Here is a 446901-nt window from a genome sequence, read left to right on the forward strand (position 1 = left end):
GCGCGCTTCGAAGCCCGCCTTGACGGCCACCGCGTTGAGACTCGCTTGAAGGACGACCGCGAATGAGGGTCTCGGAGGCGCTTCGCACCCGCATCACCTGCCGCGCCTTCCTGCCCGACCCGCCCGAGGAAGCGGTCGTTCGCCGGGTCGTCGATATGGCGAAGCACGCGCCATCCGGCGGCAATCTTCAGCCGTGGCGGGTCTATGTGCTCGGCGGCGGGGCGCTCGGCGCGCTCAAGGCCGCCGTCGCCGAAGCGCGCGAGACGCACCCGATGGGTTTCAAGCCCGAATACGCGATCTACCCGTCGCCTCTGATCGAGCCTTACGAGTCCCGACGGCGCAAATGCGGGGAGGACATGTATGCGACCATCGGCGTCACGCGCGAGGACCGGGCCGGACGGCGCGCCCAGTTCGCGCGGAACTTCGCCTTCTTCGGCGCCCCTGTCGGTTTGTTTCTCTATCTGGACCGCACCATGGGTCCGCCGCAATGGTCGGACGCCGGCATGTTCCTTCAGAGCCTGATGCTGGCGGCGCGCGAAGAGGGCCTGCATAGCTGCGCACAGGAAGCCTGGGCGATGTGGAGCGACCTGGTCGGGGCGCATACAGGGGCGCCCGACAACCTGATGCTGTTCTGCGGCCTGGGGCTCGGATTCATGGACGAAAGCGCGCCGATCAACGCGCTCCGGACCGACCGGGCGCCGCTGGGCGAATTCGCCGAGTTCATCGGTTTCGGAGACTGACGCGGCGCGCCGGGTTGGCGCCCAAATGCGCCGCGCGACAGCTATGGAGAGCGCAGCAATGACATTTCGCACCGCCTTGCGCCGCGCCGACCCGCGCGAGCCGGCCGCGACCGCGCTGCTGGAGGCGAGCCATGCATTGATGCGCGCGCTCTTTCCGGCCGAGACGAATCATTTCCTCTCCATCGACGCGCTCTGCGCGCCAGATATCCGATTCTTCCTCGCGGAGGGGGATCGCGACGCGCTCGGCTGCGGAGCGCTTGCGCTGCGGGACGGCTACGGTGAAATCAAGTCGATGTTCGTCGCGCCCGAGGCGCGCGGAACCGGCGCCGGCGCCGCGATCCTGAACCGCATAGAGGATGAGGCCCGCGCCGCCGGTCTGCCCTGCCTGCGGCTGGAGACGGGCGACCGGCTGCACGCGGCGCATCGCCTCTATCTCCGGTGCGGTTTCGGCTTTCGCGGGCCGTTCGGCGCCTACAGCGCCGCGCCGGAGAGCCTTTTCATGGAGAAGCCGCTGACATGACGCCGACGCTCCGCCGCGCCGGGCCGGAAGAGGACTGGACGACGATCCACCGCTTCGTCCTCAAGGCGTTCCAGCACATGGACGGCCGCATCGACCCGCCATCCTCGATCCACCGATGGACGCCCGGTCTGTTCGCGGCCGAGGCCGGCGCCGGCGCCGCCTTTCTCGCGTTTGCGGACGGTCGCCTCATCGGTTGCCTCTTCGCCAGGCCGGAGCGAAACGCGCTCTATCTGGGCAAGGTCGCCGTCGCAGCGGAGTGGCGCGGACATGGGCTGGCCCGCGCGCTGGTCGGAGCCGCGGAAGCGGAGGCGCGAGCCCGGGGGATGAACGCGCTGGTCCTTCAGACCCGGATCGAGCTGCGGGAGACCCACGCCGCCTTCGCCGCGCTCGGCTTCGCCAGGATCGCGATGACGCGCCACCCCGGCTTTGATCGTCCGACCTCGATCATCATGTCCAAATCGCTCGCCGGACAAGGGCGCCGCGCCGTGTGAAAATCCGTCTCGCGGACGATCGCGCCAAAATCGCCGCGCCTTCGCCTTTCAATCGCCCTTCACTTTTGACCAGATACCGGCGAGAGAAGGACTGATTCCAGCGCCCGGCGCCGGACGGAGGGAGCATCATGGCCGAATACAGCTACAAGACCGTCGCCGCGCCGCGCAAACCGCGCAAGACCCGCGGCGTGCGCGGCGCAGAGGCGCTGATCGCGCACGCGGTCGGCGAGATCATCCAGGCGGAAGCGGCGAACGGATGGGAATATCTGCGCACCGACAGCATCCCCGTCGAAGAGGGCGGCGGCGTGTTTTCACGCGCCGTCACCGTTTGGCGCGCCGTCATGGTGTTCCGGCGCGCGGTTGACGCCCCCTCCCGGAACGACGCGGCCGCCGCGCCCGAATTCGAGCCGCGCGACCCGGACGAGCTGCGCGAGCCGTTCATGCGCGTCGCCACGACCACACCGGCCTCGCCCGGCTACCAGCCCCCGTCGATCGGCGGCGCGAAACGCGAGTAGACGGCGCCGGGCCGTCGACGCGATACGCGCCGCGCGTCACGCGGCGGTCTTGTCGAGCAGCCCCGTACCCAGCCGTCCCATCGCCGCCATCACCGTCGCCGCTTTCATTTCAGTATCCGCCACCTTGTCGGCGTCGACGATCACGACATCGCCCTTGAGCGCGGAGGGGGCGCCGGGCAGGTAAACGATCGCCCGCCCATCCGGCGTGTGCCCCACCAGGAAACCGACACGCTGGTGATCGATGTAACTGACCTCGACAACCTTCAACGCATCGTCGGCATCGACCCGATCAAGATTGCCGGACATGTCGGCGACCATCTGCCGGATCACCGTGTAGACCGGCAGCCGCTCCAGCACCGCGCGCTCCAGCGCGACGAATGTGCGCTTGCCGGGAGCGGTGCTGGCGAAGATTCCCGCGGCGAGTGCGATGGAGACGAGAACCAGGATCGCGATCAGCAGAATCGCCACATTGGATTCAACGCCCGGCAGGAGCATCGAATGCAGCGCCTCGCCAACCTTGCGCGATATCCTCAGCAGTTTCTCAAATACGACCACAACGATCCCGATCGGCAACAGAAAAAGCAGCCCCCCGATAAAGAGACCCTTGATGAGGGCGAAAAACGGCTTCATGGGAATTCCTTTTCCTCGGGGGCGTATTTGTCGCGACGATCCGCCACCATGGCGCATCTTCATCCGGGGACAGCGCGAAGTCACGCCGAATGACGCAGCTCATTGCGCCGCCGACGGCCGGGACGCGCCGACTGCGGCGCCCTGCGCAGCCGGTTCAGACAGCGATCAGGTGATTGTCGAATTCGATCCGGTGACGGGCCGCGCGCAGCAGCGCGCCATCGGCCGCGCGACCGGCCCAGATTCCCCGTCCGGTCGTCGTCGCGAAACCCCGTTCGAACGCGGCGACGCCGCAGATATCCGCGGCCGCAACCCGGCATGAGCAGGATCCGGTCGCCGCGTCGAAGATCAACGCGGTTCCGCCGCGCGGCGAAGTGATCGCGACTTCGTCCCCCGTGGCGTCGATGGCGACGCTGCCGACATAGCCGCTCATCGAGGCCCAGTCGCGAAGGCGCGCGTCCGCCCAGATCAGCTCGCGGCCCGGCCGATGCAGGGCGAGAAGCGGGGGCGCCGACGCCTCGTCGCCCTGCCACTGCGCGCCGACGGCGACGAGGTCGCCCGCCACCGCGAGATGGCGGAGCGAGTTCAGCCTCAGCTCTTCGGGCGGCTCGACGATATTGCGGATCGCGCCATCCTTTGTCGAAAGCCACGCCAGATTCGGCCGCATCGTCGGAATGTTCAACTTGGCCCGGCCCGATTCCGGATGCGTTCGAATTCCGCCATTGGCGATCACGAGAGCGCCCCCGCCCCCGACCAGCTTCACGTCATGCGGCCCGATCCCGCCGGACGGCGTCTCTCCAATCCGGCGGAACCCGGTGGCGGCGTCCCAGACCCCGATCCGCCCTTCGCCGCTCTCATAGGCGTTCTCGGTGGTGTAGAGCGTCGCGCCATCGGCGGAGAACGCGCCGTGGCCGTAAAAATGCCGCCCCTCCGGCGAATGAAGACGGGCGAGCTCCTCGCCCGTCGCACAGTCCAGCACCAGCGCGAAATCGCCGGGCCGGCGGGCGAAGGCGACCGCGATCGTCTGACTCGGATGCGCGGCGGCGGCGTGGCCCCGCCCCGGAAGCGCGAGGCGGAACGCCTCTTCGCCCTCGCCATCGATTCCGATCAGCGCGTAGCTCTGGTCGGGCAGGCGCGCGGAGGAAAGGAACCGGGCGCCGCCAAGCCCGGCCCAGCCAGCGGCGGGGGCCGCCGCGCCGAGCGCCAGGCCACCAAGCCCGGCCAGCGCGGCGCGGCGTGTCTGTCCGCTCCCCACGGTCAATCTCCATCCGTCGCGTTGAAGCCCTGCGCGACGCCAAGCGCGACGCCAAGCCCGGCCGCGACCGTGTCATGCAGCGAATGAACGGCGCCCCGCAGCGCATCAATCCTGATGCGCCGGCCGGGGTCGCCGACCGCCTCCGTCAAGGGCTCGGGCGCCGCCGCCGCGCTCTTCTCCGCATAGTCGAAGGCGGAGCGGATCGGCGCGTCGTCGGCGTCGGTCAACGCAGGGGCGAACACCGTCTCGTACATCCCGTCAACAGCCGCCAGCGAGAGCCGGATATTGCGTAGCGAACGACCGGAGCGCCAGGCCTCCGCCCGGCGCGGATGCGGCGCCCGTAGCGTGCCGAGCGGGCGGTCGAGCCGAAGGTCGAGCGTCGCGCGCAGGCCCGCGAGCGCGGCCTTGTAAAGCGCCTGCGTCGGCTCCGCCGCGCCCAGATAGACGACGTTGTCCTCCGCGCCGGCGGAGCGGAAAAGCGCGGCGTAGCCGTCCCGCCATGCGGAAAGAATTTCACCGGATGTCCGCGCCATGTCGTGAGCGATCGCCACAGTGAGCCGGCATCGATACTCGGCGGCGCCTGCGACGGAGATCTCCGGATCGAAAAGCAGGAAATCGAGCGCGAAGAGGCCCTTTCCCGCGACCGAGGTTTCAGCAAAGGCGTCCGGGTCGTCGACCGAGGGATCCTCCGCCGCGATCAGGCGGCGAAGAGTCTTCGGCGTATATCCTTTCGCGTCGGGCCAGAAGGCGATGGAGAATAGCCTGCCCTCCGCCTCCGCCGGACCGAAGGAAAGATGGCTGACGCCCATCCAGGCGTCGAACGCGGCATGATAGGCGCCGATCGTCGTCTCCGCGTCGCAGGTCTTCGCGGCGCCCTCCAGCGCTGTCGCGGCGGCGAGAAGCCGCTCGTAACCCGGCAGGATATGGGCGGTCACCGCCCGCTCCGCCAAAGCCCGGTGGTCGACCTCCGCCGCAGCTGAGGGTGCGGCGGGACCCGCAAGGAAAAGCGCGAGAATGAGAACGACGCGACGCATCAAAGAGACTCCAGGAACCTGATGAGCGCAGCGCGGTCGGCTTTCGGCATCGTCGTCACCGCATCGCGCGCCGTCTGCGCCTCGCCGCCATGCCAGAGGATGGCCTCCAGAAACCCGCGCGCGCGCCCGTCATGAAGGAAATATTCATGGCCGTTGACCGTCCGGGTCAGACCGACGCCCCAGAGCGGCGCCGTCCGCCATTCCCGGCCGGTGGCGCGGCCTTCGGGATAACCGTCCGCCAGCCCTTCGCCCATGTCGTGCAAGAGAAGATCGGTATAGGGCCAGATCAGCTGAAAGCTCTGCGCCGGCTGATCGACCAACCGGTCGGTGACGAATTTCGGCCGGTGGCAGGCGGCGCAACCGGTCTCGTAGAAAACCCGCTTGCCGCGCAGCACCTCCGGATCATCCACATCGCGCCGGGCCGGAACGGCGAGGTTGCGGCTGTAGAATGTGACCAGCTCCAGCCCCTCCTCACCGATCTCGAAGCCGTCGTCACGCGCGTCGCCGCCGTGAGGCGCCTTACGGCAACGTGTCTGCGCCGCCGTGCAGTCCCCCCACCCCTCGGGATGAAGCGGGGTGGAAATTCCAAGATCGGCGGCGAAGGCGGCGGCGGCCTGCTCGCGGATCGTCGCCTTGCCGGCCTTGTAGCCGAACCGGCCGACCCGCACGGCGTTCCATTCGGTCGACCAGGCGATCTGCGGCTTGCCGGAAATACCGTCGCCGTCAGAATCGTCAGGGTCGGCCCAGGCGAGGATATCCGCCTCCGGTATCGCCTCCAGCAACCCGAGCCCGATCATCTGCGGCGCGACGCGGGGCGACAGGGCGGCGGCGGCGCCGAGCGGCCCGTAGGCCGGGTCGGCGACGTTGTAGGTCGGACGGCGAAGATGCGCGACCTCGCCGCCGGAAAGGGGCACCTCGATCTCTTCATAGCCGACCTCGACGCGCCCTTCCGCCGCCTGGCCCTGAATGCCGAGATCCTGCACCTGTCCGCCATAGACCGGATGCGGCGCGGTCGGCGCATAATCCAGATAGCTCGCGAGTTCCGCGCGCAGCGCCGCGCGCTCGACCGGGACCGAGATCTTCAGCGCGAACGAGACCGCGTCGCCGGCCGCAGCGTCCGGCGGGTGGCCGCGCCCGTCCTTCAGATGGCAATGCTGACAGGCGCGCGCGTTGAAGAGCGGGCCCAGCCCGTCGGAGGCGAGCGTGGAAGACGGCGCGGAGACCCAGAGCTTCCGGAAGAGGCCGTTGCCGACCTTGAAATCCAGCTCACGCGCGAAGGGCATCGAAGGCGAGAAATGCGAGTACGCGTCCGCGTTCAGCCGCTTTTGCGAGGTGGCGGCGCCGGCTGGCAGCCGTTCGAACCGCTCCGGCCCGCTGAAGTCGGAGGTTGGTCGGGTGACGGCTTCAATGCGCGCGCGCTCGGCGTCGGTGCGCGGGACGATGTGCAGATAGGCCCGCTCGCCGCCCGCCAGCGGGGCGGCGATGGAAGCGGCGACGACGAAGCTCGCAAGGATCACGATGCCGCGCGGGGGCCGATGCATCAGCGGGACTCACTCGACTGCATATTGCTGATCGTTATACTCGGAAAAGCGCAGGAACCAGCCTCCGACAGCGCCGGGCCGCGCGGCCCGGCGGAAATGACGCACCGGACAGCTTCAGAATCCGAACTCATAGACAAGAAGCGCGCCGACGGTGTGGCTCTCAACGCCGCCTTCATCGCCATAGCGATAGCCGGCGCCGACGCTCAGGCCCTCAGCGATCTCGTATTCCGCCGAGACCGTGGCGAGATGATCGGTCGACGCGTGCTGGACATCGCGAAGCGAGTAGACGCCGGAAAGCGTGACCGGCCCGACCGGCGCAGCCAGTCCGAGGGCGCCGTAGACGGCGCTATCGCTCGACCCGTCGAAATTCGGGAAATACGCGAATTCGCCAAGCATCTCGACACCGCTTCCGCCGATCGGCGCGCTCGCTCCGGCGACGAAGCCGTATTCGTCCTTCGCATCGCCGACGCCTTCGGCCTGTCGGCGGAAACCGAGATTGTAGGTGAACCCATCCGCTTCCCCGGCGAGCGAAACGACAAAGCTCTCCGGCGCGTCGGTGTTGGAGACGCCCCCATCGCTCTCGTCGAGATTTCCGCGATTGGAGAAGAGGCTGTCCGAGAAGATCGTGCGATCGGCCATGTAGGCGGCGATGGTGAATGCGGCGTCGCCGCCGCCAAGCTCGAACGGAATCTCGATGGCCGCGCCGAGCTTCTCGGTCAGTTCGTAATCCTCGGCGAAGTCGGCCCCGTAGAGCCCCGGCGCAGCGTCCCAGGCGAAGCCGAAGGCGGGGTCATACTTGCCGGCGAGCGCGGCGGCGGGCCCGAAATCGCGCCGGAAGTAAAGCTCCTCCATGTAGAGGCCCTGATCCTCGAACTCCCGGTCGTCATTCGGGCCGGGGTCGCGGATCGGTTCGAACACCAGTGTGGTGTTGAGGCTGGTGGAGGCGGAGAACTCCAGCGAAAGCGCCGCTTCCGTGGTGTTGTAGAGGTCGTTGATCTCCGCCGTCTTGTCGTCGCTATCGAAGGTGTAATCGTCCTCCACCTCGATCGCGACGCCGCCTGTCAAGCGCGGGTAGGATGGCGCGCGCGTCGCCTGCGCTTCCGCTTCCTCGCCTTTGGCGAGCGCCCCGGAATCGACCGTGCCGAGCGGGGCTTCCGTCGCCGTCTGCTGCGCGCTTGCGGGCTGCGGAGCGCCAACGAAAGACACGGGAAGAATGCACAGCGCCGACAGCGCCATCGGGCGGAATCGCCCGTTGCGGTTGTTGTTCACCTTAGATTGTCCTTGGTTGTTGTCGGCCGGCTGCGGATCTGGCTGCGACGTTGTGATCGCCGCGCGGAGCGGCGCTCCGCGCGGCGCTTTTCAAGCGCGCTTCTATTGAAACACGGCGTCGGGGTTATCGAGGCTGTCCGAGCCTTCGAACGCGATGGGATTGAGGGCGAGCGCCTCAACCGCGCGTTCGACGCCGCGGGTCTGCGTGATAAGCGCATCGACCGCGCCCATGATCAGGGCCTCGCCCTCGGCGTCGCCGGCTTTCAGCATCTGATCGTAGGCCTTGCCGGCCTCCGCCACCGTCTTGATCGCGCCGAGCGCGGCCATGGTCCGGTCCAGATCGCGGCGAATTCCGGCATCGACATCCGGCGCCGCCGCCGCGACGAGATCGGAAACCGAGGGACCGCTCACCACGCGCCCGTCAATCCGCACATAGCGGCCGGTATAGACGTTCCGGACGCCAAGCCCGTCATAGTAGTGGCTGTTGTGCGTGTTATCGGAAAAGCAGTCATGCTCCTCTTCGGGATCGTTCAGCATCAGGCCGAGGCGCATCCGCTCTCCGGCCTGCTCGCCATAGGAAAGGCTCCCCATGCCGGTCAGGATGGCGCTGATGCCCGAATCGGGATTCGCGGTGACTTCGGCCCGCGCCTCGCCGCCCTCGGCCCAAGCGGCGGTCATCCATTCGAGATCGGAGATCAGCAGCGCCGTCGCCGCCTTGAGATAGGCCCCGCGCCGATCGCAATTGCCGTTCGTGCAGGCGTCGCCGGTCGCGTAATCCGTCCAGGGCCGGTCGCCTGCGCCGGCGTCGGTTCCGTTCAGATCCTGCCCCCAGAGCAAAAACTCGATCGCGTGGTAGCCGGTGGCGACATTGGCCTCGACGGCGCCCGCCTCCTGCAAGGTCCCTTCAAGGAGCGCCGGCGTTATGTTCGCCGCGTCGATCGCCTCACCGCCGATCATGATCGAGGCGTTGGCGACGACATTGAGCGCGGCGGCCGGATTCTCATCCGTCGCGCCGCCGTAGCTGGCGTCGACATAGTCGATGAGGCCTTCGTCCAGCGGCCACGCGTTCACCTTGCCCTCCCATGCGTCGACGATCGGATTGCCGAAGCGAAAGACCTCGGTCTGCTGATAGGGCACCCGCGCGGCGCGCCACGCGGATTTCGCCGCCTGAAGCGCCTCGGCCGACGGCGCGCCGACCAGCGCATCGACCGCCGAGGACAAGCGGCGCGCGGAAATCAGACTGTCTTCATAGCCGGCATGGGCGATGTCGGCGTACGTCTTGAGAACATCCGTCTTTTCCGACGCCGCAAACGCAGCGCCGGCGATCGTGAATGACGCCGCCAATGCGAGCGATATCGTTTTCATTGCAAATTGCCTCCTTGCTTCCCCGCAGGCGCGTCGATGACTCGCCCTTCCGCGCCCCCCATATACCTGATTGATAGGATCGGAAATAGAAACGGAGTGAAATTATCAGGATTGACATGACCTAGTGTTTTAGTCAGGTTTTGGGGCGTCGACCCAGACACGAACAGCAGACGCCCCGGATCGAGAGAGCGAGACCGAAATGCAGGTGCAAGAGAAGACTTCAACCACGCCCGACTCCCAAACCATTTGCACAGACAAGCTGACGCTTCTTTCCGAATACGCGGTCGCCGGCGAACGGGAGCCGTGCGGATTGAGCGTCGAGTGGCTGATGGATCAACTCACCAACAACGGAGACCGTTCATGATCAGCGCAACCCTCACCCGCGCCGCCCCCCTTCCGGATCCCCGCCTCGCATCTGGCGAGGAGACACATCCGCCGGCCTATGACGCGCGCGGTCTCACGGATGCGGGCGGCAAGGCCGCGCTGGTCCTCGACGGGCAGGTCTACACGCTCCGCATCACCAGGCAGGGCAAACTCCTGCTGACGAAATGACGGCGCGCGGCGGCGCGCCCGTCGGACGTCTGGAGGAGTTGCCGGATATCGAGGCCGCCGCGGTGCTCTTTCTGCGGTTCTGGCGAACCGGCGCGACGACGCGGGAGCCGGCGAAGGCCGATTTCCACGCGTCCCTCGGCCAGGCCGCGGGAGAGCAGGCCGCAGCGACGACGGCGGCGCTTGTGGATATGATCGAGCGCCATGGCCGCCGGCCGCTGGTCCATCATGCGCCGGGCTGCCGGCATGTCGGCGGCGACGAGGCGGCGTTCGCCAACCTTGTCGCAGCGGCCGCCGCCGGCCAGCGCGAGGATGCTATTCTTTTCGCCACGCTGATCTTTCGCACCGACATGGCCTTCGTCGCCGCTGGACTGGCCGCGCGTTTCGGTCAGTTCCTGATGCGCATGACCGCCCGGCGCCGCGCCGTGGAGATCGGCTTCTCCGCACCCCGCGACCGGGTGCTGCATTAGCCGGCCCGCCGCAGCGGGCCCGGACTCGTCATCCAATTCACACGGCGTCTCTCCGGGCTGGACGGCGGCCCGGCGCGACGCCCGCCCCGCCTTGCGCCTTGCCCGCAGAGCGCAAAACGCTTAATCGGGAAGCAATGATAAAAGCCGAGCGGAGACAAGCTGATGGGTGCGAACGCAGGGTTCATGGCCGGGAAGCGCGGGCTGATCATGGGCGTCGCCAACCAGAGATCCATCGCTTGGGGCGTCGCGGAGGCCTGCGCCGAGGCGGGGGCGGAGCTCGCCTTCACCTTCCAGGGCGAAGCGCTGGAGAAGCGGGTCCGCCCGCTCGCCGCCTCTCTCGGCTCCGAGATCGTTCTTCCCTGCGACGTCTCAGACTCCGACTCGATCGACGCGGTCTTTCGGGAAGTTGACGCGAAATGGGGCCGGCTCGACTTTCTTCTTCACGCCATCGCCTATTCCGACAAGACGGAGCTGACCGGGCGCTATGTCGACACTTCGGCGGCGAACTTCGCGCTTTCGATGAACATTTCCTGTTACAGTTTCACCGCCATCGCCCAGCGCGCCGAGAAACTGATGACGGATGGCGGCGCCATGCTGACTCTCACCTATTACGGCGCCGAGAAGGTGATGCCGCATTATAACGTCATGGGGGTCGCCAAGGCGGCGCTTGAGGCGTCCGTCCGCTACATGGCGATGGATCTCGGGCCGCGGAACATTCGCGTCAACGCGCTCTCCGCCGGCCCGATGAAGACGCTGGCGGCCTCCGGGATCGGAGATTTCCGCTATATCCTGAAGTGGAACGAGCTGAACTCGCCCCTGCGCCGCAATGTGAGCCAGGAGGATGTCGGCAAGGCCGGGTTCTATCTGCTTTCCGACCTTTCCTCCGGCGTCACCGGCGAATGCCACCATGTCGATTGCGGCTATCACGTCGTCGGCATGAAGGCGGAGGATGCGCCCGATATCGACGTCGCGGCGGACCGCAAGCGATGATCGAGCGCCTTCCCCACGAAAAGGGCTTCCACATCTCGTGGGATCAGATCCATCGCGACTCCCGCGCGCTGGCGTGGCGGCTGGAACAACAGGGTCCGCTCGCCGGCGGGGCGTGGAAGGCGGTTGTGGCGATCACCCGCGGCGGCATGGTCCCAGCCTGCATCATCGCGCGGGAATTGAACGTGCGGGTCGTGGATACGATCAGCGTGAAATCCTACGACAACCAGACCCAGGAAGCGACCGAGGTTCTGAAAAGCCCTGACCCCGTGATGATGGGCGACGGCGAAGGGGTGCTGGTGATCGACGATCTCGTCGACAGCGGTAAGACGCTAGAGGTCGTGCGCGCGCTCTATCCGAAGGCGCATTTCGCCACCGTCTACGCCAAGCCCAAGGGGCGGCCGATGGTCGACAGCTTCATCACCGAAGTGAGCCAGGACACCTGGATATTCTTTCCCTGGGACATGGCGCTTCAGTATGTCGAGCCCTATCGCGGAGTCTGAATCCGGCTCCGGTTTGCATCCGACGGTACGCCGCTGTTACGCTCCCCTCCATCGAGCCGTCGTCATTTCTGCGACAGGCCACGGAAAACGGTCGGCGGCTGTCGACTAGGAGCGATATATGTTCAGGAAAATACTAACGCCGGTGGACCTCGCCCATCTGGGAGCTCTCGACCGCGCGCTGGAAGTGTCTGCAGACATGGCCAAACGCCACGGAGCCGAAATCGTCTATGTCGGCGTCACCACGCAGGCGCCGAGCGCGGTGGCGCGCACGACCGAAGAGTATGAGCGCAAGCTATCCACCTTCGCCGCAACCGAGGGCGAGAAACACGGATGCAAGACCTCCGCGCACATGGTCGTCAGCCACGATCCCGCTATCGACCTCAACATCAACCTGATGCGGGCGACCGAAGAGATCGGCGCCGACCTCATCGTCATGGGCACGCATATTCCCGGTCTCGCCGAGCATGTCTGGGCGTCGCATGGCGGAGCCGTCGCCTCGCACGCCGGGGTGTCGGTATTTCTGGTCCGCGGCTGAGCGTGCATTCGATGACGAATAGACAAATGATCCGCACAGTGGAGGGGTATTCATGAGCGACGCTTCAGATGCGCATACGGGCATCCCGCTTCCCGAAGGCGTGGCCGATCTGATCGATACCGATTACACGATCGGCCAGAACAACGTCGACGGCAAACTCGGGCCGTTCGGCTTCGATATTCACAACCCGGTATTCATGATCTCCGGCGTCAGCATCGTCGCCTTCGTGTTCTATACGCTGGCTTTGCCGGAGCAGTCCGGCGCGGCGTTCAGCTGGCTGTTCTCGGCCGTGACCAAGGGGTTCGACTGGTTCTTCATCGGCGCGGCGAACATCTTCGTGCTGCTCTGCCTCGGGCTGATCGTCTCACCGCTCGGCAATGTGCGGCTGGGCGGAGCCGATGCGACGCCCGATTACAGTTACATCGGCTGGTTCGCCATGCTCTTCGCCGCCGGCATGGGCATCGGATTGATGTTCTACGGCGTCTCAGAGCCCTTAAGCCATTTCTCGTCTTCGATGGGCGGACCGGTTTCCGAAGGCGGCGCGCGAACCGACTGGGCGCCGCTCGGCGGCGCGGCGGGCAACGAGGCGGAGGCGATCCGGCTCGGCTTCGCCGCGACGATCTTCCACTGGGGCCTGCATCCCTGGGGGATCTACGCGATCGTCGCGCTCGCGCTCGCACTCTTCACGTATAACAAGGGGTTGCCGCTGACGATCCGCTCGGCCTTCTACCCGATCCTGGGCGAACGGGTCTGGGGCTGGTGGGGCCATATCATCGACACGCTCGCGGTCTTCGCGACGCTGTTCGGCCTCGCCACTTCGCTCGGCTTCGGCGCGACGCAGGCGAACGCCGGGCTGAACGAGCTGTTCGGCATCCCGGTCGGCTCGGCGACCGAAGTCATACTGATCTCCGCCATCACCGCCGTCGCGCTGATCTCGGTGCTTCGCGGACTCGATGGCGGCGTCAAGGTCCTCTCGGAGATCAATATGGGGCTGGCGTTCCTGCTCCTTATCTTCGTGCTGCTCGCCGGGCCGACGGTCGCGATCCTGACTGGGTTCGTCGATTACCTCGTGGCTTATGTCGAGTATCTGCCGGCGCTGGCCAATCCGATCGGGCGCGAGGACGTGAACTTCTCGCAGGGCTGGACCTCGTTCTACTGGGCCTGGTGGATCTCCTGGTCGCCCTTCGTCGGCATGTTCATCGCCCGAGTCAGCCGGGGCCGGACGGTGCGCGAGTTCCTGATCTGTGTTCTGCTGATCCCGTCGCTGGTCTGCGTGCTCTGGATGAGCGTCTTCGGCGGCGTGGCGGTCCTGCAGGTCGTCCAGGATGGCTACACCGCCGCCCAGGACGCGGCGCTGGAGCTGAAGCTCTTCAAGATGCTGGACCAGCTGCCGCTGGCCTCGATCACATCGATGATCGGGATCGTGCTGGTGATCGTCTTCTTCGTCACCTCGTCGGATTCCGGCTCACTGGTGATCGACACGATCACGGCGGGCGGCAAGGTCGACGCGCCGGTGCCGCAGCGGGTCTTCTGGTGCGTCTTCGAAGGGGCGGTCGCGATCGTCCTTCTGCTTTCAGCCGGCGGCCTCGCCTCGCTCCAGTCGATGGTGATATCGACCGGGCTGCCCTTCACCATCGTGCTGCTGCTGATGTGCTGGGCGATCGTGAAAGGCCTGATAAGCGAACGGCGCGCCTGACGATCGGTAGAGGCGGCGCGCCGTCTCTACCGCCCGCGGAAAAGCCCCCCGAGAACGCCCCGCACGAGGCTCCGGGTGATCTGGCTCGAAGCGGTGCGCACGACCTGTTTGACCAGCGCCTCGCCAACGCTGTCGGAGCGCGACGACCGGCGGCGCGCAGGCTTCGGCGCGACAGCCGGCTTGTATCGGCGGGCCGAGCGATACTCGGGCTCCTCGCGCCAGCGGGGCGCCTCGTCGGCCCCGCGATAGGCTCGCCCTCCCCCGCTGCGCCGACCGCCATACGAGCGGTCGTCGCCCTCGTCGGAGCCGGCCGCCTCCTCGGCCGCGCGCGCGGCTTCCTCCGCCGCCGCCTTCAGCCGCTCGTATGCGCTCTCACGATCCACCGCCGCCTCGTACTTGCCGGCGACCGGCGACGCGTCGAACGCCCGCGCCTTTCCCTCCACGGTCGCCGGCCCGAGGCGGGAGGACGGCGGGCGGATCAGCGTCCGCTGGACGACCGAGGGCGCCCCCTTCTCCATCAGCGTCGAGACAAGCGCCTCGCCCGTCCCCAGCTGCGTAATCGCATCCTCGGTGTCGAAGGCGTCGTTCGGGCGGAATGTCTCCGCCGCCGCCTTCAGCGCCTTCCGGTCGCGCGGCGTGTAGGCGCGGAGCGCGTGCTGCACCCGGTTGCCGAGTTGGCCGAGGATATCGTCGGGCACGTCGGCGGGGTTCTGGCTGATGAAATAGACGCCGACGCCCTTGGATCGGATCAGCCGCGCCACCTGCTCCACCTTGTCGACAAGGGCCTTCGGCGCGCCGTCGAAAAGCAGATGCGCCTCATCGAAAAAGAATACGAAAACCGGCTTGTCCGGGTCTCCGACCTCGGGCAGTTCCTCGAAAAGCTCGGAAAGCAGCCAGAGGAGGAACGTCGCGTAGAGCCGCGGGGCGCGCATCAGCCGGTCCGCCGCAAGTATGTTGATGCGCCCGCGCCCATCCTGCGCGGTTCCGATCATGTCGACGAGTTCGAGCGCCGGCTCGCCGAACAGGCCCGCGCCCCCCTCGCCTTCCAGCACCAGAAGCCGGCGCTGGATCGCGCCGACCGTGGCTGTCGCGATATTGCCATAGCGGAGCGAAAGCTCCTTCGCCCGCTCGCCGATATGGACCAGCATCGACTGCAGGTCCTTCATGTCGATCAGGAGCAGACCCTCCTCGTCAGCGACGCGAAAGACGATATTCAACACGCCCTCCTGCGCTTCGCTGAGTTGCAGAAGCCGGGCGAGCAGCAGCGGACCCATTTCGGTGATCGTCGTGCGGACCGGATGCCCCGCCTCACCAAAAAGATCCCAGAAGACCGTGGGAAAGGCGTCGTAGCCGAAATCGTCGAAGCCGATCGATTCAGCCCGCTTCACGAACGCATCGTGCAGCTTTGCGTCCGGCGAGCCCGCTTCGCAGAGGCCCGAAAGATCGCCCTTCACGTCGGAGAGGAAAACCGGAACCCCGGCGGCGGAGAAGCTCTCCGCCAGAATCTGCAATGTGACCGTCTTGCCGGTTCCGGTCGCGCCAGAGATCAGTCCGTGCCGGTTGGCGTAGCGAAGCAGGATCGCCTGAGCCTCTTTCCTGGAGGAGCCGCCGCCGCCGATGAATATCCGGTCAGTCTCAACCATATGCCCGCCCCCATCACGCCCTGTGCTGCTTTGCACATCATTGATTAACCCAGTGGCGTCAGAGTGAATAGGCGGGCGGGTCAATTCGGTAGCGTTGCCGAGGGGACCGCCCGCGCTCCTCCCTGTCGAACTGACCGCGCTCAGGCGCGGTCTTTTTTTGGCTCGGCGATCACTCTTCGATAGAACTAGCGACGGTCGGAAAGGATGAGAGTCAAGGGCCCGAATCTGGGGCCGATCTATTATTTTCCGTTGACGATAAGTAGGACTCCGCATAGCGTCGCCTTCCAGAACTTGCCACGGCCGGTTCGACAGGGAGAGAGAAGAGACGGACAGTCTCGCAGGAAGGGCGCTCGCGAGGGCGCCTTTTCTTTGTCAGCACCGATCACGCCGCCGTGAGGTTACGACACATTGAATTCGACACGCGCACCGACCATCACTCGCGAGAACGATTCGCGCGCCTCGGGCGCAAAACTGACAAGGAACCGCCAAAAGTGCTTCGCAAACTCTTCGCCGCTCTTATCACCGCTGTTCTGGGCTTCGCGCCGTTCGTCGCCACCGCGCAGGATCAGGAGCAGCCGAACACGACGTTGAAAGCGACCAATGGCGCTTGGGAGATTCGCTGCAGCGTCCCGAAACCGGACGCCTGCATCATGACGCAGGTCGGCAATCGGGACGACGGGAAAGCGGTGCTCCGCGTCGCGCTCCGCAAGATGGATGGCGCCAAGGGCCCGAATGGCGAACCGATCGCCGCAGTGCTCCAGATCGACGCGCCGATCGGCGTTCTGCTGCCGGCGGGTGTGGAAGTGAAAATCGACGGCCGTGAAATCGGGCGGGCCGCGTTTCAGGTGTGCGATGGGCGCGCTTGCATCGCGAGCGAACCGGTCGCCAAGGAATTCGTCGACCAGATGAAGGGCGGCGTCAAGGCGGTGATGACGATCATGGCCGTGAACGGCGAAAAGGCCGACGTTCAGATCTCGCTCGAAGGGTTCACCAAGAGCTTCAATTCGCTCTGAGCGTCAGGCCGCGCTTCTGAAGGCGAGCACCGCGTTCAGCCCGCCAAATGCGAATGAATTGGACAGCGCGGCGCGCACGACGCGCTCGCGCGCCGTGCATGGCGTGACGTCGAGCGCGCAAGCCGGGTCCGGCTCTTCGTAGTTGATCGTCGGAGGGATCACGCCCTCGTCCAGCGCCATGAGGACCGCCGCCGCCTCCAGCGCCCCGGCGGCGCCAATGCAGTGGCCATGCATCGATTTGGTCGACGAGACCGAGAGCCGCCCCGCCGCCGCGCCGAGAACTTCGCGGATCGCCGCGCATTCTGTCCGGTCATTCGCTGCGGTCGCGGTGCCGTGAGCGTTGATATAGTCGACCTCTTCAGGCGTCATTTCGGCATCGTTCAGCGCCGCGCGCATCGCCCGCGCCGCGCCGTCGAGACTGGGCGTTACGATATCCAGCGCGTCGGCCGACATGCCGAAACCGGCGATCTCGCCCCAGATGCGCGCGCCGCGCGCCTTCGCGCGACCCATCTCCTCCAGCACCAGCACCGCGGCGCCCTCTCCCTGAACCATGCCGGAGCGGTTCTTCGAAAACGGCCTGCACGCCTCGCGCGACATCACCCGCAGGCCTTCCCACGCCTTGATCACGCCAAAGAACAGCGGCGCCTCGGCCCCGCCTGTCAGCATCACGTCGGAAACACCGGAGCGCACCATCTGGAACGCCTGCCCGATCGCGTGGTTCGAGGAGGAGCAGGCGGTCGAGACCGTCCAGCTTGGCCCGCGAAGGCCGTAGGACATGGAGATCTGGCTCGTCCCGGCGTTGGTCATCAGCCTGGGCACGACGAACGGATGGATCCGGTTCTTTCCGTCCTGAAACACCGCGCGGTAATTGGCGTCCACCGTCTCCATGCCGTTGAGCGCGGTGCCCATGACGACGCCCGCCCTGAGCGCCTCCTCGTCGCTCAGCTCCAGCCTGGAATCCGCGACCGCCTCAGCCGCCGCGGTCAGCGCCATCTGCGTCGTCCGGTCGAACAGGCTGAGCTCCTGCCGGTCGAAGCGCACGGCGCCGTCGAACGCCTTGGCCTGGGCGCCGATACGCACCGAAAGCCGCTCGACATCAGTGATTTCCAGCGCAGACACGCCGTTCCGGCCCTCACGGAGGGCTTCGAGATGCGCCGGCCTGTCTAGCCCGAGCGCGGAAACGACGCCGACACCAGTGACGGCGACCCGACGGGACATGTGATTCAGCCTTTCGCCGCGACCAGTTGTTTCACGGCCGCGACGATCTTCGCGACCGAAGAGATGTCGAAATCCGACGCGTCCGGCTCATTCGCATTGAAGGGCACGGAGATGTCAAACCCTTCCTCGATGGCGAAGACGATCTCGACCAAGGCGAGGCTGTCGAGCCCGAGCTCCTCGGGCGTGGCGTCGAGACGAATCTCGTCGCTCGGGAGGAGCGCCTGCTCGGCGATAATATCGATGACCTTCCGGGCGGTCTCGTCGGTCATTGCACGTTCCCCAGGCTGCCTCGCTCCGCTCTTTACAACCTACCCCCCGCCGCGAAAAGGTCGAAAGGTCGGCGACGACGCGCACCGTCAGAGTGAACGCCTCACTGAGCGACGCCCGCGGCGCGAAGCGCGGCGAGAACCCGCGCGTCGCGGCCATAGATATCGCCGCGGAACTGCGCCCGTCCTTCGTCATCGACCCAGGCGGTCCGATAGCCGAGATGAACCGGCACGGGCGTGTCCAGCCGGACCGTCGTCTCGCGCCCGCTCGCCAGAACCCGGTCGATCAGCGCGTCCGGATTCGGCTCCTGCAGTTCGAGCAGCGCCATCGCCAGCCGCATCGGGTCCTGCACCCGGATGCAGCCATGGCTGAAGGCGCGGGCGTCCTTCGCGAACAGCCGTTTCGACGGCGTATCGTGAAGGTAGATCGACCAACGATTGGGAAACATGAACTTGACCCGGCCAAGCGCGTTGCCGCCGCCCGGGTTCTGCTTCACCGCGAACGGGAAATCGGCGGCTGAATAGAGCGTCCAGTCCGTGAAAGCCGGATCGGGCGTCTGATAGCCGTCGCGCGATACGAGCCGCATGTTCTTCTTCGAGAGATATTCCGGATCTTCCTGCAGCGCGGGCAGAATCTCCTTGGACGCAATGCTCCGCGGCACGTGCCAGACCGGATTGAAAACGAGATGCGTCATCTCGTCTGAGAATTCCGGCGTGCGGTGGCGACGCGAGCCGACGACCACGCGCTCGGCGAACAGCGTCGCGCCATCATCGATCAGCCGCACGGTGAAGTCGGCCTGGTTCACCTCGATATGGCGCTTTCCGAGCGGCCTGTTGACCCAGCGGAGCCGCTCCAGATTGACCTCGACCTGGCCGATCCGCTCGTCGATGCCGGCGTTCATCGCCTCCAGCGTGCGGGCGCCGATGACGCCGTCGTCATTCAGCCCGTGACGGCGCTGAAAAGCGCGAACGCTGGAGACCAGAGCCTGATCATAGATAGCGGGATCGTGAAGCGCGGCGGCCTCGGGATCTTCGACATGATCGCCGAGTGCGACGAGGCGAGCGCGCGCCGCAGCGACGCGCGGCCCGGACTCGCCCGGCCGGATCGAGGCGCCGCCCGGCGTGGGCGCACCCCACGCATCGGGCGTCAGCGCGCGCAGCCGGGCGAGCAGATCGACCAAGCGCGCGTAATCCGGATGTGCGGGCGCCAGCGTCCGCAGAACCGGCTCCAGCGCGCCCGCAGCCGCTACGCGGTCGAGCAGCAGCGCCTCGTCCAGCACCGGCGGGGTCACGTGAATGTCGCGATCGACCGCGCCCGGCTCCAGCACGCCATAGGAAAGATCGTCGGCATAGGTGAGGAAGGCGCGGGTCAGCGCCAGTTCGGCGACCGCGACAAGCGCCGAGTCGCCGCCGGCGGCCGCGTCCACGGCCGCGCGAAGCGCGCCGGTATGATATTTTCCGTCCGGAAGCCCGTGCGCACCCGCGCTCTCCAGCGCCGCGAGCAGCGCGCGCGCGCGCTGATCATCGCCCGCCGGACCGATCCAGAGGCCGCGATACGCGGTATCCTGATAATGGTCCTGCGCCGCGCCCTCGGCGCCCCCGGAGCCCGCCAGCGCCAGCTTCAGCGCGGCGCCGTGCGGCCCCACCGCCGACGCGGTCGTTTCCGACTGGCCCACCGCGGCGGCGGAAAATGGCGAAATGCCAAAGAAAATCGCGGCTGCGACAATAACGCGCATATTGTGGCTATTTCTGGACACTGTTGCTCCAACACTACAATTGCGAATCCCTGTCTGCAAATTAGCGCTCCGTTCGGTTCTAACCATGCCTATCCCGTGCGGCGTTGAAAGTTTCGAACACAAAGTGTGAAAAAAGCCGCACCGAAATGGCTTTGAGACCCTGCCTGCGCCCACACCAAGGCGAAATCGCGCCTGCCTCGTGCAGCGAAACTGCAACTTGCCCGGTGTCCGCGTTCAGGAGACATTCACTTCCAGAGAGTAATGAATTCGGCGTCTTAAGCTGAATCGTTCAGAACGGACCGAGGACAGAGTGACAGATATCACAGAGAAGAGCGCGACCCTCTCGCGCCGCAGCACTTTTGGGTTGTTCGTCGGAGCAGCGGCGTTCATCTCAGCCCCGAAAGCCTTCGCCGCTCCGGCTGTCCTGAAAGGCGCCGGCGATATCCGCAGGGTGCACCTGAGCAATCCGCGCACCAGTGACAAGCTCAATTGCGTCTACTGGGTCGAGGGCGAATACATCCCCGAAGCCAAGGCGGAGATCGACTTCATCCTCCGCGACTGGCGGGAAAACCTTGTGATCGATTACGATCTCAGGGCGCTCGACATCCTTGCGGCGACCTATCGCCTTCTCGATACGAACGAGCCGTTGAGCGTCGTCTCCGGCTATAGGAGCCCTGTGACCAATGCGCTTCTTCGCAAGCGCAGCCGCGGCGTCGCGCGCGACAGCTACCACACCAAGGGCATGGCGATCGACATCCAGATGAAGAGCCGGTCCGCCGTCCAGATCCGGCGCGCCGCGCACAGGATCGACGCCGGCGGCGTCGGCGGCTATCGCACCTTCACCCATATCGACAGCGGGCCGGTGCGGTCCTGGGGACGCGCCTGACGCGCATCCCATCGTTTCTGTCCTGAAGAGAGCCCGGCTTCACGCCGGGTTTTTCTTGTTCTCGCCGTGATGTGGTCATGATCTGAAAACGAGATCACGCGCGGATCGTTCCGTCCCCGTCCACCAGGTATTTGAAACTCGTGAGCTGCATCGCGCCGACCGGGCCGCGGGCATGCATCTTTCCGGTGGCGATGCCGATCTCCGCGCCCATGCCGAACTCTCCCCCATCCGCAAACTGGGTCGAGGCGTTCCGGATCAGGATCGCGCTGTCGAGCCGGGTGAAGAACCGCGTGGCCGCCGCGTCATCCGCCGTGACGATGCAGTCCGTATGCTGCGAGCCGTAGCGCCGGATATGCGCGATCGCGCCGTCCACCCCGTCCACCACCCGCGCGGCGATGATCATGTCGAGGAACTCGTGGCCGAAATCATCGGCGGCGGCGGGAACGACGCCGGGCAGCGCGGCGAGTTCCGCATCGCCCCGCACCTCCACGCCGGCGGCGACGAGATCGGCGACCAGCGTCGCGCCGAGATCCGCAAGGATCGCGCGGTCGATCAGCAAGCACTCGGCGGCGCCGCAGATCCCGGTGCGGCGGGTCTTGGCGTTGAGAACGACGGCCCGCGCCTTCGCGGCGTCCGCTCCGGCGTCGACATAGACGTGACAGATCCCCTCGAGATGCGCGAAGACCGGCACACGCGCCTCACGCTGCACCAGCCCGACGAGACCCTTGCCCCCGCGCGGCACGATCACGTCGATCCATTCCGGCGCGCTCAGCATCGCGCCGACGAACGCGCGGCTTCGCGTCGGCGCGATCTGCACCGCCGCCTCGGGCAGGCCGGCGGCGCGGAGCCCGTCAACAAGGCAGGCGTGAATCGCGATGGTCGAGTTGAAGCTCTCCGAACCGCCGCGCAGGATCGCGGCGTTGCCGGATTTGAGACACAGCCCGCCGGCGTCGGCGGTGACGTTCGGCCGGCTTTCATAGATCACGCCGACGACGCCGAGCGGGGTGCGAACCCGGCGAATATGAAGCCCGTTCGGCCGGTCCCATTCCGCCATCACTTCGCCCACCGGGTCGGGTTGCGCCGCGACGGCGCGAAGCCCTTCGGCCATCGCCGCGATCCGCTCGGGCGTAAGAAGAAGCCGGTCGAGCATCGCGGGGGAAAGCGCTTTCGCCTCGCCAAACTCCATGTCTTGGGCGTTGGCGGCTTCGATGGCGCCGACGCGACTGTCGATGGCATCCGCCGCCGCCAGCAGCGCCGCCCGCCTGGCCTCGGCGGGCGCGAAGGCCAGCTCGTTCGCTGCCGCCTTCGCCCGTGCGCCGATTTCCGCCATCATCGTCGTCGCATCACGCACATCGCCGTCCATCGGGTCGCTCTCCTTCAGTCCCAGATCACCATGTCGTCGCGATGCGCCATCGTCGAACGCCCGGGATGGCCGAGCGCCGTGACGATCTCCTTCGACCTCCGCCCGGCGATGGCCCGCGCTTCGGCCGCCGAATAAGACGTGAGCGCGACACCGACCGCCGCGCCGGCCTCGGTCGCGATCTGAACCGGGTCGCCGCGGCTGAACGCGCCTTCGACCCCGCGCACCCCCGCCGGCAGCAGCGACTTCCCGCGCCGGAGCGCCGCCGCGGCGCCCGCATCGATCAGCAGCCGCCCTTCGGGCCGCATCGCCGCGATCCACTGCTTGCGCGCGGCTTGCGGGGTCGCCGCCGGCGCGAACCAAGTGGCCTTCGCACCGGCATTCAGCGCGTTCAGCGGCCGGTCCCGGTCGCCAAGAGTGATCGCCATGGCGCAGCCGGCCTTCATCGCCGTTTTCGCCGCGATCAGTTTGGTGCGCATGCCACCGCTCGCGCCGGCCGATCCGACGCCGCCCGCCATCGCCTCGACTTCCGGCGTCAGCTCCGTCACCAGCGGGATCAGGCTCGCCTCGGGGTCGGTGCGCGGATCGGAATCGTAAAGCCCGTCAACATCGGAAAGCAACACCAGCGCATCCGCCCCGACCATCGAGGCGACCTGCGCCGCCAGCCGGTCGTTGTCGCCATAGCGGATCTCGTCCGTCGCCACGGTGTCGTTCTCGTTCACGATCGGGATAACGCCGAAATCCAGGAGCGTCTTCAGCGTGGCGCGGCAGTTGAGGTAGCGGCGCCGGTCGCGGCTGTCGTCGAGCGTCACCAGCACCTGCCCCGCCTTGAGACCGTGTGGACCCAGCGCTTCCTCGTAGGCGCGGGCGAGCCTGATCTGCCCGACCGCCGCCGCCGCCTGCGCCTCCTCAAGCGCCAGCGGCCCCGCCCGGAGGCGAAGCGCCCGGCGACCGAGCGCGATCGAACCGGAGGAGACGATCAGCACCTCCGTCCCGCTTTCCCGCAGCGCCGCCGCATCCGCCGCAAGACCGGCGAGCCAGTCGGCGCGCACTGCGCCGCTCGCGGCGTCGACCAGCAGCGCCGAGCCGATCTTCACCACCACCCGGCGCGCACGCGCGAGCCGCGAGCCGGCGCTCATGGCGTCCATCGCCTGTCCCCATCCTCGACCGCGCCTTCGTCGGCGCGGGCGCGTTCGATCTCGATACGGAGCGCGCGGAGCGCGCCTTCGACGCCCTCGCCGGAGACACCGGAAAGAAGGCGCACGTCGCGCGCGCCCGCGGCCTCCAACGCTTCTCGCTTCTTGGCCACCTCCTCCGCCGAAAGCGCGTCGATCTTGTTCAGCGCGGTGACGCGCGGCTTGTCGGCCAGGCCCGCGCCGTAGGCGTCAAGCTCACCGAGCACCATCGCGTAATCCGCCGCCACGTCCGGCGCGGTCGCGTCGATCAGATGGAGAAGCACGGCGCACCGTTCGACATGGCCGAGGAACCGGTCGCCGACTCCACGGCCCTCATGCGCGCCTTCGATCAGGCCCGGAATGTCCGCCAGCACGAATTCCCGCCCATCGACGCCGACGACGCCGAGCTGCGGGTAGAGCGTGGTGAAAGGATAGTCCGCGATCTTCGGCCGGGCGTTCGAACTCGCCGCGAGAAACGTGGATTTCCCCGCGTTCGGCGCGCCGATCAGCCCGGCGTCGGCGATCAGCTTCAGGCGCAGCCAGATCGTCCGCTCGACCGACGGCTGGCCCGGATTGGCCCGGCGCGGGGCCTGGTTGGTGGAGGTCTTGAAGTGCAGATTGCCGAAACCGCCATTGCCGCCCCGCGCCAGAACCACACGCTGGCCGACCTGGTCGAGATCCGCGATCAGGGTTTCTCCGTCCTCCTCCAGCACCTCTGCGCCGACGGGAACCTTCAGCACCACGTCGGCTCCATCCTTGCCGGTGCGCTGGCGGCCGGAGCCGGGCCGGCCGTTCCCGGCGCGGAAATGCTGCTGGTAGCGATAGTCGATCAGCGTGTTCAGCCCCTCGACCACTTCGACAATCACATCGCCGCCGCGTCCGCCATCGCCGCCATCGGGGCCGCCATACTCCACCAGCGCCTCGCGCCGGAAACTGACGCAGCCGTTTCCGCCCGCTCCGGCGCGGACATAGACCTTGGCGAGGTCGAGGAACTTCATGGCCGCGCCTTTTCGGTGAGATCGAGAGAAAAGAGCCGATGCGGCGTCATCGCGCCTCGGCCCACGGAAAAGAACTCCTCTTCTCCCGTCTCGACGAATCCCGCGTTGATCAAGACATGCGCCGATGCCTCGTTCCCACTCACGACCCGCGCATCGAGGTGCTCTGCGCCCGCCGCCCGCGCCGCGCGGACGACGGCCGCCGCCGCCTCCGACGCGTAGCCGGTGTTCCAGAACGGCGGCCCGACCCAGTAGCCGAGCCGCCGGCGGACCGCATTATCGGCGCCGGGCTTCAGACTGATCACGCCGATGAACTCAGGGCCGTCGATGCGACCGGCGTCCATCACCCAGACATGCTCCGCCGCCCGCATCGCCGCCGCACGCTCGATGAAGGCCTCGGCGGCGCCGGGCGGATAGGGGTGCGGGACATGTTCCAGCATCTCTGCGACGCGCCGGTCGCCAGCATAAAGCGTCATCGGCCCGGAATCGGCCGGGCGCGGTGGACGGAGCGTCAGCCGCTCGGTCTCGATCTTGTCGGGCAGGCGCATTCAATGACCCCCGAAAACGACAAAAGGGCCGACGCGGCGCCGGCCCTTTCGCGAAAATTTCTGTTCGCAGCCAGCGTTACTCGGCGGCCTCCGCCGCCGGGTCCGCGCTCGGGATGATGGAGACGAAGGTTCGCCCCTTCATGCCCTTGTGAAACTTCACCGCACCCTCGACCGTGGCGAAGATCGTATGATCCTTGCCCATGCCGACATTCGCGCCCGGCCACCATTTGGTGCCGCGCTGGCGCAGGATGATGTTGCCGGGAATGACGGCCTCGCCGCCGTATTTCTTCACGCCAAGACGGCGACCGGCGCTGTCGCGACCGTTGCGGGAGGAACCGCCTGCTTTTTTATGAGCCATCTCGTTCTCTCCTTACTCGGCGCTGATCGCGGTGATGCGAACGACGGTCAGATTCTGACGATGCCCGACCCGGCTCTTGGAGCTCGACTTCCGCCGGCGGCGCTTGAAGGCGATCAGCTTCGGCCCGCGGGTCTGCTCCAGCACTTCGGCGCTCACCGCGGCGCCGGCGACGCGCGGCGCGCCGACGGTCACGCCGTCCTCGCCGCCAAGCATCAGAACCTCGTCGAAGCTGACCGTGTCGCCAGCTTCCGCCGCCAGCCTCTCGACCGTCAAAACGTCGTTGGCGGCGACCTTATACTGCTTGCCGCCCGTCTTTATCACCGCGAACATCGCGCGCGTTCCTTTTCTCGCATCCGCGTCCTGCGGCGGCGGTTTCCCGCGCTTTCGAGCCGTTCCAGCCCGCCTCGGACAGCGCGCCCCGGTCGGGGCGTCATAACATTAGCCGCCGGCGGCGGTTCATTCGCCCCGGCGGAGCGCGCCTTATCCCTGAATCGCCCCGACCCGTCAAGTCGCGCGGGGACGGTCTATGTGCTGATCCCGGCGCGCCGCAGAGCCGCCAGAAAAAGCGCACGGTCCCCCGCGCCGCTGAGGACTTCGGCCGCGAGCGCGACGTCAACCCAGATCGGCTGATGGTCTGGCTCGCTCGGCGCCGCGACTTGCCGGCCGGCGGCGCAGAGATAGATGTGGCACACCTTTTCAGCTTGATAACCGTATTGCGGCAGCCATGTGAAACGTCTGTATACGCCGATCCGGCGGATCGGGCTGACACGCCAACCGGTCTCCTCCATCGCCTCACGGTGGAGCGCGCGCAGCGGGCTTTCGCCCGCCTCGATCCCGCCGCCGGGCAGCGCGATTTCCTCGCCCTTGCTTTCGGTCAGCGCGAGCAGCGCGCGGCGGCCGGCGAGTATGACGCCATAAGCGCCTGGCCGCATACGATAGCGAACACCCTCGCGCCGCGGGCCGCCGAACCGGCGCATCAGGACCGCCGCGCCGGCGCCCGACTCAAAACGCCTCCAGCCCGGCGAAGTCGATCGCCTCGAAATAGGCGATCTTGTCCTCCAGCGCGCCTTCGCCCGAAAGCTGGACCAGCACCTTGCCGCCGACCAGCGCCATGATCTGGCCGTCACGGGCGATGAGATAGCGCTGCTTGCCGACGCGGCGCACTTCACCCTGCGCCGCCATCATCGCGGCGTTTCCGAGCATCCCCGCCATTCCGGCGATCATCGGGCTGTCGGCGATGAGCCGGATCTCGATCCGCTCCGCGCCCTGGACGTACTCGGCCCCCGCCGTCAGGCCGCCGCCGAACATCGCGGCCGCGGCGGCGTCTGAATCGTCATCCTCGCGCGTCCAGCCGGACAAGGGCGCCGGCAGATACGCGCCCAGCCCCTCCGCCTTCTTCTGACCCAGCAGAACCGCGGCGAAGTCGATCTCGTCCTTGGCGGTGGCGAGGTCGCCGGCGCGATAGGCTTCAAGCGCGGCGGCGATGCTGTCTTCGATCTCGTCCGCGGCGGCGAAAGGGGCGAGGCTAAGGCAGAGTGCGGCGGAGAGTGCGGGGATGCGAACCATCGGGCGCTCCTTTCCTTCCTGATCAAGAGCATGCGTCCGCCCGCACCATCGCGGCTCCGCGCCCGGGCCGCAATCCCGCCGACGCCGGTTTGCGCCGTTTCGCAATCCGCCCTATCAGAACGCGGAGTGCACGACACCGGACCCGCCATGAACGATCAGACGCCCGAAGCCCCCCATTTTCCCGGCGATGACAGCATTCTGCCGTTCCATCTGGAAAGAGCGGGCATGCGCGGCCGCGTCGCGCGTCTGGACCGGACGTTGGACGCGATTCTCGGCACGCACGCCTATCCGGCGCCCGTCGCGGCGCTGGTTTCGGAGGCGGTGCTCCTGAGCGCGCTTATCGGTCAGGCGATGAAACTTCGCTGGCGGCTTTCGCTCCAGGTTCGGGGCGAGGGGGCGATCCGGCTGATCGCGACCGACTATTTCGCCCCGGCGCGCGAAGGCGAGCCGGCGCGAATCCGCGCCTACGCCAGTTTCGACGGCGATGCGATCGACGCAACCGCCGCGCCCTTTCCACAGCTCGGCGCCGGCGTCGTCGGCGTGACGATTGACCAGGGGCCGGACATGGCGCCCTATCAGGGCGTCACGCCGCTGACCGGCGACGCGCTATCGGCGGCGCTGGAGGTCTATTTCGCACAATCCGAGCAACTCGCGACGCGCTTCAGCATCGAGACCGCGCTGTCGGAAACGCCCGGCGCCGCGCCCGCGTGGCGCGGCGGCGGCGTGATGATCCAACAATTGCCAGGCGCGGGCGGCGCCGCTCCCGACGCGCCATCGGGCGAGGACGGGCTGATGAGCGCCGAAGACGTCGTCGGGCTGGAGGGGCGCGAAGATGACTGGAAGCGGGTCGCAATGCTGCTCGCCACGGTGGAGACGCATGAACTGGTCGGCCCGCTGGTGGCGGCGGATCAACTTCTCGTCCGGCTCTTTCACGAAGAGCGCCCGCGGGTCTGGCCGGCGCAGCCGGTGCGCTTCGGCTGCACCTGCTCGGCCGCGCGGGTTGAGGCCGCGTTGGCGCAATACCCGGCGGAGGACATCGCCGAGATGATCGAAGCGGATGGCCTTATCGCCGCCGACTGCCAGTTCTGCGGCGCCTCCTATCGGCTCGACCCGGCGTCTCTCTCCTCCGGGGACTGAGGGGGCGATGGCGCGGACGCCAACGGCGTCCACATCCTCGCCGGTCTGATCGAGAACCCCCTACCCTGCGCGACACGCGGCGAGCAACGCATCCACCTCGTCCGCGCCCGTCGCGTGGGAGCAGACCAGCCGGACCGTGACATGGTCGGGCCCCGCGTCGCCCGCCCAATTGTGATAAGCGGCGCCCTTCGCCCGCGCCGCTTCATGCGCCGCGCGGGGCAGTTCCGCGAAGACAAGGTTCGCTTCGACCGGATGAAGAATGCGAACCCCCGGCAGGGCGGAGAGCCCGGCGGCCAGATCGGCCGCCATGCGGTTGGCGTGCTCGGCCAGACGAAGCCAGCGGTCTTCCTCCAGCAGCGCCGCGACCTGCGCCGCGACGAAGCGCATCTTCGAAAATAGATGCCCGGCGCGTTTGCGCCTGAGTTCGAACTCCCAGGCGAGCCGGTCGTCGAAGATCACAACCGCCTCCGCCGCCAGGGCGCCGTTCTTGGTGAAGCCGAGACAGAGGATATCCACGCCGGCCTCGTGGCTCATCTCGGCCGGGCTTGCGCCGGTCGCCGCCAACGCGTTGGCGAAACGGGTGCCGTCGAGATGGACTGAAGCGCCGGCGGCCTTCGCGGCGCCGGCCAGCGCGCGGAGATCCGCCGCCGAATAGACGGTCCCGGCCTCCGTCGCCTGGGTGAGCGAGAGCGCGCCCTTCTGAACGTGATGAACCGCGCCGCCGGTCGCGCCGATGGCGGCGTCGAGCGCGGCGGGCGCGATCCGTCCGTCGCCGCCGGCCAGCTTCACGAGCTTCGCACCCCCGGTGAAGAACTCGGGCGCGCCGCATTCATCCTCCTCGACATGGGCGTGGTCGTGGCACCAGATCGCCCCCCAGGGCGGCGTCAGCGTGGCCAGGGCGAGCGCATTCGCCGCCGTCCCGGTGGCGACGAAATGAACCGCCGCGTCGGGCGCGCCGAGAACCTCGCGCACCAGTCCGCGCGCCCGTTCGGTCACGGCGTCGGCGCCATACGCCATCGCCGGCCCCTCATCGGCCCGCGCCATCGCCTCTATCACGCCAGGCGCGGCGCCTGCCGCGTTGTCGGAAGTGAACCACATCAGATCATGCCCTCGATTATCCGGTCTTCGTAGTCGTCCTCGTCCACCTCCCATTCGGGAACGGTGCGGCCGTGGACGGAGATTCCGGCTTCCCGCACCGTCTCGCGACTGCCGGAGACAAGGTAATGCCATTCGGGAAGATCGCCGCCCTCCGCCAGCACCCGATAGGCGCAGGTTTTCGGCATCCAGTCCTTGTCGCTCGCGATGGTTTCGGGCGAGAGCCGCACGCAGCCCTTCACCAGTTGGAACCGCAGCGCATAATTGCCGCAGCGGCAGGTCCCATCGTCGAAAAGCCGGCAGGCGACGTCGGTATAGGCGATCTCGCCAGTGTCCTCATCCTCGAGCTTGAGTAGACAGCAGCGCCCGCAACCGTCGCAGAGCGCCTCCCATTCCTCGCGGCTGAGATCGTCGAGCGGGCGGTCGCGCCAGAAACCAGGACGAAGCGCGGCGGCGCCCTCCTCTTTTCTCACCATGCCGTGACCCCGTCCGCGCCGCATCGCCATCGCGGCGCAAGGGGCCATATAATGACGCCCGAGACAAGAGATGGAACCATGATGCGCATTTTCCTGATCACGATCGGGCTCGGTGTATTCCTCGTCGCCGGTCAGACCCTGCTTGGCCATTTCGGACCGCCGGAGGGCGGGCGCTTCGACGAAAAGGTCGTCCGCATCACCCGCGAGGCCCCCGCGCCGGAAACCGAGATCCGCATCGCCGGCGGCGGCGTCACGTCGCTCGCCGCGTGGCGCGGCGAGGTCGCCGTGGTGACGTTCTGGGCGACCTGGTGCTCCATTTGCGTCAAGGAGATGCCGGAGTTGCAGGCGCTCGCGGAACGCTACCGTGGCCGCGGGCTTTCGGTGCTGACCGTCTCGGTCGATGAAGCGCCCGCGGAAAAGCTGGTGCTGGACTTTCTGGAGGGACGAGGCTTCGACCTTCTGCCGCCGCTGATCGATATCGATCACGCACTCGCCCGTCGGGTCGGGATGCGCGGCACGCCGACAACGGTGATCGTCGATCGTTTCGGCCAGATCGTCGCGGCGTTCGAAGGGCGCGCGCCCTGGGCCGACGACGCGACGCATGAATATCTCGAAGCGCTGATCGGGGTGCAAAACGCGCGCGAGTCACGCCTGCTCTTGTCATCACCGGCCTCTGCGGGCAGTTAACGTCACGAGCGCCGACCCCGCGCGCCGAGATGAGGAGCCGCCGTGGACGTCGAAACAGTCAAAACCATCTTCGAAACCCATTGGCGCAAGGGCTGGGGGTCGGTCTCCGTCCAGGAGGCGATGTTCATACAGGAGGTCATCGCCGCCGACCGACCGAAAGCCTTCGTCGAGATCGGCGCCGCTTCCGGCATTTCCGGCGGCCTGATCTGCCGAATGCTGGCCGAAAACGGGGGCGAGAATTTCACCACCTACGATCTTTCCCACAAGTTCTTCGGTGATCTGAGCAAACCGGCCGGCTACCTGATCGACGAGATCTATCCGGGCGGCCCGATCACGGTGGAGCGGCGTTTCGGATTCACCGCGCTCGACATCATCGACCACGGCGCGAGCTACGAGATGGCCTTCGTCGACGGCAATCACAAGCATCCCTGGCCGCTGATCGACACGCTCTTCCTGTCGGAGGTCCTCGGCGGATCGCGAAAGATCATCCACCACGATCTGCGGCTCTATCGGCTGCAGCCGCGCCCGATCGGCATCGGCCCGAAATATCTTTTCGACCAGTTCCCGGAGGCGCGCCGCAGGGCTTCCACCGCGAACCGGGGCAACATCTTTCATATCGACCTGACGATGAAGACGGCCGCCCTCGCCGAGATCGCCGAAGCGGCGATCCATCTGCCGTGGACGCTGTCCGAGCCGCTCGACGCAGAGCAGATGGAGCGGATCCGGGCGCTGATCGAACGGGTCTATGGCGCGCAGCTCCTCGCCGCGTTCGACAAGGCGGCAGAACGCTACAACTTCACCGCGCCCGCCTATCGGCCGGCGCGCGCCGCGGCTGCGCCCCGCAAGCGGGCTTTCGGATTGTTTCGCGGACGCTGAGGCGGGGTCACCCCGGGCCGATCTCCGCGCGCGTCACCGCGACGGATTTCACCACCGCCGAACAGGATGCGCCGGGCGCGAGGCCGAGCGCGCCAAGCGAGCGCTGCGTGACACGCGCCAGCATTCGCTGATCGCCGACGCGAAGCGCGACCATGGCGCCGGGGCCTGCGCCGAAATGCACATCCTCCACCACGGCCGGGAGAACATTCAGCGCGGACAGCCGCGAGACCGGCCCCACCGCAAGGATCACGTCATCCGCCCGGACCCGGAAACGGATCGTCGCGCCGACCGACGCCGCGACGCCCGGCAGAAAGACCCGCGCCCCGCCGAGCGCAAGTTCCGTCAGCCCGTCATCGTGATGCGCCGCCACCGTTCCTGCGAGCACGGCTCCGGCGAGAGACGGGCCGATCACAGGCGCGAAGCCGGGATCGGCGAGCATGTCGTCAAGCGGGCCGGCGCGGATCACGCCGCCATCCTTCATCACCACGATATCGGAAGCGAGCCGCGCCACCTCAGCAAGTGAATGGCTGACGAAGACGATCGGCGTCTTCGCCGCCCCCCTCAGCGCCTCGAGATAAGGCATCACCTCCTCTTTCCGGCTTTCATCCAGCGCTGAAAGCGGCTCGTCCAGCAGCAGAAGTCGCGGCGCCGTCAGCAGCGCCCGGCCGATCGCCACGCGCTGACGCTCTCCACCCGAAAGCCCGGGCGTCGGCCGCCCGAGAAGCGGGCCGAGATCCAGCGCGCCGACCACGTCGTCGAAGTCGGGCCGGCGCCCAGCCCGCCGCGCGCGCCGCGCGGCATAGTCGAGATTGCCCCTGACCGTCAGATTCGGAAAAAGCCGCGCGTCCTGAAAGACGTAACCGACGCCGCGCCGGTGGCTGGGAAGCATCCGCCGGCCCGTCTGCCAAGGCTCCCTTTCGAAGATCACGCGGCCCGTCGCCCCCTTCTCCAGCCCGGCGATGACCCGCAACACCGTAGTCTTGCCGCAGCCCGAAGGACCGAAAAGCGCGGTGACCCCGGCGCCCGCGATCTCCGCCCGGAATTCGAGCGCGAACCCCGGATGAGAGACGCGAATGTCGAGCGAGAGCGCCATCTCAGAGCACCCGCATCGGGTAGCGGCGGTTCACGCTGTAGACGAGAAGCAGGACGAGAAAGGAGAAAACCAGCAACCCGGCGGAGAGCGCATGCGCCGCCGCGTAGTCGATGACCTCCACGCGCTCGTAGATCTGGATGGAGATCACCTTGGTCTGGCCGGGAATCGACCCGCCGACCATCAGGACGACGCCGAATTCGCCGATCGTGTGCGCGAATGTCAGCACCGAAGCGGTCAGGAATCCGCGCGCCGCCATCGGCGCCGCGACGGTGAAGAACGCGTCGCGCGGGCTGGCGCCAAGAGTCGCCGCCGCCTCCAGCGGCGCGCGGCCGATCGCCTCGAACGCGCCCTGCAGCGGCTGAATCATGAAAGGGGCCGAATAGACGACCGAAGCGATGACGACACCGGTGAAGGAAAAGACCAGCGTATCGCCCGTCGCATTCAACCAGAATCCGCCGAACGCCGAATTCGGGCTCAGGAGCAGGAGGAAATAGAAGCCCATCACGGTCGGCGGCAGAACCAGAGGCAAAGCGGTCACCGCCTCCAGCGCCGGCTTCAGGCGCGATCTCGTGTGCGCCAGCCACCAGGCGAAGGGCGCACCGAGCGCCAGCAGCACGACGGTGACGACGGCCGCCAGCCGCAGCGTCAGGAAGAGCGGACCCAGATCCGGCGCGCTCATCGGCTATTCCACGCCGTAGCCGAAGGCGGCGGTGATGGCGCGCGCAGTCTCGCCGCCGAGAAAGGCGAGAAAGGCCTTCGCCGTCTCGTCCTCGGCGCCGGGAAGGAGCAGAACCGCGTCCTGCCGGATCGGCGCGTAGGCCCCCTTCGGGACCCGAATCAGCGAACCTTGCGGCGGGGCGCCCGGTGGGCGAACGGCCGAAAGCGCCACGAAACCGACCGCGGCCGCGCCGCTTTCTACCAAGGCGAAGGTCTGGCCGATATTCTCTCCCATCACGATCTTCGGCCGCACGCCCTCCCAGAGCCCCAGCGCGGTCAACGCCTCCCGCGCCGCCGCGCCATAGGGCGCCAGGTCAGGATTGGCGATGGCGACATGCCTGACCGACGGGTCGTTCAACGCCGCCGCAAGCCCGTCGCCAAAGCGCCCCTCATCCGCACTCCAGAGCACAAGCTGACCGAACGCATAGGTGAAACGGGAGCCCTTCGCGGCCAGGCCCTCCGCCTCCAGCCGCTCCGGAGTCGCGGCGTCAGCCGAAAGCATGACGGCGAAGGGTGCGCCGGCGCGGATCTGCGCGTAAAGTTTGCCGGTCGAACCCGTGGTCAGCTTCACCTCTTCCCCGGTTTTCTCAGTGAAGGCGGCCGCGATGCGCTCCGCCGCGATCGTGTAATTCGCGGCGACCGCGACCACCGGCGGCTCGGCTGTCGCCTCACCCGGCGCGCCCATCGCGAATACGATGGCGATAGACGCGGCGGCGAGCGTCCGGCGGCGGGCTGCGAAAATCATGGGCGTCCTTACGTCGATATGTACGGCAAGACATATCACTGCACCGCCTTTATCCGGCAAGCGCTATTTCCCTTCGGGAATATCCTTCAGCATCGCGGCGAGCGTCCGAATCTCTGGCGCGGCCGCGTCGGCGAACCGCGCCGCGATACGCCGATAGGCCGCGAGCACGCGCTCCCCCTCCGGCGTGAGCACCGCGCCGCCGCCTTTCGGACCGCCGCGCGTGCTCTCGACCAGCGGCGCGCAGAATATCGCGTTCATCGTCTCAACCAGCAGCCAGGCGCGCTTGTAGCTCATGCCCATGCGCCGCCCGGCGGCGGAGATCGAGCCGGTTTCGGCGATCAGTTCCAATAGGTCCGCTTTGCCGGGCCCCAGCATGGCCCCCGGTCCGAAGACGATGCGAAAGCGCAGCTCCGCCGGATTCGAGTGTTCGGCTTCCGGCGCCAGGTCTCAATCCTCCCGCTGCGCCCGGCGCCAGACGATATAGGCGGCGGCGAAACCAGTCAGTCCGGCCAGCGCGAACACGAACTCACGCGGGACTCCGACGACGCCGATCAGAACGGCGGCGAGACCCGCGGAAGTGACCATGCAAAGACTGTCGATCACGTTGGAGCAGGCGACGAATTGCCCCTTCCGCCCCTCCGGAGCCTTTACCTGGTATTCGACATTGAGCGGCGTCACATAGAGACCGGCGAACATCGCCATGAAGACCAGTGCGCCGAGCACCGGCCACGCGTCGACTCGACCCAGGAACTCCCCAACGGTGAGCAGGCCCTCTCGCCCTTCCAGGCCGGCGCCGTAATTCCGCACGGCGGCAAGGAAGAAGAGAGAACCGACCGCCATGCCCGCGGCGCCCCAGGGCGCAGTCTTCAGCGTCACGCGCCCCTTGACGATGATGCTGTAGAGAACGGCGCCGACAGCGATGCCGACCGAGAAGGAGGTGAGCAGGATGAGCGCCACATCTTCGGACGCCAGTAGGGAAAACTTGGCGATCTGGAAGATCAGCGAAAGAAACGTCGCCGCCGCGAACCAGAACCAGCCAAGCGCCAGCATCGCGAACATCGCCGGCTTTTCCGGGCGGCATTCGATGAGGATCTGCACCATCGCCACCGGCATGACCCAGTTCACCCTGGGCTTCGGCCCCTGCGGCGGCGCGGGCGGCGCGGCGAAGCTGGCGAGCCAGCCGATCACCGCAATGGCGACGACGGCGATGGAGATGCCGAGCACGCCGCCTTCGGTCAAAACCAGTTTCGCGCCGAAAATCTGACCGAGCAGGATGGCGAGAAAGGTCGCGCCCTGGATGAGCCCGTTCGCCGCCGGCATCTCATCGCGCTTCATGTATTGCGGCAGCACGCCGTACTTGATCGGCGCGAAGAACGCCGATTGCGCGCCCATCAGGAACATCAGGCAGAAAAGGACTGGCAGGCTTTGCGTCAGATAGGCGACCGCCGCGATCCCCATCAGCACGATCTCGGCGAATTTCACCCAGCGCATCATCCGCGCCTTGTCCACCCCGTCAGCGATCTGTCCCGCCGTCGCCGCGCAAACCGCGAAAGGCAGGATATAAAGCCCGGCGGAAATCTGGACATAGGAATCAACCTGCCCCTCCGTCAGCATCAGACGGTCGGCCAGTCGATAGGTCAAAAGCGCGACGAACGCGTTCTTGAAGGTCTGATCATTGAAGGCGCCAAAAAACTGAACCGCGAAAAGCGGCCAGAACCGGCGCGTTCCGAACAATGCGAACTGGTTTTTCGCAGCCTCGCTCGGCGCGTCCACCGCGATTTCCGAACTCATCGTCCGCCCTCCCCTGCCATAGGGGAGTTTCCGCATGTTCCGCCCCGGGGATCAAGGGAAAGGGATGCGCGGGGGGCTTTCCCCCGCGCCCCGGACGCGCCCGGACGATATCGCCCGGGCCGCTCCGTCAGGCGTTCGCAGACGCCTTGCCAGAGCGCCAGTTGCGATTGCGGCGCGGCTTGCCCTTCGATCCTTCGTCCGCGCGGCGCTGACGCGGCGCGCCGTTGGATTTGCGCGCTTGCCCGTGCGGGCGCCCGCCGCCACGATTGCCGCCGCCGCGCGAGGGCGGCGCCTCGTCCGGGCCTTTCGGTCCTTCGCCGACAAGCGCCAGCTTCACGCCGATCAGGCGCTCGATGGCGCGCAGATAACCGCGCTCGGAGGCGTCGCAGAAGCTGACCGCCTCGCCCTCGGCCCCGGCGCGGGCCGTGCGGCCGATGCGATGGACGTAACTTTCCGGCTCATTCGGCAGATCGTAGTTCACCACATGGGTGACGCCGCCGATATCGATGCCGCGCGCCGCGATGTCGGTCGCGACAAGCACCCGGACCGAGCCGGCGGAGAAACGTTTGATCGCCCGCTGGCGGGCGTTCTGGCTCTTGCCGCCATGAATCGCATCGGCGACCACGCCGGATTTCTCCAGTGTCTCGGCCACCTTGTTGGCGCGGTGCTTGGTGCGGGTGAACAGGATCACCTTGTCCAGGCTCCTGTCGGCCAGCAGATCGAGAAGCACGTCGTTTTTCGCCTTGCCGTCCATGTGTCGGACCGTCTGCGCGATCCGGTCGACCGGAGTCGCCTGGGGCGTCACCTCGACGCGCGCGGGTTCGGTCAGGAACTCCGCCGCCAACCGAGCGACCTCGCCCTCCATCGTCGCGGAGAAGAGCAGCGTCTGACGCGCTTTCGGCGTGCCGCCGACGATGCGTCGAACGTCATGGACAAAGCCCATGTCGAGCATCCGGTCGGCCTCGTCGAGCACAAGATGCTCGACCGCGCCCAGAGAAACATGGCGCGACTGGATATGGTCCAGAAGCCGCCCCGGCGTTGCGATGACGATATCGACGCCGCGCGAAAGCGCCTTGATCTGGTTTCCGTGCCCTACGCCGCCGAAGATCACGGTCTGGAAGAGCCGAAGGTGCTGCGCGTAGCTCCGCATCTCCTCGCCGATCTGGATCGCCAGCTCACGGGTCGGCGCGAGGATCAGCGCCCGCGGCCCACGGGCGCCGCGCTGCGGCGTCTTGCTCGCGAGCGCATGAAGAATCGGCAGCGCGAAAGCCGCGGTCTTGCCCGTCCCGGTCTGGGCGATGCCGATCATGTCGCGGCCCTGCATCAGGGCCGGAATCGCTTGCGCCTGGATCGGCGTCGGGATTTCGTAGTCGCGCGATTTAAGAGCGCGAAGAATGGGCTCGGCGAAGCCGAGCTCCTGAAAGGTCAGTTCTGTCACTTGAAGTCCTTCACCGCCTCGGGCGCATCGCTGTGACGCGGCCCGGCGGGCGGCCCGTTCCGGGCGCAGCCGGTAGAGGCGGATTTTTCGAGGGCCTCGCCCGCGACCGGTCTCCACCCATCGAGTTCGACAGGGACAGGACGTTGCGCCATCGCGGGGTCAGGCGTGTGGGAGGGCAAATGCGCCCTTTGCCCCGATAAGTCAACAGTGCTGACAAAACTCTTGTCAGCGACTCGGCGCCGCGGGCAGTGTGCCGGTCCCGGAGGAAATCGATGTCCACATTTGCGCTCGCGGTGTTTTTTCTGCTGATCTCGCCCGGTCCGGGCGTGCTGACGACCGCCGGCGTCGGTTCCGGATTCGGCTATCGGCCGGGACTGCGTTTCGTCGCCGGGCTGTTCATCGGCACCAATCTCGTCGCGTTCGCGGTCATTTCCGGGCTCGCAGCCGTCGCGCTTTCGGTCCCGGAGGTGCGGGTGGCGCTGGTCTGGGCTTCGGCCGCGTTCTTTGTCTGGCTGGCGGCGCGGATCGCGCTTTCGGGGGCGCGGATCGGCTTCATCGAAAGCGCATCCGCGCCGGGATTCATCGGTGGACTTCTCCTTCAATTCATAAATCCGAAAGCCTACGCGGTGAACAATCTGCTCTTTTCAGGCTATGCGTTCTGGCCTGAGAGCCTGGCCGTGGAAGTCGTGATCAAGCTGCTGATCCTCAACGCGATCTGGATCCCGGTGCACCTGGCATGGCTGGGCGCCGGGGTCGCGCTGAAGCGACTCGATCTTTCCCCGGGCGCGCAACGGGCGATCAATCTCGCCATGGCGTTTTCACTTCTCGCCGTCGTCGCGCTCGCGGCGCTTTCGGAACGGTGAGGCGAGCTAACCGCCGACAAGCCCGGCGAGCGCCGCGCGCCCCTGGTCGACCAGATCGGCGTAGGCCGCGAGCGGCGCGTCGGCCGAGGGGACAAGATCGGCGATCTCCGCCCGCTTCACATAAATCGCGAAGAGGATCAGCGCGAGAACCGCAACCGTCGCGAAACCGGCGAGAAAGGCGGCCCCGGCGCGCGGCCCGTGGTCGGCGTCCTCACCGGCGCGCAGCGAAGCGGCGAATTCGTCCGGCGCCATGGCCAGCAGCCGGCGTTCCTCGGACAGGTTCCGCGCCGCGCGCGCATCTTCCGAGCGGGCCGCCTCGCCCGGTTCGCCCTCTATCGCCGGCGGCTCAGGCGCGGTGATCGGGCGCTCAGGCTCAGGCGGAAGCACGGCGTCCCGGTCCGTCTCACGCCCCGACGCGCGCAGCATCTCGCGCTCGCGGGCGGCGGTCCTGGCGGCGTCCACGGCCGCCGCGGCTTCGGCGACGCTGGCGACGGGCGCCTCCTGGAACCACTCCTTCGCACAGCTGGCGCATCGGACCCTCCGGCCGCGCGCGCCGATCGCCCCAGGCTCGATTTCATATTCCGCCGCGCAGGACGGGCAAGTCAGACGCATGTGCTGTTCCGGTCCCTCTGGTTTGCGCCGCCACCCGGCCCGCTCCGAACTTATAACGCGCCGCGCGACGCGCGCCAAGCAAGCCCCCGCGCGCCCGTTCAATCTCGACGTCGAGGGGGCGTTGTCACGCGCTTCCGGCTTTGCGATTGTCGCGCCGCGCGAAGCAGGATGAAAGCCGGAACGGATGATCGAATTCAGGGCGGCGGGGTTCAGTTACGGCGAGAACGCGGTGCTTTCCGACGTCACGCTCACGCTCAGCGCCGGCTCGATGCACTTTCTTGCCGGGCGGTCCGGCGCCGGAAAGACCACGGTGCTGCGGCTGATTTACCTCGCGCTTCGTCCCGATACCGGGGAGGTTCGCGTCTTCGATCGCGACACCTCCGCCATTCCACGTCGCGAGGAGCCGGCCATTCGGCGGCGGATGGGCGTCGTCCTGCAGGATTGCGACCTGATCGACCACATGACGGTGCTGGAGAACATCTCGCTTCCGCTTCGCCTACCAGGGCGGGAGATCCGGCCCGCGCAGGAACTTCGGGAACTCGGCGCCTGGGTCGGGCTTGGCAAGCGGCTCGGCGCGCGCCCGGCCGAGTTGTCGTCGGGCGAACGCCAGCGCGCCGCGATCGCACGCGCCGTCGTCGCATCACCCGACCTCATCATCGCGGACGAGCCGACCGGAAATGTCGACGCAGACACCGCGGAGCGCATCATGTCGCTCTTCATCGAGTTGAACCGTCTTGGAAAAACCGTGGTGATCGCGACTCACGACCTCAACCTGATGCGCGCGGCGCAGGGCATGAGCGCGCATGTCCTCAAGGTCGAGAACGGGCGCATTTTTCGTTCCGGGGCGCCGCTATGAACGCGCTCCGCCTAGTTCAGGGCGCGCTGAGCGCGAAGGCGCCGCCCATCGCGCCCCGCGCGCGCGTGATCGGCGGGCTGATCGCGCTGGTCGCCGCGGCGACGGGGTTTCTCGCCGCTGCGGGAGCGTTGACCGGCTTCGCCGCTGACCGGATCGCCGGGCGCTGGTCGGCGGAGCTTTCGGCCGTGGCCACCGTGCGCGTCTCCGCGCCCGCAGAGGGAGACACGGACGCGATCGCGCTCTCCGCGCTCGCGGTGCTGGAAAGCACGCCAGGCGTCGCCTCGGCCCATCTCCTCTCGGAGGCGGAGAGCCGCGCCCTGCTCTCGCCCTGGCTCGGGCCCGACGCCGATATCGCGGCCCTGCCCGTCCCGGCGCTGATCGATGTCCAGCTTGAGCCGGGCGGCCCCGACGTGGAAGAAGTGCGCCGGCGCCTGGCGCTCGACGCGCCGGGGGCCGTCTGGGACGATCATCGGGAATGGCGCGCGCCGCTGATCGTCGCCGCGCGCGGTCTGCGGCGGGCGGCGGCGGCGGGTGTTCTGCTTTCCACCGGCGCTCTCGCCGCAATGGTGGCCGTAGCGGCCACGGCGACGCTCTGGTCCGGTTCCGGCGTGGTCAGGACGCTGAAACTCATCGGCGCCGAGGATCGTTTCATCTCCCGCGCCTTCGAGCGCCCGTTCGCGCTACGCGCCGCGATCGGCGCGGGACTGGGCGCGCTGGTCGCGGCGCTGATCGCCGCCAACATGCCGCCGGTCGAAGGGATCGAGAATTTCACCGCGGGCGGGCTTGGCGCGGACTGGCGCGTTATCCTGATCACGCCTTTCGCGGCCGCGTTGATCGCCGGGCTGACCGCGCTCGGCGCGACGCGGGCGGCGGCGCATTTCGTGCTGCGCGGGAGGTGAGACGGTGCGCTTTCTGCGCTCGGTCCTGTTCTTCTTCTGGCTCTACGGACTCATGGCTGTCTTCGGGCTTTTCTTTCTGCCGATGGCGATCTGGTCTCGCGCGGGCGCCTATTTCGGCATCCGGGTTTACCTTCGCTGCGTATTCTGGGGACTTCGCGTTTTCTGCGGCCTCACCGCGGAGACCCGCGGCCCGATCCCTCAGGGAGACGTGCTGATCGCCGCGAAGCATCAAAGCTTCCTCGATGTTCTCGTTCTTCTTCGCGATCTTCCGGCGGCGCGGTTCGTGATGAAGCGGAGCCTGATCTGGGCGCCGATGCTGGGGTTCTACGCGCTGCGAATCGGCGCCAGCCCGGTGACGCGCGGGCGGGGATGGGCGTCGGTCGGCGAGATGATGCGCGAGATCGAGCGGCGGCGCGACCTCGACGGACAGCTTGTGATCTTTCCCCAGGGAACAAGAGTGAAGCCGGGGGAGAAAGCGCCCTACAAGCCCGGATCGCACCTCGTTTACCGGACCTACGGCCTGCCTTGCATTCCAGCCGCCGCGAACACCGGGCATTTCTGGCCGCGCCGCGGCGTCGCCCGCAAGCCGGGCGTCGCGGTGATCGAGTTCATGGAGCCATTGCCCGAAGGCCTGTCGCCTTCAGAATTCGTCGCGGCCCTTGAAGAGCGGATCGAGCCGGCCACCGAACGGCTGGCGAAAGAAGCCCGCGACCTGTGGCGCGCCTGAGGCGGTCGGAAGGCTCCGGCCGATGGAAACACCTGACCCGGCGCGTGTCCCGCCAACCGTCACGGAGAAGTCGACGGGCCGCGCCAGTTCTCGCGGGGTTTTCAGCATACCGCAGATCCGGCCGGCGGCGGAAACCGGACCCGCCGCTCAGCCGGATCATTCACGAACCGCGCCGCCGGGCTGATCCGGAACGCTCAGGCCGCACGCGCCCAGGGACGGGGAAACCGGCCGAGAGCGGCGGTGATCGCCTCGTCCTCGCCTCCGGAGACGATCGCCGTCAGCCCTGTCTCCTTGCTGTCGACCACATCCACGACCTCCCCCCCGACGCCCGCCTTGTCCAGCGCCGCGGCGTAGATCCGCCGGATCGCGGCGCGCCTGAGGTCAGGCTTGAACACCTTCCCGACCGCCGTTTTCGGCAGTTCCTCCATCACCTCGACATATTTTGGAATCGCCGCGGGTTCGGAAATGTGCTCGGCCACATAGGCGACCAGCTCTTCGCCGGTCACGCTGGCGCCTTCCTTCAACTCGACATAAGCGGAGGGCACCTCTCCGGCGTGCGCGTCGGGCTGGCCGATGGCGCCCACGAACGCGACGGCCGGATGAGCCATCAGCGCCTCCTCGATCACCGCCGGATCGATATTATGGCCGCCCCGAATGATCAGATCCTTCGCCCTGCCGGTGATCCAGAGATAACCGTCGGCGTCGAACTTCCCGAGGTCGCCGGTGCGCAGATGCCCGCCTGTGGCGAAAACCCCGTCGTTCCGCCTCGCGTCGGTATAGCCGGGGAATGTCCCGGGATTGAGCACGCAGATCTCACCAATCTCATCGACCCCGCATTCCCTCTTGATCGAACCGTCCGGCGCGCAGTCGAGGATCTTCACATCCGTATACGGGAAGGGAATGCCGACGGAGCCGATCTTCTTCTCCCCGTGCGGCGGGTTGGCGGAGATGACGCAGGTCGCCTCGGTCATGCCGTAGCCTTCGAGGATGTTCACTCCCGTCGCCTTCTCGAATTGGCGAAAGAGTTCGTGCGGCAGCGGCGCGGAGCCGCAGAACGCGCTCTTGAGGCTGCTGACGTCGGCGTTGATCGGGCGCTGCATCAGGGCCGACGCCGCGGTCGGCACCATGATCATGAAGGTAACGCCCCAGCGCTCCACCAGCTTCCAGAAATTGTCGAAAACGCCATCACCGCGATATCCCTGCGGCGTCGGCATCACCATATGGGCGCCGGTCGTGACGCACGCCATCAGAACCGGATAGGCGGCGAACACATGGAACATCGGCAGCGGGCAAAGCAGGACGTCGTCCGGCGTCGCCAGCACCGCATCCGCCACCCAGCCGTTATAGAGCGCTCCGCCATGATTGTGTTGCGCGACCTTCGGCATGCCGGTGGTTCCGCCGGTGTGGAAATAGGCGCAGATCGTGTCCCGCGTCGCCTCGTTGGGGAACTTCAGCGTCGCGTCTTCCTTCGCCATCTCCGCGTTGAAATCGGCGACGCGCACGCCCTTCGGCCAGTTCGCCTTCGGGCGGATCAGCGGCACGATCCAGGAAAGTGGCGGCGTCAGGTAGCGTTTCAGATCGACCGTCAGCACATGCTTCACGTTCGGGGCCAAAGACAGCGCTTTCGCCGCCTTCTCCGCCACGTCGGTTTTCGGGAAGGGCGCCAGCGTGACCAGAACCTTGGCCCCGGTTTCGGCCAGGATCTCGCCGATCTGCTCCGCTTTCAGAAGCGGATTGATCGGGCTCACGATCCCCGCCGTCATTCCGCCAAGAAGCGCGATCGCCGCTTCGTTCGCGTTCGGCAGCAGATAGGCGACCACATCGTTCGGGCCGACGCCGAGGTCGCGGAAAAGATTCGCGGCCTGCGCCGTCCGGCCCTTGAGCGTGGACCACGAGAGGGTTTCCGCCTTGTCCTTCTCCCCGCTCTTGATCTGGAAGCTGAGCGCCGGGCGCGGTCCGTGCCGCGATGCGGTCTCCGCCAGCCGCTCGAACACGTTGTTCACTGTAATCCGTTCGGCAAACGGAGCCGTCTCGAACGCGTGCTTGTCGGCTAAGGTGGCGTAACTCATCCCGTTCTCCTCCCCCGGCGCGCGGACGGCGCCTGCTTTCCCGAAGATGAGGATGCGCGGGTCAGCAATAGGTCGCAAGGGTGGAAAGCACCCGCCGCAAGGGCGTCAGACACGCCCGGTCAGTGCCGGTAAGTCGGCTCGACCTCGTACTGCCCGCCTTCGAGCACGCCGAACATCTCGCCGACTTCCGGATGATCGACCGGCTCGCCGGAATCGTCTGGAAGGAGGTTCTGCTCAGAGACATAGGCCACGTAGTAGCTCGTGTCGTTCTCCGCGAAAAGATGATAGAAGGGCTGATCCTTCCGCGGTCGATTTTCCTCGGGGATGGAATCCCACCACTCCTCGGTGTTGGAGAACACCGGATCAACGTCGAATATGACGCCGCGGAAGGGATGCACGCGATGCTGCACAACCTGCCCGATCCGGAATTTCGCCGACGCCCGTATCATTGTTCGCGATTCGCTCCAGTTCCGCCTATGCGAGCATGTAGTATAGGTCTGCTAAAAAAGTTTCCATAGGCGACCCTGGAAATGACTCGCCCGCCGCGCATTCGACCGCAGGCGACGGTAGTGGGTCAGTTTGAAATCCAGCCTATCGCAGCTTTGATTTGCCCTGGCTCGCGCCCATCGCCATATTGAGGGCATGACACAGAGACCCAAACGCCCCGCCGATGCGAACCAGCTTGCGAAGCTGGTGGCGGATATTGCTACGGGGGAGGACGCGATACACGATCCAGACACGTCTGCACAGCGTAAGGGCGGGAAAAAGGGCGGCGAGGCGCGAGCAGCGTCTCTCACGCCGCAGCAGCGCGAAGAGATAGCGCGTGTCGCTGCCGAAGCACGCTGGAAGAAGGGCTAGGCAGCTACTTCTGCGCTAAACTTGCGCTCCTCGATGTCGTCACGGAAATCAAACAGCATCTGGATCGGTCGCTGGCCTTCGTGAATTGCATTGTAAGCCTCGACATCGGTGTTGAGTTGCACACAGTCGCCAACGATCTGCTCTCGACGTTGAATGAAAGCCTTCTGCATGTGCTCCCTTGGAGCATCTTTCATGATGGCCCAAAATGTATATTGGACGCCGCCCTTGCTTACGCGCACGGCATGATTGACGCGATAGCGACGACCATCTTTGTCGGTAGCGTATTCTTCCCGAAGTGCGGTGGACATGTCAGACGCCAGCTTATCCAAGGGATCAACCTTGGGCATTTCAATCATGCCCTTAGATATCCCCCATGCGACTGCCTCGCGCGCAGTAGCGGGCACAGAGCCATGCTCGGCTTCATACCTATGCCACACCCCTTGAAGCTGCTCTTTGTATTTGGCCATTTCGACCTCCTTAAAGGTTCAAAGGGACAGGATCGCCCCACCCGTCCATAGTTGCAGCCCCCTTTAGGAACTGCCTGATTTTGACCTTATGCTTCGCAAGCCAACTGTATTTGTTGACCTTGTACTGCACCGACATCTTGTACTGTAGTTGCCCAACAATAATGCCAGGGTGGCGCTGCAAACGTCGCGCCAAACCAAGCGTATCTCGCTCTGCCATATAGGGATATTTGCGGATCACAAAGGATTCCAGCGCGTCTTGATCTGCGCAAAACTGCGAGGCGGCACTGTTGGCCCGCATTTCTTCTTCCGGCAAATTCTCCGCTTCTGGGTCGAGGTCAACATCCACAATCTCAGACGATAGCTGGTTTCTTTGCCCATCCTTGTGCAGCAGGTGTTCAATTTCGTGACGCAGCACAAACCAGAAATTGTCGATCCTGTCGTGACGGCACGTCATGCCGATAACGGGAGACTTGCCGTCCAGCCAAAAGCATACGCCGTCGATATTCGCCTTTGGCAGAGTTTCCACCACAACGAACCGAATACCCGCATCGGCGAGAATGCGCGGCACATTTCTGATTTCCTCCGGATCAACCAAGAGACGTTCAAGCTCACCAAGCGCCCCCTCAAGTTTCTTCTCTGAGTATGCGGGGACGACGATTTCCTGGGCGATCTGTTTGACGCGATACAGCCATGCCCACTGCAGGGGCGTGGTCTCGGAATAGTCTCCACCCTTCTTTGCGTTATGTGTCAGGCAAGGAACCTGATCCAAAGAATTGGTCCCGAAAAAACGCATTACCTGCGCCTCAAGGAGCGAGATATCTTGCGTGTATTCGAACCAGTTTCTTTTAATCATCTCCCGAATTGGAAAGATCGATTGCAGTTTCGCCCTACGCTCAATCGCGGGGTCCGCCTCGTTAGCGGTGGACAACTCGTACGCTTTCTGGAGGTTCAAAAAATACTCCGCAGAAATCCCAAATGCTTTAGAAAGCGACCGAGCCATGTCCGGGCTGATACCACGCTTGCCCGACATGATCGGGTTAATAGCCTGCTCTTTAACGCCCAGAATGTATGCGAGGTCGCGCTGCGCCCACCCGCGCGCCTCAAGTTCGTCTCGAATGAACTCCCCCGGATGAGGGACTTCTTTCAATAGTGCAGCGATGCTCATTGAGTGCCCTCCTTAGTGCGGGTCGCCAATAAAGGTGACTGTGGCTACAGCGCCTGCTCCCTCACCTGATACCGTGAAGAAAATTCGATACTGCCTGTTCACGCGAACTTGCCTTGTTCCATTTTCGGCTCCCTTGCGGATTTTGTAATCCAGCCCCCCGAGGTTAAAGAGGTCGCTTTCGAACGTCGCAGCCTCGAGCTTCAACAGCGTCTTTCGAGCGGCTTTAATCACGGCGACCGGCAGCCCAATCTTGTGAGCATCGTCTGTGCATATTCGTGCCAGATCGTCGTTTGCGAACTTCACTTCCATGCCGACTCTACATATATCCGCCCGCTCCGGAGGTCAATGATCGACTTAACGCCATGCGTTAATTTTGTAATATGCTTGACTATCGGTCATTTTGAAATTATATCAATCTCATGAACAAGCTGGACACCAAGACCCGCGCCCTGATCCTCCGCCTTCTGGTTGAGGGCAACAGCATTCGCGCCACGGCGCGCGTCGCAGATGTGTCCAAGAACACCGTCAACAAGCTCCTGATCGACGCGGGCAAGGCTTGCTCGGAATATCACGACGCCAACGTTCGCGACGTGAAGGCTTCCGTCGTCCAGTGCGATGAGATCTGGTCGTTCACCTACGCCAAGCAGAAGAACGTCGCTGGTGCGAAGGCCGCTCCCGAGGGCGCGGGCGACACCTGGACGTGGACGGCGCTCGACAGCGAGAGCAAGCTGATCGTGTCCTATATGGTCGGCGGACGTGACAGCGAATACGCCATCGCCTTCATGGACGATCTGCGAGCCCGTCTGGCGAACCGCGTCCAGCTAACCACGGACGGCCACAAAGCCTATCTGGAGGCCGTTGAGGGCGCGTTCGGCGGCGACGTGGACTATGCGCAGCTCATCAAGATTTACGGCGGCGAGACCGGCTCCAAGGGGCACGAAAAGAAATACAGCCCCGCCGAATGCACTGGCATCAAGAAGCGCCGGGTGGAAGGCTCGCCCGATCCCAAGCTGGTCAGCACCTCGCATGTTGAGCGCCAGAACCTGACGATGCGTATGCACATGCGCCGCTTCACCCGTCTGACCAACGGCTTCTCCAAGAAGGTCGAGAACCACTGCTACGCTGTGGCGCTGCACTTCATGTTCTACAACTTCGTGAAGGTCCACCAGACGCTGCGCGTCACTCCGGCGATGGCCGCTGGCCTGACTGATCGGCTTTGGGATATCTCGGACATCGTGAAGCTGATTGAGGATGCTGAGCCTGCCCCCACGAAGCGCGGCCCCTACAAGAAGCGTCAGCCGGAAAATTCAAACTGACCCACTACCCAGGCGACATCCGAGTTGGCGATCAAGGCGGCTCATGCTATTCTATCGACCAATAATGAGGCTGCGAGCAGGCCCAGGACGATGAAAACGGCACTTCGACCCGCGACATGGGCGGCGGCGACGCTATTGCTCGCCGCCTGTTCCTCCACGCCTTCCGGCCCGCCCCGCAATCAGGCCGACGCCTGCTCGGTGCTCGAACAACGCAGCGATTGGGGCGAGGCGCTGGCCAAGACGCAACGCCGATGGGGCGCGCCGCCAGACGTGGTGATGGCGATCATCTGGCGCGAGTCAAGCTTCCGCGCCGACGCGCGGCCGCCGAAACAATACACTTTCCTCGGCCTCATTCCGAACGGCAGGGTCAGTTCCGCCTATGGCTATCCTCAGGCGCTAGACGGCACCTGGGACTGGTACCGGGAGGAGACCGGCGCCAGCGGAGCGGATCGCGGAAATTTCGACGATGCGGTGGATTTCGTCGGCTGGTATCTCGACAAGACGCAGCGGATGAACGGTCTCTCCAAATCCGACGCTTACGGCCAGTATCTGGCCTATCACGAGGGGCACACGGGCTACAGCAGCGGGCGGTGGCGCCAGAAAGGCTGGCTCCTTAACACGGCGAGTCAGGTGGCGGCGCGGGCTGAATCCTATCGGGCGCAGCTGGCGCGATGCGCCACAAGGGTCGCCGCGGCGCCGGCGGACCCGAGCGCGTGACGGCGACCGCGCCGCCTATTTTACGCTGAACCTGAGGATATTGGAGAGTTTGCCGGTCTCGGCGTAGCTCAGGAGCCCGCATTTCCGTTTCCCGAGCTGGCAGAAATCATAGCTGCCCATATCGAGGTTGATCGCCATCCGCGGCGCGTATTCCGCAGCGACCTCGGCGGTGGCCTCCGCCAGCGTGAGCGCCCGCAGGCCGCTGTCGAAGATCGCCGTCTCGCCCGCCGCAGTCTGAAACAGGATACGCCGACGAAAGCGCGGCGCGCCCTCTTTCTCGAACGCGTCGATCTCGCCATCGGCGATCAGAAGGTGACTCTGGAGGAGCGAACCCTTCCCCGCCGCCACGGCTTCGAGAAACGCGGCGCGCCGCCCGGGATCGTCCAGATCGAAAGTTTCGTCGCCGAAATCCGCACGGCGGCGATGCAGGATCCGCGGCGCTCCGGTCTCATCGATCAGCAAAACCCCGTCAAAGCGGACATATTCCCTGAGGACGATCTCGCCCCGGCGGACGAAGAGGCCGACGGGCTTCGGCTTTTCGTCCTCGCGCTTGTCGGCGGCGGTGTAGCCGCCGGTCACATCGAGCGCGTATTCAGGCGTCAGGCCCGCGTCCTCGGGCAGAAGAAGAAGCTCGACATGCGCCCGGCCATCGCACGCCGTCCAGAGCAGCGTCGGGTCAGAACGCTCACAAAGCTCCGCAGCGCCGAGCGGCGTAGCGAGCAGGGCCCCCAGCGCAAAGGACGCGAGACATCGGATCACGGCAGACGGATCATCCTGGGCTCATTCCTCTCAACCATCTGGAACGGCGGCGAAGGAACCAGACCACCATCCGAAGGCGCTCCGAGACGAACACGAGAATTGTGGCCACCGCAAGGATGGTTGGTGAAATCTGTTCGCGAATCCCGGTCAGAACCCGCGATGTCAGCATCTTCCAGCCAGCGAAGGTGATGAAGATCACAGCGACGAACGAGGGGATGAACCCGGAGAGCACGCCGGAAAGGCTGAGCGGCGTCCACACTTCGAAGAACGTCCGGACCGCGCCCGGGCCAAGATTGGCCAAGTCCCGCGTCGGCGTCTCGTCGGGATGCCCCGAAAACCACTTATGGTTGCATGACAGGACGCTCCTCACAGCTTCGAGATCGGTCGGGATGCGCGCCCCCCCCGCGCGATGCCGGGTCAGGTTTGCTTTCCGACCAACGACGCCGACGGCCTGCGCGCCGGTCGCGCAGGATAGAGGCGTCCCGGCGCGCCAGCCGCTGCAAGTCAGTCGCAAAGCACAGCCAATTGAACGCCCCGGGGTCCGCGATCACCGGGCGGCCCGGCGGGGATGATCCGGTCATGAAGATCGCAGACCCGCCCGCCCCAGCGCACGGGGACGGGCTGCTTCTGTTCCGCGGTCAGCGCGAAAAGGTGGTCGTCACAGGGTGAGACGCTGACAATCTCGCCGTGCGTTGGATGACGCCTTATCTGGTCAACAGGCACCCTGTCTCTCATATATGGTTGTGCTAGAGCGAATATGCGCTACCGTTACGCGAAACGATGAACAGCGGGAGGTATGATGGACCGCCTCACCGAGATGGAGGCGTTCACAAGGGTCGTGGAGCTCGGCGGCTTCACCGGCGCCGCAAAGAAGCTCGGGCTTTCGAAATCCGCGATCTCGAAACATGTCGCGTCGCTGGAGTCCCGGCTCGGCGCGCGGCTTCTGAACCGCACCACGCGGCGGGTCAGCCCGACGGAGATCGGCCTCGTCTATTTCGACAAGGCGCAAGCGGTGCTCGCCGCCGCCCGCGAGGCCGACGCCATGGCGACGGCGATGCAGGGCGCGCCGACGGGCGAGCTGAAGATCTCCGCCCCGCTCTCCTTTGGGTTGCGTCACATCGCGCCGGCGCTGGCCAACTTCCTGGCGCTTTATCCGAACGTCTCCGCCCGGCTGCAGCTCGACGATCGGCGGGTCGAGTTGGTCGCCGAAGGCTTCGATCTGGCGATCCGGATCGGCGAGATGCCCGACAGTTCGCTGAAGGCCCGGCGACTGGCCGAAACGGAGATGAATCTCGTCGCCGCGCCGGCATATCTCGAACGAAAGGGAGAACCGACCAGCGTCGACGAGCTGAGCGACCATGAACTGCTTCACTACACAAACCTCTCATCAGGCAATTCATGGAAGCTGAGATCGGCCAGCGGCGTAGAGCGGCCGGTGCGGATCGGCGGCCGCCTTTCGGTGAACAATGGCGATGCGCTGGCGTGCGCGGCGCTCGACGGACTCGGCATCGCGCTCAGCCCGCATTTCATTGTGGCCGAACATCTCGCCTCCGGCCGCCTGGTCGAGATCATGCGCCGCCACCGGCCTGAACCGGTTGGCATCTATGCCGTTTATCCGTCGGGAAGGTTTCTCCAGCCCAAACTGCGCGTCTTCATCGACCATCTGGCCGGAACGCTGAAGGGAAAGGGGCCGCAATGGTGACAAAAATCACACTGCGGGACGCGCGCGATGCTCGACGGTGCGGAAATAATAAAATACCTTTCCCATATGAAACCGAAATGAAAAGAGCGACTGTTGCGATCGGCGGCCGCAACGTCGACGTCAGGACTGTCGGAACGCGGGAGAAGCGGGTTGGTGGAGACCGGTATGAGAGACTGGATCGGTCCAATGGGTGACGCCGACGTTCGGTTCCGGTTCTGGGGCGTCCGCGGATCGCTCCCTTCCCCCGGCCCGGACACCGTCGTCTATGGCGGCGACACCCCGTGTGTCGAGATCACCACCGCATCGACCCGCGTAATCATTGATTGCGGCTCCGGCATCCGCCGGCTCGGCAACGCGATGATGGAGGAGCCGGACGACCGGGAAACCTTCATATTGCTCGGCCATCCGCATTTCGATCACGTCTGCGGGCTGCCGTTCTTCACGCCGATCTTCATTCCCGGCCAGCGCTTCCGGCTCGGCGCGGTCGAGCCGCACGACATGCGTCTTCTCATGCCGCGGCTTTTCTGCCGGCCGTTCTTTCCGGTGGAGGAAGCGATGCTCGGCTCCGAGATCGAGTATTTCCAACCCGAGCCCAGCGGACGCATGAAACTGAACGACGACGTCGCCATCGTCACGAGACCACTCAACCACCCGGGCGGCTGCACCGGCTATCGGGTGGAGACCGGCGGCGTCGTCATCGCCTATTGCTCTGACACCGAACATATCGAGGGCGAGACCGACCGGAACGTGCTCGACCTGATGGATGGCGCCAATCTCGCCATTTATGACAGCGCCTACACTTCAGCCGAGTATCCGAACCATGTTGGCTGGGGTCACTCCACCCCGGACGAAGGCGTGCGTCTGGCCGAGATCGCCGGCGTGAAACAACTCGCGCTCTTTCATCACAACCCGACGCGCAGCGACGCGCAGATCGCCGAAATCGAACGGCGTCTGCAGGAGACGGCGCCTTTCGCCTTCGCCGGGCGCGACGGGATGCAGCTGGTGTTCAAGGCGGCGAAGAGCAAGGCCGCCTGATACCGTCGCTGCGCCCGCGCTAACGCTTCACCCAGGAGATGAACATGCCGCAGGCGGCGTCGGAGGGGACGTCCCCATTCGTCGGGCCGGCGATCTCCACGCCGACGAAGCGCGGCCCCGCGAAGGCGGCCGCGTCGAATCCGGGATCCCTGACCGCCACCTGCTCCGCAGTCCGGATCCTGAGCGTCTGATTGGCGCCGCAAGAGACATCGACCCCGCCCTCGACCTCGGTCGTCCGGCCGCCGAACAGACGCTGGTAAAAGTCCGCTTCGCGCGCCGGTGCGGCGCTCGCGAGCCAGAGCGCGCGGATTCCCGTCGCGCCGTTCTCATGGCGCTGGTAGCCCACCTTCCAGAACAGGCCCGGCGCGCGGTTCTGACATACGAAGATCGGGGCTTCGGGCGCTTCGGGCGCCCGCGAGAACGCAAGTGAGAAGGAAAGCGTCGCCTCCGCACCATCGGGCAGCCGACCTTTGCGCTCGAAATCGAACGGCGCGAACGTCTGAAGGCCGGCCTTGGCGAAGGCGTCGTTATCCGCCCGGGCGTCTTCGGACGCGAAAACCAGCATGGAGGCGCCGTCGCGCGTCGCCGACCGGTTATGCGCGCCGAAGCTGAAAACCGGCGGACGGGCGCTGAAGTCGTGCGCCATCAGGCCCTCGGGCCGGTCCACCTCCAGCAATTCGATGAAGTTCATCTCCTCGAACTGCGCAATACGGTTCGAGGTGCCCATCCTGTCCTCGTGCCGGGCGCGCGGGGTCAGCGTGAAGCCGAGCGATTCATAAGTCGCCGCCGCCCGGTCGAGATTCGCGACCTTCAGCACGACGTGATCGATTGCTCTTCCGGTCAATTTACAGCCCTTCATGTTGCGGGGTAAAGATAACGCCATTGATCGGTGGAACGCCATGCGGCACTAATCGCACCGAGGTTCAGGGGGTCGCATGGAAAAGAATCTTGTCCGCTTCGTATGGAAGTACGGGAAGCTGGACACGATCAAGACCCTGATCGTGACGTTCATGACCTTTCCGGTCATCTACATTTCCCTCGAAATCCCGAAGATCATCGTCAACGACGCCCTTGGCGCAGGCAAGACGCCGGTAGCTTTCCCGGTGAGCTTTTTCGGACTGCGCCTCGAACAGATGAACTATCTGCTGGTGCTCTGCGTGATCTTTATCACCATGATCGTCTTGAACAACTGGCTGAAATTCGTGCTCAACACGCAGATCGGTCTGACTTCCGAGCGGATGATGCGGCGGCTTCGCTTCACGCTCTTCGAGGCGGTCATGCGTTTCCGGACCAAACGCTTCCAATACATGAAGCAGGGTGAGATCGTGCAGTCGGTAATGGGCGAGATCGACGCCCTCAGCGGCTTTTTCGGCGAGGTGATCTCAACCCCTGTCTGGCAGGGCGGGATGCTTCTCGTCTACATGACTTTCATCTTCATGCAGGATCCCGTGCTCGGCGCGGCCGCGGTCGCGCTCTATCCGGTGCAGGGCTTTCTCATCCCGAAACTGCAGAAGAAGGTCGTGCGGCTGAACAAGGCGCGCGTCGCCAATGTCAGGAAGATCGCCGACAATATCGGCGAGAGCGTCGGCGCCATCGAGGAGATCCATACCTCCGGCACCGCGAACTGGCATCTCGCGCTGATCGCCGACCGTCTTTACGAGAGTTTCGCGATCCGCCTCGACATCTTCAAGCGCAAGTATCTGATCAAGGGGCTCAACAACTTCATGATCGCCCTCACCCCCTTCGCCTTCTATCTCTTTGGCGGCATCCAGGTGATCCAGGGCAACCTTGAACTCGGCTCGCTTGTCGCGGTTCTCGCCGCCTACAAGGACGTATCGGGCCCGTGGAAGGAGCTGCTGAATTATTTCCAGCGCTGGAACGATCTCAACAGCCGTTTCGAGATGGTGGTGGAGAACTTTTCCGGCGACGAGGTCTATGACCGCGAGCGCATCAACGGCGGCGCCGACGACCCGCAGGCCGTGCTTTCAGGCGACGTCACGCTCCGCGGCGTCAGCCACGGGCCGGGTTCAAGCGGGCTCAAGGGCGCGACATGCGCCGCGCCGAGCGGCAAGGCGACCGCGGTCATCGGCGGTGAGGAAGGCGGACGCGACATGCTGATGCGGATGATGGCCGGCCTGGTGGAGCCGGAGCAGGGTCGCGTCGCGATCGGCGGCCAGTCGGTGACGGAGGCGTCCCTGCCGGTGATCGCGCGTTCGCTCGCCTTCGTCTCGTCCGACAGCGCGTTCTTCGCCGGAACGCTGCGCGAGAACCTGACCTATTCATTGCGAAAATCACCTGCGCTTCTGTCGGAGGACGAACGCAAGGACGCGCGCGAGCGGCTGGCGGAGGCGGAGCATACCGGCAATATCGCCGCCACGCCCTTTGGCGACTGGACCGATTACGCCGCCGCGGGCGTCGCCGATTCCAGCGCGCTGAACGAGCGGATCATCGCGCTCGCCGGCCGCGTCGGCCTCGCGGAGGAGCTTTACCATCTCGGGTTGCAGGCGCGGATGAACCCGGCCGATCACCCCGATCTTGCGGCGCGCATCCTGGACGCCCGCGCGGAGCTTGGCGAAGCCGCCGCGAACGACAGCGAGATCGCCGACATAATCGAATTCTGGGACGCCGCCCGGATCAACCAGAACGCTTCGCTGCTCGAGAACGTTCTGTTCGGGATGCCGGCTACGGCCCAGGACAGCATCGCCGAATACGCCGAAGACCCGAAAGTCCTGACGATACTCGATAGCGCCGGCGCCATGAAGCCGCTGCTCGCCGCCGGACTTTCAATCGCCGAGCAACTGGTCGAGCTGCTCGGCGCTGTCGATGAGGACAGTTCGCTCCTCGACAGTTTCACCGATTATTCGAAGAAGGACATCCTCGCCTCCGCGGAGATCGTCGACGCCGCGCGACTAAAGGCCGACTGGAAGCCGAAAGGCGACGAGAAGCGCATTCTTCTCTCGTTCGCGCTGGCGTTCGTTCCGGTCAGAGATCGCCTCGACGTGCTTGACGAAACGCTCGAGGCGCAGTTGCTGGAGGCCCGCGCCCGCGCGCAGAAGATCGAGAATTACGACGATCTCGTCGTCGGGTTCGGCGGCGACCGATATTCGCCCGCGCTGTCGCTTTCGGAAAACCTGCTCGACGGGAAACGCCGCCACGATCGCAGGAGCGCCTGGCGGCGCTTCGACGCATTTCTCGAAGCGGCCGTCGAACGCGGCGGACTGCGCGACGGCGTCACGGCTGTCGGGCTCAGCGCGCCGCTCGGGGTCGGCGGGGCCGGCCTCAGCGCCTCTTCCAGGCGGCGCGCGGCGCTGGTCCGCGCACTGCTGAAGCGGCCGGGCACGCTCATTCTGGACGGCGTCGCCGGCGGATCGAGCGAGGACGAGGCCAGCGTTCGCGCCGCGGTTCGCGACGAAATGGCCGGCCGCACGCTGATCATGGCGCTGAGCTTCGTTGACGCGGCGAAGGACTTTGACCATGTGATCCGTGTGAACGTCGACGGAACGACGAAGGAAGGCGCTCCCGCCGCGATGCTAGAAGACATCTGAGCGGCCCGGGCGAAGGGAGGACGCAATGAGCTTGAACAAAGCCGTCGAAACGATGATGGAGACGCCGATCTTCGCCGGCGTCGATCCCAAGCGTCTGCGGTTGCTCGCTTTCATGGGCGAGAGCCTGACCTACCGCGCCGGCGAATTGCTGTTCAAACAGGGCGACGAGGGCGACAGCGCTTTCGTCACGCTTTCGGGCACGGCCTCGGTTCTGATCGACATCGGCGGCGAAAAGCGCGAGGTGGCGGAGATCGGCCCCAAACAGGTCTTCGGCGAAATGGCGGTGCTCTGCGACATCCCGCGAACCGCGGCGATCGGCGCCAAGACCGACCTCGAAGTATTGCGGATCGACCGGGAATCCTTTCTGAAGCTGCTCAAGGAATTCCCCGAGGTTTCGCTTCAGGTCATGCGCTTTCTCGCCACCCGGCTTGAGCAGACGACGCGCAATCTCGGCGACGCGCAGGCGCGGATCAAGACGCTCGAAAGCGCCTGAGTTCAGCCGAAAAGCGGCCCGAAGAGCACGGTGGCCAGCGCCCCCGCGATCAGCGCCGGACCGAAGGGGATCGCCGCCCCCCGCGCGGCGGGGCCGTGGCGAAGAAAGGCGAATACGACCGCGCCGGCGGCGCCGAGAAAGGCCACACTAGGCAGCGCCGCCCAGCCGAGAAACCCTCCGATCGCCGCGAAGAGCTTGGCGTCGCCCTTGCCCATCGCCTCGACCCGCCAGAAAAGGGAAAACGTTCTAAGCGCGAAATACCCGAGTATCGCGCCAAACACCCGCGACCAGCCGTCGCCTTCGAGAAACCCGAGTATCGGGCCGAACGTGATCAGCGGAACGGTCAGATCGTCCGGCAGGATCATCCGCTCCGCGTCGATCACCGCAAGCGGAGCGAGCGCCGCGAAGAGAAGCAGCGCCTCGCGATCCGCCCCTGCGCCGGTGAGCGCCATCGCCACAGGCGCGCACAGAGCGGCGGAAAGCGCCGCGACCCGTACCGGACGCAGCGAGAGATCCGCCCGCCGTCGGGCGACGCCATAGCCGAACACAGCGGCCGCGAGCGCTGTCAGGATCGTTTCGATCATCAATTCGCCTTCACGCAACGCACGATCCGCAATATCATCGCGCCATGTTCCGCGCGATGCTCTTCGCCCTTCTGATATCGACCTCCGCGACGCCAGCCGCTGGCGACGGGCTGGACGCATGGCTCAACGCGGTCGCAGCGGCCGAGCGTGATTTCGACGCGAGTTGCGATGCGCTGCGCGCCACTCAGCCGCCCCAAGGGCTGGTCTGGCTTCGGCTCGGGCCCAAAGGCGTCGAATTCGTGCCCGCGGACGAGAGCGCCGCCGCCGCCGCCGCGTTCTGGGCCGAGGCCGCGTTGGGCGCTGAAGCGGCGGCGAAGGCGCTTTACGGCCGCGCGACGGGCGAAGGGTTGGAGGCGGACCCGGTGATGATCGAAACCGGACCCGAAGGCGTCGCCGTGCATGATGGCGCGGCGCTGCGGCGCGGCGACCCCTGCGACGCGCTCCGCCGGATGGTCCCCGCGCTCGGCGGCGCGGGCGCCAGCATGGGCGGCGACCCGTTCGACACGGCGCGCGCCGACGCCGCCAGCCGCATTCCGCTGGCGATCGGCGCCGCTGCGGTCGCGCCGCTGGAGGGCGCCCCCGCGGCCGGCGCCTTCGCGCGCGGCCCCGACGGGATCACCGCCGAGATCAGCGCGAACGAGGACGGCGGCGCCTTCGTCGCGCTCAAGGCCAGCCGGGACGCCAGTCCGGGCGAGGCGACGCTCCGCATCTATGACCCGGGCGACCGGTTCCACCCGGTCGAGACGATCGACCTCAGCATCCTGCCTGGAGCGGCCCCCGCCCCCGCCGACGCGATGGGGGCGCTCAGTCCGGGCGGAAGCATCGAGGGCGCGCTCTCCCTTGGCGAGGTCGCCCGGATCCCGGTGGAGATCGCGGAGACCGAGCGCATTCGCTTCGCCTCCCGGCCCGGGACCGACATCGCCGCCACGCTGGAGACCGCGGACGGGCGGATCGTCGCCGCCGATGACGACGCTGGCGGGGGCTACGGTTTCGCCTTTTCCGCCGAATTACAACCTGGCCGGTATTTCCTTTCCGTATCGCATTGTTGCGGCGGCGGCGGCGCATATGCGGTGACGGCGAAACCGAACTGAGCCCCAACGTGATCAACTACACGCAAAATGCGTCGCTGTAACGCATGCCGTGATTGACCGCGCGCCTAAAAAAAACCATGATGTCCGCGAGTTGCGAGGGGGGATGATGACGGATATCTGCGAGATCGCCATCGTCGGCTCGGGTCCTGCTGGCGCGAGCGCCGCCGCACGGGCCGCGAAGCTCGGCGTCAGCCATGTTCTCCTGGAGCGCACGGATCACCTGTCGGACACGATCTACAAGTACCAGCGCGGCAAGTATGTCATGGCGACGCCGGACAACCTGCCGTTGCAATCCGACCTGAAATTCGAAGCCGATACGCGTGAAAACATCCTCGGCTGGTGGGACGACGGCATCGCGGAAACCAAAGTCAACGTGAAATTCAACGCCGATGTCGTCGCCATCGAAGGGGAGAAAGGCGACTTCACGCTGAAGACCGCGAATGGCGAAGCGGTGAAGGCGCGTCACGTCGTCCTCGCCATCGGTCTACAGGGCAACCTCCGAAAGCTCGACCCGGAGAAAATTCCGGGCGGCGACAACGGGTTGACGGAATACCAGCTCGACGATCCCAAGGATTATTTCGACAAGGACGTGGTCGTGATCGGGGCCGGCGATGCGGCCATCGAGAACGCCGTAGCGCTGGCGCAGGCGGAGAACCGCGTCACCATCGTCAACCGCAAGCGCGAGTTCGCGCGCGCCAAGTCCGGCAACATTTCGCTGATCCTCTCCGCCATCAAGGATGAGCTGCTGGAATGCGTCTATAACGCCAACCCGGTGCGGGTTGAGGAGCGCGCGATCGTCCTTGGCACGCCCGAGGGCGAACGCGTGGTGCCCGCCGACCGTGTCATCGCGCGTCTTGGCGCTATGGCCCCTCGCGCCTTCGTCGAAGCGGTGGGCGGCGTTTTCGAGGAAGGCGCCGATACGCCCCGCGTCAACGAGATCTACGAAACCGACCGTCCCGGGGTCTTCATTATCGGCGCGCTGGCCGGTTACCCGCTGATCAAGCACTGCATGAACCAGGGCTATGAAGTCGTCCACACGATTGTCGGGGACCCGGTCGAAAGCATCATTCGCCAGGAGCTGGCGAAGAAATTCAAGATTATTCCGGGTTTCACCACCGTTCAGGACATGCTGGAACGGATCAAGAGCGCGGTGCCGCTGTTCCAGGGTTTGACGCTGCTGCAGCTCTCCGAATTCCTGCTCGACGCCGAGATCCATTTCAAACAACCCGGCGAAGCTTTCATGAAGAAGGACGAAGCTGGAGACAGTCTTTTCGTCATCCATGAAGGCGACGTGGAGATTCCGGTGACGCCGGAAAAGATCTTCCACCTCCATCAGGGCGCGTTCTTCGGCGAGATGGGCTTGATCATGGGCCGACGGCGAACGGCGACCGTGCTCGCCGACCGTGGCGGAAAGGGCGCGGTCTGCATCGAAATCCCGCGCACAGCCGCGCTCAAGCTGATCGCCTCCTCGCCGATCGCCAAGCAGGTGATGGACGACACCGCCATCCTGCGGCAGCTCCAGACCTTCCTCAGCCCGGAGCTGACGCATGAAGACCTCGCCGAGTTGATCGCGGCGGCGGAGCCGAAGCGCTATGGCCGCGGCGAGACGCTGATCGAGGAAGGCGACGAGGGGGACGCGATCTACGTCATCCGGTCCGGCTCCGCGACGGTCTCCAAGAAGGTCGGCAATTCCGACGTCGTGCTGGCCTATGTGCCGGCCGGCCAGTTCGTTGGCGAAATGGCCCTGCTCTTTCACCAGACCCGCTCCGCGACGGTCCGCGCGACGGTGCCGGTGGAGGCGATCCAGCTCGACGGCGCGCTGTTTCGTTCGCTCCTCGACGGCAATCCGAAGCTTCGCGCCATCGTCGACCGGGTTGCGCGCGAGCGCGCCGAGGAGAACCAGAAGACATCCGACGACGATCTTTCGCGCAAGATCGAGTTCCTGACCTCCGTCGGGCTGGGCGAGGCGACGAACGCCATCGTCATCGACGAGAGCCTATGCGTGCGCTGCGATTATTGCGAGAAAGCCTGCGCCGAGACGCATGGCGGGGTCTCCCGGCTCGACCGCGCGGCGGGGCCGACCTACGCCAATATCCACGTCCCGGTCTCTTGCCGGCACTGCGAGCAGCCGCACTGCATGGCGGACTGTCCGCCAAACGCGCTGCAGCGCGACCCGGACGGCGCGGTCTATGTGAACGAGACCTGCATCGGCTGCGGCAACTGCGCCCGCAACTGCCCCTATGACGCGATCACGATGAGCGCGCTGCCGGCCCCGAAGGGTGGGCTTTTTTCCTGGCTGGTCTTCGGCGGAAAATACGGGCCGGGCGAAGCCGGAAAGCCGAAGAAGTCGAAAGAAAACAAGGAATTGTCGCGAAAATGCGACCTTTGCCGTCATGTTGACGGCGGGCCCAGTTGCGTCAAGGCCTGTCCGACCGGCGCGGTGATCCGGGTCGGGCCGGAGGAACTCTTCCGGCGCATTCGGGAGGGCGCGTAATGTCTGCGCATGTCTCCTTCCTGGCGCATGAGCGCTTTCGCTGGTTCAAGCGTTCCGCATGGCTCTGCCTGATCACCATCGTCGTCTATTCGGCTTATGCCCCGGTCGGCGGCCGCAATGGCGGAACCTGGGTTGGCTACGGGCTTGGCGGGCTCGGGCTGCTGCTCATCCTCTGGCTGGCCTGGCTCGGGGTCAAGAAGCGCGGCTTCTCCTCCGGCGCATATACGATCCGCGGCTGGACCTCGGCGCATGTCTATCTCGGCCTCTCCTTGATCGTCGTCGCGACCCTGCACACCGGGTTCGAGTTCGGATGGAACGTCCACACGCTTGCCTACGCCCTTATGATGGCTGTGATCATTTCCGGAGGGTTTGGCGTTTTCGCCTATCTTCGCTACCCGCGGGTGATGTCGGAGAACATGTCCGGCCGCTCCGCAGCCGCACTTCGACAGGAAATGGCCGAACTTGACGTCCGCATCGCGCGTCTGACGCAGCGGCTTCCGGACAAGTTCGCCGAAGCTGCGCGCATCAGTCTCGAAGGGACCCGGATCGGCGGCGGATTCTTCCAGTTGCTCGGTGGCTCCAGCAAGCGTTGCGGCTCGGCGCGGGCGCGTGAGATGGCGCGCGCGGAAGCCGAGGCTCTCGAAGAAACCGAACAGCAAGCGACGGCGACGGAAATGGTCTCCGCGCTCAGTCGCAAGGCGGAGATCGCGCAGCGTCTCCGACGAGACCTCTCCTACAAGGCGGTGATGGATGTCTGGCTCTGGATCCATGTTCCGCTCACCCTCGGGCTGATCGCGACGCTCGCGGCGCATGTCCTCATCGTCTTCTTTTACTGGTGAGGTCAGTCCGATGCGTCTAGCTCTCGTCACCTTGAAGCGCCGCCCGGACAGCGACGATGTCTCCCGTCGCGAAACCCTTCTGAACGGGGAGGAGTTCCGTGTCGGCCGCGGCTCCGACATGGACGTCAACCTGCCGGATGTCGATGTCGCCTATCACCACGCGACGCTGCGCGCCGGCCCCGATGGGCTGATCCTTGAAGGCGTCGGCGGCTCGCTTCTGGAAGTCGATCGAAAGAAGGTCGAAAGCGTGGCGCTGCGTCCCGGCGTCACCTGCCGGATCGGCGCGTTCGAGATCGGCTGTGAGGACGCCTCGGATCACGCTGATCACGCCATCACGCTGCAGAAGGGCGAAGCCCCTCCCCCGGCGCGCCGCTCGCCCCAGCGTATCGTGGAGACCCTGCCCTCGCGTCGTCGGCTTTCGTGGATTCTGGCCGTCGCCGTTTTGCTGCTCTTCGTCGCCTGGCCCTTGAGCACGATCCTCCTGCGCGATGCGCCCGACCCGAACGCGATTATCGTCAACGCCATGACGCCGCCGGAACCCGCGAGCGCGCGGCCTGGCGCGGCCCAGACGCTGGTCGCGCTCGGGACCAGTCTCGTCGAGGGAACGCCGCCCCCCGCGGCGCCGAAATTCACGCCGATGGAGACCTCGTGGCTCTCCGGTCCGATGAGCAATGTCCACGCCGGGCTGGCTGAGGATTGCGGCGCCTGCCATCAGCGGCCGTTCGAGATGACGACCAACACCGCCTGTCTCGCCTGCCACGCGGAGACCGCCGATCATTTCGACGTCGCTCAACACGCGGCCGCGGCCGGCGACCCACGGCTCGCGCGCTGCGCGGCCTGCCACAAGGAGCATGTCGGCGGCGAAAGCCCGATCGAGGAGGCGTCGGCGGTTTGCACCGACTGCCACGCGGACCTGAAAAGCGTCGCGTCCACGACCACGCTTCTCGATGTGTCCGATTTTGCTCTCGAACATCCGCAGTTCCGCCCCACGCTCGTCACCGGCGTCGCGACGAACGAGGCCGGGGCGCTGGTTCCCACGGTCGAACGGTCGTCGCTTGACCCGAAATACCCGCTGACGGAGGAATCCGGCCTGAAATTTCCGCATGACGTGCACCTCAACAAGGAAGGTGTGCGCGGGCTTGGGCGGGCCTCCGACAGAACCTGGGATTTGAATTGCCAGAGTTGCCATCAGCCGCAGGCCGACGGCGCGCTGATGCGGCCGATCCAGATGGAGCGCGACTGCGGTTACTGTCATGAGCTCGTGTTTCAGCCGGAGAATATCGAGACGCTGCGCGAGCTGCCGCACGCGAGGCCGACGGAAGTGCAGGAAATCGTGCACGATTATTACTACGCCCGGGTGCTGGAGGGCGGCGTGACCGTGCCTGGCGCGCCGGAAGCGGCGCGTCGGCGGCCCGGCACGCCGCTAGGAGTCGCCGGCCGCGCTGAAGGGCTCGACTGGGCCGACGCGCAGGCCGAGTTGGAGTTGAAACGCATCATGGAGGTCAGCCTCTGCGGCGATTGCCATGTTGCGGAGGCGTCGGCCGAACCGGACGCGCGCGGCCGGACGACATGGAAGGTGCAGGGCGCACTCTTGCAGCGCAAATGGATGCCGAAATCGTTCTTCAACCACAAGCCGCATTTCGCCATGGACTGCGTATCGTGCCACGAGGCGACCACATCCAAGGCCGCCACGGATGTTCTGATGCCGCCGATCGAGGATTGCCGCGGTTGTCACAAGGGTGAAAACGCCGGCGCATCAGCGTCTTCGGAATGTCTGGCCTGCCATGAGTTCCATATCGAGGATTACGGCCCGATGTCGCCGCCGCACGGCGCCGCCATGGTTGAGAGGCGAAACATCGCAGAACGGACGGAAGTGGTGAGAGCAACCGAATAGGTTGCGCGCGCGGAAGTGAGAATGCGCGACACGCGCGCGGATTAAGGAGAACCCGATGCGGTATCGATCAGGTCTCGTCATTATGATCTCGGCGCTCGCCGCGCTGCCGGCTTTCGCCGCAGCGGCGGAGCGACTGAGTGCGGACGGGGTCGCGCTGCCCGCCATGAGCTACGCGCCCGGCGGCGCGCTGGAGGCGCGTGTCGACGCGGCGGGCGACGAGGTGATCTCCGTTCACGCCATTCTTCGCCCGGCCTCCTCGAACGAGATGTGGATGCGCGACCGCGACGGGTTCTGGTCGGAATGGAACGGAAACCGCGAGACGCTGGCGCCGAGCGCGGCGCGACGCGAGGGTGACGAACTGGTGTTCAAGATTTTCGAGACGCCGCCTCCGGGCGTTCACGCGATGACGATCACTCTCGCCTACCGGACTTCGACGGGGCTGAAATACGGCTGGTTCCAGGCAGCGGAGCGCGCAGAATGATGTTCGGAATTCGAAATGCACGCCACAAGATCGTCGCCGCGCTCGCGGCGGCGCTCCTCACCAGTTGCGGCGGCGGCGGGTCCGACACCGGGAGCGACAACGGCTCGACGCCGGCGCCCGGCACGAAGTTCACCGGGCTGATCGACTTTCCGCCGCTCGTCGGGCTGACCAGCGCCGATGTACAGCGCATCATCGCCCAGGCGGTGAATGAAGCGAACGCACAGGGCGCACCCGCCACGATCGCGGTCGTCGATCGAGTCGGCAACGTGCTGGCGGTTTTCCAGATGAACGGCGCGATCACGTCACTGTCCGCGATCGCGGAGACCCCGCGCCGGATCAGCACGGGCCCGCTCGACGGCACCAACCTGGTCGGCGCCGACGGATCGGGTCTTGATGGGCTGAACATTCCCGGCGCAGCCGCTGTCGGGGCGATCGCCAAGGCGATCACCGGGGCCTATCTTTCTTCCGGCGGCAACGCCTTCAGCACCCGCACGGCGAGCCAGATCGTGCAGGAGAACTTCAACCCCGGAGAGCAATTGCAGGCCGGCGGCCCACTTTTCGGAGTGCAGTTCAGCCAGCTTCCCTGCTCCGACCTCTCGACGAGGTTCGCCAGCGATAACGGGGCCGGCACCGTCGTCGGCTCCACGGTCGGACCGCGCCGTTCTCCGCTTGGCCTTTCGGCCGATCCCGGCGGCCTTCCGCTCTACAAGAACGGCACGATGGTGGGCGGCATCGGCGTGATTGCGGACGGCGTTTACGGGATCGACCTCTCGGTCACCGACATCGATTCCGACGCCGAGATGCAGGATGAGTTGATCGCGCTCGCCGGAACCGCGGGGTTCGAGCCGCCGGAGCGGATCAAGGCCTTCAACATCACGTTGGAGGGCAATACCCTGCGCTACACCGACACCACCGACGACACCGACCGGCTGCGCTCCAATCCCAACGCCGCGCCCGGCTTCGCGTCTGTTCTTAACAGCCAGGGCTCGCTGGTCCCGGTAAAGGGCTACTACCGCGTGACAAACGGCGGTGCAGGAGACGTGCTGGCCGGCACCCGCTTCGGCTCGCCCGCCTCCGGCATCATGCCCGCCTCGCGTCTGCCGGGGGGCAGTCCGTTCCAGAATCCGAACGCGTTCGTCCTGGTCAATGGCGCGGGCGCTCCGCGCTTTTCACCGAAAGCCGCCACCGACGCGCCGGGCGGCGACGCTTCGAAGGCGCTGACGCGACGCGAAGTCATTCAGTTGATCGACGAAGCGCTCGGCGTCGCGCTCGCCGGAAGGGCGCAGATCCGCAAGCCTTTCAACAGCCGGATCCAGGTGTCCGTCTCGGTCGTCGACACCAATGGCGAAATTCTCGGCGTCGCACGTACGCCCGACGGCCCGATCTTCGGCACCGACGTCTCGCTCCAGAAGGCCAGAACGGCGATGTTCTTCTCTTCGCGCACAGCGGGACGGGAATTGAGCGCGGTGCCCGGCGGCGTCAGGCAGGTGCCCGACCCGCTAAACGGGGGCGCGCTGCAGAACGTCACGATTCCGCCGCTTGCGGATTATGTCCGGGCGGCGCGACAGTTCATCGCGCCGGATGCGCTCACCGGCAAGAACGCCTTTTCCGACCGCGGCAACGGCAACCTCGCCCGCCCCTTCTTTCCGGACGGGGTGCAGGAGCGCCGGAACGGCAGCGACTCGCCGAACGGCCCGTTCTCGCGGCCGTTCAATTCGCCTGACACGACAAAGAACTGGTCCCCCTTCTCGACCGGAATTCAGTTCGACCTGATCGGCTCCAACATTCTCGACCATGTCTTCTTTATTCTCGGTCTCGGGAACGACACGCCGGTCGGCTGCACGGGTCTCAGCCCACGCGACGGGATGGCCTTCCCACGCGCGGCGCTGGCGAACGGCGCGCAGATCTTCGCCGGCTCCGTGCCGATCTATCGCAACAACGTGCTGATCGGCGGAATCGGCGTTTCCGGCGACGGGATCGACCAGGACGATATGATCTCCGCGCTCGGCCTCCGCCGCGCCGGGCTCGCGCTCGGCGGCGGGCTCGGACATGCGCCGCCGGCGATCCGCTCCGACACGATCCAACCCGCACAGGGCGGCGGCAACCGCCTTCGATATGTCAGTTGCCCATTCGCGCCGTTCATCAACAGCGATGTCCAGAACCCCTGCCGTGTACTCTGAGCGAGAAATACGAGGGAAACCAGAAATGTCGCCAGTTCGCCCCCGAACCAGCCGAAACCTGATGACCGTCGCCGCGACCGCGGCGCTGTTCGCCGGGATTGCCGGGTCGGTGGAGGCGCGGGATACGCGCCTCAACGCGGCCCCCCTTGACGGGCAGAAGGAAATCTTCGGCTTCAGCCAGGTCCTGCGACGGAACACCGGTCCGGACGTGCGTCAGTCGACGCCCGACAGCCTGCCGGAGACGGTCGCGCCCGTCGAGGATGAGATCGACGCAGACGGCCGGTCGCGACCCGGCGGGCTTACAGGGCGAACGGACGAGTCGACAGCCCCCGCGCCCGGGGAAGCCCCGGCCGGCGATGTTCCGGACGTCGAAAGCGACTGGCGCCGCGCGCCCGACGAAGAAGGGATCGAGACGACCAACGTCCCCGCCCCTGGCGCCGGGATGCCGGGGCCGCAGATCCGCCCCGGCGGCTTCATCCTCAACGACCGCGTGCTCCTTACGGGGGAGACAGAAGACCTGCCCCCTCCCGATCTGCAACGTTCCGCCGACGGGCGGATCGCGCCGCCCGGCGTCGGGGTAACGCCGCTCGAACCCGAACCCTATGTCGACCCGCTCGCGGTGCCGCTGCCGCCGCCGCGGGCCGCAGGGCCGGACGACTTCATCCCTGTGCCCGATCGCTGGCGGCTCGCGGACACGCTCAATCTGGTCAAGGACAACCCCTACGATCCTTACGATCACAACACCCTGAAAGGCGACAAGCCGATCTGGGAGGGCAGTTGCTTCCCGTTCCTCGAGCCGCTCCTCGGGGAAAGCGAGACCGATTGCTTCATCATCCTGCTGGGCATTTCCGACACGGTGTTCGAGCCCAGAAGCTTCCCGACGCCGACCGGCGTTCAAACCACGTCCCGGTCCGGCACGAACGACATTTTCGGCAAGCCGGACCAGTTTCTCTTCAATCAGAACTTCATCCACGGCTTCAGCTTGGTGAACGGCGACACCGCCTTCCGGCCGCAGGATATCGAGTTCCGCTATACCGGCGTTCTCAACGCAAACTATGCCGATGTGGAGGAGCGGCGCATCCTCCGCGCCGACCCGACCACCGGGACCGACCGCTTCGACTCGCATTACGGCATTCAGGAGCTTTTTGTCGATTATCACATCGCGAATATCACCGACCGGTATGATTTCTACTCGATCCGCGCCGGCATCCAGCCCTTCAGCTCGGATTTTCGTGGTTTCCTCTTTCAGGACAACCAACTTGGCGTGCGGTTTTTCGGCAATTGGGACAACAATCTCTGGCAGTACAACCTCGCCTGGTTCCGGCGGCTTGAGAAAGACACGAATTCGGGCCTGAACGAGGCGTTCAAGACCCCGCGCGAAGACGATGTGTTCATCGCCAATGTCTACCGGCAAGACTTCCCCATCCTCGGCGTCACCAGCCAGGCGACGGCGATCTACAACCGCAACCGTGAGGGCGATGACCGCTATTTTGACGACAACGGCTTTCTGGCGCGCCCGGCCTCCTTCGGCTCTCAGCGCGGGCGCGATTACGACGTGGTCTATCTTGGCTACAACGTCGATGGTCGGATCGGCCGCGTGAATCTCACTGGCTCCGGCTACTACGCGTTCGGAAATGACGACAACGTCTTCACGGACGAATCCTCAACGATCTCCGCGTTCTTCGCCGCAGCCGAGCTTTCGATGGATTTCGACTGGGCGCGCTGGCGGCTTTCGGGCCTCTACGCCTCTGGCGACAGCGATCCTTATGACAACAAGCAGGGCGGTTTCGACGCGATTTTCGAGAACCCGCAATTCGCCGGCGGCGACACCAGCTACTGGATCCGCCAGCAGATACCGCTGATCGGCGGCGGCGGCACTGGCCTCTCCTCAAGAAACGCTGTTCTTCCCTCGCTTCGCCCCTCCAAGGAGCATGGCCAGTCGCAGTTCGTGAACCCCGGCATCCTGCTGGTCGGCGCCGGAGCGGATTTCGATTTGGCGCCGTCATTCCGCATATCGGGCAACGCCAATTACATGTGGTTCGACGACACTTCCTCGCTGGAGACGCTGCGCAACCAGGGCAGCATCGACAACGATATCGGCCTCGATCTGTCGGCTGCTGCAATCTGGCGCCCCTACCAGACGCAGAATTTCGTGGTCCGGCTGTCCGGCGCGGTGCTCCTGCCGGGCGAGGGGTTCAACGACCTTTACGCCGCGCAGGGGGAACGCGACTACTACTACTCCGTCCTCGCGAACATCATTCTGACCTATTGAGGCGGCCATGACCCGGTTCTCCATCGCCTTTGCAATCGCCATCGCCGGCGCGGCCGCCTTCGGCGCCGGCGGCGCATTCGCCGCGGGGGGCGAGAAGCCGGTCGAGCGGGACTACCCGGTGTATCCCCCCGCCCCCGCCGGCCAGTCTCCGGCGGAGGTTGCGGTGAAATCCGCCGGCTGCATGAGTTGCCATGAGAAGACCGACAGCGCGACCATGCACATATCGGGCGCCATCGCGCTCGGCTGCACCGACTGTCATGGCGGCGACGCCGGGGTGTTTCGCGAACCCTCCGCCGCGCCTGGATCGCATGAATATGTCGAGGCGCTGGAGCATGCGCATGTCTTGCCGCGCTACCCGGAAACCTGGCACTGGCCTACTTCCGCGAACCCGAAGCGCAGTTACACGCTGATCAACAAGGAGAGCCCCGAGTATCTGCGCTTCATCAACCCGTCCGACTACCGCGTCGTGCGGGAATCCTGCGGCGCCTGCCATATGCGCGAGATTCAGGCGGCGGAGCGCTCGCTGATGTCGACCGCAGCGATGTTCTGGGGCGGCGCTTCCTACAATAACGGCGTCCTGCCGTTCAAACGCTACGTGCTGGGCGAGGCCTTTACCCGTGATGGAGAGCCGGCGATCGTCGACAGTCCGGTCAAGCTCAACCAAAAGATGATCAACCGTGGCGCACTGCCGAAGCTCTACCCGCTGCCGGCCTGGGAGGTGATCCCCCCCGGCGACGTCTTCCGCGTGTTCGAACGCGGCGGGCGCAACATCGTCACTCAGTTCCCGGAAATCGGCCTGCCCAACGCGCTCGGCCAGCTGCAGCGGCTCGAAGAGCCGGGCCGTCCCGACATCCGCCAGTCCAACCGCGGCCCGGCGACCGGCATCCGCATTGCGATCCCGGTCCTCAACATCCTCAAGACCCGTCTGAACGATCCGCACATGTGGTTCATGGGCACGAATGACCAGCCGGGCGACTATCGGAGCTCCGGCTGCTCGGGCTGCCACGTCCCCTACGCCAACGACCGCGAATGGGTGAGTTCAGGCCAATATGCCAAATATGGCAACAAGGGCCAGACCGCGACGATCGACCCGACCATCAACGGCGAACATTTCCCCGAGATGAAGGGCGAGAAGGGCCATCCGATCCGCCATGCGTTCACCTCGGCGATCCCGACATCGCAGTGCATGTCCTGCCATATGCACCAGCCGAACATGTTCCTGAACACCTATCTCGGCTACACGATGTGGGATTACGAGAGCGACGCGCCGTTGATGTGGCCCGACCGCCAGATCAATCGCCGCGACCGCGACATCGGCCAGCACCGCCGCAAGGAAGAGAAGACGCCGACGCGCTCCTACATGCATCAGGAGGCGCATGCTGAAGAGCCATACGGCCCCTGGGCGCGGATGCGGGAGATACTGAACCGCAATCCCGAAGCCGCGGCGGCGGTCGGCAAATGGGGCGACCTCAATTTCCTCGAAGAGGTCTGGAAGGACGTGAACCCGCGCGCGAACGACACCCAGTTCGCGGACTATCACGGCCACGGTTGGAATTTCCGCGCCGTATTCAAGCGCGACCGGGAGGGCAATCTGCTCGACAAGGCGGGCGGCGTCGTCTCCAACGACGACCCGAAGAGATTCGACAAAGCCGTGCACATGAACTCGATCCACGCCGAAAAGGGTATGCACTGCGTCGATTGCCATTTCAGCCAGGACGGGCACGGCACCGGCTACATCCACGGCGAAGTCGCGCAGGCGGTGCAGATCCGCTGCAAGGACTGCCATGGCACGGTGGACGAGTATCCAACGCTGCGCACCTCCGGCCCCGCGGCGCGCCCGGGCGGCGAGGACCTGACGCTGCTGCGCAATCCGGACGGAAAGCGGCGCTTCGAATGGGTGAACGGTGGTTTGATCCAGCGCTCGATCGTCAATCCCGATCTCGAATGGCGCGTCAGCCTTGTGCGAAGCTCGGTGACGCCCGGCCGCTGGAATTACAACGAGAAATCGGCGCGCGCGAAGTTGATGGCGAAACTCGACGGGCCGAACGACACGAGCATGGACTGGGGGCGGAACGTCCCGAAGTCCAACCGCGCCCATAATGACGAGGAAATCGCCTGTTTCGCCTGTCACACCTCCTGGACCACGTCCTGCGGCGGGTGCCATCTGCCGATCGAGGCGAACTGGAAAACCGAGCACCACCATTACGAGGACGGCCTGGAGACGCGGAACTGGGCCTCCTACAACCCGCAGGTCGCGCGCGACCAGATCTTTCAGCTCGGCAAGCACGGCCCGGTAAAGAGCGGCATCATCGCGCCCATCCGTTCGTCTTCGGCCCTGGTTCTTTCCTCCACCAACATCAACCGGGAGCGGATCTACGTCCAACAGCCCCCGGTCGCCGCCTCCGGCTATTCGAGCCAGGCGTTCGCGCCGCATTTCCCGCACACGGCGCGGACGGAGGAAACGAAAACCTGCACCGACTGCCATATCTCGGAGGAGAACGACAACAACGCGATCATGGCGCAGCTTCTGTTGCAGGGAACCAACTTCATCGATTTCATCGGGCACCACTCCTATATCGGAGAAGTTGGCGGGCTTCAGGCGGTGCGTGTGACCGAGTGGGAGGAGCCGCAGGCGGTCTTCGGCTCCTATCTTCACCGCTACGCATATCCCGACGACTGGCGGATGATGCAGAACCGGAACAAGGAGCTGGCCTGGGACGAGCGCAACATGGTTTCGTCGCAATCCGCGCCGGGCACTGTCAGCTGCCTTCAGCTGCGTGGGGAATATCTCTATGCCGCACAGGGCGACGGCGTGCAGGTCTACGATGTCGCCTCGATCGGCAACAAGGGCGTATCCGACCGGATCCTGACGGCGCCCTTCGGCCCGCTCGGCCACGACGCCCATATCGATACGAAACACGCGACCTGCATCGCCCTGCCCACCGAGCAGCCGATCGCGCCCTTCAAGCAGGAGAAATACGGCGCCGAACTGATGTTCGAAACCAATCTCGAACAGCCGTTCCACCCGCTCTACAAATACGCCTATGTCACCGACGCCGAGGAGGGGCTCATCCTCTTCGACAACGAGACGTTCCAGGACGGCGAGCCGCGCAATAACTTTATCGAGCGCGCCGTCACCTTCAATCCGAACGGAGCGCTGAACGGGGCGAGCTATCTTCTGGTCAGGGGTGAATACGTCTACATCACGACGCCCCGCGCCGTGGTCGTGGTGAATATCGACAAGCCGCTGACCCCACGCCTCGTCGCAGAGATCCCGATGCAGGGCGCGCGCTATCTGGATCATCAGTTCCGCTATCTCTTCGTCACCGACTCGCGCGGGCTCAACGTTATCGACGTGACCAACCAGGAGACGCCGTTCCTCGTTCCGGACGCCTTCGTTCCGATAGCGGACGCGCGCAACCTTCATGTGGCGCGCACCTACGCCTATGTCGCGGCGGGGGCCGAGGGGCTGGTGATCGTGGATGTGAAGAACCCCGAGAAGCCGAAGATCTTCATGAAGGAGAATTTCGGCGGGGCCATGAACGACGCCACCGATATCGTCATCGGCACGACCAACGCCTCGCTCTTCGGCTATGTCGCGGATGGACGGAACGGGCTGAAGGTGCTGCAACTCACCTCGCCTTCCAGCCAGCCGAACTTCTACGGCTTTAGCCCCGAGCCGAAGCCCCAGCTGATCGCCTGGTACGAGACTGACGGCGCCGCCGTCGCGCTCTCAGGGGGGCTGAAGCGCGACCGGGCCGTCGATGAGAACGGCAACCAGATCGCGGTGTTCGGCCGGATTGGCTCTCGTCCGTTCAACGAGCCTGAGCAACGCGCATTCTACCAGAAGGACGGCGCCATCTATCGGGTGAGGGATTAGGCCGGGCGGCCAGCCTAAATCATGCGGGAAAGGACGCCGTCGCGCTTGATGATCGCATGTCTCAGCGCCGCCGCGATATGCAGCGCGACGAGGGCGATAAGGAAATTCCCCACAAGCCCGTGCAACGCGTAGAGCGTCTCGCCGAGCGGCTTGTCGACGCCGATCAGCCCGGGAAGGCGCCAGTTGAAGAATTCGACCGGAAAATCGCTCGCCGCCGTCGCCGTCCAGCCGAGAACCGGCATGACGAGGAGCCCGGCGTATAGAAGGCCATGCGCCGCCGCGCTCAAACGACGCTCCAATCCCGTCAAAGGCGGGTCATAAGCTGGCTTTCCATAATGAAGCCGGGAAACGAGCCGAACCGCCATCGCGACAAAAATCAGGATGCCGAGCGTCTTATGATACTTGAAGATGAGGTTCGTCGCGTCCAGTCCGACGGCGTCCACCATCCCTTCAAATCCAAGATTGCCGAGCGTCACCCCCGCCGCGAGAGCGGCCAGCGTCAAGGCGGCGATCACCCAGTGCAGCCATCGTTGAACGCGCGAATATCGCGGCATCAGCGGCTCCGTTCACCGGTGTTCGGGCGCACAGGCCCTTCAGTCGCGAGCGAGGCTCCCCTCGCCTCTCGCTTTCTCAGATCGCATGTGAAGAGCACGTCGCCATCGTTGAAGAGGTGCACGGTGGTCGGCGGTCGGATCGCTTCGTCTAACTGGTCGATCGGCTGAAGCGAAAACCCCGCCTTGCCCGAACCAAGGATAATCGGCGCGACAAGAACGTGGAGAAGGTCGACCGCGCCAGCGTCGATGAACCCCGCCAGAGTATCCGCGCCCCCTTCGACCAGCAAACGATCAAGACCGTCGTCGCGCAGCGCGGCGATGATCGCCGCCGGGGCGAAACGCCCGTCGGCGCCAGTGTTGAGCGCGATACCCCGCGCGCCGCGCGGGACCGCCGCGCCGGGGCGAGTGACGCAGATCACGTCCGCAGCGCCGTCGCCCATGATCCGCGCCGTCTCAGGCGCCCGGCCGTCCGGGTCGATCACCACGCGCGTCGGATGGCGGCCATCGACGTGGCGAACGGTCAGCGCGGGATCGTCCGCGATCAGCGTGCCGACGCCGACCAGAACCGCGTCGACCTCTGCGCGGAGCCGATGAAGATGTCTCAGCGCCTCGAACCCCGAGATGTATTTCGAGGCGCCGGTCGCAGTCGCGATCCGCCCATCGAGTGATTGACCGAGTTGCGCTACGACAACCGGCCCCTCTATAGCGAGCGGCGTGAGCGGCGCGGTCGGATTCGTTGCGAGCAGGTTCATCGCGCCGAAGCCTATTCCGCCGGAGTCGGGTTCGCCACGGGCCCGGAAGAAGATTCCGGCGCGCGTGGGATCTGTCGCTGTCGCCAAGGCTGCGCCTTGAACCAGCCGACGAGATAGGCCGTTGCGATCAGCACCGCAAATCCGGTCAGATTGACCAGCCCGCGGGTCCAGACATCTTTGCCGATCACGTCAAGCCACCAGCCGTTGAACCGGCTGAGCGGGATCGACACCATGAAAACCGCCAAAGACTGGGTGCCCACCTTGCGGATCACCGGCACCAGGGCGAGGAACCCGTCACGCGCCAGCCATTTCCGTCGCTCAGCCCCGATCGCCGCCCAGGCGAGCATCAGCAACGCGACGAGATGCGCGATCTGCAGCAAGCCGATCCGCATCGGATGCGCGACGAGGCCGAGCCCCTGCAGTCGCGCAAGCAACCAGGCGTCGAGCGAAGGCGAAATTGCGCGGATCTCATCGACATATGCGTAGGGCGCGGTCAGAATCGCCAGGACCGCCAGCGCACCGATGAGAGCTAGTCCCCGCACCGCCGGCGGCGGAGACCACCCCGTCGTGAGCCGCACGCCGCCTGGCCCGACCGCCGCCCAGGAGAGATAGGCGAGCGCAAGGAAATGCAGGTAGCGCAACGGTCCGATGCCGGATTTTTCGATCAGCGGCGACATGAAATCGCGCGCTTCGGAGATCCGGATTCGCAGGGCCCAGTCTGCTGGCAGATAACCGTCGCCATAGATCTTGAACCAGGCGAAAGGCAGGCTGAACGCAAGATAGACGATCGCCGCGATGACCAGACCGCGCTTCACCGGCGGCGTCGGCAACCACTTCATGACGAGGGCGAATCCAGTGAAAAACACCAGTTGCCAGCCGAATGGATTGAAAAACCAGGTTCCATCACCCCAGGGATTGGACGGCAGCGCAAGGAAGGAGAAGGCGCCGCCAAGCGCAGCCAGCCCCTCGCCCAGCATATGCGTCTCCGCGCCGTCGAGGGCGCGCCGCCAGAGCGCGAGTTGCGCCGCAAACCACAGCGCCGTGACGACGCCGAACACCGCATATGTCCCGCCGAACCGGTGCGCCAGCATGACGACCGGGATCATCGCGAGGATCACGAGATACATCGGAAGGATATCGAAGAGACCCGGCACATAGGTGAGCGTGAACAGCCCGACCAACGCGACCTTCGTATGGTGAAACAGGCCCGAAACCGGCCACCAATCGGCATAGACGGCGCCCTCAGGCCCGAGTCCCGTTCGATCCAGCATCACCATCAGCAGCGCGGTCGCGAAGAATACGCCAATATGCGCCCAATAGACCTGCCAGACCCTGTAAGCGACGCGCGCCGCGCCAAGCGCCCAGCTTCGCTCGGCGAAAACCGCCCCGAAAGCGAGCGCGGACGCCATCCCCGAGCAGAAGACGAAGATCTCGGTCGCATCAGAGAAGCCGAAGCGCGCCGGAATCCACAGGGTCCAAGTATTGCCCGGGGTATGCGCAAGCAGAATGATGAACATCGCGAGTCCGCGAAAGAAATCCAGCCGCAGGTCTCGCGGCCTCCTGCCGTCCGCGGTCATTTCAAATCCTCTCGCCACGCGCGCCGGTCCTTTCCTCCAATGCGAAACCCTTTCTACAGGGGAAATGCGGCCCCTGCGCGGCCATCAGCCATCGCTTCACCCATAAGTGAGGACCTCCGCGCCGCTCGCACACAAGCCGGTGATCGCGTATTCCGCAGGAGAACGAACCGGTTCATAGATAGTTCCGGCCCTGGTCCGGATCAAATCCATGCACCGAACGCCCCTTGTCGTGGCGCTGCTCGCCCTTGCCCTGATCGCGACATTCGCCTTTCGCGAGAAGGGCGCCGCATTCGCGATCGCGGCGTTGATCGGCGGCGGCGCCGGCTTCGCGCTCTATCACGCCAGTTTCGGCTTCACGGCGGCATGGCGTCAGGCGGTGCGGGAGCGACGCGGCGGCGGGCTTCGCGCGCAAATGCTGCTGATCGGCCTCACCTGCCTCGTCGCCTTTCCGTTGCTCGCCTGGGGCGGGCTGATCGGGCTGGAGGCGCGTGGGTATATCCTGCCGATGGGCGTTTCCTCCGCCATCGGGGCTTTCGCTTTCGGGATCGGAATGCAGCTTGCCGGCGGCTGCGCCTCGGGCACGCTGTTCACCACTGGCGGCGGCTCCGTGCGGATGGCGCTCGTTCTCGTCTTCTTCATCGCCGGATCGTTTTTCGCCACAATGCACTGGGCGTTCTGGACTGCGCCGGCGACGCCCGACGCGCACCCCGCGCTCGCCATCGCGAAATCCGTGCTCACAGCGCGGCTGAACGACAATCGCGGCGTCTCGCTGATCGCGGAGTTTGGCGCGCTGGGCGCGATGGCGCTGACCGGCGCGGCGCTCGCCGCCATTGCGCTCATCTCCGCCATCGTCGAGCGACGCGCGCATGGCGCGCTGGCGCCCTCGCGGACGACGAAGGACCTTCTTCGCGGCCCGTGGTCGCCGCGCCTCGGCGCCGTCGCCCTGGCGCTGGTCGGCATCGGCGCGCTGCTCTCCCTCGGCCAGCCTTGGGGCGTCACCTCCGGATTCGCACTCTGGGGCGCGAAGATCGCGCTCGCGCTCGATTTCGACGTCATCGCTTCACCCTATTGGTCCGGCTGGCGGGTCGGGCAGTTACAGCAATCAGCCTTCGCCAACGGCGTATCGGTGATGAATTTCGGGATTATTGCGGGGGCGATGGCGGCGGCGGCCTTGGCCGGGAAATGGGCGCCGGCCTTCACGCTTTCCACGCGCGATATCGTCACCGCGATCATCGGCGGGTTGATGATGGGCTATGGCGCGCGTCTCGCATATGGTTGCAATATCGGCGCGTATCTCGGCGGGCTGGTCTCGGGCTCGCTCCACGGCTGGTGGTGGCTCATCTGGGGCTTCGCCGGCTCATGCGTCGGAACCGGACTTCGGGCGCGGCTGTCGATCGACTCGCCGCTCGCACCCGGACACGCATAGGGAGGACACACCACATGCGCATACTTCTGATCGCCTCCGCGCTATTCGCAACCGCCGCCGTCTCCAGTCCTGTAGAGCGCGACGGCTGGGTCGTCATGGAGACCCGCTACTCCTATCAGGAGCTTATTGATCGGGTAAAATCCGCCGCAAGGGCCAACAAAATGGGCGTCGTCACCGAAGCCGGCCCGACCGAGGCCGCCGCCGCCCGCGGCGTCACGATTCCGGGGAACCGGGTGATCGGCGTCTACAATAATATTTTTGCAGTAAGGATGCTCGAAGCGTCGGAATCCGCGATGATCGAAGCCCCGATCCGGTTCTATGTCACGGAACAGGAGGATGGGACCGCTACGCTGAGCTACAAGACGCCGAGCTTCATCTTCTCGCATTACGCGCTGGAAAGCCCGGAGGTGATGAGAATCGCGCTCGACCTCGACCCGATCTTCGAATCCATCGCAAAGACGGCGGCGGAATGAGCGACGGCCCCTACCCCGCTATCTTCTTCAGATCCGCCGCCGAGAAACGCTCGATTCCCTGCGCGTAGTTCAGCGCGTTGATGTGATAGAAACGCGCGTTCATCAGGTTCGCCGCCCTGTTATCGCGAGTCTTCACCAGTTTCGCGGGCACCCCGGCGATGATCGAGTTTTCCGGAAATTCGGCGCCTTCCGAAACGATCGCGTGGCCGGCCACGATGGAGTTGGCGCCGATCTTCGCGCTATCCATCACCGTCGCCCCGATACCGATCAGGCACCGGTCGCCGATCTCGCAGCCATGGAGAACGACCCGGTGAGTGATCGAGCAATCCGCGCCGATGATCGTCGGGGTGGAATACCCGACATGGACCATGACGTGATCCTGGAGATTGGTGCGGGCGCCGATCCTGATCTCATGCATTTCCGCCCGCGTCACCACATAGGGCCAGACGGAGACCCCGTCCGAAAGCGTCACTCGCCCGTGCAGGAGCGCGGTCGGATGGATGAACGCCGCACGCTCCGCGCCCTTCACGTCGGGGCCGATATGCGGGGTCATCCGACCGCGCCCTTGTCACGCAACGCCGCGACATCGAAGCCGAGTTCCGCCAGCACCTCATCGGTGTGCTGGCCGACCATAGGTGGCGGACGGCGATAGGTTACCGGCGTGGCGGAAAGCTTGGCGGGATTGCCGAGCGTCTCAACATAGCCCTTGCCCGCGACCGGGTGGTCCTGACGGACGCGCGAGCCCCGCTCCAGCGCATGCGGATCGTTGATCGCGTCGGGGATCGTATTCACCGGCCCGACCGGCACGCCGACACCGGTCAACAGCGTCATCCATTCCGCCATCGTTCGCGTCCGGGTGATCTCGCGCATGATCTCGATCAGCGCGTCATGGTTGACGACGCGGGCGGGGTTGGTGGCGAAGCGCGGATCGGCCGAAAGCTCCTCTCGCCCGGCGGCGGCGGCGAATTTGGCGAACTGCCCGTCATTGCCCACGGCGATGATGAACCAGCCGTCGGAGGCGGGGAACGTCTCATAAGGCACAACGGTCGGATGGGCGTTGCCGCGCCGGACGGGCGTCGTCCCCGCCGTCAGATAGTCGAGCCCCTGGTTGATCAGCCAGGAAATCTGCGTATCGAAAAGCGCGAGGTCGATCTGCTGGCCCCGCCCGGTCGCATCCCGCACCCTGAGCGCGGAAAGGATCGACGTCACCGCGTACATACCCGTCATCACGTCGGCGATGCCGACGCCGACCTTGGTCGGTTGACCTTCCGCGTCCCCCGTCACCGACATGATGCCGCCCATGCCCTGGATAAGGAAATCATAGCCGGCGCGCGGCGCGTAGGGGCCGGTCTGCCCGAATCCGGTGATCGAGCAATAGACGAGACCGGGATTGCGCGCGGCGAGGGTTTCGTAGTCCAGCCCCCGGCGTTTCAGGTCGCCGACCTTGAAATTCTCAATCACGACATCGGAGCGCGCGGCGATATCCGCGAGCAGCGCTGCGCCCGCGGGGTTCGCCATATCGACGGCCACGGACCGCTTGTTGCGGTTGGCGCAGAGATAATAGGCGCTCTCGCGCGTATCGTTCCCATCCGCGTCCTTTACGAAGGGCGGTCCCCAGCCGCGCGTGTCGTCCCCCCTGCCCGGCCGCTCGATCTTGATCACGTCGGCGCCGAGGTCGCCAAGCAATTGCGCCGCTGTCGGCCCGGCGAGGATACGACTGAGGTCCAGCACTTTGAGACCGGTCAGCGGCCCGTCCCGAAAATCCCTGTCCAGATCCGTCATGCGATTCCTCCGCTCTTGCGCTTGCCCTCTCGCGGATCGTCACCGCGCCGGCCACTCTCCTTCGCCGAGATCGGCGCCGCGATCAAACGGATATTCGCCGGGGACGCCGCATCCGTTCGATGCGCGGAATCCGCCCATTGGCGGAGCGCGCCGCATCGGCTACTCGTCAGCCATGGAAAGCGAGACGCTGCTTCTCGGACAGACAATCAGCTTCAACGCCGATCCTTTCGACGCGCCGCCCGATGATGCGCTCGTCTGGCGGCGGCGCGGCGGCGTTCTTGTGCGCGCCGGGCGGATCGAGGCGGTGGCGGAAGCGGCGGCGCTGATCGACGCGCATCCCCATGCGGCGCGCGTAAACTGCGGCGATCACATCCTCGCCGCCGGGTTCGTCGATTGCCACAACCACTATTCGCAGACCCGGATCGTCGCGAGTTGGGGCGAGCGCCTGATCGATTGGCTGAACCGCTACACCTTTCCCGAGGAGATGCGATTCGCCGATCCGGCCCACGCCGCGGCCGTCGCCTCAGACTATCTCGATCTGCTGACCGCCAACGGGACAACCGCCGCCGCGACCTATTGCACGATCCATCCCGAAAGCGTCGACGCGCTCTTTTCCGCCGCCGAGGCGCGCGGCATGGCGATCACCGCCGGCAAGGTGATGATGGACCGGAACGCGCCCGCGGGGCTTTGCGACGATGCGCAATCCGGCTTCGATCAGTCGAAGGCGCTGATCGACCGCTGGTCCGGGCGCGGCAGACTGGCCTACGCCGTCACGCCGCGTTTCGCACCGACATCGAGCGAAACGCAACTCGCGGCCGCGGGCGCGCTATGGGCGGAGCATCCGGATCTGTCGATGCAGACCCATCTTTCCGAACAGGTGGAGGAGATCGACTGGGTGCGCCAGCTGTTTCCGGATGATGAGGATTATCTGGCCGTCTATCAGCGACACGGTCTTTGCGGGCCGGGTGCGATCATGGGGCATTCGATCCATCTGACGGCGCGCGAAACGGCGGCGCTGGCCGAAACCGGGGCCGCCGTGGCGCATTGTCCGACATCGAACACGTTCATCGGTTCCGGCCTTTGCGACGTCGCCGGACTGAAGGCGGCGGGGGTCGAGGTCGGCCTCGCGACGGATACCGGCGGCGGCTCGTCATTCTCGATGCTGGCGACGATGAAGGCGGCGTATGAGGTGGCGCAGCTTCGCGGCCGCGCGCTGCATCCGGCGCAGCTCTTCTGGCTGGCGACCGCGGGTTCGGCGCGGGCGATGCGCCGGCCGGCGATCGGCCGGCTCGCCCCGGGCGCCGCGGCGGACATCATCGCGCTCGATCCCGCGGCGACGCCCGTGCTGGCGCAGCGAACGGCGCGGGCCAAAGATATTTTTGACATCCTCTTCGCGCTGGTCATCCTTGGCGACGACCGCGCAATCTCCGAGACATGGATCGCAGGTCACCCTACGAAAGGCTGCTACGCATGAACGAGAAACCCCGCCTACCGCCCGGACAGGGCCTTATCCGCCGGCCGGAGAACTGGCCGATTCTCGGCGAGACCGGGCCGCGCGACGACGACACGCCATGGGCGATCCGGGTCACCGGCGCCGTCGAGCGACCGCTGGAGATCCCGCTGGAGGAACTGATGAGGCGCCCGCGAAAGGACGTCGTTCTCGACATTCACTGCGTCACGCGCTGGTCGAAATACGATCGCAGCTTTTCGGGCTTTCCGCTGATGAAGCTGATCGAGGAAGCGGGGCCGAAGCCGGAGGCGCGCTTCGTGCGCTTCATTTCGCGATCGGAGCGCGCGCACGACACCTCGCTCACATTGCCGCTATGCGAGGAGCTGCAACCCCTCATCACTTTCGACGCCGAGGGCGAGCCGCTCGAGGAGGTCCATGGCGGGCCGGTGCGGATCGTGACGCCGGGACGCTATTTCTACAAATCCGTAAAATGGTTGGAAGAGATCGAACTGCGGGAGGAGAACAAGCTCGGCTATTGGGAGGCGGGACCAGGCTATCACGACAACGCGGATCCCTGGGCGGAAGAGCGCTTCATCACCGGCAATATCCCGCCCGACCTCCGCGAGCGCATGATCGAGCGCAAATCGCTTGGCAAGCGCGATCTGCTCGGCGTCGATTTTTCCGGCGAGGCGCTCGGCGGCCTCGACGCGGCGAAGGCGGTGATCCGGAACTGTCGCTTTGTCGGCGCAAAGCTCCGCTCGGCGGATTTCCGCGAGGCGATGGTCTCGGGCGGCAGCTTCGAGGAGGCGGACATGGTGGACGCGGATTTCCGCGACGCCAACTGCAACGGGACGAGCTTCGTCGGCGCCGATCTGCGCTCGGTCGACTTCTCGGGCGCGCAGGTCTTCGGCGCGCGCTTCGTGGACGAGGATGGCGGACGCGGCGCGATCGTCGACGCGCAGACGCTTCTCTCGCCCGAACAGCTCGCCAGCCTGACCGACGCGAATCGCAGGTATCTCGAAGCGGCGCTCGCAGCGGCCCCCTGACTGGTCCTAGGCGCGCCGGAGCAGCAGATATAGCCCTGCCGTGACCACCGCGATTCCGACCCATTCCGGCGCTGTCGGAATCTCGCCAAGCACCGGCACCGCGAGAAGAGCGGCCGTAGCCGGCACGGTGGCGGAGACGCCGGCCGTTGGCGTCGGGCCGAGATGGCGCGCCGTCAGCGCGAAAAGGACGACGGCGAGGACCCCCGGCCCCAGGCCCTGATACAGCGCCTGAAGAGCGATCATGGACGGCGCGGCCGTCCCCATTGTCGATGGCAGCGCCAGCCACCAGAGCGGCAGGTAGAGCAGCGCGCTTGGCCCGGTGACCACCGCCAACGCCTGGCGCGGCGTGACGCTCCAGAGCCGGACGCCGACAAGGTAGACGGAGAGGACCGCCGACGCGGTCAGAAAGAGCGCGGCGCCGACTATCATGTCGTCGCCGCCACTCATCGCCCCACCGAAACCGAGGAGCGCGCCGCCGACGATGATGATCGTCACCGCGAACAGCCGCCAGCGCCCCGGCCGCTCACCTGCAAGCACAAACATCAGCAGCATTGTGAAAATGGGGATCGAACCGTTGGCGAACACGCCGCCGAACGCCGCGGAGGCGTTCGAAAGGCCCTCGTAAAGCAACAGCGAATAAAGCGCGCCCGGTCCCGACAACGCCAGCACGATCTGCGCGCCAAGCGGCAGATGGAGCGGCCACCATTTGCGCAGGAATGGCAGGATAATCGCACCCGAAACCATGAAGCGCACCGCCGCAACGTCATGAGGCGTAAGGCCGGAGGTGACGCCGGCGCGCGAAATGACGATGAAGCCCGACCAGATCGCAATGACGCCCAGGGCGCTCAACAATCCGATCGTCAGGCTTGGGTCGCGCACGTTCTACGCTCTCAATTCGGATGCGAGTTCACGATGCCGGCGAAGGGCGCCGCCATAATCGAAACTCACGACGCGGCCGTCCCGCACGACGGCCCTGCCCTCGACGTAAACATGGCGCGCGCGCACCGGCGCGCAGAGCACCAGCGCGGCGACCGGGTCCCATGCGCCGGCCGCGCCGTCGTAATCGGTCGGCCAGACGACGAAATCCGCGCGCTTGCCCGGCGCCAGCGAGCCGAGATCGTCGCGTCCCAGAACCGATGCGCCGCCGGCCGTCGCGAGGCTGAGAGCCTCTCGCGTCTTCAGCGCCTCCGCGCCGTTGGCGACGCGTTGCAACAGCATCGCCTGGCGCGCTTCGGCCATGAGATCCGCGCTGTCATTCGACGCCGAACCATCCACACCCAACCCGACCCTGACCCCCGCGTCGAGCATCGCCCGAACCGGCGCGATTCCGCTCCCGAGCCGACAATTCGAGCATGGGCAATGCGCAACGCCGGTTTCGCTGTGAGCGAAGAGCCTGATCTCATCCGCATCCAGCTTCACGCAATGCGCGTGCCAGACATCCGCGCCGATCCAGCCCAGATCTTCCGCGTATTGACCAGGCCGGCAGCCGAACCTCTCCAGCGAATAAGCCACGTCCTCGGCGTTCTCGGCGAGATGAGTGTGGAGCATCACTCCCTTTTCCCGGGCGAGCGCCGCGGCGTCGCGCATCAGATCGCGGCTCACCGAGAACGGCGAACAGGGCGCAAGGCCGACACGGAGCATCGCGCCCGGCGTCGAGTCGTGAAACGCGTCCACCACGCGGGCGCTGTCCCTGAGGATCGCCGCCTCGCTCTCGACCAGCGCATCCGGCGGCAAGCCCCCGTCGCTCTCACCGATGGACATCGCGCCACGCGTCGCATGCAGGCGAATCCCGGTTTCGCGCGCCGCGTCGATCGCGTCGTCCAGCCGCGCGCCATTTGGAAAGAGATAGAGATGGTCCGCCACTGTCGTCGCACCGGAAAGCGCCAGTTCTCCAAGACCGACAAGCGTGGAGACCCGGATATGCTCCGGCCCCAACCGCGCCCAGATCGGATAGAGCGCGCGCAACCAACCGAAAAGCGGCGCATCGACGCCGGCGGGAACGGCGCGGGTGAAGTTCTGAAAGAGATGATGATGGGTGTTGACGAGTCCTGGCGTCACGACGCCGCCATGCGCCTCGACAATCTCGTCGGCGTCGGTCGGCAGGTCCGCCGCCGGCCCGACCTTCTCGATCACGCCGTCGCGGGCGAAAAGCCCGCCATCCGCGATTTCTCCGGCCATCCCTTCCGACACCAGGGCGGCCGCGCCGCGGAGCAGCAGGGTGACCACTATTTCGTTCCGAACATCCGGTCGCCGGCGTCGCCGAGGCCGGGCACGATATAACCGTGATCGTTAAGATGACTGTCGACCGCGGCGGTGTAGATGCGCACGTCCGGATGCGCCTGCGCCATCTTCGCCACGCCTTCCGGCGCCGCAAGCAGGCAGATGAACCGCACATCTTTCGCCCCCGCTCGCTTCACATTGTCAATGGCCGCGATGGCGGAATTCGCGGTCGCCAGCATCGGATCGACCAGCACAACCGGGCGCGCGCCAAGTTCGCCAGGCAGCTTCTTGTAATACTCCACCGGATGCAGCGTCTCCGGATCGCGATAGAGCCCGATGAAACCGACGCGGGCGCCCGGCACCAGTTCCAGAAGCCCGTCGAGCAATCCGTTGCCCGCCCGCAGGATCGAGACGAAGACGAGCTTCTTTCCCTCCAGAACCGGCGCGTCCATCGCCTCCATCGGCGTCTCCACCCTGCGCGTCGTCAGCGGTAGATCGCGCAGCGCCTCATAAGCGAGGAATTGGCTGATCTCCCGCAGAAGCCGACGGAACTTCGCCGTCGAGCACTCCTTGTCCCGCATCAGCGAGAGTTTGTGTTGCACAAGCGGGTGATCGACCAGGGTCAGGGTGTCGCTCATGACGGCGTCCTCATGCTTCGGGTTGGCGTTCACGCCGGGCGAGCCGGGCGGCGAGTGAAGTCTTCAGCGCCGGCTCGCAAAAGGCGGCGTCGAGCGCGGCGCGATTGAAAGCGGCGAATTCTGGTTCTCCGTATCCGAACGCCGCCTCCAGCCCAAGATATTCGTCGCTGATCGTGGTGTGGAAGAACGGCGGATCGTCGGTCGATACGGTAACCGCGCAACCGGCGCGGCGCAGCGCGTCGATCGGATGCGAGGCGAAATCGGGATAGAGGCCGAGCGCGATGTTGGAGCCGGGGCAGAGCTCCAGCGCTATCGCCTCTTCGGCGAGACGGCGCACGAGCTCCGGATTCTCCACCGCGCGGACGCCGTGACCGAGCCGCTCGACATGGAGCAAATCGAGCGTGTCCCGAACGTTTTGCGGCCCGCAAAATTCGCCCGCATGGGCCGTGAGGCGGAAGCCAGCCTCCGCCATCTCCGCGAACGGACGGATGAAATCGGCGGCGGTGAACCGCCGCTCATCGCCCGCCAGCCCGAACCCACGCATCCGCCCGCGCGGCGCCGCCAGAACCGTCCGCACCGCCTCCAGCGCCTTTTCCGGGCCGTGATGCCGGATGACGACGGGAATTAGGCGGCAGACGATCCCATGGCTGGCTTCCGCCGCGTTCGCCCCCTCCTCTATCGCCGCTAACATCGTCAGCCATTCGGCACTGGTGAAACCGAGCGAGGGCGGGGAGATGAAGATCTCCGTGTAGATCACGCCGTGCGCCGCCTGTTCGGCCAGCACCGCCTCCGCCAGTTCGCGATAGGTTTCAGGTTTCGCGAAAACACGCGACATGCGTTCATAAGCCACAAGAAAACTGGTGAAATCCGAGGCCGCATACCGGCCCGCCGCGTCGAAAAGCCCGTCGAGCGGGATCGCCTGCGCCGCGCCGAGCCGGCGCACCAGCGCCGGGGGCGCGGCGCCCTCAAGATGAAGGTGCAACTCCAGCTTCGGGAATGCCCGCCAATCGGTCAAAAAAGGCTCCGTCCATATGCGCTTGGCCCGAGTCCGAGCCATGCGGCCGCCGTCGCGCCAATATCGGCGAAATCGCAGAATTCCGGGGCGCGCAGCGCGGCGCCCGGCGCGGCGAACAACGCCGGCGTCCGCTCGCGCGTGTGGTCGGTTCCGCGCCAGGTCGGATCGTTCCCATGATCGGCGGTGATGATCAGCAGGTCGCCGGGACGAAGCCGGCGGAACGCCTCCGGCAGGCGCGCATCGAACGCCTCCAATGCGCGGGCATATCCGGCGACATCGCGCAAATGGCCGTAAAGACTATCGAATTCGACAAAATTCGCGAAGACCAGATCGCCGTCCGCGGCATTGTCCATCGCGGCGAGCGTCTCGTCGAACAGCGCCATGTCGTCCGGCCCTTTGCGGGTCTCACTGATCGCACGATGCGCAAAGATATCGGCGATCTTGCCGACGCCGATCACCCGCCCGCCAGACGCGGCGACCCGGTCGCAGAGTGTCTCGCGATGCGGAGGCGACGCATAATCTCGACGGTTCGGCGTGCGGCGGAAGCCCGTCGCCCCATCGCCAAGAAATGGCCTGGCGATGACCCGTCCGATGTTCAGCGGATCACACAGTTCCCGTGCGATCTCACATGTCCGATAAAGTCGTTCAAGCCCGAACCTTTTCTCGTGCGCGGCGATCTGCATGACGCTGTCGGCGGAGGTGTAGATGATTGGCCGGCCCGTCGCCAGATGCTCCTCGCCGTGCGCGCGAATGATCTCCACGCCGTTGGAATGAGCCAGGCCGAGCGCGCCCGGCAGGTCAGCCCGCGCGCAGAGCGCGGCGATGAGATCGGGCGGAAAGACAGGGGGTTCGGTCGAAAAATAGCCCCAGTCGAAATCGACCGGCGCGCCCGCGATCTCCCAATGGCCCGAGGGCGTGTCCTTGCCGCGCGACCACTCCCGCGCCGCCGCCCAGGCGCCGCCCGAACCGCCGAGACCGGGCGGCGTGCGCCCTGTCGCCGCGCGCGCGGCCGCGCCGAGGCCCAGGGCGTCGAGATGCGGCAGATTGAGCGGGCCCTCGCGCCCCTCATCCGCCCGCGCGTCTGCGCAGGCGGCGGCGATATGGCCAAGCGTGTCGGCGCCCTCGTCGCCGAAATCCGCTGCGTCCGGGGCGCCGCCGATTCCCACCGAGTCCATTACAAGAAGAAAGACCCGGTTCACGGCGCAATCCTCGCGAGCACCGGGTCCTCCTGTTGCGGCGCCGCTTCGCCGATCTCGTACGCGGCGACAAGCGCCGTCGCCGCGGCCTCCGCCGCCGCAGCGCTTGAGGCGTGGACCCGACCGAGCGGCGCGTTCGGCCCTACGGCCGCGCCCGTTCCGGCAAGCCTGTCGAAGCCGACCGCGGGGTCGATCCTGTCCATCGCCCGGCGCCGCCCACCACCGAGGTCGATGACCGCCAACCCGACCGCGCGCCCGTCGATCGCGCGCACGAAACCCGGCGCCGGGGCGAACACATCGCGGATGACCGTCGCGGCGGGAAGATGCTCGGCCCAATGCTCCATGACATCCGCCGGGCCGCCGAGCGCGGCGACCATGCGCCCGAACCGCTCCGCCGCCCGCCCATCCTGAAGCGCGGCGGCGATCTTTCCGCTGCCCGCCCCCGCGTCCGTCGCAAGCCCCGCGAGCGTCAGCACCTCGCCGCCAAGCGCGATGGTTACATCCCAGAGCCGCGCGTCGACCTCATGCCCGGAGAGAAGAGCGCAGGCGTTCGCGACCTCGAGCGCATTCCCAGCCGCGCTCGCCAGCGGCTCGTTCATGTCAGTGATGAGCGCCGCGGCCCGGCAGCCGGCCCCGTTGGCGACATCGACGAGCGCGCTCGCCAGCGCCTCGGCCTCCTCCCGCTTGGCCATGAAGGCGCCTGAGCCGCACTTGACGTCCAACACCAGCGCGTCCAGCCCGGCGGCGAGCTTCTTCGAAAGAATCGACGCCGTGATCAGATCAAGCGATTCGACCGTTCCGGATTCATCCCTGACCGCATAGAGCCGCCGGTCGGCGGGGGCGAGATCATCGGTCTGGCCGATGATCGCCGCACCCGCCCCGCGCACCGTATCGCGAAACCGGGTGGCGCCCGGCGCCACGTCATAACCCGGGATCGACGCCAGCTTGTCGAGCGTGCCGCCAGTATGGCCCAGCCCGCGCCCGGACACCATCGGAACGAAGGCCCCACACGCGGCGAGCGCGGGGGCGAGGGTCAGGCTCACGTTATCGCCAACGCCGCCGGTCGAATGCTTGTCCACGACCGGACCGGGCAGGTCCCAGCGCATCACCTCGCCGCTGTCGCGCATCGCCTCGGTCAGTGCGACGCGCTCCGCGCGCCCCAAGCCGTTCAGACAAACCGCCATGGCGAAGGCGCCCGCCTGCGCGTCGGTCACGGCGCCGGAAACGAGTCCGGAGACCAGCACGCCGATCTCTTCCGCCGCGAGCTCTCCGCCCATGCGCTTTTTCGCGATGATCTCTTGCGGGCGCATCAGCCGCTCTCGGCTTGCGTCTCTTCATCCACGCCGTCCAGCGTCGCAACCAGCGCGTCGAGAAGGCCGGAAGCGCCGATGCGAAATGTCTCCGGCGTCGCCCAGCTTTCACCCATCACTTCGTCCGCAAGATCGAGATAATTGGCCGCGTCGGTGGACTTGCTCACGCCCCCCGACGGTTTCAGCCCCGCCTGAGCCTCGGAGTCCCGGATCGCCTCCAGCATCGTCCTTGCGGCGCGGAGCGTCGCGCTGACGGGGGTCTTGCCCGTCGACGTCTTGAGGAAATCCGCCCCGCCTTCGAGCGCGAGTTCGGCGGCGCGCCGGACAGCCTCCTCCCTCTCAAGAACGCCGGTTTCCAGAATCGCCTTCACCAGAACGCCGCGCCCGGCGGCGCGCCTGACACGCTTCACCAGGGTGATGACGCGTTCCTCCCGTCCCTCCAGAAACGCCTTGTAGGGGATCACCATGTCGATCTCGCCTGCGCCCGCCTCGACCGCGGTTTCGGTAAGGTCGGCGATTTCGCCCGGATCATCGTCGCCGGCGGGAAAATTGACCACGGTGGCGATCCGAACGCCCTGATGAGCGAGCAGCCGATGCGCCTCGCCCACGAAACGCGGCCAGACGCAGACGGCCGCGACATTTCCATGCGCGGTGATCGCGCGGCGCGCCAGCGTCTGGATCGCCGCCTCGTCGCAATCATGTTCGAGATTGGTGAGGTCGAGCGAATGAAGCGCCCGCAGCGCCGCCTTGCGAAGCCCGATCTCATCGTCTTCAACCATTCGCGTAGCTCCCGACAAATGCGCGGATGAGGGCGCGGAATCGATCTTCTGCCTTCGCCGCCTCGGATTTCGTCTCATCATGGCTGAGCGCCGCTCCGGTCATCCCGGCGGCGTAATTCGTGATCACCGAAACCGCAACGACGGGAAGACCGATATGCCGGGCGATAATGCACTCCGGAGCAGTAGACATGCCCACCGCATCGGCGCCGAGCTTGCGGATGGCCGCGATCTCCGCCGGAGTTTCGAAAGAGGGGCCGGAGAACCAGGCGTAGACTCCTTCGAAAAGCTCTAGTTCGGCTTCCTCCGCCCACCATTTCAGGCGGAGACGCAGAGTATCGTCATACGCGTTGACCATGGATACGAAGCGGTCGTCGCCCTCGACGCCGATCAGCGGATCGCGTCCTGAAAAATTGATGTGATCCCGGATCGCCATCAGCGCGCCGGGCGGAATCTCCTTGCGCGTCGAGCCGGCGGCGTTGGTCAGAAACGCCAGCTCCGCGCCGAGCGCCTTGAAACATTCGAGGACGGGGCGCATCGCCGCCGCATCGCCGCCCTCATAGTAGTGCTTGCGCCCGGAGAGCATGGCGACCTCGATACCCTCAAGCCGACCCAGCGTGAGCGCGCCGGCATGGCCGCTGACGCCGGAGACCGGAAAGCCGGGAAGGTCCCCGAATTCGAACCGCGTCGCGCCCTCCAGCTCATCCGCCATCGCGCCGAGGCCAGAGCCGAGAACGAGGCCCATCCGCACCGGCGTCCGGGCTTTCGCGCGAATAATATCGGCGGCTGCGGTCATGCTTCCCCATCCAGGCTGAACGCCTCCGGCAGCAGCGCGCCGAGGGTCCAGCGCCCGCGCTCGCCCGCCGGCCCGGCAGAAATGACCGGCGTATCGGCGGCCGCGAATTCGGCGAGCTTTTGCCGACATCCCCCGCAGGGCGTGCAGGGGCGCGCGCTGTCGGCCCAGACGCATATTTCCGCGATTCTGGTCTCTCCCGCCATGACCATGGCCGAGATCGCGCTTGGTTCGGCGCACCAGCCCTGCGGATAGGCGGCGTTCTCGATGTTGCAGCCTGCGTAGACGGCCCCCGACGCCGCCCTAATCGCGGCGCCGACGCGGAACCGCGAATAAGGTGCGTGGGCGCGCGCGGCGGCTGAACTGGCGGCCGCAATCAGATCGGCGGACATCGGCTTTCGGGCTCCCGGCTGGCTCGGCGTCATGATCGCCCGGCGAGCGCGGCGCGGCAAGCGCCGATCCGTCGCCGGAGCCGGCCGCGCATCACTCCTTCGCCCAGCTTTCCCGCTTGCGATAAATTGTGGATGGGCTGAGGTCGAGCACGCGCGCCGCCTTCGGCACCGAACCGTCATGCGCGGCGATCGTCGCCTCGATGAACTCGCGTTCGACCTCCGCCATCGTGGCGCCGACAAGCGGCTCGACACGGGCTGAGACGCCGATCGGAGGGGCCGCGCCATCGGTCGCGATCGCGCCATTGCGCTGCGCCTGAGGTTGCGGCGCCTTCATGGGCTCGGCCAGACCCGGCGGCAGCATGTCCGGCGTCGCCTCCTCGCCGTCGTGCAGAAGGACGATATTCCACATCACATTCTGCAACTGGCGCATGTTTCCCGGCCATTGCAGATTGCGCATGATTTCGGCGAGCTCCGGCGAAACCCTGGTGAAGCGTTTGCCCTCATCGGCGGAATAGCGCCGCAGGAAGCTCTCCGCCGCCACGATCACATCCTCGCCGCGCTCACGCAATGGCGGCAGATGGATCGGGACGACATGCAGCCGGTAAAAGAGGTCCTCGCGAAAACGCCCGGCCCTCACCTCCTCCACCGGATTGCGATTGGTCGCGCAGATGATGCGCGCATCGACCTTGCGCGGGGTGGTCGCGCCCACCGGAGTTACGGTCGATGTCTGCAGAAAGCGCAGGAGTTTGGTCTGGAGCGCGAGATCCATCTCGCAGATTTCATCGAGGAAAAGCGTTCCGCCATCGGCCGCAGCCGCCGCGCCGGGCTTGTCGGCTATGGCGCCGGTAAAGGACCCCCGCAAATGCCCGAACACTTCCGACTCGAGAAGATCGCGAGGAATGGCGCCGCAATTCAGCGCGATGAACGGGCCGTCGGCGCGTCCGGACTCCGCGTGGAGCGCCTGCGCAGCCACCTCCTTGCCGGCGCCGCTCTCGCCGGTGATGAACACCGTAGCGGTGGAGCGGCCAATCTCGCTGATCAGGTGATAGACCTCCCGCATGCCGGGAGAATCGCCGATGAAGCCATGAAAGCCGCCGACCTCGAGTTTCGGTTTTGCGCGCCGGGCGCGCCCGCTCTTCGCAATCTCCAGAAGCGCGTTATCGACCGCAGAGAGAAGGCGTCGCTCATCGAAGGGTTTGACGAGGAAATCGAACGCCCCGCCGCGCATGGCGTCGACAGCGCGGTTGATCGAACCGTTGGCGGTGATGACGATGACCTTGCCTGTCGGGTCGGCCTCACGCATCTCAGACAGAAGATCGAGCCCGTCGCCATCCGGCAGCATCAGGTCGAGCAGGACGAGCCGCCCCGACGCGCCCTTGTGCAACGCCTTTCCCTCGGCCGCCAGATAGGCGCACTCGACGGCGTGCCCCGCGTTCTTGAGGACGTTCTCGTACATCATCGCGAGAGAGCGCGTATCCTCGACCAGAAGCACGGGTTGGGACGCGCGCGTACTCATACCGTCCTCGCTTTTCGCTCGGAGGCGATAAACGCGATGACATTGTCCAATTCGGGCAAGGCGTCCTCCGCCAACGTCGCGGCGGCGTCTGCGTCCTGTTCCTCCGCCAGCCGGTTCAGTCGTTCGGATTGGCGCTGCAGGCGGGCCGCGCCGACCGTTCCCGCGACGGAGATGAGAATATGGCTAGCCCGCGCCATCAGGTCGAGATCAGCGTTCGCCCCAGCCTCCGAAATATCAGTTCTCGCCGTCTGCAGATCGGATTCGATCCGGACAAGCAGTTCGGGCATCGCGTCATCGCCGATCGAAGCCGCGAGGCTTTCATAAATCATGCGTTCGATCACTGCTCCGGGGGCCGGCGCGGCGCCAGCGGAGGTTTTCTCGGCGCGCCCATCCAGAAGCGAGAGGATATCGACGCCGAACTGCTTGATCGACGTAATCGGCTTGGCGATCAGGCCGTCCGCGCCGACACCGGTGATCTTTTCCCGATGTTCCTGCATCGCATAAGCGGTGAGCGCGATCACCAGTGCATCGGAGAGCGGTCCTTCGTCGGCGCGGATCGCACGGATCACGTCAAGCCCGGAGACACGCGGCATCTCGATATCGATCAGAAGCACGTCATAGGTTCGCTCACGAAGCCTCTCCAGCGCGATGGCGCCATCGGCCGCGATATCGACCTCCGCCCCCAATGTCTCCAGCATCTGGGTCGCGACAAGCTGGTTGGTGACGTTGTCCTCGGCCAACAGGATCGACATGCCTTTCAGGCGATCGAGGTCGATCTCCGTCGCTGCATCCATGTGCGGGCTCCTTGCAACCTCCGGGCGTCTCACGTCCAATCTGCGCCAGTATAGGGATGCATTGCAAACTGCAAAGCGCTGACCCGCGTCACGGCGCGCAAACGGGCGTGATTTCAGCTCGGACAGCGGTGCAATTCACCTGAAAGCCGTCCGCGGGGCGACGGCTACCGGTATAAACTAGCGCACGAACGCCCGCGTCAGCGCGGGAATCCGATCTTCGCCAGCGAATCGCGAATTTCATCGAGAATCGCCATGTCGTCGATCGTCGCCGGGGAACGAAAGCTCTCCCCATCCGCGATCTTGCCCATGATCGCGCGAAGGATTTTTCCGGACCGGGTCTTTGGCAGACGCTCGACGATCACCGCGAGACGAAAGGCGGCGACCGGACCGATTCGCTCACGGATCAGCGCCACGCATTCGGCGATAATCTCCTCATGCGGTCGCTCCACGCCGCGATTGAGACAGAGAAAGCCCATGGGAACCTGGCCTTTCAGGTCATCGGCGACCCCGATCACGGCGCACTCCGCGACATCGGGATGATCGGAGAGCACCTCCTCCATCGCCCCGGTCGAGAGCCGGTGTCCGGCGACGTTTATCACATCGTCCGTGCGCGCCATGATGTGGAGGTAGCCCTCCGCATCCTTCATTCCTGCGTCACCGGTTTCGTAGTAGCCGGGGAAGGTTTCGAGATAGGCATTGCGAAACCGCGCCTCGGCGTTCCAGAGCGTCGGCAAGCATCCGGGCGGCAGCGGCAGCTTCACCGCCACCGCGCCAAGCGTTCCGGGGGCCGCTTCATGCCCGCCTTCATCAAGAATCCGCACATCGTACCCCGGCATGGCGAGACCGGTGGAGCCGACGCGGACCTCCAGATCGGGATCAAGTCCCACCGGCAAGCCGGTGATCGCCCAGCCGGTTTCTGTCTGCCACCAATGATCGACAACCGGCACGCCGAGACGCTCCTGCGCCCAGTTCACCGTGTCGCTGTCCGAGCGCTCACCGGCGAGGAAGAGATAGTCGAGACCGGAAAGATCGTAAGCCCCGGCCAACTCGCCCTCGGGGTCTTCGCGCTTGATGGCGCGGAACGCCGTCGGGGCGGTGAAGAAGCTCTTCACCCCATGTTCGGCGATCACCCGCCAGAAGGCCCCGGCGTCGGGCGTGCCAACCGGTTTGCCCTCGTAGAGGATCGACGTGCACCCCCTGAAAAGCGGGCCATAGACGATATAGGAATGCCCGACCACCCACCCGACATCCGACGCGGCCCAGAAGACATCTCCGGTATCGACGCCATAGAGATTCTTCATCGACCAGTTCAGCGCGACGGCGTGCCCGCCCGCCGGGCGGACCACGCCTTTCGGCTGGCCGGTCGTGCCGGAGGTATAGAGAATATAGAGCGGGTCGGCTCCGCCGACCGGCGCGCAGGGCGCGGGCGATGCGCCCTCCTGAAACGCCTCCCACTCCTTGTCGCGCCCCTCGATCAGCGTGGCCGGCCTTTGCGGACGTTGCAAGATGACAGTGAAACCGGGCTTGTGTTCGGCCTGTTCGATGGCGCCGTCGAGAAGCGGCTTGTAGTCGACCACCCGCCCCGGCTCGACCCCGCAGGAGGCGGCGATCACCGCCTTCGGTTTGCAATCATCGATTCTGACTGCGAGCTCATTCGACGCGAATCCGCCGAACACCACGGAGTGAACCGCGCCGATCCGCGCGCAAGCGAGCATGGCAACCGCCGCCTCGGCGACCATCGGCATGTAAATCATCACGCGGTCGCCCGGTCCAACTCCCTTACGGGCCAGCGCGCCGCCAAGCCGCGCCGTCAATTCCTGCAACTCGGCATAGGTGACGACGCGCTTCGCGCCGGTCACCGGGCTGTCATGGATGATCGCCGCCTGATCGCCCCGCCCGGCGGCGACGTGCCGGTCGACTGCGTTCCAGCAGGTGTTCATCACGCCATCGACGAACCATTCGTAAAGCGGCGCCTTCTCATCTGAAAGCGCGCGCGTCGGCTGAGTGACCCAGTCGATATCACCGGCCGCCGCCATCCAGAACGACTCGGGATCAGCGCGCCAGCTCTCATAAACCGCACGGTATTCCATCGTCGCCTCCCATCTCTGCCGATCATCAATGGGAAAGCATGAATGACGAGAAGCGGCAAGTGCCGCGCGCCCGGCCGCGACGTTCCGTCGGGGTCGACCGCCGGCGCACAAGGCGCCGGCGGCGTCTTCTGATGGAGCGGCCGGCTTCAGGCGACCTTGCGCCGATACGCGGTGAAGCCCATCAGGCCGATCGCCGTGAGAAAGAGGGGCAGCGCCGCCGGAACCGGCACCGCCGAAAGCTCGAACTCGCCCGTGGCGACCGGCAACACCGCTCGGTAACCGGCGGTTCCGTTCACCTCGCCCCCGGTGCCGACGCCCTGGTCCGCCCGTACGGACATGCCGTGGATGACGATCTCGCGCAGCGTCAGGTCAAAGAGGTCAGCGGCGCTCATCCCGGCGGCGAAGGCCGGCGTGGTCAGCAGGTCATACTGATACGAGAAGTCGATCGTTCCGTGAGGCGCCATCGGAAAACCGCCGGTTCCGGGAATCGTGTCGTCCCGCAACTCCAGAACAATCGGGCCGTAGGACGTCGCGCCTTCGAGCAATTCGACGAATCCATCGCCATCGGCGTCCTGGGCGATAGTCGGCGATTGCGAGTTCGCCGGATTCCCATTGGCGTCGAAAAGACCGTGGATATGTTGGACGTGAAGCTGGTTCGCCTCCAGCCCTTTCGCGCTCACCTGCACGTCCAGCGTCATCGCCACATCGTCAAGAAGCAACTCAGCCATCCCGGTGACGCCGGAGCTGTTCAGCGCCACGAGGTCGGCCGTATAAGCGAAGGTCGCGGCGTCACCGGCGCGCGGCGCTGCAATCGCGAGCGCGGCGGCGGTCATCACAAGCATGCTTTTCATTGGGAGCCTCTCTATCGAACAATGTTTTTCGTAACGGGTCCAATGACCCGTACAAGGTACGATAGAAATCTCCCGAAAGTTTCACGCATTACGCGATCCATGCGCGAAGCGTTAACTTTCGCATATCGCGCGCGGCGCGAATGCCGGATGAAGCCCGGTTCAGCCGCCCGCCAGCGCCGCGATATTGATCAATCCGCGCGCCGTGGCGGACGGCGTGACGATATGCGCTTTTCCCTCCAGCCCCATCAGGATCGGCCCGACGCCCATTCCCTTGCCGACAGTCTTCAGAAGGTTACGCGCGACGCTCGCCGCGCTGGCGTTCGGCATGACCAGAAGGTTGGCGGTTCCATGCAAGCGGCTCGACGGGAAGATTCGTTCACGCACCTTCGGGTCCATCGCGGTATCGGCGTGCATCTCGCCCTCATACTCGAAATCGACGCCGGCCTCGTCCATCAAGCCGACAGCGCGGCGCATCTTCGCCGCATCGGGCTGACTGACGGACCCGAAATTAGAATTGGAGATGAAGGCCGCTTTCGGTTCCTGCTTGAAGTCGCGCATGATCGCGGCCGAGGCCACGGCGATCTCGACGAGTTGCTCCGCCGAGGGATCCTCGTGCACATGGGTGTCGGCGATGAAAAGCGGCCCGGTGTCCATGATCAGCAGCGAAAGCGCGCCGATCGGATGACGCCCGTCACGCGCCAGGACGTCGGCGATATACTTCAGATGCCAGCCATATTCACCGAACAGCCCGCAGATCATGCTGTCGGCCTCGCCCCGGTGCACCATGGTCGCAGCGATTGCGGTCGTGTTGGTGCGGATGATCGCCTTCGCCAGGTCGGTCGAAACGCCGTCGCGCTTCTTCAGATCGTAATAGGTGCTCCAGTACTCGAAATAGCGCGGGTCATCCTCCGGGTTAACGATCTCGAAATCGGCTCCGGCCTTCAGCTCCACGCCCATCCTGTCGAGTCGATCTTGCACAACGCCGGGGCGTCCGATCAGGATCGGCGCGTCGATCCCGTCCTGGAGCATGTTCTGCGCGCAGCGGAGCGCGCGCTCGTCCTCGCCCTCGGCGAAGACGATTCGTCGGGAGACCGACATCGCCCGTTCGAAGATCGGCTTCATCGCAAAGCCGGTCCGGAATACCGAGGAAAGAAGATTCTTCCGGTAAGCCTCGACATCCTCCAGCGGGCGCATGGCGACTCCGGTCTCCATCGCGGTCTTGGCGACGGCCGTGGCCACGACCGAGAGAAGGCGCGGATCGAAGGGCTTCGGGATCAGATAATCCGGCCCGAAGACGAGGTTCTCGCCCGAATAAGCCGCCGCCGCCTCCGCCGTCGAGGGCGCGCGGGCGAGCGCTGCGATGGCGTGGACGCAGGCGACCTTCATTTCCTCGTTGATTTCCGTCGCGCCGACATCGAGCGCGCCGCGGAAGATGAACGGAAAGCAAAGAACATTGTTGACCTGATTCGGGTAATCTGATCGCCCGGTGGCGATCAGCGCGTCCGGCGCCGCATCGCGGGCGACATCCGGCATGATCTCGGGCACGGGATTGGCGAGGCCGAAGATGATCGGCGCCGGGGCCATGGTCTTGACCATCTCCTGCGTCAGCACGCCGGGCGCCGAGACGCCAAGGAACATGTCGGCGCCCTTGATCGCGTCTTCCAGCGTGCGCGCGTCGGTCTCGCGGGCGTGAACCTGCTTGTCAGGCGTCAGGTCGTCGCGTCCCGCGTGGATGACGCCGGAGCGGTCGCAGACGAGGATGTTCTCACGCTTCACGCCCATGGTTATCAGAAGGTTGATGCAGGCCGTCCCCGCCGCGCCGCCGCCGGAGACGGTGAGCTTGATGTTCTCGAATTTCTTGCCGCCGAGCTTGAGCGCGTTGACCGCCGCGGCGCAGCAGACGATCGCAGTGCCGTGCTGGTCGTCGTGAAAGACCGGAATCCCCATGCGCTCCTTGCAGATTCGCTCAACCTCGAAACATTCTGGAGCCTTGATGTCCTCAAGGTTGATGGCGCCGAATGTCGGCTCCAAAGCGATCACGATCTCGGCCAGTTTCGCCGGGTCCGTCTCGTCCACCTCGATGTCATAGCAGTCGATATTGGCGAATTTCTTGAAGAGCGCCGCCTTCCCCTCCATCACCGGTTTGGAGGCCAGCGCGCCGATATTGCCGAGGCCGAGCACGGCGGTGCCGTTGGAGACGACGGCGACGAGATTGCCCTTGCCGGTGTAGCGCGCCGCGGCGGCCGCATCTTCCTCGATCGCCGTGCAGGCGTCGGCGACGCCGGGCGAGTAGGCGAGGGAAAGATCGCGCGCCGTCGTCATCGGCTTTGTGACGCGCACCTCGAGTTTACCCGGCCGGCCGTCCTCATGATAGCGCAGCGCGTCCTCGCGCAGCATGGCGCGGGCGTTGTTCGTGTCATCGGTCACAGGAATTCCCCCCAGGGTGCGGCTTTGATTGCGCCAGTTTAGGCACGATTACCGCAGCCACGCCAGAAAAAGCGGACGGAAGGTGTCGACGGCGCGTCGTCCCGGCGACAATGACCGCGCGCTGGCGAATACAGAGCGGACGGGCGGACAAGCGCGCGCGGCGACCGGTTTCATCGTGACCGATATGGCCGCAACTTCGCATACGCGGACAGTGTCGCGTGATCCGGCGGACGCGCCGTTTGTGGGCAGCGGATCGCGGCGGCGGAACCCTCGCGCCGCCGCGGGCCGCGCATGTCAGGCCAGGGCGGGCTCGGCCCCCTGGACTTCGGCCGGCGCGGGATCGCGCAGCACGTAACCACGGCCCCAGACCGTTTCGATGTACGTATGCCCGCCGGTCGCCGCCGCCAGCTTCTTGCGGAGCTTGCAGATGAACACGTCGATGATCTTCAGTTCCGGCTCGTCCATCCCGCCATAGAGATGGTTGAGGAACATCTCCTTCGTCAGCGTAGTGCCCTTTCTGAGACTCAGAAGCTCCAGCATCTGGTATTCCTTGCCAGTGAGATGCACCGGCGTTCCGTCGGCCTCCACCGTCTTGGCGTCGAGATTGACCGCGATCCGCCCGGTCGAGATCACGGATTGCGCATGCCCCTTGGAGCGCCGGACGATCGCGTGGATTCTCGCGATCAACTCGTCCCGGTCGAAGGGCTTGGTCATGTAGTCGTCCGCCCCGAAGCCGAACCCTTTCAGCTTGTCGTCGGTTTCCGTCATGCCCGAGAGAATCAGGATCGGCGTATCGATCTTGGCGACCCTCAGCGCCTTCAGCACGTCGTATCCGGTCATGTCCGGCAGATTGAGATCGAGCAGGATCAGGTCGTAATCATAGAGTTTGGCGAGTTCTATCCCCTCTTCCCCCTGGTCGGTGGCGTAGACGTTCAGATTCGCCTTCGCGAGCATCATCTCTATGCTCCGCGAGGTCGACTGGTCGTCCTCGATCAACAATACGCGCATTTGGTTTGTCCTTTCTTTCCACACCCGTTAAGATTGATGCCACGTTAAGGACAAAATGGTAAACGCGATATTACCTATACGTGTATTTTTTCCGTACCACCCCTAGGGCGTGTTGCGAAAGTGTTTCAGCTTGGTGACGAGTAGCGCATGTGGGCCGTGCTTGGCGAAGGAATCGCGCCAGAGCGCAAGTTCCTCCGCGCTGAGATCGTAGCGCGCGCAAACCTCATCCTCCGTGATCGCGCCCGAATCCACCGCGGCGACGACAGCTGCCTTGCGACTCGCCACCCAGCGGGTGACGTTCGGAGGAGGCAGATCCTTTCTCATCCGCTCATGCAGTTTCCGAGCCCGCAGTTCGGCGAGGGGAACAATTTTACGCATCTGAAACTCCCACTTGGGCGGACAACACTGGCGCGATTCTGGCAAGCTCCGGCTAACATGCGATGAACGCGCGGGCTTGAGACCCGGCCCCGTCGCCGCTAGATGACCGGGATGGATGGATCGCCCCGCTTCAACAGTCTGGGTTTCGCCAAGGCTCCCGCCGAGACACGCGTCGTCGTCGCCATGTCCGGCGGGGTCGACAGTTCCGTCGTGGCGGCGATGCTGGCGCGCGAAGGTTATGACGTCGTCGGAGTCACGCTGCAGCTTTACGACCACGGCGCTGCGCTCGCGAAAAAGGGCGCGTGCTGCGCCGGGCGCGATATCCATGACGCCCGACGGGTCGCTGAGAAGATGGGTTTCGCGCATTACGTGCTCGACTACGAAAGCCGCTTCCGCGAGGCCGTGATCGACGAGTTCGCCGACCAGTATCTCGCTGGCTACACCCCGATCCCCTGCATCCGCTGCAATCAGAGCGTGAAGTTTCGCGATCTGCTAGCGACGGCGAAGGAACTGGACGCAGATTGTCTCGCCACCGGCCACTATGTCCGGCGCGTCGAGGGGTCGGCGGGGGCCGAGCTTCACCGCGCCGCCGACGCGGCGCGCGACCAGAGCTATTTCCTCTTCGCGACCACGCAGGAGCAGCTCGATTTCCTGCGTTTTCCGCTCGGCGGGCACGGCTCGAAAGCCGAAGTCAGGGGGATGGCCGCGGAACTCGGACTCGCCATCGCCGACAAACCCGACAGCCAGGATATCTGCTTCGTGCCACAGGGCCGCTACGCCGACGTGATCGAAAAGCTGCGTCCCGGCGCGGCCGAGCCGGGCGAAATCGTCCATCTCGACGGCCGGACGCTGGGCGCGCATGACGGGATCATCCACTACACCATAGGCCAGCGCCGCGGCCTCGGACTCGGCGGCGGCGAGACCGGCGGAGAGCCGCTTTTCGTGGTGAAGCTGGAGCCGGAGACGCGCCGGGTGATCGTCGGCCCGCGCGGAGCGCTGGCGGTGCGCCGTGTGGCGCTGAGAGAAGTCAACTGGATCGGCCCCGGCGCGCTCAAGGACGCGCCCGAAGGCGGCTGGGAGGCGAAGGCGAAGCTCCGCTCCACCCGCCCGGCCATCGAGGCGCGAATCCTGCCGTCCCCCGAAGGCGCCACCGTTGAATTGCTCTCGCCCGAAGAAGGCGTCGCCCCCGGTCAGGCCTGCGTCTTCTACGACGGCGAGCGCGTCCTCGGCGGCGGCTGGATCACGCGCGGCTGATCGGTCTCGGCGATCAGTTTCCGGGGAGAAGCCTTTCCACCGCGCCGGTGATCTCGGCGGACATCGGCTTAGTCGACGATCGCCATCCGGCCACGAAATCTCCGTTTGCGTCCAGAAGCACCTTGTTGAAATTCCACTGCGGCTCGAAGTCGTGCGCTGAAAGCAGCCACGCGTAGAAGGGATGCGCTTCCGATCCGGTCACCTTCGTAACCTCTGTCATCGGAATGGTCAGACCATAATTCACTGCGCAGAAATCCTTCACCGCGGCGTTAGAGGCCAGCTCCTGATTGAAAGCGTCGGAGGGCACGGCGACGATGGTGAAGCCCTGCTCGCGGTAGGCGTCGTAGAGCTCCTGCAATCCGGCGTATTGATAAGTGTAGCCGCAGCGCGAGGCGGTGTTGACAACCAGCACCGGCCCGCCGCGATAGGTGGCGAGGTCGATCTCTCCACCTTCGATGGCGCGAAAGGTGAAATCGGGCGCGGCGACGGCGGCGAGCGCCGTCAGGATGAGCGCGCACGCGCCGATCACCGCCGAAATCATGTTGCTCCGCATCCCCAAACCTCCTGTCGTCGCTGTCACCATCAGGATTCGCCGCGCGGGGCGCAATGGTTTCAATCCGGGGTTTCATGCGAAGCGCGCGAAAACCTGCCGCGCGCAGTGGACAGCCGCCCCGCTCCGCGCCATCGTCCCGCCGATACCAGAAGGAGCCTTCGCATGCCTGATCTCGACGCAATACTGGCCCAGCTCGATTCCGACAGGGACGCCGCCATCGAGCGGCTCTTCGCGCTTCTCCGAATGGAGAGCGTGTCGACGGACCCGGCCTACAAGGACGAATGCCGCAAGGCCGCCGAGTGGCTCGTGGAGGATCTGAAGAGCATCGGCTTCGAAGCAAGCATCCGCGATACGCCCGGCCACCCCATGGTGGTGGCGCATTCGGGCGGCGACGGCCCGCGCCTCCTTTTCTACGGCCACTACGACGTGCAGCCGGTCGATCCGCTGAATCTCTGGTCAGCGCCCCCCTTCGAGCCGGTGATCGCCGAGGGCGCGCAAGGGCCCGAGATCCGCGCGCGTGGCGCGACTGACGACAAGGGCCAGCTGATGACCTTTGTCGAATCCTGTCGCGCCTGGAAGGCGGTGACCGGCGCGCCGCCGCCCAATCTCACGCTGCTTTTCGAAGGTGAGGAGGAATCCGGCTCACCCTCGCTCGTTCCTTTCCTCGAGGCCAACAAAGAAGAACTGAAAGCCGATCTCGCGCTCGTCTGCGACACCGGCATGTGGAACGCCGAGACCCCGGCGATCTCAACCATGCTGCGCGGCATGGTCAGTGACACGATCACCGTGAAAGCCGCGGACCGCGATCTCCATTCAGGCATGTTCGGCGGCCCGGCGGCGAACCCGATTCGGGTGCTCGCGAAAATCCTCGCCTCGCTCCACGACGAAGAGGGCCGCGTCACCCTGCCCGGCTTTTACGATGGCGTCGCCGACACGCCGCCCGAAATTCTGGCCCAGTGGAAGAAACTGGGCTTCAGCCATGAGGACTTCCTCGGCGCGGTAGGCCTTTCCACCCCCGCTGGCGAGAGCGACTACTCCACGCTGGAGCAGATCTGGGCCCGCCCGACGCTGGAGTTCAACGGCGTTTCCGGCGGCTATACCGGCGCGGGATTCAAGACCGTCCTGCCGGCCGAAGCCTTCGTGAAAATCTCCTGCCGGCTTGTCGGCGATCAGGATCCGGCCAAGATCCGCAAGGCGCTCCACCAGCGCTTCAAGAACATGCTGCCGCCCGATTGCACCGTCGAATTCGAGTCGAGGAATGGCGGCTCGCCGGGAATCGTCATGCCGGTGGACGATCCGCGCTTCGAAGCGGCGCGCCGCGCGCTTTCCGATGAATGGCCGAACGAAGCCGCCTTCGCCGGCTGCGGCGGATCGATCCCGATCGTCGGACTGTTTCAGTCCATCCTCGGCATGAATTCGCTTCTCATCGGCTTCGGCCTCGACGATGACCGCATCCACTCGCCGAACGAAAAGTACTCGCTCACCAGCTTTCAGAAAGGCGCGCGCAGCTGGGCGCGGGTTCTGGCGGCGTTGAGCAAGGACTGACTGGCGCTCAATCGCGCTCGACGTCGATGACAGTCAGGTCCTCGACGTCGAGCCGGAGATCCCATTCCACGCCGTCGGCGTCACGCGCGTCGTCCACCTCCCAATAGGGGCCGTCCGCATCGTCGTCCTCCAATTCGATCTCGTCCCAGGATTTGTAGCCAAGCGCTTCAAGCGCGACGGAGATGCGCGCAGTCTCCTCCGGCGTCGGTGCCCGGTCGGCGACGGCTGTGCCTGCGCAAGCCATTGCTAGGACGAAAGCAGAGAGTGTGGCGCGCATCGTATATGCTCCTGAAAAGAGACCTCGGTCGCGCCAGTATCTAATAGCGCCGCCCTCCACACGCAAACCGTGCGGCGTTGACGCGCGGGCGTCCGCACGCGAATGCTGACGCATGACCGACCAGACCGAAACAGTTGATCACCGCACCGTGCTCGCGGCGCTGCCGCCGGCGGCGCGCGCGGATTTCACCGAGCGCCGCGACGAGCCGGGGCTCCTCCGCCTTGGCCTTCACCTTGGCGCGATCCTGATCCTTGGCGCGGTCATCGCCGCGAAGCCGCCCTGGTGGGGCGTCCTCTTGCCGATCCAGGGCGTCCTCATCGTCTTTCTTTTCTGCCTTCTTCACGAGGCGATTCACGGCACGGCCTTCCGCACGTCCTGGGTCAATACCGCGGCCGCGCGGATCGCGGCGTTCGCCCTCATGCTGCCGCCGGACTGGTTCCGCTATTTCCACCTCGCGCATCATCGTCACACCCAAGACCCGGCGCACGACCCGGAACTGGCGGCGCCTTGGCCGACGACATGGCGCGCCTATCTCTGGCGGGTTTCCGGCCTGCCAGTCTGGGCCGATCACGTGAAAACGCTCGTCCGCAACGCGCGCGGGCGCTGCGACGACGATTACGTCCCGCCCGCCGGACGCACGCGGGTGCGGCGCGAGGCGCGACTAATGCTGGCCGGCTACGCGGCCGTCGCGTCGCTGGCCTTCGGCTTCGGGGCGCAGGAGCTGATCTGGGTCTGGATTGTTCCCGCCTTGCTCGGCCAGCCGTTTCTGCGGCTCTATCTGATGGCGGAGCATGGCCGCTGCCCACTGGTCGCCAACATGCTGGAGAACACGCGCACCACCTTCACGACCTCGCTCGTGCGGCTCCTCGCATGGAACATGCCCTATCATGCGGAGCATCACAGCCTTCCGGCCGCGCCGTTTCACCGCCTGCCGGATCTGCACGCGCGCATGGCCGCGCACCTGCGCGAAACCGAGCGCGGATACGCGCGCTTTCACTTAAAGACGGCGGCCCGTCTCAGCCACTCCCGCGGAGCCTGAGGGCGCCCTGACCCCTCCGCCGCGCCCGCTTCCGCCGGCGCGGCGGAGGGGTCAGGGCGCCTTCGCGCAATACCGCCGTCATCGGATGATCCGGGGCCTTGTCATGGTAATGGGCGAGCAGCGCGGCGGCGTCCGCGACGATGTCGCGGTCCGCCATCGCGCCGATCGCCCAATCGAAGAAGATTGTCCGGCAATCCGCAGCGCCGATCCCCTCGATCCGGTAGGCCTCAAGGATCAGCGCGTGCGGATCGAGATCGCCGGTCGGGCCCTCGTTCTTGCGCATCCACCTCCCTTTCGGGTGCCCTCAGTCACGGCCCTTGTAGATGTCGATGATGCGGCCGAGCATCTTCAGCGCTTCCTCACGCGGACGCTGGAAGGTGTTGCGCCCGATGATCGAGCCGTTGCCGCCGCCATCGCGGATCGCGCGGGCGTCGTCATAGACCGAGTTCTCGCCCTTCTTGGCGCCGCCCGAAAACACCACAAGCCGCCGCCCGTTGAACGCCGCCTGCATGCAATGCGCGACGCGTGCGGCCTGCGTGGAGATGTCGATCTTCTCGTCCTCGTAGACCTTTTTCGCCTCTTTCAATTCCAGATGGTCGGTGGAGAGCTTGATCTTGATGACATGCGCACCCAGAAGCGCGGCAATTTGAGCCGCATAGGCGGCGATGTCGATCGCCGTCTCGCCGTCCTTGGTCAGCGCCTCGCCGCGCGGATAGGACCAAATGACGGTGGCGACGCCCTTCGCCGCCGCCTCCTCGCGCATGGCGGAGATTTCCTCGAACATGTCCAGCGCCATGTCGGAGCCGGGATAGATCGTGAAGCCGATCGCCGCGCAGCCGAGGCGGAGCGCGTCATCGACCGAGGCGGTGACCGCCTGATTCTTACCGGCGGAGCTGGACATCAGCGAGTTGGCGCTGTTCGCCTTCAGGATCGTCGGAATCTGCCCTGAAAACGTGTCCGCACCCGCCTCCAACATGCCAAGCGGCGCCGCAAAAGCATTGAGGCCCGCGTCGATCGCCAGCTGATAATGATAGTGCGGGTCATAGGCGGCCGGGTTTGGCGCAAAGCTGCGGGCCGGGCCATGTTCGAACCCCTGGTCGACCGGCAGGATCACCATCTTGCCGGTTCCGCCCAGTTTGCCGGTCATCAACATCTGGCGGAGCTTGCCTTTGACACCGGGCGTCTCGCCCTCGTAACCGGCGAGGATCTTCTGAACGGCGCGCGTTGCTCTCATCGGGATTTCTCCATCTCGAATTCTGTCATGTTGCTGAGTGCGGTAGCCCGGCTTGTCAACGGGGGTCAAGCGGAACATGACCGGTTTCACGCCGACGGCGCTCAGCCTTTCGCCATCAACCGCCCGGCGATGAAGGTGGAAAGCGCGGCGGGCGACAGTTTCGCGCCCCAGACAGATGCGTTGTTCATGACGCCGGGAACGGCCACCGCCTTTCCGCGCAGCGCCGCCCGATAGCCGACGCGCGCCACGGCCTGCGGGTCCTGCGGCCGCATGAGCGAGAGGATGGGCGCGCCCCGCATATCGGCGGCGTCGAAAAATCCAGTCTCGGTCGGGCCGGGGCAGAGCGCGCTTACCGTGACGCCGGACCCCTTGAGTTCTGCGCCCAGCGCACGGCTGAGGCTGACGACATAGGCCTTGGTGGCGTGATAGACCGCCATTCCCGGCCCGGGCATGAACGCTGCGGTCGAGGCGACATTCAGGATGCGGCCCGCGCCCGCCGCCTTCATCACCATCACGGCCAGCTTCGTCAGCCGCGTCAGCGCCATGACGTTGACCTCGATCGAAGCCGCCTCGCGCGCCCAGCCGTCATCCCCGGCGCGCCCGCCGGCGAACCGCCCGTTCCGCCCGAGGCCGGCGTTGTTTATCAGGAAGTCGATGCGCCGTCCCGCGACAGCCTTCGACCAGAGCGCGTCGGCGCCGCCTGCTTCGGAAAGATCGGCGGCGATCGCTTCGACGCTGACGCCGTGCGCGGCGCGAAGTTCCTCCGCCAGCGCCTCGAGCTTGGCGCCGCTTCGGGCGGAGAGGATGACATTGCGTCCGTCCGCGGCCGAGAGCCGCGCGAGTTCAACGCCGATCCCGCCGGATGCCCCGGTGACCAGGGTCCAGGCGTCCCCCATCGCGTGTCCCCTCAATGGTTCGCCACCCGAGCTTAGAGGTGAAAGTGCGGCTGCGCCAATTTGCGGATCAATCGACCGCCAGCGCCGCGACGCCGGGCAGCGTCTTGCCCTCCAGCCATTCGAGAAAAGCGCCGCCCGCGGTCGAGACATAGGAGAATCGCGCGCCGGCGCCGGATGCGTTCAGCGCCGCGACGGTGTCGCCGCCGCCAGCGACCGTCAGAAGACGCCCGGTCTCGGTCAGTTCCGCCGCCTTCAGCGCGGCGGCGTCGGTCGCAGCGTTGAACGGGGGAATCTCGAATGCGCCCAGCGGGCCGTTCCAGACCAGCGTACGCGCGCTTTCGAAACGGCGCGCGATGTCCTTCACGGTCTCCGGGCCGGCGTCGAGAATCATCGCATCGTTCGGACATGCGTCCACCGCCACCACCTCATGCGCCGCCCCGGCGGCGAATTCGCGGGCGACCACCAGGTCGACAGGAAGGACGATCTCGCAGCCTGCCGCCGCCGCGCTCTCGACAATCGCGCGCGCCGTCGGCGCGAGATCATGCTCGCAAAGCGATTTTCCAACCTGCGCGCCTCGCGCCGCCAGAAACGTGTTGGCCATGCCGCCGCCGATCACGATCTGATCAACCTTCGAGGTGAGATTGCCGAGAAGTTCGAGCTTGGTGGAGACCTTGGCCCCACCGACCACTGCGATCACCGGCCGCTCCGGCTTCGAAAGCGCGGCGGTGAGCGCCGAAAGCTCCGCCGCCATCAGCCGACCAGCCGCAGACGGCATAAGCCGTGCGATCCCTTCCGTGGAGGCGTGGGCGCGATGCGCGGCCGAGAAGGCGTCGTTGAGAAATACATCGCCAAGCGCGGCGAGTTCCGCGGCGAAGCCCGTATCGTTCGCCTCCTCGCCGGGGTGAAAGCGCGTGTTCTCCAGCAGGAGCGCGCCGCCGGGGGCGAGCACGGCGATCGCGGCTTCAGCCTCGGGGCCGGTGGTCACGGGCGCGAACTTCACCGGAACATCGATCGCCTCGGCCAGCGCAGGCGCGATCGGGGCCAGCGACATCGAAGGCTCCACCCTGCCCTTCGGCCGGCCGAAATGCGCCAACAGCACCGGCTTGCCGCCCTTCGCCAGCACGTCGCGCACCGTCGGACCGACGGCGCTAAGCCGCGTCGTGTCCGTCACCACGCCGTCCTTCATCGGCGCATTGACATCCACTCTCACCAGCACCCGCTTTCCCGAGAGATCCAGATCGTCGATCGTCTTGAAATTCAATGCCGCCTCCCCACCTGAATCCGCGCCGCGCTCAAGCGCGCTCATGCGCCGCCACGCGCGAACGCGCCGCCGCCCGGAGGCCGCGGCGCGTCCTGGTTTCAGATCAGCTTGCCCATCGCCACAGCGACATCGCTCATCCGGTTGGAGAAGCCCCACTCGTTGTCATACCACGTGAGAATGCGCGACAGCCCGTCCGGCATCACCTTGGTCTGATCGAGATGGAAGATCGACGAGCGCGGGTCATGGTTGAAATCCATCGAAACGTTCGGCTGATCGGTGCAGCCGAGAATGCCGCGCAGCGCGCCATCCGCCGCCGCCTTCATCGCGGCGTTGATTTCATCCACGCTCGCTTTCTTCTTCGACCGATAGGTCAGATCGACGACCGAAACGTTCGGCGTCGGGACCCGGATCGAGACGCCGTCGAGCTTGCCGTTCAGCGCCGGCAGCACCAGCCCCACCGCCTTCGCGGCGCCGGTCGAGGTCGGGATCATCGACATCGCCGCGGCGCGGCCGCGATAGAGATCCTTGTGCATCGTGTCCAGCGTCGGCTGGTCCCCGGTGTAGGAGTGGATCGTGGTCATGAACCCCTCCTCGATCTCGAAGGCGTCATGCAACACCTTGGCCACCGGCGCGAGGCAATTGGTGGTGCACGATGCGTTGGAGACGACGAGGTCGTCCTTCGTCAACTCGTCATGGTTGACGCCGAAAACGACCGTACGATCGGCGCCCGTCGCCGGGGCGGAGACCAGAACCCGCTTCGAGCCGTTCTCGAGATGCGCCGCGGCCTTTTCACGGCTGGCGAAGAACCCGGTGCATTCGAGGGCGATATCGACGCCCTCCCAGGGGAGTTTCGCCGGATCGCGCTCCGCCGTCACCCGGATCGGGCCGCGGCCGAGATCGATCGTGTCGCCAACAACCTTGACCTCGCCGGGGAAGCGGCCATGGACGCTGTCGAAGCGCAGGAGATGCGCGTTCGTCTCGACCGGCCCGAGATCGTTGACCGCGACGACCTCGATATCCGTCCGGCCGGATTCGACGATGGCGCGAAGCACGTTGCGGCCGATTCGGCCGAATCCGTTGATGGCGACTTTGACTGACATGGCGTCCTCCTTCTGACCCGTGGCGCGCGCCGCTTATGCCAAGAGCCGAAAGGGAGCGCCAGCCCCCGCGCGCGCCTCTCGGCCGGCGGACGCAATTCCCCGCCGGGAATGCTCAAGCCATCAGCACCGGGCCGGTCGCCCGGCGTCTCAGCGGCTGATGCAGTCGGGCTTCATCCTGAACGGATCGCCCCGGTGGACAAGACTGCGGGCTGCTATCCGAGCGACTAGCCCCGTCGATTTCCGGCTCCGAGACAAGAAACGCGCTATGGCGCGTGGAGATCGAACGGTCGACCTCGACGAGGGCGACCGGGGTTTCGCCCACGCGCAGGGCAGTGAAATGGCCGAGCCGCCTCGGCGCCGGCGGATCGAGAACCTCGGCCAGGAACTTCGCCGTCACGCCGCATCGCCTGCATGGAGGATTCCGTGGCTCAACGTGGCGGCCAGAGAAGAAGCTCCGTTCAGCGCGCCCCACCCCGACGGTCAGCTTCGCTCGCGGAACTCCCGTTTCAGGATTTTGCCCGTGGCGTTGCGCGGCAATTCCTCGATGAACTCGACGCGCGCAGGGATCTTGAAGCGCGCGATCCTGCCCTGATGCGCGCTGGTCACCGCCTCGGCGTCGAGCCCGGAATCCGGCTTCGCGACGAGGAAGGCGCACCCCACCTCGCCCCATTTCTCGTCCGGCGCGCCGACCACGGCGGCGTCGGCGACGCCGGGAATGGCGAAGAGCGCGTTCTCCACCTCGGCCGGATAAACATTCTCGCCGCCCGAAATATACATGTCCTTCCAGCGATCCACGATCCAGAGGTCGCCGTCGCCGTCCAGCCGCGCCGCGTCTCCGGTGTGGAACCAGCCATCGGTGAATTCGGTCTGATTCGCCTCCGGTCGGTTCCGGTAGCCGGGCGTGATGTTGGCGCCGCGCACCCAAAGCTCGCCAATCTCGTCGGGCGCGGCGTCGGCCCCATCCTCGCGCACCACCTTCAACTCACCGTGCAGGATCGGCCGGCCGGCGCTGCCGGGCTTCGCGAAGGCCATCTCCGGGGTCTGGAGCGAAACGCAGGGGCTGGTCTCCGTCATGCCGAACCCCTGAACGATGGGGACGCCCTTGGCCTTGTATGTCGCCAGCAGCGACACGGGCGTCGGCGCGCCGCCAACCGCCGCGGTGACGACGCCGGAGAAATCCGCGTCGGCGAACGACGGATGCTGACTCATGAAAAGGTAGATGGCCGGCACGCCTAGGAAATGCGTGATCCTCAGCGCCGGGTCGGAAATCAGCGAGAGCGCCAGTCCCGGCTCGAAGGCGCGCATGATCAGGTTCCGCCCGCCGGCATGCAGCACCGGCGTCGTATAGGTGTTGAGCCCCCCGGTATGGAAGAGCGGCAGCAGGGTGAGCCCGGTCGACGTCGGGTTGACGCCGGTCGGCACGCCGAGATTGACCGCGTTCCAGAACGCCATGCCATAGGTGTTGGGCGCGCCCTTCGGCCGGCCGGTGGTGCCGGAGGTGTACATGATCGTCCATGTATCCTCATGGCTCATCGCCTCCGCCCTGAAATCGCCGTCGCTCAAAGCCATCGCGGTCTCATAGGGTGAGGAGCCGCCGCCGCCGGTCGTCTCGACGACATGGCCGGTTTTCGCCGTCAGAGCGGCGACGATTTCAGCCGTCGCGCCGTCATGGATCAGGACCCTTGGCGCGGAATCGGAAAGAATGAAATCGATCTCCGGCGCCGCCAGCCGCCAGTTCAGCGGCAGGAAGATCGCGCCGATCATCGCGCAGGCTGAATGAATCTCCATCTGGTCGGTGGAGTTCATCGTCAGCACCGCGACCCGGTCGCCGCGCTTCACCCCGCATTGGCGCTGAAGATGCGCGGCGAGGCGGCGGCAGCGATCCTCGGCCTCGCGATAGGTGAAATCGCGCCCCGAATGGAGATCGGTCCAACAGGGCGCGTCTGGGCGCATGAGCGCGTGATGCGAGATCCAGTCGTAATGGCGCATGTCTCGTCTCCCCTTGGCGGGGCGGTCTGAACGCCGCCCGTCAGGGAGAGACTAGTGCGGACACCAACCGGATTGCACCGTATTCCGCCCTCGGCGCGGCCGAACGACGACGATCCCGGCTCACGTGGGCCGGATTTCGCCTTCGGCGCCCAGCGCGCGCCGCAATACGCTCTCCGCAATCTCAGAGCAGGGCTTTCGCCGCGGCGGCCGCTTTCTCGGCGGTGATCCCGAAATGCTCGTAAAGCGCGGGCGCCGGGGCGGAGGCGCCAAAGCCCTCCATGCCTATGAAGGCGGCCTTGCGGCTGTCGCCGCGCTCGCCGGTCAGCCAACGATCCCAGCCGAAGCCGCCGGCCGCCTCGATCCCGACGCGGACGGCGCCGCGCGGCAACACCTTGCGCCGGTAGCTTTCGTCCTGCGCCGCGAAAAGCTCCCAAGACGGCATCGAAACGACGCGCGCGCCGATCCCCTCCGCCTGCAACGATTCCCGCGCCGCCATCGCGATCTCAACCTCGGATCCGGTGGCCAGCAAGATCGCCCGTCGCTTCCCCTCGGCCTCCGCCAGCACATAGGCGCCCTGCGCGGAGAGATTGCGGGTCTGATGCTTCACGCGCAACGTCGGCAGACCCTGCCTTGTCAGCGCCAGCACGCTCGGCCCGTTGAGGGTCAGCGCGATCTCCCAGGCCTCCGCCGTCTCCACCGCATCGGCGGGGCGCAGCACGGTCATGCCCGGCGTCGCGCGGAGCATGGCGAGATGCTCGATTGGTTGATGCGTCGGCCCGTCCTCGCCCAGCCCGATGCTGTCATGCGTCATCACATAGACGACGCGCGCGCCCATCAGCGCCGAGAGCCGCATCGCGCCCCGCGCGTAATCCGCGAAGCAGAGGAAAGTGCCGCCATAGGGGATGACCCCGCCATGCACCGCCATGCCATTCATCGCCGCCGCCATGCCATGCTCGCGGATGCCGTAATAGACATAGCGCCCTTCCGGGTGCTCGGCGGAGAAGACGCCCAGCCCCTCGGTCAGCGTGTTGTTGGAGCCGGTCAGATCAGCAGAGCCGCCGATCGTCTCCGGCGTAAGCGGGTTGATCGCGGCGAGCGCGTTCTCGGACGCCTTTCGGGTGGCGATCTTCGGCTGCGCCTCGCTGATCTCCTTTTTCAGGCGGCGAACGGCGCCGGAGAGTTTCTTCGGCGCTTCACCGGCCACGACACGCTCGAACTCCTCACGCCGGCGGGCGGAGACCTTCTCCAGCCGCGCGACCCATTCAGCGCGCGCGGGGACCCCGCGGGCGCCGACCTCGGCCCAGGCCCGTGCGACATCCTCCGGAATCTCGAAGGGTCCATGCTCCCAGCCATAGGCCTTGCGCGCTGCCGCGATTTCCTCGGCGCCGAGGGGCGAGCCATGCGCCTTGGCGGTGTCCTGTTTGTTCGGCGCGCCGAGGCCGATATGGGTCTTGCAGCCGATCAGGGTCGGCCTGTCGCCAGCCTTCGCCTCGGAAAGGGCGCGATCCACCGCCACGGGATCGTGCCCGTCGACCTCGATCACGTTCCAGCCGGACGCGCGGAACCGCATCGGCTGGTCGGTGACGTCGGAGAGCCCCACGGCCCCGTCGATGGAGATGCCGTTGTCGTCCCAGAGCACGATCAGTTTCGAAAGCGCGTGGCGTCCTGCGAGACCGATCGCCTCCTGGCTGATCCCCTCCATCAGACAGCCGTCGCCAGCGATGACATAAGTATGATGGTCGACGAGCTTATCGCCGAATCGCGCCGCCATCGCGCGTTCGGCCATCGCCATGCCGACTGCGGTTGCGAGCCCCTGACCGAGCGGACCGGTCGTCGTCTCAATCCCCGCGCCATGTCCGTATTCGGGATGGCCGGCGGTGCGCGCGCCGAGCTGGCGGAAATTCTTCAGCTGATCGAGCGGGAAATCTTCGTATCCCGTCAGATGCAGAAGCCCGTAAAGGAGCATCGAGCCATGCCCGGCGGAAAGCACGAACCGGTCGCGGTCCGGCCAGTCGGGCGCGGCGGCGTCGAATTTCAGGTGATTGCGAAACAGAACGGTCGCCACGTCGGCCATGCCCATCGGCATGCCGGGATGTCCGGATTGCGCGGCTTCAACAGCGTCCATTGCAAGAACGCGCAGCGCGGATGCCAGGCGCCAGTGGTCGGGATGGGCGGAGCGGAGAGCGGTCATGTCCAAGGTACAGTGCGCTTTCGGTCAGATAACGGGACGTGATGTATCGTGGAACCGGTCTCTAAGGGTCTAGCCGCATTGCGGCAAGGCCTCTGGCTGGCGATAGTGTCGCCGCGGCGGGGGCGCGGGCGTCGATTCGGCGGCGCGCCGACAGATCGCGGGGAAAGGGACGGGCATGAGTGAACTGAAAACGGCGACGGAGCGATTGACGGCGGCGGTTGGAGAGTTGGAGCGCACGCTTCACGCCGAGCGGCGCGAAGCGGCGGAGACGGCGCGCTCGGCCAAGGAGGCGATGCGGCTGCTCTCCCATGAGAAAGCCGCCGCCGCCGCGAAGGCCGAAGAAGCCGCCGCGCGCATCGCGGCGCTGGAAACGGAGCTGGCCGATTTGAGCGCCGGCGACCACACCGCGATGAAAGCGCTCGAAGCGCGTGCGGCGAAGGCCGAGCAGGCCGCCGCGGCGGCCCAGGCGGAGGCGAAGGCGGTCGCGGCCGAGCGCGACGCCGCGCTCAAGGAGATATCCACGCTGCGCGAAGCCCGAGACGGCGACGCCCAGCTTCGCGAAGAGGCGGCGCAGGCGCTCGACGCGGCGATCGGCGAGTTGAAGGTGCTGAGCCGGGCCGGGGCTCATGGCTGAGGTTTCCGTCAGGATCAGCGGCCGGGATTATCTGATCGTCTGCGACGACGGGCAGGAGGCGCGGGTCGCCGCGCTCGCCCGCAGGATCGACGAGGAGGCGACGGCGCTGGCCGCCGGCGGCGGGCAGATCACCGAGGCGCGGCTGCTGCTGATGTCGGCGCTGATGCTCGCCGACAAGCTCGACGAGGCGGAGCAGGCGCTCGAATCCGCGCCGCCGCCGGAGATGGCGTTCTCCGCGATGGACGAGACCGAAGCGCGCGCCGCCATCGACGCGGCGGCGGCACGGCTCGAGGCGTTGAGCGCCGGCGGCGCGTCGGAAGACGCCTGAACGCGCGCCCTTCCCTTTCGACCGCGCCGGGACTATCTCTCGGGGAGGCGAGTTCTGTCCTTCCCGTGCCGGGGCGTGAATCCTAGTGGCCTTAAATCTTCTCGCGGGAGCTGGCTCTGCGTTCGACCCTGGTCTTACGCACCTGGCGCCCACCTGGTAACCCAGGTTCGCGAGGATCACCAACCCCGACGGTCGCGACGGGCTCGCCTGCCGCCGCAGCAATCCGTCCGCGGAAGGATACCGGGCATGTACACGCTCTACGGCTCCCCCACCTCCCGCGCCGCCCGCGTCATGTGGATGCTGGAGGAAATCGGCGCGCTCTATGAGGTGATCGACGCCAAACCGCATTGCGACGCGGTGCTGGCGCTCAACCCTTCCGGCAAGATCCCGGTGCTGGTCGATACGGAGGAAGGCGAAGATCAGGCGATCTTCGATTCGACCGCGATCCTGCTCTATCTCGCAGAAAAACACGGTCAACTGACGATTCCGCCCGGCGCTCCGGGGCGGGCGCGAATGCTCAGCCTTGTGAGCTTCGCCGTCGACGATATCGAACAGCCCCTCTGGACCATGGTGAAACACGGTTTCACCCTGCCGGAGGAGGTTCGCGCGCCGGACGCCGTGCGTCCCGCGTGTCACTACGAGTTCGCCCGTGCGATGCAGGCGCTGGAAGCGTATCTCGGCGACGGCCCCTACCTGATGGGCGACGCGTTCACCGTACCGGATATCATCGTCGGCCATCTCGGCGGCTGGGCGAAGGCGACGCGCTTTCCGGTCCCCGAAGGCCGGATCACCGACTACATGACAAGGGTCAGGAGCCGACCGGCGTGGCGGGTGGTGGCGAAAGCCCGCGCGGCGGCGTGAACGCAATCGGCCTCGCAGACACGCTGGCGGACCTTCTCGCCCGCGGCGCGCCTGCTGTCCTGATCAGGATCGAGAGCGTCGCGGGCTCCGCGCCGCGCGAAGCCGGGGCGGCGATGGTGGTCTCGGCGCAGGGGTCGACCGGCACAATCGGCGGCGGCGCGCTCGAACACATGGCGATCGGGCTGGCGCGCGAGATGTTGTCCGACGGCGCGCGCGAGCGCGAGATCGACCAGCCGCTCGGCCCCGAAATCGGACAGTGCTGCGGCGGCCGCGTCCGATTGCGCCTCCGGCGGGCGGATGCTGCGACGCTTGACGCGCTCGCGGCGGCGGAAGCCGCCCTGACCCGCCCCGAGGCGCTGATCTTTGGCGCCGGACATGTCGGCGCGGCCCTCGCCCGCGCGCTGGCGCCCCTGCCTCTGTCGCTCCGCGTCATCGACGAGCGCGGCCCGCTTCTGGCGCCTCTCTCCGCGTTTGGTCGCACGGTCGAGACGGCGTTGCCGGAAGCCGAAATCTCGGCCGCCCCTCCCGGCGCCGCCTACGTCATACTGACCCACGATCACGGGCTCGACTTCCTGATCGCCGAAGCGGCGCTGGCGCGCGCAGACGCCGCCTATATCGGCATGATCGGCTCGGCGACGAAGCGCGCGACGCTCGTCTCCCGTCTTTCGCGAGCGGGCGGGCCGCCCGCCGACCGGCTTGTCTGCCCGATCGGGGCCGCCGGCCCAAAGGATCGGCGTCCTTCGATCATCGCCGCGGCGACGGCGGCGGAAATCGCCGCCGCGCTATTCTGAGCGTTACTGCACGACCACAACAACGCGCCGGTTCGCCTCTTCGCGCCGGCAGACCGCGCCCGGCTTCACCGCCGGCGCGCTTGCGCCGAGCCCGACGAGCTTGAACCGGCGGCGATCGTTCAGCGCGGCCTCGTCGAAGCCGCGCTCTATCAGCGCCGGGCGGATGATATCGCTGAAAACCGCCCGGGCGCGGGCGCTGGAAACCTCCTTGTTGTCCCGGCTTGAGCCGACGCAATCGGCGTGCCCGCTGAGTTGAATGCGCAGCGGCTCGCCGGGGTCCCGTTTCGCCAGCTCCGTCAGCAGCGCCGCGATCTGCGGGTCGTCCTCACGCGGAGTAAGGCGATTGAAGTCGAAATGGATCTGGAAGACCCGCGGCGGCGGCAAGCTGCTGGAGCGTTCGACGGCGCCGCTGAGACGCGGCGCCGCGGCGAGGTCCTCGGGGAAGAAATCCACCTCTTCGCCCTCGCTTCCGTCGGAATCGAGTTGCGCCGCCGCCAGCACCCGGTCCAGCACGATCTCGCCGCCTTCCGCATCCTGCACCACGAGCCGGCCGGATTTCTCCGGATCATCCAACTCCGGCAGAAGGAAGATCAGGTTGTCCTTCAGCGCGAACGTCTTCGACCCTTCCTGCGCCGCGTGAAACCGATGGCAATGGTAGGGAATGCCGCCGTAATCCACCGCTCCCGGCGCAATCTGGTGGCCCTCAAGCTGTTCTCGCGCCCAGCGGTGATAAGAGACCTGCACCGTCGCGAACCAGTCCGGCGCACGCCGCAACGAACCGGGGAAACTCACCGCGTCGACCACGCCGCCACGCTGCTGGCTCAACGCCAGTTCAGACGTCTCCAGCGCGTCGCAATAGGCGGGATTGCTCAGATCGACCGGCGCCAGCGACTCGGGCTCGCCGCCATCGAGATGATCGAAGACCGGAACCAGCGGGGAAACGCCGTTCTCCGATGGTGGATTGGAGGCGGCCATGCTTGCCGCTTCGAGGAATTCTGCGGCGGTCGCCCAGTCGAACTCCTCACGCTCTTCGGCGGCGCCCTGGACATATTCGCAAATCAGCGCCTTGCGGAACGGCCAGAGCGGATCGCCATTCCTCATTGTGGTCGCCTCGGCGCGGACATCCACAAGCGCGGCCTCGCGCGCGGCGTCCGTCGGGGCCGGCCCGTCGCCGTCGAGCGACGCGCGAAGCGCCGCCATGTGAATGCACCAGGGATCATCCGCCGCGACACCCAGCGCCGCGCGCCGCGCCGCCGGATCCCATGGATCCAGCGTCGTCTCCGGCGCCATTCCGCATCCGCCCGCGAGAAGCGCGAGCGCCAGTCCCCCCCACCTGATCATCATGCTATTTCGCCCTTATCACGATCCTCGTCCCGGTCACCGCCAGATTGGTGTCGTTGCGTATCTTGACACTCATCCGGTCGGCTCCGCTCTTGGCGACCTCGCCCGCGGCGACCGAGACCACGCCGCGGCCCAGCCGCATACGAAATTCTCCGGTTCTTTCGGCGGCCTTGTAGACGTAGGTCGAGATTTCGACGCAGGTGTCGGCGACGCCGGAGATCGTCGTGTTATCGGTGAAAATCGCGTCGAATCCGCCGTTCGCGCCGGTCGCCACCGCGTCCGCGGCGTAAAGGTCCATGCCGACTTCGGCGTCCAGCTCGTCGAAGCCGCCGGATTTCGGGCGCAGGACCTTCACCTGCCCCTCGACCCGCTTCACGAAGCCGACCGTTTCCGCTCGCCGCGACGCCGCGGCGGCGTCCTCAGCCGGGATCTCAACCTGGCAAAGGCTCTTCACGTTCTGTGCGGAGACGCCGGGCGCCATGGTCGCGACGACGATTCCTGCGATGATGACGGTGCTTTTCATGTCTTTCCCCTTCGCCCCGCGTCACGCTCGGCCTTGAGCGCCGCCAGAGCCTGATCGATATCGGGATAATGCCGGACGAAAGGGGCGAATTTCAGCACGCCGCCAACCAGTTCGCCGCCCCCAGCCGCCACAATTCGCGCACCGTGCGTTTCAAGCTCCATATGCGCGGTCCGAAGCGTGCGAAGCGCGGTCGAGGAGAAGAGGACGACGCCGGACAGATCGACAACGACATCCGTCGCGCCCCCCTCTTCCATCGCCATCTCAACAGCCCTGCGAAGCGCGGCGCTCAGCGCCGTTAAACTGTCGGCGTGATAGTGACTGGCGCCGAAGAGCACGACGACCGCGCCCTCTTCGCGCCGAAGGGTGAACGGGAAACTCCCCCCGGCGGTCATGGGCAAGCCGCCGGAGCGCGCGCGCAATCGCCCATTTCTCGCTTCCTCCTTCCGGTCCGGTCAAGCTTACGCCGTATTTTCGGCTCAATCCACATCGTGTTCACGGTGCTTACGGACCGAGAAGGTGGTCACGTTCCGCCCCGATTCGCGCTGGTAGGTAAGCTCGTCCGCGAAGGCGAGAACCATGGTCAGCCCCCGCCCGCCGAGCGCGTATTCTTGCGGCCGGGAGACGTCGCGCGGGGCGCGCGGATCGAAGCGCGGGCCGCGCGCGCTGATTCGGAGCGTGAGGTCGCGCTCGTCGGTCCAGACCTCGACCGTTATGTCGGGCGCCTCCTCACGCATGGCGCCATGAACGAGCGCGTTGGCCGCAAGTTCATCGAGCGCGAGGCCGATACGGAGCGACTGACTCTGATCCGCGCCATCGGCGGAGCAAAACGCCTCCGCCGCCGCCGCCGCCTCGGCGACTTCGGTCAGCGTCTCGCCTATGCGCCGGCTCAGCCGAGCCATCGAGCACCGCCTCTTTCGCGTTTCTCCGCCCGCATCGCCCCGTCCCGATCCAGTTCCAGAATGGCGGCTGATAATCCCTTCTCGCGGCTATTCGATGGCGCCGCCCTTCAGGACTTCCACTTTTTCGCCAACGCGTCGACCGCCTTGGCGAGCAGGTTCGTGTCGAGCCCGATCGAAAGAAAATTCGCCCCGGCGTCGCGATAGGCCTGGATCAGCGAATCGTCGAGCGTCATCACGCCCGCCGCCTTGCCGGCCTTGCGCGCGCGCGCGATCGCATCGAGAATCGTCGCCTTCACATCCGCCTGGCCCGGGTTGCCGATATGACCGAAATCGGCGGAGAGATCCGCCGGACCGAAGAAGACGCCATCGACGCCATCGACATCCATGATCGCGTCCATGTTCGAGAGCCCGGTGCGCGTCTCGATCTGGACGAGAAGGCAGATATCCCTATTGGCGTCCGCGAGATAACCGGGATTGCGCCCGAAATTCGTCGCCCGCGCGCCAAGCATCCCGACGCCGCGATTACCTTCCGGCGGATAGCGGGTGGCGGCGGCGAGCGCAGCGGCCTGCTCGGCCGTATCCACGACCGGAACAAGGAAATTTCGCACGCCGACATCCAGCAGTTGCTTCAGATGGCGGGGATCGCGGTCGCGGATGCGAACGAAGACATCGACGTCATGCGGCGCGAGCGCGTTCACCTGCGCGACGATGGTGGCGAGATCGTTCGGCGCATGCTCGCCATCGATCAGCAGCCAGTCGAAACCCGCGGACGCGGATACTTCGCTGGTCAGCGGATGGGCGAGGCCGAGAAAGATGCCGTAGAGCGGCTCTCCGGTCTTCAGGCGGTCTTTGAAGCGGTTCATGGGGTCTCCGGTCTTGCTTTGGCTATTGAACATGTGACGGCGCCGAGCGGCCCGAAATCGCAGGCGATGGTGTCGCCCGGGGCGCCGGTGACGGGGCGGGTGAAACTGCCGGAAAGGATGAACTGCCCCGCATCCAGGGCGACGCTTTGCGCCGCGAGCCGGCGGGCGAGCCAGATAACGCCGTTCGCGGGGTGACCGAGCACGCCGGCGGCGACGCCGGTCTCCTCTACCACGCCGTTGCGCGTGAGAACCCCGGGGATCCAGGCCAGATCGACCGCGTCGGGCCGCATCGGCCGCCCGCCCCAGATCACCCCCGCGTTGGCGGCGTTGTCCGAGATCGTGTCCATCACCTTGCGCGGCCTTCCGGTTTCCGGGTCGTTCTGATGGCAGCGCGCATCGATCACTTCTATCGCGGGGATCACATAGTCCGTCGCGTTCATCACGTCGAAAATCGAGATGTCGCCAGCGAGGCGCTCCTTCAGCCGGAATCCGAGTTCGACCTCGAAACGCGGCCGGATGAAGCGATAGGGATCGATGGCGGCGCCGTCCGCGATCACCATCGTATCCAGCAACGCGCCGTAATCCGGCTCGTCGATCTGGCTCGCCTGCTGCATGGCGCGGCTGGTGAGGCCAATCTTGTGGCCGACCAGACGCTCGCCGCGCTCGACCTTCATCTTCACCCAGGCCCGCTGCACGGCGTAGCCGTCGGCGATAGTCATCTCCGGGTGATCGAGCGAGGGCTGGCGGACCTGAACGCGCGTCCGCTCCGCATTGTCATAGGCGGCGGCGAGCGCCTCGATCACATCCGGTTTCATTCGTCCGCCACCCCATTCCTCAGAACACCGATCCCCGGCGCGCTCACTTCCACGACATCGCCTGGCTTCAGCCAGACCGGGGGGTCCAGCCTCGCCCCCGCCCCCGTCGGCGTCCCGGTGGCGATCAGGTCGCCGGGCCCAATCTCGGTGAATGTGGAAATGTATTCAATAATCTTTGCGAAAGGAAACGCCATCGACGCAGTGCTGTCCGATTGCCGCAATTCGCCGTTCACGCGCGTCTCAATTCGAAGATCGGTCACATCGAGCCTGTCGAGGCCCGTCTCCACCCAGGGACCGATCGCGCCGGAACGGTCCCAGTTCTTACCCTGCGTGACGTTGAACTTCCCGTGGCGCACCCAGTCCCGGATCGTGCCTTCATTCATCAGGGTGAGGCCGAAGACGTGGTTCATCGCTTCAGCCTGCGGGATGCGCCTGCCGGGCTTGCCGACGACCAGGACGATCTCGCCTTCGTAATCAAGCTGCTCCGATTCAGACGGCCTTATCAACGGCTTGTCCGGTCCGGTGAAACTGAGAGGCGAACGAGCGAAGATCGACGGGTGCGCCGGCGCGTCGGAGCCGTCTTTGTACTCCTCGTTCCGATTCATGTAGTTGACGCCGATACAGAAGATCCGCCGCGCCTCCGGCATCGGTTGGTCGAACGAAATGGCGCGGGCGTCGTGATCGGGCGTGGCGGGAAGTACGCCTGGCGCGCCCGCTGCGATCAGATCCGTCATTGTTCTGAAACCACGCCGCACCGTCAGATCGGCCACACCGCCTTCGACGACCGCGCCGATCCGGGCGCCGCCGCCACATTCATATCGACAGTATTTCATATCCCCTCGCTTGACAGCCGGCTTCATCCTCGATATTGCTTAACTCGTTAATTACCAGCGGTCAACATGCCCCATCTCAGCTTCCAATACAGCGCCGGACTTGAAGCGCGCGCAGACCCTGGCGCTCTCGCGGCGACGCTCCGCGACGCCATGTTGGCGACCGGACTCTTCCCACTCGGGGGAATCAGGGTGCGTGGATTTCGCGCCGACGTCGCGGTCATCGCGGATGGCGGCGCGCATGATTTTGTCGATATGGAGCTTCGTATCGGCGCCGGGCGCGACGAAGCGGCGAAAGCGGCCGCCGCCGAAACGATCTACGCCGCCGCTGAAAACTGGCTGCGGCCGCGCATCGGCGATGGCGGCTTCGCATTGAGCCTGGAGTTGCGCGAGATCGACGCCGCGCTCTCGATCAAGAGGTTCAACACGATCCGGGACTATCTTGAAAAGGCGGGAACTTCATGAGCGCGCTCGAAGACAATATCGCGAAAGCGGAGGGATGGTTGGCGCGGTTGCGCGAAACCGGCGTGCGCCATCGGATCGACGGTGAAGATTGCGAAAGCGAGAAGAGTTTCGAAACGCTTTCCCCCGCCGACGGCCGCCCGCTCGCCCGTGTCGCGCGCGGCGGGGCGGGAGAGATCGACGCCGCCGCCAGCGCCGCCGCAAAGGCGTTTCCCACCTGGCGCGACACGCCCGGACGAGAGCGCCGCGCGATCCTTCATCGTATCGCCGACGGAATCGTCGCGCGGGCCGAGGAGATCGCCTTCCTCGAATGTCTCGACACTGGACAGGCGCTGCGCTTCATGTCGAAGGCCGCGCTGAGGGGGGCGGAGAACTTCCGCTTCTTCGGCGACCGCGCCGAGGCGGCGCGCGATGGCCGGAACCTTCCCTCGCCGACGCTGATGAACGTCACGACACGGACGCCAATCGGGCCGGTCGGAGTCATCACGCCGTGGAACACGCCCTTCATGCTCTCGACATGGAAGATCGCGCCGGCGCTGGCGGCGGGCTGCACGCTGGTTCACAAGCCGGCCGAGTTCTCCCCGATAACCGCCAGACTTCTAATCGAAATAGCCGAGGACGCCGGCCTTCCCCCCGGCGTCTGGAATCTCGTGAACGGTTTCGGCGAGGATGCGGGCAAGGCGCTGACGGAACACGCGGGGATCCGCGCCATCGCGTTTGTCGGAGAGTCGAGAACCGGCTCTCAGATCATGCGCCAGGGCGCGGCGACGCTGAAACGGGTGCATTTCGAACTGGGCGGCAAGAACCCGGTGATCGTGTTCGATGACGCGGAGATCGAGCGCGCGCTCGATGCGGTGATCTTCATGATTTACTCGCTGAACGGCGAACGCTGCACCTCGTCCTCGCGCCTTTTGGTTCATAGGTCGATCCATGACGAATTCGTCGCACGGCTCACCGAAAGGGTGAACGCCATCAGGGTCGGCCATCCGCTGGACCCGGAGACTGAAATCGGGCCGCTCATTCACCCGGTGCATGTCGACAAGGTCGCCTCCTATTTCCGCGCCGCCCGCGCGGAGGGCGCGACGATCGCCGCCGGCGGCGAAGTGATGGAGGGCGCCGGCTGCTATGTCCGCCCGACGCTTTTCACCGACGCGACGCCCGGCATGGCCATCGCGCGGGAGGAGATTTTCGGCCCGGTCCTCACCGTCCTCCCGTTCGAGACCGAAGCTGAGGCGCTCGCCATCGCCAACGGCACCGAATACGGGCTGACCGCGTATGTCTGGACAGAGAACCTGACCCGCGCGCTCCGCTTCACCGAAAAGCTGGAGGCCGGAATGATCTGGGTGAACTCGGAAAACGTCCGTCACCTGCCAACGCCCTTCGGCGGCGTGAAGGCGAGTGGGATCGGGCGCGACGGCGGCGACTGGTCGTTCGAGTTCTACATGGAACAGAAACATATCGGCTTCGCGACCGGGCGCCACGCGATCTCCCGGCTTGGCGTCTGAAGGAGACCTGAATGCCACTCCCCGCTCCCATCCTCCATCCGCCCTTCAACACCGTCCGGCTGTCGCACACGGTCTTCGACGTGACCGATCTGAAGGCTTCGCGCGCCTTCTGGTCCGGCACGCTCGGCCTTCAGGTGACGGCGGAGGCGGAGGGCCGCCTCTTCCTGCGCGCCATGGAGGAGCGCGGGCATCATTGCATCGTGCTCCGCGAAGCGAAGCTGCCGGCCGCGAACGCGCTCTCGTTCAAGGTTTGGGAGGAGGGTGACCTCGACCGCGCGAAAGACGCGCTGGAGATGTTGGGACGCCGGACTTCATGGGTCGAGCGGCCTTATCAGGGCCGGACGCTCGCCTCATCCGACCCGCACGGGGTTCCGGTCGAGTTCTACGCCCGGATGGACCGTCTGCCTTCCATCCACCAGAACTACGCCGCCTATCATGGCGTGAAGCCGCTCCGCATCGATCATTTCAACTGTTTCTCGCCGAATGTGGACGAAAGCGTCGCGTTCTGGAACACGCTCGGCTTCCGCGTGACGGAATATACCGCCGACGAAGACACCGGCGCGCTTTGGGCGGCGTGGATGCACCGGAAGGGCGGCGTCCACGACATCGCCTTCACCAACGGGCTCGGCCCGCGCCTCCATCACACCGCATTCTGGGTCTCAACCCCGCTCAACATCATCGATCTTCTCGATCTGATGGCGACCACCGGCTATGTCGCGAATATCGAGCGTGGACCAGGGCGGCACGGCATCTCCAACGCTTTTTTCCTCTACGTTCTCGATCCGGACGGCCACCGGATCGAACTCTACTGCTCGGACTATCAGACCGTGGATCCGGACCACGAACCGATTCACTGGGACCTGAAGGACCCGCGGCGCCAAACGCTCTGGGGCGCGCCGGCGCCGAGAAGCTGGTTCGAAAACGGCTCGGCGTTCGCGGGAATCGCCCCGCGCGAGCCAGACCTGAAGGCGGCGCCGATCGTCGCTCCGTGATCTGGCGCCGTGATATGGCGACCGTATGACGTGACAAAGAACACGGAGAAACGCTCCCTGCGTGAATCCTCTGTGAAATCATGTGTCTGTCCGCACATATCGGCGCAGCCCCCCCTTCACATTCAGGTCGGAGGGGAACACATATCGGCCATCGGATCGCCGCAATGTGTTCTGGCAGGCGGTCCCCCCGAACCGAACGCTAAGGACAGATCATGCTCGCCGAACCCCGTCCCGACACAAGCATCGCCGAAGATACGGCTCCGCTGAAGCTCGTCGTCGACAGGCAGCTGACTCCGGCCCGGCCGGCCCGCCGCGATTGGTCGAACGTCGTCTTTTCCGTCGCTTTCTGCGAAGAGGCCCGGCGCGATTTTGAGCGCCGCAATCTCAGCTGATCAGACGCCGCCCGCACCCGCGCCCAGCGACGCCACGACATCGACCGACATCCGGTAGAGCCGCCTGTCCAGAACCCTGAGCTTGCCCAGCTTCTCCTGAAACACCGCCATGTGAGGGGAGCGGAAATGCGCCTGCAGCGCGGCCTCGTCGCGCCATTCCTCATAGACCCGGAAGCGGCGCGGATTCAGGATGTCGGCATAGAACCGATAGACGAAACAGCCGTCCTCCGCCGCCGAGCTTTCCATCATCGCCAAGGCGGCGCTCATCGCCGGCCACGCGTCCTCTGGGTGGAATTCGATCTCTCCGGTGATCACGATCATGGCGCGGACGCTCCCGTCAACCGGGCGACGAGACCATGAAGCCGCGTGAGTTCCACGTCGTCAACACCCATTTCGGAAAGATGCGCGACGGTATTGTCGAGATACTCGGCGTTGCTCCCCGCCGGACCAATCGCGCGGGCGATCACCGCCGCCTGCTCTTCAGGCGTTAGGCCGCCACGATATTGCTGATGGGCGCGGTCCATGACGTAGGCCAGCGCGTCGACCTCGGCCCCGTCATCCGTCACCACCGGAAGGAATCGTTCAAGATAGGAATAGGTCACCAGTTCCCGCGCCCTGAGATAGGCGTGCGTCTCCTCACGCAGCGCGGCGGCGACGCGATAGACGATGCCCTCGCAGGCGCCTTCCGGATCCTCGTCAAGCGCGAGAACAAGCCCCGGATACTCGGCGGTGCCGCGATAGGTGATGGAATCGAGGCAGAAACGGCGGCGATAGCCGGCCAGTCGGGCGCGCCGGCGTTCGACGTGATCGAAACCCGGCTTCCACATCAGCGAGCCATATGCAAAGACCCAGAGGTCGCGCGGTTCCCTAGCCATGGGAGGGTTTTACATCCGTCTCGCCGGCGCGGCCAGTCGGAGGTTGCACATGCTCAAATTCAAGCTGCTCGCCGGTTTGATCGTCACCGTGATAATCGGGGGGGCGCTCTGGTGGATGCTCGCCGCACGGACGCACGAGAACGCCGTCGCGGGCTGGCTAGAAGAGCGAAGGGAGCAGGGCTGGCTAGCCGAGGCCGACGTTTCCATCGCGGGTTTTCCGAACCGACTCGACGTGACGCTGCGCGACCTCGCGCTCGCCGACCCGGAATCAGGCTGGGCCTGGTCGGCGCCGAGGGTCGAGATCGACCAGGTGATCTACGATCCGACATTCTATGTCGTGACATGGCCGCCGGAGCAGCGCCTCGCCGCGCCCGGCGCGCGCGCGGTGCTGCGTTCGGAAAAGATGGCGGCGAGCTTTCGGGCCGAGCGGTCGGCGGCGCTCGGGCTGGTGCGCGCCTCGCTCGACATTCAGCGAGCCGCGCTCAGCGCCGAGGCGGGCTGGACCGCCGGCGCCGATCGACTCAACACGCATCTTCGCGCCGCGCCGGAAGCCGGCCCGGAGAACACCTACCAGTTCCGGCTCGACGGGGTGAGGCTGCGCCTGCCGGATTTCCTTCGCGAACTGGTCGACCCCGCCGGCGCGCTGCCGCCCGCAATCGAGACGCTGGCGTTCGATGGACACGCCGCGCTGGACAGGCCGCTCGACAGGCGCGCGCTGGAAGGGCCGAAGCCCGATATTCTCTCGTTCTCGCTGAATGACGGGATCGCGGAATGGGGCGCGCTCCGACTAGCCGTCACCGGATCGATGAAGGCCGACCGGGAAGGCTACGGTGAAGGCGAATTCGAAATATCGGCGACCAACTGGCGTGCGATGCTGGACGCCGCGACCAACGCCGGCGCGCTCGCGCCCGGCTTCGGCGAAACGCTCAAAGCCGGGCTCGGATTCATCGCAAGACTCGGCGGCGACGGCGACAGGCTCGACGTGACGCTCGTGCTGTCGGGCGGCCAGGCGCGGATCGGGCCGGTGCCGATCGGCGCTGCGCCGCGACTGGCGGACTAGACCCCGCGCTTCTCTCTGGCGGGCTGGCGTCGGCCCTGAGCCGGAACGGTTTTAGGCATGACCATGGCTATCCCAGATAGATTGTAGATTTTTTCGTATCCAGCTTGGCGATTTTCGGGACCGATCCGTTGATCGACACGCCCGAAGCTCGCGCCGCGCTCAGAGAAGACGCACGCGGAACTTTCAGAGTTCTTGCATCGGGCGTGGAAGGGTGAAAAGGCGACAGAATTCTGAGGAGTTTCACCGAGGGGTATTGGTCACTGAAATAACGGTGACATTCGTCAGCCTTTGGCTTAGGTCAACAACGACTGTTCTTGGCCCGTGTGGTGACACACTGGATATTGACCATTCGACAATTCCTCCGCCCTTCTGCGACTCAACTCATAGCGGAGTCCATCGCTCACTTTTGTCATTGACGAGAGCAACGCACGATAACGCTCAGCGGCAATAATTCCCCATCCGGTAACGCGCCACGTCGAAATGGAAATGATTGCGATGGTAGCGGTCGGCTTCCGGGCCAAGAACGGTGCCGAACGGTCCGCACGCCCCCGCCCAGACCGAACGCAGGTATTTCCTTTGAGCGCCCTTGCGCCGCCAACCGCTCTCGACTTCGACGACCTGGCCGCTCGCGAAGGTGAATTCTGAGATGTCGATGGCGTTGCCCTTCGCGTGCTCGGACAGCTTCGCGCCCTTGCGGCCATTCCGCCCGCGGCAGGCGTAGGACGCCGCCGGCTTCACCGCCGTGAGCTGCACCGAGAACGCCTTCCGCGCCGCGGGGCGCGCGGATTTCTCCATCCAGTCCGCCAGCGCGACGGCGGTGCGACAGTTTACTTCCGCCTTGCCGGTCAGCGCGACGCCCGCGACCTCGACGAGGCTGACCGGGGCCTCGATGGCGCATCCCGGATGCGCGCCAGAAATCGATGGGATCTTCGCGCCGATCACGCGCGGATCGCCGCAAACCGGGCCAACGGGGCCGAGCGACGCGGACAGGATACGCTGCGACGCGGGCTTCACTTTCGGCGCGACGCCACGCGGACTCGGCGTCGGCGCGGTTGCGGGCGCGGCCGAGGCGGCTTCCAGCGGCTCGCTCTCATCCTCGCCGAGCGTCTGGCACCCGACCATCAGAAACGCGGCGAGGCATATGCGCGTCCAGCCGCTCATTCGCTCGGCTTTCGCACATCCGGTTTTCGTGTCGGCGCGCGGCCGAAATCGGGCGCCGCGGTGTCCTGCCCCGCGTCGATGATTCCGCGCCGGATCGCCCGGGTGCGGGTGAAATAATCGTGAAGCTGATCCCCGTCGCCGGTGCGGATCGCCCGCTGAAGCGCGAAGAGCTCCTCGGTGAAGCGGCCAAGAATCTCCAGCGTAGCCGCCTTGTTGTTCAGGAAGACATCGCGCCACATCGTCGGGTCGGAGGCCGCGATGCGGGTGAAGTCGCGAAACCCGGCGGCGGAATACTTGATGACCTCCGACTTGGTCACGCGGCGCATATCGTCGGCGACGCCGACCATCGTGTAGGCGATAAGATGCGGTGCGTGGGAGGTGACCGCTAGCACGAGATCGTGCCGCTCGGGCGCCATCTCCTCGACATTCGCGCCGAGCGCCCGCCAGAAGTCGGCCAACCGGCCCTTCGCGCCCGAATCGCCCCCCGGTAACGGCGTGACCAGGCAATAGCGGTTATCGAAAAGCTCAGCGAATCCCGACTCCGGTCCGCTGTGCTCGGTCCCGGCCAGGGGGTGCGCGGGAACCACGTGAACATGCGCCGGCAGAACTTCGAGCGCTGCGATCACGGCGCCCTTGACCGAACCGACATCGGAGACGACGACCCCTTCCGCAAGCGCCGGGCCGATCTCCGCCGCGACCGCCCGCATTGCGCCGACCGGCACACAGAGTATGACGAGATCCGCGCCCGCGACCGCCTCGGCCGCGCTTTCGGCGACCTCGTCGCACAGGCCGAGCCGTCGCGCGGCTGCGCGCGTCTGCTCGCTCCGCGCGTAGCCGACGATGCGCCCGGCCGCGCCGGCGCGCCTGGCCGCGAGAGCGATCGAGCCGCCGATCAGACCGAGCCCAATCAACGCCACCCGCTCGAAATGCGCGCTCACGATACGCCCCGGAATGCGGCGACGGCCTCCGCGACGGCGACGCACGCGGCCTCGGTTCCGATCGAGATCCGTAAATGGCCGGCGAGGCCATACGCCTCCATCCGCCGGGCGATGATCCCGCGCGCCTTCAGATAGGCATCGGCGGCCGCGGCGCCGGTCTCGGGCGCGGTTCCGAAATGCGCCAGCACGAAATTGCATTCGGAACCTGTCGTCGGAACTCCGGCGTCACCTAGCGCGGCGGTGAGGGAAGCGCGAAGACGCAGCGTCTCCGCCTTTATCCGCGCCGTGTATTCGACATCGCGCATCGCCTCAGCCGCCGCGGCCTGCGCCGCCATGTTGAGGTTGTAGGGCCCGCGTATCCGGTTAATCACGTCGATGACATCCGGCGCCGCGTGCATCCAGCCGACGCGGAGCGCGGCGAGCCCGTATATCTTCGAAAAGGTCCGCGTCATCACCACGTTCGGCCGGCGCGCGATCAGCGATGCGCCGGCGTCAAAGTCCTCGGCGTCGACGAATTCGGCGTAGGCGCCGTCGATGACCAGAAGCGCGTTCTCCGGAACGCCGACCGCGAGCCGCTCGATCTCCTGCGCGTTCAGCCGCGTGCCGGTCGGGTTGTTCGGATTGGCGAGGTAGACCAGCCGCGTCCGCTCCGAGCACGCGGCGAGGAGCGCGTCGACGTCGGCTGTGAGATCCGTTTCCGCCGCGGCGACGGGCGTCGCGCCGTTCATCAGCGCGTAGGATGGGTAAAGCAGGAAGCCGTGCCGCGAATAGACCACCTCGTCGCCGTCGCGCGCATAGGCCAAGGCGAGAAGCTGCAGGAGCTCGTCCGAGCCGTTGCCGCAGATGATGCGATCCGGATCCAGCCCCTGCACCTCACCGATCGCGCGGCGAAGCGCGCCGCTGTCGGCGTCGGGATAGTCGGCGAGGCGGCAGGCGGCCTCCCGATACGCCGCGACGGCGCGCGGGCTCGGCCCCCAGGGGTTTTCATTGGCGGAGAGCTTGAAAGCCGGCGCGGCGCCGTCAATCCTCGCGCCGCCAACCTGATAGGGCGCGATCGCCATCACGCCCGGGCGCGGCGTCGCGGCCGCTCTCTCACTGGTCATCGCTTGTCCCTCCGCTCGACGGCGCGCGGAGGGTTTAGCGGCTCAGGCGCGGGCCGACCAGAGCGTTTTCAGGACCGCCTCAACCGGAACGCCGCCAACGCCGATTGCGGAATCGTGACGCCGCCGGTTTCGGCGCGGGCCTGACGATGCCGCCAAGAACCTCCAGCGGTGTTTTCATCGTCGCCGGCGCCCCGGTGCGCGGCGCGGCGTAGGCGGTCTTCACCGCCTCGACAATGATCACGCCGGCGAGGCGGCGCGCATCCAGCCGGCGGCCCACCGCCTCCGCCGTCCGCGCCATGCGGATCCAGAACCGGCGCTGCGACGGCGGCGCGTAGAGCGCGGCGGAATGACCGACGGGTTCAAGCTGATGATCGCGCAGGAGGCGCTCAAGCTGGCTGAAAGAATAAGGCCTGCCGTGACCGAAAGGGTTGGCCTCCCGCCGCGCCCAGAGCCCGGTGCGATTGGGAACGATGATCAGCGCCCGCCCGCCCGGGGCCAGCACGCGGTGCGCCTCGGCCAACAGCGAGCCGGGACGTTCGGAGTTCTCGAGCGCGTGGACGATCAGCAAGCGATCCACGAATCCGGTGGCGAGCGGCCAGCGTCTGCCATCCGCGAGAACGCTCAGGTTCGCCCCGTCGACCGGCCAGTGAAACGCGCCCATCTCGGCCGGCATCAGACCGACCGCGCGCTGCGCCTTGCGCCGGAAAGGCCGGATGAAGGGCTGGCCGAACCCGAAAGAAGCGAGATTGCCGCCGCGCATTTCCGGCCAGTGGGCGTCGAGCGCGCCACGAATCGCCATCTGCGCCACGCGGCCGAGCGGGGTGCGGTAATAAAACCGCCTCAACTCGATCACGTCGAGATGCATGCTATCACCGCCTCCGCTACTCTCTCCGCGAATCTAGCCATTCATGGAAGGCTTGCCCATGTCTATCGAGACAATCGTCATTCCCTGCCGGGAAGACAATTACGGCTACATCCTGCGCGACGCCGCCACAGGCGTCGTCGCCGTCGTGGACGCGCCGGAAGCCACGCCGCTGATCGCGGCGCTGGAGGAACGGGGGTGGGGTCTCGATCTGATCCTGCTCACCCATCACCACCACGACCATATCGACGGCGTGGAGGCGCTTCGGTCGCGCTTCGGCGCCAAGGTCTTCGGTGCGGCCGCGGACGCACACCGGCTGCCGCCGCTCGACAGGGAACTCGCCGAAGGCGACGAGGTCGCGGTCGGAGAAAGCGCCGGACGGGTGATCGACGTCTCGGGCCACACGGTCGGCCATGTCGCCTATCTCTTCGATGGTTCGGCCTTCACCGCCGACAGTCTCATGGCGCTCGGCTGCGGACGGGTTTTCGAGGGCACGCACCTGATGATGTGGGAGAGCCTTTCAAAGTTCCTCGGACTGCCGCCGGAGACGCTGATCTATTCCGGTCACAATTACGGCGCCGCCAATGGCCGCTTCGCCCTGTCGATCGAACCGGAGAACGACGCGCTGAGGCATCGTATTGAGCGGATCTCAGAAGCCGACGCCGCCGGAAAGCCGATCTGCCCGACGACGCTGGCGGAGGAGTTGGCGACGAACCCGTTTCTCCGGGCACGCGAGCCTGGCGTGAAGGCGGCGGTCGGGCTGGATGGGGCAGACGACGCCGGAGTTTTCGCCGAGATCAGGCGGCGCAAGGATCGGTTCTGACCCCTAATCCACCAGCTTTAGCCGTTTCGAATCGAAGACCCGCATCACCTGTTTCAGCTCGGCGCCACGTTTCAGGACGCGCCCGTCGTGGCCGTACACCGCGTAGGCCCCCTGCTTCGCCGCAAAGCGGGGATTCTTCTCAATTCGAAACAGCGGATGCTCCGTCGCCCGGCGGAACACCGAAAAGACCGCCCGCTCGGAGAGAAAGTCGATCGAATAATCGCGCCATTCGCCCGCCGCGACCATGCGACCGTAGACGTTCAGAATCACTGAGAGTTCGGTCCGATGGAAAGTGACCCGCTCCTCAGCGCCCCGTCCCCCGGGTTTTCGCCCGAAGGCGGTCGTTGATATTACATTCATGGGGAAATCTGACCCCGACGAAGCCGAAATGGCAAGCATTTACGGGCGCGGACGACCCCCGGCGCTCCGAAGAAACCACGAATTCGCCCGATTTCGGCCTTCGGTTCGCCATGTCACCCGCCGAGATTAACATGACAGCAAGCGATTGCTGGCCCGACGTCGCGTTATTCAGCCCCCACCCCGAATCGCGACGTCGGGCGTGTTTCCCACACCTTGGCCGCCCTTTCCCGACTCTCGGCGCCGCGCTACATGTCGCTCCACTCAGACACGGAGAAAGACCATGCGCGACTTCCACATGCCCGGCCGATCCGGCGTTTTCGCCATGAACGGCATCTGCGCCACATCCAGCCCGATCGCGGCGCAGGCGGCGGTGGCGATCCTTGAGGATGGCGGTAACGCGATGGACGCGGCCATCACGGCCGCGGTGCTGCTCGGCCTTTGTGAGCCGTCTTCGACCGGGATCGGCGGCGACATGTTCGCGCTGATCCGCCCGGCCGGAGGGGAAAAGATCACCGGCTTCAACGCTTCGGGCCGCGCGCCCGCCGCGCTCGACGCGGCGCGTCTGCGCGACGCGGGCGAAAGCGCAATTCCGCTCCGCTCTGCGCACGCGGTCACAGTGCCCGGCGCGATCGACGGCTTCTGTCGTCTGGCCGAGGATTGGGGACGGAAGGGACTCGCCGCATGTCTCGCGCCCTCTATCCGCTACGCTGAGGAAGGGGTCCCGGTCGGCCCGCGCACCGCGTTCGACTGGAAGAAGAACGCCGCTACGCTTCAGGGCGACGGCGCGAAACATTATCTCGACAATGGCGCGCCTTACGCGCTCGGCGCGGTGTTCCGCGCGCCCGGACAGGCCGAGATCCTCCGCCGTGTCGCCGAACAGGGCCGGGCCGGTTTCTACGAGGGCGAGGTGATGGAGGACATGGTCGACAGCCTGCGGGCGCTCGGCGGGCTCCACACCGCCGAGGATTTCGCGGCGACCGCGGCGGATTACGTCAATCCCGTCTCCGCGACCTATCGCGGCTATGAGTTGGTTGAGCTGCCGCCGAACGGCCAGGGGGTGACCGCGCTCCTCATCGCCAACATCCTCTCGCATTTCGATGTCGCTTCACTCGACCCGTTCGGCGCCGAGCGCGCGCATCTGGAGGCGGAGGCCACCAAGCTCGCCTATGAGGCCCGCGACCGTTTCGTCGCCGACCCGGCGCATGCGCTGACAGACCGGATGCTTTCGACCGAGACGGCGAAGCGGCTCGCCGCGCTGATCGACATGAACCGCGCCGCGCCGACGCCGCCGCCGGCCGCCGCCGCGGTGCACAAGGATACGGTCTATCTGACGACGGCCGACAAGGACGGCATGGTCGTCTCGATGATCTACTCGATTTTCCACGCCTTCGGCTCCGGTCTCGCCTCGAAGAAATTCGGCGTCAACTTCCAGAACAGGGGCGCCGGATTCGTGCTGACCGACGGGCATCCGAACGAACTGAGGGGCGGCAAGCGTCCGCTTCACACGATCATCCCCGCGATGATCCGCAAGGACGGCAAGCTGTTCGCGTCTTACGGCGTGATGGGCGGGCAATACCAGTCCACCGGCCATATGCGAGTTTTGAGCAATATCGCCGATTTCGGCATGGACCCGCAGGAGGCGCTGGACGCGCCGCGCGCCTTCGCGGATCCCTATGACGGCAAGCTGCACATCGAACGCGGCTATTTCCCCGAGGCGCGCGCGGAACTGGAGAAGCGGGGCCATGTGCTGTTGACCCCGGACGCGCCGATCGGCGGCGCGCAGATGATCCGTCTGCATGAGAACGGCGTCTATGAGGGGGCGTCGGACCCGCGAAAGGACGGCTGCGCCATCGGCTGCTGACCGGCCCGCCGCGATCAGCGTCAGCGGATGCCGTTCGCGGCCTGAGTCTCGCGCAGGAAGGAGATCACCGTCTCCACCGTCTCGGGGCTCATGTCGGGTTGCGGCGGCATGTCGCCGAAATTCCAGTGGTGCGCCTTCACCCCGTTGCGGACCGCGCGGCGGATCGATTCGTCTCCGTGGTGCGACGGCTCGTAAATCCGGTGAATGAGCGGCGGCCCGCCCGGCCCGCCGGCCGCGTCGCGGCCGTGGCAGGCGGCGCAGGCGGCGTTGAACGCGACCCGGCCGCGCGCGCCGTCCCGGCTGAGTTCGGGCGTCGAAGCGGCGGCGGGGGCGGCGCTTTCATAGGCGCGCTCGGCGGCGCTCTGGTCGTTCGCTTTTGACCAGAACAGCCACGCCCCGCCAATCAGCAACGCCGTGGACAGCGCGAGAGCGCCAATCCCCGCCGACCTTTTTCCCGCGCCGGCCATCGTGGCCCTCCGCCTTGACTTCGCGATCCCCCCTAATCATTCCGGTCGCGGGAAGGTCAAGCGGAGAGCACGGATGCGGATCGGAGATGCGGCGGCGATGGCTGGGTTGCCGGTCAAGACGGTGCGCTATTATGCCGATATCGGCCTTGTTTCGCCGTCCCGCGCGACGAACGGGTATCGCGACTATTCCAACGCGGACGCGCGCCGGCTCGGCTTCATCGGCCGGGCGCGCGCGTTGGGTTTCACGCTCGCGGAGTGCCGCAGGCTGCTGGCGCTCTACGAGGACGAGACCCGCGCGAGCGCCGATGTCAAGGCGATCACCGAAGAGCATATCGCCGCGCTCGACGCCAAGATGGCGGCGCTGGCGACGCTCCGGAACGAACTGGCGAGCATCGCCGACGCCTGCGCCGGCGACGCCAGTCCGCGCTGCCCGATCATTGAACATCTGGCGAGCGGCTGACCGTGGCGTTATGCATCGTCCCCTAAGGAGACGCAGATGGAGAAGTCCCGCGCCATGAAACGCGACTGGATCGCCACCGCCCGCACCCTGAGTGAGGCGCTGCCCTATATGCAGCGCCACCACGGCGCCACCGTCGTGGTGAAGTTCGGCGGGCACGCTATGGGAGACGAGGAGGCGATGGCGAATTTCGCACGCGACATCGTCCTGATGAAGCAATGCGGGCTGCACCCCGTCGTGGTCCATGGCGGCGGACCGCAGATCGACGACATGCTGAAACGATTGAAGATCGAGTCGACCTTCATCGACGGCAAGCGCGTCACCGACGAGGCGACCGTGGAAATCGTCGAGATGGTCCTCGCCGGGCGGATCAACAAGCACATCGTGCGGGCGCTGAACGCGCAGGGCGGCCGCGCGGTCGGCCTTTCAGGCAAGGACGCCGATCTCATCGTCTGCGAAAAGGCGCTGAAATGGATCAAGGATCCCGAGAGCAACATCGAGCGGGTTCTCGACCTCGGCTTCGTCGGCCAGCCGGTCGAAGTGAACCCGGATGTGCTCTTCATGTTCATCGAGGGTGATTTCATTCCCGTCGTGGCGCCTGTCGGGGTCGGGCGCGACGGCGAGACCTACAATATCAATGGCGACACCGCCGCCGGGGCCGTGGCCGGCGCGATGAACGCCGACCGGTTGCTGCTGCTCACCGATGTCGCAGGGGTAAAAGACGCCGAGGGCGACGTCATCACCCGCCTCACTGCGGAGACCGTTCAGGGCCTGACAGAGGAAGGCGTGATCGCTGGCGGCATGATTCCGAAGACGGAGACCGCGCTCGACGCGATCCGCGCCGGGGTCAAGGCCGTGGTGATCATGGACGGACGCGCGCCACACGCGTGCCTGCTGGAGCTTTTCACCGAACATGGCGCGGGAACGATGATCCTGCCCTGAGAGGGAAGACTCCTGACAAGATGCTGTCAGCAGGGGGCTGATACGGCTTTTCGGCGGCGATCGGCGCCGTGACCGGAGGGAGGACCGGAGATGAGGCTGATTGGCGCGCGAGGCGGCCGCCCTCCCCCCCTCCGCGCGGCCGTTGATGCGCCGCGCGGGACGCCTTTTCCGACTGATAGAGGAGCTTCACGGCCGGCGTCTCGCGCTCACGGCGGCGACTCTCGCGGCGAATCTTGAGGTTTCGCCGCGGACGATCTACCGCGACATCGCCGCGCTTCGAGCCTCCGGCGCGCCGATCGACGGCGAGGCCGGCGTCGGCTACCGGCTCGACAAGTCCTACCATCTGCCGCCGCTGATTCTCGACGGGGACGAGGCGCTGGCGCTTCTCGCGGGACTCAGCTTCACCCGCGCCTTCACCGACGACGAACTGGCGCATGCGGCCGAGAGGGCGGAGACGAAGATTCGCGCCGTTCTCGACGATGCGGGTCTGCGGCGCGCGGATCGCTCGCCCTACGAAACGCCGGCGCGTGGCTGGACGCCGGATCAGCGGGCGCTGCATCTGAAGATCAGGAAAGCCTGCGAGGCGCGCGTCAAGCTGAAGATCGATTATCGCGACGAGACGGGCGCGCCGACCGGGCGCGTGGTCCACCCCTATCTGCTTGTGCGCTGGCGCGCGGTCTGGACGCTGGTGGCGTGGTGCGAGCTTCGCGCCGCCGAACGGCATTTCCGCATCGACCGGATCGAGCGCGCCGAGCGTCTCGACGAAGGATTCGCCGACCCGCCGCCAGCGCTCCGCGCGGAGCTCCGCGCGTGGGCCGATGGTAGCGAGCCGGATGGCCGCCGCGCGCGCGTCAGCTGACCGCGCCGTCGCCGCGGCGCACACCGGCCTTCAGCGCCGCAGCGAGGTGGTGGAATTTCTCGCCCTGCACGGCGACATGGGTCCTGAGCGCATCACCCGCGCGCGCCTCGTCCGCCGCGCGAAGCGCCGCGACGATCTCCTCATGCTCGGCCATGGATTGCGCGATCCTGCCCTTCAGATAGAGTTGCATCCGCCGATAGGGGCGGAGCCGGCGATGCAGGCGCGCGGCTTCGCCGGCGAGGAAGCCGTTGCCCGATTCGTTGTAGATGGCGTGGTGAAAGATCTCGTTCGCGCGGTAATAGCCATCGATATCCTCCGCCGCCATCGCGGCGCGGCATGCGCTGTTCGCCGCGTCGAGCTCCTTGAGGCGCGCCGGCGCGATCCGCCGCGCCGCGAGCCGGCCGCAGACCGACTCCAGTTCCGCCATCACTTCGAACATTTCCAGAAGCTCCACCGGTCCCGGCTGCTGGATAAAAACCCCGCGCCGAGGCAGTTGCTCGATCAAGCCGGAGGCCGCGAGGCGCTGGAACGCTTCGCGCACCGGGGTGCGCGAGACGCCGAACCGTTCGGCCAGCGCGACCTCGCTCAGCCGCTCGCCATCCGCGAATTCCCCGGTGACGATCATCTGTTCCAATGCGTCGGCGATGCTGTCGGCCGCCCTGGCGTCCATGTTGTCCTCTGAATGCAAAGCCGGATGAACTGTATACAAAATTATTGACACTGGATGCAACGACGAAGATCATCGCGCGATCAAATTCCGGGGAATCGCACCCGGAACACAACCGGGAGAGAAACATGAAACTGAGCACCTCACTCATGGCCGCCGCCGCGCTGGCGCTCGCCGCGGGCGCTGCGGGGGCGACCGAGCTTCGTCTCAGCCATCAATGGTCGACCAGCGATGTCCGCCACAAGGTCGCGCAGATGGTCGCCGACGAGGTCGCTGCCGCCGATGTCGATCTGGAGATCAAGATTTTCCCGTCGGGATCGCTCTTCAAGGCGCGCGAGCAGTACAACCCGCTCACCCGCGGCCAACTCGACATGACCGTCTTTCCGCTGTCCTATGCGGGCGGTCAGCAGCCGGCCTATAACCTGACACTGATGCCGGGCCTGGTGAAAAACCACGATCACGCCGCGCGCATGAACACAAGCCCGTTCATGGAGGCGATCGAGGCGATCCAGGCCGAAGACGACGTGATGACGCTGGTCCACGGCTATCTCGCGGGCGGCTTCGCCGGCGTCGACAAGTGCATCACGGCCCCCGAGGATGTGGAAGGGCTTCAGACCCGCGCAGCCGGCAAGGCTTTCGAGCAGATGCTGGCCGGCGCCGGCGCCTCGATCGCCTCCATGGCGTCGTCGGAGATCTACAACGCGATGCAGACGGGCGTGCTGCAAGCGGCGAATACCTCCTCCTCGTCCTTCGTCAGCTATCGCATCTTCGAGCAGGTGAGTTGCTACACGCCCGCCGGCGATTACGCGCTCTGGTTCATGTATCAGCCGCTCCTGATGAACAAGTCGACCTTCGAGGACCTGACCCCCGAGCAGCAGGAAGCGCTTACCGCCGCCGCCGCCAAAGCCGAGGCGTTCTACCTCGAGGAGGCCAAGAAGGAAGATGCGGATTCGGTCAAGGTGTTCGAGGAGAACGGTGTCGAGATCGACCAGATGACCGAGGCGGAGTTCAACGCCTGGCGCGCGATCGCCAAGGAGACCTCCTACAAGAATTTCGTCGAAGAGGTTCCGGACGGGCAGAAGCTGCTCGACATGGCCCTCGCGGTCGAGTGACAGGCGCAATCCGGGCGGGGCGGCCGGCGACGGCCGCCCCACGTTCCACGAGGGGAGCAGGCGATGTCGGGTAGCGTCTCCACCCGTATCGCGCGCACCGGCGACAACCGTTTCTTGAAATTTGTCGCGGCGGTCTCCACGCTCGCCGGCTGGGTTTCGGCCGCAATGATCCTCGCGGCGGTGCTGATCACCTGCGAGATGATATTCGTGCGGTTCGTCCTGAACCATTCCACTATCTGGCAGACCGAGACGGTGATCTATCTGGTTATCTCATCGACGCTCATCGGCCTGCCCTATGTTCAGAGGCTCAGGGGCCACGTGAATGTCGACCTCTTTCCGATGTCGCTGAAAGGACGCGCGCGGCTCTGGCTGGCGCTGCTGACCCTCGGCGTAACCATCGCCGTGGTCGCGGTGATGTTCTGGTACGGCTATGAATACTGGCGCTTCTCCTGGGACCGGAACTGGAAGTCGGACACCGTCTGGGGCGCCAGGCTCTGGATTCCTCTTTTCGCGCTTCCCGTCGGGTTCGGGCTGTTGCTGCTTCAGCTCTCCGCCGACCTGGTCGCGCTGATCCTGAAGATCGAAAAGCCCTACGGGCTGGAGGAGAGCTGATGGATCCGCTCGTTCTCGGCCTCGCGGTCGCCGTCGTCACGGTGCTGGTCCTCTTCTCCGGGATATCCGTCGCCGTCGGATTGCTGACGGTCGCGGCCGGCTTCCTGATCGTCTTCGACGGCATGCGTTCGCTGGAGCTGATGCCGGAGATCTTCTTCGCCAAGCTCAACGATTTCGCGCTGCTGGCGATTCCGATGTTTATCCTGATGGGCGCCTCCATCGCCTCTACCCGCGCCGGCGCCGATCTCTACGAGGCGCTTGAGCGCTGGCTGACGCGGGTGCCCGGCGGTCTGGTGATCTCCAATCTCGGGGCCTGCGCGCTGTTCTCTGCGATGTCCGGCTCCTCGCCCGCCACCTGTGCGGCGATCGGCAAGATGGGCATTCCGGAAATGAGGAAACGCGGTTATCCGGACGGCGTCGCCGCCGGTTCGATCGCCGCGGGCGGCACGCTCGGCATTCTCATCCCGCCCTCAGTGACGATGATCGTCTACGGCATCGCGACAGAAACCTCCATCGGGCGGCTTTTCCTCGCCGGGGTCCTGCCGGGGATGCTGCTCGTCGGGCTGTTCATGCTCTGGTCGCTCTACTCGACATGGCGCTCCGGCGACGGCTCGATCCTCTCCACCCGCCGCTATTCATGGCGCGAGCGGCTGGAGATCATGCCGCGCGTCCTGCCGTTCCTGCTCATCATCCTCGGCGTGCTCTACGCGATGTATGGCGGCGTGGCGACGCCGTCCGAGACTGCGGCCGTCGGCGCGCTTCTCTGCCTTGTCGTCGCGATCATCATCTACCGACTGATGGAGCCAAGCCGGCTCTGGGTGGTTCTGCGCGACAGCACAAAGGAAAGCGTGATGATCCTCTTCATCATCGCGGCCGCCGGCGTTTTCTCCTACATGCTCTCGTCACTCTTCATCACCCAGTCGATCGCGGGGTGGATCGGCGGGCTCGACGTCAACCGATGGGTATTGATGGCGGCGATCAACGTCTTTCTGCTGATCGCCGGGTTCTTCCTGCCGCCGGTGGCCGTGATCCTGATGGCGGCGCCGATCCTCATGCCGATCCTCACCACCGCCGGTTTCGACCCGATCTGGTTCGCCGTCGTGCTGACGATCAACATGGAGATCGGGCTGATCTCTCCGCCGGTCGGGCTGAACCTTTACGTCATCAACGGCATCGCGCCCGACATTCCGCTGAAGACCATACTTGTCGGATCGCTCCCCTACGTCGCCTGCATGGTCGTCGCGATCATATTGCTCTGCATGTTTCCGGACATCGCCACCTGGTTGCCGGACGCGGTCATGGGGCCCGAGATATGACGCTCCTCGCCGACCTTCTCACCACGCTTTTCGAGCGTGCACGCGACGCCGCCTGGGGCGGGTCCGAGGACGAGAGAACGCCAGAAGCGCTCGCCGACGCGCTGGTCGCCAGGGGCGGCGAGGCCGGCGGTTTCATTCTCGCCCGCGCGCTGCTCGATCGCTACGCCCTGCTCGACGAAGACGCGAAACGCGCCTTCTTCGTCCATCTGACCGAGGCGATGGATGTCGATCCCGGGCGCCTCACCGCCGCCGCCGCCGCTTACGCCGCGACGCCGGACAAGCCCGCATACGCCGAGTTGATGGAGGCCGCCGAGCCGCCGCGGCAGGAGCTGATCCGCCGGCTCAACCGCGCCCCCGGCGCGACCAAGCGGTTGGTCGAGATGCGGAACGATCTGCGCCGCATCGGCGGGCGCGACCCAAGCCTCGGCCGGCTCGATCTCGATTTCCTGCATCTCTTCGTGTCGTGGTTCAATCGCGGCTTCCTCGTGCTGCGACCCATCGACTGGGACACGCCGGCGAGCGTGCTGGAGAAGATCATCGCCTATGAGGCGGTTCACGAGATTTCGAGTTGGGAGGACTTGCGCCGCCGACTCGCCCCCGCCGACCGGCGCTGTTTCGCCTTCTTTCACCCGGCGATGGCCGACGATCCGCTTATTTTCGTCGAAGTGGCGCTGACGCGAGGCGTCCCGGGCTCGATCGTCTCCCTCCTCGCGGAGGACCGGAAACCGACCCCGGCCCACAAGGCCGACACCGCGGTCTTCTATTCGATCTCGAACTGCCAACCCGGCCTCGCCGGCGTCTCGTTCGGCAACCTCCTGATAAAGCAGGTGGCGGAGGATCTCGGCCGCGCGCTGCCGGGGCTGAAGTCCTATGTGACGCTTTCACCCATCCCCGGCCTGCTGGACTGGCTGAAAGAAGACGGGCGCGAGGCGGATTCGGGTGAGGAACTGAAGGCGCTCACCGCGGAGTATCTTCTAAACGCCAAACGCGCCGACGGTGCGCCGCGCGACCCTGTCGCCCGGTTCCACCTTTCGAACGGCGCGCTTGTTCATGCGATCCATGCGGATGCGGACCCTTCGCCGCGCGGCATGGCGCAATCCGGCGGCGCGATGGTCAACTATCTTTACGACCTCGACCGGATCGCCGAAAATCAGGAGAGTTTCGCCGCGCGGGGGCCAGTCGCCGCCTCCAAGCCGGTGCGGACGCTGGCCGAGGCCGGCGCGAAACTCGTTCAGACCAGGAGCCCGAAGAATGGCAAACCCGCTCTATGACGCCCTATTCGGCCCGCACGAGGGGAGGGCGACGCCATTCCTGATCCTCCCGGACGGGCGCGAGATCAGCCACGACGCCTTTCTGAAAACCGCCTCCCGCTACGCCAGCGCCATCACCGCAGCCGGGCTCGCCGCGGGTGACCGACTGGCGGCGCAGGTCGCGAAATCGCCGGAGGCGCTTGCGGTTTACGCCGCCTGCGTGAAGGCGGGCGTGGTCTTTCTCCCGCTCAACACCGGCTACACTCCGACCGAGGTGAGCTATTTCGTCGAGAACGCCGGCGCGAAGCTTCTGCTCGCGGACCCCCCCGCCGCCGGCGACCTTGCGCCGGTCGCTAGAGCCGCCGGCGCCATGCTGGAGACCCTTGGCGCGCATGGCGACGGGAGCCTCGCCGAGAAGGCGGCGCGCGCGTCCGACAACTTCCCGCCCGCAGCGCGGGAAGAGGGCGACCTCGCCGCGCTCCTCTATACTTCCGGCACAACCGGCCGCTCCAAGGGCGCGATGCTGACGCAGAAGAACCTGCTCTCGAACGCGCGCACCCTCGTCAACTATTGGTGCTTCACAGCCGGGGACCGGCTGCTTCACGCCCTGCCGATCTTTCACACGCACGGGCTCTTCGTCGCCACCAACACCATCGCGATCTCCGGCGGGGCGATGATTTTCCTGCCCAAGTTCGATACGGAGGCGATGATCCGGCTGATGCCGCAGGCGACATCGATGATGGGCGTGCCGACCTTCTACACACGCCTTCTGGATGATCCGCGCTTCGACCGCCCGCTGACGAGGCGGATGCGGCTCTTCGTCTCCGGTTCGGCCCCGCTCCTCGCCGAGACGCACCGCGCATTCGAGGCCCGGACCGGCCATCGCATCCTGGAGCGTTACGGGATGACCGAAACCAACATGAACACCTCGAACCCCTATGAGGGCGAGCGCCGCGCCGGCACGGTCGGCTTTCCCCTGCCCGGCGTCGAGTTGAAAATCACCGACCCCGAAACCGGCGTCGAATCGCCGCAAGGCGAGGTCGGCGTGATCGAAGTGCGCGGCCAGAACGTTTTCAAGGGCTATTGGGGCATGCCGGAGAAGACGAAGGAGGAACTTCGCGAGAACGGGTTTTTCATCACCGGCGATCTCGGGCTGATCGACGAAGACGGCTATGTGCAGATCGTCGGGCGCGGAAAGGACCTGATCATTTCCGGGGGCTTCAACGTCTACCCCAAGGAGGTCGAACTGATCCTCGACGACCAGCCGGGCGTTCTGGAAAGCGCCGTCGTCGCCGCGCCGCATGCCGATTTCGGCGAAGCGGTCGTCGGCTTCATCGTGCCCGCCGCGGGAGCCGCGCCCGACCTGGCTGCGATCGAGGCGGCGCTCGCCACCTCCCTCGCGCGCTACAAACAACCGAAGAAACTGATCCTGATCGAAGCGCTGCCGCGCAACACGATGGGCAAGGTGCAGAAAAACGCCCTGCGCGACCAGGTGAAAGGGCTCTTCGCCTGAGGCCGCGCCGGCTCAGCCGCCCGCCTCGGCCTTTTTCGTCCAACCGCCGGCATCGGTCTCGGCCCAGTAGATCGCCTTCAGCCCGGCGGCCGTCATCGTCTTCCACGCGGCGCGCGCGGCGGCGAGCGCCGCTTCGTCATGGCCGTCGAAGAGCAGAAGCGCGCGGATGTAGTCGCCGACCTCCGCCGCCGTAGCCTCCGCTCCATCGACCAGCATCAGCACATCCGGGCTGTTCGGCGTCTCCGTCCCGGCCGTGAGATAGACCGGTTGGCGCGGCCCTTCGCCGTCCTCCGGGCCGCCATGGGGCAGGAAGCCATCCTCGCGATATGTCCACAGATGGCGGTTGAGCGCCTCGGCGCGTTCGCGCGATCCGGCGCGGAGCACCACCTTCCACCCGCGTTCGAGACATTTCTCCAGCAGTCCGGGCACGGCGGCTTCGAGCGGCCGCCGGGTCAGGTGATAAAAGAGAATCTCCGCCACAATCGTCCCGGCTTAACGCTCATATCTGTCCGCGATCAACTGGTTCAGCGCACGCACTCCCCATCCCGTCGCGCCGGCGGGCGCGAGGTCGGTCTCCGCCTTGACCGAAGCCGTGCCGGCGATGTCGAGATGGATCCAGGGGGTCCCCTCTTTTATGAAGCGCTTGAGAAACTGTGCGGCGGTAATCGAACCCGCAGCCCTGCCTCCGACATTCTTCATGTCCGCGAGGCGGGATTTCAGCAGCTTGTCATAGGCCGGGGCGAGCGGCAGCCGCCACGCCCCCTCGCCCGCCGTCTTTGCGGCCGCGAGGAACGCGTCGCAGAACGCATCGTCGTTCGAGAACACCCCGGCGTGCTCATGCCCGAGCGCGACGATGATGGCGCCGGTCAGCGTCGCAAGGTTGATCACGCCCGCGGGCTTGAACCGCTCCTGCGCGTACCAGAGCGCGTCGCAGAGGACGAGACGCCCTTCGGCGTCGGTGTTGATCACCTCGACCGTATCGCCCTTCATCGATCTCACGATATCGCCGGGACGCTGCGCATTGCCGGCGAGCATGTTCTCGACGATGCCGACGATGCCGACGACATTGGCTTTCGCGTTCCTCAACGCCAGCGCCCGCATCAGCCCCGCGACGGCGCCGGCGCCGCCCATGTCCATCGTCATGTCCTCCATGCCGCCCGCAGGCTTGATGGAGACTCCGCCAGTGTCGAAGACCACGCCCTTGCCGACAACGCAAAGCGGCGCTTCATTACCGCCACCGGACCATTTCATCACCACGAGCTTCGATTCGTCGTCCGACGCCATGCCGACGGCGAGAAGCGCATTCATGCCGAGCGCCTTCATCTCCGCCTCGCCGAGGATCTCGACCTCCAGGCCGAGGGCCGCCATCGCTTCGAGCCGCGCGGCGAAATCACCGGTGGTCAGGATATTGGCCGGTTCATTGACCAGATCGCGGGTGAAGAACACCCCTTCGGTCAGCGCCGCCAACGGGGCGGAGGCGCGGGCGACGGCCTCGGCGTCGGCGCTCACGAAAGCGACTGAGTCGTTCGTTTTCGCCACGCCAGCGCCATCCTGATCGTCGCCCTCGTCACTCTCGTCGCCGGTCTTGTAGACATCGAATCTGTAGCGCCGCAGCGCGAAGCCGAAGGCGATCTCGGCCTCGGTCGCGGAGCCGCCCGCGCCCCATAGCGTCACCGGTCCGCGTCCGGCGGCCTTCGCGGCCGCCGCGCCGGCCTTGCGCGCGGCGTTCTCGTCCGGCTCCTCGCCAAGCCCGACAACGATGAGTTTCTCCGCCTTCACGCCGGCAGGATATGCGAGCGTGCCGATATCGCCGGCTTTCCCCTTGAACTCCTTGCCTGCGACAAGACGGCCGACGGCGCCGTCAGTCAGACCGTCCGCCTCCGCGGCGCCGGGGCTGAGCGCGCCATCCTTCAGTGTGAAGACGACGATGGAGCCTGAGGCTTCGGCCATCACGACTGAATCGGACGATGTGAACGCGATCTCGACGGGCTGGGTCATGCTGGCCTCATGTTGCATGCGGTGGAACGGGTTGATTTTGGCCAGAGGCGTAGCGCGATTTGGCGCGGGCGCCTAGGCTCGCGGTCGAACAGGCGCTACACGCTCGAACCTGATCGAGGATAGATTCGTCGCCGGAGGCGCGGTATTGACCTACGTGGTTGTAGGCGCCGGTTGGAAACTCCAGTCTCGCACGATGGCCAACGACGCTGAGGGGCGTCAGATGCGAATTCGCTTCGGGATCGCGATCCCGGCGGCGGCAAGACAATAGCGCCGGGTCCAACGATTCCGGCGCGCAGTGAACGAGGATGCTTCATGACGATGCTGTCGACAACGCGGCGGGTGAGCGGCGGGTTACTGGCCACGCTGGCTTTCGCCGTCGCGGCCGCGGCGCAGACCGCCTTCGCGCCCGCGGTGATCGTGAATGACGACATCATCACCTATTACGATGTCGGGCAGCGCGCGAAGCTCCTGCAACTGAGCGGCGCCCAGCCCGGACCGCAGCTCAACAGCGCCGCGGTTGAGCAACTGATCGACGACCGGCTGCGCGCGCAGGCCGGGCGGCGGGCGGGGCTCAGCGCCGACCCCGAGGAGTTGAGCGCCGCGATCGAGGAATTCGCGCAACGCTTCAATCTCGATGGCGCGGGCTTTCTGGCCAAGACCAGGAGCGCCGGGATCGACCGGCAGGCGCTGGACAGTTTTCTCGGCTCCCAGGTTGTCTGGCGCGAGCTGGTGAATGCGCGATTTGGCGCGCGCGCCACGCCCTCCGAAGTCGAACTCGATCAGGAGATCGCGCTCGCCGCTGCGAGCCAGACAAAATCGTATCGGATCTCGGAGATCGCCATCCCGGCCGGTCCCGGTCAGGAAGCCGAGGCGCGCGCGGCGCTTGAGCGGATCATGCGGGAACTCCGCCGCGGCGCCGATTTCGCGACGCTCGCCCGGCGCTACAGCCGCGCCCCGTCGGCGGCCAATGGCGGCGATGTCGGCTGGGTGCCGGACAGCATGCTGCCCCCCGATCTGGCGCAGATAATGGCGAACACGCCGCCGGGCGGCGTCACGCCGCCCGTCGCGGCGCCGGGCGGCGTGTCGATTTATCGCGTTGGCGACACCCGCGACGAGGTCCCGCCCTGGGCGCGCGAGAGCGAAGTCACGCTTCGCCGAATCGCGGTGCCGCTCGACGGCTCCGGCCAAGACGCGACGGCCGCGGCGATGGCCACGGCCGAGGACCTGAAGGCGCAGGCCAACGGCTGCGGCTCGCTTCCCGAACTCGGCGGCCGGGCGACGGTGGAATCGATTGACCGAAAGCTCGTCTCCGCCCTGCCTGGCCCGGTCCGCGATGCGGTGCAGCTGCTGCAATCGGGACAGGCGTCGCGCCCGGTCGCCGCGAATGACAGCGTCGATATCTTCATCGTGTGTGAACGCAGCGGCGGCGTCGACGAAGAAACCCGCGCGCAACTTCGCGACCAGATCCGCACCCGCCGCCTGACACGGCTTGCCGAAGGCTTCCTGCAGGATCTCCGGCGCGAAGCGGTGATCGAGCGGCGCTGAGTGCGCGAACCCGCCGCCGCACCGCTCGCCATCACGATGGGCGACCCCGCGGGGATCGGCGGCGAGGTTCTGGTCCAGGCCTGGCGCGCCGGCGCGCTTGCGGCGCCGTTCTTCGCGATCGACGACCCGGAGCGACTCACGGCGCTGGGCGCCGAGGTCGTTGAGATTGGCGAGCCGGAGGACGCCCTCTCGCTCCCCCTGGGCCGTCTCGCAGTCCTTCGTGAGTCGCTTAGCGCTCCGGCGCAGCCCGGCGCGCCGGATCCGGCCAACGCCGGCGCAGTGATCCGCTCGATCAAGCGCGCGGTCGGGTTCGCGCTCAAGGGGCGGGCCGGCGCGGTCGTCACCCTGCCGATCAACAAGAAGGCGTTGAAGGACGGCGCCGCCTTCGCCTACCCTGGCCATACGGAGTTTCTGGCAGCGCTCTCAGGCGCCCCGCTGCCGGTGATGATGCTGGCCGCGCCCGGGCTTCGCACTGTTCCCGTCACCATCCACATCCCGCTTTCAGAAGCCCCGAAGCAACTGAACGCGCGATTGATCGAAGAGACCGGCGCGATCCTCGCGGCCGCGCTCATCAGCGATTTCGCCATCGCGCGCCCACGCATCGCCGTCGCCGGGCTGAACCCCCATGCCGGCGAAGGCGGCGCGATGGGGGGCGAGGATGCGGCGCTGATCGCCCCCGCCGTCGCCGCGCTGAGGGCCCGCGGCGTCGAAGCGTTCGGCCCGCTTCCCGCCGACACGATGTTCCACGCGGCGGCGCGCGCCCGTTACGACGCGGCGCTCTGCATGTATCACGACCAGGCGCTGATCCCCGTGAAGATGCTCGACTTCGCGCGCGGGGTGAACGTGACGCTCGGCCTGCCGTTCATCCGCACGTCGCCGGATCACGGTACCGCGTATGACATCGCGGGAACCGGCCGGGCCGACCCCGCGAGCCTGATCGAAGCGGTGAACATGGCCGCCGGCATGGCGGCGCGGCGGGCGGCATGAGTGAATCCACCGTCGCTGACGGCCTGCCCCCGCTTCGCGAGGTGATCGCGCGGCACGGGATTTCTGCGCGAAAATCGCTCGGACAGAATTTCCTTCTCGACCTCAATCTCACCGGCCGGATCGCCCGCGCCGGAGCGCCGCTGGCGGAGACCGAAGTGGTGGAGATCGGACCGGGACCGGGGGGGCTGACCCGCGCGCTACTGTCGAATGGGGCGCGGAGAGTGATCGCGATCGAGCGCGACTCGCGCTGCCTCGCGGCGCTGGAGGAGATTTCCGCGCGCTGGCCGGGACGGCTTGAAATTATCGAAGGCGACGCAATGGAGATCGACCCGCGGCGGCATCTGACCGGGCCGGCTCAGATTATCGCCAACCTGCCCTATAATGTCGGCACCGCGCTTCTCGTCGGCTGGATGAGCGGCGCGGACTGGCCGCCCTGGTGGTCGCGTCTCACCCTGATGTTCCAGAAGGAAGTGGCCGAGCGCATCACCGCCGCGCCCGGCGACGGCGCCTATGGTCGGCTTTCGGTTCTGGCCCAGTGGAGGGCGACGGCGAAGATCGCATTCGAGGTCTCCCCCCGCGCGTTCACCCCGGCGCCGAAAGTGACGTCCGCCATAGTGACGATCAGCCCGGGCGCGCCCGTGGCGGAAGTGGACCCGCATATGCTGGAGCGGGTGGTCGCGGCGGCGTTCGGACAACGCAGGAAAATGCTGCGCCAGAGCCTCAAGCGGCTTGGCGATCCGGCGCCGCTGCTCGACGCCGCCGGGATCGACGGCGCAAGACGAGCGGAAACGCTGACGCTCATGGAATTCTGCGCGTTGACCAGGGCGCTTCAGGACGGCTGACGCCGCCCGGGCGATCCAGGCCTCCCTATTCCGCGGCTTCAGCGGAAGGTTCGTCAGCCTTTTCCGAAACAGCTTTCGGAGTCTTCGGACGAGCTCTTCGCGGTCGACGCTCGGCCGGCTTCGCCTGACTTTCCGGAGTCTCGACAATCTCGGAGGCCCGCTCCACATCGCCGATCGCAGCAAGCCCGTCCGCCGGCGGCTGCTCGTCGGCGCTCGGCGCGCTCTGCTCGGCCTTTTCACGGGCGCCGCCTTCGCGGCGGCCCTGCTGGCCGCTGCCTTGCTCGGATTGCGCGCTGTCATCGTCGCCGGTCTGGGCGCCGTTCCGCCCACCCGTCTGGCCGGAGCGCGCGCCGTTGGCCTCGCCTCCGTCCTGGCTGTCGCGCTCCCCGCCGCCATGCTGCTGGTTCTGCTCACGCCGATCGGGCGCGGCGGCTTCCTGCGCTGCGATCAGTATGCGCGCGTAATGCTCGGCGTGCTGAAGGAAATTTTCAGCAGTCACCCGGTCGCCCGAAAGCTGGGAATCGCGCGCGAGCGAAAGATACTTGTCGATAACCTGCTGCGGCGTGCCCCGCACTTTGCCTTCCGGCCCCGCGCTTTCATAGACGCGGTTCGGCGAGTGGCCGACGCCGCCGCCGCCCCGGTTTCGATTGTTCTTTCCGCGCGAGCGCCCGGATTTCTGAGAAGGTCTCATTGCATACGTCTCGGTCGGTTGACTGATATTCCGATAGCGCCCGATATGAAGGGCGCGGCCCCGATCCCGTCGCGACATCGCCGCCGGATCACCCGTTCCTGTATGGGTCACGTTCGTCCGCCCAAGCGCGCAATCAGAGAAGGTGATCACGCCGGACACGACAGAGACTAGCGCCCCATGGCGGTCGCCACAAGCCCAAATGGAGATCAGGGTTTCCGGCGGTACTCCAGGCAGCGATCGCGCCCGTCCATATCGCGATGAACGATCGGGTGCGGCCAGCCGAACGCGGCGAATATAGTCGCCGCTTGCGCCGCCTGATCCGGCCCGATTTCGAACAACGCGCGTCCGCCGCGGCGCAGATAGCAGGCGAGATCGGGGGCGATCCGCCGATAGGCGTCAAGTCCGTCGCCGCCCGGCGTCAGTGCGATCCGCGGCTCATGCTCCAGAACTTCCGGTGAAAGCCCGTCCATTTCCGCGCGGGCGATATAGGGCGGGTTGCAGAGGATCATGTCGAAGCCTTCTGTCAGCCCGTCAAGCCAGTCGCCCAGCCGCATCTCCGCCCGGTCGGCGATTTCAAGCGCCGCCATATTGCGCGCCGCGACCGCCAGCGCCGCGCGCGATGCGTCGATACCGAGGCCTGTCGCCTCCCGCCGCTCGGCGAGAACCGTCCCAAGAAGACAGCCTGAGCCAACCCCGAGATCGAGAACCCGCGCCGGCGGCGCGGCGCCGGCGGCCCTCTCCAGCGCGGCCGCAATCAGAGTTTCGGATTCAGGACGCGGGTCGAGCACATCGGGCGTCACTTCGAACCACCGCCCCCAGAACGCGCGCCCGCCGACGATATGCGAGACCGGCGCACGCGCCTCCCTGCGCGACAGCGCGGACTCGAACCGCACGCGCGCCTCGGCGGTCGCCGCCTCCCCGGCCCTCGAGACCAGAGCCGGGGCGTCGAGCCCGGTCGCCCAGCGCAGAAGCAGCTCCACGTCCCGCGCCGCGTTCTCCACCCCGGCTTCCGAAAGCCGGGCGGTCGCGCGGCGGCGCAGTTCTGCGTAACTCTCGCTCACGGCTCCATGGCCGCGAGCCGCGCCGCCTCGTCCGCCGCGGTCAGCGCTTCGATCAGTTCGTCGAGATCGCCCTGCATCACCTGCTCCAGCCGATAGAGCGTGAGGCCGATCCTATGGTCGGTGACGCGGCCCTGCGGAAAGTTGTAGGTGCGGATCCGTTCCGACCGGTCGCCGGAGCCCACCTGCCCCTTGCGATCCGCCGCGCGCGCCGTATCCGCCTCCCGGCGGGCCTCGTCGAAGAGCCGGGCGCGAAGCACCTCCATGGCGCGCGCCCGGTTCTGGTGCTGGGACTTCTCCGAGCTCGTCACCACGATGCCGGTCGGCAAATGGGTGATGCGCACGGCTGAATCCGTCGTGTTCACATGCTGCCCGCCGGCGCCCGAGGCGCGCATGGTGTCGATCCGGACGTCCGAATCTGCGATCGCGACGTCAATCTCCGCCGCTTCGGGCAGCACAGCCACCGTCGCGGCGGACGTATGGATGCGCCCGCCGCTCTCGGTCTCCGGCACGCGCTGCACGCGGTGAACGCCGCTCTCGAATTTCAGCGCGGCGAAGACGCCCCGGCCACGAATCGCGGCGACAAGTTCCTTCAAGCCGCCTAGCTCGGTCAGCGATTCCTCGAGGGTCTCCGTCTTCCAGCCGCGCGCCTCCGCGAAGCGGACATACATCCGCCAGAGGTCCGCGGCAAAAAGCGCGGCCTCCTCGCCGCCGGTTCCAGGACGGATCTCGATGATCGCCGGGCGGGCGTCGGCCGCGTCCTTCGGGATCAGCGCGCGCCGCATCCGCGCCTCCATCGCGGGCAGCGCCGCGTCGAGCACCGCGATCTCCTCGCGCGCCAGATCAACCATTTCCGGGTCGTGTAGTAGAGCCTCGGCGGCGGCGCGTTCATCCAGCGCCTTGAGATAGGCGGCCGCCTCCTCCGCGATCGGCTTCAGATCCGCGTACTCCTTCGACAGCGCCGCCAGTTCATCGGGCGCCATCGCACTGGAGAGCTTCGCCTCGAGAAAACCGAGACGCTGGACAATCTGCTCAATCTTGTCGCGCTTGATCATGGCGCCCTCTTCGCCGCAGCGGCGAAAAGGGTCAAGGCGCCGCCTTGCGTCGTGACTTGTAGGTCAGCGCGGCGCGGATCAATGGGCGAAGCGGCGCGGCCCCCTCCCGTCCGATCAGCGCCGCCCGCCGTCCCTCGGTTCGAGCGCCCTCCCCCGCTATATGGCGATACTCATCGATCAGAGTTGTCCCGCAGTGAACGAAAAGAGCCGGCGTCCCATCCCTCACGACGCCCAGGCGGATCGGCGTTCCACAGCCGCCGGGCGCGACATAGCTCGGCTGCCCCCATTTCAGTGAGGCGATGAGCGGCCCGAGGTCGAGGGCGCGCGCCTCTTCAGCAATCGCGGAGCGCGCGGCGCGGAGCCGCCCCCGCGCCATGTCCGGAAATGCGGCGAATGCGGCCTCGACCTCCGGCGGATCGGCGCTCACCGCGCGCCGCCGAGAAAAGCGTCGGCGTGGTCAGGAAAGCAGCGCCGTGCCAGCGCCTCATTTTCCTCGGCGAACAACTCCGCGAGCGCGTCGAGCCGCGGATCGGAGGGACGAAACCCGCCGAACCTGTCGGCCGGAAATCGGCGGGTCAGCCGCGCGTTCATGCGCGAGCGCCCCTTTTTCGTCCAGGCGATGCGATTGAACGCGCGCGAAGCGACGACGGCGAGATGAGAGGCGGAGACATTCGCCGCATGGACCCGGGTGAAGTCGATCCCGGCGCCGTCGAGCCCCGCGCTCTCAAAAAAGGCGCGGACATAGGCTTCCGCCCCCTCCGCCTTGACGATCTCGAACGGCAGGAGCGCAACGCGTCCCTCACCGAGGCGCGTCTCGAACGCCCGCGCGACGCGCGCCCATGATAGCCGGTCTGGCGCGATCGCCTCATCGAGCCAGCGCCGGAATCCCCGCCGCTCACGGTGCAGCTTGACCCGGTGAACATAGGACGACACCAGAAAGCCGCGCTGCTGGCGGACGGTGAGCACGGCGCGAATATCGTCGAAGGGCAGATTGGCGATCACCTCGGCGCTCAAATCCGCCCGCTCGAACCCGCCGGGGCCGTTCCACCCGCCGAGCAGAAACCCGCTGCAGAACCCTTCCTCCGAGATGAGGACGGTGTCGACATCGGCGAATTCCGCGGCGAAGGCGTCCAGCGCCGCGCGCTCCATCGGCTTCCCCCCGCGGGTTGCGGACCTGCAGGCCCGCATGAAGGGCGAGCGCCGGAAGTTCGCCGGCGTGAGCACGACGATCCCCCGCTTCTGGAGCACGTCCCGATGGGCGTGCAAGAACCGCTGGAGCGTCGATGTTCCGGTCTTCGGCGCGCCCGGATGGATGATCAGTCGAGGCATCGCCACCCTCTTCGCTTGACGGCGGAGGAGGTACGGAGCGCGCCGGCGGAAGTCAATCACGCCACCCGCGGCGAGAGTTTATCAAGTGCGAAAATTCGCGTATGATGCGCCAATGAAGCTTCTGCCGCTCGCCGCCCTCATGGCGCTTGTCGCCAGCGCCGCCACCGCCGATCCGCTCTTCCAGCGGCCGAAGGCGAAGGAGGGACACCCCTATCCGGACTGCTATTGCACCAATCGCGGAGAGCGGGTGGAGATCGGTGAAATGAGCTGCCTGCATATCGGCGGACGCGAATTCACCGCGCGCTGCGGCATGTCGTTGAACAACCCGGCATGGCGCGACAAGACCGAAGGCTGCGCCCCGACGCCGCTTAGCCAATCGCGTCCGATGTCAGAGATTTCCGAGCCAGGCTGAGATTCGCGCCTCGTTGACGCCCCAGTCGCTCTTCCCGTAGCGCGAGCGCGAGTGGATATAGAGTGCGGCGCCGCCGTCCACGGAAACCGCGCGCACTGAAATATAATCGGGAAACCCCATCAGCATGGAGCGTTGAACCAGGGTAAGGATTCCGCCGCTCTCATCGAGCAGGCCCACACGCGGCTCGGCCAGCGCCATGTCGCGAAAGCGGGCGATGAGCGATTCCGGCGGCTCGTCATAGACCGGCGATACTGCATCCGCACCGTCGGCTTCCGGTCTCACGACATATTCATTCAAAGCGCCGGAGGCCGTGATTGCCGCCGGGTCCTCGCGCCAATCCGCGGCGTCGTCGGGAGCGAGGCGCACCCAGATGGCGAAGGCGATGAACGCGACACAGATTGTGGCGATAATCCAGAGAAGCGCTCTGGCGATGCGACTCACTCGGCGGCCTTCATCGCGACGGCCTGCGCTGCCTCGATCTCGGCGGCGCGTTTTTCGACCAGCTCGACGATATGATCGATCATCCGCTCATTGCCCATCTTGTGATCCTGACGGCCCGCCAGATAGACCATGCCGGAACCGGCCCCGCCGCCGGTGAAGCCGATATCAGTCATCAACGCCTCGCCCGGCCCGTTCACAACGCAGCCGATGATCGAGAGGCTCATCGGCGTCCTGATATGCTCCAGCCGTTTTTCGAGCTCGGCGACCGTGGCGATCACATCGAAGCCCTGGCGTGCGCAGGACGGACAGGAGATGATGTTCACTCCGCGATGACGAAGCCCGAGCGATTTCAGGATCTCGAAACCGATCTTCACCTCCTCCACCGGATCGGCGGACAGCGAAACGCGGAGCGTGTCGCCAATCCCCATCCAGAGGAGATTACCGAGTCCGATGGCGGACTTGATCGAGCCCGTGACATACCCCCCCGCCTCGGTGACGCCGAGATGGATCGGCGCGTCGGTAACGTCCGCCAACCCCTGATAAGCTGCGGCGGCGAGAAAGACGTCGGAGGCTTTCACGCTGATCTTGAACTCGTGAAAATCATTGTCTTCAAGAATGCGGATATGGTCGAGTCCGCTCTCGATCATCGCCTCGGGACATGGTTCCGCGTATTTTTCCAGCAGATGCTTCTCGAGGCTCCCGGCGTTGACGCCGATACGAATCGAGCAACCGTGATCCTTCGCGGCGCGGATCACTTCGCGCACCCGCTCGGGCGCGCCGATATTGCCGGGATTGATGCGCAGGCACGCCGCGCCCGCCTCGGCCGCCTCAATCGCGCGCTTGTAGTGAAAGTGGATATCCGCGACCAGCGGCACCGGGCTTTCACGGCAGATCTCGCGAAACGCCTTTGTCGACGCCTCGTCCGGGCATGAGACGCGAACGATGTCGGCGCCGGCTTCAGCGCAGGCCAGCACCTGTTCTATGGTCGCTTTCGCGTCGGACGTCAGCGTGTTGGTCATCGTCTGAACGGAGATCGGCGCATCGCCACCCACCTCGACCGAACCGACGCGAATCTTGCGCGAGACGCGGCGCTGGATATCGCGCCAGGGGCGGATGCTCATGCCAGACTCCGGTACCTTTGCATGGCCGAGGAATAGGCCCGCCGCCGGCGCATGTCCATCGCAGCCGAGCCCCGCGCGACAGGCCGCGCCTATTCGTCGCGAAGCGCCACCGCGCGATCGCCAGGCTCCAACGCGGCCTCCTGGCCGGCCTCCTTCGTCACTGGCGGCGCGACGAAATCCGCCGCCTCCGGATAGGCGGCGCGAACTGCGTCGGGCTTCAGATCGACATTCTTCGCAACCTGCGGCCCTTCGCCGAGCGGCCCGAACGCTGCGCCGTCGACAAGAATATAGACCGCGCCGGCGTTGCCGGCCCGAAGCTGCGGCGCCGTCGCCCCCTCCGGCAGGGTGAACCGCTCGCCCGGCCCGAGAATGCCGGTGAAAAGAACACGCCGCTCACCGTCGCGCACACGAACCCAGGCGTCCGCGGTCGCGAAGACATCGACGCCCTGGCGCGCCGGGGGCGCAGGCATCGCGGGCGCGACGCTTTCTTCCTGGACCGAATCGAAGGCCCGCGCCAGACGGTGATCATCCGGCAGGATCGTCGCACCCCCGGCCGGCTCATCGACCACGACAGGCGTCGACTGCGGCGTCGGCAGCGCGTAGATGCCGGCGCTCTTTGGGTCGATCGACGAGATCGGCCCGTCGCGTGGCGCCACCACCGGGGCGGCCGCCTCCTGCGCCGCGTAAATCGAAGCCAACGTCACCCGCGCGTCGTCCCGCCGGGCCACACCGTCGACCGGGCGCGTTGCCGCGACCTCGGCTGGCGCGAATATATCGGGCGCCGTGACCAGCACCTCGGGCGCCGTCGGCAGCGGCGCGAAGCCGAGACGCTGGAGATCCTGCAGCAGGCTCCAGCCGCCATAGCCGAGCCCGCCGACGAGCACAGCCAACACCGCGACCGATGCGAGCCCGCGCAGGCTGGACCCGAAATCGACACGCGCAGCGGAGGCGTTCGACTTCATAAACATTGTCGAAATTACGGCCCGGTCCGCCGCGCCGTTCGCCGGCTTCGACCCCTGCCCGCTCGCCGCGACCGGCGCGCATGGCTCGGGTTCCGCCGCACGCTCGCGTGGAGTCAGGGTCAGCCCCGCCCCGACGCCCTCGAAACCCGATTCGGCGCAAAATCGGCGGTAGACGTCATCGCCGTCCATATCGAGATAGCGAGCGTATGAGCGCACGTAACCCGCCGCGAAACCGGCGAAGGGAAAGGCGGAGGCGTCGGCGTCCTCGATCGCGGCGATGTAGTCGGCGCGGATGCGCAACTCGCGTTGAACGTCGAGCAGCGACTTGCCCATGGAGGCGCGCTCGCCTCGCATTTCGTCGCCGAGCCTCAATTCATAGGAATCAAAGCCACGCAACTCGGGGTTGTATTCTTTCCCCATGCTCGATCCCAAAACCTCTTGCACACGCCTGCGGTTTCTATGGTCAAAGTCGATTTGCCGCAAGTTCCTGCGTATTCAACTTAACATGAAACACCAGGAAACCAGAGGGTGAAATCGGAGTCGAATCCGGTTTCCGTTGCAGAAGGTTGCGACCAACGTCTTAATGTGGAGTTAGCAGACCAGATGCGGAGATGGAACCGTCGGAATCCATCGCCCCGACCGCGCCAGAACGGCCCGAGGGCGATCCGACGATTCGTCGCCGGGAATCAGGAGCCCGAGCCGAATGGACCCGATAACCGTCTATCTTTGCGCTCTTGCGCTCGGATTAGGCGTCTTTCTCGCACTTTGGCCGCTCGGGCTCATCCTCGGTGACGTCAGCGTCGCCGACGCCTGGTGGGGGCCGGGCGTTCTCGCCGGATTGCTGCTCACGCTCTGGATCGGCGAGACGGGTTCGGGCGCGCGCGCGGCGCTGCTGGTCCTTCTCATCGGGGTCTGGGCGGCGCGGCTCTGCTTCGTGATGCTGCGCCGCCGCATCAGGCACGGAGAGGAGGACCGGCGCTACCGCGAGATCAGACACGCATGGGGCGAATCGTTCTGGTGGAAGAGCCTCTTCATCGTCTTCGCGCTGCAGGGCGCGCTGCAATGGCTGATCGCGATCGCCCCACTCGCAGGCGCGCTCGCCCCTGACGCGCCAATAGGCGCTGTCGGCGCGCTCGGCGCGCTGCTCGCGGCGCTCGGTCTCGGCCTTGAGGCGGTGAGCGACGCCCAGCTCGACCGGTTCAAACGCCAAGCCGGGCCTGACGCCCTGCTCGTCACCGGACTTCGCGCCCATATCCGGCATCCGTCCTATGCCGGAGAAATGGCGTTCTGGTGGGGAATCTGGCTGATCGCGGCCGAGGCGAGCGCCTGGTGGGCCATCATCTCTCCCCTCCTCGTCACGTTGTTGCTGACGAAGGTCTCCGGGGCGCCGATGACGGGAGCGAGCCTGAAAGCTACGAAGCCGGAATACGCGGCCTGGGCGGCGCGAACCCCGGCCTTCATCCCGAGACTGCGCTGACGCGCGTCATAGCCCGAGATCACGAAAGACCGCCGGCAGACGCTCCGGAATATCCTCGGCGATCAGGCCCGGGCCAAATCCACGCGCCGCCTCCTGATGCAGCCATGCCGCGGATTCGGCCGCGCGAAAGGGATGAAAGCCGCGCGCAATGAGCCCGGCGATCATCCCGGCGAGCACGTCCCCCGCCCCGGCGGTCGCCAGCCACGGGCACGCGCGTTCGTAATGCGCGGAGACGACGACCGCCTCGCCATCCGGCGCGGCGACGACGGTATCCGGCCCTTTCAGGAGTATGATGCAGCCCGCCAGCGCCGCCGCCGCCCGGGCCGCGTCCAGCTTCGAGAACGCAGGCCCACGCGCCGCCGGCGCCACGAGCTTTTCCGCCACCGCCGGGAAAAGCCGGCCAAACTCTCCCATATGCGGCGTAAGGACCACGCTTCGACCGCGCGTGAGTCGAAAGAGCGTTTCCGGTTCGTCCTGATAGGAACTCAGCGCGTCGGCGTCGAGCACCGCGCCGCGCTCTTCGTTCGCCAGCGCCGCCCCGACCTTCGCGCAGGTGTTTTCCCCCACGCCGAGACCGGGACCTAGCGCGACGACGTTGATCCTTCGGTCAACCAGAAGCTCTGAAATGCCCTCTATTCCCTTGACCGATCGTAACATTATGGCATCGAGTCGACTGGCGTTCTCGATAATCGCCGCCGGTGGCGCAGCGAGCGTGACCAAGCCTGCGCCGACACGCAGGGCCCCCCGCGCCGCCAGCCGCGCGGCGCCGCCCCGACCGACGCCGCCTGAAAGAATCAGCGCGTGGCCGTGGGAATATTTGTGGCCGATTGTCTTCGAGAGGCCCGGCCTGTTCGGCGCGCCGAGCCGTGCGGCCGCCGCTGGAACCCCGGCGAGGCCGATATCCACGACCCGCACGTCTCCACATAGCTGAGATGGTCCCTGCGCCAGGCGATGACCCAGTCTTTCATGATGAAACGTCACCGTCAGATCGCATTTCGTCGCCGCCGCCTCGTCGGACGGCTCCGCCTGAAGCGCGCGGCCGCTGTCGGCGCACATGCCGCTCGGCACATCAACCGCGACCACCGCCCCCGCTCCACCGAATCTCCGCCACGAGCGCGCCGCGCAAACGCGCGCGGCGCCCTCCAGCGGGCGCGTCAGGCCGGTGCCGAAAAGCGCGTCGATCACCAGATCATGGACGGATCGCCGCCCATCGGCGGCCTCGGTCAGAGGCCGGATCGCCCCCATCTCCCGCCAAAGGCTGCAATTCTCCGCCGCATCGGGCGGCAGATTGGCGGGAGCGCCGAGGAGAAAGACGTCAACCGCCCACCCCCGCATCTTTAGGTGGCGCGCGATGACGAAACCATCGCCGCCATTATTGCCCGGCCCACAGAGAACGGCCGCCCGGCCCGGCGCGCGCGCTAGCGCCGGTCGCCAGTCCAGAATCGCCGCGACCACGCCGCGCCCGGCGCGCTCCATCAACTCGCGCCCCGTGGCCACGCCGCTCTCGATCGCCGCGCGCTCGATCGCGCGCATCTCGGCCGCTGTCAGAAGCTCCATTCCCGTCCCCTCGCATCAGCCCAGCCGATGGGCATCATGCCTATTTTATAGGCAAAAAAGGCGGAATCCGACTCACCTCGCGACCACCACCGGCGCTTCGCATTGAAAACAGCCGCTCCGGATGGTTCCAAGCCCGAAGACGCGCAGAGCGGATGAACCCGCCCGGCGCGCGTATGGTCACGCGGGAGGATACCCAATGAAAAAGATCGAGGCGATCATCAAGCCGTTCAAGCTCGATGAGGTCAAGGAGGCGCTACAGGAGATCGGTATCCAGGGCCTTTCGGTGATCGAGGCGAAGGGATTCGGCCGCCAGAAGGGCCATACCGAGCTGTATCGCGGCGCGGAGTATGTCGTGGATTTCCTCCCCAAGGTGAAGATCGAGCTTGTCGTCTCCGACGAGCAGGTCGAACAGGTGATCGAGGCCATCGTCGCCGCCGCGAAGACCGGGAAGATCGGCGACGGAAAGATCTTCGTATCCGACATCGTCCGCGCCGTCCGCATCCGCACGGGCGAGGATGGCGTCGACGCGCTCTGACCCGACCCCGAACACAAACGCACCAGAAAGGAAGTCCACGATATGAGCGACGCAGCATCGTTCGTTAAGAAGATCAAGGATGAGGATGTCGCCTATGTCGACATCCGTTTCACCGATCCGCGCGGCAAGCTCCAGCACGTCACCGTGATGGAAGACCAGGTCGATGAGGATTTCATTTCAGACGGTTTCATGTTTGACGGCTCGTCGATCGCGGGATGGAAGGCGATCGACAAATCCGACATGAAACTGATGCCGGACGTCTCGTCAGCCTATATCGATCCCTTCTTCGCGGAGAAGACGATCTGCGTCCATTGCGACGTCGTCGAGCCGGATACCGGCGAATATTATGAGCGCGACCCGCGCGCGACCGCAAAGAAGGCGGAGGCGTATCTCGTCTCTTCCGGCATCGGCGACACATCCTACTGGGGGCCGGAGGCCGAGTTCTTCATCTTCGACGACGTGCGGTATTCAGTGGCCATGAACAAGGTGGGCTACGAGGTCGATGCGCTCGACGCGTCCTGGAACTCCGACGGCGCGTACGAGATGGGCAACACCGGCCACCGCCCCGGCGTCAAGGGCGGCTATTTTCCGGTGCCGCCCGTGGATCAGGCGCAGGACATGCGCTCCGAGATGCTTACGACGATGAAGCAGATCGGCATGAAGGTCGACAAGCACCATCATGAGGTCGCCTCCTGCCAGCATGAGCTCGGCCTCGTCTTCGGCACGCTCACCGAGCAGGGCGACAATCTTCAAAAGTACAAGTACGTCATCCACCAGGTCGCGAACGCCTACGGCAAATCAGCCACATTCATGCCGAAGCCGATCGCGGGCGACAACGGCACCGGGATGCACGTGAACCAGTCGATCTGGAAGGACGGCAAACCGCTCTTCGCGGGAAATCAGTACGCCGATCTCTCCGAAGAGGCGCTCTATTATATTGGCGGCGTCCTGAAGCACGCCAAGGCGCTGAACGCCTTCACCAACCCGGCGACAAACAGCTACAAGCGCCTGATCCCCGGCTTCGAGGCGCCGGTGCTGCTGGCCTATTCGGCATCCAACCGCTCCGCCTCGGTCCGCATTCCCTGGACCGACAGTCCGAAGGCGAAGCGCGTCGAAACCCGGTTCCCGGACCCGGCCGCGAACCCCTATCTCTGCTTCTCGGCGCTGCTGATGGCCGGGCTCGACGGCATCAGGAACAAGATCCATCCGGGCGAGGCCTCGGACAAGGACCTCTATGATCTGCCGCCGGAGGAGCTCGCCGGCATCCCGACCGTCTGCGGGAGCCTTCGTGAAGCGCTTGGCGCGCTGGAGGCCGACATGGACTTCCTGACCGCCGGCGACGTATTCACCAGGGATCAGGTCGAAGGCTACATGGAGCTGAAATGGGAGGAGGTGTATCGCTTCGAGCACACCCCGCACCCGGTCGAGTTCCAGATGTATTATTCCTGCTGAGCCGAAGCGGCGAAGCGGAAGCAAAGGGCCGCCCGAGAGGGCGGCCCTTTCAGGTTGCAGGTTGTCGAAGCTCACGCGCAACGGCGCAGGATCTGGTGTATTCTCCGCCCGACATTCGGCGCAGGAGTTCCTCATGGTCACGATCAACCGCAATCTCGGACCGAAAGCATCAGAATCGAAATGGCGCGAGACGATCGGGATTCTCGCCTCCTCGGAAGACTGGATCGCCCATATCGACACCGGGCTTTTCAGTCATGAAGCGCTCGGCTGGTCCGAGGCCGCCGGCTGGCCCGAAAACATCCTCATCGATGAAGGTCTGAACGTTTTCGATCCAGGCGGCCCGTTCGGGAGCAAGCCACTCACCGACCTCACCATAACCGGCGGTCTCGTCGCGCGGGCGACGCAAGTTCCCGATCATGGCGTCAAGACGCTCTCGGTCATTCTCGGCGCGACCGAGGAATTCCGCGGCGTCGCCCCCGGCGCGCGGGTTCGCCCCTATCGCGCCGCCAATGGCCCGGTTTTCGTCGGCGAAGCGAAGACCGGCGCGATCGGCGACGCACTCGACCATGCGCTCTCCGCGCCGCACCCGCCGCGCGTTGTCTCGATCTCGATGGGCAATCCCGGCGGCGCGCCCGTGCACCTCCTGAACGTCTTCGGGGTGAAATCGACGCCCGGAATGCAGAAGCGGACCGTCGACGCGATCAACCGGGCTTATGAGATGGGCGTCATAATCTGCTGCGCCGGCGGCCAGATTCACGACACCGTCGCCTATCCGGCGCGATTCAAGCGCACAATCGCCGTTGGTGGACTGACAGAGCCGGCATCGCGCTTCACCTGCGGTCAGTACCCGGATGGCGGTTATGGAGAAAACGCGCTGATCGACGTCTGGGCGCAGGCGGCGAACCTGAACCGCGCCGCAGGCGTCCGGGCGCCGAATGGCGAATTGCTCCGCTTTTTCGCCGATTCGGACGATCCCCGGAACGTCGAACGCAAACCCGTCGGCACATCATACGCCGCGCCGCAGGTCGCCGCCGCCGCGGCGCTCTGGGTGGCGCGCCACCGCACTGCGCTGGAGCGTTTCGAGGAGCGCTGGAAGATCGTCGAGGCGTTTCGGAAAGCGCTCAGGGAGAGCGCCGACGACGCCCGCGTCCTACGCCGCGTCCATGCCGGGCCCAACGACAGGATCCGCGTCCGCGCGCTCAATATCGAGGCGCTTCTGAGCATGGAGCCCGATCTGCGCGCCGCATACGACCGCATCCCGCGACACAGCGCGCATTCCTCCTGGCTCTGAGCGCCGCTCAGGCGGCGCCGCGCGTCTCCACCATCCGTGCATAGACGCTGGCGCCGACGGGCAGGATCGCGTCGTCGAGCACGAAACCGGGATTGTGCAGCGGCACGTCGCCGGCATGGCCGACCGTGCAATAGGCGCCCGGCACGACATGCAGCATGTCGGCGAAATCCTCCGAGCCCATGACAAGATTGTCGCGGATCGACGCCTTGTCGCCGCCGACGACCTCCGCCGCTGTCTCGATCATCGCCGCGGATAGCGCGTCATCGTTCATCAGGACGTCGAAGACGTTGCGGATGTCGCAATCGATCTCGATCTCGTGCGCGGCGGCGAAACCGGCGCAAAGCGCGCGCATCCGGTCGGAGACCTTGTCGGCCAGTTCGCGGTCGAAATAGCGGACGGTGCCGGCGATGGTCGCGACCTCCGGGATCACGTTATAGGCTGAGCCGGCGTGAAACTGGGTGATCGACAGCACGATCGGGTTCGTTGCGGGAGTATTCCGCGAAACGATGGTCTGGATCTGCCCGACCAGCGCCGACATGATCACGATCGGATCGCGCGAGACCTCCGGCATCGCCGCATGGCTGCCGCGGCCCTTGACGGTGATGTCGAAGAAATTCGCCCCCGCCATCGCCGGCCCCGGCTTCACGCCGATCTCGCCCGGCCCGTGATAGGGGGAGTTATGCATCCCGTAGATCTCGTCGCAGGGGAACTTGTCGAAAAGCCCGTCCTTGATCATCGCCCGACCACCGCCGAGCCCTTCCTCCGCAGGCTGGAAGATCAGCACCGCGCGGCCCGCGAAGTCCCGCGTCTCCGCCAGGTAGCGCGCCGCGCCGAGCAGCATCGTCGTGTGGCTGTCATGGCCGCAGGCGTGCATCACGCCGGGCGTCTTGGAGGCCCAGGGCAGATTGGTCTGCTCGTCGATCGGCAGCGCGTCCATGTCCGCCCGGAGCCCGATCGTCCGGCCCGGGCGCGCGCCCTCGATCACGCCGACGACACCGGTGCCGCCGATCCCGGTCGTTACCTCGACGCCCCAGCTTTTCAGCTTCTCGGCGACGATGCCGGCTGTTCTCACCTCTTCGAACCCCAGTTCGGGATGCTCATGCAGGTCGCGGCGGATCGCGATCAGTTCATCCTTGTAACCTTCGATGCGTTCGATGGCGGGCATGTCGAAGCTCCTTTTCGAGGTGTTTAGCGCATGATCGCCGCCCCGCGCGAAATGTCCATATCCCGCGCGCGCGTCCGGGGCGCTTGACCACGGCGCGCGGCGAATCTACCCGGCGCATATGGATGATCTCGTCGCCCCCGGACTCGACGCGTTCGAAAAGATGGCGGAACGCGCTTTCGCGGCGCTTCCGGAAGAATTTCGCACGCGCTGCAGTGGGGTGCTGATCCGCGTCGCCGATTTCGCCGACAGGGACACGCTCGATGAGATGCGGATCGAAGACCCGTTCGAGTTGACCGGACTCTATTGCGGCGTTGATCTGACCCGCAAGAGCCACGACGACTTCGCCACGCCGCCGGACGAGGTCTGGCTCTATCGCAGGCCAATCCTGGATGAATGGGCTGAACGCGGCGATGTCGGATTGTTCGAACTGGTCAACCACGTCCTCGTCCACGAGATCGGCCACCATTTCGGATTGACCGACGATGAGATTCACTTGATCGAATCACGGGGCGGTTGATCCCATTTTCCGGGTCGCCGCCTGCGTTCGTCCGGCCACTCTCGTCTGATTTCGGTCCGCGCAGCGCGATACGGCTCGCAAGCAACGCCGTCGTGGTCGGCGTCATGGCGCGCGTAATAGCCCGGCTCTCCAATCGCCGCCGGCGCGAGCCCTATCGCCCGCGCGGCGTCACAATTCGGGGCCGCCGCCCAGTGCCTTAGCGTCATTTGCATCGACCAGAGGCTGGCCCCGAGCGCGTAGCCGATTCCGCCAAGCACGCAAAGGAAAAGAACGAACAACCATCGTCTTCGCCAAAGCGCCCGTCTGAAATCGCGTCGCTCCAGGCGTCGGGAGGTGCGCGCAAACCTTTTTCGCAGGCGCGCCGCGCGCGCATCGGGGTCTTCGATTTCACGCATCGGAGGCGAAGGGGCCTCCATGATCGCCCCGCTCGTCACTCAACCGAGCGCCGAACGCCGTCACCGATCCGGCGTATTCGCGGCGGCGCCGTCAGCCAGGTTCCTGAGCGCCGCGATCGCCGCGTCGCTATGCGCGGCGCCGCCGTGATAGTCGCGCATCGCGCTCCCCTGCCTTTCGAGGGCGGCGATCAGGCCAGCGCGGTGATCCTCGTGCAGCGCCTCGATCGGAGTCAGCAGCGTCTTCACCGTGAACACGGCGACCCCCGTCTGCGGGAGTTTCAGGATCGCCTGCCGTTCCACCCGCAGCCAGAACCGCCCGGTCTGCTCCTGGGGCTTGCTCGCGCTGGAGAACGACCCGGGCTGATGAAGCTCGTTCACCGAATGGACCAGCCAGTTTGCGCGCACAAGCGGCCGTTCCGGCGTCAGCCCGTCGAAAAGCCGCTGCACACGCGCCGCCAGTTGGCTGTCATAGGCCGGGACGCGGTCATGAACTTCGCTGAGCGGCCGGTTCATCTTTTCGGTCAGCGACCAGCGCGACGGGAAGCAGAGAACACCGCCGACCAGCACATGCTCGCCGCCGTCTCCGCCACGATCGAGGATCAGGAAATCCTCCTGCGCGAGCCGGCCCAGCGTCGCAAAGGGGCGGTCCCGATCGAGCGGGATGAGCACGCCGTCCGGCCGCTCCGCGATCGCATCGCCGATTTGGTAACCCGCGTCATGCGCCGCGAGCGTCGCGAGGACAAGATCGAGAAGCTCCTCCGCCCCCCGGCGACCCTCGCCCGCCACCACGACGTCCGGATGCGCGGCGAGCAGCCGGTCCCGATAGGCCATCTGCGGCCCGAAGGCTTCGTCCCGAAAGAGCCAGTCTCTGTATCTGAGCGGCGACATCCCCGGAAGCCGTTCGTTCATGAAAGGGACGAGCGGCGCGTAGGAAAGCTCCATCATCGCATTCCGTCCGAGTAGCGCAGCAGGTTGAAGCCGGTCAGCGCCTCATGCGCCGGTTTCCAGAGCGCGGCGAAGGCGATCCAGTCGAGCCGCCGCGCGCGCGCGATCTCTCCCAGCCGCATCCGCCCGTCGGCGAGCGCCAGCAGCGGCCCCGCGCCGCGCGGGACGGCGAGCGCGTGGGAGAGCCCGTCCCGCTCCATCTTCACGACGCCCTTGCGGCCGATCTCGGCGCCGAGCGCGGCGGCGGAGATCCCCGCGAGCCGGGGACGCGCCTCCGGCGTCATCCCCGCGGGCTTGCGCGGCGTCTTCGCGGCGTAGAACACATGAACCTTCATGTTCCCGGCCAGGCGTTCGGCGAGCGCGGCGCGCGACGTCGCGTCCAGGGCTTCTGCGCGTTTCGCCAGCCCCTCCGGCAGGTAGAGTTTCGGCTCATAACGCAGCGGCTCGGTGAAGGAGACGAGCGAGAGCCCGGCGCGCGTCAGCGCCGCCACCAAGCCCTCCACGTCGTAAGGCCGGTCGCGGGCGTGGAGAAGCAGATCGTAAAGCCCGGCGTCGCTCGCTCGGTGGTCGCCGACATGGCGGTTGAGCGTGAACCAGTTGGTTTTCGGCAATGCCTTCAGTGTCGCTTTCGCGATCTTCACCTGCGCCGCCGGCGCCTCGCCCGCCGTCAGCGCGGCGAGCGCGCCCTGCAACGGGTAGACGCCTGTACGCCCATAGGGCGCGTAAACCATGGCGCCGAGCCCGCCTTCGGGCGCCAGCGCCGCCGCCAGCGCCGCGAAACCCGTGTCCGGCTCCGGCAGATGATGCAGAACGCCGGTGCAATCGATGTAATCGAATTCACCGTGTTCGGGCGCGCTCAGGAGATCGCCGGTCACGAAACGAATCGAGCTCAGGCCGCGCGCCGCCGCGCGCGCCTCGGCGACATCCCTGCTCGCCGCAGAGAGATCGAGATAGGTGATTTCCGCCGGCGTCCCACGTTCCACAAGCTTCTGCGCCAGCATGATCAGCCCGTCGCCGGTGCCGCCGCCGGCGATGAGCGCGCGAAAGGGCCGTGACCAGTCGCGACGCCCGCCAAAAAGAAAATGGTCGATCTCAGCGGGATGGGACGGCGACCCCTCGATCAGCCGCTTCGCCTCGTCCGCCGGGTCGCGGGCCGGATAGGGATAGGCTTCGTATTGCGCGGCCACCGGGTCCATCCCTCGCTCTTACCCGCGGCGTCCGAACCCGACAATCCCATGCCGCATTTTCACGCGCGCCGCCGGCGCATCCGAGGCTTGCTTGCGCCACAGCAACGGGGGATCGCTGATGGCCCGCCACATGACCGCGACGCATCATGCCCATCACCGCCGCATCACGCCCGGCATGCGCCCAGATAACACGCCGGACGACAATGACCGGATCGAGATCGGGCCGACGCGCCTCGCCTATGACGAATGGGCGGCGGCGGGGCTGGAATGCCCCGACCTTCCCGCGATGCGCCTTCACCGGTTGAAGCGGATCAGGGAGAGCCTCGCGGCGCGCGACCTCGCAGCCGTGCTTCTGACCGACCCACTCAATATCCGCTACGCCGCGGATGCGCCGAATATGCAACTCTGGAACACCCATAACCCGTTCCGCGCCTGCCTCGTAACGGCGGACGGGCACATGGCCGTCTGGGAGTACAAGGGGCTGGCCTATCTGACGTCGTACAACCCGCTCGTGAAGGAAGTGCTGAACGGCGCCTCGCTGTTCTATTTCTCCACCGGAGACGCGGCCGAGGCCGCGGCGGAGCGCTTCGCCGGCGCCGTCGAGAGCCTGATCCGCCAGCATGCCGGCTCCAACCGGCGCATCGCCGTCGACAAGATGATGCGCCACGGATTTCAGGCGCTGGAGGCCATCGGGCTGGAGATTCATGACGGCGAGGAGGTCATGGAGAAAACCCGCGCGGTGAAGGGCCCGGACGAAATTCGCGCGCTCCGGTGCGCGCAACACGCCTGCGAAGCGGCGCTGGCCGAGATGCGTCGACAAACCGCGCCGGGGATGACCGAAAACGACGTCTGGGCCGTACTGCACGCCGAGAATATCAGACGCGGCGGCGAATGGATCGAAACCCGGCTGCTTTCCTCCGGTCTCCGCACCAATCCGTGGTTTCAGGAATGCGGACCACGAGTGATCGGCGAGAACGAGATCCTCGCCTGGGACACCGATCTCGTCGGCTGTTATGGCATGTGCGTGGATATCTCGCGCACATGGTTCATCGGAGAGGGCGAGCCGACCGCGGAGATGATCGCGACGCATCAGGAGGCGTATCGCCAGATCACCGAAAACTGGATGATGCTGAAACCCGGCATGACGCTGAAGGAGGTCAGCCACGCCACGCGTCCGATGCCGGCCGAATTCAATGCGCTGAAATATGGCTGCGTCATGCATGGAGTCGGTCTTTGCGATGAATGGCCGACGGTGAAATACCCCGATGACTGGGCCGACGACGAATTCGACTACGCGCTGGAGCCGGGAATGCTGCTCTGCTCCGAGGCCTATCTCGGCAGGGTCGGCGGCGGCTTCGGCGTGAAGCTGGAGGATCAGGTGCTGATCACCGAGGACGGCGTGGAGAATCTGACCCGGTGCCCGTTCGACGTGAAACTGATGGGCGGGCTGAAGGACCCGCTCGGCCGCTGACCCGCTTCAGCGACGCTGTGGAGTAGGGAAGCCCTGACATCCGCGGCCTCTTCCGCGATCTCCGTGGCCCCGGCCCGCTCGCCATGCAGGATCGCGAGGTCCAGTCAGGTGCGCGCGGAGTCGGCATCGCCTTGCGCCGCCGCGCTCCGTCCGGCGCGAAGCTAGGCGTCGGCGGCGGCCGCGTCGTCGCCAAGCTGGTCCGAAGCCCGCTCGGCGATTCCGAGCGCACCCTTCGCGTCGCCAAGCCGCAACCGCGCCGCCGAAAGTTCATAGGAAACGAGCGCGATCGCGTCTGGGTCGTCGCGCTCGCGCGCGCGTTCCAGCGCACGCCCGTATATCTCTTCGGCGCGGTCGTATCGACCCTCGCAGAAGGCGAACCGGGCGAGGGAGAGCGTCGATTCGATCTGCTTGTCGCTCGCCGGCGTGGGCGGCGCAGGCGTCGGCGATCCGCCGCAACCCCCGAAGAGGAGCACGGCGACGAGCGCCGCCGCCCGTCTCACGGCTACACCTCGCCCGGCGCAAGCGCACCGTCCTCGACCGGCGCGCCGGCGCCGCCGAGAAGCCAGGCTCCCTGCAATTGTCGCGAGAGCGTCTCCAGCTCGGACATGGTTTTCTGAGCCTGTGAAAGCAGCAGCGGGAGATCGCGGGCCGCCTCCGACGCCGCTTCAAGCGCCGCCGTCGCCGCCGGCAAAGTCCGCTGCGCCTCCTCGCCGACATCGCCGATCGACGCGACGGCCCGATCGGCGTTGGCGACCAGCGCCGGCACGCGCTCCGTCCCCTTCTGAAGATTGGCGGAGAGTTCCGCGAGCGCGCCGCTCGCGTCGGCGGCGTTGACGACGAGCAGCCGGATATCGTCCATCTGCACATTGAGACCGGCGACCGCGGTCTCCATCTCGACGACCAAACCGTCATCCGTAAGGAGCCGCCCAGCCGCACCTGCACCGTTCCTGATCCGGGCCAGGATCGCCGCGACATCGGCGAACATGGCGTCGAGCGCGTTCATCCGCCGCGTCACAGCCGCCGCCGCCCCCTCCATCTCCTGCGCCAGCGCATCATCGGTCATCAGTCGCCCGACGGAGCCCTGACCCGCCGCGACCCGCCCGGTAATCTTCGCCGCGTCCGCGAGAAGCGGAGCGAGTCCGGACGAAGCCGAGGCGACGGCGGCCTCCATCTGATCGAAGAGTCGCTCGTCCACCAGCAACCGGCCGAGCGCTCACTCGCCCCCTTCAGCTTGCTGCTGATCTGGTTAAAATCCGTCAACGCCGTATCGAGCGTGGCCATCAACCCGGCGAGCCCGGCGAGAGCCCCCTCAAACTGGACGACGACGCCATCGTCCTTGAGCATACGGCCGGCGACCCCCTCGCCGCGCTCGATCCGCCCGGCGACCGTGCTGAGGCTGCCGAGGAACTGCTGCACAGGGCCTTCCGACGCCTCCAGTCCGGCGGCAAGCGCCGCGAGCGAGGCGATGGCGGCGTCGGCGTTGTCGAGAATCGGAAAGATCTTCTCATGCAGATCGTCGACTAGCTGGCCCACATTGTCGGTCGGCGGCCGCTCCGCCCGCGCCACCAGAACCGCGAAATCCCAGTCGAGCGGCGCGCCGCGCCCGGCAGCTATCTCCAGATAGCTGGCTCCGGCGATGGCGACAAGGACGAGCAAGCCTGCGGTCCGGCCGACATAGCCGCGCTCAAGTCGGGTCATCGTGCGCCCGCCCTCGCCAGGGGCGCGAGGCCGTACCGATCCAGTCGATAGGCGAGGGCATCGGCCATCAGCGCGGCTCCCTCGCTTGCGCGCGGCCGCGTCAGCCAGAGCGCGGCTGCGCCGGCGCGCACCGCCGAAAGAACGGCGTTCGCGGTTCTTTCCACCAGCTCCGCGGGGATCGCGTCCCGCATCTCGTCGATCAGTATCAGGCGTGGCGCGTCCATCACCATCCGCGCCAGAGATCATCGCGCGAGGCGTCGCGCGCAACCATGACCGGCGCCCCCGGCAGGCCGAAACGACGCGCGAGCGCGGCCGCCTCCTCCAGCAATCCGGGCTCCGCCCGGTTGGTGTGATGGAGGGGTCGCAGCGCGATATTCATCACGAGACTGAGATGCGGCGTCCAGAGATCGAAGGGCAGCAATCGGCCAATCCGGCCGCGGAGCGCGCCGGCCTGCTCACGACCCAGATCGCGCCAGTCCAGACCAGCGAAGCGCACCGCCCCGGCGGCGGGCGGAAGAAGGCCGCAGGCCGCGTCGAACAACGCGGTCGCCGCATCCCGCCGGTTCGAGCGGATCCAGGCGATCTCCCCCTCCATGAGCCGGAAGTCGATGTCGAGCGACGGCGCGCCGGGCTTCGGCGCCGGCACGCGCGCGGCCTCGAACGCGAGAACCGCGCGGGCGTGGAACGGTTTCGCCGACGACGCGCTCATCGCATTAACGTTATCGTGACGCTGACGACCATCATCGCCAGGAACGCGCGCATGAAAGCGGACGGCAGCGGAAACTGGCCCTCCGGCCCTTCGCAGAGCGCCGCGTGGGCGAATACCGAAGCGGTGACGAGCCCGATGAGCCAGGCCTTGAACGCGGTGAGGAGAAGGGCCGGCGCTCCAATAGCCGATATGGCGTTGTCGATCGCATAGGGCAGCGAGCCGACGGCGAGTCCGGCGATCTTGGCGCCCCCGAAGCCAGTCAGAAGCGCCGCCACGATGAGGAACATCGTCAGCGCGAAGCTCGACGCCGCAATCGCGGCGCAGCGCGGCATGACCAGGAAGAGGAAAGGATCGACCCCCATCGGATCGAGCGCGCGCGGCAGCCCGACCCGCCGCGCTTCCGCGAGTTCGCCATAGAGAATGAGCCCGCTCCGCCCGATGATGAGAAGCCCGATCACCACGGGCGCGATCTGCTCGACGAGCAACACGACCACGACCTCGCGCACCAAACCCTCCTGCCCTATCTGGCGGAGAAGCCTGAGCGCCTGAAGCACCAACCCGGCTCCAATCAGCACCGCGACGAGGAGGACGATCGCGGCCTGCCGCCCGCAGGCGAGGTAGCCGTGTCGCTTGTTCAGGCGCGGCGGTAAACCGCGCGCGCCGCGACGCGCCGCCCGGCGCGAGACTGGCGTCGGCGGCGGGGACGCTCGCCTGGATTCCGGATGTCGCGGCGCTCGCGGTCTCGGTCGTCGGACGCGGGTTGCGCCCGCTCAACTGGCGGCGGACGGCGCGGGGGGAGTTCCGGCGCTATCTCGACCTCGCCAGCGGGCGGCAGGCCCCGGCTTCGACTTGAGCGCCCTCCTCATGTCGCGCAGGCGCCGCATTGAAACGGTCGAGACAGGTGAGCCGCATTCCGGACTCGTTCAAGCGCCAGACGCCGGCGCGGCGCGCGCCGGTCGGTGGCCAGCGATTGCATCGCGACGACGCCAAGCGGCACGAAAGCCAGCGCCGCGACCACCGCGCTCGCGGAAAGCGAGTAGATGTTCGAGGTTTCGACGAAGACGATCAGCGCGCTCTCCGGGATCGTGAAGATGAGCCACCAGTCCCGCCCGAGCACCTCCCTGAGCGACGAGAACGACACCAGATACCAGCCGCCATCGACCTTGAAGAGACCGCTGAACTCCCTCTCGATCAGGAACCGATCATAGACCTGGCGCAGCACCGGCACATCGACGTCGCCGACCTGCAGACGCGCGCCGCCGTCCGCATCGCTCCCGGACAGGCCGGGCGCCACGGCGAAATATCCATCGCCGTCGACGATGAACGCCAGGCCCGTGTCTCCAAGCGCCAGCCTTTCCGGAAAGCCCTCAAGCTCGTCGAGAAGGATATCGACGCCGACGACCGCGACCGGCCCGCCGTCGTCGCCGCCGAAGCGGCGCGACACGATGATGCCGAGGCCGCCATCGGTGAAGAACCGATAGACCGGCGACCACACCGGCCGGTCGACGGCGCGCGCCGCCTGAAACCAGGACCGGGTTCGCGGATCGAACTGGTCATCCGGGTCCACATGCGACGATATCACCTCGCCGCCGCTTTCAAGCTTGGAGAGCGTGGCCTTCGGCGCGCCGTCCTCTCGGCTCACCAGCTTCTGCGTCCAGCCGTCGCCTTCGGTCCGGCTGATCATCAGGAAAGAGCCGTCATCGGTTCCGACATAGATGTTGAGGATCTGCGGGCTCGCCGTCAGGTAGCTGCGGCTGATGCAGTCGAGTTGCCGGCGCTCGGGGCGGCGCAGCTCCGAACTACCCATCGACGCGGCGATGATCTCCGTGACCTTCTGCGCCGGGGCGAAGTAACCGTCGACCCTCTCGCGGATTCGCGTATCGACCGCGTCGACATAGTTGCGCGCGATTTCGCGGGCGCCCCTCTGGTTCTCGACATAGGCGAACCAGGAGCTGCCGACCGCCGCGGCGGCGATGGCGAGCACCACAAGAACAGGAACGAAAAGCCGCCGGTGGCGGCGCGCCCGAGCCTAACGGTGTTCGACAGGATCCCTCTCCGCGTCAACGATCTCGACCAGCGGGCGCCTCCAGTTGCGCGCTTCATGCGTTTCCGGAGACTATAGAAAACCGTCCGGCCCGCAAACGAGTATCAACCGTTCGAGCGGCCGTCTCAGCCGAGCTTGAAGGCGACCTCGCCGACACCCTCGATCCGCATCGTCAGCCGCCCCGGATGCTCGACCGGATAGAGCGGCATATGCGCGCCGCAGAGCAGAACCTCACCCGCCTTCGGCGTCACGCCGTGAGCGTTGAAATGATTGGCGAGAAACGCGACCGCGTCGAGCGGATGCTGGGGCGCGGCGCCGACGGCGTTCAGGATCTCCTGATCGTCATGCTCGACCACGGTCCTCAGCTTCGCGGGATCGAGATCGCGCGGCTTCACGCCATTCTCGGTGTCGTAGCAGAGCCCGGCGTTGAAAACATTGTTGGCGAGGATCGAGGCGGCGTGCGCGCTCGTCGACTCGCGCCGGTCCAGCAATTCGAACGCGACGGTGAAATGCGAAACGGCGTCCGCCGCGCTCTCCCGGTCCCAGCCGCCGGCGCGCGGGGCGAGGTCGACCGCGAGAACCGCGGCGATTTCCGGCTCCATCATGAAGCTCATGTAATCCGCCAGCTTCAGGTTGGCGTCGCCGCGACAGAGATCGTCGCAAAAGACATGAGCGGCACCGGGCGCCTTCATGCCGAATTTCTCCATCAATTCGGGCTTGTTCCAGGCGATCTTGCGGCCGGCGACTCCGCCCTTCGCCGCCGCCAGAATCGGCGCGGCGTCGAACTGGACGGCGTAGCCCGCTTCGGGCGGCGCGTCCGACTCGTCAAGCGGCCGGAAGCGTCGGCCCTCCAGAATGTCAGCGGCGATGAGTTCGGCGATCGATGCCATGGCCCACGTTTCCCTGTTCCCCTTGGTCGGCGTCGGCGATAGCACGTCGCGGCGAGGGGGGGAAGCCAAGGGGGCGCGGGCTTATTCCGCCGGCGTCATGCGCCAGATCGCGCCCGGGTCTTCGTCGGTCGCGAACCAGATCGCGCCATCGGGCGCTTCGCGAACGTCGCGGATGCGCCCGAAAGCGCCGGCGAAAAGCCGCTCCTCTTCTCTGAGCCGTCCGCCCTCCATGCCGAGACGCGAGAGCAGCCTGAATTTCAGCGCGCCGACGAGGAAATCGCCGCGCCACGCCGGAAAAAGGTCGCCCTGATAGATCGCCAGGCCGGAAGGGGCGATCGACGGGTCCCAGTAATACGCGGGCTGCTCCATCCCCGCCGCCGCCGTTCCTCGCCCGATCTTTTCGCCAGAGTAATGACGGCCGTAGCTGATCTCAGGCCAGCCGTAATTGGCGCCGGGGTCCGGCCGATTGATCTCGTCGCCGCCCCGCGCCCCGTGCTCCACCACCCAGAGCGCGCCGGCGGCGTCCAGCGCGGCGCCCTGCGGGTTGCGATGGCCGTAGGACCAGATTTCCGGCAATGCGCCGTCGCGGCCGAAGAACGGGTTTCCGGGCCAAGGCGCGCCGTCGCGCGTGATCCGCACAACCTTGCCCTGATGGGTTCCGAGATCCTGCGCCGCCGCGCCCTCGCCGCGCTCGCCAAAGGTGACGAAGAGCGAACCGTCCGGCGCGACGACGATGCGCGAGCCGAAATGGCGCGTGGTCGATTTCGATGGTTGCTGCCGGAAGATCACCTTCAGCGCCTCCAACCGCGGCGCGCGATCGCGAACCAGTCGCGCCCGCGCCACCTCGGTCCGGGCGGAGAACAGCCCGTCGGACGCGGCGTAGGAAAGATAGATCTCGCCGCTTTTGGCGAAATCCCGCGCGAGCGCGACATCGAGCAGCCCGCCCTGCCCGCGCGCCGCCACTCCCGGCGCGCCGTCAAGCGGGTTGGAGAGCGCGCCATCCTGATAAAGCCGCAGCGCGCCCGGCCGCTCGGTGATCAGCATGGCGCCGGTCGTCTCGAAATCCGGCAGGAACGCAAAGCTCCAGGGGTGGTCCAGCCCCTCGACCATCGGCTCGACCCGCACCGGCCCGGCCGAGGTCTCGAAAACCTGCGCCGAAGCCGGCGTGGCGAGGAGGGCGAGAGCGATCAGCGCATGTTTCATGCCTGACGATCTGGGGCGGGCGGGCTCCGCCGGCAAGGCCTATTCCGTCGCCATCTTCTCGGCGAACTCCATGGCGAAATAGGTCAGCACCCCGTCGCAGCCCGCGCGCTTGAAGGCGATCAGGCTCTCTGCGACGGCGCGGTCGCGGTCAAGCCAGCCATTGTCGCAGGCCCCGGCCAGCATCGCGTATTCGCCCGAGACCTGATAGGCGTAAGTCGGCGCGCCGAACCTCTCCTTCACCCTCCGGCAAACGTCGAGATAGGGCATGCCCGGCTTCACCATCACCATGTCCGCGCCTTCGGAGAGGTCGATCGCCACCTCGCGCAGCGCCTCGTCGCCATTCGCCGGGTCCATCTGATAGGTCTTCTTGTCGCCCTTCAGCTGGCCGGAGGCGCCGACCGCGTCGCGGAACGGGCCATAGAAGGCCGAGGCGTATTTCGCCGCGTAGGACATGATGATCGTGTTCGGGAAATCGTTGCTCTCCAGCGCCTGGCGGATGACGCCGATCCGTCCGTCCATCATGTCGGAGGGGCCGAGAATGTCCGCCCCGGCCTCGGCTTGCGCCAGCGCCTGTTTCTCCAGCGCCACCAGCGTCTCGTCGTTGACGATCTCGTCGCCCCGGAGGATGCCGTCATGACCATGGATGGAATAGGGATCGAGCGCCACGTCGAGCATGACGCCGATCTCCGGAACCATGCGCTTGATCGCCCGTGTGGCGGTGTTGACCAGATTGTCCGGGTTCCAGGCTTCCTCGCAATCCTCGGAAAGCCGCTCCCTCGGGGTGTTCGGGAAGAGGGCGACGCACGGAATGCCGAGATCCGCCGCCCGCTCCGCCGCAATCGCCGCGCGATCGACGCTCAAGCGGTTGACGCCAGGCATCGAGGAGATCGGCTCCTCCACATCCGCCCCCTCGCGAATGAAGATCGGCCAGATCAGATCGCCGGTCCCGACGCTGTTCTCTCGCGCCAAGTCGCGGATCCACGGCGCTTGCCGGGTGCGGCGCGGGCGGGAGAACGGAAATGGAGCGACGACGCTCTCGGGCATGGCGGGACTTCCCATCGTTGCGGACCTGTCGCGACGGTCATCGCATGGCGGCGGGAGCGCATCAAGATTGCGGCCCGCGCGCCGGGATTCGCCCGGCGGCGGGGAAAGACGCGCATCGCGGCGAAAAAGGATTATCGCACACGATAAGGGGATCAAGATATTGAACCTATAAGGCAATCCGAAAATGCGATCGCGATAAGGTCGCGGCGGCGGGTATTTTCGGGGGCCCGCGACGCGCCTCTCACGGGCGAGCGCCCCGGCCCCGCGCCAAGGTTTCGGCGATCCGTCTCGGGGTCCGCGGCGAAACCTCTCAGCCGCGGCGCGCCGCCTCGATCGCGGCGACGTCGATCTTGCGCATGCCCATCATCGCGCTGAACGCGCGCTTCGCCTCCTCGCCGCCGGCGGCCATCGCCTCGGTCAGAGCGCGCGGCGTGATCTGCCAGTTGAGGCCCCACCTGTCCTTGCACCAGCCGCAGGCGCTTTCCCGACCGCCGTTTCGAATGATTGCGTTCCAGTAGTGGTCGGTCTCCGCCTGATCGTCGGTCGCGATCTGGAACGAAAAGGCCTCGTTGTGCGAGAAGGCCGGCCCGCCGTTGAGTCCGAGACAGGGGATGCCGATAACGGTGAAGTTGACCGTCAGCACGTCGCCGGCCTTGCCAGAGGAGAAATCGCCGGGCGCGCGCTGGACGGCGCCGACCGAACTCTCCGGAAAGGTTTCGGCGTAGAAATTGGCCGCGGCTTCGGCGTCCTTGTCGTACCAGAGGCAGATCGTGTTCTTGGGAATGCTCATCGCCCGCACCATCGCTTTCTCACCCTGCGTCGCCCTCACATCCGCCGATCACGGCGCGGATGACACGCGGCTTCAGTTCCACACTAGGAACGTGGAGCCTGTCCTCGCCGTGTCAATGCGCCCCACGCCCGGAGAGCGAGGCGCCTGCGCGAGACAGGCGTCGGAGTGGACCGTGGCGCTTTTTCGCGGACCCCGAGGCTTGAGGGAAGCGCCGCAGCCCTCTAAGTGAGACGCGATCCGATACCCTCCGGCCACGCGGCCGGGGGATGTTTCCATTGCCGGAGCTACGCCCGATGAAAGACGCCGCGCTCACCGTTTCCGACCTCCGCGTCGGCGGCGCGCCGGAAGGGTTCGACGGCAAGGTCGTCGCCGATCTCGCGCGCGACCATGGCGCCCCGGTGCTGCATATCGCGCGCGACGACCGTCGTGCGGCCTCGATGGCGGACGCGCTCGGGTTTTTCGCGCCTGAACTTCCGATGCTGCGGTTCCCGGCCTGGGACTGCACGCCCTATGACCGCATCTCCCCGAACGCGGAGATCACCGCGCAGCGCATGGCGACGCTCGCCGCGCTCGCCGACGGGCTGGATGCGCCGGCGATCATCCTCGCCACGGTCAACGCCGTGACGCTCCGCACTCCCGCCCGCGCCGACGTGAGCGGCGGGAACTGGTCCGCGATCGTCGGCCAGCGGGTCGATCTCGACGGGTTGACCGAGCATCTCGTCCGGGCCGGATTCAACCGCGCCTCGACAGTCGCCGAGCCGGGCGATTTCGCGCTGCGGGGCGGCATTGTCGATATCTTCCCGCCCGGCGCGGAAACCCCGGTCCGGCTCGACTTTTTCGGCGACGTGCTGGACGGCGCGCGGCGCTTCGACGTGGAAAGCCAACGCACCCTGGAGCGCGTCGAGCGCGTCGAGCTCGCACCCGCGACCGAGGCGCCGCTCGACCCCGAGTCCATCGCCCGCTTCCGGCGCAATTACCGTGAGATGTTCGGCGCCGCCGGGCTGGACGACCCGCTCTACGAGGCGGTGAGCGCTGGACGCAAGCATCAGGGAATGGAGCATTGGGCGCCGCTCTTTCACGACCGGATGGAGACGATCTTCGACTATCTCCCCGGCGCGCCGGTCTCTCTCGAACATCTCACCGATGACGCCGCCGCCGCCCGCTGGACGCAGATCGAAGAGCATTACGACGCCCGCGCCGCGGCGGCGAAAGACCGGGGAATGGGGCAGAGCGTCTACAAGGCGCCGCCTCCGGCCAGCCTCTATCTCTCGCCCGACGAGTTCGAGAAGCGTCTGAAGGGTCGCCCGGTCCGCCGGCTTTCGCCCCATGCGCAGCCGCCGGGGCCGGGCGTCATCGATCTCGGCGCCCGGATGGGCCGCAACTTCGCCGCCGAGCGCCAGCGCGAGGACGCAAAGCTCTTCGACGCGCTCGCCGATCATATCCGTGATCGCCGCGCCAAGGGCCGCGTCGTAATCGCCGCGTGGTCGGAAGGCGCGCGCGAGCGCATGGCCGGGATGCTCGCCGATCAGGGGCTCGACGGCGCCGCGACGGCGAGCCGCTGGTCCGAAGTCGAGAAAGCCCCGAAAGGCGCGCTCCGCCTCGCGACGTGGCCGTTGGAGGCCGGTTTCACCTATGGCGACGTGACGGTCATCGCCGAGCAGGACATTCTCGGCGAACGCCTGATCCGCAAGGCGCGCAAGCGCAAGGCGGAGAATTTCATCGCCGAGGCCGGGACGCTGGCACAGGGCGATCTCGTCGTTCATGTCGAACATGGCGTCGGCCGCTACACCGGCATGAAGACGGTCGAGGCGCTCGGGGCGCCGCATGAGTGCCTCGAGCTGGAATATTCCGGTGGCGACCGGCTCTATCTTCCGGTCGAGAATATCGAGCTTCTGTCGCGCTACGGCCATGCCGAAGGGCTGCTCGACAAGCTTGGCGGCGGCGCATGGCAGGCGAAGAAGGCGAAGCTGAAAGAGCGCATCCGCGACATGGCGGAGAAGCTGATCCGCGTCGCCGCCGAACGGATGCTGCGCGAAGCGCCGCAGCTGACCCCGCCCGACATGATGTGGGACGAATTTTGCGCCCGCTTCCCCTATTCGGAGACGGACGACCAGCTTCACGCCATCGAGGACGTGCTGGAGGATCTGGCCGCCGGGCGGCCGATGGACCGGTTGATCTGCGGCGATGTCGGCTTCGGCAAGACCGAGGTCGCGCTCCGCGCCGCTTTCGTCGCGGCGATGTCGGGCGCGCAGGTGGCGCTGATCTGCCCGACCACCCTGCTCGCCCGCCAGCACGCCAAGGGGTTCGCCGAACGCTTCAAGGGCACCCCGCTGAAGGTGCGGCAGCTTTCGCGTTTCGTCGGCGCGAAGGAGGCGGAGGCGACGCGCGAGGGCCTTGCGGATGGCACTGTCGATATCGTCATCGGCACGCATGCGCTGCTGGCGAAGGGGATCAGGTTCCGCAATCTCGGCCTGTTGATCATCGACGAGGAACAGCATTTCGGCGTCGCGCACAAGGAGCGGCTGAAACGGCTCCGTTCCGACGTTCATGTGTTGACGATGACCGCGACGCCGATCCCCCGCACCCTGCAGATGTCGATGTCGGGGGTCCGCGAACTCTCGCTGATCGCGACGCCGCCGGTCGATCGGCTGGCGGTGCGCACCTATGTCGCGCCGTTCGACGCGGTGACGGTGCGCGAAGCGCTGCTGCGCGAACGCTATCGCGGCGGACAGTGCTTTTTCGTCGTGCCGCGGATTTCCGACCTCGCCGAGCAGGAGGCGTTCCTGCGGGAGGAAGTTCCGGAGATCAGTTTCATCACCTGCCACGGCCAGATGTCGGCTGGCGATCTGGACCAGCGGATGAACGCTTTCTATGATGGCGAGTACGATGTCCTGCTCTCGACCACCATTGTCGAGAGCGGCCTCGACATTCCGGCCGCCAACACGCTGATCGTGCATCGGGCGGACATGTTCGGCCTCGCCCAGCTTTACCAGATCAGGGGACGGGTCGGACGCTCAAAGGTCCGCGCCTACGCCTATTTCACCACCGAGCCGAGGAAACCGCTGACCCCGGCGGCGGAAAAGCGGTTGAAGGTGCTCTCAAGTCTCGACAGTCTCGGCGCAGGGTTCACGCTGGCGAGCCACGACATGGACATTCGCGGCGCGGGGAACCTGCTCGGCGAGGAACAGTCCGGCCATATCCGCGAGGTCGGATATGAACTTTATCAGGAGATGCTGGAGGAGACGATCGCCAAGCTCCGCACGGGGCAGATGGATGGTCTCACCGATATGGAGGAGACGTGGTCACCGAAGATCAGCCTCGGCGTCGCGGTGCTGATACCGGAGGATTACGTGGCCGATCTCGACCTGCGGCTCGGGCTCTATCGGCGGCTTTCCGGGCTGGAGACGCGGACCGATCTCGAAGGATTCGCGGCGGAGCTTCACGACCGCTTCGGCAAGCCGCCCGAGGAAGTGGAAACTCTGCTCCGTATCGTCCGGATCAAGACCATGTGCCGCCGCGCCGGGATCGAAAAGCTCGACACCGGCGAGCGCGGCGCGGTGATCCAGTTCCGCGGCGACCGGTGCGAGTATCCGGCCGGTCTGGTTAAATTCATCGAGGATGAGCGCGGCCGCGCAAAGATCCGCGACAACAAACTTGTCGTTCGTCGCGACTGGAAGGATGACGGGACGCGGGTGAAGGGCGCCTTCGCGATCGCCCGCGATCTCGCGAAACTGGCGGGCGGCAAAGCGAAGAAGTCAGCGGCCTGAGCGACGCGGACGGTTTCCCGACCCTGCGCCGGGGTCTCGACCGGCCGCTCGCATATGGGCGGGCCCCCGGCTCAAGGCCGGGAAACCGTTTTGGACGCCCCGTTCGCCCCCTTCAGAACACCCCGATATCCGCCAGCGCCCGGCGCAATTCCTCCGGCAGAGGCTCGTCGCCTTCGCTGGCGTTCTCATCCGCCGGCGCGTCCTCCGTAGTGAGATAGCGCCAACCCTGGAATGGGCGGCGCGGCGCGGGGCGGGTGCGGATGATCCGCCGGTCCATCACGATGGCGCAGCGGGGTATACCGTCATCCCCTATGACCTCCTCCAGCGCTATGATCCTCTGCCGGCAGGTGATCGAACCCTTGATGACCCAGTAGAGAGAGCCGCCCGCAAGAACCTCTTCCGCGCGTCTCGGGCGCATCCGCGTGACATGCGCGGTTCCCCCCCACCGATCCGGCCGCCCGGCCTGCCAGGTGGCGAGATCCTCCAGCGATTCCGCGCCGACGCATAATTTCAGAAGGTTCAAACTCATGCTCGCGCTTGTCCGCCCCGCATCTTGTTCATATAATGTTCGGCCCCGAATCCAGCGTGGTCGGGCCCGGCTCACGACAGGAGATAGCACGGATGAGCGTCTTCGCCGCCCCCATCGCCGAACAGATATGGGACATGAAATACCGACTTAAGGCGCCGGACGGAAGCGCGATCGACGCGACGATCGAGGACAGTTGGACGCGCGTCGCGCGCGCCCTCGCCGCGCCGGAAGTCGAGCCGGCGGCGTGGGAGCCGGTCTTTTACGAGGCGCTTCAGGGCTTTCGCTTCCTGCCCGCCGGAAGGATCATGGCCGGGGCCGGCGCGGCGCGGGATGTCACGCTCTTCAACTGTTTCGTGATGGGCGCGATCCCCGACACAATGGCGGGGATTTTCGATGCGCTGAAGGAAGCCGCGCTGACCATGCAGCAGGGCGGCGGCATCGGTTACGATTTCTCGACATTGCGCCCCAAGGGCGCGCCGGTGAAGGGCGTCGGCGCCGACGCTTCCGGCCCCCTCTCCTTCATGGATGTCTGGGATTCGATGTGCCGCACGATCATGTCGGCCGGCTCGCGGCGCGGCGCGATGATGGCGGTGATGCGCTGCGACCATCCGGATATCGAGGCGTTCGTGGACGCGAAGCGGGACGCCGCCCGCCTCCGCATGTTCAACCTTTCTGTCCTCGCCTCCGACGCGTTCATGGAGGCGGTTAAGGCGGACGGGCCGTGGGAGTTGCAGTTCGGCGGCAAGGTATCCCGGACCGTTCCGGCCCGCGACCTCTGGAACCGGATCATGCGCGCGACCTACGATGTAGCCGAGCCGGGCGTAATCTTCATCGACCGGATCAACCGGCTGAACCCGCTGAACTATGTCGAGACGATCAGCGCCACCAACCCCTGCGGCGAGCAGCCGCTGCCGCCCTATGGCGCCTGTCTTCTCGGCTCGATCAATCTCGCAACGCTGGTCAGGCGCCCGTTTGAAGAGGACGCCGCCCTCGACGAGGCGGCGCTCGCGGGGCTGGTCGCCACGGCCGTCCGGATGATGGACAATGTCGTCGACGTCTCGCGCTTTCCGCTGGAGGCGCAGGCGCGGGAGGCGGCGGCGAAGCGCAGGATCGGCCTCGGCGTCACCGGGCTCGCCAATGCGCTGGCGATGACCGGACTGCGCTACGGCTCGGCGGAGGCGGCCGAGGCGACAAGGCGCTGGCTGAAGCTGGTGCAGCGGGAGGCTTACCTCGCCTCCACCCGGCTGGCGAAGGAGAAAGGCCCCTTCCCGCTTTGCGACAAGGACGCCTATCTCGCCACCGAAACCGTCGCCGCGCTGGACGCGGATGTGCGCGCCGAAATCGCGGCGCATGGCATCAGGAACGCGCTTCTCACCTCGATCGCGCCGACCGGCACGATCTCCCTTCTCGCCGGCAACGTCTCCTCCGGCATCGAGCCGGTCTTCGCGCATTCCTACACCCGCAAGGTCCTGCAGCCCGATGGCGGGCGCACCGAGGAGGAAGTGGAGGATTACGCCGTCCGCCTCTGGCGCGAGAAGAAGGGCGACATCCCCCTGCCCGACTGGTTCGTCACCGCGCAGGACCTCTCGCCCGAGGATCATGTGCGGATGCAGGCGGCGGCGCAGGCGCATGTCGAAAGTTCGATCTCGAAAACCATCAACTGCCCGGCCGACATCTCCTTCGAGGCGTTCAAGGAGGTTTACCGGCTGGCTTATGAGACCGGCTGCAAGGGCTGCACCACCTATCGGCCAAACGAGGTGACGGGGTCGGTCCTGAGCGTTGCTCAGACAGAGGAAACTTTCGGAGACCGTCTCAAAGCCGCTCGCGAGAACGCCAGCATGACGCAGGCGGAACTGGCCGAAGAAGTGGGTGTTTCGCAGGGGCACGTGTCCAGATTGGAACGCGAATTCAAACCCACGAATCTTCGATTGGTGGAGCAGATCGCGCGCAAACTGGATGCTGATGCAACTTGGCTGACTTTCGGGGCCGAGCCGGTTCTGCGCGTTAAATCCGCGCCGGAAGATGGGTCGCCTGGCGCTTCCGGCGAGGTCGTCTACATGTCGAAACCGCTCGACCGTCCGGAAAGCCTCGATGGCGAAACCTACAAGCTGAAATGGCCGGAGAGCGAGCACGCCATCTACATCACCATCAACGACGTGGTGATCGGCGGGCGCCGCCGGCCCTTCGAGGTCTTCATCAACTCGAAGAACATGGAGCATTTCGCCTGGACCGTGGCGCTGACGCGGATGATCTCCGCCGTGTTCCGGCGCGGCGGCGATGTGAGTTTCGTCGTCGAGGAGCTGAAGGCGGTGTTCGACCCGCGCGGCGGAGCGTGGATGCAGGGCCGTTATGTGCCGTCGATCCTCGCCGCCATCGGCGAGGTGATCGAACGCCACCTGATCGAGACCGGCTTCATCGCCGGCGAGGGCCTGGGGCTGAAATCCGACCCGGAGGCGGAACGACTCGCGATCGGCGCCGCCCCCGCCGCCCCCGCCGGCCCTGCCTGCCCCGCCTGCGGACAGCGCGGAATGCGGATGATCGAGGGCTGCATGACCTGCCCTGCCTGCGGCCATTCGAAATGCGGCTGAGCCGCTGGACCCGTTAGGGCGCCGCTGTGATCCCGCGAGCATAGATCGCCTCATCGGCCGTCCATTTGCCGAAGACGGCGCTTTCGACCGTGCAAGCGGTCTGCCCCCGCCACGCCGCCTTACCAAGCAGATCAGCCAGTCGAGTTGCTTGCCCCCCCGAAAAGAACGCCGTGTCCTAGGATTTCGGCGCCGGGGGCCGGACATTTCGAGCGGCGTCCCACGACGACGGAAACCATGAAGAGCGCCTTCGGCGTCGCGTCTCGGCAGTGAGGATCGGCCGACCTCCGCTCGACAGAGATGGGTTCATGACTTCGTGGCGGGGGGCGCGAAACTCGCGATTGCCATGCGTGGGCTCCAATCCCGCGTCGGGACGTTCCCACCGGAGCTTGGCGTGGAAGGTGCAATCCGGTTCGCTCGGCTCCGAGGGCGCGACGAGGAGCGATGAGACGCCCGGGAACCTGCTTCGCCATCGTCCGGGCAAGCCGAAGATTCTCTCCATGCCGCGCGCGCAGGAGGGGCTTCGCGCTCAAGCCGATTCGATCGCCGCAAGCGTGTTGAGGAATAGGCGGACCCTCGGCAGCGTCAGGCGCCGCGCGGGCATGAGGGCGTAGACCGTCAGCGGCTGGCAGGTATGATCCGCAAGCAACTGGATCAATTCGCCAGACTTCAATTCCGATGCGCAGAATGTCTTGGTGATCCGGACGACGCCGACGCCAGCAAGCGCGGCCAGCTTGCGTACGCCGGCGTTCGGGCTGACCAGGCGCGGCGCTGCGATCTTCATGCGAATCCGCTCGGCCTCCGGCTCCGGCGCGATAAAGGACCAGTGTTCTTCGTTCACGCCGCAAAGCAGCGGCAACCCCGCCAACGCATCGGGTGAGCACGGGGCGGCTCCGCCCCGCAGTAACGACGGGGCCGCGAAAACGCCGCGTTCAAGCGTGAAAACCCGCTTGGCCACCACCGACGACGCCGAAAGCTCCCGGTCCGTCATCGAGAAGACGATGTCATAATTCCGGTCGAAAAGATCGACCGGCCGATGTTCGACGTCGAGGACAATCTGCAGTTCGGGATGCAGCGACATCAGTCTCGCCGCCGTGGCCGCGAGGTGATGCGCGCCAAACTCGTAAGGCGCCGCCAGGCGCAAAGTCCCGGAAATTCCGCGGCTGCGGCTCTGAATCGACAGTAGCACCTCGTTCAGCGCATCCACATGCTCCGCGCACTGATGGTGCAGCTCGCCGCCCGCCTCGGTCAGGCGAATGCGGCGCGTAGTGCGCTCCAGAAGGCGCAGGCCCAGGGTCGCCTCCAGCCTGGCCACAGCCGCGCTGACACTGGATTTCGGGCGCCGCAGGACGCGGGCCGCGCCCGTAAAGCTGCCCTGGATCGCGACGTGATGGAAAGCTCTCAGGTCGTCATAGCGCATTGTCCAGTTATCCGAACATATATTCCAGAGTTCAAACTGTATTTCCGCGCCGCCCGGCTGTTCATTCGTCCCGTATCGAAGACATGCGTGCGCACCGCCCGGTCGGGGCGGCGCCCGAAATCGACGAGGATGCGATGTTTCTGAGAAACTGCTGGTACGTGGCGGCGTGGAACTACGAACTGATCGACGGCGCGATGCTGTCGCGCCGGATCCTAGGCGACAAGATCCTGTTCTACCGCGGTGAAAGCGGCAAGGTCGTCGCGCTCGACGATCGTTGTTGCCATCGCGGCGCGCCGCTGTCGATGGGTCGTTGCGAAGGCGACGACGTGCGCTGCATGTATCACGGGCTGCTGTTCGCGCCCTCGGGCAAGTGCATCCAGATCCCCGGCCAGGACAAGATTCCGCCAAGTCTGGTCGTCCGCAGCTTTCCAGTGCATGAAAAATACGGCCTGATCTGGGTCTGGACCGGCGACCCGGCCGCCGCTGACCCCGATCTGATCGTCGATCTGCCCTATATGGTGGAACCACAGTGGAAAGGCATCCCGGCCTATCTGCACTACGACGCCAACTATCTTCTGATCATCGACAATCTGAGCGATTTCGCGCATCTCGCCTTCGTCCACACCAACACCCTGGGCGGATCCGAGGAATACGCCTTCAAGACGAAGCCTGTCGCGGTCGAGCGGCTGGAGGACGGGTTCCGCGTCGAGCGCTGGAACATGAACGCCCCTCCGCCCCCCTATCACCGCAAGGTCATTCCGAACAAGAACGACAATGTAGACAGGCGCAATGTGGGCCATATGCGCATTCCCGGAATCTTCTCGCTGGAAACCACTTTCGCGCCGGCGGGCAGCGGGGCCGAAAAGGGAAATCTGGAAGGCGCGCGCCAGTATCGCAACTGCCAGTTCATGACCCCCGAGACCGAGCGGACGACGCACTTCTTCCATGTCTATCTGAACGACTTTGAAGACGGCGACCACAACATCTCGCGATCGCTGCATGACAGTCTGATCGAGGGGTTCATGGAGGACAAGCACATCATCGAGGCGCAACAGAAGCTGCTCGACGCCGACCCGGAGTTCGAGTTGAAGGCGATCGGGGCCGACGCGCCACTTTCGCATTTTCGCTGGACGCTCGACAAGATGATCAACGCGGAGCAGGCCGCGATGGCCAAGGCGCCCTCCGCCTCCGGACCCGCTCCCGCCGGTCCGCGCAAGACCGGCCGCGAAGCCGTTCTCTGAGCAGGGCGAGGACAGGGATGGAGAACGGTCACGCCGAGCCGCCTTTGCAGGTGGTCGTAGAGTCGGTTGGCGCAGAGGCGCGCGACGCGATGACCTTCACGCTGGCGGCAGCGGACGGCGGCGCGCTGCCGTCCTGCGCGCCGGGCGGGCATATCGAACTCGCCCTGCCCGGCGGCTTGCTCCGGCACTATTCGCTGATCAACGATTGTGAGAACCCGGATCTCTACATGATCGCAGTCGGCCGCGCCGCTTCCAGCCGCGGCGGGTCGGACCATATCCACTCGCAGTTCCGCGAGGGGACGCAGGTGCAAGTCAACGCCGTGCGCAACACCTTCCGGCTCGACCCGGAAGCGGACGCGTATTGCTTCGTCGCCGGCGGCATCGGGATCACGCCGATCATGTCGATGATACGCTGGTGTCGCCGGAACGATCGGCCCTGGCGGCTGATCTACGCCGCGCGGTCGCGCCAGCGCGCCGCGTTCTACGAGGATCTCTGCGCCGTCGGCGCCGACAACGTGCAATTTCATTTCGACGATGAGGCGGGCCATGTCCTGGACGTCGGCAAAGCGCTGGCCGGGTTGGCGCCGGGCGAGCAGGTCTATTGCTGCGGCCCCGAGCCTTTGATGGTCGCGGTCACCAACGTCACGCGAGACCGACCGGCGGGAAGCGTCCATTTCGAATGGTTCACCGCCCCCGAACAGGATCCGGCCATCACCGCCGACGACACCGAGTTGACGGTCGATCTGCGGCGCTCCGGCGTCACGCTCACCGTGCCCCCAGGGCGGAGCATCCTCGAAGCTATCGAGGCTGCGGGGGTCGCGCATCCATTCTCCTGCCGGGAAGGCGCCTGCGGAACCTGCGCCACGACCGTGCTGGAGGGGGCGCCCGATCACCGGGATTTCGTGCTGTCGGATGAAGAGCGCGCCAGGAACGACACGATGATGGTCTGCGTCTCACGCGCGTTGAGCGGCCGGCTGGTGCTGGATATCTGACGTCGCGCACACGCCTCCGCTGCGTCAGGCGGCGGGGGGAGAGGAATACGAACCTGACAGGGGAATTTCGGACGAACTGGACCGCCGAAGCGAAGCCGGCGCCATCAGTAGGGAGGACTAAAATGAGAATGTCCCGGACGAGGGGAGCGGCCGCTGCGCTTTTGATGGCGCTGGCCCCCGCCGCGCAGGCGGGCGACGTCACGACAGTGAACTTTTCAATCTTCGTGCCGCCGACGCACCCGATCTACGCCGAGATGATCGCACCTTGGGTGGAAGAGGTCGAACGCGTCACCGAGGGCCGCGTCGCGATCAAACTGCTGCCCAAGCCGCTGGGCGGCGCGCCACAACATATCGACCTCGTGCGCGATGGCGTCGCGGGCGCCGTCTTCACCGTACACGGGTACACGCCGGGGCGTTTCACTCTGACCAAGATGGCCGAATTGCCGTTTTCCGGCGACAGCGCCGAGGCGATCTCGGCCGCCTACTGGCAAGTCCATGAGAAGTATTTCGCCGAGGCGGACGAGCATCGCGGCGTGAAGCTCCTGGGGCTGTTCGTGCATGGTCCCGGCATGTTGTTCATCAAGGAAGGCCCGGTCGAAAGCGTCGGAGATCTGAAAGGGGTGAAGTTTCGAGTCGGCGGCGGCATGGTCAACGAGGTCGCGACTGCGCTGGATATGACCGCAGTGCTCAAATCCGCCCCGGAATCCTATGAATTGCTGTCGAATGGCGTGGTCGACGGCATTCTCTTTCCGATCAGCTCGGTCGAGACCTTCCGGCTGGAGCCGTTCGTGCCTTACGCGCTCGAATTCCCTGGAGGGCTCTACAACACCAGCTTCATGATGGGCATGAACCGGGAGCTGTTCGACAGCCTGTCCGAGGTGGACCGGGACGCGATCATGTCGGTCTCGGGCGTGGAATTCTCGCGGCGGGCCGGGCGGGCGTGGGACGTGTCCACAGCGAAGGCGCGCGAGGTCTATGTCTCTCAGGGCGGCGTCATCGAACAGGCGTCGGACGCGCTGGTGGCAGAAGTGCGCGCGGCGACCGCGCCGCTCGAGGAGGCCTGGATCGAGGAGGCCGGGAAGAAGGGCGTCGACGGCGCGGTGGCGCTGGAGGAGTATCGCCAACTCATCCAGTCATATCCGGCGACTGAATGACGCCCGGACTGGAAAGAATCCTGCGGGCGCTCGATGCGCTCGCAGGCTCGCTCGTCGGATTGATGCTGTTTACGATGATGTGTCTGACGACCGCCGATGTCGTGAGCCGATATCTCTTCAACCGGCCGATCGGCGCGGCGCTGGAGCTGACCGAAGCGCTGATGGCGATCACGATCTTCGCGGCGTTTCCCCTGGTTGCGGCAAGGGGCCGCCACATCACCGTGGATCTGACCGAGATGATGCTTCCGAAGCGCGCGCGGCTGTTCCTGGATGCGCTCGCCCAACTGGTTTGCGCGGCGATGTGCGGGTTTCTCGCCTGGCGCATGATCGAGCGGGCGGTTCAACTCCACGGCTATGGCGAGACCAGCGCGGTGCTGGGCTATCCGGTCTGGCCGACCGCGGCGGTTATCGCGCTCGGCTGCGCCGTCGCCACGCCAATGTTCGCGCTGCGCGGCCTCATGCTGTTCAGGCGCGCCGCGAAGCGCGGCGACCGTTCCCAACACGCCCCCGAGGGAGCTCTGCAATATGATTGAGGCGTTCTGGGGCGTCGCGGCGATGTTGGGGCTGTCGTTTCTGCGCCTTCCCATCGCATTCTCGCTGGCGCTGGTCGGGTTCTTCGGGTTCGCCCACCTGACCTCCACCTCGGCGGCGCTGTCGATGATCGCGTCGGTCACTCATGAAAGCGGCATGTCCTATACGCTTTCGGTCATCCCGCTCTTCGTGCTGATGGGAAGTTTCGTGACGCGCGCCGGCCTGTCGCGGGAACTTTACGCCGCCTCCCACGCATTTCTCGGCCACCGGCGCGGCGGGTTGGCGATGGCCACCATCGTCGCCTGTGGCGGGTTCAGCGCGATTTGCGGCTCTTCGCTGGCGACGGCCGCGACCATGTCCAAGGTGGCGATCCCGTCGATGCGCGAATACGGCTATGCTGACACGTTGGCGGCCGGGTCGGTAGCGGCCGGCGGGACGTTGGGCATCCTGCTGCCGCCCAGCGTCATCCTTATCATTTACGGCTTTCTCACCGAGACCAGCATCGGGGCGCTCTTCGCGGCGGGCGTCATTCCGGGGCTGCTGGCTGTCATGCTCTATATCGCGGCGATCGCCGTCATGATCCGGATCGACCCCACGCTCGGGCCGCAAAGCGAGGCGAGCGACGCGCGCGCGCGGCTGCGGGCGCTGCTGCGGGTCTGGCAGGTGCTGGTGCTTTTCGTCCTGGTGATGGGCGGGATCTATGGTGGCGTCTTCACGCCCACGGAGGCGGCGGGCGTCGGCGCTTTCGGCGCGTTCATCTTCGTCATCCTGCGTGCGAAACCCGATATGGCGCTGCTGCGGGCGGTGCTGCGCGACGCCGCCGAAACCACCGCGATGCTATTCTCGGTGGTCATCGGCGCGATGATCTTCTCCAATTTCATCAGCATCTCCGGGGTGACTGGCGCGCTCAGCGACACGGTGCAGGCCCTGCAATGGTCGCCAGCCATGGTGCTGGCGGTGATCATTGCATTCTACATCGTGCTGGGCGCGGTTCTGGAAACCATGAGCATGGTGCTTCTCACAGTGCCGGTGATCTACCCGATCGTCGCGGGATTGGGCTACGATCTCGTTTGGTTCGGCATCATCGTCGTGGTGGTCACAGAGGTCAGCCTGATCACCCCGCCCATCGGGATGAACGTCTTCGTTCTGCGGTCGATCCTGCCCGATATCCGCATGGCGACGATATTCCGGGGCGTATTTCCGTTCGTACTCGCCGACATCGTGCGGCTTGCGCTGCTGACCCTGTTCCCGACACTGTCATTGTTCTTGCCGCATCTCTTCGCGCTCTGACCATCACCGCGCCGCCAGACTCGGACGGGCAGCCCGCAAAAGGGAGCGCGCGCGACGGCCATGCCGGACAGGAGGTGTCGCGTTAGTCGAGACGATATGATGAGACTCGTGCGCGGCTGGATTATTCCGATGATCCACCGGCGCGGCCGTTCGGGGGCGTCTTCCGCCGCCGCTCAAGCCGACGTCAACAGTGATGACCGCGCAAAATGTCGATGGACCCACGTTCCTTGTATTCGCGAAGGCCGTCCGATCGCATTCACCGTCCTCTGAAAACGAGGGTTTCGGTGACGCCAAGGATTCAAATTTGGCATTTTCCACATTCAGCGCGACAGGACATCAAGCGTGTTGTCCTGGGTCACGGGCGCGCCATCGCCCGTGTGCTTCGCACCTCGGCCCGATCCGGTCGAATTCCGGGGGCCGACCGGCGGGGTTCAATCCCGGAGCGTTCCCGAACTTCGATTCGGCGCTGTCGGGCGCGGCCGCGCACGCCTTCGGCGCGGCGGGGGCGTTTCTCATCGCCGCGCTGGTCTTTTACTCGCTGGACCTGCGGCGCACCTTCGCGATCCTCGCGTCGAGCGTGCGTGTATCCGGCGCGATCCTGCTGATCGTCGGCTCGGCGCGGATCTTCGGCGACCACCTGAATCTCATCCGCCTGCCCGAGACGCTGACACAGCTTCTGGTGGCGACCGAACTGCCGGGCTGGACGCTCCTGATTCTGGTGATGATCGCGCTGGTGCTGCTGGACATGCTGGTGGACGCGGTTTCGCTGATCGTGGTGACGACGCCCATCCTGCTGCCGCTGTTCGTGGCGCCTGGCTACGATCCGCTCTGGTTCGGGATCATCCTGGTGATGAACCTGGAGGTCGCGGTGGTGACGCCGCCTGTCGGGCTCAACCTCTATTCGCCGCGCCGCGCGCTCACCGCCCAGACGCTCACCGGGGTCACCTATCCGCCGCCGTCCTACACCGCAATCTCCTACGGCTCGAACGGCTTCGTGGAGCGCCTTCACGCCAGCGACGCCGTGAATGCGGATTTCCGCGATTCCGGCAAGCTGCTGAAGGCCGACGAGCAGTTCCCGGCGCTCCGCGATGGCGCGATCCAGTTCATGTTCCACATGATGAGCTACGTCACGCGCACCCCGCCGATCCTCGGCAGCACCGGGATTCCGGGCGTGGTGAACGAGCTTCACGCCCATCCGGACCGGCTCGCCATGGGCTCCCCGCTCTTCGACCTGATCAACGAGGAACTCGCGAAGCAGGGGCTCTACATGCTGTCCATGGGCGGCGGCGCGCTGGGCCGGAATATGTCTGGACCACCGAGACCGCGCCGATCCGCTCCATCGCCGATATCAAAGGCAAGAAGATCCGCGTCGTCAGCTTCAAGGCGACGGGCGTGATGGAGGACATGGGCGCCGCCGCGATGCGCATTCCTTCGTCGGAGCTCTATCTCGGGCTGCAGCGCGGCACCGTGGACGCCGCGGTCTGCAACATCTCCACCGTGATCGGGCGGAGCCTTCATGAACAACTGAAATATGTCTACAAGCTGCCGGTGACGGCTTTTGGGTTCGGCGTCTTTGTGACCACGAAGGCTTGGGGAAGCTGGCCCGACGACGTGAAGGCGGCGATGGCCGACGCCGCGAAATGGTTCGACGAGATCGGCGCGAGCTACGCGAACGACAAGATCTACCATGACGAGTTCTGGCCGACCGTGCACGAGGCCGGCGTCGAGGTGATCGAAGCCTCCGACGAGGATCTCGCCGCGCTGGACGCCGCCGACGACAAGGTCGTCGAGGAATGGATCAGCCAGGTCGGCGAGGAGACCGGCCGCAAGGCGATCGCTCTCGCGCTCGGCGAGACCGCCTGAGTCATGGGCGCCGCGGAAACCGCATTCGGACTGACCTTCCGGGCGATGGGGTTCGTCGGGAGGCTGGCGCTCGCCTTCATGGCCGTGACCATCACCTATGACGCGATCATGCGGTATCTGTTCGCGGCGCCACCTCATGGAGCCTGGAGCCTGATCGTCTATATCGCGGCGATGACGGCGGCGGTGGCGCAGCGCCGGGACGATCACATCCGCATCACCTTCTCTCAGGTCGCGACGGAACCGCTCTGACGGAGCGTGAGCCGCATCACCGTCGGCGTCTGCTTCTGCGGCGTCATGGCGTGGAGAGGTTTCATCCTCGCGCATCAAGCACGGGAATATGGCGAGCGGGTCTCCTCAGGGTTCGGAACGCCGCTGGTCTTCCCATACGCGATGCTTCCGATCGGCTTCGGAGCGCTTGCGATCCAGTTCCTGTTCTGCGCGTTCGGCGCTGCGCTCGAAAGCGGAGCCGAGCAGGACGCGGCGGAGCAAGGCGACGGGACATCCTGACCTCTCGTCGCCGCCGGGCGCACCTGGCCTAAATCGATCGCCATGCGGTCTGGCGCATATGGAAGCGGCGCGAACACGACCGGCGCGACGCTACAGACGGTTTCGTTTCGATGGACCAACGCAGGTGGAATGACGACGCTGCGGCGGATGGTGGAGTGAATTGGCCCTCGGGCTCAAGCCGCGCGCATTGAGGGCTGAAAGGTCGCCCACCCCGTCTTCGGGCGCATCCATCGCGAGAAAGGGTTTTCGCCGGTGGAAGTCATCAGGTCCCGCCTGGCGTCGCATCCGGCGCGACGCGCGGTCGCCAGCCGCCCGGCAGGCCGAGCGCGAGACCGACAACGATCAAGCCGAGCGCGAACCAGAACACCACATTGTAGCTCTCGCCGAGGATAATTGCGCCGCAGACGACGCCAGCGACGGTAACGACATAGGCGACCTGAGAAGCGAAGACCGGCCCAGCCCGAGAGATCAGGTTCACGAAGGCGCCGTAGGCGAGGAGCGAACCTGGAACCATGGCGAGGAACGCCGCCTCGACCCGCCCCGGCGCCGTCAGGCTAAGAACCGCCGGATCGACAAAGAGCAGCGCCGGCGCGGTGTAGATCATGTAGAACAGCATCATCCCGGCGAGGATCTGCGCCGAGTTCAAGTCATGTGGGCGTTTCATGGCGATGAAGCTGTCCTCGCACGCATAGGAGAACCCGCCGAGCGCCGCCACAACGACCCAGAACCACGGCGCCGCGCCACCCGACGGATCGGCGATCAGCCAGACCGCCACGAGCCCGAGAATAAGGCCGAAAAGTCGTCGCGCGCTGAACCGCTCAATGCCGAGAGCCGCGCTGAGCCCGATCTGCATCAGCGGAACCGTCGCCATGCAGACGGAAATGACCCCCGCTCCGATATTCTGCGCCGCCCAGAAAAGGAGGATCGACGGGCACGCACCACCGAGAAAGCCGAGAGTCGCGGCGAAACGGATGAAGCGCGCGTCGATGCGCGGCAACCATCCGCTCAGCCAGAGCACGCCCCAGACCAGCACACTCGCCGTCGCCGCATGCCAGAACGCGACGGCGAGCGGATGGCCGCCGCCAAGCATCACGATCCGCATCAAGGTGAAGCTGAAGCCCCAGAACGCGCCACAAGAGAGGAAGATCGCGATGTTGACGCCCATGCGATCTCCTCGCCGGGAACGGAGACGGGGTCAAGCCCCGGCGCGCCGCCTCATCCTTGCCCGGCGAAAAGAATGAGCAGGACCGCGACGACGACCAGCCCGACGCCCGCGAGTTCCGTCGCCCGCGCCCGCTCGCGAAAGATCAACGCCCCGGCGAGGAAGGTGAAGAGCAGCTCGATCTGCCCCAGCGCGCGCACATAAGCGGCGTTCTGCAGGGTGAACGCCGTGAACCAGCAGGCCGAGCAGGCCATCCCGACGAGCCCGACCGGGGCCGCCCGCCGCCATTCGGTCAGGACGCGCGTCAGTTCCGGCCGGTCGAAGGCGAGAAACCAGGCACCCATCATCGCGGTCTGCATCAGAAGCGCGACGACCAGCGCATAGGCGGCCGCCATGAGGAAATCCGGCCCGTCGAGCGCCAGCGCCGCGCCGCGAAAGCAAACCACGGAGCCGCCGAGAAGCGCGGCCGAGAGGAGCCCGATCAGCGTCGGTTTTTCGAAAATCCCGCCGATCAGGCCGCGAAGCGTCAGCCGCGCTTCGGTCGCCGCAAGCAGCACCGTGCCCGCCGCGCCGATGGCGATGGCGAGCCCGGCGAGCGGCCCGACCGTATCGCCCAGAAGCGCCGCGCCAAGAATTGCGATCAGCACGACTTCAAGCTTCGAGAACGTGGTGCCGACCGCGAAGCTCCGAAACGAGAACATCCAGAGGAGGACGACCGTGAACAGAATCTGGCTCAACCCGCCAAGCGCGCACCAGAGAAAGAACGCGAGATTGGGCTGCGGCGCCTCGTAGCCGCCGATCCCTCCAACAGCGAAGAGGAAGATCAGCGCGAAAGGCCACGCATAGAAGAACCGGGCGTAGGCCGCGCCGGCGGTCGAGAGCCGACCCTTCAGCGCCTTCTGCAAGGCGGAACGCAGGTTCTGCAAGAACGCGGCGGCGATGGTTACGGGAATCCAGAGTGCGATCATCGCGCCTGTTGGCCTCGAACCGGGCGCGCGTCAAGGCGTCGTTCGGCCCCGAAAAACGGACCGGGCCCCGCGGGGCCCGGTTAAAGCTCGTCAATTCAGTGGCGGGATCAGGCGTACCACCAGCGCTCGGCGATGCGCGCACTGTCGAGCGGCCAGAGATTGCCGACCTGCTCGGGATGCGCCAGCTTCACCGAATGCGCGTCGACGGTGTTGGCGTACATCGGGATCACCACGCCGCCATCCGCGGATTCGATCGCCTGCATCTCGCGATACATCTCGCGCCGCTTGTCGCTGTCCAGCGTCGTGCGAGCCTCGACCAGCAACTTCTGGAACCGGTCATCGACCCAGCCGGTCTCGTTCCAGGGCGCGTCGACCCCGTTGACGCTGGAGAACATCCAGTCCTCTGTCGCGCGGCCGGACCAATAGCTGACGCACCAGGGCTTTTTCAGCCAGACATTCGACCAGTAACCGTCATCCGGCTCCTTGATCAGGTTGATGGTGATGCCGCAGGCGGCGGCGCTGTTCTGCGCAAGCTGGGCGGAGTCGACAGCGCCAACGAACGCGGCGTTGGAGACCGAAAGATCGACGGTGAGCGAATCCATCCCGGCTTCCTTCAGGAAGTGCTTCGCCTTGTCCGGATCGTATTCGTTCTGCGGCAGATCCGCCGCGTAATACTGGTTCGCCGGCCCGATCGGATGGTCGTTGGCGATCGCGCCGTGACCCTGCAGGATCTTGTCGACGAGCTCCTGCCGGTCGAACGCGTGCTTGAGCGCCTTTCTCACGTTCAGATCGTCGAACGGCGCGTGCTTCACCAGCATCGGGAAGGTGTAGTGCATGTTGCCCGTCACCTCGAGTAGCGCGAGGCCGGGGTTGCGCGTCAAAAGTGACTCGGTCTTGAAATCGACACGGCTGATCGCATCCACTTGGCTGGTCATCAGCGCATTCATCCGGGCCGAGGAATCGTTGATGGCGAGTTGCTCGACACTGTCGAAAAAGCACTTCGCGTCATTGTAGTAATTCTCGTATTTCGACACGAGCGCGCGCTGGCCCGGCTCGAAGTTCTCGACCTTGTAGCCGCCGGTGCCGATGCCCTTGGAGATCGCTTCCTCGACCATCCCGGCGGGGTAGATAAGGATATGGTAGTCGGAAAGGAGATAAGGGAAATCCGCGTTGCCCGCCTTCAGCGTGAACTGGATCTGGTGGGTGTCGGTCTTCTTCATCTCCTCGATGTTCTCGACGATCGGTTTCGCCGCCGATTTCGCATCCGCGGCGGTATGAAGCGCGAGAGATTCGATCACGTCATCGGCGTTGAAATCCTTGCCGTTGTGGAAGGTGACGCCCTTCCTGAAGTTGAACGTCCAGGTCTTCGCATCGGAAGACGCCTCCCAGTTCTCGGCCAGTTCGCCCTTCAGCGAACCATCCGCGGCGACCTCTGTCAGGCAGTCGAACACCGCGCCATGCGCGATCACCTGCATGTAGGTGTCGGAATGGGTGCGCCCGTCCCAGCTGTCGGAAGTGTTGGCGCCGGTAACACCCATGCGCAGCGTGCCGCCGCGTTGCGGGCCGGCGGCGAAGGCCGGTCGCGCCATCGCCAGCGCGCCCGCCGCCGCGCCGGTCTGCATGACCTGCCTGCGATCCATCTTGAAGCTCATTTCAGTCTCCCGGTTGGTATGGTTTTCGTTGGCCCCGACGATGCTCGCCGGGCTCTTCGAAACATGAACGCGATATACGACGATTCCGCGTTCGAATGCGACCCTCAGATCTTCGTGGAGGCGGCCTCGCCAATATTCTCGGCGCCGCGGGCCGCCAGAAGGCGCGTGAGCCAGTCAGGGTCCATCTCCGGCACCGAACTCAGCAGAAGATCGGTATAGGCGTGATGCGGCGGGGTGAACATCTCGGCCTTCGGGCCGGATTCGACCACCTTGCCCTCCTTCATCACCACCACCTCGTCGGCGATGGAGCGCACCGTCGCAAGGTCGTGCGTGATGAACATGTAGGCGAGGTTCAGCTCGCGCTGCAGACGGTCGAGAAGCTTGAGGATGCCTTCCGCCACAAGCTGGTCGAGCGCGCTCGTCACCTCGTCGCAGATGATGAATTTCGGTTCGGCGGCGAGCGCGCGCGCGATTCCGACCCGCTGTTTCTGGCCGCCGGAAAGCTCGGACGGCAGCCGGTTTCGAAACTGATCCGGCGTCAATTCGATCTGTTCCAGCAACTCATCGACCCGCGCCCGCAGCCGCGCGCCCCGGAGCCCCATGTAGAACTTTATCGGGCGGGCGATGATGTCCGCGATTTTCATTTTCGGATTCAGCGCGGTGTCCGCCATCTGGTAGATCATCTGCGCCTGGCGCAGTTGATCCTTGCTGCGCTGGCGGTAGGACGCCGGCAGCGCCTCACCATCGAAACGAACCTCGCCCGACAACGGCGGCAGCAGCCCGGTGATCACCCGCGCCGCGGTGGACTTGCCGGAGCCGGATTCACCGACGACCGCAACCGTCCGCCCGGCGTGGATATCGAAGCTCACATCGTGCAGAACCGTGACAGGCCCGTAGGCGGCGGTGACATTCCTGACGGAAACCACCGGCGTCGCGTCCGGCCCGGGGCCGGGCCGGTCCGCGCGCTGAAAGCTCCTGACCGCCCAGAGCGATTTGGTGTAGGCCTCTTTCGGGGCCGAGAGCATGGCGCCGGTCTCGGCCTCCTCCACCTCGTCGCCCTTCAGCAGCACCTTGATCCGGTCCGCCATTTGCGCGACCACGGCCAGATCATGGGTGATATAGATCGCGGCGGTGTCAAACTGCTCGACGATGTCGCGAATCGCCGCCAGCACCTCGATCTGCGTGGTGACGTCGAGCGCGGTCGTCGGCTCATCGAAGACGATCAGGTCGGGCCGGCATGACATCGCCATCGCCGTCATCGCGCGCTGAAGCTGGCCGCCGGACACCTGGTGCGGATAGCGAAAGCCGATCTCCTCGGGATTGGGCAGGCGGAGCCGGGCGTAAAGCTCCATCGCGTCCTCGCGGCTTTCGGCCTGCGACCGGACGCCATGCAGCACCGGCCCTTCGGTATGCTGGTCGATCAGCCGATGCGCGGGATTGAAGCTCGCGGCCGCCGATTGCGCGACATAGGCGATGCGTTTGCCGAGCAGCCGGCGTTTCGCCTCCGGGCTCGCCGCCACAAGGTCGATCCCGTCGAACTCCACCGATCCGCCGGATATCCGGCATCCGTCGCGCGTGAACCCCATCGCGGCGAGGCCGATGGTCGACTTGCCCGCGCCCGACTCGCCGATCAGCCCCAGCACCTCGCCCCGCGCAAGGTCGATATCGACGCCGTTGACGATCGGCAGCCAGTCCTCGCCCGACCGGCCCTCGATCTCGAGACCGCGAATCTTCACGAGCGGGATCTTGTCCATGCTCACTCCTTGAGGCCCGAATAGCGGTGGAGCATCCAGTCCACCACGAAGTTCACCGCGACAGTCAGAAGCGCGATGGCGGCGGCCGGCATTAGCGGCAGGGAGGCGATCAGCCATTCGCCGAATCCGGCGAAATTGATGAACTGGCCAAGCTCGCGCACCATCGTTCCCCAATCGGCGAGCGGCGGCTGGATGCCGATGCCAAGGAAGGAGAGTGACGCGATCAGCAGGAAGACGAAACAGAACCGAAGCCCGAATTCCGCCAGCAGCGGCGCGGTGGCGTTCGGCAGGATCTCCCGAAAGATCAGATAGCCGTAGCTTTCACCCCTCAGCTTCGCCGCCTCGATATAGTCCATCACCACGATATTCGCCCCGACGGCGCGGGAAAGCCGGAAAACCCGAGTCGAATCGAGCACCGCGATCACGAGGATCATGTTGATCGTCGACTGGCCGAAGATCGTGATGAGCAGCAACGCGAAGATGAGCTGCGGGATCGCCATCAACGCGTCGACAAGGCGCGAAAGCGCCTGATCCAGCCAGCCGCCCAGCACCGCCGCGAGGAAACCGAGCGTCGCGCCGAGCAGAAAGGCCAACACCGTGGTGACGAAAGCGATCCCGACGGTGTTCCGTCCACCATAGATCAACCGGGTCAGAAGATCACGCCCGATCTGGTCGGTCCCGAGGATATGCATCGGGTCATCGCCGGGCAACAGGTTGATCTTGTCGAAAACCATACTTTCGCCATAGGGCGCGAGCGCCGGCGCGAAGATCGCGCCGAGAACGTAGATGACGATCACCACCAGCCCGAAGGCGGCGGTCAGCGGCATCGACCGGAAGAACGCCCCGGCCGGCCCCGCGATCACCCGTCCGATCCCAGTTCGCGAGGCCCAGCCGAGCGCGACGAGCGCCGCGATCGGCAGGATGACATAGAGCAGAAAGCCGGTCATTTCGGGTGCCTCAGCCGGGGGTTGGTGAGGATCGACATGACGTCGGCGGTGAGGTTCAGCAGAATATAGGCGGCGGCGAAGATCAGGCAGCAGGCCTGCACGATGGGCATGTCGCGGAACTTCACCGCATCGACGAAGAGCTGACCGATGCCGGGGTAGACGAAGACCACCTCAACCACCACCACCCCGGTGACGAGATAGGCGAGATTGAGGGCGATGACGTTGATGATCGGCGCCAGCGCGTTCGGCAGCGCGTGCCGCAGGATCACCTGCCAGGGTTTCACTCCTTTCAGCCGCGCCATCTCGATATAGGGGCTCGCAAGCAGGTTGACGATCGCCGCCCGCGTCATCCGCATCATGTGCGCCATCACAACCAGCGTAAGCACCAGCGCCGGCAGCAGCGTTCGTTCCAGTCGCTGGAAGAAATCCAGATCAGCGTTGATGTTGGAGATCGACGGAAAGACCGGGAACACCACCGCCAGAAACAGGATCAGGATGTAGGAGACGAAGAATTCCGGGCTGGAGATCGATGACAGCGTAAAGACGTTGATGAAGCGATCATAGAATGAACCCCGATAAAGCGCGGCGAGAAGCCCGAGCGTGAGGCTGAGCGGCACCGAGATCGCCGCCGCCACGGACGCGAGAAAGATCGTGTTACTGAAACGCGGCGCGATCTGGTCCGCCACGGTGACGGCGTCGCGGTTCGCGGTGCCGAAATTCCCAGCGAAGGACAACTGCGCGAAACTGACGCCGAAATCCCCCTGCACGACGCCGCCGAGCCATGAGAAATACCGGGCGACCGGCGTCTGATCCAGACCGAGGTCGCGGCGGATCGCCGCCACCGCTTCCGGCGTCGCGCCCTGGCCTAGTATTTCCTCGGCGAAATCGCCGGGCAGCGCCTCGATCGCCGCGAAGATGATGACCGATACGACGAAGAGGGTCAGCAGCCCCAAGGCGAGGCGCTTTCCGACCAATGTCAGAATTGCTGTCAATACTCACTCCTGCTGGTCGGGCCCGCGCTCTTTCGCGACGCGGGTCCCATCATCCCCGCGGTGCGCAGATGCGCGATCGGGGTTCGGCAGGTTAGACAGGCGTCGGGCGATCCGACAAGGCAAAAAAGTCGCGGCCGCGATATCACATTTCCGCAGCCGCGCCGGGGCCGCCGCAACGAGCGGCCGCCGGCTCTTCTTCCCAGAACGCTGCTATGTCACTGGTCCGGCATATAGGTAAGCTCGAACGCCTCGATCCCGGCGGCGATGCCGACGCCCGTCTGACCAGAGACGGAGGCGGGCTGAAGCGTGAAGGAGCGTTCGAACCCTCCGACCAGCACACGCACGCCGCCGCCGACACCGACCGTGGCATCCACGCTAGCGCCGCCGTAATCGCCCTGAAGCGCGCCAGGGGCGTGATCAGCCGACGGCGCGAACACGTACCAGAGCAGGGTCTCGACCTTGTAGGCGGTGAGATCGACGCCGACCTTCGTGGTCTTGCCTTTGTATTTTTCGTTCTCTCCGCTCGTCGGATCAAAGGTGCAATCGAATGTCGCTTCGGAGAACACGACGAGGTTCGTGCGGTCGATCTGGCGACAGGTGAGCGTGCCGATTTCGACATCATTCTCTTCCGCCGAAACCACGACCGGCGCGAGCGCCGCTCCTGCCAGGGCTGCCGCGCTGATCGCGAAAGCGGAGGCGAACTTCATGGGCATAGGAAATCCTCTCGATAAGTTCAGGGCCACAGGCGTAGCGGCGGCATGATCGTGTCTCACGCCGCGTGGATCAACTCTCATTCGTCCCGCCCCGTGCGAAAAGTCTCACCCGGCGGCCTTCGCCTTCTTCTCCAGACGACGCCGATGCAGGACCGGTTCGGTATAACCGGAAGGTTGCGCCGCGCCCTCGAAGACAAGATCGCAGGCGGCCCGGTAGGCGACGCCGTCATAGCCGGGCGCCATCGGCTCATATGCGGCGTCGTCGGCGTTCTGGGCGTCCACCTTCGCCGCCATCCGCTCCATCGCAGCGTTGACCTCGTCCTTGCCGACAACGCCATGACGGAGCCAGTTCGCAAGATGCTGGGAGGAGATCCGGCAGGTCGCCCGGTCCTCCATCAGGCCGACATCGTTGATATCGGGAACCTTGGAGCAGCCGACGCCCTGATCGACCCAACGCACCACATATCCGAGAATCCCCTGCGCGTTGTTCTCGATCTCGGCCGTGATCTCCTCAGCGGACCAGTTCCGGCCTTTCGAGACGGGAATCGCCAGGAGATCGTCGCGGCTGGCGCGGCGCCCCCCCCGCGCCATTTCAGTCTGAAGAGCCAGCACGTCGACTTCGTGGTAATGCGTCGCATGCAGCGTCGCCGCCGTCGGCGACGGCACCCAGGCGCAGGTCGCGCCCGCCTTCGGATGGCCGATCTTCTGCTCCAGCATGTCGGCCATCAGGTCCGGCATCGCCCACATGCCCTTGCCGATCTGCGCCTTGCCGGTCAGCCCGCAGATAAGCCCGATATCGACGTTCCAGTCCTCATAGGCCTTGATCCAGGTCTCCGATTTCATCGCCCCCTTGCGCACCATCGGCCCCGCCTCCATCGAGGTGTGAATCTCGTCGCCGGTACGGTCGAGAAAGCCGGTGTTGATGAAGAAGAGCCGCGACTTCGCCGCGCGGACGCATTCTTTCAGGTTCAGCGTGGTGCGCCGTTCCTCATCCATGACGCCGATCTTCACCGTCGAGGGCGCGAGGCCGAGCGTCTTTTCCACATGGGTGAAGATCGCGTCGGTGAAGGCGACTTCCTCCGGCCCGTGCATCTTCGGCTTCACGACATAGATCGAACCTTCGGGGCTGTTGGCGCGCGCGCCGTTCAGGTCATGCATGGCGCAGAGGACGGTGATCATCGCGTCCATCAGCCCTTCCTGCGCCTCCGCCCCGTCACGATCCAGAATCGCCGGGTTAGACATCAGGTGGCCGACATTGCGGACCAGCATCAGCGAGCGGCCCTTGAGCTTCAGAACGCCGCCGTCGGGCGCGACGTATTCGCGATCCGGGTTCATCGCGCGGATGAATGTCTCGCCGCCCTTGGCGACCTCCTCCTTCAGATCGCCCCGGTTGAGGCCAAGCCAGTTGGCGTAGGCGAGGACCTTGTCCTCGGCGTCCACCGCGGCGACGGAATCCTCGCAATCCATGATGGTGGAGATCGCCGCCTCGATCAGCAGATCGGCGACGCCCGCAGGATCGTCCTTGCCGATGGCGTGGGCGCGATCGATTGAGATCTCGATATGAAGGCCGTTATTCTTCAGGAGGATGGCGGAGGGCGCGTCCGCCTCGCCGGCATGGCCCGCGAATTGCGCAGGATCGGCCAATCCGGTTTCGCCGGAGGACAGAACGACCCTCAAGGCGCCGCCAGAGACGCGATATTCCGTGGCGTCGGCGTGCGATCCGCCGGCGAGGGGTGCAGCCTTGTCCAGAAACGCCTTCGCCCAGGCGACGACGCGCGCGCCCCGCTCCGGATCGTAGCCGCCGCCCTTCGGAGCGTCGCCCAGCGCGTCGGTGCCGTAGAGCGCGTCATAGAGCGACCCCCAGCGCGCATTCGCGGCATTGAGCGCGTAGCGCGCGTTCATCACCGGAACGACGAGTTGCGGCCCGGGAATGGACGCGACTTCGGGGTCGGTGTTCTTCGTCTCGATGGTGAAATCCGGCCCTTCCGGCAGGAGATAACCGATCTCTTCGAGAAACGCCCGATAGGCCGCCGGCTCGCCGGGGCCGTTCGCGCGGTGCCACTCGTCGATCCGCCCTTGCAATTCCTCGCGTTTCGCCAGAAGCGCGCGATTCTTCGGCCCGAAATCGTGGATCAGCGCCGAGAGCCCGCGCCAGAACGCGCCACGCTCAACACCCGAGCCGGGCAGCGCCTGCGCGTCGATGAAACTGGCGAGACGCCGGTCGACTTCCAGGCCCTCGATGGTCACGCGCTCGCTCATATCAGGTCCTTTCCGCTGCAATCGTGCAGCAGCGGATACAACCGGCCCCGAGCCGATTCAATCCCGGCGTTTCCGGTCGGAAACCCGCGCGGTTCAGCCGAAGAGATGCGAGACGAGGATCGAGAGGCCGAGCGCGACGAGAAGCGCGCCGCCGGCCCGCTCCGCCCCCACACCGAAACGCGGGCCGAGGCGCCCCGCCAGCATCACCCCCGCCGCCGACATCAGGAAAGTCGCCGCCGCGACCGCCCCCGCCAGAGGAAGGATCGGCGCCTCGACCAGCGCGAGCGAGCCGCCGACCGCCAGCGCGTCCACGCCCGAGCCCAGCGCCACAGCCGTCAGCGCGAGCGCGCCGGCGCCGTTCGCAACGACCGCGCCGCCGCCCGCGCCGCGCATCATCCGGAACCCGACGAAACCCAGAAGTCCGAACGCGATCCAGTGATCGACCGCCGCCAGCGCGTCGCCGGCGACATGGCCGATCGACCAGCCGAGCAGCGCGAACCCCGCCTCCGCCGCCGCGAAGACGAGGCCGATCCGAAGCGCCGCTGCTGGCCGCGGGCGCGCCAGCCCGGCGCCGCGGCCGAGCGCGGCGACCATCGCGTCGACCGAAAGGCCGATGGCGATCAGAACGAGTGCGGGGGCGGACATCATCGCGGCTCCTGTCGATCAGGGGCCGTCCGGATAAGCCCGAATTTCAACTTTGTCAATAATATCAAATAGTTGAACAATCATGAGACGCATGTGCAACTGGCTCCGCTTGAACGCGCCGGCGGCGGCGCCATAGTGCGGGACGCCAGAATAAAGGAATCTCCCCATGCGCCCCGAAGACGCCGCCCCGCGCGCCGATCAGACCACCCGCCTCGTGGATTACCGCGCCCCCGACTGGCTGGTGGAGGAAACCCGGCTGAACTTCGATCTCCAGCCGACCGCCACAAGGGTGACGGCGACGCTGAAGGTAAAGCGGAACGGGACCGGCCCCGCCGACTTCCGGCTCGACGGTCATTCGATGCGCCTCCTCTCCGCCGCCATCGACGGCCGGCCGGTCCCCGCGGAGGCGATGATCGAGGGCGAGGAGAGCCTGACCGTCTCCGCCGCCGCGCTGCCGGAGAGCGCGCGAGAGAGCGGGTTCGAATGGACCTGCGTGACCGAGATCGACCCTTCCGCCAACACCGCGCTCGAAGGACTCTATATGTCGTCCGGGATGTATTGCACCCAATGCGAGGCGGAGGGGTTTCGGAAGATCACCTTCTATCCGGACCGGCCCGACGTGATGGCGCGTTTCGAGGTCAGGATCGAGGGCGACGCGCCGGTGCTCCTCTCCAACGGCAATCTCGTCGCCTCCGGCGCGCTCAGGGACGGCCGGCGCTTCGCCGAATGGCGCGATCCCTGGCCGAAGCCCTCCTATCTCTTCGCCCTCGTCGCCGGCGATCTCGTCAGCCATGACGACCGCTTCACCACGCAGTCGGGCCGCGAGGTCGCGCTTCGCATCTGGGTGCGGCCGGGCGACGAAGATCGCTGCGCCTATGCGATGGATGCATTGAAACGTTCGATGAAGTGGGACGAGGAGGTCTATGGCCGCGAATACGATCTCGACCTGTTCCAGATCGTCGCGGTCGACGATTTCAACATGGGGGCGATGGAGAACAAGGGCCTCAACATCTTCAACTCGAAATACGTGCTCGCCAGCCCGGAGACCGCGACCGACGCGGATTACGCGCGCATCGAGGCGATCATCGCACATGAGTATTTCCACAACTGGACCGGCGATCGGATCACCTGCCGCGACTGGTTCCAACTCTGCCTGAAGGAGGGGCTGACGGTTTTCCGTGACCAGCAGTTCTCGGCCGATCAACGCTCGGCTCCGGTCTGCCGGATCGCCGATGTCGCGACGCTCCGCGCCCGCCAGTTCCGGGAGGATTCCGGCCCCCTCGCCCATCCGGTCCGCCCCGAAGCCTATGTCGAGATCAACAATTTCTACACCGCGACAGTCTACGAGAAAGGCGCGGAGCTGATCCGTATGCTCCGGCTTCTGGTCGGCGCCAGCTCTTACCGCGCCGCGCTCGATCTCTATTTCGACCGTCATGACGGCGAGGCCTGCACGATCGAGGACTGGCTGCGGGTGTTCGAGGACGCCACGGGGCGCGATCTTTCCCATTTCGCCCTCTGGTACTCGCAGGCCGGCACGCCGCGCGTATCCGTGAAAGAAGACTATGACCAAGGCGTCTACACGTTGACGCTGGCGCAGGAGACGAAGCCGACTCCGGGCCAGCGCGAGAAGCGCCCGCTGGTCATCCCCTGCGCCTATGGCTTTCTCGACGCCGACGGGCGGAATCTCGGCGAGGACGGGTTGCTCGTTCTCGACAAGGCCGAGCAAAGCTTCCGCTTCGATCTGCCCGAGCGCCCGGTCGCCTCTCTCTTCCGCAACTTCTCGGCCCCGGCGATCGTCGAGCGGCGCATCTCGCCCGCAGATCGCGCGATTCTGATGGGTCACGACACTGATCCTTTCAACCGATGGGAGGCCGCGCGCGCCTTCGCGCTCAGCATCGCCGGGGAACTCGCCGATGGCGGGGGTAGAATCGATCCGGACTGGATCGCGGCGCTGCGAACCACGGTCACGGACGAGTCGCTCGACCCGGCGTTTCGCGCGCTCGTGCTCGCCCTGCCCGGCGACGACGAGATCGCAGGCGAGATCGCCGCGAAGGGAGGTGTGGTGGACCCGGACGCCATCCACCACGCGCTCGACCAGATGGCGGAGACGCTGGCGGAGGCGACCGCGCCGACGCTTCGCGAGCTACGCGCAAAGATGGCGGTCACCGGCCCCTATGCGCCTGACGCTGAGTCCGCCGGGCGGCGGAGCCTCGCTAACGCCGCGCTGGCGCTTCTGACGCATGTCGACGGCGGCGAGGCGGCAGAGGCCGCGTTCAGTAAGGCGGACAACATGACCGACAGCCTCGCCGCGCTCCGCGCCCTCGTTCATCGCGGCGCGCCAGGCGCCGAACGGGCGCTCATGGACTTCCGCGACCGCTGGCGGAGCGATCTGCTGGTCATGGACAAGTGGCTGATGGTGCAGGCGACCAGCCCGGCGCCCGGCGCGCTTGACCGGGTGAAGGCGCTCGCGGAGACGGATTTCAACTGGCGGAACCCGAACAGGTTCCGCTCCCTCATCGCCGCCTTCGCCGCCGGAAACCCGGTCGGCTTTCACGCCGCGGACGGCGCCGGCTATCGCTTCTTCGCCGACTGGCTGATCGCAATGGACGACGCGAATCCGCAGACCGCGGCGCGCACCGCCGGCGCCTTCGAGACATGGCGACGCTACGGAGAGCGCCGCCAGGCGCTGATACGGACAGAACTGGAGCGGATCATGGCCAAGCCTGGTATCTCTAAAGACATGGGTGAAATCGTTGGGCGCATCCTGGAGACCTGACCGGGGCGGCTTCAGCCCCGTCGTTCCACCCGGCGCCGCGCCTTCGCGACCTCCTGATCGGAAACGTGAAGCAGCGAGGCGAACTGGCGCATCAACGCGTTCTCCTCGTCGTCGCGCACATTGTCGGAGAGGACGACCGCCCAAAGTTCCTCCAGCAGCGCGCCGCGCTCCTCCGGCGCGTAGGCCTGTTTCACCAATTTGGTGAACTGGTGATGGTCCAGCGCTTCGCGTTCCGCCGTCTCGGCCTCGGCCAGAAGCGCCGCGCCGTCGCCGAAGCGGGCGTCGAGCGCCGCCTCGATGCCAGCGCGCTCTTCCCGGTCGAACTCGCCATCCGCCCGGGCGAGCCGCACCATCAGCGCCGCCAGCGCCAGCGCCGCCGGGTCGCGCGCCGGCGCCGCTCCGCCGGCGGGCGGAGCGAAATGGGCGGTCAGTCTCTGAAAAAATCCGTTCATGACATCAAACTAGTCAGTTTCGCCGCTTCTTCAAAGAGGACGGCGTGCCGCGCCGCGATCAACGCCGGGTCGGGGCCGTAGCCGCCGCCAAGCACGCCGACGACCGGCGTCCCGCGCGCCCGCGCCCAGCCGAGCGCCATTGCTTCGCGCGCCCGCAGCCCTTCGGCCGAAAGCGCCAGCCGGCCGAGTCGATCTTCCGCCACCACGTCGACCCCGGCGTTGAGAAAGAGAATATCCGCCGGAGCGTCCTCCAACCGCTCCATCGCGCCCGCCAGCGCCGAGAGATAGGCGGCGTCCTCCGTCCCGTCGGGCAGTCCGATATCGAGATCGGACCGCGCCTTTCGCGCCGGAAAGTTCCGCTCACCGTGCAGGGAAACTGTGAATGCCCGTGGTTCTTCGGCAAAAATCCGCGCCGTCCCATCGCCCTGATGAACATCGAGATCAAGGATCGCGGCGCGCCGGATCACCCCTTCCGCCAAGAGCGAAGCAACGGCGATGGCGACATCGTTGAAGACGCAATAGCCGGCGCCGGCGCCCCGCGCCGCATGGTGTGAGCCCCCGGCGGCGTTGCAGGCCAGACCATGCTCCAACGCCAGTCGCGCCGCCAGGAGCGTGCCGGCCGAGGAGAGCCGGACGCGCCGCGCCAGAGCCGGGCTCTGCTGAAGGCCGATCCGCCGCGCCTCATCCGGGCGAAGCGTGATCGTGTTCACACGCTCAACGTAATCCGCGTCATGCGCGAGCCCGATCACCGCCGCCCCGGCCTCGACCGGCGCGAAGAACCCGCCCGGCGGCATCAGCCCGCGATCCGCCAGCGCACGGCGAATATAGCCGTATTTCGACATCGGAAAGCGATTCCGCGGCTGCAGTGAAATCTCGTATTCCGGATGGAAGACGATCGGAAAGGCCACCGTTCAGCCGCCGAGCAGCCGGTCGACGATCGCGAGCGCTTCCGCGCGCGCCGCCGCAAGCGCGGTTTCAAGCTCGTCGAAACCCTTCATCCCCGCCGCCCGGACCATTGCGGCCTTGAGGCCGTCACCAGCCGTCTCCGCATCGAACGAGCCCCGGATCGCCACGCGCTCGACCAGTTGGAGCCGGGCCTGAAGACGATGCGCGGAAACGAGCGCCGCGGCGTCCTCCGCCGCCATCGCGCCGGCGGCCGCCAGCTTTGAAAGCGCCGGAACAGCCGCAGGCGCGCCGGTCAGGCCAGCGCAGAGCAATCCGTTCTGCGCCGCGAACTCGATATCCATCAGGCCGCCAGCGCCGTGCTTGAGCGACCATAGATCGCCGCGATCCTTCGCATGCGCCTCGATCAGTCGGGCGCGCATCGCCGCCACGTCCTCGCGGGTTTTCTTCGCATCTCGCGGCGCGGCGAGTACGGTCTCGATGACCTCGCCAAGCTCCACGAGCAGGTCGGCGGCGCCAGCGACCGGACGGGCGCGCGTCAGGGCCATGTGCTCCCATGTCCAGGCTTCCTCCGCCTGGTAGCGTCGGAAAGATTCGAGGCTGACAGCGACCGGGCCCTGCCCGCCGGAAGGGCGAAGCCGCATATCGACCTCGTAGAGCGCGCCCTCGGCTGTCGGCGCGGTCAGCGCCGAGACCAGCATCTGAGTGAGCCGCGCGTAATATACCGAGACGGTCAGCGGCTTTTTCCCCTCGGACTGCTCCACGCCGGCGGCGTCATAAACGACGATCAGATCGAGGTCGGAGGACGGCGTCATCTCCCGCCCGCCGAGCTTGCCCATGGCGATGACCGCCGCGCCGCGACCCGGCGCCGGGCCGTGACGACGCGCGAATTCAGCCTTGACCGCAGGCAGAAGCGCCTTGAGGCAGGTCTCGGCGATGTCGGAGAAGCCGCGCCCAGCCTCCGTCTCGTCGGCGATTCCGCGCAAGACCTGAACGCCGAGGCGGAATCGTATCTCCTTCGCCCAGGCGCGCACCCCGTCGAGCACCCTCTCGTAATCCTCGGTGTCCTCCAACGCCGCTTCGAGATCGGCCCGCAGCGCCTCCGCCCCGTCGAGCGGCGCAAAGAAATCGGCGTCCAGAACGGCGTCCAGCACCCCCGCGTTCAGGCCGAGATAGGCGGCGAGGCGGGGCGCGGCGGCGCAAATCTCCGCAAGAAGGTCGAGCAGCTGCGGATTGGCTTCGAAAAGCGAAAAAAGCTGAACCCCGGCGGGGAGGCCGGTGAGGAACCGATCGAATTGCAGAACCGCATCGTCCGGATCCCCTGACTTGGCCAGCCGCGACAGGATTTCCGGCGCCAGTGCGCGGAACTTCCGGCGCGCACGGCTGTCGCGCGTCGCGGCGACGCCGCCGGCGGCCCAGCGCTCCGCCATCTCGCGAACCATCTCGGGGCGTGCGAAGGGCAGCCGGTCGATAATCTCGTCAACCGATTCCGCCGCCTTCATCTTCGGCGCAGCGCGCGCGAAGAAGCTTTGAACCAGCGCCCTGACCTCGGCGAGCCGCACCGCGACCTCCGCCTCCATCGCCGCGCGATCCGGCCAGCCGCCAAGCGCCGCCACCTGCGCGCGGGCCTCCGCCGAAACCGGGATGTCGTGGGTCTGCGCGTCTTCGATCATCTGCAGGCGATGTTCAAGCGTCCGATGCGCGCGGTAAGCCTCGATCAACACGTCGCGCGTGTCCGCCTCAATCCGCCCGGCTTCGGCCAGCGCACGCAGCGCTTCGCATGTGCCGCGCGCCCGGAGCGTCTCATCACGCCCGCCAAGCGCAAGCTGTTGCGTCTGCGCAAAGAACTCGATCTCACGAATCCCGCCGGGCCCGAGCTTGAGGTTGTAGCCGGGGAGGTCGCGCAGCCCGGCCAGTCCCTTGGCGTCACGAATCTTGGCGCGAATGTCGTTGATGTCCTCCAGCGCCGCGAAGTCGAGATGCTTTCGCCAAATGAAGGGGGCCAGATCTTCGAGAAACGCCTCGCCCGCGCCTAGGTCGCCCGCCGCCGGCCGGGCCTTGATGAAGGCCGCCCGTTCCCATGTACGGCCGACGCTTTCGTAGTATCGCTCCGCCGCCTCCATCGAGAGGCAGATCGGCGTCACAGACGGATTGGGACGAAGCCGGAGATCGACGCGAAAGACGTAACCCTCCGCGTTCACCTCGGACAGCAGCTTCACCGCGCGCTGCGCGACGCGGACCCAGCGCGATTTCAGTTCCTGCGCGGCGTCCTCGCCGAAACGCTCTCCATCATGCAGCAGAATGAGATCGATATCGGAAGAATAGTTCAGCTCCCGCGCCCCGCCCTTGCCCATGGCGAGCACGGCGAGCCCGGCCGCCTCCGGCGTCAGACCGTTCAACGGGCCAGTGCTCTCGGCCGCCAGCGCCGCCCTGAACGCCAGCGCCGTCGCCCGGTCCGCAAGGTCGGAGAGCGCCGCGGTCACCGCATCCAAAGACCAGACCCCGCCGAGGTCGGCGAGCGCAATCAGGAGCGCGGCCCGCCGCTTCATCAGGCGCAGCGCAGCGCCGGTCTCACGCACGCCTTCCGCCGCCTCCGCGGCGTGAAAAAGCCCCGCGAGCGTGGCTTCGGGCGCCGCATCCAGCACCTCCGCCAACCATTCCGCCTCCCGTGCGATCAGACCGGACAGGAACGGACTGGACCCGGACGCGCCTTCGAGAAGATCGCCGAGCGGCCCGGACGCGTCAAACAGCGCCGCCGTTTCCGCGCCGCGGCACCGGTCGAAGGCCTGCGGTGCGGCGGCGATCCGCGCGCGGAACGAAGTCATCGTCCCTCGTAAGCCGGCTTGCGCTTTTCGAGGAAAGCCAGGACGCCCTCCTCGAAGTCGCGCGTGGCGCCGAGCGCGCCCTGTTCGCGCGCCTCCAACGCCAGTTGCTCCTGGTAGGAGTTCTCGAAACTCTGGCGAATCGCGCGGCGGGTCGCGCCATAGGCGCGGGTCGGTCCCGCCGCCAGACGGGCGGCCAGCTCGCCGACTCGCGCGGTGAGCGCGCCATCATCCACCACTTCCCAGATCAGGCCCCATTCGGCGGCCTGGGGGGCCGGGATCGGTTCGGCGAAGAGGCTCATGCCCATGGCCCGCGCAAGGCCGATCTTGCGTGGCAGCCGCCAGGTTCCCCCGGCGTCCGGCAAGAGGCCGATCCGCGCAAATGCCTCGAGGAAATAGGCCGAGCGCGCGGCGATCACCACGTCGCAGGCCAGCGCGAGATTCGCCCCCGCGCCCGCCGCCGGACCGTTGACCGCACAGAGGATGGGGACCGGGCTCTCCTCTATCAACTTCAGGAGCGGCTCATACTCTTCGCGGAGCAGCCGTTCGAGATCGATATCGGCGACGCGTTTCGTCGCGCCGAGATCCTGGCCCGAGCAGAAGCCGCGCCCGGCCCCGGTCAGCACGATGGCGCGCGATTCACCGGCCGCCCGCGCCAGGGCGTGGCGCAGCTCCGCCCGCATCACCGTGGTCATCCCGTTCAACGCCTCTGGCCGGTTGAGCGTGATCAGCGCGACATCCTCGGCAAGCTCGTAGAGTATTTCCTGATAAGTCATCGCGCGTCGCCTCCCATCGGATCATCGCCGGGGATCATACAGGCGCGAGCAAGGGCGCCAAGCGGCGCGGCGGCGGAACCGCGAACCGCCCCGATCAGGGGGCGTCCGGCGGCGGTCGCGATCCCGCCTATTCGGCCGCGGCGCGGCGGGCCGGGCGGCGGCACACCCTCAACTCGAATCACACGCAAGCAAAACCGCCCGGCCTCAGCGACCGACAACGCGAACCCGAAGCCGCACGACATGGCTCCACCCCTGAAGCTCACTGGCTCGGTATCCGCAAATCAGGCTGTGCAAGACGGGCGCCAGCAAGGCCGTATTTCTGCGTCGGCGGGCAAGCCTCTGCGCGAATTGACTGAATCCGTCCACGCCGGTTTTGTCGGGCGCGGACGCCTGCAAGCCCGGTTCATATTGGCGCAAAATCAGCGGCGCAAAATGAGACAGGCATCGAGAATGTCGAATCAACTCACTGAAAAGGCGGACATTTCTCTAGTTACGAAAACCCATCATTCGCGCGTCAGCTCCGCCAGGCGCGCGGCTTCCTCTTCGCTCAGTCCCGCCGGCGCCGCCGGCGCTCCGCGCTGGCGCCGGATGAAGAGCGCGGCGCCGACGCCGCCGGCCAGCAGGAGCGCCGGCCCGGCGAGCCAGATCACGAGATTGCCGCCCGACATGCGCGGTTTGAGCAGAACGAACTCGCCGTAGCGGTCCACGATATAGGCGACGGTCTCCTCGTCGCTGTCGCCGGCGGAGATCCGTTCCCGCACCAGCAGCCGCAGATCCTTCGCCAGCCCGGCGCCGCTATCGTCGATATTCTCGTTCCGGCAGACGAGGCAGCGCAGGTCCTTCGAGATATGCCGCGCTCGCGCCTCCAGGGCCGGATCGTCGAGCATCTCGTCCGGCTGGACCGCCGCCGCAGGCGCCGCCGCCAACAGCCCGAGGGCGAGGATGAACCAGCGCATCGCCGCTACTCCGCCGGCGTCGCCGCTGGCGCCGCGACGGCGCGGCGCGTCCGCCGCGCCACAGCGCCGACGCGATAGCGCCGGTCGGTCAGGCTGACGAGGCCACCAAGCGCCATCACGATGGCGCCGAGCCAGATCCAGTTGGCGAAGGGTTTGACGTAAGAGCGAACAGCCCATTTCGCGCCGCCTTCGGACGGGTCGCCAAGCACGACATAAATGTCGCGAGCAAGGCCGCTGTCGATCCCCGCTTCGGTCGTCGGGGTCTGCTGCACGGGGTAGAAGCGTTTCTCAGGGAAAACGCGCGTCACTTCGCGACCGTTCTTCAAGACCGTGAACCGCGCGATATCGGCCTGATAGTTCGGCCCCTGATGCGCGCGCACCCCGTCGAAAACGATCTCGTAGCCGCCCAGCTCGATCACATCGCCCGGCGTCGCGAGGCGGATATCCTCGACCTGCCAGGCGGTGACGGCGGAAATACCGAAAATGGTCAGGCCGAACCCGGTATGCGCCAGCGATTTCCCCCAGTCGGCGCGGGGCAGGTTGCGAAGCCGGCGCAGCGTTTCCGCGAGCGGCGCGCGCCCGGCTTTCGATCGATCTGCCAGTTCGGCGGCCACGCCAAGGACAACCCACGAGGCGAGCGCCAGGCCGATCGGCGCAAACACCGAGCGCCCGGTCTGCAGAGCCCAGATCAACGCCCCGATCAGGAACGCCGAGAGCGCGCCGGCCATCACCTTGCGCCATGTCTTGCCGAGATCCCCGCGCTTCCACGGCAGCAGCGCCCCGAGCGGCAGAACCAGCGCGAGAAGCACCATGAAAGGTGTGAAGGATCGGTCGAAGAACGGCGCGCCGACAGAGATTTTCGCGCCATCGATCATCTCGCGGAAGAGAGGTGCGAGCGTCCCGACGAACACCACCGCGCAGGCGACGGAGAGCAGGAGATTGTTGAGGATCAGCCCGCCTTCGCGGCTAACCGGGGCGAAGACGCCCTCAGCCCGCATCTTCGGCGCCCGCCAGGCGTAGAGCAACAGCCCGCCGCCGATGGCGACGACCAGCATACCCAGAATGAACACCCCCCGCGTGGGGTCGGAGGCGAACGCGTGGACCGAGGTGATGACGCCGGAGCGCACGATGAACGTGCCGATCAGCGAGAGCGAAAACGCGAAGATCGAGAGCAGGATCGTCCAGCTCTTCAGCGTCGCGCGCTTCTCCACCACGATGGCGGAATGCAGCAGCGCCGCCGCAATCAGCCATGGCATGAAGCTGGCGTTCTCCACCGGGTCCCAGAACCACCAGCCGCCCCAGCCAAGCTCATAATACGCCCACCAGGAGCCGAGCGCGATGCCGATAGTCAGCGAGATCCAGGCGAGCAGCGTCCAGGGCCGGACCCAGCGCGCCCAGGCGGCGTCGACCCGCCCCTCGATCAGCGCCGCGATGGCGAAGGAGTAGCTCATCGAAAGCCCGACATAGCCGAGATAGAGAAACGGCGGATGAAAGGCGAGCCCAGGGTCCTGCAGGAGCGGGTTCAGATCCTGCCCGTCCAGCGGCGCCGGGAAAAGCCGCCAGAACGGGTTCGAGGTGAAGAGGATGAAGCCGAGGAAGGCCGCGCCGATCATCCCCTGCACCGCCAGCGCCCGCGCCTTCAGCCCCGGCGGCAGGTTGCCGCCGAACGCCGCGACCATCGCGCCGAAGAGCGCGAGGATCAGCACCCAGAGCAGCATCGAACCCTCGTGATTCCCCCAGACGCCGGCGAGTTTGTAGAGGAGCGGGATTTGCGAGTTCGAGTTGGAGGCGACGACACGAACCGAGAAATCGGAGATCACGAAGGAATACGTCAACGCCGCAAAGGCGAGAGCGAGCGCGGCGAACTGCAGTAGCGCGACCGGCGACGCGATGCGCATCCAGTCGATCCAACCCTTTTGCGCGCCGACCAGCGGCGCGCTCGCCTGCAGGATGGCGAGAAGAAAGGCCGTGATGACGGCGAAATGGCCAAGCTCGGCGATCATGACGGCGCGCTCCGCGATTGCTTCCCGCTGTTGTCAGCGCCACCAGCATAGAGATCGGGCGGAGGACGGCAATGCGTCCGACCGCGCCGCATCAGCGCATCTTCGTGAGCGTTCGTCACCCATCAGCCATCAGCGCGGACTCTCCCTCGCTGATGGCGGTCCGCGCGCTAAATGCGCTGGCGCGCGCCGTTCCCTTCGATCGCGAAATGGCCGCCCGCCGCAGCGAAATCCGGCGCGCGCTCAGAATTCAATCTCGCCCCGGATCACCACCACACCTGATCCGCCGACCTTCACGCCCTCGATCGCCGCCGAAGTGCCGATCAGCTCCACCTCCGCGCTGCCGGGCCGGCCGAGATCGTGGCCCTGTTCCGCGATGAAGCGCCGCGTGATCCACCCCTGAGAATAGAGCCAGGCCGCCATGCATCCGGTAGCCGAGCCGGTGAACGGGTCTTCGGGCGGAAATGGCGGCGGCAGCGGAAGCCGGGCGAATGTGTCGCCCGCCCCGGTCGCGCCCCTGGTGACGCAGAGAAACGGCTCCATGAAATCCGCGTCATGCGCCGCCTTGAACGCGGCCAGCGCTTCTGCATCGAGCCGCGCCCCCCGCAGCGCGGCAACCGAGCCGAGCCGCGTGATCAGGAAAGGCGTCCCGGTGGAGACCGTCTGGGGCGTTCCGACGATATCGATCCCACGCAACCCGAAAAGCGCGGCGACCTCGTTCGGCTCGTAGCGCCGCCCAAAAACCGGCGCGGGCTGCGTCATGGTCACGAGCGGCGGCCGGCCATCGCGAGCCGTCACCGCGATCGGCATGACCCCGGCCCCGACCTCCAGCGTGAACGACGCGGGCGCGCCGACGCGCCCGGCGGCGATCAACGCCGTCACGGTCGCGACGGTCGGATGACCGGCGAGCGGGATCTCGCCCGTCGGCATGTAGTAACGCGCGCCGAAATCGGCCTTGGACGAGGCGACGACAAACGCGCACTCCACCAGCCCGGTCTCACGGGTGAAGGCGATACGCTCCTCCACGGGAATGGCGTCGGCGTCGAAGACCACGGCGCAGGGATTGCCCCCGAAGCGAGTTTCGGTAAAAGCGTCGATCCACCAGACAGCGTTCAAGATCCCACCTTCTCTTTCGCCTTCATCACCCGCTCCTCGATCTCGGCCGGCATGTATTTCTCATCATGCTTGGCCAGCACTTCGGAGGCGACGAATACGCCATCGACCATCCGCCCGTCCGCGACCGCGCCCTGCCCGGGCTTGATCAGATCGGGAAGCACACCCTCGAAACGCACCTCAACCTCGGTCTCGAAATCGGTGAGGCGGAAATGATTGACCACACCCTTCTGAAGCGAGCCTTCGACCACCATGCCGCCGATCCGGAGCCGCTCGTCCGGTCCGCGCGGCGCGGCCGCGAGTTCGGTCGGGGTCACGAAGAACGCGATCGTATCCTTGAAGGCGACGGAGACCAGAACCGCCGCGGCGGCCATCAGCCCGGCCCCGACGCCGATCAGCGCCATGCGGCGGCTCCTGCGGGTCATCGCCATATCAAACCACCTCTTCCGTCTGACTTCCGACATCGCCGCGCCGGGCCATCAGCGCTGCGTTCACCTCAGCCCCGAATATGAGCATCGCGCTGGTCAGATAAAAGAACAGCAGCGTCACGATCACGCCGGCGAAGGCGCCGTATGTCATCGTATAACTCGGCGCATAGGCCAGATAGATGGAAAAGCCGGACGCTCCCGCGACCCAGAGCGCCGTCGTCACGACGATCCCCGGCCAGACGTTTCGCGACTTCGGCGAACGGCTCGGCAGCACGCGATTGAGCGCGTAGAGGAAGCCGGCGAAGGTGACGAGGCCGAACGCATAGCGCAGGTAGGCGACGCCGATCGGCACCTCGAAACCCAGATACTCCCTCGCCAGCCGGAAACCGAGCGGCGCGAGAATGATGAGAACCCCGAGCACGGTGAATGTCAGCGCGGCCAGAAGCACGAATGCGAGCGCGATGAGGCGGCGGCGGAAGAATCCGCGCGGATTGGGGGATTCGTACGCCCGATCGAAGGCCACCCGGATCGCCTCGACCGCGTTCGACGCGACCCAGACGCCGCCGAGCGCGGAGATCGTCAGCAGCCCGCCGCGTCGTTGGCCGAGCACCTCGTCCATCACCGGCACCAGCGTCCTGGCGATATGTTCGGGCGCGAGATCGAAGAGCGCATCTAACGCAGCGCGGCTGTCCTCAGGCCCAAGCAGGATTCCGGCGAGCGTGAAGAAGAATATCATGAACGGAAAGAGCGAGAGAAACGCCGAGAACGCGACATACCCCGCCATCGCCGAGCCGTCATGCCCCTCGAACCGCTCGTAAATGCGCCAGGTGAAGCGAAGGGCGCCGAGGACGCCGCCATCGGCGCGGGTTCCGTCTGACCGCGCCTCATCCGTCACGGAAAGAGCGGGGCCGCCTCCAGCCCCATCGTCTCCGGCAGGCCAAGCGCGATATTGGCGCATTGTATCGCCTGACCGGAGGCGCCCTTCACCAGGTTGTCGAGCGCCGAGACGATGATGGTCCGGCCCTTCTGACGGTCCGCCGTCACGCCGATCCGCGCGAGGTTCGAGCCCCGCACATGCCGCGTCTCCGGCGCCGGGGCGCCGAGCGGCAGAACATCGACGAAGGGCTCGTCAGCGTAACGCCGCGCCAGCGCCTCGTGCGCCGCGTCGGCCTCGCCATGAACGTAGATCGTCGCGAGGATGCCGCGATTCATCGGCAGGAGATGCGGCGTGAAGCTCGCCACAACAGCGCGGCCCGCGGCCTTCGAGAGTTCCTGATCGAATTCCGCAGTGTGCCTGTGCTTCGCGATGTTATAGGCGTCCACCCCCTCCGTCACTTCCGAGAAGAGCTTGCGCTCGGAAGGCGCGCGTCCCGCCCCGGTGATTCCGGTCTTGGAATCGATGATGATATGATCCGGGTCGATCACGCCCGCCTCCAGCAACGGCACCAACGGCAAGAGCGCGCTGATCGCGAAACAGCCGGTGCCCGCGATCAGCCGCGCGGTCCGCATCTCTTCCCGGTAGAATTCCGGCGCGCCGTAAACCGCGATTTTCTGCAGCTCCGGCGCCAGATGTTCATGCCCGTACCATTTGGCGTAGGCGTCGATGTCGCGCAGACGAAAATCGGCGGAAAGATCGACGATCCTGACCCGCTCCGGCACCTTGATGACGGCTTGCTGCGCCGTCGCGTGCGGCATCGCGCAGAATGCGAGGTCGATCCCGGTCCAGTCGACTTCTTCCATGCGTGAAAGGACCGGAAGCTCGAGATGCGCGAGATGCGGAAACACCGCGCCCATCGCCTGACCGGCCTTGCGATCCGCGGTCATCGCACTGATCTCGAACGCCGGGTGCGTGTGAATCAAACGAACGAGTTCCGCCCCGGTATAGCCGGAGGCGCCGAGGATCGCGGTTTTGTGGGTCGTGGTCATGACGGATCTGTTCGCTCGCTCAAGGGTTGCGTCGTCCGGATACACCGACGCACCGTGTTTTTCCAGTTGTCTGCCGATGATAGCGCGCGGGGCGCAATTGTCGCATCGGTCACGCGAATAACCGGGCATAGGCTCGACTCACGACATATGTTGACGGGACGCATGGAGGAGACGATGGCGCTTCCAACCGATGACGGCGAGGGATCGCGGAACTCGCCCGCCTCTCCCCCTTGTTCCGCGTCGGAGGCCGACCCGACCTATATGGGCCTCGACGCCACCTCGGCGCGTGCCGGCGTAATGCGCTGGCGCAAGGGCGAACGCGCGAAGCTGATCGACTATCGCCTCGCCATCCCGGCGGAGACCCGCGCGGGGCACAGCAGACAGATCGCCGCGTCGCTGAATGAGCGGGTCGGCGATCCGGCCGGTCATGTTTTCGGATTCTACTGGCCGTTCCGGGGTGAGCCGGATCTGCGCCAGTGGATGGAGACGCTCATCGAGCGCGGCGGCGTCTGCACGCTGCCGGTGGTGATCGAGAAAGGCGCGCCGCTGGTCTTTCGCCCCTGGCGACCCGGCTGCGCGATGACCCGCGGCGTCTGGAACATTCCGATCCCGGCCGAGGGGCCGGAGGTCACGCCCGATATCGTCATCTCGCCCGTCGTCGGGTTCGACCCAGGCCGATACCGGCTCGGGTACGGGGGCGGCTTCTACGACAGGACGCTGGCGGGCATGGCGGAAAAACCGCGCGTCTTCGGCGTCGGCTATTCCGGGCAGGCGCTTGCGACGATCCACCCGCAACCGCATGACATCCCGATGGACGAGATCATCACCGAAACCGGGCGGGCGTTCTAGCCGGATCAGGCGGCGGGTCGGAACTCTTCCAGCTTCACCTCACCCTCGGTGATTGTCGCGAAGCTGCCCGGCGGGATCGCCACCCAGTCGCTCAACGCGCGGTCTAGTGGTTCGGACACCACGACGCGCCCGCTCTCCATTCGCCGGTGATAGAGCGTCGGCGCGAACTCATCCGAAGCGTAGCGCGCGCAGAAAAGCCGCGCGCCATCCGACATCGCCACCGTCATCCGCATATGCGGCGTCACGCCTGTGTCGCGGCTCATCGCCTCCATCAGCCCGGTCGCCCGCTCCAGCGCGCCCTTCGGATCCTCCTCCAGCCCGGCGCCGAGCGCCATCAGAAAGATCGCCTCCGAATCCGTGGTCCCGTTCCGGTGAGCGTAACAGCGCTCATTTATGCTCATATCGACCCGGCGGCGAAACTGCGCATAGCCCCCGGCCTGACCGTTATGCATGAAGCTCCACTTTCCCGCCGAGAACGGGTGGCAATTGGTGCGGCTGGTCGAGGTGCCGGTCGCCGCGCGGACATGCGCGAGAAAGAGCTTCGAGCGCACCTGGTGCGCCAGCGAGCGGAGATTGCCGTCCGCCCAGGCCGGCAGAACGTCATGGTAACAGCCCGGTTCCTCGCGCTCGCCGTACCAGGCCAGCCCGAACCCGTCGCCATTGGTCTCGGTCTTCGATTCGGTGGCGCGCAGCGACTGGCTGATCAGTGACTGGCCTGGCGCGGTGACGATGTCTTCAAGATATATCGGATCGCCGATATAGGCCGCCCATCTGCACATCGCGCCCCCATCAGGCTGTCACGCGCCGCGATTATGCGTCCGGTCGTAAAGCTTCGCAACGATCTGGCTCGCGGTCTTCTGGAAAAGAAAAGGCAGAATCGCATGAACCAACGCCGCGCCGGCCGCCGCGAAGAGAAGTCCCGAGAACCGGGTGGCGAACAGGAAATGTTCGCCGAAGCTCTCATCGACGGATGCGGGATGGGCGGTGAAGAGCGTGGTGATGCGATCCATGGCGGACTCCGTTCATTATCCTGCCGGCAATATGGGGCGCATCGGCCGGGCGTTCTTCCCAATATTCAGGCAGTTTCGCTTGAAGGTGAGAATTTTTCACATATAAACGGACTTATGGTGGAATTCGATGAACTGGATCGAAAAATCCTGCGCCAGATGCAGCGTGACTGCGCTCTACCGTTGGAGACGTTGGGGGAACGGATCGGCCTGTCGCGCAACGCTGTCTGGCGGCGCGTCAAGCGGTTAGAGGAAACCGGCGTGATCCGCGCCCGGGTCGCGCTTGTCGCGCCCGAGGCTGTCGGGCGCACGCTGCAGGTTTTCATCGCCGTGCGCACCAGCGCGCACGAGGCAGACTGGCTGGAGCGTTTCGCGAAAGCGACACGCGAAATGGAAGAAATCATCGGCGTCTATCGAATGACGGGCGAGTTGGACTATCTGATCCGCGCCCGCGTGGCCGACATCGCCGATTACGACGCGCTCTACCAGCGCCTGATCCGTCGCATCCCCATGGCCGACGTCTCGGCGAGCTTCGTGATGGAAGAGATCAAGGAGACGACGGCGCTGACGGTCTGAATCCGGGCGCAGCCGAAGCGTTCACAGCCTCGTCAGCGCCCGACAACGTGATCGGACTCCACCGAGTGCGCCGCGCCTGTTAGGATCACCCTCCCAGAAACACCAGGATGAGGTTTCCGATGCCGCTGACCCGACGCCAATTCGCCGCCGTCACCGCCGCCGCAGCGGGCGTCACGGTGCTCCCCTTCGCTGGCCGCGCCGCAGGCGACGCTTTTGGCGCCACCGGTGGCGACGTGATCGTCCATCCCATCGCGCACGCTTCATTCGTGATGGAGACCCCGGTCGGCGTAATCTATTCGGACCCGGTCGGCGAAGCCGCCCAATACGCCGACCTTCCCGCGCCGGATCTCATCCTCATCACTCACGAGCATGGCGACCATTTCAACGCCGAGACGCTCACGGCGCTCACCGGCGACGACACCCGGCTCATCACGAACCCCGCCGTGCACGGAATGCTCCCCGAGGCCTTGAAAGCCCGCGCGAAGGCCATCGCGAATGGCGAAGAAGCAGATTTCAACGACCTGAGCATCCGCGCAATCCCCGCCCACAACACGACGCCGGAGCGGCTGAAATTTCATCCCGAGGGGCGCGACAACGGCTATGTGCTCGGCTTCGACGGCCTCACCGTCTATATCTCCGGCGATACCGAAGACATCCCGGAGATGCGCGCCCTCGAAGGGATCGACCTCGCCTTCGTATGCATGAACCTGCCTTTCACGATGGACGTGAAGGCCGCCGCCTCCGCTGTCGCCGAATTCAAGCCGACCTATGTCTATCCCTACCATTATCGCGGGCGCGACGGCGGCACGCAGGACCCGACGGAATTCGCGGACCTGGTCGGCGACGCGGCCGAGGTGAAGATGGGAAACTGGTACGGCTGACGACGCGCCGCCAGCCTTACTCGGCGCCCTCGACTACGACCAGGTCGCGCGTAGATGAGCGCTTGGCGAACGCCACCGCCTCCTGGTAGCGTGGGCTGTCATAGCAGGCGCAGGCGGCCTCGAAGCTCGGAAAGACCGCGACGACATTGCGAGCGCGGTCTTTCCCTTCGAGCTGACGGTACCGGCCCGAGCGCGCGAGGAACTCGCCGCCATGCGCCGCGATCGCCTCAGTCGCGATCGCGGCGTATTTTCCGTAGGTCTCGGCGTCGGTAACTTCGACATGCGCGATCCAGTAGGCTTTCATTTCGCACTCTCCAGCAATCTCTCCACGGCGGCGATGGCCTCGGGCGCCTTCGAGGCGTCCGCGCCGCCCGCCTGCGCCATGTCCGCGCGCCCGCCCCCTCCCTTTCCGCCGAGCGCCTCCGCCGCCGCCCGAACTAGATCGACCGCCGACAGCCGGCCCGTCAGGTCTTCGGTCACCCCGCAGGCCGCCGCAGCCTTGCCGCCTGCGTCCGCGATCAGCAGGACGACGCCGGAATCGAGGCGCGCCTTAATCTCGTCGATCATGCCGCGCAGATCCTTTGGCGACACGCCGCTCAGCGCTTCCGCGACGAAGGCGACGCCACCGACGACGCGCTCCTCCGGCCCTTTCGCCCCACCGCCGCCCAACGCGACCTGCCGGCGAAGATCTGCGAGTTCGGCCTGCAAGAGCTTCCGCTCGTCGAGCAGCGCCTTCGCCCGCCCCGCGACATCCTCAGGCCGGGTTTTCAGCGTCAGCGCCGCCTCCGCCAGCGCCTCCGCCCGCCCGGCCAGATGCGCGCGCGCCGCCTCGCCCGTCAGCGCCTCGATCCGCCGCACGCCGGCGGAGGACGCAGCTTCCGAGGTCACCACAAAGAGCCCGATCTCTCCGGTCGCCTTCACGTGGGTGCCCCCGCAAAGCTCCATCGAATAGATGGAGCCGGCTGGTCCCGCTTCCCCCTCCGGTCGCACGCCCATGGAGACGACGCGCACCTCGTCGCCGTATTTTTCGCCAAAAAGCGCCTGCGCGCCGAGCGCGCGCGCCTCGTCCGGCGTCATCAATCGGGTCGTCACTGGCGAATTCTGGCGGATATAGGCGTTGACCTCTCGCTCGACCGCTTCAATCTCCGCCGGGCTCATCGCTTTCGAATGCGAGAAATCAAAGCGCAGACGCTCCTCGGCGTTGAGCGAGCCGCGCTGCGCCACGTGAGCGCCGAGATGGCTACGCAGCGCCTCATGCATCAGATGGGTGGCGGAGTGATTGGCGCGGATGGCGCTGCGGCGGTCGTGATCGACTTTCAGTTCCGCCGCCGCGGCGACGCTGATTTCGCCATCCGTCACTTCGACCATATGCGCGAAGACGCCTTGCATCTTCTTCACATCCGTGACCCTCGCGACGCCCGCATCCGTGCGGATGAACCCGCTATCGCCGACCTGACCGCCGCTTTCGGCGTAGAACGGCGTCTGGTTCAGCACTACCGCGCCGCTCTCGCCCGCCTTCAGCGCGTCAACCCCCGCACCGTCCTTCACAAGCGCCCGAACCTGGCCCTCGGCGGTCTCGGTCTCATAGCCAAGAAATTCGGTCGCGCCCTGCTCCTGCGCGATGTCGAACCAGATCGCCGCATCGGCGGCTTCGCCCGAGCCCGCCCACGCGGCGCGCGCCTTCGCCTTTTGCGCCGCCATCGCGGCGTCGAACCCTCCGACATCCACCGCGCGGCCCTTTTCGCGCAGCGCATCCTCCGTCAGATCGAGCGGAAACCCGTATGTGTCGTAGAGCCGAAACGCGGTTTCGCCAGGCAGCGCCGCACCGTCAGGCAGCGCCTCCAGCGCCTCGTCCAGAAGGTGAAGGCCCCGCTCCAGAGTGTTGCGGAACCTCTTCTCCTCAAGCGCAAGGGTCTCCTCGATCATCGGTTCGGCGCGCCCAAGCTCAGGGAACGCCTGGCCCATCTGCCGGACCAGCGCCGGAACCAGCCGGTGCATCAGCGGCGCCTCGACCCCGAGAAGATGCGCATGCCGCATCGCCCGCCGCATGATCCGCCGCAGAACATAGCCCCGCCCTTCGTTCGAAGGCAGCACGCCATCGGCGATCAGGAAACTGGTGGAGCGCAGATGGTCCGCGATGACCCTGTGATGGATCCGTGTCTCAGGTGCGTCCGGATCGGTCCCCGAAGCCGCCGCCGACGCTTCGATGAGGCTGCGCATCAGGTCGGTGTCGTAATTGTCGTGCTTGCCCTGCAGGACGGCGCCGATCCGCTCCAGCCCCATGCCGGTGTCGATCGACGGTTTCGGCAGATTGGTGCGCGAGCCGTCCTCATGGCTCTCGTATTGCATGAAGACGAGGTTCCAGATCTCGACGAAACGGTCGCCATCCTCGTCCGGGCTGCCGGGCGGGCCGCCTGGAATGTGATCGCCGTGATCGTAGAAAATCTCCGAACAAGGTCCGCAGGGACCGGTCGCGCCCATCGACCAGAAATTGTCGGCGGTGGCGATGCGAATGATCCGGTCATCGCCAAGGCCGGCGTGTTTCTTCCAGATCGACGCCGCCTCTTCGTCATCGTGATAGACGGTGACGAGAAGCTTGTCCGCCGGCAGCCCGAACTCCTTCGTCAGAAGATTCCAGGCCAGCGGAATCGCATCGGCCTTGAAGTAATCCCCGAAGGAGAAATTTCCGAGCATCTCGAAGAAGGTATGATGGCGCGCGGTGTAGCCGACATTGTCGAGGTCATTATGCTTGCCGCCAGCGCGAACGCATTTCTGACTGGTTACCGCGCGCGAATAGTCCCGCGTCTCCAGTCCAGTGAAAACGTTCTTGAACTGGACCATGCCGGCGTTGGTGAACATCAACGTCGGGTCGTTGCGCGGCACGAGCGGGGAACTTTCCACCCAAGTGTGGCCGTTCTTCACGAAATAGTCGAAGAAGGTCGATCGGATTTCGTTGAGGCTGGCCATGTTGCTGCGTTCGCTCCTTCAGCGGCGCGCGCGGGCCGCCCGCATCTCTGAACAGGATGGGGTTCATACCGGCCGCAAGAACGCCTGTCTACAGAGCCGAATGGAGGGGAAGCGCCGCGAACACCGTTTCACCCCCGGTCAGGTTCCGCCCGCGGCGCGCCGACAGGGTCCGCCGGCTGCGATCAGGCGACGTCGCGACGAAGTTCGACTTCCGAGCACGCCGCGCGCCGAACCTCGCCAAGAGCGCCGAACGTGGCGCGGCGCCTGCTCGGTCACCGACCGCCGGAAGCTCACGGCGACGCCAGAAGACCGTCCCGGTCTGGCGGCGTCAGGCTTCCAGAACGTCCTCGCCCTCGGCGGAGTCCGGGTCGCCCTTCGGCATCGTGAGGTCAAGCCCGTGCTCGCTGCGAATCCGCGCCTCGATCGCGCTGGCGATGTCGGGATTGTCCTTCAGGAACTGCTTGGCGTTCTCGCGCCCCTGGCCGATCCGTTCATCTCCGTAAGAGAACCACGAGCCGGACTTCTCCACCACCCCGGCCTTCACCCCGAGGTCGATCAACTCGCCGGTCTTGGAGATGCCGGCGCCGTACATGATGTCGAATTCGACCTGTCGGAAGGGCGGCGCCACCTTGTTCTTCACCACCTTCACCCGGGTTGCGTTGCCGACCACCTCGTCGCGGTCCTTGATGGCGCCGATGCGGCGGATGTCGAGCCGGACAGAGGAATAGAACTTCAGCGCGTTGCCGCCGGTCGTCGTCTCCGGGCTGCCGAACATCACGCCGATCTTCATGCGAATCTGGTTGATGAAGATCACCATGCAGCCGGAGCGCGAGATCGAGCCGGTGAGCTTCCTCATCGCCTGGCTCATCAGCCGCGCATGGACGCCGACCGAGGAGTCCCCCATGTCGCCCTCAAGCTCGGAGCGCGGCGTCAGCGCCGCCACCGAATCGACCACCACAACGGAGACCGCGCCGGAGCGCACCAGCGTATCAGTGATCTCCAGCGCCTGCTCGCCCGCGTCTGGCTGCGAGATCAGCAACTCGTCGACATCGACGCCGAGCTTGCGCGCGTAACCCGGGTCGAGCGCATGTTCGGCGTCTACGAAAGCGCAAACGCCGCCCTTCTTCTGTTCCTCGGCGATCACATGCAGCGCCAGCGTGGTCTTGCCGGAGCTTTCCGGCCCGTAGATCTCGATGACCCGCCCCTTCGGCAACCCGCCGACGCCGAGCGCGATGTCGAGCCCGAGCGAGCCGGTCGAGATCACGGTGACGTCCATCACCGCGCCCTTCTGGCCGAGCTTCATGATCGAGCCCTTGCCGAAACTTCTCTCGATCTGGGCCAGGGCCGATTCGAGCGCCTTCGTCTTGTCCATTTCCCGTCTCCCCGCCAGCTCCAGTATGGTCTGCGACATTGCGGATTCCTTTTCCCAGTGCAACCGACGCGGCGGAGATCGCTCGCGTGTTCACTTAATGTTCTATATCATTCGGAACAAATTGGGAATATTCTTTTCTCGCCGCCTCCGTTTCACGCCGTTCCGGCCAGCGGCGCGAAATCGCGCCCCGGCGGCGGCGCTCTTTCCATCGAAGGCGCCGGCAAACGCGTCTTCACCGCCGCGCCCAGGTCCTCGAGCGAAAAGGGTTTCGCCAGGAAGCTGCAATTCTCCAGCTCCGTCATACCCTTGCGGAACATGTCGCCAGAATAGCCGGAGGTGAAGATCACCGGAACATCCGGCCGGGCGCAGCGCGCCTCGCGCACCCATGCGGGCCCGTCAAGCCCCGGCATCACGACATCGGAGATCACCAGATCGACGCGAAGCCCGCCGTCCTCGAGCAGCGCGAGCGCCGCCTCGGCGTGCTCGGCCTCTAGCACGTCGTAACCGCGCAGACGAAGCGCGCGGCCGACGAACGCCCGAACAGGCGCCTCGTCCTCGACCAGCAGGATGCGCCCGGCGCCGGTGAGGTCGAGCGCCTCGACCGCGCGCGGGCGTCCGGCCGGCGCGTCCGCTTCTCCGACGAGGCGCGGAATCAGCAGCGTGAACACGGTGCCCTTCCCGAGCGCGCTGTCGACGAAGATAAAGCCGCCGGTCTGCTTGACGATGCCATATGCGGTCGAAAGTCCCAGTCCGGTGCCTTCGCCCGGCCGCTTGGTGGTGAAAAATGGCTCGAAGACCTTCGCGCGCGTCTCGTCGCTCATTCCCGCGCCCTCATCTGCGATCTCGATACGGACGTAATCGCCGACCGGCGCCACGGCCCGGTCTCGTTTCAGTTCCTCTCGCAGCGTTTCATTACGACAGATGAGTCGCACCTGGCCGCCATCGGGCATCGCATCGCGCGCGTTGACCACCAGATTCAGGATGACCTGTTCGAACTGCTGCTGGTCGATCCAGACTGGCCACAGCGTTTCGTCGCAGGCGACGTCGAGGGTCACGCGCTCGCCGATCAGCCGGTTGAGCAGATGGCTGAGCTCGCCAAGCACGTCTGTAAGCTGACAGGCCTGTGGATCGAGCTTCTGCTGTCGCGAAAACGCCAGAAGCTGCCGCACCAGCGCCGCCGCGCGATTGGCGTTCTGACGGATCTGCGTGAGATCGCTGAAATCCGGATCCGTCTCGTCGCGGCGCATGCTCAAGAGATCGCAGTGGCCGAGGATGGCGGTGAGAAGATTGTTGAAGTCATGCGCCACGCCGCCGGCGAGTTGCCCGACCGCCTGCATCTTCTGAGACTGGACGAACTGGCGTTCCTTCGCCTCCATGTCGGTCGCGTCCGAAATCACCGCGAGAATCGCGCCGTCCGTCTCTGCCGCCGCCACCGGCTTCATCGCGATCTGAAGATAGAGGTCGCGATCGCGCCGCGAGGCCCGGGCGAGGTCGGCGCGACCAGCGCCGAGACCTGAAACCGCCTCGGCGATACGGGCTCCGATGGGCCGCCCCAGCCCTTCGACCAGATCGGCGAAATGCGCGCCTGGCCCCGCCTCGGGACCGAGCAGCGCCGCCGCCGCCGCGTTAACCGCCTCAATCGCGCCATCCGCTCGAAGCAGCGCCAGCGCGACCGGCGCGTCCTCGAATAGCGAATCGCGCGTCCCCGACAGCGTCGCCGCCGGAAAGATCAGGAGTTCCGTCGCGCCGCCCGCTTCCGCCAGGCCGGCGATCAACGCGCGCCCGACGCCGGCGAGTTCCGCCTCCGCATAGAGCCGCTCGTCCGCGCGCGCCGCCTCGAACGCCTCGAGCGCGGCGGCGCGCGCCGCCTCCGGCATCGCGTTAAACGCCTCGTTCGCCGCGAGGATCGCGCCGCTCGCGCCCCGCCGCGCATAACCGTAGCGCGCGCCCATATGGCCGGTGGCGGCCGGCGCCGGCGTGTTCACGAGCGTCCAGACCAACCGACGCGGCCCTTCGCCATGCATCCGCGGTCCGACCCGTTCCGCCCTCACCGCGACCGCGCCGCCTTCGGCGCGCGGCCAACGCTCCAGCGCCGCGCCGTCGCGGAGCGCGCCGTTCGCCAACCGATAGGCGAGCGCGCCCCCCGCCGCAGCGTCGCCGATCAACTCGCCAAGCGCGACCCCGACCGCCCGGCCGGATCGCGCGCCGGATCGCGCCGCTTCGTTGAAAGCGGAGTTGCTCAGAAGCAGGCGGCCCTCGCCGTCGCTAAGCGCCGCCGGGGCCGCGGAACACATGTGTAACGCGATGAACCCTGTCTCCGCCGGGCGGCGGCGTCGGCAAGTCAGGATCGCCGCCGCCGCGAGCGACGCCGCGCCAAGGCCGAGCGCAGCTCCCAACCCGTGAACAAGCGCGCTATCAGTCCCCGAAACGAATTTTCCGCCGAAAAGAAGGAACGCACCCACGCCGCACAACGCCAGCGCGCCCAACGCCAGCGCCGGCGCCGCCGCGCCGGAACCGGCCGGCTCAATTTCCGCTGCGGACATGGATGTCACCCAAAATTGAATAATCTCAGGGATCTATGCCGCCCAAAGCATTAATACGAAGTTAATTTCCCACCATCCGGAACCCTATGGACGCGACACCATCGTTTCGACGCGTCATTATGGCCGGAAAATTGAGCCCTATCGGCGCGTGGAGACGCCTTTGTCTGGACTTTACGCGGCGAATGCGGCGCCATCTCGACGCCGACCTCGGAGGGCTGCGGCGTTCAACGCGGGGGAAGACCAAGGATGAGCTTCGCAGTCGACCGAATCGACCACGTCGTGCTCAATTGCAGCAACGTCGAAGCCACAGTCACCTGGTACGAGCGCGTGCTCGGCATGGAGCGGGATGATTTCGCCTACGGCGAGGACCGGCACATCGCACTCAGATTCGGAGAGCAGAAGTTCAACGTGAGGCCGGCCGGATCGCCGAACTGGTGGAGTGTCGAGAACGATACGCCCGGCTCGCTCGATCTCTGCTTCGTCACCCGAGCGCCGATCGCCGAAGTCGTGGCGCATCTGGAAAAATGCGCCGTCGAAATCGCCAATGGACCGGTCGAACAGATCGGCGCGCTGGGGCCGATGACCTCGGTCTATTTCTACGACCCGGACCGCAATCTCATCGAGGTCGCCGTCTACCCGTGACTCGGCGCGAATCCGCAGTCATGGCATTCATCCTCGCCTGAGTCGCGCCGCGTAGAACCCGTCAGCGCCGCCATTGGCGCCTTCGCCCGGCAGCCGCGTCATCTCCGATTCCAGAAAGAGCCCGTGCGCGGCGGCGAGGAAGCGCGCCTGATCCCCAGTCTCTGCGCCGATGATCGAGCAGGTTGCGTATACGATGCGCCCGCCGGGCTTCATGCAGTCGAGAGCGGCGGAGAAGGCCGCGCGTTGCTCGCTGATCCGCGCCTCCAGGCCTTCGGGAGTAAGCCTCCATTTCGTCTCGGGATCGCGCCGCCAGGTTCCCGCCCCCGAACAGGGGGCGTCGACGAAGACGAGATCGCAAGCCCCTTTCAGCTCCTCAAGAAGCTGGCGATCCGCAAGCTCCACCGTTGCGCCGGCCCGCTTGGCGCGCGGCGGCAGGTCGCGCATCCGCCCTGGCGCGGCGTCATGCGCGATCACCCTGCCGTTTCCGCCCATCAGCGCCGCGAAGGCCAGCGTCTTGCCCCCGCCCCCGGCGCAGAAATCGAGAACCCACTCGCCCGGCGCGGCGGCGCCGAAAGCGGCGGCTTCCTGGCTCGCGGCGTCCTGCAGCTCGATGAGGCCGTCGAGATAGGCCCGGCTCCGTGCGACCGGCGCTCCGGGCGCGCAGCGGAGCGCATCTGCGAGGTCGAGCGGCGCCGCCTCCACGCCGTCCTCCGCCAGCGCGGCGAGCGCCCCGGCCCGATCGCACTTCAAGCGATTGACGCGAAGATCAACGGGCGCGCGCGCGCCCAGCGCCACCATTGAAGGTGCGTAGCGCGCGCCGAGACTCGCTTTCAGCGGGCCCTCCAACCAGTCCGGATGATCGAAACGCACCGGGTCCGGTGGCGCGTCCCGCCGCCCTTCCCTCTCCGCTGCCGCCAGCGGCGCCGGCGCATAGCGCGCGCCGGAGAATATTTCGTCGAGCGGCCAGCCTTCCACCAGCGCCAGCCCGTGAACGATCCCGCGCCCCCCGGCCGCCCCGCTCATCCAGCCAAGCGAGCGACGCCGTCGCAACCCTTCGTAGACGATATCCGCGACCGCGCGCCGGTCCTTCGATCCCGCGTAGCGGTTCGCGCGGCCCCAGGCGCGCAGCAGCGGCTCGGCGCGGTTTTCACCCGCAAGCCACGCATCGAGCAGTCCGATCGCCGCTTCGGCGCGCGCGGCGGGCGTCATTGCGCCCCATCCTTCGATCCGCAAGACATCGCACTCTCCGCCACCGCCCCACCCTTTCTCGGCCGGACGGCGGCGAAGCTCAAGCCCGGCTCAGACGGTGGCGAGCCGCTCGTTCTGCGGGAACATCGCCGCCTTCGCCGCATCGTCGAAATCCTGCTTGAATTCGAACCTCGTCTTCAATCCCTCGGCGCGCACGGCGGCGGGCCGGGCGTTGATCGCATCGAGATGGCGTTTGACATTGGGGAACTTCTCCCACGCGCCGTCGCCAATGATGAACGGAACCGCCCGCGCCCAGCCCCAGACCGACATGTCGGCGATCGTGTATGCGCCGCCGACCATCCACTCCCGATCCGCGAGATGGGCGTCAAGAATGCCCCAGTGCCGCTCCGCCTCGAAGCTGTAGCGATTGACCGCATACGCCTTCGGTTCCGGCGCGAAATGGGTGAAATGCACGCATTGCCCGGAATAGGGCCCGATCCCGGTCGCCACGAACATCAGCCACGAAAGCAGCTGCGCGCGGTTTTCGTCGCCGCTGACGGGAAGGAATTTCCCGGTTTTCTCCGCGAGGTAGATCAGAATCGCGTTGCTGTCGAAGAGCGCCGTGTCGCCGTCTGTCATCGCCGGGGTCTTGGCGTTGGGATTGATCTTCAGAAAATCCGGAGCGTGCTGCTCACCCTTGCGCGTGTCGACCGGCACGGTCTCGTAATCGAGCCCCGCCTCTTCTAGAAACAGCGCGACTTTCAGTGGGTTCGGGGAGGGGTGATAGTAAAACTTGATCATTTCCGGGGCTCCAGTCTGTTGCAGGGCGCGCGCGGCGATGGCGTCGCGCGTCGGGAGATCGCGCCGGTCTCCGGCCGGGGCTCGTCAGCAGCCTGGTTCGTCCGTAAACTTGGCCCGACGCGGCGAGCAATGCTCATTATGTAACGACCAGTCAATGATGAAGACGCGCGATAAAACATATGTGAGCGGCGAATGGTCGGTGTGATCCGTTTCGACCGCGACGCGGCGCTCGACGCCGCCGCCGCGCTCTTCTGGCGAAAGGGGTACGATTGCGCCTCGATCCAGGACCTGGAGGCCGCGACCGGGCTCGGCCGCGGCTCGCTCTACAACGCCTTCGGCGACAAGGAGGCGCTCTTTCTCGCCGCGCTGGAGCGTTACGCGGAGACAGTTAGCGCCCCGCTGCTGCGTCATCTGGAAGCCGCGGATATCGGCGCCGGGGTGAATGCTCTCTTGGCGGAACTCGTCGGGCGCATCGAGCGGACGGAGACGCCGCCCGGTTGCCTCGTCACCAACACCTGCGTCGCCGCCGCGGGCGCCCCCGCCGCGGAGCGGTTTGCCGCCGCGCGGCTTCGCGCGATGGAGCGGGCGCTGGAGAGCGCATTCGAAAAGGCGCGGGCGAATGGGCGCCTGGCGGCGGACGCCGACCCGCGCGCCCTCGCCCGGTTCTACACCGCCGTCGCGCAGAGCCTGAACCTCATGCACAAGGCGCTCGACGACCGTGAAACCATGGCGGACGTGGCGCGAACTGCGCTCAGCGCGCTGCCGCTCGTCGGCGCGCCGCCTCAACCTATCCGGTAATTCGGGCTCTCGCGGGCGACCTGCACGTCATGCACATGGCCGTGAATCTGTTGAAGCACATTGTATTCATTCGGTTTTCTTACTTCGCTGCATCAGCCGGAATCAGCCGATCGCCCTCGGGTCCCAGATCCACGCTCGTGAACGGCTGAATTGACGGCCACGATTCGCGCTCGAGAACCTCCACAACTTCAATAAGCAGACTTGAAAATCTGCCCCGTCGATGGGTCCCCGAGCACATCTTCGCATGGCTCGGCAGGCGCCGTCGCCCCGCGAAGGTTTGGGAGAAATCGCTAGAAAGCTTGAACGACTGGACCTGGATCGCAAGCATCAGACTCATGACCATACGCCTCGCAAGATACCGCCACGGCGCATGAACTTTTGAATCAGGCTCTTAGAGACCAGCAAACGTCAGATCGTAGCTTCCGCCACTGTCCGATTTTCGGGGAGACGCTTATCAACAAGAAATGCGGACACCGCCTATGGAAAGGGCTGCGACATGACAAGCCATTCTCGCAGATTGAAAGACTTGAACCTGAGCGCCGAATGCGGACCAAGTCAAACCAGCCGCCGACGCCGCGCGGCGACTGGACCAGAATCCGGTTCGGATCCCAAGGGCGCTGACGACGGGCGGGCCGTCCCGTCGGCTCAAACCACTTTCATGTTTCGCAGTTCGGAGATCTCGTCGGCGCTATAGCCCAGGCTTGCCAGCACGTCCGAGGTGTCCGCGCCCAATTCGGGCGCCGGCAATCGGAGTTCGCATTGCGCCTCCGTCAACTTCATTGGAAATCCGATCATTTCGACGGGGCCATGGCCGGGATGCTCCACCTTGAGAACCATCTCCCGCGCGCGGATCTGCGGGTCCTCGAACGCTTCCGGATAGGTCATGACCAGACCGCATGGGACGCCGGCCGCATTCAAGCGTTCCACCCATTCCGCGCGGGGCCTCTGAGATATCCTTTCGTTGATCAGCGCGTTCACCCTGTCGCGATTTTTCATTCTCATCTCGTTCGTGGCGAAGTCAGGCGAGTCCATCGCCTCGTTCAGGTCCAACGCGTCGATCAGTCGTTTGTAGATCTGGTCGTTGCTGGGCGCGATCGCGACGGCGCCGTCCGAAGCGTGGAAGAGACCATAGGGCGCGACGACAGGGTGATCGTTGCCGCATCGACCCATCTGCTCGCCGGTCGCGAAATAGGCCGCCCCGAAATAGCTCGCGAAGCTCAGGATGGAATCGACGAGCGCGACATCGATCTGCTCCGGCTTTCCGGTGCGTTCCCGCCGGACGAGGGCCGACGAAATGGCAAGCGCTCCATAGAGCCCGGCGACGAGGTCAGAAATCGGCAATCCGGCCCGCAGCGGCTCCCGGTCCGGAAATCCGGTGGAGCTCATGAAGCCGCTCATCGCCTGGGCGATGAAGTCGAAGGAGGGGCGGTCGCGGTAAGGGCCGGTTTTTCCATAACCCGAAATCGAGCAGACGATGATGTCGGACTTGATCTTCTTCAACGCCTCGAAACCGAGCCCCATATCCTCGAGCACCGTCGGGCGGTAGTTCTCCACCAGAACGTCCGCCGTCGCTATGAGCCGCCGCAGCGCGGCCATGCCCTGATCCGTGCGCAGGTTGAGGGTGATGGACTGCTTGTTGCGGTTGAATCCGGCGAAATAGTAGCTGAACCCGTCCCGCATGCCGCCCTGCCCGCGGATCGGGTCGCCCTGGCCGGGCGTTTCGACCTTGATGACTTCGGCGCCGAGATCGCCGAGCAACTGCGTGCTGAACGGGCCCGCAAGAATCCGGGTCAGATCCACAACCCGTATCCCGCTCAACGGTCCTTTGGTCATCGAGAACTCCTTGTCTTCACACATAGTTCGGCAGCCAGAGAACGATCGCGGGGAAGAACGTCACCAGCAGCAACACCGCGAGAGACCAGAGGAGAAACGGGAAGATCGCCCTGATCACCCGCGTGATCGGGATCGAACCGATTCCGGCCACTACAAACAGCAAGAGCCCGATAGGCGGCGTCAGCATGCCGATCATCAGGTTGAGCACCATGACGAGCCCCAGGTGCACCGGATCAACGCCGAGCGCGGCGCCGGCGGGCAGCAGCGACGGCACGAAGATCACCAGCGCCGGCAGCGGCTCCAGAAAACAACCGATCAGCAACAGGACGACATTGATGAGCAAGAGCCCGATCAGGGGATCGGCGGTCAGCGCCAGAATGCCCGCTGCGATGGCGTCGTTGATTTTCGCCTCCGCCAGCAACCAGCCGAACGGCCCCGCCGCCGCCAGCAGGAACAGAACCGCCGCCGCGGAGCGCGATGCGAGATAGAAGACCCGCATCAGTTGACGCCCGCCTATCGACCGGTAGACGAAGATCGAAACCAGCAGCGCGTAGAGCGCGGCCACGGCGGACGCCTCGATATCGGTGACGAGACCAAAGCGCATGCCGAGGATTATGATCAGCGGCATTCCGAGAGCGAAGATCGAATACTGCGTGGTGGCGAGCACCACGCGCCAGGTTTGCCGCGGACGCGAAGGATAATTGTTCCGGCGCGCGATCAGATAGCAGATCGCCATATAGCCGCCCGCGAGCAACAGGCCCGGCACGATCCCGGCCATGAAGAGCTTGAGAACGGAGACATTGGCGATCACCGCGTAGATGATCATCGGAATCGAGGGCGGAATGATCGGGCCGAGCATCGCGCCGGCCGCGACAACCGCGCCAGCGTATCCGTCGGGGTAGCCTTCCTTCTTCATCGCCGGCACCAGGAGGCCCCCGGTCGCGGCGGCGTCGGCCACGGCCGAGCCCGAAACGCCGGCCATGATCAGGTTCGAGATGATCGACACCTGGCTTAGCGATCCCCGGACATGGCCGATCATCGAAAGCGCCCATTCGACGAGCCGTTTCGTCAGCCCGCCATGGTTCATGATCTCCGCCGCCAGCACGAAGAGCGGAATGGTCACCAGCGTTGATTCATTGACGGAATTGGTCGCGGTCAGCGCCACCATGATCAGATCGACGGGATTGCCAGGATGCAGGATCATGCCGACCGCCGCCGCGCCGATCATCGACAGGCCGACATCGAACCCCGCCAGAACGGCGAAGAGAAACAGCACGAAGACAAGGGTCAGCATTCGCTGTCTCTCCAATGAACGACGGTATGCGTCAGCCGGAGAGCGATGACGAGAATGCCGTACGCCGTCCCCACCGCGATGGCCAGGAAGGTGAGGGCGGAGGAAAAGGGCGTGCCCATGATGACCTGTCCGGCTCCGACCTCCACCAGGCGCCAGACCTTCCATTGAATGACGCAAAAGAGGCCGATGGCGACAAGATCGCCAGCGATGTTTCTCACCCTCAGGCCACGCGGCGAGAGCACCCCGTCGATCAGATCCACGCGGATATTGGTGCGCGCGCGGAGCGCCAGCATGAAGCCGAGAAAGGTCAGCCAGACGAGCGCGAGCTGCGCGATCTGATCATGCGCGTTGAACGAGGTGTCGTATATGTAACGGTCGCTGGCCGAGCCGATCGTGAAGATCAGGATGGTCGCCATCAGGAGGATCGTGGCGCCGCGAACGAGCCAGGCGAGGCCTGACTCGACGCGCTTCAAGACAAGGTGGAGCCGGATCATCGCAGGGCTAGTCAGCCTGCATCGCCCTGATTTTCTCGACCAGCCCCTCCGGCCAGATCTTGCCCTCGAATTCCTTGTAGACATCCGCGAGAGCGGCGCGGAACGCATCCCGGTCAGGCACCGTATAGGTGACGCCGGCCTCCTGGAGCAGTTTGAGCCCGTTCGCGTCCAGCTCATTCGTGGCGTCGGTCGACACCTGCCCGGCCTCTTTCGCGGCATCGAGGAAGATCGCCTGGTCCTCCGGACTCAGGCGACCCCAGACCTGATCGGAGATGAACCAGCCGGTGACGCCGTAAACGTGATCCGTCGCCGACCAGTATTTCGCAACCTCGTGGAATTTCGGCGGGACCGCCAGCTCGAAACCGTTGTCCTGACCATCCACGATGCCGCGGCTCAGCGCATTGTAGATTTCGGTCATGCCGAGCGGCGTGATCTGGGTGCCGAGCGTCTCGAAGGTATGCTCATAGACGTCGATTCCCGGGACGCGCATCTTCATGCCCTTCAGATCTTCGGGCGTCACGATCGGGCCCTTGGTGGTCTGGATCGCGCGAGGGGACCGGTCGCCGTAGGCGGCGAAGATGCGCACGCCGGTATTCGCCGCGATCTCCTGGTAGATGTCCTGAAAGAGGTCGGAGTTGAGGACCTTGGCCGCATCCGCCTTCGAATTGAAGAGATAGGGAACGATGGCGACCTTGATCGAATCGGCGCCCTTCAGGAAGGAGGCGACGGTGACATCGAAATAGGCCATGTCGATGGTGCCGAGTTGCATGCCGGTCAACAACTGCTGCATCCCGCCAATCTGCCCGTCGGTATAGACCGAAATCTCGATCCGCCCTTCGGTCTTCTCCTCGACGATCTCCGAGAAGGCGCGCATCGCCTGGCCCCAGGGGCTCGATGCGGTGGCGAAGGTGCCCATTCGCAAGGTCATGTCCGCCGCCGCCGACGGCTGCGAGAGCGCCGCGAAGGTCAGCGCGCCGGCACCGAACAGCGTTGATAGCATCTTGTTCATCGTGAGTTTCTCCCGTTTCTTTTCGTTTCTTGTCGCATGAGGCCGCCCCGCCGACCGCTTTCATGCGGCCGGGGCGCGAGCTTTGGCGCCAGCGCCGGTCAAAATTCCCAGTGGACCGGCTTCGCTCCTCTGAACGATGAGCGAAAATGGATGATCTCGTTCAGGAACAGCGTCCCGAGATAGATCGTCTGGAGATCCTCGCCGCCGAAGGCGAGACTGGCGAGATTGCCGAGGCGGCGCTTGCCGCCGCTGTCGATCAGCGGCCGGGCGCAGGCGCCGGCGTCGAACTGCGCCGCGACATCCGCCAGAACCTCCGGATCGGCGTCCTCGATGAAGGTCGTCTGCGTTCCATCCGGCGCAGTGCGGATCAACCGATTGCTCGCGACGCTGACGATCCAGACGCCGCCCGCGTCATCGAAGGCCAAACCATCGGGAAATGTCGTCGGGCCGTAGGCGGCGACCAGCTCCTTCGCGCCCAGCGCGCCGTCGGCGAGGATCGGAAAGCGGCTCGTCCGCTGCGCCATGGTCTCGTTGACGTATAGCCATTCGCCGGTGGGATCGACGATCGCCTCATTGGTGAAGCCAAGACCCTCGGCGACGATCCGCGCGCCGCCGCCCTCGATCAGAACGATGAATCCGTCGGCGTGGCCTTTGAACATCGATCGCTCGCGCGGGTTCAACCATGTGCTGACGGTCACCCAGATCCGGCCACGGCGATCGAGCCCCACGAAATTCGTCGGAGGCAGCGGTTTGCCATCTATCTCGACTAGGCGCGGGGTCAGCGTCCCGTCCTGCGCCAGATGATAGACGCCGCCGGTCGGCCCGAGATTCGCGATCAGAAAGCTTCTGTCGTCCAGCAGCGCGATTCCGTTGGGCAGGAACCCCTCCGGCGCTTTGCGGGCCTTAACCAGGATTTCCCGGCCGTCCGGGTTGACGATGCTGACGCCGCCCCTGCTGTCCGAGACGAAAAGATCGCCCGAACGCGTCGCCAGCACGCATTCGGGGCGCGACAGGGAGCTTCCGAGAAAGCTCAGGGCGTCCAACGCGACGGCGGTCATTGGTGTCTCCTCCCGATAGGCCTCTGTTGTTTCAGCGACAATCGACGCGCCGAAGCCATTGCAATCCGTGAACTGTTCTCTCGCCAGGGAGGTTTGCTATCAGCAGCCCATTCGATATGAGAAGCCTTGTTTCGGAACACTGGCGTTCTTGATTGGCGATACCAGAGGAGCGAAAGGTGCCCCCAAAATGCGGTTCGATCTGACCACGCTCCGGATTCTTATCGCTGTCTACAACCTTGAAAGCCTGACCAAAGCCGCTGATCAGGAGCATATCGCGCCATCCGCGGTCAGTAAGCGCATCAACGATCTCGAGGCGGAGTTGGGCGTCCAGCTCTTCTACCGGCATCCGCGCGGCGTCAGCGCGACGCCCGCGGGGGAGGTGATGGTGGTTCACACGCGGCGGATCTTTGACATCCTGAACGACATGACCGCCGATCTCAGCCTCTACAAAGAAGGCCAGAGCGGGCAGGTCCGCATCAGCGCCCACAGTTCGGCGGTGCATCAATATCTTCCCGCCGACATCGTCAGCTTCAATCGCGCCTATCCCGATGTGCGCGTCGTTCTCAGCGAAGAGACCAGCGTCGAAGTTCTCCAGTCGCTTCTTGACGGCGTATCGGACATTGGGGTCATCGCAGCCCATGTGGCGTTGCCGGACTGCGTTTCAGCGTTCAGGTATCGCGTCGATCAGCTGGTGGCGTTGCTGCCGCCCGAAGACCCTCTCGCCGCTCGCGACTCGATCGACTTTTTCGAGCTGCGCGACCATTCGATGATCGGTCTCGAATTTGGGAGTTCGCTTCAGGCCCTTCTGATGGAGGCCGCCCAATCGCTCGGGTTCCAGCTCAAGAACAGCATCAAGGTGGTGACTTTCGGCTCCGCGGTCAGCATGGCCGCGGCGGGGCTGGGCGTCACGATCGTGCCGGTGAACGTCGCCAGGTCGTTCAAATCCGCCGAACGCCTGGTCGGCGTTCCGCTGCGCGACGCCTGGGCCCGGCGGGAGCTGGCGGTTTGCGCGCGTACGGCGCAAAAGACCACCGCATGCGTTCGCCTGATGCTCGAACATCTGTCGCGGAGCGCCGAGGCGTATCCAAACGCGAACCCTGCCGTTCCGAACGAATAATGGTTCCGCGCCTGCGACTGGCTTACTCCCCAGCCTGGAGACAAAGCTGAAAGGGAGCGAGCGCCATGCCGGAAGTAGAGATCGTCGAAGTTGGTCCGCGTGACGGATTGCAGAACATCGCGACCTTCGTCCCGACCGAAACCAAGGTCGAGTTCATCCGGCGGCTCATCGACGCCGGCTTCAAGAGGATGGAGCTCGGCTCCTTCGTCAGCCCGAGCGCGATCCCGCAGATGCGCGACATGGAGGAGGTCATCGCGGCTCTGGGCCCCTTGCCCGACGATGTTCGGGGCATGGTGCTGACCCCCAATCTGAAAGGGTTTCAGCGCGCCGTCGCGGCCGGCCTCGAAAATCCGATCTTCGTCCTCTCGATGTCGGAATCGCACAATCAGAGCAATGTGCGCCGCTCTGTCGACGCTTCGATCAAGGATCTGGCGGCGACGCTCGAGACGATGGACCCGGATCGAAAGCTGAATGTGAGGGTGGGCCTCGCCACGTGCTTTCACTGCCCGTTCGAAGGCGTGATGGAGGAATCGGTCATTCTCAAGACGATCGAGCGCATCGTGTCCTTGCGCAGCGGCATGGACTACACGATCAGCGACACGACCGGCATGGCGACGCCCGCGCATGTCCGGAGCCTCGCTGAGAAATGCATCGCGGCGTTCGGCGACGACGCGAGCTTCGGATTTCATGGCCATGACACGGCGGGGTTCGGCGTCGCCAATATCCTGGCGGCGCGCGAGGCCGGCGTCACCTCCTTCGACACGGCGGCGGCGGGCCTCGGCGGCTGCCCGTTCGCGCCGGGCGCGACCGGCAACATTCCAAGCGAGGATATCGTCTATCTCTTCGAGCGTCTCGGCGTCTCGACCGGCATCGACCTTGAAAAGCTTCTCGCCGCCGGCGTGATGATCACCGACGCCTCCGGCGCGAAGATCGCGAGCCATACGCAGGCGATCCCGCGCGCGCGCCTCTTCGCGGACCTGAATGGAACGCCGCCGCGCGACGCGCAGGCGAACTGATACGACGAGCCGCTCGCGGCGGCGACGCCGCGAGCAAACGCGCCTGGGCGGCAAGGACACCCTTACAGGCGTGATTGGGCGCCCCGATCCCGGCGCGCAAGGCGAGCGCCGCTCCGACTGGCTCAGGCGACGAACTGGGTGGTTCTGGGAACCCCGAGCTTCATTCAGCGCTGCGCTGGGTCGCGCCCAATCATTGCAACGTCGTCATTTGCACCGCCAGTCGGCTTGCCGCCAGCGCAATGCAAAAAAGAGACCCCGGGCGCCGCCGGCGTTCACCAGCACCTTGATCGGTTCCACTCGGCGCGAACAGGCTCTTGGAGCGCCAGGTAAGCCCGGCGTCGGGAAACGAGCTGTCGTCCGTCGTCCTGACCTCATCCTGTTCAGGAAGCGGACCGGCCCCGCGTCGGGGCGACACAGATTCCATGCCGACGCTGGTATGGAGCTAAGGTATTTTTGGGCTCGCGCTGCGGAACTCCGACCCGGTGAGGATCGGATAGAAGTGATGGAGACGGACAAGGAATTCTTCATTAGCTACGTGTTGGCCGGGTGGTATCGGGGTTGATTGGATCGCCTACCAGCTTGAGGCCTCAGCGCGCCCCGCGCGACGGCAGGCATGGATTATCGCCCCGGCGACTATTTCGTAGCAAACATGCAGAAGGGACTGGCGCGGACGCGGCGGACCATCGCAGTCATGTCTGGCGCGCGCCTTTCGGGTTGAGCGCATCAGGTGACCGGTTCTGACCAGGCCGGAGCGTTTCTCTCCACAAAGTGAATGAGGCTCTGCGGCTGGGCGAGTATCCCCGAGACGGCGGACGCCGAAGCGGCATTCGAAATCGAGGTGCTGAAGCGCTGCTGCGACGACCAGGTTCAGATATCCCTTTGGCTACCCACGACGATAATTGGGGGACTCGCGGGTGATTTGCACGTCGTGCACATGGCTTTCCGAAAGGCCGGCGTTGGTGATGCGCACGAAGCGGCAGCCGGTGCGCATCTCCTCGATAGTGCGCGATCCGGTGTAGCCCATCGCCGCGCGCAAGCCGCCGATCATCTGGTGCAACACCGCGCCCGCCGGGCCCTTGTAAGGCACCTGCCCCTCGATCCCCTCGGGGACGAGCTTGTGCGTCTCCGCCATCTGCTCCTGAAAATACCGGTCGGCCGAGCCGCGCGCCATTGCACCGACCGAGCCCATGCCGCGATAGGATTTGTAGCTTCGGCCTTGATAGAGAAAAACCTCGCCCGGCGCTTCGTCCGTCCCGGCCAGCATCGAGCCGACCATGGCGCAGTTGGCGCCCGCCGCGATCGCCTTCGCCAGATCGCCGGAGAACTTGATGCCGCCATCGGCGATGATCGTCGCGCCCGAAGCCGCCGCCGCTTCGGCGCAGTCGGAAATCGCCGTGAGCTGCGGCACGCCGACGCCCGCGACCATCCGCGTCGTACAGATCGAACCAGGGCCGATCCCAACCTTGACCGCATCCGCCCCGGCGTCGATCAGCGCCCGTGTCGCTTCCGCCGTCGCGACATTCCCGGCGACGACCTGCACCGTGTTGGAGAGCCGCTTGACCCGCTCGACCGCCGCCGCGACCGCCGCCGAATGGCCATGCGCCGTATCGATGACCAGCAAATCGACCTCGGCGTCGATCAGCGCTTCGGAGCGTGCGAACCCCTTGTCCCCGACCGTGGTCGCCGCCGCGACGCGCAGGCGGCCGAGTTCGTCCTTGGAGGCGCGCGGATTGAGCACCGCCTTCTCCATATCCTTCAGCGTCAGGAGCCCGACGCAGCGCCCCTCGTCATCGACGACCAGGAGCTTCTCGATGCGCCGCTGCATCATCTTCCGGCGAGCAATGTCGCGATCGTCGCCCTCGCGGACGGTGGCGAGATTCTCATGCGTCATCAGCGCGCTGACCGGCGTCGCATCGGTCTCCGCGAAGCGCATGTCGCGGTTGGTGAGAATGCCGACCAACCTGCCGCCCTCGCCCACCACCGGAAAGCCGGTGATCTTGTAGCGCGCCTGCAGCGCCTTCGCGTCCGCGAGCGTCTGGTCCGCCGTCAGCGTGATCGGTTTGTAAACGACGCCGCTCTCGAAACGCTTCACTCGCCGGACCTCGTCAGCCTGCACGTCGACATCGAGGTTGCGATGAACGACGCCGATTCCACCGGCCTGCGCCATGGTGATCGCCATGTCGCTCTCGGTCACGGTGTCCATCGCGGAGGAGAGCAGCGGGATGTCGAGCCGGATCGACTGAGTCACCCGCGTCGAGACGTCCGCCTCCGCCGGCAGCACTTCCGAAGCGCCCGGAACCAGAAGAACATCATCGAAAGTGAGCGCCTCGCGAATCTCCATGGGAGAGTCTCCTTTAAGGGTCCGGATGGCGCGGTCTTATTTCACCGGAAGCGGCGAAAGGAAAGGGCGGCTCTACTCGTCCGGCTCCAACGCCTTCAGCGGCGCGACCGCGGGGCGCCAGTCCGCCTTCGAAACGCCGGGCGCCGGGCGGCCCCAGGTGTTGCCGCGCCGGTCATCCGCGCCGGTGAAGTGTCGCACGAGCAGTCGATGAAGCATGTTCATGTTCGGCAAAATTCCATGAAAACCCGCGAGCCGCGCCACCGCCCGGTCCTGCAATTCCCAGATTCCGAAATCATCCGGCGACACGCAGACGAGATTCTCGAGCCTCAGAAAACCCGGCTGGGCGCCTTCGAAATGCACCGTGCCGTCACCGGTTTTCGTTCGATCCCGAGTCTCATCGGCCCAGTCATCGACAAGGTCGTCGGAGGTCAGACGGAATACCGGACGCCCGCGATCGGACTCGATCGTCATTCGGACACGCGTCTTCGCGCCGACTCCGACGACGCAGAGCCAGCGGTCCGCGGATAGGCCCTGCTTCTGAAGATCGAGCTTCGCGATCCGCTTTCGATGCCGTTCCGCCTCTTTCAGCATGAGGGGGAGCAGTTTCTTGCCTGTCGCCGTCCGCTCCTTCTTCGTCCGGCCCAGCGCGAACCGCTCGGCATAAGCGACGACCGAATCCTCTATCGAAGGCTGGATCAGGTCGGGATCGAAGGTGGAGCGTGGAAATCCGTCCTCCGGATCAGTGCGCACGCCGGTTTCGAAGTCCGGAAAGAGATGATAGATCGACGGCGTGACGCGCGCCGCCTCGCGCTCGCGCGAACTTGGCGCCCGAACGCCAAGATTGGCGGTGCCGGTGGCGATCTTCACCATCGACTCGAAGGAGCCGCGGAATGGGCTCGCCAGCGACGCCACCCGGTCGAGCTTCGCCGCGCCATACCGTTCCAGGTAACCGGCGATCACCAATCCCCCCATCGAATGCCCGACAAGATTGACCTTCGGCGCCTCGGCGTAGCCCGCTTCGTCATAGTGGCGGAGTAGCTTGGTGCGCCCGATCACGTCGTCGATGAACGCCGCCAGCCGCTCCTCGGTCATGGCGAGCGGATGCCGCCAATCGTAGGCGAAGGGATAGACCGGGGTCGGCTCATCCGGCGAGGAGGAGAGGTTGAAGCGGAGCTCCTCGATCAGTTCGGAATAGGCGATTTCGTAGATCTGGTCAGCCCGCACATCCGCCGGCTGCGCCGCTTCGTAGCGAAGGTCGGACGGGTGCATCTGCGCCCGCTCGAACCGCTTTGTCGGGTCGAGAACGCCCCAGATCGTTTCCGGCGGCAGAGGGTAATGGTCGCGAAGATAGGTCGCTGTGACGCCGGGAACGACAATGACCGGAGAGGGAGGTTGACGGCTCATCGAAACTCGCCCCTGTCTGCTTGGCGCAGAAGTTACGCGCGAACGCCCGAGTTGTCGAGAAATCGTCTCGCCTCACATCGCCGCACCGCATGAAGTTCGCCCGATGAAAGGCGAGCCACCCGCCGGTGAAAGCCCTCTCGCCGCCATTCTCTGCGCAGACGCGGCGGCGTTCAGCGTCTTCGCCGGGCGCGGCGAAGCGGCGGCGGTCCGCGCGCTGAAGGGCCATATCGGCGCGATTGAGCCCGTCATCGGCCTCCATTCCGGCCGGGTCGTGAAAGGCGCGGGCGACGGTTTTCTCGCCGAGTTCGGATCGGTGGTGGAGGCGGTCTCCTGCGCCGACGCCATTCAGACGATGATGGCGGCCCGACACCACCGTCTAACGCACAGCCCGAAGCAAGCACGTCGTCGCGGCGCACCGAGAGAGAGATAGATGCGTCAGGAAGCGCAAGCGCGGGCCGGGCCGGGGGGGGCCGGTCCCGCCCGCTCCCTGCAGAACGAAGGGGCGGCGATAGCGCCGCCCCATCTCTCTTCAGGCCAGCGGTGGCGGGGTCACCAGTAATACGGCGCGCCGAAATGGGTGTGGACCCGTTCCTCCCAGCGGCGGTCGCGGTCCCAGCCGTCGTCGCGCGCGGGCGCGCTCTGGAACTGATCCTTTGTGACATTCACGCGGTAGCCGCCCTTTTCGACATCGTAGGACATCGAGCCCCAGGGGAGCGGATAATGGTCCTCGCCGAGCCCCATGAAGCCGCCGAAGCCGATTACGGCGTAGGCGACCATTCCGCTTTTCTTGTCGATCATCAGGTGGTCGATCTCGCCGACATGCTCGCCGTCCGGCCCGTAACAGGCGGCGCCGTGCACATCGGTCGAGGAAATCAACGGATGCGGTGTCGTGGTCATCATATCCTCCTTCATCACGCGGCGCTCGGGCCGTCGATGATTAAACGCCCGAAAACCCCGAGCGTTCCGAGGAACGCCGGTGGCGCACGCTCAGGCGACAAGGGAGAGTCCGGTCGCCGCAGCCGAGCCTATCACGATGAGGGCGAGAAGGGCGAAAAGACCGTCGCGCGCCAGCGCCGATACAGCGAGGACCGCGACCGCGAAGCCAAGGATCGACGAGGTGAATGGCACCAGTTCGAGAAACGGCATCGCCAGGCCGCAGAGTAGGCAGACGACGGACGGCAGCGCGGAGAACGGCGGCTCCACCAGCGCGGCCAGCCGACGCCTGGTCACCCGGTCGAGAAACCGCGCCGGCCGGTGGGCGAAGCCCAGAGCCTTGCGCAGACGATCGCTGGGGATGCGCCGCCGCCGGAGCCAGCCTGGGAGCCAGAGATGCCCTCGCGCCGCGACCATCTGCGCCGCGACCACCGCGATCATCAGACCGCAGAGCGAGGAAAAACCGGGGACGCCGCTGAGCGGCGAGACGACGGCGGCCGCGGGCAGGAAGAGGAGCGGCGCGAACGACGCGCCGCCGAGATTCGTCACGATCTCGTCAACCGAAACCGAGCCGCCGTTGATGAGCGAACGCACATCGTTCAGGATCTGCTCAACCGAAGCGTCTGGCGGCGTCCCGTCCTTCACGTTGGCCTCCCTGACTCCCGGCATTAGCGCGCGCCGTCATGCGGCGAAGATTTGGTCTCGATGACCTCTTTCTCCACGACCTTCAGAAGCCGCATGATGATCATCGCGACGATGGTCGCGACAACCGCCATCGGCCAAAGGCCGAGACCGGCGCACAAACCGGTCGCCGCCGCCAGCCAGAGAGAGGCGCCCGTTGTCAGGCCCCTCACCTCGCCCTTCGAGAAGACGATCAATCCGGCGGCGAGGAAGGCGACGCCGGCGGTCACCGCCTCCACCATGCGAATGGGGTCGACCCGCACCGTTCCGGGGTAGTCGCGGCTGATCAGGTCGAGCGTGATCAGGCAGTAGAGCGCCGAGGCGAGGCTTACGAGCATGTGCGTCCGGAGGCCTGCGTGTTTCCCGCTCGCCTCTCGCTCGAAGCCGATGATCGCAGTGAGGACGACCGCTCCGATCAGGCGCAGGAAAAGCACGCTCCACGGCAGGCTCGGCGTGAACTCCAGCTCGGCGATCAACGCCTCCATCGCTCAGCTCTTCCGGCACGGCGCAGCGTCCGCTATCCGGCCGAGAAAGCGCGGCAGGCCGGCCCGGCGCAGCGGTGTGACGACGCCGCCGTTGACGATCGTCTCCCGCGCCAGCCTCCGCGCCGCCGAACGATCCTCGGCGATCGACTGTCCTGCGCCGCGGTCACGCGCCCGCTCCGGCGAAATCGTGTTCATGGCCGCCCTTTCCGTCACTGCTTCCGGCTTCTCCGCCGTTCGCGGCGCAACCGGATATTCGGGCTTAAACGCGGCGGCGCGCCGCAGGTTCCCGCGCGGCGCGGAAAGCGCCTGTCGGTCAGATTGGCGGGGGCGCTGATTTTTCTTCGCTCAGAAGCACATTGGACTCCACCTCGCCGATCCCCGGCAGTGTCATGATCCGCCGCCGGAGAATACGCTCGAAATCGGTGAGGTCGCGCGCGACCACTCTGAAGCGATAATCGTAGACGCCAAGCACATGCTGGATGAGTTGCAGCTCCGGGATCGCCGTCGCCGCGCGCTCGAACTCCTCCACCCGGCTCCGGCCCTTGGCCGCCAGTTTCACCCCCATGAACACGGTGACGCCGTAACCGAGCTTCTCCCGGCTAAGCGCCACCCGGCGGCGGCGGATCACGCCCTCGGCCTCCAGCCGCCGGATGCGCCGCCATGCTGCCGGTTGCGAAAGCCCGGCCTCGGCGCCAGCCTCTTTCGCCGAGAGCGAACCATCCCTAAGCAGCGCCCGCAAGAGCGCCAGATCGGCGGAATCGGGCGGCGCGGTCAGATCGGCAGCCATTCGTCATCCTTGAGCTCGGAAACCAGCAGGAGCGCGTCGATATCCGCGACATGCGGAAGATCGAGGATGCGATTGCGGAGAATCTCCTGGTAATGCGCAAGATCGCGCGCGACCACATCCATGCGGATGTCGACCCGGCCGAGCAGAGTCTGAATCACCACGATCTCCGGCACCTCACGGGCGGCGGCGATGAACTCCTGAAACGCGCCGGCCTGTGTCTTGTCGAGACGGACGCGAAGAAAGACCTGAACCTCGTAGCCAAGTTTTCTGAGGTCGATTTCGACCACCCTGCCCTCGATCACCCCCGCCGCCTCCATCCGTTCAACCCGCCGCCAGCAGGGCGACGGCGAAAGCCCGGCCTTCTCCGCCAGCGCGGCGGTCGAAAGGCCGGGTTCGTCTTGAAGCGCGCGAAGGATGCGCCTGTCGGTATCGTCGAGCGTGTGCATGACTATTCCGATATCATTCTGTTATTCGAATGACTATGCCCCAAATTGGGAAAAACCGGAAAAGAAAGACAGGCATTCACAGGCGTCGGCCCTATGCTCCTCGGCATCGACAACCGGAACAAGGGGATGCGGAAATGCGCGTCTATTACGATCGCGACTGCGACATCAATCTGATCAAGGACCGCAATGTGGCGGTCGTCGGCTATGGCTCCCAGGGTCACGCCCACGCGCTGAACATGCGCGATTCCGGCGTGAAGAACGTCGCCGCCGCACTGCGTGACGGCTCTCCCTCCGCCGAGAAGGCCAAGGCCGAAGGACTGATGGTCATGGGCATCGCCGAGGCGGCGAAATGGGCCGACGTGATCATGATGAGCATGCCGGACGAGTTGCAGGCCGACACCTATTACAAATACATTCACGACAACATGAAGCCGGGCGCGGCCATCGCCTTCGCGCACGGCCTGAACGTCCACTTCAACCTGATCGAGGCGCGCCCCGACATCGACGTCATCATGATGGCGCCCAAGGGCCCGGGCCACACCGTGCGCAGCGAGTTCGTGAAGGGCGGCGGCGTCCCTTGTCTCGTCGCGGTCGACCAGAACCCCTCCGGCAAAGCGCTGGAGATCGGCCTTTCCTATTGCGCCGCCATCGGCGGCGGCCGTTCCGGCATCATCGAGACCGACTTCAAGGAAGAGTGCGAAACCGACCTCTTCGGCGAGCAGGCGGTGCTCTGCGGCGGCCTGGTCGAGTTGATCCGCATGGGCTTCGAGACGCTGGTCGAGGCCGGCTACGCGCCAGAGATGGCCTATTTCGAGTGCCTCCACGAAGTGAAGCTGATCGTCGACCTGATTTACGAGGGCGGCATCGCCAACATGAACTACTCGATCTCCAACACCGCGGAGTTCGGCGAGTATCATTCCGGCCCGCAGATCCTGCCGCGCGACGAGACCAAAGCGCGGATGAAGAAGGTGCTGAAGGACATTCAGGACGGCCGCTTCACCTCCGAATGGATGCGCGAGTACAAGGCCGGCCTGCCGATGTTCAAGGCCATCCGGCGCAACAACGACGCGCACCAGATCGAAGAAGTGGGCGAAAAGCTCCGCGCCATGATGCCCTGGATCGCCGCCGGCAAGCTGGTCGACAAGGCGAAGAACTGATCGCGAGACGCGGACGGGCCGTCGCCAGAGCGGCGGCCCGTCTCTAACGGCTTCGCGTCCCGCCGCGGGTCTCCGCCATCTCACGCATACAATCGTCGGGCGGGCTAATGGAGAAGCAGGACATGGCGCGAAAATTCATCGACATATCGGTTCCGCTCGAAGCCGGGATCGCCTCCGATCCGCCCCAGATGCTGCCGGAGATCGAGTATTTCGATCACCGGATGACGGCGCCGCAGATGGCGGCCTATTTCCCCGGCCTGACGGCGGCGGACCTTCCCGGCGGCGACGGCTGGGCGGTGGAGAAGCTGACACTTTCCAGCCATAACGGCACCCATCTCGACGCGCCCTACCATCATCATTCGACAATGAACGATGGCGAACGGGCGATCACCATCGACGAGGTTCCGCTCGAATGGTGCCTCAACCCCGGCGTGAAGCTGGATTTCCGGCATCTGCCGGATGGCCATCTGGTCAGCATAGCGGAGCTTGAAGCCGAGCTTGAGCGCATCGGCCACGAGTTGCGCCCTCTCGACATCGTCGTCGTCAACACAGCCGCCGGCGCCCGCTACGGAGAACCGGATTACATCCATCGCGGCTGCGGGATGGGGCGCGAGGCGACGCTCTGGCTGCTGGAGCGCGGCGTCAGGGTCACCGGGACCGACGCCTGGTCGTGGGACGCGCCGTTCTCGATCACGGCGGAACGCTGGGCGGAGACGCGGGATCCCGCGATCATCTGGGAGGGACATCGCGCGTCCATCGAGATCGGCTATTGCCACATGGAGAAACTCTCCAATCTCGAAACGCTGCCCGCGACCGGGTTCGAGATCAGCTGCTTTCCGGTGAAGCTCAGGAACGGCTCCGCCGGTTTCACCCGCGCTGTCGCCATCGTCGGGGAGTGAGCGCCGCAAATCCCGCCTGCGCGGCGGCGGCGGGGCGCGCGGGATTCCTTGACATGCGCGCGCCGGCGGGGGAGCAAGCGGCCATGCAGGACGTCTACACATTGCTGGTCGAAGCGGGGCGCGGCCCCGATGACGGTCTGCCCGAAGGCGCGACCGGCGCCGCCCTTGTCTGCTACGCCTCCGGGCGGGACGAGGCCGAAGCGGTTCGCGAGACGGTCGCGATCCTGAAACAGGCGGCGCTCTCGGTTCTCGACGTCGCCGGCTACGGCACGCTGGAGGAGCGCGAGGCGGAGGGCCATGAGATCGGCCTTGAGGACCGCGCGCTGATGGCGCGGGCGCTTGAAGAGAACGCGGTGATCGTCGCCGAACTGACGCCGCTTTTCGGAGAATAGTTAATGCGCCCCCATGTTTTTGTCGATCTCGACGGCACGCTCACCGATAGCGCGCCGGGTATCTTCGCAGCCATTCTCCACGCACTGGAGACGCTGGGCGCGCCCCGGCCCGACGAGACGGCGCTGCGCGCCTGCATCGGCCCCTCGCTGCATGAGAGCTTTCCGCGCCTCGGCGTGCCGGAGGCTGATGTCCCGCGGGCCATGGCCCTCTACCGCGAGCACTACATGGACGGCGGCGTCTATGACGCGAAGGTCTATGACGGCGCGCGGGAGATGCTGGCGCGACTGAAGGAGATGGGCTTCCGGCTCGCCCTCGCCACCGCCAAACCGATCGCCTACGCGCCCTTGATCACCAGGCATTTCGGCTTGACGCCGTATTTCGACGCCGAGTTCGGCTCGGATCTGGACGGCCGGTTCACCGACAAGCGCGACCTTCTGAAGCGCTGCGTCGCGGAAACCGGCGCCGATCCGGCGCGAAGCTTCATGCTTGGGGATCGGAGGCACGACGCGGTTGGCGCGCTCGCCAACGGCATCACGCCCCTCGGCGCGCTCTGGGGCTTCGGCGGGCGGGAGGAGCTCACGGCCGCCGGCGTCGCCGCCCTCGCCGGCGCGCCCGCCGAGGTGGCCGACATGGTGGAGGACCTGCGATGATCGACCCTGTGGAATTGACCGCGGAGCTGATCCGCTGTCCCTCGATAACGCCCGAGGAGGGCGGCGCCATCCAGCTGCTGGAGACGCGGCTCAAGGCTCTCGGCTTCGCCGCCAGCCGGTGCGACCGGGAGGGGATCGCCAATCTCCACGCCCGGATCGGCGAAGGTGCGCCGGTTTTCGGCTTCGCCGGGCACACCGATGTCGTCCCGCCCGGCGACCCGGCGGACTGGACCCGCCCCCCGTTTTCCGGCGAGATCGCCGGGGGCGAGCTCTGGGGACGCGGCGCAGTTGACATGAAATCCGGCGTCGCCGCCTTTGTCGCCGCCGTCGCCGCATGGCGCGAGGCGGGCGGAGAGGGAAGCGTGGCGCTCCTCATCACCGGCGACGAGGAAGGTTCGTCGACCGACGGGACGCCGGCGATCCTCGACTGGATGGCGGCCAACGGAGAGGGACTCGACCATTGCCTCGTCGGCGAGCCAACCTGCCCGGAGCGGCTGGGCGAGATGATCAAGATCGGCCGGCGCGGCTCGATGACCGCCAATTTCATCGCGACCGGCCGGCAGGGCCACACCGCGTATCCGCACCGCGCCGCCAATCCGCTGCCGCCGCTGGTGCGGCTTCTCGACCGGCTGGCGAGCCGCGAACTGGATCAGGGCACAGAGCATTTCGACCCCTCGACGCTTGCGCTCACCACGATCGACACCGGCAATCCGGCGAGCAACGTGATCCCCGAGCGCGCCCGCGCGACCTGCAATATCCGCTTCAACGACGCGCATACGTCGAAAAAGTTGGCGATGTGGATGCTGGAGGAGGCCGCCGCCGCGAGCGCCGGGACAGGCGTGCGGATCGAGTCATCGTTTCGCGCCTCAGGCGAGAGCTTCATCACCGAGCCCGGCCGCCTCTCCGACGTGATCGCCGCGGCGGCGGAGGCGGAGACCGGGCTCACGCCGACGCTTTCGACCACCGGCGGCACCTCGGACGCGCGCTTTATCAAGGCGATCTGTCCGGTCGCGGAATTCGGCCTTGTCGGCCGGACCATGCACCAGGTCGACGAGCGCGCGCCGGTCGAGGAGATCCGCGCGCTGGCCCGGATTTATCAGGGCGTGCTGGAGCGGTATTTCGATGGCGGCTGAATCACGGGCGCGGCTGATCTGCGTGATGGGCGTCGCCGGTTGCGGCAAGTCCACGATCGGCGCGGCGCTTGCCGAAGCGCTTGGCGCGGCCTTCGTGGAGGCGGACGCCTATCATCCAGCCACGAATATCGCGAAGATGACCGCGGGAACGCCACTGACCGATGAGGACAGGCTGCCCTGGCTCGACGCGCTCGGCGCCGCCGCGCCGCGCGAAGGGACGGCGGTGATCGCCTGCTCGGCGCTCCGCCGCCTCTATCGCGAGCGGTTGACGAAGGCCGCCGGGGCGCCGGTGTTCTTCATCCATCTCGCTGGCGAGAAATCGGAGATCGCCGGACGGATGGCGACGCGGGGCGGGCATTTCATGCCGACCACCCTCCTCGATAGCCAGTTCGCCGCGCTGGAGCCGCCCGCCCCGGACGAGCCGCATCTCGCGCTCGACATCTCCGAGCCGCCCGATACCCTGATCGCCATCGCCCTGAAGGAGCTCTCATGTCTGACATTCTGATGATCGGTCCAATGCACCCCGTCTGCATGGAGGAGATCGCCAAACTCGGAACCGTCCACCGTCTCTGGGAGGCGAAGGACAAGGAAGCGATGCTGGACGAGATCGGTCCGAAGATCGAAATCGTCGCGACCGACGGCCATCACGGCTGCAGGCCGGATCTGATGAAGCGCCTGCCGAATCTGAAGCTGATCTCCTCCTATGGCGTCGGCTACGACAATATCGACGTGCCCGCAGCCAACGCGCATGGCGCGCGGGTGTCGAACACGCCGGACGTGTTGAACGACGCGATGGCGGAGATCACCGTCGGTCTGATGGTCGCCCTCGCCCGCCGCATACCGGAGGCGGACGCCTACACCCGCGCCGGCGACTGGGCCGGCAAAGGGAATTTCCCCCTGACGGCGGAGCTGACCGGAGCGACGGCCGGCATCCTCGGGCTCGGCCGGATCGGCAAGGAGATCGCGCGTCGGCTTGTGCCGATGAAGATGCAGGTCGTCTATCACGGGCGGCGTGAGCAGAAAGATCAGCCCTATCGCTATTTCCCTTCTCTGATCGAAATGGCGAAGGCGGCCGACTGGCTCGTCGTCATCACTCCCGGCACCTCAGAGACGACGAAACTGGTGGACGCGGAGGTTCTGAAGGCGCTGGGGCCCGAAGGCGCGCTGGTCAATGTCGCGCGCGGCGCGGTCGTGGACGAGGCGGCGCTGGTCGAGGCGCTGAAGTCCGGAACGCTCGGCGGCGCAGCGCTCGACGTTTTCGAGGAAGAGCCCCGCCCGCATCCCGAACTTCTGACCATGCCAAGAACCATCCTCTCGCCGCACCAGGGCAGCGCGACCCGGCGGACCCGGCAAGCGATGGGTCAACTCGTGGTCGACAACATCAAGGCGCATCTGAAGGGCGCGCCACTTCTCACCGAAGTGAAAGAGTGAGCCGCAGCGACGGCGCGCGAAGATGAGGGAGGGGTGAGAGACCGGCGACGACCCGAGCAAAACTCGTTGCGGCTGCTTCCTTCCGGACCTGACCGGGTTGGCGAGAGGCCCGCCCGCGCCGATCTCTCACGCGGAGATATATGCCTTGAAGCCCAATAGGGCAATATCGCACGCACGCATCCGTCGCCGAGACGCCCAATATGACGGGTCGCGCCGAAATCCGGGATTTTCGCCTTGCAGTCACGGACTCGCCCGTGATTTAAGCGCCAGCGGAGACGTGGCCGAGTGGTCGAAGGCGCTCCCCTGCTAAGGGAGTAGGGCTCAAAAGGCCCTCGAGGGTTCGAATCCCTTCGTCTCCGCCACCGACCTATCATAACTTATTGATATTATTATGTTTTTAGAATTTGCCCCGCGCACTTTCCCCCAATACTTCCCCCAATAAAATATGGAACGCTGCGGAAAATCAGGACGGGGCGTCCAGTCATTGATGATGCGAGGCTCGCGCGCGGAACGGTCAATGGGATAAAATGCGGCCTTCACCGCAGAACGCGGAACTTCTCCGCACCGGGCATCCATCGCGTCTCAGTCCTGGCCGCCTTCGCACCGCATCGTCTGCACTTGAGCCGCGCCTTCTCAGAATCGGATATGTCACTCCACGCTCGAACGGACGCCGGAAATTCGTCCACCCACATGCAACCTACATGGCCGCAGCGCGTGCAAGTGATATGAAGCTGCCATGCGCCGGAGATTAGTGCCATGGCGAGAACATCGCGCGAACATTTGGTGAGTCGCAAGCGGGACGCATCACCCATTCACTGAGCCGGAGGCGACTATGTGCAATCTGTTCGGGCAGGAAACGGCGAAAGAGGCGATGCGCCGGGTTTTCCCGTCTCGCCGCTGGGTGGATGAAACCGGCAATCTTGGCCCGTCCCAAATCTACCCGGACCGAATGGCGGCTATCGTGCGGCCGGATGGGGATGGCATGGCGTTGGCGATGGCGCGCTGGGGCCTTCCTTCGCCGCCGAAGTTCCAAAGCAAGAGCGGCATAGATCGGGGCGTCACGAATGTTCGCAACACGGCCTCCCCTCACTGGCGGCGATGGCTGGGGCCGGAGCATCGTTGCCTGGTTCCGCTCGACAAGTTCGCAGAGCCGATTAAGGGCGGGAACGCCTGGTTCACGCTGAAGTCAGGCGGGCCAGCGTTCTTCGCCGGGATTCAGGTGCGGGGCTGGGCGAGCATCAGGAAGCTGAAAGACGGCGAAACCACGGATGACCTGTTCGCTTTCCTCACCTGTGAGCCTAACCGTGAAGTCGGAAAGGTCCATCCCAAGGCGATGCCGGTCGTTCTGACGAAGCCGGACGAATGGGAGAGTTGGCTTGCCGCGCCGTGGTCGGAAGCGGCGTCGCTTCAACGGCCGCTCCCCGATGGGTGTCTAAGCGTCGATTTAGTCAATCCACCGGACTGATACGAGGTCCGGAGGTTCTGAGCCTATTTGCCCTTATTTTATGGCACGGTCCAAACTGACCACTCAGCGCAGAAAGCCATTCTCCCAAAAAGAGAAAAGCTAGTTAACTTCTCCGACGCCTTGGCGTCAGATCGCATGATGGCCCTGCACACCAAGACACCACGCTGGGCGGAGGAGAACCTAGATGATTAAACAGCTTTTGGCGTTCGTTTGTTCGGTCCTACTTTTCCCGACCGTAGGAATCACCCAGCAAATTGACGGAAACGAGCTTTACGAAACCTGCACCGATGAAAACCCCGTCCTTGCCGCGTTTTGCGTCGGATATATCATCGGTTATGTGGAAGGTTCGCCTTGGGGTGCCTTCGTCGTTCTAAACCGGCTAGCCCCGAAGGACGATAATGCAGTAGCCAATGCCCTCGCGCGCGAATTCCTAGGAAGTTGTCCGCCAGAGAATGCATCAAATTCGCAACTTACGGATGTCGTGAAAAAGTATCTCGAGGAACATCCGGAAACGCGGCACGAATCCGCTCGAACCTTGATTTGGCAGGCGTTCTCCGAAGCGTTCCCGTGCGGCGGTTAGAAGCGAAATTCGGTTATCGCTTTCGGCGGCTTGTAACGACATGGACGCTCTACGACGTTCCGGTCTGGCAGGTGCGGGGCTGGGAGCGGACTTAAATCAGCCGATCGCCTCCATGATTTGCTCCCGGAGAATAAGAGACGCGATGCCGATGAAGAAAATAGCCATCCATGTGTAGCTGACCTTGTGACTGAGTTCGGATTCGATCCGCGCCAGAATGACCTTGATGTCGGTCATGTCGGAGCGCATCGACTTCATGTCGGACTTAATCTCCGACACATCATCCTCCAAGTGCTTCACACGCGCTTCCATGCCGCCTCCGCCTCCATCGCCTCCGTCAAGTGCGGGCATCCCCAGAGGGTCGCCCATATCGGCGCTCGATGCGCCTCCATGCTCTCCGTATAGTATATGGACATCTGCGCTCATTTCCTAATCCTGCGGCTCCGCACCCGCCATAATCGCCGTGAACAAGCTCCTTAGCGCGTTCTGCGCCTCTACGGTCTTATGCGCCGCCAAATGGCTTTGATTGTTGGCACTGGCTAGATCGCCCGCCGTCCATGATATCATGGCTTGGCGGAAGTGCTCTTGCGCCATAATTGACTGATTGATTGTCGCGAAAAGAAGGTCGAGGTCCGTTCGGGTGAGTTTCAGAGCAAGATATTTGTCCGGGTCGATAGCCGCCCATTTGTCGATAATGGCCTTTGGGATAAACTTCGGTTCCGGCAGCGGCGGATAGTCTAGTGCGGGCCGTGTGTGGTCATCGCTCATTCCGCCGTCCCCCGATTCCAATTCGCCAATCTTGACCGAACGACGGCCGCCGCGTCACCGTGAACAGGTGGGGAACCGCAGCCCAAAATGCACAAGCCCGGTCTAAAGCGAAGCTTGAAGTTTCATGGGGTGTCAGATCGGTGCGCGCGCGTATTGCGCAGAAAAAGTGCTATTCTATCCGTTAAGATAGTTTGGCTAACACACAAAACTGGGTCGATCTCCCGCCCGCCCTTGCTGCAATGCTCCGCGACTGGCCGCCGCTTTTATAGCGCAAAGATGCGTCCTCAAGACCCTCGCTAAGTTTTCGATTAAGCCGTTGAATCGAATTAACGAAATGGTATTAACCCGCCCTCCGCTGGGACGTCCGCGAAGCCAGCAACCGCCTGTGCTGAATAGGAGAACCGTATCTAGTCCGCTCTCCGCCCGAAACTTGATAACGCCTTGAAGCTCAACAGCTTGTAGAGCTGGGTGGTCGGCGCGTCCAACGCCTCTAAATCCCTCTACTTTAGAGCGCGGCAGATGGTTTCACCCCACTCCGCGCACATGTGCCTGTGGCCGATAATTCGGCAAACACGGTTTAATCGGGCTTTTCCTGCTCGGCGCGCCACCGCGCCCAGCGCCGCCTTTGCGCTTCCGCGATGCGCTCGCGCCCTTCTGGCGTTCTCGCCCCTGTCGCAAGCCCGCCGTGCATCCGGCAACGCGCCTTTCCGGCGACTACAGGTGCGCGGCATGGCGGCCCCGCTCGCGTTCGTGCGCCGCACTTGGGGCGAAGGGCCTTTGACAGTTCCGGCGAAACCTGAGTTGAGACGTTGAGAAGTTCGGCGGCGGCGTTGGTTGTCTGAGACGCCTGGGAGAAAGAGGACAAATTTGCCCCCTTATCTTCTCTTGGCCGGTGGGCTGGCATGTTCGCCAGTTTCGCCGCCACCCTTGGCTCGCTCGCCGGTCGTCCTTCCTCGCGCGCGCCCGCGTATTGGTCCCGCATCGGCGCAGCTCCGGTAATTCCCCACGTCGCGCCCGCGCGCTCGCGCGTTGGTGTGCGGAAATTGTCCACGTTAAGCCCTATCGCAGCGAAAATCAGTTTAGGCGCATGGCCCCGAAGATCGACAATCGCAGCCCGCTCCCAGTATTTTACCGTCGAGCGATGCAGCCCAGTTCGCTTCGCCAGTTCCACTTGCGAAAGCCCGAAGGCGAGACGCTGGCGGCGAAGCTCCGCTCCTGTCAGCGGGTTTTCCGCCGTTATTTTATCCATCGCCGGCCGGCCTCTTTTCCAGAGTTTCGATTCATGCCGCGTCGCCTCCACTCGGCCAGGTCAGTCACGTTCGCAGATTCGGATTGCGGAGCCGGTTGCGTGCTATTCCGGCTATTCGTGCTATTCGAGCCGTCCGGAATCGCACAAATAGCACGAATAGCACCGGCCTCCTTCTGAGCCTTGAGCCTTTCAAGAAATGCGTCGGCGTCAAACTTCATCGTCGCGCTCCCTCACGATCCGATAGGCTTCCTTGCGTTGCGCGCCTCGCAATTCGGCTCCTTCGGGCAAGGGCGCGAGCCAGCCGTGTTGCTCCAGCATGGCGATAGCGGGCCGGGCGGCCTTGCTTTCTCGAAGGGCGCGGCTCGGCGCATGTCTGACGATTTCCGAAGGCGTGATTTCCGCGTGCGGCCAGCGCGTGAGAAGCCAGTTCCGCAATGCTTCCGCCTTTTCCGTCTCCGCCGATACGGTCGCGGCGTCCGCAAGCCGAGCCGCTTCAGCGAGATAGAAGCCCGCCAGCTTTATCGCCCCGGCCATCATCTCCGCAGTCACCTCGCGAGCGTCCAGGTCGGCCCAGGCGGTCAGCACGCCGGCGATGCGGGCGGCCTGTTCGGCGGCCTTGGAAGCGTAGCCGGTGACATGGGCGTAAACGCCGCCGGGGGCCTGCTCCGTCTCCACATGGTCGGCATAGGCCGCCAGAAGGGCGCGGGCGTCGGGCGACAGCGCCAGGGCGCGCGGCTCCAGTTCTCGGGTTTCAGAGTCCATCGGCAATGGCGTTTCCAGCACGTCGCGCATTCGAGCGGAGAAGGACGACAGCGCGTAATCATCCCGCCGCACCAGTGATTGCAGGCGCGTTCCGATGGCGCTGGGCGGCTCGCAGATCAGGAAGCGCGGCAGAAAGCCGGTATCGCCCGCCAGCGGGTCCGCCATGAAGGCGCTGGCCACGCCCGGCTGCACCATCAGGTGAACGGCCAGCCTGCGCCCGTGGAGCGTGAATGAGCCTTCGCCCTGCCGCGTGCGGCGGATGGCGTTGCCCTGCCAGAGGTCGTTGAGCGCCGCGAGCGTCTTTTGCCGGTTGTCCGTGGACATGGCGAACCCGCCGAGAAACTGGCCGCCCTCATCCGAGAATATGCCGAGCGTCGGCATTCCTTCCGCGAATTTCCGCGTCAACCCTTCATAGGTCGGCTCCGTCACCGTGCGGTCAGTCGATGGCGGCGCGGCCGGTTCGCGGCCCATCGCCCGCAAATCCGCCTCGGCCTCCACGCGCTTCGCGCCCTTGCCCTTTCTCGCCTGCGCCAGAATGCTGTCACGCTCGCCCTTCCATAGCGCATAGGCGTTCTCCCAGGACGCCATCGCCTCGCGCTGGGCCTTGGCCTCTTCCTTCTCGAAGGAGCGTAGCGCAGCCATAAACGGCGCATCGCAGGACGATTTTCGCTCGCCCGATTTCGCTATGGTCAGGGCGTAGAGCGACACCGGGCTTACACCGGCCAGCGTCGTCACGTTCACATGCCCCTGCACCGCCAGAGAAGCGGCGGCCAGGGCCGATGCGGCGGGAATGGCGACAGGGGCGAGGAATTGCCCCTGCACCGCCTCCACCGCGCTCCTGAGCGGCCCAAGCGCCTCGACGGGGTAAGGCTCGCCCGGCGGGATCTGGCGCAGGAGCGGGCGCGGCCCCTCGGCCTTGAAGGGGATAGGTTCGGGGATCGCGTTCATGCGGCGGTCCCTTTCAACCGAAGAATGTCGTTCCAGTCGCGCCCGTCCGGCGCGGGCAGGATGCTGACGGTCCAGCCCAGCGCGCTGGCGCGTTCGGCAAGCGCGCGGCCCGCCGCCTGTCCGGCGGCTTCACCATCCGTCGCGATGGTCAACTTTTGCGAAGGTCCATCCGGCAGGCGAAGCCCAGACATTCCTGACGTGGACAGCGCCGCCCATATCGTCGCCGGGCGCGGGAGAAGGCCGCAAGCGAGCGATAGCGCCGTCTCGATTCCTTCCGCCACCACTAGCGGCCCCGGCGCGTCCATGAGCCTCACCGCGCCGCCAGCGCATGCGCCCAACATGGCCCTTCTCGGCTCGGCATCGGCTTTTCCAGCCCCGTCAGGGCGCAGATAGGTCCGATGCACCGCGAACCGCTCGACGCCCTCCACCAGCGCCACCAGCGCGGGCAGTCGTTTCGCGGACGGATGCCAGCATTCGGGATGAAAGCGCAGACTATCCGGCAGGTCGCAGGAGATGGCGCGGCGGCGGAGATAGGTTTCCGCAACCGAGCCGTGAACCGGCCCGGCTTCGTTCCAGCACGCCACGGCCTGCCGTTCGCGTTTCTCCGCCTCGCGGCGCTGCTCGGCCTTGTGACTGGCCATCTTTGCCGGATCGGTTCGGGGCGGATCGCCCGCGCCCTCGATGACGCCAAGGCCGCGCAGGGCGTCCAGAACGTCCACGAAGGCGCAGCCCGTCTTGCAATGCGCCAGGAGCCGCCCGCCTGCGCCGTCCGTCAGCGTCAGGCTAGGCTTGCGGTCGCTATGCGCCGGACAGCGCGCGGCCCCGTAGCGGCCATACCATCGGCCCTTGAGCGCGCGGGTGATGCGATGCGCCTCGGTCATGCCGCACCGCCTTCCGCGAGGCTCGCGGCGCTGGGCGGATAGCGAAGCCGGGAAATGTCGGCTCCGGGCTTCAGGCGGTAATGCGCGACGTTTTCGGGGCCGCGATATTCGGTCAGGATCGGCCAGCCATATCGCTTGCGCAGCTTTTCCGTGATGGCGGCGAGCCGCCAGCCTTTGGCCTCGCGGATTTCGGTCTTGTGAGTGAGGGTCCGCCCCTCGATGAGGGCCTTGCAGGCCCAATAGATTTGCGTCGGGCTGGAAAACCAGCGTTCGGATTTCGTCATGCTCTTGCCTCTGCATGTTGCGCCAGAGGACGGGCCGGGGCTATTCTGATGGCGGTGACTATCGATGCCCCTGCGGCCCCGTCCTTTGCGGCGGGGCTTCTTTTCAAGTGTCGGATTTCTTGCGGCTCGCCAGCCATTCGGTGATGGCGCTTTCGGGCCAGGCGACGGCCTTGCCGGTCAGTTTCACCGGGCGCGGAAACAGCTTCCGGTTCATCTGGTCGTAAATCGTGCTGCGGCTCAGGCCCGTGATTTCCTCAACGGTCCGGCGGCGATAGTGCTTCTCTGCCATCTCGGCTTTCCTCTGCATGCGGTGGAACATGGAGGAATTGTGAAGCGCCAAAAGCAGAGACGAAATTGGACATCAAGGACATCAGCGCAATGAGTGATTGTCCGTTGTCATTGGCTCAAAAAGGTTAAGTTGTCTTGTTTTGTGTCCAAGACTCTGTCCGTTCATTGACGGCCCTCGTCAGGGTTTTGACACTTACTTCGCGATTAATGTGATTTGCGATTTGCCGAGCTACTTCCTTCCAGGGGTTGCCTTGCCGCCCGTTGGGGAACAGTTCGACGAACGCCTTACCTGCCGCATCGCGGAGCGCGGGTGGTCTCAATTCTGAAGGCTCGCGTATGCGGATGTCCGCCCCCAGTTCTTCAGCAAATGTAAGAAGCCCATCCGAATCATTTGGTAGGTCTTGTGCATCGAAGCAAACAGACCAGCTTTCGAAGCTTGTGGCGGCTTTCGCTAGTTCCTCAACGTCTGATACACGAACATGGCTTTTCGTTATCTTTTTGATGGACGCTTGCAACGACCTCACACACCAAGTTTCGGTAGAAACGAACCACCCGCTATCGAAAACTTCCTCAGGCTCTCCGGCAATATTTCTGGCCTTCATAATCTCCCAAAGTTCTGGCAGTCCCTGTCCCGGATCAAGCGGCGAAAACTCGCTGAATTCCAGTTCATCATTCCCAAAAAAGAAATCAGGTGAAGCGCGGACCAATCTGCCATCTGAGCATGCTAAATAAACAGGAATGGGTTGATGAGCAAATATACGCCAAATAGCCCAGCAGGGGAATGCAAGTCTGGACATAAATAGTTGAGAAAAGGCAGGTCCGTGTAGCTTTCCTGGCGAATTAACGCTGTCACGACTTTTGGCTACGCTGATAGACCTAATAAAGCTGATCTCAGTATTTCCGAGGTCACGAAGGCTATAAAATACACATTGCGCTGGGACGTATCCGACTGGCGCAAACATCATCTAATCCTCAATATTTTGGCCGAGGCCTCACTTAGATAGGCCGCCCAAGCGTCCATCATCTTGCGCCGTTTCTCGAACACGTCAGAGCGGGCATAAGCTCTTTCCACCGCATCGCCTGACAAGTGCGCCAGCGCCGCCTCGGCCACCTCGCGCGGAAAGTTCGTGCGCTCCTGCGCCCACGTGCGGAATGACGTGCGGAACCCGTGAACATCGGCATTGAACCCAAGTTCCTTCACCAGCTTGGAAAGCGTCATGTCCGAAAGCGGACGGCCCTTTTTCGTGCCGGGGAACACCAGACCGGAGCCGTCGCCCAGCGCCTTGGCCTCTTTCAAGATGGCGACGGCGCGCGACGATAGGGGAACGCGATGCGGCCGCTTCATCTTCATCCGCTCGGCAGGAATTTCCCATACGCGCGCCGCCATGTCGATTTCATCCCAGCGGGCCTCCCGCACTTCACCGGAGCGGGATGCGGTCAGCACCAGAAACTCAAACGCCAGCTTTGTTGAAAGCCCGGCATTGGAAGTCTGCACCGTTTCAACGCAGCCGGCCACCTCTCCATAAGGCAAGGCGCGACGATGTTCCGGCCGCGCGGTCGCCTTGGGCAGCGCTTGGCTGATGTTCTCCGCCGGGTTGTCCTGCCGCCAGCCCTGCGCAATCGCCCATTTCATCACGGTTCCGATGCGCTGGCGCACCCTGCGGGCGGTCTCGGCCTTCACGGTCCAGATAGGCGACAGCACGGCCAGCACGTCAGCCGTTGTCACGTCCTGCACCTTCAGCTTTCCGAGCCGGGGAAAGGCGTAGGTTTCAAGCGTGCTGATGAACTGCGCCGCGTGCTTCGGGTTGCGCCATGTCGGCCTGTGCAGCTCATGCACTTTGCGGGCGGCCTCCGCGAAGGTCAGGACGGCCTGCGCCTCGCGCCGGGCTTGCAGGGGGTCGCCGCCGGATCGGGCAAGTTTGCGGTTCTCCAGCGCCGCAGCGCGGGCCTCGGCCAGCGTCACCAGCGCGGGCGAGCCTAAGCCCAACTCGCACCGCTTGCCGCGAATGGTGATGCGCTGAACCCAGAACCGCGAGCCGTTCGCGTCCACGCGAAGATAGAGGCCATGCCCATCGAAATATTTGCCCGGCGCGCTGGCGTTCTTCACCGCTTGGGCGGTCAGCGCCTTCTCGGGCCTGCGGTTCAGATGCTCTGCCAACGTTTCCCCCAATCCTTCCCCCATTTAATGGGGGAACCAGCCGGACTATGCCGGAACAAGAGGGACATAGGAAGTGATTTAGACGCCTGCAATAACTTAAAGAATCGGAACTTGGCGGAACATGCCAGAATGGCGGATGGCGGACTTCGTCTCCGCCATTTTGCAATCCGGCATGGATTCCCCATTTAACGTCTTGAACAGAAACGAAACTTCTGGGGTTCGAAACCTCTCATTCCGGCAGTAGGCCAGACGGTCCTTGAAAGCCAGTCTCAGGACGAGTCGTTGCAGGTCGAAGCGACCTGTTTCCCTGACTTTCCAGAGGCTTGCGGGAAACCGGATCGCGAGTTCGAACATTTGCTCGAAGGTTGCTTTCGGCCTGCCTGTTGCTTCGGCTTTTTCAGCGAGCAGCAGTTTTTCCTGTTCAATCTGCCCGATCTTCTTTTCATAGGCCTTGATGACCGTACTGGTGTCTGCCTCCATGAGACGGGAGAGCAAAGCTTCGAGGGTCAGGCTATGCCGCCTGCAATCCTCGGAGCCGAAAAATCGAGGAATGCGCGGAGCTTCTGGGGGATCAAGGCGCGCGGCTCATAGAGAAGGTGGACTGGCCAGGGTTCGGGCTCGAAACCCTGCAACAGGGGCGCGAGCCGCCCCGTCCTGATTGCGGCTGCGGCCTGGTAAGACAGGACGCGGGTGAAGCCCAGCCCATCAATGGCGGCGTCGATCGCGGCTTCAGCGGTATTCACGATCAGGCGCGAACGCACCGGGACGGTGATCTCTTGCCGGCCAGATCCGAAGCGCCAGTTCTGTGGCGACATGAGGCTCTGAAAGGTGATGCCGTCCAGGTCCGCCAGGTCGCCCGGCACCTTCGGCGCTTTCCGTTTCTCGAGATAGGAGGGGCTGGCGCAGACAATCCAGCGCACCTCGCCCACCTTTCGGGCGATGAACGTGCTGTCCGCAAGCGGCCCAATGCGTACCGCCAGGTCGAGATGCTCCTCGCGCAGGTTGACGGGCCGGTCCGTCAATTCCAGCGACACGTCGACATCCGGAAAGGCCCTCAGGAATGCACTGACCGCAGGCAGAACGTGCAACCGGCCAAAGACGATGGGCGCGGTCATCGTCAATGTTCCCCGCGGCGCGGTGAATTCGCCCGAAGCGTTGCGTTCGGCTTCCGAGACGTCTTCGAGGATTCTGCGACAGGCCGCGACGTAGGTTCTGCCCGTATCCGTGAGTGTCAGCCCCCGCGGAGAGCGCAGCAGCAGCTCCGCGCCAAGCTTGCCCTCAAGTTCGCCGATCCGGCGACTGACAGTGGCGATCGGCATCCGCAGGGCGCGTGCGCCGGAGGTCAGGCTGCCTTCGTCTACGACACGCACGAAGATGGACATGGTCTCGAGACGGTCGGTCATGACCCTTCCAATTATTGGAACCATATATCTCAATCATATTATCTACTGCCGCTTTGTGGAAGCATCTAAGTCGTCCTCGTAGAACAAGCGGAGGAGCTTTCAGATGTCTCGTATCAGCTATCCTGACAACATCGCCGCTGCGCCCGCGGCTTCGCAGCCGCTGTTGCAAGCCGTCGAGAAGCAGCTGGGCGTGGTCCCAAATCTGTTCCGCCTCGCCAGCGTCAGCCCCACCGCTTTGGAAGGGTATCTCGGCCTGTCCGGCGCCCTTAGCAAAGGTCGCCTGCCGGCCGCCACCCGCGAACGCATCGCGCTGGCCGTAGCGCAGATCAACGGCTGCAACTACTGTCTCTCCGCCCATACCTACCTTGGCAAGAACCTCGCCAGGCTCGATGAAGTCGAAATCGCGGCCAATCGGGCCGGCCGTTCGAACGACGCAAAGGCGGACGCCGCCGTGCGGTTCGCCGTGAAGGTGACCGGGTCGCGTGGCCGCGTGGGCGCCAAGGATCTTCGCGAGATCCGCGACGCCGGCTATGACGACGGCCAGATTATCGAGATCGTGCAGCATGTCGCACTGAACACCTGGACCAACTACCTGAACGAGCTCGCCCAGACCGAAATCGATTTCCCGATGGTTGATGCCGAGAAACTCGCAGCTTGATCTCTGCGGGGCTGGCGGACCCTTCCCGGCCGCTCGCCTCTCAGGCACCCGGAACCCAAACGGAATGGATGCGCCAATGCCCCTCTCCCCACTTCCTCCCTTCACCGAAGACAGCGCCAGGCAAAAGGTTCGCCTTGCCGAAGACGGCTGGAATTCACGCGACCCGGCCAAGGTGGCGCTGGCGTATACGCCGGAAAGCCGATGGCGCAACCGCGTCGAATTCCCGGTAGGCCGCCCCGAGATCGAAGCCTTCCTGAACCGCAAATGGGCGCGCGAACTGGAGTATCGCCTGATCAAGGAACTCTGGGCTTTCGCCGATGACCGCATCGCCGTGCGCTACGCCTACGAATACCGTGATGACAGCGGGCAATGGTTCCGGGCCTACGGCAACGAGAACTGGCGATTCGCCGAAGACGGGCTGATGGCGGCCCGCCACGCCAGCATCAATGAACACCCCATCCACGAGAATGATCGCAAGTTTTTCTGGCCCCTGGGCCGCCGGCCCGACGATCACCCGGGTCTTTCCGATCTTGGCCTTTGATTCATGGAGGACAGCCACGTGAACCCGCATTTCCCCGCCGGCGCCGCGCCGATCAAACTGTACCGCCATTCCAGATCGGGCCACTGCCATCGGGTGGAGCTGATGATGTCGCTGCTTTGCGTGCCTTGCGAACTTGTCGATCTGGACCTGGCGGGCGGCGCCCACAAGGATCCAGCATACCTTGAGATCAGTCCCTTCGGCCAGGTTCCCGCCATCGATGACAGCGGCGTCACCCTGTCGGATTCCAACGCCATCCTTGTCTATTTGGTGCGGAAATACCCCGACGGCCACAACTGGCTGCCGGCCGCCCCCGAAGCCGCCGCAGAAGTGCAGCGTTGGCTGTCGGTCGCCGCGGGCGAAATCGCCAGCGGCCCGGCGGCGGCGCGGCTGGTGACTGTCTTCGACGCCCCGCTGGATCATGAGGCCGCCAAGGTCAAGGCGCGCAGGTTGTTCGCGGTGATGGAGCCTCTGCTGAGCAGCAGCGATTTCCTTGCCGGTTCTGGGGTCACCATCGCCGATATCGCCTGCTACAGCTATATCGCTCATGCGCCCGAAGGTGGCGTCAGCCTTGCGGCCTACCCGGCCATTCGCGCGTGGCTGGCCCGGATCGAGGCGCTGCCTGGCTTCGTGGGCATGGCGAACTCGCCGATCCCTGAAGGCGCCTGAAACTCACAGGCGCTAGCCATGTTTCAACCAGAGAGCGTTTTCCATGCTGGCGAGCGCGCGGTGCAGGACCGCGTCGGCGTTTCCCAGGACTCGCGCCAACGGGCCGCTCGCGTAATCCGGGCGGCGATGCCCGAACAACACCAGCGGTTCTTCGAAAGCCTGCCAGTGCTGTTTCTCGGCCTGCTGGACGTGCAGGGCCGGCCGTGGGCCACCGCCGCCTTCCCGCCGCCCGCGGGGGCGCAGGCCACGTCCAGCCGACTGACGGTCAGCGCCCGTCCAGCGCTTGTCGAAACGCTCTGTCTGGATCTTCGCCCGGGCGCCAGGGCGGCCGTTCTCGGGCTCGAATTCGCGACCCGACGGCGCAACCGCATGAATGGCGTCATCCGCGACGTGGCGGAGGAGGTTCTGTCCATCGAGGTCGAGCAGAGCTTCGGCAACTGCCCGAAATACATTCGGAGGCGCGATATCCGCCTGCCTGACGCGCCGCCACCGCCCGCCGAAGGCGCGCGTGTTGCAATCAGCGATGCGGCGGTGCGGCGGATCATCTCTTGCGCGGACACGTTCTTCATCGCGAGTCATGCGAAAGACGGGCTGGACGTTTCCCACCGCGGCGGGACGCCCGCAGTGCTGCGCCGGGATGCTGACGGCTCGCTGTCCTTTCCGGACTATGCCGGCAACCGTTACTATAACACGCTTGGAAACATCGAAGTCAGCGGCCGCGCCGGGCTGTTCATTCCGGATTTCGCCGTTGGCGAGGCGATCCTGTTGACGGGCTGGGCGGGAATCGATTGGTCCCCCGTCCGCGCGGCGGCGTTCGAGGGGGCGGAGCGGGTCGTGGACATCCGCCCAGAGGAGATCTGGCATGTTCGGCATGCGTCGCCTCGCGGCGCCGTCATAGAGGATTGAGAAACAGCGGATCACGATCTTCCTTGGCTTCTCCGCCCTGCCACACGTGAGGCTACAAGTTCCTGATGCGTTATCCGGCGTAGGCAACCGGCCTCTGACCTGATCCGCTGCTTAGTCACCAAACAGAGACTGGTGCGCCTTGCCTGACAGCGCCACCTCGAACCGGTACGATCACCCTGCCCTATTATTAATATTTTTCCCTAAGGCATAATTTTTACTGGGGTTGACCGCACCTACAGGGCGGATATATCTCTATATACAAATAGTAAAATAAAATATATAAGTAATGATTTTGTAATAACAGAATATATACATAATCGCTACGTAAAGGTCGCTGAATAACGTGTAGTGGATGTCGGTGGATACGCCGCCGGGGCGCCATGTAAGGGGGAGGATGATGGGAGTCGCAATTCGGCTGTCGATAGAGAGTGTCCTGAACGAGTCGTCGGGCGTTGTGATCCTGCCCGAAGATAAGGGCTTCGTAGACGCCGTGCTCGGTCAGGCGATCACCCCGGCGGAATACAGGCTGCTTTCCGAGGCGGCGAGACGGATCACCGTCACCGACCATTTTCGCGACGTGGTGCGCGATTTCGATTGTCCTGAGGGGCGGACGCCGGCGGGATTCCGTATCGAGGGGCGCCTTGAGCGCGACGGCCAGCTCGTCTTCGACCTGATCCGCGACATCGGCTACGAGGAGAACGGCAGGCGAAGAGCGACCCCCCTTATCTTTTCCGCCGATAGCGCGAACCCGTATGAGATCACCGCCATCAAGGAGATGATCGGCAACCTCACCTGCAACCCCGGCATCATTTACGATCTGTTCCTGAACAATCCCAAGGCCAATGTCGGAGGCAAATTCGCTACCCGCGAGGAGGTGATGGCCGAGATCGGTCGGGTGCTCGGCCCGGGCTGCGATATCAGCGTCGAGATCAACGACCCGTTCGAGACGAACATCGATCGCGTCCTTGAGGAAATCGCACCGTTCGAGCAGACGCTGAACCGGCACCGGCTGGTGGTGAAGATCCCTCACACCGGGCCGGTGAACCGCGAGAACGTGGGCAAGCTTCTGTCCGGGGACGGGCGATTGGACCGGCGCTACGATCAGGGCGACACCGACGACTATCTGCACGGCCACAAGCTGGCGTTGGAACTGCAGAAGCTGGGCTATCGGACCAATTTCACGCTCATGTTCGAGCCGCACCAGGCGCCGTTGGCGTTGCAGGCTCGGCCGGCGTTCATCAACGCCTTCGTGCGCCACCGACTGATCGCCAGCCAACGCTTCAGCCGCGATCTGGCCGCATTCGACGCCAGCGGCGACGAGACGATCCTGCTGCGGCTGAAAGAGTTCATGATCGCCAACGACTATCTCTCGGGCTCCGACCAGGATGTTCCGTTGACCCGCGTCGCCGGAATCGCGCGGACCTTCCTCAAGCACCGCAGGTTCGATAGCGCCGAAGGCGCGGATGGGCTGGACAACGCCCGCGCGGGACTGCGCTGGCTGAAAACGTCGAACTTGCCCGAAACACGGCTGATCATCTGCAGTATGGAGGGCGACGACAACATGCCCGACATCCTGTCTATGCTTTCCGAGGACGAGTTCCGCGAGATGCAGGGCAGAGTCGTCATCACATCGGAACCCAATTACATTGCTCGGTTCTCGAGTTCACCGCAGGTTGTGGCCTATCAACGGCGGTTCATGAAGGCCGCCCAGTCAGCCTCTCAGGCGGGTGCGGCGCGATGACCGCGCCCGAAACCATGGCCGATATTCTGGTGATCGGCGGCGGAATCAATGGCAGCGCCATCGCCCGGGATGCGTCGGGACGGGGGCTGTCGGTGGTTCTCTGCGACAGGATGGATCTGGGCGAAGGCACGTCGTCGAAGAGCAGCAAGCTGATCCATGGCGGCCTGCGATACCTCGAGTATTTCGAGTTCCGGCTGGTGCGCGAGGCGCTCGGCGAGCGTGAAATCCTGATGAAGACCGCGCCTCATGTGGTCTGGCCACAGGAATTCATCCTGCCGCACACACGCGCGCTCCGGCCTGCATGGATGGTTCGGTTGGGCCTGTTCCTCTACGACCATCTGTGCCGGAAGCGCACGCTGCCGTCCTGTCACAGCGTCGATCTACGGAATGAAACTGTTGGAAAGCCGCTGAAGGACAGCTTCCGGCTGGGCTATTCCTACTGGGATTGCCGCTCGGACGACGCGCGGATCGTCGCGCTCAACGCCGTGGACGCCAAGACGCGCGGAGCTGAAGTGCTGACTCGCACTAGTTTCGTCGAGGCGCGCGACTTGGGGGGGGTCTGGGAAGCGCAATTGCGTGACGAGCTGACCGGCGAAGACCGGACGGTCCGCGCCAAGGTCATCGTCAACGCGGCTGGCCCATGGGCGAATGGAGTTCTCGGCGGGCTGCTGCAGCGCAAAGCGAAGGAATCGGTTCGCAATGTAAAGGGAAGCCACATCGTCCTGCCCAAGCTCTATGAGGGCGATCACGCATACTTCCTGCAGAATGACGACAAGCGCATCCTGTTCGTTATTCCATACGAGCACGACTATACCATGATCGGGAACACCGACGTATCCTATGACGAAGACCCGCCGCAGCCAGTGGAGATTTCGCCAGAGGAAGTGAAGTACATGTGCGACGCATGTACGAAGTATTTCCGCAAACCCGTCGAGCCAAAAGATGTGGTCTGGTCCTGGTCCGGGCTCAGGCCGCTCTATGATGACGGGCAGGACGATATTTCAGCGATCACCCGCGACTACGAGATGCACATCTATTCCGGCCCGAACGGCGGCAATGTTCTGTCCATCTTTGGCGGCAAAATCACGACCGGCCGACAGCTGGCGGAAAGCGCCATGAAGCGTCTGGCCGAGGTGCTGCCGAATGTCGGACCAAGCTGGACGCATGCGCAGCACCTGCCGGGTGGGAACTTTCCGCAAGGCAGTTACGAGACTCTCGTCGGGATGCTTCGCGCCCGGTATCCGGATTTTCCCGAAAGGCTGCTGGAGGGCTATGCGCGCCGTTACGGCACGCGCGCGTGGAGCATCCTTGAGGGCGTGCGCACATTGGAGGATCTGGGGGAGGATTTTGGCGGACTGCTTTTCGAGGCCGAAGTCCAGTTCCTCGTGCGGGAGGAGTTCGCCGTCCGACCGGATGATATCCTGTGGCGTCGAACCAAACTCGGATTGACGGTGCCCGAGGAGGGGGTCGCCAGATTGGGCGAGTGGCTTACGCAACGGGCGCCCGCCGCGAGAGGCGACACCCGGATGATCGCCTGAGAGAGAGCCTCTTCCGGCGCATTCGGGCCGGTGGAGGAGCCGGTAACGGAGACGGATCACTCGTTCGATCCGGTCAAACACGGGAGGAAGAAGAAGTGAGACATTTCAAAACCTTGTCCCTGGCGGCCTGTCTGGCGCTGCCGGCCAGCATGGCGGCGGCGGAGCCGCTCACCATTGAGTGGTGGCATGGCAACGGCGGCTCAATCGGTCGATCCCTGCAGGTGCTCGTGGACGACTTCAACGCGGCGCAGGACGAGTATTTCGTCTCGGCCATCTACAAGGGGTCGTATACTGAAACCCTCACCGCGGCGATCGCAGCCTATCGCGCCGGGCAGAACACTCATCCGTCGATCGTGCAGGTCTTCGACGCCGGCACCGCGACGATGATGGCGGCGGGCGGCGCGATCTATCCGGTCCACGAACTTTTCGCCGACACCGGGGTGGAGTTCGACCAGTCGAAATACATCCCCGCCGTCCTCGCCTATTACTCGACCGCTGAAGGCGAGTTGTTGTCGATGCCGTTCAACTCTTCGACGCCGGTGTTCTACTGGAACAAGGAAATGTTCAAGAAGGCCGGCCTCGACCCTGAAACGCCGCCAAAGACATGGCCGGAAGTCGCGGAGATGGGCCGCAAGCTGGTCGAGAGCGGCGCGCCATGCGGTTTCACCCCGCAATGGCAGACATGGGCGTTGATCGAGAACCAGGCCGCCTGGCACAATGTCCCGTTCGCCAAAGACGAGAACGGATTCAAGAATCCAAATGCGGAACTGCTGATCAACGCTCCTTTCTTCGTCAACCACGTGCAGGCGTTCGCCGACTGGTCCAAGGACAAGATTTTCGTCTATGGCGGCCGCGAGGGTAAATCCACCGAGCTGTTCTCCGCCGGGACATGCGGCATGCATCTGGCATCATCGGGAAGCGCCGGCGGCATCCGGGCGGCTCTGGGCAAGGATGTGGCTGGCATCACCATGATGCCGTACTGGCCGGAGGTCGTCGACAAACCGCAGAACTCGTTCATCGGTGGCGCCACCAATTGGGTGCTGAAGGGCAAGACAGACGAGGAATATGAGGCTGTCGCGACCTTCTTCTCATATCTCGGCCTGCCCGAGACGCAGGCCAAATGGCACCAGCTGACCGGCTATGTGCCGATCACCATCGAAGCGGGAGAACTGACGCGGGCGGCCGGCTTCTACGATGAGAATCCGGGGCTTGATATCGCTGCGAAGCAGCTGCTTCTGAACCCGCCGACGCCGAATTCGCGCGGCGTGCGCCTTGGCAATTTCCCGCAGGTGCGTGATATTGTCGACGAAGAGCTGGAGGCTGTCTGGTCGGGAACGAAGACGGCGCAGCAGGCGCTGGACGATGCGGTGGAACGCGGCAATCGCCTGATCGCCCGGTTTAAACCCTGAACAAGCAATGCGGGCGGCGCCTGTCGATGGCGCCGTCCGATACGCGGCCCGGCCGGAGCCGCAATGCGGAAGGGGGAGGCGCATGAGAAACACGGCTGCATTCGACAACAAGATACTGCCATACGTCCTGCTACTTCCGCAGCTCTTCGTGACTTTGGCGTTCTTTGTCTGGCCCTCGATCATCGCGATCATTCAGGCGTTCACCTACGAAGACGCTTTCGGCGGAAGCCTCGAATTTGTCTGGTTCGAAAACTACAAGATCCTCTTCTCCGACCAGAGCTACCTGCACTCAGCGAAGATCACGCTGATCTTTTCGTTCGGCGTCACCGCTCTCGGCCTGATCATTTCCTTGTTCCTGGCGGTTATGGCCAACCGGCAGCTGCGCGGCGTCGTCGTCTACAAGACCCTGTTGGTCTGGCCATACGCCGTCGCGCCGGCCGTCGCGGGGGTGTTGTGGGGCTTCCTGTTCAACCCCTCGATCGGTCTGATCCCCTATTTCATGGCCAGCCTCGGGTTGATGGAGTGGAACCACCGGATCAATCCGGGCCACGCGCAACTGCTCGTCATCTTCGCCGCCGTCTGGAATCAGATCGGCTACAATTTCATCTTTTTCCTCGCCGGGCTGTACGCCATTCCCCGCTCGCTGATCGAAGCGGCCGCGATCGACGGCGCCGGGCCGGTGACGCGGTTCTTTTCGGTGGTCTTTCCGCTGCTGTCGCCCACCGCGTTCTTCTTGCTGGTCATCAACGTGATCTACGCATTCTTCTCAACATTCGGTCTGATAGACGCGCTGACCAAGGGGGGGCCGTCAGGTTCCACTCAGATCCTCGTCTACAAGATCTACATCGACGGCTTTCGCAATCAGGACTTCGGCTCCTCGGCGGCGCAATCGACGATCCTGATCATTTTCGTCGCGGCGCTGACGGTGGTGCAGTTCAAGTACATCGAACGCCGCGTTCATTACTGAGGTCGCAAGATGGTTGGAGACACCCGCTGGTCGCGCTACTTTGCGCACGCCGTCCTGATCACAGGCGTTCTGGTGATCGCGCTGCCCGTATGGATCACCTTCGTCGGGTCGACCCATACCACCGCGCGGATGCTGCAGGCGCCGGTGCCGCTATGGCCTGGTTCGGAGATCCTCGAGAATTACCGTCTGGTTCTCTTCGAAGGCTTCGGCCAGGCGGCGAGGACGCCGATCTGGCAGATGATCGTCAACAGCTTTGTCGTGGCGCTGGGAATATGCATCGGCAAGATCTCGATCTCGATCATCGCCGCGTTCGCCATCGTATACTTCAACTTCCGGTTCCGGATGACGGCCTTCTGGCTCATCTTCCTGACCTTGATGCTGCCGGTCGAGGTGCGGATCGTGCCGACCTACCAGGTGGTGGCCGACTTTCGGATGTTGAACAGCTATGGCGGCATGATCGTGCCGCTGATCGCCTCGGCGACGGCGACATTCATGTTCCGGCAGTTCTTCATGACCGTCCCGGTGGAACTGATCGACGCCGCCAAGATCGACGGCGCGTCGCCGATGAAATTCTTCTGGCACATCATCCTGCCGATGAGCCGGACCACCATCGCCGCCCTATTCGTCATCCAGTTCATCTATGGCTGGAACCAGTATCTCTGGCCGCTGCTCGTGACGTCCTCGGAGGACTATTACACCATCGTAATGACGGTGGCGCGCCAGGCGAATGAGCTGGATGGCGTCATCAAGTGGAACCTGATCATGGCCGTGGCGATGCTGGCGATGATTCCGCCTGTGGTGGTGGTGATCATGATGCAGAAGCAGTTCGTCCGCGGATTGGTGGATTCAGACAAGTAAAGGGATGGGTAGATGCCGATGATTGCGCCTTCGGTTGTAGCGCATCGCGGGGGGGCCTGCGTTCACGCCGAAAATTCACTCATGGCTTTCGAATGGTCGGCGGCAAGCGGTTTCTGCGAGGTCGAGTTCGATGTGCATCTTACTTCGGATGGCGAACCGGTGGTTTTCCATGACTTGCGGCTTCATCAGGCCGCGGAAGCGGAGGGCGTCATCGGCGAGAAGCGTCTTGCCGACCTGACGGCGACGCCGCTACGCGGCGGCGGCGGCGCGATCCCGAGTCTGGATCAGGTTCTGACGCGCCTCCGCGACTCTTCTATCCGGCTGCGCATCGAGTTGAAGACCGATGTGGCGCAGAAACCTTACGAAGGGATGCAGGCGCGTCTGATCGCGGCGATCGACAAGCACGGTCTGCGGGATCGCTGCGTGTTGAGTTCGTTCAGCCCGGCGGCGTTGGACGGGCTGGTCGAGCAGGGATTTTCGATCGCTCTCTGGTACGCGCGGGAGCAGAAGCCGTGGCAGCCCGATCTGAACCAATGGCTGCCCGAACTGAAGGAAATGGGATTCCGGGACATTGCGGTGCAGTTCAAGGAATTGACCGCTGAACGCATGGCCGCCCTCCGGGAGGCTGGATTCAATGTCGGGGTGTGGACGGTGAACGGGCCGGCGCGACTGGACTACTGGATGCGACAGCCGATCGATTTCGTCGTCAGCGACCAGCCAGACGTCGCGGCGACGTTCCGCGCCGCGCAGTTGAAGTCCGGGGCGACTACATGACGATTTCGCCTCGCTCCGACCGGCCGCTGGATCTGATCTGCGTAGGGCGCATTCAGGTCGACCTCTACGGCGAACAGTTCGGCGGCTCGCTGGAAGATATGCGCAGTTTCGTGAAGCTTCTCGGCGGCGCGCCTGCAAATATCGCCGTGGGCGCCAGTCGGCTTGGGCTGAACGTCGGCATGATCTCTCGGGTCGGCGACGAACAGATGGGCCGGTTCTGTCTCGACGGCCTTGAACGCGAAGGCATCGATACCTCGCACATCCTGCGCGACCCGGAGCGCTTGACCTCTCTGGCTCTTCTTGGGGTCAAGGACAGCGAGACGTTTCCATTGCTCTACTACCGTGAGAATTGCGCCGACGCGGCGCTCTCCGTCAGCGATATCGACGGCGATTACATCGGCTCGGCCCGCGCGGTGGTCGTCACCGGCACTCTCTGCGCCAATCCGGTAACGGAATCGGCTTGCCATGAAGTCGTGCGGCAGGCGCGGGAAAGAGACGTCGACGTGATTCTGGATCTCGATTTCCGTCCGGTGCTCTGGGGGTTGACCGGGCAGGATGTGGGCGAATCCCGCTTCGTCAGCTCCCGCCGCGTCACCGACGCGCTCCAACGGCTGGCCCCGTCCTGCGACCTGATCCTCGGGACCCTGGAGGAGTTCCATATCGGCGGCGGAACCGAGGACACCCTGGCGGCGGCGTCAGAACTCCGGTCGATGACCGACGCGACGATGGTGATGAAACTGGGGCCGGAGGGCTGCGCGGTCATCGACGGCCCGGCGCCGCGGCGATGGGAGGATTTGGCGATCACACCGGGCTTCCCGGTTGAAGTCGTCAATGTGCTGGGGGCGGGTGACGCCTTTCTGGCCGGGCTGCTGCGCGGGCGGCTCAAAGGCGAGGACTGGCGGCGCTCCTGTCGCTACGCCAACGCCTGCGGCGCCATAGTCGTCACCCGCAACAGCTGCGCCCCGGCGACGCCGTCGTGGCGTGAGTTGTCGGCGTTTCTCGACGCGGCCCCCGGGAAGACCGCCGAAATTGCGGAATCGGTGGCTTTTCAGAGGCTGCATCGCAACACGACAGGACGCCGCTCCGCCGAGACGCTGGCGTTGGTGGAAACCGATCGCGGCGTCGCGGCCCCTGCGCTGGCTGAGACGCTGGCGGATTTCGGCATGACGATATCGGGGACGGCGCTTCCGGCGGGGATCTGGGGGGTCGGCTCGCGCCAGCCGTGGAAGGCGCTTCGAAACCAAGATGGCGATCTACCCGCCTTCGCGCATGAGGTGGTCGAGCGGCTTCGCCAACTGCCGGCTGGCCTGAACGTTATCGCAGCGCCGGCCGGGGCGGACGATGACGAGATTCGGGCTCTCGTCGAGATTCAGCGCGGCTGCATGCTGAGCGAGCGGGACTTTCTGGTCGACATCACTGGCGTCGGCCCCGATTCCGCGCCGGTCCTGAACGCGCTTCTGGCGCATGGCGTCACGCCTGACTGGTGGATATTGCCGTCAGGAGAGGCTGCTTCCGCGCCGCCGATGATCGCGAAGGCGGACCCCGCCTGCTTCGGGGTGGTCAGCGACAGAACAAACCCGCAAGAATTTGCGCGCCTGCGTGAATCGTGCCGCGCACATTCGCTGCAGGCTGCGCCGTTCGTGCGCCCGAACGCCAGCTGACCCTTCGACAGACACGAAAAGAGAAAGGAAAGAATATGCCGCTCGTTTCCATGGGTCCAATGCTGCGCCACGCTCGCGCGAACGGATACGCCATCGCCGCCTACAACATGATCGATTACAACAGCGCACGCGCCATCGTGGATGCGGCCGTAGCCAAGGCGGCTCCGGTGATCGTGCAGGTCTCGGTGAAGACCGTGCGGCACTGGGGTTACGCGCCCATCGCAGGCTGGCTGCGCATGCTGGCCGATGAGGCGCCGGTTCCAGTCGCCCTGCATCTCGACCATTGCACGGATCTCGATGTGCTTCGCCGCTGCATAGAGGCCGGGTGGACTTCAGTGATGTTCGACGGCTCGGCGCTGCCCTTCGAGAAGAACCTGGAAATGTCTCTCCAGGCCTACGCGATGACGCAACGCGCAGGAGTCGGGCTGGAGGCGGAGATCGGCGCCATCGGCGGGGTTGAGGACGACAAGGTCGTGGACGAAGATGCGTCCCGTCTGGCCGATTTCGACGAATGCGTGCGCTTCGTCGGTGAGATGCCCGATCTGGCGGTATTCGCTCCGGCGATCGGCACGGCGCACGGATTTTACAAGGGCGAACCGAATATCGCCTACGATCTTCTCGAACGCATCACGGCGGCGCTGCCGGTGCCGATCGCCCTGCATGGCGGAACCGGACTGTCGGAAGAGCAGTTCCGCCGCTGTATCGGGTATGGCTGCGGCAAGGTGAACATTTCAACGATGCACAAGCGGCTGTTCATCGAGGGGTTCACTAGACTCAAGGCCGAAAAGCCGACCTTGGAAGAGCCCTTGCCTTTCATCGCGGCGCAGCACAATGCGATGGCGGAGGACGTCGCCGCTTCGATCGACCTCTTCGGCTCGGCGGGCCGCGCGGCGGAACTGTCCGATGTCTGAGCTGGCGGCGCTTCTTTTCGACTGCGACGGGGTTCTGGTCGATACCGAACGCGACGGGCATCGGCCGGCCTTCAACGAAGCGTTTCGGCGCAGCGGCGTCGCCGCCGAATGGTCTGTGGAATTGTATGGCGAGTTGCTGTCGACCGCCGGCGGGAAAGAGCGGATGCGGCGTTATTTCGACGATGTCGGCTGGCCGGTCCCGGACACCGGGCGGGCTGAGCTGATCGCCAAGCTGCACCGACTAAAGACCGACCTCTTTATGGAGATGATCGAGGCGGGCGCCCTCGACCTCCGCCCCGGCGTGGCGCGCCTGATCGACGAGGCGCAGGCGGCAGGCGTGGCGGTGGCTGTGTGCTCGACCTCGAACGAGAGGGCGGTGACCACGATCGTCAGGGTGCTCTTGGGTCCTGACCGGGCCGCCGGGATCTCGATCTTCGCAGGCGACATGGTCGCGCACAAGAAACCGGCGCCGGACGTCTACCTGATGGCGGCGAATACGCTGGAGTCGCCCTCCGCCAACTGCGTCGTTGTGGAGGATAGCCATATCGGCCTCGCCGCGGCCCGGGCGGCGGGGATGCGCTGCATCGTCACCCGGTCAGCCTATAGCGGAGACGAGGATTTCACCGGCGCCGACAAGGTGGTCGACAATCTTGATGAAGGGATCGACCTCAAGTTCTGCCGCGCGCTAGTCCAAGGCTGAACCGCCTCGCGCGTTTCGCTTCCCATCCGCTACCCGGTCGACCGTTCATTCGTCCGTCTGGTTTTGTCGGCGGCAATCGCGCCGACGCCGACGCCGGCGACGATTCGGGGATCACGCCGCCGGCCTGCCCCCCGGATTGTCCACGATCACCGGTAGGCTCCGTTTCGGATTCTGTAGTCTTCCAATTGATTGGCGGATGCCCAGGGAAGGCGCCCACCAAGGCTCTTATACGGACGCTCGAGGTTATCGTCACAACGCCAGGCGCCGATTAGCTGACACGCACCCAACGAATTGTCGAACAGGCGCTCGGGAGCCTGCCGCTTAAGCATTCCACGAAGCCGTTCGGCATGGATTCGCCTGGCGCGACGCAACGCCCTTCCAGCCTCCGCTCCTTCCCCCCAGCGTTGAATCGTGTTTGACGTAAGCTTCGCGCCGTCGCCGCCGACAACCATGCGGAAATAGCCGCGCCTCGCGCCGATCCGGCGGTATTCGTCCCTCCGCGCAAACATGTCCTCCGAGCGCGGACCTCGGCCTTACGTCATCATGCCGGATCGTCCGGTTGAAATGGCGGGCGCTCCAATTCGGCGGATCCCGGCTTCTTGGCCCGGGAAAGAGCGCTCGCGCTCCCGCTTCCACGCTGGCATTTTCCATTTTCTGTTGATCGTCGCTTATGGTCAGCCTAGCATCAGTCATCAATTTTGCGCTCTAAACACTATAAGTTTTTTTGTCCTAGGAAGTGGGGGTGGAACAGATGGCGTCGACAGGAGGGGGACCGTTTCGTACGGTCGTGTTCGACCTTGACGGTACGCTGGTCGACAGTTTGGCGGACGTGGCCGGCGCGGCGAACGATGTGCTAGCGGCGGCTGGCTTGCGGCCAGTGCCGCGGTCAAAATGGCCGTTGTTGCTCGGCGAGGGCGTCCGGATCCGAATGCGGACAGCTTTCGCGCTGAACGCCGTGACGCTTGAGGATGAAGCGCTGGACAGGCAGGTGGCGGCGTTCCGCGCACGCTACGCGGACAAGATGCTCGAGCGGACGCGTCCGTATGATGGCGTCGCCGAAACCCTCGCCGCCCTGGGCGATCTCGGTGTAATCAGCGTCGTCTGCACCAACAAGGATGAGGCCGATGCGCGGCGGATATTGCGGGCGCTGGGACTCATGCCTCATATTGCGAACGTGGCCGGCCCGGACACGTTCGGCGTTCAGAAGCCCGATCCTCAGCATATCCTGAAGCTGCTCGAAGCCGCTGGCGCCGATCCGGGCGCCGCGATCATGGTTGGCGACACGATCCATGATGTCGAGGCAGCCCGCCGCGCCGGGCTGCCGGTCGCGTTCGCCAGTTGGGGATACGGGACACCGGGAGACGAAAGGCCGGACTATGTCGTGCCCCGGATGAAAGACCTGCAACGCATCCTGTCGGAGCTCCCGAACAGAAGAGAATACCTCAGATCGCCATAAGATTTTATGTGCAACTCCATTAAATTAATTGTAGTGCTTTCCGCCCGACCCGATGGGATCCTGTCGCCATGTGACGGCATCGCATCATGTTCATGCGGAGTGAGAGATGCTTAATTTCAAACAACTGCGGGCGTTCCACGAAGTCGCGAAAGCCGACAGTGTCACTGCCGCCGCAAGAAAGCTGAACGTTTCGCAACCTGCGGTCTCCCTCCAGATCAAGGCGCTGGAAAAGGAATGTGATCTGAAGCTCTGGAACCGGGTGCACGGGCGGCCGGTGCTTACGCCCGCGGGAGTCCGGCTATTGGGATACACCGAACGGATATTCGCACTGGCAATCGAAGCTGAACGGGAAATGGAGCTGCTGCGGAAAAGCGCCGGCCAGTTGGTCGTTATATCGACCACGAAACTGATCGCGGCCTATTACCTGCCGACGGCGATCGGCGCTTTCCGCGCGCTGCATTCCGATGTCAACGTTCAACTCGATATCGGCGGCAATACCTGGGCGATCGAGAGGGTACGCTCCGGCGCGTCCGACCTGGGGATCGTCGTCAATCCGGGTTCGCGGTCTTTCGTGCGCTATCCGATCTACACCGATCCGCTGGTGATCATCGTGCCGACGACACACCGCGTAGCGCTGGACCCTGACGCCGAGCTGGATTTCGAGCAGGAAGTCCTGATCCTGCGCGAGCCAGGTTCACGCACCCGCGCGCTGGCCGAAGAAGCGCTGCGCGCCTCCGGCCGTCGCATCGGCCAGATCCTCGAACTTGCGGACGCCGAGGCGGTCAAGCGCGCTGTCCGGGCCGGGATCGGCATCTCGATCATTACTGAACAGGCAGTCCAGGAAGAAATCGAAGCGGGCAATCTGGTGGGTCGACCGTTTCTCGACGGCTCGACGACGATGAGCATCGAACTGATCTATCGCAAGGACCGCGAGAAGACCCGAGGAATAGAGCATTTCCTGGAGGCGTTCAGGGGCGACACGACGGAAGTGGTCTGAAATCAGTTGAGGATCCGCGCGCGCGGCGGGTTTGCGATCGAACCCGATGAAGAGAGGGAGAGAAGATATGGGCTCGGTAAAACTATCGTCCGTTCAGAAGAAATACGATGATCTCGAAGTCGTCAGAGACGTCGATATCGACATCGAGGACGGAGAATTCGTGGTGTTCATCGGACCGTCGGGTTCGGGCAAGTCGACGCTGCTGCGGATGATCGCCGGGCTTGAGGCGATCTCCGGCGGACAGATCCTCATCGACGAGCGGGTCGTGAACGACATTCCGCCGAAGGATCGTGACATCGCAATGGTTTTCCAGAATTACGCGCTCTATCCGCACAAGACGGTGGCCGCGAACATGGCGTTCGCATTGAAGATGCGGAAGCAGTCGCGCGCGGAGATCAAGCGCCGTGTCGAGCGGGCGGCGGAGATTCTCGACCTTGGCGGGCTGCTCGAACGCTACCCTCGCCAACTCTCTGGCGGTCAGCGGCAACGCGTGGCGATGGGCCGTGCGATTGTGCGGGATCCCAAGGTGTTTCTCTTTGACGAACCCCTGTCGAACCTGGACGCGAAGCTGAGGGTGGCGATGCGCGCCGAGATCAAGCAGCTTCATCAGCAGTTGGGAACGACCACAATCTACGTCACTCATGATCAGATCGAGGCGATGACCATGGCCGACAAGGTAGTCGTGCTGCGCGACGGAGTGGTCGAACAGGTCGGGGCGCCGATCGACCTCTATGATTTTCCCGCCAATCGCTTTGTCGCGGAGTTCATTGGATCGCCATCAATGAACATCTTCGACGGCGCGGTTGTCGGCGACGATCGCACGGCCTTTCGCACCAGTGGCGGCGTGGACTTTCCAATCGTCGCGCATCCGCGCAGCCGTGCGGGGCAACCCATGCTCTACGGGATCAGGCCCGAACACCTGAGCTTGAGTGACCAGGGCGTGCCTGCGGTGGTGACGTTGGTCGAACCGACCGGCTCGGAAGTTCACGTGACCGCGAAGGTCGGCTCCGACACGTTGGTCGCAATCTCTCGTGAACGAAAACCCCTTCGCGTCGGCGAGTTGGTGCATTTTAGTCCATCATTGGAAGCGGCGCATCTCTTCGAACGCGATTCCGGCATTCGCCTTGCGTAGTGGCATCGTTCGTGGGGTCGTAACGGCGTGGATCTGAACGCAAACGGTATCGCACAATGCCAGAGGAACGAGATCTGAGCGCCGGCACGCGCGCTCTAGCCTCTGCGTACGCTGGACTCAGCCCCTTGCGATACTTCAGGGCCAGTTCCGCGGTCACTCGCCGCGCTGTGATGATGTGCGTCCACTTTCCGATATCCGGCCAGCCATCTGAACTTGTTAACTCAACATTGAAATAGATGGCGCGAGCGACGTCGGCGTCGCCAGAGAACATCAGGGCGTGAGCGCGGATGAGCGCGCAGGTTTTCGCCTCCGGCTCACGTTCGACAGATCCGTTCGCTGCCTCAAGCCCGCCGGCGCTGGCGCCCGAAAGCAGGCTGAACCACGCGACATTGTTCAGCGCCGCAGCCAGGCTCGCCGCCATGTCCAGCGCGTCGCGCAGATCGCTGACGCTCGTCCGCGCCGTGCGGAGCGCCGCCTCGGTGTCGCCGGCGGCAGCCTCCGCCAGGGACAGTTTCTGCGCCGTTCGCGCCGCCCGTTCCCTGTCGGAGCGATCGCGAGGCGGATCGATCGCCACTTCCCGCACGAGGGTATCAGCGCGCCAAGCGACGCGCTGGACTTCGGAAACGAAAGCCTGGACGGAGCGGAGCCACCTCGGACCGGTCCTATGAAGACCAAATCCGACAGACCGGCGGCCGTGCGATCAAGTTCATCAACGCCGACGCCCAGCCGAAGTCATTCGACAGTGAACTCGGCGTCAACCGAGCGGCCCTCTCCAACTCCGGAAGCGGGCGCAAACGGAATGAAGACTTTTCAACCATCCCCCACCGCTCGGCGTGACGCGCGTTTCATCAACGCCAGCCGCTATATCTGGCGATCAGTAGAGGTCCGGCCTTCTATCGGCCCGATACGTCGCGATCGCGCGCCATCGATCCAGCTCCTCGCTCTCGAACGCGACATCCGCCGCCGCGACCCCTTCCGAGGTTCCAGCGGAAGCGACGATCTTCCCCGATGGGGCGACGACGCAGGAGCCGCCGACCGAGTCGAAACCCGCCTCCGGCCCGACAGAGCCGGTCATCGCCAGCCAGACGCCGTTCTCCAGCGCCCGCGTCCGCGCCAGCGCCTCGACCATAGTGCGGTCCCAACCCCAGGTTTGGCGCTGGAAATCATCGGTGATCCAGTTCGTACTGTTGATCACCAGATCCGCGCCGAGATCGACCAGCTTCCGGATGTATTCGGGGAAGATGAGATCATAACAGACGCTCATTCCGATCCGGCCGAGCGCCGTCTCGACCACCATCGGCGAATCTCCGGCGGCGTACCAGTCGCGCTCCGCGGCGAAGAGATGCGCCTTGCGATAGGTTGCAAGCAGCGCACCGTCCGGACCAAAGAGAAGCTGCGCATCGAAGACCCGGTCGTCCGCCGCCAGCGGAACCCCGATGGCGAGGTGCGCGGCGTGGCGTCTGGCGATCGCGCCGAGAGCGGTCGCCGTCGGTCCATCCGCCGGTTCGGCAAGCCGGGCGAGGCGATCCGCAATGAAGTAACCGGTAGTCGCCGTCTCGGGGAATATGACAAGTGCGGCCCCGCCTTCGGCCGCCGTGGCTACGTGACGTTCGATCTTGCCGAGATTGCCTTCGACATCGTCCGGAACGGGATGCATCTGCGCGACGGCGATGCGGTGCTGATCGTTTTTCAAGTCGGTTCACCCTGACGCGAGCCGCCCGAAGCGGCGAGAAGAATTGACGCCTCGTCCATACCGGTCGCAGGCGCGGAGGCGACAAATCGCCAATCGGCCATGACGACGACCCGATGAGCGAGCGCCAGCACTTCGTCGATCTCGGACGAGATCACGAGAATGGTCACGCCGCGCGCAGCGAGCGTGTGGAGAAGGTCATGAATCTCCGCCTTGGCGCCGACATCGACGCCGCGCGTCGGCTCGTCGACGATCAGCAGTTCCGGTTCGGTCAGAAGCGCGCGCGCCAGCACCACCTTTTGCTGATTGCCTCCACTCAGCCGCGCGACCGCCATGTCGAGACGGCCCGCGACCAGCTTTAGCGATTCCAGGATACGGGTCGCGCTCGCGCGCTCGCGCCCCGGGTTGCGGAGCCCGAAGCGGGCGAACCGGTCGAGCGACGACGCGACGGCGTTCTCGACGATGTCCAGATCGGCGAAGATACCGTCGCGTTTGCGATCCTCGGTGAGATAGACGATCCCCGCGCGCATCGCCTGCCGGGGGGAACCGAGGCGCAGCGGCCGCCCCTCCCGTCGGACCGTCACCTTTGCGCCATGAGTCGGAACGCCGGCGAGCGCACGGGCGAAGGTGGTCCGACCCGCGCCCACCAGCCCGGCGAGGCCAAGTATCTCCCCCCTGCCGATCGAGAGTTCCTCGCGCCCGCGCGCGGTCTCGTAGCCGATCTCGTATCGCGGCGCCGGGCGGGCCGACGGCGCCGCCCGTCCGGACGCCGCGCCGCGTCGTCCGATCATCAGCGTCACCAACTCGTCCATCTCCAGCCCGGCGGCGGGACGCGTTGCGACGAGTTGGCCGTCGCGCATCACCGAGACCCGGTCGGCGATCGCCAGCACCTCATCCAGACGGTGCGAGACATAGAGGATCAGCAAACCCTCCGCGCTGAGCCGGCGCATGATCTCGAAAAGCGCGTTCTGCTCGGTCAGCGACAGCACCGCCGTCGGCTCGTCAAGGATCAGGATGCGCGCGTCCTGCGTAAGCGCGCGCGCGATCTCCAGCATCTGTTGCCGGGCGACGCTGAGTGATGCGACCGTCGCCGCCGGATCGATGTCCAGCGCGTGGCGCGACAGGATCTCCGCCGCGTCCCGCTCCATCGCGGCGACATCCACCAGCCCGAAACGGCCGACCTCCTCTCGCCCCAGGAAAAGATTGCGCGCAACAGAGAGTTGCGGGACCAGGCTCAGTTCCTGAAAGACCGTCGCGACCCCCGCCGCCTGCGCGGCGCCGGGCGTCTCGAAGCTGACCTCCCGGCCGTCGAGGCGGAGGGCGCCGGCGGTTGGCCGCGTCACACCGGAAAGCACGTTCATCAGCGTCGACTTGCCCGCGCCATTGGCCCCGACAAGCGCGTGAATTTCGCCGGCATGGGCCGCGAGATTCACGTCGCTCAACGCCGTCACGCCCGGATAACGCTTGGTGAGGCCCGCCGTTTCGATCAACGGACGCGCCCCCTCAACGCCGGCTCTCGCGGCCGCAGATCCCACCCTATTGCTCGGGCAGAAACTCGGCCGGCAACTGGCTCGCCCACCAGTCGTCCGGCGCGTCCGGAGAAACGTAATCGTCGATCGCGTCGGGCGCGATATAGACTGAGGGGACGGCCTCGCCGCGCACCACGTCCTCGCCCTTGAGCAGTTTCACGCCAAGCTCAACGGCGACCTGCCCGGCGCGGGTCGGAAATGTGACGGCGCCGCCCTGCTTGTGCTTGGCCACCCATTTCATCCAGCCGTTATATTCGTCGCCTGGCGAGAAAGTGACCTCGGAAAGCCGGCCCGCTTCGTCGAACGCCTCGGCCATTCCGATGGACATCTGACCGGCCGGTGAAAACACGCCGTCAATCTTCGGGAAGCGTTGCAGCAGGTTCTCGGTGATCTGCTTGGCCTTGGCGCGGTTCCAGTCGCCGTATTCGACCGAGGCGAGTTCGACCTTCGGGTATTCCTTCAGAACCGTCTCCAGCGCGTCAAGTTGGTCGACTGCCGCCGTCGTGCCGGCGATCGGCAGCATGGCGACGATACGCCCTTCACCGCCGATATCGTCCATCAGGCGGCGCGCGACCATCTCGCCAAGGTTCCATTGGGATATGTAGGCGTTGGTCACCGTGCCCGGGGCGTCGGTGAAGCCGCCCCCAGCCTGGACCGTCGGAACCCCCTGCTCCACCGCCCGCTTCAGAACGTCGGCGACAGCGGTGTCGTCCACCGGCCAGTAGATCAGCAGATCAATGTCCTGACGCAGCAGATCTTCTATGTCTGCGACCTGCTTCGCCGGATTGAATGCGGCGTCGGTGACGAGCACATCCTCGATCTCGCTGTGTCGCGACGCTTCCCAGCGGACGTGCTGCAAGGCGAAGACGACCCAGGAGTTGGAGAGGTAGCCGGCAGAGACGCCGATCTTGTAGGGACCGTCCTTCTTGAACGGCGCGCCATTGACGATCTGCGCGGCGAGCTCTCTCTGTTTCACCTCCGCCGCCTGGTCGGCGAACGCGGGACCGGCGACGAGGCCGGCGGCGGCGAATGTGATGAGTAATCTTCTGGTTAGCGACATGGCGGCTACTCCCTGACCAAGCTGTGGTTGAGTTTCGAATCTTCAGTCTGATCGTCGCTCCATCTGCCCATAGAGGGCGGAAGCGGCGATGATGATCGCGCCCATCACCGTCAGTTGCATATGATACGGCAGTCCGGCGATGTTCACGAGGTTGAATGCGATGGAGAGGACGAGAACGCCGGCGACGGTTCCGGCGACGCCGCCGCGTCCGCCCTCGAACGTGGTCCCGCCGAGAACGACGGCGGCGAGCACCTGAAACTCGAGCCCCTGACCGGCGACGGTGCTGGAGACACCCGAGCGCGCCAGGAGCGCGAGGCCGGCCAGCGCGCCGAAAAGACCGGCGAGCGAATAAGCGACGACCGTCACGCTCCGCACCGGGAGACCGGAAAGCATGGCGGCTTCCGGGTTCGCTCCGACGAGATAGAGCCGCCGGCCGAACACAGTAGTTTTCTGGACCAGCACGCCGAAAGCGGCGAGCGCGAGAAAGGCGAGCGCCAGAACTGGCGCGATTCCACCGAGCCTGAAGTTGAAGAACTCTCGATATCCCGGCGAGACGACGCCTTTCGCCGTTCCGCCGGTATACATTTGCGTAAGGCCAGCGATCGCGACGCCCATCCCCAGCGTCAGAATGAAGGGCGAGACGCGGGTGAAGGCGATCAGCGCGCCGTTCAGCGCGCCGATCGCCAACCCGGCGGCGCTAGCGGCGGCGATCGCCAGGGGCAGGTTCGCCGCTTCGCCCGCCATGACGGCGGCGGCGAGCACGGCGGTGAGCGAAATCACAGCGCCCACCGAAAGATCGACGCCGCCAAGGATCATCACCAACGTAACCCCGACGGCGGCGATTCCGACAGGCGCCGCCTGCCGCAGGACATTGAGCAGATAGGCCGGATCGGTGAAGGCGGGCGAACTCAGCGCCGCAACGATGAAGATCACGGCGAGCACGAGAAAGATCGAATGACGTGCAAGATGGCGGCGCGCGCCTTCCGCCAGCGCCAAGCTCACGCCCTGCTCCGCTGCAACTGGCTCGCGACAATGGCGGCGATCACGATCAGCCCCTTGACGAACATCTGCACGAACGCCGAAACGCCCATCAGGTTGAGCGCGTTCGAGAGAACCGCGAGCAGAAGGACGCCGGCGAGCGCCCCGGGCGCGCTCGCGCGGCCACCGGAAAGCGCTGCGCCGCCCAGCACGACCGCAACGAGCGCATCGAGTTCGAGCCCCTGCCCCGCGAGCGGATAACCTGTCCCGAGCCGGCCGGCGAGCAGGATCCCGCCCAACGCCGCGGTCGCTCCCGAGATGACATAGACGACAAGCCGGATCCGGCGGACGTCCAGCCCCGCGCGCCGCGCATTGCCCGGATCGCCGCCCGCAGCGAGAAGGTGGAGGCCGAACCGCGAGCGGGTCAGCGCGATATGGCTGATGGCGAGCAGCGCCACGAGCAGAATCGCGGGGCACGGAACGCCGAGCACATCGCCGTTGGCGAGAAACGACAGAAGCTCCGAGGAACGCCCGACGCTCCGGTCGGTATAGGTGAAGATGACGCCCTGAAGCACTGACAGCATGCCGAAGGTCAGGATCAGTGGATGCACGCGCAACCGGTTGACGAGCTGGCCGTTGACGAACCCGATGGCGGCGCCGAGCGCCAGCATCAGCGCGGCGACCGGAATCGTCTTCCCATCGTCGCCATTGATCAGCGCGCACCCGAGCACCACGGAGAGGCCCGCTATCATGCCGATGCTGAGATCAATCATCCCGGCCGCGAGGACGAAAGACTGACCGATGGCGAGCACGCCGAGGACGCTCGCCTGCCGGATCACATTGGCGAGGTTCTCCGGATCGCGGAACGCCGGCGCGAGGATGGCCGCCGCCCCGACGCCAAGAAACAACAGCGGCCAGATTCCGCCGATCTCCGGCTGGCGTCGCAGCAGGGCGGCGCTCAGAGCCATGAAACGACTTCCTCGGCGGTCGCGACCCAACCGTATTTCATCGCGAAATTCTTGAGCGTGGCCGCATGCAGATCGGGCGCGAAGGACGACACTCCATCACGCACCATCACCGTCCGATAGCCATGGTGGAAAGCTTCCCGCGCGGTCTCTTCGACGCAGATCTGCGTTACGGTCCCGGTGACGACGAGCGAAGACACGGCGGCGTCGCGCAGCCGCGCATCGAGATCGGTGCCGTGGAACGCGCCGTAGCCGAACTTGTCGATGACCGCGTCGCCCGGCTCGACAGGCAATTCGTCGATCACGTCGGCGGCGCCGCGCGGCGCCTCGGCGTCGGCGTAGGCGCGGCGATGCCCCGGCCAGCAGCATTTCGTGTCGGGCCGGCATTGCGGCGACCAGAGCCAGAGGAGATTTTCCTCCTCCCGCGACAGAAAACGGGTGAACATGACCGGGCGCGACCGGGCGCGGAACGCCTCGATAAGACTGCGGATCGCCGGAATGGTCGCGCGCGCGTCGGGCACTTCCAGCGGCGCGCCCTCGCGCACAAAGTCGTTCTGCATGTCGACGACGATGAGCGCCGGCTGAAGAACCCTTTCCGCCCCCGGCAAGTCGGCTGCGATCCTCGATTTCGGCGCCATCATCGGCCCCCGTCATCGCGGGATTGGATGAAGAGCATGGCGACATGCGGCGTTCGATTTAGTGGTGACAATCCGGGTAACAGGCTGTCGTCGCCCCGTGAGACGAAGCGGCGGCGGGTCGGCGACGGCGCCCCCCAGCCAGCCAGAGACACTGCGAACTGGCGCCCGGCGATAATCGGCATTGCGTTCCTCCATTTCGCTCAAGGCCGCTTGTGCGGCGCGATTCCATCGTGTCCTTCGGTTTTGACGCGAACCGGGCGCGCTAAACGCGCCCGGCGGTCTTGGCGCGCCAAACGCTATTCCGGGGCCGGGACCTTGCTGTTGAACTCATTGGTGAAGACGGCGGCGGGGTCGAGCTTCACATTCAGCGTTCCGCCCTTCTCGGTAAGCTCCAGCGTCCCGGCCATCCGCTCCTCGGTGATCCAGCCGAGACCGTATTCACGAGAATTTTCGGTGATCACCAGATCGAGCACGAGATCGAGATTCGCGAGGTAGGTCGCCTTGTCGATACCGTCGACCTCGCCCGCAATGGCGTCGATCGCAGCCTCGCGCTCGTTATAGGTGTCGGCCCAACCCCGGTATGTCGCGCGCAGAAAGCCCTTCACCAGATCGGGCTTCTCCTTCGCTAGGTCCTTATGAATTATATATGAATGGCCGTAGAGCGCGACGCCGAAATCCGCGAAGAGCATGTTGCCGACCTGGTCTTCGCCAAGAACCTTCTGCCAGACTGGATAGTTCGTATAGAGATCGAACGCCCCCGCCACCTGATCGGAGGCGACGATGGCCTGCTTGCCTTCTGGCTTCACATTAACCAGCGTCACCGCATCGACGTCGATCCCGTTGATCTCCGCGAAGGACGGCCAGAGAAACCGGTGAGAGTCGCCCGGCGGGGCGGCGATCTTCTTGCCGACGAGATCGGCGGGCGTTTCGATCCCCGCATCCTTGCGGAAGAAGAGGTTGTTGGCCGCCTTGTCATACACCATGCCGACGATCAGAAGATCGGCGCCCTTGCTCATGGCGGTCAGCACCGTGGGAGTGTCGGAAATTCCGAATTCCGCCTGTTTCTGGTCGATCTTGATCGCCGCGTCGCCGGAACCCTGCCCGCGCACGATTTCAAGCTCGATCCCTTCCTCCTCGAAATAGCCGCGCTCGCGCGCGAGATAGAATGGCGAATGGTCCGCGAGCGGAAACCAGTTGAGTTGCAGCGTCACCTGCTCCAGCGCGACGGCGGGCGTCGCTGCAAACGCTACGGCCAACGCGGCCGCCGCGACATTCAACCCGATCTTCATATGCATGTCTTGCTCCTCCCTTTGGTTCAGTCGATTTCACTGCGAATGGATAGATGCCAGCAGTCAATTCCGGTCGGCCTCGACCTCCCACGGCATGAGGATGCGCTCGGCGATAACGACGAGACCATAGATCGCCAGTCCCATTGCCGAGATGATGCAGAGTGAGGCGAAGATCGCCGGCGTGTCCAGCGTCACCCCGCCGATGATGATGAGCGCGCCGAGACCGGATTCCGAGGCGACGAACTCTCCGACGATCGCCCCGATCACCGAAAGCGTCGCGTTCAGTTTCAACCCGGCGAAAACATAGGGCAGCGCGTTCGGCAGACGTATCTTCATGAAGATCTGTTTTCGCGTCCCCTTCAGGCTCCGCACCAGGTCCACCAGATCCTGATCGACATTGCTGAGGCCGGTCGCGGTATTGATCACCATCGGGAAGAAGCTGACAGTGACCGCGATCAGCATGTTCGGAACAACCCCGTAGCCGAGCCAGAGAACGAAGAGCGGCGCGAGCGCAACCTTGGGCAGCGTGTTGAACAAGACGAGGAGCGGCATCACAGTCTGCTCCAGCAACCGGTGCCAGACGACGACGACGCCAAGAAGGACGCCGAGGATCGCGGAGATCACGAACGCTCCTGCAACCGCCGTCAGAGTCGTCAGAAAATTCGGCCACCAGCGATATTTCGAGTCGAACAGCGCCGCGAGCGTATCGCCCGGCGCGGGCAGAACGTATTGCTTGATATCGCCCCATTGAACCGCGAAATGCCAGATGGCGATCATCACGACGATGGCGATCGCGCTCGGCACATAATAGCCGATCCGCCGACCGAGGAGCGCCGCGCGGCCCGCGCGCGGGGTCGTCCTGGCGTCGTCTGTCATGGCCGCCTCCCCCTTTTCGTCATGTCATTTCAGCGTGCCGTTCGATGCAGGTTCTCAGCACCTCTTCCGGATCGCGCTTCCACCAGTCGTTCGCCGAGAATATCTCGACCTCATGGAGGCCGTCATAGCCGGCCGCCTCGACCGCGCCGCGAAGGCGCGGCAGGTCGATGACGCCGTCGCCCATCATGCCGCGGTCGAGCAGCAGATCCTTGGTCGGCACAAGCCAATCGCAGATGTGATAGGCGAGCAGCCGCCCCTCGCTTCCGGCGCGCGCAATCTGCGCCTCGACCTCCGGATCCCACCAGATGTGATAGACGTCCGCCGCGACGCCGACGCCGTCGCCAAGCCGCCCGGCCATATCCAGCGCCTGACGGAGCGTGTTCACGCAGGCGCGATCGGCGGCGTACATCGGATGCAGGGGTTCGATCGCGATCGGCATGCCGGCCGGGCGCGCCGCCTGGAGGAGCTTGTCGAGCCCCTCCTCCACCATGCCGCGCGCCGCACCGATGTCGCGTGAGCCCTCGGGCAGACCGCCGACCACGATGACAAGGCATTGGGCGCCGAGCGTCACCGCCTCCTCCAGCGCCTTCAGGTTCTCGTCGTCCGCCGCCCGGCGACCGGCTTCCGTCGCCGCCGGGAACATGCCGCCGCGACAAAGACCGCTCACCCGCATCTCATGGTCGCGAATGATGCGCGCGCTTTCCTGAAGCCCGATCCTGGCGACCTGATCTCGCCACGGCGCGACGGCGCTGATGCCAGCGCGCGCGCAGCCTTCGACGGCCTGGCGCAGGTCCCATTTTTCACGGACAGTGGCGAGGTTTATCGAGAGTTGGTCAATCGTGGGCATGTCAGGCCTCGTATCTGCAAGGGCGAAGGTCCGACGGGTCGGGCGTCACGGCGCTGGCGAGGCCGGGCGTATCGAGAGAACCGACCCGGAGCGCGCCCCCGTCGATCGCCACCCTCACCGCGCCAAGCTCGCGGCGGTAAAGGTCCGCGTGCGCAGCGAGATAAGCCGCCTGCTCCGCCTCCGGCGCCGCATTCATGCCGTTGACGTAATGGTGCCCGTTGCGCTCGACATGTTCGCAGCCGATCAAAGTGGCGAGCGCCAGATCCTGCTGCAGACTGATCCCGGCCTGAATGGTCAGGTCCTCCGCCGACATGAAGAACCGGTCTTCGCCCGCCTCTTCGTTCCAATGCGCGCAGCGGGCGCGGTTGAGGAGCGACTTGTAGAACCCCTTGCAGGATTTCGACGAAACGCCCCGATAGCCGAGCGCCTTCGCCTCCAGAAACGCGTCCAGCGTCGCATCCGACTCGTCGATCTCCACCGGCTTCAGCCGGGCGAGCGCCGAGATGTCCTCCGAGAACGCCTTCGCGCGCGCGATCGGCTGCTCGATGAAAAGGATCGATTCCGCGAGCCGCGCAAGCGCCGGCGTCGTCGCGATCGCCCGCCAGAGCGCCGCGACCCCCGCGACATCGGCGTATTGCTCATTCCCGTCCAGCGTGGCGCGATAGTCCGGCAGACGATCGAGCACCGACGCGATCCGCTTAAGTCTCGCGAGATCGGCGTCGAGATCGCCGCCGACCTTCAGCTTGAAATCGGTGACGCCGTAAACCTCGATCACCTCCTCCAGTGTCTCCGGCAAGCCATCGCCCACGCGGTCGTTCTCGGCCAGATCGGAGGCGATAATCGGGTCGATCAGGCCGACCGTGTGACGCGCGCGGATCGACGCTGCAGGCGTCAGCCCGGCGAGAAACGCGTCGAAGTCGAAACCGGCGAGGTCCGGCGTCAGCGCCTCGTCCAGCCCCATGAGGTTGCTCTTCACGCCTCTGAATACGCTCACTCCCTCCAGCCGCAGAAGCGCGTCGAGAATGGCCCTGTCGAGCAGCGCCGTTCCGAACCCCGCAACCAGCGGCGGCAGACCGGCGGCCGCGCTCGCGGCGTGGAACGCGGGCGCGGCGGCGGCGGCGAGGCCGAACGCCGTATGCGGCTCCGCTATCCCGCGATAGACGGTGGCGGCGATCGCCATCGCGCGGCGCAACTGATCGAAATTGTCCTCGTTGCTGAGTTCGGGCGACTTGTCGAACCATTTCGGCGCGAGCAATTCCGCCGCCCAGCCCCAGCCTTCGCGCCCGTCGTTGAGCCGGATGCGCGCGCGGAGGAAGGTCTGCGGCGCCTCGCGCATCGTCACCACGCCGAAGCGGAACGGCATCCTCAGCACGATGTCGCGTTCGTGAAATGTCGTCTCTAGCAGCGTCAGGGTCGGGCGGGTCATCGCATCGTCTCCAGTATTCCGCGCAGATAGCCCGCGGCGCGCGCGGCGCAGGCCTGGCCGTCCGGCTCATAGATGAAAGGCTCCACCGCCACCCAGCCCTGATAATCATGCCGCCGCAGCGCGGCGAGGATCGGCGCCATCGGAAGATCCCCCTCGCCCGGCCCGCGCCGGTTCGGGTCGTTGACCTGCACATGGCTGATGCGCCCCGCCGGCAGCCAGCGGTCGATCAGCGCCGGCACGTCGCCCTCCTCGAACCCCGCGGCCGAGCTGTCGATCATGGTGCTGAAACCGGGGCTGTCGACCTCCGCCACCAGCGCCGCCGCTTCTGCGAGCGTATTGATGAAATTGGTTTCACGCGACGCCAGCGGCTCGATGCAATAGATGACGCCGGCCGCCTCCGCCGCCTCCGCAGCCGCAGCGAGGCATTCGACGGCGCGCGCGCGGCATTCCGCCTCCGCGCCCGGTTCCAGATTCCGCTGCTTCGGTGAGCCGTGGACGAGCCGGTCGGCGCCAAGCGTCGCGGCCATATCGACAAACCGGCGCATCACCTCGACTGTCCGGCGCCGCACGGATTCGTCCGGGTCGGTGATGGAAAGCCCCTCCGGCGCGACAAGAAGCCAATGGAGGCTGGAGCAGGCGAGCCCTTCGGCCTTCAACGCCTTCGATATCGCCGCGAGATCGACGGCGGTCAGGTCTTGCGGCTGATCCGAGAACGTGAACGGCGCGATCTCCAGCCCGTCATAGCCGACGCTGGCGGCGAAGGCGCATTGCCGATCGAAGGGCAGGTCGCGGACGACCTCGTTGCAGAGCGAGAGTTTCAGGACGGTCTCCTCTTCAGTCGGGCGATCGCGTGGCGGACCTGCGGGACCCCCCAAAGGATCGCGATGAGTGTAAGCACGGCGAAGCCCGCCGAAATCGGACGGGTCAGGAACGGCTCCACCGAGCCATCCGAAAGCACCATGCCGCGCCGGAAATTCTTGTCGAGAATGTCGCCGAGAACGATGCCAAGCACCAAGGGCGCCATCGGATATTTCATCTCGCGGAGCGCGAAACCGAGAAGACCGAAGCCCAGCATGACCCAGATGTCGAAAACCCGACCAGCGATGGCGAAGGCGCCGACGACGCAAAGCGTGAAGATCACCGGCATCAGATATTCGCGCCTGACGCGCAGAACGAAAAGCATCGGTCTGGTGAGAAGGAGCCCAAGGATGAGAATCGCCACCGACGCCCAGAACAGCATCGCCGCCACTTCGAAAACGAAGGAGGGCGTTTCGATCATGATCAACGGGCCGGGCCGCACGCCATGGATGAACATCGCCGCGAGCAGCACCGCCGCGGGGGCGGAGCCCGGCACGGCGAGGGTGAGAACGGGAATGATCGCGCCGGGTACGGCGGCGTTGTTGCCGGTCTCAGCGGCGATAAGCCCCTCCCGGCTTCCCCTGCCGAACAGGTCTTTTCTTTTGCTCGCCCGGCGCGCGGCGGCGTAGGAGACCCAGGCGCCCATGTCCTCTCCGACGCCGGGAATGATGCCCATGGTAGTGCCGAGAATCCCCGAACGCAGGATCGCCCACCAATGGCGCGCGACGTCGCGCACACGCGGCGCGACGCGATCGCCGACATCGCGCACCGTTTGATAGGCGGGCTGCTTCATCACGTTCAGAACTTCAGCGAAGCCAAATGCGCCGACGAGCGCAGGCAGCAGCCCGAAACCGCCCGCAAGATCGACCGAGCCGTAGGAGAACCGCTGATAGGCGTGAATCCCCTCTTGCCCGACCTGAGCGAGAAAGAGCCCGAGAAAGCCGGAAATCAGTCCCTTGAGCGGATCGCCTGCGGCGGTCAGCCGGCCGGAGATGACAACCCCGAACACCGCCAGCCAGAAAAATTCGTAGGACTGGAAGCGAAGCCCGAACTCGGCCAGCTGGGGCGCCAGCAGCGCGAGCAGCGCCAGCCCGACCAGCCCGCCGAAAAACGACCCGACGGTCGCGATCCCCATCGCCTCGCCGGCTTTGCCCTGCCGGGCGAGCGGAAACCCGTCGAGCGCCGACGCGGCGTTGGCGGGCGTCCCGGGAATGTTCAGCAGGATAGCGGTGCGCCCGCCGCCATAGATCGCGCCGACATACATGCAGATCAGGATCAGGATCGCGTCGCCCGCATCCATCTGGAATGTGAGCGTGGTCAGGAGCGCGATGCCGAGCGTCGCCGTGAGCCCCGGCAACATCCCCACCGTCATGCCGAGCAGCGTCGCCCAGAAGACGTTGAAAAGCGCTCCGGGCGTCGCCATCTGGGCGACCGCCTGCACGAGATGAATTAGAGGGTCCATGATCGCTTCACGGCAGCCGCACCAGAAAAACCCGCTCGAAAAGGAGCGCAACTGAAACGCCGGCGACGAGGCCAAGCGGCAAAGCCGCCGCCGCCGCCTTCAACATTCCCACCCGACCGACTGAGAACAACATCGCGAACACGGCGACGAAGAGCGCCGTCGCCAACCAGAACGGCAGGGAGCCGACAAGGCCAATCGCGTAGAAAAGCGTGAGCCCGAGCGTAACGAGCAGACCGCGCCAGTCGCCGTCGTCCAGACGCGGCGCAGCGCCCGCAAAGCGGAGGCTGCGCAGGAAAAGCAATGCGCCGAGACCGCCGAGAACAAGCCCGAGAATGCCCGGCGTCAGGCCAGGCGCGCTCATCGGCTCGACGCCCAGGGTCTCCAGCCGCGGCATTCGCCACGACTCGAACGTGACGGCGGCGCCGAAAAGGATCAGCAGAATAGAAAACCAGAAATCCGCTCTCGGCGTTTCCGACACGTACGCGCTCCTCGGCTCGCGGCCGGCCCGCGCCCCGGCATGAAATCGGGACGCGGACCGTGCGCGGCGCTCGTCGTCAGGGTTTCGGAATATCCAGCTCTTCCGGCGACATCACCGTGCGGCCCGCCGCCTGGAACGACCACGCATCCGAGCGGATCTCCGGCCAGACATTCGCGCGCGCCTCGTCACCCGCCGCCGGGGTGAAGAGCGCGCCCTTCTCCAGCGCGTAGGAGCGGAGCTTCTCCGCGTTCGGGATCACGTTCGCCCATATCATGTCCAGCGTCTCGATCACTTCGGGCGGCGTGCCTTCGGCGGGAATGAAGACGCCGAAAGCGGTGGAGAGGATCGGCATGTCGCCGTCGATGAACCCGGTCACAGGCGGAACCTCGCCATAGCCCTCAATCTCGAGCGGCTGATCGGCAAGGACCGCGAGCGGGCGAAGCCGCTTGGCGCGCACCATCTCCGCCTGTTCGGAGGCGAGTTGCGTCGTCGCCTCCGCCTCGCCGGCGACGGTGGCGATCACCGCCGGGTTGCCGCCGTCATAGGTGACGTGCTTGTAGTCGCCGCCGACGACGCCCTTGAGCGCTTCCGCCGCCGCGTGGCCGGAGGAACCCGCACCCGCCGTGGCGATCGTCACCTTGCCTTCCTTCATGGCGGCGATGAAATCATCCATAGTCTGATAGGGTGAATCCGGGTTCACCGCGACCAACGGCACATTGGTCACCGTGTTGTAGAGCCGCCAGTCGTCGACCCATGTGTCCCACTGTCCGAGCAGCTTGTAGGTGCCGAGCTGCTTCGGCGCCCCGGCGCCGAGCGTGTAGCCGTCGCGCGGCGCCTCCCAGGCGTTCTTGGTGCCGAGCGAGCCGGAAGCGCCCGGCTGGTTGACGATAACCACGCTCTGGCCGAGTTCCTGCTCCAGCACCCCGGCGGTCACGCGCGTGACCTGGTCGGTCGCGCCGCCGGCGCCCCAAGGCACGATGATGGTGATCGGTTTTTCAGGCTTCCACGGATAGTCTGCGGCGAAAGCCGGCGCCGCGAGGCCCGCGGCGGCGGCCAGCGCGGCCGCGGTGAATAGCGTCTTCATCGTCATTCTCCCTGTCTAGCTTACGTAAATTCACCGGTTCCCGGTCTTCTTGCGTCAGGCGACCCCGCGGATCGCCATCGCCTGTCCCATGCGATCCGCCGCCAGTTCCGGGTCGCGCAGCAACCCGGCCTTGTCCGCGAGGCGAAAAAGCTCCGCCAGATGGCGAGTCGAACGCGCGCTCTCCTGCCCGCCGATCATGGTGAAATGATCCTGCAACCCGTTGAGCCAGGCGAGGAACACGACGCCAGTCTTGTAGAACCGCGTCGGGGCCCTGAAGATGTGGCGGGAAAGCGGAACCGTCGGGGCCAGAATCTCTCTGAACGAGTCCCGGTCATCGGCGGCCAGCGCCGCAAGCGCCGCAGATGCGGCGGGCGCGATGGCGTCGAATATCCCGAGCAGCGCGTCGGAATAGCCCTCCTCGTCGCCCTCGATCAGTTCGGCGTAATTGAAATCGTCGCCGGAATACATCCTCACGCCCTCCGGCAGGCGGCGGCGCATGTCGATCTCCATTTCCTTCGATAGGAGCGAGATCTTGACCCCATCGATCTTCGCCGCGTTGGCGGCGAGCATCTCGAGGCACGAATCCATCGCCGCGCCGTGCTCGGCGGCGCCCCAGTAACCGGAGAGCGCAGGGTCGAACATCTCGCCCAGCCAGTGAATGATCACCGGCTCTTTCACCTGCTCGAGAATGCGGCCGTAGACCTTCGCGTAGTCCTCGGGGCCCTTCGCAGCGGCGGCGAGCGCGCGGCTCGCCATCATGATGACCCGCCCGCCGCAGGCCTCGACCGCCTCAAGCTGTTCTTCGTAAGCGGCGATCACGTCCTCGGGCTTCAGGTCCGGCGAAGGCGCGATGTGATCGGTGCCGACCCCGCAAAAGACGACCGCGCCGGGGTGGTCGCGCGACGCGTCGACCGAGCGGCGGATCAGCTCCAGCGCCGTCGGCCAGTCGAGGCCCATGCCGCGCTGCGCGGTGTCCATCGCCTCCGCGACGCCGAGCTTCAGATCCCAGAGGTTCTGGCGAAAGGCGATGGTCCGGTCCCAGTCCACCGGCGCGTCCAGCCAGGGGTCGCTCTCCGCCAGCGGGTCGGCGACGACATGGGCGGCGGCGATGGCGACGCGGTTGAAGGGCGCGTTCTGGCGGGTCGGAAAACCGCGCGGCGCCGAGAGTTCATATCTCTCCGTTCCGCCATCGCCGTTCGGAAGAGTCACATGGGTCATCTCAGGCCTCCAGCTTCGGCACGTCGATCCACCGGCGTTCACGCCAGCTTTGCAGGCCAAGCTCGGCGAGCTGCACGCCCTTCACCCCCTCCATCAGATCGTGTTTCCAGGGCGCGTCCTCGACGACATGGCGCAGGAACATCTCCCATTGCGTCTTGAAGCCGTTCTCGTTCGGGCCACGATCCGGCACCTCGGCCCAGCCGTCGAAGAAGTTCAGCTTCTGCGGCTCGTCCGGGTTCCAGACCGGTTTCGGCGTGTTGACGCGGTCCTGCGACCAGCATTTCGTCAGCCCGGCGACGGCGGAGCCGTTCACGCCGTCGGCCTGAAAGGTGACCAGATCGTCGCGCCGCACCCTGACGCACCACGAGGAATTGAGATGCGCGATGACGCCGCCTTCCAGCTCGAAGGTCGCGTAGGCCGCGTCGTCGGCGTCGGCCGCATAGGGTTCGCCGGCTTCGTCGCGCCGCTCCGGTATGTGCGTGGCGCCCAGGCAGGACACCGCCTTCACCTCGCCGAAAAGGTTGTCGAGCACGTAGCGCCAGTGGCAGAGCATATCAAGGATGATGCCGCCGCCCTCATCCTTCTTGTAGTTCCAGCTCGGCCGCTGCGCCGGCTCCAGATCGCCCTCGAACACCCAGTAGCCGAATTCGCCCCTGACCGAGAGCAGCCGCCCGAAGAACCCGGCGTCCTTCAGCCGCTTCATTTTCAGAAGACCGGGCAGAAAGAGCTTGTCCTGCACGACGCCGCTCTTCACGCCTTTCGCCTTCGCCAGCCGCGCCACCGCGAGGGCGTCATTCATGCTGTCCGAGATCGGCTTCTCGCAATAGATGTGCTTGCCCGCCGCGATCGCCTTCGTCAGCAGCGAGGCGCGCATCTGCGTCGTGCCGGCGTCGAAGAATATCGGGCAACTTTCATCTGCGAGCGCTTTGTCGAGATCGGTCGTCCAGCGTTCGATCCCGTGCGCCTTCGCCAGCGCCTCGATCTTCCCGGCGTTGCGCCCGACGATCACCGGCTCCGGCATCAGACGATCGCTATTGGAAAGCGCGAGCCCCCCTTCCGCGCGGATCGCGAGGATCGAGCGGACAAGGTGCTGGTTCAGCCCCATCCGGCCCGTGACGCCGTGCATGATTATCCCGATCGGGCGTTGAGCCATATTCAGTCACTCCATTCCGAGAAGGTCGTAGATGCGCCGCGAATAGGCGCCGAATTCCGGTGACTGGCGCATGTCCAGCCGCCGTGGATAGGGAAGGTCGATGGGGAAGAAATCCGCCATGCGCGCGGGGCCCGACGTCAGCACCGCGCAGTGCGAGCCCATCAGCACCGCCTCCTGAATTGAATGAGTGACGAAGAGGATCGTCTTCCGGCTTTCGGTCCAGATGCGCAGCAATTCGAGATTCATGCGCTCGCGCGTCAGCGCGTCGAGCGCGCCGAAAGGCTCGTCCATAAGCACGAGGCGCGGGTCATGAACCAGCGCGCGGGCGATGGCGGCGCGCTGCTGCATGCCGCCGGAAAGCTCATAGGGGCGGCTGGTCTCGAACCCTTTCAGGCCGACAAGCGCGATCAGCTCCATCGCGCGCGCGCGCGCGCTCTTCATCGGCAGGCCCAGAATCTCCGCCGGCAGCAGGATGTTGTCGATGATGTTGCGCCACTTCAGCAGCAGCGGCTGCTGGAACACCATTCCGACATCGCGCCCCGGCGTGAACGGGTTCGCCGGATCGCCGATCTCGACCGTCCCGTCATCGTGGCCATGAAGGTCGGCGAGGATCTTCAGCACCGTGGTCTTGCCGCAACCCGACGGCCCGACGAGCGAGATCAGCTCTCCCTCCGTCACATTCATGGTGACGTCGGACACCGCGAGGAACTCGTTCCCCCCGGACCGATAGACCTTCGAGACGTTCTCCATCCTGATGAAAGGGCGGGCGGCGGGCGCCGCCGCGTTCAACTCAGCCATCTGTCCAGATTCTCCTTCACGAAGGCGTCGTCGGCAAGATGCGGATAGGCTGCCGAGACCCGGTCGATCTCAGCAGCCTGACCCGGCCCGAGCCCCTCCTCCGGGTCGAGCAGCGCCATGTTCTCCAGCAAGCCCTGACGACGCAGGACTTCGTGACACCCGGCGATGCAGCCGGCGAAATCGTTCCGGACGTCAAAGAGCGCGCCATTCGCATCCGTCACCTGGCTGTCGAGCGCGAGAAGATCGGCGGGAATCGCGCCCGCTTCCGCCGCCGCCCGCGCCCGCGCGTGCATCTCCACCGCTCGCTTCGTCCAGGCTGACCAATGGCCGAGCAGACCGCCGCGGATGCGCATCTCCACTTCCTCGCCGTCCCGAACCATCCGGAAGGGCGTGACGAGGTCGAGCAGGATATGATCGTCATTGCCAGTATAGAGCGCCACCCGATCCTCGGCGCGCGCCTCGACGACGCCGCGGATCACGTCGATGGTGCGATACCGGTCGAAGGGCGCCATCTTGATCGCCACGACGTTCTCGATCGCGGCGAACCGGCGCCAGAACGCCGCCGAGAGATCGCGCCCGCCAACAGCGCGCTGAAGGTAGAAACCGACGACCGGGATCTCCGCGGCGATCGCCTCGGAATGCCGGATAAGCTCATCCTCGTCCGCCTGCCCGAGCGCGGCGAGCGACAGGAGACCGGCGTGATAGCCGAGAGAGCGCGCGACGCCCGCTTCGCGCCGGGCCTGGTCGGTCCCGCCGCAAAGCCCGGCGATCATGATCATCGGTCGCGACGCCCAGTCCGCCGCCGTTTCGGCGGCGAGCCGCAGCACCGGCTCGTAGAGCCCGGCTTCGCGAATCGCGAACTGCGTCGTGTGGACGCCGACCGCCAGACCACCGGCGCCCGCATCGACATAGTATCGGCTGAGCGCGCGCTGGCGGCGCTCGTCGAGCGCGCGTGACGGGGTCAGCGCAAGCGGATGCGCGGGGATCACCGCGCCGGCGCGCAGGCTCTTCAGGACCTCGCCCGGAATGTCTGACGCGTCCGCCACTGAACCCCCGCAATCCGATAAGTAACCGTATGGTTATTATGCTGAGCGCGAAACGCGGAAGTCAAGCGGAACGAAACGTCGATCAGCGCCGCGCCCGTCGCTAGGCGAGCGCACGATCGGGCTCGGGCCGCGGACGCACGCCGCCACTTCGCCGCAGATAGCCGAGCACGACCTCCACCATGTGCGCGCGCCGCCGCGCGAGGTTGTCCGGCGCCTCCAGATCGCGGTCGAAGATCACGGACAGCGTGTAGCGGTTCGACAGGTAGAAATATCCGAGCCCGGCGATCGAGATATAGAGATCGACCGGGTCCACCCCCGCGCGAAAAACCTTCGCGTCCTCGCCCCGCCGCAGGATCTGCGCGATCATGTCGGCGAAGGGCGAGTGCATCTCGCGCGCACGCGTCGAATTCCTCAAGTGCCGCGCCTTGTGGAGATTTTCGGAGTTCAGCAGGTTAAGAAACTCGGGGTGTTCGATATAGTGATCCCACGTCGTCTCGACCAGCCGGCGCATGGCCTCCTCTGGTGGAAGATGGTCGAGCGCCATCTCCCGCTCGCGTCTGCGGATGGCCGCGTAGGCGCCTTCGAGGACGACAAGGAACAACGCGTCCTTGTCCCCGAAATAGTGATAGAGCATCCGCTTGTTCACACCGGCGCGGTCCGCGATATCGGCGATTCTGGCCCCGCCGAGGCCTTTGGTGGAGAACTCATGCGTCGCGGCGTCGAGGATGCGTTTCTTCGTGCCATCCGGGTCGCGCCTGATGGTCTCGACGGCGCCACGGGACCCGTCTTTCTTGTTGACATCAAGCGTCATCAGCGCGCACCGTCAAGTAAACACAGGGTTACTTTGATAGGTATGCGCCGTTACGTCAATCTCGCCGTTAACGGCGGCCATGAGAACGGGAGGTTCAATCCATGCGGAGTTTCAGGAAACCGGGTCTGACGGGGGGAATGACGGCGGCGTTCGCGGCCGTTTCCGCCTGTTTCGCTTTCGGCGCGCATGCGCAGGACAAGACGGAGATCGACTTCGTCCTGAACTGGATCGCCGGCGGCGACCACGCCCCCTACTACTACGCGGCTCAGGAAGGCTGGTATGACGAAGCCGGGATCGACCTGACCATCCAGCAGGGCAAGGGCTCGACGATGGCCGCCCAGCAGACCGGCATCGGCAAGACCCAGATCGGCCTCGCCGATCTCGGGACGGCGCTGGTCGCGAAGGGCAAGGGCGCCGATCTCATTGCCGTGATGAACATCTACGCCAATTCGCCATACGGCATGTACTGGATGAAATCTTCGGGCATTGGAGGGATCGAGGATTTTTCGGGTCACAAGATCGGCAACCCGCCCTGGGATGCGGCGCGCGCGATGTGGCCCGCGCTCGCCAAGGCGAACGATGTCGATCCGGACTCGGTGACATGGGTGAACGTCCAACCGAACGCGAAACTGGCGGCGCTGAAATCGGGTTCTATCGACGTGACGACGTCATTCTACAACATCCACCACATCTTCCAGCGGGAACTCGGCGACGACATGGGCTTCTTCGCGTGGAAGGAGTACGGCATCAACCCTTACGGCAATTCGATCATCGTCAATGGCGAATTCCTGAAGGACCACGCCGACGCCGTGCAGGCGTTCGTCGCCGTCTCACAGCGCGCCTTCGCCGCCTGCGTGAAGGAACCGGCGCCCTGCGTCGATGCGCTGGTCTCGGCCAATACCGGTCTCAAGGCTGATAACGAGATGCAGAACTGGGCTCTTGTCGTCGAACTGATGACCGATGAGACGTCGACGACCAAGGGGCTCGGCTATTTCGACGAGGACAGGCTGAAATCCGACTACGAACTCGTCTCGACCTATTTCGACATCGAACAGCCATTCGACATCATGGAAGCGGTTCGCAACGATTTCATCGACACCTCGATCGTGGTGCCAACGCCCTGAACGACGGCGTCGAATGACCTGGAAACGGCCCCGCCAGCGGGGCCGTTTTCGTTTCCGATCAGCCGAACTCCGGCCCTGCGGCGGCGCAGTAACGCGCCGGGTCCGGCGGCGGCGCGTCCCCCAGCGCCATGCGGCGAAAGGCGCGGACCGGCCGAAACTCCAGACGCTCCAGCAGGGCCGCGACGCCGGGCGCAGCGTCATTCGCATCGACGATCAGCGCGCGGCCCTCCGCGCCGGCAAGCATCGCCGCGAGCGCTGATTCCACGCGGTCGGGGCTCTCGGTCAGAATCGGGCCGATATGGTGCGCCGTCCGGCCATCGCGCGAGAATGCGGCGAAGCCCGCACCGCTCACCGCCGGCCCGCGACTCGCGAGCCGCCGCAGCATGGCAGGTCTTGAAAACCCGATACCCGCCCTGTCGAGATCGTCCGCCAGCGTAGGCGCCGGCGCCGCCGCAGGCGCCAGCCCCCCCGGGTTCGGACCTTCCCTCCGCCATCTGGTCAGCCCCGCCAGCGCCTCGAATCCGAGAGCGCTATAGATCCGCTCGCCGTCGCCCGTCGCATCGAGCTGCGGCGCAAGGCCGAGCCGCTTCGCCTCAGCCGCGGCGACGGCGGTGAGGCGGCTGCCGAAACCGCGGCCCCGCGCCGCCGCCGCCGTCAGCACCATCGAGATCCACGCGATGCGCGGCGGATACGGCAACAGCGCGGCGCTCGCCGCAACCTCGCCGTCCACCCTGATTCCCCAGACTGCGCCGCAATCGAGAAACACGCGCCAGTCGGCTTCGATCTGGTTCCAGCCCGCCAAGTCCGAGAGCGCCAGACAGGCGGGAAGATCGGCCGCGGTCAGGCGTTCGGGCGCCGCGTCAGAACTTGCCATCGCGAACCTGAAACCCCGTCGGCTTCCCGAGACTTTCGCCCCCGCGGGCGATCCAGTCCGCCTGCCAGTCGATCATCGTCTCAAGATCGACGGCGGGAACGCCGAACAGGCCTGCGGCTTTCGCCGCGTTGTTCAGCCAACCTGTCTCGGCCTCCACGCCCGCCAGCTTCGCCTCGGTTCCGAACCTCTTCGCGAATTCGCCGGCCAGCCAACGAATGGAGACCGTCTCCGGCCCGGTGACGTTCAACGCCGAGATCGGCGCCGTCACATGGCGGAGCGCGCGCAGGACCTGGCTGTTCGCATCACCCTGCCAGATGACGTTCGCATGACCCATCGTCAGGTCCACAGTTTCGCCCGCGAAGACAAGCGCGCCGACATCGTGGAGAACCCCATATCGCATATCGATCGCGTAGTTGAGGCGAATCAGGATACCCGCGGTCCCCAGCGACTGCGAGTAATGTTCGAACACCCGCTCCCGCGCCAGGCAGGACCACGCGTATTCACCCGAGGGCGGGCCGACGGGGGTTTCTTCGGTCGGGCCACCGCTGTCAGGGGTGGTGAAAGGATAGACGCAGCCGGTCGAAAACGCGACGATCCGCGCATCCGCGAACCGCTCCGCGACGATGGCGGGGGCGAGCGCGTTCATCGCCCAGGTGAAAGGCTCGGACCCGGTTGCGCCGAACTTGCGCCCCGCCATGTAGATGACGTTCGGCGCGTCCGGCAGCCGCGCGACCGCCGCGCGGTCCAGGAGATCGCAGGATATGGTTTCGACGCCGTGGCTTTCCAGTGACGCGCGGACGTCCGGGTCGGAAAACCGCGCCACCGCCATCACCCGCCGATCCGGCGCCGCGCGCTTCGCCATGCGCGCAAGGGTCGGCCCCATCTTTCCGCCCGCGCCGAGCACCATGATGTCGCCCGGCGCCGCCGCGAGATCGGCCTTCAACGCCGTCGTCGGCCGCGTCATCAGCTCTTCGAGTTCGGCGACATCGGCGATTTTCGACGGCATGCCGCCGGAAGCGTCTTCGGTCATGATCGGGCTCCTGTCGGGGTTCGAGTCAGCTGGATCGGACACGGCTGTCATTCGTCACGGTCAGCCGCTCCAGAAGGACGACCAGCCCGTAAAGAACGACGCCGATCAGAGTGATAAGCAGGACCGCCATGAACATCGCCGCGGTGTCCAGCGTCACCTGCACCTGGAGCATCAGGTAACCGAGCCCCTCTTCCGATGCGATGAACTCGCCGACGACGGCGCCCGCCACCGCGAGCACCGTCGCGACCTTCATGCCGGAGAATATATAGGGGAGCGAGCCTGGCAGCTGAATCTTCGTGAAGATCTGCCAGCGCGACCCTTTCAGCGACCGCACGAGATCGAGGAGGTCTGGCTCCACCTCGCGCAGGCCGCGCGCCGTCGTGAGCAGGATCGGCAGCACGCAAATGGCGAAGACGATCAGCACGTTGGGCGTGAAGCCGTAGGAGAACCAGACAATGAAGAGCGGGCCGAGCGCCACTTTCGGAATCATGTTCAGGCTGATCATCAGCGGCATCACCGCCTGATCGACGATGCGCGACCATGAACTGAGCAACGCCACGCCGACGCCGAAAACCGTGGCGATCAGGTAGCCGGCCAGGATCTCGCCCGCGGTCACCATCGTGTTGTGAAACCAGTCATACTCGTCCCAGAGCGCGGCGATTGTCTCCACCGGCCCCGGCATCACGTAACTCGGAACGTCGCCCAGCCGAACCCAGAGCCACCACGCGACGATGACGCCGACATGGGCGGCGATCGCGACCCAGTAGCGCCGCACGAACATGCGCGCGCGATCGAGACCCGAAACCGCCGACTGTCGTTCGGGCGTCTCGTCACCCGCATGTTGCGTCATGCTCAGATTTCCCCATAAGTAACCGTCCAGATACTCCGGTATCCACCGCTCCCCCGTCAAGGGCGACAAAGCGACTGAGGAGGAAAGAAATGTCGGCTCCCAAAATCCTGACGACAGTCGTCGGCTCATATCCGACGCCGGACTGGCTGATCGCCGCGCCGAGCGAACAGGCGCTGACCGACGCGACGCGCGTCGTGCTGAACACGCAGGAAAGCGCCGGCGTCGACCTGGTCTGCGATGGCGAACTTTACCGCTTCGACATCAACCACCCGGAAACCAACGGGATGATCGAGTATTTCGTGCGCCCGATGGGCGGCGTGCGCGCCGATCTGACGTTCCGGGAGATTCAGGCGTTCCGCTCGCAGGAGGGGATGGGCTTTCGCACCCGGCCCGCGGCGGTGGTCGACGGCGCCGTGACGGGCGGCGCGCTCGACCTGCCGGCGGCCTGCGCGCGCGCGAAGGGGCTGGCGTCGCGTCCGCTGAAGTTCACGCTGACCGGGCCGCACATGCTGGCGAAAACCCTGTCCGACAATCACTATGGCGACCGGCCGAAGCTGGCCATGGCGATCGCGGAGGCGCTGGCGGAGCAAGTCGCGCATCTCGACGCCGACGTCGTGCAGCTCGACGAAGCCAATCTTCCCGGGCATCCCGAGGAATGGGAATGGGCGGCGGAAGCGGCGAACATCGTCCTCTCAGCGGTGAAGACCACGCCGGCGATCCATCTCTGCTTCGGCAACTACGGCGGCCAGAGCGTGCAGAGCGGCACATGGGACCGGCTGATGGATTTCCTCAATGCGCTCAAGGTCGATCATATCGTCATGGAGATGGCGGCCCGCCCGGCCGAGGAACTGGTCGCCTTCAAGGCGCTTCGCCCCGAAATCGGCCTTGGCCTCGGCGTTGTCGACGTGAAGCGCACGATGGTCGAAAGCGCGGACGAGATCGCGCGCTCGATCGACCGGGCGGTCAGCGTGCTCGGCGAGGGGCGCGTCCGCTACGTGCACCCGGATTGCGGCTTTTGGATGCTGAAGCGCAGCATCGCCGACGCCAAGATCCGCGCCCTTGTCGCAGGCCGCGACCTTCACGCCGGCGCCGGCCGGCTGGCCGCCGGCTGATCCGCGCCGGGGTCGGGGGGCGGCCGCGCCCCCTCCTCGCCACCACCCCACGGGAGGCTTCAGCATGAACCTGATTTCCGGCCACAAGGAATTCGCCGCGCCGCAAGACGCCGCCATCTGGGATATCGACCCCTACGCCGTCGAGACCCTGACCGCGCCCGAGCCCTATTACGCGGAACTCCGCGCCAGGGGCGCGTTCGCCTACATCCCGCGCTACTCCATCCTCGCCTGCGGCGGTTACGAGGCGACGAAGGAGGTATTCTCCGACCATGAGCGATTCGCGTCGTCGAACGGCGTCGGCCTCCACGACCTGAAGCTGGAGGATTCGTGGCGCGCGCCCTCGATCGTCCTGGAGGTGGATCCCCCCGACCACGCAGCCAACCGCCGCGTGATCATGCGCGCGCTGTCGCCCAGGGCGGTCGCCGGGCTCAAGGAACGGTTCCGCGCGGCGGCGGACGCGCTGGTGGATCAGTTGATCGAGAAGGGCAGCTTCGACGCCGTGGCCGAATGCGCGGAAACCTTTCCCACCACGGTCTTTCCGGCCGCGGTCGGACTGAAACTGAACGACCGGCGAAAGCTGATCGATTACGGTTCGATGGTGTTCAACGGCTATGGGCCGGACAATGAGCTCCGCCGCGCCGCGCTGGCGAAATCGGACAAGATCATTCCCTGGATCACCAGGAGTTGCGGACGCGGCAATTTGCGCCCCGACGGTCTGGGCGCAACCTTCTTCGAGGCCGCGGACGCAGGCGAGATCACCGAGAAAGAGGCGGAGCTTCTGGTGCGCTCGCTCCTCTCCGCCGGCGTCGATACCACGGTCGCCAGCATAGGCAACGCGCTCTGGTGTCTCTCCCGACACCCTGCGGAGTTCGAAAAGCTGAAGGCCGATCCAAGCCTCACGCGGCCCTGTTTCGAAGAGGTGCTGCGCTACACCTCACCGGTTCACAGCTTCTGCCGCACCGCGACCCGCGACACCGAGGTCGCCGGCGTCAGGATCGAGGAAGGTTCGAAAATCCTCTGCGTGCTCGGCGCCGCCAATCTCGACGAGAGCCGGTGGGAGGCCCCCACGCGCTTCAATATCGAGCGCCGTCCGACCGGGCACCTCGCCTTCGGGGTCGGCGTCCACAACTGCGTCGGCCAGAACGTGGCCCGCGCCGAACTGGACGCGATCCTCTCGTCGATCGCGGAAAAGGTCTCCTCGATCGAACCGGCTGGCGACCCCGAATGGCGCCCCAACAACGCGATGCGCTTTCTGGACCGCCTGCCGATCACCTTCAGACCGCGTTGACGCCAAGTTTGTATGTAGGTTCGATGCCTAACGCCACAGTACTTTCGGGGCGAATTGAAGTTCAATGCACCTGAATTGCGGTCGAATCACAAAAGACCGTGAACTGAATCGTAATGTAAACTTTTAATACAGTGAAATCAGCCTGCGCCACTACATAATTATCTAAACTATTGACAAAATAGTCGAAATCCACATACGGTTCTCCATTGCTCGGCTGAGCGGCCTGACTCGCGTTTAAGTGGTAGAGTGAGAGTACATACGTTTTTTTCAAGATCGAATAGAGTCTGACCGCTCCCGCATAGGCGGAGACACACTGTGAACAAGAAAAAGATTGTATTCTATGAGCTAAACGAAGTTCCCAGCAGAATTTTTGATCATTTTACACTCGCATTTCCAAACAGTGCGTTCGCGCGATTAAACAGACATGCCCTACGCTACGAAACATACACTGAAGATGCCGGACATCTCAGCCCGTGGGTTACTTGGCCGACCCTACATCGTGGCGTGACCAACGAAGATCACGAAATCTCCGATTTTGGTATGGATCTGTCTCATGTTAACAAAGAAATGCCGCCGATCTGGGATTTCCTTGCCAGACAAGGCTGCAGGGTTGGAATGTTCGGAAGCCTGCACACCTACCCGCTTCCAGATAACGTAGAACAATATTCATTCTACGTTCCGGACACTTTTGCCGCTGGTCCAGAATGCTTTCCCAGCAGATATGAAGCCTTCCAGGAATTCAATCTGAGAATGGTAGGAATGAACGGGCGCAACGCGCACTCCGGAATTGCTCTACGGGAAGCGATCGAATTCGTGAGGAAAGCACCCGGACTAGGGTTACGCGCAGCGACCATCGGAAAACTGGCTAGTCAAATAGCCTCCGAGCGCATCAACAGTAAGCGCGTAGTCCGAAGGCGTACGTCTCAGGTTCAGATTGCCTTTGATTTCTTTCTGAAAGCGCTCATTGCGGACAAGCCAGACGCGTCCTTCTTCTTCACCAACCACGTGGCGTCATCGATGCATCGCTACTGGCCGGCAATCTTTCCACAAGATTATGACGAGCTCCAATATGATGACGCGTGGATTGAGGCTTGGCGGAACGAGATCCCCTTCACGATGAGAGAAACGGCCTCGCAGCTCTCTCATCTGATGGAGTTTGTGGAGCGATCTCCAGACCACCTGCTGGTTGTAGCATCGAGCATGGGTCAGGAGGCGGTGCAGGAGAAAAAGAAGATCGAAAGTCAGGTCATTATTTCGAGCATGCAGCGCCTGATGGCCTCCTTGGATATGCAACCAAGTGACTGGCACCGTCGTCCGTCGATGATTCCGCAATTCAACGTCTATGTAACCGAAGAATCCCGGGCGCGCTTTCTTCAAAATGTCGGAGCACTCAGCATCAATGGCAAGGGAATAAATATCAAAGAACTGGGCGAGGGCATTATCCGGTTGGGATTCGGACTAGTGAATCAGTTGAAAGTATCGGCGACTTACAAGGGCGAGGCGGTGGATTATACCGCGTTCGGGTTCTCTAACATCTCGCTACAAGATGCGGCGGGCGCCAACGCTTATCACATTCCGCAAGGGGTACTTCTGGTTTACGATCCACACAAGCCCGGCCGGGGCGGCACTTCGACCGACAGCGTTTCGACCACCGAAGTGTTTCCTACGATCGCGCGGAACTTCGAGCTGAATACGCCATCATATCTGCGCGGCGGATTCAGTCTGTGAACGCTGGCGTCCTTCGGGAGGCTTCTCCATTGCTCCGTTGCTAGATATGTCACCGGCTCCGGCTTCAAATGTCGCCGTTTTCATCATCTCTTGTCCGTGTTGGCCGCGAAATCTACGCTTAGGTCATCGTGGACTCACGCCTTTCTCAAAGTTCACTATTGTGAGTGAGTGCTGGAGGGTCCCGGATAAAGCGATAAAGGCGTTGCGGGCGGAACGCACAGAACTCTGCAAACGGCGCCCCGCGCCCGCGCGGGAGATGGGAGGGAATATGACCGAGGAAACAAGGCTTGAGGGCGGGTGCCTCTGTGGCGCGCTCCGCTACCGGATCGACGGCGCGCCCCGGATCGTCAGCACCTGTCATTGCGGCATGTGCCGGCGCGCGAGCGGCGCGCCTTTCGTGATCTGGATGACCGTGCTCAAGGACAGGGTGACGTTCGAAGGGGCGCCGCGCTGGCGCGAGTCGAGTGAAAGCGGCGCGCGCGGTTTCTGCGCGGCCTGCGGAACGCATGTCGCCGCCCGTTCGGATCACTACGAACGGTATTACGACATCCCAGCGGGCACTCTGGACGAACCCGCAGCCGCGCCGCCGCAGCGCCATGTCTTCGCCGCCTTCCGCCTGCCCTGGGTGGCGCTCGACGATGGATTGCCCGCCTATGAGGAAGACGCGCGCTCGGCGCTGATCGTCACGGCGTCTACGCCGTGATCGACCTCTACACATGGGCGACGCCGAACGGCCACAAGGTCCACGTCATGCTGGAGGAATGCGCCCTGCCCTACCGCGTTCATCCGGTTCATATCGGCCGGGGCGAGCAGTTCGCGCCGGAATTCCTTGCGATCAGCCCCAATAACCGCATCCCGGCGATCATCGACCGGGGCGGCCCCGGCGGCGCGCCGATGGCGCTGGCCGAAAGCGGGGCGATCCTGATCTATCTCGCGGAAAAGACCGGGCGCTTTCTCGCTCCAGAAGGCCCTTCGCGCCACCTCGCGCTGCAATGGGTGATGTTCCAGATGAGCGCGGTGGGGCCGATCTTCGGCCAGTGCTACCACTTTCGCACCGACGCGCCGGAGCCGGTCCCCTATGCGATCGACCGGTTCACCCGCGAGGCGCGACGGCTCTACGGGGTGCTGGACAAACGTCTCGCCGAAGCGCGCTACCTCGCCGGGGAGGAGTTGAGCATCGCGGATTTCGCGACATGGCCCTGGGCGCACGGAATCGCGAAGCAGGGGCACGATCCCGCCGATTATCCGAATGTCATACGCTGGTTCGAGGAAATCCGCGCCCGGCCCGCCGTCCGCCGCGGCGTCAAGGTGCTGAGCGAGAGCCGCCGGCTGGAGATGAACGCCGCGGAGCGCGACATCCTCTTCGGCGATGCGGGTCCCCGCCGGCCGACGGCGTAGAGCGAAAGCTGAACCCGCCTTCCGACTGAAAGAACCCGCGCGCGCAGCGAAGCGGCGTCAGAGACGCCCGGCAGCCCGCAGCTCCGCCACCACCTTGTCCGCCATACCGGCGCAGCGCGCGCCGCCGAACGGGAAAATCGCGTCGAACCCGCCCTGGACCCGCCGTTCGAGCGCGTTGCGCAAGCGGCGGCGGGCGCGAAACAGCCGTGTCTTGACCGTGACCGGATTGAGCGACAGGTCGCGCGCGATGGCGAGCACGCTCATGCCCTCGGCCTCTCGCAAAAGGAAGGGCAGGCGCAGTTCCGCCGGCAGCCCGGCGACCGCGTCCTCGAGGAGCGCGCGGATCTGCGCGCGCCCGAGATCCGCATCTGGCCGGGCCGGGTCCTGACCGGGGAAGGCCAGTATGCGGGTGGCTTTCGCATCATCTTCGGCCACGGTGTCATATTCCTCCTGCGGGCGGGCGCGGCGGAGCTGCATCAATGCGGCGTTGAGCGCGATGCGGGTGATCCAGGTGGAGAACCGCGCTTCTCCGCGGAACGTGTCCAGACGGCTGAACGCCTTCAGATAGGTTTCCTGCACCACGTCCTCGGCTTCCGCATCGCTCGAGACGACGCCGCGGGCGATGCGGAAAATTCGCGGGTTCATGCGGCGGATCAGTTCACGCACGGCGGCTTCGTCGCCCGCCCTCGCGGCGTCGACAAGCTCCGCTTCCGAAGCGTCCGGCCCCGGAAGCGTAGGGGTTGACCGATTAGTTTCGGCGATCGCGCTCCATTCATTCGGCTGGGCGCTCATGCCCGGTCCTCCTCTTCGATCCGTCCGTTCGCGAGAATCTCCTCGACCCCCGGCAGCGCCGCCAGCACCTCGGGCGAGACGTCCTCGGCGTCGGCGCTCGGCCCCTCCCAGCCGGCGTCTCCGGGCGCGCCGACGACGATGCGCCCGACCATGGCCGCCATCTCGTGCGGAATGCAGTAGTAATCATACACCCCCGGCGCCGTGAGCGTGACCTCGAAACTCTCGTCGGGCAGGAGGAAGTCGCTGTCCCATGGCGCGGCGGCCGCGGGGATACGGCGCGTCCGCCCGTAAACCTCGGGGTGATAGGCGGTGGCGGTGTGGCTGTTGCCGGGATCGCGGTTGACGAAGCGAACCGTCGACCCCGGCGCGACGGCGAGCCCGCGCGGCGCGAACCAGATGCGTTCACCGCGCGCCGTGCCTTTCATCTCGATCTGTTCTCGCGGCCCGGCGCGCAATAGGGCCGGACTCGAGAGGGTGGCGAGCGCGCCACCCCCCAAAGTCAGGAACGCCCTGCGTGAGACCATCATTTCGCAAGGCGCCCCTTCGCTTCATCGTCATGGAAGAGGACGACATGCGCGTGCGGCTTCTCGACCCCGGGATGACCGGCGTTGTAGTAGATGTCGACCGAGGACACGTGATGCGCGCCGATCGCAAGATCGTCGTAGGCCGTGCCGTTCTGAAGCTCCTCCAGCGGCGTCATATAGATCGTGGCCGAGAGCTTGCCGTCATGGTCATATGAAAGGAACGGCCCCGCCGGCAACGTCTCGGGGTTCACGAACAGCGTGCCGAGGCCCGGCAGGAACGCCGGCAGCGGCAGCACATCGCTGACCTGAACATAGGGGTCGCCCGGAGGGGCCATACGAAGGGCGTCTTCGTCATGGGCGGTCGCACACGCCGCGGCCCCCAGCACGAGGGCGGCGCTCAGAAGCGTGGATTTAAACACGTCGGTTCCTTTCATTTCGACAGTCGCTGCGGCGCCGGTATTCAGGCGCTCGAACGGTCTGATGCGGCGCAACGCGAAAGGTTCCCGTGTCCGGACTCTTTAAATCGGCGTAGAGTTCATGCGGCTCGATCGGCGCCTCGAACGCACGTGGGCAGGCGCGCGTCCGCCGACGAAATATCTCGTCGCGGAAGGCAGGACGCGCGCTCTCGCCAGCGCGAAGCGCCGCGCCGCGAAAACGGGCCGAGACCCGCGCGGAGCTGATCGCGGCCTTCGCGGAAAGGACGTCGGCGCGCCACGCTCGCCTGCCGGCCCCGAAAAACCGCATGAATATCGCGCCAGCAGGAGACGCCTGCGATCATATGGACGCGGGAGGCCCTCCGGCCGGTCGCAATCGCATTGTCGCCCTTCGCCCCGGGGCGCGCGCCCGCAGCGCCGCGATCAGGCCGGCGCGCGCCTCAACCCCGCGCCAGCCCCGTTCGAAACCGCCTCATGTTTTGCCGGTAATGTTTCGCAGATTCGGCGAGCCCGCGAATCGTCGCCTCGTCCAGCACCCGAACCGGTTTCGCCGGCGCGCCCATGATAAGCAGCCCGTCGGGAAATTCCTTGCCTTCCGTCACCAGCGCATTCGCGCCGATCAGGCAATTCCGTCCGATCTTCGCGCCGTTCAGCACCGTCGCGCCCATGCCGACAAGGCTCCCCTCCCCGATATCGCAACCGTGCAGGATCGCCCTGTGGCCGACGGTGCAGTTCCGGCCGACGCTGAGCGGCGAACCCGGATCGGTGTGCATCACCGTACCGTCCTGAACGTTCGAGCCGTCGCCGATCTCGATCAACTCGTTGTCGCCGCGCAGCACCGCGTTGAACCAGATGCTGACGCCGGAACCGAGCGCGACATTTCCGATCACCCGCGCTCCGGGCGCGACCCAGTAGTCGTCATCCTCCGGCAGGCGCGGCGTCTTTCCATCCAGCGCGTAGATCCCTGTCATGTCTCGAACTCCTTCGACGATTTTCGCACCCGAGCCTGCACGCCCGGCCCTTCTGCGACCGGCCCGCGACGCGTCGCGGACCACCAGGAGCCACCCGTCGCTGGCGCTCTCCTGTCGCTGCGCCGACCCCGGACAGGCTTCGACGAGAAGCCGCGCTTTCGCCGATCAATCGGCAACCCTTTCGCGGCGCCGCCGCGGGCGCGCCCGGAGCCGAAATAGCAGAGCGCGGCCCGGGCGACCAGCGCGTCCTCCGTCCAGCGGCACATCGCGCGAACGGCGACTCCAGCTCGGTGGGTGCGGCGCCACGCACGTTCGCCGCGCGCCGGATCGCCGCCGCCGCCCACCATCATTTCCCGAGTGACGCCGCCGCCCCCAAGCTGCTACATTCTGCGCGTGCGGCGCGGGGATGGAGACGCCCGTTCACGAGTGGGTCGAGTTCAGGATTGTGCTCGCCGCGATGTTCGGTCGACCAATGAAGTGATCCGGTTTTGCGCGTACGACAGCGACCAGGCGCACATCTCGATGCGCCGTCCGGGCGGCTCCGGCAGCGTCGACGACGTCGCACCATGTCCGCGCGCGCCAACGAAACGGGCCCGGGCAAGTTCGGAAGGGGGGCGCTGGTGCGCACAAGTGCGAATCTGGACGGTCTGTTGGAATGCGTCGAATGCACGACCGCCATTGAAGGTCGGGGCGACGCTCCGATCACATGTCCGCACTGCGCGCGCGTCTACGAGATATGCAACGGCGCTCTGGTGATGATGCACTCCGGAAACGCTCTCTTTCCCCCTCAGGCCTACGCCGCCGAGGAAGGCGGCCGCACGATGCAGGGCGCAACGGGCGCGCGCGCGCGCATCAAGGGGTTGGCGCCCAGTCGCTCCGTCAATCTCGTGCGCGCCGAAAACCTGAAGAAAATCGCGAGAGAGCGTGGCGGCCCGAACGAACGGATCCTGATAATCGGGTGCGGCCATCAAAAACAGGAAATCCTGGATCTGTTCGAAGAAACGCAGGCCGAACTGATCTTTTGCGATGTGGACAAGGCCTCCGACACCGATCTCTATTGCGATTCCCACCGCTTGCCCTTTCGCGACGGCTGCCTGACGGGCGTCATCACCACTGCTGTATTGGAGCATGTCCTCAAACCATGGGTGGTGGCAGAGGAAATCCACCGCGTCCTGCGCGCGGATGGATATGTCTATTCCGAGGTGCCGTTTCTACAGGCGGTCCACGAAGGCCCTTACGACTTCACCCGATTCACGATGAGCGGCCACAGATTGCTCTTCGAAAAGTTCGACGAGCGCGGCAGCGGCGTCGTGGCCGGTCCGGGCACAAGCCTGACCTGGGCGCTTACCGAATATTTCCGGGCTCTGTCCGGCAACCGCAAGGTGGCGGCGGCGCTGCGGCTACTCGCGCAACTGCTGTTCTTCTGGGTGAAGTTCACCGACCATTTTCTTGGCCAGTCCCGGCGCGCGCAGGAGGCCGCATCCTGCACCTTTTTCTACGGGACGCGACGCGAGGACGCCGTGGACCCGCAAGATATCATAGCCCGCTACGGCAAATCGAATTTCTTCCACACCTGACCGGCGAACCCAACGGCGCTCGATGTCGTGCCGGAGCCGCAAGCCACGCGCACCAAGAGCCCGGCCGCAATCTCGGCGAGTGTCGCGGCCTTCAGCAGCGGGAAACCGTTCGGTGAGTCGCTAGCATCCGTTGCGAAGTGGCGAGCGGCGGAACAGGGGCGATGCCGGTTTTCTACTGACTCGTGCGCATTCCGAAGTTCCCTGCCCGCCGGGGCCACGGGAAATTCACGCATCTGACCGACGCGCGTGATCGACTGTTACCGTCGACCGCGCCGGAAGTGCTCGCGGCCCTGCGCAGCGCGTGGGGTTCAGCGCTTCGGCGCGCGGCGTCGAGAGCCCGACTTCACATCTTCATGAACATGAAGGTGCGCAAAATCTCGCCGAAATCCGCATGTTCGAATGCGACGGTCCGCGGCCCGTGGTTCCGGGCGCCCGGATACCCGCTTGCGCGATAGACGCCCGTCGGGTTGTTCATCTCGATGACCATCTCGTACGATGAGGCGAGGGTCGGCGCCGCGCCGCGACCGCTCGTCAACGCGCTCTCGACGCCTTCGCGGATCTGCTGACGGGCGCGCGCGGGCGCGATCGAATTGGTCGCCGATCCATGGCCGATCCGCGTCGCGACGGTCGCGACGCCCGGAACCGTGCGTTGCGCATCGACGCATATTTCGGCGTCGCCGGAAAGAGATACGGACGGCACGCCGTAGCGGGCGGCGCAAAGCGCGTTCATCGTGAACTCCGAGGCGACCTCGCCATTCAGGAGCAGGCGCGAGATCCGCAGGTTGGTGGTATGGGCGAGCGGGTTAGCCTCGCTTCCCGCCTTCGCGTGATAACCCGTGTGGATCGCCGCTGCGAAGCAGGCGTCGAAGCCGAACATCATCGCGTCGGGATGCCCAGACCAGGCACGCACGATCCGCGCATATTCCGGCAGGCGATCGACGATCAGGTTGCGGGCGCTGTCATGCGCGTCCTAGACGACGACCTCCGTCGCCCCCGCCGCCCGGGCGCCTTCGCAGGCGGCGACAACCTCCGCCGTCATCAGCGAACGGAACTCGGCCCAGTCGGGATGGGTGCGCTCGGCCTCGTCCCAGTGCGCAATACCGCCGGCGCCTTCGATGTCGGCGGAAATGAAGACTTTCATCTGACGGGGTTCTCCTTGAGCCAGTCCGCCAGCGCCGGAAACAGCCGGCCGTCGCGGCCGGGTGTCGCGGGCGCCATGCACAATGCGTTCAGCGCGGCCTCCTGCGTCGCTTCAACCGCGGCGCGGAACGCGATATCGATCAACCCGTCCGAGAGGCGCCTCTGGGCCGCGAAAGGCGCAGGCGGCTCATGCTCAACCGGATCGGCGGTGGTGAAGCAGAGCGCGATATCGCCGCTGCCGTTGCCCCAGAACGCGCCCAGCCGCGCAACACCGGCGCCCGCCCGCCGCGCGACGCGCTGCAACTGCCGATCGCCAAGCGGCAGGTCCGTGGCCAGAACTACGATGACGGAGCCCCGTTCCGCCGTGGTGTGGCCGCCCGGATCGGGACGGCGTCCGTCCGGCAGCGTCAGATCGCCGGGCAAGCCGAAATTCGCCAGGACGAGCGCGCCGAGGACATGCGCTTCATCTCCGACCGCGAGCCGCCGAGAGGCGGTTCCGATTCCGGCCTTGAACCCGAATGCTGTCATGCCCGAGCCGGCCCCGACGGCGCCCTGCGCCACAGCCCCGCCGCGCGCCGCGTCGAGCGCGGCGAAGACGTCGGCCTCCGTGACCGCGAGCGCCTGAATGTCGTTGATCCGCCCATCGTTGCATTCGCAGACCAGCGCGTTGACCGTCGAGGTCTCGCGACCGATAGCGGGATTCGCCGTCACGGCCCTTCGGATCAGGGCCTGCACGCAGGGCGCGACGCCGAACGTATTGGTCAGCAGGATCGGCGTCTCGATCATGCCGAGTTCCGCAACCTGCATCAGCCCGGCGGATTTGCCGAACCCGTTGATGATCTCGACGGCGGCGCGGGGCTTCAACCGAAAGATGTCGCCCGGATAGGGGATCACCGCCGTCACGCCCGTGACGACGCCCGCCCCGCGCAGATCGCTCCTCCCGACGGTCACGCCCGCCACATCGGTGATCGCATTCAGGGGGCCGGTCGCCAGCCCGTCGCGGATCAATCCAAGTTCGCGCGCCGTCTTCATAGGCAGTTTCTCCCCCGTGCCGACCCCGACCATTACGGAGCGAACCACCCGCGGCCGGGCCGCATGCATCCGGCGCGCGCCACTGGAATACATCGTCCGCGCCGGCGCCCGGCGCTTCCAGAGGAACCGTCGCATCAAGCATAGCAAAGCGGGCGCGCGAGCCAATAGCCCCACGCCGCGCCGGGCGCATGCTCGCCGCATCGTTCACCCCCAGCGCATTGACGGATCGCGGCGTCCGTCCGATGTTGACCATCTGAGAAGATGACGAAGCGATACGACCTGCGGGAGAGAAAGCATGACGATCCGCGTGCGTCCGTCGGGCGGCCCGCTCGGCGCCGATATCGAGGGCGTCGATCTCAAGGCGCTCGATTCCGCCGGTTTCGCGGCCGTCGAAGCCGCGCTGCACGAGCATCTCGTCATTATCGTGCGCGATCAGGAACTCGAACCGGCCGACCTTGTCACCTTCGCCCGCCGCTTCGGCGAACCCGAGCCGCATGTCATCGACCAGTTCCACCACGCGGCGGACCCCAACGTGCTGATCCTGTCGAATCGCAAAGATGAACAAGGCGAGAATATCGGACTGGCCGACGGCGGCACCTATTATCACACCGACTATTCCTACCTGTCGACGCCGGCGCGCTGCACGATCCTCCACGCGATCGAAATCCCCGAAGGCGAGGCCGGAACCACCTTCGCCGACCAGCGCGCCGCCTACGAGGCGCTGCCCCCGGACGACCGCGCCCGTCTCGATCCGCTCATCGCGCGTCACCATTACGGCAATCGCGACGATCTGGACAAAGGCTCGCGCACGGTCGCTTCCGTCCTGTCCGCCGATCAGGATGCGAAGATGGCGTGGGAGCGCCACCCCCTGGTGCGGCGTCACCCGCACACCGGCAGGGCCGCGCTCTACGCGGTGTCCGGTTCGTCCTTCGGCATCGAAGGCATGGACGAAGCGGAAGGGCTCGACCTTCTGCGCCGGCTCGCAAGGCACTCCACCAGCGCCGCCTTCACCTACCAGCCGCACTACCGCCCCGGAGACATCATCGTGTGGGACAACGCCTCGCTCCTCCACTCCGCGCCGCTGATCAGCGCCGAGGACCCGCGCACCCTCTGGCGCGTCACGGTGAAGGAGGCGGGCCCGACGCTCCCCGCCTGAGCGCCACGCGGCGCAGGAGCCCGGCCTCACGCGCCTCCGCCAGGCATGCGGCTCCCATCAAAGTCTCACGCCGCGCTCGTCGAGACGCACGAAGACCGTCCGTACTCGCATAGGGTTCGCGGATGGCGCCGAACCGTCCCGGATCGCCCGGCTTCACCGCCGCCTTCGGCGGAAAGTCGTGCAAGAGCGCGCCCTCGGCCAGCCGAATTCTGCGCGTCGCCGCCCTATGCGGCCCGGAGGTCCGGAACCACGCTCCGCTTGCTCCGGTCGGCTTCCAGGAAGAACGGAGCGACTGCCGTCGCGTGCGGCGCTTTCCCTTCCACGAAGCTACGCCCCCGCGGCCGCATCGCGCGCGGCGAGCTTCTCGGCCATCACGAGCAACTGGCGCGCCTGTTTCAGATGCGGCATGTCGTACATCTTGCCGTCAATGCCGATGGTGCCGAGACCAGGGTTCTCCTCGAAGGTGGCGACGACGCGCTTCGCATGGGCCACCGCTTCATCGCTCGGCGTGAAGGCCCGATTGATGACCTCGCTCTGCGCCGGGTGGATCGCCATCTTGCCGACGAAGCCGGAGTTCATGTCGCGCGCGCAATCCTCGCGCAGCGCCCCCTCGTCCCTGTAGTTCACGTTGACCGTGCCCACCGCCTGCGCGTCGATCGCCCGCGCCGCAGAAAGACAGAGCGTGCGCGCCAGCCGAAACGGGTCATCATATTCGCCGGTGCGCGGATGGCGGTTGCCGGCGGCGCCCAGCGCCGCGGCGAGGTCCTCCGCGCCCCAGGTCATCGCCGTCAGCCGGGACGTCACGCCATTGAGATAGCTCTCGAACCCCAGAAGCGAGGCCGCCGTCTCCGTCGCCACGCAGAAAATCCGTGTCGCGCCCGCGGCGATCCCTTCGCGCACCTCCAGCGCGGAAAGGAAATCGCCGAGCCGGTTCACATCCGCCGCCGAATCCGCCTTCGGCAGCACGATCCCGTCCGGACGACCCGGCATGATCGCGGCCAGATCGGGAAGCGAGAACTCATGGCTCAGCGGGTTGATCCTGACCCAAAGCTCCTGGCGCCCCCGGTCGGCGTTGGCGGCGAGGAATTCCCGAGTCAGCCCGCGCGCCACCTCCTGCCGGTCGTCCGCGACCGAATCCTCCAGATCGAGGATCAGCGCGTCGGCGGCGTTCCCGCGCCCCTTCGCCAGTTTCTTTTCGCTGTCGCCCGGCACGAAAAGCCAGGACCGGATGATCGACGACATTACGCCTCCTCCTTCTTCGTTACGGTTGCGCCGGGAACGCCGGCGTAGCTGATGCGCGGATCGCGGGCGGAAACAGTCTCGCAGGACATGCCCGGCCGCGCCATGACCTGCGCGCGCCGATCGTGAAGCAGCACGTTCGCATCGGCGATCAGGTCGGGCGCGCCCATCTCCTTGCTCCGCTCCGGTCCGATCCGGCGCGCCGGCCTCATGTCGCCGAGGGTCCGCATCGCACTGTGCGCCATCGGCATAGCGGTGTGATCGGCGATCCTCACGCCGTCGCGCGCCGGTCTCACCTTGTGGCGTCGGGCGGCCGGAACAGCGGGATCGCCTGACCGTTCGCGGCGGCGCCGAACGCGACCTCCACCTCCTGTCCGACACGCAGCGTCTCCGGGTCGGCGTCGACAATATTGGTCAGCATCGTCACCCCTTCCTCTAGCGTCACATAGGCGATGGCGTAGACTGGATCGGCCCGGCGCATCACCGAGAAAGAATAGATGCGCCCGCGCCCGGCGGTTTCCCGCCACTCTGTCCGCTCGCTCATGCAGAACGGACAGAGCGCGCGGGGATAGAAATGCGGCTCCTTGCATTCCATGCAGTATTTCACCAGTAGCTTGCCGTCGTTCGCAGCCTTCCAATAGGCCTCGGTCTCCGGATTGATCACCGGATCGGTGTGCTCGCGCATCTCCAGAATCATGCGTCGCTCCTTCCCAATATGACGGTCGCGCTGCCCGAGCGCTGGGATATTTGTCCGCCGGTCCCGTGCGCCAGCGCCAGGTCGCAATCAGGAACCTGCACCTTCGGATGCGCCTCGCCGCGCAGTTGGCGCACCGCCTCGATCACCTTGGTCATCGAACCGCGATTGTTCGGGTGATTGTTGCAGAGCCCGCCGCCATCGGTGTTGAAGGGCAGCTTGCCGACGCCCGAGATCAGGTTCCCGTCCGAGACGAACTTCCCGCCGTCGCCCTTCTCGCAAAACCCGAGATCCTCCAGCGTCTCCAGCACCGTGATGGTGAAGCTGTCGTAGATTGACGCGTACTTCATATCCGCCGGCGTCAGTCCTGCTTCCTCGAACGCGATCGGGCCGGAGCGGCGCGCGGCCGTCCATGTCAGATCGACCCTGCCGCCATTGGTGTGCTTCACCGCCTCGCCCTGCCCCAGCACCTTGACGCAGCGATCGCCGAGCGCTTTCGCGATCTCCGGCTTCACGACGACCAGCGCGCCGCCGCCATCGCTGATGATGCAGCAATCCAGCCGGTGCAGCGGGTCGGCGATCATCGGCGAGTTCACCACATCCTCCACCGTCACCACGTCGCGCAGCATCGCATGTTCGTTGTGCTGTGCATGGTGGGAGGCCGCGACCTTGATCCAGGCGAGTTGCTCGCTCGTCGTGCCGAATTCATGCATGTGCCGCCGCGCGGCCATGGCGTAGAGATTGGTGACGGCCGGGCCATAGGGGAACTCGAAGCCCCGCTCCGGCATGTCGGCGCCGTGGTCGCGCGCGCCGAGCGCTTTCACGCCTTCCGCGCGCGGGCGTCCCGCCAGCGTGACCAGCGCGACATCGCATTTCCCCGCCGCGATGGCCTGCATCGCATGGCCGACATGCACGATATAGGAGGAACCGCCCGTCTCCGTCGCGTCCGTGTATCTGAGGTTGAGCCCCATATACTCGGCCATGGAGAGCCCGCCGAGCCCCGGCGCCACGCCGTCGCAGAAATAGCCGTCCACGTCCTTCTTGGTCAGCCCGGCGTCGCGAAGCGCCCCGAGCGCGACCTCGGCGTGAAGCTGCGGCGTGGTCTTGTCGACCGCTTTCCGCGTTGGATGCTCGTAGACGCCTGCGATCCAGGCCTTGGCTTGTCGCGCCATGCGGTTCTCTCCCCCGTTACCCTTCGGTCAATAGAATTTCGGCAGGTCGTGCGTATTCTTGGCCAGATAGCACAGCATCATCCGCGGCCCGTCTTCTCGATCTCGCGGAGCACAACGTGGCGCCGATTCGGGTCGGTGCGGAAAGGCCGCGGCCCCTCGATCGGTCGCTCCGCCTCGGAACCGCCTTTCGTCCGCGCGGTCAGCAGCATCTTGTTCACCACCCGCGCGGCGAAGATCCAGTGATCTTCGCCCGAGATCACGTAATTCTCGCCATCGCGCGCCGCCCCGCCCCCAGCCGGGTCGCATCCGGCCCGGCCATTGGCTTCGTCATCGCGGAAATCGCCTTGGCGCAGAGTTCGACCACGAGCCGCGCCGCGTCGCTCGACGCCCTTCTCGACGTGGCGTCGGTGACGGTCACATCGCAGCCGGCCAGGGCCATCTTGTCGATCGACGATCTGATTTACATACTCTCGTATGTATCCGCGTGGCGACCGAAGCGGCCGCGCCGAACAGTCCGCGCATGCCCCGTGGTTCAACCGCTCCGCGCCCCCGCATCAGCGACCAGCGCCCGCAGCTCCGTCTTCACAACCTTCCCGTAATTGTTCTTGGGCAGGCGCGGCAGCGCGAGATAGGCCTTCGGCCGCTTGAAGCGGGCGATCATTCCGCGGCAATGCGCGTCCAGCGCCGCCTCGTCGAGCGCGCGCCCCTCCACCGTCACGACGCAGGCGACGACCTCCTCGCCCCAGTCGGGATGGGGCCGGCCAACGACCGCGACCTCGTCCACATCGGAATGATGCAGCAGCGCCTCCTCGACCTCTCGCGGGTAGATGTTCGCGCCTCCCGAAATGATCACGTCCTTGGAGCGATCGTGTAGCGCCAGCATCCCGCTTTCATCCAGCGCGCCCATGTCCCCGGTGCGGAGCCAGCCGTCTACGAGCGTCTCGCGCGTCGCTTTCTCATTGCGCCAGTAGCCCTTCATGACGGCAGGACCGGCGACCTCGATCTCACCGATCTCGCCGGTCGGCAAGACCCGTCCGTCAGGGCCGACGATCCTGATCCGCGAAACCGCCTGCGCGTAGCCGACCGAACCCGCCCGCGCCCGCCATTCGGCGTGAGCGCGGTCAGACACGATCTCCCGCGGCAGAACCGAGATCGCCATCGGGCATTCGCCCTGCCCGTAGATCTGCACGAACCGGTCGCCCATGACCTCAACCGCATCGACGATATCGGCCAGGTGCATCGGCCCCCCCCCATAGACGATGGTGTCGATCCCCTCGCCCGTCCCGCCGGTCTTTCGCATATGCGCAACGAGCCGGTGGATCATCGTCGGCGCCGCGAACATCGAGACGCGCCCGATCTTCGGCGCGAGGCCGGCGATCTCCGTCGGCTCGAAGCCGCCCGATTCAGGACAGACATGGCGCGCCCCGGCGATCGCGAACATCAGGCTGTAGAGGCCGGCGCCATGCGACATCGGCGCCGCGTATAGCGTCGCGTCCCGCCGCTCCACCGGCGAGACATCGGCGAGATAGCCGAAGGCCATCGCCGCCAGGTTGCCCGCCGAAAGCATCACGCCCTTCGGCCGGCCGGTCGTCCCAGAGGTGTAGAATAGCCATATGAGATCGTCGGCGCCGATGGACGCGGGGGCCGGCATGGGCGCCGCCGCTTTCAGCCGGTCGAACGGCGTCCCCACCATGACAATTTCGATATCTGCGAGGCCCAGCGCCGCCAGCGGCGTTCCGACATCCTCGCTCGCCAGAACGAGTTTCGCGTCGGAATCGCGAAGGATGAATCCTGCCTCCTTCGGGTGGAGCTTGGCGTTGATCGGCACCGCGACGAGGCCGGCGTGCCAGACGCCGTAGAGCGCCTCAAGATACTCTGTCCGGTTGGTCATGAAGATCGCGACGCGCTCGCCCCGCTCCAGCCCATGCGCGCCGCGAAGCCCTGCCGCGACGCCTGCGGTCGCGCGCGCGAAACCGGCATAGTCCGCGACCAGCGCCTCGCCTCTGAACAGCGCCGGCGCGTCGGGCGTGACGCGCGCCGCCCGCATGATCCATTCAGCTGGGTTCATTTCCGCCCTCCCGTCCTTTTCACGACAGCACCCATTAGAAACCCGCCTTCGGCGCCAAAAGCGAGAGCGCCGGGAACAGCACGATGAGCGTGGAGACGCCGGCGTCCAGCCCAACCGGCGGCGTGATCAGCCTGGGATGGGCGCCAAAGGAGACGAAACTCTCGGCGCACGCCATGATGAACAACACCGCCGCGCGCGATGGCGAAGCTGCGCCAGTCCAGCTTCCGCACCGCGACGCCGCGGCGCATCGCAAATGAAAGAAGGCTCCCGTCCAGGTGGCGGCGAATATTTCGCCGCAGATGCCGCCCAGTGTGACGATCCGAAAGAGAGGAGCGCAAGCGCGATCCCGAACCTCGCGCACCAGTTCTGCGCCGGGGGCGCACCCGCTCTGCGGCGAGTCGTCGACGTCCGGCGGTCTCACCTCGGCCAACGCGGGCGTCGCCGCGACAAACGCGATCGCTGGCGGGGCCGCCTTCAATCCGTTTGCTGGCATGTAGGCGCCTGCGCAATCCGCCGTCGCCCTGCGCCCGCTTTTCACACGAGTCGTCATGCCCGGGGTTTCTCCCGGCCTTCCGTACTGGCGCCGCCAAGGATTCCTGAAATCTCGCCGGCCGCCGCCACTGACAGCCGCGCGAAGCGCTCCGCCTCCCGCCGCCCGCGGGTGATCGGCGCCGCGATCACCAGCGCCGCCGCCAGCGCGCCCCCGGCCCCCCGGATCGGCGCGGCGAAGCCGGCCGCATCGGCCGAATATTCTCCGAAAGTGATAGAGACGCCGCTCTCGCGCAGAACCTGCAATTGGCCCTCCAACACCTCCGGGTCGGTCACGGTCGCGTCGGATTTCTTCTCCAGCGCGGTCGTCTCGTAATAGGCCCTTCGCGCCTGCTCGCTCCGTTCCGCCAGGAACAGCTTGCCGCAAGCCGTGGCGTAGAGCGGCCGCCTGGTGCCGACCGGCACGGCGTAGCGCACCGGGTTCGGCGACTCGGCGATCTCGACATAGGTCAGATGCGCGCCGTCCGGGTCAAGCGTCGCGAGCAGCACCGATTCGCCGCTCTCCTCCATCGCCTTTTCCAGCGACGGCCGCGCGATCTGGCTGATCGTCTTGCCGGCGAGGATCGCCGAGGCGAGCGCGAAGGACTGCGGCCCGAGCGAATAGAGCGCCCGCTCGCGCGCAAGATAGCCCTGGTCGGCCAGCGCCTTCAGCGTGGATGAGAGCGAACTCTTCGGAACGTCGAGCCGGGTCGCGATATCGGAAAGACTCAACCCCCGCGGGCTAGCCGCGAGCAGACGCAACAGCGCGAAGGCGCGCGGCAGCACCATTGGCCCGTCCTGACGAACGACGCCGCTCATATCGCCAACCCTCCGGCGAGCGCGCACACATTGCTCAGGGATCGGTAACGAATTCCTGTATCCGAATTCGCATCAGCGCGCGGCGCCAGATCAAGCATTCCCGCCCCGCGCTCCGATACGCGGATCGAGTCGCATCGCCTCCATCGTTAGCCCGGCGCCGCCATCCACCGGAATCAGCGCGCCGGTGACATAGCCCGCCATGTCCGACGCGAGGAAAAGGCACATGTTGGCGATGTCCTCGTTCGACCCGAGCCGCTCCAGGGGAATGGAGGCGCGCCGCCGCTCCAGCGCCGCCTCGTCGGAGTAAAGCCGGGCGACCCCGCCGCTATCCGCGATCGGGCCCGGCGAAACCGAATTGATCCGCACGCCATGATGGCCCCATTCCAGCGCCAGCGTCCGCGTCAACTGATCGACGCCCGCCTTCGCCGCGCAGACATGGCCCTGCCCGCTCATCGCGCGCCAGGATTGCGGCGCCGTGATATTGACGACCGACGCGCCCGGCTTGGTCAGATGCGGAAAGACCGCGCGCATGACGTGGAACGTGCCGAGCAGGTCGATCTCCATCACCGTCCGAAAGGCGTTGGAGGACATCCCGTTCACGAGGGCGAGGAAATTGCCGGCGGCGCCTGAGATCACCACGTCCAGCCCGCCCATCTCCGCGGCGGCCCGCGCGACGACGCCCTCGACCGCGCCCATGTCGCGCACATCGGCGGCGCCGCCCCCGGCCCGACCGCCATGCGCGGAAAGCCGCTCGACGGCGGCCCCGACCTTCGCAGCGTCTCGCGAGAAAACGAAGACCGCCGCGCTCGCCTTCGCGAACCCTTCCGCCACGCCAAGGTTGATGCCGCTCGTTCCGCCCGCGACGAGCACCCTCTTGCCGGAGAAATCCAGGCTCGCCATGGCGCTCACCGCCCCCGGAAAACGGGTTTGCGCTTCTCGTTGAAGGCCGTCACGCCCTCGACCCAATCCTCGCTCGCGGCGCAGCGGCCGAAGCTCGCGGCCTCCATCGCAAGTTGGGTCTCGAGGTGATTGAGCGCGGCGGCGTTCATCAGCTTCTTGATCCCGCCATAGGCCAGCGTCGGCCCGTCCGCGAGTCGCCGCGCCAACTTCGCGGTTTCCTCCGCCAGCGTTCCCGCCGGCGCGATCCGGTTGATCAGTCCCCAGTCGAGAGCCTGATTCGCGTCCATCCGGTCCGCCAGCATCGCGATCTCCTTGGCCCGGCTCAGCCCGACGAGCCGCGGCAGCCAATAACTGCCGCTGGCGTCCGGCGTCGTCCCGATGGCGGAATAGGCGAAGCGGAAGATCGCTTTCTCATCGGCGATGGTCATGTCGGCGGCCATCATGAAGGACATCCCCGCCCCCGCCGCCGCGCCCTCCACCGAGGCGATCACCGGCTTCTCCATCCGGGTCAGGGAAATCAGCATCGCGTCGAGATTGTGGATGCGCCGCTCGAAATAGGAGCGCCGCCATTCCGGCGTCTCTCTGGTGAATTCGAGAAAGCTCTTCACATCGCCGCCGGCCATGAAATTGCCGCCGGCGCCCTTCAGCACGACGCAGCGCACCTCGCGGTCGGCCTCCAGTTCGGGAACCACGTCGAACATCGCATGGCGCATCTCCAAGGAGAACGCGTTCAGCTCCTTCGGACGGTTGAAGGTCAGCGTCGCGACGCCATCCACGACATCAACAAGCAGGTGATCTGTCATCCGGCGGCTTCCTCTCTCTCCCTTCGCCTCGTCATTTCAGGCGCTCGCGCGGCCACGGTCGCGCGCGACCCGCCCGCCAGCGAGGGCGGCGACGCGCGCGATCCCAGAGCTTGTCGCGGCTTCGCCCGGGGCCTTGTCGCAATGGACGATGGCGCCCTTCGCGGCCTGGGATATCTCCGCGCTCTTCACTCCGCAGGCGCGCGCCTCGTCGACATGCACCCCCGCCTCCCCTCAGTACGACTTCGGCAATCCCAGCACCTTCTCGCCGATGAAACTGGCGATAAGCTGTTCGGAGACCGGCGCGATCCGCGCGATCATCACTTCGCGGAGCAGCCGCTCGACATGGTATTCCTTGGCGTAGCCCATGCCGCCATGGGTGAGAACGGACTGCAAAGCCGCATCGTATCCTGCTCTGGCGCCAAGAAACTTCGCAGCGTTCGCCTCCGCGCCGCAGTCCTGGCCCGCGTCGAAAAGCTCCGCCGCGCGCATCACCGTCAGCCACGCCGCCTCCAGATGCATCCAGTTCTCCGCCAGCGGGTGCTGGATGCCCTGGTTCTGCCCGATCGGGCGGCCGAAGACCTCCCGCTCCATCGCGTAGCCGGCGGCGCGGCGCAGCGCATCCTCGCCAATGCCGACGCCCTCGGCCCCGATCAGGATGCGCTCGGGGTTCATCGAGTGAAGGATATAGCCGAAACCCTTTCCCTCCTCGCCGATCAGATCCTCATCGGGAATGAAGAAATCGTCGAAGAAGATCATGTTCGAATCGACGCATTTCCGGCCCATCTTCTCGATCAGCCGCACTTCGATCTGCGCGCGGTCGAAATCGGTGTAGAAGATCGAAAGCGCCTGCGTCGGCTTCCTCGCGTCCTCCGGTTTCGTCGTCCTGGCCAGCAGCATCAGCTTGTCCGCGACCTGCGCGGTCGAGTTCCAGATCTTCCGCCCGTTGATCAGCCAGCCGCCATCGACCTTCTTCGCGAAGGTCTTGATCGCCAGCGTGTTCAGCCCCGCATCCGGCTCGGTGACGCCGAAGGCGACCTTGTCCTCGCCCCGCACGAGGCGCGGCAGCCAACGCTTCTTCTGCTCGTCCGAGCCGAAGACGACGATCGGGTGCGGGCCGAACATCGAAATATGGATCGCGGACGCCGCCGACATCGCGCCCTGCCGGGCGACCGTGTTCATCATCACCGCCGCCTCGCGCACGCCCAGCCCGGCGCCGCCGAACGCCTCCGGCATGGTGACGCCCAGCCATCCGCCTTCGGCGATCGCGTCGCGGAACTCGTGCGGAAAGCGCCCGTCCGCATCGCGCGCGAGCCAGTAGTCGTCGCCGAATCTTTCGCAGACCGCGGCGACGCCGTCGCGGATGGTCGAAAGATCGTCGGAAAGCCGCCGTCTCATCCCAGTCCTTTCATCGCGCCGCGAACCGGCGGGCATGCGTCTCCGCCTCGCCCATACGCGTCGTCAGCAACAAGAGCCGTTCATGGAAACGGCCGATCTGAAGCGCGCCGGTCCTGCCGACGCCGCCCTGCTCCTCGGGCCATGAGGGGACGAGCCGCCCTACCCGGCGGCGCCTTCCGCGGAAGGAGGCCGCGCGAGGAGCGGACGCGCATTTCATCCGGACGGTTCTGGCGCGGAAATGCCCGTGCCTCACCCCGAAAGGCGCGGTCCGCATCGTTGACTGCGAGCGGCATCGCGATCACCGGTCAGGCGGGCCGCTTGCGCATCAGCCCGACCCGCTCGCAAGTCGCGACCAGTTCGTCCCTTTGGTTGAAACCCTCATGCCAGAACGTCACCAGCCCGTCATTCGGGCGCGACTTGCTCTCGCGTTTCGCCCGGATCGTCGTGCGCGCATGGATCGTGTCGCCGTGGAAGACCGGCTTCGGGAAGTTGATCTCGCCCATCGCGAGGTTGCCAACCGTGGTGCCCAGCGTCGTCTCCTGCACCGTCATCCCGACCAGGAGGCCGAGCGTGAAGAGCGAATTGACCAGCGGCTGGCCATATTCGGTTTTCGAAGCCATGTCGAAATCGATATGCAGCGGCTGGACGTTCAACGTCGCATTGCAGAACCACATGTTGTCCGACTCTGTCACCGTGCGCCGAACCGAATGCTCGAACACCTGCCCGACCTCGAACTCCTCGAACCACAAACCCGCCATCGAATTTTCCCTCTGTTTCCGCCTTGGCGAAAGTTGGTCGCCAGTTCGTATTTCCGAAACTCGTTCCCTTAATCGAACGATATTGACCAGTTCGCGCCGCGTCAACGCGTTGATTTCCACGTGACGGAGGCTCAGGATAACTGGACAACATATTGAACAACAATAACGATACAGGGTGAGGCGGCTCAGCGGCGTGAAAGTCGCGGACTCGCCTCTTCCGCCCAGGCCGGTCTCCAGCCCGATCCTCTCCGATCTCGGGGCCGGTCTGATCGAGGTGGGGCCGCCGACAGGTGGACCCGCGCGACGCACTGGCGCGGGCGGCGCATGGGGGCGCACTTGAACCCACTGGCGTTACCGGCGTAATTGGATCCATATATGAAATACCGTTTCAACTGTTGAAATATACAGATCGAAACGCCAGACCAGAGGCCCTCATGAGCGACATGATCGCAGAAACGGCCAACCGGCTCTTCGCCGCTCATGAAGAGGCGAGCCTCGCCGCGCATCCCGCCAAAGCCGCCGAAGGCGCGGCGCGCTGGACTCCCGAACTCTGGCGGGAGATCGAGGAGCTCGGTTTCCCGCTGGCGCTCGCCCGGGAGAGCGAAGGAGGCTTCGGCCTCGCGCCGCTGGAGGCGCTCTCGCTCCCCCGCATCGCGGCGGCGCATTGCGCGCCGGTTCCCCTGGCCGAAACCATGCTCGCCAACTGGTTGCTGACGATCGCCGGCCTCCCCGCCGCGAGCGGACCGGCGACGCTGGCCTCGGGGGTGGAGATCACCGACAACCGGCTGTCCGGCGCCGCGGCGCGCACGCCCTATGGTCGCCACGCCGCCACGACCGTCGTCCTTGGCTACGGGCCGGGCGGGAAGACGCTCATCGCGCGCGCCGGCCGGGCGCGGGTCGCAAGGGAGGGCTTCAACCTCGCGGGCGAGCCGCGCGACGATCTCGACCTTGATACGGCGGAGGCCGAGGTCGCGCCGTCTCCGATCGGCGCGAACGCGCTTCCCGCGCTCGGCGCCACGCTGCGCGCCCAGCAACTCGCCGGCGCGATGGAAGCGACGCTCGACCTGACCGTCTCCTACGCGCGCGAACGTGAACAGTTCGGCCGGCCCATCGGCAAGTTTCAGGCGATCCAGCAGAATCTCGCGGTGATGGCGGCGCAGACCGCCGCCGCCCGCGCCGCCGCCGACATGGCGGCCGATGCTCTCCCGCGCGCGCTGAGCGCGCCGGAAGATTTCGCGCTGATCGCCGGCGCCGCGAAGCTCCGCGCTTCGGAAGCCGCCGGAACAGTCGCGGCCATCGCCCATCAGACGCACGGCGCCATCGGCTTCACGCAGGAATACCAGCTTCACCCGCTGACCCGCCGGCTCTGGGCGTGGCGCGATGAATACGGGTCGGAGGGGGTCTGGGCCGAGCGACTGGGCGCGCGCGTCGCAGCGGCGGAGGCCGACCTGTTCTGGCCCGCGCTCACCGCGATGGACGAGGGGGAGGACGCGGCATGACGGCGCTGAGCTTCAGTCCGCCCGAAACCGGATCCATCCAACCGGAGCTTCGCGCGGAAGTCCGCGCCTTTCTTCACCGAACGCTCGGTCCCGATTACGGACCGGGGCTGAAGGCGCGAAGCTGGAATGGTCACGACCCGGCCTTCAGCCGCGCGCTTGGGAAACGCGGCTGGCTCGGCATGACATGGCCGGCGGAGTATGGCGGCCATGACCGGTCCGCGCTGGAGCGTTATGTCGTTGTGGAGGAACTGCTCGCTCACGGCGCGCCCGTCGCCGCGCACTGGATCGCCGACCGCCAGAGCGCGCCCTTGATTCTGCGCTATGGGACCGAGGCGCAGCGCCGCGAAGTCCTGCCGCGCATCGCCGCCGGGGAATGCTATTTCTGCATCGGCATGAGCGAAGCGGGAAGCGGCTCCGACCTCGCCGCCGCGAAAACCCGCGCGCGCCCGGTCGCAGGCGGTTTCCGCGTCACTGGCGCCAAGCTCTGGACCACCTATGCGCACGCGGCCCATTACATGATCCTCTTCTGCCGGACCGGTGCGGCGGAGGATCGACATGGCGGCGCCAGCCAGCTTCTCGTCGACATGGCGACGCCGGGGATCACGGTTTCGCCCGTCCTCGACATCGCCGGCGAGCACCACTTCAACGAGGTGACGCTCGACGACGTATTCATCCCCGAAGACGCCCTGATCGGCGAACTCGGCCAAGGCTGGGAGCAGGTGATGAGCGAGCTCGCCTTCGAGCGGAGCGGGCCGGACCGGTTCCTCTCCACCATCGCTCTTCTGACCGAACTGATCCGTGCGCTCGAACCCGATCCGGACGCGGCGCAACGGCGGGCGATCGGGCGGCTGACGGCGCATCTGATGGTGCTGCGGCGCATGTCGCGCTCGGTCGCAGGCATGCTCGCGCGGGGTGAGAATCCGATGCTGCAAGCCACTGTGGTGAAAGATCTCGGCACAAGTTTCGAGCAGGAAATACCGGAGATCGCGCGCAGCCTGATCGCAGCGGAGGCTGAGCCGGGCGCGGGCGACGCATTCGCGCAGGTGCTGGCGCGCACGATCATGACCGCGCCCTCGGTTTCGCTCCGCGGCGGCACGCGGGAAATTCTGCGCGGGATCATCGCGCGCGGCCTCGGATTACGCTGAACGGAAGGATATGCAATGACCCTCGTGCTGAGCGAAACCGACGATCAGGGAATCGTCACCATCACCCTCAACGACCCGGAGACCCGCAACGCGATCTCCGACCATGACATGATCGAGGCGCTACTGGCGGCCATCGCCGCCGCCGACGCCGACCCGAAGGCGCGCGTCGCGATCCTGACCGGCGCGGGCACGGGGTTCTCCTCCGGCGGCAACCTGAAGAAGATGGGCGCCTCCGGCGGGTTGAACGACAAGCAGCCGCCGAAGACGCGGCTGAACTACAGGCGCGGCATCCAGCGCCTGCCGCTGGCTTTCGAGGCGCTGGAGATCCCGGTCATCGCGGCGGTAAACGGCGCCGCGATCGGCGCGGGATGCGACCTGACATTGATGTGCGATGTGAGGGTCGCGGGAGAAAGCGCGAAGTTCGCCGAGAGTTTCGTGAAGCTCGGCATCGTTCCGGGCGACGGCGGCGCATGGCTTTTGCCGCGCGTCGTCGGCTGGTCGAAAGCCTGCGAAATGGCGCTGACCGGGGACATGGTTGACGCGGAGGAAGCCCTGAGGATCGGCCTCGTCTCCCGGGTCGTTCCCGACTCCGAACTGATGGAGGCGACGCGCGAAGTCGCGCTCCGCATCGCGGCGAACCCCCCGCATGCGGTGCGGATGACGAAACGGCTGCTGCGCACCGCCGGCCAGCAGAGCCTCGGGGATATTCTGGAAGCCTCCGCCGCCTATCAGGCGCTCGCCCACACCACCGCCGACCATGCCGAGGCCGTGGCGGCGATGCGCGAGAAGCGCAAGCCCGTTTTCGGCGGAGAATAGGCGCGCTCACCCCTCGCCGCCCGCCGGCAATCCGCCATCGCGAAAGGCCGCCGCAAGTTCGCTTGCGGCGGCGCGGAGCCGGGGCGGCAGTTCGCGCCGCGCGCGATCGGCGCTCATGGCGTTGCGAAGATACATGACGTTGAGCGCGCCATGCGCGCGCCCGTTCCCGCCCATCACCGGAACCGCGAGCGCGCTGGTGAGGCCGGCGTACTCGGCCTGGCTATACGCCTCGTCCATCTCGGCGCAGCCGGCGCGGCGAACCTGACGCAGCAGCGCGGCGATCGCCGCGTCGGACGGCCCGCCTTCCGGGCGGGCGCGCAGACGCGCGACGATCTCGGCGCGCTCCTCGGCCGGGCAACTGGCGAGATAGGCCCGCCCGATCGAGGTCGGCAGGATCGGGGCGCGAAAGCCGGGCCTGCGGTTCAGGAACATCGGCCCCGGCTCGCGCGAGGTTTCCGCGACGATCATCGCGTCGCCGTCGCGGAGCGCGAAATCCGAAGGCCAGCCAATCTCCGCCCGGAAGCGCGCCAGCACCGGCGCCGCAAGATCAGCCGCCACGCGGAGCCGGTCGAAACCGAGGCTCAGTTCCAGTACCAGCCCGGCCACGCGGTAGCCCCCCTCGTCCTTGTCGCGCCTGACGTAACCGGCGTGGATCAACGTCTCCAGCATCCGCACGATGGTCGCCTTGTCGACGCCGGTCTCCTCATGGAGGGCGCGGACGGTGGCGAGCCCCATGCGGCTGACGCAACGTAGCACCTCCAGCCCGCGAAGGAGCGCGTTGACGGGTTTGTATGACGGCATGGCGCGCCCCGCGGTCTTGGCTGGGGCGATGATCGCATTGAAACGCCGCTTCGCACAGTGAAATCTGCGCTCAGGCCCCCGGCCCGGCCATGAGCCGGAGCGGCGTGTATGTCATGACCACTTCGCCGCGCTGGTTGACCACCTCATTGCACGTCCGCACCAGCCCGCGCCCGCCCTTCGACGCAGGCCGGATCTCGGTCACCTCGATCTCGACATGGATCGTGTCGCCCTCGAGGACCGGGCCGTTCACGTTCAGCTCCATGTTGAGAAAGGCCAGACCGGTGCCCTGCGCCGTGGCGTTCAACGACAGGCCCTCGGCGATGGCGTAGACCAGCGCGCCGGGCGCGGGGCGGCCCGGAATGGCGGAATGCGCCTTCCGGTATTCGGAATCCATGAACAGCGATTCCAGCATGCCGGCGAGGGTCACGAAATTCACGATGTCGGTTTCGGTGATCGTGCGCCCGAAGGTCTTGAACCGGTCCCCGACCGCAAGCTCCGTCCAGCGGAAGCCTTCTCCGAGAAGTTTCATGCGGGATCTCCTCTTGCTGCGGCGGAGGCGCCAAGTTGGGTGGGTGAAGCCAGGCGCCGCGACGCCCAGAACGGCGCGGCCGCGAACGCGACACAGATGATCGAAAAGATAAAGGCTGCCTGATAACCACCTGTAACGTCGTGCAATGCGCCGGATATCCATGCGCCGGCGGCGGAGCCGAAGGACATGGTCATGTAAACACCGCCAAAGATCGCGCCGACCGACCCGCCTGCGAAGATCCGCGCCGTGAGCGTGGAGACGATCGGACCGCGCGCCCCCTGGCAGGAGCCGAACGCGAGCGCCCATAGCGCGACCGGAAGCACGCCCGGCCAGAGCGGGAAGGAGAAAAGCGCGAGCGTTCCGATCAGCGTCCCGGTGAAGGAGATCGTCGCCGTGACCCTGAACCCGATCCGCGCCGCGAGCGCGCCGGCGGTCAGCATCCCGCAAATCGAGAGCAGCCCGGTGGAGCCGTAGGCGAAGGCGGCGTCGAGCGGGGCGTAGCCGTTCTCGATGAGATAGGGCACCGCTTGGATGGTGATGGAGTAGACCGCGCAGGCGGTGAAGAAGAAAACCTGCGCGAGCAGCCAGAACTCCCGCGTGCGGAGCGCGGCGCGGACGCTGAATCCGGACGCCGGAGCGGCCTGCATGACGCCGCGCGCGCGAGGGGTGACGCCCGTCCGCCCCGCGCCAATCCGCCGCCATGGCAGGAGGACCAGCAACGGCAGCGCGAAGAGCGCCCCGACGGAAAGCGCGCGCCACGCCGCGCGCCAGCCCCACGCGTCGATCATGATCTGCGCGACCGGGGCCATGGCGAGGATGCCAAGCCCCATGCCGGAATACGCGATCGCCACGGCGATACTCATGTTGCGGTCGCACCAGCGGCCGATCAGCGCCGCCGCCGGCACCATGCCGAGAAGCGAGGCCGACAGCCCGCAGAGGACGCCGATGGAGAGATAGACATGCCAGAGCGCCTCGGCCGAGGCGGCGGCGCGCATCGCCGCCACGAGAAAGAGAACGCCCGCGCCATAGGTCGCGCGCGGGCCGAACCGGTCCAGCGCCATGCCCGCGAGCGGCGACATCAGCCCGGTCACGATGAGATAGATCGAATAGGCAGTCGTTATGTCGGACCGGGTCCAGCCGAACTCGGTTTCGAGCGGCAGGACGAACACCATGAAGGCGTCGGCGAAGCCCCTCATTATGAAGTTGAAGATAAATGCCGTCGCGACGACCAGAGCGGCCATGCGCGTCATCTCGCCCGGCTCGGCGAGTGGTCTGGCGTCACTATGACTCATGGCGCGGGGGTGGCCCGTTTCCTTCCTTCACCGGGCCGCCGCTGCTGCCGCGCGGCCGGTATGCGGCATCACTGCGCCGTCAGCGCCTCCCTGAAAGCGCGCGGGATCTCGGCGCCGACGCAAGCGCGCAAATTCATGGGGTCTTTCCCGACTTGCTCGTCTTGTCCGGGCTTCGCCGCGCCCCGGTCGGGGCGCGGCGAGACCGGTCATTTCTTCAGGGCGTCGCGGAAGGCGTTCAGAACATCGGTCCCGGGGCGGCCGAAACCGTCCTGCTCGGCCGCCCATTCGGCGCTGACCTCAGCCATCATCGCTTCCAGCTTCTCGGCGTCGGCTTCGGGGAAGTCGACGAACTCGACACCACCGGCCGCGATGGTCGCCTTGTCTTCACCCGCCAGCCGTTCGGCCGCCTCGCAGGCGGTGCGGTTCGCGTTCTCTCCCGCATCGCTCAGCACGGCCTGCATTTCAGGCGAGAGCGCGTTCCATTTCGCCTCCGAAATCATGTACGTCGCAACGAAGGAGCCGAAGTTGAGCCCGTGCGTGGCGTAGCTGAGATGCGGCGTGAGATCATAGGGAAGCACGCTCGAATACGGGAAGACGATGGCGTCGACGGTTCCGCGCGACAGCGCCTCACGCGCTTCGGGCGCCGCCATCTGCACCGGCACGCCGCCGAGCTTGTTGATCGCGATTTCCTTCGCGCCGCCGGTGGAGCGGATCTTCAACCCCTTGAAGCTGTCGAGGCCGGTGATCTCTTTTGTCGAGAACATCTGATAGGGTGAGAGAACCAGCACCATCAGCACGCGCACCCCGTTCGGCGCGTATTCCGCCTGATCGAGGACGCCGCCGGGCTTCGCGATCTCCCAGAAGGCCATGGTGCCTTCGCAGGCGGTGGTGAAGGCCTCCGGCAGCTCGCCGACCGAGGAAAGCGGCAGCTTGTCGCTGACATATGAGGCGCCGACATAGCCGATATCGGCGACGCCGGTCTGGGTGAGGTTGAGCATGTCCTTCGCCTTGCCGAGTTGCTGGGCGGGGAAATATTCAAACTCGGTCCCGGTTTTCTCCGTCACCTCGTCCATGAAGGGCTTGAGGAGGTTCTCGGCGATATAGTGACCCACGGGAAAGCTGTCCGCGACGCGGATCGACTCCGCCGAGAGCGCGGGGCCAGCCGCGGTCAAGATCAGCGCCGCGCCGGCGACGAATGCAGTCGTTCTCATTGATTTCTTCTCCATGTCGTTCTGGTTCAGTTCATTGTGGATGGAAGCCACAGGATGATCGCGGGAAAGGCCGCGAGCAGCGCTATGACGACGAGATGCGCCCAGACATGGGGCATCACGCCGCGAAAAAGCTCCCCCAGCGGGCGCCCCGTGTAGCGCGCGACGACGAAGACGTTCAGCCCCAATGGCGGCGTCACCATACCCACCTCGGCGGTGACGACGACGAGGACGCCGAACCACACCGGATCGAACCCCAGTTGCAGGATCAGCGGCAGCACGACCGGCACTGTCAGGATCAGGATCGCGATCTGGTCCATGAAGAAGCCGAGGATCAGGTAGCCGATCAGGATGAAGCAGAGGATCGCCCAGCGGGACATCTCCAGCGCGCCGACCCATTGGGTGATGTCGTTGGTGACGCGCGTGAGGGTGAAGAAATAGCCGAAAACATGCGCGCCGAGGATGATGAAGAGGATCATGCAGCTGGTCTGCGCGGCGGAGCGGAGCGCATGCGCGGCGAGGCGGAGCGTGAGTCGCCTCTCGGAGATCGCGATCAACATGGCGAAGAACGCGCCGAGGCCCGATGCTTCGGTCGGCGTCGCGATCCCGGTATAGATCGTCCCGGTGACGGCGAAGAACAGGATCACCATCGGCCCGACGCGACTGAGTGACGCGAATTTCTCACGCATCGTGTGGGGCCTGCCCTTGGGCGCCGCCGACGGGTCGAGCCGGACGATGACCGCGATGGTGAGCATGATGGTCATCGTCACCATCAGGCCCGGAACCACCCCGCCGATGAGCAGCGCCGAGATCGGGATGTCGGCGATGATCCCGTAGAGGATGAGCGCGATCGAGGGCGGGATAAGCATCGACAGCGTGCCGGAGATGGCGACGACGCCGCCCGCGACCTTCGGATCGTACCCCTGCTCCAGCATCGCCGGGATCGAGGTGGAGGCGAGGGTCGCGGCCGCCGCCGTGGAGGAGCCGGAGATCGCCCCGAACCCCGCCCCGGCGAGGGCGGCGCCCATCGCCACGCCGCCCCGGAGCCGCCCGACCCAGATCGTCGCGGCGCGGAAGAGGTCGTTCGCGACGCCCGAAATGATGACGAACTCCGCCATCAGGATGAACATCGGGATGGTGATGATCTCGTAGTCGTTGGCGGTGGATAGCGGCGTCGTCTTGAGAATTCCCTCCAGCACCGGCTGGCCGCCGAAAAGATAGAGTCCGACCGCCCCGGAGACGCCCATGGCGAGCGCGACCGGAAGCCCGACGATCAGAAAGACGACGAGAAGAACCAGAACGATGACGACGCTCATTCGCCATGCTCCGCGGCATGATCCGACATGGCGGAGGCGGGCGGCTCGTCGGCCAGTTCCCGCCCCGTCGCGAGCGCGGCGGCGTGGCCGAACGCCCGCCATAGTATCCGCAGCGCGAGGGCGGCGGCGCCGACGGCGACCAGCGCATACGCGGGCCATGTCGGCCAGGGCACGGTGGCGGCGATGCGGTCGTCGCCGACCCACGCGGAGATCGCCTGCTCGAGCGCGAGCCAGGCGATCAGCCCGATGAAGGGCGCGGAGATCCCGTAGCCGAGGAAGAGGCCAAGATGGCGGATGGAGCGGGGCAAAAGCGGTCGCGCCACGTCGAGCGCGATATGGCCATGGGCCCGCATCGTGTCGGAGAGCGAGAGGAAGAATACCGCGACGACAAGATAGATGCCGATCAGGCCGTAGGACCAGCCGAGCGGCGCGTTGAAGAAGTAGCGCATCGCGACGTCGACCGCGACGATCACCATGATCAGCGCCATCGCCACGCCGGCGACCGCGGCCAGCGCCACCTCCAGAGCGCCCAGCGCGCGCGAGACAGGGTCGCGTCGCGCCGCGCCGCTCATCGACCGCTCTCCGGCGCGATCAGCGCGCCGGCGGCGATCAGCGCTTCGATCTCCTCGGCGGCGTAACCGGCTTCGGCCAGGATCTCCACCCCCTGCTCGCCCTGCCTCGGCGCGAGGCGCGTCGGCGCCGCCTCGCTGCGCGAGAACTTCGCCGGAATCGCCATGGAGCGGATGCGCCCCTCGGTCGGATGATCCACCTCCGCGAAGAAATCCACCGCATCGAGATGCGGATCAGCGAGGACGGACTCGAAATCATGCATCGGCATCGCGGGGATGTCGGCCTCCTGTAGAAGCGTGAGCCACTCCGCCGTCGTCCGGGTCAGGAATATTTCGCCCAGTTCCGCGTAAACCTCGTCGATATGGGCCATCCGGGCGGCGAAATTCACGTAGCGCGGATCGGCGTCGGGCATCTCGGGCCGGCCGATCGCGGCGAAGAACCGCCGCCAGTGGCCGTCATTGTAGATCAGCGCGCAGACATGGCCGTCCTTCGTCGCATAGGGGCGCCGGTCGGGCGCAAGATGGCGCGGATACCCGCCCTCGTCGAGCGGCGGCTGGAAGGTCAGCCCGCCGAGATGATCGGCCATGACCATGCTCACCATCGTCTCGAACATCGGAATTTCGACAAGCTGGCCTTCGCCTGAGCGTTCCCGCTCCACCACCGCGGCGAGGATCGCGTTCACCGACGCCAGTCCTACGATGCGGTCAGCAATCGCCGTCGGAACGTAGGACGGTCGGCCCCCGGTCACGCGGGCGTAAAGATAGGGAAGGCAGGCGCCCCCCTGAATGAGGTCGTCATAGGCCGGGCGCGCGGCGTAGGGCCCGTCCTGCCCGTGCCCGACCATCGCCGCCTGAATGATGCGCGGGTTGACGCGCGCGATCTCCGCGGCGGAGAGGCCCAGTCGCGCCATCGCCTGCGGACGGATGTTGTAGGCCAGAATATCCGCGCCGGCGACGAGGCGAAGAAGCGCGGCGCGTCCCTCTTCCTTTTTGAGGTCCAGCGAGATCGAGCGTTTCGAGCGGTTCACGTTGAGGAACATCGGGCCCATGCCCTTGTTTCGCGCCGGTCCGATCTGCCGGACGAGGTCGCCATCCGGCGCCTCGACCTTGACCACGTCGGCGCCGAAATCGCCCAGAATCTGGGTCGCGTGGGGACCCATGAGAACACTCGTCATGTCCACGACGCGAAGTCCGTCGAGAGGGCCCATCCCCGCGTATCCTCCAGCTTATCATTTTGTCCATATATATGGACAATTATTGCACGTGTCTGGATACTCCTATACGCGCTATCTCGCCGTCAATGTGAAAGCGACGCGCGAAGCGGGCGGAACGCCGCATCGGCGGGAGGCGCGCGGCGGCGCGCGCATGGGGGAGGAACGGTTGGATGATCGTCCGCCAGGCCCGGAACGTTCTGAGGTTGCTGGAGTTCTTCGCGGAGAAGAAAGCGCCGGCGACGCTGGCGGAGATCTCCGCAGCGTTCGGCTGGCCCAGATCCAGCACCTACAACATCCTGACCACACTCTCCAACGCCGGCTTTCTCTACGAACCGCGGGCGCGCGCCGGGTTCTACCCCACGCCGCGCTGGCTTCAACTCGCCCAGGAGATCGCGGAGGCGGAGCCGATCCCCGAGGCGCTGACCGGCCTGATCCACGACCTGGCCGAAGGCACTGGCGAGACCGTCTGGATCTCGGCGCCCAGCGGGCTCCACGCCGTCATGCTCCATGTCGTCGAGAGCCGGGCGCCGGTGCGCTACGCGGCGCGGCCGGGCGACCGCGTGCCGATCCACGCCACGGCGTCCGGTCAGGCGTTGCTCGCGCAGATGCCGTCGCGCGATGTCGACGTGATTCTACGCAAGGCCGACTATGTGCGCTACGGCGCGGGAACGCCGATGACGCGGGCCGAAGTCTTGAAAGGCCTTGAAGAGGGGAAAGCCCGCGGCTGGTTCGCCAGCGCCTCCAACTATAGCGCCGATCTCGGCGGCGTTGCGGCGCCCGTGGCGATGGCGGGGCGCATCTTTGCGGTCACCGTGGCCGGCCCGCTCTTTCGCGTCGGCGACCGGATGGAGGAGACGGCGAAATACTTGATCGACGCACTCGCGGCGCTGACCCCTGCCTGAAAGAGCGCCGCCGTCATCGCGAAGCGATCCGGCCGATCCGGTGACTCGCGGTCCCTCGATATCCGCGCATGAAAGTCCGCACGCCGCAACGCTCCCATTGGCGCCAGGAGCGCCGCCGGATGCGAAGAGCGCGCTCGCAGCCGCGCCAACAATGTTGACATTACTAATTTGTGGATCAATGTTTCCCCTTGCGGTGTCGTACGAGCCTTCCGAAGTGGGGGTGGGCGCGGGCCTGAAAGCCACCGGAGACGGCGTCGGGCCATGGGGAGGTGGAGCGATGTGGAATCGCGCGAGGAGGACACTTTCAGCCGCGCGCATGCTTCGGCTCGTGCGCGACGGCGCCTGATCCGATGGATAGTGTCCTGCTGATCGCCGGGCTGATGCTGCTGATCCTGATCGGCGCGCCGATCGCGCTGGCGATGATCGTCCTGCCGGTGGTCTATATCCTCGCCACCGGCGCGGCGCCGCTTCTGACCGTTCCGCACCAGATGTACGAGGCGCTGGCGAAGTTTCCGCTGGTCGCGATCCCGTTTTTCATGCTGACCGGCGAGCTCATGAACAGCTCGACCGTGACCGAGCGGATCCTGCGGCTGAGCAGCGTCATCGTCGGGCGGATGCGCGGAGGGCTGGCGCAGGTGAACGTGGTGGCCAGCATGTTCTTCGCCGGCATGAACGGCTCCGCCGTCGCCGACACGGCGACCATTGGCACGATCATGATTCCACAGATGAAGAAACGCGGCTACAGCGCTGAGTTTTCGGCAGCGATCACAGCCATCGGCTCCACCATCGGTGGCATAATTCCGCCCAGCATCGCGATGATCATTCTGGCCAGCGGGGCCAATCTCTCGGTCGGCGCGCTCTTCGCGGGGGGGGTCGTTCCGGGGTTGCTGATCGGTTTCTTGCTGATGATGGCGTGCTGGGCGATCGCGGCGCTACGCGGCTACGAGCGGGGCGACCGGCCCTTCACCATCGCCGGCGCGCTCCGCGCGTTCCGAGGCGCCGCCTTCGCGCTGATGATCCCGGTCGTTCTGGTGGCGGGGATTTTCGGCGGCTGGTTCAGCTCGGTCGAGGCCGGGGCGATCACCGCCGCGGTGGCGCTGTTCGTCGGCGCCGTCGTCTATCGCTCGCTGAGCTTGCGCGACCTTCTTGCGGCTTTCGATCGGACGCTGAAACTCAGCGCTTCGGTCTTCATCATCATCGCGGCGGCGGGCCCGTTCTCTTGGCTGTTGACGCGGATCGGGACGCTGACGGCGCTCGACGGGTGGCTCGGCGGAATGGCCGGGACGCCGGTCCTGTTCGGCGCGGCGCTCCTGGCGCTGATCCTCGTCGCGGGAATGTTCATGGACGCCACCGCGAACATCATCGTTCTCGGCCCGATGCTGGTCGCGAACTGCGTCGCCGCCGGGTTCGCGCCCGTGCAGGCGGCGATCGTGGTCGTGGTGGGGTTCCTCCTCGGCATCGTCACGCCGCCCGTCGGGGTCTGCTATTTCACCGCGAGCGCGATCGCGGGCGCGAATCTGGGGCGCGTCGCGGTCGCGCTGCTGCCGTTCCTCGCCATCGAGTTGTTCGTACTCGTGCTTATCCTCGCGCTCTCGCCTCTCACGCTCGCGCTGCCGCGCGTGCTGGGCCTCTTGTGAAGGCGGCGCGATGAAGGCGGTCAGGATTCTCGATCTTCTGCTGACGCGGGGCCTCTCCATCCTCTGCGGGCTCTTGCTCGCGGCGATGGTCCTCTTCACCATCTACACGGTGGTGATGCGGACGGTGTTCCTGGCGCCCCCGTTCTGGGGCGACACGCTGACGCTGTTCGCGAATATCTGGCTGGTGATGCTGGCCTTCGCGATGGCGGTCAGGGCGCGGACCGCCTTCGCGATCGAGTCGCTCTACGGGCTCTTGCCTGAGCGTCTGGTGAACGCGGCGCGGCTCCTCTGGCTCATCCTCTTCGCCCTGGTCGGCGCGCTGATGGCGATCTGGGGGTTCGCGGCCGCCGACCGGATCATGGGCGCCTATTGGGAGCTCGGGAACCTGCCGAAATCCTATCCGATGATGATCCTGCCGATCGCCGGCGTACTGGTTTTTCTGGCCTCGGCGCTGACCATCGCCGAACATCTGGGCCTGATCGGGCCCACCTCGCAAAGTGAAGAAGAGCAACCGCAACAGGAGGAATGACGATGACGACCCGCATGATTCTCACCGCCGCCGCACTTCTGGCCGGCCTCTCCTGCGCCACCTCGGCGCAGGACAAGATCACGCTTCAGCTCGGCACCGCCGCGCAGCCGAGCTGGTCGCTCGGCAAGGTCATCAACGAGGTTCTGAAGCCGAAGATCGAGGAATATTCCGACGGCCGCATCGACGTCGTCGTCCATGGCGGCGGCTCACTTTGCAGCGAGCAGGCCTGCGTCGAGCAGGTCGGCCTCGGCCAGATCGACATCGCCTCCGTCTCCAGCGGCAATGTCGGCGCGTTCGGGACCACGTTCGACATCATCAATCTGCCGTTCCTCTTTCGCGATCAGGACGCCGCGAGCGCGATGCTGAATGGCTGGCTTGCCGAAGAACTGTCGACCCGGGCGACGGCCGACATGGGGATGCACATGCTGGCGCTAATCCCGGTCGGCGGGTTCCGCAATGTCGTGAACACGGAACGGGAGGTGCGGGTTCCCGCCGATCTCAACGGCCTGAAGATCCGCGTCACCAAGAGCCCGACCGAGTTCAATCTGGTGAAGGCCTGGGGCGCCGCGCCGATTCCCTATGACTGGTCCTCGCTCTACGAGGGGCTGCAATCGGGCGTCGTGCAGGGGATGTATCTGCAGGACCCGTTCACCGCCGCCGGCAAGTTCTACGAGGTGGTCAGCAACATCACCGAGGTCGGCGCCGCCTGGAGCGCGCATCCCATCCTGATGAGCCAAGCGCGTTATGACGCCCTGCCCGACTGGGCGCGCGCGGCGATCGACAAGGCCGGCGCGGACGTGCAGGCCGCCGCTTTCGATTACGATCTGGCCTGGCAGACCTCCGCCGTGACGGCGATGGAGGGCAAGGTCGCGGTCTATCAACCGACAGAGGCGGAGATGGACCTCTGGCGCGAGGGCGCGCGCGAGGCCTGGGTCGCGGTCAAGGGCGCCTACGACCCCGAGCTGGCGCGGCGCATCCTGAGCGAGCAACAGCTCGACAAGCTGATCGCGGATCTCGAAGCCGCGGGCGCGCTCTGAAACCCGGCGGGGGCCGGCGCGCCCCCGCCGCAACTCGGCACAGGAGGAACCGGGCGCATGATCGCTTTCGTCGATTCGCACCATCATCTCTGGGATGTCGAGCGCAACCATTACCCCTGGCTGCGGGAGACCGACCACGACCGCGGTTGGGGCGACTGGTCGGCGCTGCGCAAATCCTATCTCGCGGCCGATCTTCTGGCCGACGCGGCGGGGCTGCCGCTGGTGAAATCGGTGCATGTGCAGGCGAATTTCGACCCGACCGACCCGGTGGGAGAGACCCGCTGGCTGCATGAGGTGGCGGAGGACCCGGCGTCGCGCGGGCTGCCGCATGGCGTCGTCGCCTTCGCGGACCTTTCCGCCCCGGACGCGGAGCGCGTGCTGGACGCGCACCAGGAATTTCCGCGTATGCGCGGCGTGCGGCAGGTGCTGAACCGTCACCCCGACCCGAAGCTGAACCGGGCCCCGGCCGACTATCTGGCTGATCCTGTGTGGCGGCGGATGGCGGGCCGCCTGGCGGCGCGCGGGCTTTCCTTCGACGCGCAGGTCTACCATCACCAGATGGCGGATCTATTCGAGCTGGCGCGGCTCAATCCCGATCTCGTCATCGTGCTCGATCATATCGGCATGCCGGCGGAGCGCGACGCGGAGAACATCGCGGCGTGGCGCGAGGGAATCGCGCGCCTTTCCGACGCGCCCAACATCAACGTAAAGCTGAGCGGCTTCGGCATGGTCGACCTGCACTGGACTGAAGAGAGCATCCGGCCTTTCGTTCTCCACTGCATCGACCGGTTCGGCCCGGAGCGCGCGATGTTCGGCTCCAACTTTCCGGTCGACCGGCTGATGAGCGATTATCGCCGGCTCTGGCGGGCGTATGACACGCTCACGGCGGATTTCTCGGATGATGAACGGCGGATGATGTTCTCGGAGACGGCGGAACGGGTTTACCGCGTCTGAACCCCCGCCTCCTCCCGCCGGCGCGTCAATTGGGCCAGCGTCGGCGCCGCCGCGAGCGCCAGCGCCGCCAGCATCCAGACCGCGCCGAAGCCGGTGATCGCCGCGATCATCGCGGCCGCGCCGGCGGCGAGACAGGCGCGCTCCCATGGCTTTCCCGCAGTGATCCAGAAGCCCTGCGTCGCGCCGGCCAGCAGAATGGCGGCGGCGGCCGCGGCGAGCCCGGCCGCGAGCGCATCGCCGGGCGCATCGCCCCGCATCAGCAACCCGCCATTGTAGACCAGCAGGAAGGGCAGGATGTAGAGCATGAGGCAGAGGCGCGTCGCCTCCCACGCGGTGCGGAAATAGGGCGCGCCGGAGATCGCGCTCGCGGCGAGCGCGGCCGCCGCCACCGGCGGCGTGACCGAGGACATCACCGCGAAATAGAGAATGAAGAAATTCGCGGTGAAGAGATCGACCCCGCTCTCGACCACGATCGGCCCGGCGATGGCGCTGACCAGCACATAGGCGCCGACGGTCGGTATCCCGGCGCCGAGCAGCACGCACATCACAGCCGTCAGCGCCAGCGCGACCAGCATCGAGCCGCCCGAGAGGAGGTCGATGGCGGAGCCGAGCGGCACCGCGGCGCCGGTCGCGGTGACGGATTCGGCCAGAAGACCGATGGCCCCGATGATGACGGCGATGCCGGCGCCCATCTTCGCGCCGGCGGCCATGCCGTCGAGCAGCTTCAGGGTGAAGGCGCGCAATTCCTGCGCCAGCGCAGCCAGCGGGCGCGCCGGACGGCTCAGCGCGAGATTCACCGGGATCATCACCAGCCGGGTCGCGGCCAGCGTCACGATGGCCCAGAACCCGGCGAAAGAGACCGAGTAGAGATTGACGAGCAGGTAGACCAGGACGCCGGTCGGGATCACGAAGACAGGCAGGAACCGGACCAGGACACGCAGGTCGGGCGCGACGTTCTGGCGGACGATGCCGAGCCGGCGCGACTTGAAATAGACGCTTGCGAGCAGAGCCAGATAAAAGAGCAGCGCCGGGATGACCGCCGCGGCGGCGACTTCAAGATAGGTGACGGAGAGAATCGCGGCCATGATGAAGGCGACGGAACCCATCACCGGCGGCACCAGTTGCCCGCCGGTGGAGGCCGCGGCCTCGATCGCGCCGGCGGTGGCGGCGTCGTATCCTTCGCGCTTCATGATCGGGATGGTGTAGGAGCCGGTGATCGCGACATTGGCGACGGCGGCGCCGGTCACCGTGCCCATGAGGCTGGAACTGACGACAGCGCTCAGCCCGGCGCCGCCGGGAAAGGCGCGGCTCACGGCCTTGCCGATCTCGACGAAGGCGCGGTTGCCGTCCAGCGATTGCAGCAGCCCGCCGAAGACCATGAAAAGAAAGATGAAATTGGCGGAGATCGCCATGAACTGCCCGTAGAGCCCGCTATAGAGCCCGATGGAGAGGTTCGAGACCACGGTGTCGAAGGGGATGCGGCTGCCGGCGGCCGAAGTCGGCAGCATGTAGCCCCAGAAATTATAGACGACGGCGGCAAGCGCGATCAGCGGCAGGGCGGCGCCCCAGCGCTGGCGCGCCGCCTCCAGCACCGCGAACATCAGCGCGAGGCCGACCCAGACGTCGAGACGGCCCGGAAAGCCCTGATTCACGATCAGCGCATCGTAATTGACCTGGACATAGAGCGAGCAGCCGAACGCCGTCAGCGCCACAAGCAGAAGCCAGCAGCGGCGCGACCGGCTCTCGGTCTCCAGCGCGGCGCCGAGCAGCACGAGCTGAAGCGCAATGCCGAGATGGGTGTTCTGCACCAGCACCGACGGCTGGAGAGGAGTTTGCGTGGCGCTGAGCTGATAAATCGTCATCGCCAGCGCGAGCGCGGTCAGAAGCCGGGCCGCTATTGAACGCATGCCGTTCCCTTTCCGGAGCGGGTCCGCCGCGCCCGGAGGGCGCGGCGGCAGGCGGGCGGGATTACTCGATCAGGCCGGCGTCGCGATAGGCGCGGAGCGCGCCGGGATGGAGCTTCTCCTCGATCCCGTAGGGCAGGAACGCCGGCGTGAAGAGGACGCCAAGCCCGCCGGCGGCGTTGATCTCCTCCAGATGCGCGAGGGTCTGGCTGACGTATTCGTAGGCCATGTCCTCGGGGAAAGTGGCGTCGACGGCGACGAAGTCGGGATTGGCGTAGAGCATGACGTCGCCGTCCTGGATCGGCAGCGTGCCATCCGGAACCGTCAGGATGTGATAGGGCACGCCGATCTCGTCATGGGTCTTGCGCATCCCCGCCTCGGTCCAGGGGACGATGTGAAAGCCCCTGCCCGACTGTTCGAGATTGAGAACGCCGGGCACGACGCCGACCTTGTTGTCGGCGGCGTTATACCAGCTCAGCGTCAACCCGACATCGATTGTGCCGTCGAGAAGGCCGGAGAAGATGTCGGCGAAAGAGAGATACTGAAGCGTCACCTCGTCGAAGACGCCGAGCGCCTTCAGCGTCTCCTCCGCCATCACCGTCGCGGTGCCGGCCTTGGGGCCGAGCGCGACGGTGCGGCCCTTGAGATCCGCGGGCGTCATGATGTCCTCGTCCGCGGTCGTCAGCATCCAGATCGGCCAGGTCGCGTTCATCAACGCCCTGATCTCGAGATCGCCGAGCCCGTCCTGAAAGGGCGGCTGATTGTTCGCCGCCAGCCAGGGGCTGACCGGATCGCAGTTGAAGATGAGATTCGTGCGGTCCTCGGCGCCGATCGCGTAGCGCAGATTGTAGATATAGCCCTGCGTCGGCTGCGGCTTGCTGCGCAGCGTCTCCGAATTCTGCTCGAGAATCCGGGCGATCCCAAGCGACCATTCATATTCGCCGATCCCGGCGGGCGCGGTGAGATGGTCGACGACGGTCGGCTCCGCCGCGACGCCGTCCGCGGCGGTCGCGGCCATCGCCGCCACGAGCGCGAGCCTCACGGCCGGCCGGCCCAGGATTTTGAATTTCAGACGCATTCTTTTCTCCTCCTTGTTGTCAGTCGCCATCTATTGCTCTTGTCGGAATCGCGCCGGGTAAGGTTGACATATGGATTGCCGACAATCTTAATTCTGTTGCAGACACTCCGGAGAGTCCAGCGACTTCCGGCGCCGTGGGAGAGGGAGACACAATGCGCCCGACCGACTACGTCGTGCCGCTTGAGCGGATCAGCCATGTCGGCGACGGCCTCAGCCGGCCGGAATGCATCCTTGCGCAGCAAAACGGCGTGCTCTGGATTTCGGACGACAAGAGCGGCGTGGTGAAGCTTTCCCCCGACGGAACGCACGAACGGATCGGCGCGCTCGGCGGCGCGCCGAACGGCGTCGCGATGGACCGGGACGGCTCGTTCGTCGTCGCGAATATCGAGACGGGGTCGCTCCAGCGCCTCAACCGCGACGGGTCCAGCGAGACGATGCTCGACCGGCTCGACGGCCAGCCGCTCGGCGCGGTCAATTTCGCGCTTTACGACAGCAAATGGCGGCTCTGGGTCTCCGTCTCCACGCGGACGATCCCGCGCCGGAAAGCGATCGACGAACCGCGCCCGGACGGCTACGTCATGCTGATTGACGGGGATCGCGCGCGGATCGTCGCCGACGGGTTCCATTTCACCAACGAAGTCAGGCTTAACCTCGACGAGAGCGTGCTCTATGTCGCTGAAACGGCGCGCGGCCGGGTCACCGCCTTCGATATCGGCGGCGACGGCGCGCTCTCGAACCGGCGCGTCCATGGCCCGGACGGGTTCTGGCCGGGCGCGCTGATCGACGGGATCACGGTCGACGCGACCGGCGCGCTTTGGATCACCGAGATCACGCGCAATGCGCTGATCGTACTGCCGCAGGGCGGCGAGCCGGTCGTCGCGGTCGAGGGGCCGGACGAGGGGCCGACCTGGTTCCCGACCTCGGTGACGTTCGGCGGCGCGGACCTGAAGGACGCCTATATCGGCTCACTGAAAATGGACAGGCTTGCGCGGTTCCGCGCCCCCGTCGCCGGGCCGCCGCCGCCTCACTGGCTGATCGGATGACCCACGCGGGCGCCAAGCTGACCCCGGTCTGGGGCATCGGGTTCGTGCTCGCCTATCAGACCGCGATCGTCGGCATGGGCCAGACCGCGCCGGTGCTGGCGCCGGTCGCCGCGGCGGAGATCGGCGTAGACGCGGCCAATGTCGGCTATTTCACCGCCATCGTCTTCGGAACCGCGCTCTTCTCCTCGAACGGCGTCGCGGGGCTGATGGCGCGGCTCGGCTCCTTCGTCGGTTCGGCGGCCTCGCTTCTGACGGCCGCGCTTGGCGTTCTCTGCGTCGCCTTCGCGGAATCGGTCTGGATGATCGTGCTCGGGGCGATGCTGATCGGGGTCGGCTACGGGCCGGTGAATCCGCTCGGCTCGCGCGTGCTGATGCGGGTCGCGCCGGCGGGGCGGCGTAACCTGATCTTCTCGATCAAGCAATCCAGCGTCTCCATCGGCGGTGCGGTGGCCGGCGTGGTGCTGCCGGCGCTCGCGCTCGGCTTCGGCTGGCGCGCGGCGGTGGCGGCGACCGGGGTCTTCGCGCTGATCGTCGTCGGCTTCGCCTTTCCGACCCGCGCCGCGGTCGGCGACGACGCGGAGGCCGGCGCCTCCATCCGGTTCATCGGGCCGCTCAAGGTGGCGGCTGCGGTGATCGCGGAGGCCGAGCTCAGAAGCGTGGCCGCGGCGGCGTTCTCATTCTCCATGATGCAGTTCGGTTTCATGTCGATCTACGTCACCCTGCTCTGGGGCTGGCTCGACATCGCGCCGGCGGTGGCGGCGGCGATGCTTTCGGTCAGCCTCATCGCCAGCATCGCAGGGCGCATCTTCTGGGGCTGGCGCGCGGATGGGGGGAACCCGCCGCTGATCCTTCTCGGACTCGCCTGGTGCGGGGCGGTCTCGCTCATGCTGATGCTGCTGATGTCGCCGGAATGGCCGCTTTTCGCGACTACGCTCTTTAGCGCCGCGCTCGGCTTCGGGGCGATGAGCTGGAGCGGCGTCCTGCTGTCTGAAGTCGCGAGGATCGGAGCCGCGCGCAAGGACCCGGCCGGCACGCTTCGCGCGACGGCCGGCACGATGGTGTTCGCCTATCTCGGCGGGCTTCTGGGGCCTGCGATGCTGAGCCTTTCGGCGGCGCTGTTCGGCGGCTACAGCGCCGGCGTCGTCGCGATCGCGGCTTGCATGGCGGCGACGGGAATCGCCCTCGCGCCGAATGCAAGGAAGACAAGTGAAATGTTGGAGGCGAGAGATGACGGTTGAACGAACGATGCTGATAACCGGCGCTTCGCGCGGGATCGGCGCGGCGACGGCGCGGATGGCGGCGCGCGAGGGCTGGGCGGTCGGCGTCAACTATCGCACCGAACGCGAGGCGGCGGAGGCGATCGTCGCCGGGATCGAAGCGGAGGGCGGGACCGCCGCCGCGCTGCACGCCGATCTTGGGACGGAGGCCGGAGTGCTCGGCATGTTCGAGGCGGCGGACCGGCTGCTGCCGCCGCTCGGCTGTCTCGTCAACAACGCCGCGCGCACGGCGCCGCGCCGGATGCGGCTTTCCGAGATGAGCTGGGACGAGATCGCATCCCTGCTCGCCGTTAACGTGACCGGCGCGATGATCGCCAGCCGGGAGGCGGCGGCGCGGCTCTCCACCGCCTCGGGCGGCGCCGGCGGCTCGATCGTCAACGTCTCTTCGCTCGCGGCGAAGCACGGGGCGGCGGCGCTCTATGTCCATTACGGCGCCTCCAAGGGCGCTCTCGACACCTTCACCTGGGGCCTTGCGCGCGAACTCGCCGCCGAGGGGGTGCGGGTGAACGGCGTCCGGCCTGGCATGATCGACACGGAGATTCACGCGCGCGCGGGCATGCCCGACCGGGTAGAGCAACGCGGGCCGCGCCTGCCGATGGGCCGGGCCGGGACGCCGGACGAAGTCGCGGCCGCGATCATCTGGCTGGCCTCCGACGCCGCGTCCTATGTGACGGGATCAATCCTCGACGTCGGCGGCGGGGCCTGAGCGGTCAGTCGTCCCGCGCGAAGATCCGCGCGCCGAAACCCTGCTGGTGCGGCATCAGCTCCAGTTCGGTGACATCGACATGGGCGGGCATGGAGGTGGCGAAGAAGACGGCCTCGGCCACATCCTCGGGCTGAAGCGGCTTGTAGCCGGTATATGCGGCGCGGGCCCTTTCCTCGTCGTCCTTCCAGCGGACCGACCAGAACTCGGTCTCCGCGGCGCCCGGAGCGATATAGCTGCACCGGACCCCTGTGCCGATCAGATCGGATTTGAGATTCTTGGAATACTGAAGCACGAAGGCCTTGGTGGCGCCGTAGACGGTGCTGCCGGGCCCGTTCGCGCGCCCGGCGATGGAGCCGATATTGACGATGTGCCCGCGTCCGCGCCCTAGCATCCCCGGCAAGGCGGCATGGACGCAATAGAGCAGCCCGCTGATATTGGTCGCGATCATCGTCTCGACATCGTCGAGCGCGGAGTCCTGCGCTTTGCCGCGATCGACGCCGAGCCCGGCGTTGTTCACGAGAATCGAGACGGCGCGGAAGGCCTCCGGCAGCGACTCGAAGGCTTCGAAGACGGCGGCGCGGTCGCGCAGGTCCAGTTGCAGGGGCAAGACAGCCCCGCCGCACGCCCCGGCCAGGGCTTCAAGCGGCGACGCGCGACGGCCCGCGGCGACGACGCGTGCCCCCCTCCCCGCATATTTCCGGGCGATCGCGGCTCCGAAACCCGACCCGGCGCCCGTCACGAAAACCACCTCATCCGCCAGATCGCCGGCCATTCGGAAGGCTCCTTTTTGCCCTATCATGCGACAAGAAGGTTGACGTGGGCGAATACAGAATGTCAACACTAGCACTTACGACGCTCGGCCGGGACGATACGCAAGAGACCGCCCCCCGCGCAGCTCGCGATATGGAGGAAATCGCATGTTTCAGTTCATCGGCCGCCTGTCCGCCACAGCGGTGGGCGCAGCGGCGCTAACGGCGACCATGTTCGGCGCGGCGCCCGCGTCCGCCGAAGAAATCGTTGCGCGGCTCAGCTATCATTGGGCCCCGGCGCATCAGAGCGCAATCTTCTGCGAAGAGTTCGCGAAACGCGTGAACGAGCGTGGCGAAGGCAAGATCCGGATCGAGACCTTTCCATCGGGCCAGCTCTTCGGCATCCGCGAAATCATGGGCGCGCTCTCGTCGGGCGCGGTGGAGCTTGGCGGCGTCGTCGGCGTGGTCAGCTTTCCGCCGGTCGACAAGAACTATAATGTCGAGGCGATGCCCGGCATGTTCAAGGATTTCGCCCAGCTCCGCCGGTTTTTCCAGGAGGACGAAACCGGGCAGGAAATCTGGAACGGCGTTCTCAAGCGGACCCGGACGCAGTTCATCGGCTATAATCCGACAGGTCCATACATGACCTTCTCCGCCGTGCGGCCGCTGACCAGCCCGGAGGCGTTCGTGGGGCTGAAAGCGCGTTATCTCGCCGGGATCGAGCGACCACGCTGGAGCGCGCTTGGCGCGGACGCGGTCTCCATGCCGACGCGTGAAGTCTACACCGCGCTGCAGAACGGCATGATCGACACGTTCAACACCGTGCCTGCGGCGATCAAGGCCTATAGCTGGTGGGAGCATGTGAAATACGGGCAACTGCCGTTCCTCTTTCACGCCGACGCGTTCACGCTGGCGAACCAAGCCTGGTATGACGACCTTCCGGACGACGTGAAGCAGATCCTCCTGGAGGTCGGCGCCGAGATCGGAGCGGAATCCACGAAATCGATCATGGAGTTCTCGACCCAGGTGCTGAACGAGTTCGAAGAGCGCGGCGGCCAGGTCGACACGCTCACGGACGAGCAACTCGCAGCCTTCACCAAGGTCGACGACGAGAAGGTGATCCCCGAGCTCGGCGACTTCGTCGACGCGAACGTGATCGAAGCGGCGAGAGCCTTCGTCGCGAACTGAGCGACGGCCGACCGGACCCGCCCGGCCGCGCGCCGGGCGGGTCCGCGCGTCACATCGATCCGGAGCCAGGACATGCGCCCCATCATCACCACTCTTATCCGCATCAACACCGCGATTGAACGCATCGTCATCGCGGTCGGCGCGCTGATCGTGGCGGCGATGGTTCTGATCGTCTTCGGTGGGGCGCTCACCCGCTACGCCACCGGGATCGGTTTCGGCGTCGCGGTCGAACTGCCGCCGATGCTGATGCCCTGGCTGGTCTTTCCGCTGGCGGGGGTGTTGCTGCGCAGCGGCTCGCATATCGCGGTGGACTTCCTGCCGGAGAAACTCGGCGGGGGCGGATTGCGCGTTCTGAGGGCGGTGATCGCGCTGATCGCCATCGGCGCCGGCGCGACCTTCGTCATCGCCGGCTGGGACGCCGCCAGCCTTTTCCGCGACATCGGGCAGGTGACGGAAATGGAGTGGGAGTTCCCGATCTGGTACATATACCTTTCGTTCCCGGTCGGTTTCGCGGTTCTGATCAGCTTCGCGGTCGAGAACCTGCTCCTGGCCCTGACCGGCCTTGACGATACCGGCGGGGGCGACTCCGCGGGCGTCCACGCCGTAACCGAGTAAGGACGCATCGATGGTCGCCTTCGCAATCGGCTCCTCGCTTCTTCTTCTTTTCCTCGCAGTCCCTGTCTTTCTGGTCTTCGGCGTCGGGTCGTCCATGGTGGCCATCGTCGGGTTGAACCTGCCCTGGTCGACGCTGATCCAGGTCGCGTTCGGCGCGGTCACCAAGCAGGTTCTGCTGGCGATCCCGCTCTTCATCTTCACCGGGCTGATCATGCTGAGAAGCGGCGTCGCGCGCCGGCTCGTGGATCTTGCCCTGGCGCTGGTCGGACACTGGCCCGGCGGGCTCGGCATCGCGATGGTGCTGACGATGGGGTTCTTCGCCGCCTTCTGCGGCTCGATCCTGGCGGCGATCACCGCGGTCGGAACGATCATGATGCCCGAGATGATCAAGAAGGGGTATTCGCGCACCTTCACCGTCACGCTCGCGGCGGCGGCAGGCCTGCTGGAGGCGCTGATCCCGCCATCGAACGCGGCGATCATCTATTCCTCGCTCACCGGCGTTCCGGTTTCCCACACATTCGCGGCGGGGGTGTTTCCCGGCCTCGTGCTGATGGCCGTTCTCATCCTCCTCGTGCTCTGGCGCTGCCGCGACATGACGCGGGAGGCGCGGGTTTCGGCCGCCGGCCGCTGGAGCGCCTTTGTCCAGGCGATCCCCGGCCTGATGACGCCGTTCATCATTCTCGGCGGCATCTATGGCGGGCTGCTGACGCCTTCGGAAGCCGCCGCCGTCGCCTCGATCTGGGCGATCATCGTCGGCTTCACGATCCATCGGGAGCTGAAGTTCGCCGCGATCTGGAGCGCGCTTCGTGACACGGCCGTCACCACCTCGGTGATCTTCGCGATCATCGCGACCGCCACCTTCCTTTCGGTCGTGCTGACCTACACCCAGGCGCCGCAGCACATGACCGACTATTTCGTGGGCTTCGGCGCGAACGAAATCACCTTCCTGCTGATCGTGGGCGTGATCTGCCTGATCCTCGGGACGTTCATCGAGATCATCCCGGTCTTCTATCTCACGGTGCCGATCTTCATGGCCGTGGCGACGACGCTGGGCGTGCCGCTGGAGCATCTCTACATCGTCTTCACCGCCTTCGCCGGCCTCGGCCTTCTGACGCCGCCGGTCTGCGTAGGGCTCTACACGGCGGCGGGCGTGATCAACCTCTCGGCGGACAAGGCGTTCAAGGAGCTGCCGCTCTTTCTCGCGGTCGGCATTCTCTACGGCGTCCTGATGATCTTCATTCCCGGGCTCACCACCTGGCTGCCCTCTCTGCTATGAGCGCGGGCCGTTTCAGGACGGAAGAGCGCGCCGACGGCGTGGTTCTGGTCACGCTTGACCGGGCGGAGGCGATGAACGCCTTCGACACAAGGGCCGCGGAGGACATGCTGGCGCTCTTCGGCCAGGAATTGCGGCGGCGCGACGATGTCCGCGCCGTGGTGCTGACGGGGGCGGGCGAGCGCGCCTTCAGCGTCGGCGCCGACCTGAAGGAGCGCCGCGGGATGGACGACGATGTCTGGCGCCGCCAGCATGCGCTTTTCCGCGACGCCTTCGCGACGCTCTGGCGCTTTCCCTGGCCGGTGATCGCGGCGGTGCGGGGTTATGCGCTCGGCGGGGGGTGCGAACTCGCGCTCGGATGCGACTTCATCTACGCGGCGGAGGGCGCGATATTCGGCCTGCCCGAGATCAAGCTCGGCATCATGCCGGGCGCCGGCGGCACGCAGCTGCTGCCGCGGGCGGTCGGCGCGCGCAGAGCGCGCGAACTGGTGTTGACCGGGGCGCGGTTCGGCGCGGCGGAGGCGCGTGAATGGGGCCTGGTGAACCATATCGCCCCGGCGGCCGAGGTCGTGGACGCCGCGCTGGAGGCCGCGTCGCGGATCGCGCGCAACGCGCCCCTCTCCATCCAGGGCGCGAAACGCGCCATGGTCCACGGCGCGGAGGCCGGGCTTGAGGCCGGGCTCGCGCTTGAAGTGTCGATCCACCAGCGGCTCTCGGCCAGCGCGGACCGGCGGGAGGGCGTCGACGCCTTCAATGAGAAACGCAAACCGGAATGGCGATTCAGATGATGCAGTACATGAGCGGCGCGAACTGGCGCCGACAGGCGCGTGAAGCGGCGGACGCCGCGCGGCGGTCGGGCGCGAAGGCGCTATCGGAGATCGCGGCGAAGGCGGTGCTTTCGGCCTATGGCGTCGCGACGCCTCGCGGCGTGCGGTTGGCGGGCCCCGAGGCGGCGACCGACGCGGCGCTCAGCGGGTTGAAGGCGCCGCTGGTCGCCAAGATCCTGACCCGCGAGGGCGCGCACAAGAGCGATTTCGGCGGCGTCAGGTTGAACCTTTCAACGCCCGCCGATGTCGCGGAGGCGCTCTCCGCCATCGCGGCCGCGGCGGCGAAGGCCGGCGTCGAAGCCGACGGATTCCTCGTCGAGGAACAGGCCGCGCCCGGGGTCGAACTCGTGCTCGGCGGCGTCGCCGATCCGCGTTTCGGCCCGTGCGTCATGGTCGGACTTGGCGGCGTCTTCGTCGAGATCTTCGAGGATGTCGCGTTTCGCGCCTGCCCGATCGACGAGAGCGAGGCGCGCGCCATGCTGGCGGAGCTGAAGGCGGCGCCGATCCTGACCGGCGCGCGTGGCGGCGCGGGCGTCGACATGGACGCGCTGGTTGCGGCGCTGGTCGCGTTCGGCGGCCCGAACGGCGTAATGATGGCGCTTGACGGCGAAGCGGCGGAGATCGATGTCAATCCGCTGATCGCTGGGCCCTCCGGGGCCGTCGCCGCCGACGCGCGTATTCTGCTGACGACAGAGGCGGCGCCGGCGGCGGAGCCCGCGCCGGCGCTGGACCGGCAGGCGACGCGCAACGCGTTCCGCCCGCTCTTTCAGCCCGAAAGCATCGCCATTCTCGGCGCCTCCTCATCCGGCGGCGGATTCGGGAACGAAGTCATCAGCCACAGTCTCGTCTTCGGCTACAAGGGAAGCATCACGCCGATCCATCCGAAGGCCGCCGAGGTTCAGGGCCTGAAGACGGCGCCGTCGCTGGCGGCGCTCGATGAGCCGGTCGATTTCGCCTATGTGGCCATCGGCGCCGACGCGGCGCTGGAGGCGCTCGGCGCCGCGCCGGGCAAGGCGCGCTTCGTGCAGGTCATGTCCTCCGGCTTCGGCGAAAGCGAGGAAGGCGCCGACAAGGAGCGCCGCCTGCTGGAGACGGCGCAGGCCGGCGGGTTCAGGCTGATCGGGCCGAACTGCCTCGGCGTGCATTCGCCGCGCGGCGGGTTGACCTTCGTCGGCGGCGCCGATCCGACGCCGGGCGGTGTCGGTGTGATCTCGCAATCCGGCGGGCTGGCGGTGGACGTGATCCTCCGGGGCGGCGCGCGCGGGCTGAAGTTCGCGGCCGTCACCACGCTCGGCAACAGCGCCGACCTGACGCCCGCGGACCTGCTGGAGCATCATTTCAGCGACCCGGAGACGGAGGTCATCGGCCTCTACCTGGAAGATGTCCGTGACGGACGCCGGTTCGTCCAGCGCCTCAACGAGCATGGCGGCGAGAAGCCGGTGGTGATGCTGGTCGGCGGACGGACGGAGGCCGGTGGGCGCGCCGCCGCCTCCCATACCGGGGCGCTGGCCGCGGACGCCCGGCTCTGGGCGGGGATCGAACGGCAGACCGGCGCGGTCGTCGTCGATACGCTGGACGAGTTCCTGAACGCGCTTCTCGTCATGCAGGCCCGCGGCGGCGGCAAGGGGCGCCCGACGCGCCGCGTCGCGCTCTTCGGCAATGGCGGCGGATCGAGCGTGCTGGCGGCGGACGCCTTCGCGCGCGAGGGGCTGGAGACGCCGCGCTTCTCCGCGCCGACGCTGGCGCGGCTCGAGGCGCTCGGCCTGCCGCCGGGCACCGGGCTCGCCAATCCGGTGGACACGCCGGCGGGGACGCTCCGCCACCGCGACGGCGCCGTCGCGGGCGAGATCCTCGATATCCTGATCGGCGAAGAGGCGCTGGACGCGATTGTCCTCCACGTCAACCTGCCGGTCTTCACCACTTCCATCAATCAGCGCGTCGACGTCATCGGCGGGCTGGTTCGCGAAGCGACGCGGATCGGCGCCGGCGGAGGGGCGAGCGCGCCGCGCATCGTTCTGGTGTTGCGCTCGGATGGCGCCGAGAGAACCGACACGCGGCGAAGGGCCGACCGGCGCGCGGCGCTGGAAGCGGGGATTCCGGTTTTCGACGAGTTGCCGGAAGCGGCGAAAGCGTTGGGTGCGCTGGCGCGATGGGAGGCGACGGCTCTGAGGCGATGAGGGGCTCTAGCCCTTCGCGCCCTGCCCGTCTTCCTCGCGCAGCAGCCTCACAGCCATGGCCTTGGAACGATTGACGAGGGTCTGCGTCGCCTTCTCGGCGGCCTCGGCGTCGCCCTTCTCGATGCTATCGATGAGGCGCGCCCAGTTCCGAACCGATTGCGCGCGCCGTTCGCCCGTCGACAGGCCGAGCCGGGAATAGCGCATCGTCTGGTGCAACAGGGAGAAGATGATCTCCGCCAGACGATCGCTCCCGGTCCGGGCGCAGAGTTTCAGGTTAAGGTCCTGGACCTCGGCCAGATAGGTGTCAGTCACGTCCTCGCTGTCTTCGAGTTCGAGAAGCCCGCGAAGCTGCTCGAGCTGGGCCCGAAGCTCCGCGACGAGCGCCTTGTCGCCCTGCTGCGCGGCGCGGCGCCCGGCGAGGCCGAGCAGCGTCGCCCGAATTTCGAACACATCTTCGACTTCGCTGACGGTCAGTTTGGTGACGATCGCGCCGCGCCGGGGCTGGATGCTGACCAGCCCCTCCTTCTCCAGAATGCGGAGCGCCTCGCGGACCGGGCCGCGACTGACCTGAAACCGTTCGGAGACCGCGACCTCGTGGACGCGGTCTCCCGGTTCGTATTCGCCCTGGACGATCGACTCCGCGAGTTGCCCCGCGATCTGCTCCGAAAGCGAGAGCGCTTCGGCGCCGCCGATCGCAGGCCGGATGGCCCCGAGTGATTTCGGCATACGCGAATGTATCCGGGCCATGTGGACGATTCCCCTTCAGTTCCCGTTCAGGTGGAAGTTGGAGGAGTATTCAATTCAACTTCAGGTTTCCAGAGTTACAATATGCTGGCCTTCGCTGACATTGGCGCCTTCGTCTATGTGAAACGACTTAATCCGACCGGATTCCGGCGCAAGCACCGGAATCTCCATCTTCATCGACTCAAGTATCATGATCACGTCGTCTTCCGCCACTTCGTCGCCAACCCCCGTCTCGATCTTCCAGACCGTGCCGGTGATTTCAGATTCCACCTTGATGTCCGCCATGTGTCACTCCCGATTCAAGATTGCGTTTAAGGGTCAGAACGTCGTCGGCCAGCTCGCGAGCTTGCGCTCCGAGATGCCTTTGTCCATCGCGCGCGAATGGACTTCAAGCATCCGGAGCAGCCAGCCGCGGGTCTCTCGCGGGTCCAGCACCGACTGCGCAGAATAGATCGCGGCGAGATCGTATGCCGAGGTTTCGCGGCCGATCTCCGCCTTCAGCTCCTCGAATTTCTGCGGATCGCTCTCGGCGGTGACGCCGTAAACGACGTTGACGCCGATATTGGGATCCATGAAGCCGACATCCGAGGTGAACCAGGCCGCCATCTCGTCCGAGTTTCGCGAACCGCCCATATTGAGATAGGCCTGCCCGTAGGATTTGCGGGTGACGATGGAGAGCTTCGGCACCGTGCACATCTGCAGCGCGCTCATGAAGTTCATGATCTTGCCGGGCGCCTTGCGTTTCTCGCCCTCGATCCCGATCAGGAAACCCGGCGTGTCGGTCAGGATGACGATCGGAATGTTGAAGCTGTCGCAGAGAACGAGAAAGCTGGTGATCTTGTCGCAGCCGTCCGGGTCGAGCGCGCCGGCCTTGAAGAGCGGATTGGAGGCGACGAAGCCCACGACCTTGCCGTTCATCCGCGCCAGCGCCGTGGTCGCGACGCGGCCGAATTTCGGCTTCAGTTCGAAGACGCTGTCCGGATCCGCGACGGCCTTGATCAGCTTGCGGACGTCATAGACCTTCTGGCGCTCCGTCGGAACGATATCGAGGATCTTGTCCGGCGAGGGCAGCGTCGCGGGATCGGGCGCCGCGGTCTCGGGCGGGCGTTCGCCGGCATGGCTGGGCAGGTAGGAGAGGAACGTCTTGATGAGATCAAGCGCCTCCTCGTCGGTGTCGACCGCGTAATCGACGATCCCGGTCTTTTCCGTGTGAAGCTTCCAGCCGCCGAGTTCCTCCGGGTCCACCGCCTCGCGGATCGCGAGAGAGGTGACGCGCGGCGAGGAGACGGCGAGGCAGGCGCCCTTCCGCATCACCACGAAATCCGAAAGCATGGTGAACCAGGTGCCGGTGCCGAAACTCGGTCCGAGACAGGCCGAGACATAGGGCGTGCGCCGGTCACGGATGAACTGCGTCGGGTCCTGCCCAAGCGCGCCCGTGCCCTGCGCGCCCATCGTATCGGGAATACGGGCGCCCGAGGTCTCGTTCAGGAAGATGATCGGCATGCCGTTCTGCCCCGCCGTGCGGCGGATATGGCCCATCTTCTTGACGTTGTTGAGGCTGGATGAAGCGCCGAGCGTGGTGATGTCGCAGGAGACGATCGCCACCGGCCGCCCGTCGATCCGCCCGAAGCCGCAGACCTTTCCGTCAGCCGGGCTTCGGTCGCGCATCTCGGGGATATGCGAGGTCGCGAACATCCCCGTCTCGGTGAAGCTGTCCGCGTCGAATATCCGGTCGAGCCGTTCGCGGGCGTCGAGAAGCCCCGCGTCCTTGCGCTTCGCCAATTTTTCGGCCCCGCCCATCGCGAGGACCCGCTGCTTGCGGGCTTCGTGCTCGTCGATCAGCCGCTTGTATTCGGACATCCGTTTCCCTCGATCGCTCTTCCAGCTTGCAAGACCATCTGGTTCGAAAGTATTCGTAATGTCAACATTAGTTGCTACAGTGCCCCCGACCCGCGGCTGAACCCGCGCGCCGGCATGAAACGAAAAGGGAGACGCCACCGATGAGTTGGAAGCCAGAGGTTGATCAGATCGAACGCCGAAACGAGATGGCGCGCATGCTGGGGGGCGAAGACTCCATCAAGCGCCAGCACGCCAACGGGCGGCTCACGGTGCGCGAGCGGATCGGGCTGATCGCTGACGAAGGCTCCTTCCGCGAGATCGGCGCGATGACCGGCAAGGCCACGTATGACGAGAACCACAATCTCGTCTCGGTGCGCCCCGCCAACGCCGTGATCGGAACCGCGAAGATCAACGGGCGCAAGGTCGCCATCGACGGCGACGACTACACGATCCGCGGCGGCTCCTCCGAGGCGACGGTCTCGGAAAAATGGATCTACGCCGAGAATTACGCGCTGGAGATGCGGATGCCGCTGATTCGGCTGGTGGAGAGCGCGGGCGGCTCCGTCCGGCTGGTGGAGCAGCAGGGCTCGACCAAGATCCCCGGCTATCCGACATGGCTGATGGCCTCGACGTTGGGCTATATCCCGGTCGTCGCGATGGCGCTCGGCCCGTGCGCCGGGCTCGGGGCGCTGAAGGCGGCCTGCGCGCATTTCTCGATCATGGTCAAGGGCACTTCGCAGGTCTTCGCCGGCGGCCCGCCAGTGGTCGAGCGGGGCATGGGAATCAAGGTCGACAAGGAGGAGCTTGGCGGCTCCGATATCCACACCCGCGCCAGCGGCGTCATCAACAACGAGGCGAAGGACGAGGAGGAGGCGCTTTCGCTCGCGCGGCGCTTCCTTTCCTACATGCCCTCCAGCGTCTTCGAGACGCCGCCGGTGATCGAATGCGACGATCCGGTGGATCGCGCGGAGGAGGAGCTTCTGTCGATCATCCCGCGTGAGCGGCGGCGCATCTACAAGATGCGGCGGCTGATCGAACTGGTGATGGACAAGGGCTCGGTTCTGGAGACATCGCCGCGCTATGGCCGTTCGATCATCACCTGCCTCGCCCGCCTCGGCGGCCGCCCGGTGGGCGTGATCGGCAACGATCCGATGCATTACGGCGGCGGCTTGACCCGCGCTGCGGCGGAGAAGATGGAAGCGTTCATCGACATCTGCGACACGTTCCATCTTCCAATCGTCAACTTCGTCGACCAGCCCGGCACCATCGTCGGGCCGGAGGCCGAAAAGATGGGGACGGTGAAGGGCTCTGTCCGCGTCGTCTCCGCCATCGAGCAGAGCCGCGTGCCCTGGTGCGCCATCGTTGTGCGCCGGCTCTACGGTCTCGCGGGCACCGCCTATGGCCGCTTGCAGGGGATCAACCTGCATTACGCCTGGCCGTCGGCGCGCTGGGGCTCGATCCCGATCAGCGGCGGGGTCGAGGCGGCCTACAAGTCCGAATTATCGAAGCTGTCGGAGGAGGAGCGCCAAGCGCGGCTGGAGGAGTTGGAAGCCTATTACGACCATCTCGAATCCCCCTTCCTGACCGCCGAACGCTTCAAGGTTCCGGACATCATCGACCCGCGTCAGACGCGGGCCGTCCTGAACGACTGGCTCGACGACGCCTGGCGCATCCTGCCCGAGCAGGTTGGCGTCAAGGGCCGCACCATCCGCCTCTGATCCGGGAACAGCACATGAAGAAGATACTGATCGCCAATCGTGGCGAGATCGCCTGCCGCATCGGCCGCGCCGCGCATGGGCTGGGGCTGAAGACCGTGGCCGTCCATTCGGACGCGGACAGCGAATCACTCCATGTCGCGGAGGCGGACGAGGCCGTTCATATCGGCCCCGCCCCGGCGGCGCAGAGCTACCTGCGCGCCGACGCCATCCTCGAGGCCGCCGCGGCGACCGGGGCGGACGCGATCCATCCCGGCTACGGCTTTCTCGCCGAGAGCGCGGCCTTCGCGCGCGCGGTCGGGAACGCGGGGCTGGTCTGGATCGGGCCGAGCCCGAAATCCATTGACGACATGGGCGACAAGGAGCGTGCGCGCGCCCTCGCCCGCGCCGCCGACGTGCCGGTGCTCCCCGGTTCCGAGCGATTCGGCCCGGAGGCGATCGGGAAGGTCGAGGAAGCAGCGACGGCGGTCGGCTATCCGCTGCTGGTCAAGGCTTCGGCGGGCGGCGGCGGCATCGGCATGCGCCGGGTGGACGGGCCGGACAAACTGGCGAAGACCGTGGAGTCGACGCAGGAGATGGCGGCCCGGAGCTTCGGCGACGGCGCGGTCTATCTGGAGCGCTTCGTGCCCCGCGCCCGCCATGTCGAGATCCAGGTCTTCGGCCTCGGCGACGGGCGCGCGTTCCATCTTTTCGAGCGCGACTGCTCGACGCAGCGCCGGTTCCAAAAGGTGATCGAGGAGAGCCCGGCCCCCGGCCTCGCCCCCGAGATCACCGCCCGGATGGCGGAATGCGCCCGCGCGCTGGCCGCGGCCGAGCGCTACAGCGGCGCCGGCACGGTGGAGTTCATCGTCGATGCGGAATCTGGCGAGTTCTATTTCCTGGAGATGAACACCCGCATCCAGGTGGAGCATCCGGTCACCGAGATGATCTGCGGGGTCGATCTCGTCGGCATGCAGATCCGCCACGCGGCGGGCGAAGACCTCGAGGCGGAGTTGAACGCGGTGACGCGCCGGGGCGTCGCGGTCGAGTGCCGGCTCTACGCCGAGAACCCGAAGAAGATGTTCCTCCCGGCGCCGGGCGCACTCGACGTGTTCGAGACGCCGGCGGACATGGAGGGGGTCCGGATAGACACCGGCGTGCGCCAGGGCGCGGCGATCACGCCCTATTACGACCCGATGATCGCCAAAATCTCCGCCTGGGGCGAGACCCGCGATGCGGCGCTCGACCGCGCGGCGGCCGCGCTCCGCGCGACCCGGATCGAGGGCCTGGTGACCAATCGCGATTTCCTCATCGCGGTGCTGGAGGATGGCGAGTTCCGGCGCGGCGAAGTCTGGACCGGCTATGTCGATGCGCGGCGCAAGGATCTGACGGCCTGAGCGGGCGCGCGTCTCGCAGCAGCGGAAAGTGAAGATGGAGCGGACATGAAACTGACCGAAGATCTGACCAAGGCGCTGCTCAGAGCGCGCGGCCTTCCCGCGCCGGAGGGCGGCGCGGCGACGAGCCCGGAAGAAGCCACGACGCTAGCGCGCGACCTTGGCGGCGCCGTCGCGGTCAAGGCGCTAATCGCCGCCGGAAGGCGCGGCAAGGCCGGACTCGTTCACCTCACGGATACCGCGGAAGCGGCGGCGGAGGCGGCGCGCGTCATGCTCGGCGCGGAAGCGATGGGTCAGAAGGTCGAGCGCGTATATGTCGAGCGGCGCGCCGAGATCGCACGCGAGTTCTATCTCAGCTTCGCCTTCGGCGACCGCACGCCGCGGCTCGTCATCTCCTGCGAGGGCGGCGTCGATATCGAGACCGTCCATGCCGAGCGGCCGGAACGCGTCGTGGTGCGGGAGATCGACCCCCTCCGCGGGCTGAAGCCATGGGACGCGATCGAGTCCTGGCGCGAAGCCGGGCTGACCGGGCGCCCCCTGGCGGCGATCGGGCGGCTGACGGCGCGGCTCTACGACGCCTTCGTCGCGCTCGATGCAGTGATGATGGAGGTCAACCCGCTTGCGCTCGACGCGGACGGGAAACCCTCGCTGGTCGGAGCGATGCTGGAGATCGACGATTTCGCGCTCCATCGCCAGCGCGGCGTGGCCAAGGACGGGCTGCCCGAGGCGCCCGCGAACCCGCGCGAGGCCGCGGTGCAGGAAGCGAACCGCGCCTATCCCGGCGCCAGTTCGCGCTATGTCGAGCTTGAGGGCGATATCGGGCTTCTGGTCGCCGGCGGCGGCGCCGGGCTCTTGCAGCATGACATGATCGTCGAGATGGGAGGCCGGCCCGCGAACCATTCCGATGTCAGCCCGGCCCCGGGGACCGAGAAGATGGAGGCGGTGTTGGATGCGATCTTCACCAATCCGCGTTCTCGGGCGCTCCTGATCGGCTACAACTATCTCCAGATGGCGCCCTGTGATCAGGTGGCGAAGGCGCTGAAGATCTCGGTCGAGCGCAACGGCGTCGACGCGCGGCGCTTTCCCATCGTGCTGCGGCTCTTCGGCCCTGCGGAGAAGGAGGCGCGGGAGATCGTCGCGACCATCCCCGGCGCCAACTACCTGCCCCAGGAAGCGACGTTGGAGGACGGCTGCCGCACGGTGGTGGAGGCCGCGCGGAAGGCCCGTGAGACAGTTACGGCGGAGGCGTCGCGATGAGCATCTTGATCGACGAGACGACGCGGGTCGTCGTGCAGGGAATCACCGGAAACCAGGGGCGGTTCGACACGAGGCTCTGCCTCGATTACGGCGTGAAGATCGTCGCCGGCGTCACGCCCGGGCGCGGCGGAGAGGATGTCGACGGCGTTCCGGTCTTCGACACGGTGCGCCGCGCGGTCGCTGAGACCAGGGCCGCCGCCGCGGTTCTTTACGTGCCGGCCGGCGGCGTGCGCGACGCGGTTTTCGAGGCGGTCGACGCCGGCTGCAAGGTTCTGCTCGCCACGACCGAGAACCTGCCCCAGCACGACGCCGCCCAAGCCGTGGCGGCGGCGCGCGCGGCCGGCGCATGGCTGGTCGGCTTCAACACCAACGGCGTGATTTCGCCTGGCAAGTGCAAGATCGGCGGCATCGGCGGCGCCGACCCGGACGCGATTTACCGGCCCGGGCGGGTCGGCGTCGTCTCCCGCTCGGGCGGCATGTCGGCGGAGATTTCATGGGCGCTGAGCCGGGCCGGGATGGGCGTCTCGACCGCGGTCTCGATGGGCGGCGACCGCACCACGGGCCGCTCGATGCGGGAGTATCTGGGGCTTTTCGAGGATGACCCCGAGACCGACGCGATGATCGTCTATGGCGAGCCAGGCACCGATAACGAGGCAGAGGTCGCCGAGGCGATCAGGAGCGGCGCGATCCGGAAACCGGTTCTGGCGCTGATCGCCGGGGCGTTTCAGGAGGCCTATCCGGCTGGGCGCAGCTTCGGCCATGTCGCGGCGATGATTGCCGGGGAAGCCGACACCGCGACCGCCAAGCGCCGCCTGCTGAAGGAGGCGGGGGCGCATGTCATCGCCTCGCTCGACGAGGCGCCGAAGGTCATCGCCGCACTGATCTGAGACGCGCGCCGGTCAACCCGCCTCCGCCGACCTGGTCGCGAACCGGTCGAACTGGCTGAAAAGCGCAGGCAAGCCGCCGGTGTGGATGGCGCACATCCCCTCCTCCGGCGGCGGCCCGCCCGCCGCCGCTAGGTCCAGAAAGGCCGCGAAGGTTTTCGCGGTGTAGGTGTGCTCCAGCAATACGCCCTCGGTACGGGCGAAACGCAGGATCGCGGCCTCGGCCGCAGCGGTCGGCTGGTCGTACCCGGCGCCGAGATGATCCATATGATACTGCTGATGGGTCGCGTCGACGCCCGCCGTCAGAAGGCCGGTATGACTCGCGAGGCCGCGCAGAATGCGCGCGATCCGGTCGTCAAGTTCATCACGGCCGTATTCGACGCTGACAAGATGCACCTCGAACGGGTAGCCCAGAACCGCGTTGCCGAAAATGAACCCGGCCTCGGTCGGCCCCATGGAGCCGGGCATGAAGACATGACGGATCGGGCCACCAAGATCCTCGTTCTGGCGCGCAAGCTCAGCCGCGGCGCGCACATAGCCGAGGGCGCCGATTATCGGATCGCCGACGATATGGGGCCGCCGGCCGCCGACGCGCAGGGCCGAGGCCGCGCGCTCCATTTCGGCCGCGCGCAGGGTTTCATCCATTTCGCCCAGATACCGCACCTCTGCGCCGAACACCTGATTGAGAAAACTCATCCTGCGGCTCTCGGGGGTGGAGTCGGCGTTGTGAAAGACGATGCAGTCCAGTTCCGCCATCGCCGCCGCCGCCGCAGTCAACCGGCACATGTTCGAATTCGGCCCGCCGGCGACGAGCGCGATATCGGCGCCCTCCTCCAACGCCCGTCCAAGCCAGAATTCGAGACTGCGTAGCTTGTTGCCGCCAAGCGCGATCGGCATCTGGTCGTCTCGCTTCACGAAAAGCCCGCTTCGCCCCAGCGCCCGCTCCAGCCGCGCCAGACGCTGCAACGGGGTCGGCTCGTCGAGCAGGGCGTAGCGGGGATCGGGCAGCGCGATCATACGCGCCGCGCCCGCCGCGGCGCCCGGCCGGGAGCTTGGCGCGCGTCATGAGGAAAAGACGCGCTCATCGCGGCATGCAGGGATTGGTCGGCATGGGCGCGCTCATTCCTTCATTCCCACATGGATCGGGCGTCAGGAGCCATCGATCCGGCCGAATCGCCGCTCGCCCCATTGCGAGAACCGCAGGACCGGATAGCAGTAGATGAAATAGACCACCGCGATCAGGCAGTAGACGAACAGCACGTTGCCCGGCAGGCGCAGGATCGCGATTTCCCCTTGCCGCGTCAGCTCGGCGATTCCGATCACCGAGAGCAGCGAGGTGCTCTTGATGATGACGACATAGACGCCCGCCATCGGCGGGATCATCAGCCGTAGCGCCTGCGGCAGCACGACATGGTAAAGCGCCTGCGATTTCGACATGCCGGCGGCGCGCGCTGCTTCCTCCTGCCCCGGCGGGACGGCGCGAACCGCGGCGGCGGTGATCTCCGTCACATAGCTGGACGTGTAGAAGGACAGCGCCACGATCGCGGCGACGAAACTGTCGAATTGCAGAAAGGCGATATCGAGCGAAGGCAGCACGAAATAGACGATGTAGAGCTGCACCAGGAACGGCGTGCCGCGAAAGACATGCAGGTAGAGGCCAATCAGCCGCCGCGGCCAGCCAAACGGCAGCGTGCGCACGACGCCAAGCCCGAAACCGAGCGCGGAGCCAAGCACGATCGCCAGCATCGAGACCGCGAAGGTCAACCACAGCCCATGCATCAGGATCGGCCAGAGGTTGACGGTGATCGCCCACTTCTCCGCGATGGACTCAAACATCGGGCCCCTCCCCCGACTTCAGATCCGGCGCCATTCCGTCCCCCCCAGTTTCTGCTGCGCGAACCGCGCCAGGATCAGCGTCAGCATGTAGATCATCAGGTAGCAGATCGCCGTGGTCACATAGCTTTCTGTCGCCACGACAGTTTCCGAGAACATCCTGACGCCCGCGCCCATCAGCTCGAAGACGGCGATGATGCTGAAAAGCGACGTGTCCTTGATCAGGATCGCCGTCTGCCCGATCAGCGGCGGCGTCACGTTGGCGAGCGCCTGCGGCAGGACGACGTGAAAGAGGGTCTGCGGACGGCTGAAGCCGACCGAATACGCCCCCTCGGCCTGACCGGCGGGAACCGAGAGAATGCCGGCGCGGATGATCTCCGCCATATAGGGGGTCGAATGGATGGTCAGCGCGATCAGCGCAGTCTGGGTCTCATCGAAGAAATTCCCGAAGGGCAGAAGCGCGGGCAGCCCATAATACACGAGATAGATCTGGATCAGCAGCGGCGTCGCCCGGATCGCTTGGATATACCCGGCCGCAAGCCGCCAGATCAGCGGATTCGGCGACATCCGCATCAGGGCGACGAAGACGCCAAAAAAGATCGAGGCGACGAGACAGACCGCCGACATCCAGAGCGTCGCGAACATGCCTTCCGCGAAGATGTCGAGATATTGCCCGACAACACGGTAATTGAAGTGCTGCAAGAGCGAGGACATTCAGCGCCTTTCAGCAGCGAAGGACGAGACTGGATGAAGGCGGCGGGATGCGGCGGACCTTCGCCCCGGAAGGGGCGAAGGCGGTAAAACGATCACTTGTGATCCTTCTCCCAATCGAGGCTTTCCCACCAGTAGGCGAGCCGCTCCTGCAAACGCCCGTCATACCGGATCAGACCGATGTAATTGTTGAGCGTGAACAGAAGATGGAGCGAATCCGGTCGGACAGCGAAGCCCAGCGGCTCCTGCGCCAGCACGCCGTCGAGCATCATGAATTCACTGTCGCCGGCGGTATACTGCGCGAGGCTCGCCTTGTCGGTGACGCCGCCATCGGCGCGCCCGGCGGCCACCGCCTGCGTCGTCTGCGCGGTGCCCCCTGCGTATTCCTTCAGCTCCGCCTTAGAGATGTGCTTGCGCGCCGCGTCGGCGTAGGTCGACGCCTGCGTCGCAGCGACCGTCATGCCGTCGGCGTTCAGGTCCTGCCATTTCGTGAAGCCCTTGCTCTTCAGCGCAAAGGCGACGTTCTCGGCGAAAAAGACCGGGTCAGTGAACACCACCTGCATGGAGCGCTTGGCCGTCGGCGTCATGTCGGCGGCGATCAGGTCGACCTTGCCCGATTTCAGCGCCGGGATCAGGCCCTTCCAGTCATAGTCCTGGATGACCAGTTCCACGCCCATGTCCTCGGCCATCATCTTCATGATGTCGATGACGAGGCCGGTGCGTTCGCCTTTGCTGTCGACGAAGCTGACCGGCGGACCCTGCGTCTGCACCGCAACGGTGATCTTGCCTTCGGTCGCGATCTTATCCATCGTCGTTTGCTGGGCGCTCGCGGCGGATGCGCCCACCGCCAGAAGCGCCGCCGCCGCGATGGCGCCGCCAGTCAGTTTTCCGAGTATCTTCATGCCGGTATCCTCTCTGATGTCGGTTTAGTCATAGTATCTGGCTAAGGAACTTGATCGTTCTCTCGTTCTTGGGGGCGTCGAAGAACACCTGGGGGTTCGCCTCCTCCTGGATCTCTCCCTGATCCATGAAGATCACCCGGTCGGCCGCCTCGCGGGCGAAGCCCATTTCATGGGTGACGACGACCATGGTCATGCCTTCGGTCGCCAGCTCCTGCATGAGTTGCAGCACGCCGCTCACGGTTTCAGGGTCGAGCGCCGACGTCGCCTCGTCGAAAAGCATGACCTTGGGATGCATCGCCAGCGACCGCGCGATGGCGACGCGCTGCTGCTGGCCGCCGGAGAGCTGGCTGGGATAGGAATCGGCCTTGTCGGGAATACCCACCCGCGCCAGCAGATCGCGCCCGATCGCCGTCGCCTCGGCCCGATTTCGCTTCAGCGAAACCGTCTGGCACATGACGATGTTCTCCAGCGCCGTCTTGTGGCTGAACAGGTTGAAATGCTGAAACACCATGCCGATCGAGGTGCGAAGCTTGTTCATGTCCGTCGCCTTGGCGCCGACTTCGACGCCGTCCACGACGATGCGCCCGCTGGAGATGGTTTCAAGGCCGTTGATCGTGCGCAGGAGCGTGCTCTTGCCCGACCCGCTCGGCCCCACGATCACCAGCACCTCGCCCGGCGCCACGACGCAGGACACGTCGTTCAGGGCCTTGATTTCACCGAACTGCTTGGAAACATTCTCAATTCGAATTATCGGATCGGTCAATCGTCAGGTTCCTGTCGGCTTTGCGCCACCCCCGAAGGGTCGTTGCGATCGCCGTTAATGGATACCCCCCCGCCCTTGAGCGCAATAGCCTGGTTCGAGATAATCGATATTCGTCGCCTTGCTGTCGGGCGCGACGCCGCGGTATCCGAAAGATTCGTCGTTCAGTCCCCTCGGCCCGCCCGACTACGGCGGATGCTTTGAATCGCCGGATAAATGCGCTCGAACAGAGCGGTGTCGAGCCGGTCGATCGGCGCGAATCGCGTTTTCAGACGGCGGCGGTGATGGAGCGCCCAACCGAGAGCGCTGCTTTCTGACGCGATGAACGACGCGCTCCCGAAGAGATGCCGCGCCATCCGCGCCTGCATCTCCACCGAGAGGCCGAAGCGCCGGATCTTCTGCTTTTGCTCTATCCAGGGCTGGTCGATCTCATCGCCCCGTTCACCGATGAACTGCACCAGTTCCACCAGATAGCCGAGATCCATAATCCCGCTATACATGCAGCGATTGTGGATCATGTCATGCGCAAGATTGATCGCGACATGGGCGGACGCATCGGGAATGCGGACCACGCTGTTCGCGAGTCGCGCTTCTCTGGCGCGCGACATGAGATCGTCCATCGTCACCACGAGGGCGACCCGCCGTGGGAGGCGTATGTGCAGGTCGAGCACGCCAACGGCGTCGCATCGCACATAGTTCCCGACCGAATGGCCCCCTTCTTCGACCCGTTCGGCATCGTAGCCAAGATCGCTGAGCGCCCTGTCGACCGGCGCCGCTTCAGCCTTGCCGATCAGAAGATCCACGTCACGTACAATTCGCGGAAATTCCTCGACCCGGTCGCTTTGCAAAAGCGCGGCCATTCCCTTGATCGCCAGCGGAATGACGCCGACGTCGTTCATCGCGGACGCCGCCTCGTCAAGTTGCGCCAGGAGCCTTCGGCTTCGTTCGTGGTTGGCCGCCGCCTGACTGCCGAGATATTCCACCGCTTCCGGATCGACCTGGTCGAGGCGCCCGGACTTCAGAATCTGGTGGTAGAGATGCGGGCCGAGAAGATGGGCGTTCGCCGTAGCGATGACTTCGTCCCAGTCGCTCCGGTTCAATACGTCGCCTTGGAGGCACTCCGCGAGCTTCTCCAGTCGCGAGCGCCTCACCCCCCTGCGATTCATCACATCCAAGGGGTTCGAGGATCAGCAGGATCCGAGCCTCGGCGCGCTTCACTCCAGGCCGCTCCGATCGTCGCGACCGCATCGTCGATATCCGAATATCGCAATCTGAAGCATGTCGCGGCGTCGACACAGGCGATCAACGCGTCGAACGACTCGAGCGACAGACGCTCATCACTCGACCAGCCCCCGTCGAGCGCCACCGCCAGAGCCTGCTCGACCGGAATGTCGTCTAGTCTGGCCTCCCCGACCTCTGCGCGCTCGAGCCGGACGATCAATCTGGCGCGCCGCGGCTCGGGCGCGCCTGCACCCTGCGGCGTCAGGTATCTGACGGACTGTCCATCCGACCTCTCATAAGTTTCCAGCCGCGCGAGTTCGGGATAACGCCCGGACAGCAACGACCAGGACTCCGACTTCACCGTGATGGGGAACTGTAGCGCCAGCACCCCGCCATCAGACTGCAAGAGCGCGATATCGTCCCCATCGAGATTGAAACCGGAAACCCCGAGCGCCGCCGCAAGCGTGGACTTTCCGGCCCCCGGGGGCCCGAACAGCAGCAATGCGTCGCCATCCTGGGACAGCGTCGCGGCATGCAGCGCGGTGCGATCCGATCGCTCCAGCGCAATTCCGGTCAGGAGTTCCTTCAACGCCGCGCCAGCCCGCCGCCATTCCACCCAGTCGGCCGCCCCGCCGCATTCACTGCCACAGATCCCGCCGGCGCTTTCGAGCGCCAGAAGATGCGCCGCGCTCGGACTCGGCGACGTCGTCAGGTGGCCGAAGCTCTCGCGAAACACGGCCTCGGCGCGCGGTCCTCCGAAGCCGATCAGAACGATGACATCGCCCAGCTTGAGATGTGCATGCGCGGTGAGCGTCGCGGGCCCGTCCTCCGCGCCCAGAAACGTGACGACGCCGCTCTCAAGTAGGCCGGACAGAATCTCCTTCCCGTCCAGCCCGGCGTCGCGCGCCAGCCGCGAGAACTCCGCCTGCGTCACGCCGGCCTGCACATGCGCCCAGATGGCGGCGACGAAATCATTCGTCAGAAACACCAGCTGATCGGCTGCGGAGAAGAGAACCGGCTTGCCCTTGACCCGCGTCAACCGCACACCGTGCGCGGCGACGAGAAGCGCATATCCGGATTGCGGGGTCATTCGATCCAAACCGCCATACCGCCAGCATGCGCGTTCATGTCCGCCCGGTCCAGCATGGACGAAAGTCGGAACAGGCTTCCGCCGGATACGGCGCTGCGATCATCCTCCCGCGCATGGTGAAGGATCGCGTCGGTCCATGACCCCTAATCCGGGTGATTTAGGAACATTGATGCGTGACAATCAACGCGCCGACCCGCGCGCATGTCCCACCAGGACAGCTTACAGCGCCTATCCGATCCGCCGACGGAGCGCTCGTGTCACCACCAGCGGCCGCCGCCATGGCCCCAGCCACCGCCGCGACCGCCGCCGCGACCACCGCCGCGACCACCGCCGTTTCCATGACCGCCGCCGTGGCCGCCATTGCCCCAGCCGCCGCCGTTGCCATGGCCGCCGCCGTTGCCATGGCCACCACCGGACCTGGTGATCGCCTTCGAGTCGAGAGACGTGGACAAGAGGATCGCAACTGCGGGAGGCGTCGCAGCGGCGAATTTCCCCCCCGCCTTCAGGAACGCCCGACGATCGACAAGTTTGCCGCTTCGAACGGACTGCTCTTCGCCATTTGTCATCGGAATCCCCACTATTTTGCAATTAGCTAAATTTTTACCCGTTCGGATCATATCAGAGCCATTTCGAAAAACAAGACCTGGAACGCGCGGAACAGCCGGATGAGCCGCGTTTCGTCGGTTCGCCCGAAACTGCGTCTCTTCCGCACCTTTTCATGACTCCCGACCGAGCGGTCGGGAGAGGAGCCCGGCCATCTCCGCGTCGATGCCGCTGCGGCCCGCCGCGAGCCGGGCGACCGCTTCGATGATCGGCGCCTCGACACCAAGTCGCGCGGCCAACGCCGCCGCCGCGCCGGCGGTCGCCACGCCCTCTCGCGTCACACCGGGTTCGGGCGCCTCGCCGCGCCCAAGCGTCAGACCGAATGCGAAGTTGCGCGACTTCTCGCTTGCGGTCGTCAACGCAAGGTCGCCAAGCCCGGAAAGCCCCGCCAGCGTCTCCGCCCGCCCCCCCTTCGCCAGCGCGATCCGTGTCATTTCGGCAAAGCCCCTGGTCATCAGCGCGGCGCGGGCGCTTTCGCCGAGACCGCGCCCGATGGCGGCGCCGCAGGCGATGGCGACGACGTTCTTCAGCGCGCCGCCAATCTCGGCGCCGATGATATCGTCGGAAAGATAGGGCCGTAGCGTGGGGCCCGCGAGACGCAGCTGCGCGGCGCGGCCCGCCGCCTCATCGTTTGTCGCGAGCGTCACCGCTGTCGGGAGGCCGGCGATAAGATCGACGGCGAAAGCCGGCCCGGTCAGCGCCATCAATTGCCGGCCCGGGGTGAGCGCAGCGGCGATCTCGGACTGAAGAAGGCTCGATCCCGCCTCCAGCCCCTTGGCGGCGAGGATCAGCGGCGCGCCTTGCGGCAGACGCGGCGCCCAGACGCCGAGCGCGGCCCGCGTCGCCTGCGCCGGGACCGCGATGATGACGAGACCGGCGCCGACGAGACCCGCGGCCGCGTCGGTCTCCACCCCTTCGGCCGGGCGTCGGCCGATCAGCCGCACCGGGCCGGTCTTACCGGCGACTGCCGCCAGCGCGCGCCCGAACGCGCCGGCGCCGAGAATGGCGACGATTTGGTCGTCTCTAGACACGGGGGCCCTTTCGCCCGCCGCCCAGCATCGGCGGCGCGGACTCATCCAGCGGCCAGCGCGGCCGCGCCGTTATCTCGCCGCCGCGCTCGCCCAGCGCCCAGCGCTCCGCCGCCGCCCAGGCGATCATCGCGCCGTTGTCGGTGCAAAGCGCAAGCGGCGGCGCGTGAAACGAAAAGCCCGTCTCGGCCGCCGCCGCCTCCAGCGCGCCGCGGATGGCGCGGTTCGCGGCGACGCCGCCCGCCACCGCGAGCCGGCGCGCGCCCACGGGGTGGGCGCCGCCCGACGCCAGATTCACCATCGCCGCGCGCGTTTTCGCCGCCAGAAGATCCCGCGCCGCGGCCTGAAAGGAGGCGCAAAGATCGGCGCGATCCGCGACCGTGATGCCGCCCGCAACGGCGACGAGATCGTCGCGCGCGCGGAGCACCGCAGTCTTCAGCCCGGAAAACGACATGTCGAATCCGGTCCGTTCGATCAGCGGCCGGGGAAAGGCGAAGCGCGTCTCGTCGCCGCTCAAGGCCTCACGCTCCACCTCCGGTCCGCCCGGATAGCCGAGACCGAGTAGCTTCGCGATCTTGTCGAAGGCTTCCCCCGGCGCGTCGTCGATCGACCCGCCGAGGCGCTTATACCGGCAGGGCGCCGCAACCTCGATGAGTTGGCAGTGTCCGCCGGAAACGAGCAGGAGAAGATAGGGCGCGCCGATCCCGTCGGTCAGCCGCGGCGTCAGCGCGTGACCCTCCAGGTGATTGACCCCGATCAGCGGCAACCCGGCCCCGAAGGCGATCCCCTTCGCGCACATCACACCGGAAAGGACGCCGCCGATCAGACCCGGCCCCGCCGTCACGCCGACAAGATCGACGCCGCCAAGCCCGCATCCCGCCTCAGCCAACGCCGCCTCGACCGCGAGGTCGAGCCGCTCGGCATGGGCGCGGGCGGCGATCTCCGGCACCACGCCGCCGAAACCGGCGTGCAGCCCCTCCTGCCCGATCACCACGCTGGAGAGAATCTCGCCCGGCCCGCGCGCGCCGCCGGACCCGATCCGCACGCGCACGAGCGCCGCCGCAGTGTCGTCGCAGCTCGATTCGATGCCGAGAACCGTGATCTCTTCCATGCGCCGCCCGATCCGATGAGAGCGCGGCGGCGCCTCCGATTGCGCGCCGCCGGGCCACGGGGTAGAGGGTTTTGCATGGCGACGCAAACCATCTCCTCCCGCCCGCCCTCCCCTGGCGCGCCGCTTCGAATCGGCACGCGCGGCTCGCCCCTCGCGATGGCTCAGGCGCGCGAGGTCCAGCGCCGCCTGATGGCGGCGCATAACCTGCCTGAGGCGGCCTTCGCCCTCACCGCGATCCGCACCACCGGCGACGCCGTGCAGGACCGGCCGCTTTCCGAGATCGGCGGCAAGGGGCTCTTCACAAAGGAGCTGGAGCAGGCGCTTTTCGACGGGCGCATCGACATCGCCGTCCATTCGATGAAGGACGTGGCGACGGTGCTTCCGGACGGGCTGTCGATGATCGCGCATCTGCCGCGCGCCGATTCGCGCGACGCGTTCATCTCCGCGCGCTATGCGACATTCGACGATCTGCCCGAGGGCGCGACCGTCGGCACCTCCTCGCTCCGGCGCCGGGCGCAGGCGCTGGCGCGCCGCCCGGACCTGAAGATCATCGAATTTCGCGGGAATGTGCAGACCAGGATGCGGAAACTGGAGGAGGGCGTCGCAACCGCGACATTCCTTGCGGTCGCCGGGTTGAAGCGGCTCGGAAGCGCCGTCGAAGGCGTCCCGATTCCGACAGATGTGATGCTGCCCGCCGTCGCGCAGGGCGCGATCGGGGTGGAGACGCGGGCCGATGACGAGGGCGCGATCCGCCTTGTCGCGCCCCTCGACGACGCCGAGACGACGCTGCTTCTGACCGCCGAGCGCGCGTTTCTTCGCGCCCTCGACGGGTCCTGCCGGACGCCGCTCGCCGGGCTGGCGGAACTGACCGGCGACAAGCTCCGCTTTCGCGGTGAGATCCTGCGACCCGATGGCGCCCACCGGCACGCGACGGCGCGCGAGGGCGCGCCGGAGGAGGCCGAGGCGATGGGGCTCGACGCCGCGGCGGAGTTGCGCGCCGCCGGCGGGCCCGGCTTTTTCGACGCCTGAGCGCAGGCGAAGATGCCCCTCGTCCTGCTCACCCGCCCGCGCCGGCAATCCGACGCCTTCGCCGCCGAAATCGCCGCGGATGGCTGGGACGCGCTGATCTGGCCGGTGATGGAGATCGTTCATCTGCTCCCGGCGCCGCCGGATCTCTCGGATGCGGACGCGCTGATCTTCACGTCCGCGCGCGCCCTCGAGGCGCTTCTCCAGCATGGTCCTCCGCCGGCCCTTCCCGCCTATTGCGTCGGCCCGGCGACGGCGGATGCGGCGCGGCGCGCGGGGTTTGACGAGGTGATCGAAGGCGGCGGCGACGCGGTGCGGCTTCTTGCAGTGTTGAAAGCCGCCGGACTGAGCCGTCCGGCGCATGTGCGCGGCCGCGACATCGCCATGGATATCAGCGCGGCGCTTCGCGACACCGGCGCCGACGCGCGCGACATCGTCGCCTATGAGGCACGCCCCGCCGGCCCGCCCGGCGCCCGGGTCGACGCCGCGATGCGGGCGGGACGGATTGACGCGGTGGCCTTCTTTTCACCGCGAACCGCCGCACTTTTCGCGAAAGCCGCCCCATACGCCTGGCGTCCGCGCCTTGCGACGATCGAGGCGGCGGCGATCAGCGCGGCGGCGGCGGCGGCGCTCGCGCCGGTCGGCTTCGCGAATATCAGCGTCGCCGAGCGGCCTGACGGCGCCGCCATGCGCGCCTTGCTGCGACGCAGCGCGGCTTGACCCGCGCCCCGTCCTGTGGAGGCTAGGCGCGAGGGATCGGATTGACAGATCGAGAGCGACCGGGAGCGACGCGAATGGCGGACCAGGACGAGCCGAAACCTGCACGGGACAGGCTCGAAGCCGCAAGGGCGGCGAAGGCCGCCGCGAGCGATGCGGAGATTGCGCCCGACGAAGCAACCCCCGCGCCCAACAACGCGGCCCCTGTGGCAGAGGACGCGCCCCCGGAGCCCGCGTCGGACGCCGCGCCCGAGCCTCTATCGGACGACGGTGTGGATGACGGACGACGGGAGGAGGCGACCCGCGAGCCAGCCCCCGACATCCACCCGGAGGCGGGCGTGGAATCGGAGACGGCCGACGCGCCGGCGGCCGCGTACGCGGCGGCGGCGCAAGAAGACGCCGAGCACCGCTCCTTCGCCGCGATCGCCCTGCAATGGATCCTGATCTTCTTCATCGGCGCGGCGGTCGCACTCTGGGCCGGGCCGAGGATCGCCCCGAATCTGCCCGCATGGGCGGCGCCGGTGGCCGAGTTTCTGACACCCGGCGGGGACCGCTCCGCAGAAGCGGTCGCGGCCCTCAAAGCCGAGACCGAAGCCGAGCTCGCGGCGCTGAGGGAGCAGGTGGCCACCGCCGAAGGCGCGATCGCGCCGCTCGAGGCGCAAATCGACGAGCTCGCCGCCACGACCGAGTCAGCGCTCAAATCCACGCCCGAGCCGGCGGATAGCGCGGCATTGACGGCGATCGGCGATCGTGTCGCCGCGCTGGAGGCCGCAATTGCCGGCGCCGGAACGGACGAAACGCCCGAGAGCGTCGTCGCCCTCGGCGCGGCCGTGGAGAGCCTGAAGGAAGAAATCGCCGCGCTCAAGGAGCGGATCGGCGGGATCGGATCGCTTGCGAAGGCGGATGAACTCGCCGCGCTCGCCGCCCGCGTCGAGGCGTTGGAGAGCGGCGAAGCCGCGACCGCCGGAGCGCGAACCGAGGCCGAACAAATCCGCCGCAACGCCAATCTCGACGCCGCGCTGACACGGATCAGCGAGGCGCTGATCTCCGGCGCCCCCTTCGCGTCAGCGATGAACGATGCGGTCTCTCTCTCCGGCGAAGTCGCGCCGGAGGCGCTCGCCGCGCTCGCCGAGAGCGGCGCGCCGACCGCGCGATCGCTGACACAGTCATTTCCGGCGGCGGCGCGCCAGGGCTACGCCGCCGCGCTCGAGGCGCAGGCCGGCGACGGGTTCGGAGACAAACTGCTCGCGCAGCTTTCCGGGCGCATCGGCGGCAGGCCGGCGGTGGAAACGCCTGGCCCGGGCGTCGGCGCGGTCCTGTCGCGTATCGAGGCGCGGCTGAGCGAGGGCCGCCTGAGCGCGGCGGCGACGGAGGCGGACGCCCTGCCCCCGGCCGCAAAGACGGCGATGGCGGACTGGCTCGATGATCTGAAACGCGCCGCTGGCGCGAAACGGGGCTTTGACGACTGGCGCGCGGCGCTTGGCGCGAATTGAGGGGGCTGACATGATTTTCATGCTGATCCGCACCGCGCTCTGGGGCCTCGCGATCATCGCCGCCGCGCTGGCGCTGGTCTGGATGAAAGATTCGGATGGCGGCGTGACGCTGACCCTCGCGGGACGCGCATACGGCCCTTTCCGACTGCTCGAAACGGTGGCGATCGTTCTCGCGCTGACGTTTATGCTCTGGCTGCTCGTCAAGATTTTCAGTTTCATGGTGGCGCTTGTCCGGTTCGCCTCCGGCGATGAAACCGCGCTCAGCAGGTTCTGGACCCGGGCGCGTGAGCGGCGTGGATTCGACGCGCTGGCCGGCGGCCTGATCGCCATGGCCGAGGGCGATGGCAAGTCGGCGCTGGTGAAGGCCCGCAAGGCCGAAAGGCTGCTGGACCGGCCGGCGCTCACCAGGCTGCTCGTCGCCCAATCGGCGGATGCGGCAGGCGATTCTGCGGTCGCGAAGGACTATTACAAGCGCCTCGCCGGCGAACAGCGCACCGCCTATGTCGGGGTCAAGGGTTTGCTCGAGCAGGCGCTCCGCGACGGTGACAAGGCGCGGGCGCTGAAACTCGCGGCTTACGCGTTCGAGTTGAAGGCGCGCGAACCCGAACTTCTGGCCACGCTTTTCGATCTTCAGTGCGAGGCCGGCGAGTGGGAGGGCGCGCGCCGCACGCTGGAGGCGACGACGAAAACCGGCGCGATCACCAAGGACGTAGCCGAACGCCGCGCCGCGGTGCTGCTGGTCGCCGAAGCGCGCGCGGCGGAGGCGCGCGGCGAAACGGCGAAGTCACGCGAACTGATCGCCCGCGCGCGTCGGAAAGCGCCGACGCTGATCTCCGCCTCGATCACGCTCGCCGAGCAGCAGAAGGCCGATAACGCCCTCCGAAAGGCGGAAAAAACGCTGCGCGAGGCCTGGCGCGCCGAGCCTCATCCCGACGTCGCAGCCGCCTACGCCGCGCTGCACCCGGATGAGAGTGCGGCGGCGCGGCGCAAGAGATTCCGCGAGCTGACCAAACTTCACCCGGACAACCCGGAAACCCGGATGCTGAGCGCCGAGCTCGCGCTCGCCGATGGCGATCCGCACGCCGCCCGCGCGGCGATCGGCGATCTGGCGGATACCCATCCGACGGCCCGCGCCCTCGCGCTGATGGCGGCGATCGAACGCGCCGACGGGGGCGGCGAACCTCTAGTGCGCGGCTGGCTCGCGCGCGCCGTCGCGGCGCCCCGCGCGCCGCAATGGACCTGCGCCAATTGCGGAGCGCGCCATGGCGAATGGGCGCCGGTCTGCCGGAGGTGCGACGCCTTCGACACGCTCGCCTGGACCGAAGGCGAGGCTGAAGCGACCGAGGCCGAGGCGAGCGCCGCGCTGCTTCCGATCATCGCTGAAGACGGCCCGGAGAGCGAATACGCAAAGGAAGAGACGGACGGCCCTGACGGCGCTAAGGATAACGGGGCGACGAACGCGGCCGACCCGGCCCTGAAGACGGATACGAAGAGAGCCGTCGGCGCCGCCGAGGCCGAGCCCTCCGTCGCGGCGGCGCAGGATACGAAAGCCTGAGCGCGGCGCCCGCCACGGGGCGCGGCCGGCCAGCGACGCCGATGACGCTGCTGGCGGCGTTTCCATGACCGCGGCGGCCCGCGCCCTCTCGGCTCATCGCCGCTGTCGCATCACGCGCCAGAAGCGCCGACGTACACGCGCGCGACACCTGCGTCAGGGCGCGGTCGCGACCGCCGCGACGGGCGCCCCGGCGACGGCGAGCGGCCGATGATCGTTGGCGTTCAGCGTGACCCGCAATTCAGCCCGCGGCGGCAGCTCGGCGATATGCGTCCAGGAGCCGTAGAGCCGGGAGACCTTCCGGCCGTTGACATAAAGATGCGCGTGTCCCTCACCCGCAACCGGCGCCGCTCCGGCCTTTTCAGGCGCGAAGCGGAAATTCCCGGTGACGAGGTGGAGATTCCACCCCGAAACAGGGTCGCGCGCCAGTTCCAGCGCGACGGTCGGCGCCGAGGGACCGGCGGAAATGTCGAGCGCGGAGTCATCCTCGTGCGCCATTTGCGCCATCGCGGCGTGGCCACCCGGCGCGCTATGATCATGGCCGTCAAGCGTCACGCCGAACCCGGCCGCAGTGACGAAACCAACGCCGCCGCCCAGGACCAGGCCGATGACGAGAAGCGCGAGACGATCCATGATTCGGGTCATGCTCCCGGCGGCGGGATCAGGCTTGCGCCGCCGCGCCCGCCCGCGCCGCCTCACGTCGCCAGAAGAAGCCTGCGAACCCGCCAAGCATCACCCATGCGGCCATGCCGACGCCGAAGGCGCGCGCCGCAAAGGCCGCGCCGATCTCGGGCGGAACCGGTCCGGTGAAGACGTCCGGCTCCGGCGCGCCGACCAGGTGCGGCGCGAGCAATAGCGCGACTGCGGCGCCCCAGGCCGCCCACCCTCGCCCGAAGGCGATCAGCCAGAGCGCGACGGCCGCCGCCACGACCGTCACGCCCCACCAGGCCTGGCGCGCATAGACATCGGCCGCCGCGACGCCCGGAACCTCGGGCGCGAGACTGAAACCGGGCGCGAAATTGACGGAAACGAAACCGGCCAGCCCCCAGAGGAGGCCGGTCCGCGCCGTGATCACCGCCCCCCGCGCCTCGGCCGCGGCCATCAGCGCGACCAGGATGAGCGCGTATCCGGTATAGATCAGCAGGGTGAAGAGGATGCTGAGAGCGTCGCGCCCGAAAACGACGCCTCCGACATCCTGATGCGCGCTGACGGCGCCCGCGCCGAAATGAACGAGGATGCCGGACTCGTAGAGTTCAGCGTGGAGCAGCACCGGCTGCACGAAAACGAGTTGCAGGAGCGCTGCGAGCACCCCCGCGGCGGCGCCCGCGAACACGGCGCTGACGACGATCCGCGCGAAAGCGGCCATCGTCAGTGGCAGGGAAAGCCGGTGGAATGACGCGCGTCATGCGCCGCGTCGTGCAAGGTCTGCGCCTGGATCAGCCCGGCCGCGAAGACGATCGCGAGACCGATGAATCCGGCGACCAGCGCCGGGATCAGGACCGAGTCGGCGTCGCTTGCGGTGGCGGTCTTCGTCACTGTCGTCATGCCGTCTCCTCACCGTCTCATCCGACGCGCCTTCGCGCGACGGATGGTCTGTCGTCAGGGGCCGGGCGGCGTCACGAGCGCGATCCGGTTCACCACGAGGCCGCGCCAAGGGTAACGCCAGCGCCCGCTGGCTGGCAATGCCGAAAGGGCGCCCGGCGCGAAGGCGGGGGCCGCCACGCGAACGATCAGGTGAGACCGCGCGTCGCCTCCCCCGCCTTTCGGCCCTCGAACACGCGCCCCAGCATATGCGGCTCGCGCATCAGGTCGCGGAGCGTGTGACGATCGAGAACCGCGAGAAAGGCGTCGGTCGCTTCTGCGAGCACCCCGCGCAGACCGCAGACGCCGGAGATGACGCAGGTGTCCCGCCTCTGGTCGAAGCACTCCACGATCCTGAGGTTTTCCTCGGTCTTGCGAACCACCTCGCCGAGATTGATCTGCCGCGGCGGCATGGCGAGACGCATTCCCCCCGCACGCCCCCGGACCGATTCGACATAGCCGTGGCGACCAAGATCGACGGCGATCTTCATCAGATGGTTGCGCGATATCCCATAATCGTCGGCCACTTCCTGAATCGTGACGAGCCGGTCGGGCGAGAGCGCGAGACGCATCATCAAACGCAGGGCGTAATCGGTGTAGACGCTGAGCTGCATCGCGGCCCACCTCCTGAAACTAACATTTCATATGCATATTTGTATGGCGGCGATATCGCAATCCAGCGCTCCGCCGGGCTTCGGCCGCAACCGGAGATCGGGCCGCGCCAAGGCCCAACGCAAGGTGCGAACGAGACATTGATTCATGCCGCCGACGGGCGTAGAAAAGATGCACTACGAATACTTCTTTTAGGGGTGACGATGACCCAACCTGCAAAACCATCGAGCGCACCGGCATGGGATCGACGGACGGAGATCACCGAAGCAATGATCGAGCGGCTGATTCGTCGATTCTACGATACGGTCCGGCGCGACCCCGAGCTGGGGCCGATCTTCGATAAGGCCATCGGCGACGACTGGGAGCCACATCTGCGAAAGATGTTCGACTTCTGGTCGTCGGTGATGCTCACGACAGGCCGCTACAAGGGACAGCCGGTCCCGGTCCATCAGCGGATCGATTCGCTCCGGCCGGAGCTTTTCGAGGTCTGGCTCATGCATTTTCGCCAAACTGCGGAGGAGGTCTGTCCGCCCGACGCGGCGCGGCTCTTCATAGAACGAGCCGAACGGATCGCGCGGAGCCTGACGATGACGCTGTTCTTTCGGCTCGACGGGTTCAGGACCACGGCGCCGCGAGAGTATGCGCAATGACCTTCGTCGTCACTGACAACTGCATCAAATGCAAATACACCGATTGCGTGGAGGTCTGCCCGGTCGACTGCTTCTACGAAGGCGAGAACATGCTTGTCATCCACCCGGACGAATGCATCGACTGCGGCGTGTGCGAGCCGGAATGCCCGGCCGACGCGATCCGCCCCGACACAGCGCCGGGGCTGGAGAAATGGCTGGAGGTGAACGCGAAGTTCGCCCCGCTCTGGCCCAACATCACGATGAAGAAGGATCCGCCCGCCGATGCCGAGGAGTGGGACGGCGTGGCGGACAAATACGCCGGGCATTTCAGCCCCGAACCCGGAGCCGGTGATGAGTGAAGGCGGCGCCGGAACACTCCGGCGGGGGCCGGACCTCGACGCATTCCTCTCCGCCGGTTTCCGTCCCTTCTACCTCGTCGGATCGCTCTTCGCGGCGCTGTCGATCCTGCTTTGGGTCGCCGCACTCGCGGGGGGCCTGGTGCTTGACCCGGCGGGCGTCGACGCCCGCGACTGGCACGCGCACGAGTTGCTCTTCGGTTTCGCGCCGGCCATTCTCACCGGATTCCTCTTCACCGCGGTCAGGGAATGGACCGGGCGCACGGTGGCGGAGGGTTGGCCGCTTCTCGCGCTTCTTCTGCTCTGGACCGCCGGGCGCGTCGCCATGGGGTTCTGTCCGGCTTCCGCCGCGGCGTTCGTGGATGCTCTCTTTCTGCCGGCCGTGGCGATCGCGATCGTCCGGCCAATCCACCTGAGCGGGAACCGGCGCAATTTCGTTATCGTCGCCGCGGTGCTCGCGCTTGGGGCGTGCAATCTCTGCTTCCATCTCGACCGGCTCGGGGTTTTTCTTGCCTCCGATCCCGATCAGCCGTTCCAGCTCGCCATCGACCTCTTCCTAATCCTGATCACGATCATCGGCGGGCGCGTCATCCCGCTCTTTCACGACCGGGCCGCGCAGACGGGTGGAAGAAGCCGGCGATGGCGCGTCGTCGAGGCGGTCTCCATCGGCGGGCTGATCGCGCTCACGCTCGCCGATCTCATTGCGCCTTCGGGCGTCAGGTGGGGGGGCGCGGCGGCCCTTCTCTGCACGGCCGTCGCAGCGGCGCAAGCGCTCAGATGGATCGGCTGGCGCCCGCAACGCGGATGGCGCGAGCCGCTTCTCTGGTGCATGTCGCTGGGTTATTTCTGGATGCCCGTGGGCCTCGCCTTCCGCGCGCTGGCTTTCATTGACGCGGCGCCCGTGGTCGCGGCCACGCACATTTTCACCGTTGGCGCGATGAGTGGGATGATGATGGCGATCATGACCCGGAGCGCGCGCGGCCATACCGGACGGGCGCTGGCGGCTGACGCCGCCGACAGCGCCATGTATCTGCTGATCTGGTTCGGCGCACTGGCGCGAGCGCTCACCGCGCTTTCGCTCGCGCCGATGATCGGCGGCTACGTCGTCTCGGCGCTTTGCTGGGGCGGCGCGTTCGGGCTTTTCGCGCTGCGCTACGGCCCGATGCTGATCGCGCCGCGGCCGGATGCGGGAGCGAAATGAACACCTGCGTCCCGGCCTAGTCCTCCACGTCCGCTCTGCGGGCGTGATCGACCAGCGAGGCGAGCATCGGATCTATCACGCGATGGTCGCGGTCCCTCTGATACGCGAGCCAGGCCGACAAGGTGAAGCCCGGCGCATGCGGCGGGCGATAGAGGGTTCCCGCCGCGATCAGCGCCGCGACCTGCCGATGCGGGAAATAGCCTGAGCCGCCATTGGCGAGCAGATAGGCGAGCCCGAGCCAGCCGATATTGACCGTCAGCGCCGGGCCGCCGAGAGCCGGATGCATGGCGCCATGCTGGGTGTAGAATTCCGGCCCCCAATCGACATGAATATAGCCCGTATCGAGCGGCGGCGCGCCCGCCGCGCTCACCAACACCAGATGTTCGTCCAGAAGATGCGTCAATTCCAGATTCGGTCGGCGCTGCGGCGTGTACATCACGCCGATATCAATGCGCCCGTCGATCAGGCCCTGCATCAGTTCCGCCTCCAATCCGATCTCGGCGCGGACCGACACATCCGTCATCCTCCGGCGCAAATCGCCGAGCCAGTCGAGCATCAGCCCGTCCCAGAGCCCGATGCGCGCGCCCACGGTCACGCTGGCGCGGATCCCCTCCGCGAGCCCGACATCGTGGTGAGCTTGCTCCACCGTCCGGACGAGAAGCGCCGCATGTTTCTGGAAACGCCGCCCGGCGTCAGTGAGCGACGCGCCCGCCCGATTGCGGATGAAGAGCGAAGCGCCGAGTTGCTCCTCCAATGTCCGCATCCGGGCGCTGACGGTCGACTGGGTGATATGGAGCCGCTCCGCGGCGGCGATGAAACTGCCCGTGGCGGCGATGGTCAGAAAAGTGCGGGCGAGTTCCGTGTCCATCTTCGCCCGCATTTTAATATCGAAATATCCGAATTCAAGAACTTACAAAATTCGTTATTCCGATGCCCGTCGGCTTGCTATCCTTCCAGCAGCCATTCGGTTCCGGATCAGCGTCCCGCCGCCGGAAGCCCGAGACTAGGAGGTGATCATGCGCCGCAAAACATCCCTTGTCGAACTCGTGACCAAGCTCATCCGGAGCGCCGTTCCGTCCGGCGCGGCGAATGTCCACTCCTCGATCACCCCGGCGCACAGTCCGCATGACGCCCATGCCCGGCTCCGGTCGCTGGGCGCGCGCGTCAGCGCGCTCCTTGGCGACGAGGCGCGGGCGCCCGAACTGGCGCCGATTCGAATCGAGAGGGAACGCGGCAATCGATGAGCAGCGACGACTACAGCGGATTCGCCTCTTCGCCCTGCTTCGCTCACGAACTGGTTGAGACCGAGAGCGGATACGCCGTCGCGGACCCCGTGGCGGCGCGCGACGTCGCGCGCTGGCGGAAGGCCGAGCGCGAACGCCTGATCGCGGAGCGCCGGCGCGAGCCGGTCGAGGCGCGCAACCGCACCGCAGAAGCGATCGCGGCTCAACTGGACCAGTTGATCGCCCCCGGGCCGGGCGTCGCCATCAGCCTCTACTGGCCGTTTCGCGGCGAGTTGGACCTTCGCGGCTGGATGCGTTCCGTGACTGAAACCGGCGCGCGCGCGGCGTTGCCGATCGTTACGGCGAAGGGGCGGCCGCTGATCTTCCGGCAATGGACGCCATATACGAGAATGGCGCGCGGAGTCTGGAACATTCCGGTACCCGACGATGAGCCTGAGTTGACGCCGGACGTCGTAATCGCGCCGCTGGTCGGATTCGACTCCGAATGCTACCGCCTCGGCTATGGTGGCGGATACTTCGACCGCACGCTCGCTTCCCTGCCTGGCAAGCCGATGGTGATCGGCGTCGGCCAGGCCTTCGCAGCCCTGCCGACAATTTATCCTCAATGGCATGACATTCCGATGGACCTGATCGTGACTGGCGAGGACACCATCCGCAGGACAATTTCCACGTGAGCGATCTGCGGGTCAAGCGCGCCTACCGGGCTGCCCGAAGGTCCGACGGTCAACGGGTTCTGATCGATCGGCTCTGGCCGCGCGGCATGGCGAAGCATCGTCTCCGGCTCGATCTCTGGGCGCGCGACCTCGCCCCAAGTCCGGATCTGCGCGCGTGGTTCGGTCACGACCCCGAAAAATGGGCGGAATTCCGGAAACGCTACGCCGAAGAACTCGATGAGAAGACCGAGGCGCTGGCGGCGCTTCGCGCGCGGATGAAAGAGGGACCGGTGACGCTGGTCTACGCCGCCAAGGATGAAGAGCACAACAACGCCGTCGCGCTGGCGGCCTATCTGAGGGAGAGGGAATGAAGCCCGCCGCACCGCTCCATACCCCGATCTGCGATCTTCTCGGCTGCCGGTTTCCGATCCTTCAGGCCGGGATGGGCGGGGTCGCGCGGTCCGAACTCGCGGCGGCGGTCTCCGCGGCCGGCGGCTTCGGCTGTCTCGGCATGGTTCGTGAGCCGCCTGCGCTGATCGCGCGCGAGATCGCGGCCGTCCGTGAGCGGACCGACGCGCCCTTCGGGGTCAATCTCATCCCCGCCGCCACCGACTCCGCGCTTTTCGACGAGGAACTCGCCGTCTGTATCGAGGCGCGGGTCGGGACGATGGTTTTCTTCTGGGACGTGGCGCCGGACGCGGTCGCGAAGGCGAAGGCGGCCGGGCTTCGCGTTCTCTACCAAGTCGGCTCACTCGACGACGCCCAGGCGGCCGCGGCGGCCGGCGTCGACGCGGTGATTGCGCAGGGGGTGGAGGCCGGAGGCCATGTGAAAGGCGGCGTCTCCTCTCTCGTCCTCCTGCCGCAAGTCGCGCGCGCGCTCGCAATTCCGGTCATCGGCTCTGGCGGGTTCGCGTCGGGCGCCAGCCTCGTCGCGGCGCTCGCCCTCGGCGCGGCGGGCGTCCATTGCGGCACCGCATTTTTGGCGAGCGAGGAATCGTTCGCGCATGAGATCCACAAGCGCCGCCTACTCGACGCGCGCTCGGACGGGACCGTCCACACCGACGCGTTCAGCATCAACTGGCCGCCGGATTCACCCGTCCGGGTGCTTTCGAACGCGCTGACGAACACGCTCGGCGCGCAGACATTCGGTCATGGCGGCGCACGTGTGGAAAGGCGCGCCGTCGCCGAGGAGGAAGGCCGGCCGATCTATCTCTGGAGCACCGACTCGCCGCTGCGCTCGATGACCGGCGATCTCGATCAGCTGGCGCTCTTCGCGGGACAGGTCGCCGGCGAGATCGACCGGATTCGTCCGGCCGGCGAGATTGTCGCGGATATCGCGCGCGAAGCATCGGCAGTCGTCACGGATATCGCCGGACGGGAGGAGAAGCGCTCAGCCGCGACGAAGCCGGCCAGGTCAAGCGCGCCGGAGAGCATTCGGTTGCGGGAACCATCGCGATGAAGCGGCAATTTCAGGCTCGGGGCGTTTCCGCCCGATCAAGGAAGGCATGATGAATCTCAACCGGCTCGGCGACATACTGCTCCGCGATATGCCCGATGCGCTTGTCGTGTCGGACCGTGACGGCGTCATTCGTTTCTGGAACGCGGGCGCGACACGAATATTCGGTTTCACACGTGAAGAGGCGCTCAATCGCCCCCTGGACATCATCATCCCCGAGGCGCAGCGCGCCCGCCACAACGCGGGCTACCGCGAGACGATGCGGACGGGGAAGACGAAATACGGCGGCGGAGATCTTCTCGCCGTCCCGGCGATCACCAGAGACGGCCGCCGAATCTCCATCCAGTTCTCGATCACGCCGCTTCGGGAGAGGCGTGGCGCCATCATCGGCGTCGCCGCGATCCTGCGCGACGTCACCGCGGAGTTCGAACGGCGCAAGGCGCTGGAGAAACGGCTCGCGCGTGAGTGCGAACGCGCGACCGGCGTGATGTAGGCATTGGGGCGATTGCGGGCGCGCGCCTGAGCGAGATGACGCCCGCGCTCCGCATATGCGAAAAAACAACGACCACCCGTCTGGACAAGTAAGGTCAGCCTCGGAAGGCGCACCGCCAGAGTGGGCATATCGTCCTCTCCGACGCTCTCCCGCGTTCGGAAAGAGGCTCGCCAGGGCGCGCCCGGAGAGGTCTTAGCGAAGCGCGGCGCACGCTGTCTGGATACGCGCCAGCGCCCGCTCCAATTCCTCGGTGTCGATGGCGTAAGACAGCCGGAAATAGGGTGAGAGACCATAGGCGGCGCCCGGCATGACAGCGACGTCCGCTGCATCCAGCAGGTATCTGCAGAACTCTCGGTCGGTCTCGATCACCCTACCGTCAGGCGTCGATCTTCCGATGATCCGGGCGCAGTTCACATAGATGTAAAATGCGCCTTTGGGACGATTGCAGTTCAGTCCTGCGGTCTGGTTCAACATGGAGACGGCCAGGTCCCGGCGCCGAAGGAGCGTCGCCAGTTGCTCTCCCTGGATCGACAGGTTTTCCTCCAGCGCCCGCACCGCGGCCCACTGGCTGATCGTGGAGGGCGCCAGCGTGACCTGAGACTGAATGGTGATCATCCGATCGATCAGTTCGGAAGTCCCGGCGCCGAACCCAAGTCTCCAACCGGTCATGGCGTAACTTTTTGAGCACCCGTTCGCAATCAGCACCCGATCCTTCAGATCAGGCGCGACCTGCGCGAGCGTGACGAATGGCGCGTCGTCGAAGCGAATGTGCTCATAGATATCGTCGCACAGGATCCAGATATCGGGATGTCGGCGCAGCACGTCGGCAAGCGCCTCCAGATCGCTCCGGTCATGCATGGCGCCGGTCGGATTGGAGGGGCTGTTCAGGATCAGCCACTTCGTCCTGTCGCTGATCGCGCACTCCAGGGTATCCGCCCGTAGGATGAAGTCGTCCACATCCCGGGTTTCCGCAAAAACGGGAGCGGCGCCGCAGATCCGGATCACATCCGGGTAGCCGGCCCAATAGGGCGCCGGAACGATCACCTCGTCGCCCGGATCAAGCGTAGCCATGAAGGCGTTGTAGATCACCTGCTTGCCGCCGGTGCAGGCGATGACGTTCTCGACGGTGAAATTCAGACCATTGTCGCGCCGAAGCTTGTCGCAGATCGCCTGGCGCAGCTCATGGACGCCGGCGAGCGGCGCATATTTCGTCGCTCCCGCGTCGATCGCGGCCTTGGCCGCGTCGCCTGTGCGCGGGTGCGTATCGAAATCCGGCTCTCCGACACAGAGCATGGCGATGTCACGCCCGTTTCGCTGCATCTCCTTCACCTCGCTCAGCAATTGTGAGGCTTCGGCGGTGACGATGGTGTTCAGACGGGCGGCGAACTGCGGCATGTCGGGTCTCCGGCTCTGTGTCTTTGGCGGTGCGGGTGCGCGCGCCCCAATGGGCGCCGACCGCTCAGGGGATCAGAACGATCTTGCCGTTATTCCCGTCGGCGATGACCGCTTCCTGCGCGCGCGCCGCTTCGCTCAGCGGCATCTCGCGCCCCACGACCGGCCGGAGCGCGCCCTCCGCGACGCCGGCGAGAACATCCTGCAATACCGACCTGATCTGATCGGCCGCCGCGTTCCAGATCATGACGCCGCGAATATCCGCGTCCTTCGCCATCAGCGAACGGGGGTTGATCGTCGTCTCGCCTCGGCAGCCGACGATGACGATCCGGCCGCCAGGCGCGATGACGTCGATATCCGCGGCGAGGTTCCTGTCGGCCAGCATCTCCAGGATCAGCTGCGGCGCGGGGAGCCGGCGGACCTCGTCCAGATACCCGGGCCGCGAATGATCGACGGGGTGATCGACGCCCTCCCGCCGGATAAGTTCAAGACCCTCCGCGCTTCCCGCGCTGCCGATCACCCTAAGGCCCGCGCGTTTCGCCAGCTGGACGGCCGCCGTCCCGACCGAGCCGCTGGCGCCGTGGATGAAAACGGTTTCCCCGGCCTGCGCACCCCCGCGCGCGAAAAGACAGAAATGCGCGGTCGTGTAGGGCAAACCCAAGGCCGCCGCCTGCGCAAACGAAACCCCGTCCGGCAGGGCCAGCACCTGCTCTTCGGGACGCGCGACCCGTTCCGCATAGCACCCCGTGAAACCAGCATGCGGGTCGATGGCGACCCCCAGCGTCGAAGCGATGAAGACGCGCTGACCAACTTTCAGACGCCGCGCATCGCCGCCCACAGCGACAATCTCGCCGGCCGCGTCGCCGCCCGGAATGTAGGGCAGCGCAGGTGTGAGCCGGTAGCCGCCCCTCCGCATGTAGACGTCGGCCGGATTGACGCCGGCGGCGCGGATCGCGACGACGACTTCGCCGGGGGCCGGCGCCGGGTCCGGATGCGTCTCCATGCGCAACTTCTCGGGGCCGCCGAATTCGTGAACGGATATGGCTTTCATTCTTTCACCGCCTTTTCCTGGGACTCTTCTAAGCGCGCATCCTCGGGCGCATCGCCGTCGAAGCTGCGCACGACCTTTTCGAGGCCCATCTCCAGATGCCCGCGAAGATGGCGCTGCATGGCTTCCAGGTCGTCGCCGCGCGCAAGGGCGCTGTATTCCTTGGCGGTCGCGGCGAAAAACGCATGAAACCCGAATTTCTGCTGATGTATTGAGAGATAGAATCGCAGCAGCGGCGTCAGGCTCCGCCAGCTAGCGAGCAGCAGGGAATGACCTGACATCTCGAACACCCAACCGTGAAAGGCGACCTCCCTGTCGAGAATGGCCTCGCGCCGGTCTTCACCCTCCACGGCGGCGACAAGTCGCGCGCACCGCGCGTCGATCTCCGCGAGGTCAGCATCCGTACGTTTGTCCCAAGCCTGCCGAAAGGCGAAACTCTCTAGCGTCAGACGCATGGACGTCAGTTCGCGAAGCTCCTTCACGCTGGTCGGGCGGACGCGAATGCTCTTGTAGGCCTCCTTCACGATCAGGCCATCTTCGATCAACCGGAAGATCGCCTCGCGCAGCGGCCCCCGGCTGACCTTCAACCGGCTGGCGAGCGCGGTCTCCGTCATCCGCTCGGACGGTCGGACCGCGCCGCTGAAGATGAAGGCGCGCAGTTGCTCTTCGACCTGATAGCTCAGCGTCTGGCCGGAGACGGGTTTGAGAGAGGTCATTCATCGTTCTTGTCGTGAGAGGAGGCGGGGCGGATTCCGGATCCGCCCCGCTTTGATCATTTCAGGAACAGCAATTCGCGCTGGATCGGCGGCACTTTCGCCGGGTCGAGACCGAATTCGGCGACGACCTCTTCGTACCATTTCTGCGTCTGGCCGGTTTCATAGTAATAGTAGATCGTCGTATCGACCCAGTCGCGGAACGTCTTGTCGGGTTCACGCCGCACCGCCGCGCTGGAGGGCGAGCTGAACGCCGGCTGGGGTATGACCACCTTGCCATGACCCAGTTTCTTCAGCGCAGACAGAAGCGGCGGGAAGAACAGCGACACCGCGTCCACGCGCCCGGACTGGAACGCCGCGATCGCGCCGGCGTTGTCCGGGAAACGCTGGATATCCGCGTTCGGCGTGTTGCGCGTCAGGAACGCGTCCATCGAAGTCGCCTGCGGCACCGCGATCGAAATTTCGGGCTTGTTGAGACCAGCCCAGGTCGAGGTGTCCAGATCGTCGTTCGCCAGCACCGCCAGCGACACGAAATCGAAGGGCTGTTTGGGAAAATCGACGACCAGCGCGCGTTCCGGCGTCGCGTCCATCTGGAACTGGATGTCGATCTTGCCCGTCTCTAGCGCCGCGATCGCTGTGCCCCAGGTGATCTCGACCGTCTCAAGTTCGACGCCGAGGGTTTCTGCCATCGCCTTGCCGACGCTGATGCCCAGGCCGCTGTTCCATTCGCCGGTGCGCGGATCCTTCGAGAACCAGGGCGGGGCCTGCGCCACGCCGATGCGCAACGTGCCGCGCTCCTTGATCGTCTCCCAGGTCGATTGCGCCGCCGCCGCCGAGACGGTGAGGCTCGCCGCCGCCGTCACCGCGAGCGCGGCGAGCGTCCGCGCCGCTGTTCGCATGAATTGTTTCATCTTTCGCTCCCTTCGGGTTTTGAAGTCGTCCGTATTCAGTGCGGCAGTTTGAACAGCGAATGCCCCTCGAGGAACTCGCGCACGCGCGCGCTCTCGGGGGTTACGAGCATGTCCTGTGGCGGCCCTTGTTCGAGAATCCGCCCCTCATGCAGGAACATCACGCGGTTCGCGACGTGATAGGCGAAACCGATCTCATGGGTGACGCAGATCATCGTCATGCCCTCCTCGGCCAGTTGGCGCATGGCTTTCAACACCTCGCCCACCAATTCAGGGTCCAGCGCCGAGGTGACCTCGTCGAACAGCATCACCTCCGGGTCCATGGCTAGCGCGCGCGCGATCGCGACGCGTTGCTTCTGGCCACCGGAAAGGCGCGCGGGATACTCGGGCGCCTTGTCCTCCAGCCCCATCCGCGCCAGTTGGCGCATCGCTTTTTCCTCGGCCTCCGCCGCGGAGCGGCCGAGAACCACGCGCTGCCCCTCCATGACGTTCTGCAATGTGGTCATGTGCGGAAAGAGGTTGAAATGCTGGAACACCATCCCGATCCGCGTGCGCAGCTTGCAGAGCTCACGCTCACGATACACGATCCTACCGCCGCGTTCGCTGCCAACCGCCTCGCCACGCAGGGTGACGCGGCCGGCGCTCGGCTCCTCCATGAAGTTGATGCAGCGCAGCAGCGTGCTCTTTCCCGAGCCGCTGGAGCCCAGAAGCACGACGGTTTCGCCCTCGCGCACCTGCATGTCGATGCCTTTGAGCACCTCTTGCGCGCCGAAGCGTTTGCACAAATTCTCTACTTTGATGACGTCGCGCACAGGTCCCCTCAATCGCTTTTGCCGAACCGCCGTTCCAGCGCATAGGTGGCCTGGACGATGGGATAGAGAATGACGAAGAACAGAAGCGCCACCACGGTGTAGGATTCGATGGGATTGTACTCCAACGAGGCGATCAGCTTCGCCTGCTGGAGCGTCTCCACATAGGCGACGATCGAGGCCAGCGTCGACATCTTGAAAACCTCGATGCCGCGATTGGTCAGCGCCGGCAGCATGCGCTTGATCGCCTGCGGCAGGATCACCCGGCGCAGCGTCTGGTTGTAGGTCATGCCGATCGCCTTCGCCGCCTCCCATTGGCCCGGCTCCATCGACTGGATGCCGCCGCGGAAGATCTCCGCCGAGAACGCCATCGTGTTGAGCGAAATACCTAGAACCGCGGCCATGTATGGGCTGACTTCGAACGGGACGATGATGGGGAAGGCGAAGTAGAACCAGATAATCTGGACCAGCACCGGAATATTGCGAAAGACCTCGACAAAGGCGGAGGCGGGCAGACGGATCGCCCGGTTGCGGGCGTAGCGCAGCGTGCCGACGACCAGCCCACCGCCCAGGCCCAGAACCACGCAGACCGCGAAGAGCGACAGCGTGCCCTCAAGCCCGGCCAGAAGAACGTCCCAATAGGCGAAGACAGAGGCGAAATCCCACTCGTATCCTATGCCCCCCATATCAGCGCACCGTCGAATCGCCGCTGAGGGCGAGTCGCTTCTCAAGCACGATCGAAACCTGCGAAAAGACCAGAATCAGCAGGAAGTAGATTCCGGCTACCACCGTATAGACTTCGAGCGGACGGAAGGTTTTCTGCGCCAACTCGTTGGCCTGGAACATCAGGTCGGCGTAGGAGACCGTGGAGATCAGCGTCGTGGTCTTGAACAACTCGATCGATCGTTCGACGAACGCTGGAATCATCCGCTTGACGGCCTGCGGCAGGATGATGCGCCGCAATGACTCTCCCCGCGTCATGCCGATCGCCTTCGCGGCCTCCCACTGCCCCTTGTCGATCGAGTTGATGCCACCCCGAAACACCTCCGCGAAAAACGCGGAGGACTGAATAGAGAGCGTCGCGACGGAGGCGATGAACGGCGTCATTCGTACGTCGATCAGGATCGGCAGGGCGAAGAAGAACCAGAAAAGTTGCACCAGCGGCGGCGTGGTTCGGAAGAACTCGATCACAAAGGTGCAGAGGATGCGCAGCGGCCTGATCCGCGACAGGCGACCCAACGCGATCAGGAGGCCGAGGGGAACGCCGAACGTCAGCGCGAGCCCCGCCACTTTGAGGGAATTGACCAGACCGAGAAGCAGGAATTCCCAATCTGCGAAAACGGCGAGGAAATTCCAGTCGTGCAAACGCTCTCCCCCGCCGGGCCGGTGGCTCTTCAGAAACTCCGCGCGACGCTATGGACGAGGCCGCAAGTTGTCAACAATCTACAATATCGCCAAATCCTGAAACGATCCCTGGCGGATGCCTCGCGCGGCCACGGGAGGGCGACGCATGCGAAGGCGAGCGCCGCCAAGCCTGTTTCCTACGGTCGACAGAAAGCGACCACGGACGGAGCTTTGACAGAGAGGTCCGGATAAATTCCCCGAACCGGCCCCAAACCCCAATCAAGCCATTGAGACATCCATCAAATGCAAGCTCCGCTCAAAGCGCGACGGCGACCGAATGACCGATTCTTTCGGCGCCGTTGACGGTCGGAGAATCAGGAATTCGGAAGATCGCTTCGAATGGTGAAGCCTAGAAAACCCGCCCTGGCGGCGGCCGGTTTCTCGCTCGACGGCGCTGCGGCCGCTAATCGCCGACGGCGAACTTGTGATTGCTGGAGGCGGCCTCGTATCTGATCGGCTTGGGACTCCAATTGGGCGGGCGGAGCGCGCTGACGGGCGTATCGACCGATAGCGGCCGGAACCGCGCGCGGCGGCCCGGGTCGATCGCCGGGACGGCCGAAATCAGTTTCTGCGTATAGGGATGCCTGGGGTCCGACAGCACTTTCCTGCGATCGCCGATCTCGACGATTTCGCCAGCGCGCATGACGGCGATATCATGGCTCATGCGCTCCACAACCGCCATGTCATGAGAAATGAACAGGTAGGAAATGCCGAACTCTTCCTGAAGATCGATCATCAGATTGACAATCTGCGCCCGGACCGAAACATCCAGCGCCGAAACCGGCTCGTCCCCGACGATCAGTTTCGGATTGAGCGCGATGGCGCGGGCGATGCCGATTCTCTGACGCTGGCCGCCAGAGAATTCATGCGGATAGCGGTCCATATGCTCGGGCAGCAAGCCAACCTTTTCGAATAGCCATGCCACACGGTCCTCGAGCTCGGTTCCGGTCGCCCCGCGGTGGATGATCAGGGGCTCACCGACGATGTTGCCAGCCGTCTTGCGCGGATTGAGCGAGGCGTAAGGATCCTGGAACACGATCTGCAACTCTCCGCGAAGCCGGTCCATTTCCCGGTGCGTCAGCTTGGTCACGTCTGTCCCGTCCACCATCACCGACCCGGCGTCGGGCTCGATGAGGCGCAGAATGCAACGGCCGACGGTGGACTTGCCACTTCCGCTTTCCCCGACCAGCCCGAGAGTCCGGCCGCGGTCGATCTCGAAGCTGACGGATCGCGCGGCATGCACTTCGCCGACGATCCGCCGCAGCAGGCCCTTGCGCATCTGATAGGTCTTGGTCAGGTCAACCACCTTCAGGAGCGGCCCGGAATTCGGGTCGGCCGGAGGCGAAGCCTTCGCCGGAACAGCGTCCGGCCGGGCCCCTTCCTGGTCGATGATGGGAATCCGAACGGGGCCGGCGGAGTCGCGCGTCTCTCCCAGCTTGGGCACCACGCTCAGCAGGTTCCTCGTGTAGGTGGCCTGTGGCCTCAAGAGGACATCCACGGCCGAACCCTCTTCGACCTTTTTTCCCTCCTTCATAATGACGACGCGGTCGCTCATCTCGCTCACTACGCTCAGGTCGTGAGAAATGAACAGGACCGAGGTCCCCAAGTCCTTCTGCAGGTGTTTGATTAGGCTCAGGATTTCCGCCTGCACGGTCACATCGAGCGCGGTGGTGGGTTCGTCCGCGATTAGCAGGCGCGGATTGCACGAGAGCGCCATGGCGATCATCGCCCGCTGGCGCATTCCGCCCGAAAACTCATGCGGGTACTGATCCAGGCGTTTCTCGGCATCCGCGATGCGCACCCGATTGAGCATGTCGAGCGCGAGCGCGCGCGCCGCGCTGTCGGAAATTCCCTGGTGATAGCGGGCGGCGTCCGAAATTTGCCGGCCGATCGGAAACACCGGATTGAGCGATGTCATCGGCTCCTGGAAGACCAGGCCGATCTCCAGCCCGCGGACGCGACGCAACAGCCGTTCGGGCGTCCGGGTCAGGTCCAGCGTTTCGCCGGACGCCGCGCGATAGAGGGACTTGCCTGATCGCAGGCTCCCGCCCCGCGCAGCGATCAACCCGACGGCAGCAAGCGTCGAGACGGATTTACCCGAGCCTGACTCCCCGACCAGGGCGAGGGTTTCTCCCGCCCGCAGATCGAAGGTCAGACCGTCCACAACCGTTGTGAGGTTATCTCCCTGACCGAAGGTGATGGTCAAATCCTCGACCCTGAGAAGAGGATCTCTGGCATCGCCTGCCGGACGCAAATTCATGGGCCGTCGACTCCATTCCGACGCAGCCGCAGTTCGAGGGCGTCGAGAAAGCCGAGCCCGGCGGCGAGTTGATCGATCTCGATATACTCGTCGATCCTGTGAGCCTGCAGCACATCGCCCGGCCCCATGATGACGGTCGAGATCCCCGCCGCGTGAAAGAATCCCGCCTCGGATCCGTAGGCGGCGGTATCGCCACCTTCACAGCCGGTGAGTTCCTGGACAAGGCGAAACGCCGGGCCGGACGGGTCCGAGAACGTCGGCTCGGCGCCGGTTTCCCTGGTCACGATCCGCGACCCGATATCGGCGACCGGAATGACCTTTTCCAGGGACCGGGCGACCAGCACGCCGAGACGGTCGAGAACCGCCTGAACCTCCACCCCCGGCACCGGACGCAATTCCCACAGAATTCTGCATTGTGGCGGCACGACATTGGTGGCCAGCCCCCCTTCGATGCGCCCGACATTGATTGTCGAGAAAGAAGGGGTCATGTCGGCGACGTTGACGCCACGAGACAGTTCCTCGCCAAGCGCTTCCAGAGCCGAGATGAACGCCACGGCGATACGAATGGCGCTGATCCCGTCCCCGGGGCGGCTTGAATGCGCGGGTTCCCCGAGGAACCGCGTCTCATAGGCGAGATACCCCTTGTGGGCCACGATAGGCCGCATGCTGGTCGGCTCGACGACGAACACCATACCCGGCTTCGGCAGGGTCCGACCAAATTCGGAAATGATGCCCGGCACCCCGAGGCAGCCCAGTTCCTCATCATAGGAAAGCGCAAGGTGAATCGGAATCGGCGACGATTTCGCATCGAACCGTTTGGCGAAGGCCAGCGCACAGGCGATCGACCCCTTCATGTCACATGCGCCGCGCCCGTGCAGACGATCGCCACGCCGCGACAGTTCGAAAGGCGGACTCGCCCAGTCCGCGGCGTCTGCCGGAACCACGTCAGAATGGCCCGAGAGCACCAGCCCGCCGTCCCTCACCGGACCGAGGGTGGCGAAAAGATTCGCCTTCCTTCCGTCCGGCGACGGGAGAATGGAGGTGGTCGCGCCAAGCTCGGAAAGCAGGGCGTTCACCCAGGTGACGAGCTCCATGTTCGACCGGTGCGACGTGGTGTCGAACGCGACCAACTGCTCGAGGATGCCGACGGCCGCGGCGAGATGTTCTTCTGGCACGTTCATGGTCATTTCACGCGCCGCCCAATTGCGGACTGCCCAGGGCGCGCGCGATCATGCCGCTATCGACATTCGCACCCGAAACCACCAGCACGACAGTCTTTCCCTTGATCTCTTCCCTGTCGCGATAGGCGCGCGCCAGCACCGATGCCGCGCCGGGCTCGACCAGCAGATGGCCGAGGACCATCATAGAGTGCATGGCGCTCAGAAGCTCATCGTCCGTAACCAGCCGACAGTCGTCGACCCAATTCAGAATCCCGTCGAGCGCCCGCACGGCCGGCACCCGGCAGACGATGCAATCCGCGAAAGTGTCGATCTCCCGTTCAACCGGTTTTCCGGCGTGGAAACTTTCGTACATCGCCGGCGCGCCGTGTGACTGCACCGCGATGACCTCGGCCTGCTCTTGGCGATTTCTCGCCGACAGGCCGATCCCCGACGCAAGGACGCCGCTTCCCATCGGAGTATAAATCCGATCGATGCCGTCCAGACCCTCGGCGATTTCAAGACCGACTGTCGCCGCGCCCTCGATCATCGCGACCGACTCGCCATCATCCACGAAGGTCGCATTGCGCTCTTCGGCGAAATTGCGAGCATGTTCCTTGGCGGCGTCTATGTCGCGACCGATCTCGTGCACCGTCCCCCCGAACAGGGCGATCATGCGTTTCTTGATCGCCACGCTGTTGAGCGGGAGGAAGATATCGGCGGGAACGCCCACCATCTTTGCGGCATATGCGACGCCCTGGCCGTGATTACCGGTCGAAGATGTCACCGCGCCACGACAGCTTCCCGCCTCCTGCGCCAGAAGGATGTGGTTCAATGCGCCGCGGGCCTTGAAGCTCGCGATCGGCGAGATCGTCTCGACCTTCAACCAGACTTGCGCCCCCAGAAAGTCCGACAGGCCCATGGAATACTCCAAGGGGGTCGCGTGAAAATGCTTCGCCAGCCGCCTGCTCGCATCGAGAACACCCTCGAACGTGGGTGTTCCATCCCGTGTCTCAGACTGGGCCGCCGCAGTTTCCGGTCCGCCGGATGTTTGATTAGTTCGGGCCATTGATCATCATTTTCCTGCTGAAATTGATCGATAGAAACAAGATACGGGAGAATATTTGTGGATTTGCTTCATAATTTTCTCATATGTTGCGCCGCGGTTCAAAAAAGCACGCCGAATGAAACGCGGAAGGACTCCACATGCCCGTTCAGCTTGATGACCTCGACCTTCGCCTCTTGAGAGAGCTGCAAAGAAGCAATCAGCTGCCGGTTTCGGAGCTTGCCGACCGGGTGCACAGTTCGCCAGCCACTTGCATTCGTCGCGTGAAACGCATGCGGGAAGAGGGCGTCATCGTCGCGGATGTCTCGATCATCGACCCCGCCATGTTCGGCAAGAGCATGACCGTCATCGTCGAGGTCACCATCGAACGCGAGCGACCGGAACTGATCGATCTCTTCAAGAGATCCGTCTTGAAGAACGAGCGGATATTGCACTGCTACTACGTCACCGGGGACGCAGATTTCGTGCTGCTCGTTCATGTCGCCGATATGGAGGAATACGATGCGATCATCACCGACCTCTTTCACGACAACACGAACATCAAGCAGTTCAAGTCCTTGATCGCCATCCGCAAGATCAAGAGTTCCACCCACTACCCCGTTACGCGATATACTGGGGCGGAATCGGCCCGCTGACCGTCACGCGGTAAGCCGGCCGTTCTCCACCGATTGCGATCCGCTCTGGTAAACGTGGCGAATATTCCCCGAATCCAGCAGGATGGAGAGGTCGGCTTCGACATCTCCATCCACCACGATGACGTCGGCGTATTTGCCGGGTTCGAGGGTGCCAATCGCATCGCCAAATCTAATCGCCTCCGCGGCGGCCCCTGTCGCCATGTGGATCGCTTCGATGGCGGAAACGCCGACCAGTCGGTGGTAAAGAACGATCTCGAGAGCATTTTCGCCATGCGGCGTCAGATCGGGAATGCCGCAATCCGAACCCAGGGCGATCTTCACCCCCTTTCTGGCGGCCATGCGCAGGTTTTCAGGATACACATCCATGATCTCGGCCGACGACGCGACGATGTGTTCCGAATAGCCAAGTTCCTTCGCGCGCGTCGCCTGCCTGTCGAAGGGATAGAGCGTCGAGATCAGCCAGGCGTCATGCTCGACCATCAGTTCCGCCGCTTCCTCGTCGATGAGGCAACCGTGTTCGATGGTGTTGACCCCGGCCAGAACCGCGCGCTTGATCCCTTCGGCCCCGACGGCATGGGCGGCGACATGCTTGCCGCGCTGCCGCGCCTCGTCGCAGATGACGCGCATTTCCTCGATCGAGAACTCCGGCCCACCCGACCACTCGCCACCGCCGGCGCGTGTGGCGAAGATCTTGATAACATCCGCGCCAGCCTTCAGTTGCCGCCGCGTGACGGTGCGCAGGGCATCGACGCCATCGGCCTCGATGACGCCAGCGTCCCAGCCATGCCCGCCGGTCATCGCGATTCCGCCGCCGCATGCGAGAATCCTTGGCCCCGGCAGGTAGCCGTTCCTGACGGCCTCGCGCAGCACGATGTCGCTGCCGCCCGCCGAGACGCCGACATCGCGGACCGTCGTGAACCCGGCGCAAAGAGTCTTGCGGCATGAATATGCGCCCGACGCGACATCCCGCCCGGCCTTGTCGGTCAAGGCGAAAAAACCGCTTTCCTGTTCGCTCATGACCGTGGCGAACGAGATCCAGGACCGCGGCTCGTGCAGGGTTTCGCCATAGGTGATGTGGACATGGGGATCCACCAGTCCGGGCATTACGGTCTTGCCGGCGACATCCACAACCCTGGCGTCCGGGTCCTGAGGCCCGCTGCTCCCGACCGATACGATGCGTTCGCCGTCAATTACGACATCACCCGTGACCGCCGCCGCACCGGTGCCGTCGATGATCTTGCCGCCCTTCAGGATAATGGTCATCCGCCTTCACGCTCCTCGTTGTTTCGTCGTCTTGTTTCGGTCAACTGAGATTTCGCAATCGCGGGTCGAGAGCGTCCCGCAAACCATCCCCCAACTGGTTCAGGCTGAGCACGATCAGCATGATGCCCAGACCGGGAAAGATGGTGATCCAGGGCGCAATCGACATATAGGTCCGCCCATCGCTGAGAATACCGCCCCACGACGGGGCCGGCGGCTGGACGCCGACGCCGAGAAAACTCAAACCGGCTTCCGCGATGACCGCGTAGGCGAAGATGAAACTGCCCTGCACCAGAATCGCCGGCAGCAACTGCGGCAGGATGTAGTGAAAGACGATACGCGGCGGACTGGCCCCCACCGCGCGTGCGGCTTCGACATAAGGCTCCTCGCAGATCGACAATGTCAGCCCGCGCGCGATACGCGCCAGCCGCGGAATATAGGCGATCGATAGCGCGAAGATGAGATTGCCAAGGTTGTTCCCGAGGATCGCGAGCAGAGCGATCGCCAGCAAGATGGCCGGGATCGCCATGAAGGCTTCCATGATCCGCATCAACGCCAGGTCGAGAAACCCGCGCACATAGCCGGATACGACGCCGATGACGCTTCCGAGAATGGTCGTGGCGCCCATCGTCGCGGCGCCGATCAGCAGCGAATACCTCGCGCCATAAGCGACTCTGCTGAAGATATCCCGCCCGAACGCGTCGGTTCCGAAGGGATGGGCGAGGCTCGGCGGCTTCAACCTGTCCAGGATCGCCGTCGCCTCGGGCCGATAGGCGACGATCACAGGCGCCAGCACCGCAAGCATCACCAGCGCCACGAGTGTCGAAACCGCGAACAGCAGCTGGCCGCTGCCGGTTCCGAGCCGATACAAGGCGACGATCCGGCCCGTCCGGGCGCTGAGACCCGAGCCGCTCATGAAGCGCTGATCCTCGGGTCGACGATGCGATAGAGGATATCGGTCAACGTGTTGATCAGAACATACGCGATGCCAACCACCACCAGGGCGCCCTGAATCACCGGGTAGTCGCGATAGCCGACGGCGCTGACGATCAACTGGCCCAGCCCGGGAAGGCTGAAAATCTGCTCGGTCACCAGGGCGCCGCCCAGAACCTCGGCGAAGATCATGGCGAGAACCGTCAATATGCTGGTCAGCCCGTTGCGCAGGGCGTGATTGAACAGGATCGATCGTTCGGGCAGGCCCTTGGCGCGCGCCACCATGATATAGTCCTGCCCCAAGATTTCGAGCATGGCCGAGCGTGTCATGCGGGCGACCTGCGCCATCTGGATGAAGCCCAGGCTGAGCGACGGCAGCAACATGTGCCGGAAGGCCTGCCATGGATCATCGAAGGGAGAGACATAGCCGCCCGTGGGCAGGATACCGATCCAGACGCCGACGACCAGGATCAGGATCAGGCCGAACCAGAAACTGGGGATCGACATACCGCCGAGCGACAGGAACATCAGCACCCGGTCGACCAGCTTGCCCCGCCGCGCCGCCGCGATCACGCCCGCCGGGATGCCCAGCACGATCGCCCACAGCAGGCTGAGCGCGGCAAGCAGGAGGCTGATGGGCAAGCGCTCGCCGATCGCCGAAAGAACGTCCTGATTCAGAAAGGACGAATGGCCAAGATCGCCCCGGGCGACATGCGCAAGGTAGAGCAGGTAGCGCTGCAGGAACCCCTGGTCCAGCCCAAGGCGCGCCCGCATCTCGACCATGCGTTCCGGCGTCGCGTCGATGCCGAGCATGACCGTCGCCGGATCCCCTGGCACGAGATACAGCAGAGAAAAGGCGATGCTGACGATGAGCACGCAGAGCGGCAGAAGGGTGATCGACCTTACGACAAGGAACTTCAACATTCGATACGCTCTTCCGCTCCGAAGCCCCCGCGCCTTCGATTACAGGCGCGCGCCGGCGGCTGTACCCCGCCGGCGCGTGTGGTCACTTGTCCAGCCAGACGTCCCAGAAGACGCTGCCGTTGAAGCTCTTGTAGCCCATCACGTAGCTGCGGCGCGCATGCCAGCCGAAGTAATCGCCGAGCTTGATGTTCACGACATCGTCGTAGAAGATCTGCTGCACGTCCTTGAACGCCTCATATCGCGGCTCGAACTCGCGCAGCGTCGCGATCTCGTCCAGAAGCCCGTCCATCTCCGGGTTGGCGTAGGGCGTCCACTTGTCTGAACGGAAGTTCGTATCCCAGCCTGACGGATCATAGCGCACGCTGTGCTCCATGCTGCTGAGATGCCACTTCGGCCGCAGGTCCTCTCCCTGGACATGCGCCAGCAACGCCGCCCAATCCAGCACCTCCAGCCGGACATTGAGGCCGATGCTTTGCAGTTCCTGCTGGTAGATCACGGCGCTCTTGTACAGCGAATCCAGGGTCCGCGTGGTCATCAGCACGATTTCCTGATTGTCGTAGCCGGCTTCGGCGATCAGCCTGCGCGCCTCTTCCTTGTCGTTCTTGTAGTATTCGGCCCCGGCGTCGTTCGCCCAGACCTGCTCTTCGAAGGCCAGGGACGGGGAAAGCCGTATCAACTCGGGGTCGCCAATCGTTCCCAGCATGATCAGTTCACGGTCCACGCCGATTTGGACGGCCCGACGGATACGCAGATCGTCCATCGGGGGATTGTGATGGTTGACCATGATATTCAGCCAATTGAGCGGCTTCAGCGTCGTCCCGGCGAAGCCTTCGGTTCCCTCGATACTCAACCGCTGTTCCGGCGGGACGCTGTCGGCGATATCGAACCGCCCGCTTCTCAGCCCTGCTTCCTGGGTGCCGGGTTCCGAGATGAAGGTCCAGACCAGCTCATCCACATAAGCGGTCCTGCGCCCACCCAGCCCGTCAGGGCCATCATAGCGATCGTCGACGCGATAGTCCGGGAAACGCTCCATCACCAGCGCCTCGCCGCGACGCCATTCCTTCATCCTGAACGGCCCGGTGCCCACGAACTGGTCGTCCGCCAACGCTTCGTCCCCCGCCGCCTCGACAATCGCGGCTGGATAGATCTTGAACGCCGCATGGGGCTGGCTCAGCTTCTCCAGGAACGGTCCGGGGTTCGAGGAGAACTGGAACACAACCGTTCCGGAGTCGGGCGCGTAGACCTTTTCGACCTTTCCGCCGATCGAAGAGGCCAGCCGCGCCTTCTTCATGAAGCGGTTCCAGCTGGCGACGACGTCTTCCGCGACCATCGTGCTGCCGTCGTGGAACTTGACCCCATCGAGCAGAGTGAACGTCCAGGTGTTCCCGTCCTCGGTGACATCGTATCCGGTCGCGAGTTCGGGAATCAGGCCGAACTTGCTGTCATAGGTGTAGAGCGACTCGAAGAGGTGGCTGTGCATCGTGCGCACGATGGTGGCGGCCGTCGCCAAGGGATCGAAGGCGTCGACCGTCTCATTGATGGCGCAGGTCAGGACGCCGCCAAACTTCGCGGTCTGGGCCCGCGCCGGCGATTGTGAGATTGCGAGGCCCGCACCCACCAGCGCAGTCGAGCCGATCAGGAATTGCCGTCTCGTGGCGTAAGGATATAGCATCATTTGTCCCCATTGGTCATTTCATCTAATGCGAGGCGCGTTCCGGCTCTTAGCTAACGGAAAGATTACCAGCGCAGATGCTCGATTATCCACCACAATTGTGCGCACCCTGCCACATAGATTGCAAAATTCAACGGATTCTGAATGGGAACTCCACGACGAGCTTGTTGTCGTAGGGGATTGACAACGGGACGCCGCCGACGAGCGCAAATCCTCGATCAGGGCGCGAGCCTTACGCTCTAGAACCGCTGACAGGTCACGGCGGCGGCGCTGGAGATCAGCTCAGCGATATCAGAAGCGTCGTACCCGGCCTCGGCCAGTACTTCTTCAGTGTGCTCGCCCAACTCGGGCGGCGAGTTCCGAACGGCGCCGGCGGCCCCGTCCAGATGGAAGCCGACGCCCGGAACCTTGAAAGTCTGATCGAGCTTGGGGACGGAGATTTCCAGAAGCGCGCCGCGGTCGCGCACATGCGGCTCGTTCAGCACCTCCGGCACGTCGCGCACCTTGGAGCATGGGACTGAAGCCGCGTTGAGGCGGCGTTCCCATTCCAGCGCTGGCGATCGCAGGAACGTCTCGGCCAGAAGCGGCCCAATCTCGTCGGCAAGCTCGGGATGGTCTTTCCACTCAGCGATCCTGGGATCATCGAGCAGATCGGTGAGCCCGCACACGTCAGCCAGCCCTCTGATCTGGGCGACGGTGTTGCCGATCACCACGATTTTCCCGTCCCGCGTATCGAAGCACCCCGAGAACGGGCTTCGCGAGAAAGGCCTGTTTCCCGCCAGCGCGGGAACCCTTCCCGCAATGGTCCATTCGGCCACGACCGGACCCATGATCGCCAGGGTGGCGTCCAGCATGGAAGCGTCGATAATCGAACCCTTCCCGGTCCTCGTTCGCTGAATGATCGCCGTCGTGATGGCGAGGGCGGCCGATTGGCCGACGATGTAGTCGGTTATCGGCGTGCCGACCCTGAGCGGCCCGCTCGCATCGGAGCCCGTCACGGACATCAGACCCGACATTCCCTGGATGATGTGATCGTAGGCTGGCCGTTCGACGAATGGACCATCCTGCCCATATCCGGTGATCGAACAATAGATCAGGTCCGGTTTCAGTTTGAGGAGATCCTCCGCTCCGAGTCCCAGGCTCGCGAGCTTGCCTGGCCGGAAATTTTCGACGACGACATCGCATGTGGCGGCGAGAGGCCTATCAATTCGACTTGAGCCACTAGATCGTGCTGGTCGCCGGCGCCACGGTCACCATCAAGGTGGCGCACAGCCCTGGCAAGGGACTTGGGTCTTGACGGAGGATGGGGCCGGAAGGCCCCCGGAAATGGGAAAGAAATGCGCGGCTTCCATTGAGCCGCGCTCAGCCAGAGGGGTGCATCAAGCACGCCGACGATCACGCAAGGGATGGAAGCCGTAAGGCTGAGACGCCTTTCGGGGCGGCTCGGTTCACGACAGCCCGACCCGAAGGGGTGCGCATTAGCCGAATTTTTAAAGGAAGTTCAGTGTTCCGCTATCGCGGGTAGAGAATTTTCCGACGAAAACGTCATCGTCAAGCTCGGGTGAAGGCATTGCAGTTGCCAAGATGATTTGGTGCTCTACCTCGCTTGCGTTAGAGATACGAACCACCTGCTGTTGGAAGTTGTGGCTTCTCTCTTGCTCCATCCCTTTATCCTCGGTGATATCGATCATGAGAAACCTAGGATGACGAAACTTCTCGTCCTCAAGTGCGGCGGCCAGGACTCCAACCAAGAAGGACGTTTTGAGCACAACACGCGAGCTTGCTGAGAAATAGGTGTGATCATCCACCGTGATGGTATTCTTGGCGAAAGAAAAATCCACACGCTGAGGGTCTTCAAACGAGTCCTGCCTCTTTAAATCCCCCTTCAACATCTCAATCGTCTTCTTCTATATAGCGCTTCGAGCGGTGCGCAGCCTCGTGGTCTGGCTGCGTTTGAGCGCTTCAATTCTGGCGTCAAGGTCCTTCCGCTCTGCATCCAAAGAGGCCTTTCGTGCCGACAAGTCGCCAATACGATTTGCGAGCTTGAGCTGCTCGTCAGTATCCTCGATGGATTTGTCTATGTACCCGAGTTTGCGGTGTAGCTCCCGGATTTGCTCTCTCACCTTTGAAGTGAGAAGAACTCGCAACTCGGAAAGTTCCTTCGCTTTAAGCTTCCACTGACCTTCAATAGTGGCATATTTAGCTTGAAGATTCTTAAGGCGATCCCGCCTTACGTCTTGCAGACGCTCTGATTGCTTAATTTGAATAGACAGGTCATTGAATAGTCCGACGACACGATCTTGCGCTCGCTCAGCGTCGAGCGGTGTTTTGTACAAATGACACGCTACAACGGATTCATCTTGCTCAAGTATTGCAGCGTAACATGAGGGGCAAGTCGAGAAATGTATCGTCTCCACGAGAGAGGACGCTAAATCGGCGTCTTTGAGGGCCTCAAGCCTTCGATGAAGCGTCATAATGAAATCGTCTGAATCAGCAATTTCAAATTCGACTGCTCCAATTGCCTCCCTGGTATCTTGAAGTTGCTCCTGGAGTCCTTGAACTTGCTTAAAGACGGATTTTTGGGCGTTGATTGTGATTTTATCCGTGGATTGTTTGGCGTAAAATTCCTCTTCAGCGGATGCAATGTCCTGAAGAAGCTTCTCGCGCTCAGTTATGAGAGATTTCTTTTTCTGCTGAACCCACTCTAAGAGCCTGCCCCGAAATGAGTTGAGCGATATCAGAGGGTTGTGATTCACGTCGGTTTGCAACGACTGACGGAGGCCCGATGCCCTGGGATGATATCGCCCGCGCGGAATATGCGCGACGGTCAGCGCGCTATGCAAGCGACCTGACGGATCGGGAATGGGAGGTGATCGCCGCCTACATGCCTGATCGACGCGGTCTGGGCCGCCCGCGCACGACCGATCTGCGGGAGGTGATGAACGCGATCCTTTACATCGCCTCGACCGGCTGCCCTTGGCGCTATCTACCGACGGAGTTTCCGCCTGTTTCGACCGTGCAGCGTTACTTCTACCGCTGGCGGGACGAAGGCTTCTGGCCCGCACTCAACAATGCGCTGGTGATGGTGTCACGGGAGCTGGAGGGGCGCGAGGCGTCTCCGACCGCAGGCGTGATCGACAGTCAGAGCGTGAAAACCACAGAGGCGGGAGGGGTTTGCGGCTACGACGCTGGGAAAAAGATCAGGGGCCGCAAGCGCCACATGGTGGTCGATACGATTGGGCTGATGGTTGGCCTGGTCGTTCACGGCGCCGGCGTGCAGGACCGCGACGGCGCCCCGCTCGTGCTGGCGTCCATCCGCAGACGCTGGCCGTGGCTGCGCCACGTCTTCGCAGACGGCGGCTATGCCGGGAAGAAACTGCGCCGCGCCCTGACCGGGTTCGGCGACTGGCGCATCGAGATCATCAAGCGATCTGATCGCGCCGAAGGGTTCGAGATCATTCCAAGGCGATGGGTTGTCGAGCGCACCTTCGCATGGCTTGGAAGATGCCGCCGTCTCGCCAAGGACTGGGAGCGATCCATCGCCTCGTCAGAGGCGTGGGCGAACGTCGCGCATATCCGACTGCTCACCAGACGCCTCGCAAGGTATTGTTATGTTTGACCGAGTTTCGAGCCAGGCTCTGAGACCTCGACGCCAAGCTCCGTGAGCAACGCATCATCATCGTCGGTGAACTGCTTAGCCATTGGCCGCCTCCGCTTTCATGCGTGCGAGGAAGGCGACGCCTTCCGCCATCTTCTTCTCCCAGGCATCTTGGGATGTGATCAAAGGCAAGTGACCGCGTTCTTGTTTGAACTTCAAGGCTCGTTTGGCCAGATCGCGTGCTTCGTCGGGTGTGAGTTGAACTTTCTTAGCCGATATCACAGCAGCGACCTGTTTCAGGCTTTCCTCACTCATAATCTTGGCCAGTATGGCATAGGCCTCACTGAACGGATTGATACGGTCGATCAGATCGATGTCGAGTTCGCGCACATCCATCGCAAATTTCCGAACACCGTCGATTAGCGCCGTGTTAGCGCTTGGCTCAGACTCTCCTTCGCCCACAGCAATCTCTTTGGCTTTCTGGGTCAAGTTGAGGGCCGCAATGGCGTGTTGGCGCACCGCTTCTTGATCCGCCGCGCCGATATCAAGGAAGGGGCAGAAGCTCTCCTGCGTAGCCTGCAACCCGCTGCGCAGCTCTTCAAGCTCGCAAAGGCGATCTTCACCGATATCTGGGAGATGCGCCGCGCTGACGCCCTTGGGGCGCAGAAAGCTCTGGAAGCACAGGTCATTGATACCAGCAAGCAGATCGATAATCTGCTCGACCGTATCATGATTTCGTCCAGCCCGTCCGTGATCGGGGCGTATGAAAAGCGTATCGAAGAGCTAGAACGCGAGAAGATCCGACTGGCAGAACGGGCCGAGTCGGCGGTGCCGAGCGAGGCACGCCTGAGCGAATTTATCGAACCGGCCATGGCATTCCTGGCAAGTCTTTGGAATATTTATAAAAATGGCAACGTTGCCCTCAAGAGAACGGTACTCAAATTGGCCTTTGCAGAGCCACTGAGGTATAGCCGGAATGAGGGTTATCGAACCGCTGAAACCACCTTTCCTTTCAAGGTGTTAGCGGATTTTTCATCCCTAAAGTGCGGGATGGTGGGACGTACTGGATTCGAACCAGTGACCCCAGCGATGTGAACACTGTGCTCTACCAACTGAGCTAACGTCCCGCCGGCGCGGTGATTAAGTCCGGGTCGCCGGGGCGTCAAGCTGATTCCCTAATCAAGCCGTCGATCAGGGTCGGCAACTCGGCGAAATCGGCGAAGACCGCTTCGGGCGCAAGCTCGGCGACAGGCGCCGGCGAAAACCCGTGTTCGTAGAGGACGCAGGCGACTCCCGCGGCGCCCGCCGCGTCCCGGTCCGTCGCGGTATCGCCGATCATCACCGCCTGTGCGGGCGCGCCGCCGAGCCGACCAATGGTTTCGAGCACATGGCGCGGATCGGGCTTGCGGACCGGAAGGCTGTCCGCCCCAAGAAGCGCCCCGTAGCGCGCCGCGCCGCCAAGCCGGTCGATCAATGTCCGGGCCAGCCGCTCAGGCTTGTTGGTGCAGATGCCGACCCGCCAGCCGGCTTCTATCAGCGCGTCGACGGCGGCCTCCGCGCCGGGGAAATAACGGCTTTCCTCGGCGATCCGTATCTCATAGGCGTCCAGAAAGGCCGGGTAGGCGGCGAGGATCTGATCGTCGGTAATCTCCCGTCCGGCCTGCGCCGCGGCATGACGCATCAGACCGCGCCCCCCGCGCCCGGCGGCGGCGCGCGCCTCGACGGGATCGAGCCTGGGCAGGTCAAACCGGTGCGCAACCGCGTTCATCGCCCCAATCAGGTCATCCGCCGTATCGACGAGCGTGCCGTCCAGATCGAAGATCGCGCTGCGGATCATATGGGCCCCCTTGCTGGATTCGCGCGAAGCTTAACCCTGCGCAAGGCTTGGCGAAACAAGGCGGCGAGCGCAAGGCTGGACAGGGCCGCGCCATGGTGTTCTTCGTAAGGCGCGGCAAGCGCGGGAAGGAGCGACGCCATGACCACTTTCATCGACGACATCGCCAGGCGGCTGGAAACGCTCCGCTCGGACGGGCTCTTCAAGGCGGAGCGGGTCATCGCCACCCCGCAGCGCGGCGAAGTCGCGATCGAAGGCGAAGCCGAAAACACCGCAATCAACCTTTGCGCGAACAACTATCTCGGTCTCTCGGACCATCCCGCGCTGGTGGAGGCCGCGCGCACGGCGCTGGAGCGCTGGGGCTACGGCATGTCCTCGGTCCGGTTCATCTGCGGCACTCAGGCCCCGCACAAAGCGCTGGAGGCCCGGCTCGCAGATTTCCTCGGTTTCGAGGACGCGGTGCTCTATTCATCCTGTTTCGACGCGAACGCCGGGCTGTTCGAGACGCTACTCGGCCCCGAGGACGCGATCATATCCGACGCGCTCAACCACGCCTCGATCATCGACGGCGTGCGGCTGGCGAAGGCGCGACGCTATCGCTACGCCAATGGCGATATGGCGGCGTTGGAGGCGCGCCTGCGCGAGGCCGCGGACGCCCGCTATCGGCTGGTCGTCACCGATGGCGTCTTCTCGATGGACGGTCATGTCGCCAAGCTCGGCGCGATCTGCGATCTGGCGGAAAAGCATGACGCGATGGTGATGGTGGACGACAGCCACGCCGTCGGCTTCTTGGGCGCGGCCGGGCGCGGCAGCCATGAGCATTGCGGCGTGATGGGCCGGGTCGACATCATGACCGGCACGCTGGGCAAGGCGCTCGGCGGCGCTTCTGGCGGCTATACGGTCGCCCGGCGCGAAGTGGCCGAGTGGCTGCGCCAGCGCTCGCGCCCCTACCTGTTTTCCAACGCCCTCGCTCCGGCGATCACCGCGACGACGCTGAAAGCGCTGGACCTGATCGAGAATTCAGACGACCTGCGCGCAGGGCTGGCCCGCAACACCACGCATTTCCGCGACCGGATGAGCGCGCTCGGCTTCGAGATCGTTCCGGGCGATCACCCGATCGCGCCGGTGATGTTGCGCGACCCGAAACTGGCGCAGGAGATGGCCTCACGGCTGATGGAGCGCGGCGTCTTCGTCACCGCCTTCTCCTTCCCCGTCGTGCCGCGCGGCGAGGACCGCATCCGTACGCAGATGACGGCGGCGCACGACCTTCCGACGCTGGACCGCGCCATCGACGCCTTCGCCGTCGTCGGGCGGGAGTTGGGAGTGATCCGATGAAAAACACCATGCGGGCGCTGGTGAAGGCGACGGCGGCGCCGGGCCTTGAACTCCGCGATGAGCCGGCGCCGGAGCTCGGCCCGTCCGATGTGCTGATCCGGGTCAGAAAGACCGCGATCTGCGGCACGGATGTGCATATCTGGAACTGGGACGAATGGTCGGCGAAGACCGTGCCCGTCCCGCTCGTGACGGGGCATGAGTTCTGCGGCGAGATCGCCGCGATCGGCGGATCGGTCACGAAACTCACTGTCGGCCAGCGGGTTTCGGGCGAAGGGCACATTACCTGCGGACGCTGCCGGAACTGCCGCGCCGGACGCGGGCATCTCTGCCGCAACACGCTTGGCGTCGGCGTGCAGCGCCCTGGCGCCTTCGCCGACTATCTGAGCCTGCCAGAGGCGAATGTCGTCCCGATCCCGGATGATATCCCGGACGAGGTCGCGGCGATCTTCGACCCGTTCGGCAACTCCGTCCACACCGCACTCAGCTTCGACATGGTCGGTGAAGACGTGCTGGTGACCGGCGCCGGCCCGATCGGGATTATGGGCGCGATGGTCGCCCGGCGGGCCGGGGCCCGAAAGGTCGTCATCACCGATATCAACGAGGACCGCCTCGCGCTCGCCCGCAGCATGGGGATCGAACACGCGGTCAACCCGTCCCGGACCACGCTGCGCGAGGTGATGGCGGAGATCGGCATGTCCGAAGGGTTCGATGTGGGGCTGGAGATGTCCGGCGCCGCGCCGGCGGTGCGCGACATGATCGAGGCGATGAACAATGGCGGCAAGATCGCCCTTCTGGGCATCGCTCCGGTCGAGTTCGCGATCGACTGGAACAAGGTCATTTTCAAGATGCTCACGATCAAGGGGATCTACGGGCGCGAGATTTTTGAGACCTGGTACAAGATGATCGGCCTCGTCCAAGGCGGCCTCGACCTCACACCGCTGATCACCCATCGGCTGCCGGTCGCGGATTTTCGCGAAGGGTTCGAGCTGATGCGCGCCGGGACCTGCGGCAAGGTGGTGCTGGACTGGAGCTGACACGCGATACGGTCGTCCCACGGCCTTTCCGCGTCCTCGAAACGCCTGTATTGGTCACGCCATGAGCATGATCGAAACGCCAAGGCCCGTCGCCGCAATCATCCTCGCCGCCGGCGATGGGACACGGATGAACTCCGCCCAGCCGAAACCGCTCCACGCGGTCGGCGGGCTTTCCCTGCTCCGCCATGCGATCCACGCCGCGGAGACGATGGAGCCGGCGCGCCTGACTGTGGTGACGCCCGACGGCGCCGACGCGGTGGCTGACGCCGCCAAGGCCGCCCATCCCGGCGCCGAGACCGTTGAGCAGAATGAAAGGCTCGGCACCGGGCACGCCGTCCTCGCCGCGCGCGGCGCGCTCGCCGCGCATGACGGCGACGCGGTTGTTCTCTACGCCGATACGCCCTTCATCCGGGCCGAGACGCTCGCGGAGATGCGCGCGCGGCGCGCGGCCGGCGCCGATGTCGTCGTGCTTGGGTTTCGCGCCGCCAATCCGGGCGGCTATGGCCGGCTGGTGATGGAGGGCGACGCGCTTCTCGCCATCGTAGAGGCGAAGGACGCGACGCCGGCGGAGCGCGCCATCGACCTCTGCAATTCGGGCGTCGTCCTGGCTGATTCCGGCAGGCTTCTCTCACTTCTTGGCGAAGTCGGAAACGACAACGCCAAGGGCGAGTACTACCTCACCGACATCGTCGCCATCGCCCGGCGCCACGGGCTCAAGGCGGCCGTCGTCGAGTGCCCGGAGGCGGAGACGTTGGGCGTCAATTCGCGCGCCGATCTCGCCGCCGCCGAAGCCGCGTTTCAGGTCCGCGCCCGAGAAGCCGCAATGGCCGGCGGCGCGACCCTGATCGCGCCGGAGACCGTGTTCTTCAGCCACGACACGAGCCTCGGGCGGGATGTCACGGTGGAGCCGAACGTCGTTTTCGGCCCCGGCGTCACGGTCTCTGACGGCGCGAAGATCCGCGGCTTTTCCCATCTTGAGGACTGCGCCGTCGCAGCCCGCGCCGTGGTCGGTCCCTTCGCCCGCCTTCGCCCCGGCGCCGAGATCGGCGAGGGTGCGAAGATCGGCAATTTCGTCGAGGTGAAGAACGCGCGTTTCGCCGCCGGAGCCAAGGCCAACCATCTCGCCTATATCGGTGACGCCACGGTCGGCGCCGGAGCGAATATCGGCGCCGGCGTCATCACCTGCAATTACGACGGCGTGCTCAAGCACCGGACGTCGATCGGCGAGGGCGCCTTCATCGGCACCAATTCATCGCTGGTCGCGCCGGTCAGCGTCGGCGTCGGCGCCTATGTCGCCTCGGGAACAGTGCTGGTCGCCGACGTGCCCGACGACGCGCTCGCCATCGCCCGCGCGCGGCAGGAGCACAAACTCGGCTTCGTCGCCAGGTTCAGAACGAAATTGCAGGCGAGGAAAGCCGCTGGCGCAAAGGAGCAAAGCTGATGTGCGGCATTGTCGGAATCGTCGGTGAGCGCGAAGTCGCGCCCGATATCGTCGCGGCGCTGCACCGTCTGGAATATCGCGGTTACGACAGCGCCGGGATCGCCACGGTGGACTCGGGCGCGCTCCGCCGCCGCCGCGCGGTCGGCAAGCTTTCGCAACTCGCCGCGCTGGTGACGGCCGAACCGATCGCCGGGCGCATCGGCATCGGCCACACCCGCTGGGCGACGCATGGCGCGCCGACCACCGCCAACGCTCATCCGCATCAGGCCGGGCCTGTCGCCGTCGTGCATAACGGCATCATCGAGAACTACCGCGCGCTACGCGAGGAACTGACCGCCGCCGGCCGCAATCTCGAAACAGACACGGACACCGAAACCATCGCGCAGCTCTGCGCCCTTCTGATGCAGCGCGGACTCGACCCCGAGGACGCGGCCGCGGCGACGCTCGCCCGGCTCGAGGGCGCGTTCGCGCTCTGCTTTCTCTTCGAGGGCGAGGACGACCTGATCGTCGCCGCGCGACGCGGCTCCCCCCTCGCCATCGGGTATGGGGATGGCGAGATGTTCGTCGGCTCCGACGCGCTGGCGCTCGCGCCGCTGACCAATCGAGTCGCCTATCTCGAAGAAGGCGACCGCGCGGTGATCCGCCGCTCCGGCGCGGTGATCCATAACGCCGCCGGCGAGATCGTGGACCGGCCGATCCGCACCGTCTCGGTCGAAAGCGTTCTGATCGACAAGGGCGAGCACCGGCATTTCATGGCGAAGGAAATCCATGAGCAGCCGACGGTCATCGGCCACACCGTCGCGGCCTATGTCGACGCCGCGCGCCAGCGCGTCGTCTCGCCGGCCGAGGCGCTGGATTTCAACTCGATCGACCGTCTGACCCTCGTCGCCTGCGGCACCGCCTACTACGCATGTCACGTCGCGAAATACTGGTTCGAGGCGATCGCGCGCCTGCCGGTGGAGATCGATATCGCCTCCGAATTCCGCTATCGCGAGCCGCCGCTTTCGGAGCGCGACGCGGCGATTTTCGTCAGCCAGTCGGGCGAAACGGCGGATACCCTCGCCGCGCTCCGCTACGCCGCAGGGAAGGTGAAATCCGTCCTCGCCGTGGTGAACGTCGCGGAAAGCTCGATCGCGCGCGCGGCGGATATCGTGCTGCCGATCCGCGCCGGGGCCGAGATCGGCGTCGCATCCACCAAGGCGTTCACCTGCCAGCTCGTCACCCTCGCCACGACCGCGATCCTCGCCGGCCGCCAGCGCGGCGCGATCGACGCCGCGGAGGAAGCGCGGCTCTGCGATCTTCTCGCGGAGGCGCCGCGCCGGATCGCCGAGGCCCTGACGCTGGAGGACGGCGTCGCCGCCCTCGCGCAGGAGATCGCGCGGGCGCGCGACGTCCTCTATCTCGGCCGCGGCGCGATGTATCCGCTGGCGCTCGAAGGGGCGCTGAAGCTTAAGGAACTGAGCTATATCCACGCTGAAGGCTACGCCTCCGGCGAGATGAAGCACGGGCCGATCGCCCTGATCGACGATGCGGTGCCGGTCGTGGTGCTGGCCCCGACCGATCCCGTGTTCGAAAAGACCGTCTCTAACATGCAGGAGGTGATGGCCCGTGGCGGCAAGGTCGCGCTGATCACCGACGCCAACGGCGCGGCTTTGGCCGGCGCCGACGCCTGGCGCGTCGTCGTCCTGCCCCGGATCGACCGCTTCATCGCGCCCATCGTTTACGCGGCGCCGGCGCAGCTTCTGGCCTACCACGCTGCGCTTGCGAAGGGCACGGATGTCGACCAGCCGCGGAACCTCGCCAAATCGGTCACAGTGGAGTAGTGTCAGCCTCGTGGTACAGGCAAGGACTGGCGAAAAACCGCCGGCAGGGGATGAAGGCATGAGGTTTTCCCGAAGCGGCGTCGGCCGGCTTCTCGTGGGCGTTCTGACGATTCTGGGGTTGAGCGGTTGCGCAACCGAAAAGAAAGCCGTCGCAACCGGCCCGACACCCTTCGACAGGACGGTGGTGGAGGACTGCTATACAGTCGACCTCTTCACCGTGGCGAAGATCGAACCGCCGGGCAGCGACGTGCCGGCGGAATGGGCTCGACTGTCGGGCAAATGGGGCAGCGCGGGCTGGGACGGCAAATGGTGCCACGACCTCTATGTGCTGAAGATCGCCGCGAATGGCGAAGTCGAGGTGATGGATCTTCACGCCCCGTACGAGCCGTGGGCGAAACCCGCCACCGCCTTCCGCCGCAAGGGCCGGATCTCCAAGGACGGCCATCTGCGTGTCGCGCATGGCGCCGTCGTCTCCGAATACTGGCTGGAGAACGGCCGGCTCTACGGGCTGCGCAAGGAGGGTTCGGGCCAGTTGCGCATCGCCATGCTGCCGCGGGTCAATTCGAAACTGTTCTGACGCGGCGATGAACGCCGCGGATGCGCTCAGGGCGCTGAAAGCGCGCGGCGACGCCGCCAACGCCGCGCGCATGGTCGCCTATCACAAGGCGCCGCGAGTCTATCTCGGCCTGCCGAACGCCGGCGTCGACGCGCTGGTCGCCGAATGGCGGGGGGCGCTGGACATCGCGGGCCGCACCGCCCTCGCCGAGGCGCTCTGGCGAAGCGACATCCACGAAGCGCGAATCGCCGCGGCGAAGCTGCTGGTTCAGGCACGGATCCCGGAGGACGAACCCGTCTGGCGGCTGGTCACAAGCTGGGCCCAGCAATTCGACGCCTGGGCGATCGCGGATCGCGCTGCGGATGTCGGCTCACGGCGCCTCGTCGCCGCGCCGGAGCGGCTGGACGAGGTTGAGACCTGGACGAAGGCGGAAAATTTCTGGACCCGCCGGGCCGCTCTCACCTTCACGCTGCCCTGGGCGAAACAACGTCACCCGCGCGCGGCGGATCTGGCCCACCGCGAACGCGCGCTCGGCTGGGCGGCGTCATATGCTGGCGATCGCGAATGGTTCATCCAGAAGGCCATCGCGTGGTGGCTGCGCTCCCTCTCGAAACACCATCCGGAGCGGGCGCGCGCCTTCCTCACCGCGCATGGCGAGCGGCTGAAACCCTTCGCCCTACGCGAAGCGGGAAAATTTCTTCGGGCGTAGCCCCTCGCCCTCAGGCCCGCGCCGTCACGATCCAGGCCGCCGCCGTCGCCTGTGGGCGGCCATCGCAAGCCGCGCGCTTCGCCATCGCGGCATGGACCGCGCTTTCCACCTTGCGCCGCACCCCTTCCGAAACATCGCGCAAGCGTGAGGCCATCGGCCCGATCTCCATGGCGAAACGCGTCGCCGCCTCCACCTTGTCGCCCCCCATCCCCGCCCCGAACTCAACGACCGCGTCGGCCGGCGCCCATGCGACGCGGCGCCAGCCCGCCGCCTCCAGCATCGGCGCGAAACTCTCCTCCGGCTTCGCCCAGGCGAAGGGGCCGGGCGCGCGCGGATCGGGCGGCGGCGTCGGCGGCAGCAGCGCCTTCGCCGCGTCGAGCGGGGCCGTCGCCCATTCGTTCTCGCGCACCGTGCGCCAGCAGGCGATGGCGAGCGGCGCACCCGGCGCCATCGCCCGACGGAGATGCGCGTAAGCCGGGAGCGGCTCGTCGAAGAACATTGCGCCGAACTGCGAAAAGAGCGCCCCGACCGGCGCGGCGAAAACCGCCGTCGCGGCGTCGGCGCATCGAAAGCCCACCCTCCGGCCCGGCCCCTTCGCCCGCGCCCGGCGCTCCGCCGCGAGTGCGATCAGATCAGGCGAGACGTCGACGCCAAACGCCGTCGCCCCGCGTCCGGCCAGCGTGAAGGTGCTCGCGCCGCCGCCACAGCCGAGATCCAGCGCCACTCGTCCCTCGATATCGCCGAGCGCATCCATCGCCGCCATGCCGAACGGCGCGAGCATACGCTCCATCACCGACGCCCGCCGCGCCCATTTCTCACCCAGCGCGCCGCTCCAGTCCGCTTTCCTCGCCATGACCCCCTCCCGTCGCCATTGCCCAGAGCACAGCCTATCCGATAGATAGGCGCCATGCCTCACGCTCTTTTTCGCACCGCGCACGCTTGGGTCTTCGACCTCGACAACACGCTCTATCCGCCCTCGGCGAAGCTCTTCGACCAGATCGTGGCGAAGATGACCGCCTATGTCATGCGAACCGCGAATGTGGACGCAGCGGAGGCGGAGCGCCTGCGCGAGGTTTACTGGCGCGAATACGGCACCACGCTCGCCGGACTGATGCAGGTTCACGGCGTCGATCCGGCGCCGTTTCTCGACGATGTGCACGATATCGACCTCTCGGCGCTGGAACGGGACAAAGACCTGGGCGCCGCCATCGCCGCCCTGCCCGGCCGCAAGATCGTCTACACCAACGGCTCGCGTCTTCACGCAGACCGGGTGCTGGCGGCGCGCGGCCTCGACGGGCTGTTTGACGCGCGCTACGGGGTTGAGGACGCAGGTTACGCGCCGAAACCGCAGCGCGCGGCGTTCGAGCGGGTTTTCGCCGCCGACCGGTTGAACGCGAAGGGCGCCGCGATGGTCGAAGACGACCTGCGCAATCTCGCCGCGCCGCGCGAGATGGGTATGCGGACGCTCTGGATCACCGAGAAGACCGAGGCGCACGAACACGCCGACGCGACCACAGGCGACCTGGCCGGGTTCCTCAAAATGGTTCTGGAGAGATGAAATGATCCGACTGTTCGGCCTGAAGAACTGCGACGCCTGCCGCAAGGCCATGAAAGCGCTGGAGGCGGCGGGGCGCGGGGTCGAATTCGTCGATATTCGCAAAGAGGCGACCGGGGACGATATCGCCCGCTGGCTCGAACGCTCCGGGGCCGGGGCGTTGACGAACCGCCGCTCCACGACATGGCGCGGACTGGACGAAGGTGAACGCGCGGCCGCCGACGGCCCGGGCGCGCTGGCTCTGCTGACGACCAATCCCGCGCTGATAAAGCGGCCGGTGATAGAAACGTCGGAAGCGCTTTTCATAGGCTGGAGCGACGACGCTCGCGCCGCGCTGCTCTGACCCGATGAGCGAGACCTGCGAGATCCTTGTCGTTGGCGGCGGCGTCGCCGGGCTGACCGCGACCGCCGCCTTCGCCGACGCCGGCAGGCGGGTCACCTGCGTTGAGCGCGCCGCGCCCGGCGCCGCCGCCGCCGACACCCGCACGACCGCCTTTCTGCGCCCCGCTGTCGATCTTCTGACCGAAATCGGCGTCTGGCCGCTGCTCGCCGGCGAATCCGCGCCGCTGGAAACCATGCGCCTGATCGACGCCGGCGGACGCGAGAACCGCGCCCGCGAGACCGGCGACTTCCACGCCGAGGAAGTTGGCGAGCCGCCTTTCGGCTGGAATGTCGCCAATGCGGCGATCCGGCGCGCGCTGGAGGAGCGGCTCGCCGCGCTCCCCTCGGCGCAGGTGATGAACGGCGCGGCGCTGGACGCCCTGACGCTGCGGCGCGACGTCGCCATCGCCCGGCTCTCGACAGGCGAAGTGGTGCGCGCGAAGCTCGTCATCGGGGCGGACGGGCGCGACAGCCGGGTGCGCGCTCTGTCCCGCATTGGCGCGCGGCGCTGGGGATATGGGCAAAAGGCGCTGGTCTGCGTCGTCAGTCACGGGCGGCCCCACGAAGCCGTCTCGACCGAGATTCACCGCGTTGGCGGGCCGTTCACGCTCGTCCCCATGGCCGACGGGCCGGACCCGGACGGGACGCCCGGCCCGCGTTCCTCCGTTGTCTGGATGGAGCGCACGGCGGAGGCCGACCGGCTCGCGGCGCTCGACGACGCAGCCTTCGAAGCGGCGCTGAATGAACGCAGCCTCGGAATTCTCGGCCGGCTCCGCCCGGTCACGGCGCGCGCCACATGGCCGATCGCCGGGCTGATCGCCCACCGGCTGACCGCGCCTCGCGTGGCGCTGATCGCCGAGGCCGCGCATGTCGTGCCGCCAATCGGCGCGCAGGGGCTGAACATGTCGCTCGGAGATATCGCCGCGCTGGTCGCCGCGACCGGAGAGGGCGAACCCGGCGCGCCAAGCGCCCTCGCCCGCTATCAGCGCCGCTGGCCGGAGCTCGCCGCCCGCGTCGCCGGAATCGACGCGCTGAATCGCGCCGCCATGACCGGCGCGCAGCCCATCCGGGATCTTCGCCGGTTTGGCCTCGGGGCGCTTATCCGCGTCCCCCCGGCGCGGCGGCTGGCGATGCGGCTCGGGCTCGGGTTGCGCTGAAGCGAATCAGCCGCTGTTTCGCTTCACCATCGAAACGGCCCCTTAAATCCGATTCGGATGGGCGATCGCCGGGATGGCGTGCGGCAGCGCGAATCGAAGATTCGCAAAGGCTCGCTCCTGCGGCCCAACGCCGCGCTCGCCCCCATCTCACGTAAGAAAATCTTAACACAAGCACCCGTGAGCGAGGCGCTGGAATCACCATAAGCGCCGCTCCGATACGGAGAAACTCGTTTCCCGACTTCGCCTCGCCCCGCTGGCGCCGGGCTCTGCGGATGCGCCGCAGCGCGGCCGTCGCGCCCTCCGCCCATTTACATTCAGCAGCCACCCGTTAAGAGCGATTCGCCGCGGCGCACATGCCGCCGACACGTAAAACGTCAGCGGAACACGGAGCTGCGCAGGGGGATGAAGTTCATATGAGTATAGCGCTCGAGGCGCGCGGGCTTACGAAAGAGTTCAAGGGGTTCGTGGCCGTCAACAATGTCGATCTCACGGTCGAAAAAGGAACGATCCACGCCTTGATCGGGCCGAACGGCGCCGGCAAGACCACCTGCTTCAACCTGCTGACCAAGTTCCTCCAACCGACCCGCGGCGCCATCCATTACGAGGGCCGCGACATAACCCGCCTGCCGCCAGCGGAAATCGCGCGACTCGGCATGGTGCGCTCGTTTCAGATTTCAGCCGTGTTCCCGGATCTAAGTGTGTTGCAGAACGTGCGCGTCGCGCTTCAGCGCAAGCGTGGCGAGAGCTATGATTTCTGGCGCTCGGAGAAATCGCTGACGCGCTTCGACGAGGCGGCGCGCTCTTATGTCGACGAAGTCGGCCTGACCGAATTCCTGGATCACCGCGCCGCCCAGTTGTCCTACGGACGCAAGCGCGCACTGGAGATCGCGGCGACGCTGGCGCTCGAGCCGGAAATGCTGCTGCTCGATGAGCCGATGGCCGGCATGACGCAGGAGGATGTCGAGCGTATCTCGGCGCTGATCCGGCGCGTGGCCAGGAACCGCACCATTCTGATGGTGGAGCATAACCTGTCGGTCGTCGCCAACTTGTCTGACCGGATAACCGTGCTGGCGCGCGGCGAGGTCCTGGCGGAGGGCGATTACGCGACCGTCTCCAAATCGCCGGAAGTGATCGAGGCTTATATTGGAGCGGGCAATGACTGAAGCCGCACAAGGCGCCGCTCTTCTGCGCGTTCAGGGCCTTCAGGGCTGGTATGGCGAAAGCCATGTGCTGCATGGCGTCGACTTCGAGGTGAACACCGGCGAGGTCGTCACCCTCCTGGGCCGCAACGGCGCGGGCAAGACATCGACCCTGCTCGCGATCATGGGCATGCTGCCGCGACGGGAGGGCTCGGTCAGTTTCGGCGGCGCCGAGACGATTGCGATGCCGTCACGCCACATCGCGAAACTCGGCATCGCCATCTGCCCCGAGGAGCGCGGCATTTTTTCGTCGCTGCATGTCGATGAAAACCTGATGCTGCCGCCGCGGATCGCCGAAGGCGGTCTGGAGGTTGAGCGGATCTATGAACTTTTCCCCAATCTGAAGGAGCGCCGGCGCAGCCAGGGCACGAAACTGTCCGGCGGCGAGCAGCAGATGCTGGCTATCGCGCGCATCCTGCGCACCGGCGCGAAGCTTCTGCTGCTGGATGAGCCGACGGAGGGGCTTGCGCCCGTTATCGTCAAGCATATCGGCCGCACCATCGGGGAATTGAAGAAGCTGGGTTTCACCATCGTGCTGGTGGAGCAGAATTTCCACTTCGCCGCCTCTGTCGCCGACCGTCACTATGTGGTCGAGCAGGGCAAGGTGATCGACATGATCACGAATGCGGATCTCGACGCCAATACCGACAAACTGCAGACCTATCTCGGCGTCTGAAGCCCGTCTGACCGACGAACCACCGTCACCTGAAGGAGGATGATCACATGATGAAGAAGCTGGCACTGGGCACGGCGCTCTGCGCGCTTGTCGCCGGGGCGGGATACGCCCAGGAGATCAACGTCAAACTGGGCGTGCTGAACGACCGTTCGGGCATCTATTCCGACCTGACCGGCGAAGGCTCGGTCGTCGCCGCGCAGATGGCGGCCGAGGATTTCATGGCCGAGGAGGGCGGACTCAACATCGAGATCGTCTCCGCCGATCACCAGAACAAGCCGGACATCGGCTCCAACATCGCCCGCAAGTGGTATGATGAAGAAGGCGTGAACGCGATCCTCGACGTGCCGACCTCATCCGTCGCGCTCGCCGTCGCGCAGATCACCGCCGACAATAACGGCGTTCTCGTCAATTCCGGCGCCGGCTCCACCGCGCTCACCCGTGAGCAGTGCCTGCCGACAACGATCCACTGGACCTATGACACCGCCGCCCTCGCCAACGGAACCGGCAAGGCGATGACCCTCGCGGGCGGGGAGAAATGGTTCTTCCTCACCGCCGATTACGCCTTCGGCCATTCGCTGGAGGAGAACACCGCCGCCGTCGTCGAAGCCAATGGCGGCGAAGTCGTCGGCACCGTCGACGTGCCGTTCCCCGCCACCGATTTCTCGTCGTTCCTGCTGCAGGCGCAGGGCAGCGGCGCCGATGTGATCGGCCTCGCCAACGCCGGCGGCGACACGGTGAACGCGATCAAGCAGGCTCAGGAGTTCGGCATCACCCAGGCCGGGCAGAAGCTCGCCGCGCTCCTGTTCTTCATTACCGACGTTCACGCGCTCAGCCCTGAAACCCGGACGGGTCTTTCGCTGACCGGCGCCTATTACTGGGACCAGGACGAGGGCGCGCGGGAATGGTCGGCCCGGTTCCTGGAGCGTCACGGCTCGATGGCCAGCATGGTTCAGGCCGGCGTCTACTCCAGCACGCTGCACTATCTCCGCGCGGTCAAGGCTGTCGGCACCACCGATGGCGAGACGGTCGCGGCGAAGATGAAGGAGACGCCTTTCGACGACGTCCTCTTCGGAAAGGGTCATATCCGGGGCGACGGCCGTGGTATCCACGACATGTATCTCTACCAGGTCAAATCGCCTGACGAGTCGACGGGCGAGTGGGATCTCTACACCACGGTCGCCACGATCGCGGGCGAGGACGCCTTCCTGCCGATGCTGGAAGAGTGCGACTTCACCAAGAAGTAAGATCCTAACGCGCCGCCGCCCCTCGGCCTTCACCGGGGGCGGCGGACACTTACAGACGACAACGCATCGGGACGCCGCCATGTTCGAGCTTCTGGGAATTCCGCCGCAGGTCCTTATGGGGCAGCTTCTGCTCGGCCTCATCAACGGGTCGTTCTACGCGGTTCTGTCGCTGGGGCTTGCCGTGATCTTCGGCCTGCTCAACATCATCAATTTCGCGCATGGCGCGCTCTACATGGCGAGCGCGTTCGTGGCGTGGATGCTGTTGAACTATCTCGGAATAGGTTACTGGCCGGCTCTGATCCTGGCGCCGCTCATCGTCGGCGCGTTCGGGATCGTGCTTGAACGCACCATGCTGTCGCGGCTCTATCAACTCGACCATCTCTATGGATTGCTGCTCACGTTCGGGCTGGCGCTCATCATCCAGGGGCTGCTCCACAACTTTTACGGCGTGTCCGGGCTTCCCTACCAGATCCCCTCCCAGCTGGCGGGCGGCCAGAATCTCGGCTTCATGTTCCTCCCCAACTATCGGGCCTGGGTCGTCGTCGCGTCGGTCGTGGTCTGCTTCGGCACCTGGTTCATCATCGAAAAGACGCGGCTTGGCGCCTATCTGCGCGCCGCCACGGAGAATCCCGCGCTGGTTAGCGCCTTCGGGATCAACGTGCCGCTGTTGATCATGCTGACATACGGTTTCGGCGTGGCCCTCGCCGGGTTCGCGGGCGTGCTGGCGGCGCCGATCTATTCGGTGAACCCCAACATGGGCGCCGACCTCATCATCGTCGTATTCGCGGTGGTGGTGATCGGCGGCATGGGTTCGATCATGGGCGCGATCGTGACGGGTTACATGCTCGGCGTCGTCGAGGGTCTGACGCGGGTGTTCTATCCGGAAGGCTCGGCCGTGGTGATCTTCGTCATCATGGCGATCGTACTGCTGATAAAACCCGAAGGTCTGTTCGGGAGGACCGCGTAATGGCTGTGCAGGATACCAACGCCGATGTCGGCGCCATGATCGCGCCCCCCACGCCGCAGGCCGCGGGAATGCCCACGCTCCACAAGGCGATCTTCGCCGTGCTGCTGGTCTTTCTTCTCGTCTTGCCGTTCATGGTCTATCCGGTCTTCGCGATGAAGGTGATGTGCTTTGCGCTTTTCGCCGCCGCGTTCAACCTGCTGCTCGGCTTCGGCGGGCTGCTGTCGTTCGGTCACGCGGCCTATTTCGGCGGGGCGAGCTATGTCGCTGCGCACGCCGCCAAGGTCTGGGGCCTGACACCAGAGCTTTCGGTGCTCTGCGGCACGGCGGCGGCGGCGATTCTCGGGCTGGCGATCGGCGCGCTGTCGATCCGCCGGCAGGGCATCTACTTCGCCATGGTCACGCTGGCCTTCGCGCAGATGGTCTATTTCTTCGCCCTGCAGGTCCCGTTCACCGGCGGCGAGGACGGCATCCAGTCCGTCCCGCGCGGCGCGCTCTTCGGGCTCATCTCGCTCGAAAGCAACATTTCGCTCTACTTCTTCGTGCTCGCCGTGACTTTCGGCGGTATCCTCTTCCTCTACCGCATCGTCCATTCGCCCTTCGGCCAGGTGCTGAAAGCGATCCGCGAGAACGAGCCGCGCGCGATTTCACTGGGTTACAACGTAAACCGTTACAAGCTCATGGTGTTCGTCCTGTCCGCCACCTTCTCCGGGCTGGCGGGAGCGACGAAAAGCCAGGTGTTCCAGCTCGCCTCCCTGACCGACGTACACTGGATGATGTCGGGCGAAGTGGTGCTGATGACCCTGCTCGGCGGGATGGGCACCGTCTTCGGCCCGTTGGTGGGCGGCGCAGTGATCGTAACGATGCAGAACTATCTCGCGACCTTTGGCGCCTGGGTGATGGTGATTCAGGGGATCATCTTCGTGCTCGGCGTCCTCCTGTTCCGCGAGGGCATCATCGGCGTGATCTCACGTTGGCTGAAACGTCCGCTCTGACCCGAGGCCTGCGGCCGGCGCGACCGCGTGTCGGGGCTTCGGGCGCGGCGACGCTCAGCGCCGCCCTCGCCCGGTGTTTTCTCCATATGGCTTGGTCTCGGCGAAATGAGTGATTAGGCTTCCGCCCGGTCGCAACATTTTCCGAACGCGGGGCATAGATGCCGTCCAGAAGCAACTTCCTCGCGCCAGGCGCCGATATCCGGGTCGAAGGCGCCCCGGACGGGCCGCTCCGCGGCAGGACTTTCGTCGCGAAGGATCTGTTCGATGTCGCCGGCGCGCGGACTGGCGCCGGCAATCCGGATTGGGCGCGCACCCACCCGATGGCGACGAAAAACGCGTGGGCGGTGCAGAAGCTGCTGGACGCGGGCGCGACCCTTGTCGGCAAGACGATCACTGATGAGATTTCGCTCGGACTTCTGGGTGAGAACGCGCATGATGGAACGCCGCTGAATCCCCGTGCGCCTGACCGCGTGCCGGGCGGCTCGTCCTCCGGTTCAGCTTCAGCTGTCGCGCAGGCGTTTTGCGACGCTGCGCTCGGAACGGACACCGGCGGCTCGGTCCGCGTTCCCGCCAGTTTCTGCGGCCTTTACGGCATCCGTCCGACCCATGGACGGTTGCCGCTGCAGGGGATGGCCCCGCAAGCGCCGAGTTCGGACACCACCGGATGGTTCGCGCGCGACGCCGCCACATTCCTCGCCGTCAGCCAGGCGATGCTGGATGAGCGGCCGCCCACCGCCCTGCCGAACGAGTTGATCGTCGCCGTCGATGCGTTCGGTTTCGCGGACGAGGCGGTGCGCGACGCACTCGCGCCCGCGGTCAAGCGGCTCGGCGCGCTACTTGGCTCGGTGCGCGAAGACCTGCTCGCGCCACAGGGGCTTTCGGTCTGGGGGCGCGCGCAGCGCACTCTCCAGATGGCGGAAGCATGGAAGACCTTCCAACCCTGGGTCGAACAGGAAAACCCGCGCTTCGCCTTTCTTGTCGCCCGTTCGCTTCTGGCCGGATCGATGGTCGAGAAGGCGGATCTCGCCTGGGCGGCCCTGATGCGCGACGAGGCGCGGGGGCGGCTCGCGCATCTGCTCTCGGGCGACGCGATTCTCTGCATGCCGACCACGCCCTCGGTCGCGCCGCTCCGGGGGCAGCCGCTCCCCGTTCTCGACCGGGCGCGTGACCGGATCAACTGTCTCGCCGCGCATGGCGGCCTTGCGGGGCATCCACAACTCAGCCTGCCTCTCGGCGAGGCGGAGGGCGCGCCCGTCGGCCTTTCGATCATCGGCGCGCGGGGCGCGGACATGACCCTCGCCGCCGTCGCGCAAGCCTTGGAGGATCAGCGATGACCACCCCGGACCGGACGGCGAACATCCCCGAAGTCGTGGAGGAGATCCGCCAGCTCTTCGAACGCTACGAGACCGCGCTGGTCGAGAAGGACGTCGGCGTTCTCGACGACACGTTCTGGCGCAGCCCGCACACGATCCGCTATGCGATGCACGAGAACGGCTACGGATTCGACGAAATCCATCGCCACCGGACCGCACGACCGCCCGGACCGGGCTTGAAAGGGGCGCGCCGCCGGCTTGAAATCCTGACCCTCGGCCGGGATTTCGCCAGCGTCAATCTCGAATTCCAGGTGCGCGACCGGGATATCGTCGGACGGCAAAGCCAGACCTGGGTGCGCTTTCCCGATCTGGGCTGGAAGGTCGTCTCCGCCCATGTCTCGACCGTGAACCCGGAGCCGCTCTGGTGATCCAGCCCGGCCGCTTGGAAGGCGCTCTCGCGGCGTCCGCCTCGGTCAGTCCGCCAGCGTCGCCAGCATCCCGGCCATGATCCGCCCGCGGGATTCGAGCGTCGGGACATTGATGTGCTCGTTCAGCGTATGGATGCCCGCGCCTTCGACGCCGAGCCCGTCCAACGTCGGGAACCCGAGCGCGCCGGTGAAATTGCCGTCGGAGCCGCCGCCGGACGCTTCATGGTAACTTTCGATGCCAAGCTCGGCCGCGAAGCCCTTCATCATCTCGTAAAGCGCCATCGTTTCTCCGTTCGGCTCCCAGACCGGGCGGGTGACGCCGCGCGAAACATGGAACGCCACCTCCGCGTCGGCGTCCGCCATCGCCAGCATCTTCGCCACGCCTGCATCGAGATCCTCCTGTCGCTTGGCCATCGACAGCACCTCCGCCTCAGCGCGCGAGGAGACGCAGTTCACCCAAGTGCCGGCGTGCAGGACCCCGACAGAGAACGTGCAATCCTCGCCGGTCATCGCCTCGATCTCGATGATGCGCCGACACATTTCGCGGATCGCCGAGCGGCCCGCCGAAAGCTGCGCGCCGGCGTGGCTCGGCTTGCCGTCGGTGGCGATGTTGAAGCGGGCGATGGCGTAGCGCCCGGTCGTGCAGCCGCCGCCCTCCCGGCCCGGCTCGGGCACCAGGATGTATCTCTGCCGCGCCGCCTCCGCTTCGACCAGATCGCGCGCGGAGGGCGTGCCGATCTCCTCTTCGCTGGTCAGCAGGATGGTGACCGGCAGCGGCGTCTCCACCCCGACACGCGCGAGGACGCGGAGCGCCTCGAGGCTCAGATACGTCCCGCCCTTCATGTCACAGATGCCCGGCCCGTAGGCGCGGTCGCCCTCACGCCGATAGGGCAGCGCCTCCAGCGTCCCGATCGGGTGCACGGTGTCGAGATGCGCCATGATCAGCACGCCCGGCTCACCCTGGCGCGTGTGGGGCATCCGGGCGCGCACGCAGTCGCCCCAGCCCATACGGCCGGGAATCCGCTCGATCGTCGCGCCCATCAGCGCCAGATCGCGTGAGGCGACATCCATCATCCGGTTCACGGCGGCGGGAACAAAGGTTGGGCTTTCCGTCTCCACCCAGACTCTCAGGCCCTTCAGCATGGCCTCCACGTCGAAAGGCAATTCAGCGATCTTCATTCTCTGCTCCATTCGGTCTCAGGACGCTTCCGCCACTGGGCGGAAACGCGCGAAATCCCAGTCGCGCCCCGGCGCCGCGTCGATAAGCGCGCGAGTATAGTCGTTGCGCGGGGCGCCAAGAACCTCGGCTGCGGGGCCGTATTCGACCACCTCGCCTTTCTGCATCACCATCACGTCGTCGCAGATCTGCGCCGCGACCCGCAGATCGTGCGTGATGAACAGGAGCCCGACGCCCAGCCGCTCCTGAATCTCCGCAAGAAGATCCAGCACCTGCGACTGAACAGAGACGTCGAGCGCGGAGACCGCCTCGTCGGCGACCAGAAGATCGGGGTCCATCGCCAGAGCGCGCGCGATGGCGATGCGCTGGCGCTGGCCGCCGGAGAACTGATGCGGGAAGCGGTCCACGGCGCTGGCCGGCAGGCCGACAAGCTCCAGCAGCTCGCGTGCGCGCTTCATCGCCTCCTTCTGCGGCACGCCGAAATTCGTCGGCCCCTCGGTGATCGACGCGCCGACCTCGATCCGCGGGTTGAGAGAGCGGAACGGGTCCTGAAACACGATCTGCACGCGTTTCCGGTGCGGCTTGAGCGCCTTCTGGCCGAGTGTCGCGATCTCTTCGCCCGAAATCCTGATCGAGCCTTCCGTCGGGTCGATCAGCCGGACGATGCAGCGCGCGACGGTGGACTTGCCGGAACCGGATTCGCCGACGATGCCGAGCGTCCTGCCCTGCCGCAACGAAAGATCGACGCCCTTCGCCGCCACCACCTCGCGGCCCTTTCCGCGCCAGCCGGGGGCGCCGTAGACCTTCCCGAGGCCCTTCGTCTCCAGCACGGTGGGCGCATCAACGACCGGGCGCGGCGCGCGCGGCGTGAGGTTCGGCACCGCCCGCAAGAGCTGCCGGCTGTATTCGGTGCGTGGCGTGCGCAGCAACTCGCCGACCGGGCGCGTCTCCTGCACTTCGCCAAGGCGCAGGACCGTCACGTTGTCGGCGATTTCGGCGACGACGCCCATGTCATGCGTGATGAAGAGAACCGCCGCGCCGGTGGTTTCGCGTAATTCGCGGATCAGCGCGAGGATCTGCTTCTGCGTCGTCACATCCAGCGCGGTCGTCGGCTCGTCCGCGATCAGAAGCTGTGGCCGCAACACCAGCGCCATCGCGATCATGATGCGCTGGCGCTGACCGCCCGAGAGCTGGTGCGGGAAGCTGGCGTAAAGGCTCTCGGGCGATGGAAGATGCACCTCCTCCATCATCTCGATCACCCGCCGCCGGGAAGAACGATGGTCCAGCTTCGTATGGGCCTCAAGCACCTCGGCGATCTGCTCGCCGACACGGTGAACCGGGTTCAGCGCCGTCATCGGCTCCTGAAAGATCATCGACATCGCGCTGGCGCGCAGGCCCCGAAGCCGGGACGAGGAAGCGGCCAGAAGGTTCTCTCCTTTCAGCAGAATCTCGCCCTGCGTCGCCTTCAGCGCACTCGGCAGAAGCCCCATCGTCGCGAGCGCGGTCAGCGATTTGCCGGAGCCGGATTCGCCGACCAGGCACATCGTCTCACCCGGCTGGATGCTGAGCGAGACGCCTTTGACCACCTCCGCCGCCGAGTCGCCGTCCAGCGCGATCCGGAGATCGCGGATTTCGAGAAGCGCGTCGCTCATCGGTCGATCCCCCGTTTCGCCATTCGCGGGTCCAGCGCATCGCGCACCGCGTCGCCGACGAGATTGATGGCGAGGATCGTGATCGAGACGACGAGCCCCGGCCAGAGGATGATGCCTGGATTGATCTGAAAATAGATCCGCCCCTCGGCCATGATGTTGCCCCAGGTCGGCGTCTCCGGGTTGATGCCGGCGCCGAGAAAACTGAGAATCGCCTCCACCAGGATCGCCGCAGCGCAGATATAGGTGCCCTGAACGATCAGCGGCGCGATCGTGTTCGGAAGAAGATGGCGGACCAGGATCCGCCATGTGGACGAGCCGGCGGCGATCGCCGCCTCGACATAAGGCTCCTCGCGCGCGGAAAGCACGACCGAGCGAACCAGACGCACCACGCGCGGCACCTCGGGAACCGTAATCGCGACGAGAACCGTCCAGAGCGACGCGCCCCAGAGCGACACGATGGCGATGGCGAGCAGGATGCTCGGGATCGCCATGAGCCCATCGACGATCCGCATCACCACCGCGTCGAGACGCTGGAAGAACCCGGCGGCCAGCCCGATGACGAGACCGAGCGCCACCGCCGCGATCGCCGCGCCAAGCCCGACGACGAGCGAGATTCGCCCGCCATAGATCACCCGCGAAAGCAGATCGCGGCCGTAGGCGTCGGTGCCGACAAGATATTCCGCCGAAGGTGGTTTCAATCTCTGGCTCGGGTTCAGCCGGACGGGATCATGCGGCACGATCAGCGGCGCGAAGATCGAGACGAGGATGATGATGATAAGCAGCGCGGACGCGATCGCGACGATCTTGCTGGAGCCGAGGATTCCCAGCGCCTGCCCGAAGGAAGATGGTTTCGCCGGCGCGTTGAATACGGCTTCTTCGCTCATGCGTAACGGATCCTCGGATCGAGAAAGACATAGGCGATATCGATCAGCAGGTTGATGACGACATAGACCAGCGAAGCCAGCAGGATCACCGCCTGGATCACCGGGTAATCGCGCGCCAGCACCGCATCCACCGTCAGCCGCCCAAGCCCCGGCAGATTGAACACCGTCTCCGTGACGACGACGCCCGAAACGATCAGCGCGAAGCCGATCCCGATGATCGTGACGATCGGCACCGCGCAGTTCCGGAGCGCGTGACGCATCAGAACCCGATGGTCGCTCAGCCCTTTCGCATGGGCGGTGCGCACGTAGTCCTCACCGAGGATCTCCAGCATCGAGGTTCGGGTGATCCGCGCGATCAGCGCGATATAGAGCAGCGTCAGCGTCACTGTAGGCAGCGTGATCCGGGCGGCGAACGGGCCGAGCCCTTCAGAGATCGACTTGAAGCCCTGCACCGGGAACAGGTTCAGATCGAGCGCGAAGATCGAGATCAGGATATAGCCGATCACGAAAACCGGCACCGAGAAGCCCAGCACCGAGATCGCCATGACGAATCTGTCGATCAGCGTCCCCTGCTTCCATGCCGCGACGACGCCGAGCGGCACCGCGATGACGATCGAAAGGAACATCGTCGTGAGCGCGAGGCTGATCGTCGGGTCCAACCGGCCCTTTATCATCTCCATCACCGGCTTGCCGGACAGCACCGATTTGCCGAAATCGCCCTGCAGCAGGTTGCCGATCCAGGTGATGAACTGGACATGCAGCGGGTCGTTCAGGCCGAGGCTCTCGCGTATGCGCTCAAGCTGTTCGGGCGTCGCCGCGTCGCCGGCGATGATCGCCGCCGGATCGCCCGGCGTCAGCCGCAGCAGGAGAAAGACGAAGAGCGCGACGAAACCCATGACGGGGATCGCGGCGAGTATACGGCCGATGATATATCTGAGCATCGCGCGCCTCCAATTCAGGGAGATGGCCCGCCCCGTCAGGGACGGGCCGCAGAACCGGCGAGGCGGCTATTCCGTCTTCGAGATGTTCCAGAACAGAGGCGCCGGCGCATCCAGCACGCCTTCCAGCTTGTTGGACCATGCGCTCGGCACGATGTACTGGCCGATCGGAACATACATCACTTCGTCATAGCCGAAGGCCTGAAGCTCCTCCGCGATCTTCTTCTGCTCCGCGGGATCGGTGGACCGGGCGTAGGCGTCGCGAAGCTCTTCCGCCTTCGGGAGGTCAGGCCAGCCGAACCAGCCGCCATTCTCCGGGCCGCGCCCGTTCACCATGTTGTTCACGATCGGGTTGAACACATCCGCGCCAACCCAGTTGGTAAAGAACATGTTCCAGCCGCCATCGGCGATCGGGGCCTGGCTGGCGCGTCTTCCGACAAGGGTCTGCCAGTCCATCGCCTGAAGATCGACCGTGAAACCAGCATCGCGCAGCGCCTGCGCCGCGACGACCGGCTGCGTGCGCAGCGTCGCGACATCGGTCGGGTGCATGATGACCACCGGCGTGCCGTCATAGCCGGCTTCCTCCAGAAGCGCCTTCGCCTTGTCCATGCCGGTGCCGTTCACGAAATCGGCGGAGCCGACATCGGTTTCCAGAGGCGTACCGCAGATGAACATCGCGCCGCAGAGCTGATAGAGTTCGGGGTTGCCGATCATCGCATCCATGAAGTCCTGCTGGTTCAGCGCCTCCAACGCCGCCTGCCGGATCAGCTTGTTGTCCATCGGCGGATGCAGGAAGTTCGGCCGCATGATGGTCTGATATCCGAGAAGGTTCAGGTTCTTGACAGTAAGGTCGGGACTGCCCTGAAGAATCGGCAGAAGATCCGAAGGCGGGCTTTCCCAGTAGTCGATCTCACCGGATTGGAGCGCGCTGAGCGTGGTCTGATCGTCGGGCATCACCACCCATTCGACGCGATCGACCTTCACGACCTTGCCGCCGGCGGCCCAACTCGCGGGCTCGTCGCGCGGCACGTAATCCTCGAATTTCTCATAGACCGTGATGACGCCCGGCTGGAATTCGTCCTCGACGAAGCGGAACGGGCCGGAGCCGATCTGCTCGGCCACCGGCTCGGTCGACGGCGTGTCGGCCAGGCGCTTCGGCATGATGAAAGGAACGTTCGAGGAGGGCTTGCCGAGGCTGTTGAGCACCAGCCCGTAAGGCTCCTTCAGCGTCATGACCATCACGTTGTCGCCGTCCGCGGACATGTCGGCGACGAAGTCCATCAGCTTCTGGCCCATGCCGTCACGCTCGCCCCAGCGCTTGATGGAGGCGATCACGTCCTCGGCGGTGACCGGCGCGCCGTCATGGAACTTCAGCCCGTCGCGGAGCGTGAACGTATACGTCAGACCGTCTTCGGAGATTTCCCAGCTCGCCATCTGGGGCTGGACCTCGAAGTTCTCATCCATCGCCACCAGCGTGTCGTAGACCATGTAGCCATGGTTGCGCGACATGTAGGCGGTGGTGATGATCGGGTCGAGCACGCGAAGGGCGGAGTGTTTCACCGCCCGGATCGTCTGCGCTTGCGCGGCGGTTCCGAGCAGCAAGGCGCCGACCGCGGCGGCGGCGGACAAGCGCGCGGCGTTACCCAGCACGCTTTGCAGACCACTCCATGGATTCGATCTTGTCTTATTGTTCATTTGAAACTCTCTCTCCGTTGGATATTCGACCCGAACAACCGGGTCGGGGGCCGTGTTCTTTTTCCGTTTCTTTACAAAGGATGGCCGCACGACTTAAGCGTTGTCAACAAACCTCGGATTCAATCCCGCAAGCCCATGACTGCGGTAGAAATTCGTCTGCGGAGGATACGCCATGACGAGCATGAAGCCCCCCGATTCCGGGGCGAACGCGGCGATCAGGCGCGCTGTCGAAGCGGGATTCGAGGCGCAGACCCGGTTTCTCGCGGAGCTGGTCGCGATCCCCTCGGTCCGTGGTCAGGAGGCCCCGGCGCAGGACATGATGGAGGCCGCGCTCCGCGAACGCGGCTACGCCGTCGACGCCTGGACGATCGACCCGGCGGCGCTCGCCCCCCTTCCCGGCTTCGGTCCGGTCACGCATGATTTTTCGCGCGCCCGCACCGTTGTCGGCTCATGGCGCCCGGAAACGGCGACTGGCCGGTCGCTGATTCTTCAGGGCCACGTCGATGTGGTGCCGCCGGGTCCGCTTGAGATGTGGACGACGCCGCCTTTCGAACCCGCGATCAGGAACGGCTGGATGCATGGCCGCGGCGCCGGCGACATGAAATCCGGACTCGTCGGCGCGCTCTTCGCGCTCGACGCGATCCGCGCCGCCGGCTACGCGCCTGCGGCGCCGGTGCATCTCCAGTCGGTGATCGAGGAGGAGAGCACCGGTCTCGGTGCGCTCTCCGCCTGCCAAAGGGGTTATCGCGCCGACTGCGTGCTCATACCGGAGCCGGGCGACCATTGTCTGACGCGCGCCCAGGTCGGCGTGCTCTGGTTTCGTCTCCGGGTGCGTGGCCGGCCCACCCATGTCGCCGTGGCCGGGACCGGATCCAACGCCATCACCGCCGCGATGCGGATGGTGGAAGCGCTTCAGGGGCTGGAGGCCGAATGGAACGAACGCGCGAAAGCGCATCCGATTTACGCGCATGTCGATCATCCGCTGAACTTCAATCCCGGCGTCATTTCCGGCGGCGACTGGCCCTCATCGGTTCCGGCGTGGTGCGATGTCGATTGCCGCATCGGCATCCTGCCGGGAGCCAGGATCGAGGACGCGCAGGCGGAGATACAGGGCTGCGTCGCACAGGCGGCCTCAGGCGACCCGTTCCTGCGGGAGAACCCGCCTGAAGTCGTCTGGAACGGCTTTCTGGCGGAAGGCTGGGTGCTTGAGAACGCCGAGGAGCCGGAGTCGGTGTTCGCCGACGCCTTCTCCACGGTCTTCGGCGCGCCGGCGCCCGAGGAACGGCTGATGACCGCGCTGACCGACACGCGGTTCTACGGACTCTACCACGGGATGCCGGCACTCTGCTGGGGGCCGATCGCGGAAAACATCCATGGATTCGACGAGCGGGTCGATCTCGACTCGGTCAAACGTTCAACCGAGGTGATGGCGCTCTTCATCGCCTCCTGGTGCGGATTGGTGAAAGCATGAACTCCTCGACGAGACCGCCCCGCGTCGCCATCGGCGGCTTCCTTCATGAGACGAACACCTTCGCGCCGAGCCCGGCGACGCTTGCATGCTTCACCGAAGGCGGCGGCGCCGGCGGCGTTTTCGAGGGCGAAGCCGCCGTCGCGGCGCTCCGCGGAGTGAATGTCGGCTTCGCCGGCGCGCTGGCGTATGGCGAGACCGCCGGCTGGGAGGTGATCCCGACCGTCTGGGCCGCCGCCTCCCCCTCCGCGCATGTGACGGAGGAGGCGTTCGAGACGATTACAGGCAAGCTTCTCGCCGGGATCGAGGCGGCGTTGCCGCTCGCCGGGGTCTATCTCGACCTGCACGGCGCGATGGTGACGACGCATCGCGACGACGGCGAGGGCGAGATCCTCGCCCGCGTCCGCGCGCTGGTCGGGCCGGATGTCCCTATCATCTCCAGCCTCGACCTCCACGCCAACGTCACGGCCCGAATGGTCGAGGAGGCCGATCTCCTTGTCTCCTACCGCACCTATCCGCATGTCGATATGAACGCCACCGGCGCGCGCGCCGCCCGGGCGCTCGGCCGACTGATCGACGGCGCGGCGCGCCCTTTGAAAGCGTTCCGCCAGGCGCCCTATCTCTTGCCGATCGCCTGGCAATGCACTGACATGGAGCCGGCGCACGGGCTCTACGCGCAGATGGAGGCGTGCGAAGGCGACTGGCCGATGAGCCTGAACATGGGCTTTCCGGCCGCGGACTTCGCCGATTGCGGCGCGGCCGTGACCGCATATGGCGACACCGCCGAAGTGGACGCGGACGCGCTGATGGCCGCAGTCGTGGCAGCGGAGCCCCGCTTCACCGGCCGCGTCTTCGGCCCTGACGAGGCGGTCGCCGAAGCCATCCGCATCGCCCGGACCGCGAACCGGCCGGTGGTGATCGCCGACAGCCAGGACAACCCCGGCGCCGGCGGCGACAGCGACACGATGGGCATGGTCCGCGCGCTCCGTGCGGCGGCGGCGGATATGGCGCGCGCGCTGCCGGGCGCGCCCGGCCCAGCCATCGGTTCGATCTACGACCCTGCGGCGGCGGCGGCGGCGCATGAGGCCGGCGTCGGCGCCCGCGTCCGGCTTTCGCTCGGCGCTAAATCACGCATTCCCGGCGATACGCCGCTGGAAACGGAATTCGAGGTCGAGGCGCTTTCCGACGGACGCTTTGTCTGCCCCGGCCCCTATCATGGCGGGCAGGAGGTTCAGATGGGCCCCTCGGCCTGCCTAGTGCTCGATGGCGTGCGCATCGTGGTCGTCTCCGCCAAAGCGCAGATGGCCGACCAGGCGATGTTTCGGCAGGTCGGGATCGAGCCGAAGGAGGCCGCAATCCTCTGCGTGAAAAGCTCGGTGCATTTTCGCGCCGATTTCGATCCGATCGCGGAGACGATCCTTACCGCCGCCGCGCCGGGGCCGATGCCGGTCAGCCCGGCCAGCCTGCCCTGGAAACGGCTCCGCGCGGGCGTGCGGCTGGAGCCTCTCGGCGCGGCCTACGCACCCTGAACGGGCGGGACTCGCGCAGAGCTCGCGCATTTGGTCGCCGGACGGGGCGAAGTTGAGCAGAAGCCCCATCTATTCCTGAACGGGCGGGCGATGCCGATCCCATCCCTGTGCCGGAGAACTTCCGAACTGGGGGGTCCAGCCCCGCCCGCGACGAGCGGGACGATGCGTTCAGGCGGCCGCTCGCGCAACGGGCGCCGGAGCAGGCGCGTATTCCTCCGGAATCGCGCAAAGACGGACGCGGGTGGCGAAACGGGCAAGCGCCGGATGCGACGTCAGGACCGCGAAAGGGATGGCGAGGCAGAGCCCGGCGAGCACCGGCGCCGCCCAGGTCAACGCCGAGGGCGCGCCGAGCGCGATGATCCCAGCCAGCCCCCCGCCGAACAGGGTCTGCGGCCAAAGCCCTCTGATCGCCGTCGTCCAGCTCAGACGGCGCGCGTCCCGCTGCTGGCCCGACCAGCCGACGCGCCGCCCGAAGGCTAGCCCGCCGAGGAAGATCGTCACGCGAAAGGCGACGATCGGCGCAAGCAACATGGAAAACAGGGTTTCCGTCACCGCCCCCGCGATGAACCGCCCCCGCCCGCCATAAGCGGCTGCGCCGCCCGTTCTCAGCGCGATGTCGATCCAGCCGGCGATCTTCGGGAAAAGCGAAACCCCGAACATCACCAGGAACATCGGGATCGCGAAGGCGAAATCGATATCCGCATAATCGCGCTCGTTGATTTTGGCGACCGCGGCGGCGGTCATCAGCATCCAGGCCGGCCCGCCGAAATACATCATGATCGCGGCGAAAACCTGGAACCGGCTCATCGGCTTCAACCCCTTGAGCCCGAGCAGGCGCCAATACTGCATGTTCCCCTGACACCAGCGCAGATCACGCTGCGTGAAGTCGAAAAGCGTCGGCGGATTATCCTCGTAGCTCTCGGTCTCCACCGGCATGACGCGCACTTCAAAGCCCGCGCGCCGCATCAGCGCCGCCTCGATCTGGTCATGGCTGAGGATATGACCGCCCAGCGGTCCCGCCCCCGGCAGCGCCGGAAGCGCGCATTTCGCCCGAAAGGGCGCGACGCGCACCAGGGCGTTGTGCCCCCAATAGGGGCCGCAATCGCCATGCCACCACGCGGCGCCCATGGTGAAACTGCGCATCCCCGCGCGCATGCCGAACTGGAAGATCCGCGCGAAAGCGCTCGTCGCCGGCGCGCCGACGACCAGAGACTGAAGAATGCCGAGGCGCGGATGCGCCTCCATGATCCGGACCATGCGCAGGATCGCCGCGCCCGACATCCGGCTGTCGCTGTCGAGCGGCAGGAAGAATTCGTACCCCCTGCCCCAGCGACGCAGGAAGTCGCGCAGATTGCCGGCCTTGAAGCCGGTGTTGCGCGCCCTTCTGCGATAGCGCGCGCCGGGGCCGAGCGCCGCCCTGCGCCGCTCGAACGCCGCCTCCTCGGCCGCCGCGAGCACGGGGTCGTCGGTGTCGGACAGAACGAAGATGTCGAAGCCGCCGCCAAACCCGGCCGCATCGAGGCTTCGCTTCGTCTTCACAAGTTTGTCGAGCGCGCGCTCCGCGTCCTCGTTCCTCAGCGCCATGGCGATGGCCGTCCGCGTTCGGGGCGCCGTCGCACTTTCGCCTGCGGCCAGAAACGGGCTCGTCGCCGCCAGCCCGCGGCGCGCGCCATGCAGCAGCCAGAGCCCGATCATGGCGTTCCAGAACCCCATGATCGTCCACGGCGCACCGAAGAGGAAGCTGACGAAGATGACGATATCCGCGGCGCTCCAGCCGCCGGCGCCGAAGATCCGGGACAGCGCCAGCGCCAGCAGCCCCAGAGTGACAAGATTGAGCGCCGCGACGAAGACGCGCCGTCTGGTCAGCGCGCGAGCAGATTGCAGACCGGCCGGGGTCCGCTCCGAGTCAACCGGCGCCGCGACCGGCCCGACCGCTTCCGGGTGCAGCAGAATCTTGTTCATCTCGCCGGCTTTCTGGTGCGCCGCTTCGCGCCGCGCGTTATGGCTTGAGGATGACTGGAACATCCCCCGAAACCAAGCCGCCGCGCGCGCTCTGGCATGTCGCGCCCGGCGAGGCCGCGCTCCGCGAGACCCAAATCGGCGTCGGCGAGTGCGAGATTCGCGCACTGTGGTCGCTGATCTCGCGCGGCACCGAACGGCTGGTGCATGAGGGCCGCGTGCCGGAAAGCGAGCATCAGCGCATGCGCGCGCCGCATCAGGAGGGGAATTTTCCTTTCCCGGTCAAGTATGGCTACGCCATGGTGGGTATAGTCGAGGACGGGCCCGAAGCCCTGATCGGCCGTCATGTCTTCGCGCTCCATCCGCATCAGTCCCGCTTTCGGCTTCCGGCCGACGACCTCGTCCCGCTACCGCCCGGCCTGCCGCCCCGCCGCGCCGCGCTCGCCGCCAACATGGAGACGGCGCTCAACGCGCTCTGGGACGCAGGCGCCGGCCCCGGCGACCGCATCGCCGTCGTCGGCGCCGGGCTGATCGGCTGCCTCGTCGCGCGCCTCGCGGCGCGAATGCCGGGGACAGAGGTAACCATGAGCGACCCGATAAGGCGACGCGCCGATATCGCCGCTGAACTTAATGTGAATTTCACGTCAGACCCGCGCGAAGACGAAAACTTCGACATCGCCATACACGCGAGCGCCACGGCGGCGGGGCTGGCGGAGGCGCTCGGCCGCCTCGGGCAGGAAGGCCGGCTTGTCGAACTTTCCTGGTATGGGGCGGGCGATGTCGAGGTTCCGCTCGGCGCGGCGTTCCATTCGCGCCGGCTCAGCATCGTCTCCAGCCAGGTCAGCGCAGTCAGCCCGAGCCGCCGTCCCCGCTGGCCGCATCGCCGGCGGCTCCTGAAGGCGCTGTCGCTGCTCGACGATCCCGCGCTCGACGCGCTGATTGACAGCGAAGTCGCCTTCGAAGAGCTTTCCACCCGCCTGCCGGCCCTGCTCGCGCGCGACGCGCCCGGCGTGGCGACAGTCATTCGCTACATGTGAGGCCCGATGTACGCTGTTCAGGTCCGCGATCACATCATGATCGCCCATTCGCTCAAGGGCGAGGTTTTCGGCCCCGCCCAATCGAAGCACGGCGCGACCTATGTGATCGACGCGACTTTCTATCGGGCGGAGCTTGGCCCCGAGCGAATCGTCGTCGATATCGGCCGAGCGACCGAGGCGCTGAAGGCGGCGCTGGCGAAGATCAACTATTCCGACCTCGACGAAACCTTGCCGGGCGAGCTCACCACCACCGAGTGGCTGGCGAAATGGGTCTTTGACGAGATCGTGGCGGCGGCGCGCTCCGGCGCGCTCGGCCCGGGCGGCGACAGGGTGGAGCGGCTCCGGATCACGCTCAACGAAAGCCACGCCGCGCTCGCCTGGTATGAAGGCGCGCTTTGAGGGCGCTCGCCCGCCTCGCGGTTCCGGGCGACCCGGACACCCCGACCGGCGGCTATGTATACGCCCGGCGGGTGATCGCGGCCTCCGGCGGCGCGCTTGCGCCGCTCGCGCTGCCGGGCGGCTTTCCCTTCCCCGACCAGGCCGCACTCGACGCCGCCGCCTCGCTGATCGCCGCCGCAAACGGGCCGGTGATCGTCGACGGGCTCGCCTACGGCGCCTTTCCGGCCGAACTGATCGAGGCCCTGCCGCGCGCGCCGCTCGCGCTCTGCCATCATCCATTGGGGATGGAGACCGGGCTCGAACCGGAGACCGCGCGCCACCTGATCGAGAGCGAGCGCGCCGCCCTCGCCCGCGCCGCGCACGTCATCGCCGCCAGTGAAGCGACGAAAGCGCTGCTGATCGCGGAGTTCGGGCTCGCGGATGAGAACGTGACCGTCGCATCGCCGGGGCTGGATCCTGCTCCGCCGGCGCGGGGCGCCGATGGGCCGCCGACGATCCTCACCGTCGCATCGCTGACGCCGCGCAAGGACCACCTCACGCTGATCGCCGCGCTCGCCCGGCTGGCGGAATCGCGCCCCGATCTCGACTGGCGGGCCGTCTTCGCCGGCCCGGAGGATCGCGCCCCGGCGACCGCCGCCGCCATTCGCGACGCCATCCGCGACGCGGGGTTGGCCGGCCGGATCGAACGTCTCGGCGCGCTCGGTCCCGCCGCTCTCGACGGGCTTTACGACCGGGCGGCGATTTTTGCGCTCGCCTCCCGGTACGAAGGCTATGGCATGGTGTTCGCGGAGGCGATGATGCGCGCGCTCCCCGTCGTCGCCTGCGATATCGGGGCCGAGGGCGCGGCGGCCCCAGCGGGCGCGCTGCGCCTTGTTCCCGTGGGCGACGCGGACGCGATGGCGGCGGCGCTGGCTTGGTTCCTCGAAAGCCCGCAACGCCGGAGGGAGGCCGGAAACCGCGCCCGCGCCCACGCGCTGAGCTTACACGACTGGACCGCCACCTGGGCCGCGTTCGGCGCCGCGCTGAAGTCGGCGGCGTGAGCGGCTTTTCCGTCGATTGGCTCACGCTCCGCGCAGGCGCCGACGACCGGGCGCGGGCGCCGGCCCTGCTGGAGAGAGTGAAGGTCTGGGCGGGGGACGGGCCGCTGCTCATCGCCGATCTCGGTGGCGGCTGCGGGGCGACAAGGCGCGCGCTGGGATCGCATCTGCCGGCGGCGCGCTGGCGTCTCCTCGACAATGATTCCGCGCTGCTCGACCAGGCGCCGCCCGGCGCGGATCTCGAGACGGTCGCGGTCGATCTCGCCGCGCGGCCCGAAGCCGCCTTCTTCCCCCCGCCGGACCTGGTCGCCGCTTCGGCGTTTTTCGATCTTGTCTCCGCCGCATGGATCGATCGTTTCGTCGCCCTCCTCGCCGCGTCGCGCGCGCCGCTCTACGCCGCGCTGACCTATGACGGGCGCGAGGACTGGCGCCCGGCGCCCCGGCATGAGGCAGCGGCGCTCGAAGCCTTTCGCGGCGACATGGCGCGCGACAAGGGCTTCGGCCCGGCGCTCGGGCCCAACGCGCCGCGCTATCTGGCTGACGCGCTCCGGCGGAGCGGCTACACGGTGCATGAGGCGGCGAGCGATTGGCGGCTGACGCGCGCGCGCGACGCGGCGCTGATCGAGTCGCTGGCGACCGGCGCCGCGACGGCGGCGCGCGTGCGCGCGGCGCTCTCGCCTGCTGCGCTGCGGGACTGGCGGACAGACCGCACTGCGGCGACGGCCGTCGTTATCGGTCATTGCGACATTCTCGCCTTTCCCGGCTCCGCGTCGTGAATCGCGCCCCGCAAGGACGCCCCGCCGCGTGACAAGCGGCGCCGGAGGGCACATATTCACGCCATGATACGAATTCTCCTTCCCGTGCTTCTCGCCGCGCTCTGGGGCTGGCTGATGTGGCGCATGGCGCTCGGCAAGATGAAGCGCGAGCTCGACGGCAATTCGACGCTGATCGATGATCCCGAGCTTGAAGCGGTGATCCGCAGGCTTGGCCGGCAGGTCGGGCTCGAACATCTGCAGGCGCATATCTACCGGACCGAGACGGTGAACGGGCTGGCGGCGCCTGACGGGCGCATCTTCATCACTTCCGGCCTTTTCGACCGTTACCGGCGCGGCGAGTTCACCGCCAGGGAGCTCGGCTCGGTCGTCGCGCATGAGCTTGGCCATGTCGCGCGCGGCCACGCGCGTCGCAGGATGATCGACTGGACAGGGCAAAACGCCGCGCGCATGGCGCTCGGCATGGTGTTGAGCCGGTTCATCCCCTTCGTCGGTTATCATGTCGCGCATTTCCTCACCACGGCGCTGACGACCAAACTGTCGCGGCGCGACGAGTTTCAGGCGGATGAATACGCTTCGGCGCTGATGCTGAAGGCCGGGTTCGGAACCGGGCCGCAGATCACGATGTTCGAGAAGCTGGCCAAACTCTCTCCGGGGCCGTCCGGCGTCGCCTGGCTCGCCAGCCACCCTGCGACGGAAGAGCGAATCGCGGCCATCCGCGCCCGCGCCGTCGGTTGGGCGGAAACGGTCGAGAAGGCGGACTGACTCCACCCCTTCAGCCGGTCGGGGGAGCGGCGCTTTCCCAGGCCTTGCCGAGACGGGGCAAGGCCGCCCGCTTCAGGAAAGCGCGAAAGGACGCGCCGCGCGCCTCGGCCATCGCCGCGATCGGACGCATCGCCGCCTCCATCCGCTGGGAATCGCGCGCGAAAGCGGCGGCGAGAAATTCGTCCGGATGGAGCCGTCCGACGCCGAGCGGGCGAAGAAGCCGCAGCGGAAAATCGCGGGTATTGAACGTAAGGATCGCCTCCGCTCCCCCCGTCAGTGCGGCGGCGATCACATGGGCGTCCGCCGGATCTGGCGGCGCAAGTTCCTGCTCCCGCGCCTCGTAACCCTTGATCTCGCCGGATGGAAAGCACGCGCGAAGAAGCGCGATATCGCCGCGCGCCAGCATTTCCGCCGCCGCGCCCTGTTTGGCGCCGGCGGCGCGCGCCCATTCCTCCAGCACCCGCGCCGAATAGAGCGGCGTGAAGCCGTCCGCGCGCGCATAGGCGAGCAGGATTTCGCGCGTTGCGACCGGGAAGAGCGCGCAAGCGTCCACGAACAGCCGCATCAGAGTAGCCGGACGGCGCGTATCGCGGGGTTGGCCGTCCGCGGCGGCGCGGCTTGCGCCGAACCATCCGGGCCAGCCAGCCCGGCGGCGATCGCCGCCGCGCCGCGTGCGGGCCGGAGGCGCGCAAACGCCGCCAAACCGGATGCGATTGGCGCATCGGTTCGCCCACGTCCCTTCGGCGCGCGGATGGCGTCGAAAGCTCTTGCAGACGATTTTGTGCGCTGCAACGCATGCCCGCTCGCACTCGCAAAAATCCACCGGCCCCGGTTCTGGCGCAGGCGGAAGGTATGGCGGCTCAGCTTGTCGTCCGGGTGGGGCATGACCGCGCCTTAGCGCGCGTCGTCTGGAAAGGAAAGCGGGCGGGGCGTCAGCCCCGACCGCAGGGATTCATCCGCGCGTTCAGTCGGCGCGGACGGGGCGGGCGACGGGCGCCGTGAAAAGGGCGCGGAGCCAGCCCCAGGCGGCGGTGAAGCCGGCGCGAGTCACTTCGGCGCGCATCCGCTGGGCGCGGATTTCAATCGCGCGAATCTCAGCCTCGGTCGGCGTCCGGTAGTTATAGTCGGTCATTCTCTTCAACTCCTGACATCGCGGCGCGCCGGATTTGGGCGTCGCTCGGATGCCAGTGAGATAGGCTCTCCCAAGCGATGTTGCATCGCACCATCCCGCAGTGCGGTCATGCGCCGCATGCATGGCTTAGAAGACGCCTGGCCGCGCCCCGCTCCGCGCCGCGTTCGCCAGCCATTCGAAGACATATGCGCCAAGCGAGCGAAAACAGATCAGGGTGAACGCCCCATCCGACCCCGCCCAGAACGCCGCCGCGACCTGGCCGAGCCGGGTGCGGCGCAGATCGCCCGGCCCGAACGCATCGGGCGAGAGATCGACCGGCGCGCCGCTTGCGATCAGCTCGCGCGCGCCCAGCCCCTCAACGCGCAGGACCGCACGGGCGTCGGAAACGTCGGCGACAAGATGATGACGCCCCGCCAGGACGGATTTGAGCGCTCCCACCGCGCCGGGCGCGGCGGCGTAACCGGTGACGAGCAACAGCTCGTCCGGCGCCATCCAGCCGAGCCCGCCCTCCGCAGTCTCCTGAAAGCGCCGCACCCCGGGGAGCGCGCAACCCGCTACAGATTCCACCGCCGCCCCGAACTCCCTGTCGGCGAGGTCGCCGCGAATCGTCACCATGCCGATGGCGCCCATATCGCGGATCGTCGCCGCAGGTCCGGCGAAGACCGCGTCTCGCGTCGATGTAACCGGTTCAGACATTCTGCCGCGCCCCTTCCTTGTCATAGGCGACCGGGTCGACGATCCGCGCCCGGATAACGTCGCCGCCGCCGACCGGAAAGCTGATCACATCGCCCATCCGGGACGGACCGTTCCGGATGAGACCGAGCGCCACCGAACGGTCCAGCGTCGGCGACCAGTAGGTCGAGGTGACGCGGCCGATCACCTCCGGCTTCGACGCCGCCGGGTCGGCGACCGCATAGGCGCCGTCCGGCAGCACCCGCTTCGGGTCTTCGGTGGCGAGTCCGACGAACGCCTCTCGCCCTTCGCGGGCGAGAAAGGCGCGCTCCTGCGCGCGCTTGCCGATGAAATCCGCCTTCTTCTTCGAGACCGCCCAGTGCAGCCCCAGATCCTGCGGCGTCACCGTGCCGTCGGTCTCGTCGCCGATCATGATGAAGCCCTTCTCGGCCCGCATGACATGCAGCGCCTCGGTGCCGTAGGGCGTGATCCCATGCGCCGAGCCGGCGGCGCATATCGCATCCCAAAGCGCCTGACCGCGATGCGCTGGCGCGGCGATCTCGTAGGAAAGTTCACCGCTGAATGATATCCGGTAGATACGCGCCGGAACGCCGGCGATTTCTCCCTCCGCAAGCGCCATGAACGGCAAGGCTTCGGCCGAGAGGTCGATATCGGTGAGGCCGGTGAGCACCTCGCGCGCCTTCGGCCCGGCGACCGCGACCTGCGCGTATTGCTCGGTCAGATTGGCGGTGAAAACCTTGAAATCCCACCACTCGGTCTGCAGCCATTCCTCCATCCAGCCATGCACCCCATCGGCGCCGCCGGATGTCGTGTGGCAGAGAAACTCGTCCTCGCCGATCCGGGCGACGACGCCGTCATCGAAGAGAAAGCCGTTCTCGTTGCACATCAGTCCATAACGGCAGCGACCCGGTTTCAGCGTCGACATCATGTTGGTGTAGAGCAGATCGAGGAAACGCCCCGCGTCCGGCCCCTTCACCAGAATCTTGCCCAGGGTGGAGGCGTCCAGCATGCCGACGCCGCGCCGCACCGCCAGCACCTCCCGGATCACCGCGTCCTCGCGCGTCTCTCCCGGGCGGCGATAGCAGTAGGGGCGGCGCCATTCCGCCACCGGCTCCCAGTCGGCGCCTGCGTCTTCATGCCAGTCATGCATCGCCGTGCGCCTGAGCGGCTTGAAGAGCGCGCCAGCGTCCCTCCCCGCGATGGCGCCGAGGGAGATCGGCGTATACGGTGGGCGGAAGGTCGTCGTCCCGACCTCCGGCACAGGCGTGTTCAGGCTGTTCGCGAGAATGGCGAGCCCGTTGATGTTGCTCAGCTTACCCTGATCCGTCGCCATCCCAAGCGTGGTGTAGCGCTTGGCGTGCTCGACGCTCTCGTACCCCTCGCGGGCCGCAAGTTCGATATCGGCTGCGGTGACGTCATTCTGATAATCGAGGAAGTGCTTCGTTCCATGCGCGTAGCGGCCGACCGACGGCGCGAACCAGAGCGGGACGAGCGGAGCCATCTCCGGCTCATCCACCACCGACGCCGGCGCCGCGCCCGGCGCGCGCCCGAGTTCCGCCGCCGCCCGCGCGCCGGCGGCCCAGCCATCCGCCATGCCTTCGGCGGCGCCGAGCAATCCGTTCGCGGCCCCGGCGGCGAAGGTGTTCACCGCGCCCTCGCCATCTGTCGGCGCGCCCCGCTCCGGCGCAGGGCGAAACATCGCCTGCGCCTCGTCCCAGGCCAGCTTGCCGCCGCAATGCGAATAGAGATGCACGACCGGCGACCAGCCGCCCGACATCGCTAGGCAATCGCAGCCGATTTCCTCGACCGCGCCGCCGACACGCCCGTCGGCGGTGCGCCGGGCGATGGTCACGCCCTTCAGCGCGCCGCCTCCGACCGCCTTCACCACGGTGGCGCCCGCGCGCACCTCGATGCCGAGCGCGCGCGCCCGTTCCGGCAGCGCACCGGCGACTTCGGTGCGCGAGTCGACGATCGCCGGCACGCGAAGTCCGGCTTCGAAAGCCGCGATCGCGGTTCGATAGGCGTCGTCATTATTGGCGAAAACCACGATCTCCCGCCCCGGCGCGACGCCCCAGAGCGCGATATAGTCGCGCACCGCCGAGGCCAGCATCACCCCCGGCAGGTCGTTATCGGCAAAGACGAGCGGGCGCTCGATGGCGCCCGCAGCGATCACGATCCGCTTCGCCCTGACCCGCCAGAGCCGGTGGCGCGGCCCGTCCGAGACGCCGAGATGATCGCCGCAGCGTTCGTTCAGCAACGCATAGCCGTGGTCATAGAGCCCGGCCGCCTGGCAGCGGGTGCGGATCGTGACGTTCGCCATCGCCTCCAGTTCCGCGACCCGCGCCGCCGTCCATTCGGCGCCGTCCTGTCCGTCGATGCGGATATCCGTCTCGCTCAGCAGCCGGCCGCCGGGATGCGCGCCCTGCTCCACCAGCAGAACTCGCGCGCCCGCGCGCCCGGCGGCCAGCGCCGCCGCCAGCCCGGCCTGCCCGGCGCCCACCACCAGAACGTCGGTGAAGGCGTGGAAATGCTCGTACTCGTCCGGGTCGGGTTCGGTCGGCGCCGGGCCCAGACCGGCGGTCTGGCGGATGAAAGGCTCGTAGAGATGCTTCCAGGCGATGCGCGGAAAGAGGAAGGTCTTGTAATAGAAGCCGGCGGAAAAGACCGGCGCGACGGACGCTGCCGCGGCGTTCAGCGCGCCGATGTCGTATTCGAGGCTCGGCCAGTGGTTCTGGCTTTTCGCCGTCAACCCGTCGAATAACTCGGTCATCGTGGCGCGCTGGTTCGGCTCGGCGCGCGCGCCCTCGCCCACCGTCATCAGCGCGTTCGGCTCCTCCACCCCGGCCGCCACCAGGCCGCGCGGACGGTGATACTTGAACGATCGCCCCATCAGCGAGCGGCCCGAGGCGAGCAGCGCCGAGGCGAGCGTGTCGCCCGCGAAGCCTTGCAGCCATTTACCGTTGAAACGGTATGCGACCGGCGTTTCACGGTCGATCAGGCGCCCCCCCCGGTTGAGACGATGCGGCATCTATTTCGCCTTCCGCTTTTCAATCCTGTCCAGAATCTCCTGCGGCGGACCGGCGACATTGGCGGGATAGGTCCCGTAGACCTCCAGCGTCACGGTGTCCCGCGCGGCGTGGAACCACTTGCCGCAGCCATAGGCGTGGCGCCAGCGCTCGAAATGCGGGCCGCGCGGGTTGGTCCGCTCGAACATATAGGCTTCGAAGGCGCTGTCGTCGGAACCCGGCCCATGACGCGCGATATGCGCCTCGCCGCCGGGTGCGAACTCGGTCTCTTCACCGGCGACGCCGCAATGGGGGCAGGTCAGAAGGAGCATGCTGGGCCTCTCCGCGCAAAAATATCGTCGCGGAAGGAAGCCCGCCGCGACGAATATCATCCGTTGCGGATGGTGGATGACACATGCCCGACCCTGGTCGCAACGCAATCCCGACCCGTGCAGGTCAAGTTTCGACCAAATGGGCCGCTCGCGGCGCCCGCCGCAACGGCGGGCGCCGCGTGTCGATCAGTTGTCGTCCGCGGGCGCGGTCGTCCCGCCCTCAGTCTCTGCAGGCGCCTCGGCGCCATCGGTTCCGTCGGTCGTCGTTTCACCGGACTCCACGGTGACCGAGTCCGTTTCGCCGTCGAGCATCGCCATCCCGTCTCCGTAGACGAAATAGGCGATCACGGCCACGACGATGACCAGACCACCAATGATGTAAGCCTTGGAATTATTGCCGCCTTGGGCCATCCCGATCTCCTCTCACATTGAGTCTGCGACTTACGTAACGCGCTGCGCAGGAAGAACGTTCCCCACCCGCGCAACCTGAGGTTATACGGAGATAGTGGCGGCGCTGTGTCGGTGTAAGCGTCTCGCCCGACGCACCCTTGAAACGGCGGAGCACGAACCCCGTGCGGTTCAGTGCGCGACGGCCGCCGCGACGCTTTCGTCGATCATCCGGCCTTCGCGGAACCGGTCGAGGCCGAACGGGCCGGCGACTTCGTCCTCGCCATTCGCGATCAGCGAGGCCGTGGCCCAGCCGGAGCCGGGGATCGCCTTGAACCCGCCGGTGCCCCAGCCGCAATTGAGGAACATGCCCTCGACCGGCGCCTTGCCGATGATCGGGCTGCGGTCGCCGGTCATGTCGACGATCCCGCCCCATTGCCGGAGCATCTTGAGGCGGGAAAGCATCGGGAAGGTCTCCTTCAGCGCGCGCACCGTCTCCTCGATATGATGAAAGGAGCCGCGTTGGGTGTAGTTGTTGAACCCGTCTGCGCCGCCGCCGATCACCATCTCGCCCTTGTCCGACTGGCTCATGTAGCCGTGGACGGTGTTCGCCATCACCACGATGTCCATGCAGGGTTTGATCGGCTCAGAGACCAGCGCCTGAAGCGTCACCGATTCGATGGGCAGGCGGAAACCCGCCATATCGGCGATCACTCCGGAATGGCCGGCGACGATCGCCGCGACCTTTCTGGCGCGGATCGGCCCGCGCGTCGTCTGGACCCCGGTGACCCGGCCGCCCGCGACATCGATCCCGGTGACCTCGGTCTTCTGGAGGATATGAACGCCGAGGTCGGAGGCCGCCCGCGCATAACCCCATGCGACGGCGTCATGGCGGGCGGTGCCGCCGCGCGGCTGCCAGAGCCCGCCGAGAACCGGAAAGCGAGGCCCGGAGATCTCGATGATCGGACAGAGCTGCTTGACCCTCTCCGGGCTCACCATCTCGGTCTCGATCCCGGCGAGCCGGTTGGCGTGGGCGGTGCGGCGAAGCGCGCGTAGTTCATGCTCCGTCTGGCAGAGCATCATCACGCCTCGGGGCGAGAACATGACGTTGAAATTCAGCTTCTGGCTCAAATCCTCGTAAAGCCCGCGCGAAAGCTCGTAGATCGCCGCCGAGGGCTCCTGAAGGTAGTTGGAGCGGATGATCGTGGTGTTGCGCCCGGTGTTGCCGCCGCCGAGCCAGCCCTTCTCCACCACCGCGATATTCCGGACGCCGTGGTTCTTCGCAAGGTAATACGCAGTGGCGAGCCCGTGCCCGCCGGCGCCGATGATCACGACATCGTATTCGGGCTTCGGCTCGGGCGCCGCCCAGGCCCGCTGCCAGCCCTGGTGATAACCGAAAGCTTCGCGCGCCACGGCGAATGCGGAATAGCGTTTCATGGCGGACCGGCCCTTCCCTGTGCTGATGAGGTCTCTATAGCCCGGCCGGGCCGCCCCTGACGCGCCGACACGGCGTCGCGGGGACGGATCGCGACATCGCGCCCGGTTTGGCGAAAGTGCGACTTCGCCGCGTTGCCGCCGCGGCGGCGGCGGTTTAGGTGTATCCGGGAAAACATGACGGAGACCGGTTTGGCCTTCTGGATCATCGCCATCGCCGCCGCGCTCGTCGCCGGCCTCGTCGCCGTCCGGCCGCTGCTGGCGAGCCGGTCCGCCGCCGCGCCCCGCGCCGCGCATGACGCGCAGGTTTTTCGCGACCAGTTGAAGGAGCTCGAACGCGATGTGGCGCGCGGCGTCGTCACGGAGGCGGACGCCGAGGCGACCCGGCTGGAGATTTCCCGACGCCTCCTCGCCGCCGACGCCGAAAGCCGGACGGACGAGGCCCCCGCAGCCGCGCCGCCGGCGCTTTCGCGCGGGCTCGCCGCAGCGCTGATCATCGCCGCGCCGCTCGCGGCCACTTGGCTTTACAGCAATCTCGGCGCGCCCGGCGCCGCCGACATGCCGCTCTCCAGTCGTGGAGAAGCCATGCGGCCGAACCAGCAGGAAGCCGAGAAGATGATGGCCGGGCGCGAACCCGCGCCGCCGACCGGCCCCGACGCGGAAGAGTTTGAGCGCCTCGTGACGCAGCTGGAGGCGCGCCTCAAGGAGGCGCCCAACGATGAGCAGGGGATTTTCCTTTACGCGCGCTCGCTGATGAATCTCGCTCGCTTCAAGGAGGCCTGGCCCCAATTCGAGCGGCTCATCGAACTTCGCGGCGAGGCGGCGGACGCCGATATCTACGCGGGCTACGCCGAGGCGATGATCCTCGCCGCCGGCGGCTATATCTCGCCCGAGGCCGAGGCGGCGCTTCTCCAGGTTCTGAAGCGTGAGCCGACCAACCCTTCGGCGCGCTACTATCTCGGCCGGCTTCACGCACAGGACGGCGCGCCCGAACGAGCCGGCGCGATCTGGACGGCGTTGCTGGACGAGAGCCCGCCCGACGCGCCCTGGGTCGCGCCGATCAAGGCGGAGATGGCCGCACTCGGGCTCGGCCAGCGCGGCGGCGACAACCTTCCCGGCCCGACGCGCGAAGAGATGAGCGCGGCCGGATCCCTGCCGCCCGCGGACCGTCAGGCCATGGTCGCCGACATGGTGAACCGCCTCGCCGAGCGGCTGGACGCCGAAGGCGGGACGCTGGCCGAATGGCAGCGACTGATCCGCTCCTATTCCGTTCTCGGCGACAACGCGAAGGCGCAGGAGGCGATGGCGCGCGCGAAGGAGGCGTTCAAGGGTGATCCCGCAGCGCTCGTCGCGCTCGAAAACGGCTCCGCCCCGCTGCCCGCGCCCGGCGGCGCCGAAGCCGCCACGCCGGCGGAAGGGCCGCAGCCGGATCGCACGGCGATGATCGCCGGCATGGTCGAGCGGCTCGCCACGAGGCTCCGCACCGAAGGCGGCGGGCCGGAGGACTGGCTGCGCCTGATCAGCTCCTATTCCGCGATGGGGCGGAGCAAAGACGCCGACGCCGCCTATCGCGAGGCGCGGGACGCCTTCGCCGCAGACCCCGCGGCGCTCGCGATGCTGGAGGCCGCGGTCGAGGGCGCGCCGAGAGAGGCGACCGGGCGGAAGACCGCGCCGCCCGCGGATAAGCGGGGCCCGACCTCCGACGAGGTCGCCGCCGCCGCTGAAATGGCGCCGGCCGACCGGCAGGAGATGATCCGCGGGATGGTCGCGCAGCTCCATGAGCGGCTTCAGGAAGAAGGGAACGCAGCCGACGTCAACGAGTGGGGCAAGCTCATGCGCTCCTACCGGGTGCTCGGCGACGCGGCGGCCGTGCGCGCCGCTTACGACGAAGCCGCGTCGATCTTCGCCGAGAGCGCGATCAGCCTCGCCTATCTGAAGGAGGCGGCGCTGCTGAACGGCGTCGAGTTGAATTGAACGCCGGGGCCGACGAAGCCGCGCTGGTGACCGACGACATCGCCGTATTCGCGGCGGCGCTCCAACCCGGGCGGCCGCTTTTCGGACTCGACCTCGGCACGAAAACCATCGGCGTCGCGATCTCCGACACGCGCCTCAGCGTCGCCAGCCCCGCCGAAGTGATTCGCCGGGCGAAGTTCAGCGTCGACGCGGCGGCGCTGCTTTCCCTCGCCGAGCCTCGCGCGGCGACCGGGTTCGTCCTCGGCCTGCCGCGCAACATGGACGGGTCCGAAGGGCCGCGCTGCCAGTCGACCCGCGCATTCGCGCGCAATCTCTCGCGGCTGACGTCGCTTCCGATCACCTTCTGGGACGAACGGCTTTCGACCGTCGCGGTCGAGCGGACGCTGCTGGAGGCGGATCAGTCCCGCAAACGCCGCGGCGAAGTCGTGGACAAGATGGCGGCGGCGTTCATCCTGCAGGGCGCGCTCGACCGCCTGAGCCACCTGCGGGCCGGCGCATGAGCACCCCTGAGTCCAGACGCGTCTGGCGCCGCGACGAGGTGGAGAGCCCGTGCCGGAACATCTGCGTGATCCATCCGGAAACCGGTCTCTGCATCGGCTGCTATCGCACGGGCGCGGAGATCGCCGACTGGTCGCGCCTTACGCACGAAGAGCGGCGTGCGGTGATCCTCGAGTTACCGACGCGCGCGCCGCAACTCACCCGCCGCCCGCGCCGGGGCCGCGCGGCGCGACTCAACGACGGGGGATAGCGCTTTGGCGCGGACGGCGCGCATGCTAGCTATGCAGGGACCGAAGCCAGCAAGCGGCGCGCCCTGATGCTTTTTTGGCCCCTCGCCCTGATCGCCCTGATCGCAATCGTCATCGCGCAGCTTTCCGCGACCTTCCCCGACGCGCTCCGCGCCGAGGGGTCGAGCGAGAAGCTGATCTATCTTGCACTCCTCCTGGTCTTCATCCTGGCCTACGGATTCCGGCGGCGGGAGGTCCGGCTCGGGCCGATGGCCCTGATGGGCGTCGGCTGGCTCGCGGCGTTCGCGGCGCTCCTCGTCGCCTACACCTATCGGGAGGAGGCGCGGATGGTCTTCGACCGGGTGCGGGGCGAAGTGAGCCCGACCATCGCCATCGCCCGCGACGACGGGGAAGTGGAGCTGCGCAAGGCGTGGGACGGGCATTTCCGCGCGATGGCGCTGGTGAACGGCGCGCGGGTCGGGATGTTGGTCGACACCGGCGCCTCGGTCGTCCTGCTTTCCTACGAGGATGCGGCGGCGGCCGGCCTGGACCCGGAGCATCTGGCCTTCACCCAGCCGGTGACCACCGCAAACGGCCGCAGCCACGTCGCCCCCGTGATCCTGGAGAGCGTCGCCATCGGCGCAGTCGGGCTGAGCAGTGTGCGCGCGGCGGTGGCCGAGGAAGGCAAGCTCAAGTCGTCGCTCCTCGGCATGAGTTTCCTCGGCCGGTTGCAGGAGACCAGCTTTCGCGGCGACAGCCTGATCCTGAGGAACTGAACGCCGTCAGGCGGCGGAAAGCCACCAGCGCCAGTCCGCGCACGGGTGCGGATCAGGCCGGAAATAGGCGACAGCTCTCCGCGCGCCGCCCGCCCTCCATGGCGCGACGCCATGCAGGGCGAGGCGATGAACGAGATAGGCTTCGCCCGGCGCAGCGGCGATCTCGACCCGGGGCAGCGTCTCGAAACAAAGCCGCCGCGCCGCTTGGTAGGCTTCGGTCACATCGGTCTGCGCCCACGTTTCCGGCGGAACGCCGGATAGGACGGCGGCGAGCGCGGAGCGGATGATCCGGTGACTTCCCTCCCAGATCGTGAAGGGAGCAGCGCCCGCGGGCGCCTCGTTCAGCGGCAAGCCGAGGATGAAGCCGTGAACCTCCCGCACCATACGCCGGCGCCCGGGCATGACCCGGTGCAGTCCGTCGACATGCGCGGCGTCGCGGTGACGCCGGTAGCGAAAGGCCGCCTCGCTCTCCTCCTCGCCGCGCTTTGGATAGCCGGGGTAGATCACGGAAGCCTGCGCCCGGTCGAAAGCGAACCCGCCGCCGACAGCCGCCAGCGCCGCGTCGATCGCCGCTCCGGTCAGCGGCGGGCCGCCCGGCAGTCGCCCCACGCTGTCGTTCTCCAGCGCGTTCACTCCGGCGAACCAGGTTCCGCCGCAAAGCCGCCAGCGAGCGTTCGCCGCATCCGCCTCCGCCGCCCGCGCGGCGACGTCGGCATGGGCCGCCCAGCGCGCCAGCGCCGGCTCATGCGGAAACTTCACCCAGCCCCGGGCGAAGAATTCATCCATAGAGCGCCTTGCGCAGCATATTGAGCGCCGTCACCGCAAGGAAGAACGCGAAAAGCAGCTTCAGCGGCCGCGGATTGAGCGAATGCGCCAGCTTCACGCCATAGGGCGCGCAGAGCACCGTCATCGGCACGA

General features: G+C 66.0%; 450 protein-coding genes, 2 tRNA genes, 1 other RNA gene and 4 pseudogenes (2 of these 457 only partly in view). 188 read left to right on the forward strand and 269 right to left on the reverse strand.

Annotated elements, in window-relative coordinates:
• From G5B40_RS04290 to G5B40_RS04310, 5 genes are all read left to right on the forward strand, one after another.
• Nucleotides 1–66, forward strand: partial view of a DUF4169 family protein gene (locus G5B40_RS04290; protein ID WP_165095454.1) — the final stretch only. It extends 135 nt beyond the left edge of the window; only the last 66 of its 201 coding nucleotides appear in the window; its start codon lies beyond the left edge, outside the window; it ends in the stop codon at nucleotides 64–66.
• A complete protein-coding gene (locus G5B40_RS04295; protein WP_165095457.1) occupies nucleotides 63–740 on the forward strand; it encodes a nitroreductase in 678 nt (225 codons plus the stop codon). The genes G5B40_RS04290 and G5B40_RS04295 overlap by 4 nt, the downstream gene beginning before the upstream one ends.
• Nucleotides 741–798: 58 nt before the next feature.
• Nucleotides 799–1260 (forward strand): GNAT family N-acetyltransferase, encoded by a 462-nt coding sequence (locus G5B40_RS04300; RefSeq protein ID WP_165095459.1) that lies wholly within the window; start codon nucleotides 799–801, stop codon nucleotides 1258–1260.
• Complete coding sequence (locus G5B40_RS04305) at nucleotides 1257–1751, forward strand: GNAT family N-acetyltransferase (RefSeq protein ID WP_165095462.1); 495 nt, start codon at nucleotides 1257–1259, stop codon at nucleotides 1749–1751. The genes G5B40_RS04300 and G5B40_RS04305 overlap by 4 nt, the downstream gene beginning before the upstream one ends.
• Before the next feature lie 128 nt (nucleotides 1752–1879).
• On the forward strand, nucleotides 1880–2266 hold the full coding sequence (locus tag G5B40_RS04310) for a hypothetical protein (RefSeq protein ID WP_165095465.1): 387 nt from the start codon (nucleotides 1880–1882) through the stop codon (nucleotides 2264–2266).
• A 36-nt stretch (nucleotides 2267–2302) separates the two neighbouring features.
• Here the strand turns inward: G5B40_RS04310 and G5B40_RS04315 are convergent, their stop codons facing one another.
• The 6 genes from G5B40_RS04315 to G5B40_RS04340 form a co-directional block, all read right to left on the reverse strand.
• Nucleotides 2303–2896: a DUF502 domain-containing protein gene (locus G5B40_RS04315; protein ID WP_165095467.1), complete on the reverse strand. Its 594-nt coding sequence runs from the start codon at nucleotides 2894–2896 to the stop codon at nucleotides 2303–2305.
• 154 nt (nucleotides 2897–3050) lie between these two features.
• On the reverse strand, nucleotides 3051–4148 hold the full coding sequence (locus G5B40_RS04320; protein ID WP_246209825.1) for a DUF1513 domain-containing protein: 1098 nt from the start codon (nucleotides 4146–4148) through the stop codon (nucleotides 3051–3053).
• 2 nt (nucleotides 4149–4150) lie between these two features.
• Nucleotides 4151–5182, reverse strand: coding sequence for an imelysin family protein (locus G5B40_RS04325; RefSeq protein WP_165095470.1), 1032 nt, complete (start codon nucleotides 5180–5182; stop codon nucleotides 4151–4153).
• Nucleotides 5182–6723 (reverse strand): di-heme oxidoreductase family protein, encoded by a 1542-nt coding sequence (locus tag G5B40_RS04330; RefSeq protein ID WP_165095473.1) that lies wholly within the window; start codon nucleotides 6721–6723, stop codon nucleotides 5182–5184. The genes G5B40_RS04325 and G5B40_RS04330 overlap by 1 nt, the downstream gene beginning before the upstream one ends.
• Before the next feature lie 114 nt (nucleotides 6724–6837).
• Complete coding sequence (locus G5B40_RS04335) at nucleotides 6838–7992, reverse strand: hypothetical protein (RefSeq protein WP_165095476.1); 1155 nt, start codon at nucleotides 7990–7992, stop codon at nucleotides 6838–6840.
• 102 nt (nucleotides 7993–8094) lie between these two features.
• Nucleotides 8095–9357 (reverse strand): imelysin family protein, encoded by a 1263-nt coding sequence (locus G5B40_RS04340; protein ID WP_165095479.1) that lies wholly within the window; start codon nucleotides 9355–9357, stop codon nucleotides 8095–8097.
• A gap of 199 nt (nucleotides 9358–9556) precedes the next feature.
• Between G5B40_RS04340 and G5B40_RS04345 the strand changes: the two genes are divergently transcribed.
• The 7 genes from G5B40_RS04345 (at nucleotide 9557) to G5B40_RS04375 (ending at nucleotide 14097) form a co-directional block, all read left to right on the forward strand.
• Nucleotides 9557–9721 (forward strand): hypothetical protein, encoded by a 165-nt coding sequence (locus G5B40_RS04345; protein ID WP_165095482.1) that lies wholly within the window; start codon nucleotides 9557–9559, stop codon nucleotides 9719–9721.
• Nucleotides 9718–9909, forward strand: coding sequence for a hemin uptake protein HemP (hemP, locus tag G5B40_RS04350; RefSeq protein ID WP_165095485.1), 192 nt, complete (start codon nucleotides 9718–9720; stop codon nucleotides 9907–9909). The genes G5B40_RS04345 and hemP overlap by 4 nt, the downstream gene beginning before the upstream one ends.
• The gene (locus tag G5B40_RS04355; RefSeq protein WP_165095488.1) at nucleotides 9906–10376 is read left to right on the forward strand and encodes a hypothetical protein; all 471 of its coding nucleotides are present in this window, start codon (nucleotides 9906–9908) and stop codon (nucleotides 10374–10376) included. The genes hemP and G5B40_RS04355 overlap by 4 nt, the downstream gene beginning before the upstream one ends.
• 162 nt (nucleotides 10377–10538) lie before the next feature.
• Nucleotides 10539–11366 carry an enoyl-ACP reductase FabI gene (gene fabI, locus G5B40_RS04360; RefSeq protein WP_281350552.1) on the forward strand — a complete coding sequence of 276 codons (828 nt, stop codon included), beginning with the start codon at nucleotides 10539–10541 and terminating at the stop codon, nucleotides 11364–11366.
• A complete protein-coding gene (gpt, locus tag G5B40_RS04365) occupies nucleotides 11363–11866 on the forward strand; it encodes a xanthine phosphoribosyltransferase (protein ID WP_165095491.1) in 504 nt (167 codons plus the stop codon). The genes fabI and gpt overlap by 4 nt, the downstream gene beginning before the upstream one ends.
• Before the next feature lie 118 nt (nucleotides 11867–11984).
• Nucleotides 11985–12401 (forward strand): universal stress protein, encoded by a 417-nt coding sequence (locus tag G5B40_RS04370; RefSeq protein ID WP_165095493.1) that lies wholly within the window; start codon nucleotides 11985–11987, stop codon nucleotides 12399–12401.
• A gap of 52 nt (nucleotides 12402–12453) precedes the next feature.
• Nucleotides 12454–14097, forward strand: coding sequence for a BCCT family transporter (locus G5B40_RS04375; protein ID WP_165095496.1), 1644 nt, complete (start codon nucleotides 12454–12456; stop codon nucleotides 14095–14097).
• 26 nt (nucleotides 14098–14123) lie between these two features.
• On the opposite strand, the gene G5B40_RS04380 is transcribed toward G5B40_RS04375, so the two are convergent.
• Nucleotides 14124–15740, reverse strand: coding sequence for a helicase HerA-like domain-containing protein (locus tag G5B40_RS04380; protein WP_165095499.1), 1617 nt, complete (start codon nucleotides 15738–15740; stop codon nucleotides 14124–14126).
• 491 nt (nucleotides 15741–16231) lie between these two features.
• Here G5B40_RS04380 and G5B40_RS04385 point away from each other — a divergent pair, with 491 nt between their 5' ends.
• Nucleotides 16232–16753: an invasion associated locus B family protein gene (locus tag G5B40_RS04385; RefSeq protein WP_165095501.1), complete on the forward strand. Its 522-nt coding sequence runs from the start codon at nucleotides 16232–16234 to the stop codon at nucleotides 16751–16753.
• 3 nt (nucleotides 16754–16756) lie between these two features.
• On the opposite strand, the gene G5B40_RS04390 is transcribed toward G5B40_RS04385, so the two are convergent.
• The 3 genes from G5B40_RS04390 to G5B40_RS04400 all read right to left on the reverse strand — a co-directional run bounded on the left by G5B40_RS04390 (nucleotide 16757) and on the right by G5B40_RS04400 (nucleotide 20033).
• On the reverse strand, nucleotides 16757–17971 hold the full coding sequence (locus G5B40_RS04390) for a beta-ketoacyl-[acyl-carrier-protein] synthase family protein (protein WP_165095504.1): 1215 nt from the start codon (nucleotides 17969–17971) through the stop codon (nucleotides 16757–16759).
• A gap of 5 nt (nucleotides 17972–17976) precedes the next feature.
• Complete coding sequence (locus tag G5B40_RS04395; protein ID WP_165095506.1) at nucleotides 17977–18240, reverse strand: acyl carrier protein; 264 nt, start codon at nucleotides 18238–18240, stop codon at nucleotides 17977–17979.
• A gap of 101 nt (nucleotides 18241–18341) precedes the next feature.
• The gene (locus G5B40_RS04400) at nucleotides 18342–20033 is read right to left on the reverse strand and encodes a L,D-transpeptidase family protein (protein ID WP_165095509.1); all 1692 of its coding nucleotides are present in this window, start codon (nucleotides 20031–20033) and stop codon (nucleotides 18342–18344) included.
• Between the two features lie 250 nt (nucleotides 20034–20283).
• On the opposite strand from G5B40_RS04400, the gene G5B40_RS04405 reads away from it, so the two are divergent.
• Complete coding sequence (locus G5B40_RS04405) at nucleotides 20284–20859, forward strand: YcbK family protein (RefSeq protein ID WP_246209704.1); 576 nt, start codon at nucleotides 20284–20286, stop codon at nucleotides 20857–20859.
• Between the two features lie 94 nt (nucleotides 20860–20953).
• Here the strand turns inward: G5B40_RS04405 and G5B40_RS04410 are convergent, their stop codons facing one another.
• The 8 genes and pseudogenes from G5B40_RS04410 to G5B40_RS04445 form a co-directional block, all read right to left on the reverse strand.
• Nucleotides 20954–22222, reverse strand: coding sequence for a glutamate-5-semialdehyde dehydrogenase (locus G5B40_RS04410; protein ID WP_165095512.1), 1269 nt, complete (start codon nucleotides 22220–22222; stop codon nucleotides 20954–20956).
• A gap of 14 nt (nucleotides 22223–22236) precedes the next feature.
• A complete protein-coding gene (gene proB, locus G5B40_RS04415) occupies nucleotides 22237–23367 on the reverse strand; it encodes a glutamate 5-kinase (protein WP_165095514.1) in 1131 nt (376 codons plus the stop codon).
• Nucleotides 23355–24392, reverse strand: a complete 1038-nt coding sequence (gene obgE, locus G5B40_RS04420) for a GTPase ObgE (RefSeq protein WP_165095517.1) — start codon at nucleotides 24390–24392, stop codon at nucleotides 23355–23357. The genes proB and obgE overlap by 13 nt, the downstream gene beginning before the upstream one ends.
• Entirely contained in the window at nucleotides 24389–24937 is a 549-nt protein-coding gene (locus G5B40_RS04425; RefSeq protein WP_165095520.1) for a GNAT family N-acetyltransferase, read from the reverse strand. Before G5B40_RS04425 ends, obgE begins: the two co-directional genes overlap by 4 nt.
• Nucleotides 24938–25013: 76 nt before the next feature.
• Nucleotides 25014–25295: a 50S ribosomal protein L27 gene (rpmA, locus tag G5B40_RS04430; RefSeq protein WP_165095523.1), complete on the reverse strand. Its 282-nt coding sequence runs from the start codon at nucleotides 25293–25295 to the stop codon at nucleotides 25014–25016.
• 18 nt (nucleotides 25296–25313) lie between these two features.
• A pseudogene (gene rplU, locus G5B40_RS04435) lies at nucleotides 25314–25625 on the reverse strand (50S ribosomal protein L21); the annotation flags it as partial.
• A gap of 194 nt (nucleotides 25626–25819) precedes the next feature.
• Nucleotides 25820–26272 (reverse strand): NUDIX domain-containing protein, encoded by a 453-nt coding sequence (locus G5B40_RS04440; protein ID WP_246209706.1) that lies wholly within the window; start codon nucleotides 26270–26272, stop codon nucleotides 25820–25822.
• Nucleotides 26273–26297: 25 nt separating this feature from the next.
• Complete coding sequence (locus tag G5B40_RS04445; protein WP_165095528.1) at nucleotides 26298–26861, reverse strand: hypothetical protein; 564 nt, start codon at nucleotides 26859–26861, stop codon at nucleotides 26298–26300.
• A 147-nt stretch (nucleotides 26862–27008) separates the two neighbouring features.
• Here G5B40_RS04445 and hslO point away from each other — a divergent pair, with 147 nt between their 5' ends.
• Nucleotides 27009–27998 carry an Hsp33 family molecular chaperone HslO gene (hslO, locus tag G5B40_RS04450; protein WP_165095531.1) on the forward strand — a complete coding sequence of 330 codons (990 nt, stop codon included), beginning with the start codon at nucleotides 27009–27011 and terminating at the stop codon, nucleotides 27996–27998.
• Between the two features lie 60 nt (nucleotides 27999–28058).
• Here the strand turns inward: hslO and G5B40_RS04455 are convergent, their stop codons facing one another.
• Nucleotides 28059–29096: a threonine aldolase family protein gene (locus G5B40_RS04455; protein WP_165095534.1), complete on the reverse strand. Its 1038-nt coding sequence runs from the start codon at nucleotides 29094–29096 to the stop codon at nucleotides 28059–28061.
• Nucleotides 29096–29569 carry a YcgN family cysteine cluster protein gene (locus G5B40_RS04460; protein ID WP_165095536.1) on the reverse strand — a complete coding sequence of 158 codons (474 nt, stop codon included), beginning with the start codon at nucleotides 29567–29569 and terminating at the stop codon, nucleotides 29096–29098. The genes G5B40_RS04455 and G5B40_RS04460 overlap by 1 nt, the downstream gene beginning before the upstream one ends.
• A gap of 78 nt (nucleotides 29570–29647) precedes the next feature.
• On the opposite strand from G5B40_RS04460, the gene G5B40_RS04465 reads away from it, so the two are divergent.
• The gene (locus tag G5B40_RS04465) at nucleotides 29648–30256 is read left to right on the forward strand and encodes a TlpA family protein disulfide reductase (RefSeq protein WP_165095539.1); all 609 of its coding nucleotides are present in this window, start codon (nucleotides 29648–29650) and stop codon (nucleotides 30254–30256) included.
• A 42-nt stretch (nucleotides 30257–30298) separates the two neighbouring features.
• Nucleotides 30299–31132 (forward strand): class I SAM-dependent methyltransferase, encoded by an 834-nt coding sequence (locus tag G5B40_RS04470; protein WP_165095541.1) that lies wholly within the window; start codon nucleotides 30299–30301, stop codon nucleotides 31130–31132.
• 7 nt (nucleotides 31133–31139) lie between these two features.
• Here G5B40_RS04470 and modC read toward each other — a convergent pair whose 3' ends face one another.
• From modC to G5B40_RS04500, 6 genes are all read right to left on the reverse strand, one after another.
• Nucleotides 31140–32225 (reverse strand): molybdenum ABC transporter ATP-binding protein, encoded by a 1086-nt coding sequence (modC, locus tag G5B40_RS04475; protein WP_165095544.1) that lies wholly within the window; start codon nucleotides 32223–32225, stop codon nucleotides 31140–31142.
• 1 nt (nucleotide 32226) lies between these two features.
• The gene (modB, locus tag G5B40_RS04480) at nucleotides 32227–32904 is read right to left on the reverse strand and encodes a molybdate ABC transporter permease subunit (RefSeq protein WP_165095547.1); all 678 of its coding nucleotides are present in this window, start codon (nucleotides 32902–32904) and stop codon (nucleotides 32227–32229) included.
• Nucleotides 32905–32907: 3 nt separating this feature from the next.
• Complete coding sequence (gene modA, locus G5B40_RS04485) at nucleotides 32908–33687, reverse strand: molybdate ABC transporter substrate-binding protein (RefSeq protein ID WP_165095549.1); 780 nt, start codon at nucleotides 33685–33687, stop codon at nucleotides 32908–32910.
• A gap of 63 nt (nucleotides 33688–33750) precedes the next feature.
• The gene (locus tag G5B40_RS04490; RefSeq protein ID WP_165095551.1) at nucleotides 33751–34062 is read right to left on the reverse strand and encodes a winged helix-turn-helix domain-containing protein; all 312 of its coding nucleotides are present in this window, start codon (nucleotides 34060–34062) and stop codon (nucleotides 33751–33753) included.
• A gap of 72 nt (nucleotides 34063–34134) precedes the next feature.
• Nucleotides 34135–35478 carry an MFS transporter gene (locus G5B40_RS04495; RefSeq protein ID WP_165095553.1) on the reverse strand — a complete coding sequence of 448 codons (1344 nt, stop codon included), beginning with the start codon at nucleotides 35476–35478 and terminating at the stop codon, nucleotides 34135–34137.
• Between the two features lie 127 nt (nucleotides 35479–35605).
• Nucleotides 35606–36916, reverse strand: a complete 1311-nt coding sequence (locus G5B40_RS04500) for a DEAD/DEAH box helicase (RefSeq protein ID WP_211907410.1) — start codon at nucleotides 36914–36916, stop codon at nucleotides 35606–35608.
• A gap of 272 nt (nucleotides 36917–37188) precedes the next feature.
• On the opposite strand from G5B40_RS04500, the gene G5B40_RS04505 reads away from it, so the two are divergent.
• Complete coding sequence (locus tag G5B40_RS04505) at nucleotides 37189–37779, forward strand: LysE family translocator (protein WP_165095555.1); 591 nt, start codon at nucleotides 37189–37191, stop codon at nucleotides 37777–37779.
• 6 nt (nucleotides 37780–37785) lie between these two features.
• Here the strand turns inward: G5B40_RS04505 and G5B40_RS04510 are convergent, their stop codons facing one another.
• Nucleotides 37786–38391, reverse strand: coding sequence for a zinc-ribbon domain-containing protein (locus G5B40_RS04510; protein WP_165095556.1), 606 nt, complete (start codon nucleotides 38389–38391; stop codon nucleotides 37786–37788).
• A gap of 184 nt (nucleotides 38392–38575) precedes the next feature.
• Here G5B40_RS04510 and G5B40_RS04515 point away from each other — a divergent pair, with 184 nt between their 5' ends.
• The 3 genes from G5B40_RS04515 to G5B40_RS04525 are packed head-to-tail and all read left to right on the forward strand — an operon-like array spanning nucleotide 38576 to nucleotide 40873.
• Nucleotides 38576–39247: a cell division ATP-binding protein FtsE gene (locus tag G5B40_RS04515; protein WP_165095559.1), complete on the forward strand. Its 672-nt coding sequence runs from the start codon at nucleotides 38576–38578 to the stop codon at nucleotides 39245–39247.
• The gene (locus tag G5B40_RS04520) at nucleotides 39244–40146 is read left to right on the forward strand and encodes a cell division protein FtsX (protein WP_165095562.1); all 903 of its coding nucleotides are present in this window, start codon (nucleotides 39244–39246) and stop codon (nucleotides 40144–40146) included. Before G5B40_RS04515 ends, G5B40_RS04520 begins: the two co-directional genes overlap by 4 nt.
• A 4-nt stretch (nucleotides 40147–40150) precedes the next feature.
• Entirely contained in the window at nucleotides 40151–40873 is a 723-nt protein-coding gene (locus G5B40_RS04525) for a lysophospholipid acyltransferase family protein (protein ID WP_165095565.1), read from the forward strand.
• A 194-nt stretch (nucleotides 40874–41067) separates the two neighbouring features.
• On the opposite strand, the gene G5B40_RS04530 is transcribed toward G5B40_RS04525, so the two are convergent.
• Together G5B40_RS04530 and hspQ are read right to left on the reverse strand one after the other, a co-directional pair.
• Nucleotides 41068–42942, reverse strand: a complete 1875-nt coding sequence (locus G5B40_RS04530; RefSeq protein WP_165095569.1) for an acyl-CoA synthetase — start codon at nucleotides 42940–42942, stop codon at nucleotides 41068–41070.
• Nucleotides 42943–43061: 119 nt separating this feature from the next.
• On the reverse strand, nucleotides 43062–43391 hold the full coding sequence (gene hspQ / locus G5B40_RS04535) for a heat shock protein HspQ (protein WP_165095572.1): 330 nt from the start codon (nucleotides 43389–43391) through the stop codon (nucleotides 43062–43064).
• Between the two features lie 193 nt (nucleotides 43392–43584).
• Here hspQ and G5B40_RS04540 point away from each other — a divergent pair, with 193 nt between their 5' ends.
• The gene (locus G5B40_RS04540) at nucleotides 43585–43800 is read left to right on the forward strand and encodes a histone H1 (protein WP_165095577.1); all 216 of its coding nucleotides are present in this window, start codon (nucleotides 43585–43587) and stop codon (nucleotides 43798–43800) included.
• On the opposite strand, the gene G5B40_RS04545 is transcribed toward G5B40_RS04540, so the two are convergent.
• The 3 genes from G5B40_RS04545 to G5B40_RS04555 are packed head-to-tail and all read right to left on the reverse strand — an operon-like array spanning nucleotide 43797 to nucleotide 45741.
• Nucleotides 43797–44267: a hypothetical protein gene (locus tag G5B40_RS04545; protein ID WP_165095580.1), complete on the reverse strand. Its 471-nt coding sequence runs from the start codon at nucleotides 44265–44267 to the stop codon at nucleotides 43797–43799. The genes G5B40_RS04540 and G5B40_RS04545 overlap by 4 nt on opposite strands.
• 10 nt (nucleotides 44268–44277) lie before the next feature.
• Entirely contained in the window at nucleotides 44278–45432 is a 1155-nt protein-coding gene (locus tag G5B40_RS04550) for a HigA family addiction module antitoxin (protein ID WP_165095583.1), read from the reverse strand.
• Nucleotides 45433–45444: 12 nt separating this feature from the next.
• Nucleotides 45445–45741, reverse strand: a complete 297-nt coding sequence (locus G5B40_RS04555; RefSeq protein WP_165095586.1) for a type II toxin-antitoxin system RelE/ParE family toxin — start codon at nucleotides 45739–45741, stop codon at nucleotides 45445–45447.
• 110 nt (nucleotides 45742–45851) lie between these two features.
• Between G5B40_RS04555 and G5B40_RS04560 the strand changes: the two genes are divergently transcribed.
• Together G5B40_RS04560 and G5B40_RS04565 are read left to right on the forward strand one after the other, a co-directional pair.
• Nucleotides 45852–46748, forward strand: coding sequence for a DDE-type integrase/transposase/recombinase (locus G5B40_RS04560; RefSeq protein ID WP_165095589.1), 897 nt, complete (start codon nucleotides 45852–45854; stop codon nucleotides 46746–46748).
• A gap of 90 nt (nucleotides 46749–46838) precedes the next feature.
• On the forward strand, nucleotides 46839–47465 hold the full coding sequence (locus G5B40_RS04565; protein WP_165095592.1) for a transglycosylase SLT domain-containing protein: 627 nt from the start codon (nucleotides 46839–46841) through the stop codon (nucleotides 47463–47465).
• A gap of 15 nt (nucleotides 47466–47480) precedes the next feature.
• Here the strand turns inward: G5B40_RS04565 and G5B40_RS04570 are convergent, their stop codons facing one another.
• On the reverse strand, nucleotides 47481–48224 hold the full coding sequence (locus G5B40_RS04570; protein ID WP_165095595.1) for a hypothetical protein: 744 nt from the start codon (nucleotides 48222–48224) through the stop codon (nucleotides 47481–47483).
• A gap of 10 nt (nucleotides 48225–48234) precedes the next feature.
• Nucleotides 48235–48738, reverse strand: coding sequence for an ABC transporter permease subunit (locus G5B40_RS04575; protein ID WP_165095598.1), 504 nt, complete (start codon nucleotides 48736–48738; stop codon nucleotides 48235–48237).
• A gap of 285 nt (nucleotides 48739–49023) precedes the next feature.
• On the opposite strand from G5B40_RS04575, the gene G5B40_RS04580 reads away from it, so the two are divergent.
• Both G5B40_RS04580 and G5B40_RS04585 read left to right on the forward strand, forming a co-directional pair.
• Nucleotides 49024–49926 (forward strand): LysR family transcriptional regulator, encoded by a 903-nt coding sequence (locus G5B40_RS04580; protein ID WP_165095601.1) that lies wholly within the window; start codon nucleotides 49024–49026, stop codon nucleotides 49924–49926.
• Between the two features lie 165 nt (nucleotides 49927–50091).
• A complete protein-coding gene (locus G5B40_RS04585) occupies nucleotides 50092–50961 on the forward strand; it encodes an MBL fold metallo-hydrolase (RefSeq protein ID WP_165095604.1) in 870 nt (289 codons plus the stop codon).
• 19 nt (nucleotides 50962–50980) lie between these two features.
• On the opposite strand, the gene G5B40_RS04590 is transcribed toward G5B40_RS04585, so the two are convergent.
• On the reverse strand, nucleotides 50981–51805 hold the full coding sequence (locus G5B40_RS04590) for a VOC family protein (protein ID WP_165095607.1): 825 nt from the start codon (nucleotides 51803–51805) through the stop codon (nucleotides 50981–50983).
• 91 nt (nucleotides 51806–51896) lie between these two features.
• Between G5B40_RS04590 and G5B40_RS04595 the strand changes: the two genes are divergently transcribed.
• Both G5B40_RS04595 and G5B40_RS04600 read left to right on the forward strand, forming a co-directional pair.
• The gene (locus tag G5B40_RS04595; RefSeq protein WP_165095610.1) at nucleotides 51897–54506 is read left to right on the forward strand and encodes an ABC transporter transmembrane domain-containing protein; all 2610 of its coding nucleotides are present in this window, start codon (nucleotides 51897–51899) and stop codon (nucleotides 54504–54506) included.
• A 25-nt stretch (nucleotides 54507–54531) separates the two neighbouring features.
• Nucleotides 54532–54999 carry a cyclic nucleotide-binding domain-containing protein gene (locus G5B40_RS04600; RefSeq protein WP_165095613.1) on the forward strand — a complete coding sequence of 156 codons (468 nt, stop codon included), beginning with the start codon at nucleotides 54532–54534 and terminating at the stop codon, nucleotides 54997–54999.
• A gap of 2 nt (nucleotides 55000–55001) precedes the next feature.
• Here G5B40_RS04600 and G5B40_RS04605 read toward each other — a convergent pair whose 3' ends face one another.
• On the reverse strand, nucleotides 55002–55583 hold the full coding sequence (locus tag G5B40_RS04605; RefSeq protein ID WP_165095616.1) for a prepilin peptidase: 582 nt from the start codon (nucleotides 55581–55583) through the stop codon (nucleotides 55002–55004).
• Between the two features lie 44 nt (nucleotides 55584–55627).
• Here G5B40_RS04605 and G5B40_RS04610 point away from each other — a divergent pair, with 44 nt between their 5' ends.
• From G5B40_RS04610 to G5B40_RS04645, 8 genes are all read left to right on the forward strand, one after another.
• Nucleotides 55628–56674 (forward strand): hypothetical protein, encoded by a 1047-nt coding sequence (locus G5B40_RS04610; RefSeq protein ID WP_165095619.1) that lies wholly within the window; start codon nucleotides 55628–55630, stop codon nucleotides 56672–56674.
• Nucleotides 56675–56780: 106 nt separating this feature from the next.
• Nucleotides 56781–59168 (forward strand): cyclic nucleotide-binding domain-containing protein, encoded by a 2388-nt coding sequence (locus G5B40_RS04615; RefSeq protein WP_165095621.1) that lies wholly within the window; start codon nucleotides 56781–56783, stop codon nucleotides 59166–59168.
• Entirely contained in the window at nucleotides 59168–60007 is an 840-nt protein-coding gene (locus G5B40_RS04620; protein ID WP_165095624.1) for a hypothetical protein, read from the forward strand. Before G5B40_RS04615 ends, G5B40_RS04620 begins: the two co-directional genes overlap by 1 nt.
• A 10-nt stretch (nucleotides 60008–60017) precedes the next feature.
• On the forward strand, nucleotides 60018–61901 hold the full coding sequence (locus G5B40_RS04625) for a cytochrome c3 family protein (protein WP_165095627.1): 1884 nt from the start codon (nucleotides 60018–60020) through the stop codon (nucleotides 61899–61901).
• Nucleotides 61902–61956: 55 nt separating this feature from the next.
• The gene (locus G5B40_RS04630) at nucleotides 61957–62382 is read left to right on the forward strand and encodes a hypothetical protein (protein ID WP_165095629.1); all 426 of its coding nucleotides are present in this window, start codon (nucleotides 61957–61959) and stop codon (nucleotides 62380–62382) included.
• Nucleotides 62379–64562, forward strand: coding sequence for a heme-binding protein (locus G5B40_RS04635; RefSeq protein WP_211907411.1), 2184 nt, complete (start codon nucleotides 62379–62381; stop codon nucleotides 64560–64562). The genes G5B40_RS04630 and G5B40_RS04635 overlap by 4 nt, the downstream gene beginning before the upstream one ends.
• A gap of 25 nt (nucleotides 64563–64587) precedes the next feature.
• Nucleotides 64588–66834 (forward strand): hypothetical protein, encoded by a 2247-nt coding sequence (locus tag G5B40_RS04640; protein ID WP_165095632.1) that lies wholly within the window; start codon nucleotides 64588–64590, stop codon nucleotides 66832–66834.
• Nucleotides 66835–66841: 7 nt separating this feature from the next.
• Complete coding sequence (locus G5B40_RS04645; RefSeq protein ID WP_165095634.1) at nucleotides 66842–70714, forward strand: hypothetical protein; 3873 nt, start codon at nucleotides 66842–66844, stop codon at nucleotides 70712–70714.
• Nucleotides 70715–70728: 14 nt separating this feature from the next.
• On the opposite strand, the gene G5B40_RS04650 is transcribed toward G5B40_RS04645, so the two are convergent.
• From G5B40_RS04650 to G5B40_RS04660, 3 genes are read right to left on the reverse strand one after another with little or no spacing between them, the layout of a single operon-like run.
• Complete coding sequence (locus G5B40_RS04650; RefSeq protein WP_165095637.1) at nucleotides 70729–71268, reverse strand: cytochrome b; 540 nt, start codon at nucleotides 71266–71268, stop codon at nucleotides 70729–70731.
• Nucleotides 71268–72020: a RibD family protein gene (locus tag G5B40_RS04655; RefSeq protein WP_165095640.1), complete on the reverse strand. Its 753-nt coding sequence runs from the start codon at nucleotides 72018–72020 to the stop codon at nucleotides 71268–71270. Before G5B40_RS04655 ends, G5B40_RS04650 begins: the two co-directional genes overlap by 1 nt.
• Nucleotides 72021–72031: 11 nt before the next feature.
• Nucleotides 72032–73597, reverse strand: coding sequence for an OpgC family protein (locus tag G5B40_RS04660; RefSeq protein ID WP_165095643.1), 1566 nt, complete (start codon nucleotides 73595–73597; stop codon nucleotides 72032–72034).
• A gap of 208 nt (nucleotides 73598–73805) precedes the next feature.
• On the opposite strand from G5B40_RS04660, the gene G5B40_RS04665 reads away from it, so the two are divergent.
• Nucleotides 73806–75023 carry a YeeE/YedE family protein gene (locus G5B40_RS04665; RefSeq protein WP_165095646.1) on the forward strand — a complete coding sequence of 406 codons (1218 nt, stop codon included), beginning with the start codon at nucleotides 73806–73808 and terminating at the stop codon, nucleotides 75021–75023.
• A 14-nt stretch (nucleotides 75024–75037) separates the two neighbouring features.
• Nucleotides 75038–75496: a DUF302 domain-containing protein gene (locus G5B40_RS04670; protein WP_165095648.1), complete on the forward strand. Its 459-nt coding sequence runs from the start codon at nucleotides 75038–75040 to the stop codon at nucleotides 75494–75496.
• Nucleotides 75497–75506: 10 nt separating this feature from the next.
• Here G5B40_RS04670 and G5B40_RS04675 read toward each other — a convergent pair whose 3' ends face one another.
• Both G5B40_RS04675 and G5B40_RS04680 read right to left on the reverse strand, forming a co-directional pair.
• Nucleotides 75507–76049, reverse strand: a complete 543-nt coding sequence (locus G5B40_RS04675; protein ID WP_165095651.1) for a gamma carbonic anhydrase family protein — start codon at nucleotides 76047–76049, stop codon at nucleotides 75507–75509.
• Nucleotides 76046–77278 (reverse strand): CaiB/BaiF CoA transferase family protein, encoded by a 1233-nt coding sequence (locus G5B40_RS04680; RefSeq protein WP_165095654.1) that lies wholly within the window; start codon nucleotides 77276–77278, stop codon nucleotides 76046–76048. Before G5B40_RS04680 ends, G5B40_RS04675 begins: the two co-directional genes overlap by 4 nt.
• A gap of 172 nt (nucleotides 77279–77450) precedes the next feature.
• On the opposite strand from G5B40_RS04680, the gene guaD reads away from it, so the two are divergent.
• Nucleotides 77451–78752 (forward strand): guanine deaminase, encoded by a 1302-nt coding sequence (guaD, locus tag G5B40_RS04685; protein WP_165095657.1) that lies wholly within the window; start codon nucleotides 77451–77453, stop codon nucleotides 78750–78752.
• The gene (locus G5B40_RS04690; RefSeq protein ID WP_165095660.1) at nucleotides 78749–79774 is read left to right on the forward strand and encodes a molybdopterin-dependent oxidoreductase; all 1026 of its coding nucleotides are present in this window, start codon (nucleotides 78749–78751) and stop codon (nucleotides 79772–79774) included. Before guaD ends, G5B40_RS04690 begins: the two co-directional genes overlap by 4 nt.
• Before the next feature lie 6 nt (nucleotides 79775–79780).
• Here G5B40_RS04690 and G5B40_RS04695 read toward each other — a convergent pair whose 3' ends face one another.
• The 16 genes from G5B40_RS04695 to G5B40_RS04770 all read right to left on the reverse strand — a co-directional run bounded on the left by G5B40_RS04695 (nucleotide 79781) and on the right by G5B40_RS04770 (nucleotide 97178).
• Nucleotides 79781–80653: a DMT family transporter gene (locus G5B40_RS04695; protein WP_165095662.1), complete on the reverse strand. Its 873-nt coding sequence runs from the start codon at nucleotides 80651–80653 to the stop codon at nucleotides 79781–79783.
• 3 nt (nucleotides 80654–80656) lie between these two features.
• The gene (locus G5B40_RS04700) at nucleotides 80657–82000 is read right to left on the reverse strand and encodes an 8-oxoguanine deaminase (RefSeq protein WP_165095665.1); all 1344 of its coding nucleotides are present in this window, start codon (nucleotides 81998–82000) and stop codon (nucleotides 80657–80659) included.
• Nucleotides 82000–82632: a uracil phosphoribosyltransferase gene (upp, locus tag G5B40_RS04705; protein WP_165095668.1), complete on the reverse strand. Its 633-nt coding sequence runs from the start codon at nucleotides 82630–82632 to the stop codon at nucleotides 82000–82002. The genes G5B40_RS04700 and upp overlap by 1 nt, the downstream gene beginning before the upstream one ends.
• 10 nt (nucleotides 82633–82642) lie before the next feature.
• Nucleotides 82643–83647 carry an adenosine deaminase gene (gene add, locus G5B40_RS04710; protein WP_246209709.1) on the reverse strand — a complete coding sequence of 335 codons (1005 nt, stop codon included), beginning with the start codon at nucleotides 83645–83647 and terminating at the stop codon, nucleotides 82643–82645.
• Nucleotides 83644–84846 (reverse strand): phosphopentomutase, encoded by a 1203-nt coding sequence (locus G5B40_RS04715; protein WP_165095673.1) that lies wholly within the window; start codon nucleotides 84844–84846, stop codon nucleotides 83644–83646. Before G5B40_RS04715 ends, add begins: the two co-directional genes overlap by 4 nt.
• Nucleotides 84843–86153 (reverse strand): thymidine phosphorylase, encoded by a 1311-nt coding sequence (gene deoA / locus G5B40_RS04720; protein ID WP_165095676.1) that lies wholly within the window; start codon nucleotides 86151–86153, stop codon nucleotides 84843–84845. Before deoA ends, G5B40_RS04715 begins: the two co-directional genes overlap by 4 nt.
• Nucleotides 86153–86932: a deoxyribose-phosphate aldolase gene (gene deoC, locus G5B40_RS04725; RefSeq protein WP_165095679.1), complete on the reverse strand. Its 780-nt coding sequence runs from the start codon at nucleotides 86930–86932 to the stop codon at nucleotides 86153–86155. Before deoC ends, deoA begins: the two co-directional genes overlap by 1 nt.
• A complete protein-coding gene (locus G5B40_RS04730; RefSeq protein ID WP_165095682.1) occupies nucleotides 86925–87725 on the reverse strand; it encodes a purine-nucleoside phosphorylase in 801 nt (266 codons plus the stop codon). Before G5B40_RS04730 ends, deoC begins: the two co-directional genes overlap by 8 nt.
• A complete protein-coding gene (locus tag G5B40_RS04735) occupies nucleotides 87722–88114 on the reverse strand; it encodes a cytidine deaminase (RefSeq protein ID WP_165095685.1) in 393 nt (130 codons plus the stop codon). The genes G5B40_RS04730 and G5B40_RS04735 overlap by 4 nt, the downstream gene beginning before the upstream one ends.
• Nucleotides 88115–88205: 91 nt before the next feature.
• Entirely contained in the window at nucleotides 88206–89630 is a 1425-nt protein-coding gene (locus G5B40_RS04740; RefSeq protein ID WP_165095688.1) for a sigma-54-dependent transcriptional regulator, read from the reverse strand.
• A complete protein-coding gene (locus G5B40_RS04745) occupies nucleotides 89627–90424 on the reverse strand; it encodes a response regulator (protein ID WP_165095691.1) in 798 nt (265 codons plus the stop codon). The genes G5B40_RS04740 and G5B40_RS04745 overlap by 4 nt, the downstream gene beginning before the upstream one ends.
• A 197-nt stretch (nucleotides 90425–90621) precedes the next feature.
• The gene (locus G5B40_RS04750; RefSeq protein WP_165095694.1) at nucleotides 90622–92514 is read right to left on the reverse strand and encodes an AMP-binding protein; all 1893 of its coding nucleotides are present in this window, start codon (nucleotides 92512–92514) and stop codon (nucleotides 90622–90624) included.
• Nucleotides 92515–92660: 146 nt separating this feature from the next.
• Entirely contained in the window at nucleotides 92661–93365 is a 705-nt protein-coding gene (locus tag G5B40_RS04755) for a hypothetical protein (protein ID WP_165095696.1), read from the reverse strand.
• A 159-nt stretch (nucleotides 93366–93524) separates the two neighbouring features.
• Nucleotides 93525–95762, reverse strand: coding sequence for an NADP-dependent malic enzyme (locus G5B40_RS04760; protein ID WP_165103263.1), 2238 nt, complete (start codon nucleotides 95760–95762; stop codon nucleotides 93525–93527).
• A 324-nt stretch (nucleotides 95763–96086) separates the two neighbouring features.
• Nucleotides 96087–96800 (reverse strand): response regulator transcription factor CtrA, encoded by a 714-nt coding sequence (gene ctrA, locus G5B40_RS04765; protein WP_165095699.1) that lies wholly within the window; start codon nucleotides 96798–96800, stop codon nucleotides 96087–96089.
• A 102-nt stretch (nucleotides 96801–96902) separates the two neighbouring features.
• The gene (locus G5B40_RS04770) at nucleotides 96903–97178 is read right to left on the reverse strand and encodes a DUF1153 domain-containing protein (RefSeq protein ID WP_165095702.1); all 276 of its coding nucleotides are present in this window, start codon (nucleotides 97176–97178) and stop codon (nucleotides 96903–96905) included.
• Nucleotides 97179–97289: 111 nt separating this feature from the next.
• Here G5B40_RS04770 and mnmA point away from each other — a divergent pair, with 111 nt between their 5' ends.
• Nucleotides 97290–98432 carry a tRNA 2-thiouridine(34) synthase MnmA gene (mnmA, locus tag G5B40_RS04775; RefSeq protein WP_179961599.1) on the forward strand — a complete coding sequence of 381 codons (1143 nt, stop codon included), beginning with the start codon at nucleotides 97290–97292 and terminating at the stop codon, nucleotides 98430–98432.
• A 13-nt stretch (nucleotides 98433–98445) separates the two neighbouring features.
• Here the strand turns inward: mnmA and G5B40_RS04780 are convergent, their stop codons facing one another.
• Nucleotides 98446–98985: a glutathione peroxidase gene (locus G5B40_RS04780; RefSeq protein WP_343040649.1), complete on the reverse strand. Its 540-nt coding sequence runs from the start codon at nucleotides 98983–98985 to the stop codon at nucleotides 98446–98448.
• A gap of 162 nt (nucleotides 98986–99147) precedes the next feature.
• On the opposite strand from G5B40_RS04780, the gene G5B40_RS04785 reads away from it, so the two are divergent.
• The gene (locus G5B40_RS04785; protein WP_165095708.1) at nucleotides 99148–100530 is read left to right on the forward strand and encodes a dipeptidase; all 1383 of its coding nucleotides are present in this window, start codon (nucleotides 99148–99150) and stop codon (nucleotides 100528–100530) included.
• 7 nt (nucleotides 100531–100537) lie between these two features.
• Here the strand turns inward: G5B40_RS04785 and G5B40_RS04790 are convergent, their stop codons facing one another.
• Complete coding sequence (locus G5B40_RS04790; protein WP_165095711.1) at nucleotides 100538–100807, reverse strand: PepSY domain-containing protein; 270 nt, start codon at nucleotides 100805–100807, stop codon at nucleotides 100538–100540.
• 112 nt (nucleotides 100808–100919) lie between these two features.
• Between G5B40_RS04790 and G5B40_RS04795 the strand changes: the two genes are divergently transcribed.
• Nucleotides 100920–101846, forward strand: coding sequence for a fatty acid desaturase (locus G5B40_RS04795; protein ID WP_165095713.1), 927 nt, complete (start codon nucleotides 100920–100922; stop codon nucleotides 101844–101846).
• Here G5B40_RS04795 and G5B40_RS04800 read toward each other — a convergent pair.
• The 8 genes from G5B40_RS04800 to tkt form a co-directional block, all read right to left on the reverse strand.
• A complete protein-coding gene (locus G5B40_RS04800) occupies nucleotides 101824–102129 on the reverse strand; it encodes a hypothetical protein (protein ID WP_165095716.1) in 306 nt (101 codons plus the stop codon). The two genes, G5B40_RS04795 and G5B40_RS04800, sit on opposite strands and share 23 nt — an antisense overlap.
• Nucleotides 102130–102150: 21 nt before the next feature.
• Nucleotides 102151–103080, reverse strand: a complete 930-nt coding sequence (locus G5B40_RS04805) for a class I fructose-bisphosphate aldolase (protein ID WP_165095719.1) — start codon at nucleotides 103078–103080, stop codon at nucleotides 102151–102153.
• A gap of 101 nt (nucleotides 103081–103181) precedes the next feature.
• The gene (locus G5B40_RS04810; RefSeq protein WP_165095722.1) at nucleotides 103182–103976 is read right to left on the reverse strand and encodes an SDR family NAD(P)-dependent oxidoreductase; all 795 of its coding nucleotides are present in this window, start codon (nucleotides 103974–103976) and stop codon (nucleotides 103182–103184) included.
• A gap of 67 nt (nucleotides 103977–104043) precedes the next feature.
• Nucleotides 104044–105237: a phosphoglycerate kinase gene (locus tag G5B40_RS04815; protein ID WP_165095725.1), complete on the reverse strand. Its 1194-nt coding sequence runs from the start codon at nucleotides 105235–105237 to the stop codon at nucleotides 104044–104046.
• Between the two features lie 98 nt (nucleotides 105238–105335).
• Entirely contained in the window at nucleotides 105336–106337 is a 1002-nt protein-coding gene (gene gap / locus G5B40_RS04820) for a type I glyceraldehyde-3-phosphate dehydrogenase (protein WP_165095728.1), read from the reverse strand.
• Nucleotides 106338–106449: 112 nt separating this feature from the next.
• Nucleotides 106450–106734 (reverse strand): VOC family protein, encoded by a 285-nt coding sequence (locus G5B40_RS04825; RefSeq protein ID WP_165095731.1) that lies wholly within the window; start codon nucleotides 106732–106734, stop codon nucleotides 106450–106452.
• An 83-nt stretch (nucleotides 106735–106817) separates the two neighbouring features.
• Nucleotides 106818–108326 (reverse strand): acyl-CoA synthetase, encoded by a 1509-nt coding sequence (locus tag G5B40_RS04830; RefSeq protein WP_165095734.1) that lies wholly within the window; start codon nucleotides 108324–108326, stop codon nucleotides 106818–106820.
• Between the two features lie 181 nt (nucleotides 108327–108507).
• The gene (gene tkt, locus G5B40_RS04835) at nucleotides 108508–110523 is read right to left on the reverse strand and encodes a transketolase (protein WP_165095737.1); all 2016 of its coding nucleotides are present in this window, start codon (nucleotides 110521–110523) and stop codon (nucleotides 108508–108510) included.
• A 169-nt stretch (nucleotides 110524–110692) separates the two neighbouring features.
• Here tkt and G5B40_RS04840 point away from each other — a divergent pair, with 169 nt between their 5' ends.
• The 4 genes from G5B40_RS04840 to xdhC all read left to right on the forward strand — a co-directional run bounded on the left by G5B40_RS04840 (nucleotide 110693) and on the right by xdhC (nucleotide 113131).
• Complete coding sequence (locus G5B40_RS04840; protein WP_165095740.1) at nucleotides 110693–111151, forward strand: hypothetical protein; 459 nt, start codon at nucleotides 110693–110695, stop codon at nucleotides 111149–111151.
• Complete coding sequence (locus G5B40_RS04845) at nucleotides 111144–111479, forward strand: cell division protein ZapA (RefSeq protein WP_165095742.1); 336 nt, start codon at nucleotides 111144–111146, stop codon at nucleotides 111477–111479. Before G5B40_RS04840 ends, G5B40_RS04845 begins: the two co-directional genes overlap by 8 nt.
• Before the next feature lie 246 nt (nucleotides 111480–111725).
• On the forward strand, nucleotides 111726–112340 hold the full coding sequence (locus tag G5B40_RS04850) for a glutathione S-transferase family protein (RefSeq protein WP_165095745.1): 615 nt from the start codon (nucleotides 111726–111728) through the stop codon (nucleotides 112338–112340).
• Complete coding sequence (gene xdhC, locus G5B40_RS04855) at nucleotides 112304–113131, forward strand: xanthine dehydrogenase accessory protein XdhC (RefSeq protein WP_246209710.1); 828 nt, start codon at nucleotides 112304–112306, stop codon at nucleotides 113129–113131. Before G5B40_RS04850 ends, xdhC begins: the two co-directional genes overlap by 37 nt.
• 3 nt (nucleotides 113132–113134) lie before the next feature.
• Here xdhC and G5B40_RS04860 read toward each other — a convergent pair whose 3' ends face one another.
• From G5B40_RS04860 to G5B40_RS04890, 7 genes are all read right to left on the reverse strand, one after another.
• Entirely contained in the window at nucleotides 113135–114475 is a 1341-nt protein-coding gene (locus tag G5B40_RS04860; protein WP_165095748.1) for an OmpA family protein, read from the reverse strand.
• A 1-nt stretch (nucleotide 114476) separates the two neighbouring features.
• Complete coding sequence (locus G5B40_RS04865) at nucleotides 114477–114995, reverse strand: FecR family protein (RefSeq protein WP_165095751.1); 519 nt, start codon at nucleotides 114993–114995, stop codon at nucleotides 114477–114479.
• Nucleotides 114992–115387, reverse strand: coding sequence for an STAS domain-containing protein (locus G5B40_RS04870; RefSeq protein WP_165095755.1), 396 nt, complete (start codon nucleotides 115385–115387; stop codon nucleotides 114992–114994). Before G5B40_RS04870 ends, G5B40_RS04865 begins: the two co-directional genes overlap by 4 nt.
• An 84-nt stretch (nucleotides 115388–115471) precedes the next feature.
• On the reverse strand, nucleotides 115472–115894 hold the full coding sequence (locus tag G5B40_RS04875; RefSeq protein ID WP_165095758.1) for an ATP-binding protein: 423 nt from the start codon (nucleotides 115892–115894) through the stop codon (nucleotides 115472–115474).
• Between the two features lie 107 nt (nucleotides 115895–116001).
• Complete coding sequence (locus tag G5B40_RS04880; RefSeq protein WP_165095761.1) at nucleotides 116002–116757, reverse strand: aldolase/citrate lyase family protein; 756 nt, start codon at nucleotides 116755–116757, stop codon at nucleotides 116002–116004.
• The gene (gene hpaH / locus G5B40_RS04885; RefSeq protein WP_165095763.1) at nucleotides 116754–117572 is read right to left on the reverse strand and encodes a 2-oxo-hept-4-ene-1,7-dioate hydratase; all 819 of its coding nucleotides are present in this window, start codon (nucleotides 117570–117572) and stop codon (nucleotides 116754–116756) included. The genes G5B40_RS04880 and hpaH overlap by 4 nt, the downstream gene beginning before the upstream one ends.
• Nucleotides 117569–118405, reverse strand: coding sequence for a fumarylacetoacetate hydrolase family protein (locus tag G5B40_RS04890; RefSeq protein ID WP_165095766.1), 837 nt, complete (start codon nucleotides 118403–118405; stop codon nucleotides 117569–117571). Before G5B40_RS04890 ends, hpaH begins: the two co-directional genes overlap by 4 nt.
• Before the next feature lie 66 nt (nucleotides 118406–118471).
• Here G5B40_RS04890 and G5B40_RS04895 point away from each other — a divergent pair, with 66 nt between their 5' ends.
• The 4 genes from G5B40_RS04895 to G5B40_RS04910 all read left to right on the forward strand — a co-directional run bounded on the left by G5B40_RS04895 (nucleotide 118472) and on the right by G5B40_RS04910 (nucleotide 121753).
• Nucleotides 118472–118867, forward strand: coding sequence for a 5-carboxymethyl-2-hydroxymuconate Delta-isomerase (locus G5B40_RS04895; protein WP_165095769.1), 396 nt, complete (start codon nucleotides 118472–118474; stop codon nucleotides 118865–118867).
• Complete coding sequence (gene hpaE / locus G5B40_RS04900) at nucleotides 118864–120369, forward strand: 5-carboxymethyl-2-hydroxymuconate semialdehyde dehydrogenase (protein WP_165095771.1); 1506 nt, start codon at nucleotides 118864–118866, stop codon at nucleotides 120367–120369. Before G5B40_RS04895 ends, hpaE begins: the two co-directional genes overlap by 4 nt.
• 11 nt (nucleotides 120370–120380) lie before the next feature.
• The gene (gene hpaD, locus G5B40_RS04905; protein WP_165095774.1) at nucleotides 120381–121361 is read left to right on the forward strand and encodes a 3,4-dihydroxyphenylacetate 2,3-dioxygenase; all 981 of its coding nucleotides are present in this window, start codon (nucleotides 120381–120383) and stop codon (nucleotides 121359–121361) included.
• Nucleotides 121362–121573: 212 nt separating this feature from the next.
• Nucleotides 121574–121753, forward strand: coding sequence for a hypothetical protein (locus G5B40_RS04910; RefSeq protein WP_165095777.1), 180 nt, complete (start codon nucleotides 121574–121576; stop codon nucleotides 121751–121753).
• On the opposite strand, the gene G5B40_RS04915 is transcribed toward G5B40_RS04910, so the two are convergent.
• The gene (locus tag G5B40_RS04915; RefSeq protein WP_165095780.1) at nucleotides 121754–122074 is read right to left on the reverse strand and encodes a putative quinol monooxygenase; all 321 of its coding nucleotides are present in this window, start codon (nucleotides 122072–122074) and stop codon (nucleotides 121754–121756) included.
• Nucleotides 122071–122628 (reverse strand): gamma-glutamylcyclotransferase, encoded by a 558-nt coding sequence (locus G5B40_RS04920; RefSeq protein WP_165095782.1) that lies wholly within the window; start codon nucleotides 122626–122628, stop codon nucleotides 122071–122073. Before G5B40_RS04920 ends, G5B40_RS04915 begins: the two co-directional genes overlap by 4 nt.
• Nucleotides 122629–122677: 49 nt before the next feature.
• On the opposite strand from G5B40_RS04920, the gene G5B40_RS04925 reads away from it, so the two are divergent.
• Entirely contained in the window at nucleotides 122678–123688 is a 1011-nt protein-coding gene (locus tag G5B40_RS04925; RefSeq protein ID WP_165095785.1) for a DUF2125 domain-containing protein, read from the forward strand.
• A 438-nt stretch (nucleotides 123689–124126) separates the two neighbouring features.
• Here G5B40_RS04925 and G5B40_RS04930 read toward each other — a convergent pair whose 3' ends face one another.
• From G5B40_RS04930 to G5B40_RS04945, 4 genes are all read right to left on the reverse strand, one after another.
• Nucleotides 124127–124849 (reverse strand): extensin-like domain-containing protein, encoded by a 723-nt coding sequence (locus tag G5B40_RS04930; RefSeq protein WP_165095788.1) that lies wholly within the window; start codon nucleotides 124847–124849, stop codon nucleotides 124127–124129.
• Complete coding sequence (locus G5B40_RS04935) at nucleotides 124846–125787, reverse strand: prephenate/arogenate dehydrogenase family protein (protein ID WP_165095792.1); 942 nt, start codon at nucleotides 125785–125787, stop codon at nucleotides 124846–124848. The genes G5B40_RS04930 and G5B40_RS04935 overlap by 4 nt, the downstream gene beginning before the upstream one ends.
• Entirely contained in the window at nucleotides 125784–126890 is a 1107-nt protein-coding gene (hisC, locus tag G5B40_RS04940; RefSeq protein ID WP_165095795.1) for a histidinol-phosphate transaminase, read from the reverse strand. The genes G5B40_RS04935 and hisC overlap by 4 nt, the downstream gene beginning before the upstream one ends.
• A gap of 79 nt (nucleotides 126891–126969) precedes the next feature.
• Nucleotides 126970–127755: a class I SAM-dependent methyltransferase gene (locus G5B40_RS04945; protein ID WP_165095797.1), complete on the reverse strand. Its 786-nt coding sequence runs from the start codon at nucleotides 127753–127755 to the stop codon at nucleotides 126970–126972.
• A gap of 58 nt (nucleotides 127756–127813) precedes the next feature.
• Here G5B40_RS04945 and gloB point away from each other — a divergent pair, with 58 nt between their 5' ends.
• Complete coding sequence (gene gloB / locus G5B40_RS04950; protein ID WP_165095800.1) at nucleotides 127814–128575, forward strand: hydroxyacylglutathione hydrolase; 762 nt, start codon at nucleotides 127814–127816, stop codon at nucleotides 128573–128575.
• Nucleotides 128576–128578: 3 nt separating this feature from the next.
• On the opposite strand, the gene G5B40_RS04955 is transcribed toward gloB, so the two are convergent.
• A complete protein-coding gene (locus tag G5B40_RS04955) occupies nucleotides 128579–128845 on the reverse strand; it encodes a DUF2794 domain-containing protein (protein ID WP_343040662.1) in 267 nt (88 codons plus the stop codon).
• A gap of 370 nt (nucleotides 128846–129215) precedes the next feature.
• On the opposite strand from G5B40_RS04955, the gene G5B40_RS04960 reads away from it, so the two are divergent.
• Nucleotides 129216–130796: a gamma-glutamyltransferase family protein gene (locus tag G5B40_RS04960; RefSeq protein ID WP_165095806.1), complete on the forward strand. Its 1581-nt coding sequence runs from the start codon at nucleotides 129216–129218 to the stop codon at nucleotides 130794–130796.
• 20 nt (nucleotides 130797–130816) lie between these two features.
• Here G5B40_RS04960 and G5B40_RS04965 read toward each other — a convergent pair whose 3' ends face one another.
• Nucleotides 130817–131263, reverse strand: coding sequence for a c-type cytochrome (locus G5B40_RS04965; RefSeq protein ID WP_165095809.1), 447 nt, complete (start codon nucleotides 131261–131263; stop codon nucleotides 130817–130819).
• 73 nt (nucleotides 131264–131336) lie between these two features.
• On the opposite strand from G5B40_RS04965, the gene G5B40_RS04970 reads away from it, so the two are divergent.
• The 3 genes from G5B40_RS04970 to G5B40_RS04980 all read left to right on the forward strand — a co-directional run bounded on the left by G5B40_RS04970 (nucleotide 131337) and on the right by G5B40_RS04980 (nucleotide 133521).
• Nucleotides 131337–131723, forward strand: a complete 387-nt coding sequence (locus G5B40_RS04970; protein ID WP_165095812.1) for a MerR family DNA-binding protein — start codon at nucleotides 131337–131339, stop codon at nucleotides 131721–131723.
• Nucleotides 131724–131759: 36 nt separating this feature from the next.
• Nucleotides 131760–132662, forward strand: coding sequence for an acetylglutamate kinase (gene argB / locus G5B40_RS04975; protein ID WP_165095816.1), 903 nt, complete (start codon nucleotides 131760–131762; stop codon nucleotides 132660–132662).
• A 145-nt stretch (nucleotides 132663–132807) separates the two neighbouring features.
• Nucleotides 132808–133521: a helix-turn-helix transcriptional regulator gene (locus tag G5B40_RS04980; RefSeq protein WP_165095818.1), complete on the forward strand. Its 714-nt coding sequence runs from the start codon at nucleotides 132808–132810 to the stop codon at nucleotides 133519–133521.
• On the opposite strand, the gene G5B40_RS04985 is transcribed toward G5B40_RS04980, so the two are convergent.
• Nucleotides 133514–134191 carry a GntR family transcriptional regulator gene (locus G5B40_RS04985; RefSeq protein WP_165095821.1) on the reverse strand — a complete coding sequence of 226 codons (678 nt, stop codon included), beginning with the start codon at nucleotides 134189–134191 and terminating at the stop codon, nucleotides 133514–133516. The two genes, G5B40_RS04980 and G5B40_RS04985, sit on opposite strands and share 8 nt — an antisense overlap.
• A gap of 125 nt (nucleotides 134192–134316) precedes the next feature.
• Between G5B40_RS04985 and dctP the strand changes: the two genes are divergently transcribed.
• The 5 genes from dctP (at nucleotide 134317) to G5B40_RS05010 (ending at nucleotide 139991) form a co-directional block, all read left to right on the forward strand.
• Nucleotides 134317–135300: a TRAP transporter substrate-binding protein DctP gene (gene dctP / locus G5B40_RS04990; RefSeq protein ID WP_165095824.1), complete on the forward strand. Its 984-nt coding sequence runs from the start codon at nucleotides 134317–134319 to the stop codon at nucleotides 135298–135300.
• Nucleotides 135301–135363: 63 nt separating this feature from the next.
• Nucleotides 135364–135912, forward strand: coding sequence for a TRAP transporter small permease (locus G5B40_RS04995; RefSeq protein WP_165095827.1), 549 nt, complete (start codon nucleotides 135364–135366; stop codon nucleotides 135910–135912).
• Nucleotides 135912–137228, forward strand: coding sequence for a TRAP transporter large permease (locus G5B40_RS05000; RefSeq protein ID WP_165095830.1), 1317 nt, complete (start codon nucleotides 135912–135914; stop codon nucleotides 137226–137228). Before G5B40_RS04995 ends, G5B40_RS05000 begins: the two co-directional genes overlap by 1 nt.
• The gene (locus tag G5B40_RS05005) at nucleotides 137225–138499 is read left to right on the forward strand and encodes a malonyl-CoA decarboxylase domain-containing protein (RefSeq protein WP_165095833.1); all 1275 of its coding nucleotides are present in this window, start codon (nucleotides 137225–137227) and stop codon (nucleotides 138497–138499) included. The genes G5B40_RS05000 and G5B40_RS05005 overlap by 4 nt, the downstream gene beginning before the upstream one ends.
• On the forward strand, nucleotides 138480–139991 hold the full coding sequence (locus G5B40_RS05010) for a malonate--CoA ligase (protein WP_165095835.1): 1512 nt from the start codon (nucleotides 138480–138482) through the stop codon (nucleotides 139989–139991). Before G5B40_RS05005 ends, G5B40_RS05010 begins: the two co-directional genes overlap by 20 nt.
• Before the next feature lie 12 nt (nucleotides 139992–140003).
• On the opposite strand, the gene G5B40_RS05015 is transcribed toward G5B40_RS05010, so the two are convergent.
• Together G5B40_RS05015 and G5B40_RS05020 are read right to left on the reverse strand one after the other, a co-directional pair.
• Nucleotides 140004–140471: a DNA polymerase III subunit chi gene (locus G5B40_RS05015; protein WP_165095838.1), complete on the reverse strand. Its 468-nt coding sequence runs from the start codon at nucleotides 140469–140471 to the stop codon at nucleotides 140004–140006.
• Nucleotides 140472–140483: 12 nt separating this feature from the next.
• A complete protein-coding gene (locus G5B40_RS05020) occupies nucleotides 140484–141989 on the reverse strand; it encodes a leucyl aminopeptidase (RefSeq protein WP_165095840.1) in 1506 nt (501 codons plus the stop codon).
• A 312-nt stretch (nucleotides 141990–142301) separates the two neighbouring features.
• Between G5B40_RS05020 and G5B40_RS05025 the strand changes: the two genes are divergently transcribed.
• The 3 genes from G5B40_RS05025 to rsmA are packed head-to-tail and all read left to right on the forward strand — an operon-like array spanning nucleotide 142302 to nucleotide 145363.
• The gene (locus tag G5B40_RS05025; RefSeq protein WP_165095843.1) at nucleotides 142302–143534 is read left to right on the forward strand and encodes a peptidylprolyl isomerase; all 1233 of its coding nucleotides are present in this window, start codon (nucleotides 142302–142304) and stop codon (nucleotides 143532–143534) included.
• Nucleotides 143535–143570: 36 nt separating this feature from the next.
• Nucleotides 143571–144521 carry a 4-hydroxythreonine-4-phosphate dehydrogenase PdxA gene (gene pdxA, locus G5B40_RS05030; protein ID WP_211907452.1) on the forward strand — a complete coding sequence of 317 codons (951 nt, stop codon included), beginning with the start codon at nucleotides 143571–143573 and terminating at the stop codon, nucleotides 144519–144521.
• Entirely contained in the window at nucleotides 144518–145363 is an 846-nt protein-coding gene (gene rsmA, locus G5B40_RS05035) for a 16S rRNA (adenine(1518)-N(6)/adenine(1519)-N(6))-dimethyltransferase RsmA (RefSeq protein WP_165095847.1), read from the forward strand. Before pdxA ends, rsmA begins: the two co-directional genes overlap by 4 nt.
• A 25-nt stretch (nucleotides 145364–145388) precedes the next feature.
• Here rsmA and G5B40_RS05040 read toward each other — a convergent pair whose 3' ends face one another.
• The 5 genes from G5B40_RS05040 to G5B40_RS05060 form a co-directional block, all read right to left on the reverse strand.
• On the reverse strand, nucleotides 145389–146054 hold the full coding sequence (locus tag G5B40_RS05040; protein WP_165095849.1) for a DUF4167 domain-containing protein: 666 nt from the start codon (nucleotides 146052–146054) through the stop codon (nucleotides 145389–145391).
• A 206-nt stretch (nucleotides 146055–146260) separates the two neighbouring features.
• Nucleotides 146261–147115 (reverse strand): peptide chain release factor N(5)-glutamine methyltransferase, encoded by an 855-nt coding sequence (gene prmC / locus G5B40_RS05045; protein ID WP_246209711.1) that lies wholly within the window; start codon nucleotides 147113–147115, stop codon nucleotides 146261–146263.
• Nucleotides 147112–148167 (reverse strand): peptide chain release factor 1, encoded by a 1056-nt coding sequence (gene prfA / locus G5B40_RS05050; RefSeq protein ID WP_165095851.1) that lies wholly within the window; start codon nucleotides 148165–148167, stop codon nucleotides 147112–147114. Before prfA ends, prmC begins: the two co-directional genes overlap by 4 nt.
• A 31-nt stretch (nucleotides 148168–148198) precedes the next feature.
• A complete protein-coding gene (locus G5B40_RS05055) occupies nucleotides 148199–148594 on the reverse strand; it encodes a DUF1801 domain-containing protein (RefSeq protein WP_165095854.1) in 396 nt (131 codons plus the stop codon).
• Nucleotides 148591–149496 carry a hypothetical protein gene (locus G5B40_RS05060; RefSeq protein ID WP_165095857.1) on the reverse strand — a complete coding sequence of 302 codons (906 nt, stop codon included), beginning with the start codon at nucleotides 149494–149496 and terminating at the stop codon, nucleotides 148591–148593. Before G5B40_RS05060 ends, G5B40_RS05055 begins: the two co-directional genes overlap by 4 nt.
• Before the next feature lie 112 nt (nucleotides 149497–149608).
• Here G5B40_RS05060 and G5B40_RS05065 point away from each other — a divergent pair, with 112 nt between their 5' ends.
• Nucleotides 149609–149908 (forward strand): hypothetical protein, encoded by a 300-nt coding sequence (locus G5B40_RS05065; RefSeq protein ID WP_165095860.1) that lies wholly within the window; start codon nucleotides 149609–149611, stop codon nucleotides 149906–149908.
• Here G5B40_RS05065 and G5B40_RS05070 read toward each other — a convergent pair.
• The 3 genes from G5B40_RS05070 to G5B40_RS05080 all read right to left on the reverse strand — a co-directional run bounded on the left by G5B40_RS05070 (nucleotide 149885) and on the right by G5B40_RS05080 (nucleotide 152852).
• Nucleotides 149885–150349 carry a DUF1499 domain-containing protein gene (locus G5B40_RS05070; RefSeq protein WP_165095862.1) on the reverse strand — a complete coding sequence of 155 codons (465 nt, stop codon included), beginning with the start codon at nucleotides 150347–150349 and terminating at the stop codon, nucleotides 149885–149887. The genes G5B40_RS05065 and G5B40_RS05070 overlap by 24 nt on opposite strands.
• Nucleotides 150346–151470: a flavodoxin-dependent (E)-4-hydroxy-3-methylbut-2-enyl-diphosphate synthase gene (gene ispG / locus G5B40_RS05075; protein ID WP_165095864.1), complete on the reverse strand. Its 1125-nt coding sequence runs from the start codon at nucleotides 151468–151470 to the stop codon at nucleotides 150346–150348. The genes G5B40_RS05070 and ispG overlap by 4 nt, the downstream gene beginning before the upstream one ends.
• An 89-nt stretch (nucleotides 151471–151559) precedes the next feature.
• Nucleotides 151560–152852: a helix-turn-helix domain-containing protein gene (locus tag G5B40_RS05080; RefSeq protein WP_165095866.1), complete on the reverse strand. Its 1293-nt coding sequence runs from the start codon at nucleotides 152850–152852 to the stop codon at nucleotides 151560–151562.
• A 283-nt stretch (nucleotides 152853–153135) separates the two neighbouring features.
• Here G5B40_RS05080 and G5B40_RS05085 point away from each other — a divergent pair, with 283 nt between their 5' ends.
• Nucleotides 153136–153909, forward strand: coding sequence for a DUF1295 domain-containing protein (locus G5B40_RS05085; protein ID WP_165095868.1), 774 nt, complete (start codon nucleotides 153136–153138; stop codon nucleotides 153907–153909).
• A 6-nt stretch (nucleotides 153910–153915) separates the two neighbouring features.
• Here the strand turns inward: G5B40_RS05085 and G5B40_RS05090 are convergent, their stop codons facing one another.
• Entirely contained in the window at nucleotides 153916–155466 is a 1551-nt protein-coding gene (locus G5B40_RS05090) for an NAD(P)H-hydrate dehydratase (protein WP_165095871.1), read from the reverse strand.
• Nucleotides 155467–155662: 196 nt separating this feature from the next.
• Here G5B40_RS05090 and G5B40_RS05095 point away from each other — a divergent pair, with 196 nt between their 5' ends.
• The 3 genes from G5B40_RS05095 to G5B40_RS05105 all read left to right on the forward strand — a co-directional run bounded on the left by G5B40_RS05095 (nucleotide 155663) and on the right by G5B40_RS05105 (nucleotide 158744).
• Nucleotides 155663–156001, forward strand: coding sequence for a P-II family nitrogen regulator (locus G5B40_RS05095; RefSeq protein ID WP_165095874.1), 339 nt, complete (start codon nucleotides 155663–155665; stop codon nucleotides 155999–156001).
• 42 nt (nucleotides 156002–156043) lie between these two features.
• A complete protein-coding gene (gene glnA, locus G5B40_RS05100; RefSeq protein ID WP_165095876.1) occupies nucleotides 156044–157453 on the forward strand; it encodes a type I glutamate--ammonia ligase in 1410 nt (469 codons plus the stop codon).
• Nucleotides 157454–157586: 133 nt separating this feature from the next.
• Nucleotides 157587–158744, forward strand: coding sequence for a S8 family serine peptidase (locus tag G5B40_RS05105; RefSeq protein WP_165095879.1), 1158 nt, complete (start codon nucleotides 157587–157589; stop codon nucleotides 158742–158744).
• 7 nt (nucleotides 158745–158751) lie between these two features.
• Here G5B40_RS05105 and G5B40_RS05110 read toward each other — a convergent pair whose 3' ends face one another.
• On the reverse strand, nucleotides 158752–159909 hold the full coding sequence (locus tag G5B40_RS05110; RefSeq protein ID WP_165095881.1) for a M20 aminoacylase family protein: 1158 nt from the start codon (nucleotides 159907–159909) through the stop codon (nucleotides 158752–158754).
• Nucleotides 159910–160027: 118 nt separating this feature from the next.
• Here G5B40_RS05110 and G5B40_RS05115 point away from each other — a divergent pair, with 118 nt between their 5' ends.
• Nucleotides 160028–160426 (forward strand): metallopeptidase family protein, encoded by a 399-nt coding sequence (locus G5B40_RS05115; RefSeq protein WP_165095883.1) that lies wholly within the window; start codon nucleotides 160028–160030, stop codon nucleotides 160424–160426.
• Here G5B40_RS05115 and G5B40_RS21505 read toward each other — a convergent pair.
• The 3 genes from G5B40_RS21505 to G5B40_RS05130 are packed head-to-tail and all read right to left on the reverse strand — an operon-like array spanning nucleotide 160399 to nucleotide 162962.
• Nucleotides 160399–160842 carry an excalibur calcium-binding domain-containing protein gene (locus G5B40_RS21505; protein ID WP_165095885.1) on the reverse strand — a complete coding sequence of 148 codons (444 nt, stop codon included), beginning with the start codon at nucleotides 160840–160842 and terminating at the stop codon, nucleotides 160399–160401. The genes G5B40_RS05115 and G5B40_RS21505 overlap by 28 nt on opposite strands.
• Nucleotides 160843–160881: 39 nt before the next feature.
• Nucleotides 160882–161763: a heme-dependent oxidative N-demethylase family protein gene (locus tag G5B40_RS05125; RefSeq protein ID WP_246209712.1), complete on the reverse strand. Its 882-nt coding sequence runs from the start codon at nucleotides 161761–161763 to the stop codon at nucleotides 160882–160884.
• Nucleotides 161763–162962, reverse strand: a complete 1200-nt coding sequence (locus tag G5B40_RS05130; RefSeq protein WP_165095891.1) for a class I SAM-dependent methyltransferase — start codon at nucleotides 162960–162962, stop codon at nucleotides 161763–161765. Before G5B40_RS05130 ends, G5B40_RS05125 begins: the two co-directional genes overlap by 1 nt.
• A gap of 109 nt (nucleotides 162963–163071) precedes the next feature.
• Between G5B40_RS05130 and dddP the strand changes: the two genes are divergently transcribed.
• Nucleotides 163072–164424, forward strand: coding sequence for a dimethylsulfonioproprionate lyase DddP (dddP, locus tag G5B40_RS05135; RefSeq protein WP_425500075.1), 1353 nt, complete (start codon nucleotides 163072–163074; stop codon nucleotides 164422–164424).
• A gap of 161 nt (nucleotides 164425–164585) precedes the next feature.
• Here dddP and G5B40_RS05140 read toward each other — a convergent pair whose 3' ends face one another.
• The 11 genes from G5B40_RS05140 to G5B40_RS05190 all read right to left on the reverse strand — a co-directional run bounded on the left by G5B40_RS05140 (nucleotide 164586) and on the right by G5B40_RS05190 (nucleotide 172802).
• Nucleotides 164586–164924, reverse strand: coding sequence for a tetratricopeptide repeat protein (locus G5B40_RS05140; RefSeq protein ID WP_165095894.1), 339 nt, complete (start codon nucleotides 164922–164924; stop codon nucleotides 164586–164588).
• A gap of 2 nt (nucleotides 164925–164926) precedes the next feature.
• Nucleotides 164927–165487 (reverse strand): hypothetical protein, encoded by a 561-nt coding sequence (locus G5B40_RS05145; protein ID WP_165095898.1) that lies wholly within the window; start codon nucleotides 165485–165487, stop codon nucleotides 164927–164929.
• Nucleotides 165487–166122 carry a hypothetical protein gene (locus G5B40_RS05150; protein WP_165095900.1) on the reverse strand — a complete coding sequence of 212 codons (636 nt, stop codon included), beginning with the start codon at nucleotides 166120–166122 and terminating at the stop codon, nucleotides 165487–165489. Before G5B40_RS05150 ends, G5B40_RS05145 begins: the two co-directional genes overlap by 1 nt.
• On the reverse strand, nucleotides 166119–166346 hold the full coding sequence (locus tag G5B40_RS05155; RefSeq protein WP_165095902.1) for a hypothetical protein: 228 nt from the start codon (nucleotides 166344–166346) through the stop codon (nucleotides 166119–166121). The genes G5B40_RS05150 and G5B40_RS05155 overlap by 4 nt, the downstream gene beginning before the upstream one ends.
• Nucleotides 166346–166831 (reverse strand): P-loop NTPase family protein, encoded by a 486-nt coding sequence (locus G5B40_RS05160; RefSeq protein ID WP_165095904.1) that lies wholly within the window; start codon nucleotides 166829–166831, stop codon nucleotides 166346–166348. The genes G5B40_RS05155 and G5B40_RS05160 overlap by 1 nt, the downstream gene beginning before the upstream one ends.
• Nucleotides 166828–167406, reverse strand: coding sequence for an ABC transporter permease (locus G5B40_RS05165; RefSeq protein WP_165095906.1), 579 nt, complete (start codon nucleotides 167404–167406; stop codon nucleotides 166828–166830). The genes G5B40_RS05160 and G5B40_RS05165 overlap by 4 nt, the downstream gene beginning before the upstream one ends.
• 287 nt (nucleotides 167407–167693) lie before the next feature.
• The gene (locus tag G5B40_RS05170) at nucleotides 167694–168815 is read right to left on the reverse strand and encodes a cache domain-containing protein (RefSeq protein WP_165095908.1); all 1122 of its coding nucleotides are present in this window, start codon (nucleotides 168813–168815) and stop codon (nucleotides 167694–167696) included.
• Nucleotides 168816–169000: 185 nt separating this feature from the next.
• A complete protein-coding gene (locus tag G5B40_RS05175; RefSeq protein WP_165095910.1) occupies nucleotides 169001–169765 on the reverse strand; it encodes a hypothetical protein in 765 nt (254 codons plus the stop codon).
• Nucleotides 169766–169846: 81 nt separating this feature from the next.
• Nucleotides 169847–170968: a PQQ-dependent sugar dehydrogenase gene (locus G5B40_RS05180; RefSeq protein ID WP_165095912.1), complete on the reverse strand. Its 1122-nt coding sequence runs from the start codon at nucleotides 170966–170968 to the stop codon at nucleotides 169847–169849.
• Between the two features lie 39 nt (nucleotides 170969–171007).
• Nucleotides 171008–172012, reverse strand: coding sequence for a porphobilinogen synthase (hemB, locus tag G5B40_RS05185; RefSeq protein WP_165095915.1), 1005 nt, complete (start codon nucleotides 172010–172012; stop codon nucleotides 171008–171010).
• A gap of 310 nt (nucleotides 172013–172322) precedes the next feature.
• Entirely contained in the window at nucleotides 172323–172802 is a 480-nt protein-coding gene (locus G5B40_RS05190) for a VOC family protein (RefSeq protein ID WP_165095918.1), read from the reverse strand.
• 293 nt (nucleotides 172803–173095) lie between these two features.
• Between G5B40_RS05190 and mfd the strand changes: the two genes are divergently transcribed.
• The gene (mfd, locus tag G5B40_RS05195; protein WP_165095920.1) at nucleotides 173096–176569 is read left to right on the forward strand and encodes a transcription-repair coupling factor; all 3474 of its coding nucleotides are present in this window, start codon (nucleotides 173096–173098) and stop codon (nucleotides 176567–176569) included.
• 112 nt (nucleotides 176570–176681) lie between these two features.
• On the opposite strand, the gene G5B40_RS05200 is transcribed toward mfd, so the two are convergent.
• Complete coding sequence (locus G5B40_RS05200; protein WP_165095922.1) at nucleotides 176682–177098, reverse strand: DUF1489 family protein; 417 nt, start codon at nucleotides 177096–177098, stop codon at nucleotides 176682–176684.
• Nucleotides 177099–177190: 92 nt separating this feature from the next.
• On the opposite strand from G5B40_RS05200, the gene G5B40_RS05205 reads away from it, so the two are divergent.
• Nucleotides 177191–179686, forward strand: coding sequence for an adenosylcobalamin-dependent ribonucleoside-diphosphate reductase (locus G5B40_RS05205; RefSeq protein WP_165095924.1), 2496 nt, complete (start codon nucleotides 177191–177193; stop codon nucleotides 179684–179686).
• 526 nt (nucleotides 179687–180212) lie between these two features.
• On the opposite strand, the gene G5B40_RS05210 is transcribed toward G5B40_RS05205, so the two are convergent.
• Entirely contained in the window at nucleotides 180213–181103 is an 891-nt protein-coding gene (locus G5B40_RS05210) for a LysR family transcriptional regulator (protein ID WP_165095926.1), read from the reverse strand.
• 83 nt (nucleotides 181104–181186) lie between these two features.
• On the opposite strand from G5B40_RS05210, the gene G5B40_RS05215 reads away from it, so the two are divergent.
• The 8 genes and pseudogenes from G5B40_RS05215 to G5B40_RS21565 all read left to right on the forward strand — a co-directional run bounded on the left by G5B40_RS05215 (nucleotide 181187) and on the right by G5B40_RS21565 (nucleotide 188681).
• Nucleotides 181187–182344: an aromatic ring-hydroxylating oxygenase subunit alpha gene (locus tag G5B40_RS05215; protein ID WP_211907413.1), complete on the forward strand. Its 1158-nt coding sequence runs from the start codon at nucleotides 181187–181189 to the stop codon at nucleotides 182342–182344.
• Nucleotides 182345–182361: 17 nt separating this feature from the next.
• Nucleotides 182362–183336 carry a PDR/VanB family oxidoreductase gene (locus G5B40_RS21355; protein ID WP_165095928.1) on the forward strand — a complete coding sequence of 325 codons (975 nt, stop codon included), beginning with the start codon at nucleotides 182362–182364 and terminating at the stop codon, nucleotides 183334–183336.
• Between the two features lie 122 nt (nucleotides 183337–183458).
• On the forward strand, nucleotides 183459–184490 hold the full coding sequence (locus G5B40_RS05225; RefSeq protein ID WP_165095930.1) for a TRAP transporter substrate-binding protein: 1032 nt from the start codon (nucleotides 183459–183461) through the stop codon (nucleotides 184488–184490).
• Nucleotides 184487–185023 (forward strand): TRAP transporter small permease, encoded by a 537-nt coding sequence (locus tag G5B40_RS05230; RefSeq protein ID WP_165095932.1) that lies wholly within the window; start codon nucleotides 184487–184489, stop codon nucleotides 185021–185023. Before G5B40_RS05225 ends, G5B40_RS05230 begins: the two co-directional genes overlap by 4 nt.
• Nucleotides 185016–186311 carry a TRAP transporter large permease gene (locus G5B40_RS05235; protein WP_165095934.1) on the forward strand — a complete coding sequence of 432 codons (1296 nt, stop codon included), beginning with the start codon at nucleotides 185016–185018 and terminating at the stop codon, nucleotides 186309–186311. The genes G5B40_RS05230 and G5B40_RS05235 overlap by 8 nt, the downstream gene beginning before the upstream one ends.
• A gap of 193 nt (nucleotides 186312–186504) precedes the next feature.
• A complete protein-coding gene (locus tag G5B40_RS21110; RefSeq protein WP_165095936.1) occupies nucleotides 186505–187707 on the forward strand; it encodes a TRAP transporter large permease subunit in 1203 nt (400 codons plus the stop codon).
• Nucleotides 187659–188174, forward strand: coding sequence for a TRAP transporter substrate-binding protein (locus G5B40_RS21115; RefSeq protein ID WP_246209827.1), 516 nt, complete (start codon nucleotides 187659–187661; stop codon nucleotides 188172–188174). Before G5B40_RS21110 ends, G5B40_RS21115 begins: the two co-directional genes overlap by 49 nt.
• Before the next feature lie 108 nt (nucleotides 188175–188282).
• Nucleotides 188283–188681: pseudogene (locus G5B40_RS21565) on the forward strand (TRAP transporter small permease).
• A gap of 262 nt (nucleotides 188682–188943) precedes the next feature.
• Here the strand turns inward: G5B40_RS21565 and G5B40_RS05255 are convergent.
• From G5B40_RS05255 to G5B40_RS05295, 9 genes are all read right to left on the reverse strand, one after another.
• Nucleotides 188944–189846 carry a DMT family transporter gene (locus G5B40_RS05255; RefSeq protein WP_165095938.1) on the reverse strand — a complete coding sequence of 301 codons (903 nt, stop codon included), beginning with the start codon at nucleotides 189844–189846 and terminating at the stop codon, nucleotides 188944–188946.
• Nucleotides 189847–189896: 50 nt separating this feature from the next.
• Complete coding sequence (locus G5B40_RS05260) at nucleotides 189897–190811, reverse strand: EamA family transporter (protein ID WP_165095940.1); 915 nt, start codon at nucleotides 190809–190811, stop codon at nucleotides 189897–189899.
• 107 nt (nucleotides 190812–190918) lie between these two features.
• Nucleotides 190919–192463, reverse strand: a complete 1545-nt coding sequence (locus tag G5B40_RS05265; protein ID WP_165095942.1) for an ABC transporter substrate-binding protein — start codon at nucleotides 192461–192463, stop codon at nucleotides 190919–190921.
• A 104-nt stretch (nucleotides 192464–192567) separates the two neighbouring features.
• Nucleotides 192568–194217, reverse strand: coding sequence for an ABC transporter ATP-binding protein (locus tag G5B40_RS05270; RefSeq protein ID WP_165095944.1), 1650 nt, complete (start codon nucleotides 194215–194217; stop codon nucleotides 192568–192570).
• Between the two features lie 2 nt (nucleotides 194218–194219).
• Complete coding sequence (locus tag G5B40_RS05275; protein WP_165095946.1) at nucleotides 194220–195164, reverse strand: ABC transporter permease; 945 nt, start codon at nucleotides 195162–195164, stop codon at nucleotides 194220–194222.
• Nucleotides 195161–196156, reverse strand: coding sequence for an ABC transporter permease (locus G5B40_RS05280; RefSeq protein WP_165095948.1), 996 nt, complete (start codon nucleotides 196154–196156; stop codon nucleotides 195161–195163). The genes G5B40_RS05275 and G5B40_RS05280 overlap by 4 nt, the downstream gene beginning before the upstream one ends.
• Nucleotides 196157–196371: 215 nt before the next feature.
• Nucleotides 196372–196869 carry a DUF992 domain-containing protein gene (locus G5B40_RS05285; RefSeq protein WP_165095950.1) on the reverse strand — a complete coding sequence of 166 codons (498 nt, stop codon included), beginning with the start codon at nucleotides 196867–196869 and terminating at the stop codon, nucleotides 196372–196374.
• A 105-nt stretch (nucleotides 196870–196974) separates the two neighbouring features.
• Nucleotides 196975–199128 carry a malate synthase G gene (locus G5B40_RS05290; protein WP_165095952.1) on the reverse strand — a complete coding sequence of 718 codons (2154 nt, stop codon included), beginning with the start codon at nucleotides 199126–199128 and terminating at the stop codon, nucleotides 196975–196977.
• A gap of 93 nt (nucleotides 199129–199221) precedes the next feature.
• Nucleotides 199222–199773 (reverse strand): manganese efflux pump MntP, encoded by a 552-nt coding sequence (locus G5B40_RS05295; protein WP_165095954.1) that lies wholly within the window; start codon nucleotides 199771–199773, stop codon nucleotides 199222–199224.
• 166 nt (nucleotides 199774–199939) lie between these two features.
• On the opposite strand from G5B40_RS05295, the gene pepN reads away from it, so the two are divergent.
• Nucleotides 199940–202549 carry an aminopeptidase N gene (gene pepN / locus G5B40_RS05300; protein ID WP_165095956.1) on the forward strand — a complete coding sequence of 870 codons (2610 nt, stop codon included), beginning with the start codon at nucleotides 199940–199942 and terminating at the stop codon, nucleotides 202547–202549.
• 11 nt (nucleotides 202550–202560) lie between these two features.
• Here pepN and G5B40_RS05305 read toward each other — a convergent pair whose 3' ends face one another.
• The 10 genes from G5B40_RS05305 to argC all read right to left on the reverse strand — a co-directional run bounded on the left by G5B40_RS05305 (nucleotide 202561) and on the right by argC (nucleotide 213925).
• The gene (locus tag G5B40_RS05305) at nucleotides 202561–203001 is read right to left on the reverse strand and encodes a tellurite resistance TerB family protein (protein ID WP_165095958.1); all 441 of its coding nucleotides are present in this window, start codon (nucleotides 202999–203001) and stop codon (nucleotides 202561–202563) included.
• The gene (locus G5B40_RS05310; RefSeq protein WP_165095960.1) at nucleotides 202998–203909 is read right to left on the reverse strand and encodes a histone deacetylase family protein; all 912 of its coding nucleotides are present in this window, start codon (nucleotides 203907–203909) and stop codon (nucleotides 202998–203000) included. Before G5B40_RS05310 ends, G5B40_RS05305 begins: the two co-directional genes overlap by 4 nt.
• Before the next feature lie 3 nt (nucleotides 203910–203912).
• Nucleotides 203913–206729 (reverse strand): bifunctional [glutamine synthetase] adenylyltransferase/[glutamine synthetase]-adenylyl-L-tyrosine phosphorylase, encoded by a 2817-nt coding sequence (locus tag G5B40_RS05315; protein ID WP_165095962.1) that lies wholly within the window; start codon nucleotides 206727–206729, stop codon nucleotides 203913–203915.
• Nucleotides 206726–207502, reverse strand: coding sequence for an enoyl-CoA hydratase-related protein (locus G5B40_RS05320; RefSeq protein ID WP_165095964.1), 777 nt, complete (start codon nucleotides 207500–207502; stop codon nucleotides 206726–206728). The genes G5B40_RS05315 and G5B40_RS05320 overlap by 4 nt, the downstream gene beginning before the upstream one ends.
• Before the next feature lie 503 nt (nucleotides 207503–208005).
• Complete coding sequence (locus G5B40_RS05325; RefSeq protein WP_165095966.1) at nucleotides 208006–208458, reverse strand: cytochrome c-type biogenesis protein; 453 nt, start codon at nucleotides 208456–208458, stop codon at nucleotides 208006–208008.
• Nucleotides 208459–208463: 5 nt separating this feature from the next.
• Complete coding sequence (locus tag G5B40_RS05330) at nucleotides 208464–210461, reverse strand: heme lyase CcmF/NrfE family subunit (protein WP_165095968.1); 1998 nt, start codon at nucleotides 210459–210461, stop codon at nucleotides 208464–208466.
• Nucleotides 210462–210701: 240 nt separating this feature from the next.
• A complete protein-coding gene (locus G5B40_RS05335; RefSeq protein ID WP_246209714.1) occupies nucleotides 210702–211574 on the reverse strand; it encodes a PhzF family phenazine biosynthesis protein in 873 nt (290 codons plus the stop codon).
• Nucleotides 211571–211975 (reverse strand): cytochrome c maturation protein CcmE, encoded by a 405-nt coding sequence (locus G5B40_RS05340; protein ID WP_211907416.1) that lies wholly within the window; start codon nucleotides 211973–211975, stop codon nucleotides 211571–211573. Before G5B40_RS05340 ends, G5B40_RS05335 begins: the two co-directional genes overlap by 4 nt.
• Nucleotides 211976–212003: 28 nt before the next feature.
• Nucleotides 212004–212894 carry a YihY/virulence factor BrkB family protein gene (locus G5B40_RS05345; RefSeq protein WP_165095970.1) on the reverse strand — a complete coding sequence of 297 codons (891 nt, stop codon included), beginning with the start codon at nucleotides 212892–212894 and terminating at the stop codon, nucleotides 212004–212006.
• Nucleotides 212891–213925 carry an N-acetyl-gamma-glutamyl-phosphate reductase gene (gene argC / locus G5B40_RS05350; RefSeq protein ID WP_165095972.1) on the reverse strand — a complete coding sequence of 345 codons (1035 nt, stop codon included), beginning with the start codon at nucleotides 213923–213925 and terminating at the stop codon, nucleotides 212891–212893. Before argC ends, G5B40_RS05345 begins: the two co-directional genes overlap by 4 nt.
• Nucleotides 213926–214099: 174 nt before the next feature.
• Here argC and G5B40_RS05355 point away from each other — a divergent pair, with 174 nt between their 5' ends.
• Nucleotides 214100–214774 carry a 5-formyltetrahydrofolate cyclo-ligase gene (locus G5B40_RS05355; protein WP_165095974.1) on the forward strand — a complete coding sequence of 225 codons (675 nt, stop codon included), beginning with the start codon at nucleotides 214100–214102 and terminating at the stop codon, nucleotides 214772–214774.
• Nucleotides 214775–214779: 5 nt separating this feature from the next.
• On the opposite strand, the gene G5B40_RS05360 is transcribed toward G5B40_RS05355, so the two are convergent.
• The gene (locus G5B40_RS05360; RefSeq protein ID WP_165095976.1) at nucleotides 214780–215553 is read right to left on the reverse strand and encodes a class II glutamine amidotransferase; all 774 of its coding nucleotides are present in this window, start codon (nucleotides 215551–215553) and stop codon (nucleotides 214780–214782) included.
• 18 nt (nucleotides 215554–215571) lie between these two features.
• Nucleotides 215572–215784, reverse strand: a complete 213-nt coding sequence (locus G5B40_RS21125; protein WP_165095978.1) for a DUF6356 family protein — start codon at nucleotides 215782–215784, stop codon at nucleotides 215572–215574.
• 156 nt (nucleotides 215785–215940) lie between these two features.
• On the opposite strand from G5B40_RS21125, the gene G5B40_RS05370 reads away from it, so the two are divergent.
• Together G5B40_RS05370 and G5B40_RS05375 are read left to right on the forward strand one after the other, a co-directional pair.
• A complete protein-coding gene (locus G5B40_RS05370; protein WP_343040875.1) occupies nucleotides 215941–216357 on the forward strand; it encodes an Lrp/AsnC family transcriptional regulator in 417 nt (138 codons plus the stop codon).
• Nucleotides 216358–216476: 119 nt separating this feature from the next.
• Nucleotides 216477–217238, forward strand: a complete 762-nt coding sequence (locus tag G5B40_RS05375) for an MBL fold metallo-hydrolase (protein ID WP_165095984.1) — start codon at nucleotides 216477–216479, stop codon at nucleotides 217236–217238.
• Between the two features lie 16 nt (nucleotides 217239–217254).
• Here G5B40_RS05375 and G5B40_RS05380 read toward each other — a convergent pair whose 3' ends face one another.
• The 4 genes from G5B40_RS05380 to G5B40_RS05395 all read right to left on the reverse strand — a co-directional run bounded on the left by G5B40_RS05380 (nucleotide 217255) and on the right by G5B40_RS05395 (nucleotide 224120).
• Complete coding sequence (locus tag G5B40_RS05380; RefSeq protein ID WP_165095986.1) at nucleotides 217255–217542, reverse strand: DUF1330 domain-containing protein; 288 nt, start codon at nucleotides 217540–217542, stop codon at nucleotides 217255–217257.
• Complete coding sequence (gene alaS, locus G5B40_RS05385; RefSeq protein ID WP_165095989.1) at nucleotides 217539–220205, reverse strand: alanine--tRNA ligase; 2667 nt, start codon at nucleotides 220203–220205, stop codon at nucleotides 217539–217541. Before alaS ends, G5B40_RS05380 begins: the two co-directional genes overlap by 4 nt.
• 328 nt (nucleotides 220206–220533) lie before the next feature.
• Nucleotides 220534–221616, reverse strand: coding sequence for a recombinase RecA (recA, locus tag G5B40_RS05390; protein ID WP_165095991.1), 1083 nt, complete (start codon nucleotides 221614–221616; stop codon nucleotides 220534–220536).
• A 113-nt stretch (nucleotides 221617–221729) separates the two neighbouring features.
• On the reverse strand, nucleotides 221730–224120 hold the full coding sequence (locus G5B40_RS05395; RefSeq protein WP_165095993.1) for a hybrid sensor histidine kinase/response regulator: 2391 nt from the start codon (nucleotides 224118–224120) through the stop codon (nucleotides 221730–221732).
• 246 nt (nucleotides 224121–224366) lie between these two features.
• On the opposite strand from G5B40_RS05395, the gene G5B40_RS05400 reads away from it, so the two are divergent.
• The gene (locus G5B40_RS05400) at nucleotides 224367–224762 is read left to right on the forward strand and encodes a VOC family protein (protein ID WP_165095996.1); all 396 of its coding nucleotides are present in this window, start codon (nucleotides 224367–224369) and stop codon (nucleotides 224760–224762) included.
• A 27-nt stretch (nucleotides 224763–224789) separates the two neighbouring features.
• Here G5B40_RS05400 and G5B40_RS05405 read toward each other — a convergent pair whose 3' ends face one another.
• Both G5B40_RS05405 and G5B40_RS05410 read right to left on the reverse strand, forming a co-directional pair.
• A complete protein-coding gene (locus G5B40_RS05405) occupies nucleotides 224790–225971 on the reverse strand; it encodes an RsmB/NOP family class I SAM-dependent RNA methyltransferase (RefSeq protein ID WP_165095999.1) in 1182 nt (393 codons plus the stop codon).
• A gap of 90 nt (nucleotides 225972–226061) precedes the next feature.
• On the reverse strand, nucleotides 226062–226751 hold the full coding sequence (locus tag G5B40_RS05410) for a glutathione S-transferase family protein (protein WP_165096001.1): 690 nt from the start codon (nucleotides 226749–226751) through the stop codon (nucleotides 226062–226064).
• 192 nt (nucleotides 226752–226943) lie between these two features.
• Here G5B40_RS05410 and G5B40_RS05415 point away from each other — a divergent pair, with 192 nt between their 5' ends.
• Both G5B40_RS05415 and G5B40_RS21130 read left to right on the forward strand, forming a co-directional pair.
• Nucleotides 226944–227549, forward strand: coding sequence for a TetR/AcrR family transcriptional regulator (locus G5B40_RS05415; protein WP_165096003.1), 606 nt, complete (start codon nucleotides 226944–226946; stop codon nucleotides 227547–227549).
• A 203-nt stretch (nucleotides 227550–227752) separates the two neighbouring features.
• A pseudogene (locus G5B40_RS21130) lies at nucleotides 227753–227923 on the forward strand (IS5/IS1182 family transposase); the annotation flags it as partial.
• A 271-nt stretch (nucleotides 227924–228194) separates the two neighbouring features.
• On the opposite strand, the gene G5B40_RS05420 reads toward G5B40_RS21130, so the two are convergent.
• From G5B40_RS05420 to G5B40_RS05440, 5 genes are all read right to left on the reverse strand, one after another.
• Complete coding sequence (locus tag G5B40_RS05420; protein ID WP_165096005.1) at nucleotides 228195–229382, reverse strand: CaiB/BaiF CoA transferase family protein; 1188 nt, start codon at nucleotides 229380–229382, stop codon at nucleotides 228195–228197.
• A gap of 16 nt (nucleotides 229383–229398) precedes the next feature.
• Nucleotides 229399–230676, reverse strand: coding sequence for a TRAP transporter large permease (locus G5B40_RS05425; protein WP_165096007.1), 1278 nt, complete (start codon nucleotides 230674–230676; stop codon nucleotides 229399–229401).
• The gene (locus tag G5B40_RS05430) at nucleotides 230670–231170 is read right to left on the reverse strand and encodes a TRAP transporter small permease (RefSeq protein ID WP_165096009.1); all 501 of its coding nucleotides are present in this window, start codon (nucleotides 231168–231170) and stop codon (nucleotides 230670–230672) included. Before G5B40_RS05430 ends, G5B40_RS05425 begins: the two co-directional genes overlap by 7 nt.
• Before the next feature lie 7 nt (nucleotides 231171–231177).
• Nucleotides 231178–232179, reverse strand: a complete 1002-nt coding sequence (locus G5B40_RS05435) for a TRAP transporter substrate-binding protein (RefSeq protein WP_165096011.1) — start codon at nucleotides 232177–232179, stop codon at nucleotides 231178–231180.
• Nucleotides 232180–232277: 98 nt separating this feature from the next.
• On the reverse strand, nucleotides 232278–233237 hold the full coding sequence (locus G5B40_RS05440; protein ID WP_165096013.1) for an SMP-30/gluconolactonase/LRE family protein: 960 nt from the start codon (nucleotides 233235–233237) through the stop codon (nucleotides 232278–232280).
• 187 nt (nucleotides 233238–233424) lie between these two features.
• Between G5B40_RS05440 and G5B40_RS05445 the strand changes: the two genes are divergently transcribed.
• Together G5B40_RS05445 and G5B40_RS05450 are read left to right on the forward strand one after the other, a co-directional pair.
• On the forward strand, nucleotides 233425–234354 hold the full coding sequence (locus G5B40_RS05445) for a LysR family transcriptional regulator (RefSeq protein ID WP_165096015.1): 930 nt from the start codon (nucleotides 233425–233427) through the stop codon (nucleotides 234352–234354).
• 65 nt (nucleotides 234355–234419) lie between these two features.
• Nucleotides 234420–235370 carry a hydroxymethylglutaryl-CoA lyase gene (locus G5B40_RS05450; RefSeq protein ID WP_165096017.1) on the forward strand — a complete coding sequence of 317 codons (951 nt, stop codon included), beginning with the start codon at nucleotides 234420–234422 and terminating at the stop codon, nucleotides 235368–235370.
• Between the two features lie 883 nt (nucleotides 235371–236253).
• Here G5B40_RS05450 and guaB read toward each other — a convergent pair.
• Nucleotides 236254–237711 (reverse strand): IMP dehydrogenase, encoded by a 1458-nt coding sequence (gene guaB / locus G5B40_RS05455; RefSeq protein WP_165096019.1) that lies wholly within the window; start codon nucleotides 237709–237711, stop codon nucleotides 236254–236256.
• 72 nt (nucleotides 237712–237783) lie between these two features.
• Nucleotides 237784–239115 carry a lipase family alpha/beta hydrolase gene (locus tag G5B40_RS05460; protein ID WP_165096021.1) on the reverse strand — a complete coding sequence of 444 codons (1332 nt, stop codon included), beginning with the start codon at nucleotides 239113–239115 and terminating at the stop codon, nucleotides 237784–237786.
• 103 nt (nucleotides 239116–239218) lie between these two features.
• On the opposite strand from G5B40_RS05460, the gene G5B40_RS05465 reads away from it, so the two are divergent.
• Nucleotides 239219–239545: a nucleotidyl cyclase domain-containing protein gene (locus tag G5B40_RS05465; RefSeq protein ID WP_165096023.1), complete on the forward strand. Its 327-nt coding sequence runs from the start codon at nucleotides 239219–239221 to the stop codon at nucleotides 239543–239545.
• A gap of 119 nt (nucleotides 239546–239664) precedes the next feature.
• On the opposite strand, the gene G5B40_RS05470 is transcribed toward G5B40_RS05465, so the two are convergent.
• From G5B40_RS05470 to G5B40_RS05495, 6 genes are all read right to left on the reverse strand, one after another.
• Nucleotides 239665–240012 carry a PRC-barrel domain-containing protein gene (locus G5B40_RS05470; RefSeq protein ID WP_165096025.1) on the reverse strand — a complete coding sequence of 116 codons (348 nt, stop codon included), beginning with the start codon at nucleotides 240010–240012 and terminating at the stop codon, nucleotides 239665–239667.
• 90 nt (nucleotides 240013–240102) lie between these two features.
• Entirely contained in the window at nucleotides 240103–240717 is a 615-nt protein-coding gene (locus tag G5B40_RS05475; protein ID WP_165096028.1) for an exopolysaccharide biosynthesis protein, read from the reverse strand.
• The gene (locus G5B40_RS05480; RefSeq protein WP_165096032.1) at nucleotides 240717–241214 is read right to left on the reverse strand and encodes an MgtC/SapB family protein; all 498 of its coding nucleotides are present in this window, start codon (nucleotides 241212–241214) and stop codon (nucleotides 240717–240719) included. Before G5B40_RS05480 ends, G5B40_RS05475 begins: the two co-directional genes overlap by 1 nt.
• Before the next feature lie 3 nt (nucleotides 241215–241217).
• A complete protein-coding gene (locus G5B40_RS05485) occupies nucleotides 241218–241409 on the reverse strand; it encodes a hypothetical protein (RefSeq protein ID WP_165096034.1) in 192 nt (63 codons plus the stop codon).
• A gap of 118 nt (nucleotides 241410–241527) precedes the next feature.
• Entirely contained in the window at nucleotides 241528–242001 is a 474-nt protein-coding gene (locus G5B40_RS05490; RefSeq protein WP_165096036.1) for an Lrp/AsnC family transcriptional regulator, read from the reverse strand.
• Nucleotides 241986–242447, reverse strand: coding sequence for an Lrp/AsnC family transcriptional regulator (locus G5B40_RS05495; protein WP_165096038.1), 462 nt, complete (start codon nucleotides 242445–242447; stop codon nucleotides 241986–241988). Before G5B40_RS05495 ends, G5B40_RS05490 begins: the two co-directional genes overlap by 16 nt.
• Nucleotides 242448–242581: 134 nt before the next feature.
• On the opposite strand from G5B40_RS05495, the gene ilvC reads away from it, so the two are divergent.
• The 7 genes from ilvC to G5B40_RS05530 all read left to right on the forward strand — a co-directional run bounded on the left by ilvC (nucleotide 242582) and on the right by G5B40_RS05530 (nucleotide 248110).
• Nucleotides 242582–243604 carry a ketol-acid reductoisomerase gene (ilvC, locus tag G5B40_RS05500; protein ID WP_165096040.1) on the forward strand — a complete coding sequence of 341 codons (1023 nt, stop codon included), beginning with the start codon at nucleotides 242582–242584 and terminating at the stop codon, nucleotides 243602–243604.
• Nucleotides 243605–243726: 122 nt separating this feature from the next.
• Complete coding sequence (locus G5B40_RS05505) at nucleotides 243727–244503, forward strand: cyclase family protein (RefSeq protein WP_165096042.1); 777 nt, start codon at nucleotides 243727–243729, stop codon at nucleotides 244501–244503.
• Nucleotides 244504–244586: 83 nt separating this feature from the next.
• On the forward strand, nucleotides 244587–244895 hold the full coding sequence (locus G5B40_RS05510) for a hypothetical protein (protein ID WP_179961600.1): 309 nt from the start codon (nucleotides 244587–244589) through the stop codon (nucleotides 244893–244895).
• Between the two features lie 3 nt (nucleotides 244896–244898).
• On the forward strand, nucleotides 244899–245546 hold the full coding sequence (locus G5B40_RS05515; protein ID WP_165096046.1) for an HAD hydrolase-like protein: 648 nt from the start codon (nucleotides 244899–244901) through the stop codon (nucleotides 245544–245546).
• Nucleotides 245543–246679 (forward strand): succinyl-diaminopimelate desuccinylase, encoded by a 1137-nt coding sequence (gene dapE / locus G5B40_RS05520; RefSeq protein WP_165096049.1) that lies wholly within the window; start codon nucleotides 245543–245545, stop codon nucleotides 246677–246679. Before G5B40_RS05515 ends, dapE begins: the two co-directional genes overlap by 4 nt.
• Nucleotides 246669–247184: a gluconokinase gene (locus G5B40_RS05525; protein WP_165096052.1), complete on the forward strand. Its 516-nt coding sequence runs from the start codon at nucleotides 246669–246671 to the stop codon at nucleotides 247182–247184. Before dapE ends, G5B40_RS05525 begins: the two co-directional genes overlap by 11 nt.
• Nucleotides 247169–248110 carry a 2-hydroxyacid dehydrogenase gene (locus G5B40_RS05530; protein ID WP_165096054.1) on the forward strand — a complete coding sequence of 314 codons (942 nt, stop codon included), beginning with the start codon at nucleotides 247169–247171 and terminating at the stop codon, nucleotides 248108–248110. Before G5B40_RS05525 ends, G5B40_RS05530 begins: the two co-directional genes overlap by 16 nt.
• A 31-nt stretch (nucleotides 248111–248141) precedes the next feature.
• Here the strand turns inward: G5B40_RS05530 and ffs are convergent.
• An RNA gene (ffs, locus tag G5B40_RS05535) (signal recognition particle sRNA small type) lies at nucleotides 248142–248239 on the reverse strand.
• 142 nt (nucleotides 248240–248381) lie between these two features.
• Between ffs and G5B40_RS05540 the strand changes: the two genes are divergently transcribed.
• From G5B40_RS05540 to G5B40_RS05550, 3 genes are all read left to right on the forward strand, one after another.
• A tRNA-Ser gene (locus G5B40_RS05540) sits at nucleotides 248382–248472 on the forward strand.
• A 470-nt stretch (nucleotides 248473–248942) separates the two neighbouring features.
• Complete coding sequence (locus G5B40_RS05545; protein ID WP_165096056.1) at nucleotides 248943–249575, forward strand: SOS response-associated peptidase; 633 nt, start codon at nucleotides 248943–248945, stop codon at nucleotides 249573–249575.
• A gap of 184 nt (nucleotides 249576–249759) precedes the next feature.
• Nucleotides 249760–250155: a Rap1a/Tai family immunity protein gene (locus tag G5B40_RS05550; RefSeq protein ID WP_165096059.1), complete on the forward strand. Its 396-nt coding sequence runs from the start codon at nucleotides 249760–249762 to the stop codon at nucleotides 250153–250155.
• A 96-nt stretch (nucleotides 250156–250251) separates the two neighbouring features.
• Here the strand turns inward: G5B40_RS05550 and G5B40_RS05555 are convergent, their stop codons facing one another.
• From G5B40_RS05555 to G5B40_RS05605, 11 genes are all read right to left on the reverse strand, one after another.
• Nucleotides 250252–250578: a hypothetical protein gene (locus G5B40_RS05555; protein WP_165096062.1), complete on the reverse strand. Its 327-nt coding sequence runs from the start codon at nucleotides 250576–250578 to the stop codon at nucleotides 250252–250254.
• Nucleotides 250579–250581: 3 nt separating this feature from the next.
• The gene (locus tag G5B40_RS05560; protein ID WP_165096065.1) at nucleotides 250582–250920 is read right to left on the reverse strand and encodes a hypothetical protein; all 339 of its coding nucleotides are present in this window, start codon (nucleotides 250918–250920) and stop codon (nucleotides 250582–250584) included.
• Nucleotides 250921–251497: 577 nt separating this feature from the next.
• A complete protein-coding gene (locus G5B40_RS21470; RefSeq protein ID WP_343040877.1) occupies nucleotides 251498–252169 on the reverse strand; it encodes an HGGxSTG domain-containing protein in 672 nt (223 codons plus the stop codon).
• A 207-nt stretch (nucleotides 252170–252376) separates the two neighbouring features.
• Nucleotides 252377–253879 (reverse strand): YfjI family protein, encoded by a 1503-nt coding sequence (locus G5B40_RS05570; protein WP_165096069.1) that lies wholly within the window; start codon nucleotides 253877–253879, stop codon nucleotides 252377–252379.
• A complete protein-coding gene (locus tag G5B40_RS05575) occupies nucleotides 253876–254760 on the reverse strand; it encodes a DUF7146 domain-containing protein (protein WP_165096071.1) in 885 nt (294 codons plus the stop codon). Before G5B40_RS05575 ends, G5B40_RS05570 begins: the two co-directional genes overlap by 4 nt.
• The gene (locus G5B40_RS05580) at nucleotides 254757–255044 is read right to left on the reverse strand and encodes a hypothetical protein (protein WP_165096073.1); all 288 of its coding nucleotides are present in this window, start codon (nucleotides 255042–255044) and stop codon (nucleotides 254757–254759) included. The genes G5B40_RS05575 and G5B40_RS05580 overlap by 4 nt, the downstream gene beginning before the upstream one ends.
• Before the next feature lie 103 nt (nucleotides 255045–255147).
• Nucleotides 255148–255333, reverse strand: coding sequence for a helix-turn-helix transcriptional regulator (locus G5B40_RS05585; RefSeq protein WP_165096075.1), 186 nt, complete (start codon nucleotides 255331–255333; stop codon nucleotides 255148–255150).
• Between the two features lie 124 nt (nucleotides 255334–255457).
• Entirely contained in the window at nucleotides 255458–256297 is an 840-nt protein-coding gene (locus tag G5B40_RS05590; RefSeq protein ID WP_165096078.1) for a hypothetical protein, read from the reverse strand.
• Nucleotides 256294–257490: a tyrosine-type recombinase/integrase gene (locus G5B40_RS05595; protein WP_343040678.1), complete on the reverse strand. Its 1197-nt coding sequence runs from the start codon at nucleotides 257488–257490 to the stop codon at nucleotides 256294–256296. The genes G5B40_RS05590 and G5B40_RS05595 overlap by 4 nt, the downstream gene beginning before the upstream one ends.
• A 96-nt stretch (nucleotides 257491–257586) precedes the next feature.
• Nucleotides 257587–257970 carry a hypothetical protein gene (locus G5B40_RS05600; protein WP_165096083.1) on the reverse strand — a complete coding sequence of 128 codons (384 nt, stop codon included), beginning with the start codon at nucleotides 257968–257970 and terminating at the stop codon, nucleotides 257587–257589.
• Nucleotides 257971–257996: 26 nt separating this feature from the next.
• Nucleotides 257997–258893, reverse strand: coding sequence for a LysR family transcriptional regulator (locus G5B40_RS05605; RefSeq protein WP_165096085.1), 897 nt, complete (start codon nucleotides 258891–258893; stop codon nucleotides 257997–257999).
• Nucleotides 258894–258996: 103 nt separating this feature from the next.
• Between G5B40_RS05605 and G5B40_RS05610 the strand changes: the two genes are divergently transcribed.
• The 16 genes from G5B40_RS05610 (at nucleotide 258997) to G5B40_RS05685 (ending at nucleotide 275808) form a co-directional block, all read left to right on the forward strand.
• The gene (locus G5B40_RS05610) at nucleotides 258997–259551 is read left to right on the forward strand and encodes a carboxymuconolactone decarboxylase family protein (protein ID WP_165096088.1); all 555 of its coding nucleotides are present in this window, start codon (nucleotides 258997–258999) and stop codon (nucleotides 259549–259551) included.
• 76 nt (nucleotides 259552–259627) lie between these two features.
• The gene (locus tag G5B40_RS05615; protein WP_165096091.1) at nucleotides 259628–260092 is read left to right on the forward strand and encodes a nuclear transport factor 2 family protein; all 465 of its coding nucleotides are present in this window, start codon (nucleotides 259628–259630) and stop codon (nucleotides 260090–260092) included.
• A gap of 18 nt (nucleotides 260093–260110) precedes the next feature.
• On the forward strand, nucleotides 260111–260758 hold the full coding sequence (locus G5B40_RS05620) for a glutathione S-transferase (protein WP_246209715.1): 648 nt from the start codon (nucleotides 260111–260113) through the stop codon (nucleotides 260756–260758).
• Nucleotides 260759–260776: 18 nt separating this feature from the next.
• On the forward strand, nucleotides 260777–261664 hold the full coding sequence (locus G5B40_RS05625; protein ID WP_165096096.1) for a pyridoxamine 5'-phosphate oxidase family protein: 888 nt from the start codon (nucleotides 260777–260779) through the stop codon (nucleotides 261662–261664).
• Nucleotides 261665–262061: 397 nt separating this feature from the next.
• Nucleotides 262062–263405 carry a transaldolase family protein gene (locus G5B40_RS05630; RefSeq protein WP_165096098.1) on the forward strand — a complete coding sequence of 448 codons (1344 nt, stop codon included), beginning with the start codon at nucleotides 262062–262064 and terminating at the stop codon, nucleotides 263403–263405.
• Entirely contained in the window at nucleotides 263402–264943 is a 1542-nt protein-coding gene (gene glpD, locus G5B40_RS05635) for a glycerol-3-phosphate dehydrogenase (RefSeq protein ID WP_165096104.1), read from the forward strand. Before G5B40_RS05630 ends, glpD begins: the two co-directional genes overlap by 4 nt.
• A 95-nt stretch (nucleotides 264944–265038) precedes the next feature.
• On the forward strand, nucleotides 265039–266352 hold the full coding sequence (gene ugpB / locus G5B40_RS05640) for a sn-glycerol-3-phosphate ABC transporter substrate-binding protein UgpB (protein ID WP_165096107.1): 1314 nt from the start codon (nucleotides 265039–265041) through the stop codon (nucleotides 266350–266352).
• A gap of 82 nt (nucleotides 266353–266434) precedes the next feature.
• The gene (gene ugpA, locus G5B40_RS05645) at nucleotides 266435–267319 is read left to right on the forward strand and encodes a sn-glycerol-3-phosphate ABC transporter permease UgpA (protein WP_165096109.1); all 885 of its coding nucleotides are present in this window, start codon (nucleotides 266435–266437) and stop codon (nucleotides 267317–267319) included.
• 9 nt (nucleotides 267320–267328) lie between these two features.
• Complete coding sequence (gene ugpE / locus G5B40_RS05650; protein ID WP_165096112.1) at nucleotides 267329–268177, forward strand: sn-glycerol-3-phosphate ABC transporter permease UgpE; 849 nt, start codon at nucleotides 267329–267331, stop codon at nucleotides 268175–268177.
• A gap of 12 nt (nucleotides 268178–268189) precedes the next feature.
• The gene (locus G5B40_RS05655) at nucleotides 268190–268951 is read left to right on the forward strand and encodes a glycerophosphodiester phosphodiesterase (RefSeq protein WP_165096114.1); all 762 of its coding nucleotides are present in this window, start codon (nucleotides 268190–268192) and stop codon (nucleotides 268949–268951) included.
• Nucleotides 268948–270612, forward strand: coding sequence for a 5-dehydro-2-deoxygluconokinase (iolC, locus tag G5B40_RS05660; RefSeq protein WP_165096117.1), 1665 nt, complete (start codon nucleotides 268948–268950; stop codon nucleotides 270610–270612). The genes G5B40_RS05655 and iolC overlap by 4 nt, the downstream gene beginning before the upstream one ends.
• 35 nt (nucleotides 270613–270647) lie before the next feature.
• A complete protein-coding gene (locus G5B40_RS05665) occupies nucleotides 270648–271523 on the forward strand; it encodes a class II fructose-bisphosphate aldolase (protein ID WP_165096120.1) in 876 nt (291 codons plus the stop codon).
• The gene (locus tag G5B40_RS05670; protein ID WP_165096122.1) at nucleotides 271516–272223 is read left to right on the forward strand and encodes an HAD-IA family hydrolase; all 708 of its coding nucleotides are present in this window, start codon (nucleotides 271516–271518) and stop codon (nucleotides 272221–272223) included. Before G5B40_RS05665 ends, G5B40_RS05670 begins: the two co-directional genes overlap by 8 nt.
• A gap of 751 nt (nucleotides 272224–272974) precedes the next feature.
• A complete protein-coding gene (locus G5B40_RS05675; RefSeq protein ID WP_246209829.1) occupies nucleotides 272975–273679 on the forward strand; it encodes an HAD family hydrolase in 705 nt (234 codons plus the stop codon).
• A gap of 106 nt (nucleotides 273680–273785) precedes the next feature.
• Complete coding sequence (locus tag G5B40_RS05680) at nucleotides 273786–274676, forward strand: LysR family transcriptional regulator (protein WP_165096127.1); 891 nt, start codon at nucleotides 273786–273788, stop codon at nucleotides 274674–274676.
• A gap of 67 nt (nucleotides 274677–274743) precedes the next feature.
• Nucleotides 274744–275808: an ABC transporter ATP-binding protein gene (locus G5B40_RS05685; protein WP_165096130.1), complete on the forward strand. Its 1065-nt coding sequence runs from the start codon at nucleotides 274744–274746 to the stop codon at nucleotides 275806–275808.
• Here the strand turns inward: G5B40_RS05685 and G5B40_RS05690 are convergent.
• The 20 genes from G5B40_RS05690 to G5B40_RS05785 all read right to left on the reverse strand — a co-directional run bounded on the left by G5B40_RS05690 (nucleotide 275747) and on the right by G5B40_RS05785 (nucleotide 296014).
• Complete coding sequence (locus tag G5B40_RS05690) at nucleotides 275747–276391, reverse strand: hypothetical protein (protein ID WP_165096133.1); 645 nt, start codon at nucleotides 276389–276391, stop codon at nucleotides 275747–275749. The genes G5B40_RS05685 and G5B40_RS05690 overlap by 62 nt on opposite strands.
• A 291-nt stretch (nucleotides 276392–276682) precedes the next feature.
• A complete protein-coding gene (locus tag G5B40_RS05695; RefSeq protein WP_165096135.1) occupies nucleotides 276683–277501 on the reverse strand; it encodes a carbon-nitrogen hydrolase family protein in 819 nt (272 codons plus the stop codon).
• Nucleotides 277498–278988 carry a sugar ABC transporter ATP-binding protein gene (locus tag G5B40_RS05700; protein WP_165096138.1) on the reverse strand — a complete coding sequence of 497 codons (1491 nt, stop codon included), beginning with the start codon at nucleotides 278986–278988 and terminating at the stop codon, nucleotides 277498–277500. Before G5B40_RS05700 ends, G5B40_RS05695 begins: the two co-directional genes overlap by 4 nt.
• A gap of 46 nt (nucleotides 278989–279034) precedes the next feature.
• Entirely contained in the window at nucleotides 279035–280087 is a 1053-nt protein-coding gene (locus G5B40_RS05705) for a substrate-binding domain-containing protein (protein ID WP_165096141.1), read from the reverse strand.
• Between the two features lie 42 nt (nucleotides 280088–280129).
• The gene (locus G5B40_RS05710) at nucleotides 280130–281089 is read right to left on the reverse strand and encodes an ABC transporter permease (protein WP_165096144.1); all 960 of its coding nucleotides are present in this window, start codon (nucleotides 281087–281089) and stop codon (nucleotides 280130–280132) included.
• Nucleotides 281086–282033 carry an ABC transporter permease gene (locus tag G5B40_RS05715; RefSeq protein WP_165096147.1) on the reverse strand — a complete coding sequence of 316 codons (948 nt, stop codon included), beginning with the start codon at nucleotides 282031–282033 and terminating at the stop codon, nucleotides 281086–281088. Before G5B40_RS05715 ends, G5B40_RS05710 begins: the two co-directional genes overlap by 4 nt.
• A complete protein-coding gene (locus tag G5B40_RS05720) occupies nucleotides 282024–282668 on the reverse strand; it encodes a cysteine hydrolase family protein (protein ID WP_165096150.1) in 645 nt (214 codons plus the stop codon). Before G5B40_RS05720 ends, G5B40_RS05715 begins: the two co-directional genes overlap by 10 nt.
• A gap of 296 nt (nucleotides 282669–282964) precedes the next feature.
• Complete coding sequence (locus tag G5B40_RS05725) at nucleotides 282965–283963, reverse strand: ABC transporter substrate-binding protein (protein WP_165096152.1); 999 nt, start codon at nucleotides 283961–283963, stop codon at nucleotides 282965–282967.
• A 57-nt stretch (nucleotides 283964–284020) separates the two neighbouring features.
• A complete protein-coding gene (locus G5B40_RS05730) occupies nucleotides 284021–284833 on the reverse strand; it encodes an ABC transporter permease (RefSeq protein WP_165096155.1) in 813 nt (270 codons plus the stop codon).
• Nucleotides 284834–284852: 19 nt separating this feature from the next.
• Nucleotides 284853–285680: a sugar phosphate isomerase/epimerase family protein gene (locus G5B40_RS05735; RefSeq protein WP_165096157.1), complete on the reverse strand. Its 828-nt coding sequence runs from the start codon at nucleotides 285678–285680 to the stop codon at nucleotides 284853–284855.
• Between the two features lies 1 nt (nucleotide 285681).
• Nucleotides 285682–287106: an enolase C-terminal domain-like protein gene (locus G5B40_RS05740; protein WP_165096160.1), complete on the reverse strand. Its 1425-nt coding sequence runs from the start codon at nucleotides 287104–287106 to the stop codon at nucleotides 285682–285684.
• The gene (locus G5B40_RS05745; RefSeq protein ID WP_211907417.1) at nucleotides 287103–287981 is read right to left on the reverse strand and encodes a sugar phosphate isomerase/epimerase family protein; all 879 of its coding nucleotides are present in this window, start codon (nucleotides 287979–287981) and stop codon (nucleotides 287103–287105) included. The genes G5B40_RS05740 and G5B40_RS05745 overlap by 4 nt, the downstream gene beginning before the upstream one ends.
• Nucleotides 287924–289426 (reverse strand): tripartite tricarboxylate transporter permease, encoded by a 1503-nt coding sequence (locus tag G5B40_RS05750; RefSeq protein WP_165096163.1) that lies wholly within the window; start codon nucleotides 289424–289426, stop codon nucleotides 287924–287926. The genes G5B40_RS05745 and G5B40_RS05750 overlap by 58 nt, the downstream gene beginning before the upstream one ends.
• A 7-nt stretch (nucleotides 289427–289433) precedes the next feature.
• A complete protein-coding gene (locus tag G5B40_RS05755; protein WP_165096165.1) occupies nucleotides 289434–289904 on the reverse strand; it encodes a tripartite tricarboxylate transporter TctB family protein in 471 nt (156 codons plus the stop codon).
• Between the two features lie 76 nt (nucleotides 289905–289980).
• Nucleotides 289981–290988 (reverse strand): Bug family tripartite tricarboxylate transporter substrate binding protein, encoded by a 1008-nt coding sequence (locus G5B40_RS05760; RefSeq protein WP_211907418.1) that lies wholly within the window; start codon nucleotides 290986–290988, stop codon nucleotides 289981–289983.
• A gap of 54 nt (nucleotides 290989–291042) precedes the next feature.
• A complete protein-coding gene (locus tag G5B40_RS05765; protein WP_165096171.1) occupies nucleotides 291043–292206 on the reverse strand; it encodes a dihydrodipicolinate synthase family protein in 1164 nt (387 codons plus the stop codon).
• Between the two features lies 1 nt (nucleotide 292207).
• Nucleotides 292208–293359 carry a Gfo/Idh/MocA family protein gene (locus G5B40_RS05770; protein WP_165096174.1) on the reverse strand — a complete coding sequence of 384 codons (1152 nt, stop codon included), beginning with the start codon at nucleotides 293357–293359 and terminating at the stop codon, nucleotides 292208–292210.
• A 6-nt stretch (nucleotides 293360–293365) separates the two neighbouring features.
• Complete coding sequence (locus G5B40_RS05775) at nucleotides 293366–294157, reverse strand: ABC transporter ATP-binding protein (RefSeq protein WP_165096177.1); 792 nt, start codon at nucleotides 294155–294157, stop codon at nucleotides 293366–293368.
• Entirely contained in the window at nucleotides 294145–295203 is a 1059-nt protein-coding gene (locus tag G5B40_RS05780) for a dihydrodipicolinate synthase family protein (RefSeq protein ID WP_211907419.1), read from the reverse strand. The genes G5B40_RS05775 and G5B40_RS05780 overlap by 13 nt, the downstream gene beginning before the upstream one ends.
• Before the next feature lie 100 nt (nucleotides 295204–295303).
• Nucleotides 295304–296014 (reverse strand): TetR/AcrR family transcriptional regulator, encoded by a 711-nt coding sequence (locus G5B40_RS05785; RefSeq protein WP_165096179.1) that lies wholly within the window; start codon nucleotides 296012–296014, stop codon nucleotides 295304–295306.
• A gap of 101 nt (nucleotides 296015–296115) precedes the next feature.
• Here G5B40_RS05785 and G5B40_RS05790 point away from each other — a divergent pair, with 101 nt between their 5' ends.
• A complete protein-coding gene (locus tag G5B40_RS05790; protein WP_211907420.1) occupies nucleotides 296116–297138 on the forward strand; it encodes an ABC transporter substrate-binding protein in 1023 nt (340 codons plus the stop codon).
• Nucleotides 297139–297196: 58 nt separating this feature from the next.
• Here G5B40_RS05790 and G5B40_RS05795 read toward each other — a convergent pair whose 3' ends face one another.
• From G5B40_RS05795 to G5B40_RS05805, 3 genes are read right to left on the reverse strand one after another with little or no spacing between them, the layout of a single operon-like run.
• A complete protein-coding gene (locus tag G5B40_RS05795; protein WP_165096182.1) occupies nucleotides 297197–298012 on the reverse strand; it encodes a GNAT family N-acetyltransferase in 816 nt (271 codons plus the stop codon).
• Nucleotides 297999–299042 (reverse strand): NAD-dependent epimerase/dehydratase family protein, encoded by a 1044-nt coding sequence (locus G5B40_RS05800; RefSeq protein ID WP_179961601.1) that lies wholly within the window; start codon nucleotides 299040–299042, stop codon nucleotides 297999–298001. Before G5B40_RS05800 ends, G5B40_RS05795 begins: the two co-directional genes overlap by 14 nt.
• A gap of 25 nt (nucleotides 299043–299067) precedes the next feature.
• Nucleotides 299068–299892 (reverse strand): ABC transporter permease, encoded by an 825-nt coding sequence (locus G5B40_RS05805; protein WP_165096185.1) that lies wholly within the window; start codon nucleotides 299890–299892, stop codon nucleotides 299068–299070.
• A gap of 89 nt (nucleotides 299893–299981) precedes the next feature.
• On the opposite strand from G5B40_RS05805, the gene G5B40_RS05810 reads away from it, so the two are divergent.
• From G5B40_RS05810 to G5B40_RS05830, 5 genes are all read left to right on the forward strand, one after another.
• Nucleotides 299982–301004 carry a cobalamin-independent methionine synthase II family protein gene (locus G5B40_RS05810; protein ID WP_165096188.1) on the forward strand — a complete coding sequence of 341 codons (1023 nt, stop codon included), beginning with the start codon at nucleotides 299982–299984 and terminating at the stop codon, nucleotides 301002–301004.
• A 64-nt stretch (nucleotides 301005–301068) separates the two neighbouring features.
• The gene (locus G5B40_RS05815) at nucleotides 301069–302292 is read left to right on the forward strand and encodes a cytochrome P450 (protein ID WP_165096191.1); all 1224 of its coding nucleotides are present in this window, start codon (nucleotides 301069–301071) and stop codon (nucleotides 302290–302292) included.
• A gap of 315 nt (nucleotides 302293–302607) precedes the next feature.
• Nucleotides 302608–304020 carry a hypothetical protein gene (locus G5B40_RS05820; protein ID WP_165096193.1) on the forward strand — a complete coding sequence of 471 codons (1413 nt, stop codon included), beginning with the start codon at nucleotides 302608–302610 and terminating at the stop codon, nucleotides 304018–304020.
• 268 nt (nucleotides 304021–304288) lie between these two features.
• The gene (locus tag G5B40_RS05825; protein ID WP_165096196.1) at nucleotides 304289–304723 is read left to right on the forward strand and encodes a GFA family protein; all 435 of its coding nucleotides are present in this window, start codon (nucleotides 304289–304291) and stop codon (nucleotides 304721–304723) included.
• The gene (locus G5B40_RS05830; RefSeq protein WP_165096199.1) at nucleotides 304720–305418 is read left to right on the forward strand and encodes a glutathione binding-like protein; all 699 of its coding nucleotides are present in this window, start codon (nucleotides 304720–304722) and stop codon (nucleotides 305416–305418) included. Before G5B40_RS05825 ends, G5B40_RS05830 begins: the two co-directional genes overlap by 4 nt.
• 57 nt (nucleotides 305419–305475) lie before the next feature.
• Here G5B40_RS05830 and G5B40_RS05835 read toward each other — a convergent pair whose 3' ends face one another.
• From G5B40_RS05835 to G5B40_RS05850, 4 genes are all read right to left on the reverse strand, one after another.
• Nucleotides 305476–306210 carry an RNA polymerase sigma factor gene (locus G5B40_RS05835; protein ID WP_165096201.1) on the reverse strand — a complete coding sequence of 245 codons (735 nt, stop codon included), beginning with the start codon at nucleotides 306208–306210 and terminating at the stop codon, nucleotides 305476–305478.
• Nucleotides 306207–306635: a cupredoxin domain-containing protein gene (locus tag G5B40_RS05840; RefSeq protein ID WP_246209716.1), complete on the reverse strand. Its 429-nt coding sequence runs from the start codon at nucleotides 306633–306635 to the stop codon at nucleotides 306207–306209. The genes G5B40_RS05835 and G5B40_RS05840 overlap by 4 nt, the downstream gene beginning before the upstream one ends.
• Before the next feature lie 98 nt (nucleotides 306636–306733).
• Nucleotides 306734–307153, reverse strand: a complete 420-nt coding sequence (locus G5B40_RS05845) for a hypothetical protein (RefSeq protein ID WP_211907421.1) — start codon at nucleotides 307151–307153, stop codon at nucleotides 306734–306736.
• Nucleotides 307154–307608: 455 nt separating this feature from the next.
• Nucleotides 307609–308139, reverse strand: coding sequence for a gamma carbonic anhydrase family protein (locus tag G5B40_RS05850; RefSeq protein WP_165096210.1), 531 nt, complete (start codon nucleotides 308137–308139; stop codon nucleotides 307609–307611).
• 566 nt (nucleotides 308140–308705) lie between these two features.
• On the opposite strand from G5B40_RS05850, the gene G5B40_RS05860 reads away from it, so the two are divergent.
• Nucleotides 308706–309716: a methyltransferase domain-containing protein gene (locus G5B40_RS05860; protein ID WP_165096215.1), complete on the forward strand. Its 1011-nt coding sequence runs from the start codon at nucleotides 308706–308708 to the stop codon at nucleotides 309714–309716.
• Nucleotides 309717–310059: 343 nt separating this feature from the next.
• On the opposite strand, the pseudogene G5B40_RS05865 reads toward G5B40_RS05860, so the two are convergent.
• Both G5B40_RS05865 and G5B40_RS05870 read right to left on the reverse strand, forming a co-directional pair.
• A pseudogene (locus tag G5B40_RS05865) lies at nucleotides 310060–310857 on the reverse strand (M55 family metallopeptidase).
• The gene (locus G5B40_RS05870; RefSeq protein ID WP_165096218.1) at nucleotides 310854–311888 is read right to left on the reverse strand and encodes a DmpA family aminopeptidase; all 1035 of its coding nucleotides are present in this window, start codon (nucleotides 311886–311888) and stop codon (nucleotides 310854–310856) included. Before G5B40_RS05870 ends, G5B40_RS05865 begins: the two are co-directional and overlap by 4 nt.
• A 295-nt stretch (nucleotides 311889–312183) precedes the next feature.
• Here G5B40_RS05870 and G5B40_RS05875 point away from each other — a divergent pair, with 295 nt between their 5' ends.
• On the forward strand, nucleotides 312184–313044 hold the full coding sequence (locus G5B40_RS05875; RefSeq protein WP_165096220.1) for a TauD/TfdA dioxygenase family protein: 861 nt from the start codon (nucleotides 312184–312186) through the stop codon (nucleotides 313042–313044).
• Between the two features lie 327 nt (nucleotides 313045–313371).
• On the opposite strand, the gene G5B40_RS05880 is transcribed toward G5B40_RS05875, so the two are convergent.
• The 7 genes from G5B40_RS05880 to G5B40_RS05910 all read right to left on the reverse strand — a co-directional run bounded on the left by G5B40_RS05880 (nucleotide 313372) and on the right by G5B40_RS05910 (nucleotide 318217).
• Nucleotides 313372–314286, reverse strand: coding sequence for an HpcH/HpaI aldolase/citrate lyase family protein (locus G5B40_RS05880; protein ID WP_165096223.1), 915 nt, complete (start codon nucleotides 314284–314286; stop codon nucleotides 313372–313374).
• Nucleotides 314286–314513, reverse strand: a complete 228-nt coding sequence (locus tag G5B40_RS05885; RefSeq protein ID WP_165096226.1) for a hypothetical protein — start codon at nucleotides 314511–314513, stop codon at nucleotides 314286–314288. The genes G5B40_RS05880 and G5B40_RS05885 overlap by 1 nt, the downstream gene beginning before the upstream one ends.
• A gap of 62 nt (nucleotides 314514–314575) precedes the next feature.
• Nucleotides 314576–314980 (reverse strand): Zn-ribbon domain-containing OB-fold protein, encoded by a 405-nt coding sequence (locus G5B40_RS05890; RefSeq protein ID WP_211907423.1) that lies wholly within the window; start codon nucleotides 314978–314980, stop codon nucleotides 314576–314578.
• Complete coding sequence (locus G5B40_RS05895; protein ID WP_165096228.1) at nucleotides 314977–316149, reverse strand: thiolase domain-containing protein; 1173 nt, start codon at nucleotides 316147–316149, stop codon at nucleotides 314977–314979. The genes G5B40_RS05890 and G5B40_RS05895 overlap by 4 nt, the downstream gene beginning before the upstream one ends.
• Nucleotides 316150–316226: 77 nt before the next feature.
• Complete coding sequence (locus G5B40_RS05900) at nucleotides 316227–316409, reverse strand: hypothetical protein (protein ID WP_165096231.1); 183 nt, start codon at nucleotides 316407–316409, stop codon at nucleotides 316227–316229.
• Nucleotides 316406–316588, reverse strand: coding sequence for a hypothetical protein (locus G5B40_RS05905; RefSeq protein WP_165096233.1), 183 nt, complete (start codon nucleotides 316586–316588; stop codon nucleotides 316406–316408). Before G5B40_RS05905 ends, G5B40_RS05900 begins: the two co-directional genes overlap by 4 nt.
• Nucleotides 316589–316681: 93 nt before the next feature.
• Nucleotides 316682–318217 (reverse strand): class I adenylate-forming enzyme family protein, encoded by a 1536-nt coding sequence (locus tag G5B40_RS05910; RefSeq protein ID WP_165096236.1) that lies wholly within the window; start codon nucleotides 318215–318217, stop codon nucleotides 316682–316684.
• An 83-nt stretch (nucleotides 318218–318300) separates the two neighbouring features.
• Between G5B40_RS05910 and G5B40_RS05915 the strand changes: the two genes are divergently transcribed.
• Nucleotides 318301–318474, forward strand: a complete 174-nt coding sequence (locus G5B40_RS05915) for a hypothetical protein (RefSeq protein ID WP_165096239.1) — start codon at nucleotides 318301–318303, stop codon at nucleotides 318472–318474.
• Nucleotides 318475–318763: 289 nt separating this feature from the next.
• Here the strand turns inward: G5B40_RS05915 and G5B40_RS05920 are convergent, their stop codons facing one another.
• From G5B40_RS05920 to G5B40_RS05945, 6 genes are all read right to left on the reverse strand, one after another.
• Nucleotides 318764–319564, reverse strand: a complete 801-nt coding sequence (locus tag G5B40_RS05920; protein WP_165096241.1) for an IclR family transcriptional regulator — start codon at nucleotides 319562–319564, stop codon at nucleotides 318764–318766.
• 90 nt (nucleotides 319565–319654) lie between these two features.
• On the reverse strand, nucleotides 319655–320464 hold the full coding sequence (locus G5B40_RS05925) for an SDR family oxidoreductase (protein ID WP_165096244.1): 810 nt from the start codon (nucleotides 320462–320464) through the stop codon (nucleotides 319655–319657).
• A 5-nt stretch (nucleotides 320465–320469) separates the two neighbouring features.
• Entirely contained in the window at nucleotides 320470–321267 is a 798-nt protein-coding gene (locus tag G5B40_RS05930; RefSeq protein ID WP_165096246.1) for an enoyl-CoA hydratase, read from the reverse strand.
• A 36-nt stretch (nucleotides 321268–321303) separates the two neighbouring features.
• Nucleotides 321304–321486, reverse strand: coding sequence for a hypothetical protein (locus G5B40_RS05935; RefSeq protein WP_165096249.1), 183 nt, complete (start codon nucleotides 321484–321486; stop codon nucleotides 321304–321306).
• A gap of 12 nt (nucleotides 321487–321498) precedes the next feature.
• Nucleotides 321499–322662, reverse strand: coding sequence for an acyl-CoA dehydrogenase family protein (locus G5B40_RS05940; RefSeq protein WP_165096252.1), 1164 nt, complete (start codon nucleotides 322660–322662; stop codon nucleotides 321499–321501).
• A 305-nt stretch (nucleotides 322663–322967) separates the two neighbouring features.
• On the reverse strand, nucleotides 322968–323420 hold the full coding sequence (locus tag G5B40_RS05945; RefSeq protein ID WP_165096254.1) for a MaoC family dehydratase: 453 nt from the start codon (nucleotides 323418–323420) through the stop codon (nucleotides 322968–322970).
• 434 nt (nucleotides 323421–323854) lie between these two features.
• On the opposite strand from G5B40_RS05945, the gene G5B40_RS05950 reads away from it, so the two are divergent.
• From G5B40_RS05950 to G5B40_RS05960, 3 genes are read left to right on the forward strand one after another with little or no spacing between them, the layout of a single operon-like run.
• Nucleotides 323855–324919 (forward strand): acyl-CoA dehydrogenase family protein, encoded by a 1065-nt coding sequence (locus G5B40_RS05950; protein ID WP_165096257.1) that lies wholly within the window; start codon nucleotides 323855–323857, stop codon nucleotides 324917–324919.
• The gene (locus G5B40_RS05955; RefSeq protein ID WP_165096260.1) at nucleotides 324916–326064 is read left to right on the forward strand and encodes an acyl-CoA dehydrogenase family protein; all 1149 of its coding nucleotides are present in this window, start codon (nucleotides 324916–324918) and stop codon (nucleotides 326062–326064) included. The genes G5B40_RS05950 and G5B40_RS05955 overlap by 4 nt, the downstream gene beginning before the upstream one ends.
• A 15-nt stretch (nucleotides 326065–326079) precedes the next feature.
• Nucleotides 326080–326880, forward strand: coding sequence for a crotonase/enoyl-CoA hydratase family protein (locus G5B40_RS05960; RefSeq protein WP_165096263.1), 801 nt, complete (start codon nucleotides 326080–326082; stop codon nucleotides 326878–326880).
• A 6-nt stretch (nucleotides 326881–326886) separates the two neighbouring features.
• Here G5B40_RS05960 and G5B40_RS05965 read toward each other — a convergent pair whose 3' ends face one another.
• The 7 genes from G5B40_RS05965 to G5B40_RS05995 form a co-directional block, all read right to left on the reverse strand.
• Nucleotides 326887–327681 carry a helix-turn-helix domain-containing protein gene (locus G5B40_RS05965; RefSeq protein WP_165096265.1) on the reverse strand — a complete coding sequence of 265 codons (795 nt, stop codon included), beginning with the start codon at nucleotides 327679–327681 and terminating at the stop codon, nucleotides 326887–326889.
• Nucleotides 327682–327751: 70 nt separating this feature from the next.
• Nucleotides 327752–328210 carry a MaoC family dehydratase gene (locus G5B40_RS05970; RefSeq protein ID WP_165096268.1) on the reverse strand — a complete coding sequence of 153 codons (459 nt, stop codon included), beginning with the start codon at nucleotides 328208–328210 and terminating at the stop codon, nucleotides 327752–327754.
• Complete coding sequence (locus G5B40_RS05975) at nucleotides 328207–329502, reverse strand: MFS transporter (RefSeq protein ID WP_165096271.1); 1296 nt, start codon at nucleotides 329500–329502, stop codon at nucleotides 328207–328209. The genes G5B40_RS05970 and G5B40_RS05975 overlap by 4 nt, the downstream gene beginning before the upstream one ends.
• Before the next feature lie 206 nt (nucleotides 329503–329708).
• A complete protein-coding gene (locus G5B40_RS05980; RefSeq protein ID WP_165096274.1) occupies nucleotides 329709–330713 on the reverse strand; it encodes a TRAP transporter substrate-binding protein in 1005 nt (334 codons plus the stop codon).
• Nucleotides 330714–330739: 26 nt separating this feature from the next.
• Complete coding sequence (locus G5B40_RS05985; protein WP_165096277.1) at nucleotides 330740–332026, reverse strand: TRAP transporter large permease; 1287 nt, start codon at nucleotides 332024–332026, stop codon at nucleotides 330740–330742.
• Entirely contained in the window at nucleotides 332023–332598 is a 576-nt protein-coding gene (locus tag G5B40_RS05990; RefSeq protein WP_165096279.1) for a TRAP transporter small permease, read from the reverse strand. The genes G5B40_RS05985 and G5B40_RS05990 overlap by 4 nt, the downstream gene beginning before the upstream one ends.
• Complete coding sequence (locus G5B40_RS05995; RefSeq protein WP_246209717.1) at nucleotides 332595–333755, reverse strand: CaiB/BaiF CoA transferase family protein; 1161 nt, start codon at nucleotides 333753–333755, stop codon at nucleotides 332595–332597. Before G5B40_RS05995 ends, G5B40_RS05990 begins: the two co-directional genes overlap by 4 nt.
• Nucleotides 333756–333979: 224 nt before the next feature.
• Between G5B40_RS05995 and G5B40_RS06000 the strand changes: the two genes are divergently transcribed.
• The 5 genes from G5B40_RS06000 (at nucleotide 333980) to G5B40_RS06020 (ending at nucleotide 338868) form a co-directional block, all read left to right on the forward strand.
• On the forward strand, nucleotides 333980–334711 hold the full coding sequence (locus G5B40_RS06000) for an IclR family transcriptional regulator (RefSeq protein ID WP_165096285.1): 732 nt from the start codon (nucleotides 333980–333982) through the stop codon (nucleotides 334709–334711).
• 350 nt (nucleotides 334712–335061) lie between these two features.
• On the forward strand, nucleotides 335062–336348 hold the full coding sequence (locus G5B40_RS06005; protein WP_165096288.1) for a TRAP transporter large permease: 1287 nt from the start codon (nucleotides 335062–335064) through the stop codon (nucleotides 336346–336348).
• A gap of 10 nt (nucleotides 336349–336358) precedes the next feature.
• Entirely contained in the window at nucleotides 336359–336877 is a 519-nt protein-coding gene (locus tag G5B40_RS06010; RefSeq protein ID WP_165096290.1) for a TRAP transporter small permease, read from the forward strand.
• Between the two features lie 2 nt (nucleotides 336878–336879).
• Nucleotides 336880–337914: a TRAP transporter substrate-binding protein gene (locus G5B40_RS06015; RefSeq protein ID WP_165096293.1), complete on the forward strand. Its 1035-nt coding sequence runs from the start codon at nucleotides 336880–336882 to the stop codon at nucleotides 337912–337914.
• Between the two features lie 57 nt (nucleotides 337915–337971).
• Nucleotides 337972–338868 (forward strand): amidohydrolase family protein, encoded by an 897-nt coding sequence (locus G5B40_RS06020; protein WP_211907424.1) that lies wholly within the window; start codon nucleotides 337972–337974, stop codon nucleotides 338866–338868.
• Here G5B40_RS06020 and G5B40_RS06025 read toward each other — a convergent pair.
• Both G5B40_RS06025 and G5B40_RS06030 read right to left on the reverse strand, forming a co-directional pair.
• Complete coding sequence (locus tag G5B40_RS06025) at nucleotides 338856–340775, reverse strand: TRAP transporter permease (protein ID WP_165096296.1); 1920 nt, start codon at nucleotides 340773–340775, stop codon at nucleotides 338856–338858. The two genes, G5B40_RS06020 and G5B40_RS06025, sit on opposite strands and share 13 nt — an antisense overlap.
• Before the next feature lie 61 nt (nucleotides 340776–340836).
• Entirely contained in the window at nucleotides 340837–341850 is a 1014-nt protein-coding gene (locus tag G5B40_RS06030; RefSeq protein ID WP_165096299.1) for a TAXI family TRAP transporter solute-binding subunit, read from the reverse strand.
• 152 nt (nucleotides 341851–342002) lie between these two features.
• Here G5B40_RS06030 and G5B40_RS06035 point away from each other — a divergent pair, with 152 nt between their 5' ends.
• Genes G5B40_RS06035 through G5B40_RS06045 form a run of 3 tightly spaced genes read left to right on the forward strand, consistent with a single transcriptional unit; the run spans nucleotide 342003 to nucleotide 344876 of the window.
• Nucleotides 342003–342893, forward strand: coding sequence for an SMP-30/gluconolactonase/LRE family protein (locus tag G5B40_RS06035; protein WP_165096302.1), 891 nt, complete (start codon nucleotides 342003–342005; stop codon nucleotides 342891–342893).
• Nucleotides 342890–344131: an MFS transporter gene (locus G5B40_RS06040; protein ID WP_165096305.1), complete on the forward strand. Its 1242-nt coding sequence runs from the start codon at nucleotides 342890–342892 to the stop codon at nucleotides 344129–344131. Before G5B40_RS06035 ends, G5B40_RS06040 begins: the two co-directional genes overlap by 4 nt.
• The gene (locus tag G5B40_RS06045; protein WP_165096307.1) at nucleotides 344121–344876 is read left to right on the forward strand and encodes an SDR family oxidoreductase; all 756 of its coding nucleotides are present in this window, start codon (nucleotides 344121–344123) and stop codon (nucleotides 344874–344876) included. Before G5B40_RS06040 ends, G5B40_RS06045 begins: the two co-directional genes overlap by 11 nt.
• A 4-nt stretch (nucleotides 344877–344880) precedes the next feature.
• On the opposite strand, the gene G5B40_RS06050 is transcribed toward G5B40_RS06045, so the two are convergent.
• Nucleotides 344881–345648, reverse strand: a complete 768-nt coding sequence (locus G5B40_RS06050; RefSeq protein WP_165096310.1) for an SDR family NAD(P)-dependent oxidoreductase — start codon at nucleotides 345646–345648, stop codon at nucleotides 344881–344883.
• A gap of 145 nt (nucleotides 345649–345793) precedes the next feature.
• Between G5B40_RS06050 and G5B40_RS06055 the strand changes: the two genes are divergently transcribed.
• The 5 genes from G5B40_RS06055 to G5B40_RS06075 all read left to right on the forward strand — a co-directional run bounded on the left by G5B40_RS06055 (nucleotide 345794) and on the right by G5B40_RS06075 (nucleotide 351705).
• Nucleotides 345794–346813 carry a TRAP transporter substrate-binding protein gene (locus G5B40_RS06055; RefSeq protein ID WP_165096313.1) on the forward strand — a complete coding sequence of 340 codons (1020 nt, stop codon included), beginning with the start codon at nucleotides 345794–345796 and terminating at the stop codon, nucleotides 346811–346813.
• Between the two features lie 72 nt (nucleotides 346814–346885).
• Nucleotides 346886–347428 (forward strand): TRAP transporter small permease, encoded by a 543-nt coding sequence (locus G5B40_RS06060; protein ID WP_165096317.1) that lies wholly within the window; start codon nucleotides 346886–346888, stop codon nucleotides 347426–347428.
• A gap of 10 nt (nucleotides 347429–347438) precedes the next feature.
• A complete protein-coding gene (locus tag G5B40_RS06065; protein ID WP_165096320.1) occupies nucleotides 347439–348704 on the forward strand; it encodes a TRAP transporter large permease in 1266 nt (421 codons plus the stop codon).
• Nucleotides 348701–349489 (forward strand): enoyl-CoA hydratase/isomerase family protein, encoded by a 789-nt coding sequence (locus tag G5B40_RS06070; RefSeq protein ID WP_165096323.1) that lies wholly within the window; start codon nucleotides 348701–348703, stop codon nucleotides 349487–349489. The genes G5B40_RS06065 and G5B40_RS06070 overlap by 4 nt, the downstream gene beginning before the upstream one ends.
• On the forward strand, nucleotides 349474–351705 hold the full coding sequence (locus G5B40_RS06075) for an acetate--CoA ligase family protein (protein WP_165096326.1): 2232 nt from the start codon (nucleotides 349474–349476) through the stop codon (nucleotides 351703–351705). The genes G5B40_RS06070 and G5B40_RS06075 overlap by 16 nt, the downstream gene beginning before the upstream one ends.
• 6 nt (nucleotides 351706–351711) lie before the next feature.
• On the opposite strand, the gene G5B40_RS06080 is transcribed toward G5B40_RS06075, so the two are convergent.
• The 3 genes from G5B40_RS06080 to G5B40_RS06090 all read right to left on the reverse strand — a co-directional run bounded on the left by G5B40_RS06080 (nucleotide 351712) and on the right by G5B40_RS06090 (nucleotide 354309).
• A complete protein-coding gene (locus tag G5B40_RS06080) occupies nucleotides 351712–352431 on the reverse strand; it encodes a GntR family transcriptional regulator (protein WP_165096328.1) in 720 nt (239 codons plus the stop codon).
• Nucleotides 352432–352512: 81 nt separating this feature from the next.
• Nucleotides 352513–352734 (reverse strand): acyl-CoA carboxylase biotin carboxyl carrier protein subunit, encoded by a 222-nt coding sequence (locus G5B40_RS06085; RefSeq protein WP_165096331.1) that lies wholly within the window; start codon nucleotides 352732–352734, stop codon nucleotides 352513–352515.
• Between the two features lie 33 nt (nucleotides 352735–352767).
• Nucleotides 352768–354309, reverse strand: a complete 1542-nt coding sequence (locus G5B40_RS06090) for an acyl-CoA carboxylase subunit beta (RefSeq protein ID WP_165096333.1) — start codon at nucleotides 354307–354309, stop codon at nucleotides 352768–352770.
• Nucleotides 354310–354449: 140 nt separating this feature from the next.
• Between G5B40_RS06090 and G5B40_RS06095 the strand changes: the two genes are divergently transcribed.
• From G5B40_RS06095 to G5B40_RS06110, 4 genes are read left to right on the forward strand one after another with little or no spacing between them, the layout of a single operon-like run.
• Nucleotides 354450–356006 (forward strand): acyl-CoA carboxylase subunit beta, encoded by a 1557-nt coding sequence (locus G5B40_RS06095; RefSeq protein WP_165096336.1) that lies wholly within the window; start codon nucleotides 354450–354452, stop codon nucleotides 356004–356006.
• Between the two features lie 14 nt (nucleotides 356007–356020).
• Nucleotides 356021–357379: an acetyl-CoA carboxylase biotin carboxylase subunit gene (locus tag G5B40_RS06100; RefSeq protein WP_165096338.1), complete on the forward strand. Its 1359-nt coding sequence runs from the start codon at nucleotides 356021–356023 to the stop codon at nucleotides 357377–357379.
• 45 nt (nucleotides 357380–357424) lie between these two features.
• Nucleotides 357425–358633 carry an ATP-grasp domain-containing protein gene (locus G5B40_RS06105; RefSeq protein WP_165096341.1) on the forward strand — a complete coding sequence of 403 codons (1209 nt, stop codon included), beginning with the start codon at nucleotides 357425–357427 and terminating at the stop codon, nucleotides 358631–358633.
• Nucleotides 358630–359520 (forward strand): succinate--CoA ligase subunit alpha, encoded by an 891-nt coding sequence (locus G5B40_RS06110; protein WP_165096343.1) that lies wholly within the window; start codon nucleotides 358630–358632, stop codon nucleotides 359518–359520. Before G5B40_RS06105 ends, G5B40_RS06110 begins: the two co-directional genes overlap by 4 nt.
• Before the next feature lie 12 nt (nucleotides 359521–359532).
• On the opposite strand, the gene G5B40_RS06115 is transcribed toward G5B40_RS06110, so the two are convergent.
• From G5B40_RS06115 to tsaD, 10 genes are all read right to left on the reverse strand, one after another.
• Nucleotides 359533–360534, reverse strand: a complete 1002-nt coding sequence (locus G5B40_RS06115) for a pyridoxal-phosphate dependent enzyme (RefSeq protein ID WP_165096346.1) — start codon at nucleotides 360532–360534, stop codon at nucleotides 359533–359535.
• Nucleotides 360535–360666: 132 nt separating this feature from the next.
• Entirely contained in the window at nucleotides 360667–361353 is a 687-nt protein-coding gene (locus G5B40_RS06120; RefSeq protein WP_165096348.1) for an amino acid ABC transporter permease, read from the reverse strand.
• A gap of 18 nt (nucleotides 361354–361371) precedes the next feature.
• Nucleotides 361372–362064 carry an amino acid ABC transporter permease gene (locus G5B40_RS06125; protein WP_165096351.1) on the reverse strand — a complete coding sequence of 231 codons (693 nt, stop codon included), beginning with the start codon at nucleotides 362062–362064 and terminating at the stop codon, nucleotides 361372–361374.
• A 92-nt stretch (nucleotides 362065–362156) separates the two neighbouring features.
• The gene (locus G5B40_RS06130) at nucleotides 362157–362963 is read right to left on the reverse strand and encodes a substrate-binding periplasmic protein (protein ID WP_165096353.1); all 807 of its coding nucleotides are present in this window, start codon (nucleotides 362961–362963) and stop codon (nucleotides 362157–362159) included.
• Between the two features lie 28 nt (nucleotides 362964–362991).
• Nucleotides 362992–363726 carry an amino acid ABC transporter ATP-binding protein gene (locus tag G5B40_RS06135; protein ID WP_425500076.1) on the reverse strand — a complete coding sequence of 245 codons (735 nt, stop codon included), beginning with the start codon at nucleotides 363724–363726 and terminating at the stop codon, nucleotides 362992–362994.
• 161 nt (nucleotides 363727–363887) lie between these two features.
• Entirely contained in the window at nucleotides 363888–364823 is a 936-nt protein-coding gene (locus G5B40_RS06140) for a nucleotidyltransferase family protein (RefSeq protein WP_165096356.1), read from the reverse strand.
• 65 nt (nucleotides 364824–364888) lie between these two features.
• Nucleotides 364889–366034, reverse strand: coding sequence for a hypothetical protein (locus G5B40_RS06145; protein ID WP_165096358.1), 1146 nt, complete (start codon nucleotides 366032–366034; stop codon nucleotides 364889–364891).
• A gap of 257 nt (nucleotides 366035–366291) precedes the next feature.
• Nucleotides 366292–366651 (reverse strand): hypothetical protein, encoded by a 360-nt coding sequence (locus G5B40_RS20885; protein ID WP_179961574.1) that lies wholly within the window; start codon nucleotides 366649–366651, stop codon nucleotides 366292–366294.
• Nucleotides 366652–366750: 99 nt separating this feature from the next.
• Nucleotides 366751–367650, reverse strand: coding sequence for an NAD(P)H-dependent glycerol-3-phosphate dehydrogenase (locus G5B40_RS06155; RefSeq protein ID WP_425500086.1), 900 nt, complete (start codon nucleotides 367648–367650; stop codon nucleotides 366751–366753).
• Between the two features lie 10 nt (nucleotides 367651–367660).
• Nucleotides 367661–368776: a tRNA (adenosine(37)-N6)-threonylcarbamoyltransferase complex transferase subunit TsaD gene (tsaD, locus tag G5B40_RS06160; protein WP_165096363.1), complete on the reverse strand. Its 1116-nt coding sequence runs from the start codon at nucleotides 368774–368776 to the stop codon at nucleotides 367661–367663.
• Between the two features lie 75 nt (nucleotides 368777–368851).
• Between tsaD and hemC the strand changes: the two genes are divergently transcribed.
• From hemC to G5B40_RS06180, 4 genes are all read left to right on the forward strand, one after another.
• Nucleotides 368852–369805, forward strand: coding sequence for a hydroxymethylbilane synthase (hemC, locus tag G5B40_RS06165; RefSeq protein ID WP_179961602.1), 954 nt, complete (start codon nucleotides 368852–368854; stop codon nucleotides 369803–369805).
• Nucleotides 369806–369817: 12 nt separating this feature from the next.
• Nucleotides 369818–370522 carry a uroporphyrinogen-III synthase gene (locus G5B40_RS06170; RefSeq protein ID WP_165096366.1) on the forward strand — a complete coding sequence of 235 codons (705 nt, stop codon included), beginning with the start codon at nucleotides 369818–369820 and terminating at the stop codon, nucleotides 370520–370522.
• A 74-nt stretch (nucleotides 370523–370596) separates the two neighbouring features.
• Nucleotides 370597–372012 carry a COG4223 family protein gene (locus G5B40_RS06175; RefSeq protein ID WP_165096368.1) on the forward strand — a complete coding sequence of 472 codons (1416 nt, stop codon included), beginning with the start codon at nucleotides 370597–370599 and terminating at the stop codon, nucleotides 372010–372012.
• Between the two features lie 10 nt (nucleotides 372013–372022).
• Nucleotides 372023–373567, forward strand: coding sequence for a heme biosynthesis protein HemY (locus G5B40_RS06180; protein ID WP_165096371.1), 1545 nt, complete (start codon nucleotides 372023–372025; stop codon nucleotides 373565–373567).
• Between the two features lie 153 nt (nucleotides 373568–373720).
• On the opposite strand, the gene G5B40_RS06185 is transcribed toward G5B40_RS06180, so the two are convergent.
• The 4 genes from G5B40_RS06185 to G5B40_RS06200 all read right to left on the reverse strand — a co-directional run bounded on the left by G5B40_RS06185 (nucleotide 373721) and on the right by G5B40_RS06200 (nucleotide 375759).
• Complete coding sequence (locus G5B40_RS06185) at nucleotides 373721–374197, reverse strand: hypothetical protein (RefSeq protein ID WP_165096373.1); 477 nt, start codon at nucleotides 374195–374197, stop codon at nucleotides 373721–373723.
• A 28-nt stretch (nucleotides 374198–374225) separates the two neighbouring features.
• Nucleotides 374226–374930, reverse strand: coding sequence for a CbtA family protein (locus G5B40_RS06190; protein ID WP_165096376.1), 705 nt, complete (start codon nucleotides 374928–374930; stop codon nucleotides 374226–374228).
• Nucleotides 374931–374932: 2 nt separating this feature from the next.
• Nucleotides 374933–375109, reverse strand: coding sequence for a CbtB domain-containing protein (locus G5B40_RS06195; protein WP_165096380.1), 177 nt, complete (start codon nucleotides 375107–375109; stop codon nucleotides 374933–374935).
• 185 nt (nucleotides 375110–375294) lie between these two features.
• On the reverse strand, nucleotides 375295–375759 hold the full coding sequence (locus tag G5B40_RS06200; protein WP_165096383.1) for an RrF2 family transcriptional regulator: 465 nt from the start codon (nucleotides 375757–375759) through the stop codon (nucleotides 375295–375297).
• 201 nt (nucleotides 375760–375960) lie between these two features.
• On the opposite strand from G5B40_RS06200, the gene G5B40_RS06205 reads away from it, so the two are divergent.
• Genes G5B40_RS06205 through G5B40_RS06215 form a run of 3 tightly spaced genes read left to right on the forward strand, consistent with a single transcriptional unit; the run spans nucleotide 375961 to nucleotide 377943 of the window.
• Nucleotides 375961–376407, forward strand: a complete 447-nt coding sequence (locus G5B40_RS06205; RefSeq protein ID WP_211907425.1) for a group III truncated hemoglobin — start codon at nucleotides 375961–375963, stop codon at nucleotides 376405–376407.
• The gene (fdxA, locus tag G5B40_RS06210) at nucleotides 376404–376745 is read left to right on the forward strand and encodes a ferredoxin FdxA (RefSeq protein WP_165096386.1); all 342 of its coding nucleotides are present in this window, start codon (nucleotides 376404–376406) and stop codon (nucleotides 376743–376745) included. The genes G5B40_RS06205 and fdxA overlap by 4 nt, the downstream gene beginning before the upstream one ends.
• Nucleotides 376738–377943, forward strand: coding sequence for an NnrS family protein (locus G5B40_RS06215; protein ID WP_165096388.1), 1206 nt, complete (start codon nucleotides 376738–376740; stop codon nucleotides 377941–377943). The genes fdxA and G5B40_RS06215 overlap by 8 nt, the downstream gene beginning before the upstream one ends.
• A gap of 16 nt (nucleotides 377944–377959) precedes the next feature.
• Here G5B40_RS06215 and G5B40_RS06220 read toward each other — a convergent pair whose 3' ends face one another.
• Nucleotides 377960–378811: a LysR family transcriptional regulator gene (locus G5B40_RS06220; protein WP_165096391.1), complete on the reverse strand. Its 852-nt coding sequence runs from the start codon at nucleotides 378809–378811 to the stop codon at nucleotides 377960–377962.
• Nucleotides 378812–378959: 148 nt separating this feature from the next.
• Between G5B40_RS06220 and G5B40_RS06225 the strand changes: the two genes are divergently transcribed.
• Genes G5B40_RS06225 through G5B40_RS06245 form a run of 5 tightly spaced genes read left to right on the forward strand, consistent with a single transcriptional unit; the run spans nucleotide 378960 to nucleotide 381789 of the window.
• Nucleotides 378960–379187 (forward strand): hypothetical protein, encoded by a 228-nt coding sequence (locus G5B40_RS06225; protein ID WP_165096394.1) that lies wholly within the window; start codon nucleotides 378960–378962, stop codon nucleotides 379185–379187.
• A complete protein-coding gene (locus G5B40_RS06230) occupies nucleotides 379184–379861 on the forward strand; it encodes a 5-formyltetrahydrofolate cyclo-ligase (RefSeq protein ID WP_165096398.1) in 678 nt (225 codons plus the stop codon). Before G5B40_RS06225 ends, G5B40_RS06230 begins: the two co-directional genes overlap by 4 nt.
• Complete coding sequence (locus G5B40_RS06235) at nucleotides 379858–380211, forward strand: DUF488 domain-containing protein (protein WP_165096401.1); 354 nt, start codon at nucleotides 379858–379860, stop codon at nucleotides 380209–380211. The genes G5B40_RS06230 and G5B40_RS06235 overlap by 4 nt, the downstream gene beginning before the upstream one ends.
• Complete coding sequence (locus tag G5B40_RS06240) at nucleotides 380208–381299, forward strand: NAD(P)H-dependent flavin oxidoreductase (protein ID WP_165096404.1); 1092 nt, start codon at nucleotides 380208–380210, stop codon at nucleotides 381297–381299. Before G5B40_RS06235 ends, G5B40_RS06240 begins: the two co-directional genes overlap by 4 nt.
• Before the next feature lie 49 nt (nucleotides 381300–381348).
• The gene (locus tag G5B40_RS06245; protein WP_165096407.1) at nucleotides 381349–381789 is read left to right on the forward strand and encodes a PAS domain S-box protein; all 441 of its coding nucleotides are present in this window, start codon (nucleotides 381349–381351) and stop codon (nucleotides 381787–381789) included.
• Nucleotides 381790–381981: 192 nt separating this feature from the next.
• On the opposite strand, the gene G5B40_RS06250 is transcribed toward G5B40_RS06245, so the two are convergent.
• The 10 genes from G5B40_RS06250 to G5B40_RS06295 all read right to left on the reverse strand — a co-directional run bounded on the left by G5B40_RS06250 (nucleotide 381982) and on the right by G5B40_RS06295 (nucleotide 392402).
• On the reverse strand, nucleotides 381982–383184 hold the full coding sequence (locus tag G5B40_RS06250; RefSeq protein ID WP_165096410.1) for a pyridoxal phosphate-dependent aminotransferase: 1203 nt from the start codon (nucleotides 383182–383184) through the stop codon (nucleotides 381982–381984).
• Nucleotides 383185–383248: 64 nt separating this feature from the next.
• Nucleotides 383249–384232 carry an NADPH:quinone reductase gene (locus tag G5B40_RS06255; protein ID WP_165096413.1) on the reverse strand — a complete coding sequence of 328 codons (984 nt, stop codon included), beginning with the start codon at nucleotides 384230–384232 and terminating at the stop codon, nucleotides 383249–383251.
• Nucleotides 384229–384945: a GntR family transcriptional regulator gene (locus G5B40_RS06260; RefSeq protein WP_165096416.1), complete on the reverse strand. Its 717-nt coding sequence runs from the start codon at nucleotides 384943–384945 to the stop codon at nucleotides 384229–384231. The genes G5B40_RS06255 and G5B40_RS06260 overlap by 4 nt, the downstream gene beginning before the upstream one ends.
• 56 nt (nucleotides 384946–385001) lie before the next feature.
• On the reverse strand, nucleotides 385002–385853 hold the full coding sequence (locus tag G5B40_RS06265) for a transporter substrate-binding domain-containing protein (RefSeq protein ID WP_165096419.1): 852 nt from the start codon (nucleotides 385851–385853) through the stop codon (nucleotides 385002–385004).
• A gap of 35 nt (nucleotides 385854–385888) precedes the next feature.
• Entirely contained in the window at nucleotides 385889–386662 is a 774-nt protein-coding gene (locus G5B40_RS06270; RefSeq protein ID WP_281350556.1) for an amino acid ABC transporter ATP-binding protein, read from the reverse strand.
• A gap of 8 nt (nucleotides 386663–386670) precedes the next feature.
• A complete protein-coding gene (locus G5B40_RS06275; protein ID WP_246209722.1) occupies nucleotides 386671–387345 on the reverse strand; it encodes an amino acid ABC transporter permease in 675 nt (224 codons plus the stop codon).
• Nucleotide 387346: 1 nt separating this feature from the next.
• Nucleotides 387347–388024, reverse strand: coding sequence for an amino acid ABC transporter permease (locus G5B40_RS06280; RefSeq protein WP_165096422.1), 678 nt, complete (start codon nucleotides 388022–388024; stop codon nucleotides 387347–387349).
• Nucleotides 388025–388466: 442 nt separating this feature from the next.
• Nucleotides 388467–390269 (reverse strand): ABC transporter ATP-binding protein, encoded by a 1803-nt coding sequence (locus tag G5B40_RS06285; protein ID WP_165096426.1) that lies wholly within the window; start codon nucleotides 390267–390269, stop codon nucleotides 388467–388469.
• A gap of 50 nt (nucleotides 390270–390319) precedes the next feature.
• Nucleotides 390320–391504, reverse strand: coding sequence for an acetylornithine deacetylase (argE, locus tag G5B40_RS06290; protein ID WP_165096429.1), 1185 nt, complete (start codon nucleotides 391502–391504; stop codon nucleotides 390320–390322).
• 7 nt (nucleotides 391505–391511) lie between these two features.
• Nucleotides 391512–392402, reverse strand: a complete 891-nt coding sequence (locus G5B40_RS06295; RefSeq protein WP_165096432.1) for a threonine ammonia-lyase — start codon at nucleotides 392400–392402, stop codon at nucleotides 391512–391514.
• A 284-nt stretch (nucleotides 392403–392686) separates the two neighbouring features.
• Between G5B40_RS06295 and G5B40_RS06300 the strand changes: the two genes are divergently transcribed.
• On the forward strand, nucleotides 392687–393181 hold the full coding sequence (locus G5B40_RS06300; RefSeq protein ID WP_165096435.1) for an Lrp/AsnC family transcriptional regulator: 495 nt from the start codon (nucleotides 392687–392689) through the stop codon (nucleotides 393179–393181).
• A 3-nt stretch (nucleotides 393182–393184) separates the two neighbouring features.
• On the opposite strand, the gene G5B40_RS06305 is transcribed toward G5B40_RS06300, so the two are convergent.
• The 7 genes from G5B40_RS06305 to G5B40_RS06335 form a co-directional block, all read right to left on the reverse strand.
• Nucleotides 393185–394444, reverse strand: a complete 1260-nt coding sequence (locus G5B40_RS06305; protein ID WP_165096438.1) for a metal-dependent hydrolase family protein — start codon at nucleotides 394442–394444, stop codon at nucleotides 393185–393187.
• A gap of 40 nt (nucleotides 394445–394484) precedes the next feature.
• Nucleotides 394485–395357: an ABC transporter permease gene (locus tag G5B40_RS06310; RefSeq protein WP_165096441.1), complete on the reverse strand. Its 873-nt coding sequence runs from the start codon at nucleotides 395355–395357 to the stop codon at nucleotides 394485–394487.
• Nucleotides 395354–396298 carry an ABC transporter permease gene (locus tag G5B40_RS06315; protein ID WP_246209723.1) on the reverse strand — a complete coding sequence of 315 codons (945 nt, stop codon included), beginning with the start codon at nucleotides 396296–396298 and terminating at the stop codon, nucleotides 395354–395356. Before G5B40_RS06315 ends, G5B40_RS06310 begins: the two co-directional genes overlap by 4 nt.
• A gap of 82 nt (nucleotides 396299–396380) precedes the next feature.
• Complete coding sequence (locus G5B40_RS06320; protein ID WP_165096446.1) at nucleotides 396381–397973, reverse strand: ABC transporter substrate-binding protein; 1593 nt, start codon at nucleotides 397971–397973, stop codon at nucleotides 396381–396383.
• Nucleotides 397974–398209: 236 nt separating this feature from the next.
• Nucleotides 398210–399178 (reverse strand): CaiB/BaiF CoA transferase family protein, encoded by a 969-nt coding sequence (locus tag G5B40_RS06325; RefSeq protein ID WP_165103323.1) that lies wholly within the window; start codon nucleotides 399176–399178, stop codon nucleotides 398210–398212.
• A 282-nt stretch (nucleotides 399179–399460) separates the two neighbouring features.
• On the reverse strand, nucleotides 399461–399862 hold the full coding sequence (locus G5B40_RS06330; RefSeq protein ID WP_165096449.1) for a hypothetical protein: 402 nt from the start codon (nucleotides 399860–399862) through the stop codon (nucleotides 399461–399463).
• Between the two features lie 15 nt (nucleotides 399863–399877).
• Nucleotides 399878–400726, reverse strand: coding sequence for a hypothetical protein (locus G5B40_RS06335; RefSeq protein WP_165096451.1), 849 nt, complete (start codon nucleotides 400724–400726; stop codon nucleotides 399878–399880).
• 29 nt (nucleotides 400727–400755) lie between these two features.
• Between G5B40_RS06335 and G5B40_RS06340 the strand changes: the two genes are divergently transcribed.
• Complete coding sequence (locus G5B40_RS06340; protein WP_165096453.1) at nucleotides 400756–401589, forward strand: IS5 family transposase; 834 nt, start codon at nucleotides 400756–400758, stop codon at nucleotides 401587–401589.
• A gap of 75 nt (nucleotides 401590–401664) precedes the next feature.
• Here G5B40_RS06340 and G5B40_RS06345 read toward each other — a convergent pair whose 3' ends face one another.
• The 3 genes from G5B40_RS06345 to G5B40_RS06355 all read right to left on the reverse strand — a co-directional run bounded on the left by G5B40_RS06345 (nucleotide 401665) and on the right by G5B40_RS06355 (nucleotide 403405).
• Nucleotides 401665–402150 (reverse strand): hypothetical protein, encoded by a 486-nt coding sequence (locus G5B40_RS06345; protein WP_246209724.1) that lies wholly within the window; start codon nucleotides 402148–402150, stop codon nucleotides 401665–401667.
• A gap of 469 nt (nucleotides 402151–402619) precedes the next feature.
• Nucleotides 402620–402695: transfer RNA gene (locus tag G5B40_RS06350), tRNA-Val, on the reverse strand.
• A 35-nt stretch (nucleotides 402696–402730) separates the two neighbouring features.
• Nucleotides 402731–403405: an HAD-IA family hydrolase gene (locus tag G5B40_RS06355; protein ID WP_165096455.1), complete on the reverse strand. Its 675-nt coding sequence runs from the start codon at nucleotides 403403–403405 to the stop codon at nucleotides 402731–402733.
• 138 nt (nucleotides 403406–403543) lie between these two features.
• On the opposite strand from G5B40_RS06355, the gene G5B40_RS06360 reads away from it, so the two are divergent.
• From G5B40_RS06360 to G5B40_RS06385, 6 genes are all read left to right on the forward strand, one after another.
• Nucleotides 403544–404737, forward strand: a complete 1194-nt coding sequence (locus G5B40_RS06360) for a glycine C-acetyltransferase (protein WP_165096457.1) — start codon at nucleotides 403544–403546, stop codon at nucleotides 404735–404737.
• A gap of 8 nt (nucleotides 404738–404745) precedes the next feature.
• Nucleotides 404746–405771, forward strand: a complete 1026-nt coding sequence (gene tdh / locus G5B40_RS06365; RefSeq protein ID WP_211907456.1) for an L-threonine 3-dehydrogenase — start codon at nucleotides 404746–404748, stop codon at nucleotides 405769–405771.
• Between the two features lie 67 nt (nucleotides 405772–405838).
• A complete protein-coding gene (gene glmU / locus G5B40_RS06370) occupies nucleotides 405839–407212 on the forward strand; it encodes a bifunctional UDP-N-acetylglucosamine diphosphorylase/glucosamine-1-phosphate N-acetyltransferase GlmU (protein ID WP_165103328.1) in 1374 nt (457 codons plus the stop codon).
• Nucleotides 407212–409035 carry a glutamine--fructose-6-phosphate transaminase (isomerizing) gene (gene glmS / locus G5B40_RS06375; RefSeq protein WP_165096461.1) on the forward strand — a complete coding sequence of 608 codons (1824 nt, stop codon included), beginning with the start codon at nucleotides 407212–407214 and terminating at the stop codon, nucleotides 409033–409035. Before glmU ends, glmS begins: the two co-directional genes overlap by 1 nt.
• A 58-nt stretch (nucleotides 409036–409093) precedes the next feature.
• A complete protein-coding gene (locus tag G5B40_RS06380; RefSeq protein WP_165096463.1) occupies nucleotides 409094–409612 on the forward strand; it encodes a hypothetical protein in 519 nt (172 codons plus the stop codon).
• Nucleotides 409613–409619: 7 nt separating this feature from the next.
• Entirely contained in the window at nucleotides 409620–410300 is a 681-nt protein-coding gene (locus G5B40_RS06385) for a DNA alkylation repair protein (RefSeq protein ID WP_165096466.1), read from the forward strand.
• Between the two features lie 10 nt (nucleotides 410301–410310).
• Here the strand turns inward: G5B40_RS06385 and G5B40_RS06390 are convergent, their stop codons facing one another.
• Nucleotides 410311–411153: a class I SAM-dependent methyltransferase gene (locus tag G5B40_RS06390; protein ID WP_165096468.1), complete on the reverse strand. Its 843-nt coding sequence runs from the start codon at nucleotides 411151–411153 to the stop codon at nucleotides 410311–410313.
• Between the two features lie 54 nt (nucleotides 411154–411207).
• Between G5B40_RS06390 and G5B40_RS06395 the strand changes: the two genes are divergently transcribed.
• The 10 genes from G5B40_RS06395 to hpxZ all read left to right on the forward strand — a co-directional run bounded on the left by G5B40_RS06395 (nucleotide 411208) and on the right by hpxZ (nucleotide 420212).
• Nucleotides 411208–411858: a pyrimidine 5'-nucleotidase gene (locus G5B40_RS06395; protein ID WP_165096471.1), complete on the forward strand. Its 651-nt coding sequence runs from the start codon at nucleotides 411208–411210 to the stop codon at nucleotides 411856–411858.
• Between the two features lies 1 nt (nucleotide 411859).
• Nucleotides 411860–412198 (forward strand): ArsC/Spx/MgsR family protein, encoded by a 339-nt coding sequence (locus G5B40_RS06400; protein WP_165096475.1) that lies wholly within the window; start codon nucleotides 411860–411862, stop codon nucleotides 412196–412198.
• A gap of 4 nt (nucleotides 412199–412202) precedes the next feature.
• Nucleotides 412203–413393 (forward strand): FAD-dependent monooxygenase, encoded by a 1191-nt coding sequence (locus G5B40_RS06405; protein ID WP_165096477.1) that lies wholly within the window; start codon nucleotides 412203–412205, stop codon nucleotides 413391–413393.
• A gap of 413 nt (nucleotides 413394–413806) precedes the next feature.
• Nucleotides 413807–414556: an ABC transporter ATP-binding protein gene (locus G5B40_RS06410; protein ID WP_165096480.1), complete on the forward strand. Its 750-nt coding sequence runs from the start codon at nucleotides 413807–413809 to the stop codon at nucleotides 414554–414556.
• On the forward strand, nucleotides 414549–415268 hold the full coding sequence (locus tag G5B40_RS06415; protein WP_165096483.1) for an ABC transporter ATP-binding protein: 720 nt from the start codon (nucleotides 414549–414551) through the stop codon (nucleotides 415266–415268). The genes G5B40_RS06410 and G5B40_RS06415 overlap by 8 nt, the downstream gene beginning before the upstream one ends.
• A 47-nt stretch (nucleotides 415269–415315) precedes the next feature.
• Nucleotides 415316–416512, forward strand: coding sequence for an ABC transporter substrate-binding protein (locus G5B40_RS06420; protein WP_165096486.1), 1197 nt, complete (start codon nucleotides 415316–415318; stop codon nucleotides 416510–416512).
• Nucleotides 416513–416591: 79 nt separating this feature from the next.
• Nucleotides 416592–417479, forward strand: coding sequence for a branched-chain amino acid ABC transporter permease (locus G5B40_RS06425; protein ID WP_165096489.1), 888 nt, complete (start codon nucleotides 416592–416594; stop codon nucleotides 417477–417479).
• 35 nt (nucleotides 417480–417514) lie between these two features.
• Entirely contained in the window at nucleotides 417515–418471 is a 957-nt protein-coding gene (locus G5B40_RS06430) for a branched-chain amino acid ABC transporter permease (protein WP_165103331.1), read from the forward strand.
• Between the two features lie 158 nt (nucleotides 418472–418629).
• Complete coding sequence (locus G5B40_RS06435; protein ID WP_165096491.1) at nucleotides 418630–419805, forward strand: amidase; 1176 nt, start codon at nucleotides 418630–418632, stop codon at nucleotides 419803–419805.
• A complete protein-coding gene (gene hpxZ / locus G5B40_RS06440; RefSeq protein WP_165096494.1) occupies nucleotides 419802–420212 on the forward strand; it encodes an oxalurate catabolism protein HpxZ in 411 nt (136 codons plus the stop codon). The genes G5B40_RS06435 and hpxZ overlap by 4 nt, the downstream gene beginning before the upstream one ends.
• Nucleotides 420213–420257: 45 nt before the next feature.
• On the opposite strand, the gene G5B40_RS06445 is transcribed toward hpxZ, so the two are convergent.
• The 5 genes from G5B40_RS06445 to G5B40_RS06465 all read right to left on the reverse strand — a co-directional run bounded on the left by G5B40_RS06445 (nucleotide 420258) and on the right by G5B40_RS06465 (nucleotide 426558).
• Nucleotides 420258–421391: a M20/M25/M40 family metallo-hydrolase gene (locus G5B40_RS06445; protein ID WP_165096497.1), complete on the reverse strand. Its 1134-nt coding sequence runs from the start codon at nucleotides 421389–421391 to the stop codon at nucleotides 420258–420260.
• 18 nt (nucleotides 421392–421409) lie between these two features.
• On the reverse strand, nucleotides 421410–423041 hold the full coding sequence (locus tag G5B40_RS06450; protein ID WP_165096500.1) for an ABC transporter ATP-binding protein: 1632 nt from the start codon (nucleotides 423039–423041) through the stop codon (nucleotides 421410–421412).
• On the reverse strand, nucleotides 423038–423925 hold the full coding sequence (locus tag G5B40_RS06455; RefSeq protein ID WP_165096502.1) for an ABC transporter permease: 888 nt from the start codon (nucleotides 423923–423925) through the stop codon (nucleotides 423038–423040). Before G5B40_RS06455 ends, G5B40_RS06450 begins: the two co-directional genes overlap by 4 nt.
• Nucleotides 423922–424866, reverse strand: coding sequence for an ABC transporter permease (locus G5B40_RS06460; RefSeq protein ID WP_165096505.1), 945 nt, complete (start codon nucleotides 424864–424866; stop codon nucleotides 423922–423924). The genes G5B40_RS06455 and G5B40_RS06460 overlap by 4 nt, the downstream gene beginning before the upstream one ends.
• 66 nt (nucleotides 424867–424932) lie before the next feature.
• A complete protein-coding gene (locus G5B40_RS06465) occupies nucleotides 424933–426558 on the reverse strand; it encodes an ABC transporter substrate-binding protein (protein ID WP_165096508.1) in 1626 nt (541 codons plus the stop codon).
• A gap of 172 nt (nucleotides 426559–426730) precedes the next feature.
• Between G5B40_RS06465 and G5B40_RS06470 the strand changes: the two genes are divergently transcribed.
• Both G5B40_RS06470 and G5B40_RS06475 read left to right on the forward strand, forming a co-directional pair.
• The gene (locus G5B40_RS06470) at nucleotides 426731–428029 is read left to right on the forward strand and encodes an ArgE/DapE family deacylase (protein WP_246209725.1); all 1299 of its coding nucleotides are present in this window, start codon (nucleotides 426731–426733) and stop codon (nucleotides 428027–428029) included.
• Nucleotides 428026–429555: a M81 family metallopeptidase gene (locus G5B40_RS06475; RefSeq protein WP_165096512.1), complete on the forward strand. Its 1530-nt coding sequence runs from the start codon at nucleotides 428026–428028 to the stop codon at nucleotides 429553–429555. The genes G5B40_RS06470 and G5B40_RS06475 overlap by 4 nt, the downstream gene beginning before the upstream one ends.
• A 168-nt stretch (nucleotides 429556–429723) precedes the next feature.
• On the opposite strand, the gene mdoH is transcribed toward G5B40_RS06475, so the two are convergent.
• The gene (gene mdoH / locus G5B40_RS06480) at nucleotides 429724–431517 is read right to left on the reverse strand and encodes a glucans biosynthesis glucosyltransferase MdoH (RefSeq protein ID WP_165096515.1); all 1794 of its coding nucleotides are present in this window, start codon (nucleotides 431515–431517) and stop codon (nucleotides 429724–429726) included.
• Nucleotides 431518–431567: 50 nt separating this feature from the next.
• On the opposite strand from mdoH, the gene G5B40_RS06485 reads away from it, so the two are divergent.
• The 5 genes from G5B40_RS06485 (at nucleotide 431568) to G5B40_RS06505 (ending at nucleotide 435525) form a co-directional block, all read left to right on the forward strand.
• Nucleotides 431568–432551 carry a zinc-dependent alcohol dehydrogenase gene (locus tag G5B40_RS06485; protein WP_211907426.1) on the forward strand — a complete coding sequence of 328 codons (984 nt, stop codon included), beginning with the start codon at nucleotides 431568–431570 and terminating at the stop codon, nucleotides 432549–432551.
• A 36-nt stretch (nucleotides 432552–432587) separates the two neighbouring features.
• Nucleotides 432588–432950: a 6-pyruvoyl trahydropterin synthase family protein gene (locus G5B40_RS06490; protein WP_246209728.1), complete on the forward strand. Its 363-nt coding sequence runs from the start codon at nucleotides 432588–432590 to the stop codon at nucleotides 432948–432950.
• Nucleotides 432947–433990: a glycosyltransferase family 4 protein gene (locus G5B40_RS06495; RefSeq protein ID WP_165096520.1), complete on the forward strand. Its 1044-nt coding sequence runs from the start codon at nucleotides 432947–432949 to the stop codon at nucleotides 433988–433990. The genes G5B40_RS06490 and G5B40_RS06495 overlap by 4 nt, the downstream gene beginning before the upstream one ends.
• A complete protein-coding gene (locus G5B40_RS06500; protein ID WP_165096523.1) occupies nucleotides 433987–434763 on the forward strand; it encodes an SAM-dependent methyltransferase in 777 nt (258 codons plus the stop codon). The genes G5B40_RS06495 and G5B40_RS06500 overlap by 4 nt, the downstream gene beginning before the upstream one ends.
• 63 nt (nucleotides 434764–434826) lie before the next feature.
• Nucleotides 434827–435525, forward strand: a complete 699-nt coding sequence (locus G5B40_RS06505; protein ID WP_165096525.1) for a M48 family metallopeptidase — start codon at nucleotides 434827–434829, stop codon at nucleotides 435523–435525.
• Between the two features lie 10 nt (nucleotides 435526–435535).
• Here the strand turns inward: G5B40_RS06505 and G5B40_RS06510 are convergent, their stop codons facing one another.
• The 7 genes from G5B40_RS06510 to G5B40_RS06540 form a co-directional block, all read right to left on the reverse strand.
• Nucleotides 435536–436090, reverse strand: coding sequence for an RSP_2648 family PIN domain-containing protein (locus tag G5B40_RS06510; RefSeq protein WP_165096528.1), 555 nt, complete (start codon nucleotides 436088–436090; stop codon nucleotides 435536–435538).
• 399 nt (nucleotides 436091–436489) lie between these two features.
• Nucleotides 436490–436657: an RSP_7527 family protein gene (locus tag G5B40_RS06515; protein ID WP_165096531.1), complete on the reverse strand. Its 168-nt coding sequence runs from the start codon at nucleotides 436655–436657 to the stop codon at nucleotides 436490–436492.
• Nucleotides 436658–436783: 126 nt separating this feature from the next.
• Complete coding sequence (locus tag G5B40_RS06520) at nucleotides 436784–437353, reverse strand: sarcosine oxidase subunit gamma (RefSeq protein ID WP_165096534.1); 570 nt, start codon at nucleotides 437351–437353, stop codon at nucleotides 436784–436786.
• Entirely contained in the window at nucleotides 437346–440378 is a 3033-nt protein-coding gene (locus tag G5B40_RS06525) for a sarcosine oxidase subunit alpha family protein (RefSeq protein WP_165096537.1), read from the reverse strand. Before G5B40_RS06525 ends, G5B40_RS06520 begins: the two co-directional genes overlap by 8 nt.
• Nucleotides 440379–440687: a sarcosine oxidase subunit delta gene (locus G5B40_RS06530; protein ID WP_165096540.1), complete on the reverse strand. Its 309-nt coding sequence runs from the start codon at nucleotides 440685–440687 to the stop codon at nucleotides 440379–440381.
• Nucleotides 440688–440873: 186 nt separating this feature from the next.
• On the reverse strand, nucleotides 440874–441098 hold the full coding sequence (locus G5B40_RS06535) for a hypothetical protein (RefSeq protein ID WP_165093508.1): 225 nt from the start codon (nucleotides 441096–441098) through the stop codon (nucleotides 440874–440876).
• A 168-nt stretch (nucleotides 441099–441266) separates the two neighbouring features.
• Nucleotides 441267–442511, reverse strand: a complete 1245-nt coding sequence (locus G5B40_RS06540; RefSeq protein WP_165096543.1) for a sarcosine oxidase subunit beta family protein — start codon at nucleotides 442509–442511, stop codon at nucleotides 441267–441269.
• 189 nt (nucleotides 442512–442700) lie between these two features.
• Here G5B40_RS06540 and ccmI point away from each other — a divergent pair, with 189 nt between their 5' ends.
• The 4 genes from ccmI to G5B40_RS06560 all read left to right on the forward strand — a co-directional run bounded on the left by ccmI (nucleotide 442701) and on the right by G5B40_RS06560 (nucleotide 445983).
• Nucleotides 442701–444482: a c-type cytochrome biogenesis protein CcmI gene (gene ccmI / locus G5B40_RS06545; protein ID WP_165096546.1), complete on the forward strand. Its 1782-nt coding sequence runs from the start codon at nucleotides 442701–442703 to the stop codon at nucleotides 444480–444482.
• A gap of 23 nt (nucleotides 444483–444505) precedes the next feature.
• Complete coding sequence (ruvX, locus tag G5B40_RS06550) at nucleotides 444506–444982, forward strand: Holliday junction resolvase RuvX (RefSeq protein WP_165103340.1); 477 nt, start codon at nucleotides 444506–444508, stop codon at nucleotides 444980–444982.
• Nucleotides 444979–445230 (forward strand): DUF1289 domain-containing protein, encoded by a 252-nt coding sequence (locus G5B40_RS06555; RefSeq protein WP_165096549.1) that lies wholly within the window; start codon nucleotides 444979–444981, stop codon nucleotides 445228–445230. The genes ruvX and G5B40_RS06555 overlap by 4 nt, the downstream gene beginning before the upstream one ends.
• A 66-nt stretch (nucleotides 445231–445296) precedes the next feature.
• The gene (locus G5B40_RS06560) at nucleotides 445297–445983 is read left to right on the forward strand and encodes a retropepsin-like aspartic protease family protein (protein WP_165096552.1); all 687 of its coding nucleotides are present in this window, start codon (nucleotides 445297–445299) and stop codon (nucleotides 445981–445983) included.
• Nucleotides 445984–445989: 6 nt separating this feature from the next.
• Here the strand turns inward: G5B40_RS06560 and G5B40_RS06565 are convergent, their stop codons facing one another.
• Both G5B40_RS06565 and G5B40_RS06570 read right to left on the reverse strand, forming a co-directional pair.
• Entirely contained in the window at nucleotides 445990–446769 is a 780-nt protein-coding gene (locus tag G5B40_RS06565) for a phytanoyl-CoA dioxygenase family protein (RefSeq protein WP_165096555.1), read from the reverse strand.
• A protein-coding gene (locus G5B40_RS06570) for a sulfite exporter TauE/SafE family protein (protein ID WP_165096558.1) crosses the window boundary here: on the reverse strand, nucleotides 446762–446901 show its 3' end. Its footprint extends 688 nt past the window's final position; the window shows 140 of its 828 coding nt (coding positions 689–828); its start codon lies beyond the right edge, outside the window; it ends in the stop codon at nucleotides 446762–446764. The genes G5B40_RS06565 and G5B40_RS06570 overlap by 8 nt, the downstream gene beginning before the upstream one ends.

This window comes from Pikeienuella piscinae, assembly GCF_011044155.1.
GTDB classification, from domain to species: Bacteria; Pseudomonadota; Alphaproteobacteria; order Rhodobacterales; family Rhodobacteraceae; genus Pikeienuella; species Pikeienuella piscinae.

Coding starts and splice junctions, on each gene's coding strand:
- G5B40_RS04295 (WP_165095457.1), top strand. CDS start 63: ATGAGGGTCTCGGAGGCGCTTCGCACCCGCATCACCTGCCGCGCCTTC.
- G5B40_RS04300 (WP_165095459.1), top strand. CDS start 799: ATGACATTTCGCACCGCCTTGCGCCGCGCCGACCCGCGCGAGCCGGCC.
- G5B40_RS04305 (WP_165095462.1), top strand. CDS start 1,257: ATGACGCCGACGCTCCGCCGCGCCGGGCCGGAAGAGGACTGGACGACG.
- G5B40_RS04310 (WP_165095465.1), top strand. CDS start 1,880: ATGGCCGAATACAGCTACAAGACCGTCGCCGCGCCGCGCAAACCGCGC.
- G5B40_RS04315 (WP_165095467.1), bottom strand. CDS start 2,896: ATGAAGCCGTTTTTCGCCCTCATCAAGGGTCTCTTTATCGGGGGGCTG.
- G5B40_RS04325 (WP_165095470.1), bottom strand. CDS start 5,182: ATGCGTCGCGTCGTTCTCATTCTCGCGCTTTTCCTTGCGGGTCCCGCC.
- G5B40_RS04330 (WP_165095473.1), bottom strand. CDS start 6,723: ATGCATCGGCCCCCGCGCGGCATCGTGATCCTTGCGAGCTTCGTCGTC.
- G5B40_RS04340 (WP_165095479.1), bottom strand. CDS start 9,357: ATGAAAACGATATCGCTCGCATTGGCGGCGTCATTCACGATCGCCGGC.
- G5B40_RS04345 (WP_165095482.1), top strand. CDS start 9,557: ATGCAGGTGCAAGAGAAGACTTCAACCACGCCCGACTCCCAAACCATT.
- hemP (WP_165095485.1), top strand. CDS start 9,718: ATGATCAGCGCAACCCTCACCCGCGCCGCCCCCCTTCCGGATCCCCGC.
- G5B40_RS04355 (WP_165095488.1), top strand. CDS start 9,906: ATGACGGCGCGCGGCGGCGCGCCCGTCGGACGTCTGGAGGAGTTGCCG.
- fabI (WP_281350552.1), top strand. CDS start 10,539: ATGGGTGCGAACGCAGGGTTCATGGCCGGGAAGCGCGGGCTGATCATG.
- gpt (WP_165095491.1), top strand. CDS start 11,363: ATGATCGAGCGCCTTCCCCACGAAAAGGGCTTCCACATCTCGTGGGAT.
- G5B40_RS04370 (WP_165095493.1), top strand. CDS start 11,985: ATGTTCAGGAAAATACTAACGCCGGTGGACCTCGCCCATCTGGGAGCT.
- G5B40_RS04375 (WP_165095496.1), top strand. CDS start 12,454: ATGAGCGACGCTTCAGATGCGCATACGGGCATCCCGCTTCCCGAAGGC.
- G5B40_RS04380 (WP_165095499.1), bottom strand. CDS start 15,740: ATGGTTGAGACTGACCGGATATTCATCGGCGGCGGCGGCTCCTCCAGG.
- G5B40_RS04390 (WP_165095504.1), bottom strand. CDS start 17,971: ATGTCCCGTCGGGTCGCCGTCACTGGTGTCGGCGTCGTTTCCGCGCTC.
- G5B40_RS04395 (WP_165095506.1), bottom strand. CDS start 18,240: ATGACCGACGAGACCGCCCGGAAGGTCATCGATATTATCGCCGAGCAG.
- G5B40_RS04410 (WP_165095512.1), bottom strand. CDS start 22,222: ATGGACGGCGATGTGCGTGATGCGACGACGATGATGGCGGAAATCGGC.
- proB (WP_165095514.1), bottom strand. CDS start 23,367: ATGGACGCCATGAGCGCCGGCTCGCGGCTCGCGCGTGCGCGCCGGGTG.
- obgE (WP_165095517.1), bottom strand. CDS start 24,392: ATGAAGTTCCTCGACCTCGCCAAGGTCTATGTCCGCGCCGGAGCGGGC.
- G5B40_RS04425 (WP_165095520.1), bottom strand. CDS start 24,937: ATGCGCCTGCCCGACAAGATCGAGACCGAGCGGCTGACGCTCCGTCCA.
- rpmA (WP_165095523.1), bottom strand. CDS start 25,295: ATGGCTCATAAAAAAGCAGGCGGTTCCTCCCGCAACGGTCGCGACAGC.
- G5B40_RS04440 (WP_246209706.1), bottom strand. CDS start 26,272: ATGCGCCGGTTCGGCGGCCCGCGGCGCGAGGGTGTTCGCTATCGTATG.
- G5B40_RS04445 (WP_165095528.1), bottom strand. CDS start 26,861: ATGGTTCGCATCCCCGCACTCTCCGCCGCACTCTGCCTTAGCCTCGCC.
- hslO (WP_165095531.1), top strand. CDS start 27,009: ATGAACGATCAGACGCCCGAAGCCCCCCATTTTCCCGGCGATGACAGC.
- G5B40_RS04455 (WP_165095534.1), bottom strand. CDS start 29,096: ATGTGGTTCACTTCCGACAACGCGGCAGGCGCCGCGCCTGGCGTGATA.
- G5B40_RS04460 (WP_165095536.1), bottom strand. CDS start 29,569: ATGGTGAGAAAAGAGGAGGGCGCCGCCGCGCTTCGTCCTGGTTTCTGG.
- G5B40_RS04465 (WP_165095539.1), top strand. CDS start 29,648: ATGATGCGCATTTTCCTGATCACGATCGGGCTCGGTGTATTCCTCGTC.
- modC (WP_165095544.1), bottom strand. CDS start 32,225: ATGGCGCTCTCGCTCGACATTCGCGTCTCTCATCCGGGGTTCGCGCTC.
- modB (WP_165095547.1), bottom strand. CDS start 32,904: ATGAGCGCGCCGGATCTGGGTCCGCTCTTCCTGACGCTGCGGCTGGCG.
- modA (WP_165095549.1), bottom strand. CDS start 33,687: ATGATTTTCGCAGCCCGCCGCCGGACGCTCGCCGCCGCGTCTATCGCC.
- G5B40_RS04490 (WP_165095551.1), bottom strand. CDS start 34,062: ATGCTGGGGCCCGGCAAAGCGGACCTATTGGAACTGATCGCCGAAACC.
- G5B40_RS04495 (WP_165095553.1), bottom strand. CDS start 35,478: ATGAGTTCGGAAATCGCGGTGGACGCGCCGAGCGAGGCTGCGAAAAAC.
- G5B40_RS04505 (WP_165095555.1), top strand. CDS start 37,189: ATGTCCACATTTGCGCTCGCGGTGTTTTTTCTGCTGATCTCGCCCGGT.
- G5B40_RS04510 (WP_165095556.1), bottom strand. CDS start 38,391: ATGCGTCTGACTTGCCCGTCCTGCGCGGCGGAATATGAAATCGAGCCT.
- G5B40_RS04515 (WP_165095559.1), top strand. CDS start 38,576: ATGATCGAATTCAGGGCGGCGGGGTTCAGTTACGGCGAGAACGCGGTG.
- G5B40_RS04520 (WP_165095562.1), top strand. CDS start 39,244: ATGAACGCGCTCCGCCTAGTTCAGGGCGCGCTGAGCGCGAAGGCGCCG.
- G5B40_RS04530 (WP_165095569.1), bottom strand. CDS start 42,942: ATGAGTTACGCCACCTTAGCCGACAAGCACGCGTTCGAGACGGCTCCG.
- hspQ (WP_165095572.1), bottom strand. CDS start 43,391: ATGATACGGGCGTCGGCGAAATTCCGGATCGGGCAGGTTGTGCAGCAT.
- G5B40_RS04540 (WP_165095577.1), top strand. CDS start 43,585: ATGACACAGAGACCCAAACGCCCCGCCGATGCGAACCAGCTTGCGAAG.
- G5B40_RS04545 (WP_165095580.1), bottom strand. CDS start 44,267: ATGGCCAAATACAAAGAGCAGCTTCAAGGGGTGTGGCATAGGTATGAA.
- G5B40_RS04550 (WP_165095583.1), bottom strand. CDS start 45,432: ATGAGCATCGCTGCACTATTGAAAGAAGTCCCTCATCCGGGGGAGTTC.
- G5B40_RS04555 (WP_165095586.1), bottom strand. CDS start 45,741: ATGGAAGTGAAGTTCGCAAACGACGATCTGGCACGAATATGCACAGAC.
- G5B40_RS04560 (WP_165095589.1), top strand. CDS start 45,852: ATGAACAAGCTGGACACCAAGACCCGCGCCCTGATCCTCCGCCTTCTG.
- G5B40_RS04565 (WP_165095592.1), top strand. CDS start 46,839: ATGAAAACGGCACTTCGACCCGCGACATGGGCGGCGGCGACGCTATTG.
- G5B40_RS04580 (WP_165095601.1), top strand. CDS start 49,024: ATGGACCGCCTCACCGAGATGGAGGCGTTCACAAGGGTCGTGGAGCTC.
- G5B40_RS04585 (WP_165095604.1), top strand. CDS start 50,092: ATGAGAGACTGGATCGGTCCAATGGGTGACGCCGACGTTCGGTTCCGG.
- G5B40_RS04595 (WP_165095610.1), top strand. CDS start 51,897: ATGGAAAAGAATCTTGTCCGCTTCGTATGGAAGTACGGGAAGCTGGAC.
- G5B40_RS04600 (WP_165095613.1), top strand. CDS start 54,532: ATGAGCTTGAACAAAGCCGTCGAAACGATGATGGAGACGCCGATCTTC.
- G5B40_RS04605 (WP_165095616.1), bottom strand. CDS start 55,583: ATGATCGAAACGATCCTGACAGCGCTCGCGGCCGCTGTGTTCGGCTAT.
- G5B40_RS04610 (WP_165095619.1), top strand. CDS start 55,628: ATGTTCCGCGCGATGCTCTTCGCCCTTCTGATATCGACCTCCGCGACG.
- G5B40_RS04615 (WP_165095621.1), top strand. CDS start 56,781: ATGACGGATATCTGCGAGATCGCCATCGTCGGCTCGGGTCCTGCTGGC.
- G5B40_RS04620 (WP_165095624.1), top strand. CDS start 59,168: ATGTCTGCGCATGTCTCCTTCCTGGCGCATGAGCGCTTTCGCTGGTTC.
- G5B40_RS04625 (WP_165095627.1), top strand. CDS start 60,018: ATGCGTCTAGCTCTCGTCACCTTGAAGCGCCGCCCGGACAGCGACGAT.
- G5B40_RS04630 (WP_165095629.1), top strand. CDS start 61,957: ATGCGGTATCGATCAGGTCTCGTCATTATGATCTCGGCGCTCGCCGCG.
- G5B40_RS04635 (WP_211907411.1), top strand. CDS start 62,379: ATGATGTTCGGAATTCGAAATGCACGCCACAAGATCGTCGCCGCGCTC.
- G5B40_RS04640 (WP_165095632.1), top strand. CDS start 64,588: ATGTCGCCAGTTCGCCCCCGAACCAGCCGAAACCTGATGACCGTCGCC.
- G5B40_RS04645 (WP_165095634.1), top strand. CDS start 66,842: ATGACCCGGTTCTCCATCGCCTTTGCAATCGCCATCGCCGGCGCGGCC.
- G5B40_RS04650 (WP_165095637.1), bottom strand. CDS start 71,268: ATGCCGCGATATTCGCGCGTTCAACGATGGCTGCACTGGGTGATCGCC.
- G5B40_RS04655 (WP_165095640.1), bottom strand. CDS start 72,020: ATGAACCTGCTCGCAACGAATCCGACCGCGCCGCTCACGCCGCTCGCT.
- G5B40_RS04660 (WP_165095643.1), bottom strand. CDS start 73,597: ATGACCGCGGACGGCAGGAGGCCGCGAGACCTGCGGCTGGATTTCTTT.
- G5B40_RS04665 (WP_165095646.1), top strand. CDS start 73,806: ATGCACCGAACGCCCCTTGTCGTGGCGCTGCTCGCCCTTGCCCTGATC.
- G5B40_RS04670 (WP_165095648.1), top strand. CDS start 75,038: ATGCGCATACTTCTGATCGCCTCCGCGCTATTCGCAACCGCCGCCGTC.
- G5B40_RS04675 (WP_165095651.1), bottom strand. CDS start 76,049: ATGACCCCGCATATCGGCCCCGACGTGAAGGGCGCGGAGCGTGCGGCG.
- G5B40_RS04680 (WP_165095654.1), bottom strand. CDS start 77,278: ATGACGGATCTGGACAGGGATTTTCGGGACGGGCCGCTGACCGGTCTC.
- guaD (WP_165095657.1), top strand. CDS start 77,451: ATGGAAAGCGAGACGCTGCTTCTCGGACAGACAATCAGCTTCAACGCC.
- G5B40_RS04690 (WP_165095660.1), top strand. CDS start 78,749: ATGAACGAGAAACCCCGCCTACCGCCCGGACAGGGCCTTATCCGCCGG.
- upp (WP_165095668.1), bottom strand. CDS start 82,632: ATGAGCGACACCCTGACCCTGGTCGATCACCCGCTTGTGCAACACAAA.
- deoA (WP_165095676.1), bottom strand. CDS start 86,153: ATGCGCCCGCAAGAGATCATCGCGAAAAAGCGCATGGGCGGAGAGCTC.
- deoC (WP_165095679.1), bottom strand. CDS start 86,932: ATGGTTGAAGACGATGAGATCGGGCTTCGCAAGGCGGCGCTGCGGGCG.
- G5B40_RS04730 (WP_165095682.1), bottom strand. CDS start 87,725: ATGACCGCAGCCGCCGATATTATTCGCGCGAAAGCCCGGACGCCGGTG.
- G5B40_RS04735 (WP_165095685.1), bottom strand. CDS start 88,114: ATGTCCGCCGATCTGATTGCGGCCGCCAGTTCAGCCGCCGCGCGCGCC.
- G5B40_RS04740 (WP_165095688.1), bottom strand. CDS start 89,630: ATGAGTACGCGCGCGTCCCAACCCGTGCTTCTGGTCGAGGATACGCGC.
- G5B40_RS04745 (WP_165095691.1), bottom strand. CDS start 90,424: ATGGATGCAGCGACGGAGATCGACCTCGATCGCCTGAAAGGCATGTCG.
- G5B40_RS04750 (WP_165095694.1), bottom strand. CDS start 92,514: ATGGAATACCGTGCGGTTTATGAGAGCTGGCGCGCTGATCCCGAGTCG.
- G5B40_RS04755 (WP_165095696.1), bottom strand. CDS start 93,365: ATGAAAAGCATGCTTGTGATGACCGCCGCCGCGCTCGCGATTGCAGCG.
- G5B40_RS04760 (WP_165103263.1), bottom strand. CDS start 95,762: ATGCTGCGCGAGGACGCGCTGCGCTATCATGAGGACGGCCGGCCGGGT.
- ctrA (WP_165095699.1), bottom strand. CDS start 96,800: ATGCGCGTATTGTTGATCGAGGACGACCAGTCGACCTCGCGGAGCATA.
- G5B40_RS04770 (WP_165095702.1), bottom strand. CDS start 97,178: ATGCGTAAAATTGTTCCCCTCGCCGAACTGCGGGCTCGGAAACTGCAT.
- mnmA (WP_179961599.1), top strand. CDS start 97,290: ATGGATGGATCGCCCCGCTTCAACAGTCTGGGTTTCGCCAAGGCTCCC.
- G5B40_RS04780 (WP_343040649.1), bottom strand. CDS start 98,985: ATGCGGAGCAACATGATTTCGGCGGTGATCGGCGCGTGCGCGCTCATC.
- G5B40_RS04785 (WP_165095708.1), top strand. CDS start 99,148: ATGCCTGATCTCGACGCAATACTGGCCCAGCTCGATTCCGACAGGGAC.
- G5B40_RS04790 (WP_165095711.1), bottom strand. CDS start 100,807: ATGCGCGCCACACTCTCTGCTTTCGTCCTAGCAATGGCTTGCGCAGGC.
- G5B40_RS04795 (WP_165095713.1), top strand. CDS start 100,920: ATGACCGACCAGACCGAAACAGTTGATCACCGCACCGTGCTCGCGGCG.
- G5B40_RS04800 (WP_165095716.1), bottom strand. CDS start 102,129: ATGCGCAAGAACGAGGGCCCGACCGGCGATCTCGATCCGCACGCGCTG.
- G5B40_RS04805 (WP_165095719.1), bottom strand. CDS start 103,080: ATGAGAGCAACGCGCGCCGTTCAGAAGATCCTCGCCGGTTACGAGGGC.
- G5B40_RS04810 (WP_165095722.1), bottom strand. CDS start 103,976: ATGGGGGACGCCTGGACCCTGGTCACCGGGGCATCCGGCGGGATCGGC.
- gap (WP_165095728.1), bottom strand. CDS start 106,337: ATGTCAGTCAAAGTCGCCATCAACGGATTCGGCCGAATCGGCCGCAAC.
- G5B40_RS04830 (WP_165095734.1), bottom strand. CDS start 108,326: ATGCGCCATTACGACTGGATCTCGCATCACGCGCTCATGCGCCCAGAC.
- G5B40_RS04840 (WP_165095740.1), top strand. CDS start 110,693: ATGAGTGAACTGAAAACGGCGACGGAGCGATTGACGGCGGCGGTTGGA.
- G5B40_RS04845 (WP_165095742.1), top strand. CDS start 111,144: ATGGCTGAGGTTTCCGTCAGGATCAGCGGCCGGGATTATCTGATCGTC.
- G5B40_RS04850 (WP_165095745.1), top strand. CDS start 111,726: ATGTACACGCTCTACGGCTCCCCCACCTCCCGCGCCGCCCGCGTCATG.
- G5B40_RS04860 (WP_165095748.1), bottom strand. CDS start 114,475: ATGATGATCAGGTGGGGGGGACTGGCGCTCGCGCTTCTCGCGGGCGGA.
- G5B40_RS04865 (WP_165095751.1), bottom strand. CDS start 114,995: ATGAAAAGCACCGTCATCATCGCAGGAATCGTCGTCGCGACCATGGCG.
- G5B40_RS04870 (WP_165095755.1), bottom strand. CDS start 115,387: ATGACCGCCGGGGGGAGTTTCCCGTTCACCCTTCGGCGCGAAGAGGGC.
- G5B40_RS04875 (WP_165095758.1), bottom strand. CDS start 115,894: ATGGCTCGGCTGAGCCGGCGCATAGGCGAGACGCTGACCGAAGTCGCC.
- G5B40_RS04880 (WP_165095761.1), bottom strand. CDS start 116,757: ATGAACCGCTTCAAAGACCGCCTGAAGACCGGAGAGCCGCTCTACGGC.
- hpaH (WP_165095763.1), bottom strand. CDS start 117,572: ATGAAACCGGATGTGATCGAGGCGCTCGCCGCCGCCTATGACAATGCG.
- G5B40_RS04890 (WP_165095766.1), bottom strand. CDS start 118,405: ATGAAATACTGTCGATATGAATGTGGCGGCGGCGCCCGGATCGGCGCG.
- G5B40_RS04895 (WP_165095769.1), top strand. CDS start 118,472: ATGCCCCATCTCAGCTTCCAATACAGCGCCGGACTTGAAGCGCGCGCA.
- hpaE (WP_165095771.1), top strand. CDS start 118,864: ATGAGCGCGCTCGAAGACAATATCGCGAAAGCGGAGGGATGGTTGGCG.
- hpaD (WP_165095774.1), top strand. CDS start 120,381: ATGCCACTCCCCGCTCCCATCCTCCATCCGCCCTTCAACACCGTCCGG.
- G5B40_RS04910 (WP_165095777.1), top strand. CDS start 121,574: ATGCTCGCCGAACCCCGTCCCGACACAAGCATCGCCGAAGATACGGCT.
- G5B40_RS04915 (WP_165095780.1), bottom strand. CDS start 122,074: ATGATCGTGATCACCGGAGAGATCGAATTCCACCCAGAGGACGCGTGG.
- G5B40_RS04920 (WP_165095782.1), bottom strand. CDS start 122,628: ATGGCTAGGGAACCGCGCGACCTCTGGGTCTTTGCATATGGCTCGCTG.
- G5B40_RS04925 (WP_165095785.1), top strand. CDS start 122,678: ATGCTCAAATTCAAGCTGCTCGCCGGTTTGATCGTCACCGTGATAATC.
- G5B40_RS04930 (WP_165095788.1), bottom strand. CDS start 124,849: ATGAGCGGCTGGACGCGCATATGCCTCGCCGCGTTTCTGATGGTCGGG.
- hisC (WP_165095795.1), bottom strand. CDS start 126,890: ATGACCAGTGAGAGAGCGGCCGCGACGCCGCGCCCGGGCGTGATGGCG.
- G5B40_RS04945 (WP_165095797.1), bottom strand. CDS start 127,755: ATGCATCTCGACGTGATCGAGTTGAGGCGGTTTTATTACCGCACCCCG.
- gloB (WP_165095800.1), top strand. CDS start 127,814: ATGTCTATCGAGACAATCGTCATTCCCTGCCGGGAAGACAATTACGGC.
- G5B40_RS04960 (WP_165095806.1), top strand. CDS start 129,216: ATGCGCGACTTCCACATGCCCGGCCGATCCGGCGTTTTCGCCATGAAC.
- G5B40_RS04965 (WP_165095809.1), bottom strand. CDS start 131,263: ATGGCCGGCGCGGGAAAAAGGTCGGCGGGGATTGGCGCTCTCGCGCTG.
- G5B40_RS04970 (WP_165095812.1), top strand. CDS start 131,337: ATGCGGATCGGAGATGCGGCGGCGATGGCTGGGTTGCCGGTCAAGACG.
- argB (WP_165095816.1), top strand. CDS start 131,760: ATGGAGAAGTCCCGCGCCATGAAACGCGACTGGATCGCCACCGCCCGC.
- G5B40_RS04980 (WP_165095818.1), top strand. CDS start 132,808: ATGCGCCGCGCGGGACGCCTTTTCCGACTGATAGAGGAGCTTCACGGC.
- G5B40_RS04985 (WP_165095821.1), bottom strand. CDS start 134,191: ATGGACGCCAGGGCGGCCGACAGCATCGCCGACGCATTGGAACAGATG.
- dctP (WP_165095824.1), top strand. CDS start 134,317: ATGAAACTGAGCACCTCACTCATGGCCGCCGCCGCGCTGGCGCTCGCC.
- G5B40_RS04995 (WP_165095827.1), top strand. CDS start 135,364: ATGTCGGGTAGCGTCTCCACCCGTATCGCGCGCACCGGCGACAACCGT.
- G5B40_RS05000 (WP_165095830.1), top strand. CDS start 135,912: ATGGATCCGCTCGTTCTCGGCCTCGCGGTCGCCGTCGTCACGGTGCTG.
- G5B40_RS05005 (WP_165095833.1), top strand. CDS start 137,225: ATGACGCTCCTCGCCGACCTTCTCACCACGCTTTTCGAGCGTGCACGC.
- G5B40_RS05010 (WP_165095835.1), top strand. CDS start 138,480: ATGGCAAACCCGCTCTATGACGCCCTATTCGGCCCGCACGAGGGGAGG.
- G5B40_RS05020 (WP_165095840.1), bottom strand. CDS start 141,989: ATGACCCAGCCCGTCGAGATCGCGTTCACATCGTCCGATTCAGTCGTG.
- G5B40_RS05025 (WP_165095843.1), top strand. CDS start 142,302: ATGACGATGCTGTCGACAACGCGGCGGGTGAGCGGCGGGTTACTGGCC.
- pdxA (WP_211907452.1), top strand. CDS start 143,571: ATGGGCGACCCCGCGGGGATCGGCGGCGAGGTTCTGGTCCAGGCCTGG.
- rsmA (WP_165095847.1), top strand. CDS start 144,518: ATGAGTGAATCCACCGTCGCTGACGGCCTGCCCCCGCTTCGCGAGGTG.
- G5B40_RS05040 (WP_165095849.1), bottom strand. CDS start 146,054: ATGAGACCTTCTCAGAAATCCGGGCGCTCGCGCGGAAAGAACAATCGA.
- prfA (WP_165095851.1), bottom strand. CDS start 148,167: ATGATCAAGCGCGACAAGATTGAGCAGATTGTCCAGCGTCTCGGTTTT.
- G5B40_RS05060 (WP_165095857.1), bottom strand. CDS start 149,496: ATGCCTCGACTGATCATCCATCCGGGCGCGCCGAAGACCGGAACATCG.
- G5B40_RS05065 (WP_165095860.1), top strand. CDS start 149,609: ATGAAGCTTCTGCCGCTCGCCGCCCTCATGGCGCTTGTCGCCAGCGCC.
- ispG (WP_165095864.1), bottom strand. CDS start 151,470: ATGAGCATCCGCCCCTGGCGCGATATCCAGCGCCGCGTCTCGCGCAAG.
- G5B40_RS05080 (WP_165095866.1), bottom strand. CDS start 152,852: ATGGGGAAAGAATACAACCCCGAGTTGCGTGGCTTTGATTCCTATGAA.
- G5B40_RS05085 (WP_165095868.1), top strand. CDS start 153,136: ATGGACCCGATAACCGTCTATCTTTGCGCTCTTGCGCTCGGATTAGGC.
- G5B40_RS05090 (WP_165095871.1), bottom strand. CDS start 155,466: ATGGAGCTTCTGACAGCGGCCGAGATGCGCGCGATCGAGCGCGCGGCG.
- G5B40_RS05095 (WP_165095874.1), top strand. CDS start 155,663: ATGAAAAAGATCGAGGCGATCATCAAGCCGTTCAAGCTCGATGAGGTC.
- glnA (WP_165095876.1), top strand. CDS start 156,044: ATGAGCGACGCAGCATCGTTCGTTAAGAAGATCAAGGATGAGGATGTC.
- G5B40_RS05105 (WP_165095879.1), top strand. CDS start 157,587: ATGGTCACGATCAACCGCAATCTCGGACCGAAAGCATCAGAATCGAAA.
- G5B40_RS05110 (WP_165095881.1), bottom strand. CDS start 159,909: ATGCCCGCCATCGAACGCATCGAAGGTTACAAGGATGAACTGATCGCG.
- G5B40_RS05115 (WP_165095883.1), top strand. CDS start 160,028: ATGGATGATCTCGTCGCCCCCGGACTCGACGCGTTCGAAAAGATGGCG.
- G5B40_RS21505 (WP_165095885.1), bottom strand. CDS start 160,842: ATGGAGGCCCCTTCGCCTCCGATGCGTGAAATCGAAGACCCCGATGCG.
- G5B40_RS05125 (WP_246209712.1), bottom strand. CDS start 161,763: ATGGAGCTTTCCTACGCGCCGCTCGTCCCTTTCATGAACGAACGGCTT.
- G5B40_RS05130 (WP_165095891.1), bottom strand. CDS start 162,962: ATGGACCCGGTGGCCGCGCAATACGAAGCCTATCCCTATCCGGCCCGC.
- dddP (WP_425500075.1), top strand. CDS start 163,072: ATGGCCCGCCACATGACCGCGACGCATCATGCCCATCACCGCCGCATC.
- G5B40_RS05145 (WP_165095898.1), bottom strand. CDS start 165,487: ATGACCGATGATGCGCTGGCGCAGGAGATGGAGGGGGCGGCGGCGGCT.
- G5B40_RS05150 (WP_165095900.1), bottom strand. CDS start 166,122: ATGACCCGACTTGAGCGCGGCTATGTCGGCCGGACCGCAGGCTTGCTC.
- G5B40_RS05155 (WP_165095902.1), bottom strand. CDS start 166,346: ATGGACGCGCCACGCCTGATACTGATCGACGAGATGCGGGACGCGATC.
- G5B40_RS05160 (WP_165095904.1), bottom strand. CDS start 166,831: ATGAGCGCGTCGTCGGCGAAACCGTTCCACGCCCGCGCGGTTCTCGCG.
- G5B40_RS05175 (WP_165095910.1), bottom strand. CDS start 169,765: ATGGCATCGATCGCCGAACTCATCGCCGCTGACATTCTGGAGGGCCGA.
- G5B40_RS05180 (WP_165095912.1), bottom strand. CDS start 170,968: ATGAAACATGCGCTGATCGCTCTCGCCCTCCTCGCCACGCCGGCTTCG.
- hemB (WP_165095915.1), bottom strand. CDS start 172,012: ATGCCCGAGAGCGTCGTCGCTCCATTTCCGTTCTCCCGCCCGCGCCGC.
- G5B40_RS05190 (WP_165095918.1), bottom strand. CDS start 172,802: ATGAGCATTCCCAAGAACACGATCTGCCTCTGGTACGACAAGGACGCC.
- mfd (WP_165095920.1), top strand. CDS start 173,096: ATGAAAGACGCCGCGCTCACCGTTTCCGACCTCCGCGTCGGCGGCGCG.
- G5B40_RS05200 (WP_165095922.1), bottom strand. CDS start 177,098: ATGAGTTTGAACCTTCTGAAATTATGCGTCGGCGCGGAATCGCTGGAG.
- G5B40_RS05205 (WP_165095924.1), top strand. CDS start 177,191: ATGAGCGTCTTCGCCGCCCCCATCGCCGAACAGATATGGGACATGAAA.
- G5B40_RS05210 (WP_165095926.1), bottom strand. CDS start 181,103: ATGCGCTATGACGACCTGAGAGCTTTCCATCACGTCGCGATCCAGGGC.
- G5B40_RS05215 (WP_211907413.1), top strand. CDS start 181,187: ATGCGTGCGCACCGCCCGGTCGGGGCGGCGCCCGAAATCGACGAGGAT.
- G5B40_RS21355 (WP_165095928.1), top strand. CDS start 182,362: ATGGAGAACGGTCACGCCGAGCCGCCTTTGCAGGTGGTCGTAGAGTCG.
- G5B40_RS05225 (WP_165095930.1), top strand. CDS start 183,459: ATGAGAATGTCCCGGACGAGGGGAGCGGCCGCTGCGCTTTTGATGGCG.
- G5B40_RS05230 (WP_165095932.1), top strand. CDS start 184,487: ATGACGCCCGGACTGGAAAGAATCCTGCGGGCGCTCGATGCGCTCGCA.
- G5B40_RS05235 (WP_165095934.1), top strand. CDS start 185,016: ATGATTGAGGCGTTCTGGGGCGTCGCGGCGATGTTGGGGCTGTCGTTT.
- G5B40_RS21110 (WP_165095936.1), top strand. CDS start 186,505: ATGACCGCGCAAAATGTCGATGGACCCACGTTCCTTGTATTCGCGAAG.
- G5B40_RS05255 (WP_165095938.1), bottom strand. CDS start 189,846: ATGGGCGTCAACATCGCGATCTTCCTCTCTTGTGGCGCGTTCTGGGGC.
- G5B40_RS05260 (WP_165095940.1), bottom strand. CDS start 190,811: ATGATCGCACTCTGGATTCCCGTAACCATCGCCGCCGCGTTCTTGCAG.
- G5B40_RS05265 (WP_165095942.1), bottom strand. CDS start 192,463: ATGAGCTTCAAGATGGATCGCAGGCAGGTCATGCAGACCGGCGCGGCG.
- G5B40_RS05270 (WP_165095944.1), bottom strand. CDS start 194,217: ATGGACAAGATCCCGCTCGTGAAGATTCGCGGTCTCGAGATCGAGGGC.
- G5B40_RS05275 (WP_165095946.1), bottom strand. CDS start 195,164: ATGACCGGCTTTCTGCTCTATGTCATCCTGCCGATCGCGGCGCTCGTC.
- G5B40_RS05285 (WP_165095950.1), bottom strand. CDS start 196,869: ATGCCCATGAAGTTCGCCTCCGCTTTCGCGATCAGCGCGGCAGCCCTG.
- G5B40_RS05290 (WP_165095952.1), bottom strand. CDS start 199,128: ATGAGCGAGCGCGTGACCATCGAGGGCCTGGAAGTCGACCGGCGTCTC.
- G5B40_RS05295 (WP_165095954.1), bottom strand. CDS start 199,773: ATGTCCGCCCCCGCACTCGTTCTGATCGCCATCGGCCTTTCGGTCGAC.
- pepN (WP_165095956.1), top strand. CDS start 199,940: ATGCGCCCCGAAGACGCCGCCCCGCGCGCCGATCAGACCACCCGCCTC.
- G5B40_RS05305 (WP_165095958.1), bottom strand. CDS start 203,001: ATGAACGGATTTTTTCAGAGACTGACCGCCCATTTCGCTCCGCCCGCC.
- G5B40_RS05315 (WP_165095962.1), bottom strand. CDS start 206,729: ATGACTTCGTTCCGCGCGCGGATCGCCGCCGCACCGCAGGCCTTCGAC.
- G5B40_RS05320 (WP_165095964.1), bottom strand. CDS start 207,502: ATGACTTATCAGGAAATACTCTACGAGCTTGCCGAGGATGTCGCGCTG.
- G5B40_RS05325 (WP_165095966.1), bottom strand. CDS start 208,458: ATGCGCTGGTTCATCCTCGCCCTCGGGCTGTTGGCGGCGGCGCCTGCG.
- G5B40_RS05330 (WP_165095968.1), bottom strand. CDS start 210,461: ATGATCGCCGAGCTTGGCCATTTCGCCGTCATCACGGCCTTTCTTCTC.
- G5B40_RS05340 (WP_211907416.1), bottom strand. CDS start 211,975: ATGGCGCTGATCGGCGTCGGGGCCGGGCTGATGGCCGCCGCGGCGGTT.
- argC (WP_165095972.1), bottom strand. CDS start 213,925: ATGACCACGACCCACAAAACCGCGATCCTCGGCGCCTCCGGCTATACC.
- G5B40_RS05355 (WP_165095974.1), top strand. CDS start 214,100: ATGGCGCTTCCAACCGATGACGGCGAGGGATCGCGGAACTCGCCCGCC.
- G5B40_RS05360 (WP_165095976.1), bottom strand. CDS start 215,553: ATGTGCAGATGGGCGGCCTATATCGGCGATCCGATATATCTTGAAGAC.
- G5B40_RS21125 (WP_165095978.1), bottom strand. CDS start 215,784: ATGGATCGCATCACCACGCTCTTCACCGCCCATCCCGCATCCGTCGAT.
- G5B40_RS05370 (WP_343040875.1), top strand. CDS start 215,941: ATGCAGCGTGACTGCGCTCTACCGTTGGAGACGTTGGGGGAACGGATC.
- G5B40_RS05375 (WP_165095984.1), top strand. CDS start 216,477: ATGCCGCTGACCCGACGCCAATTCGCCGCCGTCACCGCCGCCGCAGCG.
- G5B40_RS05380 (WP_165095986.1), bottom strand. CDS start 217,542: ATGAAAGCCTACTGGATCGCGCATGTCGAAGTTACCGACGCCGAGACC.
- alaS (WP_165095989.1), bottom strand. CDS start 220,205: ATGGCCAGCCTCAACGAAATCCGATCGACCTTCTTCGACTATTTCGTG.
- recA (WP_165095991.1), bottom strand. CDS start 221,616: ATGTCGCAGACCATACTGGAGCTGGCGGGGAGACGGGAAATGGACAAG.
- G5B40_RS05395 (WP_165095993.1), bottom strand. CDS start 224,120: ATGTCCGCAGCGGAAATTGAGCCGGCCGGTTCCGGCGCGGCGGCGCCG.
- G5B40_RS05400 (WP_165095996.1), top strand. CDS start 224,367: ATGAGCTTCGCAGTCGACCGAATCGACCACGTCGTGCTCAATTGCAGC.
- G5B40_RS05405 (WP_165095999.1), bottom strand. CDS start 225,971: ATGACGCCCGCCGCGCGCGCCGAAGCGGCGATCGGACTGCTCGATGCG.
- G5B40_RS05410 (WP_165096001.1), bottom strand. CDS start 226,751: ATGATCAAGTTTTACTATCACCCCTCCCCGAACCCACTGAAAGTCGCG.
- G5B40_RS05415 (WP_165096003.1), top strand. CDS start 226,944: ATGGTCGGTGTGATCCGTTTCGACCGCGACGCGGCGCTCGACGCCGCC.
- G5B40_RS05420 (WP_165096005.1), bottom strand. CDS start 229,382: ATGACCAAAGGACCGTTGAGCGGGATACGGGTTGTGGATCTGACCCGG.
- G5B40_RS05425 (WP_165096007.1), bottom strand. CDS start 230,676: ATGCTGACCCTTGTCTTCGTGCTGTTTCTCTTCGCCGTTCTGGCGGGG.
- G5B40_RS05430 (WP_165096009.1), bottom strand. CDS start 231,170: ATGATCCGGCTCCACCTTGTCTTGAAGCGCGTCGAGTCAGGCCTCGCC.
- G5B40_RS05435 (WP_165096011.1), bottom strand. CDS start 232,179: ATGAACAAGATGCTATCAACGCTGTTCGGTGCCGGCGCGCTGACCTTC.
- G5B40_RS05440 (WP_165096013.1), bottom strand. CDS start 233,237: ATGACCGCCGTCGCGTTGGACGCCCTGAGCTTTCTCGGAAGCTCCCTG.
- G5B40_RS05445 (WP_165096015.1), top strand. CDS start 233,425: ATGCGGTTCGATCTGACCACGCTCCGGATTCTTATCGCTGTCTACAAC.
- G5B40_RS05450 (WP_165096017.1), top strand. CDS start 234,420: ATGCCGGAAGTAGAGATCGTCGAAGTTGGTCCGCGTGACGGATTGCAG.
- guaB (WP_165096019.1), bottom strand. CDS start 237,711: ATGGAGATTCGCGAGGCGCTCACTTTCGATGATGTTCTTCTGGTTCCG.
- G5B40_RS05460 (WP_165096021.1), bottom strand. CDS start 239,115: ATGAGCCGTCAACCTCCCTCTCCGGTCATTGTCGTTCCCGGCGTCACA.
- G5B40_RS05465 (WP_165096023.1), top strand. CDS start 239,219: ATGAAAGGCGAGCCACCCGCCGGTGAAAGCCCTCTCGCCGCCATTCTC.
- G5B40_RS05470 (WP_165096025.1), bottom strand. CDS start 240,012: ATGACCACGACACCGCATCCGTTGATTTCCTCGACCGATGTGCACGGC.
- G5B40_RS05475 (WP_165096028.1), bottom strand. CDS start 240,717: ATGCCGGGAGTCAGGGAGGCCAACGTGAAGGACGGGACGCCGCCAGAC.
- G5B40_RS05480 (WP_165096032.1), bottom strand. CDS start 241,214: ATGGAGGCGTTGATCGCCGAGCTGGAGTTCACGCCGAGCCTGCCGTGG.
- G5B40_RS05485 (WP_165096034.1), bottom strand. CDS start 241,409: ATGAACACGATTTCGCCGGAGCGGGCGCGTGACCGCGGCGCAGGACAG.
- G5B40_RS05490 (WP_165096036.1), bottom strand. CDS start 242,001: ATGGCTGCCGATCTGACCGCGCCGCCCGATTCCGCCGATCTGGCGCTC.
- G5B40_RS05495 (WP_165096038.1), bottom strand. CDS start 242,447: ATGCACACGCTCGACGATACCGACAGGCGCATCCTTCGCGCGCTTCAA.
- ilvC (WP_165096040.1), top strand. CDS start 242,582: ATGCGCGTCTATTACGATCGCGACTGCGACATCAATCTGATCAAGGAC.
- G5B40_RS05505 (WP_165096042.1), top strand. CDS start 243,727: ATGGCGCGAAAATTCATCGACATATCGGTTCCGCTCGAAGCCGGGATC.
- G5B40_RS05510 (WP_179961600.1), top strand. CDS start 244,587: ATGCAGGACGTCTACACATTGCTGGTCGAAGCGGGGCGCGGCCCCGAT.
- G5B40_RS05515 (WP_165096046.1), top strand. CDS start 244,899: ATGCGCCCCCATGTTTTTGTCGATCTCGACGGCACGCTCACCGATAGC.
- dapE (WP_165096049.1), top strand. CDS start 245,543: ATGATCGACCCTGTGGAATTGACCGCGGAGCTGATCCGCTGTCCCTCG.
- G5B40_RS05525 (WP_165096052.1), top strand. CDS start 246,669: ATGGCGGCTGAATCACGGGCGCGGCTGATCTGCGTGATGGGCGTCGCC.
- G5B40_RS05530 (WP_165096054.1), top strand. CDS start 247,169: ATGTCTGACATTCTGATGATCGGTCCAATGCACCCCGTCTGCATGGAG.
- G5B40_RS05545 (WP_165096056.1), top strand. CDS start 248,943: ATGTGCAATCTGTTCGGGCAGGAAACGGCGAAAGAGGCGATGCGCCGG.
- G5B40_RS05550 (WP_165096059.1), top strand. CDS start 249,760: ATGATTAAACAGCTTTTGGCGTTCGTTTGTTCGGTCCTACTTTTCCCG.
- G5B40_RS05555 (WP_165096062.1), bottom strand. CDS start 250,578: ATGAGCGCAGATGTCCATATACTATACGGAGAGCATGGAGGCGCATCG.
- G5B40_RS05560 (WP_165096065.1), bottom strand. CDS start 250,920: ATGAGCGATGACCACACACGGCCCGCACTAGACTATCCGCCGCTGCCG.
- G5B40_RS21470 (WP_343040877.1), bottom strand. CDS start 252,169: ATGGATAAAATAACGGCGGAAAACCCGCTGACAGGAGCGGAGCTTCGC.
- G5B40_RS05570 (WP_165096069.1), bottom strand. CDS start 253,879: ATGAACGCGATCCCCGAACCTATCCCCTTCAAGGCCGAGGGGCCGCGC.
- G5B40_RS05575 (WP_165096071.1), bottom strand. CDS start 254,760: ATGACCGAGGCGCATCGCATCACCCGCGCGCTCAAGGGCCGATGGTAT.
- G5B40_RS05580 (WP_165096073.1), bottom strand. CDS start 255,044: ATGACGAAATCCGAACGCTGGTTTTCCAGCCCGACGCAAATCTATTGG.
- G5B40_RS05585 (WP_165096075.1), bottom strand. CDS start 255,333: ATGGCAGAGAAGCACTATCGCCGCCGGACCGTTGAGGAAATCACGGGC.
- G5B40_RS05590 (WP_165096078.1), bottom strand. CDS start 256,297: ATGATGTTTGCGCCAGTCGGATACGTCCCAGCGCAATGTGTATTTTAT.
- G5B40_RS05600 (WP_165096083.1), bottom strand. CDS start 257,970: ATGGAGGCAGACACCAGTACGGTCATCAAGGCCTATGAAAAGAAGATC.
- G5B40_RS05605 (WP_165096085.1), bottom strand. CDS start 258,893: ATGACCGACCGTCTCGAGACCATGTCCATCTTCGTGCGTGTCGTAGAC.
- G5B40_RS05610 (WP_165096088.1), top strand. CDS start 258,997: ATGTCTCGTATCAGCTATCCTGACAACATCGCCGCTGCGCCCGCGGCT.
- G5B40_RS05615 (WP_165096091.1), top strand. CDS start 259,628: ATGCCCCTCTCCCCACTTCCTCCCTTCACCGAAGACAGCGCCAGGCAA.
- G5B40_RS05625 (WP_165096096.1), top strand. CDS start 260,777: ATGTTTCAACCAGAGAGCGTTTTCCATGCTGGCGAGCGCGCGGTGCAG.
- G5B40_RS05630 (WP_165096098.1), top strand. CDS start 262,062: ATGGGAGTCGCAATTCGGCTGTCGATAGAGAGTGTCCTGAACGAGTCG.
- glpD (WP_165096104.1), top strand. CDS start 263,402: ATGACCGCGCCCGAAACCATGGCCGATATTCTGGTGATCGGCGGCGGA.
- ugpA (WP_165096109.1), top strand. CDS start 266,435: ATGAGAAACACGGCTGCATTCGACAACAAGATACTGCCATACGTCCTG.
- ugpE (WP_165096112.1), top strand. CDS start 267,329: ATGGTTGGAGACACCCGCTGGTCGCGCTACTTTGCGCACGCCGTCCTG.
- G5B40_RS05655 (WP_165096114.1), top strand. CDS start 268,190: ATGCCGATGATTGCGCCTTCGGTTGTAGCGCATCGCGGGGGGGCCTGC.
- iolC (WP_165096117.1), top strand. CDS start 268,948: ATGACGATTTCGCCTCGCTCCGACCGGCCGCTGGATCTGATCTGCGTA.
- G5B40_RS05665 (WP_165096120.1), top strand. CDS start 270,648: ATGCCGCTCGTTTCCATGGGTCCAATGCTGCGCCACGCTCGCGCGAAC.
- G5B40_RS05670 (WP_165096122.1), top strand. CDS start 271,516: ATGTCTGAGCTGGCGGCGCTTCTTTTCGACTGCGACGGGGTTCTGGTC.
- G5B40_RS05675 (WP_246209829.1), top strand. CDS start 272,975: ATGGCGTCGACAGGAGGGGGACCGTTTCGTACGGTCGTGTTCGACCTT.
- G5B40_RS05680 (WP_165096127.1), top strand. CDS start 273,786: ATGCTTAATTTCAAACAACTGCGGGCGTTCCACGAAGTCGCGAAAGCC.
- G5B40_RS05685 (WP_165096130.1), top strand. CDS start 274,744: ATGGGCTCGGTAAAACTATCGTCCGTTCAGAAGAAATACGATGATCTC.
- G5B40_RS05705 (WP_165096141.1), bottom strand. CDS start 280,087: ATGTCGCTAACCAGAAGATTACTCATCACATTCGCCGCCGCCGGCCTC.
- G5B40_RS05715 (WP_165096147.1), bottom strand. CDS start 282,033: ATGGCTCTGAGCGCCGCCCTGCTGCGACGCCAGCCGGAGATCGGCGGA.
- G5B40_RS05720 (WP_165096150.1), bottom strand. CDS start 282,668: ATGGCGCCGAAATCGAGGATCGCAGCCGACTTGCCGGGGGCGGAAAGG.
- G5B40_RS05725 (WP_165096152.1), bottom strand. CDS start 283,963: ATGCATATGAAGATCGGGTTGAATGTCGCGGCGGCCGCGTTGGCCGTA.
- G5B40_RS05730 (WP_165096155.1), bottom strand. CDS start 284,833: ATGACAGACGACGCCAGGACGACCCCGCGCGCGGGCCGCGCGGCGCTC.
- G5B40_RS05735 (WP_165096157.1), bottom strand. CDS start 285,680: ATGCCCACGATTGACCAACTCTCGATAAACCTCGCCACTGTCCGTGAA.
- G5B40_RS05740 (WP_165096160.1), bottom strand. CDS start 287,106: ATGACCCGCCCGACCCTGACGCTGCTAGAGACGACATTTCACGAACGC.
- G5B40_RS05750 (WP_165096163.1), bottom strand. CDS start 289,426: ATGGACCCTCTAATTCATCTCGTGCAGGCGGTCGCCCAGATGGCGACG.
- G5B40_RS05760 (WP_211907418.1), bottom strand. CDS start 290,988: ATGAAGACGCTATTCACCGCGGCCGCGCTGGCCGCCGCCGCGGGCCTC.
- G5B40_RS05765 (WP_165096171.1), bottom strand. CDS start 292,206: ATGACCCATGTGACTCTTCCGAACGGCGATGGCGGAACGGAGAGATAT.
- G5B40_RS05770 (WP_165096174.1), bottom strand. CDS start 293,359: ATGGCTCAACGCCCGATCGGGATAATCATGCACGGCGTCACGGGCCGG.
- G5B40_RS05775 (WP_165096177.1), bottom strand. CDS start 294,157: ATGGCTGAGTTGAACGCGGCGGCGCCCGCCGCCCGCCCTTTCATCAGG.
- G5B40_RS05785 (WP_165096179.1), bottom strand. CDS start 296,014: ATGACGCTTGATGTCAACAAGAAAGACGGGTCCCGTGGCGCCGTCGAG.
- G5B40_RS05790 (WP_211907420.1), top strand. CDS start 296,116: ATGCGGAGTTTCAGGAAACCGGGTCTGACGGGGGGAATGACGGCGGCG.
- G5B40_RS05795 (WP_165096182.1), bottom strand. CDS start 298,012: ATGGCAAGTTCTGACGCGGCGCCCGAACGCCTGACCGCGGCCGATCTT.
- G5B40_RS05800 (WP_179961601.1), bottom strand. CDS start 299,042: ATGACCGAAGACGCTTCCGGCGGCATGCCGTCGAAAATCGCCGATGTC.
- G5B40_RS05805 (WP_165096185.1), bottom strand. CDS start 299,892: ATGACGCAACATGCGGGTGACGAGACGCCCGAACGACAGTCGGCGGTT.
- G5B40_RS05810 (WP_165096188.1), top strand. CDS start 299,982: ATGTCGGCTCCCAAAATCCTGACGACAGTCGTCGGCTCATATCCGACG.
- G5B40_RS05815 (WP_165096191.1), top strand. CDS start 301,069: ATGAACCTGATTTCCGGCCACAAGGAATTCGCCGCGCCGCAAGACGCC.
- G5B40_RS05825 (WP_165096196.1), top strand. CDS start 304,289: ATGACCGAGGAAACAAGGCTTGAGGGCGGGTGCCTCTGTGGCGCGCTC.
- G5B40_RS05835 (WP_165096201.1), bottom strand. CDS start 306,210: ATGAGCGCCCAGCCGAATGAATGGAGCGCGATCGCCGAAACTAATCGG.
- G5B40_RS05840 (WP_246209716.1), bottom strand. CDS start 306,635: ATGAAAGGCACGGCGCGCGGTGAACGCATCTGGTTCGCGCCGCGCGGG.
- G5B40_RS05850 (WP_165096210.1), bottom strand. CDS start 308,139: ATGACAGGGATCTACGCGCTGGATGGAAAGACGCCGCGCCTGCCGGAG.
- G5B40_RS05860 (WP_165096215.1), top strand. CDS start 308,706: ATGTCCGCGCGCGCCAACGAAACGGGCCCGGGCAAGTTCGGAAGGGGG.
- G5B40_RS05870 (WP_165096218.1), bottom strand. CDS start 311,888: ATGAAGACGGCGCGCGAACTTGGATTGATCCGCGACGGGCTGGCGACC.
- G5B40_RS05875 (WP_165096220.1), top strand. CDS start 312,184: ATGACGATCCGCGTGCGTCCGTCGGGCGGCCCGCTCGGCGCCGATATC.
- G5B40_RS05880 (WP_165096223.1), bottom strand. CDS start 314,286: ATGTCGTCGATCATCCGGTCCTGGCTTTTCGTGCCGGGCGACAGCGAA.
- G5B40_RS05885 (WP_165096226.1), bottom strand. CDS start 314,513: ATGCGGACCCTCGGCGACATGAGGCCGGCGCGCCGGATCGGACCGGAG.
- G5B40_RS05890 (WP_211907423.1), bottom strand. CDS start 314,980: ATGATTCTGGAGATGCGCGAGCACACCGATCCGGTGATCAATCCGGAG.
- G5B40_RS05895 (WP_165096228.1), bottom strand. CDS start 316,149: ATGGCGCGACAAGCCAAGGCCTGGATCGCAGGCGTCTACGAGCATCCA.
- G5B40_RS05905 (WP_165096233.1), bottom strand. CDS start 316,588: ATGGCCCTGGCCGGCTGCGATGTGACCGTCACCGACGCCACGTCGAGA.
- G5B40_RS05910 (WP_165096236.1), bottom strand. CDS start 318,217: ATGAACCCAGCTGAATGGATCATGCGGGCGGCGCGCGTCACGCCCGAC.
- G5B40_RS05915 (WP_165096239.1), top strand. CDS start 318,301: ATGAGCGTGGAGACGCCGGCGTCCAGCCCAACCGGCGGCGTGATCAGC.
- G5B40_RS05920 (WP_165096241.1), bottom strand. CDS start 319,564: ATGAGCGGCGTCGTTCGTCAGGACGGGCCAATGGTGCTGCCGCGCGCC.
- G5B40_RS05925 (WP_165096244.1), bottom strand. CDS start 320,464: ATGGCGAGCCTGGATTTCTCCGGCAAGAGGGTGCTCGTCGCGGGCGGA.
- G5B40_RS05930 (WP_165096246.1), bottom strand. CDS start 321,267: ATGACAGATCACCTGCTTGTTGATGTCGTGGATGGCGTCGCGACGCTG.
- G5B40_RS05940 (WP_165096252.1), bottom strand. CDS start 322,662: ATGAGACGGCGGCTTTCCGACGATCTTTCGACCATCCGCGACGGCGTC.
- G5B40_RS05945 (WP_165096254.1), bottom strand. CDS start 323,420: ATGGCGGGTTTGTGGTTCGAGGAGTTCGAGGTCGGGCAGGTGTTCGAG.
- G5B40_RS05950 (WP_165096257.1), top strand. CDS start 323,855: ATGAGCGACATGATCGCAGAAACGGCCAACCGGCTCTTCGCCGCTCAT.
- G5B40_RS05955 (WP_165096260.1), top strand. CDS start 324,916: ATGACGGCGCTGAGCTTCAGTCCGCCCGAAACCGGATCCATCCAACCG.
- G5B40_RS05960 (WP_165096263.1), top strand. CDS start 326,080: ATGACCCTCGTGCTGAGCGAAACCGACGATCAGGGAATCGTCACCATC.
- G5B40_RS05965 (WP_165096265.1), bottom strand. CDS start 327,681: ATGCCGTCATACAAACCCGTCAACGCGCTCCTTCGCGGGCTGGAGGTG.
- G5B40_RS05970 (WP_165096268.1), bottom strand. CDS start 328,210: ATGAAACTTCTCGGAGAAGGCTTCCGCTGGACGGAGCTTGCGGTCGGG.
- G5B40_RS05975 (WP_165096271.1), bottom strand. CDS start 329,502: ATGAGTCATAGTGACGCCAGACCACTCGCCGAGCCGGGCGAGATGACG.
- G5B40_RS05980 (WP_165096274.1), bottom strand. CDS start 330,713: ATGAGAACGACTGCATTCGTCGCCGGCGCGGCGCTGATCTTGACCGCG.
- G5B40_RS05985 (WP_165096277.1), bottom strand. CDS start 332,026: ATGAGCGTCGTCATCGTTCTGGTTCTTCTCGTCGTCTTTCTGATCGTC.
- G5B40_RS05990 (WP_165096279.1), bottom strand. CDS start 332,598: ATGAGCGGCGCGGCGCGACGCGACCCTGTCTCGCGCGCGCTGGGCGCT.
- G5B40_RS05995 (WP_246209717.1), bottom strand. CDS start 333,755: ATGGGTCCCCACGCGACCCAGATTCTGGGCGATTTCGGCGCCGACGTG.
- G5B40_RS06000 (WP_165096285.1), top strand. CDS start 333,980: ATGATCGTCCGCCAGGCCCGGAACGTTCTGAGGTTGCTGGAGTTCTTC.
- G5B40_RS06005 (WP_165096288.1), top strand. CDS start 335,062: ATGGATAGTGTCCTGCTGATCGCCGGGCTGATGCTGCTGATCCTGATC.
- G5B40_RS06010 (WP_165096290.1), top strand. CDS start 336,359: ATGAAGGCGGTCAGGATTCTCGATCTTCTGCTGACGCGGGGCCTCTCC.
- G5B40_RS06015 (WP_165096293.1), top strand. CDS start 336,880: ATGACGACCCGCATGATTCTCACCGCCGCCGCACTTCTGGCCGGCCTC.
- G5B40_RS06020 (WP_211907424.1), top strand. CDS start 337,972: ATGATCGCTTTCGTCGATTCGCACCATCATCTCTGGGATGTCGAGCGC.
- G5B40_RS06025 (WP_165096296.1), bottom strand. CDS start 340,775: ATGCGTTCAATAGCGGCCCGGCTTCTGACCGCGCTCGCGCTGGCGATG.
- G5B40_RS06030 (WP_165096299.1), bottom strand. CDS start 341,850: ATGCGTCTGAAATTCAAAATCCTGGGCCGGCCGGCCGTGAGGCTCGCG.
- G5B40_RS06035 (WP_165096302.1), top strand. CDS start 342,003: ATGCGCCCGACCGACTACGTCGTGCCGCTTGAGCGGATCAGCCATGTC.
- G5B40_RS06040 (WP_165096305.1), top strand. CDS start 342,890: ATGACCCACGCGGGCGCCAAGCTGACCCCGGTCTGGGGCATCGGGTTC.
- G5B40_RS06045 (WP_165096307.1), top strand. CDS start 344,121: ATGACGGTTGAACGAACGATGCTGATAACCGGCGCTTCGCGCGGGATC.
- G5B40_RS06050 (WP_165096310.1), bottom strand. CDS start 345,648: ATGGCCGGCGATCTGGCGGATGAGGTGGTTTTCGTGACGGGCGCCGGG.
- G5B40_RS06055 (WP_165096313.1), top strand. CDS start 345,794: ATGTTTCAGTTCATCGGCCGCCTGTCCGCCACAGCGGTGGGCGCAGCG.
- G5B40_RS06060 (WP_165096317.1), top strand. CDS start 346,886: ATGCGCCCCATCATCACCACTCTTATCCGCATCAACACCGCGATTGAA.
- G5B40_RS06065 (WP_165096320.1), top strand. CDS start 347,439: ATGGTCGCCTTCGCAATCGGCTCCTCGCTTCTTCTTCTTTTCCTCGCA.
- G5B40_RS06070 (WP_165096323.1), top strand. CDS start 348,701: ATGAGCGCGGGCCGTTTCAGGACGGAAGAGCGCGCCGACGGCGTGGTT.
- G5B40_RS06075 (WP_165096326.1), top strand. CDS start 349,474: ATGGCGATTCAGATGATGCAGTACATGAGCGGCGCGAACTGGCGCCGA.
- G5B40_RS06080 (WP_165096328.1), bottom strand. CDS start 352,431: ATGCCGAAATCACTCGGGGCCATCCGGCCTGCGATCGGCGGCGCCGAA.
- G5B40_RS06085 (WP_165096331.1), bottom strand. CDS start 352,734: ATGGCGGACATCAAGGTGGAATCTGAAATCACCGGCACGGTCTGGAAG.
- G5B40_RS06090 (WP_165096333.1), bottom strand. CDS start 354,309: ATGTCCGAATACAAGCGGCTGATCGACGAGCACGAAGCCCGCAAGCAG.
- G5B40_RS06095 (WP_165096336.1), top strand. CDS start 354,450: ATGAGTTGGAAGCCAGAGGTTGATCAGATCGAACGCCGAAACGAGATG.
- G5B40_RS06100 (WP_165096338.1), top strand. CDS start 356,021: ATGAAGAAGATACTGATCGCCAATCGTGGCGAGATCGCCTGCCGCATC.
- G5B40_RS06105 (WP_165096341.1), top strand. CDS start 357,425: ATGAAACTGACCGAAGATCTGACCAAGGCGCTGCTCAGAGCGCGCGGC.
- G5B40_RS06110 (WP_165096343.1), top strand. CDS start 358,630: ATGAGCATCTTGATCGACGAGACGACGCGGGTCGTCGTGCAGGGAATC.
- G5B40_RS06115 (WP_165096346.1), bottom strand. CDS start 360,534: ATGATCGCGCTGCCCGATCCCCGCTACGCCCTGCTCGACGAGCCGACC.
- G5B40_RS06120 (WP_165096348.1), bottom strand. CDS start 361,353: ATGTTTGAGTCCATCGCGGAGAAGTGGGCGATCACCGTCAACCTCTGG.
- G5B40_RS06125 (WP_165096351.1), bottom strand. CDS start 362,064: ATGTCCTCGCTCTTGCAGCACTTCAATTACCGTGTTGTCGGGCAATAT.
- G5B40_RS06130 (WP_165096353.1), bottom strand. CDS start 362,963: ATGAAGATACTCGGAAAACTGACTGGCGGCGCCATCGCGGCGGCGGCG.
- G5B40_RS06145 (WP_165096358.1), bottom strand. CDS start 366,034: ATGACCCCGCAATCCGGATATGCGCTTCTCGTCGCCGCGCACGGTGTG.
- G5B40_RS20885 (WP_179961574.1), bottom strand. CDS start 366,651: ATGATCCGAACGGGTAAAAATTTAGCTAATTGCAAAATAGTGGGGATT.
- tsaD (WP_165096363.1), bottom strand. CDS start 368,776: ATGGAAGAGATCACGGTTCTCGGCATCGAATCGAGCTGCGACGACACT.
- hemC (WP_179961602.1), top strand. CDS start 368,852: ATGGCGACGCAAACCATCTCCTCCCGCCCGCCCTCCCCTGGCGCGCCG.
- G5B40_RS06170 (WP_165096366.1), top strand. CDS start 369,818: ATGCCCCTCGTCCTGCTCACCCGCCCGCGCCGGCAATCCGACGCCTTC.
- G5B40_RS06175 (WP_165096368.1), top strand. CDS start 370,597: ATGGCGGACCAGGACGAGCCGAAACCTGCACGGGACAGGCTCGAAGCC.
- G5B40_RS06180 (WP_165096371.1), top strand. CDS start 372,023: ATGATTTTCATGCTGATCCGCACCGCGCTCTGGGGCCTCGCGATCATC.
- G5B40_RS06185 (WP_165096373.1), bottom strand. CDS start 374,197: ATGGATCGTCTCGCGCTTCTCGTCATCGGCCTGGTCCTGGGCGGCGGC.
- G5B40_RS06190 (WP_165096376.1), bottom strand. CDS start 374,930: ATGGCCGCTTTCGCGCGGATCGTCGTCAGCGCCGTGTTCGCGGGCGCC.
- G5B40_RS06195 (WP_165096380.1), bottom strand. CDS start 375,109: ATGACGACAGTGACGAAGACCGCCACCGCAAGCGACGCCGACTCGGTC.
- G5B40_RS06200 (WP_165096383.1), bottom strand. CDS start 375,759: ATGCAGCTCAGCGTCTACACCGATTACGCCCTGCGTTTGATGATGCGT.
- G5B40_RS06205 (WP_211907425.1), top strand. CDS start 375,961: ATGACCCAACCTGCAAAACCATCGAGCGCACCGGCATGGGATCGACGG.
- fdxA (WP_165096386.1), top strand. CDS start 376,404: ATGACCTTCGTCGTCACTGACAACTGCATCAAATGCAAATACACCGAT.
- G5B40_RS06215 (WP_165096388.1), top strand. CDS start 376,738: ATGAGTGAAGGCGGCGCCGGAACACTCCGGCGGGGGCCGGACCTCGAC.
- G5B40_RS06220 (WP_165096391.1), bottom strand. CDS start 378,811: ATGGACACGGAACTCGCCCGCACTTTTCTGACCATCGCCGCCACGGGC.
- G5B40_RS06225 (WP_165096394.1), top strand. CDS start 378,960: ATGCGCCGCAAAACATCCCTTGTCGAACTCGTGACCAAGCTCATCCGG.
- G5B40_RS06230 (WP_165096398.1), top strand. CDS start 379,184: ATGAGCAGCGACGACTACAGCGGATTCGCCTCTTCGCCCTGCTTCGCT.
- G5B40_RS06240 (WP_165096404.1), top strand. CDS start 380,208: ATGAAGCCCGCCGCACCGCTCCATACCCCGATCTGCGATCTTCTCGGC.
- G5B40_RS06245 (WP_165096407.1), top strand. CDS start 381,349: ATGAATCTCAACCGGCTCGGCGACATACTGCTCCGCGATATGCCCGAT.
- G5B40_RS06250 (WP_165096410.1), bottom strand. CDS start 383,184: ATGCCGCAGTTCGCCGCCCGTCTGAACACCATCGTCACCGCCGAAGCC.
- G5B40_RS06255 (WP_165096413.1), bottom strand. CDS start 384,232: ATGAAAGCCATATCCGTTCACGAATTCGGCGGCCCCGAGAAGTTGCGC.
- G5B40_RS06260 (WP_165096416.1), bottom strand. CDS start 384,945: ATGACCTCTCTCAAACCCGTCTCCGGCCAGACGCTGAGCTATCAGGTC.
- G5B40_RS06265 (WP_165096419.1), bottom strand. CDS start 385,853: ATGAAACAATTCATGCGAACAGCGGCGCGGACGCTCGCCGCGCTCGCG.
- G5B40_RS06275 (WP_246209722.1), bottom strand. CDS start 387,345: ATGGGGGGCATAGGATACGAGTGGGATTTCGCCTCTGTCTTCGCCTAT.
- argE (WP_165096429.1), bottom strand. CDS start 391,504: ATGAACGTGCCAGAAGAACATCTCGCCGCGGCCGTCGGCATCCTCGAG.
- G5B40_RS06295 (WP_165096432.1), bottom strand. CDS start 392,402: ATGGGCCTGTCGGACTTTCTGGGGGCGCAAGTCTGGTTGAAGGTCGAG.
- G5B40_RS06300 (WP_165096435.1), top strand. CDS start 392,687: ATGCCCGTTCAGCTTGATGACCTCGACCTTCGCCTCTTGAGAGAGCTG.
- G5B40_RS06305 (WP_165096438.1), bottom strand. CDS start 394,444: ATGACCATTATCCTGAAGGGCGGCAAGATCATCGACGGCACCGGTGCG.
- G5B40_RS06310 (WP_165096441.1), bottom strand. CDS start 395,357: ATGAGCGGCTCGGGTCTCAGCGCCCGGACGGGCCGGATCGTCGCCTTG.
- G5B40_RS06315 (WP_246209723.1), bottom strand. CDS start 396,298: ATGTTGAAGTTCCTTGTCGTAAGGTCGATCACCCTTCTGCCGCTCTGC.
- G5B40_RS06320 (WP_165096446.1), bottom strand. CDS start 397,973: ATGATGCTATATCCTTACGCCACGAGACGGCAATTCCTGATCGGCTCG.
- G5B40_RS06330 (WP_165096449.1), bottom strand. CDS start 399,862: ATGTTGAAGGGGGATTTAAAGAGGCAGGACTCGTTTGAAGACCCTCAG.
- G5B40_RS06340 (WP_165096453.1), top strand. CDS start 400,756: ATGCCCTGGGATGATATCGCCCGCGCGGAATATGCGCGACGGTCAGCG.
- G5B40_RS06355 (WP_165096455.1), bottom strand. CDS start 403,405: ATGATCCGCAGCGCGATCTTCGATCTGGACGGCACGCTCGTCGATACG.
- G5B40_RS06360 (WP_165096457.1), top strand. CDS start 403,544: ATGACCACTTTCATCGACGACATCGCCAGGCGGCTGGAAACGCTCCGC.
- tdh (WP_211907456.1), top strand. CDS start 404,746: ATGCGGGCGCTGGTGAAGGCGACGGCGGCGCCGGGCCTTGAACTCCGC.
- glmU (WP_165103328.1), top strand. CDS start 405,839: ATGATCGAAACGCCAAGGCCCGTCGCCGCAATCATCCTCGCCGCCGGC.
- glmS (WP_165096461.1), top strand. CDS start 407,212: ATGTGCGGCATTGTCGGAATCGTCGGTGAGCGCGAAGTCGCGCCCGAT.
- G5B40_RS06380 (WP_165096463.1), top strand. CDS start 409,094: ATGAGGTTTTCCCGAAGCGGCGTCGGCCGGCTTCTCGTGGGCGTTCTG.
- G5B40_RS06385 (WP_165096466.1), top strand. CDS start 409,620: ATGAACGCCGCGGATGCGCTCAGGGCGCTGAAAGCGCGCGGCGACGCC.
- G5B40_RS06390 (WP_165096468.1), bottom strand. CDS start 411,153: ATGGCGAGGAAAGCGGACTGGAGCGGCGCGCTGGGTGAGAAATGGGCG.
- G5B40_RS06395 (WP_165096471.1), top strand. CDS start 411,208: ATGCCTCACGCTCTTTTTCGCACCGCGCACGCTTGGGTCTTCGACCTC.
- G5B40_RS06400 (WP_165096475.1), top strand. CDS start 411,860: ATGATCCGACTGTTCGGCCTGAAGAACTGCGACGCCTGCCGCAAGGCC.
- G5B40_RS06405 (WP_165096477.1), top strand. CDS start 412,203: ATGAGCGAGACCTGCGAGATCCTTGTCGTTGGCGGCGGCGTCGCCGGG.
- G5B40_RS06410 (WP_165096480.1), top strand. CDS start 413,807: ATGAGTATAGCGCTCGAGGCGCGCGGGCTTACGAAAGAGTTCAAGGGG.
- G5B40_RS06415 (WP_165096483.1), top strand. CDS start 414,549: ATGACTGAAGCCGCACAAGGCGCCGCTCTTCTGCGCGTTCAGGGCCTT.
- G5B40_RS06420 (WP_165096486.1), top strand. CDS start 415,316: ATGATGAAGAAGCTGGCACTGGGCACGGCGCTCTGCGCGCTTGTCGCC.
- G5B40_RS06425 (WP_165096489.1), top strand. CDS start 416,592: ATGTTCGAGCTTCTGGGAATTCCGCCGCAGGTCCTTATGGGGCAGCTT.
- G5B40_RS06430 (WP_165103331.1), top strand. CDS start 417,515: ATGATCGCGCCCCCCACGCCGCAGGCCGCGGGAATGCCCACGCTCCAC.
- G5B40_RS06435 (WP_165096491.1), top strand. CDS start 418,630: ATGCCGTCCAGAAGCAACTTCCTCGCGCCAGGCGCCGATATCCGGGTC.
- hpxZ (WP_165096494.1), top strand. CDS start 419,802: ATGACCACCCCGGACCGGACGGCGAACATCCCCGAAGTCGTGGAGGAG.
- G5B40_RS06445 (WP_165096497.1), bottom strand. CDS start 421,391: ATGAAGATCGCTGAATTGCCTTTCGACGTGGAGGCCATGCTGAAGGGC.
- G5B40_RS06450 (WP_165096500.1), bottom strand. CDS start 423,041: ATGAGCGACGCGCTTCTCGAAATCCGCGATCTCCGGATCGCGCTGGAC.
- G5B40_RS06455 (WP_165096502.1), bottom strand. CDS start 423,925: ATGAGCGAAGAAGCCGTATTCAACGCGCCGGCGAAACCATCTTCCTTC.
- G5B40_RS06460 (WP_165096505.1), bottom strand. CDS start 424,866: ATGCTCAGATATATCATCGGCCGTATACTCGCCGCGATCCCCGTCATG.
- G5B40_RS06465 (WP_165096508.1), bottom strand. CDS start 426,558: ATGAACAATAAGACAAGATCGAATCCATGGAGTGGTCTGCAAAGCGTG.
- G5B40_RS06470 (WP_246209725.1), top strand. CDS start 426,731: ATGACGAGCATGAAGCCCCCCGATTCCGGGGCGAACGCGGCGATCAGG.
- G5B40_RS06475 (WP_165096512.1), top strand. CDS start 428,026: ATGAACTCCTCGACGAGACCGCCCCGCGTCGCCATCGGCGGCTTCCTT.
- mdoH (WP_165096515.1), bottom strand. CDS start 431,517: ATGAACAAGATTCTGCTGCACCCGGAAGCGGTCGGGCCGGTCGCGGCG.
- G5B40_RS06485 (WP_211907426.1), top strand. CDS start 431,568: ATGACTGGAACATCCCCCGAAACCAAGCCGCCGCGCGCGCTCTGGCAT.
- G5B40_RS06490 (WP_246209728.1), top strand. CDS start 432,588: ATGATCGCCCATTCGCTCAAGGGCGAGGTTTTCGGCCCCGCCCAATCG.
- G5B40_RS06505 (WP_165096525.1), top strand. CDS start 434,827: ATGATACGAATTCTCCTTCCCGTGCTTCTCGCCGCGCTCTGGGGCTGG.
- G5B40_RS06510 (WP_165096528.1), bottom strand. CDS start 436,090: ATGCGGCTGTTCGTGGACGCTTGCGCGCTCTTCCCGGTCGCAACGCGC.
- G5B40_RS06515 (WP_165096531.1), bottom strand. CDS start 436,657: ATGACCGACTATAACTACCGGACGCCGACCGAGGCTGAGATTCGCGCG.
- G5B40_RS06520 (WP_165096534.1), bottom strand. CDS start 437,353: ATGTCTGAACCGGTTACATCGACGCGAGACGCGGTCTTCGCCGGACCT.
- G5B40_RS06525 (WP_165096537.1), bottom strand. CDS start 440,378: ATGCCGCATCGTCTCAACCGGGGGGGGCGCCTGATCGACCGTGAAACG.
- G5B40_RS06530 (WP_165096540.1), bottom strand. CDS start 440,687: ATGCTCCTTCTGACCTGCCCCCATTGCGGCGTCGCCGGTGAAGAGACC.
- G5B40_RS06535 (WP_165093508.1), bottom strand. CDS start 441,098: ATGGCCCAAGGCGGCAATAATTCCAAGGCTTACATCATTGGTGGTCTG.
- G5B40_RS06540 (WP_165096543.1), bottom strand. CDS start 442,511: ATGAAACGCTATTCCGCATTCGCCGTGGCGCGCGAAGCTTTCGGTTAT.
- G5B40_RS06555 (WP_165096549.1), top strand. CDS start 444,979: ATGAGCACCCCTGAGTCCAGACGCGTCTGGCGCCGCGACGAGGTGGAG.
- G5B40_RS06560 (WP_165096552.1), top strand. CDS start 445,297: ATGCTTTTTTGGCCCCTCGCCCTGATCGCCCTGATCGCAATCGTCATC.
- G5B40_RS06565 (WP_165096555.1), bottom strand. CDS start 446,769: ATGGATGAATTCTTCGCCCGGGGCTGGGTGAAGTTTCCGCATGAGCCG.